This is a genomic window from Hydrogenophaga sp. SNF1, assembly GCF_034421675.1.
In the GTDB taxonomy this organism is placed as follows: Bacteria; Pseudomonadota; Gammaproteobacteria; order Burkholderiales; family Burkholderiaceae_C; genus Hydrogenophaga; species Hydrogenophaga borbori.
This window is the reverse complement of the sequence record NZ_CP139793.1, coordinates 547,923-992,123: the sequence shown is the minus strand read 5'-3', so window position 1 is coordinate 992,123 and position 444,201 is coordinate 547,923. Positions and strand designations below refer to the sequence as shown.

Annotated in this window: 437 protein-coding genes, 2 tRNA genes and 2 pseudogenes (2 of these 441 running past the window's edge); 201 read left to right on the top strand and 240 right to left on the bottom strand. The window is 69.3% G+C overall.

Annotated elements, in window-relative coordinates; all coding sequences use genetic code 11:
* The 15 genes from clsB to SOM08_RS04770 form a co-directional block, all read right to left on the bottom strand.
* Positions 1–1,224, bottom strand: the 5' portion of a protein-coding gene (gene clsB / locus SOM08_RS04840; RefSeq protein WP_116958305.1) for a cardiolipin synthase ClsB. It extends 30 nt beyond the left edge of the window; only the first 1,224 of its 1,254 coding nucleotides appear in the window; its start codon is at positions 1,222–1,224; its stop codon lies beyond the left edge, outside the window.
* Positions 1,225–1,241: 17 nt separating this feature from the next.
* Positions 1,242–1,982, bottom strand: coding sequence for an endonuclease/exonuclease/phosphatase family protein (locus SOM08_RS04835; protein WP_116958306.1), 741 nt, complete (start codon positions 1,980–1,982; stop codon positions 1,242–1,244).
* A gap of 60 nt (positions 1,983–2,042) precedes the next feature.
* A complete protein-coding gene (nudB, locus tag SOM08_RS04830) occupies positions 2,043–2,522 on the bottom strand; it encodes a dihydroneopterin triphosphate diphosphatase (RefSeq protein ID WP_116958307.1) in 480 nt (159 codons plus the stop codon).
* Complete coding sequence (locus SOM08_RS04825) at positions 2,512–2,817, bottom strand: hypothetical protein (RefSeq protein WP_116958308.1); 306 nt, start codon at positions 2,815–2,817, stop codon at positions 2,512–2,514. The genes nudB and SOM08_RS04825 overlap by 11 nt, the downstream gene beginning before the upstream one ends.
* 58 nt (positions 2,818–2,875) lie before the next feature.
* On the bottom strand, positions 2,876–3,250 hold the full coding sequence (locus SOM08_RS04820) for a phage holin family protein (RefSeq protein WP_116958309.1): 375 nt from the start codon (positions 3,248–3,250) through the stop codon (positions 2,876–2,878).
* A gap of 8 nt (positions 3,251–3,258) precedes the next feature.
* Complete coding sequence (locus tag SOM08_RS04815; RefSeq protein WP_070399087.1) at positions 3,259–3,573, bottom strand: DUF883 family protein; 315 nt, start codon at positions 3,571–3,573, stop codon at positions 3,259–3,261.
* 129 nt (positions 3,574–3,702) lie between these two features.
* The gene (gene aspS, locus SOM08_RS04810) at positions 3,703–5,505 is read right to left on the bottom strand and encodes an aspartate--tRNA ligase (protein WP_322470143.1); all 1,803 of its coding nucleotides are present in this window, start codon (positions 5,503–5,505) and stop codon (positions 3,703–3,705) included.
* Between the two features lie 13 nt (positions 5,506–5,518).
* Entirely contained in the window at positions 5,519–6,193 is a 675-nt protein-coding gene (locus SOM08_RS04805) for a DUF502 domain-containing protein (RefSeq protein ID WP_116958311.1), read from the bottom strand.
* Positions 6,194–6,203: 10 nt separating this feature from the next.
* Positions 6,204–6,554: an FmdB family zinc ribbon protein gene (locus tag SOM08_RS04800; RefSeq protein WP_116958312.1), complete on the bottom strand. Its 351-nt coding sequence runs from the start codon at positions 6,552–6,554 to the stop codon at positions 6,204–6,206.
* 230 nt (positions 6,555–6,784) lie between these two features.
* Complete coding sequence (gene ubiB, locus SOM08_RS04795; protein WP_322470142.1) at positions 6,785–8,350, bottom strand: ubiquinone biosynthesis regulatory protein kinase UbiB; 1,566 nt, start codon at positions 8,348–8,350, stop codon at positions 6,785–6,787.
* A gap of 58 nt (positions 8,351–8,408) precedes the next feature.
* Entirely contained in the window at positions 8,409–9,005 is a 597-nt protein-coding gene (locus SOM08_RS04790; RefSeq protein ID WP_322470141.1) for a hypothetical protein, read from the bottom strand.
* Between the two features lie 50 nt (positions 9,006–9,055).
* Positions 9,056–10,075, bottom strand: coding sequence for a Tim44 domain-containing protein (locus SOM08_RS04785; RefSeq protein ID WP_116958315.1), 1,020 nt, complete (start codon positions 10,073–10,075; stop codon positions 9,056–9,058).
* Positions 10,076–10,130: 55 nt separating this feature from the next.
* Entirely contained in the window at positions 10,131–10,862 is a 732-nt protein-coding gene (gene ubiE / locus SOM08_RS04780; RefSeq protein WP_116958316.1) for a bifunctional demethylmenaquinone methyltransferase/2-methoxy-6-polyprenyl-1,4-benzoquinol methylase UbiE, read from the bottom strand.
* An 11-nt stretch (positions 10,863–10,873) separates the two neighbouring features.
* Positions 10,874–11,299, bottom strand: coding sequence for a gamma-butyrobetaine hydroxylase-like domain-containing protein (locus SOM08_RS04775; RefSeq protein ID WP_116958317.1), 426 nt, complete (start codon positions 11,297–11,299; stop codon positions 10,874–10,876).
* Positions 11,300–11,429: 130 nt separating this feature from the next.
* Positions 11,430–15,299 carry an FAD/FMN-binding oxidoreductase gene (locus SOM08_RS04770; protein ID WP_322470140.1) on the bottom strand — a complete coding sequence of 1,290 codons (3,870 nt, stop codon included), beginning with the start codon at positions 15,297–15,299 and terminating at the stop codon, positions 11,430–11,432.
* A gap of 177 nt (positions 15,300–15,476) precedes the next feature.
* On the opposite strand from SOM08_RS04770, the gene ugpB reads away from it, so the two are divergent.
* The 5 genes from ugpB to ugpQ all read left to right on the top strand — a co-directional run bounded on the left by ugpB (position 15,477) and on the right by ugpQ (position 20,410).
* Positions 15,477–16,796, top strand: coding sequence for a sn-glycerol-3-phosphate ABC transporter substrate-binding protein UgpB (gene ugpB / locus SOM08_RS04765; RefSeq protein ID WP_116958318.1), 1,320 nt, complete (start codon positions 15,477–15,479; stop codon positions 16,794–16,796).
* A 105-nt stretch (positions 16,797–16,901) separates the two neighbouring features.
* Positions 16,902–17,783 carry a sn-glycerol-3-phosphate ABC transporter permease UgpA gene (gene ugpA / locus SOM08_RS04760; RefSeq protein WP_116958319.1) on the top strand — a complete coding sequence of 294 codons (882 nt, stop codon included), beginning with the start codon at positions 16,902–16,904 and terminating at the stop codon, positions 17,781–17,783.
* Between the two features lie 4 nt (positions 17,784–17,787).
* Entirely contained in the window at positions 17,788–18,642 is an 855-nt protein-coding gene (gene ugpE / locus SOM08_RS04755; protein ID WP_116958530.1) for a sn-glycerol-3-phosphate ABC transporter permease UgpE, read from the top strand.
* A gap of 11 nt (positions 18,643–18,653) precedes the next feature.
* Entirely contained in the window at positions 18,654–19,664 is a 1,011-nt protein-coding gene (locus tag SOM08_RS04750; protein ID WP_116958320.1) for a sn-glycerol-3-phosphate import ATP-binding protein UgpC, read from the top strand.
* Positions 19,665–19,666: 2 nt separating this feature from the next.
* The gene (gene ugpQ, locus SOM08_RS04745) at positions 19,667–20,410 is read left to right on the top strand and encodes a glycerophosphodiester phosphodiesterase (RefSeq protein WP_416186995.1); all 744 of its coding nucleotides are present in this window, start codon (positions 19,667–19,669) and stop codon (positions 20,408–20,410) included.
* Positions 20,411–20,513: 103 nt separating this feature from the next.
* Here the strand turns inward: ugpQ and SOM08_RS04740 are convergent, their stop codons facing one another.
* Positions 20,514–20,774, bottom strand: a complete 261-nt coding sequence (locus tag SOM08_RS04740) for a hypothetical protein (RefSeq protein ID WP_322470139.1) — start codon at positions 20,772–20,774, stop codon at positions 20,514–20,516.
* A 49-nt stretch (positions 20,775–20,823) separates the two neighbouring features.
* Between SOM08_RS04740 and hemA the strand changes: the two genes are divergently transcribed.
* The 5 genes from hemA (at position 20,824) to SOM08_RS04715 (ending at position 25,701) form a co-directional block, all read left to right on the top strand.
* On the top strand, positions 20,824–22,116 hold the full coding sequence (hemA, locus tag SOM08_RS04735; protein WP_116958323.1) for a glutamyl-tRNA reductase: 1,293 nt from the start codon (positions 20,824–20,826) through the stop codon (positions 22,114–22,116).
* A gap of 62 nt (positions 22,117–22,178) precedes the next feature.
* Positions 22,179–23,264 carry a peptide chain release factor 1 gene (gene prfA / locus SOM08_RS04730; RefSeq protein ID WP_322470138.1) on the top strand — a complete coding sequence of 362 codons (1,086 nt, stop codon included), beginning with the start codon at positions 22,179–22,181 and terminating at the stop codon, positions 23,262–23,264.
* A 61-nt stretch (positions 23,265–23,325) separates the two neighbouring features.
* On the top strand, positions 23,326–24,159 hold the full coding sequence (gene prmC, locus SOM08_RS04725; protein ID WP_322470137.1) for a peptide chain release factor N(5)-glutamine methyltransferase: 834 nt from the start codon (positions 23,326–23,328) through the stop codon (positions 24,157–24,159).
* Positions 24,160–24,202: 43 nt separating this feature from the next.
* The gene (gene grxD / locus SOM08_RS04720; protein WP_116958326.1) at positions 24,203–24,526 is read left to right on the top strand and encodes a Grx4 family monothiol glutaredoxin; all 324 of its coding nucleotides are present in this window, start codon (positions 24,203–24,205) and stop codon (positions 24,524–24,526) included.
* Positions 24,527–24,693: 167 nt separating this feature from the next.
* The gene (locus tag SOM08_RS04715) at positions 24,694–25,701 is read left to right on the top strand and encodes an AAA family ATPase (RefSeq protein ID WP_322470136.1); all 1,008 of its coding nucleotides are present in this window, start codon (positions 24,694–24,696) and stop codon (positions 25,699–25,701) included.
* 6 nt (positions 25,702–25,707) lie between these two features.
* Here the strand turns inward: SOM08_RS04715 and SOM08_RS04710 are convergent, their stop codons facing one another.
* Positions 25,708–26,337 carry a lytic transglycosylase domain-containing protein gene (locus tag SOM08_RS04710; protein ID WP_116958328.1) on the bottom strand — a complete coding sequence of 210 codons (630 nt, stop codon included), beginning with the start codon at positions 26,335–26,337 and terminating at the stop codon, positions 25,708–25,710.
* Entirely contained in the window at positions 26,334–28,079 is a 1,746-nt protein-coding gene (locus tag SOM08_RS04705; protein ID WP_322470135.1) for a proline--tRNA ligase, read from the bottom strand. Before SOM08_RS04705 ends, SOM08_RS04710 begins: the two co-directional genes overlap by 4 nt.
* Positions 28,080–28,247: 168 nt before the next feature.
* Between SOM08_RS04705 and SOM08_RS04700 the strand changes: the two genes are divergently transcribed.
* Positions 28,248–28,889 (top strand): RNA pyrophosphohydrolase, encoded by a 642-nt coding sequence (locus SOM08_RS04700; RefSeq protein WP_116958330.1) that lies wholly within the window; start codon positions 28,248–28,250, stop codon positions 28,887–28,889.
* A complete protein-coding gene (locus SOM08_RS04695) occupies positions 28,886–29,404 on the top strand; it encodes a CNP1-like family protein (protein WP_322470134.1) in 519 nt (172 codons plus the stop codon). Before SOM08_RS04700 ends, SOM08_RS04695 begins: the two co-directional genes overlap by 4 nt.
* A gap of 6 nt (positions 29,405–29,410) precedes the next feature.
* Here the strand turns inward: SOM08_RS04695 and proB are convergent, their stop codons facing one another.
* The 4 genes from proB to rplU all read right to left on the bottom strand — a co-directional run bounded on the left by proB (position 29,411) and on the right by rplU (position 32,321).
* Positions 29,411–30,568 (bottom strand): glutamate 5-kinase, encoded by a 1,158-nt coding sequence (proB, locus tag SOM08_RS04690; protein ID WP_116958332.1) that lies wholly within the window; start codon positions 30,566–30,568, stop codon positions 29,411–29,413.
* Positions 30,569–30,585: 17 nt separating this feature from the next.
* The gene (gene cgtA, locus SOM08_RS04685) at positions 30,586–31,659 is read right to left on the bottom strand and encodes an Obg family GTPase CgtA (protein WP_322470133.1); all 1,074 of its coding nucleotides are present in this window, start codon (positions 31,657–31,659) and stop codon (positions 30,586–30,588) included.
* Between the two features lie 80 nt (positions 31,660–31,739).
* Positions 31,740–31,997: a 50S ribosomal protein L27 gene (rpmA, locus tag SOM08_RS04680; protein ID WP_070399111.1), complete on the bottom strand. Its 258-nt coding sequence runs from the start codon at positions 31,995–31,997 to the stop codon at positions 31,740–31,742.
* A gap of 12 nt (positions 31,998–32,009) precedes the next feature.
* Entirely contained in the window at positions 32,010–32,321 is a 312-nt protein-coding gene (gene rplU, locus SOM08_RS04675) for a 50S ribosomal protein L21 (RefSeq protein ID WP_070399112.1), read from the bottom strand.
* A gap of 281 nt (positions 32,322–32,602) precedes the next feature.
* Between rplU and SOM08_RS04670 the strand changes: the two genes are divergently transcribed.
* The 8 genes from SOM08_RS04670 to SOM08_RS04635 all read left to right on the top strand — a co-directional run bounded on the left by SOM08_RS04670 (position 32,603) and on the right by SOM08_RS04635 (position 39,283).
* A complete protein-coding gene (locus SOM08_RS04670) occupies positions 32,603–33,532 on the top strand; it encodes a polyprenyl synthetase family protein (protein WP_245980887.1) in 930 nt (309 codons plus the stop codon).
* 49 nt (positions 33,533–33,581) lie between these two features.
* A tRNA-Pro gene (locus SOM08_RS04665) sits at positions 33,582–33,658 on the top strand.
* Positions 33,659–33,834: 176 nt separating this feature from the next.
* The gene (pilB, locus tag SOM08_RS04660; protein ID WP_322470132.1) at positions 33,835–35,565 is read left to right on the top strand and encodes a type IV-A pilus assembly ATPase PilB; all 1,731 of its coding nucleotides are present in this window, start codon (positions 33,835–33,837) and stop codon (positions 35,563–35,565) included.
* Between the two features lie 34 nt (positions 35,566–35,599).
* On the top strand, positions 35,600–36,817 hold the full coding sequence (locus SOM08_RS04655) for a type II secretion system F family protein (RefSeq protein ID WP_322470131.1): 1,218 nt from the start codon (positions 35,600–35,602) through the stop codon (positions 36,815–36,817).
* On the top strand, positions 36,817–37,674 hold the full coding sequence (locus SOM08_RS04650; protein ID WP_116958337.1) for a prepilin peptidase: 858 nt from the start codon (positions 36,817–36,819) through the stop codon (positions 37,672–37,674). Before SOM08_RS04655 ends, SOM08_RS04650 begins: the two co-directional genes overlap by 1 nt.
* Positions 37,671–38,279 (top strand): dephospho-CoA kinase, encoded by a 609-nt coding sequence (gene coaE, locus SOM08_RS04645; RefSeq protein ID WP_116958338.1) that lies wholly within the window; start codon positions 37,671–37,673, stop codon positions 38,277–38,279. The genes SOM08_RS04650 and coaE overlap by 4 nt, the downstream gene beginning before the upstream one ends.
* Positions 38,280–38,322: 43 nt before the next feature.
* On the top strand, positions 38,323–39,078 hold the full coding sequence (gene zapD, locus SOM08_RS04640) for a cell division protein ZapD (protein ID WP_322470688.1): 756 nt from the start codon (positions 38,323–38,325) through the stop codon (positions 39,076–39,078).
* A gap of 4 nt (positions 39,079–39,082) precedes the next feature.
* Positions 39,083–39,283 carry a DNA gyrase inhibitor YacG gene (locus SOM08_RS04635; RefSeq protein ID WP_116958339.1) on the top strand — a complete coding sequence of 67 codons (201 nt, stop codon included), beginning with the start codon at positions 39,083–39,085 and terminating at the stop codon, positions 39,281–39,283.
* 13 nt (positions 39,284–39,296) lie between these two features.
* Here SOM08_RS04635 and SOM08_RS04630 read toward each other — a convergent pair whose 3' ends face one another.
* From SOM08_RS04630 to SOM08_RS04610, 5 genes are all read right to left on the bottom strand, one after another.
* On the bottom strand, positions 39,297–39,746 hold the full coding sequence (locus tag SOM08_RS04630) for a (deoxy)nucleoside triphosphate pyrophosphohydrolase (protein ID WP_116958340.1): 450 nt from the start codon (positions 39,744–39,746) through the stop codon (positions 39,297–39,299).
* On the bottom strand, positions 39,743–40,627 hold the full coding sequence (locus SOM08_RS04625; protein ID WP_116958341.1) for an ATP-binding protein: 885 nt from the start codon (positions 40,625–40,627) through the stop codon (positions 39,743–39,745). Before SOM08_RS04625 ends, SOM08_RS04630 begins: the two co-directional genes overlap by 4 nt.
* Entirely contained in the window at positions 40,624–41,871 is a 1,248-nt protein-coding gene (gene argJ / locus SOM08_RS04620; protein WP_116958342.1) for a bifunctional glutamate N-acetyltransferase/amino-acid acetyltransferase ArgJ, read from the bottom strand. The genes SOM08_RS04625 and argJ overlap by 4 nt, the downstream gene beginning before the upstream one ends.
* A 49-nt stretch (positions 41,872–41,920) precedes the next feature.
* Positions 41,921–44,674 (bottom strand): preprotein translocase subunit SecA, encoded by a 2,754-nt coding sequence (gene secA, locus SOM08_RS04615; protein WP_322470130.1) that lies wholly within the window; start codon positions 44,672–44,674, stop codon positions 41,921–41,923.
* A 175-nt stretch (positions 44,675–44,849) separates the two neighbouring features.
* On the bottom strand, positions 44,850–45,803 hold the full coding sequence (locus tag SOM08_RS04610; RefSeq protein ID WP_116958344.1) for a M23 family metallopeptidase: 954 nt from the start codon (positions 45,801–45,803) through the stop codon (positions 44,850–44,852).
* A gap of 64 nt (positions 45,804–45,867) precedes the next feature.
* Between SOM08_RS04610 and SOM08_RS04605 the strand changes: the two genes are divergently transcribed.
* Positions 45,868–46,182 (top strand): DciA family protein, encoded by a 315-nt coding sequence (locus tag SOM08_RS04605; protein WP_116958345.1) that lies wholly within the window; start codon positions 45,868–45,870, stop codon positions 46,180–46,182.
* 22 nt (positions 46,183–46,204) lie between these two features.
* On the opposite strand, the gene SOM08_RS04600 is transcribed toward SOM08_RS04605, so the two are convergent.
* From SOM08_RS04600 to petA, 6 genes are all read right to left on the bottom strand, one after another.
* A tRNA-Thr gene (locus SOM08_RS04600) sits at positions 46,205–46,280 on the bottom strand.
* 20 nt (positions 46,281–46,300) lie between these two features.
* Positions 46,301–46,771: a ClpXP protease specificity-enhancing factor gene (locus tag SOM08_RS04595; RefSeq protein ID WP_116958346.1), complete on the bottom strand. Its 471-nt coding sequence runs from the start codon at positions 46,769–46,771 to the stop codon at positions 46,301–46,303.
* 25 nt (positions 46,772–46,796) lie between these two features.
* Positions 46,797–47,408 (bottom strand): glutathione S-transferase N-terminal domain-containing protein, encoded by a 612-nt coding sequence (locus SOM08_RS04590; protein WP_116958347.1) that lies wholly within the window; start codon positions 47,406–47,408, stop codon positions 46,797–46,799.
* A gap of 105 nt (positions 47,409–47,513) precedes the next feature.
* Positions 47,514–48,269, bottom strand: a complete 756-nt coding sequence (locus SOM08_RS04585) for a cytochrome c1 (RefSeq protein WP_116958348.1) — start codon at positions 48,267–48,269, stop codon at positions 47,514–47,516.
* A gap of 32 nt (positions 48,270–48,301) precedes the next feature.
* Positions 48,302–49,702 (bottom strand): cytochrome bc complex cytochrome b subunit, encoded by a 1,401-nt coding sequence (locus tag SOM08_RS04580; protein WP_322470129.1) that lies wholly within the window; start codon positions 49,700–49,702, stop codon positions 48,302–48,304.
* A 50-nt stretch (positions 49,703–49,752) separates the two neighbouring features.
* Positions 49,753–50,370, bottom strand: a complete 618-nt coding sequence (petA, locus tag SOM08_RS04575) for a ubiquinol-cytochrome c reductase iron-sulfur subunit (RefSeq protein WP_070399129.1) — start codon at positions 50,368–50,370, stop codon at positions 49,753–49,755.
* A 163-nt stretch (positions 50,371–50,533) separates the two neighbouring features.
* Here petA and mscL point away from each other — a divergent pair, with 163 nt between their 5' ends.
* Positions 50,534–50,965, top strand: coding sequence for a large conductance mechanosensitive channel protein MscL (mscL, locus tag SOM08_RS04570; protein WP_116958350.1), 432 nt, complete (start codon positions 50,534–50,536; stop codon positions 50,963–50,965).
* Here mscL and pdxA read toward each other — a convergent pair.
* Positions 50,955–52,001 carry a 4-hydroxythreonine-4-phosphate dehydrogenase PdxA gene (pdxA, locus tag SOM08_RS04565; RefSeq protein ID WP_322470128.1) on the bottom strand — a complete coding sequence of 349 codons (1,047 nt, stop codon included), beginning with the start codon at positions 51,999–52,001 and terminating at the stop codon, positions 50,955–50,957. The two genes, mscL and pdxA, sit on opposite strands and share 11 nt — an antisense overlap.
* Entirely contained in the window at positions 52,001–52,756 is a 756-nt protein-coding gene (locus SOM08_RS04560; RefSeq protein ID WP_322470127.1) for a Nif3-like dinuclear metal center hexameric protein, read from the bottom strand. Before SOM08_RS04560 ends, pdxA begins: the two co-directional genes overlap by 1 nt.
* Before the next feature lie 104 nt (positions 52,757–52,860).
* On the opposite strand from SOM08_RS04560, the gene SOM08_RS04555 reads away from it, so the two are divergent.
* Positions 52,861–54,015 carry a Do family serine endopeptidase gene (locus tag SOM08_RS04555; RefSeq protein ID WP_116958353.1) on the top strand — a complete coding sequence of 385 codons (1,155 nt, stop codon included), beginning with the start codon at positions 52,861–52,863 and terminating at the stop codon, positions 54,013–54,015.
* Positions 54,016–54,042: 27 nt separating this feature from the next.
* Here SOM08_RS04555 and tatC read toward each other — a convergent pair whose 3' ends face one another.
* From tatC to SOM08_RS04375, 36 genes are all read right to left on the bottom strand, one after another.
* Positions 54,043–54,840, bottom strand: coding sequence for a twin-arginine translocase subunit TatC (tatC, locus tag SOM08_RS04550; protein WP_116958354.1), 798 nt, complete (start codon positions 54,838–54,840; stop codon positions 54,043–54,045).
* Complete coding sequence (gene tatB, locus SOM08_RS04545) at positions 54,840–55,340, bottom strand: Sec-independent protein translocase protein TatB (protein ID WP_070399133.1); 501 nt, start codon at positions 55,338–55,340, stop codon at positions 54,840–54,842. Before tatB ends, tatC begins: the two co-directional genes overlap by 1 nt.
* 79 nt (positions 55,341–55,419) lie before the next feature.
* Positions 55,420–55,659 (bottom strand): Sec-independent protein translocase subunit TatA, encoded by a 240-nt coding sequence (gene tatA / locus SOM08_RS04540; RefSeq protein ID WP_116958355.1) that lies wholly within the window; start codon positions 55,657–55,659, stop codon positions 55,420–55,422.
* Positions 55,660–55,765: 106 nt separating this feature from the next.
* Entirely contained in the window at positions 55,766–56,128 is a 363-nt protein-coding gene (locus SOM08_RS04535; protein ID WP_116958356.1) for a histidine triad nucleotide-binding protein, read from the bottom strand.
* Positions 56,129–56,140: 12 nt separating this feature from the next.
* Entirely contained in the window at positions 56,141–56,530 is a 390-nt protein-coding gene (locus tag SOM08_RS04530; protein ID WP_116958357.1) for a DUF4870 family protein, read from the bottom strand.
* 4 nt (positions 56,531–56,534) lie between these two features.
* Positions 56,535–56,903 carry a phosphoribosyl-ATP diphosphatase gene (locus SOM08_RS04525; protein WP_116958358.1) on the bottom strand — a complete coding sequence of 123 codons (369 nt, stop codon included), beginning with the start codon at positions 56,901–56,903 and terminating at the stop codon, positions 56,535–56,537.
* Positions 56,904–56,967: 64 nt separating this feature from the next.
* The gene (gene hisI / locus SOM08_RS04520; RefSeq protein WP_116958359.1) at positions 56,968–57,357 is read right to left on the bottom strand and encodes a phosphoribosyl-AMP cyclohydrolase; all 390 of its coding nucleotides are present in this window, start codon (positions 57,355–57,357) and stop codon (positions 56,968–56,970) included.
* Positions 57,357–58,118, bottom strand: a complete 762-nt coding sequence (gene hisF / locus SOM08_RS04515; RefSeq protein ID WP_116958360.1) for an imidazole glycerol phosphate synthase subunit HisF — start codon at positions 58,116–58,118, stop codon at positions 57,357–57,359. Before hisF ends, hisI begins: the two co-directional genes overlap by 1 nt.
* Positions 58,119–58,205: 87 nt before the next feature.
* Positions 58,206–58,946, bottom strand: a complete 741-nt coding sequence (hisA, locus tag SOM08_RS04510; protein ID WP_116958361.1) for a 1-(5-phosphoribosyl)-5-[(5-phosphoribosylamino)methylideneamino]imidazole-4-carboxamide isomerase — start codon at positions 58,944–58,946, stop codon at positions 58,206–58,208.
* A gap of 27 nt (positions 58,947–58,973) precedes the next feature.
* Positions 58,974–59,633: an imidazole glycerol phosphate synthase subunit HisH gene (gene hisH / locus SOM08_RS04505; protein WP_116958362.1), complete on the bottom strand. Its 660-nt coding sequence runs from the start codon at positions 59,631–59,633 to the stop codon at positions 58,974–58,976.
* Positions 59,634–59,652: 19 nt separating this feature from the next.
* Positions 59,653–60,282: an imidazoleglycerol-phosphate dehydratase HisB gene (gene hisB, locus SOM08_RS04500; RefSeq protein WP_116958363.1), complete on the bottom strand. Its 630-nt coding sequence runs from the start codon at positions 60,280–60,282 to the stop codon at positions 59,653–59,655.
* Entirely contained in the window at positions 60,279–61,379 is a 1,101-nt protein-coding gene (gene hisC, locus SOM08_RS04495) for a histidinol-phosphate transaminase (RefSeq protein ID WP_116958364.1), read from the bottom strand. Before hisC ends, hisB begins: the two co-directional genes overlap by 4 nt.
* Complete coding sequence (gene hisD, locus SOM08_RS04490; RefSeq protein ID WP_116958365.1) at positions 61,376–62,782, bottom strand: histidinol dehydrogenase; 1,407 nt, start codon at positions 62,780–62,782, stop codon at positions 61,376–61,378. Before hisD ends, hisC begins: the two co-directional genes overlap by 4 nt.
* The gene (hisG, locus tag SOM08_RS04485) at positions 62,779–63,435 is read right to left on the bottom strand and encodes an ATP phosphoribosyltransferase (RefSeq protein WP_116958366.1); all 657 of its coding nucleotides are present in this window, start codon (positions 63,433–63,435) and stop codon (positions 62,779–62,781) included. Before hisG ends, hisD begins: the two co-directional genes overlap by 4 nt.
* Entirely contained in the window at positions 63,432–64,712 is a 1,281-nt protein-coding gene (murA, locus tag SOM08_RS04480; RefSeq protein ID WP_116958367.1) for a UDP-N-acetylglucosamine 1-carboxyvinyltransferase, read from the bottom strand. Before murA ends, hisG begins: the two co-directional genes overlap by 4 nt.
* A gap of 4 nt (positions 64,713–64,716) precedes the next feature.
* Positions 64,717–64,956 (bottom strand): BolA family protein, encoded by a 240-nt coding sequence (locus SOM08_RS04475; RefSeq protein ID WP_070399146.1) that lies wholly within the window; start codon positions 64,954–64,956, stop codon positions 64,717–64,719.
* Positions 64,957–64,960: 4 nt separating this feature from the next.
* Positions 64,961–65,716 (bottom strand): ABC transporter permease, encoded by a 756-nt coding sequence (locus SOM08_RS04470; protein WP_070399147.1) that lies wholly within the window; start codon positions 65,714–65,716, stop codon positions 64,961–64,963.
* A complete protein-coding gene (locus SOM08_RS04465) occupies positions 65,713–66,660 on the bottom strand; it encodes an ABC transporter ATP-binding protein (RefSeq protein ID WP_116958368.1) in 948 nt (315 codons plus the stop codon). The genes SOM08_RS04470 and SOM08_RS04465 overlap by 4 nt, the downstream gene beginning before the upstream one ends.
* A 114-nt stretch (positions 66,661–66,774) precedes the next feature.
* Positions 66,775–67,047 (bottom strand): STAS domain-containing protein, encoded by a 273-nt coding sequence (locus tag SOM08_RS04460; protein ID WP_116958369.1) that lies wholly within the window; start codon positions 67,045–67,047, stop codon positions 66,775–66,777.
* Positions 67,047–67,679, bottom strand: coding sequence for an ABC transporter substrate-binding protein (locus tag SOM08_RS04455; protein WP_322470126.1), 633 nt, complete (start codon positions 67,677–67,679; stop codon positions 67,047–67,049). Before SOM08_RS04455 ends, SOM08_RS04460 begins: the two co-directional genes overlap by 1 nt.
* A gap of 122 nt (positions 67,680–67,801) precedes the next feature.
* Complete coding sequence (locus tag SOM08_RS04450) at positions 67,802–68,527, bottom strand: VacJ family lipoprotein (RefSeq protein ID WP_322470125.1); 726 nt, start codon at positions 68,525–68,527, stop codon at positions 67,802–67,804.
* Between the two features lie 30 nt (positions 68,528–68,557).
* Positions 68,558–69,046: an outer membrane lipid asymmetry maintenance protein MlaD gene (gene mlaD, locus SOM08_RS04445; protein WP_116958372.1), complete on the bottom strand. Its 489-nt coding sequence runs from the start codon at positions 69,044–69,046 to the stop codon at positions 68,558–68,560.
* A gap of 20 nt (positions 69,047–69,066) precedes the next feature.
* Positions 69,067–69,852 (bottom strand): lipid asymmetry maintenance ABC transporter permease subunit MlaE, encoded by a 786-nt coding sequence (gene mlaE / locus SOM08_RS04440; protein WP_116958373.1) that lies wholly within the window; start codon positions 69,850–69,852, stop codon positions 69,067–69,069.
* Complete coding sequence (locus SOM08_RS04435; protein WP_116958374.1) at positions 69,852–70,667, bottom strand: ABC transporter ATP-binding protein; 816 nt, start codon at positions 70,665–70,667, stop codon at positions 69,852–69,854. The genes mlaE and SOM08_RS04435 overlap by 1 nt, the downstream gene beginning before the upstream one ends.
* A 154-nt stretch (positions 70,668–70,821) precedes the next feature.
* Entirely contained in the window at positions 70,822–72,288 is a 1,467-nt protein-coding gene (locus SOM08_RS04430) for a glutamate synthase subunit beta (protein ID WP_116958375.1), read from the bottom strand.
* A 39-nt stretch (positions 72,289–72,327) separates the two neighbouring features.
* Positions 72,328–77,106 carry a glutamate synthase-related protein gene (locus SOM08_RS04425; protein ID WP_116958376.1) on the bottom strand — a complete coding sequence of 1,593 codons (4,779 nt, stop codon included), beginning with the start codon at positions 77,104–77,106 and terminating at the stop codon, positions 72,328–72,330.
* Positions 77,107–77,287: 181 nt separating this feature from the next.
* A complete protein-coding gene (locus SOM08_RS04420) occupies positions 77,288–77,995 on the bottom strand; it encodes an REP-associated tyrosine transposase (RefSeq protein WP_322470124.1) in 708 nt (235 codons plus the stop codon).
* A 78-nt stretch (positions 77,996–78,073) separates the two neighbouring features.
* On the bottom strand, positions 78,074–79,267 hold the full coding sequence (locus SOM08_RS04415) for a CynX/NimT family MFS transporter (protein WP_322470123.1): 1,194 nt from the start codon (positions 79,265–79,267) through the stop codon (positions 78,074–78,076).
* Positions 79,264–80,421 carry a deoxyguanosinetriphosphate triphosphohydrolase gene (locus tag SOM08_RS04410; RefSeq protein WP_116958379.1) on the bottom strand — a complete coding sequence of 386 codons (1,158 nt, stop codon included), beginning with the start codon at positions 80,419–80,421 and terminating at the stop codon, positions 79,264–79,266. Before SOM08_RS04410 ends, SOM08_RS04415 begins: the two co-directional genes overlap by 4 nt.
* Positions 80,418–81,542: a 3-dehydroquinate synthase gene (gene aroB, locus SOM08_RS04405; RefSeq protein ID WP_116958380.1), complete on the bottom strand. Its 1,125-nt coding sequence runs from the start codon at positions 81,540–81,542 to the stop codon at positions 80,418–80,420. The genes SOM08_RS04410 and aroB overlap by 4 nt, the downstream gene beginning before the upstream one ends.
* 41 nt (positions 81,543–81,583) lie before the next feature.
* Positions 81,584–82,150 (bottom strand): shikimate kinase, encoded by a 567-nt coding sequence (locus tag SOM08_RS04400; protein ID WP_322470122.1) that lies wholly within the window; start codon positions 82,148–82,150, stop codon positions 81,584–81,586.
* Positions 82,151–84,277, bottom strand: a complete 2,127-nt coding sequence (gene pilQ, locus SOM08_RS04395; RefSeq protein ID WP_416186994.1) for a type IV pilus secretin PilQ — start codon at positions 84,275–84,277, stop codon at positions 82,151–82,153.
* Positions 84,274–84,816, bottom strand: coding sequence for a pilus assembly protein PilP (locus SOM08_RS04390; protein WP_116958383.1), 543 nt, complete (start codon positions 84,814–84,816; stop codon positions 84,274–84,276). Before SOM08_RS04390 ends, pilQ begins: the two co-directional genes overlap by 4 nt.
* Positions 84,813–85,484 carry a type 4a pilus biogenesis protein PilO gene (locus SOM08_RS04385; protein ID WP_116958384.1) on the bottom strand — a complete coding sequence of 224 codons (672 nt, stop codon included), beginning with the start codon at positions 85,482–85,484 and terminating at the stop codon, positions 84,813–84,815. Before SOM08_RS04385 ends, SOM08_RS04390 begins: the two co-directional genes overlap by 4 nt.
* 14 nt (positions 85,485–85,498) lie before the next feature.
* Entirely contained in the window at positions 85,499–86,113 is a 615-nt protein-coding gene (locus SOM08_RS04380; RefSeq protein ID WP_116958385.1) for a PilN domain-containing protein, read from the bottom strand.
* Positions 86,110–87,189 carry a pilus assembly protein PilM gene (locus SOM08_RS04375; RefSeq protein WP_116958386.1) on the bottom strand — a complete coding sequence of 360 codons (1,080 nt, stop codon included), beginning with the start codon at positions 87,187–87,189 and terminating at the stop codon, positions 86,110–86,112. The genes SOM08_RS04380 and SOM08_RS04375 overlap by 4 nt, the downstream gene beginning before the upstream one ends.
* Before the next feature lie 267 nt (positions 87,190–87,456).
* Here SOM08_RS04375 and SOM08_RS04370 point away from each other — a divergent pair, with 267 nt between their 5' ends.
* Complete coding sequence (locus SOM08_RS04370; protein ID WP_116958387.1) at positions 87,457–89,883, top strand: penicillin-binding protein 1A; 2,427 nt, start codon at positions 87,457–87,459, stop codon at positions 89,881–89,883.
* Here the strand turns inward: SOM08_RS04370 and cyaY are convergent.
* Entirely contained in the window at positions 89,873–90,202 is a 330-nt protein-coding gene (gene cyaY, locus SOM08_RS04365) for an iron donor protein CyaY (RefSeq protein ID WP_116958388.1), read from the bottom strand. The two genes, SOM08_RS04370 and cyaY, sit on opposite strands and share 11 nt — an antisense overlap.
* An 11-nt stretch (positions 90,203–90,213) precedes the next feature.
* On the opposite strand from cyaY, the gene lptM reads away from it, so the two are divergent.
* On the top strand, positions 90,214–90,417 hold the full coding sequence (gene lptM / locus SOM08_RS04360; protein ID WP_083293166.1) for an LPS translocon maturation chaperone LptM: 204 nt from the start codon (positions 90,214–90,216) through the stop codon (positions 90,415–90,417).
* A complete protein-coding gene (lysA, locus tag SOM08_RS04355) occupies positions 90,371–91,651 on the top strand; it encodes a diaminopimelate decarboxylase (RefSeq protein ID WP_116958389.1) in 1,281 nt (426 codons plus the stop codon). The genes lptM and lysA overlap by 47 nt, the downstream gene beginning before the upstream one ends.
* Here lysA and SOM08_RS04350 read toward each other — a convergent pair.
* From SOM08_RS04350 to SOM08_RS04330, 5 genes are all read right to left on the bottom strand, one after another.
* A complete protein-coding gene (locus tag SOM08_RS04350) occupies positions 91,621–92,319 on the bottom strand; it encodes a protein-methionine-sulfoxide reductase heme-binding subunit MsrQ (RefSeq protein WP_322470121.1) in 699 nt (232 codons plus the stop codon). The two genes, lysA and SOM08_RS04350, sit on opposite strands and share 31 nt — an antisense overlap.
* A gap of 4 nt (positions 92,320–92,323) precedes the next feature.
* On the bottom strand, positions 92,324–93,313 hold the full coding sequence (gene msrP, locus SOM08_RS04345; RefSeq protein WP_322470120.1) for a protein-methionine-sulfoxide reductase catalytic subunit MsrP: 990 nt from the start codon (positions 93,311–93,313) through the stop codon (positions 92,324–92,326).
* A gap of 92 nt (positions 93,314–93,405) precedes the next feature.
* A complete protein-coding gene (gene ccsB / locus SOM08_RS04340; RefSeq protein WP_322470119.1) occupies positions 93,406–94,773 on the bottom strand; it encodes a c-type cytochrome biogenesis protein CcsB in 1,368 nt (455 codons plus the stop codon).
* A 4-nt stretch (positions 94,774–94,777) separates the two neighbouring features.
* Positions 94,778–96,952 carry a cytochrome c biogenesis protein ResB gene (locus tag SOM08_RS04335; protein WP_116958391.1) on the bottom strand — a complete coding sequence of 725 codons (2,175 nt, stop codon included), beginning with the start codon at positions 96,950–96,952 and terminating at the stop codon, positions 94,778–94,780.
* Positions 96,953–97,134: 182 nt separating this feature from the next.
* Positions 97,135–97,749 carry a c-type cytochrome gene (locus SOM08_RS04330; protein ID WP_070399172.1) on the bottom strand — a complete coding sequence of 205 codons (615 nt, stop codon included), beginning with the start codon at positions 97,747–97,749 and terminating at the stop codon, positions 97,135–97,137.
* A gap of 110 nt (positions 97,750–97,859) precedes the next feature.
* On the opposite strand from SOM08_RS04330, the gene yihA reads away from it, so the two are divergent.
* A complete protein-coding gene (yihA, locus tag SOM08_RS04325) occupies positions 97,860–98,537 on the top strand; it encodes a ribosome biogenesis GTP-binding protein YihA/YsxC (protein ID WP_116958392.1) in 678 nt (225 codons plus the stop codon).
* Positions 98,538–98,630: 93 nt separating this feature from the next.
* On the opposite strand, the gene SOM08_RS04320 is transcribed toward yihA, so the two are convergent.
* On the bottom strand, positions 98,631–99,560 hold the full coding sequence (locus SOM08_RS04320; RefSeq protein ID WP_116958393.1) for a lipid A biosynthesis acyltransferase: 930 nt from the start codon (positions 99,558–99,560) through the stop codon (positions 98,631–98,633).
* Positions 99,560–100,390 carry a lysophospholipid acyltransferase family protein gene (locus SOM08_RS04315; protein ID WP_116958394.1) on the bottom strand — a complete coding sequence of 277 codons (831 nt, stop codon included), beginning with the start codon at positions 100,388–100,390 and terminating at the stop codon, positions 99,560–99,562. Before SOM08_RS04315 ends, SOM08_RS04320 begins: the two co-directional genes overlap by 1 nt.
* Before the next feature lie 150 nt (positions 100,391–100,540).
* On the opposite strand from SOM08_RS04315, the gene metK reads away from it, so the two are divergent.
* From metK to SOM08_RS04295, 4 genes are all read left to right on the top strand, one after another.
* Positions 100,541–101,725, top strand: coding sequence for a methionine adenosyltransferase (gene metK, locus SOM08_RS04310; protein ID WP_116958395.1), 1,185 nt, complete (start codon positions 100,541–100,543; stop codon positions 101,723–101,725).
* A 221-nt stretch (positions 101,726–101,946) separates the two neighbouring features.
* A complete protein-coding gene (locus SOM08_RS04305) occupies positions 101,947–103,968 on the top strand; it encodes a PAS domain S-box protein (RefSeq protein WP_116958396.1) in 2,022 nt (673 codons plus the stop codon).
* A 41-nt stretch (positions 103,969–104,009) separates the two neighbouring features.
* Positions 104,010–104,774, top strand: coding sequence for an SDR family oxidoreductase (locus SOM08_RS04300; protein WP_116958397.1), 765 nt, complete (start codon positions 104,010–104,012; stop codon positions 104,772–104,774).
* Positions 104,775–104,924: 150 nt separating this feature from the next.
* Entirely contained in the window at positions 104,925–106,469 is a 1,545-nt protein-coding gene (locus SOM08_RS04295; RefSeq protein WP_322470118.1) for a methyl-accepting chemotaxis protein, read from the top strand.
* Here SOM08_RS04295 and SOM08_RS04290 read toward each other — a convergent pair.
* The gene (locus SOM08_RS04290) at positions 106,466–107,185 is read right to left on the bottom strand and encodes a Crp/Fnr family transcriptional regulator (protein ID WP_116958399.1); all 720 of its coding nucleotides are present in this window, start codon (positions 107,183–107,185) and stop codon (positions 106,466–106,468) included. The genes SOM08_RS04295 and SOM08_RS04290 overlap by 4 nt on opposite strands.
* Before the next feature lie 230 nt (positions 107,186–107,415).
* Here SOM08_RS04290 and SOM08_RS04285 point away from each other — a divergent pair, with 230 nt between their 5' ends.
* The 3 genes from SOM08_RS04285 to groL all read left to right on the top strand — a co-directional run bounded on the left by SOM08_RS04285 (position 107,416) and on the right by groL (position 111,107).
* On the top strand, positions 107,416–108,963 hold the full coding sequence (locus tag SOM08_RS04285) for a sensor histidine kinase (protein ID WP_181936444.1): 1,548 nt from the start codon (positions 107,416–107,418) through the stop codon (positions 108,961–108,963).
* Positions 108,964–109,133: 170 nt separating this feature from the next.
* Entirely contained in the window at positions 109,134–109,424 is a 291-nt protein-coding gene (gene groES / locus SOM08_RS04280) for a co-chaperone GroES (protein WP_070399180.1), read from the top strand.
* Positions 109,425–109,460: 36 nt separating this feature from the next.
* The gene (groL, locus tag SOM08_RS04275) at positions 109,461–111,107 is read left to right on the top strand and encodes a chaperonin GroEL (protein WP_070399181.1); all 1,647 of its coding nucleotides are present in this window, start codon (positions 109,461–109,463) and stop codon (positions 111,105–111,107) included.
* A 194-nt stretch (positions 111,108–111,301) separates the two neighbouring features.
* Here the strand turns inward: groL and tal are convergent, their stop codons facing one another.
* The gene (gene tal, locus SOM08_RS04270; RefSeq protein WP_322470117.1) at positions 111,302–112,243 is read right to left on the bottom strand and encodes a transaldolase; all 942 of its coding nucleotides are present in this window, start codon (positions 112,241–112,243) and stop codon (positions 111,302–111,304) included.
* 63 nt (positions 112,244–112,306) lie between these two features.
* Between tal and SOM08_RS04265 the strand changes: the two genes are divergently transcribed.
* Positions 112,307–113,155, top strand: a complete 849-nt coding sequence (locus tag SOM08_RS04265) for a MurR/RpiR family transcriptional regulator (RefSeq protein WP_070399183.1) — start codon at positions 112,307–112,309, stop codon at positions 113,153–113,155.
* Between the two features lie 3 nt (positions 113,156–113,158).
* Here the strand turns inward: SOM08_RS04265 and SOM08_RS04260 are convergent, their stop codons facing one another.
* The 7 genes from SOM08_RS04260 to SOM08_RS04230 form a co-directional block, all read right to left on the bottom strand.
* A complete protein-coding gene (locus SOM08_RS04260) occupies positions 113,159–114,178 on the bottom strand; it encodes a dipeptide ABC transporter ATP-binding protein (RefSeq protein ID WP_322470116.1) in 1,020 nt (339 codons plus the stop codon).
* Positions 114,175–115,146, bottom strand: coding sequence for an ABC transporter ATP-binding protein (locus tag SOM08_RS04255; protein ID WP_116958403.1), 972 nt, complete (start codon positions 115,144–115,146; stop codon positions 114,175–114,177). Before SOM08_RS04255 ends, SOM08_RS04260 begins: the two co-directional genes overlap by 4 nt.
* Positions 115,147–115,148: 2 nt before the next feature.
* A complete protein-coding gene (locus SOM08_RS04250) occupies positions 115,149–116,060 on the bottom strand; it encodes an ABC transporter permease (protein ID WP_322470115.1) in 912 nt (303 codons plus the stop codon).
* A 119-nt stretch (positions 116,061–116,179) separates the two neighbouring features.
* Positions 116,180–117,754, bottom strand: coding sequence for an ABC transporter substrate-binding protein (locus SOM08_RS04245; protein WP_116958405.1), 1,575 nt, complete (start codon positions 117,752–117,754; stop codon positions 116,180–116,182).
* Positions 117,751–119,040, bottom strand: a complete 1,290-nt coding sequence (locus SOM08_RS04240) for a M20 aminoacylase family protein (protein WP_116958406.1) — start codon at positions 119,038–119,040, stop codon at positions 117,751–117,753. The genes SOM08_RS04245 and SOM08_RS04240 overlap by 4 nt, the downstream gene beginning before the upstream one ends.
* A 90-nt stretch (positions 119,041–119,130) precedes the next feature.
* Positions 119,131–120,111 carry an ABC transporter permease gene (locus SOM08_RS04235; protein WP_116958407.1) on the bottom strand — a complete coding sequence of 327 codons (981 nt, stop codon included), beginning with the start codon at positions 120,109–120,111 and terminating at the stop codon, positions 119,131–119,133.
* Positions 120,112–120,175: 64 nt separating this feature from the next.
* On the bottom strand, positions 120,176–121,765 hold the full coding sequence (locus tag SOM08_RS04230) for an ABC transporter substrate-binding protein (RefSeq protein WP_416186993.1): 1,590 nt from the start codon (positions 121,763–121,765) through the stop codon (positions 120,176–120,178).
* 264 nt (positions 121,766–122,029) lie between these two features.
* Between SOM08_RS04230 and SOM08_RS04225 the strand changes: the two genes are divergently transcribed.
* Positions 122,030–122,332, top strand: coding sequence for a ComEA family DNA-binding protein (locus SOM08_RS04225; protein ID WP_322470114.1), 303 nt, complete (start codon positions 122,030–122,032; stop codon positions 122,330–122,332).
* 79 nt (positions 122,333–122,411) lie between these two features.
* Here the strand turns inward: SOM08_RS04225 and SOM08_RS04220 are convergent, their stop codons facing one another.
* Both SOM08_RS04220 and SOM08_RS04215 read right to left on the bottom strand, forming a co-directional pair.
* Positions 122,412–123,458, bottom strand: a complete 1,047-nt coding sequence (locus SOM08_RS04220) for a porin (protein WP_116958410.1) — start codon at positions 123,456–123,458, stop codon at positions 122,412–122,414.
* Between the two features lie 270 nt (positions 123,459–123,728).
* On the bottom strand, positions 123,729–124,727 hold the full coding sequence (locus SOM08_RS04215) for a porin (protein ID WP_181936445.1): 999 nt from the start codon (positions 124,725–124,727) through the stop codon (positions 123,729–123,731).
* A gap of 245 nt (positions 124,728–124,972) precedes the next feature.
* Here SOM08_RS04215 and coq7 point away from each other — a divergent pair, with 245 nt between their 5' ends.
* Entirely contained in the window at positions 124,973–125,635 is a 663-nt protein-coding gene (gene coq7 / locus SOM08_RS04210; RefSeq protein WP_322470113.1) for a 2-polyprenyl-3-methyl-6-methoxy-1,4-benzoquinone monooxygenase, read from the top strand.
* 24 nt (positions 125,636–125,659) lie between these two features.
* Here the strand turns inward: coq7 and SOM08_RS04205 are convergent, their stop codons facing one another.
* A complete protein-coding gene (locus SOM08_RS04205; protein ID WP_116958413.1) occupies positions 125,660–126,109 on the bottom strand; it encodes an OsmC family protein in 450 nt (149 codons plus the stop codon).
* 211 nt (positions 126,110–126,320) lie between these two features.
* Between SOM08_RS04205 and ilvA the strand changes: the two genes are divergently transcribed.
* Together ilvA and SOM08_RS04195 are read left to right on the top strand one after the other, a co-directional pair.
* Positions 126,321–127,886 (top strand): threonine ammonia-lyase, biosynthetic, encoded by a 1,566-nt coding sequence (ilvA, locus tag SOM08_RS04200; protein ID WP_116958414.1) that lies wholly within the window; start codon positions 126,321–126,323, stop codon positions 127,884–127,886.
* Between the two features lie 7 nt (positions 127,887–127,893).
* Entirely contained in the window at positions 127,894–129,000 is a 1,107-nt protein-coding gene (locus tag SOM08_RS04195) for a nicotinate-nucleotide--dimethylbenzimidazole phosphoribosyltransferase (protein WP_181936446.1), read from the top strand.
* A 9-nt stretch (positions 129,001–129,009) separates the two neighbouring features.
* On the opposite strand, the gene SOM08_RS04190 is transcribed toward SOM08_RS04195, so the two are convergent.
* From SOM08_RS04190 to SOM08_RS04180, 3 genes are read right to left on the bottom strand one after another with little or no spacing between them, the layout of a single operon-like run.
* The gene (locus tag SOM08_RS04190; protein ID WP_116958416.1) at positions 129,010–129,660 is read right to left on the bottom strand and encodes a 3'-5' exonuclease; all 651 of its coding nucleotides are present in this window, start codon (positions 129,658–129,660) and stop codon (positions 129,010–129,012) included.
* Complete coding sequence (locus tag SOM08_RS04185) at positions 129,657–131,546, bottom strand: DUF294 nucleotidyltransferase-like domain-containing protein (protein ID WP_322470112.1); 1,890 nt, start codon at positions 131,544–131,546, stop codon at positions 129,657–129,659. The genes SOM08_RS04190 and SOM08_RS04185 overlap by 4 nt, the downstream gene beginning before the upstream one ends.
* A gap of 51 nt (positions 131,547–131,597) precedes the next feature.
* Positions 131,598–132,113 (bottom strand): type II secretion system protein N, encoded by a 516-nt coding sequence (locus SOM08_RS04180; protein WP_116958418.1) that lies wholly within the window; start codon positions 132,111–132,113, stop codon positions 131,598–131,600.
* Between the two features lie 138 nt (positions 132,114–132,251).
* Here SOM08_RS04180 and gspG point away from each other — a divergent pair, with 138 nt between their 5' ends.
* The 14 genes from gspG (at position 132,252) to SOM08_RS04110 (ending at position 146,780) form a co-directional block, all read left to right on the top strand.
* Entirely contained in the window at positions 132,252–132,629 is a 378-nt protein-coding gene (gene gspG / locus SOM08_RS04175; RefSeq protein WP_245980894.1) for a type II secretion system major pseudopilin GspG, read from the top strand.
* Positions 132,630–132,661: 32 nt separating this feature from the next.
* Positions 132,662–133,126, top strand: a complete 465-nt coding sequence (locus SOM08_RS04170) for a prepilin-type N-terminal cleavage/methylation domain-containing protein (RefSeq protein ID WP_116958420.1) — start codon at positions 132,662–132,664, stop codon at positions 133,124–133,126.
* A gap of 8 nt (positions 133,127–133,134) precedes the next feature.
* Positions 133,135–133,503, top strand: coding sequence for a type II secretion system minor pseudopilin GspI (gene gspI, locus SOM08_RS04165; RefSeq protein ID WP_116958421.1), 369 nt, complete (start codon positions 133,135–133,137; stop codon positions 133,501–133,503).
* Entirely contained in the window at positions 133,503–134,222 is a 720-nt protein-coding gene (locus tag SOM08_RS04160; protein WP_181936447.1) for a PulJ/GspJ family protein, read from the top strand. Before gspI ends, SOM08_RS04160 begins: the two co-directional genes overlap by 1 nt.
* 61 nt (positions 134,223–134,283) lie before the next feature.
* Positions 134,284–135,267 (top strand): type II secretion system minor pseudopilin GspK, encoded by a 984-nt coding sequence (gene gspK / locus SOM08_RS04155; RefSeq protein WP_245980873.1) that lies wholly within the window; start codon positions 134,284–134,286, stop codon positions 135,265–135,267.
* Positions 135,268–135,401: 134 nt separating this feature from the next.
* Complete coding sequence (gspL, locus tag SOM08_RS04150; RefSeq protein ID WP_322470111.1) at positions 135,402–136,685, top strand: type II secretion system protein GspL; 1,284 nt, start codon at positions 135,402–135,404, stop codon at positions 136,683–136,685.
* Between the two features lies 1 nt (position 136,686).
* Entirely contained in the window at positions 136,687–137,217 is a 531-nt protein-coding gene (gene gspM / locus SOM08_RS04145; protein WP_116958424.1) for a type II secretion system protein GspM, read from the top strand.
* A gap of 126 nt (positions 137,218–137,343) precedes the next feature.
* On the top strand, positions 137,344–138,138 hold the full coding sequence (gene gspN, locus SOM08_RS04140; RefSeq protein WP_322470110.1) for a type II secretion system protein N: 795 nt from the start codon (positions 137,344–137,346) through the stop codon (positions 138,136–138,138).
* A gap of 23 nt (positions 138,139–138,161) precedes the next feature.
* On the top strand, positions 138,162–140,405 hold the full coding sequence (gene gspD, locus SOM08_RS04135; protein WP_322470109.1) for a type II secretion system secretin GspD: 2,244 nt from the start codon (positions 138,162–138,164) through the stop codon (positions 140,403–140,405).
* Positions 140,406–140,415: 10 nt separating this feature from the next.
* Entirely contained in the window at positions 140,416–141,858 is a 1,443-nt protein-coding gene (gspE, locus tag SOM08_RS04130; protein WP_116958427.1) for a type II secretion system ATPase GspE, read from the top strand.
* 10 nt (positions 141,859–141,868) lie between these two features.
* A complete protein-coding gene (gene gspF / locus SOM08_RS04125) occupies positions 141,869–143,098 on the top strand; it encodes a type II secretion system inner membrane protein GspF (protein ID WP_116958428.1) in 1,230 nt (409 codons plus the stop codon).
* Positions 143,099–143,188: 90 nt separating this feature from the next.
* The gene (locus tag SOM08_RS04120; protein ID WP_070401022.1) at positions 143,189–144,085 is read left to right on the top strand and encodes a 5'-nucleotidase; all 897 of its coding nucleotides are present in this window, start codon (positions 143,189–143,191) and stop codon (positions 144,083–144,085) included.
* An 11-nt stretch (positions 144,086–144,096) separates the two neighbouring features.
* On the top strand, positions 144,097–145,005 hold the full coding sequence (locus tag SOM08_RS04115; RefSeq protein ID WP_322470108.1) for a D-hexose-6-phosphate mutarotase: 909 nt from the start codon (positions 144,097–144,099) through the stop codon (positions 145,003–145,005).
* Entirely contained in the window at positions 145,002–146,780 is a 1,779-nt protein-coding gene (locus SOM08_RS04110) for an ABC transporter ATP-binding protein/permease (protein WP_322470107.1), read from the top strand. The genes SOM08_RS04115 and SOM08_RS04110 overlap by 4 nt, the downstream gene beginning before the upstream one ends.
* 9 nt (positions 146,781–146,789) lie before the next feature.
* Here the strand turns inward: SOM08_RS04110 and bla are convergent, their stop codons facing one another.
* Positions 146,790–147,668: a class A beta-lactamase gene (gene bla / locus SOM08_RS04105; RefSeq protein WP_116958431.1), complete on the bottom strand. Its 879-nt coding sequence runs from the start codon at positions 147,666–147,668 to the stop codon at positions 146,790–146,792.
* Positions 147,669–147,764: 96 nt separating this feature from the next.
* Here bla and SOM08_RS04100 point away from each other — a divergent pair, with 96 nt between their 5' ends.
* Positions 147,765–148,631, top strand: a complete 867-nt coding sequence (locus SOM08_RS04100; RefSeq protein ID WP_116958432.1) for a transcriptional regulator GcvA — start codon at positions 147,765–147,767, stop codon at positions 148,629–148,631.
* An 82-nt stretch (positions 148,632–148,713) separates the two neighbouring features.
* On the opposite strand, the gene queC is transcribed toward SOM08_RS04100, so the two are convergent.
* From queC to flgB, 18 genes are all read right to left on the bottom strand, one after another.
* Entirely contained in the window at positions 148,714–149,457 is a 744-nt protein-coding gene (gene queC / locus SOM08_RS04095) for a 7-cyano-7-deazaguanine synthase QueC (RefSeq protein WP_116958433.1), read from the bottom strand.
* 16 nt (positions 149,458–149,473) lie between these two features.
* Positions 149,474–149,713 (bottom strand): GNAT family protein, encoded by a 240-nt coding sequence (locus tag SOM08_RS04090; RefSeq protein WP_322470106.1) that lies wholly within the window; start codon positions 149,711–149,713, stop codon positions 149,474–149,476.
* Positions 149,674–149,979 carry a hypothetical protein gene (locus tag SOM08_RS04085; RefSeq protein WP_322470105.1) on the bottom strand — a complete coding sequence of 102 codons (306 nt, stop codon included), beginning with the start codon at positions 149,977–149,979 and terminating at the stop codon, positions 149,674–149,676. The genes SOM08_RS04090 and SOM08_RS04085 overlap by 40 nt, the downstream gene beginning before the upstream one ends.
* On the bottom strand, positions 149,976–150,557 hold the full coding sequence (locus SOM08_RS04080; RefSeq protein ID WP_322470104.1) for a toxin: 582 nt from the start codon (positions 150,555–150,557) through the stop codon (positions 149,976–149,978). Before SOM08_RS04080 ends, SOM08_RS04085 begins: the two co-directional genes overlap by 4 nt.
* Positions 150,554–151,048: a GNAT family N-acetyltransferase gene (locus SOM08_RS04075; RefSeq protein ID WP_116958436.1), complete on the bottom strand. Its 495-nt coding sequence runs from the start codon at positions 151,046–151,048 to the stop codon at positions 150,554–150,556. Before SOM08_RS04075 ends, SOM08_RS04080 begins: the two co-directional genes overlap by 4 nt.
* Before the next feature lie 81 nt (positions 151,049–151,129).
* On the bottom strand, positions 151,130–152,335 hold the full coding sequence (locus SOM08_RS04070; RefSeq protein WP_116958437.1) for an HDOD domain-containing protein: 1,206 nt from the start codon (positions 152,333–152,335) through the stop codon (positions 151,130–151,132).
* An 18-nt stretch (positions 152,336–152,353) separates the two neighbouring features.
* Entirely contained in the window at positions 152,354–153,577 is a 1,224-nt protein-coding gene (gene flgL / locus SOM08_RS04065; protein ID WP_322470103.1) for a flagellar hook-associated protein FlgL, read from the bottom strand.
* Between the two features lie 5 nt (positions 153,578–153,582).
* The gene (flgK, locus tag SOM08_RS04060; RefSeq protein WP_116958439.1) at positions 153,583–155,496 is read right to left on the bottom strand and encodes a flagellar hook-associated protein FlgK; all 1,914 of its coding nucleotides are present in this window, start codon (positions 155,494–155,496) and stop codon (positions 153,583–153,585) included.
* A gap of 15 nt (positions 155,497–155,511) precedes the next feature.
* Positions 155,512–156,354 (bottom strand): flagellar assembly peptidoglycan hydrolase FlgJ, encoded by an 843-nt coding sequence (gene flgJ, locus SOM08_RS04055; RefSeq protein WP_116958440.1) that lies wholly within the window; start codon positions 156,352–156,354, stop codon positions 155,512–155,514.
* A 5-nt stretch (positions 156,355–156,359) separates the two neighbouring features.
* The gene (locus SOM08_RS04050) at positions 156,360–157,475 is read right to left on the bottom strand and encodes a flagellar basal body P-ring protein FlgI (protein ID WP_116958441.1); all 1,116 of its coding nucleotides are present in this window, start codon (positions 157,473–157,475) and stop codon (positions 156,360–156,362) included.
* 114 nt (positions 157,476–157,589) lie between these two features.
* Positions 157,590–158,279 (bottom strand): flagellar basal body L-ring protein FlgH, encoded by a 690-nt coding sequence (locus tag SOM08_RS04045; protein ID WP_322470102.1) that lies wholly within the window; start codon positions 158,277–158,279, stop codon positions 157,590–157,592.
* Positions 158,280–158,287: 8 nt separating this feature from the next.
* Entirely contained in the window at positions 158,288–159,070 is a 783-nt protein-coding gene (gene flgG, locus SOM08_RS04040) for a flagellar basal-body rod protein FlgG (RefSeq protein WP_070401007.1), read from the bottom strand.
* 14 nt (positions 159,071–159,084) lie between these two features.
* Positions 159,085–159,822, bottom strand: coding sequence for a flagellar basal-body rod protein FlgF (gene flgF / locus SOM08_RS04035; RefSeq protein WP_116958444.1), 738 nt, complete (start codon positions 159,820–159,822; stop codon positions 159,085–159,087).
* Positions 159,823–159,980: 158 nt separating this feature from the next.
* On the bottom strand, positions 159,981–160,757 hold the full coding sequence (locus SOM08_RS04030) for a hypothetical protein (RefSeq protein WP_322470101.1): 777 nt from the start codon (positions 160,755–160,757) through the stop codon (positions 159,981–159,983).
* Positions 160,758–160,899: 142 nt separating this feature from the next.
* On the bottom strand, positions 160,900–162,114 hold the full coding sequence (gene flgE / locus SOM08_RS04025; RefSeq protein WP_116958446.1) for a flagellar hook protein FlgE: 1,215 nt from the start codon (positions 162,112–162,114) through the stop codon (positions 160,900–160,902).
* 29 nt (positions 162,115–162,143) lie between these two features.
* Positions 162,144–162,809, bottom strand: coding sequence for a flagellar hook assembly protein FlgD (locus SOM08_RS04020; protein WP_116958447.1), 666 nt, complete (start codon positions 162,807–162,809; stop codon positions 162,144–162,146).
* Between the two features lie 22 nt (positions 162,810–162,831).
* The gene (gene flgC / locus SOM08_RS04015) at positions 162,832–163,236 is read right to left on the bottom strand and encodes a flagellar basal body rod protein FlgC (RefSeq protein WP_070401003.1); all 405 of its coding nucleotides are present in this window, start codon (positions 163,234–163,236) and stop codon (positions 162,832–162,834) included.
* A gap of 16 nt (positions 163,237–163,252) precedes the next feature.
* Positions 163,253–163,651, bottom strand: coding sequence for a flagellar basal body rod protein FlgB (gene flgB / locus SOM08_RS04010; RefSeq protein WP_070401002.1), 399 nt, complete (start codon positions 163,649–163,651; stop codon positions 163,253–163,255).
* 190 nt (positions 163,652–163,841) lie between these two features.
* On the opposite strand from flgB, the gene flgA reads away from it, so the two are divergent.
* The 3 genes from flgA to SOM08_RS03995 all read left to right on the top strand — a co-directional run bounded on the left by flgA (position 163,842) and on the right by SOM08_RS03995 (position 165,341).
* Positions 163,842–164,570 carry a flagellar basal body P-ring formation chaperone FlgA gene (gene flgA / locus SOM08_RS04005; RefSeq protein WP_239478255.1) on the top strand — a complete coding sequence of 243 codons (729 nt, stop codon included), beginning with the start codon at positions 163,842–163,844 and terminating at the stop codon, positions 164,568–164,570.
* Between the two features lie 112 nt (positions 164,571–164,682).
* On the top strand, positions 164,683–164,991 hold the full coding sequence (gene flgM, locus SOM08_RS04000; protein ID WP_116958448.1) for a flagellar biosynthesis anti-sigma factor FlgM: 309 nt from the start codon (positions 164,683–164,685) through the stop codon (positions 164,989–164,991).
* A gap of 8 nt (positions 164,992–164,999) precedes the next feature.
* Positions 165,000–165,341 carry a hypothetical protein gene (locus SOM08_RS03995; RefSeq protein WP_070400999.1) on the top strand — a complete coding sequence of 114 codons (342 nt, stop codon included), beginning with the start codon at positions 165,000–165,002 and terminating at the stop codon, positions 165,339–165,341.
* 27 nt (positions 165,342–165,368) lie between these two features.
* Here the strand turns inward: SOM08_RS03995 and SOM08_RS03990 are convergent, their stop codons facing one another.
* Positions 165,369–166,487, bottom strand: a complete 1,119-nt coding sequence (locus SOM08_RS03990) for an acyltransferase family protein (RefSeq protein ID WP_116958449.1) — start codon at positions 166,485–166,487, stop codon at positions 165,369–165,371.
* Between the two features lie 263 nt (positions 166,488–166,750).
* On the opposite strand from SOM08_RS03990, the gene SOM08_RS03985 reads away from it, so the two are divergent.
* Positions 166,751–167,515, top strand: coding sequence for a hypothetical protein (locus SOM08_RS03985; protein WP_116958450.1), 765 nt, complete (start codon positions 166,751–166,753; stop codon positions 167,513–167,515).
* 28 nt (positions 167,516–167,543) lie between these two features.
* Here SOM08_RS03985 and SOM08_RS03980 read toward each other — a convergent pair whose 3' ends face one another.
* The 12 genes from SOM08_RS03980 to flhD form a co-directional block, all read right to left on the bottom strand.
* On the bottom strand, positions 167,544–168,263 hold the full coding sequence (locus SOM08_RS03980; RefSeq protein WP_070400996.1) for an RNA polymerase sigma factor FliA: 720 nt from the start codon (positions 168,261–168,263) through the stop codon (positions 167,544–167,546).
* A 2-nt stretch (positions 168,264–168,265) separates the two neighbouring features.
* Positions 168,266–169,027 carry a hypothetical protein gene (locus SOM08_RS03975; RefSeq protein ID WP_322470100.1) on the bottom strand — a complete coding sequence of 254 codons (762 nt, stop codon included), beginning with the start codon at positions 169,025–169,027 and terminating at the stop codon, positions 168,266–168,268.
* Positions 169,020–170,510: a flagellar biosynthesis protein FlhF gene (gene flhF, locus SOM08_RS03970; protein ID WP_116958452.1), complete on the bottom strand. Its 1,491-nt coding sequence runs from the start codon at positions 170,508–170,510 to the stop codon at positions 169,020–169,022. The genes SOM08_RS03975 and flhF overlap by 8 nt, the downstream gene beginning before the upstream one ends.
* A gap of 32 nt (positions 170,511–170,542) precedes the next feature.
* Positions 170,543–172,621, bottom strand: a complete 2,079-nt coding sequence (flhA, locus tag SOM08_RS03965; RefSeq protein ID WP_116958453.1) for a flagellar biosynthesis protein FlhA — start codon at positions 172,619–172,621, stop codon at positions 170,543–170,545.
* Positions 172,618–173,772 carry an EscU/YscU/HrcU family type III secretion system export apparatus switch protein gene (locus tag SOM08_RS03960; RefSeq protein ID WP_322470099.1) on the bottom strand — a complete coding sequence of 385 codons (1,155 nt, stop codon included), beginning with the start codon at positions 173,770–173,772 and terminating at the stop codon, positions 172,618–172,620. Before SOM08_RS03960 ends, flhA begins: the two co-directional genes overlap by 4 nt.
* An 80-nt stretch (positions 173,773–173,852) precedes the next feature.
* A complete protein-coding gene (locus tag SOM08_RS03955; protein ID WP_322470098.1) occupies positions 173,853–175,256 on the bottom strand; it encodes an ATP-binding protein in 1,404 nt (467 codons plus the stop codon).
* A gap of 92 nt (positions 175,257–175,348) precedes the next feature.
* A complete protein-coding gene (locus tag SOM08_RS03950) occupies positions 175,349–175,969 on the bottom strand; it encodes a protein phosphatase CheZ (RefSeq protein ID WP_116958456.1) in 621 nt (206 codons plus the stop codon).
* Between the two features lie 22 nt (positions 175,970–175,991).
* Positions 175,992–176,378 carry a chemotaxis response regulator CheY gene (cheY, locus tag SOM08_RS03945; protein WP_070400989.1) on the bottom strand — a complete coding sequence of 129 codons (387 nt, stop codon included), beginning with the start codon at positions 176,376–176,378 and terminating at the stop codon, positions 175,992–175,994.
* Between the two features lie 41 nt (positions 176,379–176,419).
* Positions 176,420–177,412: a flagellar motor protein MotB gene (gene motB, locus SOM08_RS03940; RefSeq protein WP_116958457.1), complete on the bottom strand. Its 993-nt coding sequence runs from the start codon at positions 177,410–177,412 to the stop codon at positions 176,420–176,422.
* A 9-nt stretch (positions 177,413–177,421) separates the two neighbouring features.
* Entirely contained in the window at positions 177,422–178,285 is an 864-nt protein-coding gene (gene motA / locus SOM08_RS03935; RefSeq protein WP_116958458.1) for a flagellar motor stator protein MotA, read from the bottom strand.
* Positions 178,286–178,412: 127 nt separating this feature from the next.
* Entirely contained in the window at positions 178,413–178,952 is a 540-nt protein-coding gene (gene flhC, locus SOM08_RS03930) for a flagellar transcriptional regulator FlhC (protein ID WP_116958459.1), read from the bottom strand.
* Between the two features lie 34 nt (positions 178,953–178,986).
* Positions 178,987–179,328 carry a flagellar transcriptional regulator FlhD gene (gene flhD, locus SOM08_RS03925; RefSeq protein WP_070400985.1) on the bottom strand — a complete coding sequence of 114 codons (342 nt, stop codon included), beginning with the start codon at positions 179,326–179,328 and terminating at the stop codon, positions 178,987–178,989.
* A gap of 376 nt (positions 179,329–179,704) precedes the next feature.
* On the opposite strand from flhD, the gene SOM08_RS03920 reads away from it, so the two are divergent.
* From SOM08_RS03920 to SOM08_RS03885, 8 genes are all read left to right on the top strand, one after another.
* The gene (locus SOM08_RS03920; RefSeq protein WP_116958460.1) at positions 179,705–180,904 is read left to right on the top strand and encodes a flagellin; all 1,200 of its coding nucleotides are present in this window, start codon (positions 179,705–179,707) and stop codon (positions 180,902–180,904) included.
* A gap of 26 nt (positions 180,905–180,930) precedes the next feature.
* Positions 180,931–182,346, top strand: a complete 1,416-nt coding sequence (gene fliD / locus SOM08_RS03915) for a flagellar filament capping protein FliD (RefSeq protein WP_116958461.1) — start codon at positions 180,931–180,933, stop codon at positions 182,344–182,346.
* Between the two features lie 207 nt (positions 182,347–182,553).
* Complete coding sequence (locus tag SOM08_RS03910) at positions 182,554–183,717, top strand: flagellin (RefSeq protein ID WP_416187008.1); 1,164 nt, start codon at positions 182,554–182,556, stop codon at positions 183,715–183,717.
* Between the two features lie 27 nt (positions 183,718–183,744).
* Entirely contained in the window at positions 183,745–184,926 is a 1,182-nt protein-coding gene (locus SOM08_RS03905; protein WP_322470096.1) for a flagellin, read from the top strand.
* 262 nt (positions 184,927–185,188) lie between these two features.
* Entirely contained in the window at positions 185,189–186,361 is a 1,173-nt protein-coding gene (locus tag SOM08_RS03900; protein WP_116958464.1) for a flagellin, read from the top strand.
* 32 nt (positions 186,362–186,393) lie between these two features.
* A complete protein-coding gene (locus SOM08_RS03895; RefSeq protein ID WP_116958465.1) occupies positions 186,394–187,575 on the top strand; it encodes a flagellin in 1,182 nt (393 codons plus the stop codon).
* A gap of 202 nt (positions 187,576–187,777) precedes the next feature.
* A complete protein-coding gene (gene fliS / locus SOM08_RS03890) occupies positions 187,778–188,185 on the top strand; it encodes a flagellar export chaperone FliS (RefSeq protein ID WP_322470095.1) in 408 nt (135 codons plus the stop codon).
* Position 188,186: 1 nt separating this feature from the next.
* Positions 188,187–188,492 (top strand): flagellar protein FliT, encoded by a 306-nt coding sequence (locus tag SOM08_RS03885; protein ID WP_116958466.1) that lies wholly within the window; start codon positions 188,187–188,189, stop codon positions 188,490–188,492.
* Positions 188,493–188,569: 77 nt separating this feature from the next.
* On the opposite strand, the gene SOM08_RS03880 is transcribed toward SOM08_RS03885, so the two are convergent.
* The 3 genes from SOM08_RS03880 to SOM08_RS03870 all read right to left on the bottom strand — a co-directional run bounded on the left by SOM08_RS03880 (position 188,570) and on the right by SOM08_RS03870 (position 192,481).
* The gene (locus tag SOM08_RS03880; RefSeq protein ID WP_322470094.1) at positions 188,570–189,745 is read right to left on the bottom strand and encodes a hypothetical protein; all 1,176 of its coding nucleotides are present in this window, start codon (positions 189,743–189,745) and stop codon (positions 188,570–188,572) included.
* A gap of 142 nt (positions 189,746–189,887) precedes the next feature.
* Positions 189,888–191,441 (bottom strand): hypothetical protein, encoded by a 1,554-nt coding sequence (locus tag SOM08_RS03875; RefSeq protein WP_322470093.1) that lies wholly within the window; start codon positions 191,439–191,441, stop codon positions 189,888–189,890.
* Positions 191,442–191,482: 41 nt separating this feature from the next.
* Complete coding sequence (locus SOM08_RS03870; protein WP_322470092.1) at positions 191,483–192,481, bottom strand: hypothetical protein; 999 nt, start codon at positions 192,479–192,481, stop codon at positions 191,483–191,485.
* A gap of 300 nt (positions 192,482–192,781) precedes the next feature.
* Here SOM08_RS03870 and SOM08_RS03865 point away from each other — a divergent pair, with 300 nt between their 5' ends.
* Entirely contained in the window at positions 192,782–193,720 is a 939-nt protein-coding gene (locus tag SOM08_RS03865) for a hypothetical protein (protein WP_322470091.1), read from the top strand.
* A gap of 10 nt (positions 193,721–193,730) precedes the next feature.
* The gene (locus SOM08_RS03860; protein WP_322470090.1) at positions 193,731–194,261 is read left to right on the top strand and encodes a hypothetical protein; all 531 of its coding nucleotides are present in this window, start codon (positions 193,731–193,733) and stop codon (positions 194,259–194,261) included.
* Positions 194,262–194,291: 30 nt separating this feature from the next.
* Here SOM08_RS03860 and fliE read toward each other — a convergent pair whose 3' ends face one another.
* Positions 194,292–194,606: a flagellar hook-basal body complex protein FliE gene (gene fliE, locus SOM08_RS03855; protein WP_070401151.1), complete on the bottom strand. Its 315-nt coding sequence runs from the start codon at positions 194,604–194,606 to the stop codon at positions 194,292–194,294.
* A gap of 118 nt (positions 194,607–194,724) precedes the next feature.
* The gene (locus SOM08_RS03850) at positions 194,725–195,435 is read right to left on the bottom strand and encodes a hypothetical protein (protein WP_322470089.1); all 711 of its coding nucleotides are present in this window, start codon (positions 195,433–195,435) and stop codon (positions 194,725–194,727) included.
* Between the two features lie 195 nt (positions 195,436–195,630).
* Between SOM08_RS03850 and fliF the strand changes: the two genes are divergently transcribed.
* The 13 genes from fliF to fliR all read left to right on the top strand — a co-directional run bounded on the left by fliF (position 195,631) and on the right by fliR (position 206,664).
* A complete protein-coding gene (fliF, locus tag SOM08_RS03845; protein WP_116958475.1) occupies positions 195,631–197,319 on the top strand; it encodes a flagellar basal-body MS-ring/collar protein FliF in 1,689 nt (562 codons plus the stop codon).
* 15 nt (positions 197,320–197,334) lie between these two features.
* On the top strand, positions 197,335–198,333 hold the full coding sequence (gene fliG, locus SOM08_RS03840) for a flagellar motor switch protein FliG (RefSeq protein ID WP_116958476.1): 999 nt from the start codon (positions 197,335–197,337) through the stop codon (positions 198,331–198,333).
* A 7-nt stretch (positions 198,334–198,340) separates the two neighbouring features.
* Positions 198,341–199,045 carry a flagellar assembly protein FliH gene (locus SOM08_RS03835; protein WP_116958477.1) on the top strand — a complete coding sequence of 235 codons (705 nt, stop codon included), beginning with the start codon at positions 198,341–198,343 and terminating at the stop codon, positions 199,043–199,045.
* Between the two features lie 5 nt (positions 199,046–199,050).
* Positions 199,051–200,544 (top strand): flagellar protein export ATPase FliI, encoded by a 1,494-nt coding sequence (fliI, locus tag SOM08_RS03830; protein ID WP_116958478.1) that lies wholly within the window; start codon positions 199,051–199,053, stop codon positions 200,542–200,544.
* Positions 200,541–201,020, top strand: a complete 480-nt coding sequence (gene fliJ, locus SOM08_RS03825) for a flagellar export protein FliJ (RefSeq protein WP_116958479.1) — start codon at positions 200,541–200,543, stop codon at positions 201,018–201,020. Before fliI ends, fliJ begins: the two co-directional genes overlap by 4 nt.
* Positions 201,017–202,294, top strand: a complete 1,278-nt coding sequence (locus SOM08_RS03820) for a flagellar hook-length control protein FliK (RefSeq protein WP_322470088.1) — start codon at positions 201,017–201,019, stop codon at positions 202,292–202,294. The genes fliJ and SOM08_RS03820 overlap by 4 nt, the downstream gene beginning before the upstream one ends.
* Before the next feature lie 126 nt (positions 202,295–202,420).
* Positions 202,421–202,978, top strand: a complete 558-nt coding sequence (locus SOM08_RS03815; RefSeq protein ID WP_116958480.1) for a flagellar basal body-associated FliL family protein — start codon at positions 202,421–202,423, stop codon at positions 202,976–202,978.
* A gap of 18 nt (positions 202,979–202,996) precedes the next feature.
* Positions 202,997–204,001: a flagellar motor switch protein FliM gene (gene fliM / locus SOM08_RS03810; RefSeq protein WP_322470087.1), complete on the top strand. Its 1,005-nt coding sequence runs from the start codon at positions 202,997–202,999 to the stop codon at positions 203,999–204,001.
* Between the two features lie 19 nt (positions 204,002–204,020).
* A complete protein-coding gene (fliN, locus tag SOM08_RS03805) occupies positions 204,021–204,440 on the top strand; it encodes a flagellar motor switch protein FliN (RefSeq protein ID WP_070401141.1) in 420 nt (139 codons plus the stop codon).
* Positions 204,441–204,452: 12 nt separating this feature from the next.
* Positions 204,453–204,824 (top strand): FliO/MopB family protein, encoded by a 372-nt coding sequence (locus SOM08_RS03800; protein WP_116958482.1) that lies wholly within the window; start codon positions 204,453–204,455, stop codon positions 204,822–204,824.
* A 1-nt stretch (position 204,825) separates the two neighbouring features.
* Positions 204,826–205,602: a flagellar type III secretion system pore protein FliP gene (fliP, locus tag SOM08_RS03795; protein WP_322470086.1), complete on the top strand. Its 777-nt coding sequence runs from the start codon at positions 204,826–204,828 to the stop codon at positions 205,600–205,602.
* 8 nt (positions 205,603–205,610) lie between these two features.
* Positions 205,611–205,880, top strand: a complete 270-nt coding sequence (gene fliQ / locus SOM08_RS03790; protein ID WP_070401138.1) for a flagellar biosynthesis protein FliQ — start codon at positions 205,611–205,613, stop codon at positions 205,878–205,880.
* Positions 205,881–205,899: 19 nt separating this feature from the next.
* Positions 205,900–206,664 (top strand): flagellar biosynthetic protein FliR, encoded by a 765-nt coding sequence (gene fliR / locus SOM08_RS03785; protein ID WP_322470085.1) that lies wholly within the window; start codon positions 205,900–205,902, stop codon positions 206,662–206,664.
* 38 nt (positions 206,665–206,702) lie between these two features.
* Here fliR and SOM08_RS03780 read toward each other — a convergent pair whose 3' ends face one another.
* The 4 genes from SOM08_RS03780 to SOM08_RS03765 are packed head-to-tail and all read right to left on the bottom strand — an operon-like array spanning position 206,703 to position 209,349.
* Entirely contained in the window at positions 206,703–207,146 is a 444-nt protein-coding gene (locus SOM08_RS03780; protein WP_116958484.1) for an HIT family protein, read from the bottom strand.
* A 7-nt stretch (positions 207,147–207,153) separates the two neighbouring features.
* A complete protein-coding gene (locus tag SOM08_RS03775; RefSeq protein ID WP_116958485.1) occupies positions 207,154–207,591 on the bottom strand; it encodes a hypothetical protein in 438 nt (145 codons plus the stop codon).
* Complete coding sequence (locus SOM08_RS03770; RefSeq protein ID WP_070401132.1) at positions 207,588–208,217, bottom strand: response regulator transcription factor; 630 nt, start codon at positions 208,215–208,217, stop codon at positions 207,588–207,590. Before SOM08_RS03770 ends, SOM08_RS03775 begins: the two co-directional genes overlap by 4 nt.
* A complete protein-coding gene (locus tag SOM08_RS03765) occupies positions 208,195–209,349 on the bottom strand; it encodes a response regulator (RefSeq protein ID WP_116958486.1) in 1,155 nt (384 codons plus the stop codon). The genes SOM08_RS03770 and SOM08_RS03765 overlap by 23 nt, the downstream gene beginning before the upstream one ends.
* Positions 209,350–209,514: 165 nt before the next feature.
* On the opposite strand from SOM08_RS03765, the gene SOM08_RS03760 reads away from it, so the two are divergent.
* The 8 genes from SOM08_RS03760 (at position 209,515) to SOM08_RS03725 (ending at position 218,216) form a co-directional block, all read left to right on the top strand.
* Complete coding sequence (locus tag SOM08_RS03760) at positions 209,515–209,958, top strand: hypothetical protein (protein WP_070401130.1); 444 nt, start codon at positions 209,515–209,517, stop codon at positions 209,956–209,958.
* 47 nt (positions 209,959–210,005) lie between these two features.
* Positions 210,006–210,368: a response regulator gene (locus tag SOM08_RS03755; protein ID WP_070401129.1), complete on the top strand. Its 363-nt coding sequence runs from the start codon at positions 210,006–210,008 to the stop codon at positions 210,366–210,368.
* A 36-nt stretch (positions 210,369–210,404) separates the two neighbouring features.
* Positions 210,405–212,510, top strand: coding sequence for a chemotaxis protein CheA (locus SOM08_RS03750; protein ID WP_116958487.1), 2,106 nt, complete (start codon positions 210,405–210,407; stop codon positions 212,508–212,510).
* Between the two features lie 2 nt (positions 212,511–212,512).
* The gene (locus tag SOM08_RS03745) at positions 212,513–213,445 is read left to right on the top strand and encodes a CheR family methyltransferase (RefSeq protein WP_322470084.1); all 933 of its coding nucleotides are present in this window, start codon (positions 212,513–212,515) and stop codon (positions 213,443–213,445) included.
* A 73-nt stretch (positions 213,446–213,518) separates the two neighbouring features.
* Positions 213,519–214,169, top strand: coding sequence for a chemoreceptor glutamine deamidase CheD (gene cheD, locus SOM08_RS03740; RefSeq protein ID WP_116958538.1), 651 nt, complete (start codon positions 213,519–213,521; stop codon positions 214,167–214,169).
* Positions 214,170–214,286: 117 nt separating this feature from the next.
* Complete coding sequence (locus SOM08_RS03735; protein ID WP_116958488.1) at positions 214,287–215,384, top strand: protein-glutamate methylesterase/protein-glutamine glutaminase; 1,098 nt, start codon at positions 214,287–214,289, stop codon at positions 215,382–215,384.
* A gap of 25 nt (positions 215,385–215,409) precedes the next feature.
* Positions 215,410–215,940 (top strand): hypothetical protein, encoded by a 531-nt coding sequence (locus SOM08_RS03730; RefSeq protein WP_245980875.1) that lies wholly within the window; start codon positions 215,410–215,412, stop codon positions 215,938–215,940.
* Positions 215,937–218,216 (top strand): ATP-binding protein, encoded by a 2,280-nt coding sequence (locus tag SOM08_RS03725; RefSeq protein WP_116958489.1) that lies wholly within the window; start codon positions 215,937–215,939, stop codon positions 218,214–218,216. The genes SOM08_RS03730 and SOM08_RS03725 overlap by 4 nt, the downstream gene beginning before the upstream one ends.
* A gap of 75 nt (positions 218,217–218,291) precedes the next feature.
* Here the strand turns inward: SOM08_RS03725 and SOM08_RS03720 are convergent, their stop codons facing one another.
* From SOM08_RS03720 to SOM08_RS03670, 12 genes and pseudogenes are all read right to left on the bottom strand, one after another.
* Positions 218,292–218,798, bottom strand: a complete 507-nt coding sequence (locus tag SOM08_RS03720; RefSeq protein WP_147326197.1) for a hypothetical protein — start codon at positions 218,796–218,798, stop codon at positions 218,292–218,294.
* 135 nt (positions 218,799–218,933) lie between these two features.
* The gene (locus tag SOM08_RS03715) at positions 218,934–219,368 is read right to left on the bottom strand and encodes a universal stress protein (protein ID WP_116958491.1); all 435 of its coding nucleotides are present in this window, start codon (positions 219,366–219,368) and stop codon (positions 218,934–218,936) included.
* A 29-nt stretch (positions 219,369–219,397) separates the two neighbouring features.
* Complete coding sequence (locus SOM08_RS03710) at positions 219,398–219,844, bottom strand: response regulator (protein ID WP_116958492.1); 447 nt, start codon at positions 219,842–219,844, stop codon at positions 219,398–219,400.
* Complete coding sequence (locus SOM08_RS03705) at positions 219,841–222,489, bottom strand: PAS domain-containing protein (RefSeq protein WP_322470083.1); 2,649 nt, start codon at positions 222,487–222,489, stop codon at positions 219,841–219,843. Before SOM08_RS03705 ends, SOM08_RS03710 begins: the two co-directional genes overlap by 4 nt.
* Entirely contained in the window at positions 222,486–223,487 is a 1,002-nt protein-coding gene (locus tag SOM08_RS03700; protein ID WP_116958494.1) for an ABC transporter substrate-binding protein, read from the bottom strand. Before SOM08_RS03700 ends, SOM08_RS03705 begins: the two co-directional genes overlap by 4 nt.
* Positions 223,488–223,617: 130 nt before the next feature.
* Positions 223,618–224,799, bottom strand: a complete 1,182-nt coding sequence (locus SOM08_RS03695; RefSeq protein WP_116958495.1) for a sensor histidine kinase — start codon at positions 224,797–224,799, stop codon at positions 223,618–223,620.
* On the bottom strand, positions 224,796–225,212 hold the full coding sequence (locus SOM08_RS22470; RefSeq protein WP_416186992.1) for a hypothetical protein: 417 nt from the start codon (positions 225,210–225,212) through the stop codon (positions 224,796–224,798). Before SOM08_RS22470 ends, SOM08_RS03695 begins: the two co-directional genes overlap by 4 nt.
* Positions 225,213–225,520: 308 nt before the next feature.
* Positions 225,521–230,830 (bottom strand): annotated as a pseudogene (locus SOM08_RS03690) (PAS-domain containing protein); the annotation flags it as partial.
* A gap of 483 nt (positions 230,831–231,313) precedes the next feature.
* Positions 231,314–231,703 carry a response regulator gene (locus SOM08_RS03685; protein WP_070401118.1) on the bottom strand — a complete coding sequence of 130 codons (390 nt, stop codon included), beginning with the start codon at positions 231,701–231,703 and terminating at the stop codon, positions 231,314–231,316.
* A 200-nt stretch (positions 231,704–231,903) separates the two neighbouring features.
* A complete protein-coding gene (locus SOM08_RS03680; protein ID WP_322470081.1) occupies positions 231,904–233,085 on the bottom strand; it encodes a glycosyltransferase in 1,182 nt (393 codons plus the stop codon).
* 101 nt (positions 233,086–233,186) lie between these two features.
* Entirely contained in the window at positions 233,187–234,503 is a 1,317-nt protein-coding gene (locus tag SOM08_RS03675) for a type II toxin-antitoxin system HipA family toxin (protein WP_116958498.1), read from the bottom strand.
* 61 nt (positions 234,504–234,564) lie between these two features.
* The gene (locus SOM08_RS03670; protein WP_116958499.1) at positions 234,565–234,897 is read right to left on the bottom strand and encodes a helix-turn-helix transcriptional regulator; all 333 of its coding nucleotides are present in this window, start codon (positions 234,895–234,897) and stop codon (positions 234,565–234,567) included.
* A gap of 98 nt (positions 234,898–234,995) precedes the next feature.
* Here SOM08_RS03670 and arsC point away from each other — a divergent pair, with 98 nt between their 5' ends.
* Positions 234,996–235,421, top strand: coding sequence for an arsenate reductase (glutaredoxin) (gene arsC, locus SOM08_RS03665; RefSeq protein ID WP_116958500.1), 426 nt, complete (start codon positions 234,996–234,998; stop codon positions 235,419–235,421).
* A gap of 21 nt (positions 235,422–235,442) precedes the next feature.
* Here arsC and SOM08_RS03660 read toward each other — a convergent pair whose 3' ends face one another.
* A complete protein-coding gene (locus tag SOM08_RS03660; RefSeq protein WP_116958501.1) occupies positions 235,443–236,192 on the bottom strand; it encodes a response regulator transcription factor in 750 nt (249 codons plus the stop codon).
* A gap of 82 nt (positions 236,193–236,274) precedes the next feature.
* Here SOM08_RS03660 and SOM08_RS03655 point away from each other — a divergent pair, with 82 nt between their 5' ends.
* From SOM08_RS03655 to SOM08_RS03635, 5 genes are all read left to right on the top strand, one after another.
* Positions 236,275–238,854 (top strand): ATP-binding protein, encoded by a 2,580-nt coding sequence (locus SOM08_RS03655; RefSeq protein WP_322470080.1) that lies wholly within the window; start codon positions 236,275–236,277, stop codon positions 238,852–238,854.
* A gap of 171 nt (positions 238,855–239,025) precedes the next feature.
* Complete coding sequence (locus SOM08_RS03650) at positions 239,026–239,331, top strand: hypothetical protein (protein WP_322470079.1); 306 nt, start codon at positions 239,026–239,028, stop codon at positions 239,329–239,331.
* 156 nt (positions 239,332–239,487) lie between these two features.
* On the top strand, positions 239,488–242,085 hold the full coding sequence (gene mprF, locus SOM08_RS03645) for a bifunctional lysylphosphatidylglycerol flippase/synthetase MprF (RefSeq protein WP_322470078.1): 2,598 nt from the start codon (positions 239,488–239,490) through the stop codon (positions 242,083–242,085).
* Positions 242,086–242,235: 150 nt separating this feature from the next.
* A complete protein-coding gene (locus SOM08_RS03640; protein WP_070401110.1) occupies positions 242,236–242,592 on the top strand; it encodes a hypothetical protein in 357 nt (118 codons plus the stop codon).
* On the top strand, positions 242,589–244,103 hold the full coding sequence (locus SOM08_RS03635) for a Do family serine endopeptidase (protein WP_245980878.1): 1,515 nt from the start codon (positions 242,589–242,591) through the stop codon (positions 244,101–244,103). The genes SOM08_RS03640 and SOM08_RS03635 overlap by 4 nt, the downstream gene beginning before the upstream one ends.
* 41 nt (positions 244,104–244,144) lie before the next feature.
* On the opposite strand, the gene SOM08_RS03630 is transcribed toward SOM08_RS03635, so the two are convergent.
* The 11 genes from SOM08_RS03630 to SOM08_RS03580 form a co-directional block, all read right to left on the bottom strand.
* Entirely contained in the window at positions 244,145–244,969 is an 825-nt protein-coding gene (locus SOM08_RS03630) for an ABC transporter ATP-binding protein (protein ID WP_322470077.1), read from the bottom strand.
* On the bottom strand, positions 244,966–246,291 hold the full coding sequence (locus tag SOM08_RS03625) for an ABC transporter substrate-binding protein (protein WP_116961072.1): 1,326 nt from the start codon (positions 246,289–246,291) through the stop codon (positions 244,966–244,968). Before SOM08_RS03625 ends, SOM08_RS03630 begins: the two co-directional genes overlap by 4 nt.
* A 69-nt stretch (positions 246,292–246,360) precedes the next feature.
* Entirely contained in the window at positions 246,361–247,437 is a 1,077-nt protein-coding gene (locus SOM08_RS03620; protein ID WP_322470076.1) for a branched-chain amino acid ABC transporter permease, read from the bottom strand.
* A gap of 10 nt (positions 247,438–247,447) precedes the next feature.
* A complete protein-coding gene (locus SOM08_RS03615) occupies positions 247,448–248,377 on the bottom strand; it encodes a branched-chain amino acid ABC transporter permease (RefSeq protein ID WP_116961066.1) in 930 nt (309 codons plus the stop codon).
* A gap of 16 nt (positions 248,378–248,393) precedes the next feature.
* The gene (locus SOM08_RS03610; protein WP_116961067.1) at positions 248,394–249,251 is read right to left on the bottom strand and encodes an ABC transporter ATP-binding protein; all 858 of its coding nucleotides are present in this window, start codon (positions 249,249–249,251) and stop codon (positions 248,394–248,396) included.
* 11 nt (positions 249,252–249,262) lie between these two features.
* Positions 249,263–251,209 (bottom strand): AMP-dependent synthetase/ligase, encoded by a 1,947-nt coding sequence (locus tag SOM08_RS03605; RefSeq protein ID WP_322470075.1) that lies wholly within the window; start codon positions 251,207–251,209, stop codon positions 249,263–249,265.
* 12 nt (positions 251,210–251,221) lie between these two features.
* A complete protein-coding gene (locus tag SOM08_RS03600) occupies positions 251,222–251,548 on the bottom strand; it encodes a hypothetical protein (RefSeq protein ID WP_147326208.1) in 327 nt (108 codons plus the stop codon).
* On the bottom strand, positions 251,545–252,738 hold the full coding sequence (gene meaB / locus SOM08_RS03595; RefSeq protein ID WP_220377556.1) for a methylmalonyl Co-A mutase-associated GTPase MeaB: 1,194 nt from the start codon (positions 252,736–252,738) through the stop codon (positions 251,545–251,547). The genes SOM08_RS03600 and meaB overlap by 4 nt, the downstream gene beginning before the upstream one ends.
* Positions 252,739–252,743: 5 nt before the next feature.
* Complete coding sequence (locus SOM08_RS03590; protein WP_116958814.1) at positions 252,744–254,426, bottom strand: acyl-CoA mutase large subunit family protein; 1,683 nt, start codon at positions 254,424–254,426, stop codon at positions 252,744–252,746.
* A complete protein-coding gene (locus SOM08_RS03585; RefSeq protein WP_322470074.1) occupies positions 254,423–254,824 on the bottom strand; it encodes a cobalamin B12-binding domain-containing protein in 402 nt (133 codons plus the stop codon). Before SOM08_RS03585 ends, SOM08_RS03590 begins: the two co-directional genes overlap by 4 nt.
* A gap of 1 nt (position 254,825) precedes the next feature.
* A complete protein-coding gene (locus SOM08_RS03580) occupies positions 254,826–255,431 on the bottom strand; it encodes a TetR/AcrR family transcriptional regulator (RefSeq protein ID WP_116958813.1) in 606 nt (201 codons plus the stop codon).
* 202 nt (positions 255,432–255,633) lie between these two features.
* On the opposite strand from SOM08_RS03580, the gene SOM08_RS03575 reads away from it, so the two are divergent.
* From SOM08_RS03575 to SOM08_RS03560, 4 genes are all read left to right on the top strand, one after another.
* Positions 255,634–256,065, top strand: coding sequence for a YciI family protein (locus tag SOM08_RS03575; protein WP_116958812.1), 432 nt, complete (start codon positions 255,634–255,636; stop codon positions 256,063–256,065).
* Between the two features lie 107 nt (positions 256,066–256,172).
* Positions 256,173–256,964, top strand: coding sequence for a translesion DNA synthesis-associated protein ImuA (gene imuA, locus SOM08_RS03570; protein ID WP_322470073.1), 792 nt, complete (start codon positions 256,173–256,175; stop codon positions 256,962–256,964).
* A complete protein-coding gene (locus SOM08_RS03565; protein WP_116958810.1) occupies positions 256,906–258,240 on the top strand; it encodes a Y-family DNA polymerase in 1,335 nt (444 codons plus the stop codon). Before imuA ends, SOM08_RS03565 begins: the two co-directional genes overlap by 59 nt.
* Positions 258,237–261,389, top strand: a complete 3,153-nt coding sequence (locus SOM08_RS03560) for an error-prone DNA polymerase (protein WP_322470072.1) — start codon at positions 258,237–258,239, stop codon at positions 261,387–261,389. Before SOM08_RS03565 ends, SOM08_RS03560 begins: the two co-directional genes overlap by 4 nt.
* 144 nt (positions 261,390–261,533) lie before the next feature.
* On the opposite strand, the gene SOM08_RS03555 is transcribed toward SOM08_RS03560, so the two are convergent.
* The 4 genes from SOM08_RS03555 to SOM08_RS03540 form a co-directional block, all read right to left on the bottom strand.
* Positions 261,534–263,072, bottom strand: a complete 1,539-nt coding sequence (locus SOM08_RS03555; protein ID WP_116958808.1) for an MFS transporter — start codon at positions 263,070–263,072, stop codon at positions 261,534–261,536.
* Positions 263,065–263,232 (bottom strand): DUF1428 family protein, encoded by a 168-nt coding sequence (locus SOM08_RS03550; RefSeq protein ID WP_322470071.1) that lies wholly within the window; start codon positions 263,230–263,232, stop codon positions 263,065–263,067. Before SOM08_RS03550 ends, SOM08_RS03555 begins: the two co-directional genes overlap by 8 nt.
* A complete protein-coding gene (locus SOM08_RS03545) occupies positions 263,229–263,852 on the bottom strand; it encodes a TetR/AcrR family transcriptional regulator (protein WP_116958807.1) in 624 nt (207 codons plus the stop codon). The genes SOM08_RS03550 and SOM08_RS03545 overlap by 4 nt, the downstream gene beginning before the upstream one ends.
* A 126-nt stretch (positions 263,853–263,978) precedes the next feature.
* A complete protein-coding gene (locus SOM08_RS03540) occupies positions 263,979–264,560 on the bottom strand; it encodes a TetR/AcrR family transcriptional regulator (protein ID WP_116958806.1) in 582 nt (193 codons plus the stop codon).
* Between the two features lie 96 nt (positions 264,561–264,656).
* On the opposite strand from SOM08_RS03540, the gene SOM08_RS03535 reads away from it, so the two are divergent.
* Positions 264,657–265,079: a VOC family protein gene (locus SOM08_RS03535; protein WP_116958805.1), complete on the top strand. Its 423-nt coding sequence runs from the start codon at positions 264,657–264,659 to the stop codon at positions 265,077–265,079.
* A gap of 3 nt (positions 265,080–265,082) precedes the next feature.
* On the opposite strand, the gene SOM08_RS03530 is transcribed toward SOM08_RS03535, so the two are convergent.
* Complete coding sequence (locus SOM08_RS03530; RefSeq protein WP_116958804.1) at positions 265,083–265,802, bottom strand: MgtC/SapB family protein; 720 nt, start codon at positions 265,800–265,802, stop codon at positions 265,083–265,085.
* 74 nt (positions 265,803–265,876) lie between these two features.
* Positions 265,877–266,671: an IclR family transcriptional regulator gene (locus SOM08_RS03525; RefSeq protein WP_070401054.1), complete on the bottom strand. Its 795-nt coding sequence runs from the start codon at positions 266,669–266,671 to the stop codon at positions 265,877–265,879.
* Between the two features lie 154 nt (positions 266,672–266,825).
* Here SOM08_RS03525 and SOM08_RS03520 point away from each other — a divergent pair, with 154 nt between their 5' ends.
* Genes SOM08_RS03520 through SOM08_RS03500 form a run of 5 tightly spaced genes read left to right on the top strand, consistent with a single transcriptional unit; the run spans position 266,826 to position 270,973 of the window.
* Positions 266,826–267,275: a type II 3-dehydroquinate dehydratase gene (locus tag SOM08_RS03520; protein ID WP_322470070.1), complete on the top strand. Its 450-nt coding sequence runs from the start codon at positions 266,826–266,828 to the stop codon at positions 267,273–267,275.
* A 45-nt stretch (positions 267,276–267,320) separates the two neighbouring features.
* Positions 267,321–268,310 carry a TRAP transporter substrate-binding protein DctP gene (gene dctP, locus SOM08_RS03515; RefSeq protein ID WP_322470069.1) on the top strand — a complete coding sequence of 330 codons (990 nt, stop codon included), beginning with the start codon at positions 267,321–267,323 and terminating at the stop codon, positions 268,308–268,310.
* On the top strand, positions 268,310–268,795 hold the full coding sequence (locus SOM08_RS03510; RefSeq protein ID WP_322470068.1) for a TRAP transporter small permease: 486 nt from the start codon (positions 268,310–268,312) through the stop codon (positions 268,793–268,795). The genes dctP (SOM08_RS03515) and SOM08_RS03510 overlap by 1 nt, the downstream gene beginning before the upstream one ends.
* Positions 268,792–270,093, top strand: coding sequence for a TRAP transporter large permease (locus SOM08_RS03505; RefSeq protein WP_322470067.1), 1,302 nt, complete (start codon positions 268,792–268,794; stop codon positions 270,091–270,093). The genes SOM08_RS03510 and SOM08_RS03505 overlap by 4 nt, the downstream gene beginning before the upstream one ends.
* Before the next feature lie 19 nt (positions 270,094–270,112).
* Positions 270,113–270,973, top strand: a complete 861-nt coding sequence (locus tag SOM08_RS03500) for a shikimate dehydrogenase (protein WP_322470066.1) — start codon at positions 270,113–270,115, stop codon at positions 270,971–270,973.
* Here SOM08_RS03500 and SOM08_RS03495 read toward each other — a convergent pair.
* Complete coding sequence (locus tag SOM08_RS03495) at positions 270,886–271,911, bottom strand: LysR family transcriptional regulator (RefSeq protein ID WP_322470065.1); 1,026 nt, start codon at positions 271,909–271,911, stop codon at positions 270,886–270,888. The genes SOM08_RS03500 and SOM08_RS03495 overlap by 88 nt on opposite strands.
* Before the next feature lie 109 nt (positions 271,912–272,020).
* Here SOM08_RS03495 and SOM08_RS03490 point away from each other — a divergent pair, with 109 nt between their 5' ends.
* A complete protein-coding gene (locus SOM08_RS03490; protein ID WP_322470064.1) occupies positions 272,021–272,791 on the top strand; it encodes an SDR family NAD(P)-dependent oxidoreductase in 771 nt (256 codons plus the stop codon).
* Positions 272,792–272,813: 22 nt separating this feature from the next.
* Here the strand turns inward: SOM08_RS03490 and SOM08_RS03485 are convergent, their stop codons facing one another.
* Complete coding sequence (locus SOM08_RS03485; protein WP_116958790.1) at positions 272,814–273,263, bottom strand: SRPBCC family protein; 450 nt, start codon at positions 273,261–273,263, stop codon at positions 272,814–272,816.
* A 231-nt stretch (positions 273,264–273,494) separates the two neighbouring features.
* Here SOM08_RS03485 and SOM08_RS03480 point away from each other — a divergent pair, with 231 nt between their 5' ends.
* The 7 genes from SOM08_RS03480 to SOM08_RS03450 all read left to right on the top strand — a co-directional run bounded on the left by SOM08_RS03480 (position 273,495) and on the right by SOM08_RS03450 (position 278,244).
* Positions 273,495–274,433, top strand: a complete 939-nt coding sequence (locus tag SOM08_RS03480; protein WP_116958789.1) for an ABC transporter substrate-binding protein — start codon at positions 273,495–273,497, stop codon at positions 274,431–274,433.
* Positions 274,430–275,221, top strand: coding sequence for an ABC transporter ATP-binding protein (locus tag SOM08_RS03475; protein ID WP_116958788.1), 792 nt, complete (start codon positions 274,430–274,432; stop codon positions 275,219–275,221). The genes SOM08_RS03480 and SOM08_RS03475 overlap by 4 nt, the downstream gene beginning before the upstream one ends.
* Before the next feature lie 43 nt (positions 275,222–275,264).
* Positions 275,265–276,002 (top strand): ABC transporter permease, encoded by a 738-nt coding sequence (locus SOM08_RS03470; protein WP_322470063.1) that lies wholly within the window; start codon positions 275,265–275,267, stop codon positions 276,000–276,002.
* Complete coding sequence (locus SOM08_RS03465; protein ID WP_322470062.1) at positions 275,999–276,757, top strand: ABC transporter permease; 759 nt, start codon at positions 275,999–276,001, stop codon at positions 276,755–276,757. The genes SOM08_RS03470 and SOM08_RS03465 overlap by 4 nt, the downstream gene beginning before the upstream one ends.
* Before the next feature lie 83 nt (positions 276,758–276,840).
* Positions 276,841–277,179 carry an NIPSNAP family protein gene (locus SOM08_RS03460; protein WP_322470061.1) on the top strand — a complete coding sequence of 113 codons (339 nt, stop codon included), beginning with the start codon at positions 276,841–276,843 and terminating at the stop codon, positions 277,177–277,179.
* Positions 277,176–277,520, top strand: a complete 345-nt coding sequence (locus SOM08_RS03455) for an antibiotic biosynthesis monooxygenase family protein (protein ID WP_116958784.1) — start codon at positions 277,176–277,178, stop codon at positions 277,518–277,520. Before SOM08_RS03460 ends, SOM08_RS03455 begins: the two co-directional genes overlap by 4 nt.
* Before the next feature lie 10 nt (positions 277,521–277,530).
* Complete coding sequence (locus SOM08_RS03450) at positions 277,531–278,244, top strand: helix-turn-helix transcriptional regulator (RefSeq protein WP_322470060.1); 714 nt, start codon at positions 277,531–277,533, stop codon at positions 278,242–278,244.
* Here SOM08_RS03450 and SOM08_RS03445 read toward each other — a convergent pair.
* From SOM08_RS03445 to SOM08_RS03430, 4 genes are all read right to left on the bottom strand, one after another.
* On the bottom strand, positions 278,234–278,596 hold the full coding sequence (locus SOM08_RS03445) for a 6-carboxytetrahydropterin synthase (RefSeq protein ID WP_322470059.1): 363 nt from the start codon (positions 278,594–278,596) through the stop codon (positions 278,234–278,236). The genes SOM08_RS03450 and SOM08_RS03445 overlap by 11 nt on opposite strands.
* Positions 278,593–279,225: a 7-carboxy-7-deazaguanine synthase gene (gene queE, locus SOM08_RS03440; RefSeq protein WP_322470058.1), complete on the bottom strand. Its 633-nt coding sequence runs from the start codon at positions 279,223–279,225 to the stop codon at positions 278,593–278,595. Before queE ends, SOM08_RS03445 begins: the two co-directional genes overlap by 4 nt.
* A gap of 149 nt (positions 279,226–279,374) precedes the next feature.
* On the bottom strand, positions 279,375–280,103 hold the full coding sequence (locus tag SOM08_RS03435; protein WP_116958781.1) for a B3/4 domain-containing protein: 729 nt from the start codon (positions 280,101–280,103) through the stop codon (positions 279,375–279,377).
* A gap of 30 nt (positions 280,104–280,133) precedes the next feature.
* Positions 280,134–280,322: a hypothetical protein gene (locus SOM08_RS03430; protein ID WP_116958780.1), complete on the bottom strand. Its 189-nt coding sequence runs from the start codon at positions 280,320–280,322 to the stop codon at positions 280,134–280,136.
* A 171-nt stretch (positions 280,323–280,493) separates the two neighbouring features.
* On the opposite strand from SOM08_RS03430, the gene SOM08_RS03425 reads away from it, so the two are divergent.
* Positions 280,494–280,805, top strand: a complete 312-nt coding sequence (locus tag SOM08_RS03425) for a DUF4148 domain-containing protein (protein WP_116958779.1) — start codon at positions 280,494–280,496, stop codon at positions 280,803–280,805.
* 61 nt (positions 280,806–280,866) lie between these two features.
* Here the strand turns inward: SOM08_RS03425 and SOM08_RS03420 are convergent, their stop codons facing one another.
* From SOM08_RS03420 to SOM08_RS03375, 10 genes are all read right to left on the bottom strand, one after another.
* The gene (locus SOM08_RS03420; RefSeq protein ID WP_322470057.1) at positions 280,867–281,790 is read right to left on the bottom strand and encodes an NAD(P)-dependent oxidoreductase; all 924 of its coding nucleotides are present in this window, start codon (positions 281,788–281,790) and stop codon (positions 280,867–280,869) included.
* Positions 281,783–283,534, bottom strand: a complete 1,752-nt coding sequence (locus tag SOM08_RS03415; protein ID WP_116958777.1) for a thiamine pyrophosphate-binding protein — start codon at positions 283,532–283,534, stop codon at positions 281,783–281,785. The genes SOM08_RS03420 and SOM08_RS03415 overlap by 8 nt, the downstream gene beginning before the upstream one ends.
* A 9-nt stretch (positions 283,535–283,543) precedes the next feature.
* Positions 283,544–283,843: an amidase family protein gene (locus tag SOM08_RS03410; protein WP_322470056.1), complete on the bottom strand. Its 300-nt coding sequence runs from the start codon at positions 283,841–283,843 to the stop codon at positions 283,544–283,546.
* A 59-nt stretch (positions 283,844–283,902) separates the two neighbouring features.
* Positions 283,903–284,943, bottom strand: coding sequence for an amidase (locus SOM08_RS03405; RefSeq protein ID WP_322470055.1), 1,041 nt, complete (start codon positions 284,941–284,943; stop codon positions 283,903–283,905).
* Complete coding sequence (locus tag SOM08_RS03400) at positions 284,943–286,235, bottom strand: TRAP transporter large permease (RefSeq protein ID WP_116958775.1); 1,293 nt, start codon at positions 286,233–286,235, stop codon at positions 284,943–284,945. The genes SOM08_RS03405 and SOM08_RS03400 overlap by 1 nt, the downstream gene beginning before the upstream one ends.
* On the bottom strand, positions 286,232–286,774 hold the full coding sequence (locus SOM08_RS03395) for a TRAP transporter small permease subunit (RefSeq protein WP_116958774.1): 543 nt from the start codon (positions 286,772–286,774) through the stop codon (positions 286,232–286,234). Before SOM08_RS03395 ends, SOM08_RS03400 begins: the two co-directional genes overlap by 4 nt.
* Before the next feature lie 58 nt (positions 286,775–286,832).
* Positions 286,833–287,912, bottom strand: coding sequence for a TRAP transporter substrate-binding protein DctP (gene dctP / locus SOM08_RS03390; protein WP_116958773.1), 1,080 nt, complete (start codon positions 287,910–287,912; stop codon positions 286,833–286,835).
* A 66-nt stretch (positions 287,913–287,978) separates the two neighbouring features.
* A complete protein-coding gene (locus SOM08_RS03385) occupies positions 287,979–288,803 on the bottom strand; it encodes a class II aldolase/adducin family protein (RefSeq protein WP_116958772.1) in 825 nt (274 codons plus the stop codon).
* Positions 288,804–288,832: 29 nt separating this feature from the next.
* Complete coding sequence (locus SOM08_RS03380; RefSeq protein ID WP_116958771.1) at positions 288,833–289,525, bottom strand: HpcH/HpaI aldolase family protein; 693 nt, start codon at positions 289,523–289,525, stop codon at positions 288,833–288,835.
* Positions 289,522–290,346: an IclR family transcriptional regulator gene (locus SOM08_RS03375; RefSeq protein ID WP_181936467.1), complete on the bottom strand. Its 825-nt coding sequence runs from the start codon at positions 290,344–290,346 to the stop codon at positions 289,522–289,524. The genes SOM08_RS03380 and SOM08_RS03375 overlap by 4 nt, the downstream gene beginning before the upstream one ends.
* Positions 290,347–290,497: 151 nt before the next feature.
* Between SOM08_RS03375 and SOM08_RS03370 the strand changes: the two genes are divergently transcribed.
* The 4 genes from SOM08_RS03370 to SOM08_RS03355 all read left to right on the top strand — a co-directional run bounded on the left by SOM08_RS03370 (position 290,498) and on the right by SOM08_RS03355 (position 294,630).
* A complete protein-coding gene (locus SOM08_RS03370; RefSeq protein WP_322470054.1) occupies positions 290,498–291,877 on the top strand; it encodes an amidase in 1,380 nt (459 codons plus the stop codon).
* A complete protein-coding gene (locus SOM08_RS03365) occupies positions 291,870–293,105 on the top strand; it encodes a CoA transferase (RefSeq protein ID WP_322470053.1) in 1,236 nt (411 codons plus the stop codon). The genes SOM08_RS03370 and SOM08_RS03365 overlap by 8 nt, the downstream gene beginning before the upstream one ends.
* Complete coding sequence (locus SOM08_RS03360) at positions 293,102–293,950, top strand: CoA ester lyase (protein WP_322470052.1); 849 nt, start codon at positions 293,102–293,104, stop codon at positions 293,948–293,950. Before SOM08_RS03365 ends, SOM08_RS03360 begins: the two co-directional genes overlap by 4 nt.
* A gap of 212 nt (positions 293,951–294,162) precedes the next feature.
* Positions 294,163–294,630: a helix-turn-helix domain-containing protein gene (locus SOM08_RS03355; RefSeq protein WP_322470051.1), complete on the top strand. Its 468-nt coding sequence runs from the start codon at positions 294,163–294,165 to the stop codon at positions 294,628–294,630.
* Positions 294,631–294,657: 27 nt separating this feature from the next.
* On the opposite strand, the gene SOM08_RS03350 is transcribed toward SOM08_RS03355, so the two are convergent.
* The 10 genes from SOM08_RS03350 to SOM08_RS03305 all read right to left on the bottom strand — a co-directional run bounded on the left by SOM08_RS03350 (position 294,658) and on the right by SOM08_RS03305 (position 302,739).
* A complete protein-coding gene (locus tag SOM08_RS03350) occupies positions 294,658–295,131 on the bottom strand; it encodes a phasin family protein (protein WP_322470050.1) in 474 nt (157 codons plus the stop codon).
* Positions 295,132–295,194: 63 nt separating this feature from the next.
* On the bottom strand, positions 295,195–295,848 hold the full coding sequence (locus tag SOM08_RS03345) for a BON domain-containing protein (protein ID WP_116958764.1): 654 nt from the start codon (positions 295,846–295,848) through the stop codon (positions 295,195–295,197).
* Positions 295,845–296,540, bottom strand: a complete 696-nt coding sequence (locus SOM08_RS03340; RefSeq protein ID WP_116958763.1) for a hypothetical protein — start codon at positions 296,538–296,540, stop codon at positions 295,845–295,847. Before SOM08_RS03340 ends, SOM08_RS03345 begins: the two co-directional genes overlap by 4 nt.
* A 3-nt stretch (positions 296,541–296,543) precedes the next feature.
* Positions 296,544–296,813 carry a lipoyl domain-containing protein gene (locus SOM08_RS03335; protein ID WP_116958762.1) on the bottom strand — a complete coding sequence of 90 codons (270 nt, stop codon included), beginning with the start codon at positions 296,811–296,813 and terminating at the stop codon, positions 296,544–296,546.
* Complete coding sequence (locus SOM08_RS03330; protein ID WP_116958761.1) at positions 296,810–297,868, bottom strand: alpha-ketoacid dehydrogenase subunit beta; 1,059 nt, start codon at positions 297,866–297,868, stop codon at positions 296,810–296,812. Before SOM08_RS03330 ends, SOM08_RS03335 begins: the two co-directional genes overlap by 4 nt.
* Positions 297,869–297,889: 21 nt before the next feature.
* Positions 297,890–298,900, bottom strand: coding sequence for a thiamine pyrophosphate-dependent dehydrogenase E1 component subunit alpha (locus SOM08_RS03325; RefSeq protein ID WP_245980925.1), 1,011 nt, complete (start codon positions 298,898–298,900; stop codon positions 297,890–297,892).
* 362 nt (positions 298,901–299,262) lie between these two features.
* Positions 299,263–299,616, bottom strand: coding sequence for a hypothetical protein (locus SOM08_RS03320; RefSeq protein WP_322470049.1), 354 nt, complete (start codon positions 299,614–299,616; stop codon positions 299,263–299,265).
* Between the two features lie 84 nt (positions 299,617–299,700).
* Positions 299,701–301,203: an AAA family ATPase gene (locus tag SOM08_RS03315; protein ID WP_322470048.1), complete on the bottom strand. Its 1,503-nt coding sequence runs from the start codon at positions 301,201–301,203 to the stop codon at positions 299,701–299,703.
* On the bottom strand, positions 301,200–301,631 hold the full coding sequence (locus SOM08_RS03310; RefSeq protein WP_116958758.1) for an Hsp20/alpha crystallin family protein: 432 nt from the start codon (positions 301,629–301,631) through the stop codon (positions 301,200–301,202). The genes SOM08_RS03315 and SOM08_RS03310 overlap by 4 nt, the downstream gene beginning before the upstream one ends.
* 118 nt (positions 301,632–301,749) lie before the next feature.
* Positions 301,750–302,739 (bottom strand): zinc-dependent alcohol dehydrogenase family protein, encoded by a 990-nt coding sequence (locus SOM08_RS03305; protein ID WP_116958757.1) that lies wholly within the window; start codon positions 302,737–302,739, stop codon positions 301,750–301,752.
* Positions 302,740–302,907: 168 nt separating this feature from the next.
* On the opposite strand from SOM08_RS03305, the gene SOM08_RS03300 reads away from it, so the two are divergent.
* From SOM08_RS03300 to SOM08_RS03290, 3 genes are all read left to right on the top strand, one after another.
* Entirely contained in the window at positions 302,908–304,677 is a 1,770-nt protein-coding gene (locus tag SOM08_RS03300; protein WP_116958756.1) for a PHA/PHB synthase family protein, read from the top strand.
* 61 nt (positions 304,678–304,738) lie between these two features.
* Entirely contained in the window at positions 304,739–307,429 is a 2,691-nt protein-coding gene (locus tag SOM08_RS03295; protein WP_322470047.1) for an acetate--CoA ligase family protein, read from the top strand.
* Complete coding sequence (locus SOM08_RS03290) at positions 307,426–308,412, top strand: acetyltransferase (RefSeq protein ID WP_322470046.1); 987 nt, start codon at positions 307,426–307,428, stop codon at positions 308,410–308,412. The genes SOM08_RS03295 and SOM08_RS03290 overlap by 4 nt, the downstream gene beginning before the upstream one ends.
* Before the next feature lie 67 nt (positions 308,413–308,479).
* Here SOM08_RS03290 and SOM08_RS03285 read toward each other — a convergent pair whose 3' ends face one another.
* A complete protein-coding gene (locus tag SOM08_RS03285; protein WP_116958753.1) occupies positions 308,480–308,935 on the bottom strand; it encodes a hypothetical protein in 456 nt (151 codons plus the stop codon).
* Between the two features lie 182 nt (positions 308,936–309,117).
* Here SOM08_RS03285 and SOM08_RS03280 point away from each other — a divergent pair, with 182 nt between their 5' ends.
* The 20 genes from SOM08_RS03280 to SOM08_RS03185 all read left to right on the top strand — a co-directional run bounded on the left by SOM08_RS03280 (position 309,118) and on the right by SOM08_RS03185 (position 328,183).
* Complete coding sequence (locus SOM08_RS03280; protein ID WP_116958752.1) at positions 309,118–310,158, top strand: hypothetical protein; 1,041 nt, start codon at positions 309,118–309,120, stop codon at positions 310,156–310,158.
* A 94-nt stretch (positions 310,159–310,252) separates the two neighbouring features.
* Positions 310,253–310,915, top strand: a complete 663-nt coding sequence (locus SOM08_RS03275; RefSeq protein WP_322470045.1) for a phosphoribosyltransferase — start codon at positions 310,253–310,255, stop codon at positions 310,913–310,915.
* The gene (locus SOM08_RS03270; RefSeq protein ID WP_322470044.1) at positions 310,912–312,981 is read left to right on the top strand and encodes a PAS domain S-box protein; all 2,070 of its coding nucleotides are present in this window, start codon (positions 310,912–310,914) and stop codon (positions 312,979–312,981) included. The genes SOM08_RS03275 and SOM08_RS03270 overlap by 4 nt, the downstream gene beginning before the upstream one ends.
* A 70-nt stretch (positions 312,982–313,051) precedes the next feature.
* Positions 313,052–313,696, top strand: coding sequence for a response regulator transcription factor (locus SOM08_RS03265; RefSeq protein ID WP_322470043.1), 645 nt, complete (start codon positions 313,052–313,054; stop codon positions 313,694–313,696).
* A 158-nt stretch (positions 313,697–313,854) separates the two neighbouring features.
* Positions 313,855–314,640, top strand: coding sequence for a helix-turn-helix domain-containing protein (locus SOM08_RS03260; RefSeq protein WP_181936465.1), 786 nt, complete (start codon positions 313,855–313,857; stop codon positions 314,638–314,640).
* A gap of 143 nt (positions 314,641–314,783) precedes the next feature.
* Positions 314,784–315,296 (top strand): CBS domain-containing protein, encoded by a 513-nt coding sequence (locus tag SOM08_RS03255; protein WP_116958747.1) that lies wholly within the window; start codon positions 314,784–314,786, stop codon positions 315,294–315,296.
* A gap of 12 nt (positions 315,297–315,308) precedes the next feature.
* Positions 315,309–315,812 (top strand): flavodoxin family protein, encoded by a 504-nt coding sequence (locus tag SOM08_RS03250; protein ID WP_116958746.1) that lies wholly within the window; start codon positions 315,309–315,311, stop codon positions 315,810–315,812.
* Positions 315,813–315,819: 7 nt separating this feature from the next.
* Entirely contained in the window at positions 315,820–316,569 is a 750-nt protein-coding gene (locus SOM08_RS03245) for an SDR family NAD(P)-dependent oxidoreductase (RefSeq protein ID WP_116958745.1), read from the top strand.
* 246 nt (positions 316,570–316,815) lie between these two features.
* Complete coding sequence (locus SOM08_RS03240; RefSeq protein WP_116958744.1) at positions 316,816–317,214, top strand: DUF4148 domain-containing protein; 399 nt, start codon at positions 316,816–316,818, stop codon at positions 317,212–317,214.
* A 118-nt stretch (positions 317,215–317,332) separates the two neighbouring features.
* Positions 317,333–317,983, top strand: coding sequence for a TetR/AcrR family transcriptional regulator (locus SOM08_RS03235; protein ID WP_116958743.1), 651 nt, complete (start codon positions 317,333–317,335; stop codon positions 317,981–317,983).
* An 82-nt stretch (positions 317,984–318,065) separates the two neighbouring features.
* Positions 318,066–319,073, top strand: a complete 1,008-nt coding sequence (locus SOM08_RS03230; RefSeq protein WP_116958742.1) for a Bug family tripartite tricarboxylate transporter substrate binding protein — start codon at positions 318,066–318,068, stop codon at positions 319,071–319,073.
* An 18-nt stretch (positions 319,074–319,091) separates the two neighbouring features.
* Entirely contained in the window at positions 319,092–319,601 is a 510-nt protein-coding gene (locus SOM08_RS03225; protein ID WP_116958741.1) for a tripartite tricarboxylate transporter TctB family protein, read from the top strand.
* A gap of 12 nt (positions 319,602–319,613) precedes the next feature.
* Complete coding sequence (locus SOM08_RS03220; RefSeq protein ID WP_322470042.1) at positions 319,614–321,113, top strand: tripartite tricarboxylate transporter permease; 1,500 nt, start codon at positions 319,614–319,616, stop codon at positions 321,111–321,113.
* A complete protein-coding gene (locus tag SOM08_RS03215; RefSeq protein WP_322470041.1) occupies positions 321,110–321,940 on the top strand; it encodes a sugar phosphate isomerase/epimerase family protein in 831 nt (276 codons plus the stop codon). Before SOM08_RS03220 ends, SOM08_RS03215 begins: the two co-directional genes overlap by 4 nt.
* Positions 321,937–323,292 (top strand): enolase C-terminal domain-like protein, encoded by a 1,356-nt coding sequence (locus tag SOM08_RS03210; RefSeq protein WP_322470040.1) that lies wholly within the window; start codon positions 321,937–321,939, stop codon positions 323,290–323,292. The genes SOM08_RS03215 and SOM08_RS03210 overlap by 4 nt, the downstream gene beginning before the upstream one ends.
* 25 nt (positions 323,293–323,317) lie before the next feature.
* On the top strand, positions 323,318–324,289 hold the full coding sequence (locus SOM08_RS03205) for a tripartite tricarboxylate transporter substrate binding protein (protein ID WP_116958738.1): 972 nt from the start codon (positions 323,318–323,320) through the stop codon (positions 324,287–324,289).
* Between the two features lie 38 nt (positions 324,290–324,327).
* Positions 324,328–325,503, top strand: coding sequence for a Gfo/Idh/MocA family protein (locus SOM08_RS03200; protein ID WP_116958737.1), 1,176 nt, complete (start codon positions 324,328–324,330; stop codon positions 325,501–325,503).
* Between the two features lies 1 nt (position 325,504).
* A complete protein-coding gene (locus SOM08_RS03195; RefSeq protein ID WP_322470039.1) occupies positions 325,505–326,689 on the top strand; it encodes a dihydrodipicolinate synthase family protein in 1,185 nt (394 codons plus the stop codon).
* Positions 326,689–327,567, top strand: a complete 879-nt coding sequence (locus SOM08_RS03190; RefSeq protein WP_322470038.1) for a sugar phosphate isomerase/epimerase family protein — start codon at positions 326,689–326,691, stop codon at positions 327,565–327,567. The genes SOM08_RS03195 and SOM08_RS03190 overlap by 1 nt, the downstream gene beginning before the upstream one ends.
* Before the next feature lie 103 nt (positions 327,568–327,670).
* Complete coding sequence (locus SOM08_RS03185) at positions 327,671–328,183, top strand: hypothetical protein (RefSeq protein WP_116958734.1); 513 nt, start codon at positions 327,671–327,673, stop codon at positions 328,181–328,183.
* Positions 328,184–328,190: 7 nt separating this feature from the next.
* Here SOM08_RS03185 and SOM08_RS03180 read toward each other — a convergent pair whose 3' ends face one another.
* From SOM08_RS03180 to SOM08_RS03165, 4 genes are all read right to left on the bottom strand, one after another.
* On the bottom strand, positions 328,191–328,499 hold the full coding sequence (locus tag SOM08_RS03180; RefSeq protein WP_322470037.1) for a hypothetical protein: 309 nt from the start codon (positions 328,497–328,499) through the stop codon (positions 328,191–328,193).
* 79 nt (positions 328,500–328,578) lie between these two features.
* On the bottom strand, positions 328,579–330,366 hold the full coding sequence (locus SOM08_RS03175; RefSeq protein WP_322470036.1) for a hybrid sensor histidine kinase/response regulator: 1,788 nt from the start codon (positions 330,364–330,366) through the stop codon (positions 328,579–328,581).
* A gap of 8 nt (positions 330,367–330,374) precedes the next feature.
* The gene (locus SOM08_RS03170; protein WP_322470035.1) at positions 330,375–330,995 is read right to left on the bottom strand and encodes a response regulator transcription factor; all 621 of its coding nucleotides are present in this window, start codon (positions 330,993–330,995) and stop codon (positions 330,375–330,377) included.
* 49 nt (positions 330,996–331,044) lie between these two features.
* The gene (locus tag SOM08_RS03165) at positions 331,045–331,956 is read right to left on the bottom strand and encodes a LysR family transcriptional regulator (protein WP_322470034.1); all 912 of its coding nucleotides are present in this window, start codon (positions 331,954–331,956) and stop codon (positions 331,045–331,047) included.
* A gap of 120 nt (positions 331,957–332,076) precedes the next feature.
* Here SOM08_RS03165 and SOM08_RS03160 point away from each other — a divergent pair, with 120 nt between their 5' ends.
* From SOM08_RS03160 to SOM08_RS03145, 4 genes are all read left to right on the top strand, one after another.
* A complete protein-coding gene (locus SOM08_RS03160; RefSeq protein WP_116958729.1) occupies positions 332,077–332,910 on the top strand; it encodes an alpha/beta hydrolase in 834 nt (277 codons plus the stop codon).
* 93 nt (positions 332,911–333,003) lie between these two features.
* Positions 333,004–334,242, top strand: coding sequence for an efflux RND transporter periplasmic adaptor subunit (locus SOM08_RS03155; RefSeq protein ID WP_322470033.1), 1,239 nt, complete (start codon positions 333,004–333,006; stop codon positions 334,240–334,242).
* Between the two features lie 24 nt (positions 334,243–334,266).
* Positions 334,267–337,488 carry an efflux RND transporter permease subunit gene (locus SOM08_RS03150; RefSeq protein WP_322470032.1) on the top strand — a complete coding sequence of 1,074 codons (3,222 nt, stop codon included), beginning with the start codon at positions 334,267–334,269 and terminating at the stop codon, positions 337,486–337,488.
* Positions 337,489–337,501: 13 nt separating this feature from the next.
* Complete coding sequence (locus SOM08_RS03145; RefSeq protein WP_322470031.1) at positions 337,502–338,935, top strand: efflux transporter outer membrane subunit; 1,434 nt, start codon at positions 337,502–337,504, stop codon at positions 338,933–338,935.
* Between the two features lie 52 nt (positions 338,936–338,987).
* On the opposite strand, the gene SOM08_RS03140 is transcribed toward SOM08_RS03145, so the two are convergent.
* The 3 genes from SOM08_RS03140 to SOM08_RS03130 are packed head-to-tail and all read right to left on the bottom strand — an operon-like array spanning position 338,988 to position 341,212.
* Entirely contained in the window at positions 338,988–339,677 is a 690-nt protein-coding gene (locus tag SOM08_RS03140; protein WP_322470030.1) for a nitroreductase, read from the bottom strand.
* Positions 339,674–340,231 carry a DUF4863 family protein gene (locus SOM08_RS03135; RefSeq protein ID WP_322470029.1) on the bottom strand — a complete coding sequence of 186 codons (558 nt, stop codon included), beginning with the start codon at positions 340,229–340,231 and terminating at the stop codon, positions 339,674–339,676. The genes SOM08_RS03140 and SOM08_RS03135 overlap by 4 nt, the downstream gene beginning before the upstream one ends.
* Positions 340,232–340,234: 3 nt before the next feature.
* Positions 340,235–341,212 carry a tripartite tricarboxylate transporter substrate-binding protein gene (locus SOM08_RS03130; protein WP_322470028.1) on the bottom strand — a complete coding sequence of 326 codons (978 nt, stop codon included), beginning with the start codon at positions 341,210–341,212 and terminating at the stop codon, positions 340,235–340,237.
* A 125-nt stretch (positions 341,213–341,337) separates the two neighbouring features.
* On the opposite strand from SOM08_RS03130, the gene SOM08_RS03125 reads away from it, so the two are divergent.
* Complete coding sequence (locus tag SOM08_RS03125) at positions 341,338–342,330, top strand: LysR substrate-binding domain-containing protein (protein WP_322470027.1); 993 nt, start codon at positions 341,338–341,340, stop codon at positions 342,328–342,330.
* 16 nt (positions 342,331–342,346) lie between these two features.
* On the opposite strand, the gene SOM08_RS03120 is transcribed toward SOM08_RS03125, so the two are convergent.
* Positions 342,347–342,550: a putative motility protein gene (locus tag SOM08_RS03120; RefSeq protein WP_147326207.1), complete on the bottom strand. Its 204-nt coding sequence runs from the start codon at positions 342,548–342,550 to the stop codon at positions 342,347–342,349.
* Positions 342,551–342,623: 73 nt separating this feature from the next.
* Entirely contained in the window at positions 342,624–343,538 is a 915-nt protein-coding gene (locus tag SOM08_RS03115) for a LysR family transcriptional regulator (RefSeq protein WP_116958721.1), read from the bottom strand.
* Positions 343,539–343,659: 121 nt separating this feature from the next.
* Between SOM08_RS03115 and SOM08_RS03110 the strand changes: the two genes are divergently transcribed.
* The gene (locus tag SOM08_RS03110) at positions 343,660–344,100 is read left to right on the top strand and encodes a PACE efflux transporter (protein ID WP_070400803.1); all 441 of its coding nucleotides are present in this window, start codon (positions 343,660–343,662) and stop codon (positions 344,098–344,100) included.
* 6 nt (positions 344,101–344,106) lie between these two features.
* Here the strand turns inward: SOM08_RS03110 and SOM08_RS03105 are convergent, their stop codons facing one another.
* The gene (locus tag SOM08_RS03105) at positions 344,107–344,433 is read right to left on the bottom strand and encodes a hypothetical protein (RefSeq protein WP_070400802.1); all 327 of its coding nucleotides are present in this window, start codon (positions 344,431–344,433) and stop codon (positions 344,107–344,109) included.
* Positions 344,434–344,696: 263 nt separating this feature from the next.
* On the opposite strand from SOM08_RS03105, the gene atpE reads away from it, so the two are divergent.
* The 3 genes from atpE (at position 344,697) to SOM08_RS03090 (ending at position 346,080) form a co-directional block, all read left to right on the top strand.
* Positions 344,697–344,939, top strand: a complete 243-nt coding sequence (atpE, locus tag SOM08_RS03100; protein WP_070400801.1) for a F0F1 ATP synthase subunit C — start codon at positions 344,697–344,699, stop codon at positions 344,937–344,939.
* Between the two features lie 9 nt (positions 344,940–344,948).
* Positions 344,949–345,497, top strand: a complete 549-nt coding sequence (locus SOM08_RS03095; protein WP_322470026.1) for a hypothetical protein — start codon at positions 344,949–344,951, stop codon at positions 345,495–345,497.
* A 100-nt stretch (positions 345,498–345,597) separates the two neighbouring features.
* Entirely contained in the window at positions 345,598–346,080 is a 483-nt protein-coding gene (locus SOM08_RS03090) for a hemerythrin domain-containing protein (protein WP_116958719.1), read from the top strand.
* 19 nt (positions 346,081–346,099) lie between these two features.
* On the opposite strand, the gene SOM08_RS03085 is transcribed toward SOM08_RS03090, so the two are convergent.
* The 5 genes from SOM08_RS03085 to SOM08_RS03065 all read right to left on the bottom strand — a co-directional run bounded on the left by SOM08_RS03085 (position 346,100) and on the right by SOM08_RS03065 (position 352,473).
* Positions 346,100–347,059 (bottom strand): PDR/VanB family oxidoreductase, encoded by a 960-nt coding sequence (locus tag SOM08_RS03085; protein ID WP_116958718.1) that lies wholly within the window; start codon positions 347,057–347,059, stop codon positions 346,100–346,102.
* Positions 347,060–347,067: 8 nt separating this feature from the next.
* On the bottom strand, positions 347,068–348,261 hold the full coding sequence (locus SOM08_RS03080) for an aromatic ring-hydroxylating dioxygenase subunit alpha (protein WP_116958717.1): 1,194 nt from the start codon (positions 348,259–348,261) through the stop codon (positions 347,068–347,070).
* 13 nt (positions 348,262–348,274) lie between these two features.
* Entirely contained in the window at positions 348,275–349,267 is a 993-nt protein-coding gene (locus SOM08_RS03075; RefSeq protein WP_322470025.1) for a tripartite tricarboxylate transporter substrate binding protein, read from the bottom strand.
* A gap of 135 nt (positions 349,268–349,402) precedes the next feature.
* On the bottom strand, positions 349,403–350,326 hold the full coding sequence (locus tag SOM08_RS03070; RefSeq protein ID WP_322470024.1) for a LysR family transcriptional regulator: 924 nt from the start codon (positions 350,324–350,326) through the stop codon (positions 349,403–349,405).
* 101 nt (positions 350,327–350,427) lie between these two features.
* Entirely contained in the window at positions 350,428–352,473 is a 2,046-nt protein-coding gene (locus SOM08_RS03065) for an AsmA family protein (RefSeq protein WP_322470023.1), read from the bottom strand.
* Positions 352,474–352,674: 201 nt separating this feature from the next.
* Here SOM08_RS03065 and SOM08_RS03060 point away from each other — a divergent pair, with 201 nt between their 5' ends.
* From SOM08_RS03060 to SOM08_RS03040, 5 genes are read left to right on the top strand one after another with little or no spacing between them, the layout of a single operon-like run.
* Entirely contained in the window at positions 352,675–354,015 is a 1,341-nt protein-coding gene (locus SOM08_RS03060) for an MFS transporter (RefSeq protein ID WP_181936464.1), read from the top strand.
* 59 nt (positions 354,016–354,074) lie between these two features.
* A complete protein-coding gene (locus SOM08_RS03055) occupies positions 354,075–354,839 on the top strand; it encodes an MlaE family ABC transporter permease (protein WP_116958713.1) in 765 nt (254 codons plus the stop codon).
* Positions 354,840–355,625, top strand: coding sequence for an ABC transporter ATP-binding protein (locus SOM08_RS03050; RefSeq protein ID WP_116958712.1), 786 nt, complete (start codon positions 354,840–354,842; stop codon positions 355,623–355,625).
* Positions 355,622–356,590 (top strand): MlaD family protein, encoded by a 969-nt coding sequence (locus SOM08_RS03045; protein ID WP_322470022.1) that lies wholly within the window; start codon positions 355,622–355,624, stop codon positions 356,588–356,590. Before SOM08_RS03050 ends, SOM08_RS03045 begins: the two co-directional genes overlap by 4 nt.
* Positions 356,587–357,267: a PqiC family protein gene (locus tag SOM08_RS03040; protein WP_322470021.1), complete on the top strand. Its 681-nt coding sequence runs from the start codon at positions 356,587–356,589 to the stop codon at positions 357,265–357,267. Before SOM08_RS03045 ends, SOM08_RS03040 begins: the two co-directional genes overlap by 4 nt.
* A 78-nt stretch (positions 357,268–357,345) precedes the next feature.
* On the opposite strand, the gene SOM08_RS03035 is transcribed toward SOM08_RS03040, so the two are convergent.
* Positions 357,346–357,657 carry a DUF4148 domain-containing protein gene (locus SOM08_RS03035; RefSeq protein WP_116958709.1) on the bottom strand — a complete coding sequence of 104 codons (312 nt, stop codon included), beginning with the start codon at positions 357,655–357,657 and terminating at the stop codon, positions 357,346–357,348.
* 167 nt (positions 357,658–357,824) lie between these two features.
* Positions 357,825–359,369, bottom strand: coding sequence for a methyl-accepting chemotaxis protein (locus tag SOM08_RS03030; protein ID WP_322470020.1), 1,545 nt, complete (start codon positions 359,367–359,369; stop codon positions 357,825–357,827).
* Positions 359,370–359,635: 266 nt separating this feature from the next.
* Here SOM08_RS03030 and SOM08_RS03025 point away from each other — a divergent pair, with 266 nt between their 5' ends.
* Entirely contained in the window at positions 359,636–360,688 is a 1,053-nt protein-coding gene (locus tag SOM08_RS03025) for a DMT family transporter (RefSeq protein ID WP_322470019.1), read from the top strand.
* A gap of 244 nt (positions 360,689–360,932) precedes the next feature.
* Positions 360,933–361,985, top strand: a complete 1,053-nt coding sequence (locus SOM08_RS03020) for a hypothetical protein (RefSeq protein WP_322470018.1) — start codon at positions 360,933–360,935, stop codon at positions 361,983–361,985.
* Positions 361,986–362,391: 406 nt separating this feature from the next.
* Here SOM08_RS03020 and SOM08_RS03015 read toward each other — a convergent pair whose 3' ends face one another.
* On the bottom strand, positions 362,392–362,637 hold the full coding sequence (locus SOM08_RS03015; protein WP_070400785.1) for a hypothetical protein: 246 nt from the start codon (positions 362,635–362,637) through the stop codon (positions 362,392–362,394).
* Between the two features lie 422 nt (positions 362,638–363,059).
* Here SOM08_RS03015 and SOM08_RS03010 point away from each other — a divergent pair, with 422 nt between their 5' ends.
* From SOM08_RS03010 to SOM08_RS03000, 3 genes and pseudogenes are all read left to right on the top strand, one after another.
* Complete coding sequence (locus tag SOM08_RS03010) at positions 363,060–363,569, top strand: hypothetical protein (RefSeq protein ID WP_139147118.1); 510 nt, start codon at positions 363,060–363,062, stop codon at positions 363,567–363,569.
* Between the two features lie 46 nt (positions 363,570–363,615).
* Positions 363,616–364,200: pseudogene (locus tag SOM08_RS03005) on the top strand (SDR family NAD(P)-dependent oxidoreductase).
* Positions 364,201–364,463: 263 nt separating this feature from the next.
* Positions 364,464–365,396, top strand: a complete 933-nt coding sequence (locus tag SOM08_RS03000) for a YozE family protein (protein WP_070400783.1) — start codon at positions 364,464–364,466, stop codon at positions 365,394–365,396.
* A 178-nt stretch (positions 365,397–365,574) separates the two neighbouring features.
* Here SOM08_RS03000 and SOM08_RS02995 read toward each other — a convergent pair whose 3' ends face one another.
* From SOM08_RS02995 to SOM08_RS02945, 11 genes are all read right to left on the bottom strand, one after another.
* The gene (locus tag SOM08_RS02995) at positions 365,575–366,285 is read right to left on the bottom strand and encodes a TetR/AcrR family transcriptional regulator (protein WP_083293313.1); all 711 of its coding nucleotides are present in this window, start codon (positions 366,283–366,285) and stop codon (positions 365,575–365,577) included.
* Positions 366,286–366,377: 92 nt separating this feature from the next.
* Positions 366,378–367,529 (bottom strand): acyl-CoA dehydrogenase family protein, encoded by a 1,152-nt coding sequence (locus SOM08_RS02990; RefSeq protein WP_070400781.1) that lies wholly within the window; start codon positions 367,527–367,529, stop codon positions 366,378–366,380.
* Positions 367,530–367,574: 45 nt separating this feature from the next.
* Positions 367,575–368,363: an ABC transporter ATP-binding protein gene (locus tag SOM08_RS02985; protein WP_070400780.1), complete on the bottom strand. Its 789-nt coding sequence runs from the start codon at positions 368,361–368,363 to the stop codon at positions 367,575–367,577.
* 60 nt (positions 368,364–368,423) lie between these two features.
* The gene (locus SOM08_RS02980) at positions 368,424–369,617 is read right to left on the bottom strand and encodes an ABC transporter substrate-binding protein (protein ID WP_322470017.1); all 1,194 of its coding nucleotides are present in this window, start codon (positions 369,615–369,617) and stop codon (positions 368,424–368,426) included.
* Between the two features lie 138 nt (positions 369,618–369,755).
* Positions 369,756–370,808: a branched-chain amino acid ABC transporter permease gene (locus SOM08_RS02975; protein ID WP_083293316.1), complete on the bottom strand. Its 1,053-nt coding sequence runs from the start codon at positions 370,806–370,808 to the stop codon at positions 369,756–369,758.
* Between the two features lie 2 nt (positions 370,809–370,810).
* A complete protein-coding gene (locus SOM08_RS02970; RefSeq protein ID WP_070400778.1) occupies positions 370,811–371,695 on the bottom strand; it encodes a branched-chain amino acid ABC transporter permease in 885 nt (294 codons plus the stop codon).
* On the bottom strand, positions 371,692–373,659 hold the full coding sequence (locus SOM08_RS02965; protein WP_070400777.1) for an AMP-dependent synthetase/ligase: 1,968 nt from the start codon (positions 373,657–373,659) through the stop codon (positions 371,692–371,694). Before SOM08_RS02965 ends, SOM08_RS02970 begins: the two co-directional genes overlap by 4 nt.
* The gene (locus SOM08_RS02960; protein WP_070400776.1) at positions 373,656–374,453 is read right to left on the bottom strand and encodes an ABC transporter ATP-binding protein; all 798 of its coding nucleotides are present in this window, start codon (positions 374,451–374,453) and stop codon (positions 373,656–373,658) included. The genes SOM08_RS02965 and SOM08_RS02960 overlap by 4 nt, the downstream gene beginning before the upstream one ends.
* Before the next feature lie 78 nt (positions 374,454–374,531).
* Positions 374,532–375,293: an SDR family NAD(P)-dependent oxidoreductase gene (locus tag SOM08_RS02955; protein WP_070400775.1), complete on the bottom strand. Its 762-nt coding sequence runs from the start codon at positions 375,291–375,293 to the stop codon at positions 374,532–374,534.
* Between the two features lie 26 nt (positions 375,294–375,319).
* Positions 375,320–376,558: a thiolase family protein gene (locus SOM08_RS02950; RefSeq protein WP_070400774.1), complete on the bottom strand. Its 1,239-nt coding sequence runs from the start codon at positions 376,556–376,558 to the stop codon at positions 375,320–375,322.
* Positions 376,559–376,678: 120 nt separating this feature from the next.
* Positions 376,679–377,767 carry a CaiB/BaiF CoA-transferase family protein gene (locus SOM08_RS02945; RefSeq protein ID WP_322470016.1) on the bottom strand — a complete coding sequence of 363 codons (1,089 nt, stop codon included), beginning with the start codon at positions 377,765–377,767 and terminating at the stop codon, positions 376,679–376,681.
* 105 nt (positions 377,768–377,872) lie between these two features.
* Here SOM08_RS02945 and SOM08_RS02940 point away from each other — a divergent pair, with 105 nt between their 5' ends.
* The 3 genes from SOM08_RS02940 to SOM08_RS02930 are packed head-to-tail and all read left to right on the top strand — an operon-like array spanning position 377,873 to position 381,719.
* The gene (locus SOM08_RS02940) at positions 377,873–378,670 is read left to right on the top strand and encodes an enoyl-CoA hydratase/isomerase family protein (protein ID WP_070400832.1); all 798 of its coding nucleotides are present in this window, start codon (positions 377,873–377,875) and stop codon (positions 378,668–378,670) included.
* 14 nt (positions 378,671–378,684) lie between these two features.
* Complete coding sequence (locus SOM08_RS02935) at positions 378,685–379,911, top strand: phenylacetate--CoA ligase family protein (protein WP_070400772.1); 1,227 nt, start codon at positions 378,685–378,687, stop codon at positions 379,909–379,911.
* Positions 379,912–379,934: 23 nt separating this feature from the next.
* The gene (locus SOM08_RS02930) at positions 379,935–381,719 is read left to right on the top strand and encodes an acyl-CoA dehydrogenase (protein WP_070400771.1); all 1,785 of its coding nucleotides are present in this window, start codon (positions 379,935–379,937) and stop codon (positions 381,717–381,719) included.
* Between the two features lie 117 nt (positions 381,720–381,836).
* On the opposite strand, the gene SOM08_RS02925 is transcribed toward SOM08_RS02930, so the two are convergent.
* On the bottom strand, positions 381,837–382,532 hold the full coding sequence (locus tag SOM08_RS02925) for a TetR/AcrR family transcriptional regulator (RefSeq protein ID WP_070400770.1): 696 nt from the start codon (positions 382,530–382,532) through the stop codon (positions 381,837–381,839).
* 201 nt (positions 382,533–382,733) lie between these two features.
* Between SOM08_RS02925 and SOM08_RS02920 the strand changes: the two genes are divergently transcribed.
* The 11 genes from SOM08_RS02920 to SOM08_RS02870 all read left to right on the top strand — a co-directional run bounded on the left by SOM08_RS02920 (position 382,734) and on the right by SOM08_RS02870 (position 392,934).
* Complete coding sequence (locus tag SOM08_RS02920; protein WP_322470015.1) at positions 382,734–383,921, top strand: lipid-transfer protein; 1,188 nt, start codon at positions 382,734–382,736, stop codon at positions 383,919–383,921.
* A 25-nt stretch (positions 383,922–383,946) separates the two neighbouring features.
* Positions 383,947–384,186 (top strand): SDR family oxidoreductase, encoded by a 240-nt coding sequence (locus SOM08_RS02915; protein ID WP_070400768.1) that lies wholly within the window; start codon positions 383,947–383,949, stop codon positions 384,184–384,186.
* 37 nt (positions 384,187–384,223) lie between these two features.
* A complete protein-coding gene (locus SOM08_RS02910) occupies positions 384,224–385,420 on the top strand; it encodes an ABC transporter substrate-binding protein (RefSeq protein ID WP_070400767.1) in 1,197 nt (398 codons plus the stop codon).
* Positions 385,421–385,501: 81 nt separating this feature from the next.
* Positions 385,502–386,326 (top strand): branched-chain amino acid ABC transporter permease, encoded by an 825-nt coding sequence (locus tag SOM08_RS02905; RefSeq protein ID WP_245980920.1) that lies wholly within the window; start codon positions 385,502–385,504, stop codon positions 386,324–386,326.
* Positions 386,323–387,291, top strand: a complete 969-nt coding sequence (locus SOM08_RS02900; RefSeq protein WP_070400765.1) for a branched-chain amino acid ABC transporter permease — start codon at positions 386,323–386,325, stop codon at positions 387,289–387,291. The genes SOM08_RS02905 and SOM08_RS02900 overlap by 4 nt, the downstream gene beginning before the upstream one ends.
* On the top strand, positions 387,288–388,040 hold the full coding sequence (locus SOM08_RS02895) for an ABC transporter ATP-binding protein (protein WP_070400764.1): 753 nt from the start codon (positions 387,288–387,290) through the stop codon (positions 388,038–388,040). The genes SOM08_RS02900 and SOM08_RS02895 overlap by 4 nt, the downstream gene beginning before the upstream one ends.
* Positions 388,037–388,744 carry an ABC transporter ATP-binding protein gene (locus SOM08_RS02890; protein WP_070400763.1) on the top strand — a complete coding sequence of 236 codons (708 nt, stop codon included), beginning with the start codon at positions 388,037–388,039 and terminating at the stop codon, positions 388,742–388,744. The genes SOM08_RS02895 and SOM08_RS02890 overlap by 4 nt, the downstream gene beginning before the upstream one ends.
* A 40-nt stretch (positions 388,745–388,784) precedes the next feature.
* Positions 388,785–389,378, top strand: a complete 594-nt coding sequence (locus SOM08_RS02885) for a carboxymuconolactone decarboxylase family protein (protein ID WP_070400762.1) — start codon at positions 388,785–388,787, stop codon at positions 389,376–389,378.
* A 43-nt stretch (positions 389,379–389,421) separates the two neighbouring features.
* Positions 389,422–391,023: an AMP-binding protein gene (locus SOM08_RS02880; protein ID WP_070400761.1), complete on the top strand. Its 1,602-nt coding sequence runs from the start codon at positions 389,422–389,424 to the stop codon at positions 391,021–391,023.
* 15 nt (positions 391,024–391,038) lie between these two features.
* Positions 391,039–391,872 (top strand): SDR family NAD(P)-dependent oxidoreductase, encoded by an 834-nt coding sequence (locus SOM08_RS02875; RefSeq protein WP_070400760.1) that lies wholly within the window; start codon positions 391,039–391,041, stop codon positions 391,870–391,872.
* Between the two features lie 9 nt (positions 391,873–391,881).
* Positions 391,882–392,934 carry an MBL fold metallo-hydrolase gene (locus SOM08_RS02870; protein WP_070400759.1) on the top strand — a complete coding sequence of 351 codons (1,053 nt, stop codon included), beginning with the start codon at positions 391,882–391,884 and terminating at the stop codon, positions 392,932–392,934.
* A 442-nt stretch (positions 392,935–393,376) separates the two neighbouring features.
* Here the strand turns inward: SOM08_RS02870 and SOM08_RS02865 are convergent, their stop codons facing one another.
* From SOM08_RS02865 to SOM08_RS02850, 4 genes are all read right to left on the bottom strand, one after another.
* On the bottom strand, positions 393,377–395,383 hold the full coding sequence (locus tag SOM08_RS02865; protein ID WP_070400758.1) for an autotransporter-associated beta strand repeat-containing protein: 2,007 nt from the start codon (positions 395,381–395,383) through the stop codon (positions 393,377–393,379).
* Positions 395,384–395,592: 209 nt separating this feature from the next.
* Positions 395,593–395,727 carry a hypothetical protein gene (locus SOM08_RS02860; protein WP_416186991.1) on the bottom strand — a complete coding sequence of 45 codons (135 nt, stop codon included), beginning with the start codon at positions 395,725–395,727 and terminating at the stop codon, positions 395,593–395,595.
* A gap of 374 nt (positions 395,728–396,101) precedes the next feature.
* Entirely contained in the window at positions 396,102–397,040 is a 939-nt protein-coding gene (locus SOM08_RS02855) for a sugar kinase (RefSeq protein WP_070400757.1), read from the bottom strand.
* Complete coding sequence (locus SOM08_RS02850; RefSeq protein WP_322470014.1) at positions 397,037–398,089, bottom strand: SPFH domain-containing protein; 1,053 nt, start codon at positions 398,087–398,089, stop codon at positions 397,037–397,039. The genes SOM08_RS02855 and SOM08_RS02850 overlap by 4 nt, the downstream gene beginning before the upstream one ends.
* Positions 398,090–398,164: 75 nt before the next feature.
* Between SOM08_RS02850 and SOM08_RS02845 the strand changes: the two genes are divergently transcribed.
* The 3 genes from SOM08_RS02845 to SOM08_RS02835 all read left to right on the top strand — a co-directional run bounded on the left by SOM08_RS02845 (position 398,165) and on the right by SOM08_RS02835 (position 401,746).
* A complete protein-coding gene (locus SOM08_RS02845) occupies positions 398,165–398,908 on the top strand; it encodes an NUDIX hydrolase (RefSeq protein ID WP_322470013.1) in 744 nt (247 codons plus the stop codon).
* 5 nt (positions 398,909–398,913) lie between these two features.
* Positions 398,914–399,732 (top strand): isochorismatase family protein, encoded by an 819-nt coding sequence (locus SOM08_RS02840; RefSeq protein WP_070400754.1) that lies wholly within the window; start codon positions 398,914–398,916, stop codon positions 399,730–399,732.
* Between the two features lie 199 nt (positions 399,733–399,931).
* Complete coding sequence (locus SOM08_RS02835) at positions 399,932–401,746, top strand: AAA family ATPase (RefSeq protein ID WP_147326205.1); 1,815 nt, start codon at positions 399,932–399,934, stop codon at positions 401,744–401,746.
* A gap of 93 nt (positions 401,747–401,839) precedes the next feature.
* On the opposite strand, the gene SOM08_RS02830 is transcribed toward SOM08_RS02835, so the two are convergent.
* Positions 401,840–402,073 carry a hypothetical protein gene (locus SOM08_RS02830; protein WP_147326204.1) on the bottom strand — a complete coding sequence of 78 codons (234 nt, stop codon included), beginning with the start codon at positions 402,071–402,073 and terminating at the stop codon, positions 401,840–401,842.
* A gap of 140 nt (positions 402,074–402,213) precedes the next feature.
* Between SOM08_RS02830 and SOM08_RS22465 the strand changes: the two genes are divergently transcribed.
* From SOM08_RS22465 to SOM08_RS02815, 4 genes are all read left to right on the top strand, one after another.
* Positions 402,214–402,660, top strand: coding sequence for a helix-turn-helix domain-containing protein (locus SOM08_RS22465; RefSeq protein WP_116958703.1), 447 nt, complete (start codon positions 402,214–402,216; stop codon positions 402,658–402,660).
* Positions 402,661–403,107: 447 nt separating this feature from the next.
* A complete protein-coding gene (locus SOM08_RS02825) occupies positions 403,108–404,001 on the top strand; it encodes a TnsA endonuclease N-terminal domain-containing protein (RefSeq protein WP_147326202.1) in 894 nt (297 codons plus the stop codon).
* A complete protein-coding gene (locus tag SOM08_RS02820; protein WP_147326201.1) occupies positions 403,992–406,286 on the top strand; it encodes a transposase in 2,295 nt (764 codons plus the stop codon). The genes SOM08_RS02825 and SOM08_RS02820 overlap by 10 nt, the downstream gene beginning before the upstream one ends.
* Positions 406,287–407,552, top strand: coding sequence for an AAA family ATPase (locus tag SOM08_RS02815; RefSeq protein ID WP_116958701.1), 1,266 nt, complete (start codon positions 406,287–406,289; stop codon positions 407,550–407,552). It begins immediately after the preceding gene.
* 99 nt (positions 407,553–407,651) lie between these two features.
* Here SOM08_RS02815 and SOM08_RS02810 read toward each other — a convergent pair whose 3' ends face one another.
* The 3 genes from SOM08_RS02810 to SOM08_RS02800 form a co-directional block, all read right to left on the bottom strand.
* Entirely contained in the window at positions 407,652–408,572 is a 921-nt protein-coding gene (locus SOM08_RS02810) for a TniQ family protein (protein WP_083293390.1), read from the bottom strand.
* A gap of 18 nt (positions 408,573–408,590) precedes the next feature.
* Complete coding sequence (locus SOM08_RS02805; protein WP_083293391.1) at positions 408,591–408,935, bottom strand: helix-turn-helix domain-containing protein; 345 nt, start codon at positions 408,933–408,935, stop codon at positions 408,591–408,593.
* 76 nt (positions 408,936–409,011) lie between these two features.
* Positions 409,012–410,748, bottom strand: coding sequence for a TnsD family Tn7-like transposition protein (locus SOM08_RS02800; RefSeq protein WP_175442909.1), 1,737 nt, complete (start codon positions 410,746–410,748; stop codon positions 409,012–409,014).
* A 409-nt stretch (positions 410,749–411,157) separates the two neighbouring features.
* Here SOM08_RS02800 and SOM08_RS02795 point away from each other — a divergent pair, with 409 nt between their 5' ends.
* The 4 genes from SOM08_RS02795 to herA are packed head-to-tail and all read left to right on the top strand — an operon-like array spanning position 411,158 to position 417,992.
* Positions 411,158–412,282, top strand: a complete 1,125-nt coding sequence (locus SOM08_RS02795) for a metallophosphoesterase family protein (RefSeq protein WP_070401325.1) — start codon at positions 411,158–411,160, stop codon at positions 412,280–412,282.
* Positions 412,279–414,954, top strand: a complete 2,676-nt coding sequence (locus SOM08_RS02790; protein ID WP_070401326.1) for an AAA family ATPase — start codon at positions 412,279–412,281, stop codon at positions 414,952–414,954. The genes SOM08_RS02795 and SOM08_RS02790 overlap by 4 nt, the downstream gene beginning before the upstream one ends.
* A gap of 36 nt (positions 414,955–414,990) precedes the next feature.
* Positions 414,991–416,226, top strand: a complete 1,236-nt coding sequence (locus SOM08_RS02785; protein WP_070401327.1) for a DUF4297 family anti-phage-associated protein — start codon at positions 414,991–414,993, stop codon at positions 416,224–416,226.
* Positions 416,223–417,992, top strand: coding sequence for an anti-phage-associated helicase HerA (gene herA / locus SOM08_RS02780; RefSeq protein ID WP_070401328.1), 1,770 nt, complete (start codon positions 416,223–416,225; stop codon positions 417,990–417,992). The genes SOM08_RS02785 and herA overlap by 4 nt, the downstream gene beginning before the upstream one ends.
* Before the next feature lie 357 nt (positions 417,993–418,349).
* Here herA and SOM08_RS02775 read toward each other — a convergent pair whose 3' ends face one another.
* Positions 418,350–419,174 carry a hypothetical protein gene (locus SOM08_RS02775; protein WP_286852446.1) on the bottom strand — a complete coding sequence of 275 codons (825 nt, stop codon included), beginning with the start codon at positions 419,172–419,174 and terminating at the stop codon, positions 418,350–418,352.
* 347 nt (positions 419,175–419,521) lie between these two features.
* Entirely contained in the window at positions 419,522–421,390 is a 1,869-nt protein-coding gene (glmS, locus tag SOM08_RS02770; protein WP_322470012.1) for a glutamine--fructose-6-phosphate transaminase (isomerizing), read from the bottom strand.
* 136 nt (positions 421,391–421,526) lie between these two features.
* On the opposite strand from glmS, the gene SOM08_RS02765 reads away from it, so the two are divergent.
* On the top strand, positions 421,527–422,018 hold the full coding sequence (locus SOM08_RS02765; protein ID WP_116958699.1) for an Lrp/AsnC family transcriptional regulator: 492 nt from the start codon (positions 421,527–421,529) through the stop codon (positions 422,016–422,018).
* A 150-nt stretch (positions 422,019–422,168) separates the two neighbouring features.
* Positions 422,169–422,915, top strand: a complete 747-nt coding sequence (locus SOM08_RS02760; RefSeq protein WP_070400336.1) for a DUF2726 domain-containing protein — start codon at positions 422,169–422,171, stop codon at positions 422,913–422,915.
* A 1-nt stretch (position 422,916) separates the two neighbouring features.
* Here SOM08_RS02760 and glmU read toward each other — a convergent pair whose 3' ends face one another.
* The gene (gene glmU / locus SOM08_RS02755) at positions 422,917–424,326 is read right to left on the bottom strand and encodes a bifunctional UDP-N-acetylglucosamine diphosphorylase/glucosamine-1-phosphate N-acetyltransferase GlmU (protein ID WP_116958698.1); all 1,410 of its coding nucleotides are present in this window, start codon (positions 424,324–424,326) and stop codon (positions 422,917–422,919) included.
* On the opposite strand from glmU, the gene SOM08_RS02750 reads away from it, so the two are divergent.
* Positions 424,325–425,233, top strand: a complete 909-nt coding sequence (locus tag SOM08_RS02750; protein WP_322470011.1) for a DUF6279 family lipoprotein — start codon at positions 424,325–424,327, stop codon at positions 425,231–425,233. The two genes, glmU and SOM08_RS02750, sit on opposite strands and share 2 nt — an antisense overlap.
* Positions 425,234–425,251: 18 nt before the next feature.
* Here SOM08_RS02750 and SOM08_RS02745 read toward each other — a convergent pair whose 3' ends face one another.
* The 3 genes from SOM08_RS02745 to SOM08_RS02735 all read right to left on the bottom strand — a co-directional run bounded on the left by SOM08_RS02745 (position 425,252) and on the right by SOM08_RS02735 (position 428,432).
* Entirely contained in the window at positions 425,252–426,502 is a 1,251-nt protein-coding gene (locus SOM08_RS02745; protein ID WP_322470010.1) for an SLC13 family permease, read from the bottom strand.
* Positions 426,503–426,755: 253 nt separating this feature from the next.
* Positions 426,756–427,736 (bottom strand): MBL fold metallo-hydrolase, encoded by a 981-nt coding sequence (locus SOM08_RS02740; RefSeq protein WP_116958695.1) that lies wholly within the window; start codon positions 427,734–427,736, stop codon positions 426,756–426,758.
* 84 nt (positions 427,737–427,820) lie between these two features.
* Complete coding sequence (locus SOM08_RS02735; protein WP_070400340.1) at positions 427,821–428,432, bottom strand: TetR/AcrR family transcriptional regulator; 612 nt, start codon at positions 428,430–428,432, stop codon at positions 427,821–427,823.
* Between the two features lie 34 nt (positions 428,433–428,466).
* Here SOM08_RS02735 and SOM08_RS02730 point away from each other — a divergent pair, with 34 nt between their 5' ends.
* Entirely contained in the window at positions 428,467–428,838 is a 372-nt protein-coding gene (locus tag SOM08_RS02730; protein ID WP_116958694.1) for a TfoX/Sxy family protein, read from the top strand.
* Here the strand turns inward: SOM08_RS02730 and SOM08_RS02725 are convergent.
* Positions 428,824–429,285 carry a DUF2917 domain-containing protein gene (locus SOM08_RS02725; RefSeq protein ID WP_116958693.1) on the bottom strand — a complete coding sequence of 154 codons (462 nt, stop codon included), beginning with the start codon at positions 429,283–429,285 and terminating at the stop codon, positions 428,824–428,826. The two genes, SOM08_RS02730 and SOM08_RS02725, sit on opposite strands and share 15 nt — an antisense overlap.
* A 115-nt stretch (positions 429,286–429,400) precedes the next feature.
* Between SOM08_RS02725 and SOM08_RS02720 the strand changes: the two genes are divergently transcribed.
* Both SOM08_RS02720 and SOM08_RS02715 read left to right on the top strand, forming a co-directional pair.
* Positions 429,401–430,426, top strand: coding sequence for a LysR substrate-binding domain-containing protein (locus tag SOM08_RS02720; RefSeq protein WP_116958692.1), 1,026 nt, complete (start codon positions 429,401–429,403; stop codon positions 430,424–430,426).
* 2 nt (positions 430,427–430,428) lie between these two features.
* Positions 430,429–431,340, top strand: a complete 912-nt coding sequence (locus tag SOM08_RS02715; protein ID WP_116958691.1) for a DMT family transporter — start codon at positions 430,429–430,431, stop codon at positions 431,338–431,340.
* 6 nt (positions 431,341–431,346) lie between these two features.
* Here SOM08_RS02715 and SOM08_RS02710 read toward each other — a convergent pair whose 3' ends face one another.
* Positions 431,347–431,997 carry a 5-formyltetrahydrofolate cyclo-ligase gene (locus SOM08_RS02710; RefSeq protein WP_245980917.1) on the bottom strand — a complete coding sequence of 217 codons (651 nt, stop codon included), beginning with the start codon at positions 431,995–431,997 and terminating at the stop codon, positions 431,347–431,349.
* A 96-nt stretch (positions 431,998–432,093) separates the two neighbouring features.
* Between SOM08_RS02710 and SOM08_RS02705 the strand changes: the two genes are divergently transcribed.
* From SOM08_RS02705 to SOM08_RS02660, 10 genes are all read left to right on the top strand, one after another.
* On the top strand, positions 432,094–434,049 hold the full coding sequence (locus tag SOM08_RS02705) for a lytic transglycosylase domain-containing protein (protein WP_116958826.1): 1,956 nt from the start codon (positions 432,094–432,096) through the stop codon (positions 434,047–434,049).
* A gap of 26 nt (positions 434,050–434,075) precedes the next feature.
* Positions 434,076–435,029, top strand: a complete 954-nt coding sequence (locus SOM08_RS02700) for a complex I NDUFA9 subunit family protein (protein WP_322470009.1) — start codon at positions 434,076–434,078, stop codon at positions 435,027–435,029.
* A gap of 102 nt (positions 435,030–435,131) precedes the next feature.
* A complete protein-coding gene (locus SOM08_RS02695; RefSeq protein WP_116958689.1) occupies positions 435,132–435,443 on the top strand; it encodes a metal-sensitive transcriptional regulator in 312 nt (103 codons plus the stop codon).
* Positions 435,444–435,553: 110 nt separating this feature from the next.
* Positions 435,554–436,252: a glutathione S-transferase family protein gene (locus tag SOM08_RS02690; RefSeq protein WP_322470008.1), complete on the top strand. Its 699-nt coding sequence runs from the start codon at positions 435,554–435,556 to the stop codon at positions 436,250–436,252.
* 58 nt (positions 436,253–436,310) lie between these two features.
* Complete coding sequence (locus SOM08_RS02685) at positions 436,311–437,501, top strand: multifunctional CCA tRNA nucleotidyl transferase/2'3'-cyclic phosphodiesterase/2'nucleotidase/phosphatase (RefSeq protein WP_322470007.1); 1,191 nt, start codon at positions 436,311–436,313, stop codon at positions 437,499–437,501.
* 101 nt (positions 437,502–437,602) lie between these two features.
* Positions 437,603–438,337, top strand: coding sequence for a trehalose-phosphatase (gene otsB, locus SOM08_RS02680; protein WP_116958686.1), 735 nt, complete (start codon positions 437,603–437,605; stop codon positions 438,335–438,337).
* Positions 438,334–440,160, top strand: coding sequence for a glycoside hydrolase family 15 protein (locus SOM08_RS02675; protein ID WP_116958685.1), 1,827 nt, complete (start codon positions 438,334–438,336; stop codon positions 440,158–440,160). Before otsB ends, SOM08_RS02675 begins: the two co-directional genes overlap by 4 nt.
* Positions 440,157–441,551, top strand: a complete 1,395-nt coding sequence (locus SOM08_RS02670; protein WP_116958684.1) for an alpha,alpha-trehalose-phosphate synthase (UDP-forming) — start codon at positions 440,157–440,159, stop codon at positions 441,549–441,551. The genes SOM08_RS02675 and SOM08_RS02670 overlap by 4 nt, the downstream gene beginning before the upstream one ends.
* Entirely contained in the window at positions 441,548–442,459 is a 912-nt protein-coding gene (locus SOM08_RS02665; RefSeq protein ID WP_116958683.1) for a mechanosensitive ion channel family protein, read from the top strand. The genes SOM08_RS02670 and SOM08_RS02665 overlap by 4 nt, the downstream gene beginning before the upstream one ends.
* A gap of 123 nt (positions 442,460–442,582) precedes the next feature.
* Positions 442,583–443,005: a hypothetical protein gene (locus SOM08_RS02660; protein ID WP_116958682.1), complete on the top strand. Its 423-nt coding sequence runs from the start codon at positions 442,583–442,585 to the stop codon at positions 443,003–443,005.
* Between the two features lie 31 nt (positions 443,006–443,036).
* Here SOM08_RS02660 and SOM08_RS02655 read toward each other — a convergent pair whose 3' ends face one another.
* Positions 443,037–443,291 (bottom strand): hypothetical protein, encoded by a 255-nt coding sequence (locus SOM08_RS02655; protein ID WP_116958681.1) that lies wholly within the window; start codon positions 443,289–443,291, stop codon positions 443,037–443,039.
* A 53-nt stretch (positions 443,292–443,344) separates the two neighbouring features.
* Positions 443,345–444,201: the 3' portion of a glucokinase gene (gene glk / locus SOM08_RS02650; RefSeq protein WP_116958680.1), read on the bottom strand. It continues 127 nt past the right edge of the window; 857 of the gene's 984 nt are visible here — the last part of the coding sequence; its start codon lies off the right edge, out of view — the gene reads right to left on this strand; its stop codon occupies positions 443,345–443,347.

The window sequence follows — 444,201 nt, the reverse complement described above, 5'->3', positions numbered from 1 at the left end:
CGTGCGCATGATGCCGAAGGCGATGCGGTCGAGGATGCGCTGGCCCCAGGGCCGGCTGTTGAGCGCCTCCGCGTGGATGGGGGTGCTGCGGTGGCAGACGATGTCGTCGAGGTGGGCGCGCAGCAGCGCCGCGAAGCGTCGGTCGGTGCTCATGACGTTGGCCTCGCGCGCCAGCAGCAGCGACAGCGGGTCCAGATTGGTGGAGCCCACCGTGGCCCAGCGCTCGTCCACCACGGCCACCTTGGCGTGCAGCGCGCTGGGCGCGTACTCGCAGACCTCCAGGCCCGCGTTCACCAGGCGCTTGAGCGCGGGCCGCGCGGCGCGGTACTGCAGGAAGTGCTCGTAGCGCCCCTGCAGCAACAGGCGCACGCGCACGCCGCGCCCGACGGCCATCAGCAGGGCCTTGCGCAGCCGGCGCCCGGGAATGAAGTAGGCGTTGACGATGAGCACCTCCTGGCGCGCCTCGCCGATGGCCTTGAGGTAGGCGCGCTCGATGTCGTGGCGGTGCGCCACGTTGTCGCGCAGCAGCAGCGCGGCGCGCGCGTCGTCCACGCCCATCAGCGCGCTGCCGGTGTCGTCCTCGCCGCCGGACGCCAGGCCGCGCGCCCGCGTCTCCAGCTTGCGCAGCAGCTTGGAAAAATCGCCCGAGGCGCTCGAGCCGCGCAGCGCCTGCCAGGCGGCCGAGAACTCGCGCTGACGCGCCGCCCGCACGGCCTGCAGGCGCCACCAGAGCTGCTCCATGGTCTCCGTCATGTCCTGCACCAGCGGCCCGGCCACGCGCAGCGAGTAGTCCAGCCGGGGTTCGTCGAGCCGACCCAGCGACACGTCGTCGCGGTCGTCGATGATGTTGACGCCACCGCAAAAGCCCACCGTGCCGTCCACCACGCAGAGCTTGCGGTGCAGGCGGCGCCACAGGCGGGGGAACAGCAGGCCCAGGCGGCCCAGGGGAGAGTAGATGCGCCACTGCACGCCGGCGGCGCCAAAGCGCTGGCGCCATTCTTCGGGAATCGACGGCGTGCCCACGCCGTCGACCACCAGGCGCACCGCCACGCCGCGCCGCGCGGCGCGCTCCAGCGCCTCGGCCACCTGCAAGGCCGAGCCCGCGAACTCGAAGATGTAGGTCTCCAGGTGCACCACCTGGCGCGCCGCGTCCATGGCCTCGGCCAGTGCGGGGAAGAGCTCGTCGCCGCCCACCAGCAGCACGAGCTGGTGCCCATCCTTCATCGTCGCGTGCAGGCGTTTCACGGGAATTCGAGGTCCGCGATGATCGGCAGGTGGTCGGACATGCGGCGCCAGGCGCGCCCATGCGGCACGTGGGCCGAGACCGGGCGCAGACCACGGAAGAAGATGCGGTCCAGGTGCAGCAGCGGCAGCCGCGCCGGGAAGGTGGGCAGGCGGATGCCTTCGAAGGTGTGCAGGTCCAGCGCCGCCATGGGCTTGAGCAGCTGCGCGCTCCAGTCGTTGAAGTCGCCCGCCACCACCAGCGGCGCGCCGGCGGGGACCTCGCGGGCGATGAACTGGCCCAGTCGCTGCACCTGCCGTTCGCGGCTGGCGTGCACCAGGCCCAGGTGCACCACCACCACATGCAGCTCCAGGCCATCGACCAGCAGGTGCACGTGCAGCAGGCCGCGCTGCTCGAAGCGGTGGTCGGAGACGTCGGAATGCCCCACGCCCACCACCGGCCAGCGCGACAGCAGGGCGTTGCCGTGTTCACCGTGGCGCGTGATGGCGTTGCTGCGGTAGACGGCCTCGTAGCCTTCCGGCGAGAGGTAGCCGGCCTGGTCCATTTCGGGCCAGCGGGTGAAGTAGCGTTCCAGCTTGCGGTGGTGGCTGCGCACCTCCTGCAGGCAGACGATGTCGGCGTCGAACTGCTCGACCGCGTGCACCAGGTTGTGGATTTCGAGCCGGCGCGCCGGGCCCAGGCCCTGAACGCCCTTGTGGATGTTGTAGGTCGCTACGCGCACCATGCTCATGGCGCGCATGATCGCACGGGCCACAGGCCCCGCGCGGGCGCCCCCGCCCCACGGCCGGACGGCATGGCGCTACGGCCTCGGTACCCCACCCAGGCGCGGCAGCCAGCCGATGGCCTCGGCATTGGAGGGCGAGAAGCAGCGCTGCGCCGCCTCGCGCCAGGGCAGCCAGACCTGGTCGCGGTGCTCGCGCGGGCTCAGCCGCACCGGCGCGGCGCGCGGCACGCACAGGCCGAACACGCGCTCCGTGTTGTGCGTGACGCCCGGCGCGTAGCGGTGCCGCCACTGGGGGTAGATCTCGTAGACGTTCTCCAGGCCCCAGTCGCGCAGGGCGTGCCCCGGCGCGGCGGCGTCCAGGCCGGTCTCCTCCCTCACCTCGCGCGCGGCGGTGAGCTCGAAGGGTTCCTCGGGCCGGTCCTTGGACCCGGTCACGGACTGCCAAAAGCCCGGGGCATCGGCGCGCTCGATCAGCAGCACCTCGAAAGCCGGGGTGTGGATGACCACCAGCACCGACTGCGGGACCTTGAAGGCCCGCGCCGGATCAGCGCCCACGGCGGGCCGCGCCGAAGCGCTGCCACAGACGCCACAGGGACAGCGCGCGCAGCGGCAGCGAGACCAGCCGGCTGGGGCGGCGCGCCAGCCACAGCCCGGCCACGGCGGCCAGGGGCAGGGTCAGCTGGGGCGGCCAGCCGCGCAGCCACCGCCAGGCGTCCTGCACCCGGTCGGCCCAACCGAACAGGGGATGCAGGGACTCGGCCTGCATCCCGGCGCGCACGCGCAGCGTGCGCGAACGCCGGCGCAGCGCCAGATGGCGCTGCCTGAGCTGTTCGGCGCGCGGAAGGCTCATGGGATCGCCTGCGCGCCAGAGGCCGCGGTGCAAGCCCCTGCGGGCGGTCGAGCGGCTCTCATGGGTCCAATGCCTCGCGGTCCTGGCGCAGCTCGTCGATGCTGGCCGAGAACAGCCGCGAGCCACGCAACAAGCGCGCACGCGCCTGCCAGATGGCCAGCAGGCCGACGAACAGGAACAGGCCGGTGAAGGTGGCCAGCGCCGCCAGCCGGTGTTCATCCCACAGGGCCACGGTGATCAGGATGGCCAGGAAGCCCACGCCGAGCGCCAGGCACACCAGGGCGATGGCCCCGTAGGCCACCAGCCCGGCGAGGCGCAGCACCTCCTCCTGGGCTTCGACGCTGAACAGTTCGAGGCGGACCTGGGCCAGCTCGACCAGCGTGGCCGCCAGCCCGCGCACGGAGGCCGAGAGGCGTTGAGCGGACGGCTCCATGGCGGCGCTCAGCGCCGGGCGATGAGCATGCCGATCAGCAGGCCCACGCCGGCGGCGGTGCCGATGGCCTGCCAGGGGTGCTCGTGCACATACTCGTCGGTGGCGCGGGCGGCTTCCTTGGTGCGGGCGGCGACGGTTTCCTCGATGTCGCCCAGCTTGTGCCGGGCGGCGATCAGGTTCTCGCGGATGCGCTCGCGCATCTCGATCACCTTGCCCTCGGTTTCGTTGGCGGTGGCTTGCAGCAGCTCTTCGGCGTCGGTGATGACGCGCTGCAGATCGCGCACGAGTTTTTTCTTGCTGGTTTCGGTGGTGGCGTCGGCCATGGCGGGCTCCTTTCCAGGCAGTTGGGACAATCGATCGGAAAAACCGATAGTGCGATCGCCCAAGGATACGCAGGTTCCCACGAAAAAGGCGCCCGAAGGCGCCTTTTGCGGCCTGGTCCTACAAGGATCTCAGCTGTTCTTGACCGAATCGGGGTTACGCAGGCGGATGTGCAGCTCGCGCAGCTGCTTCTCGTCCACCGGGCTGGGCGCCTGCGTGAGCAGACACTGGGCGCGCTGGGTCTTGGGGAAGGCGATCACGTCGCGGATCGACTCGGCGCCCGTCATGAGCGTGACGATGCGGTCCAGGCCGAAGGCCAGGCCGCCGTGCGGCGGCGCGCCGTACTGCAGCGCGTCGAGCAGGAAGCCGAACTTCAGGCGCTGCTCCTCGGGGCCGATCTTGAGCGCGTCGAAGACCTTGGCCTGCACATCGGCACGGTGGATACGGACCGAACCGCCGCCGATTTCCCAGCCGTTGAGCACCATGTCGTAGCCCTTGGCGATGCAGCGGCCCGGGTCGCTGACCATGAAGTCCTCGTGGCCGTCCTTGGGTGCGGTGAAGGGGTGGTGCACCGCGGTCCAGCGGTCTTCCTCGTCGTCGTGCTCGAACATGGGGAAGTCCACCACCCACATCGGTGCCCAGCGGTCCTCGAACAGCCCGTTCTTCTTGCCCAGCTCGCTGTGGCCGATCTTGATGCGCAGGTTGCCGATGGCGTCGTTGACCACCTTGGCCTTGTCGGCACCGAAGAACAGGATGTCGCCGTTCTGCGCGCCGCTGCGCTGCAGGATGGCTTCGAGCGCCGCGTCGTGCAGGTTCTTCACGATCGGGCTCTGCAGGCCGTCGCGGCCCTTTGCCACGTCGTTGACCTTGATCCAGGCCAGGCCCTTGGCGCCGTAGATCTTGACGAACTCGGTGTAGGCGTCGATCTCGCTGCGGCTCATCTCGCCGCCGCCGGGCACGCGCAGGGCCACCACGCGGCCGTTCTTCATCTGCGCGGGCGCGCTGAACACCTTGAAGTCGACGTCGGCCATGACGTCGGTGAGTTCGGTGAACTCCATGGTCACGCGCAGGTCGGGCTTGTCCGAGCCGTAGCGGTGCATGGCCTCGGCGTAGGGCATGACCGGGAACTCGCCAAGGTCGATGCCGAGCACGTTCTGGAACACCGTCTTGATCATGCCCTGGAACATGTCGCGGATGTCCTGCTCGGTCAGGAAGGAGGTCTCGATATCGATCTGCGTGAACTCGGGCTGGCGGTCGGCGCGCAGGTCCTCGTCGCGGAAGCACTTGGTGATCTGGTAGTAGCGGTCGAAGCCGGCCACCATGAGCAGCTGCTTGAACAGCTGGGGCGACTGCGGCAGCGCGAAGAACATGCCGTCGTGCACGCGGCTGGGCACCAGGTAGTCGCGCGCGCCCTCGGGCGTGCTCTTGGTGAGCATTGGCGTCTCGATGTCGATGAAGCCGTTGGCGTCGAGGAACTTGCGCACTTCCATGGCGACGCGGTAGCGCAGCATCAGGTTGCGCTGCATGTAGGGGCGGCGCAGGTCGAGCACGCGGTGCGTCAGGCGCGTGGTCTCGGACAGGTTGTCGTCGTCGAGCTGGAAGGGCGGCGTGACCGAGGGGTTGAGCACCTTGAGCTCGTGGCACAGCACCTCGATCTTGCCGCTCTTGATGGTGTCGTTGGTGGTGCCCTCGGGGCGCGCGCGCACCAGGCCGATCACCTGCACGCAGAACTCGTTGCGCACCTCCTCGGCCGTCTTGAACATCTCGGGGCGGTCGGGGTCGCAGACCACCTGCACCGTGCCTTCGCGGTCGCGCAGGTCGATGAAGATGACGCCACCGTGGTCGCGCCGGCGGTTCACCCAGCCCGACAGCGTGACGGTTTGGCCCATCAGGGCTTCGGTCACCAGACCGCAGTAGTGGCTTCGCATGGACATGGGGTCTTCTTTCTCAGGGTTGCGTCTCGGCCTCGGCCGCGAGCGGGATCTTGGGGTTGCGGGGGCCGCCGGGCACGATGACGCCCATGGACACGATGTAGGTGAGGGCCTCGTCCACGCTCATGGCGAGCTCGACGCAGTCGCGCGCGCGCAGCAGCACGAAGTAGCCGCCCGTGGGGTTGGGCGTGGTGGGCACGTAGACGCTGAGGAACTCGTCTTGCGGCGAGTCGCTGCCGGGCCGGGCCTGCAGCCGCTCCAGCAGGTCGCCCTGGGGCGAGCCGGTGAGGAAGGCGATGGTCCACATGCCCTCATGCGGCCACTGCACCAGCAGCGCCTTGCGAAAGGCGTTGCCTTTCTCGGAGAACAGCGTGTCCGACACCTGCTTCACGCCCGAATAGATGGAGCGCACCACCGGAATGCGGTGCAGCAGCGCGTGCCACCAGTGCACCAGCTTGTTGCCGATGATGTTGGAGGCCAGCGCGCCGATGGACAGCACGATCACCAGCGCGAACAGCACGCCCAGCCCGGGCACGTGCACGCCCAGCCAGGCGTCGGGGCGCCAGGACGTGGGCAGGATGTTCAGGGTCTGGTCCAGGGTGCCGACCACCCAATCGAGCACCCACAGGGTGACGATGAGCGGCACCAGGACCAGCAGGCCCGAGAACAGCCACTTGCGCAGGGCGGTCATGCGGACCCGATCAGGTGCTGGGGGTGGACGGCGTGGCCGGCGCGGGGGCAGGAGCCGGAGCCGGCGCGGCCGACGACTCGGTCTTGGCGCCCGCGGCCGGTGCGGCGCTGGCCGCGCCATCGGCGGGCTTGCCCTCGCTCGGGGCGGCCGCCACGCCGGAATTGGCGCCGCTGCCGTTGCCGCCGCGGAAATCGGTCACGTACCAGCCCGAGCCCTTGAGCTGGAAGCCAGCGGCGGTGAGCTGCTTGCGGAAGGCGTCGGCCCCGCAGGCGGGGCACACGCTCAGCGGAGCGTCGGAGATTTTCTGGAGCACGTCCTTGGCGTGGCCACAGGACTCGCACTTGTAGGCGTAGATGGGCATAAGTACTCGAATCACCCCCGCCACGCTGCGCGCGACCCCCTCGAGGGGGCTACACCCGCGGCCTGGCACAGCCAGTTCCGCGGTGTTTCTCGGTTCGACCGCTTCATGCGTCGCGGGTCGCGCCAAGCGCGGCGGGGAATGGATAGGAAAAGGACGCGCCCGCCCGGAAACGGCGGACAAAGCCGGCGATTATAAATTCCGGGGGTATTCCCTGGCCCGGCCCGGCCGGCTCACCACAGGCGCACGCGCAGCAGCAGCTGGGTCAGCACCAGCCCCAGTGCAAAACCGATGCCACCGTAGACGATGCCCTGCAGCAGCCGGTTGGTGCGCCGCTGCTCGGCCAGCAGCACGTCGAGCTCCTTGCGCAGCTCGTTCGGCCGGTGCTTGAGGTAGTCGTGCATCAGTCGGGGCAGCGCGGGCAGCAGCTTGGCGTACTGGGGCGCCTCGGCCTTGAGCTGGGCCAGCAGCTTCTGCGGCCCCAACTGCTCCAGCATCCACTTTTCCAGGAAAGGCTTGGCGGTGGCCCACAGGTCCAGCTCGGGGTCGAGCTCGCGGCCCAGGCCTTCGATGTTGAGCAGGGTCTTCTGCAGCAGCACGAGCTGGGGCTGGATCTCGACCTGGAAGCGCCGCGAGGTCTGGAAGAGTCGCATCAGCACCATGCCCAGCGAGATTTCCTTCAGCGGGCGGTCGAAATAGGGCTCGCAGACCGCGCGGATCGCGGATTCCAGTTCGTCGACCCGGGTCTCCGGCGGCACCCAGCCCGATTCGATGTGCAGTTCGGCCACGCGCCGGTAGTCGCGCCGGAAGAAGGCCGTGAAGTTCTGCGCCAGGTATTCCTTGTCGTGCTCGGTCAGGGTGCCGACGATGCCGAAATCGAGCGAGATGTAGCGGCCGAAGCTGGCCGGCGCCACGCTCACCTGGATGTTGCCCGGGTGCATGTCGGCGTGGAAGAAACCGTCGCGGAACACCTGGGTGAAGAAGATGGTCACGCCGTCGCGCGCCAGGCGCGGGATATCCACGCCCAGGCGGCGCAACTCGTCGACGCGGTTGATGGGCACGCCACTCATGCGCTCCATCACCATCACGTCGTTGCGGCACCAGTCCCAGACCATCTCGGGGATGAGCACCAGGTCCAGCCCGGCCATGTTGCGGCGCAGCTGGGCGGCGTTGGAGGCCTCGCGCAGCAGGTCCAGCTCGTCGTGCAGGTACTTGTCGAACTCGGCGACCACCTCGCGTGGCTTGAGGCGCCGGCCATCGGCCGACAGGCGCTCCAGCCAGCCGGCCATCAGGCGCATGAGGGCCAGGTCCTTCTCGATCACCGGCAGCATGTTGGGTCGCAGCACCTTGACGGCGACCTCGCGCCCGGCCTGGCGGCCGCCGCGCAGGGTGGCGAAATGCACCTGGGCGATGGAGGCGCTGGCCACGGGCTCGCGCTCGAAGTGGTTGAACACCTCGTCGAGCGGGCGGCCGAAGGCGCGTTCGATGGTGGCGATGGCGATCTCGCTGGGGAACGGCGGCACGCGGTCCTGCAGGCGGGCAAGTTCGTCGGCGATGTCGGGCGGCAGCAGGTCGCGCCGGGTGGACAGCACCTGGCCGAACTTCACGAAGATCGGGCCCAGGCGCTCGAGCGCCTCGCGCAGGCGCTGACCGCGCGGGCTGTCCAGGCGCCGGCCGGTGGAGACGACGCGGGTGAGCCGGCGGATCCACGGGTGATCGAAGCTGGAGAGCACGAGCTCGTCGAGCCCGTACCGCAGCACCACCCAGACGATGAAGCCGCCGCGCAGGAACCGGGTCACTCGAACGCCTCCGCGCGGTGCCAGGCGGTGCGGTCGCCCCCGGCCGGTCGGGCCGCGATCATGCGGCGCCCCCGCCGGCGCTCGGCGGGCGGGGCATGCGGGCGACGAAGCCCTTGAGCGCCTGCGCGGCCTGGCGCGCGAAGCCCACCAGGGTGTGCGCCGCCGCGTCGCCCATCAGGCGCGAGAGGTCTTCCTCCACGTCCCAGCGCACGTTGTCCACCAGCCAGGCCACTTCGGCAGCGAACTGCACGTCGCCCTGAATGTCCACGGCCGGCTTCTCGCCGGCCAGCATGCGCCGCACCAGCTCGGCGGGCGAGGTCTGGGTGAGGCTCACGGTGAGTTCGGGCGGGTGCTGCACGGGGTCGACACGCTCCAGCAGGCCGGCGCGCGTGGGCGCCACGCAGAAATGGAAATCGCCCCACTGCACGCGCAGCGGCTTGCCGGCCTGGCGGCGCAGCCGCTCGGTGGCCGCCGGCTCCTGCTGCAGCACGTGGTTGAGGAAGAGCACCAGCTTGTTCTGCAGCTCGTCGATCACCCAGCCGGGTGGGCGCAGGGCCTGCAGGATGGAGCGCAACGGATCGGTCGGCGCGCCGGCCGGGCCTTGCGGGCCGGCCGGGCCGGCACCAGAAACGGAATCGGGTGGTACATGGGCCATGACCACCCGATTCTGACGGATAACGGGCGCCGCGCCGGCGCCGCGTCGGCTTACTGCAGGGCCTGCACGCCGGCCACCAGCCAGCCGCCCGGACCGCTCTTGGGCCGGGTGATGTTCCAGACCTCGCGGAAGGGGTTGGGGCCGGCCGAAGGCTCCTCGCGGATCAGGCCGGAAAACTCCACGCTGGCCATGTACTCGCCGTCGAGCTCTTCGATGCCCAGCAGCTGTGCCTCGAGCATCACCACCTCGGTGTGGTGGGCCGCGCCGGGACCGCTGCGCTCGCGCTCGGCCAGCTGGCCCTTGATCTGCTCGAGCATCTCATCGGTCATCATGGCGCGCAGGCTGGGGATGTCGGACTTGTCCCAGGCGGCCTGCAGGTTCACGAAGTTGGCCTTGGAGGCCTTGAGGAAGCCCTCCGTATCGAACCCGGCAGGGATGCCCCAGGTCTGGCGGCCCTGCAGGGCCGAGCCGATCATGGAGCCGTGGCCGCTGTCGAGCGAGGCGGGCGCGCTGCGCTCCCAGGGGCGGGCCGAGGCGTCGTTGCCAACGTTCTTGGGGCTGTAACTGGCCGGCGTGGCCGGCTCGAGGTCGAGCGGCGCGCGCGCCGTGGCACCGGCCGCGCCTTGGTACGCCAGGCCATCGCTGCGGCCGGCGGCCTGGGCCGGCGCCTTGCGGCGCATCACCATGCCGACGACGGCCAGCACCACCACGGCCAGCAGGGCGAACAACAGGAACTGCGCGAAGGCCTCGCCAAAACCCAGGGCCGAGGCCAGCCAGGCCAGACCCAGGCCGGCCGCGAGGCCACCCAGCATGGCCCCCCAGGGGCGCTTGGGCGCGGCGGCCGGGGCGGCGTTGGCCGGGCGCTGGGCAGCGGCGTTCTGCGTGGGCGCCGGCGTGGCCTGCTGGGCGGGCGCCTGATTGGGCGGGGTTGGCGCGGTGCTGCGCTGCGTCACGTTGCCGGACTGTTTGCCGAAGGACCCGCCGCCGCCCAGGCGCTTGGCCATCACGTCGGCGGAACCGACGGCCAGGGCGCAGGCCAGCAGAAAGGACCAGAGTTTGTGTTTCTTCATGCCATGTGTCTCCGATTGCAACGATTCCGACGCCGGGGGCCGAGAGAGCGCCCGATCAACACTTGATGCCCAGGTGCAAGGCGACGACACCCCCGGTGAGGTTGTGCACGTCGACGTGTCCGAAGCCGACCCCCTTCATCATCTGCCGCAGGCTCTCCTGGTCCGGGTGCATGCGGATGGACTCGGCCAGGTAGCGGTAGCTCTCGGCGTCCCCCGCGACCAGCTGACCCAGCTTCGGCAGCACATTGAACGAATACCAGTCGTAGGCCTTCTCCAGCGGTTGGGCCACCCGGGAAAACTCCAGAACGAGCAACCGGCCGCCGGGCTTGAGCGTCCGATGCATTTCGGCCAGCGCAAGTTCCTTGTGCGTCATGTTGCGCAGGCCGAAGGCCACCGAGACGATGTCGAAGCTGGCGTCGGCGAAGGGCAGCTTCTCGGCGTCGCAGACCATGGTGGGCAGCACCACGCCGGCGTCCAGCAGCCGGGTGCGGCCCTCGCGCAGCATGGCCTCGTTGATGTCGGTGTGCACCACGCGGCCCGTGGGGCCGACCTGGCGCGCGAAGGCCAGGGAGAGGTCGCCGGTGCCACCCGCGATGTCGAGCACCTGCTGGCCGGGCCGGGCGTTGGCCACGGTGACGGCGTAGCGCTTCCAGAGCCGGTGCAGCCCGCCCGACATCAGGTCGTTCATGACGTCGTAGCGCGAGGCGACGGAGTCGAACACGCCGCGCACGCGCCGCGCCTTGTCGCCCTCGTCGACGGACTGGAAGCCGAAATGGGTCTGTGCCATGGCGCCGGCCCTCAGTGGTGGCCGCAGCCGTGGCCGCCGCCAGAGCCGCCCTTGAGCGGCATGGGGTCGTCGCGGCCCACGCCCGCGGCCTGCAGCCGGGCCTCGTAGTCGGCCCAGAGCTGGGCCTGCTGCGAGCCCAGGAAGTACAGGTAATCCCAGGTGAAGATGCCGGAATCGTGGCCGTCGTCGAAGCTGGGCTGCACGGCGTAGTTGCCGATTGGCGCCAGCGAGACGAGGCGCACCGCGCGCTTGCCGGTCTGCAGCACCTCCTGGCCCTTGCCGTGCCCTTGCACCTCGGCCGAGGGCGAGTAAACGCGCATCAGCTCGAAGGGGATGCGGAAGGTCTGCCCGTCGGAGAAGGCGACCTCGAGCACGCGCGAGGCGCCGTGCACGGTGATGTCCTGCGGGGTGGGGGTGTTGCGGTCCAGGCCGGCCATATCGTCTCCAGAAATCAATAGCCAGCGCGCGCCCGGGTCGAACCCCGGCGCGCCACGGAACCGGCTTCGCCGGGCCGTGGGCGCGGTCCCCCCTTCAGGGGGGAAGACGCGAAGCGGCGCAGGGGGGTGCTCATACCAACACGCGCTCGATGCCGCCCTGGTTGGCGCGGGCCACGTACTCGGGCAGCCAGTTCTCGCCCAGGATGTGGCGGGCCATCTCGACGACGATGTAGTCGGCCTCCAGCAGGCCATTCTGCAGGTCGTCGCCGTAGCGGGTGAGGCCCTGCAGGCAGCTCGGGCAGCTGGTGAGGATCTTGACGTTGTCCTCGGCGCCGACGGCACCACTGGCGCGCAGCGCCGCCTCGCCCTTGCGAATCTCTTCTTCCTTGCGGAAACGCACCTGGGTGGACACGTCGGGGCGCGTGACGCCCAGGGTGCCCGACTCGCCGCAGCAGCGCTCGCTCTTGAGCACCTGCTCGCCCACCAGCGCCTTCACGGTCTTCATGGGCTCCTGCAGCTTCATGGGGCTGTGGCAGGGGTCGTGGTACAGGTAGGCGCCCTTGGATTCGAGGCGGATGCCTTTCTCCAGCAGGTACTCGTGGATGTCGACGATGCGGCAGCCCGGGAAGATCTTCTCGAATTCGTAGCCCTGCAGCTGGTCGTAGCAGGTGCCGCAGCTCACCACCACGGTCTTGATGTCGAGGTAGTTGAGCGTGTTGGCCACGCGGTGGAACAGCACGCGGTTGTCGGTGATGATCTTCTCGGCCTTGTCGAACTGGCCCGAGCCGCGCTGCGGGTAGCCGCAGCACAGGTAGCCGGGCGGCAGCACGGTCTGCACGCCGGCGTGCCAGAGCATGGCCTGGGTGGCCAGGCCAACCTGGCTGAACAGGCGCTCCGAGCCGCAGCCGGGGAAGTAGAAGACCGCCTCGGTCTCGGCCGTGGTGCCCTGCGGGTTGCGGATGATGGGGACGTAGTCCTTGTCCTCGATGTCCAGCAGCGCGCGCGCGGTCTTCTTGGGCAGGCCGCCCGGCATCTTCTTGTTGATGAAGTGGATGACCTGCTCTTTGATGGGCGCCGGGCCCAGGGTGGCCGGCGGTGCGCTGGTCTGCTTGCGCGCCACGCGCTTGAGCAGCCGGTTGGCCAGGCGCTGCGCCTTGAAGCCCACGCCGACCATGGCCGTGCGCATGAGCTTGATGGTCTCGGGCTGGGTGGCGTTGAGGAAGAACATGGCCGCCGCGTTGCCGGGACGGAAGCTCTTCTGGCCCATCTTGCGCAAGAGGTTGCGCATGTTCATGGTCACGTCGCCGAAGTCGATCTTCACCGGGCAGGGCGTGAGGCACTTGTGGCAGACCGTGCAGTGGTCGGCCACGTCCTCGAACTCCTGCCAGTGCTGGATGCTCACGCCGCGGCGCGTCTGCTCTTCGTACAGGAAGGCTTCGATCAGCAGCGAGGTGGCCAGGATCTTGTTGCGCGGGCTGTAGAGCAGGTTGGCGCGTGGCACATGGGTGGCGCAGACCGGCTTGCACTTGCCGCAGCGCAGGCAGTCCTTCACCGAATCGGCGATGGCGCCGATGTCGCTCTGCTGCATGATCAGCGACTCGTGCCCCATGAGACCGAAGCTGGGCGTGTAGGCGCGCGAGAGGTCGGCGGTGTGGGCGCCGTCCATGGCGCCGCGCAGCAGCTTGCCCTTGTTGAAGCGGCCCTCGGGGTCCACCCTGGCCTTGTAGTCGGCGAACGGCTTGAGCTCCTCGTCGGTGAGGTACTCCAGCTTGGTGATGCCGATGCCGTGCTCACCCGAGATCACGCCATCCAGGCCGCGCGCGAGCACCATGATGCGGTCCACCGCCTCGTGCGCGGTCTGCAGCATCTCGTAGTCGTCGCTGTTCACCGGGATATTGGTGTGCACGTTGCCGTCGCCCGCGTGCATGTGCAGGGCCACCCAGACGCGGCCCTTGAGCACGCGCTTGTGGATGGCGTTGCACTCGGCCAGCAGGGGGCCGAAGGCGGCACCGGCGAACAGCTGCTGCAGCGGCGCGCGGATCTGGGTTTTCCAGCTCGCGCGCAGGCTGTGGTCCTGCAGCTGCGGGAACAGGCGGTCCACGTCCTGCAGCCAGCCGGCCCAGAGGGCGCGCACCTCGCGCACCAGGGCCAGGGCCTGCTGCACGCGGTCTTCCATCAGTTCGGCGGTGGGAATCTCGCTGGCGTCGTCGCCCTTGCCCAGGGGCAGGCTGCCGCGCTGGAAGAAGGCCTCCAGCTCGTCGGCCAGGCGGATCTTGTTGCGCAGCGAGAGTTCGATGTTGATGCGCTCGATGCCCTCGGTGTACTCGCCCATGCGCGGCAGCGGGATCACCACGTCTTCGTTGATCTTGAAGGCGTTGGTGTGCTTGCTGATGGCGGCCGTGCGCTTGCGGTCGAGCCAGAATTTCTTGCGCGCCTCGGGGCTGATGGCGGTGAAACCCTCGCCGTGGCGCGTATTGGCGATGCGAATGACCTCACTGGTGGCACGCGCCACCGCGTCCGGGTCGTCGCCCACGATGTCGCCGATCAGCACCATCTTGGGCAGGCTGCCATTGCCTTTCTTGCTCTTGGTGGCGTAGCCGACCGCCTTCAGGTAGCGGTCGTCCAGGTGCTCCAGGCCGGCCAGGACCACGCCCGAGCGCTTTTGCTCGGCGAACATGAAGTCCTTGATCTCGACGATGCTGGGCACGGCGTCCTTGGGGTTGCCGAAGAACTCCAGGCACACGGTGCGGGTGTGCTCGGGCATGCGGTGCACGATCCAGCGCGCGCTGGTGATCAGGCCGTCGCAGCCCTCTTTCTGGATGCCGGGCAGGCCCGAAAGGAACTTGTCGGTGACGTCCTTGCCCAGGCCTTCCTTGCGGAAGGTCTTGCCCGGGATGGCCAGGGTTTCGGTGCGGCGCGGGGTCTTGCCGTCGGGCGCGAAGTAGCGCAACTCGAAAGTGGCGACCTCGGCGTCGTGGATCTTGCCGCGGTTGTGGTCCAGGCGGATCACCTCCAGCCACTCGGCCTGGGGCGTGACCATGCGCCAGCTGACCAGGTTGTCCAGCGCCGTGCCCCACAGCACGGCCTTCTTGCCGCCCGCGTTCATGGCCACGTTGCCGCCGATGCACGACGCCTCGGCGCTGGTGGGGTCGACCGCGAACACGTGGCCGGCGCGCTCGGCCGCGTCGGCCACGCGCTGCGTGACCACGCCGGCCTCGGTCCAGATGGTGGGCAGCGGCTCGTCGTGCCCGGGCACCTTGACCCATTCCACCTCGGTCATGGCCTCGAGCTTCTCGGTGTTGATGACCGCGCTCTTCCAGGTCAGCGGGATGGCGCCGCCGGTGTAGCCGGTGCCGCCCCCGCGCGGGATGATGGTCAGGCCCAGCTCGATGCAGCCCTGCACCAGGCCGGCCATTTCGGTCTCGGTGTCGGGGGTGAGCACCACGAAGGGGTATTCCACGCGCCAGTCGGTGGCGTCGGTGACGTGCGAGACGCGCGACAGGCCGTCGAACTTGATGTTGTCCCTGGCCGTGAGCCGGCCCAGGGCCTTCTGGGCGCGCTGGCGCAGGGCCGCGACCTCGTCGAAAGAGCGGGCGAAGGCCTCGACGGCGGCGCGGGCGGCCACCAGCAGCTCGCCCACCAGGGCGTCGCGGGCCGGGTCGTCCTGGGGCGTGCGGCGCTTCTGCACCTCGGCCAGGCGGTGGTTCAGGGCGTCGACCAACTGGCCGCGGCGCTTGGCGCTGGACAGCAGGTCGTCCTGCAGGTAAGGGTTGCGCTGCACGACCCAGATGTCGCCCAGCACCTCGTACAGCATGCGGGCCGAACGGCCGGTGTGGCGCTCGCCGCGCAGCTGGTCCAGCAGGGACCAGGAGCGCTCGCCCAGCAGCCGGATCACGATCTCGCGATCCGAGAAGGACGTGTAGTTGTAAGGGATCTCCCGCAAGCGGGGGGTATCGTCCGTGGCGGTGGCGAGCAACGTGAGCGGAGTGGGAGCGTTCATGGGGCACCCGGCACCGTCATAGGGCACCGAGGCGGGGATGGTATCGCAGCGCAACATCCCATCCCTTCCTTATGGAAACCCCCCGTTGTCATACGCGGGCAACACCTGTGCAATCGATCCGTCACACCAGACCGATAGCCTGCGGCTTCCGCAGCATCCCCTACCCGAGGAGCCTTCATGAAAAACCGATTCCTGCCCCTGGCCGGTGCCGTCGCCCTGGCCGCCACCCTTGCCGGCCCCGCCCACGCCCAGACCGAGATCCAGTGGTGGCATTCCATGGGCGGCGCCCTGGGCGAATGGGTCAACGACCTGGCCAAGGACTTCAACGCCAGCCAGACCCAGTACAAGATCGTGCCCACCTTCAAGGGCAGCTACGACGAGTCCATGACCGCCGCCATCGCGGCCTTCCGGGCCGGCAATGCCCCGCACATCCTGCAGGTCTTCGAGGTCGGCACCGCCACCATGATGGCCAGCCGCCAGGCCATCGTGCCCGTGGGCGAGGTGATGAAGAAGGCCGGCGTGACCTTCGACCCGAACGCCTACGTGCCCGCCGTGGCCGGCTACTACACCGCGCCCAATGGCCAGATGCTGAGTTTCCCCTTCAACAGCTCGACCACCGTCTTCCACTACAACAAGGACGCCTTCAAGGCCGCCGGCCTGGACCCGGACAAGCCGCCCAAGACCTGGCCCGAGGTGGCCCTGGCGGCCGGCAAGCTCAAGGCCTCGGGCCACAAATGCCCCTTCACCACCAGTTGGGTGAGCTGGACCCAGCTGGAGAGCTTCTCGGCCTGGCACAACACCGAGTTCGCCACCCTGGGCAACGGCATGCGCGGCCTCAACACCCGCCTAAGCTTCAACAGCCCGCTGCACGTGCGCCACATCGAAAACCTGGCCAACATGGCCAAGACCGGCCTGTTCGTCTACAAGGGCCGCGGCAACGCCGCCGACGCCACCTTCGTCTCGGGCGAGTGCGCCATGGTGACCGGCTCCTCGGCGCTGTACGGCAACGTCAAGCGCAACGCCAAGTTCACCGGCGGCATCAGCACCCTGCCCTACTACCCCGACGTGGCCGGCGCGCCCCAGAACACCGTCATCGGCGGCGCCAGCCTGTGGGTGATGTCGGGCAAGAAGGAGGCCGAGTACAAGGGCGTGGCCCAGTTCTTCGCCTTCCTGTCCAAGCCCGAGGAAGCCGCCAAGAGCCACCAGCGCACCGGCTACCTGCCGGTGACCAAGGCGGCCTATGAGCTCACCGAGAAGTCGGGCTTCTACAAGCAGAACCCGGGCACCGACGTGTCGGTGGAGCAGATGATCCGCAAGACCACCGACAAGTCGCGCGGCATCCGCCTGGGCAACTTCGTGCAGATCCGCACCATCAATGACGAGGAACTCGAGCAGGTCTGGGCCGGCCGCAAGGCACCCAAGCAGGCCCTGGACGACGCCGTCAAGCGCGGCAACGAGCTGCTGATCCGCTTCGAGGCCGCCAACAAGGGCAAGTGATGGCCCGCCGGGCGCCCCAGGCGCCCTGCCCGCCCCGCACCGGCGCGACCCGGGCGGGGCGGTTTTTGTTGTAGCGTCGCCCCTCCCCTAGCCCGCGAAACCCCCATGGAAAAACGCGTCCGGTTCCGATCCGCCTGGTTGCCCTGGCTGCTGGTGGCCCCGCAAATGGCGGTGGTGCTGGTGTTCTTCTTCTGGCCCGCCGCCCAGGCGCTCTACCAGAGCGTGCTGCAGCAGGACGCCTTCGGCATCTCCACCGAGTACGTGGGCCTGGCCAACTTCCAGCGCCTGTTCGACGACCCGGGCTACCTGGCCTCCTTCAAGGTCACCGCCCTGTTCTCGGCGATGGTGGCCGGCTTCGGCCTGGTGATCGCCCTGCTGCTGGCCGTGATGGCCAACCGCGTGCTGCGCGGCGCCTCGGTCTACAAGACCCTGCTGATCTGGCCCTACGCCGTGGCGCCGGTGGTGGCCGGCGTGCTGTGGCTGTTCATGTTCGCCTCGCCCTACGGGGTGGTGGCCCACGCCCTGCGCTGGCTGGGGCTGGACTGGAACCACCTGCTGAACGCCGACCACGCCCTGGCCCTGATCGTGATGGCCGCCGTGTGGAAGCAGATCTCCTACAACTTCCTGTTCTTCCTGGCGGGCCTGCAGTCCATCCCGCAGTCGCTGATCGAGGCCGCCACCATCGACGGTGCCTCGCCCTGGCGGCGCTTCTGGACCATCGTCTTCCCGCTGCTGTCGCCCACCACCTTCTTCCTGTTGGTGATCAACGTCGTCTACGCCTTCTTCGACACATTCGCCATCGTGGACGCCACCACGCACGGCGGCCCGGGCAAGGACACGGCGATCCTGGTCTACAAGGTTTACTACGACGGCTTCAAGGCCCTGGACATGGGGGGCTCGGCGGCGCAGTCGGTCATCCTCATGGGCATCGTCATCGCGCTGACGGTGCTGCAGTTCCGCTTCGTCGAGAAGAAAGTCCAGTACTGACATGATGATCGAACGACGCCCCGTCCTCACCTTCGTTTCGCACCTGATCCTGCTGATCGGCGTGCTGGTGGTGGCCTTTCCGGTCTACATCACCTTCGTCGGCTCCACCCAGACGGCCGAGCAGATCGCCAGCAGCAACCCGCTGTCGCTGGTGCCCGGCACGCACTTCCTGGAAACCTACCGGCTCGCGCTGTTCGGCGGCAAGACCTACAGCGGCTCCACCATCGCGCCGGTGGCGCCCATGCTGTGGGTCAGCTTCGTCTGCGCCATGGTGATCGCCATCGGCAAGATCGCGATCTCGCTGCTCTCGGCTTTCGCCATCGTCTACTTCCGCTTTCCGGCGCGCGGCCTGGTGTTCTGGATGATCTTCGTCACCCTGATGCTGCCGGTGGAGGTGCGCATCGGCCCCACCTACGAGGTGGTGTCGGACCTGGGCATGCTCAACAGCTACGCCGGCCTCACGGTGCCGCTGATCGCCTCGGCCACCGCCACCTTCCTGTTCCGCCAGTTCTTCCTCACCGTGCCCGACGAGCTGGTGGAGGCCGCGCGCATGGACGGCGCCGGGCCCATGCGCTTCTTCTGGGACGTGCTGCTGCCCCTGTCGCGCACCAGCATCGCGGCGCTGTTCGTCATCCAGTTCATCTACGGCTGGAACCAGTACCTCTGGCCGCTGCTGGTGACCACCAGCGAGGACATGTACCCCGTGGTGCTGGGCATCAAGCGCGCCATCTTCGGCGAGGTCTACGTGGAGTGGAACGTGGTCATGGCCACGGCGATCCTGGCCATGCTGCCACCGGCCATCGTGGTCATGCTCATGCAGAAATGGTTCGTCAAGGGCCTGGTCGACACCGAGAAATGAAGAGACGCTCCATGGCAACGCTGCAATTCAAGAACGTCATCAAGCAATACCGACAGGGCAAGCAATCCCTGCAGGTGATCCACGGCGTGAGCGCCGACATCGCCGATGGCGAGTTCATCGTCATCGTCGGCCCCTCGGGCTGCGGCAAGAGCACGCTGCTGCGCATGGTCGCCGGCCTGGAGGAGGTCACGGGCGGCGAGATCTGTATCGGCCCGCGCGTGGTCAATCAACTGGAGCCGGCCGAGCGCGACATCGCCATGGTGTTCCAGAACTACGCGCTCTACCCGCACATGAGCGTGTTCGACAACATGGCCTACGGCCTGAAGATCGCCAAGGTGCCCAAGGACGAGATCAAGGCGCGCGTGGACAAGGCCGCCCAGATCCTGGAACTGGGCCACCTGCTGGAGCGCAAGCCGCGCCAGCTCTCGGGCGGGCAGCGCCAGCGCGTGGCCATGGGCCGCGCCATCGTGCGCCAGCCGCAGGTCTTCCTGTTCGACGAGCCGCTGTCCAACCTGGACGCCAAGCTGCGCGCGCAGACGCGCATCGAAATCCAGAAGCTGCACCGCGAACTGGGCATCACCAGCCTGTTCGTCACCCACGACCAGGTGGAGGCCATGACGCTGGCGCAGCGCATGATCGTGATGAACGCCGGCCACATGGAGCAGTTCGGTACGCCGGAAGAGGTCTACAACCGCCCGGCCACCACCTTCGTGGCCAGCTTCATCGGCTCGCCGCCCATGAACCTGCTCAAGCAGGCCCCGGGCGGGCGCGAGGGCCGCCTCCTGGGCATCCGCCCCGAGCACCTGGACATCGGCCCCGAGGGCTGGGCGCTGCAGGTGGAGACGGTGGAGCTGCTGGGCGCCGAGCGCCTGGTGCACTGCCGCCTGGGCGATGAGGCCGTGATCATCCGCACGCACGAAGACGAGGGCGCGCCGGCCGTGGGCAGCACCATCCACGCCCGCCCGCGCGAGGACCGGCTGCACTGGTTCGACGCGGCGTCCGGCCAGCGGGTCGAGGCCTGAGCGTGGCCGCCCCCTGGCCCTACCCGCGCTGGATCGCGCACCGCGGCGCCGGCAAGCTGGCGCCGGAAAACACCCTGGCGGCCTTCCGCCTGGGCGCGGCGCACGGCTACCGCATGTACGAGTGCGACGCCAAGCTCAGCGCCGACGGCGTGGTCTTCCTGCTGCACGACGCCACGCTGGAGCGCACCACCAACGGCCACGGCCTGGCCGGCGATCGGCCCTGGGCCGAGCTGAGCCGGCTCGACGCCGGCGGCTGGCATTCGCGCGCCTTCGCGGGCGAGCCGCCGTGCACGCTGGAGGCGCTGGCGCGCCACTGCCAGGCGCAGCGGCACTGGCTCAACATCGAGATCAAGCCCACGCCGGGGCAGGAACTGGCCACCGGCCGCGCCGTGGCCGCCGAGGCGCGGCGCCTGTGGGCCGGCCAGCCAGGCGACCCGCCGCTGCTGACCTCTTTCCGCCCCGAATCGCTGCAAGGCGCGCGGGAGACGGCCCCCGAACTGCCGCGTGGCCTGCTGCTGGACACCCCCTGGGATGGCTGGCAGCGCGTGGCCCGCGACCTGGGCTGCGTGGCCCTGGTGTGCAACCACGCCCTGTGGGACCGGGCCTTGGTGGACCTGGCGCGCGCCGAGGGCTGGCGCGCGCTGGCCTACACCGTGAACGACGAATGGGCGGCCCAGCGGCTGATCGACCTGGGGCTGGACGGGATCATCACGGACCGCGTCGACCTGCTGGCGCCCAGCACCTGAGAAGCGGGGCGCGAGAAGCGGTCGAACCCAGGGGCACCGTGGAACCGGCTTCGCCGAGCCACTGGTGTTGCCGTCAGGGGTCGCACGAAGCGCGGGGGGACCCTTATCGGCCCCGCAACCACCAGGCCAGGCTGCCCTGCGCCAGCACCAGGGCGGCGTAGGTCGCCACCTTGCCGTCGCGGCCGAAGGCGATCAGCCCGGCCAGCAGCACCAGCACGCCAGCAGTGACCAGCACGGCCAGTTGTGTGCCGCGCCCGAAGCGCCCGGCGCGGCGCAGCCGCAGGCCCAACCACAGCACCAGCGCCACCCCGACGGCCGGCGCGATCAGGCCCAGCACATGCCCCAGAAGCAGTGCCGGCGTCATTGAGAAGGATCAAGGCCGTCCATAAGCAACAAATTTTATAATCCGGGCTATGTCTGTCTGGACGCTCGGCATCAACCACCAGACGGCCCCGCTCGATCTGCGGGGCCGTTTCGCGTTCGCGCTCGACCAGATCCAGCCCACCCTGCACACCCTGCGCAGCGCCCTGCCGCGCCAGCCCGAGGCCACCCTGCTGTCCACCTGCAACCGCACCGAGCTCTACGGCGCGGGCGACCCGGCCGTGCTGGACCCCACCCTGGACTGGCTGGCCCAGGCCGGTGGCGTGAGCACCCAGGTGCTGCGCGACCACGCCTACGTGCTGCGCGACGACCAGTCCGCGCGCCACGCCTTTCGCGTCGCCAGCGGCCTGGACAGCATGGTGCTGGGCGAGGCCCAGATCCTGGGTCAGATGAAGGACGCGGTGCGCGCCGCCGACGAGGCCGGCGCCCTGGGCACCACGCTGCACCAGCTGTTCCAGCGCTCCTTCGCCGTGGCCAAGCAGGTGCGCAGCTCCACCGAGATCGGCGCGCACTCCATCAGCATGACGGCCGCCGCCGTGCGCCTGGCCTCGCAACTGTTCGAGGACCTGCGCGAGGTGCGCGTGCTGTTCGTCGGCGCGGGCGAGATGATCGAACTCGCCGCCACCCACTTCGCGGCCAAGACGCCCCGGGCCATGGCCATCGCCAACCGCAGCATGGAGCGTGGCGAGAAGCTGGCCAGCCGCTTCGGCGCCCAGGTGATGCGCCTGGCCGATCTGCCCGAACACCTGCATGAGTTCGACGTGGTGGTGAGCTGCACCGCCAGCACCCTGCCGCTGATCGGCCTGGGCGCGGTGGAGCGCGCGCTGAAGAAGCGCAAGCACCGCCCCATGTTCATGGTCGACCTGGCCGTGCCGCGCGATATCGAGGCCGAGGTGAAGGCGCTCGACGACGTCTACCTCTACACCGTGGACGACCTCGCCACCGTGGTGCAGACCGGCAAGGACAACCGCCTAGCCGCCGTGGCGCAGGCCGAGGCCATCATCGACGCCGGCGTGCTGAGCTTCATGCACTGGATGGAGCGGCGCGACCCGGCCAACGGCGTGGTGCCGCTGATCCAGCAGATCAACGCCCAGGCCGACGCCTGGCGCGCCCACGAACTCGGCCGCGCCAGGCGCCTGCTGGCGCGCGGCGAGCCCGTGGAGGCCGTGCTGGAAGCACTCTCCAAAGGCCTCACCCAGAAGATGCTGCACGGCACCCTGGCCGAGCTGCACAGCGGCGACGCCGCCGCGCGCGCGGCCACGGCCGAAACCGTCTCGCGCCTGTTCCTGCGCGACGGCCGGCCGCCCCAAGACCCCCGCTCCTAGCCCGCCCGGCGCGCGGTGGCCGTGGCGCGTCCAGCCACGGGCGCTTCGGCCGGGCACCGCCCATGAAACCCTTCGTCCGCCACGCCCTGCTGAAACAGCGCGCCCGCCTCCACGAACTCGACGCCCTGCTCTCGGCGCCCGACGTGGTGGAAGACATCGCGCGCTTTCGTTCCCTGAGCCGCGAGCACGCCGAGGCCAGCGAGGTGGTGGCCGTGTTCGACCGCTTCCTCGCCCGCGAAGCCGACGAGCAGGCCGCGCGGGACCTGCTGCGCGACCCCGAGATGGCCGCCATGGCGCAAGAGGAGATCGCCGCTTGCGCCGCCGACCTGTCCGCGCTGGACGGCCAGCTGCAGACCCTGCTGCTGCCGCGCGACCCCGACGACGCCCGGCCGGCCTTCCTGGAGATCCGGGCCGGCGCTGGCGGCGACGAATCGGCCCTGTTCGCCGGCGACCTGGCCCGCATGTACAGCCGCTACGCCGAGCGCCAGGGCTGGCGCGTCGAGCTCATGAGCGAATCGCCCAGCGAACTGGGCGGCTACAAGGAGGTGGTGCTGCGCATCGACGGCGACGGCGCCTACGGGCGGCTGCGCTTCGAATCGGGCGGCCATCGCGTGCAGCGCGTGCCCGCCACCGAAAGCCAGGGCCGCATCCACACCAGCGCCGCCACCGTGGCCGTCATGCCCGAGCCCGACGAGGCCGCCACCATCGAGCTCAACCCGGCCGAGCTGCGCATCGACACCTTCCGCGCCAGTGGCGCGGGCGGCCAGCACATCAACAAGACCGACTCGGCCGTGCGCGTGACACACCTGCCCACGGGCATCACCGCCGAATGCCAGGACGGCCGCAGCCAGCACGCCAACAAGGCCAAGGCCCTGCAGGTGCTGGCCGCGCGGCTGCGCGAAAAGGACCGCGCCGAGCGCGCCGCCAAGGAAGCTGCCACGCGCAAGGGCCTGATCGGCAGCGGCGACCGCAGCGACCGCATCCGCACCTACAACTTCCCGCAGGGCCGGCTCACCGACCACCGCATCAACCTCACGCTCTACCAGCTCTCCAGCGTGCTGGAAGGCGAACTCGACGAGGTGGTGCACGCCTTGCAGGTGGCGCGCGGCGCCGAGCTGCTGGCCGAACTGGAACAGGCGGCGGCGTGAGCGCCACCGCGCCGGTCCCAAGCCGCTCAGCCCCGCGGTGCGCAGCGCGGAGGGTCATCCCGTGACCATCGCCGACACCTTGCGCGCCCTGGTGACCAGCGGCGTGCCGCGCCTGGAGGCCCAGCAGTTGCTGCTGCTGGCCCTGGGCCGCGACCCGCAGGCGCGCGCCTGGCTCGCAGCGCACGACGAACTCACGCTGGACGACAGCGCCCGTACCCGTCTGGCTGCGCTCGCCCGACGCCACCGCGACGGCGAACCCATGGCCTACCTGCGCGGCGAGCAGGGCTTCCACGGCCTGGTGCTGCGGTCCGACCCGCGCGCCCTCGCCCCGCGCCCCGACACGGAAACCCTGGTCGACTGGGCGCTGGAATTGCTGGCCGGCCTGCCGCCCGATGCCCGGGCCATCGACCTGGGCACCGGCAGCGGCGCCATCGCCCTGGCCCTGCTGCACGCCGCGCCTGGCCTGCGCCTGACCGCCACCGACGCCAGCGAGGCCGCCCTGTCCCTGGCGCGCGAAAACGCCCAGCGCCTGGGTTTGAGTTTGCGCTTCGCGGCCGGCGCCTGGCTGGCCGCCGTGCCCGGCGAGCGCTTCGAGCTGATCCTGAGCAACCCGCCCTACATCGCCGCCGGCGACCCGCACCTGGCGGCCCTGCGCCACGAGCCGCTGTCGGCCCTGGTCTCGGGCGCCGACGGGCTGGACGACATCCGGGCCATCGTGGCCCAGGCCCCGGGCGCCCTGACGCCGGGCGGCTGGCTGCTGCTCGAACACGGCCACGACCAGGCCGAAGCGGTGCAGGCCCTGCTGCGCGCCGCCGGCTTCGAGGCCGTGGGTGGCCGCACCGACCTGGCGGGCATCGTGCGCTGCAGCGGCGGGCGCTGGCCGGCGGCGCGATAATTCCCCCTCTTACCGGGGTGCGCCCCGCCAGCAGGACCACGACATGAGCGACACCCAGACCCGCATCGACCAACTAGTCAAATCCCACGACATCGTGCTCTTCATGAAGGGCAGCGCCAGCTTCCCCATGTGCGGCTTCTCGGGCCGAGCGATCCAGATCCTCAAGGCCTGCGGCGTGGACCCCCGCACGCTGACCACCGTCAACGTGCTCGAAGACGACGCCATCCGCCAGGGCATCAAGGACTACAGCAACTGGCCCACCATCCCGCAGCTCTATGTCAAGGGTGAGTTCATCGGCGGCTCGGACATCATGATGGAGATGTACCAGTCGGGCGAGCTGCAGCAGGTACTCAGCGCGCAGAACTGAACCCCCATCCGTATCTCCACCGAAGCCGCCCACCGGGCGGCTTCGTGCTTTTTGCACGCTCTGCACGAAAGTGAACGCCAGCGGGCTGTTTCCGGTCCTTATCAGCGAGCCGGAGTGGCACGCACCGTGCTTGAATGTCCTCACCGCCGCGTTCGAAGGAGAGTTCCATGAGCAGCTCACGCAGCCTGGTCGCGCCATCCCCCCTGGGCCTGCCCATCGCCCAGATGCGCAGCGTGTTCAACACGGACGAAGTCGAGCGCAAGCTGGCCAAACTGCAGGCCAGCGGCAACGAACGCGAGCACGAGGGCCTTCGCAACACCTGGCAGCGCATGCTCGAGCGCGGCTCGCAGCGCTTCGCCGTCAAGCCCTCCGGCCTGCCCGACATGGCGCCGCTCTATGAACTCATGCCCAACTTCGGCGAAGCCCTGGACGACGTCAAACGCCATGTGGCCCTGAGCCAGGACAGCCGCGACAGCCTGGAGGTGACGCCGATGCTGCTGCTGGGCCCGCCTGGCGTGGGCAAGACCCACTTCGCACGCCAGCTCGCCGACCTGCTGGGCACCAGCATGAACCTGGTGCCCATGAGCAGCATGACCGCCGGCTGGCTGCTGTCGGGGTCCTCGTCCCAATGGAAGGGCGCCCGCCCCGGCAAGGTGTTCGAGTCGCTGGTGGATGGCCAGTACGCCAACCCGGTGATCGTGGTGGACGAGATCGACAAGGCCAGCGCCGACGCGCAGTACGACCCACTGGGCGCGCTCTACAGCCTGCTCGAACACGACACGGCGCAGCACTTCGTCGACGAGTTCGCCGAGGTGGCGATCGACGCCAGCCAGGTGATCTGGGTCACCACGGCCAACGACGAGCGCGCCATCCCCGAGCCCATCCTCAACCGCATGAACGTGTTCGAGATCCAGCCGCCCTCGCCCGAGGCGGCGCGCAAGATCGCGGCCAACCTCTACCGGGGCATCCGCGGCGAGCACGACTGGGGCCAGCGCTTTGACCCCGAGGTGCCCGCCGACGTGCTGGACGTGCTGGGCGGCCTGCCGCCGCGCGACATGCGCCGCGCGCTCGTCACCGCCTTCGGCAACGCGCGCCTGGACCAGCGCTACCGCCTCGAACCCGAGGACCTGCCACGCGGCGGGCTGGCGAAGGGCCGCATCGGCTTCCTTCAGTAGGGGGTTTCAGGCGTCGGGGTGCGCCCACTGGCGCGCCGCCGCCTGCACGGCGTTCGGGTACTCGCTCTTGCCGCGGCTGCCGTTGTAGCGACCCAGGGCCATGAAGGCATTGCCGCGCTCGCGGTCCAGGTAGTGCCGCAGGATCACGCAGCCGAAGCGCAGGTTGGTCTGCATGTGGAACAGGCTGCCCACATCGCCGTCGCCGATGAGGCGCGACCAGAACGGCATGATCTGCATGTAGCCGCGCGCGCCCACGCTGGAGATGGCGAACTTGCGGAAACCGCTCTCCACCTGGATCAGGCCCAGCACCATGGTGGTGTCCAGCCCCGCGCGGCGGGTCTCGTACCACACGGTTTGCAGAAACTCGATGCGGGTCTGGAAGTCGGGCTTGCGGCGGCGCAGGCGCTCGCTGTTGGCGCCCAGCCAGCGCAGATAGGCCAACCGGCGCTCGGTGTCGAAGAACTCGGGTACCGGAGGCGTGTCGTTGGCGACGGCCGCGCTCAGCGCCGTGCGCACGGAATCGGCCAGGGGCTCCTCCAGCTGGCCGGCCCGCGCAACCGGCGGCAGCCAAGCCCCGCCCACCAGAGCGGCCATGGCGGCCAGCCCGTCGCGCCGGGTCCAGCCGCCTGCGTTCATGCCGTTAGGCGGGCCTTCACGTGGGCCGCCACTTCCGCCAGCGGCACGGCCGTGGCCGCGCTGTCCCGCCGGTGCTGGTACTCGGCCTGACCGGCCTTCACGCCCCGGTCGCCCAGGGTGATGCGGTGGGGCACGCCGATGAGCTCCCAGTCGGCGAACATCGCCCCGGGGCGTTCTCCACGGTCGTCCAGGATCACATCCACACCTTGCTCCAGCAGTTGGGAGTAGAGATTGTCCGCCGCGGCCTTGACTTCCGGGCTGCGGTCCATGCCGATCGGGCACACCACCACAGTGAACGGCGCGATCGCGTCCGGCCAGATGATCCCGCGCTCGTCGTGGTTCTGTTCGATGGCCGCCGCCGGCAGGCGCGTAATGCCGATGCCGTAGCAGCCCATCTCGAAATGCTTGGGCTTGCCGTCCTCGTCGAGGAAGGTGGCGGCCATCGAACGGCTGTACTTGGTGCCCAGGTAGAACACGTGGCCGATCTCGATGCCGCGCTCGATCGCCAGCACGCCCTGGCCGTCGGGCGAGGCGTCGCCCTCGACGATGTTGCGGAGGTCGGCCACGCGCGTGGGCTCGGGCAGGTCGCGGCCCCAGTTCACGCCGGTGAGGTGCACGTCGGCCTCGTTGCCGCCACAAACCCAGTCGGCCATGACGGCGACCTCCCGGTCCACCACCAGCTCCACCGGCCGCTTGAGCCCGATGGGGCCCAGGTAGCCCGGGCGGCAGCCGAAGTGCGACTCGATCTCGGGCGGGGTGGCGAAGCGCCAGCCCTGGTCGAGGCCGGGCACCTTGCCCACCTTGACTTCGTTCATGTCGTGGTCACCGCGCAGCAGCAGCAGCCACACCTTGGAGGCTTTCACCGCGCCGGCGTCGTCGAGCGTGTCGGTGGCCAGGACGATGGACTTGACCGTGGTGGCCAGCGGAACGCCCAGGAACTGCGCCACGTCGGCGCAGGTGCTCTTGCCGGGGGTGGGCGTGCGCGTCAGTGGGTTGGCCGGCGCGGGGCGCGGCCCCTGGGGCGCCAGCGCCTCGGCCTTTTCCAGGTTGGCGGCGTAATCGCTGCCGGGGCAGTAGACGATGGCGTCCTCGCCGGTGGCAGCGATCACCTGGAACTCCTCGCTCAGGTCACCGCCGATGGCGCCGCTGTCGGCCGCGACCGCGCGGTACTTCAGGCCAAAGCGGTCGAAGATGCGGCGGTAGGCCTGGGCCATCACCTCGTAGCTGCGCTTGGCGCTGGCTTCGTCGCGGTCGAAGCTGTAGGCGTCCTTCATGATGAACTCGCGCCCACGCATGAGTCCGAAGCGCGGCCGGCGTTCGTCGCGGAACTTGGTCTGGATCTGGTACAGGTTCTTGGGCAGCTGCTTGTAGCTGCGCAGCTCCTGGCGCGCGATGTCGGTCACCACCTCCTCGCTCGTGGGCTGCACCACGAAGTCGCGGTCGTGGCGGTCCTTCACGCGCATCAGCTCGGGGCCCATCTTCTCGAAGCGGCCACTCTCCTGCCAGAACTCGGCCGGCTGCACCACCGGCATGGTGAGCTCCACGGCACCGGCGCGGTTCATCTCCTCGCGCACGATCCGCTCGACCTTGCGGATCACGCGCAGCCCCATGGGCATGTAGTTGTAGATGCCCGCTCCCAGTTTGCGAATCATGCCGGCGCGGGTCATGAGGCGGTGGCTCACCACCTCGGCGTCGGCAGGCGCTTCCTTGAGCGTCGTGATCAGGAACTGGCTGGCTTTCATGAAGGGGCCTGCACCGGGCGGTGCGCGAAAGGGGGTTCAGGAGGGGTGGCGCCGGCACCGCTTGCGGGTATATCCCTAGGCGGGACGCGGGGCCGTGCGGTGTGCGATCACTTCGCTGGGCGCGGGGTGCGATGCATAATGGTCGCAGTTCAAAAATCGAGGTTGATTATGCTTGACAGAGAGGGCTTCAGGCCCAATGTCGGCATCATTCTGCTCAACCAGAAAAACCAGGTGTTCTGGGGCAAGCGCATCCGCTCCCATTCCTGGCAGTTCCCGCAAGGGGGCATCGACCGCGGTGAAACGCCCGAACAGGCGATGTTCCGCGAACTGCACGAGGAAGTCGGACTGCGCCCCGAGCACGTGGCCATCGTGGCCCGCACGAAGGACTGGTTGCGCTACGAAGTGCCTGACCGCTTCATCCGGCGGGACGCCCGCGGCCACTACAAGGGGCAGAAGCAGATCTGGTACCTGCTGCGCCTCGTCGCGCAGGACTGGCACCTGAACCTGCGCGCCACCAGCCACCCCGAGTTCGACGCCTGGCGCTGGAACGACTACTGGGTGCCGCTGGACGTGGTCGTCGAATTCAAGCGCGGCGTCTACGAGATGGCCTTGACCGAGCTGGCGCGTTACGTCCCGCGCCAGGAGGGCGGTCGTGGCCGCTACCCACGCCACCACCCGGGGCGCGGCTATCGCCCGGTCGACGGCTTTCCCGCCACCGAGGCGCCGCCCGGCCTGGAACTGCCCCCCGGCGCCAGCTTCGACCCCGGGCCCCAACCCAGCATTCGCCCCGAGGGCGCCGTCCCCAAATGAACAACCGGTTCTTCCGCGCGGCGGCCTGTGCCGTCGCGCTGGCCTCCATGGGCGGCCCGCTCTGGGCGCAGTACCCGTACCGCGAACCCGAAACCTGGAAGGAGGGCGAGGTGGCCCTGCCGGCGCGCTTCAGCACCGACCGGCTCGTCACCGTCGACATCGAAGACCGCTCGTCCTTCGAATACGGCATCGACCCGGACACGCTGAGCGTGGGCGCCGATGGTGTGGTGCGCTACGTCTTCGTGGCGCGCAGCCGCAGCGGGGCCCTCAATGCGCTCTACGAGGGGGTGCGGTGCAATGCGGCCGAGGTCAAGGTCTATGGCCGCTGGGACCCGGACAGCGCGAGCTGGCGCACCAGCGCCTCGGACGACTGGCAGCCTCTGGACACGCGGGGCAGCACCCGGCGCGCTCTGAAACTCGCGCAGTCCGGCCTGTGCGACGGGAGAGCCCCGAACGGGTCGCCGCGCCAGATCCTCCAGACGCTGCGGGGCGAGCACCCCTACCGGTTGCGCTGAGCCGGCTCAGCCCCGGCTGAGCACCAGGTTGTCGCGGTGGATCATCTCGGGCTCGGCGGCGTAGCCCAGCAGGCGCTCGAAATCGGCCGAGGACTTGCGGCACAGCAGGCGCGCTTCCGAGCTGGCGTAGTTCGCCAACCCGCGCGCCACCTCCTGGCCACGCGCATCGCGCACCGCGATCACGTCGCCGCGCGAGAAGTCGCCTTCCACCGCGGTCATGCCGATCGGCAACAGGCTCTTGCCTTCGCGCGCGATCTTGGCCGCCGCGCCGTCGTCCACCACCACCGCGCCGCGCAACTGCAAATGGTCCGAGATCCAGCGCTTGCGCGCCTGGTGTTTGGCCGTCTGCGCGACCAGGGCCGTGCCGATGGCCTCGCCGGCGCACAGGCGCAGCAGCACGTCAGGTTCGCGCCCCCAGGCGATGACCGTGGAAGCGCCCGACGCCGCCGCGCGCTTGGCGGCCAGGATCTTGGTGATCATGCCGCCCTTGCCGATGCCACTGCCTGCGCCACCGGCCATGGCCTCCAGCGCCGGATCGCCCGCGCGCGCCACGTGCACGAAGCGCGCCTCGGGATCGCGCCGCGGGTCGGCGGTGTAGAGGCCCTTCTGGTCGGTGAGGATGACCAGCACGTCGGCCTCGACCAGATTGGCCACGAGCGCGCCCAGCGTGTCGTTGTCGCCGAACTTGATCTCGTCGTTGACCACCGTGTCGTTCTCGTTGATCACGGGCACGACGCCGAGCTGCAGCAGCGTCAGCAGGGTTGAGCGGGCGTTGAGGTAGCGTTCGCGGTCGGCCAGGTCGGCGTGGGTCAGCAGCACCTGCGCACTGCCAACGCCGCAGGCGCGCAGCTGCGTCTCATACATCTGCACCAGGCCCATCTGGCCCACGGCGGCGGCGGCCTGCAGTTCGTTGATCTCGTGCGGCCGCCTGCTCCAGCCCAGGCGCTTCATGCCCTCGGCGATGGCACCGCTGCTCACCATGATGAGCTCGCGCCCCTGCTGGACGAGGGCCGCGAGCTGCTGGCTCCAGTGGCCGATGGCCCCTTCGTCCAGGCCCCGGCCTTCGTTGGTGACCAGGCTGGAGCCCACCTTGACGACGATGCGCCGCGCGTGGCGCACGAGGTCGGCCGCTTCGCTGGCCGTGCTATCGATGACCTGGCTCATGGTGTGATGGATTCGGATCAGTCGTCGCCGCCGCCCGGCGCGAAACGGGGATCGATCTCGACGGGCCCGATGGCCTGCTGCCGCTGTGCCTCGATATGCTCGTAGGCCTTCTGCACCAGCCGCTCACAACCCTCGCGCGTCAGCGCCGAGATCTCGAACACCGGACCCTTGTAGCGCAGGCGTTTGACGATGTCCTTGACGCGGGCCTCGCGCTCTTCGGGCGGCAGCATGTCCACCTTGTTGAGCACCAGCCAGCGGGGCTTGGCGTGCAGCTCGGGGTCGAACTTCTTGAGCTCGGCCACGATCGCCCTGGCCTGCGCCACCGGGTCGACGGCCTCGTCGAACGGCGCCGCATCCACCAGGTGCAGCAGCAGCCGCGTGCGCTGCAGGTGGCGCAGGAACTGGTGGCCCAGGCCCGCGCCCTCGGACGCGCCCTCGATCAGGCCGGGCACGTCGGCCACCACGAAGCTCTTTTCGGGACCCACCCGCACCACGCCCAGGTTGGGGTGCAAGGTGGTGAAGGGGTAGTCGGCGATCTTGGGTCGGGCGTTGGAGATGGCGGCGATCAGGGTGGATTTGCCCGCGTTGGGCATGCCCAACAGCCCCACGTCGGCCAGCACTTTGAGCTCCAGCTTGAGCGCCTTGCGTTCGCCGGGCCAGCCGGGCGTCTTTTGCCGCGGCGCGCGGTTGGTGGAGCTCTTGTAGTGCATGTTGCCAAAGCCGCCATCACCGCCCTTGGCAATCATCACCTGCTCACCGGCCTGCAGCAGCTCGCACAGCACCTGGCCCGACTCGGCGTCGGACACGATGGTGCCGACCGGCACCTTGAGCACCACATCATCGCCCTTGACACCGAACATGTCGGAGCCTTTGCCGTGCTCGCCGCGCTGCGCTTCGAAGCGCCGGGTGTAGCGGAAGTCCACCAGGGTATTCAGGCTCGCATCGGCCAGCATGAACACGTGGCCACCACGCCCGCCGTCCCCGCCATCGGGGCCGCCGAACTCCTTGTACTTCTCGTGCCGGAACGACGCGCACCCATTCCCCCCATCGCCTGCGGCGACGTCGATGGAGGCTTCATCAACGAACTTCATGGGGGTTGAATGCGAATGCTAGCCCGAAGACAACAAAAAGGCCCGCATGCGCGGGCCCCTTGCGCGAGGATCGTGCGGGATCAGGCCGGGGTGACGCTGACCACGTGACGACCCAGCGCACCCTTGACCGCGAACTGCACATGGCCGTCCACGGTGGCGAACAGGGTGTGGTCCTTGCCGACGCCGACATTGGTGCCGGGGTGGAACTTGGTGCCTCGCTGACGCACGATGATCGAGCCAGCCGTGATCAGCTCGCCGCCGAACGCTTTGACGCCCAGCATCTTGGGCTTGGAATCGCGCCCGTTGCGTGTAGAGCCGCCGCCTTTTTTCTGTGCCATCTTGCCTGCTCCTTAGGCCGAAATCGAGGCGATTTCGATCTCGGTGAAATTCTGCCGGTGACCCTGGCGCTTCTGGTAGTGCTTGCGACGGCGCAGCTTGAAGATGCGCACTTTGTCGTGACGACCGTGCGCCACCACCTTGACCGTGACCGATGCGCCGGAGACCAAGGGAGTGCCCACTTTCAGCTCGGTGCCGTTGCCGACAGCCAGAACCTCATCGAACACAATCTCTTGGCCCACGTCCGCAGCAATCTGTTCTACTTTAATTTTTTCGCCGGCAGCCACGCGATACTGCTTGCCACCGGTTTTTATGACCGCGTACATAGGAACCTCTTGAAGTTGGCCTTCCTGCAGAGCCCGGCCGAGACAGCCGGCTGACCACGAAGGCATCGGCAGACGGATTTCCACCGAACTGCGGATTATAGCCTTCCGCGAACCACCCGGCAAACTGGCCCGTCCGTGCCGCCCGGGCAGACCCAGGGGCCCAAGGGCAGGCGGACGGCCTTCCTATAATCCAGCGCCGCCCAACGCCACCCGACCACGGGCCCCCTCACTTGTCCCTTGCCTTGTCGACGAACAACCCGCTCGAGCTGATCCGCGCCGACATGGCCGCGGTTGACCGGGTGATCCACGAACGCCTGACCACCGACGTACCCCTTGTGCGGGAGGTGGCCCAGTACATCATCTCGGCCGGCGGCAAGCGCCTGCGCCCCGCCCTGCTGCTGCTGGTCAGCGGCGCCCTGTCCTGCGAGCACCCGCACCGCCACACGCTGGCGGCCGTGGTGGAGTTCATCCACACCGCCACCCTGCTGCACGACGACGTGGTCGACGAATCGACGCTGCGCCGGGGCCGTGCCACGGCCAACCAGACGTTCGGCAATGCCGCCAGCGTGCTGGTGGGCGATTTCCTCTACTCGCGCGCCTTCCAGATGATGGTCGACGTGAACCAGATGCGCGTGATGGAGGTCCTGTCGGACGCCACCAACGTGATCGCCGAGGGTGAGGTGCTGCAGCTCATGAACATGCGCGACGCCTCGATCGACGAGGCGTCCTATCTGCGCGTGATCCGCTCCAAGACGGCCAAGCTGTTCGAGGCCAGCGCGCGGCTCGCCCCGATCCTGGCGCAAGCGGGGCCGGCCGTCGAACATGCCTGCGCCACCTATGGCCAGGCCCTGGGCACGGCCTTCCAGGTCATCGACGACGTGCTCGACTACGAGGGCAGCGCCGACGAACTCGGCAAGAACCTGGGCGACGACCTGCGCGAGGGCAAGGTCACGCTGCCCATCATCTGCGCCTTGCGAGCGGGGAACGACGCCCAGCGCGCGCTGATCCGCGACGCCATCGAACATGGCCGCATCGAGAACCTGCCGGACATCCAGCGCATCATCCTGGGCACCGGCGCCCTGGACACCGCGCGGGCGGCGGCGCACGCCGAGGCGCAGCGCGCGCTCGACGCCGCGGCCACGCTGCCGTCGAATCCGCACCAAGAGGCTTTGCTACAATTGGCGGCTGCACTGCTGGAGCGTCGCTCCTGAAGTTCACGGCTCTGGCGCCGTCATCAGCCAAAGGATCCGCTGATCCACACGGGGTGTAGCTTAGCCTGGTAGAGCGCTACGTTCGGGACGTAGAGGCCGGAGGTTCGAATCCTCTCACCCCGACCATCATCTGGTCACATCAGCGAGCGCCGCGCGGCGCCAGTGGGCGCTCCAAGTTCCCCAGTTGGTGGCGCGCCCGACGCAACGCGGATACAACGTCAATCGACGTGAGTCCCTGTTTTCCGGATAACTGGCGTCAATTGTGACGTCCAAGTTGTTGATTTCCGTTAGATTACGGACATATGGCGTCAGTTGATTCGGTGAACCAGGACAGTCCGTCCATGGCCCTTCCGGGGCTTGGGCGCGCGCTCGTGTCCGCGGGCAAGCTCAACCAGCGCGCGGCCGAGGACCTCTACCGCAAGGCCCAAAGCAGCCGAACCAGCTTTATTGCCGAGCTGACCGGCTCCGGCGCGGTGTCGCCAACGGACCTGGCACACACCATGTCGGTGGCTTTCGCCGCCCCCCTGCTCGACCTCGATGCCATCGATGTGCAGCGGCTGCCCGCTGGCTTGCTGGACGCCAAGATCTGCGCCGACTTCCGCATCGTCGTCCTCAGCAAGCGCAACAACCGCCTGATCGTCGCGACAGCGGATCCGTCCGACCAGCAGGCGGCCGAAAAGATCAAGTTCGCCACGCAGATGGGCGTGGACTGGGTCATCGCAGAGTTCGACAAGCTCAGCCGCCTGGTCGAGACGCAGACCAAATCGGTCACCGAGGCGATGGAGAACATCGTCGGCGACGTCGAGTTCGATGAACTGGCGGCCGAAACCACCACCGCCGATGCCGCTGAAAAGGCCAGCGAAGTCGACGACGCCCCGGTCGTCAAGTTCCTGCACAAGATGCTGATCGACGCGTTCAACATGCGCGCGTCCGACCTGCACTTCGAACCATACGAACACCAGTACCGTGTGCGCTTCCGCATCGACGGCGAACTGCGCGAGATCGCCTCGCCGCCGATCGCCATCAAGGAAAAGCTGGCCTCGCGCATCAAGGTCATCTCGCGGATGGACATCTCCGAGAAGCGCGTCCCGCAAGACGGTCGGATGAAGCTCAAGGTCGGGCCCGACCGCGTCATCGACTTCCGCGTCAGCACCCTGCCCACGCTGTTTGGCGAGAAGATCGTGATCCGTATCCTCGACCCGAGTCAGGCCAAGATGGGCATCGACGCCCTGGGCTATGAACCGGAAGAGAAAGAGCGTCTGCTGGAAGCCATCCAGCGCCCCTACGGCATGGTGCTGGTCACCGGTCCCACGGGCTCCGGCAAAACGGTCTCGCTCTACACCTGCCTGAATATCCTGAACAAGCCCGGCGTGAACATTTCGACGGCCGAAGACCCGTCCGAAATCAACCTGCCCGGCGTGAACCAGGTGAACATGAACGAGAAGGCGGGCCTGACCTTCGCGGTGGCGCTCAAGGCCTTCTTGCGCCAGGACCCGGACGTGATCATGGTCGGCGAGATCCGCGACCTGGAAACCGCCGACATCGCGATCAAGGCCGCGCAGACCGGCCACATGGTCATGTCGACGCTGCACACCAACGACGCACCGACGACGCTCACCCGGATGATGAACATGGGCATCCCCACGTTCAATATCGCCTCCAGCGTGATCCTCATCACCGCCCAGCGCCTGGCCCGCCGCCTGTGCCCCAACTGCAAGGCGCCGCTGGACGTTCCCCGCAAGGCCTTGCTCGAGGCCGGCTACAAGCCCGAAGAGCTTGACGGCACCTGGACGCCCTACAAGCCGGTGGGCTGCTCGGCCTGCAACAACGGCTACAAGGGGCGCGTCGGCATCTACCAGGTGATGCCGATTTCCGAAGAGATCCAGCGCATCATCCTGCGCGGCGGCACCTCGCTGGACATCGCGCAGCAGGCCAGCAAGGAAGGCGTTCGCTCGCTGCGGGAGTCCGGCCTGCTCAAGGTCAAGCTGGGACAGACCTCGCTCGAGGAAGTCCTCAGCGTGACGAACGAATGACCCACCGCTCACCCACAGCCCCCTGAGGAATTCCATGGCCACCGTCGCAAGAAAGAGCGTCAAGGACTTCGTGTTCGAATGGGAGGGCAAAGACCGCAACGGCAAGGCGGTGCGCGGGGAAACGCGCGCCCAGGGTGAAAACCAGGTGACGGCCACGCTGCGCCGGCAAGGCATCATCCCGATCAAGATCAAGAAGCGCCGCACGTCTTCGGGCAAGCGCATCAAGCCGAAGGACATCGCGATCTTCACGCGCCAGTTGGCCACCATGATGAAGGCCGGCGTGCCACTGCTGCAGTCCTTCGACATCGTGGGTCGCGGCAACCCCAACCCCAACGTCACGCGGCTGCTCAACGACATTCGCGCCGACGTGGAAACCGGTACCTCGCTGAGCGCGGCCTTCCGCAAGCACCCGATGTACTTCGACAGCCTCTACTGCAACCTGATCGAGGCGGGCGAAGCGGCCGGTATCCTGGAAGACCTGCTCGACCGCCTCGCCACCTACATGGAGAAGACCGAGGCGCTGAAGTCGAAGATCAAGTCGGCCCTCATGTACCCCACGGCCGTGATCATCGTGGCCTTCGTGGTGGTGGCCGTCATCATGATTTTTGTGATCCCCTCCTTCAAGGAGGTGTTCACCTCGTTTGGCGCCGACCTGCCCGCGCCCACGCTGTTCGTCATCGCCATGAGCGAGTTCTTCGTCCAGTACTGGTGGCTCATCTTCGGTGGCCTCGGCGGCGGCCTCTACTTCTTCCTGCAGGCCTGGAAGCGCAACGAAAAGGTCCAGCGATTCATGGACCGCGTGCTGCTCAAGCTGCCCATCTTCGGCGAGCTGATCGAGAAATCGGTGGTGGCGCGCTGGACACGCACGCTGGCCACCATGTTCGGCGCGGGCGTGCCGCTGGTGGAAGCGCTCGATTCCGTGGGTGGCGCCTCGGGCAACTCGGTCTATGCCATCGCCACCGAAAAGATCCAGCAGGAGGTGTCGACCGGCACCAGCCTCACGGCCGCGATGACCAACGCGAACATCTTTCCCTCGATGGTGCTGCAGATGTGCGCGATCGGCGAAGAATCAGGCTCCATCGACCACATGCTGGGCAAGGCCGCCGACTTCTACGAGGCCGAGGTCGACGACATGGTGGCCGGCATCTCCAGCCTGATGGAGCCGATCATCATCGTCGTACTCGGCACAGTGATCGGCGGCATCGTCGTCTCGATGTACCTGCCCATCTTCAAGCTCGGCCAGGTGGTCTGATGGCGGAATTGGCCACCGGTGCGCCCGCCGCGGCGCTGTTGGGCGTGCTCGGCCTGCTCGTGGGCAGTTTCCTGAACGTCGTCATCCACCGCCTGCCCAAGATGATGGAGCGGCAATGGGCCGCCGAATGCGCGGAGTTGCAGGGCACGGCGCGAGACGCCCAGGCACCGGCAGACCGCTACAACCTCCTGGTGCCGCGCTCGGCCTGCCCGCATTGCGGCCACGCCATCCGTTGGTACGAGAACATCCCCGTGCTGAGCTACCTCGCGCTGCGTGGCCGGTGCAGCCAGTGCGGCGCGGGCATCGGGCCGCGCTATCCCCTGGTGGAAGCCGCCACCGGTGCGTTGTTCGCCTGGGCAGGCTGGCACTGGGGCCTCAACGCCGCCGGCCTGGCCTGGTGTGGGTTCGCCGCGGCCGTGGTCGCGCTGGCCTGCATCGACTGGGACACCACCCTGCTGCCCGACGACATCACGCTGCCCCTGCTGTGGACGGGCCTGGTCGCCGCGGCACTCGGCGTCACGCCCACCCACCTGGCCGATGCCGTCTGGGGGGCGGTCGGCGGCTACCTGTCCTTGTGGCTCGTCTACTGGGCCTTCAAGCTGCTCACCGGCAAGGAGGGGATGGGCTACGGCGACTTCAAGCTGTTCGCGGCCTTCGGCGCCTGGTTCGGCTGGCAAGCGCTGGTGCCCATCATCCTCATGGCCTCGGTGATCGGCGCGGTCGTCGGCATTGGCATCAAGCTGGTGGGCCGCCTGCGCGAAGGCGGCTATGTGCCCTTCGGCCCCTTCCTCGCGTTGGGCGGGCTCACCGCCATGGTGTTCGGTCCCTCGGCCATCCTGGCCGCCGTCGGCCTGTGAGCGCCGCGCGACCGTCCTGGCGCATCGGCCTCACGGGCGGCATTGGCAGCGGCAAGAGCACGGTCGGCGCCCGGTTGCAGGCGCTCGGCGCGGAGCTCATCGACGCGGACGCCATCTCCCGCGCCAGCACGGCGGCCGGGGGCGCGGCCATTCCCGCGGTGCGCGACGGCTTCGGCCCGGATTTCATCGACAGCGATGGCGCGCTGCACCGCGCCCGCATGCGCGAACTGGTGTTCGCCGACCCCGACGCCCGCCAACGGCTCGAGGCCATCGTTCATCCCATCGTCGCGCGTGAGATCGCCCTGCGCGTGACGCTCAGCAACAAGGCTTGCGTGGTGTTCGACGTGCCCTTGCTCGCCGAGTCGCCGCGCTGGCGGCCCCAGCTCGACCGAGTACTCGTGGTCGACTGCAGCGAGGCCACGCAGCGCCGCCGCGTGCGCGCCCGCAGCGGCTGGGACGACGCGGTGCTCGATGGCGTGCTGCGCAGCCAGAGCCCCCGGGCGCTGCGCCTGGCGGTGGCCGACGCGGTGATCTTCAACGACGAGGACGATCTCGACCGTTTGCATGGGTTGGTTGACCGGCTATCGGCAAGCTTCGGGCTATGATCCGTCCATGCGCGGCCAACACGGCCCCACGCGCCGCGAGCCCGTGATCCTCTACGAATACCCTTTCAACGAACGCATCCGCACCTACCTGCGGCTCGAGCAGCTGTTCAAGCGCCTCGCCGCGCTCGTGCCACGCGACCACCCACTGGATCACCACTACGCGATCCAGACGCTGTTCGAGATCATGGACGTGGCTTCGCGCGCCGACATGAAATCGGACGTGCTCAAAGACCTCGACCGGCAGAAACAGGCGCTGGCGGGCTTTCGGGGCAACCCCGCCATTTCCGAGTCGGCGCTCGATTCCGCCATCACCCAACTCGACACCTGCTTTTCGCAGATCGCCGACGTGCCCGGCAAGCCGGGCCAGGCGCTCACCGAGAACGACTGGCTGATGGCCATCCGTAGCCGCATCGGTATCCCCGGTGGCACCTGCGAATTCGACCTGCCGGCCTACTTCCACTGGCAGCACCTGGCCACCGACCAGCGCCAGGCCGACCTGAGCGCCTGGTCGCGCACGCTGGCGCCGCTGGCCGAGGCCGTGGTGCTGTTGCTGAAGATGATGCGCGAGACCGGCGCGCCGCAGAAGGTGGTGTCCAGCGGCGGGCAGTTCCAGCAGAACCTGCCCCAGGGACGCACCTTTCAGCTGCTGCGCTTGCGCATCGACCCATCGTCCGGTCTGGTTCCCGAAATCAGCGGCAACCGGCTGATGTTCTCGGTGCGCCTCATGCGCCTGGGCGAGGACCACCGCCTGCACCCGGCGGGCGAGGACGCGAGCTTCGAGCTCGCCTTGTGCGCCTGAGGCCATGGCCGAGCCGGTCGAGCCCCGCATCGTGCGCTGCCCGGCCTGCGGCGGCGACAGCGTCTACGCCCCCAGCAACCGCTGGCGCCCGTTCTGCAGCGAGCGCTGCAAGCAAGGCGACCTGGGCGCCTGGGCCAGCGAGCAGTACGCCCTGCCCGACAAAGGCACGCCAGTGAACGACTGGGACGCCGAGTCGCCGCGCTGAACCGCGCCGCGCTTCAGGCGGCGTCGGCCTCTTCCTGCAGCCAGCGCAGCACGGGCACCGTGCCGGGCAACACGGGTTCGCACCGCACCGGCAGGCGCTCCCAGCGGCTGTCCTGGCCCTCGTGCATCTGCAGCTCCCCGGACCACTGGAACACCTTGCAAAAGTGCAGGCGCACGAGCCCGTGGGGGTAGTCGACCAGTTGGACGCGCCAGACCTGCGCCGGCCCGATGGTCAGGCCGATCTCTTCCTGCAGCTCGCGCCGCAGCGCCTGTTCCACGGTCTCACCGGCCTCGAGCTTGCCGCCCGGGAATTCCCAGTAGCCCGCGTACACCTTGCCCGCGGGGCGCGAGGTGAGCAGGAAGCGCCCCTGATCGTCAATGAGCACGCCGACGGCCACGTCCGTCGCGCCCTGGGCGGCGACGGCCTCGCGCCCACCGTCGACGACCAGCACCTCGGCGCTCACGCCCCGGCCTCGGCGCCGTGCGCGCCGGCGTAATCGCGCGCGAACTGATAGGCCACGCGGCCGCTGCGCGAGCCCCGCTCCAGCGCCCACACCAGGGCCTGCGGCCGCGCCGCCTCGATCGCCCCGGCCGCCACCCCGAAGGACGACAGCCACTGCGCGACGATGGCCAGGTACTCGTCCTGACTGAAGGGGTAGAAGCTGATCCACAGGCCGAAGCGCTCGGACAGCGAGATCTTTTCCTCGACCACCTCGCCAGGGTGCACCTCGCCGTCCGCCGTGTGCGTGTACGTGAGGTTCTCCTTCATGTACTCAGGCAGCAGGTGGCGGCGGTTGCTGGTGGCGTAGATCAGCACGTTGGCGCTGGAGGCCGAGACCGAGCCGTCGAGGATGGACTTGAGCGCCTTGTAGCCGGGCTCGCCGTCCTCGAAGCTGAGGTCGTCGCAATAGACGATGAATTTCTCGGGCCGGCCGGCCACCACCTCGACGATGTCGGGCAGGTCGACCAGGTCGCTCTTGTCGACCTCGATCAGCCGCAGGCCCTGCGCCGCATAAGCGTTGAGGCAGGCCTTGACCAGCGAGGATTTGCCCGTGCCGCGCGCGCCCGTCAGCAGCACGTTGTTGGCCGGCAGGCCCTTCACGAAGTGCTCGGTGTTGCGCTGGATGCGCTCCTTCTGCGGCTCCACTTCCTTCAGGTCGTCCAGTGCAATGCTGGCGACGTGGCGCACGGGCTCCAGCAGGCCATGGCCGCTGCTGCGCTTGCGGTAGCGGAACGCGTGGGACGCCGACCAGTCCGGCGCCGACAGCGGCCGCGGCAGCACGGATTCGATGCGGTCGATCAGGGCTTCGGCGCGCTGCATCAGGCGCTCGAACGAGGGGTTCATGAGCGGTAGTCGGCGTTGATGGTGACGTACTCGTGGCTGAAGTCGCAGGTCCAGACGGTGTCGCTGGCCGTGCCGCGGCCCAGGCCGATGCGCACCTCGATCTCCGCCGGCTTCATCACGCGCTGGCCGTCTTCTTCGCGGTATTTGGGGTGGCGTCCGCCACGCGTCACCACATGCACGTCGCCCAGCCACAGGTCGATGCCGCCCACGTCCAGGTCGTCGATGCCCGCATAGCCCACCGCTGCGAGGATGCGGCCCAGGTTGGGGTCGCTGGCGAAAAAGGCCGTCTTGACCAGCGGCGAATGCGCCACCGAATAGGCCGCGCGCAGGCACTCCGCCGTGTCGCGGCCGCCCTCCACGCGGATGGTGATGAACTTGGTGGCGCCCTCGCCGTCGCGCACGATGGCGTGCGCCAGGCGCTGGGCCAGGGGCGTGAGCGCGTCCAGCAGGGCGCGGCCCGACGGGCTGGACAGGTCGGTCACCGGCGGATGGCCCGCCTGGCCGGTGGCGATGACCACGAAAGAATCGTTGGTGCTGGTGTCGCCGTCGACCGTGACCCGGTTGAACGAGGCGTCGGCCAGGCGGCGGGCCAGCTCGTTCATGAGTTCGGGCGCCACCGCCGCGTCGGTGGCCAGGAAGCCCAGCATGGTGGCCATGTTGGGCCGGATCATGCCGGCGCCCTTGGCGATGCCGGTGGCGCGCAGCGCGCGGCCCTCCAGCTCGAAGGACACGCTGGCGGCCTTGGGCAGGGTGTCCGTGGTCATGATGCCCTGGGCCGCGGCCAGCCACTGGGCGCCGGAGTCGTGCTGCGCCGAACAGGCGCTGGTCAGCGCCGCCGGCAGGCCGCCGAGCAGGCGGTCCATGGGCAGGGGCTCCATGATCACGCCGGTGGAGAACGGCAGCACCTGCTCGTGGTGCAGGCCCAGCGAGCGCGCCAGCGCGTTGCAGGTCTGGCGCGCGTCGGCCAGGCCGCTCTCACCCGTGCCTGCGTTCGCGTTGCCTGTGTTGATCACCAGCGCGCGCACGCCCTGGCCGCTGGCCAGGTGCTCGCGGCACACCTGCACCGGAGCCGCCGCGTAGCGGTTGCGCGTGAACACCGCGCCCACCGCGCTGCCCTCATCGAGCAGGAACACGGTGAGGTCTTTGCGGTTGGCCTTGCGGATGCCGGCTTCGGCGACACCGATGCGCACGCCCGCGATGGGCAGCAGATCGGCCACGGCGGGACTGGAGAGCTGGACAGGCATGAAAGGTTCTCGGATCGGGAAGGGGACGGCTGGCCAGGGCGCCAGCCGCTCAGTCGAGCCTGCCGTGGCAGTGCTTGTACTTCTTGCCGCTGCCGCAGGGGCAAGGATCGTTGCGCCCCACGCGCGGCACCTCGCCCGCCATCGCCTGGGCGACGGCGGCCTCGGGGCGGGTCTCGGCCTCACCGGTCTCGGTGGGCGCCGTGTAGGTGACGTTGCTGATGGCCTCGGCGCGCTCTTCCAGCTGCTCGGCCGCCTGCGAGATCTGCTCGGCCGATTGAACGCGCACGTTCATGAGGATGCGGGTGACGTCGTTCTTCACGGAGTCGAGCAGCTGGCCGAACAACAGGAAGGCCTCGCGCTTGTACTCCTGCTTGGGCTGCTTCTGCGCATAGCCGCGCAGGTGGATGCCCTGGCGGAGGTAGTCCAGCGCGGCGATGTGCTCGCGCCACTGGGAATCGATGGTCTGCAGCAGCACCACGCGCTCGAACGAGGTGAAGTTCTGCTCGCCAACCTGGTCGACCTTGGACACGAACACCGCCTTCGCGGCCTCGCACACCCGCTCGGCGATGTTCTCGGCTTCGACCGCCTCCGACGCGGCCACCCAGCTCGCGAGCGGCACGTCCACCGCCCACTCCTCGCGCAGCGCCTTCTCCAGGCCGGGCAGGTCCCACTGCTCTTCCACGCTTTCCTCGGGCACGTACTGGTGCACCAGGTCGGTCATGGCGCCGTCGCGCAGCGCGTCGATCTGCGCGCGCAGGTCCTGCGCGTCGAGGATGTCGTTGCGCTGCTGGTAGATGACCTTGCGCTGGTCGTTGGCGACGTCGTCGTACTCCAGCAGCTGCTTGCGGATGTCGAAGTTGCGCGCTTCCACCTTGCGCTGCGCGCTTTCGATGCTGCGCGTGACGATGCCGGCCTCGATGGCCTCACCTTCGGGCATCTTCAGGCGGTCCATGATGGCGCGCACGCGGTCGCCCGCGAAGATGCGCATCAGCGGATCGTCCAGGCTCAGGTAGAAGCGGCTGGACCCCGGGTCGCCCTGGCGGCCCGAGCGGCCGCGCAGCTGGTTGTCGATGCGGCGCGACTCGTGGCGTTCGGTGGCGATGATGCGCAGGCCACCGAGCGCCACCACCTTCTCGTGGTCGGCCTGCCATTGCGCGCGCAGCGCCTCGGCGCGCGCGGCGCGGGTGGCCTCATCCAGCGAGGGGTCGGCCATCACGGCCTCGACCATCTTCTCAAGGTTGCCACCGAGCACGATGTCGGTGCCGCGGCCCGCCATGTTGGTGGCGATGGTGATGGCGCCTGGCCGACCGGCCTGCGCGATGATGTCCGCCTCGCGCGCGTGCTGCTTGGCGTTGAGCACCTGGTGCGGCAGCTTCGCCGCGTCGAGCAGCTGGGCAATGATCTCGGAGTTTTCGATCGACGAGGTGCCCACCAGCACCGGCTGGCCGCGCTCGTGGCATTCGCGGATGTCGGCGATCGCGGCGTCGTACTTTTCCTTGGTGGTCTTGTAGACGCGGTCGAGCTGGTCCTGGCGCTTGCTGACGCGGTTGGGCGGAATCACCACCGTCTCCAGGCCGTAGATCTCCTGGAATTCGTAGGCCTCGGTGTCGGCCGTGCCGGTCATGCCGGACAGCTTGCCGTACAGGCGGAAGTAGTTCTGGAACGTGATGGAGGCCAGGGTCTGGTTCTCGGGCTGGATGCCCACGCCCTCCTTCGCCTCAACCGCCTGGTGCAGGCCGTCGCTCCAGCGGCGGCCTGCCATCAGGCGGCCCGTGAACTCGTCGACGATGACGATCTCGCCGTTCTGGTTCACGTAGTGCTGGTCGCGGTGGAACAGGTGGTGCGCCTTGAGCGAGGTCACCAGGTGGTGCAGCAGCGCGATGTTCGCGGGGTCGTACAGCGAGGCGCCTTCGGGCAGCAGGCCGGCCTTGGACAGCAGGGCCTCGGCGTTCTCGTGGCCCTGTTCGGTGAGGTGCACCGAGCGCGCCTTCTCATCGAGCGTGAAGTCCCCCGGCTTGATCACGCCTTCGCCGGTGCGCGGGTCGGCCTCGCCTTCCTGGCGGCTGAGGTGCGGCACCAGGCGGTTGATGGCCACATAGACGGCCGTCTGGTCCTCGGCCTGGCCGCTGATGATCAGTGGCGTGCGGGCCTCGTCGATCAGGATGGAGTCCACCTCGTCGACGATCGCGTAGTGCAGGGGGCGCTGCACGCGGTCCGCGGCCTCGTAGACCATGTTGTCGCGCAGGTAGTCGAAGCCGTACTCGTTGTTGGTGCCGTAGGTGATGTCGGCGCGGTAGGCGGCCTGCTTCTCCTCGCGCTGCATCTGCGGCAGGTTCACGCCCACCGTCAGGCCGAGGAAGTTGTAGAGCTTGCCCATCCACTGGGCGTCGCGGTTGGCCAGGTAGTCGTTGACCGTCACCACGTGCACGCCCTGGCCGGCCAGGGCGTTCAGGTAAACCGGCAGCGTGGCCGTGAGCGTCTTGCCCTCGCCGGTGCGCATCTCGGCGATCTTGCCGCTGTGCAGAGCGATACCGCCCATGAGCTGCACGTCGAAATGGCGCATCTTCATGACGCGCTTGCTGGCCTCGCGCACGACCGCGAAGGCCTCGGGCAGGAGGGCGTCCAGCGTCTCACCCTGCGCCAGGCGCTGGCGGAAGGCCTCGGTCTTGGCCTTGAGTTCGTCGTCGCCGAGCTTCTCGAACTGCGGCTCCAGGGCATTGATGCGCTCGACCGTTTTGCGGAACTGCTTGAGCAGGCGGTCGTTACGGCTTCCGAAGAGCTTGGTGAGGAAATTGGTGGCCATATGAGGGCGTCCGGGAAGCCAGGCCGCGAGGCGCTGGCGTGGACAGCAAGGATCGATCGGAAGGACGCTTGCGCGCCCACGGCCTGCGACAACGGGGCACAAGGCCTCTACATGCCGGCGAACACGCGGCTTTCAAGCGCGAAACCGGCATTTTAGCGGCCGGCCCCGGCGCGTTTCAGCGCGCGCGTGGGGCGTTCGGCCCGGGGGGCGAGCGGGCCAGGGTTTCGCCGGCCTGCAGGAATTTCTGCGGGTTCTGCGGCACGCCCGCCACCCACACCTCGAAGTGCAGGTGCGGGCCGGTGGAGCGCCCGGTCGAGCCGACCTCGGCGATCTTCTGACCGCGCTTGACGATGTCGCCCTTCTTCACGAAGACCTTGGAGGTGTGGGCGTAGCGCGTCACCAGGTCGTTGCCGTGGTCGATCTCCACCAGGTTGCCATAGGCGGCGTGGTACTCCTGCGCGATGACCACGCCACCGGCGGCGGCCACGATGGACGTGCCCGTCTCCGCGGGAAAGTCCAGGCCCGTGTGCAGGGCGGACTGGCCGTTGATCGGGTCGATGCGAAAGCCGAAGCCCGAGCCCACCCGCCCGTCCACCACGGGTTTTTCCGTCGGTATCAGGGTGCTCTGGATTTTCTGGTCGAACAGACGCGATTCGATCGCGGTGAGCCAGTCCACGCGAGCGCCGCTGCCCGCGTCCGCCGCCTCCATCTCCCGCGCGAGCTCCTCCAGCGTGAGCGAGCGGTTGGAGACCAGCACACCGCCCGAACCGGGCAGCGGTGGCCGCGCCTGAGCGGGCTCCAGGCCGGCCAGGCCGGCGACGCGCTCACCGAGCGAGTCGATCTGCATCATGCGCGCTTGCATCTCGCCGAGCTTGCGCGCCATCGCATCGAGGTTGGCGCGCAGGTAGGCGTCGCGCTGGCCGGGGTCGTCGCGGTGCACCAGTCGCGCCACCGAAGCGAAGCCGGGCCAGCCCTGGCGAATGCCTTCCAGGAACACCCAGTGGTAGGTGGCCACCGCGCCGAACATGAGGCCCAGCACGGCCAGCACGGCCACGGCGATCAGCTTCCAGCCGTTCAGGTGCAGGGCCTGGCGGCGGGCGAGCCAGGCGTCGGTGATGATGATGTGCACGGCTGTGTTCCTTTGCTGAGCGACCCGCTCGACGCGGCACGACCGACTCGGTCAGAATGACCGCATGCCGACCCGACAATCCCCCTCCGTCTTCAGCCTGCAGGAGGCCGTTGGCGCCGCGCCTGGCCTGGCCGAACTGCAGGCCAGGATCCGCCAGTCGCAGCGCTGTCTCGATCTTGTTCGGGAGCGCATTCCCCATGCCCTGCGCACCCAGGTCACCGCCGGGCCCCTGCAGGACACCGAGTGGTGCCTGCTGGTTCGAAGCAGCGCGGCGGCGGCCAAGTTGCGGCAGCTGTTGCCTGCGCTGCGTGACGCATTGCACGAAAGCGGGGCGCAGGTTAGCGCAATCCGCATCAAAGTCCAAACGCCAGGCCGATGAGCGCGCCCGCCGGAAGACCGGGTGGTGCCGCTTGTCCGACTCGAACGGACGACCTATCGCTTACAAGGCGATTGCTCTACCAACTGAGCTAAAGCGGCCTGGGGCAGCGATTCTAGGTTCACTTCACCCGCTTGAGCTGCGGCCGGCCACCCGGACGGCCAGGACCGTCGCCGCCCGGCTCGGGCGGGGTCGGGTCGTCGGGCGTGACGGCCCGCAGCGACGACGGCGGGGCAGGCTCCGCAGCCGCCGGCGGCTGCGAGGGCGTCGGCGCCGGAAAGGCCATGCCTTGCCCGTTCTCGCGCGCGTAGATCGCGATGACGTGGGTGATCGGCACCACGATCTCCCGCGACACGCCGCCGAACCGCGCCTTGAAGGTGATGTACTCGTTGTCCAGGCGCAGGTCCTTGGTGGCCTCCATGCTCACGTTGAGCACGATCTCGCCGTTGCGCACGAACTCCATCGGTACCTGCACCGAGGCATCCACGTGCACGGCGATGTAGGGCGAGTACCCGTTGTCGCTGCACCATTCGTACAGCGCCCGGATGAGGTAGGGGCGGGTCGACGGGACCGGTGGCTCTGCCTGGGTCATGGCGCTGCGGCGGAACGGGCGCGCCTTACTTGCGCATGACCTTCTCGGACGGCGTCAGTGCCTCGATGTAGGCCGGGCGCGAGAAGATGCGCTCCGCGTACTTCAGCAGCGGCGCGGCGTTCTTGCTGAGCTCGATGCCGTAGAAGTCCAGGCGCCACAGCAGCGGCGCAATCGCCACGTCGAGCATGGAGAAGTTGTCGCCCAGCATGAACTTGTTCTTCATGAACACGGGCGCGAGCTGCGTGAGGCGGTCGCGGATGTGCGAGCGGGCTTTCTCCAGCGCCTTCTCATTGCCTTTGCTGGTGCGCGATTCGAGCACCGACACGTGCGTGAACAGCTCCTTCTCGAAGTTGAGCAGGAACAGGCGCACGCGCGCGCGATCGACCGGGTCACCCGGCATGAGCTGGGGGTGCGGGAAGCGCTCGTCGATGTACTCGTTGATGATGTTCGACTCGTACAGGATCAGGTCGCGCTCGACCAGGATCGGCACTTGGCCGTACGGGTTCATCACGGCGATGTCTTCGGGCTTGTTGTACAAGTCGACGTCGCGGATCTCGAAGTCCATGCCCTTTTCGAACAGCACGAAGCGGCAGCGGTGCGAATAGGGGCAGGTGGTGCCCGAGTACAAAACCATCATGGTTGGCGTCTCCTGAAACAGAAAACAGTGGCTTGCGATTGTGCCGCGTCGGCATCGCAAGCCACTGTGGGCGAAAAGGGGTGGATCGCACCCCGAGACGAAGGCTTACTTGACGTCTTTCCAGTACGCGGCGTTGAGGCGCCAGGCGACGACGGTGAAGAAGCCAAGGAAGATGAGCACCCACACGCCGATGCGCACGCGGTTTTTCGCGGCGGGCTCGGCCATCCACTGGAGGTAGGCCACCAGGTCGCCGACGTTCTGGTCGTACTGGGCCGGGGTCATGGTGCCAGGCTTGACCTGTTCCCAACCGCGCAGCACCTCGACTTCGTGGCCGTGGCTCTCCACCTTGTCGTAGACGGGCTTGCGCTCGCCCTGCAGCTCCCACAGGGGGTGCGGCATGCCGATATTGGGGAAGGCCTTGTTGTTCCAGCCCGTGGGCTTGGTGTCGTCGCGGTAGTAGGTGCGCAACAGGGTGTAGAGGTAGTCGGGACCGCTGCCGGCCGAGCTGGCGCGCGAACGGGCCACCAGGGTCAGGTCGGGCGGCACCTTGCCGAACCAGTCCTTGGCCATCTTGGGATCGATGGCCGCCTTCATGGTGTCGCCGATCTTGTCGGTGGCGAAGGTGAGGTTTTCGGCGATCTGCTTGTCGTTCAGGCCGATGTCGCGCAGGCGGTTGTAGCGCATGAAGGCCGCCGAGTGGCAGTTCAGGCAGTAGTTGACGAACAGCTTGGCGCCGTTCTGCAGCGCGGCCATGTCGTTGGTGCGTTGCGGGGCGCGGTCCAGCGGGATACCGGCGCCGGCGGCCAGGGCGGCGCCGCTCAGGCCCAGGGACAACGCGATGCCCAGAAGAATCTTTTTCATAACGTTCACTCTCCGGATGTCGTCGCGTTGGCTCAGTGCGGCTGGAAGGTCACCCGGTCGGGAACCGGCTTGAACTCGCCCAGGCGGCTCCACCACGGCATCAGCAGGAAGAAGCCGAAGTAGAACAGGGTGCCCACCTGCGACACGCGCTCGCCGATCGGCGAAGGCGCCTGGATGCCCAGGTAGCCCAGCACGAAGAAGTTGATGACGAACACGGTGTAGAGCCACTTGTTCCAGCTCGGGCGGTAGCGGATCGACTTGACCGGGCTGTTGTCGAGCCAGGGCAGGAAGAACAGGATGATCACGGCGGCGCCCATGACGATCACGCCCCAGAACTTGGCGTCGTAGGTCAGCATGGCGGCCGACACCAGGAGGGCGGCGACCACGATCACGCCCTTGAGCGCCGTGCTGACGCGGGCCTTGATCAGGCCGAACACGGCGGCCAGCACCACGCAGGCGACCAGCACGTACATGAACTCGGCGGTGATGGCGCGCAGCATCGAATAGAACGGCGTGAAGTACCAGACCGGTGCGATGTGCAGCGGCGTGGTCAGCGGGTCGGCCGGGATGAAGTTGTTGAACTCCAGGAAGTAGCCACCGAACTCGGGCGCAAAGAACACCACGGCCGAGAACACCATCAGGAAGACCGCCACGCCCAGGATGTCGTGCACGGTGTAGTAGGGGTGGAAGGGGATGCCGTCAACCGGCTTGCCCGAGGCGTCCTTGTTGGCCTTGATTTCCACGCCGTCGGGGTTGTTGGAGCCCACTTCGTGCAGGGCGATGATGTGCGCCACCACCAGGCCCAGCAGCACCAGCGGCACCGCGATGACGTGGAAGCTGAAGAAGCGGTTCAGCGTGGCGTCGCCCACCACGTAGTCGCCGCGGATCAGCAGGGCCAGGTCAGGACCGATGTAAGGAATGGCGGAGAACAGGTTCACGATCACCTGGGCGCCCCAGTAGGACATCTGGCCCCAGGGCAGCAGGTAGCCCATGAAGGCCTCGGCCATCAGGCACAGGAAAATCGCGCAACCGAACACCCAGACCAGCTCGCGCGGCTTGCGGTAGCTGCCGTACAGCAGGCCGCGGAACATGTGCAGGTAGACCACCACGAAGAACGCCGAGGCGCCGGTGGAGTGCATGTAGCGGATCAGCCAGCCCCAGGGCACGTCGCGCATGATGTACTCGACCGAGGCGAAGGCCACGTTCGCGTCGGGCTTGTAGTGCATCACCAGGAAGATGCCGGTGACGATCTGGATGACCAGCACCAGCAGCGCCAGCGAACCGAAGAAGTACCAGAAGTTGAAGTTCTTCGGCGCGTAGTACTCGGCGAGGTGCTCGTTGTAGAGCTTGGAGAGCGGGAACCGGTTGTCGACCCAGTTCAGCGCCTTCTGGCTCAGCGGTGCGTCGGGGGAGATTTCTTTGAATTCGGCCATGGCTTGCGTGCCTCGATGTTCCGTGGGTGTTCAGGCTCGATGGCGCGGCCTCAGGCCGGCTTTTCCTCGCCGATCAGCAGCATGTTGTCGGACACGTAGTAATGCGGCGGGATCTCGAGGTTGTCGGGCGCGGGCTTGTTCTGGAACACGCGGCCGGCCAGATCGAACGTCGAACCGTGGCAGGCGCAGAGGAAGCCACCCAGCCAGTTGTCCGGCAGCGAGGGCTGCGGGCCGGGCGTGAACTTGTCGCCGGGCGAGCAGCCGAGGTGGGTGCAGATGCCGATGGCCACGAGGATTTCGGGCTTGATCGAGCGGGTGCGGTTCTTGGCGTACTCGGGCGTGGGGAACGCGGTGCGCTCGGACTTCGGATCGGCCAGCTGGGCCTCGTCCTTCTCCAGCGTCGCCAGCTGCTCGGGCGTGCGGCGCATCACCCACACCGGCTTGCCCCGCCATTCCACGATGCGCTTCTCGCCCGGGGCAATGGTGGAGACGTCCACCTGAACCGCCGCGCCCGCGGCCTTGGCGCGCTCGGATGGCTGGAAGGAACTCACGAAGGGCACGGCGACAGCCGCGGCACCCACGCCACCCATGGCGCAGGAGGTGATCAGCCAGGTCCGGCGACTGTTGTCCACAGCGGCCTTGCCTTGGTTGGCGGGAGCTTCACTCATGGGGGACTTTCTCGTCTTGCGGGAGGGGAATCAGGGACAACCCGGCATTGTACTGGACCATGTCAAGGGTCCAGCCGGGTTTTGCCCGGGGCCCACCACCGGGGCGCGCCGGAATTCGCGTGTGACAATGCGCGCCCGACCACTACCCCCCCGGAGAAGGCACATGGGCATGATGCAGGAGTTCAAGGAGTTCGCCGTCAAGGGCAATGTCATCGATCTGGCCGTGGGCGTGATCATCGGCGGCGCCTTCGGCAAGATCGTCGGCTCACTGGTGGACGACGTGATCATGCCGGTGGTGGGCCTGGTGTTCGGCAAGCTCGACTTCAGCAACCTGTTCCTGGTGCTGGGCACGGCACCGGAGGGCACGGCCCGCACCCTGGCGGCCATGAAACAGGCTGGCGTGCCGGTGCTGGCGTATGGCAGCTTCATCACCGTGGCCATCAACTTCCTCATCCTGGCGTTCATCATTTTCCTGATGATCAAGCAGGTCAACCGCCTCAAGCGCGAAACCCCGCCGGCGCCCCCCGCAGCGCCCGCCGCGCCGCCCGAGGACATCGTCCTGCTGCGCGAAATCCGCGACAGCCTCAAGAAGTAAGGCCCCCGCCCTCCGGGGCGGCGGCCAGCGCGGCGTCGATGGCTGCCAGCAGGCTGTCCGCGCTGGCGCGCCCGCTGCCGGCGATGTCGAACGCCGTGCCATGGTCCGGGCTGGTGCGCACGAACGGCAGGCCCAGGGTGGTGTTCACGCCGTGTTCCAGGCCCAGCAGCTTCACGGGAATGAGCCCCTGGTCGTGGTACATCGCCACGACCACGTCGAAGGCGCCCTGGCGCGCCCGCATGAACACCGTGTCCGGCGGGTGCGGCCCGCTGGCCGCGATGCCCTGGGCGCGCGCCGCCCGCACAGCAGGCGCGATCGCTTCGATCTCTTCGCGCCCGAACAACCCACCCTCCCCCGCGTGCGGGTTCAGCCCAGCCACCGCAACGCGGGGCTGGGCCAGGCCGGCGCGGCGGAAATGCGCGTCGGTGATGCGGATGGTCTCCAGCACACCGTCGGTCGTCACCGCGGCCAGGGCCTCGCGCAGCGAGACGTGGATGCTCACCAGCACCGTGGCCAGGCCGGGCGCGCTGAGCATCATGCGCACCGGCAATGCCGCCGCGGACACGCCCTGGTGCCGCGCCGCGAGGGCCTGCAGCAGCTCGGTGTGGCCGGGGTAAGGTTCACCGGCCGCCGCCAGCGCCTCCTTGTGGATGGGTGCCGTGACCAGGGCGCGCGCCCGGCCGTCCAGCGCCGCCTGGGCCCCCTGGCGAATGGCCGCCGCCGCCGCCCGGCCCGCCGCCGCGCTCACCTGGCCCCAGGCCGGTGGCACCAGCGCGTCTCCCGCCTGCCACACGCCCACGGCGCCGGGCGGCAGCCCGGCCCATTCGGCGGGTTCTTCCAGCTCGGCCAGCACCAGCCCCCTCTCGGCCGAGTCGGGCACCACGCCCAACCGCGCCGCGCGCCGCAGGCAGGCCATGTCGCCCACCACCACCACCTCGCGCCGCAGCGCGGGCCGCTCGCGCAAGGCGCGCCAGACGATTTCGGGGCCGATGCCCGCGGGATCGCCCATGCTGATCAGGACCGGGCGCTTCGCCATCACGCGGGGTTGGGAATGTCGATGAAGCGGTGCTCGAGGCCCAGCGCCGAGGCCACGTGGGCGGCGACGGCGGGGGCGCCATAGCGCTCGCTGGCGTGGTGCCCGCAGGCCAGGTAGGCCACGCCGCATTCGCGGGCGTAGTGGGCCTGGGGCTCGGAGATCTCGCCGGTGATGAAGGCGTCGGCACCGGCCGCGATGGCGGCCTCGAAGTAGCCCTGGGCCCCGCCCGTGCACAGTCCGATGCGGCGCACCGTGTGGCCCGGCGGCGCCACCAGCGTCACCGGCCGCCCCAGGGCCTGTTCCACATGGGCCGCCAGCGCCTCGGCCGGTGCTGCGGGGCGCTGCCCCACGAAGCCAAGCGATTGGTCGCCGAAGCGCACGCCGTCCTCCAGCGCGATGTCCAGCACCCGGGCGAGTTGCGCGTTGTTGCCCAGCGTGGGGTGAGCGTCCAGCGGCAGGTGGTAGGCGATCAGGTTGATGTCGTGCGCCAGCAGGCGCGACAGGCGCTGCTTCATCCAGCCGGTGACCCGCCCGTCCTGGCCGCGCCAGAACAGCCCGTGGTGCACGAAGATGGCGTCGGCCTGCACCTCGATCGCGGCCTCGATCAGCGCCAGGCTGGCGGTGACGCCGCTGATCAGGCGGCGAACCTGCGCCCGCCCCTCCACCTGCAGGCCATTGGGCCCGTAGTCCTTGAACGGCGCGGGCTGCAGCAAGGCGTCAAAGGCGTGAACCAGGGTGTCTCGGGTGGTGCTCATGGGGGGAAGCCTGCGCGCGGCGGCTTGAAAAGCGGCATTCTGACAGCCACATACCCCTCAGCCGAATGCGGGACAATTCCACTCTTTCCTCCGCCGACTTTTCCATGAAACGACTCTGGCTCGTGTTTGCCCAAACCGTCACCGTGCTGGTGGCGGTGTTCTTCGTGGTGGCCACGCTGCAGCCGCAGTGGTTGGGCCGGCGCTCGCTGCCCTCGGTGGTGCCGGTGTTCGAAGCGCCGTCCAGCGCGCCCGCCGCGGCCGACCCAGGCACCGTGAGCCTGCGCGCCGCCGCCAAGACCGCCTCGCCGCCAGTGGTGAGCATCAACACCAGCAAGGCGCCGGCCAACAACCCGCACAGCGTCGACCCCTGGTTCCGCTTCTTCTTCGGCGACCAGGCCAACAGCCAGCCGCAGACTGGCCTGGGCTCGGGCGTGATCGTCAGCCCCGCCGGCTACGTGCTCACCAACAACCACGTGGTCGAGGAAGCCGACGAGATCCAGGTCAGCCTGAACGACGGCCGCCAGGCCGCCGCCAAGGTGATCGGCACCGACCCCGAGACCGATCTCGCGGTGCTCAAGATCGAGCTGCCCGACCTCCCCGTCATCACCCTGGGCAACTCCGACGGCCTGCAGGTCGGCGATCCCGTGCTGGCGATCGGCAACCCCTTCGGCGTGGGCCAGACCGTCACCAGCGGCATCGTCAGCGCCCTGGGCCGCACCCAGCTCGGCATCAACACCTTCGAGAATTTCATCCAGACCGACGCGGCCATCAACCCCGGCAACTCGGGCGGCGCCCTGGTCGACGTGCAGGGGCACCTGATGGGCATCAACACCGCCATCTACTCGCGCTCGGGCGGCTCCATGGGCATCGGCTTCGCCATCCCCACGTCCACCGCGCGCAGCGTGATGGAGGCCATCGTCAAGGAGGGCAAGGTCACGCGCGGCTGGATCGGCGTGGAGCCGCAGGACCTCACGCCCGAACTCGCCGAGAGCTTCGGCGTGGGCCGGCGCAGCGGCGTCATCATCACCGGCGTGCTGCAGAACGGCCCGGCGGCCCAGGCCGGCATTCGCCCGGGCGACGTGATCACGGCCGTCAAAGGCCAGGAAGTGAAGAACGTGCCGCAGCTGCTGGCGGCCGTGGCGGCGCTGCCGCCGGGCGAGAAGGCCCGGCTCGACGTGCTGCGCCGCGAAGCGTCGATGCAGATCGACGTGACGCCCGGCCGGCGCAACATCGCGCAGCAGACCATCAACCGCCGCTGAGGCCCCTGGCCTGCGCCGCGTCCGCCGTCAGGACGCGGTCTTCTCGTCGCTGGCCTCTTCGCCCTCGGCCTGCGTGCGCTTGACGAACAGCTGCGCACCCCAGATACCGGCTTCGTACAGCACGATCATGGGCACCGCCAGCGCCAGCTGCGAGATCACGTCGGGCGGCGTGACGATGGCGGCGACGATGAAGGCGCCGACGATGAAGTAGCCGCGGAAATCCCGCAGCTTCTGCACCGACACCATGCCCATCTTCACCAGCAGCACCACCACGATGGGCACCTGGAACGCCAGGCCGAACGCCAGGTACAGGCCCAGGATCGCCTCGACGTAGGAAGCGATGTCGGGCGTGGCGGCCACGCTGGCCGGCGTGAACTTCTGGATGAAGCCGAACATCTTGTCGAGCACGAAGAACTGCACGAACGCAATGCCCGCGTAGGCCAGCAGGCTGCCCAGGGTGATCAGCGGCACGGCGAAACGCTTCTCGTGGCTGTACAGGCCCGGCGCGATGAAGGACCAGAGCTGGTACATCCACCAGGGCAGCGACAGCAGCACCGCCGCCATGGCCAGCACCTTCAGCGGCACGAAGAACGGCGAGAACACGCCCACGGCGATCAGCCGCGCCTCGGGCGGCATGTGGGCGCGGATGGGAATGGCGATCAGGTCGATGAGGCCGCTGGGGCCGGGCCACAGGGCCAGCGCGGCCATGCACACGGCCAGGCCGATGATGCTGTAGATCAGGCGGTCGCGCAGCTCCATCAGGTGCTGCACGAAAGGCTGTTCGGTACCGGCCAGCTCGTCGTCGGAATCGGGCTTGTTGGACATCAGGGCTTGCTGGACGGGCGGGGCCGGAAACGCGCCACGCGCGCGGCGCCCGACTGGGTGCGGGTGCGCACGCCCGTGCGCGCCTTGAACCACTGCGGCACGGCCTTCTGCTTCAGGCGGAAGTTCTTCTTCGGGTGTCGGTAGACCGGGTACACCCCTTGCCCGATGGCGTTCATGGCGTCCGCCTCGGTGGGCTCGCGCAGGGGTTCGTTGTCGAGGCCGGCGGTGGCATCCGACCAGGATTTCTCGAAATCGCTGGCACCGGACTCCACGGAAGACTGCACGTCGCGCGCCGCGGTCTCCACGGAGTCCTTCATCTTCTTGAGCTCTTCGAGCTCCATGGACCGGTTGACCTCGGCCTTGACGTCGGCCACGTAGCGCTGGGCCTTGCCCAGCAGCGCACCCACGGTGCGTGCCACACGCGGCAGCTTCTCGGGGCCGATGACGACGAGCGCCACTGCCCCGATGAGCGCGAGCTTGGATATGCCGAGGTCGATCATGGATCAGCCGCTGCGCCAGCGGCCCCGCCCGGTGCGCCCGTGGGGATCACGGGCCAGGAAGGGGCGCGGGCGAGGCGCCTCAGCTCTTTTGCTTGGCTTCGACGTCGATGGTGCCCTTGTCCGCAGAGCTGTTCTGCGTGACCTGGGCCGTGGGAGCGGCCGTGTCGGCGGGGTTCTGGCCGCCTTCCTTCATGCCGTCCTTGAAGCCCTTGACGGCGCCGCCGAGGTCGGAGCCGATGTTCTTGAGTTTCTTGGTCCCGAACACCATGACCACGATGAGCAGCACGATGAGCCAGTGCCAGATGGAAAACGTACCCATGTCAATCTCCAGAGAGGTGGGGTGAGCGCGCGCGCAATCCTGGGATTCTAAGCCGCCACCCGGGGTTCAACCGGCCATCCCGGCATGACACCGCGGGCCACAGGGATCAGCCCCGCACCCAGGGGCGGGGGCCGCCGATGACGTGCAGGTGCAAGTGGTGGACTTCCTGTCCACCCTCCTGGCCCGTGTTGCACACGATGCGGAATCCGCCTTCGGGATAAGGGTTGCAGCCCTGCTCCATCGCCAGCCTGGGGGCCAGGGTGAGCAGGCGGCCCATCAGGCGCTCGTGCTCGGGCCCGACCTGGGCCATGGAGGGGATATGCGCCTTGGGCACCATGAGGAAATGCACCGGCGCCCAGGGATTGATGTCGTGGAAGGCGAACACCTCATCGTCCTCGTAGACCTTGCGGGACGGGATCTGGCCGGCGACGATCTTGCAGAAGATGCAGTTCGGGTCGTGTGCGCTCATGGGTCGGTGGGCTTATTGCGGCATGGGGCGGTTGGCGTTCATGTTCACCATGCCCTTGACGATGCGGTAGAGAAACCAGATCGAGATCAGGCACCAGGCGATCCAGCCGGGCACGAAGAGCAGCAGCCAGAGGGGGATCGTCACCACGTACAGGATGGCGGCCCAGATGACCGAGCGGATGCGCCAGGAGAAGTGGCTGGCCTGCCAGGTGCCGGCGGCCTCGCCTTGCTTCACCAGGTCGATGATCAGCGCCACGATGAGCAGCGCGATGCCCGGCTGCGCCGAGGGCAGCACCGCGCCGACCGCCACGATGAGGTGCAGGATGTAGCTGAGCCAGCCCACGCTCTTGAGCGACTGGGCTTTCTCGTTGTCGGTGGTTTCCACGTCGATCACGTCGCTCATGGCATCACTCCTTCGCTTCGCGTTCGCGCACCTTGCGCAGGGCTTTTTCTTCCAGGCCACTCAGACCTTCGCGGCGCACCAGCTCGGCCACCACGTCGGACGGCCCGAGCCCGAAATGGGCCAGGGCGATCATGCTGTGGAACCAGAGGTCGGCCGTTTCGTTCACCAGCTTCTGGCGGTCGCTGCCGCCGTGCTCCAGGTCCTTGGCGGCCATCACGGCCTCGGTCGCTTCCTCGCCGATTTTCTTGAGGAAGGCCTCGGGGCCCTTGTGCAGCAGGCGCGCGACGTAGCTTTTCTCGGGATCACCGCCGTTCGCGGGCTTGCGGCTCTCGATCACGGCGGCCAGACGGGCCAGATCGTCGGTGCTGGTCAATTGGATACCTCCGCGCAGCGCGCTGCGGTGCGAGCGACGTCGGACGGCCGTGCGTCGCTCATGCCTATTTGTAGATGGATTCCGGGTCTTTCAAGACCGGCTCCACGGTGACCCATTGGCCGTTCTCGTGGCGCTGGAAGAAGCAGCTGTGTCGGCCGGTGTGGCAGGCGATGCCCGGCTCGTGCCCCAGCTGCGTGACCTTGAGCAGCACCACGTCGTTGTCGCAGTCCAGGCGGATGTCGTGCACGGTCTGCACGTGGCCGGACTCCTCGCCCTTGAACCAGAGCTTGCGGCGCGAGCGGCTGTAGTACACCGCCCGGCCCAGTTCGGCCGTCTTGTGCAGGGCTTCGCGGTTCATCCAGGCAAACATCAGCACGTCGCCGGTGGCGGCTTCCTGCGCGATCACGGGCACCAGGCCCTGCTCGTCCCATTTCACGGCGTCGAGCCAGTCCATCACAACCTCACCGGAATGCCGCGCTCGGCCATGCGGGCCTTGGCCTGCGCGACCGTGTATTCGCCATAGTGGAAGATGCTGGCGGCCAGCACCGCGTCGGCGCCGCCCTGCTGCACGCCGTCGGCCAGATGGTCCAGGTTGCCCACGCCGCCGGAGGCGATGACGGGCACGCTCACCGCGTCGGCCACGGCGCGCGTGAGCGCCAGATCGAAACCCGACTTGGTGCCATCGCGGTCCATGCTGGTGAGCAGGATCTCGCCGGCGCCGAAATCGGCCATCTGCCTGGCCCAGGCCACGGCGTCGAGCCCGGTGTTCTTGCGGCCGCCGTGGCTGTAGACGTCCCAGCCCTGGCCGTCGGCGCGGCACTTGGCGTCGATGGCGACCACGATGCACTGCGCGCCGTACTTGTCGGAGGCGTCGCGGATGACCTGCGGGTTGGCGATGGCCGCCGAGTTGAAGCTGGTCTTGTCGGCGCCCGCGTTGAGCAGGCGGCGCACGTCTTCCACCGTGCGCACGCCGCCGCCCACGGTGAGCGGGATGAAGACCTGAGAGGCCACCGCTTCGATGATGGGCAGGATCAGGTCGCGGCCGTCGCTGGTGGCGGTGATGTCGAGGAAGGTGAGCTCGTCGGCGCCCTGCTCGTTGTAGCGCGCCGCGATTTCCACCGGGTCGCCCGCGTCCCTCAGTTCGACGAAGTTCACGCCTTTGACGACACGGCCGCCGGTGACGTCCAGGCAGGGGATGATGCGTTTGGCGAGCATCAGGCCACGGCGCCGGGCCGCCCCCCGCAAGGCCGCCCCCCCTCGGGGGGCAGCGAACACACGAAGGGATGAGCGTGGGGGCGCAAATTAGCCATTCAGTTCGTCCGCGAGCTGCTGCGCGGCCTCGAAATCGAGGTCGCCGCTGTAGATGGAGCGGCCGCAGATCACGCCCTCCACGCCTTCGTCTTCCACCGCGCAGAGCTGGCGGATGTCGTCGAGCTTGGACAGCCCCCCCGAGGCGATGACCGGGATGGACAGGGACTGCGCCAGCTTGACCGTGGCCTCGATGTTGATGCCGCTGAGCATGCCATCGCGCCCGATGTCGGTGTAGATGACGGATTCGACGCCGTAGTCTTCGAACTTCTTCGCCAGGTCGACCACCTCGTGGCCGGTGAGCTTGCTCCAGCCGTCGGTGGCGACCTTGCCGTCCTTGGCGTCCAGGCCCACGATGATGTGGCCGCCGAAGGCCGTGCAGGCGTCCTGCAGGAAGCCGGGATTCTTCACCGCCGCGGTGCCGATGATCACGTAGCGCAGGCCGGCGTCCAGGTAGCGCTCGATGGTGTCGAGGTCGCGGATGCCGCCGCCGAGCTGCACATCCACCTCGCTGCCGATCTCCTTGAGGATGGCGCGGATGGCCTGCTCGTTCTTCGGCTTGCCCGCGAAGGCGCCGTTCAGGTCGACCAGGTGCACGCGGCGTGCGCCTTTGTCGACCCAGTTGCGCGCCATGGCGGCCGGGTCGTCACTGAACACCGTGGATTGGTCCATGTCGCCCTGTTTGAGGCGAACGCAGTGGCCGTCCTTGAGGTCGATGGCGGGAATCAGCAGCATGGTCTTGGGCAGGCGCGGGTGCGCGGCTCAGGGGTTCCAGTGGAGGAAGTTGCGGTAGAGCGCGAGACCTTGGTCCGCGCTCTTTTCGGGGTGAAACTGGGTCGCAAAAATGTTAGCGCGCGACACCGCAGCTGCAAAGCGGCCGCCGTAGTCCGCTTCGCCGACCACGTGCTCGGGCCGCTCGGGCCGCGCGTAGTAGCTGTGCACGAAGTAGAAGTAGGCCCCGTCGGCAATGCCCGCCCACAAGGGGTGCACGCCGCGCCCCAGGTCGTGGAACACCCGGTTCCAGCCCATCTGCGGCACTTTGTAGCGGCTGCCGTCGGGCTGGCGCTGGCCTTCCAGCTCGAAACGCACCACCCGTCCGGGGATCAGGCCCAGGCCCTCGGTGGGCCCTTCGTCGCTGCGGTCCAGCAGCATCTGCATGCCCACGCAAACGCCGAACAGCGGCTTGTGCGCGCAGGCGTGCAGCACCGCGTCCTTCAGGCCCGAGGCCGCGAGCGCGCGCATGCAGTCGCCCATGTGGCCCTGGCCAGGCAGCACCACGCGCTCGGCGGCCATCACATCCTCGGCGCGCTGGGTCACGACCACTTCCACACCGCTGCCGCGCGCGGCGTGCAGCACGGCCTGCGACACCGAACGCAGATTGCCGCTCTCGTAGTCGACGACGGCGACCGTCCTGGCTTTCATCACGGGGAAGGGAACGGGTTCAGAGCGAACCTTTGGTGGAGGGGATCACGTCGCCCAGGCGGGGATCGCGCTCGAGGGCGAAACGCACGGCGCGCGCGAAGGCCTTGAACACCGTCTCGGCCTGGTGGTGCGCGTTCTCACCGTGCAGGTTGTCCACGTGCAGCGTGACGCCAGCGTGGTTCACGAAGCCCTGGAAAAACTCGTAGGTGAGCTGGGTGTCGAAGGCGCCGATCATGCCGGCCTTGAAGGGCACGCGCATGTGCAGGCCAGGGCGACCGGAGAAGTCGATCACCACCCGCGAGAGCGCCTCGTCGAGTGGCACGTAGGCGTGGCCGTAGCGGCGAATGCCCTTCTTGTCGCCCACGGCCTTGGCGAAGGCCTGGCCCAGGCTGATGCCCACGTCTTCCACGGTGTGGTGGCCATCGATGTGCAGGTCGCCCTTGGCGATGATCTCCAGATCGATCAGGCCGTGGCGCGCGATCTGGTCGAGCATGTGGTCGAAGAAACCAATGCCGGTGGACAGCACGGCGACGCCGCTGCCGTCCAGGTTGATGCGCACGCCGATCTGCGTTTCGTTGGTATTGCGCTGCACCTGGGCGGCGCGGTCACCGGGACCCGGCGTGGGGAAAGTGGGCGTGGTGGAGGTCATATGGCGGTCTGCAGGGCCTGGATGAGCCGGGCATTCTCGTCGGGGGTACCCACGGTGAGCCGCAGGCACTGGGCCAGCAGCGGGTGCATTTTAGAAACATTCTTCACCAGCAAGCCGCGTGCCTTGAGGCCATCGAAGGCGCGCTGCGCGTCGGGTACCCGCACCAGCACCATGTTGGCCTCGCTGGCAAAGGCCTGAACCTTGGGCAGGCGGGCCAGCGCGGCCATCAGCGCGTCGCGCTGCTCGCGGATCACACCCGCTTGCTGGGCGAACACCTCGGCGTGCTCCAGCGCAAACAGCGCGCACTCGGCGTTGAGCACGCTCACGTTGTAGGGCGGGCGCAGCTTGTCGAACTCGTGCACGAGGGCCGCCGGGCCCAGCAGGTAGCCGATGCGCACGCCGGCCAGGCCGAACTTGGAGAGCGTGCGCATGAGCAGCACGTGCGCGTTGGCCTCGGGCCGGGCGCGCATCTCGTCCAGCCAGGTGTGGCTGGAGAACGGCTGGTAGGCCTCGTCCACCACCACCAGCCCGCCGAAGCGGGCGGCCTCGGCGATGAGGCGGCGCATGACGTCCGGGTCGAAGCGGTTGGCCGTTGGGTTGTTCGGGTACGCCAGGTAGGTGATGGCGGGCTGGTGCGCGCGCATCGCGGCCCGCATGGCGGCCTCGTCGAGCGCGAAGTCGGCGGTGAGCGGCACGCCGTGGAAGGCCAGGCCCTGCAATTGCGCGCTCATGGCGTACATCACGAAGCCGGGCAGCGGGGCCAGCAGGCTGGCGCCGGGCAGGTCGCAGCCCATGGCCAGCAGGGAGATCAGCTCGTCGGAGCCATTGCCCAGCATCAGCGCGTGGCCGGCGGGCAGGTCCACGTAGCGCTCCAGCGCGCGCTTGAGTTCGTCGATGCGCGCACCAGGGTAGCGGTTGATGGCCACGGCGCCCAGGCGCCGACCCAGCTCGGCCTGCAGCTCGGGCGGCAGGGGGAAGGGGTTCTCCATCGCGTCCAGCTTGACCAGGCCGGCCGATTCCTGGATGGCGTAGGCCTGCATGGACTGGATGTCCTGGCGGATGCGCGCGAGCGGGTTGGGGTTCACGGGGCTGTTCATCGGGGATCGCCTCGCATCGGGGGCACGGTGGGCAGGCGGAGTTCGGCGGCGCGCGCGTGCGCCTGCAGACCTTCGCCGTAGGCCAGTTCGGCGGCCACGGTGCCCAGGGTCTGCGCGCCCCGCTCGCTCACCTCGATCAGGCTGCTGCGCTTCTGGAAGTCGTACACACCCAGCGGCGAGGAAAAGCGCGCGGTGCCGCTGGTGGGCAGCACGTGGTTGGGGCCGGCGCAGTAGTCGCCCAGGCTTTCGCTGGTGTAGGCGCCCAGGAAGATGGCGCCCGCGTGCTTGAGCAGCGGTTCCCAGCGGTGCGGCTCGGCGCTGGACACCTCCAGGTGCTCGGGCGCGATGCGGTTGCTGATGGCGCAGGCCTCGTCCATGTCGCGCGTGAGGATCAGCGCGCCGCGGTCGTTGAGGCTCTTGGCGATGATGGCCGCGCGCGGCATGGTGGGCAGCAGGCGGTGGATCGCGGCCATCACGGCCTCGATGTAGGCCGCGTCCGGGCACAGCAGGATGCTCTGCGCGAGCTCGTCGTGTTCGGCCTGGCTGAACAGGTCCATGGCCACCCAGTCGGCCGGCGTGCTGCCGTCGGCCAATACCAGGATCTCGCTCGGGCCGGCGATCATGTCGATGCCCACGGTGCCGAAGACGCGCTTCTTGGCGCTGGCCACGTAGGCGTTGCCCGGGCCGGTGATCTTGTCGACCTTGGGCACGGTGGCGGTGCCGTAGGCCAGCGCGGCCACGGCCTGGGCGCCGCCGATGGTGAAAGCGCGCGTGACGCCGGCCACGTGGGCCGCCGCCAGCACGAGTTCGTTGCGCTCGCCGCGCGTGGCGGTGGCGGCGCCGCTGCCACCTTCCACGCCACCGGTCGCCACGCTGCCGCGCACGGGCGTGGGCACCACCATGACGATCTCGGGCACGCCGGCCACGTGCGCGGGCACGGCGTTCATGATCAGGCTGGACGGGTAGGCCGCCTTGCCGCCGGGCACGTAGATGCCCACGCGGTCCAGCGGCGTGACCTTCTGGCCGAGCAGGGTGCCGTCCTCGTCTCGGTAGCTCCAGCTCTCGCCGTTGGCCTTCTTCTGCGCCTCGTGGTAGCGCCGCACGCGCGCGGCCGCGGACTGCAGGGCTTCGCGCTGGGCGGCGGGCAAGGCGTCGAAGGCGGCCTTGAAATCGGCCTGGCTGAGTTCGAGCTTGTCCACGCCGCTGGCCTGCAGGCCGTCGAAGCGCGCGGTGTACTCCAGCACGGCCGCGTCGCCGCGCTGGCGCACGTCGGCCAGGATGTCGGCCACCCGCTGCTCGATCGCGTGGTCCGTCTCGCTCGACCAATGCAGGCGCTCGGCAAAGCGCGCCTCGAAATCGGGCTGAGTGGTGGACAGGCGAAGAGGCTGGGCGGTCAGGGTCATGCGGTGGCGGGCTCCACGGCCCGGGCGAAGGCGTCGATGAGCGGGCGCAGCCGCGCCTGCTTGAGCTTGAGCGCGGCCTGGTTGACCACCAGGCGCGAGCTGATGTCCATGATGCGTTCGACCTCGATCAGGTTGTTGGCCTTGAGCGTATTGCCGGTGGACACCAGGTCCACGATGGCGTCGGCCAGGCCGGTGAGCGGGGCCAGTTCCATGCTGCCGTAGAGCTTGATCAGGTCCACGTGCACGCCCTTGCTGGCGAAGAACTCGCGCGCGATGGCGGTGTACTTGGTGGCCACACGCAGGCGCGAGCCCTGGCGCACGGCCGAGGCGTAGTCGAAGTCGGCCCGCACGGCCACGCTGACGCGGCAGCGCGCGATGTTCAGGTCCAGCGGCTGGTACAGGCCCTGGCCGCCGTGTTCGATCAGCGTGTCCTTGCCGGTCACGCCGAGGTCGGCGCCGCCGTGCTCCACGTAGGTGGGCACGTCGGTGGCGCGCACCAGCACCACGCGCACGTCGGCCTGGCTGGTGGGCAGGATGAGCTTGCGCGACTTCTCGGGGTCTTCGAGCACCTCGATGCCGGCCGCGCGCAGCAGCGGCAGGGTCTCGTCGAAGATGCGGCCTTTGGACAGGGCAAGCGTGATGGACGGGCTCATTTGACGCGCTCGATGTCGGCGCCGATGGCGCGCAGCTTCACTTCCATCTGGTCGTAGCCGCGGTCCAGGTGGTAGATGCGGTCGACGGTGGTCTCGCCCTCGGCCACCAGGCCGGCGATCACCAGGCTGGCCGAGGCGCGCAGGTCGGTGGCCATCACGGTGGCGCCGGACAGGCGCGGCACCCCCTCCACCATCGCCACCTTGCCCTCGGTCTGGATGCGCGCGCCCAGGCGCACCAGCTCGTTCACGTGCATGAAGCGGTTCTCGAAGATGGTTTCGGTCACCTTGCTGGTGCCCTCGGCAATGCAGTTGACGGTCATGAACTGCGCCTGCATGTCGGTGGGAAAGCCCGGGTACTCGGTGGTGCGGAAGCTCTGCGCCTTCATGCGGCCCGAGGCGCGGATGCGGATGAAAGGCCCGGCCGCGTTGGCGCCCGCCTCGATCTCCGCGCCCGCCTCGGTGAGCTTGTCGATCACCGCGTCGAGGTGGTCGGCGCGGCCGCAACGCAGCAGCACGTCGCCGCCGGTGGCGGCCACCGCGCACAGGAAGGTGCCGGCCTCGATGCGGTCGGCCACCACCTGGTGGTCGCAGCCGCGCAGGCGGTCCACGCCCTGCACGTGGATGCGGCTGGTGCCGTGGCCTTCGATCTTCGCGCCCATGCGGATCAGCATCTCGGCGAGGTCGGTCACCTCGGGCTCCTGGGCGGCGTTCTCCAGCAGGGTTTCGCCCTCGGCCAGGGCCGCGGCCATCAGGAAGTTCTCGGTGCCGGTGACAGTGACCATGTCGGTGGCGATGCGCGCGCCGTGCAGGCGCGAGCGGCCCTGGGGCAGGCGCGCCACCATGTAGCCGTGCTCGACCACGATCTCCGCGCCCATGGCCTGCATGCCCTTGATGTGCTGGTCGACCGGGCGCGAGCCGATGGCGCAGCCGCCGGGCAGCGAGACGCGCGCGCGCCCGAAGCGCGCCAGCAGCGGCCCCAGCACCAGCACCGAGGCGCGCATGGTCTTCACCAGGTCGTACGGCGCCTCGGGGTTCAGACCGTCCGGCGCCTGCAAGCGGATGCCCCCGCGCTCGCCCAGCGTGTCGGTGCGCACGCCCATGTTGTTGAGCAGCTGGCGCATGGTGGCCACGTCGCGCAGGCGCGGCACGTTGGTCAGCGTCACGGCCTCCTCGGTGAGCAGGGCCGCACACAGTTCGGGCAGCGCGGCGTTCTTGGCGCCAGAAATCGGCACCTCGCCGCTGAGCTTTCGGCCGCCGCGGATCAGCAGTTTGTCCATGGTGTCAGTGTTGGGCCGCCCATTCGGCGGGGGTGAGGGTCTGCATCGACAGCGCGTGCACTTCGTCGGTGTGCATGCGCTGGCCCAGCGTGGCGTAGACGGCCTGGTGGCGCTGGATCAGGCGCTTGCCTTCGAAAGCCGGCGACACGATGACCGCGGACCAGTGGCGGCCGTCGCCCGTCACCTCGATGTGATGGCAGGCCAGGCCCCCGGCGATGAGGGATTGCAGTTGTTCGGCGGTCATGGGATCAGTGGCGGACCTTGTAGCCGGTCTTGAGCAGGTGCAGGGCCAGGGCGCTGACCGCCAGCAGGGCTCCGCCCACCAGCGCCAGGCTCAGCCAGGGCGAGACGTCGCTGCGGCCGAAAAAGCCGTAGCGGAAGCCGTCGATCATGTAGAAGAAGGGGTTGAGGTGGCTCACGCTCTGCCAGAACGCCGGCAGGGAATGGATCGAGTAGAACACGCCCGACAGGAAGGTCATGGGCATGATGATGAAGTTCTGGAACGCGGCCATCTGGTCGAACTTCTCGGCCCACAGGCCGGCGATCAGCCCCAGCGTGCCCATCAGCGCGGCACCCAGCACGCCAAACACCAGGATCCACAGCGGCGCCACGAAACCGGGCTGCGCGAACAACCAGGCCACGATCAGCACGCCCAGGCCCACGGCGAGGCCGCGCACCATGGACGAGCCCACGTAGGCCACGAACCAGGCGCGGTGCGACAGCGGCGTGAGCAGCAGGAACACCAGGCTGCCCATGATCTTGCTCTGGATGAGCGACGAACTGCTGTTGGCGAAGGCGTTCTGCAGCACGCTCATCATCACCAGGCCCGGCACCAGGAAGGCGGTGTAGCTCACCTCGCCATAAACCACGGCCCGACCCTCGAGCACGTGCGCGAACACCGCCAGGTACAGCAAGGCGGTGATGACGGGTGCGGCCACGGTCTGGAAAGCGACCTTCCAGAAGCGCAGCACCTCTTTGTAGAAAAGCGTTTGCCAGCCAGTCATACCGATGCCTTCAGCGCCTGTTGGGCGGGGATCGCCGATGCGCCGCTGCCCGTGAGATCGAGGAACACGTCCTCCAGGTCGGCCTTGCGCACCTCGATGTCCTCGGGCATGACGCCGGCCTCGCGCAGGCGCGACAGCACGTGCTCCACGGCGCGCGCATCCAGCGCGGGCAGTTGCACCACGCGGCCCGTGATGCGCGCCTGCGCCGCGATGTCGGCCGGCAGGGCTGTGTCGGTCTTGAAGCGCAGCACGTTGGCCGCGGCGCGCGCCAGCAGGGCCGAGGTGGACTCCAGCGCCACCACCTGCCCCAGCTTGAGCATGGCGATGCGGCTGCACAGGGCCTCGGCCTCTTCCAGGTAGTGGGTAGTCAGCAGCACGGTGCTGCCCAGGCGCTTGTTCAGGCCCGAGACAAACTGCCACAGCGTCTGGCGCAGTTCCACGTCCACGCCGGCGGTGGGCTCGTCGAGCACGATGACGGACGGCTTGTGCACCAGCGCCTGGGCGATCAGCACGCGCCGCTTCATGCCACCCGAAAGCTGGCGCATGTTGGCCGTGGCCTTGTCGGCCAGGCCCAGACCACTGAGCAGCTCGTCGATCCAGTCGTCGTTGTGGCGGATGCCGAAGTAGCCCGACTGGATGCGCAGCGCCTCGCGCACATTGAAGAAGGGGTCGAACACCAGTTCCTGCGGCACGACGCCGAGCTGGCGGCGCGCGGCCTGGTAGTCGGTCTGCACGTCGTGGCCGTGCACGGTGATGCGGCCCTCGGTGGCACGCGCCAGGCCGGCCAGGATGCTGATGAGCGTGGTCTTGCCCGCGCCGTTGGGGCCCAGCAGACCGAAGAATTCACCCGGCTCGATGTCGAAACTGACCGAACGCAGGGCGTGCAGGTCGCCACGCGAGGTGGCGTAGGTTTTGGATACGTTCTGGAATGAGACGGCTGGCATGCGCAGCTACCGCGAATCCGGCCCGAGGCACGGGACATCCGTGGCGGGCGGGGAACGGGGGATTCTACGGCTGGGCCCTCGCCCGCGCTGGCGAAGGGGTGCCCCGGCAACGGTTCAGGCGGGCAGCAGTTCCTGCACGCCGTAGGCGGCGACCAGGTCGCGCAGGCGCGGCGGCCAGTGGGTCACGCTCAGCGAGCGCCCGGCGCGCTGGGCCTCGCGCCGCAACTCCAGCAGCAGGGCCACCGCGGACGAGTCGAAGCTGCGCAGCCCGCCGGCGTCGACCGTGAAGGCGCCCCCCGGCTGCGCGGCCAGCGCGCGGCGCAGGCCGTCCAGCGTGGCCGCGGCCTCCGCTGTCGTCAGCCGCTCGGGCAGGCGGGCCTCGCCCATCAGTTGGTTTTGGCGGTGGTACCGCCGGCCTTGTTGCGCTGCGCCAGGGTCTGGATCAGGCCGTCGATGCCCTTGGCATTGATCTCCTGGGCGAACTGGGTGCGGTAGGTCTCCACCAGCCACAGGCCCAGTACGTTCAGGTCGTAGATCTTCCAGCCATCGCCGGCCTTTTCCATGCGGTAGTCGAGCTGGATGGGCTCGCCGCGGCCACGCACCTCGGAGCGCACCACCACCTCGGTGTCACCGGGCTGCATGCGCAGGGGCTTGAAGCTGAGGGTCTGGTCGCGCACCTCGCTCAGGGCGCCAGAATAGGTGCGCACCAGCAGGGCCTTGAATTCCGCCTGCAGGCGCTGCTGCTGCTCGGGCGTGGCCTGGCGCCAATGGCGGCCCACGGCGGAAGCGGTCATGCGCGTGAAATTCACGTTCGGCATGATCTTTTCGTCCACCACGGCCATGATGCGGTCGAAGTTGCCGGCCTTGATGGCGGGATCGGCCTTGATCAGGTCGAGCACCTCGGTGGACAGGCGCTTGACCATGGCGTCGGGGGCCTCGGCGGCGCGGGCGGGCAAGGTGAAGGCGGTCAGGGCCAGCGCGATGCCGGCCAGCCAGGAACGTCGGTGCAGAAGAATCATGAAAGTCCTTTCCGGGCTTGTGGCCCGTGAGCCCGCATTGTGGCGAGGCGGCGCCCGTCGAATGTGACGGGTTCGCGAGGGATCGTGACGAGGCGTTTCAGCAGCAAGCGCCCACTATCGCCCTATTCCCCATCGCCCGTGCCAATGCCTTTGTCGATCATGTCGTCGATCTGACGCTGACGGCGGCCCAGGTAGAAGTCGCGCATGAGGCTGTACTTGTCGAGCGCGGCGCCTTCAAACAACTCGCCAGCGCGCAGCAGGCCGGCGCGCGTATCCACCACGCGCAAGGCATAGAGGGAATTGCGCGTGGGAATGTGGTTGACATGGTCCACCAGATCGCCCTCCCAGTCCACCACCAGGCCACCGGTGTCGCGCACGGTGGACGGGCCGAAGAACGGCAACACCACGTAGGCGCCCGGCGGCACGCCCCAGCGGCCCAGGGTCTGGCCGAAGTCGATGCGCGTGCGCGGAATGCCGGCCTCACCGGCGATGTCGAGCAAACCGCCCAAGCCCAGCACGGTGTTGACGCCGAAACGCAGCAGGTTGTCGGCGGTTTCGCGCGGGCGCAGCTGCAGGCCGGCGTTGACGGCGGACCACAGGTCGCCCAGGTTGCCGAAGAAGTTGTTGACCCCCGTGCGCACCGGGCTGGGCGTGATGTCGACGTAGGCCGTGGCCACGGGCTTGAGCACCGCCGTGTCGATCGCATCGTTGAAGCGGTAGACGCCGCGGTTCAGGGGCTCCAGCGGGTCCTTCGGGTTGGCATCGGGGCCGGTGGCGCAGCCGGCCAGCAGCACCAGGGCGGCGGCCACCGCCAGCGCGGGGCGGGGGGTGGAACGTGCGGGGGTCATGGGGTCTCCCAGTCGTGGACTGCTCTTTATTTATTGGGCGCCGGGTTCGGACTTCTTCTCACCACCTTCGGCCGCACGACTGAACAGGAACTGGCCGATCAGGTTTTCCAGCACCAGGGCCGACTGCGTCTGGGTGACCAGGGCGCCATCGGCCAGGTTTTCCGGGTCGCCGCCGGGCTCGATGCCCACGTACTGCTCGCCGAGCAGGCCGCTGGTGAGGATCTTCATGGAGCTGTCGCGCGGGAAAGCGTAGCGCTTCTGCAGCGTCAAGCCGACGCTGGCCTGGAAGGTCTTGTCGTCGAAACCGATGGTCTCGACCCGCCCCACCACCACCCCGGCCGAGCGCACGGCCGCGCCGGTCTTCAGGCCGCCCGCGTTGTCAAAACGCGCCGTGACCCGGTAGGTGGGCTCGAAGCTGATCTGCAGCAGGTTGGCCGACTGCAGCGCGAGAAACAGGATGGCCGCGCCGCCAATGAGCACGAACAGGCCAACCCAGAAATCGTTCTTGGAAGAGGTCATGGTCTTTCTCCGACGCATCCTCAGATGCTGAACATCATGGCGGTAAGCACGAAATCGAGGCCCAGCACCGTGAGAGAGGCCATGACCACCGTGCGGGTGGTGGCGCGCGATACGCCCTCGGGCGTGGGCTGGGCCAGGTAGCCCTGCAGCAGCGCGATGAAGGTCACGGCGAAGCCAAACACGGCGCTCTTGATGACGCCATTGCCGACGTCGTCCCAGACGTCCACCCCGCCCTGCATCTGGCTCCAGAAAGCGCCGCCGTCCAGACCGATGAGGCCCACGCCGACGACCCAGCCGCCGATCACGCCGACCGCACTGAACACGGCCGCCAGCAAGGGCATGGTGATGACACCGGCCCAGAAACGCGGCGCGAGCACGCGGCGCACCGGGTCCACGGCCATCATTTCCATGGCGCTGAGCTGCTCGCCGGCCTTCATGAGACCGATCTCGGCCGTGAGCGAGGTGCCCGCGCGGCCGGCGAACAGCAGCGCGCTCACCACCGGGCCCAGCTCGCGCACCAGCGACAGCGCCACCAACAGGCCCAGGGCCTCGGTGGCACCGTAGATGCGCAGCGTGTAGTAGCCCTGCAGGCCCAGCACGAAGCCCACGAACAGGCCTGAGACGCCAATGATGGACAGCGAGTGGTTGCCCAGGAAGTGGATCTGGTCTCGCACCAGACCGAAGCGGCGCAGCGCCGCCCCGCCCAGGAGCAGCAGGCGCAGGAACAGCCGCGCGCCATGGCCCAGCGCGGTGATGTGCTGGCGCACGGCGCGGCCGACGTGGGCGGGGTGCAGTGCCTTGAGCATCAGGCGGCTCCGTTGCCGAAGTCCTCGGCCAGCGCGGGCGCGGGGTGGTGGAAGCGCACGGGGCCGTCGGCCCGGGCGTTGACGAACTGCGCCACCAGCGGGTCGGTGCTGTGGCGCACCTCGTCGGGTGTGCCCTGGGCGGCGATCTTGCCGTTGGCCAGCACGATGACCTGGTCGGCGATGCCGAAGGTCTCGTCCAGGTCGTGCGAGACCACGATGCTGGTCAGGCCCAGCGCGCCGTTGAGTTCGCGGATCAGGCGCGCAGCGGTGCCCAGAGAAATCGGGTCCAGGCCGGCGAAGGGCTCGTCGTACATCACGAGCTCGGGGTCGAGCGCGATCGCGCGCGCCAGGGCCACGCGCCGCGCCATGCCGCCCGACAGCTCGCTGGGCATCAGGTCGCGCGCACCGCGCAGGCCCACGGCATTGAGCTTGAGCAGCACGATGTCGCGCACCAGCACCTCGGGCAGCTTGGTGTGCTCGCGCAGCGGGAAGGCCACGTTGTCGAACACGCTCATGTCGGTGAACAACGCGCCAAACTGGAACAGCATGCCCATGCGCCGGCGCGCCGCGTACAGCGAGCCCTGGTCCATGGTGGTGACGTCGGCGCCATCGAACAGCGTCTGGCCGCGCTGGGCACGGATCTGGCCGCCGATCAGGCGCAGCACCGTGGTTTTTCCGCCACCCGAGGCGCCCATGAGCGCGGTGACCTTGCCGCGCGGCACGGTCATCGAGATGTTGTCGAGGATCACCCGCGGGCCATAGCCGAAGGTGAGGTCGCGCAGTTCGACGAGGGGGGCGGAGGGTGTGGTGCTCATCAAGCAAAAGCCGGGTGAAAACCCGGCCGCTGCATGATACGGGATTCGCATGGGACGGGCTTCCGCCTCTTGCACCCGGTAACACCGCGCAACCGGCGTCGCCGGGCCGCGGGTGTTGGCGTCCCGAAGGACTGGCGCGACGCGCCGCTGGGGGTCAGCGGGGCAGGTCGGAATACCCCATCAGGAACTCATCCACCGACCGGGCCGCCTGGCGGCCCTCGCGGATGGCCCAGACCACCAGCGATTGGCCCCGGCGCATGTCACCGGCGGCGAACACCTTCGGCACGTTGGTCGCATAGCCGCCCGTGAAGTCGGTCGTGGCCTTGGCGTTGCCACGCGCATCCTTGTCGACGCCAAAGGCCTCGAGCACGGTGGCCACGGGGTTGGTGAAGCCCATGGCGAGCAGCACCAGGTCGGCCTTGTATTCCTTCTCGGTGCCCGGCACCTCGACGAACTTGCCGTCCTTGAACTCCACGTGCACGGTCTTCAGGCCCGTGAGCTTGCCGTTCTTGCCGACGAACTCCTTGGTGGAGATGGCGAACTCGCGTGCGCAGCCCTCTTCGTGGCTGGAGCTGGTGCGCAGCTTGAGCGGCCAGTAGGGCCAGACCAGGGGCTTGTTCTCCTGCTCGGGCGGCTGGGGCATGACCTCGAACTGGGTCACGCTGGTGGCGCCGTGGCGGTTGCTGGTGCCCACGCAGTCGGAGCCGGTGTCGCCGCCGCCGATGACGATGACCTTCTTGCCGTCGGCACGCAGCTGACCCTTGAGTTTGTCGCCCGCGTTGACCTTGTTCTGCTGGGGCAGAAACTCCATGGCGAAATGGATGCCGTCCAGCTCGCGGCCTGGCACGGGCAGGTCGCGGCTCTGCTCGGCGCCGCCGGTGAGCAGCACGGCGTCGAACTCGGCCTTGAGCTGCTCGGCACTGACGGTTTCCTTGGCCCAGTTGGTGACCTTGCTGCCTTCAGGCAGGGCACCCACCAGCACGCCGGTGCGAAAGACCACGCCCTCGGCCTGCATCTGCTCGACGCGGCGGTCGATGTGCGACTTCTCCATCTTGAAGTCGGGGATGCCGTAGCGCAGCAGGCCGCCGACGCGGTCGTTCTTCTCGAACACGGTCACGTCGTGGCCGGCGCGCGCCAGTTGCTGCGCGGCCGCCATGCCGGCGGGGCCGGAGCCCACCACGGCCACCTTCTTGCCGGTCTTGTGCTTGGCCGGCTGCGGCGCCACCCAGCCTTCGGCCCAGGCGCGGTCGATGATGGCGTGCTCGATCGACTTGATGCCCACCGGGTCGTCGTTCACGTTGAGCACGCAAGCGGCCTCGCAGGGCGCGGGGCAGATGCGGCCGGTGAACTCGGGAAAGTTGTTGGTGCTGTGCAGCACCGTGATCGCGTTCTTCCAGTCGCCCTGGTAAACGAGGTCGTTGAAGTCGGGAATGATGTTGTTGACCGGGCAGCCGTTGTTGCAGAACGGCGTGCCGCAGTCCATGCAGCGCGCGCCCTGGACCTTGGCCTGCGCGTCATCGAGCCCGACAACGAACTCCTTGTAGTGTTTCAGGCGATCGGGCACGGGCGCGTAGCCCTCCTCGATGCGCTCGTATTCCATGAAGCCGGTGACTTTTCCCATGGTGCTGTCCTGTATCTCGTGGGGCTGTTTCTCGTGGGCTTACTTCGCGGGTGCGGTGGCCTTCTTGGCCGAGCCTTGCGCCTTGGTGGTCGCGGCGGCGGCCGTCTGCTTCGCGGCCATCTCGCCGAGGGCGCGCTTGTACTCGTTCGGGAAGACCTTGAGGAACTTGCCGCGCGCCGTGGCCCAGTTGTCGAGCAGCTCGCGCGCGCGCTTGCTGCCGGTCCAGCGGTTGTGGTCCTCCAGAAGCTTCTTGAGCAAGGCCTCGTCGGTCTGGCCGCGGTGCCAGGCACCTGCGCTGGACGTGGCCTCCTGTTCCTTGGCCGTGGGCACGGGCTCCAGGCTCACCATGGCGGTGTTGCAGCGCTCGGCGAAACGGCCGTCCTCATCGTAGACGTAGGCCACGCCACCGCTCATACCGGCCGCGAAGTTGCGGCCGGTCTTGCCCAGCACCACCACGGTGCCGCCGGTCATGTACTCGCAGCCGTGGTCGCCGGTGCCCTCCACCACCGCGGTGGCGCCCGACAGGCGCACCGCGAAGCGCTCGCCGGCCACGCCGGCGAAGAAGGCCTCGCCCGTGGTGGCGCCGTAGAGCACGGTATTGCCCACGATGATGTTGCGCGTGGCCTCGCCGCGGAAGTCGATGCTGGGGCGCACCACCACGCGGCCGCCCGACAGGCCCTTGCCGGTGTAGTCGTTGGCGTCGCCGATCAGGTACATCGTGATGCCCTTGGCCAGGAAGGCACCGAAGGACTGGCCGCCCGTGCCTTCCAGCTGGATGCGGATGGAGTCGTCCGGCAGTCCTTCGGGGTGGTGCTTGGTGAGCTCGCCCGACAGCATGGCGCCCACCGAGCGGTTCACGTTGCGCGCGACCTCGATGAACTGCACGCGCTCGCCCTTCTCGATGGCAGGGCGGCACTTTTCGATCAGCACCTTGTCCAGCGCCTTGTGCAGGCCGTGGTCCTGCTGCTCGGTGTGCAGGCGCGGCACGTCGGCCGGCACGGCGGGCAAGGCCAGCAGGCGGCTGAAGTCCAGGCCGCGCGCCTTCCAGTGGGCGATGCCGGCGCGCGTGTCCAGCAGGTCGGCGCGGCCGATCAACTCGTCAAAGGTGCGGATGCCCAGCTGCGCCATGATCTGGCGCGCTTCCTCGGCGACGAAGAAGAAGTAGTTGACGACGTGCTCGGGCTTGCCCGAGAACTTCTTGCGCAGCACCGGGTCCTGCGTGGCCACGCCCACCGGGCAGGTGTTGAGGTGGCACTTGCGCATCATGATGCAGCCCTCGACCACCAGCGGCGCGGTGGCGAAGCCGAACTCGTCCGCGCCCAGCATGGCGCCGATGACCACGTCGCGGCCGGTCTTCATCTGGCCGTCGGCCTGCACGCGGATGCGGCTGCGCAGGCGGTTGAGCACCAGGGTCTGCTGGGTCTCGGCCAGGCCGATCTCCCAGGGGCTGCCCGCGTGCTTGATGGACGACCAGGGCGAGGCGCCGGTGCCACCGTCGTGGCCGGCGATCACCACGTGATCGGCCTTGCACTTGGCCACGCCCGCGGCGATGGTGCCCACGCCCACTTCCGACACCAGCTTGACGCTGATGCTGGCGTGCGGCGCCACGTTCTTCAGGTCGTGGATGAGCTGGGCCAGGTCTTCGATCGAGTAGATGTCGTGGTGCGGCGGCGGACTGATCAGGCCCACGCCCGGCACCGAGTAGCGCAGCTTGCCGATGTACTCGGACACCTTGCCGCCGGGCAGCTGGCCGCCCTCGCCGGGCTTGGCGCCCTGGGCCATCTTGATCTGCACCTGGTCGGCGCTCTGCAGGTACTCGGCGGTGACGCCGAAACGGCCCGATGCCACCTGCTTGATCTTGGAGCGCAGGCTGTCGCCGTCTTCCAGCGGCAGGTCGACCTCGACCACGTCCTCGCCGATGATGGACTTGAGCGTCTCGCCCTTGGTGATCTTGATGCCCTTGAGCTCGTTGCGGTAGCGGCGCTCGTCTTCGCCGCCTTCGCCGGTATTGCTCTTGCCACCGATGCGGTTCATGGCCACGGCCAGGGTGGCGTGTGCCTCCGTGCTGATGGAGCCCAGTGACATCGCGCCGGTGGCGAATCGCTTGACGATCTCCTTGGCGGGCTCCACCTCGTCCAGCGGGATGGCCTTGCTCGGGTCCAGCTTGAATTCGAACAGGCCACGCAGCGTCATCTGGCGGCGGCTCTGGTCGTTGATGAGCTGGGCGTATTCCTTGTAGGTGTTCCAGCTGTTGGCGCGCGTGCTGTGCTGCAGCTTGGCAATGGCGTCGGGCGACCACATGTGCTCTTCGCCGCGCGTGCGCCAGGCGTACTCGCCGCCGGCGTCCAGCATGGTGGCCAGCACCGGGTCGTCGCCGAAGGCGGCCTTGTGCATGCGGATGGCCTCCTCGGCGATCTCGAACACGCCGATGCCTTCCACGCGGCTGGCGGTGCCGGTGAAGTACTTGGCCACGGTGTCGCTGTTGAGGCCGATGGCTTCGAACAGCTGGGCGCCGCAATAGCTCATGTAGGTGCTCACGCCCATCTTGGACATGATCTTGGACAGGCCCTTGCCGATCGCCTTGGTGTAGTTGTAGATCGCCTTGTCGGCGCTCAGATCGCCCGGCAGGTCCTTGTGGATGGCCACCAGGGTCTCCATCGCCAGGTAGGGGTGCACGGCCTCGGCGCCGTAACCGGCGAGCACGGCGAAGTGGTGCACCTCGCGCGCGGTGCCGGTTTCAACCACCAGGCCGGCGCTGGTGCGCAGGCCTTCACGCACCAGGTGCTGGTGGATCGCCGAGAGCGCCAGCAGCGCGGGAATGGCCACCTGCGCCGGGCCGATGCCGCGGTCGCTGATGATGAGGATGTTCTTGCCGCCCTTGATCGCGTCCACCGCGGCCGCGCAAAGCGAGGCCAGCTTGGCCTCCACGCCTTCACGGCCCCAGCTCGCGGGGTAGGTGATGTCCAGCGTGACGCTGCGGAACTTGCCCTGCGTCACGGCTTCGATGTTGCGCAGCTTGGCCATGTCGGCGAAGTCCAGCACGGGCTGGCTCACCTCCAGGCGCATGGGCGGGTTGACCTGGTTGATGTCGAGCAGGTTGGGCTTGGGGCCGATGAAGGACACCAGCGACATCACGATCGCTTCGCGGATCGGGTCGATCGGCGGGTTGGTGACCTGCGCGAACAGCTGCTTGAAGTAGTTGTAGAGCGGCTTGTTTTTGCTCGACAACACGGCCAACGGGCTGTCGTTGCCCATGGAGCCGATGCCCTCCTCGCCGTTGGCGGCCATCGGGCTCATGAGGAACTTGATGTCCTCCTGCGTGTAGCCAAAGGCCTGCTGGCGGTCCAGCAGCTCGGGCGACACGCGCTCCACACCGGCGGCCTGGGGTTCCGTCTGCGCCACGGGCAACTCCTGCGCGGCCTCGCCGGCCACCGGGTGCTCGACGTCGTCCAGGCGGATGCGCAGGTTGTCGATCCACTGCTTGTAGGGTTTGCTGTTGGCGAGGTTGGCCTTGAGCTCCTCGTCGTCGATCATGCGACCCTGCTCGAGGTCGATAAGGAACATCTTGCCGGGCTGCAGGCGCCACTTGCGCACGATCTTGTTCTCGGGCACGGGCAGCACGCCGGATTCCGAGGCCATGATGACCAGGTCGTCGTCGGTGACGCAGTAGCGCGAGGGACGCAGGCCGTTGCGGTCCAGGGTGGCGCCGATCTGGCGGCCGTCGGTGAACACGATGGAGGCGGGGCCGTCCCAGGGCTCGAGCATGGCCGCGTGGTACTCGTAGAAGGCGCGGCGGCGCGGGTCCATGGTGGTGTGCTGCTCCCAGGGCTCCGGGATCATCATCATCACGGCCTGCGACAGCGGATAGCCCGCCATGGTCAGCAGCTCGAGGCAGTTGTCGAACGTGGCGGTGTCGGACTGGTGCGCGAAGCTGATGGGATAGAGCTTCTGAAGGTCGGCGCCCAGCACGGGCGAGCTCATCACGCCCTCGCGCGCCTTCATCCAGTTGTAGTTGCCCTTGACCGTGTTGATCTCGCCGTTGTGCGCGACGTAGCGGTAAGGGTGGGCCAGCGGCCACTCGGGGAAGGTGTTGGTGGAGAAGCGCTGATGCACCAGGCCCAGGGCCGACACGCAGCGCGGGTCCTGCAGGTCCTTGAAGTAGGTGCCCACCTGATCGGCCAGCAGCAGGCCCTTGTAGACCACGGTGCGGCTGCTCATGCTCACCACGTAGTACTCCTTGGAGTGCGTGAGCTTGAGGCGCTGGATGGCGGCACTGGCGGTCTTGCGGATCACGTACAGCTTGCGCTCCAGCGCGTCTTGCACGATGACGTCGTTGCCACGGCCGATGAAGACCTGGCGAATGATCGGCTCCTTGGCGCGCACCGTGGGCGACATGGGCATGTCGGCGTTCACGGGCACCTCGCGCCAGCCCAGCAGCACCTGGCCTTCGGCGGCGATGGCGCGCTCCATTTCCTGTTCACAGGCCAGGCGGCTGGCGTGTTCCTTGGGCATGAAGATCATGCCCACGCCATACTCGCCCGCGGGCGGCAGCGTCACGCCCTGCGCGGCCATCTCGGCCCGGTACAGCGCATCGGGCATCTGGATCAGCAGCCCCGCGCCATCGCCCATCAGCTTGTCGGCGCCCACCGCACCGCGGTGGTCCAGGTTCTCAAGGATCTTGAGTGCCTGCTCGACGATGGCGTGGCTCTTTTCGCCCTTGATGTGGGCCACGAAACCGACGCCGCAGGCGTCGTGCTCGTTCGCCGGGTCATAGAGGCCGTGCTGTTGCAAATGCGCTTTCTCGGCAGCCGTGTTCATGGCGCGCTTCCTTCTCGTCTGTGGGGCGAATCCGTTGGACCGCGGAGCTTATTGCATTGCACCATGCGTGCCAAGCATTTTTAATGGGGTCAGATTCCAATTAATTCGCCGACTGATACCTCTCCATAATAATTAGGGACATATCAAAAGAACCGAAGGTGACACGACGGCGCTTGCGCGATCAGCCCTCGGTCTTGGGTGCAGGCGCCCCCGGCGGGCGACCCCGCGCCGCACGCGACACCCGGCGACTGGTCTGCTTCTGCAACGCCTCGACGAAGCGGTCGTCGCCCAAGGCCCAACCATGCAAAGAGGCGTCGGTGATGGCTTTTTGCTGTGGCGCGCCGAGGCCTGTCCGCACGCACTCGGCGTAAGCGGCCTCACGCGCGAAGGGCGTGTTGCCCAGGGCCCAATAGACGGGATGGGGCGTGAGGTGGCGGTCCACGCGCTGCCCAATGTGGTGCAGATGGCTGGACCAGGGGTACTGCCGGGGCTCCATGACCATCCCAGCGCGCACCGGATTGAGCTCGATGTAGGCCATGCAAGCCAGGAAATAGCGCTCGGTCTGCACCAGCGTGGACTTGTAGCGCCCTTCCCACAAGGTGCCCGTGCGCTGGTGGCGATCGTTGAAGCGGCGCACGTAACTGCGGCCAACGTCCTGCATCCAGCGGGGCACACCCTCCACGGTTTCCGGTGTGGCCAACAAGTGGAAGTGGTTGTCCATCAACACCCAGGCGTGCAGCGCCACGCCGTGTTGGCGAGCGCGGGTGGTGATCAGTTCGAGCAGGGCGTCCCGGTCTTCGTCGTCGCGCACGATGGGCTGGCGGTTGTTGCCGCGCTGGATGATGTGGTGCGGGTAGCCGGCGACGGTCAAACGGGGCAATCGGGCCATGGCGCTCAATTCAATTGGAATCTGACCCCAATTAAAGCATGGAAGGTGGGGGAGGCCCCAGAGCCGGCCAGCCCCCCGTCAAGCCGGGAGCGTGCGCTGGATGCGGTGCGCGACCCAGAGGCCCAGCAGGGAGGCCGCGCCGGTGACGACCCAGGTGAGTTGCCACCCGCCCACTTGCGTGGCCACCCAGGCCACGAACGGCGGTCCGACAAACTGCCCCAGTGCCGATAGCTGCTGCATCCAGCCCACCGTCGTGGAAATGGTGTCTTCACCCGGTGCCAGGCGCACCGCCAAGCCGAACAGGGTGCCCGGGATAAGCCCGCCCAGGCCCGAGAAGGCCAGCACAGCAAGGTACTGCACCACGGGCGCGCCCCTCAGGCCAAAGGCCAACAGGGCCCCCAGGCCCATGGCGATGTAGGCGAAGCCCATCACAACGCGGGGGCGGCCGCCGCGCGCGATCCAGCGACCAGCCCCGATGTTGCCGCCCATGTTCACCGCCGCCGCGGCCGCGCTGAGCAGGCCCGCCAGCAAGCCACTCACGCCGGCCTGGGCCAGGATGGTGGGCAAGAAGCCCACGACCGCCAGCCACTGCCCCGAGTACAGGAAGAAAGCCACGGCCACCAGCCAGGGCCCAGGCGCACCCAGCGTGCGGCGCAGGCGCGGGCCCAGCGGCGCGCCCTGCCCCGCCAGCGCCGCGTCGGACGGCAAGCCGCGCCACAGGGCCACCAGCGCCAGCAGCGAGCAGGCCGTCAGCCCCAGCCAGACGGCGCGCCACCCGAGCCACTCGATGACCGGTGCGCCGAACAGCAAGGCCAGGGCCGTGCCCAGTGGCATGTAGGCGCCCCACCAGCCCAAGGCCTTGGCCAGCAGGCGCGGCTCGGCCACGTGGCGGCGGATCAGGCCCGGCGCCGGCAGCACGGCAAGCAGGAACCCCAGGCCTTCCAGCGCGCGCGAGGCGAGCAGGTCGGCCGGCGAGCCGGCCGTCGCGCCCCAGGCACTGCCCAGTGCCAGGGCCACCAGGCCGACCAGCATGATCCGGCGCGGTCCGATGCGGTCGGCCGCCAAGCCCACGAACAGGCCCAGCGCCATGCCGGCCAATTGCACGAGCGAAAGCAGGAAGCCCGCCTGCACCAGGCTCACGCCCAGCCCGGTCTGCAACGCGGGAATGGCGACGGGCAGCTTGCCGATGTGCAGGGCACAGGTGACGCCCACCGCCACGACCAGGGCGGCAGCGCGAACGGGATGGGACTCGGGCGGTGGTATGGCGGTCATGGAAACAGTACCGAGCCGAACAGGCGCTCGTGCTCGCGGATGGCAAAACGATCGGTCATGCCGGCGATGTAGTCGGCCACCGCACGCTCGATGTGCCGGCGTTGCCCATGGGCTTCGGGCATCTCGCCAGGCTCGGCCAGGTAGCGCGTGAAAAGATCGCCGATCACCTGGCGCGCGCGGCCAGTGGTCTCGACCACCTGCGGGTGACGGTAGAGGTTACGAAACAGGAAGGCCTTGAGCGCGCGGCTGCGCTCGCGCATGGCGTCGGAGAAAGCCACCAGGGCCGCCTGGGTGCGCGCCTCGTCGGCTGAGGCGACGCCCGAGTCGCGAAGGCGCCCGCGCGTTGCGGCGATCACGTCGTAGACCTGGTCGCTCAGCATGCGGCGGATGCTCTCGAACAACAGCCGGCGCCCCTGCAGTTGCGAGTGCTCCCGCAGGGCCTGGCGGCGGTAGTGGTCGAACAGCTCCACGGATTCGAGCTGCTCCAGGGAGAGCAGGCCCGAGCGCACGCCGTCGTCGATGTCGTGCGCGTTGTAGGCGATCTCGTCGGCCAGGTTGCACAACTGCGCCTCGAGCGAAGGAGCGCCGCCGCGCAGGAAGCGCGCCGCCACGCCGCCGGGCTCCAGCCGCTCCAGGCGTTCGGCGTTGTGCCGTGAACAGTGCTTCAGAATGCCTTCGCGCGTTTCGAAGGACAGGTTCAGGCCGTCGAACGCGGGGTAGCGCTCCTCGAGTTCGTCCACCACGCGCAGGCTCTGCAGGTTGTGCTCGAAGCCCCAGCCGTCGGGCGCGCGGCCATCGGGCCCAAGCGCCTGCAAGGCGGCGTGCAGCGCGTCCTGGCCGGCGTGGCCGAAGGGCGTGTGGCCCAGGTCGTGTGCGAGCGCGATGGCTTCGACCAGGTCTTCGTTGAGCCCCAGCGACCGCGCGATGCTGCGGCCGAGCTGGGCCACTTCCAGCGAGTGCGTCAGGCGGGTGCGGAACAGGTCTCCCTCGTGGTTGAGGAACACCTGCGTCTTGTAGACCAGTCGACGGAACGCCGTCGAATGGATCACCCGGTCGCGGTCGCGCTGGTAATCGGTGCGCGTGGGCGCGGGGGGTTCCGGGTGGCGCCGGCCACGGCTGCGCGCCGGATCGCTGGCGTACGGTGCAAGGCTCATGCCGGCTGGCAGCTTCGCGCGATCACCCCCGCCACGACGGCATCGCTGGCCGGGCGCATCGAGGCCCGGCCCGGTGGGTCGATGAGCACGAAGCGGATCTCCCCCGCCTCGGCCTTCTTGTCGACACGCATCAGCTCAAGGTAGCGCTCGGCATTGCGCGCGGGATCGAGCACCGGCGCCACCACCGGCAGGCCGGCGCGGACCACCAGGCGCTTCAGGCGCTCGACGAACGCCTCGTCCACCAAACCCAGCGCCTGCGACAGGCGGGCCGCCATCACCATGCCGCAGCCCACGGCCTCGCCGTGTAGCCAGGCGCCATAGCCCATGCCGGCCTCGATCGCATGGCCGAAGGTGTGGCCGAAATTCAGGATGGCGCGCAGCCCCGATTCGCGTTCGTCAGCGCCCACCACCTGGGCCTTGATCTCGCAGCTGCGCCGCACCGCGTGCGCCAGATGCGCCGGATCGCGCGCCATGAGGGCTTCGATGTGGTCCTCGATCCAACCGAGGAAGGCCATGTCGGCGATGGGTCCGTACTTGATGATCTCGGCCATGCCGGCACTGAACTCGCGGTCGGGCAGGGAGCGCAGCGCGTCGAGGTCGCACACCACGCTGAGCGGCTGGTGGAAGGCGCCGATCATGTTCTTGCCCAGGGGGTGGTTGATGCCCGTCTTGCCACCCACCGACGAGTCCACCTGCGCCAGCAAGGTGGTGGGCACCTGCACGAAGGGCACCCCACGCATGTAGCAGGCGGCCGCGAAACCGGTCATGTCGCCCACCACCCCCCCGCCCAGCGCGTACAGCACCGTCTTGCGGTCACAGCCGGCCTCCAGCAGGCGATCGAAGATGGTCTGCAGCGTCTGCCAATGCTTGTGCGATTCGCCGTCGGGCAGCACCACGTCCAGCACACGCGCATGGCGCCCGCTCAGCGCCGCGCGCAGGGACGCCAGGTACAGCGGCGCCACCACCTCGTTGGTGACAATCACGCCGGTGTTCGCCGTCGGCAGGCCGGCGAAGGTGCCGGCATGGCCGATCAGGTCGGCGCCGATGTGGATGTCGTAACTGCGCTCACCCAGGTCGATGGCGACGCGCTGGGTCTCGGTGGTTGAAATGGCGGGGGACATGGCCCGAGTGTATGCCGCCCCTCACGGGCGGCCGGCGCCCCTCACGGCGGCGTGTCGGCCCCGTCCGGAGGCGGGGCGCTGGACACCAGCCCGGCCAACTCCAGCTGCATCAGGATCATGTTGACCAGCGTGGCCACCGAGGGGCGTCCCGTGTCGATGGCGAAATGCGCCGTCTCGGCGTACAGCGGGTGCCGCTGCGCGTGCAGGTCCTTGAGCCGGGCCAAGGGATCGGCCACCTGCAACAGCGGACGGTGGCGGTCGTGGCGCAGACGGCGAAAAAGGTCCTCCGGCGTCGATCGCAGATAGACCACGCGGCCGCGCTCATGCAGGTGCCCCCGGTTCTCCGGGCGCAGCACGGCGCCGCCACCGGTGGCGATCACCGCCAACGGACCGGCGGTGACTTCATCAATGACCTGTGCCTCAAGATCCCGGAACGCCGCCTCCCCCTCGCGATCAAAAAACGCCCGGATGCTCGACCCTATGCGTTGCTCGATCACGTGATCGGAATCGACAAAAGGCAAACCCAGCCGCCGGGCCAGCTGGCGCCCGACGGTGGATTTGCCCGATCCAGGCAGCCCGACCAGGAAGACCGACTGCGTGGGGTTCAATTAGTTGATGGCGGTGCGCCCCAGGACGCGCGGCGTGATGAAGATCAGCAGCTCGGAACGCTGATCGATCTGGTTGCGCGACTTGAACAGGTTGCCCACGGCGGGCAGATCGCCCAGCAGCGGCACCTTCTGGATTTGGTTGCGCTCGGTGCGCTCGAAGATGCCGCCGATCACCACCGTGCCGCCGTTCTCCACCAGCACCTGGGTTTGCACGTGCTTGGTGTCGATGGCGATACCCTCGGAAGTGGTTTCGCCGCGGGTGTCCTTGTTCACGTCGAGATCGAGAATGATGTTGCCCTCGGGCGTGATCTGCGGAGTGACCTCCAGTTTGAGGTTGGCCTTGCGGAACGCGATGGCCGTGGCGCCGCTGGACGTGGCCGTCTGGTAGGGGAACTCGGTGCCCTGCTCGATCAGCGCCTTCACCTGGTCGGCCGTGACCACGCGGGGACTGGACACCACGCGGCCCTTGCCATCGGATTCCAGCGCCGAGATTTCCAGCGCCAGGAAGCGCGAGGCGTTCGGGCTGAACAGCGACAGGGCGTAGGACGCGGCCTGACCGGACGGGGGCAAGGCGGGCAGGTTCACGAAGGGGGCGGAGGTCAGAGACGGTCCGGTGGTCACGGCCCCGTAGTTGCTGCCGAAGTTGCCACGCACCGGGTTGCCATTGGCCGAGCCCACACCGAATTCCCGCACGCCACCGCCCAGGCGCACGCCGATGGATTTGCTGAAGTCGTCGTCGGCTTCCACGATGCGCGCCTCAATCAGCACCTGGCGGATCGGGATATCGAGCTTGGTGATCAGCTCCTGCACTTGGGCCAGGCGCGAAGGGATGTCCGTAACGAAAAGCTGGTTGGTTCGCGGCTCGGCGATCACGCTGCCACGGGGGGACAGGATGCGTGCGTTGCTGGAATTGCCTCCGCTGCTGACCGACGATGACACAGCCGTCAGTTGCGTGGCGATGTCGGCCGCCTTGGCGTAATTCATCTGGAACGATTGCGTGCGCACCTGCTCGAGGCTCTCCACCGTGGCGCGCGCTTCCAGCTCCTGCTTCTCGCGGGCCGCGATTTCATCGCGCGGGGCGATCCACAGCACGTTGCCCGACTTGCGCAGGCCCAGGCCCTTGGCCTGCATGATGATGTCCAGCGCCTGATCCCAGGGCACATCCTTCAGGCGCAGGGTGACCGAACCCGCCACGGAATCGGACGTCACGATGTTGAAGTTCGTGAAATCGGCGATGACCTGCAGCAGCGCACGGACTTCGATGTTCTGGAAGTTCAGCGACAGCTTCTCGCCGGTGTAGCCCGGGCCTTGGCTGAGCTTGTTGGGATCCACGCGCTGCTCGCGCACTTCCAGCACGAACTGGTTGTCGCTCTGGTACGCGGAATGCTCCCAGTTGCCCGCCGCCGCCACCACCATGCGCACGCGGTCGCCCGTCTGCGTGGTGGTCACCGACTGCACCGGCGTGCCGAAGTCGGTCACGTCCAGGCGGCGGCGCAGGCCCTCGGGCAGGGAACTCTTCAGGAACTCCACCACGAGGCCCGTGCCTTGCTGGCGGATGTCGACACCGACCTGGTTGTTCGGCAACTCGACGACGACACGCCCCGTATTGCCCGTGCCGCGGCGGAAGTCGATGTCGCGCAGCGAGCTCACGTCCAGGTTGCGGCTCTCGGCAAAATGCGTCGGCGGATTGGTTTGGGCCGTCACCGCTTCGGGACGCTCCATGACCACCAGCAGGCTGTTGCCTTCGACGCGCGTCTGGAACGGCGCCGGCTGCTTGAGGTTGATCACCACCCGTGTGCGTTCGCCCGCCTGGACCACGGTGGCCGAACGGAGATTGCCTTCGTTGATGTCAACAGTGCTGCGCCCCATGGCATTGGCCACGCCCGGAAAGTCCAGGGCGATGCGCGCGGGCGACTGCACGGTGAAGCTCGACGGCGTGGCCTTCAGGGGTTCCGACAGGTTGATCCGGACCACCTCGGCACCGCTTTGAATACCTCCGGTGACCGACTGGATGGCAGACTGCGCCTGCGCCCAGCAGGCCGACAGGACGAGACCGAGAACCAGCCCCCCCTTGACCATCCTCCGCCCCCACGCCGTTCCAGCGGTCGCCTGTTCTGGCTTGTTCATTTAGCGTCCTCTACTAGCTGCAGCGCCGTGGGGCGCTCGATCCATTCACCCGACGGGTCCTGCACGATTTCGCGCAAGGCGACTTCGGTTTCGGTGATGCGGGTTACGCGTCCGAAGTTCTGTCCCAGGTACTGTCCTTGACGCACCTGGTACAGCAAGCGGTCCACTTTGATCAGCGCCACCAGTTCCCCCGAACGGTCCAGGCTGCCGACCATGGTCATGGAGTCCAAGGGGAAGGCTTCGAGCGGCTGGCGCCGACGCGCCAGTTCGGGCTCGATCAGCGCGGCATTGGCGGCGCTTGCCGTTTGCGTGCCGCGCAGCAGGCTGGCCAGTTTTTCCGTGCTGAACGGCGGCGTTTCGCGCTCGACACTGTAGGGCTGTGGCTCGAACCGCGTGGGTTCGGGAATCGGCTGCACCGACGGTTTGATCGAATTGCGCTCGGCCTGCATCCAGGACCGCAGCTCGTCCTGCCCGGACGACGTGCAACCCGCCAACACAAGGCCCAGGACCAACAAGGAATAGGGGGCGAGGCGGCTCACTTCTTTGCCCCCTTCGCTTTTTGCTGGGCCGCGACTTCCTCGGGGTCCAGGTACCGGAAGGTCTTGGCCACGCCATCCATCGTCAAGTAACCGTCGCGGGTGGCGATGGGCGTCAGGCTGAGGTTGTTCAAGGTAACGATGCGCGACAGGTTGGCGATATCGGCGGCGAACAGGCCGACGTCGTGGTATTTGCCCGTGACCCGAATGGCGATCGGCAGCTCGGCGTAGTACTCACGGACCACCACCTGTCCGGGACGGAACAGTTCGAACTGCAGGCTGCGCCCCAGACCGGCTTGGTTGATGTCGGACAACAAGGCGTCCATTTCGGCCTTGCTGGGCAGTTGCTTTTCCAGCTGCGTCACGTACTGCTGCACCTGCTCCAGCTGCTTGCGCAAGGCGTCGAGGTTGACGGCCTGCACCAGCTTGCTGCGGTAGGTGGTGCGCAGTTGCTCCTCGCGGGCCTTCTCGGCCACCAGCTCCTCGTCGACGCCCTTGAGCCAGACGAACCACAGCGCGGCCACGACGCCCAAACACACGGCCACGAACAGCAGGTTTCGGGGCAGCGCCGGCCACAAGGACGGGTCGTTGGGATCGAGGCCGGTGAACTGGGCACGCAGCTTGTCCTGCACGCCCTTCAGATCGATATTGATGCTCGACTTCTTCGCCATCACGCCACCCCGGGTCAGACTTTGCCCGCCGCGGGTGCGGTGGCTGGCGTGGCCGGCGCCGGCGTGACCGCCGGCTTGCGCAAGGTCACGCGCATGGTGAAGTTGGCCACGCGTCGCGCATCGGCGCCACTGATGGCCGCGTTGGCGGACACGATTTCCACCAGCTCAGGACGCGTCAAGGCGGGGCTGTTGTTCGACAGATTGCGCAACAGCTCGGACACGCGCTCCTGCGACTGCGCGGTGCCCGTCAACAGCACGCTCATGTTTTCCTGCTTCATCGACCGCAGGAAAACGCCCTTGGGCAGTTGATTGACGAGTTCCTCCAGCAGATAGACCGGCAGGTTGCGCCCCGCCTGAAGGTCCTCGACGGCGGTCTGACGCGCCCGCAGCGACGCGATTTGCTGCTGCAGCGTGGCGATGTCCTTGATTTCCGCGTCCAGCTTCGCGATTTCCTGGGTCAGGAACTGGTTGCGGTCTTGCTGGATGGAGATCTGGCCCTGATACCACGTGAAGACAGCGCCACCGATGATGCCGCCCAGCAGCGCCGACAAGCCCAGCTGCGTATAGAACTGTTCCTTCTGGCGCTTGCGCGCTGCCTCGCGATGGGGCAGCAGGTTGATGAGGATCATTGGTAGAACCTCCGCAGCGCCAGCCCGGTGGACGTCAGGTAGGCCGGTGCCTCACGCGAGATCTTTCGCGCCTGCACACCCGTCCCCAGCTCCATCGCATCGAACGGGTTGATCAGCATGCACGCGAACGAGGTCTGGTGGGTGACCGCCTCGGTGAGCCCCAGCAAGGCGGCGCTGCCACCGGCCAGAAGGATGTGGTCGATCTTGTTGTACGGCGTGCTGGTGAAGAAAAACTGCAGCGCGCGACCGATTTCCTGGGCAAGGCTCTCGATGAACGGTTCCAGCACCGCGCTCTGGTAGTCCTCCGGCAGGTCACCCGAGCGCTTCTTCGCTTCCGCCTCGTCGGGCGAAAAGCCGTACTGGCGGATGATGAGCTGGGTGAGCTGACCGCCCCCAAACGCTTGGTCGCGCTCGTAGAGCACTTCGTCGTTGCGAATGACCTGCAGGCTCGTGGTCATGGAGCCGATCTCGAACAGCGCCACCAGCGCGTCCACTCCCTGGTTCGGCAAGGTTTCGATCACGCGGCCAGCGGCCAGCCGCGACGCATAGGATTCGACGTCCATGACCACGGGTTTGAGCCCCGCGGCTTCGGCCAGACCCTGCCGGTCGGATACCTTTTCCTTGCGGGAGGCGGCGATCAGCACCTCAACGTCGCCCACGGACGTCGCGCTGGGGCCGACAACGCAGAAATCGAGGCTCACCTCGTCGAGCGAGAACGGAATGTACTGGTTGGCCTCGGACTCGACCTGCGCCTCGAGCTCCTTGTCGCTCATGCCGCCCGGCAGCACGATCTTCTTGGTGATCACCGCCGAGGCCGGCAACGCCAGGGCCACGTTTTTCGTCTTGCTGCCGCTCTTGCGGACCACCCGGCGCACCGCGTCGGCCACCTCATCGAATTTTTCGATGTTGCCGTCGGTGATCCAGCCGCGTTCCAGCGGTTCCATGGCACACCGCTCCAGCACGAACTCGCCGGCGCGGTTGCGGCTGAGTTCGACAAGCTTGACGCTCGACGAACTCACGTCAATGCCCAGCAGCGGCGCTGGCTCTCGGCTGAATAGCGATCCCAGTGAGATCAAGATGGCCCCCAAATCGCATGGCGATGTACTACGCCAGACTTAAGAATTCACTTCAATGCTAGCAGTAAGCCCATTGAGCGGCAAAGATTTTTTGCCAAACGCACAAATCGAAACGTTGTCAAAAGCCGACGGGATGAAGGGCCGACGCGATGGTCTGAACCCCCACCGACAATCCGGTCTACAAGCCCAAACCCCTACGTTCCGTTCATTCCATGTCGGCACCTTGCCCGACTTCTAAAATGCGGCACGTTTCCAGTCCGAGTTCGCATGCCCCAAGAATCCCAGCCCTCTCGCGCGGCTCCTGCCAAGGCAGTATCTGCGGCGCCCCGCACGCTCATCTGGATCGGTCGCTTGGTGGTGGTTGTCGCCGGACTGGCGGCGGCAGGTGTTGCGGCCATGCTGATGGCCCTTGGCATCGCCCTGGCGGTGGCCTACCCCAATCTGCCGGACGTCACGGGCCTGGCCGACTACCGACCCAAGCTGCCTTTGCGCGTGCTCGCCGTGGATGGCCAGCTCATCGGCGAGTTCGGTGAAGAGCGGCGCAACCTGCTGACCATCGACCAGATCCCCGACGTGATGAAACACGCGGTGCTGGCCATCGAAGACGCACGCTTCTTCGAGCACAGCGGCGTGGATTACCGCGGCATGGTGCGCGCCGCGCTGGCCAACCTGCGCGAGGCCAAGAGCCAGGGCGCCTCCACCATCACCATGCAGGTGGCGCGCAACGTCTACCTGTCGGCGGAGAAGAGCTACACGCGCAAGATCTACGAGGTGCTGCTCACCTTCAAACTGGAGCACATGCTCACCAAGGAGCAGATCCTCGAGATCTACATGAACCAGATCTTCCTGGGCCGGCGGGCGTATGGCTTCGCGTCGGCCTCGCAGATCTACTTTGGCAAACCGCTGAAGGACGTGACCATCGCCGAGGCCGCGATGCTCGCGGGCCTGCCGCAGGCGCCTTCGGCCTACAACCCGGTCCGCAACCCCAAGCGCGCCCGCACGCGCCAGCTGTACATCATCGACCGCATGGTCGAAAACGGCTTCATCACCGCCCAACAGGCCGAAGAAGCCAAGGCCCAGGAGGTCAAGGTCCACCGCGGTGCCATGGAGGACAGCCTGCGCGCGGAGTTTGCGGCAGAGATGGTTCGCCAGGCCATCGTGGCCCAGTATGGCGAGGCCGCGTACACGCGCGGCCTGGTGGTGTCCACCACCATCGACCCGCGCGCCCAGGAAGCCGCCTACCGCGCCGTGCGCCAGGGCGTGCTGGACTACGAGCGCCGGCAGTTCTACCGCGGCCCGGAGCTGTTCATCAACCTGCCCGAGGACGCGCAGGAACGCGACACGGCCATCGACGAAGCCCTCGCGGAACGCCCCGACAACGGGGACCTGCTGTCGGCCGTGGTGCTCCAGGCCGACCCCCGCAAGGTGGTGGTGGTGCGCCAGGACGGCGACCCGATCGAGATCACCGGCGAAGGCCTCAAGCCGGTGCAGAGCGGCCTGTCGGACAAGGCCGGGCCAAACATCAAGCTGCGCCCCGGCGCCGTCGTGCGCATCGTCAAGGTGGGCGACAAATCCTGGCGCGTGACGCAGTTGCCCGAGGTCGAGTCCGCCTTCGTGGCGCTGGACCCGCGCAACGGCCGCATCGCTGCCGTCATCGGCGGCTTCGACTTCAACAAGAACAAGTTCAACCACGCCACCCAGGCCTGGCGCCAGCCGGGGTCCAGCTTCAAGCCCTTCATCTATTCCGCCGCGCTGGAAAAGGGCCTGACACCGATGACGGTGGTGAACGACGCGCCGCTGTTCTATTCCGCCGCCGAAACGGGCGGCAAGCCCTGGGAGCCGAAGAACTACGACGGCCAGTTCGAAGGCCCGATGTCGGTGCGCCGCGCGCTGGCCAAGTCCAAGAACATGGTGTCCATTCGCGTGCTGCAGCTGGTGGGCACGCAGAACGCGCAGAACTGGGTCACGCGCTTCGGCTTCGAGGCCGACAAGCACCCGCCCTACCTCACCATGGCGCTGGGCGCCGGTTCGGTCACGCCGCTGCAGATGGTCACGGCCTATTCGGTGTTCGCCAACGGCGGCCACCGGGTGACGCCCCTGCTGATCACCCGCGTGACGGACGCGCGCGGGCGCGTGCTGTTCGAAGCACCACAGACCACACTGGACAACGCGCCACAGGCGATCGAGCCGCGCAACGCCTTCATCATGAACAGCCTGTTGCAGGAGATCACCCGCTCAGGCACCGCCGCGCGCGCGCAGGCCACCCTCAAGCGGCCCGACCTGTATGGCAAGACCGGCACCACCAACGACGCGGTGGACGCCTGGTTCGTCGGCTACCAGCCCACGCTGGCCGCCGCGGCCTGGGTGGGCTACGACACGCCGCGCAACCTGGGCAGCCGAGAAACCGGCGGCGGCCTGGCGCTGCCGATCTGGATCTCCTTCATGCAGGAGATGCTGAAGAACGTGCCCGTGACCACCTACAGCGCGCCGCCCGGCGTGGTCAACATCGGCGGCGAGTGGTACTACGAAGAATACGGCCCGGGCAATGGCGTGCATGGGCTGGGCCTGGCGGATCCCTGGCCTGGCGCGCCCGCCGGTGCGGCGGTCGATGCCAATGGCGTGCCGATGGCCCCGCCGCCGCCGCAGCCACCGGTGGAAAACCGGCGCAGCATCCTGGACCTGTTCAGGAACTGAAGCGCAGCGCCTGGCCCGACTGCTCGCTCGCGTAACGCGACAGGTTCTCGAAGAACTCGCCGTTGCCCTTGGTGTCTTGCCAGGCGCGGCCATCGTGCTTGTAGTGAAAACCGCCGGCGCGTGCGGCCATCCACACCTCTTGCAGCGGCTTCTGCAGGTTGATCACGATCTGGCTGCGGTTGGCGAAGGTGAGTGTGATCATGCCGCCCACGCGCTGGTTGTCGATGTCCGCATCGGTGTCTTCGTTGATGCGGTCGCAGTTCAGTTCGATGGCGCGCAACAGGGCCTCGGCGCGATCCTGGTATTCGAGGTCGGTCATACAATGCGCGGATGTTTGGGTGGCTGCGCATTCTAGGTCGCTGTTCAGGCCCCGCTCGGGTCATGGCCTTGTCGCTGCTGCTGTCGGGCTTGGCGGCTTGCGGCCAGAAAGGTCCGCTCTATCTGCCGCCCCCCAAGAGCCCCGAGACCACGCCCAAGCCCGCCAACAATGCCCCTGTCGCCCCTGCCCGCCTTCCTGACGCAACGTCACGGTGAACTGCACGTCGAGGACCTGAGCCTCGACAGCCTGGCCCGGGCCCACGGCACCCCACTCTTTGTCTACAGCCAGGCCGCCATGCTGCAGGCCCTGGGCGCGTACCAGCGTGGTCTCGCCGGGCGCTCGCACCTCATCTGCTATGCGATGAAGGCCAACTCCTCGCTGGCCATCCTGCAGACGCTGGTGCGCGCGGGCTGTGGGCTGGACATCGTCTCGGGCGGCGAGCTGGAGCGTGCACTGGCCGCGGGCTGCGCGCCGGAACGCATCATCTTCTCGGGCGTGGGCAAGACCCGCGCCGAGATGCGCCGCGCACTCGATGTCGGCATCGGCTGCTTCAACGTCGAGAGCCGCGCCGAGCTGGCCGTGCTCGACGAGGTCGCGCGCGCGGTCGGGCGGCGCGCGCGCGTGAGCGTGCGCGTCAACCCCGACGTGGACGCGCAAACGCATCCCTACATTTCCACCGGCCTGAAGGACAACAAGTTCGGCATCGCGCACGACGAGGTGCTGGACACCTACCGCCAGGCCGCGTCGTGCAGCGGCCTCGAGGTGGTCGGCATCGACTGCCACATCGGCTCGCAGATCACGCAGGCGGCGCCCTACCTCGACGCGCTGGAGCGCGTGCTCGACCTGGTCGCCGCCATCGAAGGCCTCGGCTTGGGCCTGCGCCTGCACCACATCGACTTCGGCGGAGGCCTGGGCATCGACTACCGCGGCGACACGCCACCCGCCGCCGACGCGCTGTGGGCGCAGTTGCTGCAGCGCCTGGACGCGCGCGGCTTCGGCGACCGCCAGATCCTGATCGAGCCGGGCCGCTCCATCGTGGGCAACGCCGGTGTCTGCTTGACCGAAGTGCTCTACCTCAAGCCCGGGGAACACAAGAACTTCCTCATCGTGGACGCGGCCATGAACGATTTGCCGCGCCCCGCGATGTACCAGGCCTACCACCGCATCGAACCGCTGCGCGCGCGCGCCGACACCGCTCCGCTCACCTGGGATGTGGTCGGCCCCGTCTGCGAGAGCGGCGACTGGCTGGGCCGTGACCGCGAGCTGGCGGTGCAGGCCGGCGACCGGCTGGCGGTGCTGTCGGCTGGCGCCTACTGCATGAGCATGGCCAGCAACTACAACACGCGCGGCCGCGCCGCCGAGGTGCTGGTCGATGGCGCCCGGGCCACCGTGATCCGCCAGCGCGAAACCGCCGCCGATCAGATGCGGCTGGAAACGCCCCTGCCCTGAGGCGCGCCCCAGCGCCGCCAGGCGCGCCAGCCCAGCAGCGCGGCGAAGAGGACCGCGTACACCGCGACCTCGTTGAAGTCGTGCTTGCCCGCGCGCATCCAGAAGAAGTGCAGCACCGCCAGCACCGCCACCGCATAGACCAAGCGGTGCAGGGCCTGCCAGCGCGGCGCCCCCAGCGCGCGGATGGCGCGGTTGAAGGATGTGGCCGCCAGCGCGAGCAGCAGCAGCCAGGCCAGCGTGCCCACGAGAATGAAGGGGCGTTTGGGGATGTCGGCGACGACCTCGGCCCAGTCGAAGCCCATATCGAACCAGACGTACGCCAACCAGTGCAGCGTGGCGTAGAAGAACACGAACAGCCCCATCATGCGCCGAAAGCGCGCCAGTGCCGGCCAGCCCAGGCTGACGCGCAGCGGCGTCACCAGCAGCACCAGCACCAGGGCGCGCAATGTCCAGTCGCCCAGGGACCGGATCAGCGCCTCGGCGGGGTTGGCGCCCAGGCGGTCGGCCGCCGCGGCCCAGAACAGCCAGGCGAAAGGCAGGAGCCACACGGCAAACACCAGGGGTTTGGCCAGCGGGTGCAGCAACGCCCGCTGGACCGCGGCGCGGCTCAGCGAACGCCCTCCGTGCGGCGCGGGGTGGGCCCCTTCGGGCGGCCGGGCGGAGCCCATGGCCTCAGTAGAACTTGCGCAGGTCCATGCCGGCGTAGAGCTGGCCCACCTGCGCTTCGTAGCCGTTGAACATCAGCGTCGGGCGCCGCTTGGCGAACAGGCCACCGCCCTCGCCAATGCGCCGCTCGGTCGCCTGGCTCCAGCGCGGGTGCGCCACCTGCGGATTCACGTTGGAGAAGAAGCCGTACTCTTGCGGCGCCGCCAGATTCCAGGAGGTGCGCGGCTCTTTCTCGACGAAGCGGATCTTCACCAGGGACTTGCCGCTTTTGAAGCCGTACTTCCAGGGCACCACCAAGCGCACCGGCGCGCCGTTCTGGTTGGGCAGCACCTCGCCGTACAGGCCGAAAGCCAGCAGCGTGAGCGGGTGCTGCGCCTCGTCCAGGCGCAAGCCTTCCACATACGGCCATTCCAGCACGTTGGCGCGCAGGCCGGGCATCTGCTGCCTGTCGGCCAGCGTCACGAACTCCACGTACTTCGCGCTGCCCTGCGGCTCCACGCGCTTGATCAGCTCGGCCAGTGAATAGCCTTGCCAGGGCAGCACCATCGACCAGCCCTCGACGCAGCGCAGGCGGTAGAGGCGCTCTTCCATGGGCGCCAGCTTGAGCAAGGCGTCGAGGTCGAAGCGCCCGGGCTTGTTCACCAGGCCTTCGACCTCCACCGTCCAGGGACGGGTCTTGAGCGTGCCCGCGTACCGCAGCGGATCGCTCTTGTCGGTGCCGAACTCGTAGAAGTTGTTGTAGCTGGTGGCGTCCTCGTAGCTGGTGGGTTTTTCCACCGTGGTGGCCCCGGGCACCGTGGACATCTTGCCCGGCAAGGCGGCCAGCTTGCCAGGGCGCGTCGGCGACGCCTGGGCCCAGGCATCGCGCGAAGCCCAGGCCACGCCCGCGGCGGCCAGGCCGGCCAGCCATTGGCGGCGCCCCAGGTAGGCGTGGCGCGGGGTGATTTCGCTGCTGCGCGGATGAACGAAACCGTCGCGGTCGGTTCGGATGATCATGGCCGTGTCCTCAGTGGCGCGCGGACGCGAGGAATGCCGCGCCCGCCACCCGTCTGTCGTGTGATCCGCCGGAACCTTACGCGGTTCCGGACTCAGAGGGTGCCGTAGCTGTGCAAACCCGAGAGGAACATGTTGACGCCGATGAAAGCGAAGGTGGTGATGGCCAGGCCCACCAGCGCCCACCAGGCGGCCACGGTGCCGCGCAGGCCTTTCATCAGCCGCATGTGCAGCCAGGCCGCGTAGTTGAGCCAGACGATCAGCGCCCAGGTCTCCTTCGGATCCCAGCTCCAGTAGCCACCCCAGGCCTCGGCGGCCCACAGGGCGCCCAGCACGGTGGCGATGGTGAAGAAGGCGAAGCCGACCGCGATGGCCTTGTACATCACGTCGTCCAGCACCTCGAACGAAGGCAGGCGTTCGGCGATGCGGCCGCGCACCGACAGAATGCCGCCCACGATGAAGGCCGACACGCCGAAGTAGATGAACCAATAGACGCCGCCCTTGTCGGTGGCGCCCTGGCGGAACACCAGCGGCTCGAAGCACAGCACCACGCCCAGCACCCACAGCGGCGCCAGCTTGTACCAGCGGGTCTCGCCGGCGCTTTGCTTGATGAGGTAGGCGAAAGCCAGCATGGCCGCGATCGCGAAGGTGCCGTAGCCGATGAAGTTGGCCGGCACGTGCAGTTTCATCCACCAGCTCTGCAGCGCGGGCACCAGGGGCTGGATCTCGTGCGCCTCGCGCACCACCGTGTACCAGAGCAGAAAGCCCACGGCCGCGCTCACGATCAGCATGGCGAAGGCGCCCATGCGGCGCGTGCTGTACTGCTGCTCGTAGTAGAGGTAGAAAGCCGCCGTCATCCAGCAGAACAGCACGAAGACCTCGTAAAGGTTGCTCACCGGGATGTGGCCGATGCCCGGGCCGATCTGGTGGCTTTCGTACCAGCGCACCAGCGAGCCGATGAGCGCCAGGCCCACCGCCACCCAGGCCAGGCGCGAGCCCAGCGCTTCAAGGGCATCGCCCGCGCGCGTGAACATGCCCAGCCAGTAGAAGGCGGTGCTCATGAAGAACAGCACGCTCATCCACAGGATGGCCGACTGGCTGGAGATGAAGTACTTGAGCAGGAAGACCTGATCGCCGCGCGCCAGGTCGGCGCCGCCGCCCGGGGCCTGGTACAGCCAGATGGCCAGCAGGGCAAAGGCCGCGACCACCGCCGCCAGCTTCTGCAGCGGGCGCCAGAACCAGCCCAGGGCGACCATGCTGGGCACGGTGCCGGCGAGGATCCACTTCTCGTAGATGTCCATGGCGCCGCCGTAGCGCAGGAAGGCCAGCACGGCGCCGGCCAGCACGAACGCGGCGAACAGCCAGTCCCAGCGGTTGCGGCGGGCGAAATAGCCAGGGGCCAGTTCGGCGCCGCCCGAGGACTTCTTGAGCGTGATGGTTTGCGTGGCGGTGGTGGTGTTCATGCGGTCACCTGGAAAGCAATTGGGTCTTGAGCTGGTCGAACTCGCGGTCGGCGTCCAGCGTCTTGCGGTTGGTGGACAGGGCCATGCTGGCCTGCGCCCCCTGCCCGCTCGGCGTCAGCCAGACCCACAGGCGACGCTCGCGGACGTAGAGCATGGCAAAGACGCCGATGATGAGCAACAGGCAGCCCAGGTAGACGACCGTCTTGCCCGGGGCGCGGGCCACCTGGAAGACGCTGGCCTGCACATGGGTGAAGTCGGTCAGCTCGAAGGCCATGGGCGCCGGGTAGAAGAAGGTATCGGACAGGCTGATCACCGCCTGGGTCATGAAGCGCTGGGCGGGTTCGTCGCGCGCCAGCGGCGCCAGCCCGGCCTTCTCGCGGCTGAGCTGCAGCAACTCGAACAGGGTGCCGTTGAGAATGCGCACCAGCACGTCGCTGGCACGCTCGCGCTCGGCCTCGGGCACGTTGGCCTGCAGGAACGCGGCCACGGCCTGCAGGCCGCCGCTCGCCTCGCGGGGCGCGCTGCCGTCGGCGCCCTTCATGGCGCTCGCGCGGTTCAGGCCATTCGTCGCCCCCGCGTCCGCCACCGGCGTGACGCGTTCCGCGCCCGAAAACAGCGCCAGCGCGCGCGAGGCCGAGGCCACCAGGGCCTGCTCCAGGTCCGCGCGGCCCGGCTCCACCGACTGCGCGGCGTAGCGGCGCACGGCCTCGGCGCGCAGCGCCGGGTCGCTCAGCGCGGCGCGCAGCCGCACGAAGCCATCCAGGCTGTCGTTCTCGTCGGCGGGTACACGCAGGTAGCGGAAGCTGTCCTGCGGTGTTTCGCGCAGGCCCAACAGGTACACGCGCTGGCCGTCGAGCTCCATCGGCAGCATGTAGTTGTGGTACTCGACCGCCTGGCCTGCTGCGTCGCGCAGCTTGTAGGTCACGCTGGGGCCCACGTTGCGCAGGGTCTTCTCGGTCACGGTCTTGTGCGCGGCGCCCAGGCGGCTTTCGATGGACTCGCGCAGGTCGACCTTGCGCACGTCGGCCCCGCTGCCGGTGGCGGCGAAGTTCTCCACGTTGATGACGCGCAGGCTGGTGAACTCCAGCGAGAGCTTCTGGTCGCCGTTGCTCAGTTCGGTGGAGCCACCGATGGTGCCTTCGACCTCGAAGGGTTTGCCCGGACCATTGATGGGCACGGCCTTGAGCTTCACACGAGAACCACCGTCGTCGAAGCTGGATTGGTAAATCGCCACGCCGCGGTGGAAGGCCGGGTGGTTCACCTCCACGCGGGCGTTCTTCTGTTCACCGGTGTCGCGGTCGTGGATCACGATCTCGCTGGCGAACAGCCGTGGCATGCCGGTGTCGTAGTACTCGACGATGAACTTCTTGAGCTCCACCGAGAACGGCAGCTCCTGCAACAGCACGCCACCGGGCTGCGTGAGGATGGCCGTGCTGGACGCGGTGCCCTCGGTCACCAGCAGGTTGCCGCGAAAGGTCGGGTTGGCGGTGGACAGCCGGTACTGCTCGGGCACGTCGGCGATCAGGCCGCCGCCCTGGTAGACCTGCTTGCCGTTGAACCAGGTCTGGGCGCGCACCATCAGGTCGCCGTCGAGCAGGCCGCCGATGCACACCATCACGATGGCGCTGTGCGCCGCGATGTAGCCCCACTTGTTCGCGGCGCCGGCCTTGGCAGCCAGCATCCAGCCAGTGCCCTGGGGCGTCTCGCGCGACTGCAACCTGACCTTCCAGCCCGAGCCCAGCAGGGCCTGACCCATGCGGTTGGCGGCGGCCTCGGGCGCTTCGGCCAGCTCGCCCTGCGCCTTGTGCGGGAAGGCCTTGAGGCTTTGCTCGCGGATGTTTTCCTTGTAGGCCTTGAGGTCGGCGAGGATCTTGGGCGTGTTGCGCGCGATGCACAGGCTGGTGCTGACCACCAGAAAGGCCAGGATCAGCAGGAACCACCAGGCGCTGTAGACGGTGTAGAGGTTGGCCGCCGCGAACACGTCGGCCCAGAAGGGGCCGAACTGGTTGACGTAGTTGTTGTAGGGCTCGTTCTGCTTGACCACCGTGCCGATGACCGAGGCGATGCAGATCACCGTCAGCAGCGACACGGCAAAGCGCATCGACGACAGCAGCTCGACCCAGTCGCTCAGGCGCCGCGGGGCGGAGCGCAATTCCAGGCCTTGGGTGGAGACGGTCATGGGAGAGATACGTGGGGGCAGAAAAAAAGGCGCGTCCCGTGCGGACAGCGCCCTATCAGATGGCTTTCATGGCCGGCGGTTCAATTCATCGAGCGACGGGGCCGCATTGTGGGCCCAAACATCACTTAGTGCTTATATCCCGGGTGGGCCGAAGGGGCGCGGCCGCGGCCGCGCCACGCGCTTCAGCGCAGACCGGCGATGTAGTCGGAGACCGCCTTGATCTCTCGGTCGGTCATCTTGGCGGCCACGCCAGCCATTTGCGGGTTGTTGGCGCGCGAACCGTCGCGGAAATGGCGCAGCTGCGTTTCGGTGTATTCGGCGTGCTGGCCGGCGATGTGCGGGAACTGCGAGGGAATGCCCGCGCCGTTCGGGCTGTGGCAGCCCGCGCAGGCGGCGATGCCGCGGTCGGCCAGGCCGCCGCGGTAGATGCGCTCGCCCAGCTTCACCAGTTCGGCATCGGAGGCAAAGCCTTCCTTGGCTTTCTGCGAGGCCAGCCAATAGGCGATGTTGCGCATGTCGTCGTCGGACAGCGAGGCCGCCATGCCCTGCATGATGGCGTTCTTGCGCTTGCCGGACTTGTATTCCTGCAGCTGCTTGATGAGGTACTCGGGGTGCTGCTGCGCGAGCTTGGGGTTGGCTGGCGTGGTGGAATTGCCGTCCGCCGCGTGGCAGGCCACGCACACGGCGCCATAAGAGGCGGAGCCCTTGGCCAGGTCGGGCTTGGCCGACTGCGCGTGCGCGCTCAGGGACAGGGCGGCGGCCGCGGCAGCGACCAGGAGGGAGGCATGCAATTTCATGTCGGGCTGTCGGTGCGGTCGACGAATACGTGGGGCGCCTGGACCCCGTTTGGGGCGCTCGGCTGGACAAAACCCGCGGATTTTACAATGCGCTCCCAAACTGGCTCCCAATGACCCACGACCTCACTGCGGACCCCGGCCGCGACCCACGACTGGCGAACGGCTGGCTGCACACCGCCCGCTTCCTGACCACCGCCCCCCAACTGGAGCATCTGCCGGCCCTCGAGGTGCCGGAGATCGCCTTCGTCGGCCGCTCGAACGCGGGCAAGTCCACCGCCATCAACACGCTCACCCAACAAAAGCGCCTGGCCTTCGCCTCCAAGACGCCCGGGCGCACGCAGAGCATCAACCTGTTCTCCCTGGGCAAGCAGGGTGCCACCGACGCCGTGCTGGCCGACCTGCCCGGCTACGGCTACGCCGCCGTGCCGCGCGAGGCCAAGATCCGCTGGCAGCGCGTGATGGCCAACTACCTGCTTACCCGCCCCAACCTGGTGGCGGTGGTGCTGCTGGTGGACCCTCGCCTGGGCCTGACCGAACTCGATGAGGCCCTGCTGGAGGCCATCCGCCCGCGCGTGGAACAGGGCCTGAAGTTCCTGCTGCTGCTCACCAAGGCCGACAAGCTCACGCGCACCGAGGCCAACAAGGCCTTGTCGATCGCCAAGCTGCAGTCGGCCGGCGGCGAGGCGCGGCTGTTCTCCGCGCTGAAGAAACAGGGCCTGGACGAAGTGGCCATGCTGCTGTGGCGCTGGACGCATGAGGCGGCCGGCCCAGCCGTCAGCGACGAGTGAAGCGGCCGGCCCCACAGACACCGCGGAACCGGCCTTGCCGGGCCGCAGGCGCCGCCCCCGGGAGGGGGCCGCGCGCAGCGCGGCGCGGGTGATTCACATCAGATAGAAGGCGGGCGCGCCCGGCGGGCGCGTCTTGAACCGCTTGTGCACCCAGTAGTACTGCTCGGGCGCCTCGGCGATGAAGCCCTCGAGCCGGCGGTTCATCTCGGCGGTGTCGGCGGTCACGTCGCCCGTGGGGTAGTCGGCCCAGGGTGAATGCACCGTGACTTCGTAGCCGTCGGGCACCAGCCGCGCCGTCACCGGCACCACCTGCGCGCCGCCCAGACGCGCCAGACGCGGCAGCGAGGTGAGCGTGGCCGCCGGCACGCCGAAGAAGGGCACGAAGACCGCGTCGCGCTCGCCATGGTCCATGTCGGGCAGCAGGTACAGCGGCAGGCCCTCGCGCAGGGCCGTGGCCAGGGCGCGCAGGCCCTGGCGCTTGCCCACCACGTGCGGGTTGCCGAAACGCTGGCGGCCCTCGGCCATCCAGCGGTCCACGTCGGCGTTGAGCTGCTCGGCGTACAGGCCGCAGAAGCGGCGCGACAGGTGCGCGGTCAGCGCCGTCCAGCCGGCGTCCATGCCGACGAAATGGGGCGCGAAGATCACCGTGGGCGCCTGGCCCTCCAGGGCCTCGAGGTCGCCGCGCAGCAGCAGGCGGCGCTTGACCACGTGGGCCGGGGCTTCCCACAGCCAGCCGCGGTCCAGCCAGGCCTGGGCGAAGAACACGAAATGGCGCCGGATGGCGGCGTCGCGCTCGGCCTCGGAATGGTCGGGGAAGCAGGCGGCCCAGTTGGTGCGTGCGATGCGCCGCCGCCGCGTGGCCACCACGTGCAGCACGCTGCCCAGCGCCCAGCCCAGCGCACGCACCCAGGGCAGCGGCAGGCGCGCCATCAGGCGCATGAGGCCCAGGCCCAGCCGGTTGCTCAGCCGCGCCGGCGGTCCGGCGTCGGGGGCGGGCGCAGGGGACGGGGAGGAAGTCGGCATCAGCGCGGTGGCTTGTAGCGGTCGTAGGACCACAGGTACTGGGCGGGCGATTCTCGCACCAGGGATTCCATGGCCGCGTTGACGGCGGCGGCCGCGGCCTGCGGGTCGGCCGGCAGCGGCTCGGCCAAGGGCCGCACATGCACCACGTAGCCCTGGCCCCAGGGCAGGCGCTCGCCCCAGCTCAGCAGCACCTGGGTGTCGCCCGAGCGCGCCAGCCGGGCCGACAGGGTCATGGTGTAGGCCTCGCGCCCGAAAAACGGCGCCCAGGTGCCCAGGCCCTTGGGTGGCACCTGGTCCGGCAGCAGGCCCACGGCCTCGCCCGACTTCAGCGCCTGCACCAGCTGGCGCACCCCCGACAGGGTGGTGGGCGCCGTGCGCAGGCCGGGGCGCTCGCGCGAGTGGTCCACCAGCGCGCGCAGCCAGGGTTGCCGCGCGGGACGGAACAGCACGGTCATGGGCCGGCTGGCGCCGAAGCGCGCGGCGTAGGCCTGGGCGGTGATCTCGAAGCAGCCCAGGTGGGGGGTCAGGAACAGCAGGCCGCGCCCCGCGGCCGACGCGGCTTCGATGTGCTCGGCGCCATCCCAGCGCACCGGCGCTGGCGCGCCCAGCCACAGCCGGGGCAGTTCGGCGACCAGCTTGCCGGCCTCGGCCACCGAGCGCCAGGCCACGCCCGGCGGCATGCCCGCCTGGCGGGCATTGGCCAGCAGCCGGCGCCGGTAGCGCGGCGACAACAGGAAGCTCAGCCAGCCCAGGATCACCCCCGCGCCGTGCAACAGGGGCAGGGGCAGGCGGCTGCCCAAAACAAACAAAAGACGGATCAGCGTGACCAAGTGGGGGGACGCCAGCGGGGCCGGCTGAATTAGAATGGCCGGATCGCCGAGTTGATGAACTGATTGCGGGGCGATTCACAAATACCGCTAAAGCGTTCGCCGACTTCTGACAGACCGGCAAACGCCGATCCGACAACCTCAGGAGTTTAAATGGCGAGCGACTTCCTCTTCACGTCCGAATCCGTGTCCGAAGGCCACCCCGACAAGGTGGCGGACCAGATCTCCGACGCCATCCTCGACGCGATCTTCGAACAGGACCCGCGCAGCCGCGTGGCCGCGGAGACCCTGACCAACACCGGTCTCGTGGTGCTGGCCGGCGAGATCACCACCAACGCGCACGTCGACTACATCCAGGTCGCGCGCGACACCATCAAGCGCATCGGCTACGACAACACCGAATACGGCATCGACTACAAGGGCTGCGCGGTGCTCGTGGCCTACGACAAGCAGTCCAACGACATCGCCCAGGGCGTGGACCACGCCTCCGACGACCACCTCAACATCGGTGCCGGCGACCAAGGCCTGATGTTCGGCTACGCCTGCGACGAGACGCCGGAGCTCATGCCCGCGCCCATCTACTACGCGCACCGCCTGGTCGAGCGCCAGGCGCAGCTGCGCAAGGACGGCCGCCTGCCCTTCCTGCGCCCGGACGCCAAGAGCCAGGTGACCATGCGCTACGTGGACGGCAAGCCGCACAGCATCGACACCGTGGTGCTGTCCACCCAGCATTCGCCCGACCAGAGCGAGACGCCCACCAAGATGAAGGCCAGCTTCAACGAAGCCATCATCGAGGAGATCATCAAGCCGGTGCTGCCCAAGGAGTGGCTCAAGGACACCAAGTACCTGATCAACCCCACGGGCCGCTTCGTCATCGGCGGCCCGCAGGGCGATTGCGGCCTGACCGGCCGCAAGATCATCGTCGACACCTACGGCGGCGCCTGCCCGCACGGCGGTGGCGCGTTCTCGGGCAAGGACCCGTCCAAGGTGGACCGCTCGGCCGCCTACGCCGCGCGCTACGTGGCCAAGAACATCGTCGCAGCGGGCCTGGCCAAGCAGTGCCAGATCCAGGTCGCCTACGCCATCGGCGTGGCGCGCCCCATGAACGTGACCGTCTACACCGAAGGCACCGGCGTCATCCCCGACGAGCAGATCGCCCAGCTGGTGCAGGAGCACTTCGACCTGCGTCCCAAGGGCATCATCCAGATGCTGGATCTGCTGCGCCCCATCTACGGCAAGACCGCCGCGTACGGCCACTTCGGCCGCGAGGAGCCGGAGTTCAGCTGGGAGAAGACCGACAAGGCCGCCACGCTGCGCGCAGCGGCCGGCCTCAAGTGAGCGCGGCGATCGCGCAGCGAGAACCCCACAGCGTCGGCCCGAAGTAAGCCGAAACGCCTCACATGAAGCCCCGCCGGCGAGAGCCCGCGGGGCTTTTTCGTGCGGAAATGCGCTGGAAACACCCCGCTATTGCTCGGCGGGCTGGCTGAATTTTTCCGTTCGGCGTCCGATATCCACCGGCAAGGACCCCTTTTTTCCGAGCCAACCGTACCGGAGCCTCCATGGAGATCGACCTGCCCCTCACCGGCCCCGCCGGCGACAGCGCCAGCGCCCAGTGCCTGTTCGACCAGGCGCCGTGCGGCCTCGTCGCGCTGGACGCCGAGCTGCAGTGCCTGCGCGCCAATGGCACCCTGCTGCGCTGGCTCGGCCATGCCGACGCGCCCGCGCAGGCCCTGTCGGGGCTGTTCGAACCGGCCGACCACGGCAGCCAGCAGCAGGCGCGCCTGCACCTGGACCTGCTGCGCCAGACGGGCGAGCCACAGACGCTGGACGTGAGCCTGCGCCGCGCCGACGGCAGCGTGTTCCGCGCCCGCCTCAGCTCCTCGGCCGTGCGCGACGCCGATGGCCATTTCCTGCACAGCAGCAGCCTGGTGATGCCCGTGCCCGAACCCGTGGCGCCCGCGGCCGCCGCCTCGCCCGCCGAGGCGCTGTTGCGCGGCGTCATCGATCGCGTCCCCGCGCGCCTGGCCTACTACGACAAGGACCTGATCTGCCGCTTCGCCAACCTGGCGCACGCGGCGCGCTATGGCAAGCGGCCCGAGCAGATGGTGGGCTCGCACCTGAGCGAGGTGGTGCGCCCCGATCTGCTGCCCGAAATCCTGCCGCGCGTGGCCGCCGCCCTCAGCGGCGAGCGCCAGAGCTTCGAGGCCGAGCGCCTGGATGCCGCCGGCCAGCGCTGCTACTTCGAGATCCACTACATCCCTGACCAGCAGGGCGAAGAGGTCAAGGGCCTGCTGATCGAGCTGCACGACATCAGCGAGCGCCGCCGCACCGAGGAGCTGGTGCTCCACGCCAACCGCGACCTCGAGGACCGCGTGCGCGAGCGCACCACCGAGCTCTACGAAAGCGAGCAGCGCTACCGCCTGATGGTCGACGCGCTGCAGGACTACTGCATCTACTTCATCGACGACGCCGGCCGCATCACCGAATGGACCGAAAGCGCGCAGCGCCTGCACGGCCACCCGCGCCCGCAGATCCTGGGCCAGCGCTTCGACACGCTGATGAGCAGCGACAACGCGGGCGAGGACGAGGTCGACGCGGGCCAGGTGCTGCGCCTGGCCAAGTCGCACGGCCAATGGGAGTCGCGCGGCTGGCGACTGCGCTCGGACGGCTCGCGCTTCTGGGCCCACACCGTGGTCACCGCGCTGCGCAACCAGCAGGGCGAGCTGCGCGGCCTCTCGTGCATCACGCGCGACATGACCGCGGCCAAGAACCTCGAGGACGTGATGAACGACCTCAACCGCGAGCTGGAAAAGCGCGTGGCCGAGCGCACGCGCCAGCTGGTGGCCGCCAACAAGGACCTCGACGTCTTCTCGCACATGGTCTCGCACGACCTGCGCGCGCCGCTGCGCCACATCAGCAGCTTCACCAGCCTGCTCAACGAGCAGCTCGGCGAATCCGAGGAGCCCATGGTGCAGCAGTGCCTGCAGTCCATCGGCAAGTCGACCAAGCGCATGAGCCAGATGATCGAGGGCCTGCTGGAGTACGCCCGCCTGGGCCGCGTCGCCATCGAATCGCAGCCTGTGCCGCTGAGCCCGCTGCTGCACGGCGTGGTGGCGCACCTGCGCCAGGAGAACGCGCAGCGCCAGATCGAGTGGGTCATCGACCCCGATCTGCCCATGGTGCGCGGCGACGCCATGCTGCTGGCCCAGGCCTGGGGCAACCTGCTGGACAACGCGGTGAAGTACACGCGCAAGCACCCCAAGGCGCGCATCGAGGTGGGCTGCAAGGTCAACCCGGTGGGCGGGCACATGTTCTACGTCAGCGACAACGGCGCCGGCTTCGACCTGGAGAAGGCGCACAACCTGTTCGTGATGTTCCAGCGCCAGCACCACTCGATGGATTTCGAGGGCAACGGCACCGGACTGGCATTGACGCAGCGCATCATCGAGCGCCACGACGGCCGCATCTGGTGCGAGACCGCGCCGGGCCGCGGCTGCACCTTCTACTTCACCCTGCCCTTCGACGGCGCCGAGCCCGCCCCGGCGTTCACCGTCTCGGCCATGGCCGCGCTGGCGGCCTGAGCGCCAGCCCCCGCGGGCAGCGGCCGGGATAATCCCCGGCCATGCCCGCTTCCCCCTCCCTGTTCGACCTGGGCGCGCGCACGGCCCTCGTCACCGGCGCCGCGCGTGGCCTGGGCCGCGCCATTGCCGACGCCCTGGCCGCGCACGGCGCACGCGTGTGGCTCGGCGGGCGCGATGCCGCCGCCTTGCGCGCGGCGGCCACGGCCATCGGCCCGAACGCCCGCGCCCTGCCCTTCGACGTGTCCGATCACGCGGCCGCCAGCGCCGCCGTGGCGCGCGTGCTGGCCGAATCCGGCCGCCTGGACATCGTGGTCAACGCCGTCGGCCAGCGCCGCCGCGAACCGCTGCAGGCCCTGCCCGCCCAGGCCCTGCGCGACATGCTCGAGTCCAACCTGGTGGCCGCCTGGCACCTGTGCCGCGAGGCCGCCGAGCCCATGCGGCGACAAGGCCATGGGCGGCTGATCAACATCACCTCCATCGCCGGCCCCCTGGCGCGCGCCGGCGACGCGGCCTACACCACCAGCAAAGGCGGCCTGGAGGCCATGACGCGCGCGCTGGCCGCCGAGCTGGGGCCGCACGGCGTCACGGCCAATGCCATCGCCCCGGGTTACTTCGCCACCGAGACCAATGCGGCCATGGTGGACGACGCGCAGGTGGCCGACTGGCTGCGTCGGCGAACCTCCGTGGGCCGCTGGGGCCGGCCCGAGGAGATCGCCGCCGCCGCGGTGTTCCTGGCTTCCGACGCCGCCAGCTACGTCACCGGCCAGGTGGTGGCGGTGGACGGCGGCTACCTCGCGCACTTCTGAGCGCCGCCGCGTGGCGGCCCCGCCACGCGCGCCGCGCGTTCGATCACCAAGGCGTCGCGCGGCGCCATCCACCCCCCGTTTCCGGCCTTCACCCCTTTCGACGGCGGCCGATTCTCCGCAGCACAGTTCCCTTCTTTTCAAGGAGCCGCCATGCGTGTGAATCTCCCCGTGTCGCAGCGCGAGTACCCGCTCGCCGAACGGATGACGCTGCTGTCCACCACCGACACCGACAGCCGCATCACCTACGTCAACGAGGCCTTCGTCACCGTCAGCGGCTTCTCGCGCGACGAGCTGCTGGGCCAGCCGCACAACCTGGTGCGCCATCCCGACATGCCGGTGCAGGCCTTCGAGGACATGTGGCGCACGCTGCGGCGCGGCCAGGCCTGGTCGGCGCTGGTGAAGAACCGCCGCAAGGACGGCGACCACTACTGGGTGCGCGCCAACGTCACGCCGCTGCACCGCGACGGCCGGCTCAGCGGCTACCTCTCGGTGCGCACCACGCCCTCGCGCGCCGAGATCGACGAGGCCGAGCACTGGTACGCGCGCTTTCGCGAAGGCCGGGCCGCGGGCCGCGGCTTTCGCCAGGGCCTGCTGGTGCGCACCGGCCCGCTGGCCTGGCTGGACTGGGAACGCACGCTGAGCACCGGCGCGCGCGCCGCGCTGCCGCTGGCGCTGTGCGCCGCCGCGGGCTGGGCGCCGCTGCTGGCCGGTGTCCCGGCCGGCGCGGGCGCGCTGGTCCTGCTGGCCGCACAGGCCAGCGCGCTGGCGCTGGGCCTGGCCTGGTACCGAGCGCAGTTCGGGCGCCCGCTGCGCGAGCTGGGCGAGTACGCCCAGGCCCTGTCCTGCGGCCAGATGCCACCGCCCCACACGGCGCGGCGCCTGGACGCCATCGGCCGGCTGCAGCGCTCGCTGAACCAGGCGGCGCAGAACATGAAGGCCCTGGTCGACGACGTCGGCATCCGCGCCGCGCGCGTGGCCGCGGCCAGCCAGCAGATCGCCACCGGCAACGACGACCTCAACCACCGCACCGACCAGGCCGCGGCCTCGCTGCGGCAGACGGCGGCCTCCATGGACGAGCTGTCGGGCAGCATCCAGCGCAACACGCGGGCCGCGCAGCTCGCCGCCGCGCGCGTGCGCGAAGCCTCCGAGGTCGCCCTGGCGGGCGGCCATGCGGTCAAGGACGTGGTCGGCACCATGGACGGCATCGCCCGCTCGAGCCAGCGCATGGGCGAGATCATCGGCGTGATCGACGCCATCGCCTTCCAGACCAACATCCTGGCGCTCAACGCCGCCGTGGAAGCCGCGCGCGCCGGCGAGCAGGGCCGCGGCTTCGCCGTGGTGGCGGCCGAGGTGCGCGGCCTGGCCCAGCGCAGCGCCGATGCAGCACACGAGATCCGCGCCCTGATCGCGCAGGCCATCGACACGGTGGAGGCGGGCGTGCGCAAGGTCGACGCCGCGGGCGAAACCATCTCGCGCACCAGCGGGCGCGTGAGCGACGCCCATGCGCTGATCGACGAGATGGGCGCCGCTGCCACACACCAGGCCAACCGCGTGGCCGAGGTCGGCCAGGCCATGGCCGAACTCGATCAGGTGACCGCGCGCAACGCCGCCCTGGTGGAAGAGCTGCTGGCCGCCGCGCACAGTCTGCGCGGCGAGGCCAGCCGCCTGGACGCGGCCGTGGGCGTGTTCGCCTAGGCCGTGCCGGCCTGGGTACCGGCCTGGGTGTCGGCCCCCTCGGGGCCACCCATCCCGAGCAGGCGGCCATGCCAGCGGTCGATCTTCACGAACTGCCCGCCCTCGATCAGCAAGCCGATGTGCCGCGCGATGGTCTCGCGCCGCGTGCCCAGCATGCGCGCCAGCTCGGTGTGGCTGGGGATGCGGAACGCCGCGCGGCCTTCCTCGTGCGCGATGAGGCGCAGCGCCTCGCCGAGTTGGGCCGTGACGCTGCCGCCACGCGGCACGCGCGACCAGTCGGCCAGGTTGTCGACGTAGCGCGCCAGGGCCTGGAACAGGCAGCGGCGAAAGCCCCGGTCGCCCATGGCGATCTCATCGACCAGCCGCACCGGGATCTCGCAGACCCGCGCCGGCGTGATGGCCACCAACGTGAGCGCGGCGGGCTGGCGGTACAGGTTGTTGAGCCCGGCCACCTGGCCCTTGCCCAGCAGGCAGACCGGCCGCTTCTCGCCGCGCGCCGCGCGCCGCAGGCCCTGGAACAGGCCCAGCTTGACCACTTTCACGCTGAGCGAGCGCAAGCCCTGCTCCTCGATCTGTCCGCCCAGGGGCACGGCGCGCTCGACGATCTGACCTTGCAAGGCGGCGATGCGCTCGGCCGGCAGGCTGGAGACGATGCAGCGCTGGCGCGTCGAGCACAGGTCGCAGCGGCCACCGGCGGACGCGGCAGCCTTGGTCATGGCGTGGGCAGGCATGGCCGCGATTGTTGACTCGGCCCGGCGCGCGCGCTACGACTTTTGTGGCACCCCGGTGTGCGTTCGATCACTAAGGCAGCGGGATCGCCCCCATGAAAACCGCCGCTGGCGCCATGATGGTCCGGGGAAGGTCGTGCCGACCCGGCCTGGCGCCAGCGGCGCGGCCGGTTTTCCGCCCGCGAGGGCCCACCTGGCGTCCCGGCGGGGACGGTGCCATGCTTGCAACAGACATCGGCTTTGAGAATCTCGGTTCGTGGCTGCAGGTGCTGCAGCGCATCGTCGAACACAGCGCCAACATGGTCGTCATCACCGACCGCGATCAGCGCATCCGCTGGGTCAACCGCGCCTACTCGGCCGTCACCGGCTGGCCACTCGACGAGGTGCAGGGCAAGCGCGCCAGCGAGTTCCTGCACGGCCCGCTGACCAGCCAGCGCGCCACCGCGCAGCTCAAGACGGCGCTGTCGGGCGGGCGCGCGGTGTCGGGCGTCGAACTGGTGAACTACCGCAGGGACGGCCAGGCCTACACCGTGCTGCTCAACATCGAGCCCATCCACGACGGGCATGGCAACGTGGCGGCCTTCTTCTCGATCCAGACCGACATCAGCGAGCGCAAGCGCCTGGAGCTGGCCAACGCCAGCCTGCAGCGCCACCTGGATGCGGCGCAGAAGCTCGCGCGCCTGGGCCGCGTGGAGTACGACCACGAGAGCGCGCGCACGCGTTGGTCTCACGAGGTCTTCGAGCTGCTGGACCGCGCGCCCGACGAGGCCCCGCACGACTTCGCCGAACTGATGGAGGCCGTACCGCCCGAGCGGCGCGAGGGCCTGCGCCACAAGCTCGCGCAATCGCTGCGCACCGGCGAGGCCTTCGACGAGGAGTTCCCGCTGCTCAGCGCCCAGGGCCAGCGGCGCTGGGTGCGCTGCCGCGGCATCCCGGACTTCACCGGCGAGGGCTACCGCCTGCCGGCCACCTGGACGGTGCAGGACGTGACCGTCTACTACGAGCTGCTGGAGGAGCGCCAGCGCACCAACGAAACCCTCAACCGCGTGGTCGGCGAGCGCACGCGCCAGCTCGAGGAGGCCAACCGCACGCTCACCGACTTCTCGCACGCCATCTCGCACGACTTGAAGAAGCCGATCCGCCACATGGTGAGCTTCGCCGAGATCCTGCAGAGCATGCTGGACGCCGGCGACCTGGAGCAGGCCCGGCTGTACGGCGAGAAGGTGCGCGCCGCCGGCCGCCACCTGCAGACCCTGGTGGAGGCGCTGCTGCGCTTCTCGCGCCTGGGCCGCCACGCGGTGGACAAGCAGCCCCTGGCCCTGCGCCAGACCATCGAGCCGCTGGTGGCGGAGGCCCTGGCCACGCACCCCGGGCGGCGCATCGAGTTCAGCGGCCTGGACAGCCTGCCCGTGGTGATGGCCGACCCGGTGCTGATCCACGAGGTCTGGGTCAACCTGATCGACAACGCCGTGAAGTACTCCGCCCAGCGCGATCCCGCGCGCATCGCCTTCGGCTGCCGCGAGGAGGCCGCGGGCTGGGACGTCTGGATCCAGGACAACGGGCGCGGCTTCGACCCCAGCCAGCACGAGCGCATCCTGCAGATGTTCGGCCGCGCCTGCGAAGACCCCGAGATCGCGGGCGACGGCATCGGCCTGGCGCTCACCCAGCAGATCGTCGACAGCCACGGCGGGCGGCTGTGGGGCGCGTCGGCGCCGGGCGAGGGCGCGACCTTCCACGTCTGGCTGCCCAAGCCCGCCGCGCCCTGAACCGGGCCCCGGGGCCACCGCCCGGGCGGCGCGGACGGTTCTTGAAACCGTCACGCCCGCCCTTATCATTAGCACTCGCTGGCGCCGAGTGCTAACATCCGCGCCCGTGCCCCGGTTCCAAGCCGGGGCCCCCTTTTTCCCCTAGCCCTCTTTTCCATTCAGGAGATGCAATGAAACTTCAGCCTCTCGGCGACCGCGTGGTCGTCAAGCGCGTCGACAGCGAAACCAAGACCGCCTCGGGCATCGTCATCCCCGACGCCGCTGCCGAGAAGCCCGATCAGGGCGAAGTCCTGGCCGTGGGCCCGGGCAAGACCGGTGACGACGGCAAAGTGCGCGCCCTGACCGTCAAGGTGGGCGACCGCGTGCTGTTCGGCAAGTACAGCGGCCAGACCGTCAAGGTCGACGGCGACGAGCTGCTCGTCATGAAGGAAGACGACCTGTTCGCGGTCGTCGTGAAGTAATTCCCCTCCCCCTGATTCGTACTGAAGGAGCCAAACATGGCAGCAAAAGACGTGGTTTTCGGCGGCGACGCCCGTGCGCGCATGGTCGAGGGTGTGAACATCCTGGCCAACGCCGTCAAAGTGACCCTGGGCCCCAAGGGCCGCAACGTGGTGCTCGAGCGCTCGTTCGGCGCCCCCACCGTCACCAAGGACGGTGTCTCGGTCGCCAAAGAGATCGAACTGAAGGACAAGCTCCAGAACATGGGCGCGCAGATGGTCAAGGAAGTGGCTTCCAAGACCAGCGACAACGCCGGTGACGGCACCACCACCGCCACCGTGCTGGCCCAGGCCATCGTGCGCGAAGGCATGAAGTACGTGGCCGCCGGCATGAACCCCATGGACCTCAAGCGCGGCATCGACAAGGCCGTCGTGGCCCTGACCGAGCAGCTGAAGAAGGCCTCCAAGGCCACCACCACCAGCAAGGAAATCGCCCAGGTCGGCGCCATCTCCGCCAACTCCGACGAGTCCATCGGCAAGATCATTGCCGACGCCATGGACAAGGTCGGCAAGGAAGGCGTGATCACCGTGGAAGACGGCAAGTCGCTGGACAACGAGCTCGACGTCGTCGAGGGCATGCAGTTTGACCGCGGCTACCTGTCGCCCTACTTCATCAACAACCCCGAGAAGCAGGCCGCCCTGCTGGACAACCCCTTCGTTCTGCTCTTCGACAAGAAGATCAGCAACATCCGCGACCTGCTGCCCGTGCTGGAGCAAGTCGCCAAGGCCGGCCGTCCGCTGCTGATCATCGCCGAGGAAGTCGAAGGCGAAGCCCTGGCGACCCTGGTGGTCAACACCATTCGCGGCATCCTGAAGGTCGTGGCCGTCAAGGCGCCGGGCTTCGGCGACCGCCGCAAGGCCATGCTGGAAGACATCGCCATCCTCACCGGCGGCAAGGTCATCGCTGAAGAAGTGGGCCTGACGCTCGAGAAGGTGACCCTGGCCGACCTGGGCCAGGCCAAGCGCATCGAAGTGGGCAAGGAAAACACCACCATCATCGACGGCGCCGGCGCCGCGGCCGACATCGAGGCCCGCGTCAAGCAGATCCGCATCCAGATCGAAGAAGCCACCAGCGACTACGACCGCGAGAAGCTGCAAGAGCGCGTGGCCAAGCTGGCCGGCGGCGTGGCCGTGATCAAGGTCGGCGCTGCCACCGAGGTCGAGATGAAGGAGAAGAAGGCCCGCGTGGAAGACGCGCTGCACGCCACCCGTGCCGCCGTGGAAGAAGGCATCGTGGCCGGTGGCGGCGTGGCGCTGCTGCGCGCCCGCCAGGCCGCTGGCGCCATCAAGGGCGACAACGCCGACCAGGACGCCGGCATCAAGCTGATCCTCAAGGCCATCGAAGCCCCGCTGCGCGAGATCGTGGCCAACGCCGGTGGCGAGCCGAGCGTGGTGATCAACGCCGTGCTGGGTGGCAAGGGCAACTACGGCTTCAACGCCGCCAACGACACCTACGGCGACATGATCGAGATGGGCATCCTGGACCCGACCAAGGTGACCCGCACCGCGCTGCAGAACGCCGCGTCCGTCGCTTCGCTGATGCTCACGACCGAGTGCATGGTCGCCGAGGCGCCGAAGGAAGACGCGCCGGCCATGCCCGGTGGCGGCATGGGTGGTATGGGCGACATGGGCGGCATGGGCATGTAAGTGCTCCTTGCCAGAGGGCGCATGGCGGCGTTGCAGCCGCTTGCCGTGGCGATGCCGCTGTCAGCGCGTCTGCGCCTTGCCCTGCACCCTCTGGCGGCGTCGTAAGAGCGCCCTGGCGCTCTGCCCGTCTCCAAAGAAAAACCCCGCGATCGCTCGCGGGGTTTTTCTTTGGGGGGACGCCGGTTGGCGCCTGCTCAGACCATCAGCGCTTCGAGCTTGACCGTGTCGGCAGCGAAGGCGCGGATGCCCTCCGCCAGTTTTTCCGTGGCCATCGCGTCTTCGTTGAGCGCGTAGCGAAAGCCCGCCTCGTCGTAGCGCACGGGCGCGATGTCCAGGCGCTTCGCCGCGTCGGCGTCGAGCGCGCGCGACAGCGGCGCTTCGCTGGCCGCGAGCTGGGCCAGCAGCTCGGGGCTGATGGTGAGCAGGTCGCAACCCGCCAGCGCAGTGATCTGGCCCACGTTGCGAAAGCTCGCGCCCATCACTTCGGTGGCCACGCCGTGGCGCTTGTAGAACTCGAAGATGCGGCGCACCGAGCGCACGCCGGGGTCGTTGGCGCCGGCGTTGGCGGCCTCGTCCCATTGGGCGCCGGCCTGCTTCTTGTACCAGTCGTAGATGCGGCCCACGAAGGGCGAGATGAGACGCACGCCGGCCTGGCCGCAGGCCACGGCCTGGGGGAAGGAGAACAGCAGCGTGAGGTTGGTGTGGATGCCTTCGCGCTCCAGTTGCTCGGCCGCGCGGATGCCCTCCCAGGTGGCGGCGATCTTGATCAGCACGCGTTCGCTGTCCACCCCTTCGGCGCGGTACAGGGCGATCAGGCGGCGCGCGCGCTCGAGCGTGGCGGCGGTGTCGAAACTCAGGCGCGCGTCGACCTCGGTGGACACACGGCCCGGAATGAGCCGGAGGATTTCGACGCCGAAGCGCACCAGCAGCCGGTTCATCAGCTCCACCTTGTCGGCCGCGCCATGGCGCGCGATGGCCTCGGCCAGCAGCGGCGCGTACTCGGGCTTCTGCACCGCCTTCAGCACGAGCGAGGGGTTGGTGGTGGCGTCGCGCGGGGCGTAGGCCGCCAGTTGCCGAAAGTCGCCGGTGTCGGCGACCACGGTGGTGAACTGTTTGAGGGCGTCGAGCTGGTTCATGGGCGGATTATGGCGCCGCCAGGTAATAAAATTTCAGCCATTCGGACCACCTGGTAACACGCCATGCTCGACCGCATCAAGGCCTCGATGCCCTCGCTCGCCCCGGCCGAACAGCGCGTGGCCAAGCTCGTGCTGCAAGACCCGCGCAGTTTCGCCAGCCTGCCGGTGAGTGAGCTGGCCGAGCGCGCCCACGTGAGCAAACCCACGGTGGTGCGCTTCTGCCGCAGCATGGGCTACGACGGCCTGTCGGATTTCAAGCTCAAGCTGGCGGGCACCGTGAGCGAAGGCGTGCCCTTCATCCACCGCAGCGTGGACGCCGACGACAAGACCAGCGACGTGATGGTCAAGCTTATCGACAACACCGTGGCGGCCTTTCTCAAGTACCGCAACGACGCCTCGCACCACGCGATCGAGCGCGCCGTGGATGCGCTCGTGGCCACGGGCAAGGCGCGCGGGCGCATCGAGTTCTACGGCGCGGGCAACTCGGGCATCGTCGCGCAGGACGCTCAGCACAAGTTCTTCCGCCTGGGCATCAACGCGGTGGCCTACAGCGACGGCCACATGCAGGTGATGGGCGCCTCGCTGCTGGGGCCGGGCGACTGCCTGGTGATCGTGTCGAACTCGGGCCGCACACGCGACCTGATGGACGCGGCCGACATCGCGCGCCGCCACGGCGCCACGGTGATCACCATCACCACCAGCGGCTCGCCGCTGGCACAAGCCGGGCATATCCACCTGGCGGCCGACCACCCCGAGGGATACGACCGCTACAGCCCCATGACCTCGCGCCTGATGCACCTGATGGTGATCGACATCATGGCCACCTGCCTGGCGCTGCGCATCGGCGGCGCCAAGCTGCAGCCGCTGCTGCGCGAGATGAAGAACAACCTGCGCAACAAGCGCTACGCCTGAGCGTCAAAGCCGGCCTTCCTCCACCGCGTGGCAGGCGATGCGGATGCCGCCGATGTCCTTCAGCACCGGGCGCTCGTGGCGGCAGCGGTCGTTGGCGTGCGGGCAGCGCGGGTTGAAGGCGCAGCCGCTCGGGGGGTTCAGCGGGTTGGGCACCTCGCCCTGCACCGGCGTGCGCGCCTTGCCGGTGTCGTGCATCTTGGGGATGGCGTCGAGCAGCATGCGCGTGTAGGGGTGGCGCGGGCTCTCGAACAGCGTGTGCTTGGGCGCCAGCTCCACCAGGCGGCCCAGGTACATCACGCCCACCTGGTCGCTCACGTGGCGCACCACGGCCAGGTTGTGGCTGATGAACAGGTAGGTGAGCCCGCGCTCGCGCTGCAGGTCCTTCATGATATTGAGCACCTGCGCCTGCACCGACACGTCCAGCGCGCTGGTGGGCTCGTCGCAGACCAGGAAGTCCGGCTGCGTGGCGAGGGCGCGCGCGATGGAAATGCGCTGGCGCTGGCCGCCGCTGAACTGGTGCGGGTACTTCAGGCTGTCGTGCGGGCTCAGGCCCACCGAGCGCAGCAGCTCGTCGACGCGGTCGCGCAGTTTCGCCGGATCGGTTTCGATCTGGTGCTCGCGCAAGGGCTCGGCGATGATGTCCTGCACGCGCCAGCGCGGGTTCAGGCTGGCGTACGGGTCCTGGAAGATCATCTGGATGCGCCGGCGCAGCACGCGCCCGGCGGGCGTCTTGAAAGCGGCGTGCGCGTCCTGGTTGTCGAACTGGAAGCCCCCGCGCGTGGGCTCGTACAGGCCCACCAGCAGGCGCGCCACGGTGCTCTTGCCGCAGCCGGATTCGCCCACCAGCGCCAGCGTCTGGCCGCGCGGGATGTCGAAGCTCACGCCGTCGACGGCGCGCAGCAGCTGACGCGGCTTGCGCTCCAGCACGCGGTTGAGCCAGGGGGGCGAGACGTCGAAGGTCTTGGCCAGGTCGGTGGCGCGCACCAGCGCGGCGGCGTCGGTGGTCACGGTGGTGCTGCTCATGCCACGGCTCCCGAGGCCTGCAGCCAGCAGGCCGCGCGCGTGGCGCCCGCGTCCATGAGGTCGGGGCGCTCGACATGGCAACGATCGAACACGCGCTCGCAGCGCGGGTTGTAGGCGCAACCCTTGGGAATGGCGTTGAGGCGCGGCATGGCGCCGTCGATCTGGTGCAGCCGCTCGCGTTCCTGGCTCATGTCGGGGATGCAGGCCATCAGGCCACGGGTATAGGGGTGGGCCGGCTGGTTGATCACCTCGTGCACGGGGCCGATCTCGGCGACGCGCCCGGCGTACATCACGGCCACGCGGTCGCAGGTTTCGGCGATCACGCCCATGTCGTGCGTGATCAGCATGACGGCTGCGCCGCGCTGTTTGCAGATGCTCTTGAGCAGCGTGATGATCTGCGCCTGGATGGACACGTCCAGCGCGGTCGTGGGCTCGTCGGCGACGATGAGTTGGGGCTCGGCCGCCAGCGCCAGCGCGATGACCACCCGCTGACGCATGCCGCCGCTGAACTGGTGCGGGTAGTGGTCGATGCGCTGTTCGGCCGCCGGAATACCGGTGTCCCGGAGCAGCTGGATCGCGCGCTCGCGCGCCTCGGCCGCGCTCACCGGCAGGTGCGTGGTGATGGTTTCGATCAGCTGGCGGCCCACCGAGTACAGCGGGTTCAGCGAGGTCAGCGGGTCCTGGAAGATGGCGCCGATCTTGCGCCCGCGGATGCGCCGCATTTTTTCGTTCGGCAGGTTGTCGATGCGCTGGCCTTCGAGCAGGACCTGTCCCGAGGCGATGCGCCCGGGCGGCTCCAGCAGGCCAATGATGGACGCGCCGGTGAGCGACTTGCCCGCACCGGACTCGCCCACCACGCCCAGGATCTCGCCGGGCGCGATGTCGAAGGAGATGTCGTCCAGCGCGCGCAGGGTGCCGCGGCGCGTGGGGAACTCGACGACGAGGTTCTTGACTTGCAGCAGGCTCATGGTCAGCGCAGCCTTGGGTTGAGAGCGTCGCGCAGCCAGTCGCCCAGCAGGTTCACGCTGAGCGCGATGAGGATGAGCATGAGGCCGGGGAAGATGGTGATCCACCACTCGCCCGAGAACAGGTAGTCGTTGCCCACGCGAATGAGCGTGCCCAGCGAGGGCGAGGTGGGCGGCGCGCCCACGCCCAGGAAGGACAGCGTGGCCTCGGTGATGATGGCCGTGGCGACCTGGATGGTGGCCAGCACCAGCACCGGGCCCATGACGTTGGGCAGCACGTGGCGGCCCATGATGCGCAGCGGCGCCACGCCGGTCACGCGCGCGGCCTGCACGTACTCCTTGCTGCGCTCCACCAGCGTGGAGCCGCGCACCGTGCGGGCGTACTGAACCCAGCCGGCCAGGGTGATGGAGATGATGAGCACGCCGAAGGCCAGCGTCTCGTGCGCGTTGGGGAACAGCGCGCGGCCCACGCCCGCGATCAGCAGCGCGATGAGGATGGGCGGGAAGGACAGCATCACGTCGCACAGGCGCATCAGGAAGCCGTCAAGCCAGCCGCCCACGAAGCCGGCCAACAGGCCCAGGGTCACGCCGATGAGCACCGACAGCACCACCGAAGCCAGGCCCACCGCAAGCGAGATGCGCGCGCCGTACATGAGCGCGGAGAGGATGTCGCGGCCCTGGTCGTCGGTGCCCAGCACGAACTGTGGGTTGCCGCCTTCCTGCCACACGGGCGGCAGGCGCGCGTTCATCAGGTCCAGCGAGGCCAGGTCGAAGGGGTTGTGGGGGGCGATCCAGGTGGCGAAGAGCGCGCAGACGATGCAAACGGCAGCGATCAGCGCGGCCACGATGGCCGTGGGCGAGGTGCGAAAGCTGTACCCGACGTCGCTGTCGAGCGCGCGGCGAATGGTGGCGATCAAGTCAATGTCCCGAAAGAAGAGGCGGATCGGAAGGCCAGGGCCAGCGCGGAACCGGCTCCGCCGGGCCGCTGCTGGCGCCCCCCTTGGGGGGTGACGCCGCAGGCGGCGCGGGGGTGGCCTTATTTCACCGACATGTAGCGGAACGGCATGAAGTTGTCGGCGAGCTGGGCCAGCGTGACGTTGTTGGCCACGCCCCAGGCCAGGGCCTGCTGGTGCAGCGGCAGGTGGCCGACGTCGTCGGCATGGATCTTGAAGGCTTCGCGGATCATGGCGTCGCGCTTGGCCTTGTCGGTCTCCGATTGGATCTGCTTGGTCAGCTCATCCACCTTGGGGTTGCAATAGGAACCCAGGTTGAACTGGCCCGAACCGGAATCGTCCACGCAGCGCATGAGCGCGTTGAGCGCGTTGTGCGAGTCGTAGGTGCCCGGCGTCCAGCCCAGCATGTAGAAGCTGGTGTCGCGGCGCAGGATTTTCGGGAAGTAGGTGCCCTTGGTCTCGGCCTGCAGGTTGATCTTGACGCCCACGCGCGCCAGGTTGGCGGCCACCGCCTGGCAGATGTTGCCGTCGTTGACGTAGCGGTCGTTCGGGCAGTTCAGGGTCACCTCGAAGCCGTTCGGGTAACCGGCCTCGGCCAGCAGCTTCTTCGAGGCCTCGGCGTCGAAGGGCAGGCGGGTGTTCATGGCGGGGTCGAAGCCATTGATGCCAGGGCCGACCATCAACGCCGTGGGCGCGGAGGCACCACGCATCACCGTGCGCTGGATGCCCTGGATGTCGATGGCCTGGTAGAAGGCCTGGCGAACGCGCTTGTCCTTGAAGGGGTTCTTGCCCTTCACGTTGGAGTACAGCAGCTCGTCGCGCTTCTGGTCCATGCCCAGGAAGATGGTGCGCAGCTCGGGGCCCTGCATCACCTTGGACTTGCCGCTGGCGTTGATGCGCGCCACGTCCTGCAGCGGCACGGGCTCGATCACGTCCACCTGACCCGACAGCAGCGCGGCCACACGCGTGGCGTCGTTGCCGATGGGCGTGTACTCGACGTTGACGACGTTGCCTTCGATCTTGCCCCAGTAGTTGCCGTTGCGCTGGAAGGTGGTCTTCACGTTGGGTTGGCGCTCGCGCAGGCGGAACGGGCCGGTGCCATTGGCGCGGAACGAGGCCGCGTTTTCGATGCCCTTGCGGCGGTCCACCGGGCGCGTGGCCTGGTTGTCCTCGCACCACTTCTTGCTCATGATGTACAGCAGCGACAGCACATCGGGCAGGATGGGGAACGGGCCCTTGGTTTCGACCTCGACCGTGTGCGAGTTGACCTTGCGCACGTCTTTCACGTCGTTCACGTAGCTCTTCATGTCCGAGCCTTCGCCCGCGGCGCGCGCGAAGGTGAACAGCACGTCGTCGGCGGTGAAGGGCGTGCCATCGTGGAATTCAACGCCCTTGCGCAGCTCGAAGCGCCAGACGGTGGGCGAGGTCTGCTTCCAGCTCGTGGCCAGGCCGGGCACCAGCTTGAGGTTGCGGTCGCGCGCCACCAGCGGCTCGTAGACGTTGCCCGTCACGGTGAGCTGCAGCGACTCGTTGAGCGAGTGCGGGTCCATCGACAGGGCATCACCCTGGTTACCGATGCGCACCGTCTGGGCGCTGGCGGCGCCAGCCGCCAGGGCTGCGGCCACGAGCAGGGCAGCCGAGGATTTTTTGAGATTCATGCGTCGCTCCTTGCGGGGGTGGGTGAGGGGGTGGACTGGGAAAGGGCCTGGCGCGGCGCGCTGGCCTCGCTGGCCAGTGGCATGCCTTGTTCGATGAGGCTGGCGTGCAAGGCGGCGCCCAAGGGCAACACCTCGTCGTTGAAGTCGTAGCGGCTGTTGTGCAGGAAGCAGGCGCCCTGCCCGTTGTCGGCGCCCTGCCCCAGGCGCAGGTAGGCGCCGGGCTTGACCTGCAGCATGAAGGAGAAGTCCTCCGCGCCCATGCTCGGGTCCATGTTGCGGTCCACGTGCTCGTGGCCCACCAGCCTTTGCGCCACCTCCATCGCGAAGCGGGCCTCGTCGCGCGTATTGATGGTGGCGGGGTAGATGCGCTCGTAGTTCAGGTGGGCCGAGGCACCCAGGCCCAAGGCCACGCCGGAGCACACCTCGTGCAGGCGCTTCTCGACCATGGCCTGCACCTCGGGGTTGAAGGTGCGCACGGTACCGATCAGGCGCGCCGTGCCCGGGATCACGCTGAAGGCGCCCGGGTCTCCGGCCTGCATGGAGCACAGGCTGATCACGGCGCTGTCGATCGCGCGCACGTTGCGCGAGACAATGCTCTGCACCGCCGTGATGATGTGGGCCGCCACCAGCACCGGGTCGACCGCGGCATAGGGGTGCGCGCCATGGCCGCCCTTGCCGGTGACTTCGATGGTGATGCGGTCGGCCGAGGCCATCATGGGCCCGGGGTTCACGCCCACCGTGCCTGGGCGCATCTGCGGCCAGTTGTGCATCGCGAACACCGAGTTCACGGGAAAGCGCTCGAACAGGCCGTCCTCGATCATGGCCTTGGCGCCGGCGAAGCCTTCCTCGCCGGGCTGGAAGATGAGCACGGCCGTGCCGTCGAACTGCCGCGTCTCGGCCAGGTAGCGCGCCGCGCCCACCAGCATGGCCGTGTGGCCGTCGTGGCCGCAGCCGTGCATCATGCCGGGCCTGCCCGACTTCCAGGCAAAGTCGTTGTGCTCGGTCATGGGCAGCGCGTCCATGTCGGCGCGCAGGCCGATCATGCGGCCGCTGCCGGTCTGGCGACCGCGGATGACCGCCACCACGCCAGTCTTGCCGATGCCGGTGTGGACCTCGTCCACCCCGCAGACTTTGAGCGACTCCACCACGCGCTTGGCCGTGTAGACCTCCTCGAAACCGAGTTCGGGGTGGGCATGCAGGTCGCGGCGCAGCGCCGTGAGCTCGGGGTGGAAAGCCGCGATGTGCGCGAACGCCGGTCCATGTACCTTGTAGCGGGACTTGCTCATGTCAGGTCTCCCGCCGGGCCGCCGCAAGGGAGACCTGCGCCCCCTTGGGGGGCAGCGAATACACGAAGTGATGCGCGTGGGCGTTCATGATCAATGCCCTCCGGCCTTCTCCACGCGCAGGCGCGGATCGACCACAAAGTACAACAGATCGACGATGAGGTTGATCACCACGAAGATCAGCGCGATCAGGCACAGGTAGGCGGCCATCACGGGGATATCGGCGAAGGTCACGGCCTGGATGAACAGCAGGCCCATGCCCGGCCACTGGAACACCGTCTCGGTGATGATGGCGAAGGCGATGAGGCCGCCGAGCTGCAGACCGGTGATGGTCATCACCGGCACCAGCGTGTTCTTCAGCGCGTGGCCGAAATGCACGGCGCGATTGGTGAGCCCGCGGGCGCGCGCGAACTTGATGTAATCGGTGCGCAGCACCTCCAGCATCTCGGCGCGCACCAGCCGCATGATCAGGGTGAGCTGGAAGATGGCCAGCGTGATCGCGGGCAGCGTGATGTGGATCCATCCCTTGGTCGTCAGCAGGCCGGTGCTCCACCAGCCCAGCGCGACCACGTCGCCGCGGCCGAAGCTGGGAAACCAGCCCAGGTGCACCGCGAACACGAGGATCAGCAGGATGCCGATCAGGAAGGTGGGCAGCGACACCCCGAGCAGCGAGATCGTCATGAAGACCTGGCTGAGGAAAGTGCCGCGCTTGAGCGCCGCATACACGCCCATGGGAATGCCCACCAGCAGCGCGAGCACCGCCGCCACCATGGACAGCTCCAGCGTGGCCGGGAAACGCTCGGCGATGAGGCGCGACACCTTGGCGCCCTGGCGCAGGCTCAGGCCGAACTCGCCCTGCGCGGCGTTGACCAGGAAGTGCCAGAACTGAACGAAGAAGGGCTGGTCCAGGCCCAGATCGGCGCGCAGGGTGCGCACCTGCTCCGGCGTGGCGTCCTGACCGAGCAGGAAGACCACCGGGTCTCCGACGTACTGGAACAGCATGAATGCGATCAGCGCCACGCTGACCATGACGATCACCGCCTGGGCGAGCCGTCGGAGGATGAATGCGAACATCGATGAAAAAAGCAAGAGAGGGTCGCGCCCGGAAGGAGGCGACCCTCTTTGGTCAATACCCGATTCAGTTTACCGTGATGAGCCGCCAATCCAGGCGGTTGTCGGCGCGGTGAACCACGTTGATGCTCTTCTTCATCGCCCAGGGAATGACCTGGTTGTGCAGCGGCAGGTGCGACACGTCGGCGTTCGACAGCTCCAGCGCCTCGGTCAGCAGGCGGTTGCGGATCAGCAGGTCGGTCTCCGTCTTGGCGCGATCGATGATCTGGTCCATCTTGGGGTTGCTGTAGCGGCCGACGTTGTAGTTGCCGTCACCGCCCTGGCCCACGCTGCGCACCAGCGACTGCAGGCTGTACATCGCGTCGAAGGTGGGCACGCCCCAGCCCAGCATGTAGATGCTGGCCTCGTAACGCTGAATCATCGGGAAGTAGGTGGCCAGCGGCAGCGTGCGCAGCTTGGCCTTGACGCCGATGCGCGCCCACATGGCCGTCACGGCCTGGCAGATCGCCTCGTCGTTGATGTAGCGGTTGTTCGGGCAGGCGAAGTCGACCTCGAAACCGTCCTTGTAGCCGGCGTCGGCGAGCAGCTTCTGCGCGGCGGCCACGTCGAACGGGTAGCGCTGGTGCACACCCTCCGTCCAGCCCGTCACCTGCGGCGCGATGAGCGCCCCCGTGGGCTGGCCCAGGCCACGCAGCGTGACGCGCGCGATCGCGTTCATGTCGATGGCCTGGTACAGCGCCTTGCGCACACGCACGTCCTTCAGCGGGTTCTTGCCCTTGACGTTGCTGCCCACGAGCTCGTCGCGGTGCTGGTCCATGCCGAAGAAGATGGTGCGGTTCTCAACCCCGTCCATGACCTTGAGGTTGCCGTCCTGGCGCAGGCGCGGCAGGTCCTGCGGGCTCGGATCCAGCACGAAATCCACCTCGCCCGAGAGCAGCGCGGCCATGCGCGTGGCCGTGGCCTTCACCGGCGTGTAGACGATCTCGGTGACGTTGGTCTCGGCGCTCTTGCCCCACCAGTTGGGGTTGCGCGTGAGCACCATCTTCTGATCGGGCGCCCACTCCTTGAGAATGAAGGGCCCCGTGCCCATGGCGTTGCGGTGGGCGAAGTTCTCGTCCTGGGTCTTGATGTCCTTGGGCGCGGTGGAGTTGTTCTTCTCCGCCCAGGCCTTGCTCATCATGCGCAGCTCGGTGAGCTGGTTCACCAGCACCGGGTTGGGGCCCTTGGTGAAGATGTCGATGGTGTTGTTGTTGACCTTGACGATGCGGTCGATGCCCTGGATATAGGGCGTGAAGTTCGAGGTCGGCGCCATTGCGCGCTGCAGCGAGAACACCGCGTCGTCGGCGGTGAAGTCGGACCCGTCGTGGAATTTCACGCCGGTGCGCAGCGTCAGCCGCAGCTGAGTGGGCGAGACCTGGTTCCAGCCAGTGGCCAGCAGCGGCTCGGGCTTGAAGGTGCGGCTGTTGTAGTACACCAACGACTCATAGACCGAGGCATGGATGCCGTTGGCCAGTGCGTTGTTCTGGGAATGGATGTCCCAGGTCGGGATGTCGCTGGCACTCGTCCACTTGAAGGTCTTCGCTTGAAGACCACCGGTCGTGACAGCCAAGGCTGCCCCCAGCACGACCGCCTGCATGGGCACGGAGAACGATTTCATCGTTGACACCTGAATTAAATGAAGGTGCCGGGACTATGCAACAAGCGTTCCCGCACCAGCGACGGGACTTACCCGTACCGGGTACGGGCACCCGAATCGGCATCGCGCGGCCCCCAGCGCCTCGACCGGAACAGGCCATTTCCGGACACCACTCGAAGCTTGATGCCTCCATCATTTCAAATAATTCTTTATAGCTATATTTGCCCTGCCTATTGGCCATGTCTTTAGGCATTTCAACCCTCAAAACCATCAGGAAGGTCCCCCATGAAGAAACTCCTCGTCGCCGCCTTGCTCGCCCTGAGCGCCGCCACCAGCTTCGCCGCCGTCGACGTCAACAAGGCCTCGCAAGCCGACCTCGACAGCATCAAAGGCATTGGCCCCAGCACCACGGGCAAGATCCTTGAACAACGCAAGGCCGCCCCCTTCAAGAACTGGAACGACTTCATTGCGCGCGTCCCCGGCATCGGAGACAAACGCGCCGCGAAGCTGTCGCACCAAGGCCTGACGGTCAATGGCGAGGCCTTCAAAGCGACCAGTGCGCCAGCGGGCGCCAAGCCCAAGCAGTGAGCGCCGTCCGCTCACCCGGCCATAAAAAAACCGCCCGGCATGCCGGGCGGTTTTTGCTTGAGCGAAGCGCTTCTGAAGATCAGAAGTTGTGCTGGATGCCCACGCCGAACAGGGTGTTCTTGACTTCCGCGCCGGTACCGATGATTTCGGCTTTGGTGCGGTTGAAGGCAGCGTACGTGAAGGTGCGCTTGGACAGCGCGTACTTGGCGCCGATGCTGAAGCCGGTGGTCTTGCTCAGATCCGTACCGCCAGACTCCAGCTTGGAACGGGCCACGCCAACACCGATGTCGAAGCCGGCGCCCAGGGGCACGTCCACGCCGATGTTGAACTCGTTGGCCTTCACGTCAGCAAAGCCGTCCGGCTGCACTTTGGCCTGGTTCACGCCACCGACCAGCTTCACGACGCCGAAGTCGTAGGAGCCGTTCAGCAGGTTGTAGGTGGTCTTGCCGGTGGCGGCCAGGCCGGTCAGGATACCGGTGCTGTCGATGCCGTTCAGGCCTTCGACTTTCTGGCTCTGGTGAGCGAAGCCAGCCACGATCGGGCCGTTGGCGTAGTTCAGGCTGAACGACACCAGGTTGCTGGCCTTGTTGTTCGGCGAGCTGGCGCGGTCTTCACCCAGCGAGTAGGCGAAAGCACCCGAGAAACCGCCGAAGTTGGGCGAGTTGTAGCGGATGGTGTTGTTCGGGTTGTCTTCGTAGCCGAGCCAGGTGGTCCACGACGACGCGAAGTTCGCGTTGAAGGTGTCGTTGGCCATCGAGCGGGTGTCGTCGTACGGCGTCCAGGGCTTGCCCAGCTGGATTTCACCGAAGCCACCCGACAGACCGACCCAGGATTGGCGGTTGAAGCTCAGGCCACCGGCGGTGCCGTTGTCCATGGCCAGCGCGCCTTCCAGGTTGAAGTTGGCCTTCAGACCACCACCCAGATCCTCGGAGCCCTTGAAGCCCAGGCGGCTGGTGTTGAAGCCACCGCTTTCCAGCACGGTCTCGCTGGCGGAGCCGACACCGGTGATGTCCGTCTTGACACGGCCCACCCACACATCGGCCATACCGTAAAGCGACACGCTCGACTGAGCCATCGCGGCGCCGCAGGTGCCCAGAACGGCAAGAGCGATCAGACTTTTCTTCATGGGGAGATTCCTTTTCCTTTGGAACGGTTTGGGAAACGTTTCACACGACTGAAACTGCAGTGATGGTACCCATCGACATGCACGTTACGGGTTTGCCCCTAGGGGTTTTACACAAGACAGGGGGAAAACGTGGCAATGAAGCAACAACGTCATCCCACCTTCTTAAACCTCTTAAGCAAATAGCAGGCCAATCCCCCTAAGCAAAAAAAAAACCACCGCCGAGGCGGTGGCTTTTGGCTTCAGACGCCAGCGGGCCAAGCCCGCAGGACATCAGAAGGAGTGGCGGATGCCCAGCTCGAAGCCGGTGCGCTTGTACTCAGGACCAGCCAGCAGACCGGCGTCGGCGCTGATGCGGGCGAAGTTGCCGTACAGGGCGGTGCGCTTGCTCAGGCCGTACTCGTAACCGACAGCGACTTGGTTGCCATCAACCGAGATGCCGGGAACTTCCACTTCGGTACGGGTGTACGAAGCCTTGATCAGGCCAGGGCCCACGGGGGCGGTCAGGCCCACCATCAGGTTGTTCACCTTCAGGTCGACGGTCTTTTCCTTCGACGTGGTGTAGTTGAACATCGGCTTGATGAAGCCGAAGTCATACGAAGCACCCACGTTGGTGCGGCGCGAATCGGCGGCGCCCACGTTGCCTTCCGAAGCGGTGGCGAAGCCAACCGACAGCGGGCCGTTGGCGTACGTCAGGCGCAGGCCTTGGTAGTCGCTGGCGCTGGTGCCGGTGGTCACTTCCTTGAAGCCATAGCTGAGCTGGGCCTGGAAGCCGCCCATGTTCGGCGTGAAGTACGAAACCATGTTGTTCGAACGCACGGTCGTCGCCTGGAAGACACCAGCGTTGGGCGAATACATGTTCACCGAGCTGCCCAGACCGTTGGTGCCGAACGGGTCGTACACGGTGTGGTTCCAGAAGGTCGGCACATAGTCACGGCCCAGGCGGACTTCACCGAAGCCACCCGACAGGCTCACGGTGCTGCGGCGCTGGAATTGCAGGCCAGCGGGCGTGCCGGTGTCGGGGTTCAGGGCGCCTTCCAGCCAGAAGCTGGCGCTCATGCCACCGCCGAGGTCCTCGACACCGCGGAAGCCCAGGCGGCTCGAAGCGGTACCGTCTTGACCCATTTCGCTCAGCGAGGTTTTGACGCCGCCGATTTTGGTCGAGGTGTGGCGGACGTTCACGTCCATGATGCCGAACAGGGTCACCGACGACTGGGCCAGTGCTGCGCTGGAGGCTGCGACGGCAGCCAGAGCGATCAGGGTCTTTTTCATCGAGGAATTCTCCAAGGTTTGGGTTAAGAGGCCGGAAGTCTTTGCCCCCGAGCCGACCTCCATTGAGGAAGCTGCGGGCATTGCATCAGAAACAGCTGGTCACCGCCATGTTTGCCGACCTCGATCCGCCCCAGGGTGGTGCCGATGTTGCAGCCTTGCCACGATTCCGAGGGGTAACCCTTAGACGGATGGCGGGGCGCCATACTCCCCACACCAGTCCACTGCCGATTCAACGTGAGAGTTTCATGAGTACTTTCAGCGATGCCCTGGTGGTTGCCGCCGATTCGGCCCTGCGCACCCTGTTCGCCGTCCCGCGGGCCAGCCAGCCCTGCCCCACCGTGCCCGAGCGGCACGACGATGGTGCGCTGAGCACCGAAGACCGGCGCCTCGCCGGTGCCCTGATGCGGGTCAACCATGTGGGGGAGGTGTGCGCCCAGGCGCTGTACACCGCGCAAGCCTTCGCCGCGCGCTGGCCCGGACCGGGTGGCAGGGCGTCGAACGAGGCCCTGGCCCAGCAGCTGGAAGAGGCCGGCCGCGAGGAAACCGACCACCTGGCCTGGACCAAGGCCCGCCTCGACGAGCTGGGCAGCCGGCCATCGCGGCTCAACCCGTTCTGGTACGCCGGCGCCTTCGGGCTCGGCCTGCTCGCGGGCCGCCTGGGGCAAGGCCCCAGCCTGGGTTTCGTGGTGGAAACCGAGCGCCAGGTGGAAGCCCACCTGGCCAGCCACCTGGACCGCCTGCCGGCCGAGGACCACGCCTCCCGGGCGATCGTGGCGCAGATGAAAATGGACGAGGCCCGGCACGCTCGCCAGGCCCAGCAAGCCGGAGCCGCCGAGTTGCCGGCGCCCGTGAAGGGGATGATGCGGATGGCGGCCAAGGTCATGACGACCGTGGCGCACCGGATCTGAGGCCCCCCCGAAAGGGGCGCAGGCTCAGGCGTCGACCAGATCGAAGCTGGTGGTGATTTCCGCCGTCTTGGCCAGCATGATGCTGGCCGAGCAGTACTTCTCGTGGCTCATGGCGATGGCGCGCTCCACCGCGCTGGCGGGCACGCCCTTGCCCGTGACAGTGAAGTGCATGTGGATCTTGGTGAACACCTTGGGGTCGACCGGCGCACGCTCGCTGGTGAGCTTGACCGAGCAGCCGCGCACATCGTGGCGGCCGCGCTTGAGGATCAGCACGACGTCGTAGGCCGTGCAGCCGCCGGTCCCCGCCAGCACCGTCTCCATGGGACGGGGCGCGAGATTGGCGCCGCCGTTCTCGGGCTTGTTGGCGTCGGGGGCACCGTCCATGGCGAGCACGTGGCCGCTGCCGGTTTCGGCAACGAAGCCCATGGCCGATCGGGTGCCGCTGGCGCCAGTCCAGGTGACGGTGCATTCCATGAGAAGGTTCTCCGTGACAAAGCCCGCATTTTCTAAGGGCCTTGCTCTAAAAATGAGGGCAACTTGAGTCGGGTTGTTGCAACGCAGCAATCCGGCGATATACTTGCGTCATTGTATTTTCGGTTGTCTCCTCTACCCTCCACGGGTGGATTCAAACCCGGACCAGCAACGTTGGTCCGGGTTTTTTTTCGCCCGCTGATAATGCTCGGTGATGAAAACGCCCGCCGCCCACCTGACACCCGCCGACTACCTCAAGAAAATCCTCACAGCCCGGGTGTACGACGTCGCGGTGGAGTCGAACCTGGACCCGGCACGCGCGCTGTCCAGGCGGCTGCACAACACCGTGCTGCTCAAGCGCGAGGACCAGCAGCCCGTCTTCAGCTTCAAGCTGCGCGGGGCCTACAACAAGATCGCGCACCTGAGCCCCGAGCAGTTGTCCAAGGGCGTGATTTGCGCGTCGGCGGGCAACCACGCGCAGGGTGTGGCGCTGGGCGCGCGCAAGCTGGGCGTGCGGGCCGTGGTGGTGATGCCGGTGACCACGCCGCAGCTCAAGATCGATGCGGTGCGCGGCCTCGGCGGCGAGGTGGTGCTGCACGGCGACAGCTACACCGACGCCTACAACCACGCCGTCATCCTGCAAAAGAAGCAGGGACTCACTTTCGTTCATCCCTTCGACGATCCTGACGTGATTGCCGGCCAGGGCACGATCGCCATGGAGATCCTGCGCCAGCTCCAGAGCCTGGGCTCGAACCAGCTCGACGCGGTGTTCGTCGCCATCGGCGGCGGCGGCCTGGTGAGCGGGGTGGCCAACTACATCAAGGCCGTGCGGCCCGAGATCAAGGTCATCGGCGTGCAGATGACCGACTCCGACGCCATGATGCGCTCGGTCGCCGAGAAGGAGCGCGTGACGCTGCCCGACGTCGGCCTGTTCGCCGACGGCACCGCCGTCAAGCTGGTGGGCGAAGAAACCTTCCGCGTCGCGCGCGAACTGGTCGACGAGTTCATTGCGGTGGACACCGACGCCGTCTGCGCCGCCATCAAGGACATCTTCGTCGACACCCGCAGCATCGTCGAACCCTCGGGCGCGATGGCGGTGGCCGCCATCAAGCAGTACGTGGCCACCCACAAGACCAAGGGTCAGACCTACGCGGCCATCCTGTGCGGCGCCAACATGAACTTCGACCGCCTGCGTTTCGTCGCCGAGCGCGCCGAGGTGGGCGAGGAGCGCGAGGCCCTGTTCGCCGTGACCATGCCCGAGGAGCGCGGCAGCTTCCGCCGCTTCTGCGAGGTCATCGGCTCGCTGCCCGGTGCGGCGCGCAATGTCACCGAATTCAACTACCGCATGCACGACAGCGCCCAGGCGCATGTGTTCGTGGGACTCACCACGGCGGGCAAGGGCGAGTCCGCCAAGATCGCCCAGCAGCTGGTGCGCCATGGCTTCGAGACGCTGGACCTCACGCACGACGAACTCGCCAAGGAACACCTGCGCCACCTGGTGGGCGGCCATTCCGCGCTGGCGCAGGACGAACGACTGATGCGCTTCATCTTCCCGGAGCGCCCGGGCGCCCTGCTCAAGTTCCTCAGCCTCATGCGACCGGGGTGGAACATCAGCCTGTTCCACTACCGCAACCAGGGCGCCGACTACGGCCGCATCCTGGTCGGCCTGCAGGTGCCGGCCAAGGACGACAAGGCCTTCGCCAAGTTCCTCGACACCTTGGGCTATCCCTATGTCGAGGAAACCCGCAACCCCGCTTACCGGCTGTTCCTGCGCAGCTAAGCACCCCATGGCGCGCGATCCCGCCCTCACGCCGATCAATGCACCGCGCCCGTTCGCGCCCGTCGAGGGCTTGAAGCTGCCCGCCATCGCCAGCACGGCCGACACCACGCTGGAGCACGCCCTGCACCGGCGCCTGCAGCCCGACGGCCAGCCCGCCAACGCCCTGGGCCAGTTGCAATGGCTGGCCGGGCAGCTCGCGCGCATCCAGCACAGCAGCGCGTTGCCGTTCGACCTGCTGGTGTTCGACGCCCCGCAACTGGTGGTGTTCGCGGCCGACCACGGCCTGGCCGTGGAGGGCATGAGCGACCTGCCGCAGTCCGCCACAGCCGAGTTGGTCAACCAACTGCTCGTGGGACGCGCGCCGGTCAACACCCTGGCGCGCCAGCACGGCTTCGAGCTGACCGTGGTCGACGCCGGCATGGCCACGCCCATCACCCAGCCGCCGGCGGCGCGCGGCCGCCCGCCGGCCACGCTGCAGGCGCGCAAGATCGCCTACGGCACACGCAACTGCCTGCTCGGCCCGGCCATGTCGCTGAGCCAGACCGTGGCCGCGCTGCACGCGGGCATGGACGTGGTGCGCCACCTGCCAGGCACGGTGCTGGCGCTGGGCGAGGTGGGCGTGGCCAACCCGGCCAGCGCGGCGCTGCTGCTGTCGCGCCTGTGCGGCGTGCCCATGGCGGACGCCCTGCCGCGCGACGACGGCCCGGGCTCGGCCTTCGACGACACCGTGCATTTCCAGCGCCTGGACAAGCTCACCGCCGCAGCCCAGCGGCACGCGCAGGCCATCTCCCCCATCCACGCATTGGCGGCCTTCGGCGGTTTCGAGATCGCCATGATGGCCGGCGCCATGCTGCAGGCGGCCAGCGAGCGGCGCGTGGTGCTGGTCGACGGCTTCGTGGCCGGCGCCGCCGCCCTGGTGGCGCGCGGCCTGAGCCCGGCGGTGGCCGACTACCTGGTCTACGCCCAGCGCTCGCCGGCCACCGCGCACCGGCTCATGCTGATCCACCTGCAGGCCATGCCGCTGCTCGACCTCGATCTGCACATCAACCAGGGCACCGGCGCGCTGCTGGCCTGGCCGCTGCTGCTGGCCACGCAGGCGCTGCTGGAGACCTGAGAGCCCCCGCTAGCCCGACGCCAGCCAGCGCCGCTGGCCGGCCAGGCGCTTCACGCCGCGCCAATTCCGGCACTCGACCGCCACCGCCGGCCATATGCGCTGCAACAGCTCGCACTCGGCCAGGGTGTCGGCCGCCGCCTGGTGGCGCCGGGGACAGGTGATGCCGAAATGGGCCATCCACTCGTCCAGCGAGCGGGCCCGCACCTGGGGGTGCGTCACGGCGCAGAGGTGCTCGATGTCCACCCAGGGATTGGCCGGGCGCCGCCCCAGGTGCTGGCGCGCGTGCCGGCCGATCAGCGCCTCGTCGAAAGCGCTGTGGAAGGCCAGCAGCGGCGCCGCACCGGCGAAGGCTTCGAAGGCCCGCAGCGCCTCGACCGGATCCCACCCGTCGCGCTGGCTCTGCACACCGATGCCATGCAGCAGGATGTTGTCGCGGCTGGAGGCCCGCTCCTGGCGCAGCACCACCTCGAAGCTGTCGCCCAGGCACACGTCGAGGCGGCGGCGCGACCAGTCCACGCGCAGGCCCACGGCGGCGATGGCCAGCAGGCGGTCGCGCGCCACGTCGAGGCCGCTGGTTTCCACGTCCAGCACCACCCAGCGCTCGGGCGCCGCGGGCGCAGCGTCGCCACCACCGAGCCAGGCCGACCACCAGGCGCTCACCGGTCGTAGTCCAGCGTGAGCCGCTGCTGCAGGGCGCGCAGCACGCGCAGCGTTTCCTTCAGGATGCGGCGATCGATGTCGTTGAGCGTGTCCACCGCGATGCGGTTCGGGTTGTCGCCCACCGTGGTGCCATCCAGCTGCGCGTGCAGGCGCAGCAGCTGCAGGTAGTCAAAGCCGCCGACCCAGGCCTGGGCCTCGTGCGCCGGCACGCCCAGCAGCGGGCCCACCGCCTCCAGGCGCTCGCGGGTATTGGTGGCCGGCACGCCGTGCGCCAAGGCATACAGGCGCGCCACGTCGACGAAGATGGCCGTGCCCTGCAGCTTGAGGTCCAGCGTGTCGTGGCCTTCCACCGCCGCGGTGTCGATGTTGCCCAGCCAGTTCAGCGGCACCGTTCGCCCCAGGCCGTTGAGCGCGAGCTGCTTCAGGAAGCGCGGCGTGGTGCGCGCGTGCGCCAGCACCTCGTCGCGCAGCGCGCGGGCCAGGGCCTCGTGGCCGGCGAGCGGGCGAAAGTCGAAAAAGATGCTGGCGTTCAGCAGGTCCCGGGGCGAGCCATGCTCGATCCAGTTCGCGAAACGCTCGCGCCACTGAGTCAGCGTCAGGCACAGCTCGGGGTTGCTGGCCATCACGCCACCCTTGCACAGCGGGTAGCCGCAATCGTCCAGCGCCTGGTTCACCTCGCGCGCGAAGGCCAGGTAGGGCGCGGCCTCGCTGCCATCGGGACGGATCAGCGCGTTGTCCTGGTCGGTGGCGATGGTTTGCTCGCCGCGGCCCTCGGAGCCCAGCGCCAGCCAGCAGCAGTCGGCCAGGGCGATGCCATGGCGCTGCGCCAGCAGCTCGATCAGGCGCGCGCCCAGCACATCGTTCAAATGGCTGATCAGCGCCGTGAGCTGGCGCGCCTGCACGCCCTGGCCCAGCAGGGTGCGCGCGAAACGGCGGATGTCGTGCGCCACCACGCGCAGCGTGTCCACGCCCGTGGCGTTGCGGATGCTGGAGCTGACCTGCTTGAGGCTGAGGCGCTGCAACGCGAACAGGTCGCGCTCGGAGACGATGCCCGCCAGCCGCCCCGCGCGCGTGATGGGCACGTGGCGGATGCCGTGCGTGGACATGGCCAGCGCGGCGTCCTGCGCGCTGGCGTCGTGCGGCAGGCTGTGCACGGGCCGCACCATCACCGACGACACCGGCGCGTCCAGCGGCACCCCGGGCAGCACCACGCGGCCCAGCACGTCGGAACGCGTGAGGATGCCCAGCGGCGCGCCCGCGCCGTCCACCACCAGCATGGAGCCGATGCGCCGCTCGTGCATCTGGCCCAGCACCTCGCGCAGCGGCGTGTGCGGCGCGCAACTCACCGGCGCCTTGTGGCCCAGCTCGCTCAGGGGCGTCTCCAGCGACTGCTCGGCCAGCGCCTGCGAGGAGTAGGCCACCTGCAGCGCCGCGCGCGACAGCTCCAGGAACTTGAGGATGCGCCGGTTGAGGAAGTCGCCGAACGGCGGGCTTTGCGCCGCCAGGGCGCGCATGTCCTCGGCGCCGATGACCAGCACGAAGGTGTCTTCGGTGGCGTGGTACAGCGTGGTGGGCGCGCGCTGCGCCAGCACGGCGCTGATGGGGAACAGGTCGCCCGCCTCGTACTGAAAGGCGCCGCCGGAGACCTCGGACAGCCCGCGCTTGCCGGTGACTGCGCCGCGGCGGATGAAGAACAGCTCGCGCACCGGTCCGTCCTGCGGGTCCACCACCGGCTCACCGGGTGCGTAGTAGGCCTGGCGCGAGGCCGCCACGAAGGCGGCCACGTGCGCCGCCTCCATCTCATCGAAAGGCGGGTAGCGCCGCAGTTCGTCGCTCAGGTTGGCCAGCAGGCTGCCCGAGGGCCGCAGCGCGTCCGGCAGGGACACGGGGTCGGTGGGTGTTCCGCCGCGCGGGGCCATGGCGGGCGGCCCGGGGCCTCAGGGCGTGTCGCCCGGCGGGGCGGGCAAGCTCAATTCGAAGCCCTGCTGGCCCCCGCCGGCCGGTGCGAGCCGCGCCGAGCGGCGCTGCACCGACTGGAGCACCACGCCGCCGTCGAGCTCGGCGCCCACGCGGTAGGGCTTGGGTGGCTGCCCATCGATGGCGATCAGCGCGGCGCCATCGGCGCCACCGGCATTGATGACGCCCAGCAACTGGAAGCGCGAGGACAGCGGGGCGGGCGCGCTGGCCGGGGCGTCCACCGCAACGGCCTGCACCGCGCCCAGCACGCGCGCCACGGAGGCCGCGTCGGGCGCGGGCGCCGCCACCGCGGGCGCTGCCACGGGCGTGAGCGGCGAGCGGCCCACGGCCTGCAGCACCCAGTAGCCCACGCTGAGCCCCGTGGCCAGCCAGAGCAGCACGGCCAGCGCACCCGGCGCGCGGCGCGGCGCGCCGCCTGGCGCCGCAGCGCCCTCGCCCAGGAAGACCGAGTGCCCGAAGGTGGATGCCCGACTCATGCGCGCATTATGATCGACCGACCCCCGCGCGGGGCGCCCGACGACCCGGTGCCGGAGACTCCCTTGACACGCCCCCTCTTCCCCTCTTACGCACCCACCCGACGCGCGCTGCGGCGCGGCTTCACGCTCATCGAGCTGATGGTGGTGCTGGTCATCATCGGCGTGCTGGCCGCGCTCATCGTGCCCAACGTGCTAGACCGAACGGACGACGCGCGCGTGACCGCCGCCCGCACCGACACCCACAACCTCATGCAGGCGCTCAAGCTCTACCGCCTGGACAACCAGCGCTACCCCAGCGCCGAGCAAGGCCTGGGGGCGCTGGTCAACAAACCCACCGTCGGGGCGATTCCGCCCAACTGGCGCCGCTACCTCGACAAGCTGCCCAACGACCCCTGGGGACGGCCGTACCAGTACCTCAACCCCGGCGTGCACGGCGAAGTCGACGTGCTCTCGCTGGGCGCCGACGGCCAGGCCGGCGGTGAAGGCGCCAACGCCGACATCGGCAGCTGGCAGTAAACCGGCCGGCCCGCCGACGGCCCGCCCCCACCATGCCGCACGGCCGCCCACGGGGCTTCACCCTGCTCGAGTTGATGGTGGTCGTGGCCATCATCGCCATGGCCACGGCGGCCGTCAGCTTTGCGCTGCGCGAGGACAGCGGCACGCGGCTCGAGCGCGAGGCCCTGCGCCTGTCGGCCATGCTCGAATCGGCGCGCGCGCAATCGCTCACCAGCGGCCTGCCGGTGGTGTGGCGCGTGCGGCCCCATGGCTTTGAATTCATCGGACTGCCACGTGCGCGTGCCGGCGACGGCCCCACGCCCTCCGAAGGCGCGCACCAATGGCTGAACGCCGACACCGGCGCCCAGGTGCTGCAGCCGCCCGGCGCCACCTCGCTGGTGCTCGGCCCCGAGCCGCTGATCCCGGCGCAGCGCATCGCCCTCGGCCTGGGCGAGCGCCGCCTGGTGCTGGCCACCGACGGCCTGGGCCCTTTCCGCGTCACCCCGGACGCGCCCTGACCCCCGAGATGAAAAGCGCGCGCGGCTTCACCCTGATCGAGGTGCTGGTGGCCCTGGGCGTGGTGGCGCTCGCCCTCACCACCGGCTTGCAGGCCAGCAACGCGCTCACGCGCACGGCCGAGCGCCAGACCGAACAATGGCTGGCCACCCTGTGCGCCGAGAACACCCTCACCACCCTGCGCCTGCAGCGCCAGCTGCCCGGCACAGGCAACAGCGAATCCGCCTGCCAGCAGGCCGGCCACGACTTGCGCGTGCGGGTGTCCGTGCTGCCCACGCCCAACCCCAACTTCCGCCGCATCGACGCCACCGTGCTGCGCGGCGCCGACGGCCCCGGGGTGCGCCTGCTGACGCTGTCCACCGTGCAAGGACGCTTCTGATGGGCCGGCGGCGCGCGCGTGGCTTCACCCTGATCGAGCTGCTGGTGGCCCTGGCCATCCTCTCGATCATTGCCGTGCTGGCCTGGCGCGCCATCGACGGCATGGGGCGCACGCAGAACATCACCCAGTCGCGGGGCGACGAGCTGCGCCGCCTGCAGTCCGCCCTGGGCCAGTGGACGGCCGACCTGGACGCCCTGGTCGACACGCGCGAAGTCGCGCCCATCGCCTTCAACGGCCAGGTGCTTCGGCTCACCCGGCGCGACCCCATGGAGTCCGGCCTGGACAGCCGAGGCGTCCGCGTGGTGGCCTGGGCCCTGCTCAACGGCCCCGAGGGCCCGCGCTGGTCGCGCTGGCAGTCGGGTCCGCTGCGCCAGCGCAACGAGCTCGCCCACGCCTGGCAGCGCGCGGCCGACTGGGCCACCGGCCGTGTGAACGCGCCCGGCAACACCGCCGGCGACGCGCTCACCGCCCCCACGGCCGACAGCGCCATCGCGCTGGTGCCGGCCTTGCGCTGGCAGCTGTACTACCACCGCGGCGAGGCCTGGACCAACCCCCAGTCGGCCGACGACGCCCAGCCCCCGCGCACCATGGCCTTCAGCCCCAATCTCAACATGCCCAATGGCGTGCGCCTGCTGCTGGAACTGCCCCCGGCCGGCACCGCCCTGCACGGCGTGCTGCAGCGCGACTGGGTGCGCCCCACGCTGGAGCCCTCGCCATGAGCGCGGCCGGGCCGCTCCCAGGGAACTCCGCCCCGCCGGGTGCGGCATGGAGGGCCGTGCCGTGACACGCACCCACCAGCGAGGCGCGGCGCTGCTGCTGGCCATGCTCACCGTCACCCTGGTGGCCGCGCTGGCCGCCAGCGCGCTGTGGCAGCAATGGCGCGCGCTGGAGGTCGAGCGCGCCGAGCGCCAGCGCGCCCAGGCCGCCTGGATCCTGACCGGTGCGCTCGACTGGGCGCGCCTGATCCTGCGCGAGGACGGGCGCGGCAACCAGACCAATGGCAACCCCGACCACCTGGGCGAGCCCTGGGCGCTGCCCCTGGAGGAGGCCCGGCTGTCCAGCTTCCTCGCCGCCGACCGCGACAACACCGCCGACAGCACGCTCGAAGCCTTCCTCTCGGGCGAAATCACCGACCTGCAGTCGCGCCTGAACTTCAACAACGTGGCGCGCCTGACCACCGTCCAGAACGGTGCCGTGCCGCTCAAGTACGAACTCTCCGAGCCCGACCTGGACAGCCTGCGCCGCCTGTACGAACTGCTCGGCCTGCCCCGCGGCGAGCTCGAAGCCGCCGCCAAGGAGCTGCTGGCCAGCGCCCAGATGTCCCTCAGCGACCCCCTGCCCGCGGACGCGGCCTCGCTGCTGCCGACCAAGCTTTCACAGCTCGCCTGGCTGGGCATCTCGCCCAGCAGCCTGGCGCGGCTGGAGCCCCACCTCACCGTGCTGCCGCTGCGCACCACGCTCAACCTGAACACCGCCAGCGCCGAGGCCATCGCCGCCTCCCTGCCGGGGCTGGATCTGGCCATGGCGCGCCGCCTCGTCTCGGCGCGCGAACGCACGCCGTTTCGCAGCATCGCCGAGGCACAGCGCCTGCTGCCCCAGGGCCCGGCCGTCCTCAGCGACCAGTACCACGGCGTGCGCAGCAGCTTCTTCGAGGTGCGCGGCCGCTTGCGGCTGGACGACACCATCATCGAAGAGCGCTCCCTGGTGATGCGCCAGGCCCTGGACGCGCGCATCGTCTGGCGCGAGCGCTTCACGCGCCGCTGAGGCGCCCCAGGGTGCCGGTCGCCCCCCCGGGGGATGGCGACTGAAGCCGCCACGCAACGCCCTAGGGCACCTGGATGAGGGTTTGACATGGTCCCTCTCTAGAATGGCCGGTCCCATCTTCTGAAATCCCGCCTGTGCTCATCGTCACGCCCGTCGACTACCTGGCACCGCCCTCGGCCGCCGCCGCGCTGATGCGCTGGGTGCGCAGCACCGACGGCCAGAACCCGGTCGAGGACGGCGAATCGGCCCTGTCGCTGCTGCCGCGCAACGAGGAACTGGTGCTGGCGCTGCCGCCGCGCGCGCTGTCCTGGCACCGCCTGAGCCTGCCGCGCGTGAGCGGCCCGCGCCTGCGCGCCGCGCTCGACGGCCTGCTCGAAGACCAGGTGCTCAGCGACGTGGGCGCCCTGCACCACGCCCTGGAGCCCGGCGGGCGCGCCGGCCAGACCGTGTGGGTGGCCTGCACCGACCGCGCCCGCCTGCGCGACTGGCTGCGCGCGCTCGAATCCGCCGGCCGCCCGGTGGCGCGCATCGCGCCGCTGATGTGGCCCCTGGTGCCCGCCCGCGCGCCCGGTGCCACCGGCGCCACGCGCAGCTTCGCCATGGACTCGCCCGGCCAGCTGCACTGGGCGCACATCGACGGCGACCAGGCCTGGCTGGCCAGCGCCAGCCTGCTGGGCGTGAGCTGCGTGCCCCTGCGCGGCGACCAGCCCCTGCCCCTGGACGCCCTGCTGCCCGGCGCCAACGCCAACGACCTGCGCGCCACCGACGCGCTGGACGTCTGGCTGGCCGACCCGCTGGTGGCCGAACTCGCCGAACGCGCCTTGCAGCGCCCCTTCGACCCGGTGCCGCCGGCCCGGTGGCTGCTGCGCGCCGGCCAGAGCGACTGGAACCTGGCCCAGTTCGACCTCAGCCTGTCCTCGGGCGCCCGGCGCGGCCAGCGCTGGCGGCGCGCCTGGCGCCAGTTCCGCAGCGGCCCGCAGTGGCGCGCGGCGCGCTGGGGCCTCGCGGCGCTGGTCGCGGCACAGCTCTTCGGGCTGAACCTGACGGCCTGGCAAGAGCGCCAGAGCCTGCGGGACAAGCAGGACGCGGTGCGCACCACCCTCACCACGGCCTTCCCCCAGGTCAACCTGGTGCTCGACGCCCCCGCGCAAATGCAGCGCGAGGTGGCGCGGCTGCAGCAGGCCAGCGGCCAACTCTCGGCCGGCGACCTGGAAAGCCTGCTGGCCGCGGTGGACCGCGCCGCCGGCAGCGAACCGCTGTCGCCCACCCGCATCGGCTACGACAACGGCGCGCTGCGCCTGTCGGGCTGGCGCTCCGGCGAGGAGCGGGTGCGCGCACTGCAGCAGGCCCTGCAGAACGGCGGCTGGCGCGCGCAATTCGACGGCAACGAACTGGTGCTGCAGGCACCGCAACCCTGACATGGCCGCCGACCCCGACACCCCTTCCCCGGCGAACGCCCGCGCCGCCCTGGCCGGCTGGTACGGTGGCCTCGCCGCGCGCGAACGCCGGCTGGTGCTGGCCGCCGCGCTCATCGTGGGCCTGGCCCTGCTGTGGTGGCTCGCCATCCACCCCGCCTGGCGCACCCTGCGCGAGGCGCCAGCGCGCCACGCCGCACTGGACGCGCAGCTCGCGCGCATGCAGCAGCTTGCGCAGACCGCCGAGGGCCTGCGCGCCGCCTCCACCGGCCAGCCGCCGGGCCGCGACGAGGCCCTGCGCGCCCTCGAGGCCGCCACCGGCGCCCTGGGCGGCACCGGCCAGATCAACGTGCTGGGCGACCGCGCCACCCTCACCCTGCGCCAGGCCGAGGCCCTGGCCCTGGCCGGCTGGCTGCAGCAGGTACGCGTGAACGCGCGGCTGCTGCCGCTCGAATCCCAACTCAACCGCGACGGCCCGGGCACCACCTGGAGCGGCTCGCTGGTGGTGAGCGGCCCGCCGCTGGCAGGGAATTGAGATGAACGCCGCCCGGCCGCCCGAAGGCGTTCGCACCGCAGCGCGTTGCGCGAAGGTGTTGCGAATTCGCGCCGCCCGGCCGCCCGAAGGCGTTCGCACCGCAGCGCGCTGCGCGGAGGTGTTTCCATGAGCGCCTCTGCCACCGTGCGCCGCCTGGCCTTCGCCGCCGCCGTGCTGGGCCTGCTGCTGGCGCTGCTGCTGTTCGCCCCGGCGCGCTGGCTGGCCAGCGCACTGGACCGGGCCAGCGGCGGACAGCTGCAACTCGTCAACGCGCGCGGCAGCGTCTGGAGCGGCCAGGCCGATCTGCTGCTCACCGGCGGCGAAGGCAGCCGCACCCGCAGCGCCCTGCCCCGGGGTTTGCGCTGGCGCCTGCGCCCCGCCTGGCAAGGCGGCCCGGCGTTCGCGCTGGCGCTGCAGGCGCCCTGCTGCACCCCACAGCCGCTGCAGCTGCGCCTGCACCCCGGCCTGAGCGAAACCTCGCTCAGCGTCGCCGGCTTCGACAGCCGCTGGCCGGCCGAACTGCTGGCCGGCCTGGGCACCCCCTGGAACACCCTGCGCCTGCAGGGCGTGCTGGCGCTGCGCAGCGAGGGCCTCACGCTGACCCTGGCCAGCGGCCGCGCGCGGCTGCACGGCGGGCTGGACATCGACGCGCTCGACATGGCCTCGCGCCTGTCCAGCATCCGTCCCCTGGGCAGCTACCGCGCCACGCTGCGCGCGGGGGCCGAGGGCGACACCGCCCGCCTGGACCTGAGCACCCTCAACGGCGCCCTGCTGCTGCAAGGCCAGGGCCAATGGGTGGGCGGGCGCCTGCGCTTCGCGGGCGACGCCCAGGCCGCGCCCGGCAGCGAAGAGGCCCTGACCAACCTGCTCAACATCGTGGGCCGCCGCCAAGGCGCCCGTTCGGTCATCACCATCGGGTGAACCTTAGACGTAGGATCGCCATCATGTTTGCCCTCCCCCCCCTGGCCGGACGCCGCAGCGCACTCGCGCTGGCCTGCGCACTGGCGCTGAGCCTGCCCGGCGCGCCGACGGCCACCGCGCAAACCCGGCCGACCGAGCCCGTCACGCTGAACTTCGTGGGTGCCGAAATCGAGGCCGTGGCCCGCACCATGGCCACCATCACCGGCCGCAGCGTCGTCGTCGACCCGCGCGTGCGCGGCACCATCAACCTCTCCACCGACCGCCCCGTGCCCCCGGCCGCCGCGCTGAACCAATTCGCCGCCGCGCTGCGCCTGCAGGGCTTCGCGCTGGTGGACACCGGCGGGCTCTACAAGATCGTGCCCGAGGCCGACGCCAAGCTGCAGGGCAACGTGGTGAACGCGGGGGCCGCGTCGGCGCTGCCGGCGTCCAACACCGTGGTCACGCAGATCTTCCGGCTCAACCACGAGAACGCGAACAACCTGGTGCCGGTGCTGCGCCCGCTGATCCCGCCCAACAACACCATCAACGTCAACCCGGGCAACAACTCCCTGATCATCACCGACTACGCCGAGAACCTGCAGCGCATCGGCCGCATCGTCGCCGCGCTGGACGTGCCCGGCGCGAGCGACGTCGAGATCATTCCGCTGCAGCACGCGGTGGCGGCCGACATCGTGCCGCTGATCCAGCGCCTGATCGACCCCGCCGCCAGCGGCACCACGGCCGGCGCCGCCGCCGCCGGCGATGCCTCCTTCCGCACCACCATCGTGGCCGAGCCGCGCAGCAACGCGCTGGTGCTGCGCGCGGCCAACCCGGCGCGCCTGGCCCTGGTCAAGTCGCTCGTGGTGCGGCTCGACCAGCCCTCGGCCAGCGTGGCCAGCGGCAACATCCACGTGGTCTACCTCAAGAACGCCGACGCGGTGGCCCTGGCCACCACGCTGCGCGCGGCCATCGCGGCGGGTGACGGCGGCGGCAGCGGCGGCGCCCTCGGCGGCGGCAGCAGCGGCGGCGCGTCCAGCGGCGGCCTGTCGCGCGCCAGCACCGGCGGCCTCAACCTGGGCGGCGGCGCCAGCAGCGGCATGGGGGCCAACAGCGCCGCCAGCACGCCGGTGGCGGCCAGTGCCCAGCCCTCTACCGGCGGCATGATCCAGGCCGACCCGGCGACCAACTCGCTCATCATCACCGCGCCCGAGCCGCTGTACCGCCAGCTGCGCGCGGTCATCGACCAGCTCGACTCGCGCCGCGCCCAGGTGTATGTGGAAAGCCTGATCGCCGAGGTGAACGACGACAAGGCCGCCGAGTTCGGCATCCAGTGGCAGGGCGCCTCCGGCCAGTCGGGTGACCGCGTGATCGGCCTGCTCGGCACCAATTTCGGCGAAGGCGGGCGCAACATCTTCAACCTCGCGCAAGGCGAGACGGCGCCCGCCGCCGGCCTGAACATCGGCCTGGCGCGCCGCACCGGCGGCGTCTACGTGCTGGGCTTCCTGGCGCGCTTCCTGCAGGAAAACGGCGCCGGCAACATCCTGTCCACACCCAACCTGCTCACGCTGGACAACGAAGAGGCCAAGATCGTCATCGGCCAGAACGTGCCCTTCGTCACCGGGCAGTTCACCAACACCGGCGGCGGCAACAACGGCTCGGTCAACCCCTTCCAGACCATCGAACGCAAGGACGTGGGCATCACCCTGCGCGTGAAGCCCCAGATCAGCGAGAACGGCACCATCAAGCTGACCATCTACCAGGAGGTGTCCAGCGTGGCGCCGTCCTCGGTGAATTCCAGCACCGGCCTCATCACCAACCTGCGCAGCATCGAAAGCACCGTGCTCGTCAACGACGGCGCCATCGTGGTGCTGGGCGGCCTGCTGCAGGACGAGTACGCGCAGAACCAGGACAAGGTGCCCGGCCTGGGCGACGTGCCCGTGCTCGGCGGCCTGTTCCGCAGCGAAACCCGCAGCCGCAAGAAAACCAACCTGATGGTGTTCCTGCGCCCCGTGGTGATGCGCGACGAGCGCGACACCGCCAACCTCGCGCTCGACCGCTACGAGCAGATGCGCAGCATCCAGCGCGGGCTGCAGCCCGAGCGCAGCAGCGTGCTCAAGATCAACGAGTCGCCCGTGCTGGGTCCGCAGGCCCTGCCCTACGAGCGCCTGGCGCCGCGGCCCACGCCGCTGGGCGCGCCCGAAGGTTCGCCCAACGCCGTCCCCGCGCCCACGCCGCCGGCGGGCGCCCCGGCGCCCGCCCCCGCCCCTGCCCCTGCCCCCCAGCAGTGAGGCCGCGCCCATGAAGTACCCGCTGCCCTACGCCTTCGCGCGTGAGCACCAGTGGCTGCTCGAGGAAGACGCGGGCCGGCTCACCCTGGTGGGCAGCCGCACGCCCGCGGCCGATCCGCAGGCCCAGTCCAGGCGCCTGTCGGCCCTGTCCGAGATCCTGCGCCTGCACCCGCTGCTGGACCTGCAGTGGGAAGACGCCGAGGGCCTGCGCCAGCGCATCAGCTCGGCCTATTCGCAGGGCGAATCCAGCGCCGCCGCCGTGGTGAGCGAGGTGCAGAGCGATGCCGACCTCAGCCGCATGATGCAGGAGCTGCCGGCCATCGAGGACCTGCTGGAAACCGCCGACGACGCGCCCATCATCCGCATGCTCAATGCCCTGCTCACGCAGGCCGCGCGCGATGGCGCCAGCGACATCCACATCGAGCCCTTCGAGCGCCACTCCAGCGTGCGCTTTCGCGTCGACGGCACGCTGCGCGAGGTGGTGCAACCCAACCGCGCCCTGCACGCGGCCCTGATCTCGCGCCTGAAGATCATGGCCGAGCTCGACATCTCCGAAAAACGCCTGCCCCAGGACGGCCGCATCAGCCTGCGCATCGGCACCCGCGCGGTGGACGTGCGCGTCTCCACCCTGCCCAGCGCGCACGGCGAGCGCGCCGTGCTGCGCCTGCTCGACAAGAGCGAGAGCAAGCTCGACCTCGAATCCGTGGGCATGCAGGGCGACGTGCTGGCGCGCTTCCTGCGCCTCATCCAGCAGCCGCACGGCATCATCCTGGTCACCGGACCCACGGGCTCGGGCAAGACCACCACGCTCTACGCCGGCCTGCAGCGGCTGGATGCCGGGCGCCAAAACATCATGACGGTCGAGGACCCGATCGAGTACGAGCTGCCCGGCATCGGCCAGACCCAGGTCAACCCCAAGATCGAACTCAGTTTCGCCAAGGCCCTGCGCGCCATCCTGCGCCAGGACCCGGACGTCATCATGATCGGCGAAATCCGCGACCACGAGACCGCGCAGATCGCCATCCAGGCCTCCCTCACCGGCCACCTGGTGCTGGCCACGCTGCACACCAACGACGCGCCGAGCGCCGTCACCCGCCTCACCGACATGGGTGTCGAGCCCTTCCTGCTCAGCAGCTCGCTGCTGGGCGTGCTGGCGCAGCGCCTGGTGCGTAAGCTCTGCGTGCACTGCCGCCGCCAGGACGCGCAGGGCCGCTGGCACCCGGTGGGCTGCGAGCACTGCAGCCAAAGTGGCTACAAGGGCCGCACCGGCATCTACGAACTCATGGTGGCCGACGACCAGATCCGCGCGCTGGTGCACCAACGCGCGGCCGAAAGCCGGCTGTTCGCCGCCGCCGAGAAGGCCGGCATGCGCACCATGCGCGAGGACGGCCAGCGCCTGATCGAGACGGGCGTGACCTCGGTGGAAGAGGTGATGTCGGTCACCCGCGAATAGGGGCGTCTGCATGCCCGCCTACACCTTCGAGGCCGTTGACGCCAACGGCGAAACGCACAAGGGCGTGATCGACGCCGACACCGCGCGCGCCGCGCGCGGCCTGCTGCGCGCGCGCTCGCTGGTGCCGCTGGCCGTGGAGCCGGCCGCGCAGTCGGCGCAAGCCGGTGGCGGCCAGGGACTCAACGTCACGCTGTGGGGTGGGCGCGTGTTCAGCAACACCGCGCTGGGCGTGTGGACGCGCCAGCTCGCGGGCCTGGTGGCCGCCGGCATGCCGCTGGAGCGCGCGCTCAGCGCGCTGGCCGACGAAGCCGAGAACGACAAGCTGCGCAACCTGGTGGCCACGCTGCGCAGCGAAGTCAACGCCGGCTCGTCCTTCGCGCGCGCCCTGTCGCAGTACCCGCGCGAATACGCGGCCAGCTACAGCGCCGTGGTGGCCGCCGGCGAACAGAGCGGCCAGCTCGGCACCGTGCTGGAGCGCCTGGCCGACGACCTGGAAGCGCGCGAGGCGCTGCGCAACAAGCTCATCGCCGCGGCCCTGTACCCGGCCATCGTGACCCTGGTGGCCATCGTCATCGTCGTTTTCCTGGTCAGCTACGTGGTGCCGCAGGTGGCGGGCGTGTTCGAGGGCAGCAAGCGCGCCTTGCCCACGCTCACGGTCATCATGATGGGCATCAGCGCCTTCGTGCGCACATGGGGCTGGGCCGTGCTGCTGTTGCTCGTGCTCGGTCTCATCGGGCTGGTGTTCGCGCACCGGCAGGAGGGCCTGCGCCTGCGCATGGACGCCGCCGTGCTGCGCCTGCCCGTGCTGGGCCGGCTGGCGCGCGGCTTCAACGCCACGCGCTTCGCCGGCACGCTGGCCATGCTGGCGGGCGCGGGCGTGCCCATCCTGCGCGCCCTGCAGACCGCCGCCGAAACCCTGAACAACCGCGCCCTGCGCGAAGACGCGCTCGACGCCCTGGTGCGCGTGCGCGAGGGCGCGCCCCTGGCCTCGGCCCTGGCCAGCAAAAAGCGCTTTCCGCCACTGCTGAGCATGTTCGCGCGCCTGGGCGAACAGACCGGCCAGCTGCCGCAGATGCTGCAGCGCGCGGCCGACCAGCTCGGCGCCGAGGTGCAGCGCCGCGCCATGTCCCTGGCCACGGTGCTGGAGCCCCTGCTCATCGTGGGCATGGGCCTGGTTGTCATGCTCATCGTGCTGGCGGTGCTGCTGCCGATCATCCAACTGAACCAACTCGTCACCTGAAACCATGAGCCCCCACGCGCCTCACTTCGTGTATCCGCTGCCCCCCAAGGGGGCGCAGACCGCCCTGGGGGCGGCCCGGCGGGTGGTCTGATGGCAGTCACCCTCGACGGCAAGCTCGTCGTCGCCATTTCCTCGCGCGCCCTGTTCGACTTCGAAGAAGAGAACCGCCTGTTCGAGCAGGGCGACGACAAGGCCTACATGCGGCTGCAACTGGAGCGGCTCGACACCCCCGCCGCGCCCGGCGTGGCCTTCTCCCTGGTGCACAAGCTGCTCGCCTTCAACGACGCCCACGCCCAGCGCGTGGAGGTGGTGATCCTCTCGCGCAACGACCCCGTCTCGGGCATGCGCGTGTTCCGCTCGGCCCAGCACTACGGCCTGCCCATCCAGCGCGGCAGCTTCACGCGCGGCCAGTCGCCCTGGCGCTACCTGCGCCCGCTGCGCGCCAACCTCTTCTTATCGGCCCACCTGGCCGACGTGCGCGCCGCACTGGACGCCGGCGTGCCCGCCGCGCAGGTCTACCCCACCTCGGTGCGCGCCAGCGACGCCCACCCGACCGAGGTGCGCATCGCCTTCGACGGCGACGCCGTGCTGTTCTCCGACGAGGCCGAGCGCATCTACCAGTCGCAGGGCCTCTCGGCCTTCCAGTCGCACGAATCGAGCAAGGCCGGCACGCCGCTGGAGGGGGGCCCCTTCAAGCCCCTGCTGGAGGCCCTGCACCGCCTGCAGAGCGAAGGCACGCCGCTCATGCGCATCCGCACCGCGCTGGTCACCGCGCGCAGCGCGCCCGCGCACGAGCGCGCCATCCGCACGCTGATGAACTGGAACATCGAGGTCGACGAGGCCATGTTCCTGGGCGGCCTGCCCAAGGGCGAGTTCCTGCGCGAGTTCGAACCCGACTTCTTCTTCGACGACCAGACCGGCCACATAGAGTCCGCCGCCCAGCACGTGCCGGCGGGCCACGTGGCCTCGGGCATCTCGAACCCCTGAGCCCAGCCGCCATGCCCCACGCGCAGCCCCTGCCGTCCCTTTCGACTCAGGTGGTGGCGGGCCGCGGGGGCCTGAGCGAGCTGCACGTCCGCAACCGGCTGGCGCGCGCCACGGTCTCGCTGCAGGGCGCGCAACTCCTGTCCTTCCAGCCGCACGGCCAGCCCGACTGGCTGTTCCTGAGCCCACGCGCGCGCTTCGAGGCGGGTCAGGCCATCCGCGGCGGCGTGCCAGTGTGCTGGCCCTGGTTCGGGCCCGATCCCGACGGCCTGGGCCGCCCCGCCCACGGCTTCGCGCGGCAGAGCCCCTGGACGCTGCGCCACGCCATGGACGAAGCCGATGGCAGCACCCGCCTGCTGTTCGAGCTGGTGGACAGCGGGCGCACGCGCGCGCTCTGGCCGCACCGCTTCCTGCTGCGCCTGGAGATGCACCTCGGTTCCACACTGCGCCTGAGCCTCGACACGCGCAACACCGGCGACACCGCCTTCACCCTCACCCAGGCCCTGCACAGCTATTTCGCGGTGGACCGCGTCGACGCGGCGCGGGTGCTGGGCCTGGAAGGCTGCGCTTTCATCGACCAGGTGCCCGGCGCGCGCCCGGACGGCAGCCCCACCGAGGACGCCTTGCGCTTCAGCGGCCGGCTTGACCGCCTCTACCAGCGGGTGCCCGATCGCCTGCAGCTGCTCGGCGCGGCCGGTGGCCAGCGCCTGACGCTGCGCAGCGAAGGCAGCCGCACCGCCGTGGTGTGGAACCCGGGCGCCGAGCTGGCCGCCAGCATGGCCGACCTGGGCCCAAGCGCGCACCAGCACTTCGTCTGCGTCGAAACCGCCAACGCGGGCGACGAGCGCATCGCGCTGCCGCCCGGTGGCCGGCACCGCCTCACCGTCGAGATCGCGGCCCAGGCCGCCGGAGCTTTTCCATGACCGAGAAGATCAGCAAGTGGCGCGCCCTGCGCGAGTTCGCCGGCAAGGCCTGGCGGCTGTCCATGCCCTACTACCTCCATTCGGAGGACAAATGGAAGGCGCGCGGCCTGCTGCTGGCCATCGTGCTGCTCAACCTGGGCGCGGTCTACATGCTGGTGCTGCTCAACGAGTGGAACCGCGTGTTCTACGACGCGCTGCAGAACAAGGACGCCGCGGTGTTCTGGCGCGAACTGGGCCGCTTCACCTACCTGGCCTTCAGCTTCATCGTCATCGCGGTCTACCGCTTCTACCTCACGCAGTTGCTGCAGATGCGCTGGCGCGAGTGGATGACCAAGCACTACATGGACCGCTGGCTCGCCAACCACCGCTTCTACCAAATGGAGCTGGCGCGCTACTCGCGCGAGGGCAACGCGCCGCCCGACAACCCCGACCAGCGCATCGCGGAAGACATGAACCTCTTCACCAGCTACACCGTGGGCCTGTCCATGGGCCTGCTCAACGCGGTGGTCACGCTGCTGAGCTTCATCGGCATCCTGTGGACGCTGTCGGGCAGCTTCGGCTTCACGTTCCAGGGCCGGCACGTCGACATCCCGGGTTTCATGGTCTGGATGGCGGTGCTCTACTGCGTCGTCGGCAGCGTGCTCGCCCACTACATCGGCCGCCCGCAGATCGCGCTCAACTTCAAACAGCAGCGCTTCGAGGCCGACTTCCGCCACCACCTGGTGCGCGTGCGCGAATACAGCGAGTCGATCGCGCTGGACAAGGGCGAGGGCGTGGAGCGCCGCCAGCTCGGCCTGCGCTTCGCCGACGTGCTGGGCAACTACCTGCGGCTCATCCGAACGCAAAAGCGCCTGGTCTGGTTCACCAACGGCTTCGGCCAGGCCGCCACGGTGTTCCCCTTCATCGTGGCGGCGCCGCGTTTCTTCAGCGGTGCCATCCAGCTCGGCGAACTGATGCAGATCGCCTCGGCCTTCGACCGCGTGCAGGGCGCGCTGTCCTGGTTCGTCGACAACTACGACCAGATCGCCGCCTGGCGCGCCACCACCGACCGCATCACCAGCTTCGATGAGAGCTTCGCCGCGCTGCAGGCCGGCGACCCCGCCACCGCCAGCGAGACCAACGCCGAGGACGCGATCGCACTCGACGCCATGGACCTCGCCCTGCCCGGCGGCGCGGCGCTGCTGGCGGTGCAAGGCGCACGCATCGCGCCCGGCGATTCGGTGCTGGTCCAGGGGCCCTCGGGCAGCGGCAAGTCCACGCTGTTCCGGGGCCTGGCGGGCATCTGGCCCTGGGCGAAACGCCGCCTGCGCCTGCCGGCCGACTTCGACGCGCGCGCCATGTTCCTGCCGCAGCGGCCCTACTTCCCCAACGGCCGCCTGCGCGACGCCCTGGCCTACCCCGAGCCCGCCGCGCGCTACGGCGACGAGGAGCTGCAGGCCGCGCTGCGCGAGGCCCTGCTGCCCGACCTGGTGGCGCGGCTCGACGACCCCGACGCCTGGGGCCAGAAGCTCTCGGGCGGCGAGCAGCAGCGCCTGGCCATCGCGCGCGCCCTGCTCAAGAAGCCGCGCTGGCTGTTCGTCGACGAAGCCACCAGCGCGCTCGACGAGGCCGCCGAGGCCACGGTCTACGAGCGCCTGCAGGCCCTGGTGCGCGCGCAGAACGGTGCCCTGGTGTCGATCGCGCACCGGCCCGGCGTGGCGGGCTGGCACGCGCGGCGCTGGGTGCTCGAGCCCGGCGCCGCGGACGGTCCGCGCTACCGCGTCGCCACCGGCTGAAGCGCGAGCTCACCACGCCGCCAGCAGCCGGCCCACGCCGGCCAGGGCCTGCTCGCGCGCCGCCGCGCCCGCCGGGCTGTCGGCCAGGTAGGCGCTCACCAGCAAGGGCGCCCGCCCCGGCGGCCAGACGATGCCGGCGTCGTTGGCGCTCTCGCCCGCGGTGCCGGTCTTCTCGCCGATGCCCCAGCTCGGTGGCACACCCGCGCGCAGCCGGCGGTCGCCCGTGGTGTTGGCTTTGAGCCAGGCCGCCAGCTGCTCACGCGAGGCCGGCGACAGCGCCTCGCCCAGCAGCAGCGTGCGCAGGGTGCGCGCCATGGCGCGCGGCGTGGTGGTGTCCAGGTCCTCCCCGGGCGAGGGCTCGTTGAGTTCGGGTTCCATGCGGTCCAGCCGCGTCACCGGGTCGCCGACGCCGCGCAGGAACGCCGTCAGGGCGGCCGGGCCGCCCACCTCGCGCAGGATCAGGTTGGCCGCGGTGTTGTCGCTGGTGGTGATGGTGGCCTCGCACAGCTGGGCCAGGCTCAGGCCCCGGCCGCCCACGTGCTTCTCCGTCACCGGCGACCACTGCACCAGATCGCGCTGGCGGTAGCGCACGCGCTTGGACAGCGGCGCCTTGCCCTGGTCGGCGCGCCGCAGCACCAGCGCCGCCGCCAGGGTCTTGAACGTGCTGAGCATGAGGAAGCGCTCGTCGCTGCGGTGGCCCCATTCGCGTCCGTCGGCGGTGTCGAGGATGTGCACGCCCAGGCGTCCCCGGGACTTCGCCTCCAGTGCGCGCGCCGCGGCGTCGAGGGCGTCCGTGCTCTCCTGACCCCAGGCAAACTGGGGCATCAGAAAGGCCGCCAGGGCGGGAGCGGTGGCAGCGAGGCCAAGCAGTTGTCGTCGATGGATCATCGTTTCTCCTGTAGAAAGCGCGAATGCTAGGGACGCGGCCGGCGCGGTTCAAACGGAAATAATCTGCCCCAGACCCAAGAAAAACTTTTATCGACCATGGACCTTCCCCTCAACGCCCTGCGCGCCTTCGAGGTCTCGGCGCGCCACCTCAGCTTCACGCGCGCCGCCGAGGAACTGCACCTGACCCAGACCGCCGTGAGCCAGCACGTGCGCAAGCTCGAAGACCGCCTGGGCCGCCGCCTGTTCCGCCGCCTGCCGCGCGGCCTGGCGCTCACCGACGAAGGCCAGGCCCTGCTGCCGGTGCTCAGCGAGACCTTCGAGCGCCTGTCGGCCACGCTCGCCAGCTTGCAGACGCGCCAGCGGCGCGAGGTGCTGTCCATCGGCGTGGTGGGCACCTTCGCGGTGGGCTGGCTGCTGCCGCGCCTGCGCGACTTCCAGGCCCGCCACCCGCTGATCGAGTTGCGCCTGTTCACCCACAACAACCGCGTCGATCTGGCGGCCGAAGGCCTGGACGCGGCCATCCGCTTCGGCGACGGCCAATGGCCCGGGTGCGAGGCCGTGCCCCTGCTCGACGCCCCGCTGGCGCCGGTCTGCTCGCCCGCGCTGGCGCACCGCATCCGCACCCCGGCCGACCTGGGCCGCGAAACCCTGCTGCGCTCCTACCGAGGCGATGAGTGGCCCGCCTGGTGCGAGGCGGCGGGTGTGCGCGCGCCCCTGCTCACCGGGCCGCAGTTCGATTCCTCCCTGCTGCTGGCCGACGCGGCGGCGCAAGGCGCGGGGGTGGCCCTGCTGCCGCTGCGCCTGTTCAGCCGCGACCTGCAGGCTGGCCGGCTGGTGCGGCTGTTCGACGTGGAGGTGGCCGTGGGCCGTTACTGGTTCACGCGCCTGGCCCGGCGCCGCGCCTCACCAGCCGTGCAGGCGCTGCGGCGCTGGCTGGAAGAGCGGCTGGGCGAGGCCGGCTGACACCGGCCCTCCCCCCCGGCGCACCCGGACAGCGCGCCGCAGACCACGACCTGCCAGCGGTGGTCGCGCATGGCGGGTGCGCCTACGGATGGCGTGGCAGCGCGGTGCCGCGGGGCGTCCCTTCGCGGTAGGCCTGCCAGCCCCGCTCGCGCAACTGGCAGGCGGGGCACTGCCCGCAGCCCCAGCCCCAGGCGTGGCGGTGTTCGCGGTCGCCCTGGTAGCAGGTGTGGGTGTGCTCCACGATCAGCGCCACCAGGGCCTCGCCGCCCAGCTCGCGCGCCAGGCGCCAGGTGTCGGCCTTGTCGATCCACATCAGCGGCGTGTCGACCAGGAAGCGCTGGTCCATGCCCAGCGAGAGCGCGAGCTGCATGGCCTTCATGGTGTCGTCGCGGCAGTCGGGGTAACCGGAGAAATCGGTTTCGCACACGCCCGCCACCAGCACCGTGAGCCCGCGCCGGTAGGCCAGCGCCGCGGCCAGGGTAAGGAACAGCAGGTTGCGCCCCGGCACGAAGGTGTTGGGCAGGCCGTTGGCCTCCATGCGAAAGGCCATGTCGCGCGTGAGCGAGGTCTCGGACACCGCGCCCAGCACCGCGAGGTCGAGCACGTGGTCCTCGCCCAGCCGGGCGGCCCAGGCGGGAAAGGCTGCGCGCAGCTCGCGCAGCACGGCCTGGCGCGCATCGAGTTCCACGCGGTGGCGCTGGCCGTAGTCGAAGCCCACGGTCTCGACGCGCTCGAAGCGGCTCAGCGCGTGCGCCAGGCAGGTGGTGGAGTCCTGGCCGCCGGAGAACAGGACCAGGGCATGGGTGTGGCGCATGGGGTTGGGCATGGGGCGATGGTAGGGCTCAGCGGGTGGCGTCGCGCAGGAGCGCCATGGCGTGGCTGTCGACGCTCTGGCCGTCGACCCGGAACGCGCCGCGCTGCAGGCCTTCGTGCGCGAAGCCCATGCGCTCGTACAGCGCGCGGGCATTGGGGTTGTCGGCCCGCACCGTCAGCTCGATGCGGGTGAGGCCCTTGGCCCAGGCGGCGGCGATGGCGGCCCGCATCAGGGCCGCGCCCAGGCCCTGGTGGCGCGCGCGACGCACCAGGCCGATGCCCAGGGTGCCGACGTGGCGCCGGGCGCTTCGCCGAACACGGGCAGCACATCGCACCAGCCGACCACTTCATCGTCGAGCAGGGCCACGACGTGCGGGTTGCCCTGGCGCAGGCTGTCGCGAAAGAAGGCGACGGTCTGCTCGCGCGGCGGCGCCTGCAGCATGGCCAGGTAGCGCTTCTCGCGCGCCACCTCGTCGAGCACCTGGTGCAGGCGCTCGACGTGGGCTTCGGTGAGGGGCAGGATGCGGGTGTTCATGGGCTCGGGGGTCGGGAATCGGCGGCGACCGGGGTACCCGCCTGCAGTTGGCGCAGCAGGGCGTCGGCCTCGTGGGGGGTGCGCGCTTCGCACCAGCGCAGGTGGGCGAAGGTGCCGGCGTCCCGCAACGCCTCGAACTCGCGCCGGCGGCGGTGAAAGGTGCTCAGGATCCACCACAGGATGGACTCGCGCGACAGGAAGGACTGGCGGAAGGACTCCCGGTTGCCATGGAACAGCTCCTCGCCGGAGGCCGCGCGCGCCACCGTTCGCCGCAGGCCGCGCCAGAACACCCGGGGCAGGCCGAAGTTGAGCCAGACGATGGTGGTGGCGCGGCCCCACAGCCGCTCGCGCGCGAGCCCGTAGTTGCCCGCCGCCACCCAGCGTTCGCCAGCGCTGGCCTGTTCGACCAGGCGCAGGAACTCGGTCGGCGGCTTGGGCGTCCAGGCGGGCGCCCAGTACAGCTCGTCCAGTTCGATGAGCGCGCAGCCGCGCGAGGCGGCCAGCGCGCGGGCGAAGGTGGATTTGCCGGCGCAGCTGGAGCCGATGACCACCACGCGGTCGGCGCCGGCCTCGTTCATGGCCGCTCGCCTGTCGGGTGTTCGCCCACACCGAGCCGCTTGCGCATCAGCGCATTCGGCAAGGCCAGCCCACGGCGCACCGGCAGGCGCCGCTCGACCACCTCGAAGCCGAAGCGGCGAAAGAAGGCCTCGGCGCTCAGGCTGACGTGGGCGTGCAGCGCCTGCAGCCCCAGCGCGGCCGCCTCCTCATGGAGGCGCCGCATCAGCAGCGCGCCGATGCCGCGCCTTGGGTGATGCCCGGATACGAAGAAATGGTCGATAAGGCCGTCGGCCTGCAGGTCGGCATATCCCACCACCTCCTCGCCGTCGAGCGCCACGAACGGCGCCAGGGCTCGCACGCGCTGGGCCCAGGCGTCCCGTTCTTCAAACGTGGGCATCCAGGCCCGAATTTGCTCAGGCGAGTAGTCCCGGCTGGCGATCGACTCGATGGCCGATCGGTGCACGCGGAACAGCGCGGACTCGTCGCCAGCTTGAAAGCGGCGGGTGCGCAAGGTGGTTGAAAGCGGCGTATCTGACGGGAGGGGCATGGGAGGAGTGTGCACACTTTGGCGCACCCCATCGCCGATCCCGCCTCAGTGCGCCAGCCGCTCCGAGCGCCGGCCCGCGTGGTCCCGGCTGGTGGCCAGCATGCGCAGCAGCGCGCGGTTCACCTGCTCCAGCGTCAGTTCGTGGCGGCGGCACAGGGTCTCCATGCGGTCCAGCCGCTCCGGGTCACCCATGGCGCGCGCGATGTCCAGCAGCGGGAAGTAGGGGCCGTCGTGGCGCAGCACCGCGTCGGTCACGCGGCCCGCCAGGGGCAGGCGGTGCAGCAGGTCGGCCAGGGGCTGGTGCAGCAACAGGTCAAGCTGCGAGAGCGCCGCGGTCGTATAGACCTCGGCGCGCAAGAGGTCGTCCGAGCCGGTGGCCAGCAGGTGCTGGGCCAGGCGCGAGCGCATCACCATGGCGTAGCGCACGGGCTGCAGGTCGATGTCGGGCTCGGCCTCCGGCACCTGCTCGGTGAGCCAGCGGCCCAGTTCGCGGAAGCCCAGCATCATGATGGCGTGGCGCAGCGAGCCGATCTCGCGCCGCAGGCCGTAGGCCGCGGAATTCACCAGCATGAGGATGCGGTAGATCAGCACCGGGTCCTGGCGCACCACGCGCTCCAGGTACTCGACCGAACATTCCTCGTCGTCGATCGCCTGCAGCACCTGGCGCACCACGCGCGCGTCGTAGTGCAGCGGCTGGCGCTTGTGGGCGCGCAGCACATCGACGGCGGGCCAGCCGAGCACGGCGGCGGCCTGGGCCTGGTCCAGCACCTGGCGCAGGCGCTCCTGCGTGTCCACGCCTTCCACCATCTGGCCGGGCATGGGCTCGATGCGATCAAGGGGCTCCAGCCTGAACAGGTTGCGGTGATCCACGCCCGGCGTCGGCCGCCCGTGCAGCGCGCTCCAGTCGCCGTGGCGCACCAGCAGGTGGCCGTTGCGCCGCGCGAGCGACAGGCGCGCCAGCGTTTCCTGCGCGCCGAACAGCGAGGCCGGCACCTCCAGCAGGGTGTTGCGCACCGGCGGGCAGGCCAGGGCCTGCTGCAGCAGGCGCGGCGTCTGCAGCGACAGCAGCAGCGGCGGCGCGCCCTCGGGCCAGTCGTCGCCGATGGCCTGCAGCAGGTGGTGGGCGTCCACGCCCTCGGGATGGATGGCGCGCACGCACAGGCGCACGCCCGCGAGCTCGCGCGCGCGGCTCCACAGCGGCACATAGGCCATGGCGACGCTGTCGAGGACGGTGTGCGCTTGCATCAGCATGGTGATTCGTCAGCGCGCTTATTTGATGTAGTCGAACAGGGACATGCGCTGCACGGTGGCGTAGGCCTGAAGGCCCGCGTTGAGCGCGAGCTCCTTGTTCTTGAAGTCGGAGATGCCCTTGACCATGTCCAGGTCGACCAGGCGCGATTCCTCCAGCTCCAGGTCGGTGCTGCGGTTGTTCATCAGCAGGTCCATGGAGTCGGCGCGGTTGAGCCATTCGCCGGCGCGCCCGCGCGCCAGCAGCACACGGTCGTGCCCGGCGTCCACCTCGGTGAGGGCGCGCCCCAGCGCCTGGGTGCGCAGGGCCGATTCGCCCGCGCCCTGGTAGCGCAGGGCGTCGATGGCGCCCTGCACGACGGAGAAGATGTCGGTGGTGCCGGTGGCGGGGGCGAGGTCGATGCGGTCGCCCGCGGTCGGCTGGCCGTTCATCTCGAAGGACAGGCCATCGAAGGCCACGGTCTTGCCGGCCTCGTAGGGCACGCCGGCATGGCCCGCCACGGGGGTACCCGTGGTGGTGTTGGTGATGGTGTATTGGATGACGCCGCCCACGTCGGCGAAGTCCACGCGGTAGTCGTCGCCGGTGAGCGCGGAGGCGTCGGTCACCTGCCCCACGCTGGTGTTCACGCCGCCGGTGTTGCTGGTGGGCAGGCTCAGGGTGAACGAGCCATTGCCCTGCGGAATGCGCATCCAGATGGCGTCGCCGTCAAGCGACTGGGGCAGGGTGCCGTCGCCCGCGGCGGGTTGGCCGCGCTGGCCCTCGAACTGCACGCCAGCGCCGCTGGGCCCGTACAGGTCGACGAAGGGCGTGGGCGCGCCACCCAGGCCGCCGTACAGGGTGCGTCCGTTGCTGTCGGTGCGGTTGGCCACGGCCAGCAGCTGCTCGCGCAGGCCTTCGAGCTGGCGCGCCACGTCCTCGCGCTCGGCGTCGGCGAAGCTGGGGTTGCCGGCGGACACGAGCAGGTCGCGCACGCGCTGGATCAGCTCGCCCGATTCGGCCAGGCCGGACTCGGCCTGCTGCAGGCTGGTGCGCGAAGCGTCCAGCGCGCGCAGGTCGGCCTGCACCCGCGTCATGCGGTTGCGGGCCGACTCGGCCAGCGTGGCGGCCACGGGGTCGTCGCTGGCCTTCATCACGCGCTTGCCGCTGGAGATGCGCTCCTGCTGCTTGGCCAGGTCGTACTGGCGCGTGGCGAGCTGGTCGATGGTGCGGTCGAACTGGTTGGCGGTGGCGATGCGGAAGCTCATGGCGATCAACGTCCCACGGTTTGCAACAGGCTGTCAAAGGTGCTCTGCGCGATCTGCAGAAACTTGGCCGAGGCCTGGTAGGCCTGCTGGAATTGCAGCAGCCGCGCGGCTTCTTCGTCGAGGTTGACGCCGGACACGTTGCTGCGCGCCTGCTCGGCCGCGGTGGCCACGCCGGCCGAGAAGTCGGCCGCGAACTGCGCGCCCTGCACGCGCGTGCCCAGGTCGGAGAACAGGCTGACGTAGCCGTCGGACAGCGGCACGCCGTCGAAGGTGGCGAGGTCGCGCAGGGCCAGCATGCCGCTGGCGTTGCCGGCGCTCTGCGCGATGGCGTTGGACGGCGAAGCGCCGATGGAGAAGCTGTCGCCGGCGGTGGGGTTGCCGCGCAGCGTAAGGCTCCAGCCATTGAGCACGATGGCCTGGCCGGGCTTGAAGTTGTAGCTCGGCGGCGGGCCGGCGTTGTCGGGCGGGGGGTTGCCCGGGCCCAGGCCGGTGGCGCTGAAGCTGCCGTCGGCGTTGAAGGTGATGGTGACCGGGTCGGTGAGGTTGGCCGAGTTGTCGACCGCGTAGAGTTTCTCCACGCTCAGGCTGCCCGAGTTGCCGGTGCCGGGGGTGACCATGACCGGGCTGGCCACGGCCAGCTGCTCGGGGGCGTCGATGGCCACCTGCAGGTTGCGCGCCGCCGCCTCGAATGGCCGGATGCGGAAGCGGTCGCCCGGCACGGCGCCGGCCGCGTCCACCTGGAAGCTCAGGCCATCGACCTCGGCGGGCAAGGCGCCCACGCTGGTGGTGTTGCCGTCGCTCAGGCGAACGATGCTGAAGCCGCCGGCCTCCACGCGCAACTCGTAATCGGAGGCGATGAGCGCCTGCGGGTCGCTCACCGCGGCGCTCACCTGGCCGGTGCCACCGTTGGCCGGCGAGGCCAGGCCCTTGGCGGCGGCGGGCGGCACGAAGAAGTTCTGTCCCGGGTTGCCCTTGAGGTCCAGGCCCAGCGCGTGCTGCTGGTTCACCAGGCTGGACGTGGCCAGCGCGATGCGCCCGAGCTGGTTGGCCGCGGCCGCCAGGTCGTCGTTGAGGAAGCGCACCACCCCCGCCAGTTCGCCGCCGCCCAGCGAGCCATCGGCCAGCGCCGTGGACACCCCGCCCTGCACGAAGTTGATGGTGATGCGCGACGAGTCCATGGGATCCGTCTGGGCCGCCAGCTTCGCCGCCTGCGCGCCCAACACCAGCGGCTGGCTGCCGGCCACGAACACGTTGACCGAGCCGGCGTCGCCGGGCACGGTGCTGATCTGGACCTTGTCGCTCAGCTGGCGCAGCAGCTGGTCGCGCTGGTCGTACAGGTCGTTGGGCGTGTGCGCGGTGCCGGCCGTCTCGATGATGCGCTGGTTGACCTTGGCCAGGTCCTGCGCGATGCGGTTGATGTCCTCGGTGACCGACTTCACCTGCTGCTGCGTGGTGTTGCGCATCAGGTCGAGCTGGCCCGCGCTGTCGCGCAGCCGGCTGGCGAATTCGTCGGCCCGAGCGATCACCACCGTGCGCGCCGTGAGGTTGCCCGGCGCCGAGCTGAGGTCGGTCCAGGCATTGAGCATGTCGTTGAGCGCCACGCCCAGGCCCTTCTCGCCGGTGGGGAACACGGTCTCCAGCTGCTCCAGGCGGGCCAGACGCGCCGCGTCCGCCGCGGCCACCGAGCCGGTCTGGCGCGCCTCGCGCGTGAGGTACTCGTTGTGGGCGCGCTCCACCGTGGTCATCTCCACGCCCTTGCCGAAGTAGCCGCCACCGGTGAACTGGTAGCCCGCGCTGGACAGCACCACCGTCTGGCGCGAGTAGCCGGGCGTGTTGACGTTGGCGATGTTGTGGCCGATGACCTGCAGCGCCGCCAGGTTGGTGTTGAGCGCTCGGGTGGCGATGTTGAGTGAGGACATGGCTCAGGCTCCCCTTCAGCCTTGCGCACGCTGAAGGCTCAGCGTGGTGTTGATGGCCCGGCCAAGCTTCTCGGCGTAGGACGGGTCGGTGGCGTAGCCGGCGCGCTGCAGGCCCTTGGCGAAGCCCTGAACGGAATGCAGCTGATCCATCACGCCCTCGTAGCGCGGGCTGTTGCCGATCAGGCGCGCGTAGTCGCGGAAAGACTCCTCGTAGGAGTCGTAGGCGCGGAACTTGGCCGTCACCTTGCGCGGCTCTCCATTGATGTACTCGGTGGTGGTGACCTCGGCGACCTTGCCGGTCCAGCCGCCCGTGGCCTTGATGCCGAACAGGTTGTGCGCGGGTGAGCCATCGGCGTGGCGGATCTCGCCACGGCCCCAGCCGCTCTCGTGCCCGGCCTGGCCCAGCATGAAGGCGGCGGGAATGCCCGATTCGCGCGCCACCGCCTGCGCGGCGGCGCCGTGGCGCTCGACGAACGCGCTCTGGCGTTCGCCGGCGCTGGCGCGGCCCACGGTGCTGGGCGTGGCCGGGGCGTCGGGCAGGGCCTGCGCGCCGGACATGCGCCCGGCGAGCTGGCGCTCGATGGCCTCCGACAGGCCGCCCGGCAGGCCGGTGAGCTTCTGCGCGAACTGCTGGTCCAGCAGGTCGGTGCCCAGGTTCTCGCCCTCGCTGTCGAACAGGCCGCTCTTGCTGGTGGCTTCGCGCATGCTCTTGATGAGCTCGCGCATGAACAGGGCCTCGAACTGCTTCGCGGCTTCCTTGAGCGCGGCCTTGCTGTCGCCCGCGCCCTTGAGCGCGTTGAGCGCGTTCGGGTCGGCGGCGAGGCCGCTCGGCGAGGTGAAGGCGCTGCTGCCGATCATGGCCGTCAGATGATCTCGAGCTCGGCGTTGAGCGCGCCGGAGGCCTTGATGGCCTGCAGGATGGCGATCAGGTCCTGCGGCGTGGCGCCCAGGGTGTTGAGCGCCTTGACCACCTCGCTGAGCTGCGCGGCCGGTCCCATGTGGATGAGCGAACCCTTGTCCTGGCTGATCTGGATACTGGCCTGCTCGCGCACCACCGTTTCGCCGCCCGAGAACGGTGCGGGCTGGCTGATGACGGGCGTGCTACTCACGCTCACCGACAGGTTGCCGTGCGCCACGGCCACCGGGCCGAGCGTGACCGCCTGGTTCATGACGATGGAGCCGGTGCGCGCATTGATCACGACCTTGGCGCTGGGCACGCTGGATTCGATGCGCACCTCTTCCACGCGCGCCAGGAAGGCCACACGCTGGGAGGGGTCGGTGGGTGCGTTCAGGCGCACCACGCGGCCGTCGACGGCGCTCGCGGTGCCGGCGCCCAGGGCCTTGTTGATGGCGTCGGTGACGCGGCTTGCCGTCTGGAAGTCGTTGCTGTTGAGGCCCAGGTCCAGCGTATTGCCAGCGTGCAGCGAGGTCGGCACGGCGCGCTCGACCTGGCCGCCGCCCGGGATGCGGCCGGCGCTCAGGTGGTTGATCTGTACCTTGCTGCCACCGGCGGCGGCGCCCGCGCCGCCGACCATGAGGTTGCCCTGCGCGAGCGCGTAGATTTCGCCGTCGGCACCGCGCAGCGGCGTGACGATGAGCGTGCCGCCGCGCAGCGACTTGGCGTTGCCCATGGAGGAGACGGTGACGTCGATGGGCTGGCCCGGCTGCGCGAAGGGCGGCAGCTCGGCCGTCACCATCACGGCGGCCACGTTCTTGAGCTGGGGGTTGGCGCCGGGCGGCAGCGTCAGGCCGTATTGCTGCAGAAAGTTGGCCAGGCTCTGCCCGGTGTAGGGCATCTGCGTGGTCTGGTCGCCGCTGCCGTCCAGGCCCACCACCAGGCCGTAGCCCGTGAGCATGTTGCTGCGCACGCCCTGCACCGCGGCGATCTCTTTCACGCGCACGCTTTGCGCGGCGGCGGAAAAAGTCGCCAGCGCAACACAAATCAGCATCAAGTGGCGCAGGCGGTGGACGATATTCATGGCATCAGCAAGTGGTCAAACCCAGGGAGGCCGCGGAGCCGGCTGTGCCGGGTCGCTGGTGCCGCCCCTTGGGGGTCGCGCGAAGCGCGGCGGGGTATCGCATGATCGCGTGCCCTAGAACGGCAGAACGCTCAAAAAGAAGCGCGCCAACCAGCCAATTGACATGGCTTCACCCTGCGCGCCGCGGCTGCGCGACTCGATGCGCGCGTCGGCCACCTGGGTAGAGGGCACCACGTTGCCGGGGCGGATGCTGCGCGGATCGACCGTGCCGGAGAACCGCATGACGTCCACGTTGGCGTTCACGCCGATCTGCTTCTCGCCGACGATGCGCAGGTGACCGTTGGGCAGCACCTCCTGCACGGTGGCGGTGATGGAGCCGCTGAAGTTGTTGTTGCTCGAGGTCGTGCCGTCGCCCTTGAAGTTGTTGCTGCTCTGGGCGCCGAGGTTGGCCTTGCTCCAGGGCGTGGTGCCGCCGAACAGGGGGATGGCGCTGATGCTCGCCGAGGCGTCGGCGCTGCGGTCGATGGAGGCCGAGGAGTTCTGGCTCGCGGTCACGCGCTCGGTGATCTGCACCGTGATGATGTCGCCCGGCAGGCGCGCGCGCGGGTCTTCGAAGGCCGGACGGTAGGTGGCGGCGCGGAACAGGCCGCCGGTGGGCGCGGCAGAGGCCACCTGCAATGCCTGCTCCTGCTGCACGTACTGCACCGGCTTGGCGGGCACCAGGTCCACCGCGGGTTCGTTGCGCAGGGTCTGGCAGCCGCTGGCCAGCACGGCCAGGGTGAGCGCAAAGGCAAGGCGGATCATGGCGGTCCTCACAGCTGCGCGAGCTTCTGCAGCATCTGGTCCGAGGTCTGGATCGACTTCGAGTTCATCTCGTAGGCCCGCTGCGTCTGGATCATGTCCACCAGCTCCTGCACCACGTTCACGTTGGATTGCTCGGTGTAGCCCTGCATGAGCACGCCCATGCCGGTGGTGCCCGGCGCGCCGTTGACCGGTGCGCCCGAGGCCACGCTCTCGCGGAACAGGTTCTGGCCCATGGGCTCCAGACCGGCCGGGTTCACGAAGTTGGCGAGCTCGATCTGGCCGACCTGCTGCGGCTGGGTCTGGCCCGGCAGCTTGACCGTGACGATGCCGTCGCTGGAGACCGTGACGCTTTCGGTTTCGGCCGGCAGCGTGATGCCCGCGGTGAGCGGGAAGCCGCTGCTGGTGACCATGCGGCCCTGCGCGTCGCGCTGGAAGCTGCCATCGCGCGTGTAGGCCGTGGTGCCGTCGGGCATCTCGACCTGGAAGAAGCCGGCGCCGTTGACGGCCACGTCCAGCGCGTTGCCCGACTGCTGCAGGCTGCCCTGCGTGAAGTTGCGGCTGGTGGCCACGGTGCGCACACCCAGGCCGATCTGCAGGCCCGTGGGCAGCTCGGCCTGCTCGGCCGCGTTGGCGCCCACCTGGCGCAGGTTCTGGTACATCAGGTCTTCGAACACCGCGCGCGAGCGCTTGAAGCCATTGGTGCTGACGTTGGCCAGGTTGTTCGAGATGACGTCGAGCTGGGTCTGCTGCGCCGTCATGCCGGTCTTGGCGATCATGAGGGAGTTGATCATGGGAAGCTCCGTGCTTAGCCGTTGACGTTGAGCAGCTGCGAGGCGCTGCGGTCGTTGCCTTCGCCGTTCTGCAGCATGCGCATCTGGTATTCGAACTGCCGCGAGGCCGCGATCATGCCGACCATGGCCTCGACGGGATTGACGTTGGAGCCTTCGAGCGCGCCGTCTTGCAGGCGCGCCACCTCGCTCGTGGGCAAGGGGTTGCCCTCGGGGCCGCGGAACAGGCCGTCGTCACCGCGCTTGATCGGGTTGTCGGCGTCGGGCACCACCATCTTCAGGCGGCCCGCCACCTGGCCGGGTTCGTTGCCCACGCGCGTGCTGACGCTGCCGTCGGCGCCGATGTCCACGCGCGCGTTCTCGGGAATCACGATGGGGCCACCGTCGCCCAGCATGGGCAGGCCGCTGGCGTTCACCAGCGTGCCGTCGGCGTTCACCTGCAGCGCACCCGCGCGGGTGTAGGCCTCGGTGCCGTCCAGGCCCTGCACCGCGAACCAGGCGTCGCCTTGCGCGGCAACGTCCAGGTTGCGGCCGGTCTGCTGCACCGAGCCCGCCAGGTTGGAGTGGCCGGCCGTGGCCTCGAGGGCGAACACGCGGGTGCTGGCACCGTCACCGCGGATGGGCACGGCGCGGAAGGTGGACAGCTCCGCGCGAAAGCCCGTGGTGGACACGTTGGCCAGGTTGTTCGACAGCACCTGCTGGCGGTGCGCCGCCGCGCTGGCGCCCGTCATGGCGGTGTAGATGAAGCGGTCCAAGCACAAGTCCTTTCACTCGCCTGCCGCGCCAGCAGCGCTGGCCACGGCGGCTTGAAAGGATTGTGGAAATTCTTGAGGGGAGCCGATGCCCCGAACAACAGGGAGGTGGCCCACCAATTCGGCGCTTCAGGGACCGCCGGCCCGACGCAGGCGGCGGCCTACTTCTGAATGTCCAGCGAGCGGATCGTGTAGCGTCCCGTCGACCGGAAGCTGGTGTACTCGGTCTGGAAGGCCACGCCCAGGTCGGCAACCCAGACGTACTTCATCTTGTTCACCACGACGCCGCTCGCCCCCGTCTTGGTGCATTCCAGGGGAATCCCCTGGCCACTCAGGCCGGCGAACAGAGTCGCGGCCGGCACGGCCGGACCCGCGACGCAGACCCGTTTTTCGTCGGTGAATCCAGCGATCTGCGGAGCCAGGCCGGTCTTGGCCTCCATGGTGTAGCTGCGTCCCGCGACCGGCTTGCCCAGCGAGCGGTCGAACACCGTCAAGTCCTTGGTCTCGAAGGGCTGCTGCGCCGTGGGCCGGTCGAGGAAGCTCGTCTGCGAGCGCAGGATGTGGATGTTGCCAAACATCAGCGCCATGTTGATGCGGTACGGCACGCCATTGCGGGCGTACTCCGATCGCTGCTGGATGTAGCCATCGCCCAGGTTGGTGATGGCGTAGTCCGCCGCCAGCTCCAGCTTGCGGCCTTCCTCGTCGAAGTCGGCAGACACGCGGTAGCGGATGCGCTTGAACGGGGCGGCGGGCAAGCGTTCGCCCGCCTCCAGCACCGTCTTGACCTTGGGCGGCAGCTGGGCGGGCGTGAACTGCTGAGCCATGTAGGCTTCGCTGTCGGTCACCACGGTCTTGGTGTCCACGGCGGCACAGCCGCCCAGCGCCGCCGCGACGGCCAACACCAGCAAACGAGCACGCAGATCGGAAGCCAGAGGCATCAGGGGTCCTTTTTCTTGACGATCGGAGGGGCTTGCGGGCCCGCCAATCCCTCGCGGGGACCCGGGGCCGCGGGGATTCTAGGACGGCCTTTTGGGCCCGCGCCTCCGTGTCAACCCGGTGCGCGGCCAGGCCAGTGCACGATCAGCGCATGTTCAGCAGCGTGCTGAGCACCTGGTCCTGCGTCTTGATGGTCTGCGCGTTGGCCTGGTAGGCGCGCTGCGCGGTCATCATGTTGACCAGCTCGGCGGTGATGTCGACGTTGGAGTCCTCGGTGGCGCCGGCGCGCAGCGCGCCGAAGTTGCCGGTGCCCGGCTCGCCGCGCAGCGGTTCGCCCGACGAGTAGGTGGCCGTCCAGTTGCCGCCACCGGTGGGCTGCAGGCCCTGCGCGTTGCGGAAGTTCACGAGCGCGATCTGGCCGGCCGCGCGCGTCTCGCCGTTGGAGTACTGGCCGGTGATGATGCCGTTCTCGCTGATCTTCAGGCCCAGGAACTGGCCGGGCCGGTAGCCGTCCGGGTCCAGCTCGGTGACGCCGAAGGCGGTGCCGGTCTGCGTGACGTTGACGAAGTCCAGCGTGGCGGGAAAGGTCAGGGCCGGGTCGTTGGGCGAGGCCAGCGTGAGCGGCGGGATCACCGAGGCCGGGTCCAGCGAGCCGTCGTTGTTGAAGGTGAGGGTGAAGGGGGTGGACAGCGCGGGATCGGCACCGTTGACGCCGGTGTAGACCTCCCAGGTGTTGTTGCCCACCTTGCGGAAGGCCATGGACACGGGGATCTCCAGGCCCTGGTCGTCGAAGGCGACGAAGGAGGTGCCGTAGGTGGACAGCGGCGTGGGCGGCGTCACCGTGTTCCACACCGGCGCGCGCGCGTCCAGGTTGAACTCGGCCGTGACGTTGCTGGTGCGCTGGGCCGGGATCGGCGCGCTGGTGGGCAGGGTGAGCGGCTGGGTGTCGAAGCTCAGGCGGTTGCCCTGGGGGTCCGTGGGATAGCCCATGAGCTGCGCGCCCTGGTGGTTGACGATCTCGCCCTGGTCGTTGAGCTTGAACATGCCAGCGCGGCTGTAGGCCGTGCTGCCGTTGGGCATGGTCAGCTCGAAGAAGCCGGCGCCGTTGATGGCCACGTCCAGGTCGTTGCCGGTGATGGTGATGTTGCCCTGGGTAAAGCTCTGCGTGACGGCCGCGACCGACACGCCAATGCCCATGTTCACGCCGCCCGCCGCGTTGACCGAGCTCGCGTAGACCTCGGCGAACTCGGCGCGCGAGGATTTCATGCCCACCGTGTTGCCGTTGGCGATGTTGTGGCCGATCACGTCGAGGTTCTTGCTCGCGCTGTTCAGGCCGGAGAGTCCTTGCTGGAATGCCATGGTGTGTCCTTGCGTTGCGGAGTCGCGGGTTACATGAACGTGGTGATCTTGTCGTAGCCGACCGTGCTGCCGTTCTGCAGCTGAAGCTGCATCTGGCCGTCCTTCATGCCGACCGAGGTCACCGTCAGGCGGCTGTACATGAACGAGCCGACGGGCGCGCCGCCGTTGGAGGCGCGCACGCGGTAGCTGGCCACCTCGTTGGGATTGAACTCGCTGCCGTCCCAGTTGAAGGAGTGCTGGCCCGCGGTGAGCGCGCCGAAGTCCAGGGTGTCGATCACCTGGCCGGACTTGTCGAGCACATCGACCTGCACGCTGTCGGCCGGGGCGTCGAGGCGGAACGCCGCCTTGCCGACCGTGCCGTCGAAACCGAAGGTCTTGCCCTCCACCAGGGCCTCGCGGCCGATCAGCGACAGGCCCTGCAGGTTCTGCATGGCCGAGAACTGCGTGGCCATGCCCTTGAGCGTGGTGTTGAGCGACTCGATGCCCGCGACCGTGTTGATCTGCGTCATCTGCGTCGTCATCTGCGCGTTGTCCATCGGGTTCATCGGGTCCTGGTTGTTCAGCTGCGCGACGAGCAGCTTGAGGAACCGGTCCTGCGTGGCCTCGGCGCCGGTGGCGGCCGTGGCGGACTTGGCGGTGGAACTGCCCGGCGTGTTGCCGAGGCCGGACAGGTCCAGGGGATTGGAGAACATCATGGTGGGGCGTCCTTGAACGGAATCACTGGCCCATCTGCAGCGTCTTGAGCAGCAGGCTCTTGGCGGTGTTCATCACCTCGATGTTGTTCTGGTACGAACGCGAGGCGGAAATCATGTTGACCATCTCCTCCACCGGGTTGACGTTGGAGTGCGTCACGTAGCCCTGCGCGTCGGCATTCGGGCTCAGGGGGTCGTGCACCCGGCGTCCCGGCGTGTCGCTCTCGGTGATGGTCTGCACCTTCACGCCCGCGCTGCCGGCATCGCCCATGGCGACGGTCTGGAAATGGATCTGGCGGGCCTTGTAGGCCTGACCGTCCGGGCCGGCCACGGCGTCGGCGTTGGCCAGGTTGCTGGCCACCACGTTCAGGCGCTGCTGCTGCGCGCTGATGGCGCTGCCCGAGACGTTGAAGATGTTGAACATGGACATGGCGAAGCCCCCTCGGTCACTGGCCGGTGATGGCACTGAGCATGGTCTTCACATGCCCGTTGATGAAACGCAGCGTGGACTCGTAGCGGATGGTGTTGTCCACGAAGTTGGCGCGCTCGCGGTCCAGGTCGACCGAGTTGCCGTCCTGCGCGGGCTGTGTCTGCACGGCGTAAGCGAGCTGGGGGTCGCCCGGGTGCGCGCCCACGCTGCGGAAGTGGCGCGCATCGGTGGTGGCGGCGCCGGCGGTGCCGCTGCCCGTGGCGTCCTTGAGCGCGGCGGCGAAATCGAAATCGCGCGCGACGTAGCCGGGCGTGTCCGCGTTGGCGATGTTGCTGGCCAGCACCTGCTGGCGTTGCGAGCGCAGCGACAGCGCCTGGGCGTGGAAGTCCAGCCGGCTGGTCATCTGTTCGAACATGCTCACCCCCTGGGGCGGGTTGTCGGGGCCGGCCTCGGGACGAGCCCATGGCCGGGGCGTGCAGCGATTGTCAAAAGACTTGAGGGCCGCAGAAGCGCGGAACAAACGGGTGCGAATCGGGCAATTCGCGGCTTTGCCCGGGCGCGGGCCGGCCTACAGTGCCCCCTGACACCCTGTCCGTGGAGCCGCCATGAACCCACCCGCCCTGCGCCTGTTGATCGCCGTCGTCTTCGGCCTGAGCTTGCTGGCCGCGTTCTCCTCGTCCGCCCACGCGAACGACAACAGCGGCCTGGAAAAGCTCGCGCGCGATTTCCTGCAGCCCGCCGTGGACCAGGCCCTGGCCGAGCAGGCCGGCACGCCGCTGCGCGCCGAGGTGCAGATGGGCTCGCTGGACAACCGCCTGCGCCTGGCGCCGTGCAACGCCATCGAACCCTTCCTGCCGCCCAACGGCCGCCTCTGGGGCCGCAGCCGCGTGGGCCTGCGCTGCGTGGACGGCCCCACGCGCTGGGCCGTCTACCTGCCCGTCACCGTGCAGGCCTTCGGGCCGGCCTGGGTGCTCAAGGCGCCGGTGCAGTCCGGCGAGACCCTGACGCAAGAACACGCCGAGCGCGCCGAAGTGGACTGGGCGGCCCACCCCTCGATGGTGCTGGCCCTGCCCGAGCGCTGGGTCGGCCAGCAGGCCGCGTATGCCCTGACGCCGGGCCAGGTCATCCGCGAGAATATGGTCCGCGCCCCGCAGGCCTTCGAGGCCGGCACCCCGGTGAAAGTGAGCGCGGGCGGCAAGGGTTTTGCCATCACCGTGGTGGGCCAGGCGCTGAACGCCGGCCTGGTGGGCCAGAACGCCCGGGTGCGCCTGCCCAGCGGCAAGGTGGTCAGCGGCGTGGTGCGGGCCGATCAGGTGGTGGAAGTGCCCCTGTGAGGCGGGCCCACGCCGATGAGCGGTAGAAAAAGCGCCTTAAAACACTAAAGTTCCAGGGATCGAGGTCGATACAACGTGCACATGACCCTGCCATCAGGGTTTGGAGCGTGACATGAAAGTCGATTCGTCAACGGATTCCTATATTGGCTCCGTGGCCGGTGGCCCCGCCAAGGCGCCCGTGGGCCCGAGCGAGGCCGCGGCCAAGCCGGCCGGCGCCAGCGCGCCGCAGCCCGGCGTGACCGTGACCCTGTCCTCGGCCGCCGCCGTGGGCGGTGCCACGGGCAGCGAGGTGTTCAACGCCGACAAAGTGGCGGCCGTGAAGCAGGCCATCGCCGACGGCACCTTCCAGGTGAACCCCGAAGCCATCGCCGACAAGCTGCTGGCCAACGCGGCCGAGATGCTCAACGCCGCCCGCGGCTGAAACCCACCATGAACGAGGCCCGCGCCCCGCACCCCTGGATCGTGCTGCTGCACGAGCGGCTCGACGCCCTGGAGCGCGCGCTGCTGCAGGGCGACGCCCTGGGCGCGGAACACGCCAGCGGCGCGGTGCAGGCCGCGTTGCAGGAAGCGCCGCGCACCCTCGAACTCAAAGACGGCCACGCGCGCGAGCTGCACCAGGCCGCCCAGCGCTTCGCCCAGCTGCGCGCCGCCACGGTGCGCGCCGCCGCGCTCAACGAGCGCGCCCTGGGCAGCCTGCTGCCCGACCACCTGCAAAAGCCCACCTACCAAGGTCTGGGCAAGCCGGGCGCGCGCCGCTACGCGGGCGCCTGAGCCCTCCCCCCTTTTCCCTTCCGGCCTTCAGCGCGTCGGCGCCACCGCATCGCGCGGTCTGGGCGCGCCGGGCGCCAGCGACAACGGCCGCTCGACCGCGAGGAACAGCGCCGCCGATGGCAGCAGCGTGAGCGCGAACATCACCGGCATCAGGGCCCAGAAGAACCACGAACCGAACGCCGCGCCCGGCATGAGCACCGACATCGCGAGGAAGGCGGCTTTCAGCGCGAGACCGTGGATCAGGTAGTACGAGTAGCTCATGTTGCCGAGCCAGCGCAGGGGCGACCATGAGAACAGGCGCGCCAGCGGGGCCTGCGGCGCGCGGAAGCAGGCCAGGCACAGCAGGAAAAAGCCCAGGCACAGCGACAGGGCGTCGAGCGCGGCGCCGACGGTCCCGTCCCAGGGGAACAGCGTGCTCATCAGGCCCAGCGCCAGGGCCAAACCGCCCACCAGGGCGGACGGCGTGGGCACGCGCGGGGCGGTCACGGCCTCGAACAGCAGCATGCCGGCGATGAACAGGGCCAGCCGCACAGGGCCCCCGGCCAGGGCGCAGTACACCAGCAGCGCCGCGCCGGTGCCCACGAACAGCGCCGAGCGCCACCGCCCGCTGCGCTCGCGCAGGCCCAGGCCGGCGATCACCAGCGGGAGCACCAGGTAATAGAAGAGCTCGTAGCTCAGCGACCAGGCCACCGTGATCATGGGTTCGATGGGGAACAGGCCGGGCAGCAGCAGGAAGTTCTGCAGCAGGTAGACCAGGGCCTCGCCGGACTCGGACGGGATCTTGCTTTCGGCGGGGAACAGGTAGGACAGCGCCACGTACAGCACGAACACCACGGTGAAGGCGGGGTACAGGCGCTCGATGCGGCGCGCCATGAAGCGCATGAAGGGCTGGCGCCGCGAGATCAGCGAACCGTAGATGAGGTAGCCACTGAGCACGAAGAACAGGTCCACCCCGGCGTTGCCGACGGTGTGCAGGGCCTCGGCCAGCGGCAGCGCGGCGGCCCCGTCGATCAGCCAGTCCCCCACCAGCGTGGCGTAGTGCACCAGGAACACCAGGAACACGGCGAAACCGCGCAGGCCCTCCATGGGCCGCACGTTGTGGGCGCTGCCGCGCGACAGCTCGAAATAGGGGCTGAGCCAGGGCATGGGGTGTTTCAGTGGGGGACCGTCCGGCACGGGGCGCGATTGCACCAGCATTCGCCCGCCCGCGGCAGGGGCATCACCCCCAGCACGGGGGATTCGGCGACACCCGGGCGTGAATTGCGTCACGCCGAAGCGGTTCGATTGGACGGATCGGGATCAGAAAACCCAAACCACACGACCGCAACGCTCACCGAACGGGTCGCCACTCAGCGCCCGGCAGTCCAGCTGCGCTGGACGCCAACCCCAGCCGCCCACCCTTCGCGCCCATGATTTCGACAAGCCCGTCCCTGTCCTGCCCCAAAACCCAACAGCTCGACCACTTCCTGGCCACGCCCACGCCCCAGAGCCTGCTCGAGCCAACGCCCAAGCGCAGCCGCGACCAACAACCCGTCTACGCGACCCGCCGGGCAGACGGCCGCTTCCAACTCTATGCGCTGACCTCCATTGCGCCGATCGGCCATCCGCGCCCGCGCGGGGGCGACCTGGGCGAGTTCCTGGACGAGCTGGCCTCCGAGATTCGAGCCCAGAACGGCAAGCAGGCCGACAACGCCGTGCGAGAAATGCGCCTCACGCTGCGGCCATGCGATTGGCGGACCCACCCACCAACGGTGCGGGACTTGCGCCGGCTGAATGCCAGGATGAAACAAGCCCTGGACGACAAGCCCGACGCCTCACCGGAGGAAACGAGTTTCCGACAACGGGCGCGCTCGACGGTCGCGATCAACACGCTTCAGGACGCCCTGAACCAGAGGCTGAGGACCTTGTCCAAGGGCGATCCTCGGCGCGAGGCCCTGAGGCAGGCGGGCCAGTTGCTGCTGGACGGGCTGATTCAGCCGGACGCCACCCTCTCGCTCAAGGGCCTCGCCGTCGACAGCATCCACTGGCTGCACGGCAGCGGGCTCCTGACCCGCTTTGCCCACCTGCGGGACGGCATGGACCCGCCGCTTGAACGCCTGATCGCGCCCGAGGCCGCGCAGCACCTGCTCGATCCCTTGCGGCTGCCCACCATCCGAACGCTGATGCTGGTCTGACCGGGGCGCCAAACCCCGGCCCGGCCCTTCAATGCTCCCGCAGCTTCGAGCGCAGCCGCGCGATCGACTGGCTGTGCAGCTGGCACACGCGCGATTCGGTCACGCCGAGCACGGCGGCGATTTCCTTCAGGTTCATGTCGTGCTCGTAGTACATGCTCATGATGTGCTGCTCGCGCTCGGGCAGGGTCTTGATCGCCCCCACCAGGGCCATGCGCATGCGCTGGTCCTGCAGCACGGACGAGGGGTCGGCCTCGTGGTCGCCCATGTGGCGGTCGAGGAAGCCGTCCTCGTCGTCGCCACCACCGCCGCTGATGTCCTCCAGGTACACCAGCTGCGTGCCGCGCACCTTGGCCAACAGGGTCTGGTAGTCCGCCAGGGTCAGGCCCATCTCGGCCGCGATCTCGCTCTCGCGCGGCGGGCGGTGCAGCTTTTGCTGCAGGCGGTGCACGGCCTGCTCGATGTCCTTCTGGCTCTTGCGCGAGCCGCGGCTCATCCAGTCGCCGTCGCGCAGCTCGTCGATCATGGCGCCGCGGATGCGCTGGCTCGCGAAGGTCTCGAACTGCACGCCCTGCGAGGGCTCGTAGCGGGCAATCGCCTCGGTCAGGCCGATCATGCCGACCTGGATCAGGTCGTCGAGCTCCACGCTCGGGGGCAGCTTGGCGATCATGTGGTGCGCCAGGCGACGGACCAGGGGGCTGTACTTGCGCAGCTGGTCCTCGCGGTTGAGCGTGCCTTTGGCGGTGTACATCGTCAGCTCCAGAAGGGAATGGCGGCCCCGGCGTGCGCGCCGCGGGCGGGTGAGCGGTAGGGAACGAAGGCCGGCGCATCGGCGCAGACGAGCGCGGCGTCGGGCACGCGCTGGCCCCAGGCGGGGCGCGTCCACACCGGCGCCTTCAGCTCCAGGTGGCGGCGCGCGCAGTCGACCACGTTGGCCAGCACCTGCGGCTGCGCCTCCAGCGGTGCGAGCACCGGGTGCAGGCCGGCGCCGTGCAGCCACTTGAGCGCGCCGTAGGCGTCGATGCTGGCCTGCGGCTGCGGCACCACCGGCACCATCACGCGCGCTTTCACGCCGCCCAGCAGGCTGGCCAGCATCTGGGCGGGCGCGTACAGCAGCAGCAGCGCGCCGGCCGCGAAGGGGGCGAACAGGCGGGTGAGCGCGGTGTCCGCGCCGGCGGCCGCGGCCGTGGCCAGCAGGCTCTGCAGGCCTTGCGCGGCGGGCATCACCAGCCAGTCGGTCGGATCGCCCGGGCGGGCGTCGGCGCCCAGGTTCACCACGCCGGCGTCGGCCAGCGCGTGGCTCAGGCCACCGCTGTCGCCGCGCTCGGTGGCGCAGGCGTCGATCACCACCACGCGCTGGCCGGCCTCCGTGAGGTCCATGGCCAGGCGGCAGAGCCACTCGAAGCCGCGCGAGGGCATCGCCGGGCTGGCCAGGGGCATCAGCGCGGGTCCGCCATGGCGGGCCTGGGCCTCGAGCCGCAGGCCGGCGGCCTGGTCGACGCCGAAATCAAACATGCAGGCCCCCGAGCGGCATGCCGCGGCCACCGGACTGGGCGAAGTAGAAGCCCATGTCGGTGCTCGCGGGGTCGAAGGCGGACTTGCCGGCCGTGCCCATGCTGAGCTTGACCAGCGTGGCGGGGTCGGCGCCCTGCCAGTCTTCGGGCACGCGCTGGCCGTTGGCCACGCCGCGCACCGTCACCTGGTGGCGGATGGCCGCGTCCAGCGCGGGGCCCAGCTTCACGGCCTCGTCCACCTTGGAGAGCACCACGCCGTGCAGCTTGTCGGCCTTGAAGGCGGCCAGGGTTTCGTCGATGGCGTCGCCCTGCGCGCCGGCGTTGAGCACCAGCACCTTCTTGAGCGCGGGCACTTCCAGCACGTCGAGCATGTCCTGCACGCGCTGGTCGCGCTGGCCCAGGCCGGCGGTGTCGATGATGACCAGGCGCTTGCCCGAGAGCAGGCCCAGCAGGTCCTTGAGCGCGGCGCGGTCGTGCGCCAGGTGGGCCACCACACCCAGCATGCGGCCGTAGGCGCGCAGCTGCTCGTAGCCCGAGACGCGGTAGCTGTCCAGCGTGATGAGGCCCACGCTGCCGGCGCCGAACTGCTTGACGCACTGCGCGGCCAGCTTGGCGGCGGTGGTGGTCTTGCCCACACCGGTGGCGCCCACCAGGGCGACCACGCCGCCCTCTTCCGTGAGGCCGGCGCCTGCCGCGCTGACGCGCAGGTTGCGCTGGATCGCATCCATCACCCAGCGCAGCGACTCGCCGGCGCCAGCGTCGGCGGGCAAGCGCTCCAGCAGGGCGCGCGCGAGCTGCGGCGAGTAGCCGGCGCGGATGAGCTTGTGCATCAGGCTCGACTGGATCGGGTTCTGCTTGCTCGACCCCAGCCAGGCCAGGGTGTTGAAACGCTCCTCGATCATGTCCTTGAGGGCGGAGATCTCCACCGCCATGCGGTTGTCTTCCTGCGTGGCGAAGCGCGCGGGCGGCGCGGTGTCCTCGAAGGCGTTCTCGCGCGTGCGGATGGGCGGCTGCGCGCGGCGCGCCGGCTGGGCCATCTCGGGTGGCTCGTTGTAGCGCTGCACCGGCACCATGATGGGATCGGCCGGCTCGGCGATGAGGGGCTTGGCCGGCGCCACGGGGGCCGCGCTCGCGGCCTGCGCGGCCACCATGGGCGCGGCGGACTCGCCCATCTGCTCGCGGCGCTTGCGCAGCATGCGCTCGCGCACGTATTCCTGGAACGACAGCGTGCTCATCGCCATGGCCTCGGTGTCGCTGCCCACCGAGCTCTGCGCCACGGCCGCCTTCGCGGCACTGGCGGCCGGCGCGGCGGCGGGCTGGGCCGCGGACGCGATGCCCGCCAGGCTTTCCTCGGCCGCGGCCATCACCTCGAAGCCGTCCGCCGTCTGGCGGGTCGAGAGGATCACGGCGCTGTCGCCAAACTGGCGCCGCGCCTTGGACATGGCCTCGCGCGAGGTGGGGGCGATGAAGCGTTGGATGTTCATGAGGTCAGTTCCAGAAGAAGGCATTCAGGAAATCAGGCGGCCAGCTGGCCCAGGATGGGACCGATGCGGATCAGGTGGGTCTCGGGGATTTCGCTGTGCGCCAGCACCTGCAGGCGCGGCGCGGCGCGGCGCAGCAGGCGGGCCATGGCGCTGCGGATGGCGTCGGGCACCAGCAGGCAGGCGGGCACGCCCTTCTCTTCCTGCTTGTTGGCGATGTCGGTGGCGGACTGGCTCAGCATCTCGGCCACGCCCGGGTCCAGCGCGCCGGCGTTCTGGCCGGACAGGGCCTGCATCAGCAGCCGCTCCAGACCGGGCTCGATGGCGATCACCTCGAGCTCTTTCACCGGGCCGTAGATCTGCTGCACGATGGCCGGCGACAGCGCCATGCGCACGCGGCGCGCCAGCTCGTGCGGGTCGGTCACGTGCACCGCGTGCTCGGCGATGGATTCGATGATGCTGCGGATGTCCCGCACGTGCACGCCTTCCTCCAGCAGCAGCTGGAGCACTTTCTGGAAGGTGGCAACCGAGACCATCTTGGGCACGACTTCTTCGATCAGCTTGGGGGCCAGGCGGGTCACGTGTTCGACCAGTTCCTGGGTCTCCGTCCGGCTCAGCAGCTTGGCCGCCTGGACTTGCATCAAGTGTGAAAGATGGGTCGCCAGCACGGTCTCGGAATCAACCACGGTGAAACCGGCCATTTGCGCCGTTTCCTTCTGGCGCTCGTCGATCCAGTGCGCAGGCAGGCCGAACGCCGGGTCGGTGGTGGGCGTGCCGATCAGGGGTGTGTTGATGCCACCCGGGTCGATGGCCAGCCACATGCCAGGGAAAACCTCGCCCTCGCCCACCACCACGCCGCGCAGGGTGATGCGGTAGGCGCTGGGGTGCAGCTCCAGGTTGTCGCGCACGTGCACGGGCGGGGGCAGGAAGCCCACGTCCTGCGCGAACTTCTTGCGCACGCCCTTGATGCGCGTGAGCAGGTCGCCCTGGCGGTTCTTGTCCACCAGCGCGATCAGGCGGTAGCCCAGCTCCAGGCCCAGCAGGTCCACGGGCTGCAGATCGTCCCAGCTGGCCTCGCCGTCGTTGGCGGGGCCGGCCGCGGCGGCGGCGGACGGGTCGGCCTTGGGCGCGCGCTCCTGCTGGCGGCGCCAGTAGGCCAGGCCGCCCAGCAGGGCCGCGAACATCAGGAAGAACAGGTGCGGCATGCCAGGAATGACGCCCAGCAGGAACAGCACCGAGGCCGTGATGCCCAGCACGCGCGAGGACAGGAACATCTGCTGCGCCACCAGGCCGCCCAGGTCCTCGTCCTTGCCCACGCGCGAGACCACCATGGCCGCGGCCACCGAGATCAGCAGGCCCGGGATCTGCGCCACCAGCGCGTCGCCCACCGCCAGCAGGATGTAGTTGTCCGCCGCCTGGCCCACCGACAGGCCGTGCTGGGCCATGCCAATGGCGAAGCCGCCGATGATGTTGATGATCAGGATCAGGATGCCGGCGATGGCGTCGCCGCGCACGAACTTGGAGGCGCCGTCCATGGAGCCGAAGAACTCGGCCTCCTCGCCCACCTCGGCGCGGCGGCGCTTGGCCTCCTTCTCGTCGATCAGGCCGGCGCCCAGGTCGGCGTCGATGGCCATCTGCTTGCCGGGCATGGCGTCCAGGGTGAAGCGCGCCGACACCTCGGCGATGCGCTCCGAACCCTTGGTGATGACGATGAAGTTGATCACCACCAGGATCACGAACACGATCAGGCCGACCGCGAAGTTGCCGCCGATGAGGAAGTGGCCGAAGGCCTCGATCACCTCGCCGGCCGCGCCGGGGCCGGTGTGGCCCTGCAGCAGCACCACGCGCGTGGAGGCCACGTTGAGCGACAGGCGCAGCAGCGTGGTGAGCAGCAGCACCGTGGGAAAGACCGAGAAGTCCAGCGGCCGGCGCATGTAGGCCGCCACCATCATCACCACCAGCGCCAGCGCGATGTTGAGCGTGAAGAAGGTGTCGAGCAGCCAGGGCGGCAGCGGCAGCACCATCATCGAGAGGATGGTCATCACCAGCATGGGCGCGGCCAGGCCGCCGGCCAGGGCGCCGTGGCGCTTCAACCATTGCTGCAAGGCGTTCATTGGTCAGCCTCCTGGGGCTTCTTCTTGAAATGCGGGTCGAGTTCGGGCGGCACCTGCGGCTGCGGGTCGGCCGGCATGCGGCCCTGGCCGTTCATGGCGGCCTTGAACTGGTAGACCCAGGCCAGCACCTGGGCCACGGCGGTGTAGAGCGCGCCCGGGATTTCCTGGTCGATTTCGGCGTGCGCGTACAGCGCGCGCGCCAGCATGGGCGACTGCAACACCGGCACGGCGTTGGCCTTGGCCACGTCGCGGATCTTGAGCGCCAGCAGGTCCGCTCCCTTGGCGATCACGCGCGGCGCGGTCATGGTGGCGTCGTCGTAGCGCAGGGCCACGGCGTAGTGGGTCGGGTTCATCACCACCAGGTCGGCCTTGGGCACGGCGCGGATGCTCTGGCGCTGGGCCAGCTGGCGCTGGCGTGCCCGGCGCTGGCTCTTGACGTGCGGGTCGCCCTCGGCTTCCTTGTGCTCGCGCTTGATCTCGTCGTGCGACATGCGCAGGCGGTGCTTGTGCAGAAAGCGCTGGGTGGGCACGTCGATGGCGGCCACCACGCCGATGACCAGCAGCAGCAGGCCCACGCCCATGGCCAGCCACTGCGCGAGCTGGCCGATGCCGGTTTCCAGCGGGCGCATGAGCAGCGTCGCGAAGGCCTCGGCGTGACCGGCAATGAACTGGCCGGCCACGATCAGCACCACGGTGGTGATGCCGACCAGCTTGAAGGTCTCGACGAGCTGCTGGCGCGAGAACAGGCGCTTGAAACCCGACAGCGGGCTGATGTTGCTGAGCTTGGGCTCGATCGGCTTGGTGCTGAGGGCGACGCTGCCGGCGGCGATGAGGGCCACCACCGCCAGGGCGATGACCAGCAGGCCCAGGGGCAGGTAAACGATCAGGGCCTGGGCGGCGTTGTCCGACAGGCGCTGGAGCATGAGCTCGGGCGTGCGCACGCTGGCGTTGTCGAAGCGCAGCTGGCCGGCCAGCGTGTCGCGCAGGCGGGCAAAACCGGTGGGCGCAAGGCCAAACAGCACCAGCATGCCGCCGCCGAGCACGGCGAGGTTGGACAGGTCCTTGGAGCGCGCGACCTGGCCGTCATCGCGCGCCTTCTTCAGGCGCTGCGGCGTCGCTGGCAGGTTTTTGTCTTGGCTCGAGGAGTCCACGGTTCAGGCTCTGGGAAGTGAGCCCGATTGTGGAAAGCCGAAGGAAAAACTAAAGGGCGATAAGGCGGAAGGAAAGGGGGCTATTCACTGCCCTGACCGCTCCGCGGCGCGCCCGACAAGGCCGCAGGCGGGAAATGCAATCGAAAGGTGGTACCTCGCCCCTCCGCCGACTCACAAACGAGCGAGCCCCCAAATGACTCGATCACCCCGCGGCAGAACGACAATCCCAGCCCGGCACCATGCAGGGGCCTGCTGGTAAAGAAGGTATCGAAAACGTGCGGCAAATCCGCTGGTCTGATACCGACGCCGGTGTGCCGCACGGTCAACAGGTTCTGCTCCTGCCATACAGACATACCGATGTCGATCTCCCCCTTGCCGGCAAGGCGGATCGCATACAGCGCGTTCTTGAGCAGATTGAGCAGCACACAAACCATGAACGACTCGGAGCCGATGAACTCAAAACCGCCGGTCCGGTCCACCACCACCTTGTCCCGCTCGCCCGCCTGGAAGGGATAGCGCCTCATGGCCTCCTGCAGACAGGCATCCATCGAGCAGCGCACAAAAGTCGATGGTTCAGCCTGCCTTTGATCGGCGGAAGCCAACATCAGAGCAACGACCACGCTGGAGCGATCCACCTGTTTCCTGATCGCGCCCGCCAAGGCGGGAAGACGGGAGAAATCCGGCGCGTTCGGCGAACGCACCACCAACCCTTTGTCCACCGCCAGGCTGTAACCCCGGCACAGCTCGGGAAGCCACTGCATCAGGGTGTCGGCCTGCATCCGGATGGTGTCCAAGGGGACACGGATCTCATGGGCCACTGATGCAGCCACCACCAGGGGATTGGTGGTACTGCGGTGCACCACAGCAATCAGCCCCAGGCTGATGGCCAGGAAGAACACCCCGGGCGGATAGAACTCGAAGCCGTAGTTGCATAGGTAGTCCACCGCCGCAAAAAAGTAGACAAGCAGGCTCGCCACGCAGATGTTCAGCCGAACGCGCTGTTCGAATGAGGCCCCGCGCGTGGCCTGCCAGGTAACGAACAGGCCACGGCCCACCACCACCACCGTCTGCAGCACATGCACCACATGCAGCGGCCCGGCCTTGGGGTAGTGGCCGAAGAAGTACCCGTAGTAGCCGGCAACGAACAGGTCCGTGGCCACGTCGAACCCGCCCAGAACCAGCGACAGCCCGTAAGACAGCATCACCCAGCGCCTGTCCCGCCGCTGGTTGGCGATCTCCACCAGGAAGTGGTACAGAGTTGTCGGGAGAAAGATGATCAGCAGGTAGCCCAGGCGGATCAACACCGTGGTCCAGAACGGGTCTCGCACCTGGAACAGCACGGCCCAGGTGGCCTGCCAGACGAAGGTGGTCAGGCACAGCGCGAAGAAGCACAGGCTGATGCGATTGAATCCCTTGGCCGCCAGTACGTAGACGCCATAGCCAAGGAACAGCCCCGAGACCAGGGCCGGGAGCAAGGAATACATGAGGGTTCTCCCGCGGCCAGCTGTCGTACCGGCTCTGTGCGGGCCAGTTTAGTGACCGCCCGCGCGGAAACCCCCGGGGGGAATTGCTGGGATCAGAACCCCAGGCTGGCCAGCAGGTCGTCCACCTGCTTCTGGTCCGTGACCACGTCGGTTCGGCCTTCGGCGTTGACCACCGGACCGGCCAGTTCGTGGGCCTTGTCCTGGCCTGGCTGGCCGGTCGGCACCGATTCAAGCAGCAGCCCCAGCAGCTGCTCTTCTATCGTGCCCGCCAGACCCACCACGCGCGCGATCACCTGACCGGTGAGATCGTGGAAGTCCTGCGCCATCATGATCTCGGTCAGGCGGGCGTCGGTCTTCTCGGCCAGCGCGACCACGTCGGTGGACCACTCCAGCAACTCGGGCATGGCCTTGGCCAGCGCCGGCACGCGCCGGATGGTGTCGGCCAGTTCGCGGCCGCGCTGCGCCAGTTGCTCCTGTTCCTTCTTGCCTTCTTCCACCTGGCTCAGCACCTTCTCGGCGGCTTCGCCGGTCAGGCGGGCGATGTAGGACAGGCGGCTCTGCGCGTCCGGCAACTGCTCCACCGTGCCCTGGAGCTTGTCGGCGTAGCCCAGCTCCTTGAGCGCGTCGTGCAGCTGGCGCGTGATCGCGCCCAGCTTGCGGAACATGTCCGGGTTGGCGGCCTGGCCGTCCTGCGTGTCGGGGGTGTGGTTCATGACCTGGTTCTCCCGACGCTGGTCACAGACCCAGCTTCTTGAAGATGTTCGCGAGCTTCTCTTCCAGCGTGGCCTTGGTGAAAGGCTTGACGATGTAGCCGGCCGCGCCGTTTTGCGCCGCCAGCACGATGTCTTCCTTGCGCGCCTCGGCCGTCACCATCAGCACCGGCAGGTGCTTGAGCTTTTCGTCGGCCTTGATCGCCGCCAGCAGCTCGAAGCCGTTCATGTTCGGCATGTTGATGTCGGTGACGACGAAGTTGAAGGCGCCGGCCTTGAGCTTGCCCAGCGCGATCGCGCCGTCCTCGGCCTCGTCGGCGTCGGCGTGGCCGATCTCCTTGAGCAGGTTGCGCACGATGCGGCGCATGGTGGAGAAGTCGTCAACGATCAGGAATTTCATCGGCGTGGACATGGCAGCCTCCGCAGAGGTGGGGTCGGGAAAGGTCGGGCCGCTCAGCGCGTGCTCGTCTCGCTTGTTTTCGTCAGGTCGGGGGAAATCTGTAGGGCCGTGGTGGCCACCGGCGCGGCCGGGGCCGCGGCGGCGGGCGGCAGGCCCAGCACGGGCGCGGCGGGCAGGGCCGGCGGGAACATGCGGCCCTCGTAGTCGCGCGTCATGATCATGATGCTGATGCGCCGGTTGCTCGGGTCCTGGGGCCGGTCGGGCAGCAGCGGCACGCTGGCGGCCAGGCCTTCCACGCGGCGCAGCTTGTCGTCGGGCAGGCCGCCGGCCACCAGCTCGCGGCGCGAGGCGTTGGCCCGGTCGGCCGAGAGCTCCCAGTTGCTGTAGCCGCGGTCGCCGCTGCCATAGGGCGTGGCATCGGTGTGGCCGGCGAGCGAAATGTGGTTCTCCACATTCCCCAGGGAGCCGCCGATGGCGCGCAGGATGTCACGCATGTAGGGTTTCACCAGCGCGCTGCCGGTGTCGAACATGGGCCGGTTCTGGTCGTCCACGATCAGGATGTGCAAGCCATCGGGGGTCTTGACCATGCGGATCTGCGACCGGTATTCGCCCAGCTTCTGGTCGGTCTCGATCAGCGCGTTGATCTTGCGCTCCAGCGCGTCGATGCGCTCCTGGTCCTTGCGCGCCAGCTCGGCGCGCGCCATCTGAGCCCCGAGTTCCTTGACGGTGCGTTCGGTGTCGCCCGAGTCGCGCTGGCCGTTGGCCGCCGACAGGTCGCGCCCGCCGCCGGGGATGATGCTGGTGCTGTTGCCGGTGCCGTCGCCCCCCATGAGCGAGACCTTCACCGGGTTGGTGAAGTAGCTGGCGATGCCCTGCAGGTCGCCCTTGGCGGTGGAGCCCAGCAGCCACATGAGCAGGAAGAAGGCCATCATGGCCGTCACGAAGTCGGCGTAGGCGATCTTCCACGCGCCGCCGTGCGCCGCGTGACCCGCCTTCTTCACCCGCTTGATGACAATCGGTTGGAGTTTCTTGCCGTCACCCGCCATGGCGCGTCCTCAGGCCTTTTTGCCTTTGACGTGGCCTTCGAGCTCGCTGAAGGTGGGCCGCACGTCGCTGAACAGCACCTTGCGGCCGAACTCCACGGCGGTGGCGGGCGCATAGCCCTGCATGCTGGCCAGCAGCGTGGTCTTCACGCACAGCAGTTCCTTGCCACTCTCCTCCACCTTCTGCTCCATCAGGCCGCCCAGGGGCTCGAACACGCCATAGGCCAGCAGGATGCCGAGGAAAGTGCCGACCAGGGCCGAGCCGATCATGGCCCCCAGCACGGCGGGCGGCTGGCCCACCGAGCCCATGGTGTTGACCACGCCCAGCACGGCGGCCACGATGCCGAAGGCCGGCAGGCCACCGGCCAGGCGGGCGATGGCGGCCACGGGCGCGTGCGCTTCCTGGTGATGGGTTTCGATCTCGCTGTCCATCAGCGACTCGATCTCGTGCGCATTGAGGTTGCCCGAGACCATCATGCGCAGGTAGTCGGTGATGAACTCCACCACGTGGTGGTCGGCGGTGATGGTGGGGTACTTCTGGAACACCGCCGACTCGTGCGGGTTGTCCACGTCCTGCTCGATGGCCATCAGGCCTTCCTTGCGGGCCTTCTGCAGCAGGTCGTACAGCAGGGCCATGAGCTGCAGGTAGCGCTCCTTGGTGTAGCGGCTGCCCTTGAAGCAGCCGGCCATGCCTTTGAAGGCGGCCTTGACCACCTTCATCTGGTTGTTGATCAGGAAGGCGCCCAGGGCGGCGCCCAGGATGGTGGTCATCTCGAACGGCAGGGCCTTGAGCACCACGCCGATGTTGCCCCCGTGCGCGATGAACACGCCGAAGATGCAGAGCATCGAGACCACGAAGCCGATGATGACGAACATGTTCTTGGTCGAATGAATGGATACAGGACTTATCGACCGACTCTAGGGGCGATGAAGGCCCGCCAGAAACGCGAAAAGGGCCCTTGGGGGGGCCCTTTTCCGGCTTTGACCGCCTGAACCGGCGTTTTCAGTGCAAGCGAAGCGAACCCGCCGCGCTGCCCTTGCCCGCGCGGGCGGGCGGCTGGCACAGGCCGCAGACGAAGTGGCGGGCGTTCTCGTACGGCTCGGTGACGAAGCGGCCACCGCAGCAGGAGCACTTGGTCAGCGTGAGCATGCCGCTGTCGACGAACTTGATGAGGCGCCAGGCGCGCGTGATGGACAGCAGCGGCTCGATCGCGCTGGCGGTCATCTGTTCGCTGTAGAGGCGGAAGGCCTTGATGACGGTGTCGATGTCCTCCAGGGCACTGGCCTTGGAGAGGTACTCGTGGATGTTGAGGAACAGCGACGCGTGGATGTTCGGCTGCCAGGTCAGGAACCAGTCCGTGGAGAACGGCAGCTGGCCCTTGGACGGGCTCTTGCCCGCCACTTCCTTGTACAGGCGCAGCAGGCGCTCGTAGGACAGGCTGGTCTCGTATTCCAGCACCTGCAGGCGCGCGCCCAGCTGGATCAGGGCCACCGCGCGCTCGATGTCGCGCGACTCGTTGAGGATGCTTTTGCCTGCGGCCATGTCGAACTCCAGATGCGAGAAAGAGAGGGGGGGATCAGTGCGCGGTCGTGGCCATGGACTCGGCGTACTTGCCGGCCATGAGGATGCTGGCGTGCAGCTGCGTGGTGGTGCTGTTGTCCACCTTCTTCACGTTGTGGCTGGTCAGCAGGTTCCACACCAGGTCGTCGTCGACGCGGAAGCGGCACAGCAGCATGTTGCTGGAGGCGATCTTGAGCAGCTGGGCGGTGGAGAGCATGGCCAGCAGGTCGGCCGCCTCTTCCGTCATGCCCAGGCGGAACAGGGCCTCGGCGCGGTCCTTGCGGATCAGGTTCTGCGCCAGCATCAGGTAGGTCAGGTTGGCTTCGCGGATCTCGGCCAGAAGTTGTTCGCTGTCCATCACTCACTCCTTCACGTGTCGGTCGTCGGTTGGGGGTCTTCGCCAGGGCTTGGCTGGACCCGATGTGAGGAATTGTGTCGATCGGTGAACAAACTTGAATCGGGAAACGTCTGTGCGTGCTGTCGGGATTTCCGGCACCCGGTGTCGGCGATATGCCTACAACCTTGGTTCTAAAAGCCAGGAATTGGCGATGTTCGGCGGCGCTTATCCGACCGTTCGCCATCGGACAAATCTAAAGAATTCCCGGTCATCACCGAAATTGACGGAGCGAGCTTCCCGATGGAGTTCGTCGCCGGGCCAGCCAGGGCGGCGATCAGTGACGGTGAGACCCGGAATCTGCCGGGCCAACTTTCACAGTCCATCACAGGAGTGAGTTATGACCACCATCAACACCAACATGATGTCGATGACCGCCCAGCGCAACCTGGCGACGTCGGCGGGGTCGCTCGCGACCTCCATGCAACGCCTGTCCTCGGGCCTGCGCGTGAACTCCGCCAAGGACGACGCCGCCGGCCTGGCGATTTCCGAGCGCATGAACACCCAGGTGCGCGGCCTCAACGTCGCCGCCCGCAACGCCAACGACGGCATCTCCCTCGCGCAGGTGGCCGAAGGCGCCCTGGGCAAGGTGGGCGACATGCTGCAGCGCATGCGCGAACTGGCCGTGCAGTCGGCCAACGCCTCCAACAACGCCGATGACCGCAAGGCCCTGCAGGCCGAGGTGACGCAGCTGCGCCAGGAAATCGAGCGCGTGGCCAAGACCACCGCCTTCAACGGCACCAAGCTGCTCGACGGCACCTTCGCCAACGTGACCTTCCAGGTCGGCGCCAATGCCGGCGAAGGCATCTCCATCGAATCCATCGTGAGCGCGCGCACCGACGACATCGGCGCGACCGACTCCAACATCACCGCCGCGATCAACAACGTGGCCGATCCCGTGGCGCCGGCCGTGCTGGCCGCCGTGCCCGCCGGCACGCTGGAGATCCTGGACGCCGACGGCAACGCCGTGGCGCTGGGTCCCATCGGCGAAGCCACCACCGGCGCGCAGCGCACGGGCCAGGTGATCGACGCCATCAACGCCAAGTCGTCCGACACCGGCGTGTTCGCCCGCCCCGTGCACGACGCCACCGGCGCCACGACCGGCTACGAGATCTTCTCTGACCGCGCGCTGACCACCGCCGCGGGCGGTGACCTGGAAAGCCTGGCCGGGGCGGCCGCCGACGTGGGCACCGTGACCGCCACCGCGCCCACCGCCACGCCTTTCACGCTCGACGACATCAACATCGAGAACTTCGGCGACAGCCAGCTCGCGATGAAGGTGATCGACAACGCCATCGACGCCATCAACAGCTCGCGCGCCGACCTCGGCGCCCTGCAGAGCCGCTTCGAAAGCGCCGTGGCCAACATCAACATCACCGGCGAAAACCTCTCCGCCGCGCGCGGGCGCATCGTCGATGCCGACTTCGCCAAAGAGACCTCCAACCTGTCGCGCGCCCAGATCCTGCAGCAGGCCGGCACCGCCATGGTGGCGCAGGCCAACCAGATCCCGCAGAACGTGCTGTCGCTGCTGGGCCGCTGACCAACCACTGACCCCGAAGGAACCCCATGGCGACCATCACTTCTCCCGGCATGGCCTCCGGCCTGCCCATCAAAGAAATGGTCGCGCAGCTCGTGGCGCTGGAACGCGCGCCGCTCACGGGGTTGCAGACGCAGGTCAACAAGGCACAGAGCAAGCTCTCGATCTACGGCACCATCAACTCGCTCGTCACCACACTGGGCGACGCGGGCGCCAAGCTGGCCGAAGCGAACGCCTTCAAGGCGGTCAAGGCCACCTCCTCGCTGCCCGATGTGGTGGGCGTGACGGTGGCCGCGGGCACGCCACCCACCGGCTTCTCCCTGGAAGTGCAGCGCCTGGCGACGGCGCAGAACACGTCCAGCGCCGTGGTACCAGCCGGCAGCGGCATGGGCGCGGGCACCCTCACCATCACCCTGGGCAACTGGGGCAGCGGCAGCTTCGTGGCCAACGGCGAGCAAGAGCCGGTCACGATCACGGTCGAGGAAGGCAAGGACACGCTCAAAGACATCGCCCAGCAGATCAACGACTCCGACGCCGGCATCACCGCCACTGTGCTCAAGGACGCCAATGGCGAGCGACTGCTGCTGCGCTCCAAGTCCACGGGCGCCGAGATGGGCTTCCAGGTGGAGGCCACGGACGCGGACGCCGGTGACGGCAAGGACCTGGGGCGCCTGGCCTACATGGGCGCCGGCTCGCCCAGCACCCTCACGCAGGCCGGTCTGAACGCGCAGGCCACCATCAACGGCGTGGCCATCGAATCGGCCAGCAACACCGTCAAGGACACCATCGACGGCCTCACGTTCGAGCTCAAGCAGGTCACCACCACGCCGGTGAACGTGAGCGTGACCAACGACAAGGACGCGATGAAGAAGACCGTGCAGGGCTTCGTAGACGCGTACAACGCCGTCATGGACCTGCTGGCCACGGCCACCAAATACGACCCGGAAACCAAGGTCGCCGGTTCGCTGCAGGGCGACAGCACCGCCACGGGCCTGCGCAACGCCATCCGAAGCATGATGCGCTCCAGCACGCCGGGCGGCGAGTTCACGCAGTTGCTCGACATCGGCATCGAGATCAAGTCCGACGGCAAGATGAGCATCAACAGCACCAAACTCGACACCGCGCTGGACAAGCCGGCCGAGCTGGGCAAGCTCTTTGGCGCCACCAGCGACGACCCCACGCAGCGCGGCTTCGGCCTCAAGCTCGATGCCTTCGCCGATGGCCTCGTGGCCTCGGGCGGCACCATCAGCAACCGCACCGATTCGCTCAACGCGAGCATCAAGCGAACCAACAAGGAAATGGACAAGGTGGTGGACCGCGCCGCGCGCGCCGAGACCCGCTACCTCGCCTACTACAACGCGATGGACGCCAACGTGGCGCGCCTGAACTCGCTCAACGCCTACATCACGCAACAGATCTCGATGTGGAACAAGAACAGCGGCTGAGCCGAGGTGCGGCCAACAAGGCATGACGGGCGGTGGGTATCCACCGCCCGTTTTGCTTTAGGCGGCGCGTGGCTCAAGTAATCGACCGCTTGGCCGAAACACCCAGCAACGGACCACGGATCGCGGTTCGTGATCCGGCTCAGGCGCCGGTTGCCTTCCACAACCATTTCACAGGAGTCCGCCGTGACCACCATCAACACCAACGTCATGTCGATGACCGCTCAGCGCAACCTGAGCAGCTCGGCCAACTCCCTGGCCACCTCCATGCAGCGCCTGTCCTCGGGCCTGCGCGTGAACTCCGCCAAGGACGACGCCGCCGGCCTGGCCATCTCCGAGCGCATGAACTCCCAGGTGCGCGGCCTCAACGTCGCCGCCCGCAACGCCAACGACGGCATCTCCCTGGCCCAGACCGCCGAAGGCGCCCTGGGCAAGGTCGGCGACATGCTGCAGCGCATGCGCGAGCTGGCCGTGCAGTCGGCCAACGCCTCCAACAACAGCGACGACCGCAAGGCCCTGCAGTCCGAGGTGACCCAGCTGCGCCAGGAGATCGACCGCGTGGCCAAGACCACCGCCTTCAACGGCACCAAGCTGCTCGACGGCTCCTTCGCCAACGCCACCTTCCAGGTCGGCGCCAACGCCGGCGAGGGCATCGCCATCGACTCCATCGTCTCGGCCAAGTCCAACACCCTGGGCACGACCACGGTGAGCTCGTCCGACGTGATCGCGGTGGACGTGCAAACCGACAACGCCACCGACGGCGTGGCCCTGGCCGCCGGCGACCTGACCATCACGGACGCCTCGGGCACCGCCGTCGACCTCGGTCCCATCGGCGCGGCCACCACCAACGAGCAGCGCACCTCGCAGATCGTCGACGCGATCAACGCCAAGTCGTCGGACACGGACATCTTCGCCAAGATCGAATACGACGCCACGGGCGCCGTGACCGGCTACTCGGTGTTCTCGTCCTCGCGCACGCTCGACGGCAGCGAGTTCGGCGGCTCCTTCGCGGCCGACCCCACCGGCGACGTCGGTGGCGCCACCTACGCCGACGCCGACTTCGCGCTCGAGGACATCGACATCAACAGCTTCGGCGCCGCCCAGCTGGCGATGAAGGTGATCGACACCTCGATCGACTCGATCAACAGCTCGCGCGCCGACCTCGGCGCCCTGCAAAGCCGCTTCGAGAACGCCGTGGCCAACATCAACATCACGAGCGAGAACATCTCCGCCGCGCGCGGGCGCATCGTCGACGCCGACTTCGCCAAGGAAACCTCCAACCTCTCGCGCGCCCAGATCCTGCAGCAGGCCGGCACCGCCATGGTCGCCCAGGCCAACCAGGCGCCGCAGAGCGTGCTCTCGCTGCTGCGCTGATCGGCCCCACCTTCCAAGGACAACACCATGACCACCATCAACACCAACGTCATGTCGATGACCGCTCAGCGCAACCTGAGCAGCTCGGCCAACTCCCTGGCCACCTCCATGCAGCGCCTGTCCTCGGGCCTGCGCGTGAACTCCGCCAAGGACGACGCCGCCGGCCTGGCCATCTCCGAGCGCATGAACTCCCAGGTGCGCGGCCTCAACGTCGCCGCCCGCAACGCCAACGACGGCATCTCCCTGGCCCAGACCGCCGAAGGCGCCCTGGGCAAGGTCGGCGACATGCTGCAGCGCATGCGCGAGCTGGCCGTTCAGTCGGCCAACGCCTCCAACAACAGCGACGACCGCAAAGCCCTGCAGTCCGAAGTGACCCAGCTGCGCCAGGAGATCGACCGCGTGGCCAAGACCACCGCCTTCAACGGCACCAAGCTGCTTGACGGCTCCTTCGCCAACGCCACCTTCCAGGTCGGCGCCAACGCCGGCGAGGGCATCGCCATCGAGTCCATCGTCTCGGCCAAGTCCGACACCCTGGGTGAAACGCCGGTGCACATGACCGCGCAGATCAACAACGCGGCCGACCCCGTGGCGCCCGCCGTGCTGGCCTCCATGGCCGCCGGTGCCCTGAAGGTGGACGACGCCTCGGGCACCGCCGTCGACCTCGGCCCCATCGGCGAGGCCACCACCGGCGCCCAGCGCTCGCAGCAGATCGTGGACGCGATCAACGCCAAGTCCTCCGACACCGGCGTGTTCGCCTTCACCACGCTCGACGCCAACGGCGCCGTCACGGGCTACCGCGTCTGGGCCGAGCGCGCCCTGACCGCGGCCGGCGATTTCACTGGCTTCGGCGCCGCCACCACCGGCACCGTGACCGACACCGCCGCCGTGGCCAACGCGGCCATGGACGACGTGAGCATCACGAGCTTCGGCGAATCGCAGCGCGCGCTCAAGGTGATCGACTCGGCCATCGACGCCATCAACAGCTCGCGCGCCGACCTCGGCGCCCTGCAAAGCCGCTTCGAGAACGCCGTGGCCAACATCAACATCACCGGCGAGAACATCTCCGCCGCGCGCGGGCGCATCGTCGACGCCGATTTCGCCAAGGAGACCTCCAACCTCTCGCGCGCCCAGATCCTGCAGCAGGCCGGCACCGCCATGGTCGCCCAGGCCAACCAGAACGGCCAGAGCGTGCTCTCGCTGCTGCGCTGAGCGCCCGGTTTCTCGCACGACACACCCGTCGTTTCGCGGCGGTGGCCTCCGGGCCACCGCCGCTTTTTCTTTTGGGGGGCAAACACCGCCCATTTCCGGCTTGACCACCGGGCACCCGACCGATGGAAGCCCCTAAAGAAGCCGTGAAGCGCACCGAAATAGACGCCAACGGATCCCGAAAAGGTTCGTGACCGGCACTGGGCCCTCGACATGGACACGCGCCGGATCGTTCAGACGGTTCCACCTTTCAAAGGAAACAGCGATGACCACCATCAACACCAACGTCATGTCGATGACCGCTCAGCGCAACCTGAGCAGCTCGGCCAACTCCCTGGCCACCTCCATGCAGCGCCTGTCCTCGGGCCTGCGCGTGAACTCCGCCAAGGACGACGCCGCCGGCCTGGCCATCTCCGAGCGCATGAACTCCCAGGTGCGCGGCCTCAACGTCGCCGCCCGCAACGCCAACGACGGCATCTCCCTGGCCCAGACCGCCGAAGGCGCCCTGGGCAAGGTCGGCGACATGCTGCAGCGCATGCGCGAGCTGGCCGTGCAGTCGGCCAACGCCTCCAACAACAGCGACGACCGCAAGGCCCTGCAGTCCGAGGTGACCCAGCTGCGCCAGGAGATCGACCGCGTGGCCAAGACCACCGCCTTCAACGGCACCAAGCTGCTTGACGGCTCCTTCGCCAACGCCACCTTCCAGGTCGGCGCCAACGCCGGCGAAGCCATCTCCATTGACTCCATCGTCTCGGCCAAGTCCGACTCGCTGGGCGAACTGGACAACACCGAGTTCTTCGTCGCCACCGTGGCCGCGCCGAGCACCGCCGCCAACGCCGCCATCCCGGCCGGCACCACGGGCTGGACCATCAAGGACGCCGCCGGCAACGACGTCGATCTGGGCGGCATCGCCGCCTCGACCACGGCCGCCGAACGCACCACGCAGGTCGTGGCCGCGATCAACGCCAAGTCCTCCGACACCGGCGTGTTCGCCCGCGAACTGGCCGCTGGTGGCTACGAGATCTTCTCGGACCGCGACCTGACCGCCGCCACCACCTTCGGGGCCGCCTTCACGGCCGCTGCCACCGGTGCGCCTGGCGACACCGCGCCCCCCGCCACGCTGCGCAACCTGAGCGACGTGAGCATCGAGAGCTTCGGCGATGCCCAGATCGCCCTGAAGGTGATCGACAAGGCCATCGACGCCATCAACAGCTCGCGCGCCGACCTCGGCGCCCTGCAGAGCCGCTTCGAAAACGCCGTGGCCAACATCAACATCACCGGCGAGAACATCTCCGCCGCGCGCGGGCGCATCGTCGACGCCGACTTCGCCAAGGAAACCTCCAACCTCTCGCGCGCCCAGATCCTTCAGCAGGCCGGCACCGCCATGGTCGCCCAGGCCAACCAGAACGGCCAGAGCGTGCTCTCGCTGCTGCGCTGAGCCCCGCCTGAACCGCCCACCAGGAGCCCACCATGACCACCATCAACACCAACGTCATGTCGATGACCGCTCAGCGCAACCTGAGCAGCTCGGCCAACTCCCTGGCCACCTCCATGCAGCGCCTGTCCTCGGGCCTGCGCGTGAACTCCGCCAAGGACGACGCCGCCGGCCTGGCCATCTCCGAGCGCATGAACTCCCAGGTGCGCGGCCTCAACGTCGCCGCCCGCAACGCCAACGACGGCATCTCCCTGGCCCAGACCGCCGAAGGCGCCCTGGGCAAGGTCGGCGACATGCTGCAGCGCATGCGCGAGCTGGCCGTTCAGTCGGCCAACGCCTCCAACAACAGCGACGACCGCAAAGCCCTGCAGTCCGAAGTGACCCAGCTGCGCCAGGAGATCGACCGCGTGGCCAAGACCACCGCCTTCAACGGCACCAAGCTGCTTGACGGCTCCTTCGCCAACGCCACCTTCCAGGTCGGCGCCAACGCCGGCGAGGGCATCGCCATCGAGTCCATCGTCTCGGCCAAGTCCGACACCCTGGGTGAAACGCCGGTGCACATGACCGCGCAGATCAACAACGCGGCCGACCCCGTGGCGCCCGCCGTGCTGGCCTCCATGGCCGCCGGTGCCCTGAAGGTGGACGACGCCTCGGGCACCGCCGTCGACCTCGGCCCCATCGGCGAGGCCACCACCGGCGCCCAGCGCTCGCAGCAGATCGTGGACGCGATCAACGCCAAGTCCTCCGACACCGGCGTGTTCGCCTTCACCACGCTCGACGCCAACGGCGCCGTCACGGGCTACCGCGTCTGGGCCGAGCGCGCCCTGACCGCGGCCGGCGATTTCACTGGCTTCGGCGCCGCCACCACCGGCACCGTGACCGACACCGCCGCCGTGGCCAACGCGGCCATGGACGACGTGAGCATCACGAGCTTCGGCGAGTCCCAGCTGGCCATCAAGGTGATCGACTCGGCCATCGACGCCATCAACAGCTCGCGCGCCGACCTCGGCGCCCTGCAAAGCCGCTTCGAGAACGCCGTGGCCAACATCAACATCACCGGCGAGAACATCTCCGCCGCGCGCGGGCGCATCGTCGACGCCGATTTCGCCAAGGAGACCTCCAACCTCTCGCGCGCCCAGATCCTGCAGCAGGCCGGCACCGCCATGGTCGCCCAGGCCAACCAGAACGGCCAGAGCGTGCTCTCGCTGCTGCGCTGAGCGGCCAGGCCCCCGGGCCGCCCCACGCCCGCCACGGCGGCGGCCCGAAAAGGCCGCCGCCGTTGTCGTTTGAAGCGGACACCACCTCTCTCAGGCATCGCGGGAAACGGCCATGAAACCCACCTCTGATCGCCCACCAAATACCTACAGTCCGGCGCGCGACGGCCGATACAAAGAACATAGCCAGCCAGGAGCCCCCACCATGTTCACCTCCGTCAACACCCGTTCCGCCTCCGTCTACAAACGCGTCGCCGTGGAAACCGGCGTCCAGGCGGCCGACTCGCATCGGCTGGTGGGCATGCTGTTCGACGGCCTGCTGCAGGCCGTGGCGGCCGCGCGCGGCGCCATGGAACGCAGCGATCTGGTCGCCAAGGGCGAGCAGATCGGCAAGGCGGTGCGCATCGTCGAGGAAGGCCTGAAGGCCGGCCTGGACCCGGCCGGTGGCGAGATGGCGCGCAACCTGGGTGCGCTGTACGCCTACAGCGTGCGCCGCCTCACGGAGGCGAATCTGCGCAACGACGCCAAGGCCCTGGCCGAGGTGGCGGGCCTCATCGAGCCCGTGGCCCAGGCCTGGCAGGACATCCGCGCCCAGGCGCTGCAGGGAGCCTGACATGGAGCAGCACGGTTTGATCGACTTCTACAAAGCCATCGAGCGCACCAGCGACCAGATGCTGGCCGCCGCCCAGGCCGAGGACTGGGACCGCGTGGTCCGGCTCGAAGGCGCCTGCGCGGTGCTCATCGCCCAGCTGCGCTTCAAGTCGCGCGAGGCCGAGCTCGCGCCCGAGGAGCGCAAGGAGAAGGCGCGCATCATGCAGCGCATCCTTCGCACCGACGCCGAGATCCGCTGCCTGGCCGAGCCCTGGCTGAACGACCTGGCGCAGATCATCGACCGCAACAGCGCGGCGCCCACGCATTGAGCGCGGCGCCCACGCACTGAGCGCGGCGCTGTCCGCCCATGGAAGCGGCCCTCAGGGGCCGTTGCTCTTTGAGGGACTCAGCCCGGGAGCAGCAGGCCCTCGTAGGCCCGTTTCGCTTCGCGGTAGTCCGCCAGCCGACGCTGGAGCCGGTCGGCCAGCGCCTGAACCACCTCCAGGTTTTCCCGGTGCATGTCGTCCATTTCTTCCCGCAGCGTCTGGGCGTGCAGGCGCAACAGCTCGTCGAACACCAAGGGGTGCAGGCGCGCGATGAACACCGGCCGCTCGAGCAGCAGGCGCTCGACGACATCCTCGGGTGACTCCCCGGCCTCCTGGGCCAAGGCCTGGAGCGTGAGCGACAGAGCTTCCCCGTTCAGCGCCACCTGCGCCGCTGGCACGGCTTTCTTCTTGGGGGCGCGCAGGGCATCGGGCAACGGCACCCCCTGGGCTTCGGTCCTTGCTGTCTTCGACGGACGGGGCTTCCACTCACCGAGAAAGGCTTTCAGCTGGACCAGGGGACTTGCCTGGCGACCCGAGGTCTTGCCCGGGGTATTGTCCGGCGCAGGCTGGCCTGGCGCGGCGCGGCGCGGCTTGAACGGGGATGCCATGGGGACCGGCACGAGCGCGCGCTGGTTGAACGCGATCGCGTCCTTCTCCTGTGGGGCATTCGCTTTGCCGAGGCCCGCCGCCCGGCGCTGCCGTATGTCGCGCAAGCGTTCATCGAACGCCCGCTGCGCGCCCGCGCGATGGAACTCGACATCCGCCTCGGCGAGCGCCAGGTCGTCTTCGGCAGCGTTCCGCGCGGCGGTGGCCCGATTCAGAACCTCCTGCGCCGCCAGCATCCGCTGGGCGCGCACCAGGCTTGCGAGGTGTCGGCGCGACTCCGTGCTGTCCACCACCCGCTTTTTCGAGAAGTGGTCGCAGGCCTGGACCACCTCGTGCCGGCGACCGTCGACTGGCGCCGATCGCAAGTACGCGATCGTTGGTGCCACCAGATCGCGAAAGCTGCAGGACTCGATGCGCCCGCACCACCGGCCCACCGGCTTGCGGGTGGGCATCACCTGATCGGGAGCGTCCTGGTCGGCATGCGCGTGCCACTCTTTCCCGGTCGGCCGGGGTGACTTCTCATACAAGGTCCTTGCAAACCCCTCGACATCGAAGCGCTCGCCCCGCCGGATCGGCGAGAACGCCGGGACTGGCCTGGCCGGCGGGACGGACTTTCTGATCGGCGGTGCTTCTTGACTGACGCGGCGCATGCGGACTCCTCGGGCTGTGGCGGTGGTACGGAAGCGGCATCGTGCAAAACCGATGCGGCCTGTGGGTAACAGCCACCGAGCAAAGCGTTCATGAGATGGCGCGGGGCCATCCCAGCCCCGGCCTCGCGCCCCCGAGAAAGGCTCAGAGCGGCGCTTGCGCAGCCGCCTGCAGCTGCGCGCGCATGCAGTACCGCGCCAGGGCCCGGAACACCGGGTCGCTCAGGTAACGGGGCACCGGGGTCTCGGTCAACCACCGGTGCAGGATCTGGTGTGGGGCCAGCGAGGGGGCGCCGGCGATGGTGTGGACAGCGACAAACCCCTCGACCTCCTCGGCCTCCACGTCGAAAGGGCCTTTGGGGACACCTTTCGGTGTGAAGGCCTTGTCCAGCCGGGCCGCGATGGCCGCGTACGCCCGCCGCTGATCGCCACTCCCCTCTTCCTGCCACAGGCCGAGCCCGTCCAGAGCCAGCATGCGCTCCCGGTGGCCCAGGTACGCCGCTTCCAGTTGGCGGGCCAACTGCATCAAGGGCTGCTCCTTCGCCTGGACCGCGCCCAGTTCGTTCTTCACCCGCACCAGCCGGGCCAGGGCACCGCGGAATTCGTGCGTGTCGGGAAACACGCCGTCGACCAGACAGCACAAGACGCCTTCGATGCACCGACGCCATTGCACCTCCTGCGGCAGCACGTCCTCGACGGGCTCTCTGCACGCCTCGACCAGCTGCCCATGCAGGGTGGCGCTCAGCGCCGAGGCGAACGCGCGGGCGCTCATGGGCGCCAGTTCGCCCTCGGCGTCCTGGGTCATGGCCGGCGCCAGAGGCTGGCCCTCGGGCACCACCGGGGCGAGCCACTCCAGCAGCCGGTCCAGGCTGTCCCCCCGCTGGGGGTCGACAGGAAGCGCCATGTCGCCCTGAACCCCCAGTTCGACGAAATACGCCAGCAAGGCCTCGAACACCCGGGGCCGCAGGTTGAAGGAGGCCGTGCCCAGCAGGAGAACATGCCGAAGAAACTGCAGCGGCGTCTGCCCCTGCGCCTGGCTGCGTTGATCGATGAAGCGGCGCAGTGCGGCGGTGCGCGCCCGCAACGCGCCAGCGGGCACACCGTCCGCAACCGCCTGGCTCCAGACGCGGTTGCATTCGCGCGCTTCATCGCGATCGGCGGTGCGCGCTTTCGAATGGCCATCCTGTTGCCGAATGCAGGCGCGCAGCGCCGAGGGCGTCATGGCCTTCATGCCGTCCCTGTGGGCCCGCATCTTCCCGACGCTGCGGGTGATGTGGAAGAACCGCCCCTGGGCGGCCTTCAGCACCTGCAACGCCGCCCGCAGTTTCATCGTGTGGCGGCACCCATCCGGGCTCGCGGCGCGCTCGGCTCGCAGCAGTCCCAGCGCCGCGGCCACCTCCGGCCAATGCCCGAGGTGTTTCTCGCACCAGGCGATCTCCTCGTCCAGCCGCTTCCGCAGGCGCGCCTGCTCCCGCCCATGGACCAGGCGCCCGATCCAACCGGTGCGCGAAGCGAACCTGACCGACAGGTCGACGCCGTTCTGCCCGTTCTTTCTTTTTTTGCACACCAGCACCGGCGGCTTGGTCGTGGAGGCCGTCGGCGTCTGGGCCAGCACCTGGCCGATCACCGGCAGGCCTTTGAGGTCTTTGGACCGGGGGGACCGGACACAGGAAGGGAAGAACCGTTCAAGGATAGACATGGCGCGACGCAAAACGCAGAGGCAGGCGGGGCAGCGGCCCCCTACAGAAGCGGCTGAAACACCGAGTCGAGCGCGCAGGCGCCGGTGTTGGGATCGACGGCCGCTGCGAACCGCAAGGCGTCCGCCAGCGCCCCGTGTTCCGGTCCCAAGGCCGCCAGGCTCCACTCCACCAGCGCCTGGCGGACAGCCGCACGCTTCGCCGACGGTGGCAGCGCCTGCGCATCGCAGAGGCCCTGGATCGCCTTCAGCGCACCGAGGCGCGCCGGGCCGTAGCGCTCATGCAATGGCGGGCTCAGGCCTTTCAAGTGGTGAACCAGGAGCTGGGCATTGGCGCTCGCGGCCAGCGCGGCGGGGAGTTTTCTGGCATGGGCCTGCAGCCGCGCCAGCACCTCGGGATCGCCCAGCAGCGCCTCGGCCACCGGTTCCGGCCCGCGCCCATCCCTCTGCGCGAGGTACGACAGGGTCTTGAGGATCGCCGATCGCGAGGAGCCCTCTGGATCGCTCAGCCGCACCTGTGCGGCCAGCTGAGACAGCAGCGCCTTGCCCGCGTCGACACCCCCGGCGATGGCCACGAAGGTCGGCCAATCGATCCGGGCCTCGGCCAGTTGCCTGAGAACCTCGCCCATGCCCACGATGGCCGCCAGATCGGACGGGCGCACGCGGGGATGGCGATCGACCAGCACGCAGGTATCGAAGCTCGGTGTCAACGGGAACTGCCGACCGAACAGACCGCTCACCACCCCGTTCGCCATGGCTTCCTTGCGCCGCACGCTCGCCTGCCACCAACCCACGCGCGCCAACAGGCGCTGCGGCGAGAAGGGCTTGCGCTGCGGCACGTACAGCACGACCAGCCGCTCTTGGCTGCCCGGCACGCGCACGGTTTTGGCCCGCAGCGCCTCGCCGGATTGAACGGCCCTGTTGAGAAGCGCGCGGGCGGCCGCGCTCAGGCCGGTGTCGCGCGTGACCACCACCGCATGCCTGGACGGCAGCGGGACGCGCACCCGCGTCGCTCCGATGAGGCGATCAGATTCACGGTTCATGGTGACGGTCCATTGGATGCATGGGTGCCACGCCCTGGACGGCCCAGGGGGGTCGATGCGCGGCGTGTGGGCTTTGGTGACGCTTCTGTGATGGTGGTTCGAACCATCGGCCCTCCCCGGTGGCCTAGGCCGCCCGCGCCACCCACCCGGCGGAGCGCTTCATGTGCCGCGCCCCCACTCCCCTGGGCGCGGGCCATCCCCGCGGTCGGGAACAAAGCAGGGGGCACCGTTCCCTAGGCCATTCCGCGGCGCCGGACAGGCCTGGCGCGGCGCACGCCCCCTGAGACACGCCACGCCACCATGCAATCCGCCTCTTCTTCCTCTTCTTCCTCACGTTCCAGCAGCCCGGTGGACCGGTCGCGAGGCGCTTCGCGCCAAGCACCGCCGTCGCCCGTCAACCGCTCCCAGTCCCCTGGCAGCGCCTCGGCCCGCTGGAACTTCTGCCTGTCGAATGAGAACGATGAGCACAGCCTCGAACCAGAGGACGTCACCGCCGGCCCCTCACCCCTGTCGGCCGCCGCGCCCAGCTCGGACATCAAGAAGCTGTTCCGGCCGTCCCGGCACCTCACGCTGGACTCCGAGGGCTTGCGCCCCAACTACAGTGCCATCAACAACTGCGAGCTCTCGGGGGAAGAGACCGCCCAGTTGCTCAACCACGCCCGAAAGGTCGCCCAGGGGGTGCCGCTGGCTCCCCCATGGTGTTTCGACCCGGCCAGGCATGCGCTGCCGAACGGCGGCCCCGACATTCCCGGCATCCTGGGCGACACCTCGCTGAGCCAGTCCCAGCGGATCGAGGTCTACCGCTGGGCCAGGATCTACGCGCCGGACACGATGACCGATCCGACATGCCTGGCGACGTGCTGCGTCATGGGGACGGCTCTCCCGGCGGCCATGCTCTTTGTCACTGGCGCGGTGGTGTTGGCCATTTACCTGACCGGCACCCACGACGCCTCGCCGCCCTGCAGCTACCTGCGCATGAACGCCACCGAGGCCAATGCCCTGCTGCAGGCGGTTCACGAGCAATTTCCTTCTCTGGTCAACGCCACCTTGAACAACATGGACGAGTGGGTTCCGTTGATCAAGGACCGCATCTCGCAGGGCATCTACCGCGACGGGGGCGATGGCCATCTCCTGCAGCAGGTCTGCGCCTCCCTGGCCCAGGCCCTGGATCCGGTGGCGGCCATGAAACTGCTGTTTCTTTTCCTGGTTTGCCTGGCGCTGGCGCCGCTGCAGGGTTGAACCGCCCGCCATGCACCACCACCCCCATCCCGACCCCGAGGTGGCCGCGCTGCTCGAACAATGCGCCGCCCGCCTGGCCCAGGCCGGCGAGCGAATCGGCGACTGGGTGCGCGCGGCCACGGCCGGGCAGGCACTCCCTGCGCTGGCGGCGCACGGGCCCGCTGAGGCCGCGCGGCTGCTGACCACCGCCACCCGCCTGTGCGACGAGGGCGCGTTCGATCAGGCGCTGCGGCCCGCCCTGGTCCTGGTCATGCAACACCCCGGGCGGGCGGCATTCACTTTCCTCGCCGGCACCTGCCTGCAGCGCACGGCCCGGCCGGCCGCTGCGCTGCCGATGTTCGGCCTGGCCGGACTGCAGGACGGAAACCGCTATGCGGCGCTGGCCGCCTTCCGCTCGGGGGAATGCCTGGCCGCCATGGGCCGGGCGGCCGACGCCATCTCCGTGTTCGAAGCGGCGGTCGAGGCCTGCCGCCAGGACCCGGCCTTGGCGGACCTGCAGCGGCTCGCACAGCACAAGGCCGAGGCGCTGCGCGCGGGGTAGGCCCAGGCGCCGACAGGCGCCGCGGCCGCCTCAGACCGACATGTTCATCACGTCGGTGTAGGCCTGCACCATGCGGTTGCGCACGTGCAGCGCGCTCTGGAAGCCGATCTGCGCCTTCTGCATGGCGATCATGGTTTCCTCCAGGCTGACCTTGGGGTTGCCCAGTTGAACCTCGGTCTGCAGGCGGCTGGCCTCGTTCTGCGCCTTGCTCACCTGGTGCAGGGCCGCCTTGAGGTTGTCGGCGAAGGCCGCGCCCGCGCCACCCGCGGCGCCCGCGGCCGGGCGCTTGAACGCGGCCACGTTGCCCAGCGTCTGGCTGGTCAGGGGAGACAGGCGCATGTCCATGAGGGACTCCTTCGGGAAGCGATCGACAGGCCTGGATGCTAGGCCCCCCTCGGCAACCGGGTCCGGAAATAAAGCCCCAATAAGCCGGCCTTTTCGGGCCCTGACCGGGCGACCCCGCTCAGGGCGCGGCCTTGAGCGGAGACTGCGCCTGGAACTGCGTGGCCACGCGTTCGGCCAGCTGGTCGAGCGCCTGGCGGTAGACGGCGTCCACGGCGCCCGGGCCGGAGATCAAGGCCTCGAAAGACGGAAAGCTGGCCTCGGCGGGTGCCACGATGGCCCAATCCTCATTCGGCCGGGCGTCCACACCGAAGAACAGCGTGGTGCTGTAGGGGTACCACTGGGCCCCCCGCGGGAAGGAGTGGGCGTCGACATTGAGCTTGGGCACGTAGGCCTGGGTGCCCATGCCCGAATGGAAGCCGATGGCGTCGAACCCCAGCTGCAGACCCACGTCTTCGTCGAAGGCGAGGTTCTCGATGTCGACGTTGTCGGGGTCGTCCGGCCGGCGGGCGATCGACTCCAACACCCGGACCTCATAGCCGGCGGCCCGCAGCCGGTGCGCCACCCGCTCGGCGAAGAACAGGCCGTGGCCCGGCGCATGGGTCCGCATCAGGGCCGTGAGGTCTTTTGTCTTCTGGCGCCCGTCCGACAGCGCGCCCAGCGAGGCAAGGGGAAACAGCATGGTGGCCGCCGTGCGGACCGTGACCGTGTACTCCACGGGATCACCAGCCGGGATGAGCAGAACACTGCGGGCCGGCAATGGGTCGCCGTCGGCGGCGCGGGCGCCGACGGCGACCAGCAAGAAGGTGAGCGCCAGGACGATGCGTTGCATGGGCTTCGGGTCGGTGGTTGCGGTGCGTGGCTTATACCCGCACGGGCGCCCGCTCGGTCCGAAATCCCCCCCTCGGCAAGGCGCGCGGGAAATAAAGGCCCAATACGGCGCCTTTTTTCGGGAATGCCCGCCGCCCCCCCCCGGGATACTCATCCGCATCCGGGGCCCCGTGCCCCCTTGCGAGCCATCCCGCCCATGAGCACCACCGCCGTCGCCGAAGTGAATGCCCAGCCCGTGCGCGCCAACGCCCTGGCCGAAGGCCTGGCGCGCATGGACAACGCGCAGAAGATCAAGCTCGGCCTGGGCGCCCTGGCGCTGCTGGCCATCGCCCTGGCCTTCTTCTTCATGGGCCGCCAGCCCGAGTGGCGCGTGCTCTACGCCAACCTGGGCGACAAGGACGGCGGCGCCATCGTGGCCCAGCTGTCCCAGATGAACGTGCCCTACAAGTACTCGGACGGCGGCGGCGCCATCATGGTGCCGGCCGACAAGGTGCACGACACCCGGCTGCGCCTGGCCTCCCAGGGCCTGCCCAAGGGCTCGGTCACCGGCTTCGAGCTGATGGAGAACAACCGCTTCGGCATGACGCAGTTCCAGGAGCGGCTGAGCTTCCAGCGCGGACTGGAAGGCGAGCTGACCCGCTCCATCCAGTCGCTGGCCTCGGTGCAGGCCGCGCGCGTGCACCTGGCCCTGCCCAACCAGAACGGCTTCTTTCGCGAACAGCAAAAGCCCAGCGCCTCGGTGCTGCTGACCCTGCACCCCGGCCGCACGCTGGACCGCGCGCAGGTCGCCGGCATCGTGCACCTGGTGGCCAGCAGCGTGCCCGAGATGAACCCCAAGGCCGTGAGCGTGGTCGACGACCAGGGCAACCTGCTGTCCAACCCGCCCGACGGCCAGAACGCCGCCGGCGCCGATGTGCAGAAACTGCAGTACGCGCAGCAGCTCGAGCAGCTCTACACCCGCCGCATCCTGGACATGCTCGAACCCCTGGTGGGCGTGGGCAACGTGAAGGCGCAGGTGAGCGCCGACATCGACTTCTCCCAGGCCGAGATGACCTCGGAGCAGCACCGGCCGAACCAGGGCAACGAGCCCAGCGCGGTGCGCAGCCAGCAGACCATCGAAGACGGCCGTCCCGGCAGCGCCCAGCCCGCCGGCGTGCCCGGCGCGGTGAGCAACCAGCCGCCAGCGCCCAGCAGCGCGCCCATCAACGGCCAGGCCGCGCCCGTGGGCGTGACGCCGCAGGGCCAGGCCAACGCCGGCCAGGGCGGCTCCACGCGCCGCGAATCCGTCATCAACTACGAGGTCGACCGCACCGTGCGCACCGTGCGCGAGTCCAGCGGCAGCATCAAGCGCCTGAGCGCGGCCGTGGTGGTGAACCACAAGACCACGCTGGACAAGAACGGCAAGCCCGTCAGCGCCCCCATCCCGGCGCAGCAGATCGAGCAGATGACCGCCCTGGTGCGCGAGACCATCGGCTTCAACCAGGCCCGGGGCGACTCGGTGAACCTGATGAACGCCGCGTTCAACGAGGTGGTGGCCACCGAGCCCGAGGCCCTGCCCTTCTGGCAGCAGGCCGACAAGATCGAGCTGGCGCGCAGCCTGGCGTTCCCGCTGGGCATGGTCGGCCTGGGCCTGATCGTGCTGATGGGCATGGTGCGCCCGGCGCTCAAGCTCATGAAGGCGCCGCCGCCCCGCATCGCCGAGGTGCAGCCGCTCAACGCCGTGCTCAACGAAATGCCCGAGCGCCCCGGCCTGCCGATGCCGACCCCGGACGAGGAAACGCCCGAGAAGCGCCGCATCGCCGACGCCAAGCGGCTGGCGCTGGAGAACCCGGCGGCGGTGGCCAACATCGTCAAGGGCTGGGTCAACGGCGAAGCGCCGAACTGAGGCTGGGAGCAGAGCATGGACGACACCGGACTGCAGGACGCCGCCATCTTCCTCATGTCGCTCGGCGAAGAGGAAGCGGCCGAGGTGTTCAAGCACCTCAGCCCGAAAGAGGTGCAGAAACTGGGCGAGACCATCGCGCGCACGCGCGCCGTCTCGCACGAGCGCGTGGACCAGGTGATGCAGCGCTTCACCAACACCGCCTCGTCGCAGAGCCTGCTGGTGAGCGACACCGACAACTACGTGCGCGCGGTGCTCAAGCGCGCCCTGGGTGACGACAAGGCCGCGCTGCTGATCGACCGCATCCTGCAGGGCGGCGACGTCTCCGGCATCGAGAGCCTGAAGTGGATGGACCCGCTGTCCATCGCCGAGCTGCTGCGCAACGAGCACCCGCAGATCGTGGCCGCCATCCTGGTGCACCTGGAGGCCGACCAGACCGCCGCCGTGCTGAAGAACTTCACCGAGCGCACGCGCAACGAGGTGATGCTGCGCATCGCCACGCTCGAGGGCATCCAGCCGACCGCGCTGAAGGACCTCAATGAGGTGCTCTACAAGGTGCTGGCCGGCGGCGACAAGATCCGCAAGACCTCCATGGGCGGCGTGAAGACCGCGGCCGAGATCATCAACATGATGGGCACGCAGATCGAAAGCTCGGTGATCGAGTCGATCCGCGACTTCGACCCCGAGCTGGCCCAGAAGATCATGGACAAGATGTTCACCTTCGAGGACCTGCTCAAGCTCGACGGCAAGGCCGTGCAGCTCATCCTCAAGGAAGTGGCCACCGACCAGCTCATCGTGGCGCTCAAGGGCGCGACCGCCGAGCTGCGCGAGCTGGTGCTGTCCAACATGTCCAGCCGCGCGGCCGAGGCGCTGCGCGAGGACCTCGAAGCCCGCGGCCCGATCCGCCTGTCCGAGGTGGAGGCGCAGCAGAAGGAGATCCTCAAGATCGTGCGCCGCCTCTCCGACGAAGGCCAGATCGTGATCGGCGGCGGCGGCGAGGAAGAGGCTTTCGTCTGAGCGCCCCATGAACCAACGCCCCAAGAACGACCCGTACTCGCGCTTCATCCCGCGCGAGGAGATCGACGGCGTCGCCGCCTGGCAATTCGCCGCCGTGGACGGCAGCGACCAGCGCCCCGCCCTGCCCACCGACGGCGCGGCCGAGGCCACGCCGCCCGACGAGCGCCTCGCCGAGGCGCGCGAGCAGGCCTACGCCGAGGGCTTTCGCCACGGCCACGACGCTGGCGCGCAATCGGTGCGCGACGCCATGGAAGCCAGCATGCGCCGCACCGCCGAGGAAACCGCGGTGCGCATGGCCCAGCTGCTGCGCACCACGCGCGAGCACCTCAAACACAGCGAGCACGAGATCTCGCGCCACATCCTGGAGATCGCCTGCGACCTGGCGCGCCAGGTGGTGCGCCGCGAGCTGGTGCAGAACCCGGCTCAGCTGCAGGGTGTGGTGAGCGAAGCCATGTCCCAGCTCATCGACGACGGCCTGCCCGCCACCATCCGCATGAATCCGGCCGACCTGGCGCTCATGAAAGGCGCGCTGCTCGAAACCCTGGGCGAGCCCCGGCCCGAGCTGGTGCCCGATCCCGGCATCACCCCCGGCGGCTGCGTGCTCGAGTCGCGCACCAACTCGGTGGACGCCACGGTCGAGAAGCGCTGGCTGCGCGCCATCGGCAACCTGGGCCTAAGCGCACCCTTCGACCCCGCCGACGCCGACGTCTGACCCGCATGACCGACAGCACTTTCGACGAATCGCCGAGCCGCTGGGGCCACTTCATGGACGACCTGCGCGCCAGCGCGCAGGCGCCCACGCCGCTGGAGGTGCGCGGCACGCTGACCAAGCTCGCCGGCCTGGTGCTCGAGGCCGTGGGCCTGCGCGTCCCCGTGGGCGCGCAGTGCCTGATCGACAACGGCCACAAGCAGCCCGTGCTGGCCGAGGTGGTGGGCTTCTCCAAGGACCGCGCCTTCCTCATGCCCGCCGGCGACGTGCACGGCCTGGCCAGCGGCGCCAGCGTGACGCCGCTGCCGCCCTACCGCACCGTGCCGCGCCTGGGCCAGGACAACCCGCCGCCCTCGCCCAACGACCGCAGCGTGCTCAGCCTGCCCATGGGTGCCGGCCTGCTGGGCCGCGTGGTGGACGCGCACGGCGAGCCGCTGGACCACCAGGGCCCGCTGCGCGGGGTGAGCGTCTCGCCGCTGGAGCGCGCGCCGCTCAACGCCATGGACCGCGACCCGGTGCGCGAACCGCTGGACACCGGCGTGCGCGCCATCAACGCCCTGCTCACCGTGGGCCGCGGCCAGCGCCTGGGCCTGTTCGCCGGCTCCGGCGTGGGCAAGAGCGTGCTGCTGGGCATGATGGCCCGCTACACCAAGGCCGACGTGATCGTGGTCGGCCTGATCGGCGAACGCGGCCGCGAGGTGAAGGAATTCATCGAGGACATCCTGGGCCCGGAGGGCCGCCGCCGCTCGGTGGTGGTGGCCGCCCCGGCCGACGCGCCGCCGCTGGTGCGCATGCAAGGCGCCAGCTACGCCACCGCCATCGCCGAACGCTTCCGCGACGACGGCCTGCACGTGCTGCTGCTGATGGATTCGCTCACCCGCTACGCCATGGCGCAGCGCGAGATCGCCCTGGCCATCGGCGAGCCACCGGCCACCAAGGGCTACCCGCCCTCGTGCTTCGCCAAGCTGCCGCAGCTGGTGGAGCGCAGCGGCAACGGCCTGAACGGCCGCGGCTCCATCACCGCCTTCTACACCGTGCTGTCCGAGGGCGACGACCAGCAGGACCCGATCGCCGACGCGGCGCGCGCCATCCTGGACGGCCACATCGTGCTGTCGCGCGCGCTGGCCGAGTCGGGCCACTACCCCGCCATCGACGTCGAGGCCTCGGCCTCGCGCGTGATGCACAACGTGGCGCCCCCCAGCCACCTGGAGCTGGCGCGCAAATTCCGCGCGAACTACTCGCGCTACCAGAAGAGCCGCGACCTGATCCAGCTCGGCGCCTACGTGGCCGGCAGCGACCCCGAGACGGACCGCGCCATCGTGCTCTACCCCGGGCTGCAGCGCTTCCTGATGCAGGACATGCGCGAGGCCGCCCCCATGGGCGAGAGCGTGCGCGGCCTGCAGACCGCGCTGCAGGAAGACAAACCGGCGCGCGACGCCGCGGCGGGCAATGCCACGCGCGGCGCGCGGCCCCACCACAACCCGTATGAGGGCAACCAATGACCCAACAAGGGTTGGAAACGCTGGCCACGGTCATCGAACTCGCCGAGAAGAAGCGCGACGAGGGGCTGGCCGCGCTGTCGGCGGCGCGCCGCGAGCACCAGGCCGCGCAGGAACAGATGGACCAGCTCACCGCCTACGCCGCCGAGGCGCAGCAGCGCTGGCAGGCCCGCTGCGCCAGCGGCGTGGACGCCGCCTGGCTCATGCACCACCGCCAGTTCATGGCCAAGGTCGAGCACGCGATGGACTTCCAGACCGGCGTGCTCGGGCAGAAGCAGCGCCAGATCGAACAGGTCCAGCAGCAGGTGCACGAGGCCGAGCGCGAGCTCGCCACGCTGCGCCAGTACGTCGCGCGCCAGCAGGAGGCGCGCCAGCAGCGCCTGATGCGCCGCGAGCAAAAACAGACCGACGAAATGGCGCTCAACGCCCACCGCCGCCGCGCCGAATCCGACAGCACGTTCCAGAGCTTCTCCGCATGACCACGACCGCGCCCAGCAACCCCCACCCGCCCGCTTCGCAGGCGGCGCACGGCCAGCCGCCCAGCCACGCCGCGCGCGCGGCGCACGGGCCGCAGCAGCCGAGCGACCTGTTCTCCAGCCTGCTGGCCCTGCTGTCGCCGGACGCCGAGCCGCTGGATCCCCTGGGCACAGCCGCCACCGCCACCGGCGCGCCGGGCGACGACCCGCTGGCCGAGGACCCCGCCGACAGCGACAACCCCTTGGCCGCGCTCATGGCCTGGACCGCGCCGCACGAGCTGGCGCCCGCGCCGCTGGCGGGCGACGGTTCGCTGGCCGGCGAGACGCGCGGCCTGGACACGCGCGCCGACCGCCTCGGCGGCGCGCCCGCCGAGGGCCTGCCCCTGGCCAACGGCGGCGCGCCGGGCCGCCAGGTCGCCGCGCCCTGGCAGCCCGCCGCCGCACGGGCCTCGGCACCCGGTGCCGCCACCGCCCTGGCCACCGCCGCGGGCCAGACGGCCGGCGGCACCGACAGCCCCGCCCTGCGCTGGAGCCGCGCGGCCGCGCCCAGCGAGGCCGGCACCGGTGCCGCCTGGCCGGTGCGCAGCACGGTCGCGCTGGACGCGCGCTTCCAGGCCGGTGCGCCCACCGCCACGCCCACGGGCGCGCTCGCGGCCCTCGCCGGGCGCGCGGCCGACGGCGACGAGCGGCCCCTGCCCGGCGCCTCGCCCACGGGTGGCGCGCGCGCCACCGGCGAAGCGGCCGCGGGTCCGGTGATCGCCAGCGGGGCCACGGCGGCCGACAGCGGCCTGGGTGGCGACGCCCCGGCCGACGGCGGCCAGGCGCGGCACGAGGCCGGCACCGACCCGAACACCGCCCAAGACCCCTACGCCGCGCCGGCCGACGCCGAGGCGGTGGAGGTGCAGCACTGGGGCGCCGGCGCCATGCGCCACGCCAGCCTGCGCGTGGGCGAGGACGCCCAGAACGCCATCGACATCCAGCTCGCCGTGCGCGGCGACGAGGTGCGGCTGGACTTCCGCACCGACGACGCCGCCGCGCGCGGCCTGCTGCGCGAGCACGCCCAGACCGCGCTGGGCGACCTGCTGCAGCAAGGCGGCCTCACGCTGGGCCAGGTCTCCGTGGGCGACCAGGGCCAGGGCGATGCCCGCCGCGACGGCCCCCCACCGCAGGCCGCCGCGCCGCGCTCCGGGCGGGCCGACGCCGGCCCGGCCGAGGCGGCCCCGCCGCGCCCAGCCGCGCCGGGTGCCAACGGCCGGGGCCTGGACCTCTTCATCTGAGCCCCCAGGGCGCGGGAAAGAACCGGTTTTTCCGCGCTTATCGAGCGAACGGCGTGGGGGGGCCCCTCCCACAATCCTTCTCAAGCCGCGCGCCTTTGAGCCCGCGGCAACCGACGAAGGAGTGCCATGTCCGCCGCTGCCACCGCCGCCGCCCAACCGGCCGAAGCCGCCCCCAAGAAGAAGGGCAAGAAGCTGCTGTTCGCGCTGATCGGCGTGGTCGTGCTGGGCGTGGCGGGCGCGGCCGCCGCGCTGTTCATTCTCAAGAAGAACACCGCCGAGGACGAGGGCCTGGACGAGGAAGCCCCTGCGCACAAGCCGGTGGACCCGAAATCGGCCCCCACCTTCCTGCCGCTGGACAACATGGTGGTCAACCTGGCCGATCCCGGCGGCAACCGCTACATCCAGATCGGCCTCACGCTGCAGCTGCAGGACGCCCACACGGGCGATGCCGTCAAGGCCTTCATGCCCAGCATCCGCAGCCGCATCCTGGTGATCCTGTCCAAGCGAACCGCCGAGGACGTGCTCAGCGCCGAAGGCAAGAGCCGGCTCGGCAACGACATCATCGCCGCCGTCTCCGAGGTGATGGGCTATCCCGCGCCCAAGACCGAGGACGAGGGCAAGAAGAAACGCGGCCCGGCCAGCCCCGTGCAGGCCGTGCTGTTCTCCAGCTTCATCGTGCAGTAAGCGCGGAGCGATCAGACCATGTCCGAATCGTTTCTGTCACAGGAAGAGGTCGATGCCCTGCTGGAGGGCGTGACCGGCGAGAGCCAGAAGCTCGCCAAGGAAGAGGTGCCGGAAGGCGGCGTTCGCAACTACAACCTCTCCAGCCAGGAACGCATCGTGCGTGGGCGCATGCCCACCATGGAGATCGTCAACGAACGCTTCTCGCGCAACCTGCGCGTGGGCATGTTCAACTTCATCCGCCGCAGCCCCGAGATCTCGGTCGGCGGCGTGCAGGTGCAGAAGTACAGCGCCTTCCTGCGCGAGCTGGTGGTGCCCACCAACTTCAACATCATGGCCGTGCGGCCGCTGCGCGGCAACGGCCTGGTGGTGTGCGAGCCCACGCTGCTGTTCGGCGTGATCGACAGCCTGTTCGGCGGCTCCGGCAAGTTCCACACCCGCATCGAGGGGCGCGACTTCTCGCCCACCGAGCAGCGCGTCATCAACCGGCTGGTGGACGTGGTGGCCGAGGAATACAAGAAGGCCTGGCGCGGCGTCTACCCGATCGAGCTGGCCTACCAGCGCTCGGAGATGCAGCCGCAGTTCGCCACCATCGCCACGCCGAGCGAGATCGTGGTCTCCACCAGCTTCACGCTGGAGATCGGCGACATCACCGGCTCGCTGCACGTCTGCATTCCCTACGCCACGCTGGAGCCGATCCGCGACGTGCTCTATTCCAGCGTGCAGGGCGACGCCATCGAGGTCGACCGCCGCTGGGTCAAGCTGCTGAGCCACGAGATCCAGGCCGCCGAGGTGACCATGGTGGCCGAGCTGGCGAAGACCGAGGCCACCGTGGAGCAACTGCTGGCCATGCAGATCGGCGACTTCATCGAACTCGACCGCAACCCCACCATCACCACCCACGTCGACGGCGTGCCCGTGTTCGAGTGCCAGTACGGCACGCACAAGGGCAAGTACGCGCTGCGCGTGGAACGCAACCTGCGCGGCAGGGACATGAACTGGCTGGGGTCGTCCCCCGAGATGTGACCGGCGTTCAGGAGAAACCATGTCAACCGATACCAACGCACCCAACCAGGACGCCATCGCCGACGAATGGGCTCAGGCGCTCGAAGAGCAGGCCGCCACCGTTGCCGACGAGGGCGCACCGGCCTTCGACGCCGAGGCCACGCCGGTCAAGACCGCCATGGGCGCGGGCGGCGCGCAAGACATCCAGATGGTGCTGGACATCCCCGTCCAGCTCTCGGTGGAACTGGGGCGCACGCGCGTGCCCATCAAGTACATCCTGCAGCTCGCGCAGGGCTCCATCGTGGAGCTCGACGCGCTCGCCGGCGAACCCATGGACGTGCTGGTCAACGGCTACCTGATCGCCCAGGGCGAGGTGGTGGTGGTGAACGACAAGTTCGGCATCCGGCTCACCGACATCGTGACGCCCTCGGAGCGCATGAAGCGCCTGAGCCGCACCTGAAGGAACACCGACATGTGGCAGAACGCCTGGCCGGCGCTGGTCCTGCTCGCCCTGATGGTGGGCCTCGCCTGGGCTCTGAAGTGGGCGCGCGGGCGCTTGCCCGGCCTGCCGGGCGTGCCCGGGCAGAGCGGCCCCTCCCTCAAGGTGCTGGGCAGCGTCTCGCTGGGTCCGCAGCAGCGCGTGGTCACGCTGCAGGTGGGCCACGGCGAGGCCGCCACCTGCCTGGTGCTCGGCGTCGCGCCGGGCAGCGTCAACACCCTGCACGAAATGGCCCTGCCGGCCGACACGGCCGCCCCATCGGCGCCGACGGCACCGCTGGCCGGCGGTTTCGCCGCGCGACTGGCGCAGCAACTCGTGAAAGGCCCGGGCGATGCGCCGCGCTGAGATGCCCCGCTTGGTCTGGCTGCGCGCGCTCGCGCTGCTGCTGGCCCTGATGCTGCTGTCCGTCGGTGCCTGGGCGCAGAACGCGCCCGTGGCCACGCCGCAAGGCCCGTCGCTGCCCCTGGTCGTGGGCCAGGGCGCGGGCGGCGCCAGCTACTCGGTGCCGATCCAGACCCTGCTGTTCTTCACCGCGCTGTCCTTCCTGCCGGCGGTGCTGCTGCTGATGACGGGTTTCACCCGCATCGTCATCGTGCTGTCGCTGCTGCGCCAGGCCCTGGGCACGCAGTCGGCCCCGCCCAACCAGGTGATCGTGGGCCTGTCGCTCTTTCTCACGCTGTTCGTCATGGGCCCCACGCTGGACCAGGTCTACAGCAACGCCTACGGCCCCTATTCGCGCAACCAGATCAGCTTCGAGGAGGCGCTGCAGCGCGGCGAACAGCCCATGCGCGCCTTCATGCTCAAGCAGACGCGCCAGTCCGACTTCGAGCTTTTCGCCAACCTGGCCCGCCTGCCCGAAGGCGTGACGGCCGAGAACGCGCCCTTTCGCGTGCTGGTGCCGGCCTTCGTCACGAGCGAGTTGAAGACCGCCTTCCAGATCGGCTTCATGATCTTCATCCCCTTCCTGGTCATCGACATGGTGGTGGCCAGCGTGCTCATGTCCCTGGGGATGATGATGCTGTCGCCCGTGCTGGTGGCGCTGCCCTTCAAGCTCATGCTGTTCGTGCTCGCGGACGGCTGGAACATCCTCATCGGCTCCTTGGCCGCCTCATTCGCCCAGTAGGGAACACCATGGAACCGCAAGCCGCCCTCACGCTTGGCCAGAACGCCCTCTTCCTGCTGCTCGCGGTGGCCGCGCCCGTGCTGGCCACGGTGCTGGGCGTGGGCCTGGTGATCAGCCTGTTCCAGGCCATCACCCAGATCCACGAACAGACCCTGTCCTTCGTGCCCAAGCTGATCGCCGCGATCGCGGTGTTCGCCATCGCGGGGCCCTGGATGCTGACCACCATGGTCGAGTTCATCCGCACCACGATCCTGTCCATTCCTCAGTACGCCGTCTGAGGGCGCAAGGGGCCTGCGCATGATCACCTTCACCGAGGCCCAGATCATGGCCTGGGTCTCGCCGGTGTTCTGGCCGTTCCTGCGCATCCTGGCCGTGTTCAGCAGCGCGCCCATCTTCTCCTCGCGATCGGTGCCGGTGCGCACGCGCGTGGCCCTGGCCTTCCTGATCGCCTTCTGCGCCCAGGCCGCGCTGCCCGAGCAGCCGGTGGTGGCGCTGACCGACCCGCGCGCCTTCGAAACCGTGGTGCAGCAGGTGCTGATCGGCCTGGCCATCGGCCTGGCGGTGCGCATCGTGTTCGCGGCGGTGGAGCTGGCGGGCGAACTCATCGGCCTGCAGATGGGCCTGAACTTCGCCGGCTTCTTCGACCCCAGCACCGGCAGCCAGAGCAGCACGGTGGGCCGCTTTTTCGGCAACACCACCATGCTGCTGTTCGTGGTGATGGGCGGCCACCTCATGCTCTTGCAGGCGGTGGTGTCCAGCTTCGGCACCTTTCCCGTGGGCGGCGGCGCGCTCGACGCGGTGAACACCATGCGCCTGCACGAACTGGGCGCGGTGGTGTTCCGCTATGGCCTGTGGATCGCGCTGCCCCTGATCGGCATGCTGCTGTTCATCAACACCGTTCTGGGCTTCGTCTCGCGCATCGCGCCGCAGATGAACGCCTTCGCCATCGGCTTCCCCATCACACTGTCGGCCGGCCTGATCGGCATCGCCTTCACCCTGCCCATGCTGGACACGCCGGTGGCCGCGCTGCTGCGGCTGGCGACGGCGCTGTTCACGGGCTGATCCACCGCCCCCCGCCAGCCGCGCTGGCGCGCGGGAGATCAGTCCGCCATCGCCGCGGCCAGGCGCTCGGCGTAGCCCTTCAGCACCTCGGGCGGCGGGTCCTTGCGCGGCCAGGACAGCGCGACGCCGTCGTCCGCGTGGCGTGGCACCACATGCAGGTGAAAGTGGAACACCGTCTGGTCCCCCTCGCGGCCGTTGGCCTGCAGCAGCGTGAGGCCGGGCGGGTCGAAGGCCGCGCGCACCGCGCGCGCGACCCGCTGCGCGGTCTGCGCCACGGCCGCCGCTTCCTGCGGCGTGATGTCGAACAGCGTGGCCGCGTGGCGCCGCGTGGCCACCAGGACATGACCGGGGTTGACCTGGCCGATGTCCATGAAGGCGATGCTCAGCTCGTCTTCCCAGACACGGAAGGCGGGAATGTCGCCGGCCACCAGGCGGCAGAAGATGCACTGGCCCGGGGGCGAGGTGTCAACGAACATGGGCATGGCGACCTCACTCCCAGCGCAGGTCGGACAGCTTCCAGTCCCCGCCCACCAGGCGCCACTCCAGCCGCACCTTGTAGGGCTCGGCGCGCTCGGGCACCAGGCCCTGCGCGCCGGTGACCAGCACCTGCGCCTCGCTCACGCCCAGCGTGGGTGTCTGCGGGTCCACGCGGTGGCTGCTCGACATCGCCATCACCCGGATGTTCTGGTAGCGCAGGAAGGTGGCGGTCAGCAGCCGGCGCGTGCCGTCGCGATCCAGGTTGCCGCTGCCCTGGAAATGCTCGTCGAGCAGGTCCATCGCGTCGCCGGTGTGGCGCGCTTCGATGGCGGCCTGCAGGGCCTTGGCGGCGGCCTCCAGCCGGGCCTGCGGGTCGCCCTTGCCGCAGGCGGCGAGCAGCGCGGCGCCCAGGGCCAGCAGCGCCCCCCGGCGCGTCGTCCCGGCGCTCATACCAGCCCGTTGCGGATCGCGTACACCGTGAGCTCCGCGTTGTTCGACAGGTGCAGCTTCTCCAGCACCCGCGCGCGGTACACGCTCACCGTCTTGGGGCTGAGCATCAGCTCCTCGGCGATGTCGCTGAGCTTCTTGCCCGAGGCGATCTTCTGCAGGGTCTGCAGTTCGCGCTCGGACAGGCTGGCGTGCAGCTCCTCGGTCTCGGGCGCGCTGAGCGTGTCCACCAGCATCTGCGCCACCTCGGGCGTGACGTATTTGCGCCCCTGCTGCACCACGCGGATGGCGCCGACCAGCTCGGCCGGGTCGCCGGCCTTGTTGACGTAGCCGCGCGCGCCCGCGCGCAGGCAGCGGATGGCGTACTGGTCCTCGGGGTACATGGAGACCACCAGCACCTTCACCGGCGAGCCCTCTTCCTTGAGCGCGCCCAGCACTTCCAGGCCGCCGCGGCCGGGCATGTTGAGGTCCAGCACCAGCACGTCGCAGGGCGTCCTGCGCATGAGGTCGCGCAGTTCGGGATAGCTGCCGGCTTCGCCGACGACCTGGATGTCGACCGCTTCGCTGATGGTGTCGCGGATGCCGCGGCGCACCACGGCGTGGTCGTCACACAAAATCACCTTGATCATGGGCTTCCTTGTGCTCCATCGGCGGCGGCAATGTGTCGCCCGACGGAAGCGGTACCGAGAGAATGACCGAGGTGCCACGCGGCGAGGCGCTGACGTCCAGCCAGCCGCCGACCTTGGCCGCGCGCTCGCGCAGGCCCAGCAGGCCAAAGGACTTGGCCTTGCGCAGCGCGCCGCTGTCCATGCCGGGGCCGTTGTCGCTCACCTCCAGCGTGAGCACGCCCTCTCCGTCGTTGAGATCGATGTCCACGTGGGTCGCGCCAGCGGCGTGCTTGGCCACGTTGGTCATGGCCTCCTGCGCGGTGCGGTAGGCCACGAGCTGCACGTCGCGCGGCACCTCGATGCGCTCGGCCGTGCGGCGCACGTGCACGCGCAGGCCGGTGCGCCGCTCGAAGCCGGCGGCCAGCCAGACCACCGCGGCCACCAGGCCCTGGTCCAGGATGGGCGGGCGCAGGTTCATCATGATGCGCTGGCTCGCCCCCAGGGCGTGCTGCACCATGTCCAGCGCGGTGTTCACGTGGCGCTGCATGTCGGCGTCGCTGGCGCGCCGGCCCACCCAGGCCAGGTCGAGCTTGATCGCGGCCAGCGCGCCACCGATGTCGTCGTGGATTTCGCGCGCGATGTCCGCGCGCTCCTGCTCGATGCTGGTCTGCAGGTGCTCGGCCAGTTCGGCCAGGCGCTGGCGCGATTCGGCCAGTTCGGCGTCGGCGCGCGCCTTGGCCTTGCGCGCGTCGCTGATCTCCAGCGCGCGCTTCACCACGTGCGCCAGGCGGTGCATGCTGTCCTTGAGCAGGTAGTCGCTCACGCCACGGTGCATGGCGTCCACGGCGGCGGTCTCGCCGATCGCGCCGGACAGGATGACGAAAGGCACCGGAATGCCCAGCTTGCAGACCACGTCCCAGGCGTCCAGGCCGGTGAAGCCGGGCAGGTGGTAATCGGCGAGCACGATGTCGTGCTGACCCGATTGCACCTCGCGGCGGAAATCCTCCAGCGTGTCCACCAGCGTGATTTCGTTGGCGAGCTGACTGCGCTGCAGCGCGAACTTCACCAGCGCGTGGTCCACGCGGGAGTCCTCCAGATGGAGGATGCGCACCGGTCGCGGGTGGCTCGCTGTCGCTTCACCGGTACCGGTCATGGGAGGTGCTCTGTGTCGCCTGGCGAAGAAGGGATTAGAAGCGCCTGGAGGTCGACGGAGACGGCCAAAAGGGCTGAATTCCAGGCCGTATTCGGTCGATACCCCAGGAGGCGGCTGCCGAAAATTGTAATACCCCGTATCCGTACCACCTTCCCCCTGCCCCCCATGGAGACCCCCGCTTCGCCGCCGACCCCGCCTTCGGTCACGCTGCCCGTGGCGCTGGTGGCCGATCTGCAGGACTCGCTGCTCATCGCCATGACCGATCTGCAGCGCCTGGAAGGCCTGCTGGACCACGCCACCGGCAATCTGCTGGAGCGCTTCGGCAACGCCAACCGCGACCTGGAAGCCCTGGAGGGCGTCCTGGGCGAGGAGCTCACCCGCATCCGCCACAGCCTGCACCAGGCGGTGACCGAGCTGCAGTTCCACGACATGGCCACCCAGCTGCTGGCGCACACCGGCCGCATGCTCAAGGGCTGCGCCTGGCGCCTGGCCGAGCAGGCGATGGCGCCCGAGGAGGACGAGGTGCCCCTGGACCTCGACCCCATGCCCGAACGCCCCAGCCCCGTGACACAGGGCGAGATGGACGCGGGTTCGGTGGAGCTCTTTTAAGAATGCCCGCGCGCCGCCGATAACACCCGAATAACGGAGAAACTCCCATGCGATCGATCCTTGCCGTCGACGACTCGGCATCCATGCGAAAAATGGTGTCCTTCACCCTGACGGGTGCCGGCTTTCACGTGGTGGAAGCGGTGGACGGCCAGGACGCCTGGGAAAAGGCGCAGAACCACAGCGTCGATCTGGTGCTGACCGACCAGAACATGCCCAAGCTGGACGGCCTGGGCCTGACGCGCAAGCTGCGCGAGCACCCCAAATTCAAGAACACGCCGATCCTGGTGCTGACCACGGAGTCCAGCGACGCCATGAAACAGGCCGGCCGCGCCGCGGGCGCCACCGGCTGGCTGGTCAAGCCCTTCGATCCGGGCCGCCTCATCGAAGTCATCAACAAGGTGATTCGCTGATCCCGGCCTAAAACGCATCCCACCAGGAGTCAAGACATGGGCGACATGATGAACGAGGGCCAACACCTCGGCAACGACATCGACCTCAGCCAGTTCTATCAAATCTTCTTCGAGGAAGCGGGCGAGAACCTCGATCAGATGGAGCAGATGCTGCTCGCGCTGGACGTGAACGCCGCGCAGGACGAGGAACTCAACGCCATCTTCCGCTGCGCCCACTCCATCAAGGGCGGCGCGGCCACCTTCGGCTTCGCCGACGTGGCCGAACTCACGCACCAGGCCGAGTCGCTGCTGGACAAGCTGCGCCGCCACGAACTGCAACCCACGACCGCCATGGTGGACGTGCTGCTCGAATCCAGCGACGCGCTGCGCGGCCAGCTGGGCGCCCACCAGGGCGTGGGCAGCCCGCCCGACACCGGCAACCTGGTGGCGCGCATCTACGCCCTGGCCCAGGGCCAGGACGCGCCCGCCGCCACCGCGCCCGTGGCCGCACCGGCGCCCGTGCTCGCGGCGCCCGCCCCGGCCCCCGCGCCGGCGGCTGCCGCTCCCGCGTCCAAAGCCGAACGCGAGATCGACATCCACATCGGCCCGATCGACAACCCTGCGCAGGCCGATGGCATCGCCGAGCTGTTCCGCGACATCCCCGGCCTGGGCACGGTCTCGGCCATGCCCTGCGACCAGCCCGGCAAGCGCGTCTTCCGCGCCCGCACCGCGGCCAGCGACAACGAACTGCTGGACCTGTTCACCTTCCACGTGAGCAAGGAGCAGATCCAGATCCACCCGGCCGGCGACGTGGTGCATGGCAAGGTGCCCATGCCCCCGGCCACCGAGGGCAAGGACTACGGCTTCTTCGAAGGCTCTCCCGGCCTGCCCGGCGCGCCCAGCGCGCACGCCAGCGCCGCCGCGGCCCGCGACACGCGTGCCGCCGAGGCCCGGGCCAGCGCGGCCGCCCCGGCCGCCGCGGGCGGCGCCGGCCTCGAGTCGAGCACCCTGCGCGTCTCGGTGAGCAAGGTCGACCAGCTCATCAACCTGGTGGGCGAGCTCGTCATCACCCAGGCCATGCTGGCGCAGAAGAGCCGCGAACTGGACAACAACAACGCCAACAACCCCCTGCTGGCGGGCCTGGCCGACCTGGACCGCAACACGCGCGACCTGCAGGAAGCCGTGATGTCGATCCGCATGATCCCCATGTCGGTGGTCTTCAACCGCTTCCCGCGCATGCTGCGCGACCTCGCCTCCAAGCTGGGCAAGAAGGTCGAGCTGGTGACGCAGGGCGAGTCCACGGAACTCGACAAGGGCCTGGTGGAGAAGATCACCGACCCGCTGACGCACCTGATCCGCAACAGCTGCGACCACGGCATCGAAATGCCCGAGGAGCGCCGCGCCAAGGGCAAAAGCGAGACCGGCACCATCACCCTGTCGGCCACGCACCAGGGCGGCAGCATCCTCATCGAGGTGCGCGACGACGGCAAGGGCCTGTCGCGCGAGAAGCTGCTGACCAAGGCCCGCGAGAAGGGCATCGACGCGCCCGATTCGCTGAGCGATCCCGAGGTCTGGAGCCTGATCTTCGCGCCGGGCTTCTCCACCGCCGACCAGGTCACCGACGTGTCGGGCCGCGGCGTCGGCATGGACGTGGTCAAGAAGAACATCACCGCCCTCGGCGGCACGGTCGAGATCGACTCGGCCGAGGGCTATGGCATGCGCGTCTCGGTGCGCCTGCCGCTCACCCTGGCCATCATGGACGGCATGTCGGTGCGCGTGAGCGACGAGGTCTACATCCTGCCGCTGGCCAGCGTGATCGAGTCCTTCCAGATCAAGCCGACCGACATCAACACCATGGGACAGAACGCCCGCGTGGTGAAGGTGCGCGAGGAGTACATGCCGGTGGTCGAGCTCGAGCAGATCTTCTCGGTGCCGCGCTTCGAGCACAACGCCGCGAGCCCCATCATGGTGGTGGTCGAGGCCGAGGGCCAGCGCGTCTCGCTGATGGTCGACGAACTGCTCGGCCAGCAGCAGGTGGTGATCAAGAACCTGGAGAGCAACTACCGCAAGGTGCCCAACGTCTCGGGCGCCACCATCCTGGGCGATGGCAAGGTGGCGCTGATCCTGGACACCTCGTCCCTGGTCCGCCGCTCCAGGCATTGAACATGCATCCCCCCGCGTCGCTGCGCGCCTCTTCCCCAGGGGGGCAACACCTGCGGCCCGGCAAAGCCGGTTCCGCGGTGTTTTCCGGTTCGGCCTCGGCGCTCGTCGCGACCGAGGAAGGCCCCGTCGCCGAAGGCCGGGAGTTCGTCTGGTCCGACGCCGACTTCGCGCGCATCAAGGCGCTGATCTACAAGAAGGCCGGCATCAGCCTGCACGACGGCAAGCACGCCATGGTCTACAGCCGCGTCTCGCGCCGCCTGCGCGAGACCGGGCACGCCAGCTTCAAGGACTACATCGACTGGCTCGAGCGCCACGACGGCGCCGAGTGGCAGGAGTTCATCAACGCCCTGACCACCAACCTCACGGCCTTCTTCCGCGAGTCGCACCACTTCGATGCCCTGGCGCAGCTGCTGCGCGCCAGGCCCACGCACGCCTGGCGCATCTGGTGCGCGGCCGCCTCCACCGGCGAGGAGCCCTACTCCATCGCCATGACCTGCGCCGAGTCGCTGGGCGCCAACGGCCAGTACGACATCGTCAACAGCGACATCGACACCAAGGTGCTCGCCACCGCGCAGCGCGGCGTCTACAAGACCGATGGCAACAAGGGCCTGTCGGCCGAGCGGCTGCAGCGCTTCTTCCTGCGCGGCAAAGGCGCCAACGCCGGCTACATGCGCGTCAAGCCCGAGCTGCAGAAGCACCTGAGCTTTCAGCCGGTCAACCTGATCCACGAGCTGCCGCTGCGCGAGACCTTCGACGTGGTGTTCTGCCGCAACGTGATGATTTACTTCGACGCGCCCACGCAGCGCGCCGTGCTCGAGCGCATCCACCGCGTGATGCGCCCGGGCGGCACCCTGTTCGTGGGCCACGCCGAGAACTTCAGCGACGCGCGGCACCTGTTCGCCCTGCGCGGCAAGACCGTCTATGAGCGCCTATAGCCCTGCCCGCTCCAGCGCGGCGGGCGCCGCCGGCCTGGTCACGCCCCTGACGCCCCTGACCCCGCTGTCGAAGATGGCGCTGCCGCGCGTGACGCCGGCCGCCGGCGTGGTCTCGCGCGTGGACCAGCTCAAGGCCCGCACGCCCAAGCCCGGCGAGGCCTCTTTTTTCTTTCACGAGCCGCACTTCCGCAGCGACGCGGTGAAGGTGCTGCCCGGCGAGTACTACGTGAGCACCGAGGACCTGGTCATCATGACCGTGCTCGGTTCGTGCATCGCCGCCTGCATCTGGGACCCGTCCGTGCGCGTGGGCGGCATGAACCACTTCATGCTGCCCGAAGGCGGCAGCGACTCGGGCGGTCGCTACGGCTCGTATGCGATGGAATTGCTCATCAACGAGATGATGAAGCTCGGCGCTCGGCGCGAGACCATGCAGGCCAAGGTGTTCGGCGGCGGCCAGGTGATGAGCAGCTTCACCACCATGAACGTGGGCGAGCGCAACACCAAGTTCGTGCTCGACTACCTGCAGACCGAACGCATCGCCGTGGTGTCCAAGGACGTGCTGGACATCCACCCGCGCAAGGTCTGCTTCTTCCCGGTGACGGGCAAGGCCATGGTCAAGCGACTGGCCCACGCCCAGCCCGAGACGCTGGAAACCCAGGAACGCAAAGGCAGCGCGGCGGCCGTGGTCAAGAGCACCGCCGGCGGCTCCATCGATCTTTTTTGACACGCACCCCCGCCGCGCTTCGCGCGCCCCCCCTCAAGGGGGTGGCACCCGAGGCCCGGCAAAGCCGGTTCCCTGCTGCCCCAGGGCCAGGTGCCGGTCTTCGAGAGGAAGTTTGAGATGGCGAAGACGAGAGTGGTGGTGGTGGACGATTCGGCGCTGGTGCGAAGCCTGCTGGCCGAGATCATCAACCGCCAGCACGACATGCAATGCGTGGGCGCCGCGAGCGACCCGCTGGTGGCGCGCGAGATGATCCGCGAGCTCAACCCCGACGTCATCACGCTGGACGTGGAGATGCCGCGCATGGACGGGCTGGAGTTCCTCTCCCGCCTGATGCGCCTGCGCCCCATGCCGGTGGTGATGGTGTCCACGCTGACGGAACAGGGCGCGGAGATCACGCTGCGCGCCCTGGAGATGGGCGCGGTGGATTTCGTGGCCAAGCCGCGCATCGGCGTGAGCCAGGGCCTGAACGAGCTCGCGGGCGACATCGTGGACAAGATCCGCGTGGCCGCCGCCGCGCAGGTGCGCCGCCTGGCCGCGCCGGCGCCCGCCGCGCCGGCCGCCACCGGTGCTGGCGCCGCCGCCCCCGCGCGCCCGAGCGTGCCCCTGCCGCGCCTGTCGACCGAGAAGATCATCTGCATCGGCGCCTCCACCGGCGGCACCGAGGCCATCCGCGAGGTGCTGGTGCCGATGCCGGCCGACGCGCCCGCCATCGTCATCACCCAGCACATGCCGCCGGGCTTCACCACCAGTTTCGCCACCCGCCTGGACGGCCTGTGCAAGATCAGCGTGGCCGAGGCACGCGACGGCCAGCGCATCCTGCCCGGCCACGCCTACATCGCGCCGGGCGGACGCCACCTGCGCATCGACCGCAGCGGCTCGAACTACGTGGCCGTGGTGGAAGACACCGAACCGGTGAACCGCCACCGGCCCTCGGTGGAGGTGCTGTTCAAGTCCGCCGCGCGCGTGATCGGGCCGAACGCCATCGGCATCATGCTCACCGGCATGGGCGCCGACGGCGCCAGCGCCATGCGCGAGATGAAGGACGCGGGCAGCTACAACTACGTGCAGGACGAAGCCAGCTGCGTGGTCTTCGGCATGCCGCGAATGGCCATTCAACACGGCGCGGCGCACGAGGTGCTGCCGCTCAACCAGATCGCGCCGGCGGTGTTGGCCCGCCTCGCGAACGCACCAGCCGGTGTGCGTCATCGCATCTGATGCCAATGCACACCCTGGAGCCCCCATGTTTCGTTTCACCTCCTGCTCGCGCCGCGTGGCGCTCGGGCTCGGCCTGGCGGCCGCGCTGACCACCCTCTCGCCGCTGGCCAACGCCGGCGACCTGCCCGAGCCCAAGGGCCGGGTGATCCTCACCATCAGCGGCCACATCGGCCAGCCCAACAAGGGCAAGGACGCGGTGTTCGACATGGCCATGCTCGAAGCGCTGCCCCAGCACAGCTTCACCACCCGCACGCCCTGGTACGACCGGCCCGTGAAGTTCACCGGTCCGCTGCTGTCCGACCTGCTGGACGCGGTGAAGGCCCAGGGCGGCACGGTCAGCGCGACCGCGATCAACGACTACACCATCCGCATTCCGGTCGCGGATGCGAAGGAACAGGGCGCCATCGTGGCCCGCCTGCTCGACGACCAGCCCATGGCGGTGCGGGACAAGGGGCCGCTGTTCGTGGTCTACCCGTTCGACAACAAGGCCGAGCTGCGCACCTCCACCTACTACGAGCGCTCGATCTGGCAACTCAAGCGCATGAGCATCGAATGAACGGCCCGCCCAAGGGCTTTGCCGCCTGGGGCATGCGGCAATGGACCCTGATGGTCATTGCCCTGCTCGCGCTCACGCTCATCCCCCTGGGCGTCATTCAGTGGCGCCAGTGGCAGATGCTGCAGGACACGGACACGCGCCAGGTCGACTCCATCATGTGGCAGGCGTACCAGCTCGAACGCGAGCTGTCCCGGCTCGATGGCGTGCTGCGGGAGGCCATGGACGGCTCACCCGAGGTGCTGCCCGACGACCTGATCGAGCGCTATGAGGTGTTCCTCAGCCGCATCCGGCTGCTCAGCGACATTCCCCGCCGCGACCTGCTCGACGCCTGGCCCGGCTTCAGCGCGGTGCTGCAGGAGATCGAGGGCTTCCAGCGCGAGGCGGAGCCCGCGTTCAAGGACCCGAGCGCACTGCTCAAGGACAGCGCCGCGCTCGACCGCCTGCACACCCGGGCGAGCGCCCTCAGCCCCTTGCTGGCCGACCTGACGCAGGAGGCCAACCGCGCCGTGGCCCGCTTAGTGGATGAGCGCAACCAGCAGCTGCGCCACCAGAGCCTGTTGCTCATCGCCCTGGCCGGGCTGCAGGTGGGCGTGATGCTGCTGTTCGTGGCCCTGCTGGTGCGCCACATCCGCGAACAGTCCCGCCAGTTCGCGCGCCTGCAGCAGCTGAGCCACGAGCTCGCCACGGCGCGCGACCAGGCCGAGGCGGCCAACCACGCCAAGAGCGTGTTCCTGGCCAACATGAGCCACGAGATCCGCACCCCCTTCCAGGGCGTGCTGGGCATGCTCAAGCTGCTGGAAGACACCCGCCTGAGCGGCCAGCAGCGCGACTTCGTGCAGACGGCCTCGGACTCGGCCCTGCACCTGCTGAGCGTGGTCAACGACATCCTGGACGTCTCCACCATCGAATCCGGCACGCTCAAGCTGTCGCCCACGGCGGTGAACCTGCCGGCCATGGCCGACGAGGTCGTGAGCCTGCTGGAGCCCCTGGCGCGCGACAAGGGCGTGGCCCTGAGCTGCCTGTGCGACGAGCGCCTGCCCCCCTGGGTCGCGGCCGACGCCACGCGCGTGCGCCAGATCCTGCTCAACCTCGTCAACAACTCGGTGAAGTTCACGGCCCACGGCAGCATCGAGGCCATCCTGGAGCCCGACGCTTCGCTGCCCGATGGCATCCGCATGACGGTGCAGGACACCGGCATCGGCATGGACGAGGCCACGGTGGCCCAGCTCTTCACCCGCTTCTACCAGGCCGACAATTCGCTGCGCCGCCGCGTGGGCGGCTCCGGCCTGGGCCTGGAGATCTCCCGCACGCTCGCGCGCATGATGGGTGGCGACATCGCGGTCCGCAGCGCGCCTGGCCGGGGATCGGTCTTCGTGGTCACGCTCAGCCTGCCGCGCACCGAGGCACCGGCCGAGGCCGCCCGCGGCGTGCCGTTCGAGGACGACGAGGCGTGGGAGAACCGCCGCCGCGCCCCCCTGCGCCGCCTGCGGCTGCTGGTGGCGGAAGACCACCCGGTCAACCTGAAGTACCTCAACCTGCTGGTCGAGCGCATGGGCCATGAAGCGGTGTTCTGCGAGAACGGCTTCGAGGCCCTGCAGCTGCTGCACCACGAGCGCTTCGATGCCGTGGTGCTCGACTACCACATGCCGGTGCTCGACGGCATCGCCACCACGCGCGAAATCCGCCTGTTGCCCGGCGAGGCCGGGCAGGTGCCCGTGATCATGGTGACGGCCGATGTGGTCAACGACACGCGCAAGCTCGCGGCCGAGGCCGGCGTCACGCAGTTCGCGCCCAAGCCCCTGCAAGAGGCCGACCTGCGGCGTGCCCTGCGCCGCTGCGGCCTGCTCGCCGAGGCCGCCGACACCCAGCCCGCCCCCCTGATGCCCCTGCCGCGCGCGGGACGTGAACCGCATCAGCTGATCGACGCCGACATCTACGGCCAACTGGCCGCCATGATGCCCCGCGAAACCCTTCTGGAGCTGCTGGACATGCTGTTCGACGGGGAGGAGGCCACGGTGCCCGAGCTGCAGGCCGCGCTGCAGGTGGAAGACGTGGCCCAGGTCGTCTACCACGCGCACCGCCTGAAAGGCTCGGCCATGCTGCTGGGCCTCAAGGCCCTGGCGAACGTGGCCGCGCGCCTGGAGAAGGCCGGGACGGCGGGCGACGTGCGGGCCCTGGGGGCATTGCGCGAGACACTGGACGAGGACGTGCGCGACACCCAGGCGGCCTTGCAGACCTTCCCCCCAAGCGAGACCGAGGAGCTCGCCACCCGCTGAGGGCGGGCGCGGGCGCGGTGGTGGTACGACAACCGCGCCGCGGCCGGCAACGGTCCGCGCGCGCTGTGGGCGGTACTAGACCCGCCGGCTCACGTGGCTGCCGGCCGGGTCGCGCGCCACGGCGGGGCCTTCGTAGGCATCGAGCGATTTCGAACGCGCCGCGCTCGCGGCCTCCTGCGCGCGCGCCGCGTCGGCCTCGCGCTGCAGCGCCTGCTCCACCACGGTGGCGCTGGCATCCCAGACCTGGCGCAGGGTCTGGCGCAGTTGTTCGACGGTGTCGCGCTGCGCCTCCTGGCGCTGGCGCGCACGCTCCAGCTCCTGGGCACGCAGCTGCGTCTCGACCTCGCGCTTGAGGGCCAGTTCGGCGGCCTGTCGCACCGGCTCGCCGGGCGCGGTGTCCACGGCCGGCGCGCGCGCCGAGGCCTGGGGCGGCTGGCGACCAGGCCCCCGCTCCAGGCTGGCCTGGGTGTCGCGCGCGGCCGGCGCCGACGGCGCCACCGCCACCACGGCGGGCACCGAGGCGGCCACCGGCGCGGCCGTGCTGGACCAGGAAACGGAAGAAGTCGGTTGGGACGGGATCATGGGCACCCCCAATGATTCGGTCGCCGGGCGCAGACAAGCCCGGCGTTCTGAACACCCTATCGGCGGAATTGGGGGTGACTTGAGGGGCTTTTCGAGCGATCGGCCGCGCCGCGACAGGCGGTGCGCGGCCCGGCCTCAGCCCTCGACCCGCACCACGGTGACCGGCACGCGCGCGTTCTGCACCAGGTCCAGCGTGACCGAGCCCAGCACGCGGTCGGCCAGGCCCGGCGCGCCGGCACCCACCACGATGGCGTCCACGCCGTGGCGCTCGGCCAGGTCCAACAGGGCCGGCCCCACGTCGCCCTGGTGCACCACTTCCACGTCCACGGCCACGCCGGCCGCCCCCAGCAGTTGCTGCGCGGGCTTGATCAGGTCGCGCCCGGCCTCCTCGGCCACGCGGTCCAGCACACCGGGGTCACGCGCCACCACCATTTCGTACAGGTTGGCGCCGGCCTGCACATTGGCCAGCACGCAGCGCGCGCGCAGGCCCCGGCCCACCAGCAACAGCACATGGCGCACGGCCGCCATGGCAGCGGGCGAACCGTCGATGGGGATGAGGATGCGCAGCATGACCGTCTCCTTGCTGGCGCCGGCCGGCCTCAGGGCCGGTAGGGGCGCTCGTTGAATACGCACCAGTACAGCTCGATGTGCCCGGCGACCTCGATGAACTTGTTGAAGCTGACCGGCTTCTCGATGTAAGAGTTCACGCCCAGATCGTAGGCCTTCCCGAGGTCGCGGTCATCCCGCGAGGACGTGAGCACCACCACCGGGATGCGGCGCGCCAGTTCGTGCCGCTTGAAGGCCTGCAGCACCTCCAGGCCGGTCATGCGCGGCAGGTTGATGTCGAGCAGCATGACCGCGGGCATGGACTCGCCGGCCTCCCAGCGCGGCAGCCAGGCCAGCGCTTCCTCGCCGTCGCGCGCCACCTGGATCTGGTTGGCGAACTGGCGCTTGCTGAAGGCGCGCAGCGTGAGGTCCAGGTCCATGGGGTTGTCCTCGACCAGCAGGATGGGCGGCAGGGGACCCGGGCGTTGAGCGGTGTTCATGCGGGGAACTCCAGGAAAAAGGTGGTGCCCTGGCCAGGCACGCTCTCGGCCCAGACGCGGCCGCCCATGCGCTGCACGGCCTTGGCCACCAGGGCCAGGCCGACGCCGGTGCCCGGGTAGTCCTCGGCGCGCTGCAGGCGCTGGAAGATGCCGAAGATGCGGTCGTGGTACTTCATATCGAAGCCCACCCCGTGGTCGCGCACCCAGAGCCGGTGGCCGCCCTCCACGGGGCTGGCGCCGAGCTCGATGCGCGGCGGCTGGCCGGCGCGCGCGAACTTCAGCGCGTTGCCCACCAGGTTGCGCAGCACCACGGCCATGCCCTCGCGGTCCAGGCGAAGGCTCAAGGGTGGCAGCGCCAGCCGCACCTCGGCGCGGCTGCGTTCGATGTCGGCACCGAACTCGTCGAGCACGCGCCGCACCGTGGCCTCCAGGTCCAGCGGCTGCGGGTCCATGGCGCGGCGTTCCATGCGCGAGTAATCCAGCAGGTCGTTGATGAGCTCGCTCATCTGCTGCACGCCGCGGCGAATGCGCCGCACAAAGCCACGCTCTTCCTCGTTCAGCCGCTGGCCGGCCTCTTCCTCCAGCAGCTGGCTGTAGCCGTCGATGCCGCGCAGCGGCGCCTTGAGGTCGTGCGAGACGGTGTAGGTGAAGGCCTCGAGTTCGCGGTTGGCCGCGCTGAGCTGCTCGGTGCGCTCGCGCACGCGGTGCTCCAGCTCGGCGTTGGTGCGCTGCAGGTCGAGCTGGGCCCGCTTGAGGGCGGTGATGTCCAGCAGCGTGCCCGAGTAGCGCCAGCCGCCCTCGGGCGCGCGGTGGCGCGCCACGCTGGCGCGGAACCAGCGCTCCTCGCCCAGCCCGGGGTGGCGGCGGAACTCGGCGTGGGCCACGCCGTCGCCCTCCGCCGGCGATTGCATGAAGCCGCGCACCCGGTCGCGGTCCTCGGGGTGCATGCAGTCCAGGTAGGCGTCCAGCGTGGGCACCGGGCCCAGTGCCGGATCGCGCCCGATGTTGCGGAACATCTGCTCCGACCACCACACGCGGCCATCGGACATGTCGAAACGCCAGCTGCCCAGGCCGGCCAGGCCCTCGGCCTGTTCCAGCAGGCCCTTCTGCTCGCTCAGCGCCTCGCTGGCGCGCAGCCGGCCGGTCACGTCCTGGACGGTGGCGAACAGGCGGTGCAGCGTGCCGTCGGCCAGGCGCAGGGGGCGCACGTCGAGCTCCACGTGCACGATGCCGCCGTCGCCCCGCACGAAGCGCTTCTGCAGCTGGTAGCTGTCGATGTGGCCAGCGCGCAGGGCCTCGAACCGTTCGATGTTGCGTTCCCGGTCAGGCTGCGGCGTCATCTCGGCCCAGCTCATGCGCAGCACTTCCTCGCGCGGGCGACCCAGGATTTCGCACAGGCGGTCGTTCACCTGCAGCCAGCGCTTGCTGTCGGGGTCGGAGATCGCCATGCCGATGAAGGGCAGCTCGTAGAACAGGCGCTGCACCTCGCTTTGCTCGCGCAGCGCGAGCTGGGCCTCCTTCTGCGCGGTGATGTCGAGCAGGATGCCGCTGATGCTGTCGATCGCCCCGTCGGGGCGGCGCGTGATCGAGGTGCGGTCGTCGATCCAGGCGTAGACGCCGTCGGCGCGGCGCAGCCGGTATTCCTGGCGGTACTCGTGCCGGCCGGCCGCCCAGTGCGCCGCGATCTCGGTGTTCATGCGCTCGACGTCGTCCGGGTGCACGAGGTCGTCCCAGTCGATGGCGCCGCTGAGCAGATCCTGGGCCTCGTAGCCCCATTGCGCCACGGCGCGGCTGAGGTAGGTCATCGGCCAGCCGGGCTGATTGGCCCATTCGATGACGACCACCGGGGAGCGATCAACAAGGGCATGCAGGTGCTGCAGCCGCGCCTGGTCGCTCTCCAGGCGCTCGGCCATGCGGTCGGCGGCGGCGCCGATCAGGGCCAGCTCGTCGAAGCCCTGCAGGCCAGCGCGCGCCTGCAAGCGCCCCTCGCCCATGTCGGTGAGCGATCGGGCCAGGTGCTCGGCGCGGCGGAACCACGCAAAGTGCAGCACCAGGCCCAACGCGCCGGCCAGCGCCAGCAGCAGCAGGGTCTCGCGCAGCATCGCCTCGCGCAAGGCCGCGTGGCGCTGCGCCATCGGCACGGTGATGTCGACCAGCACCACCAGCCGGCGCCCGTTGCTCAGCGGCACCGCGCCCACCAGTTCCTGGCCGCCGACCCAGTAGCGCGGCACGATGGCCAGCGGGTCGAGCGCGCCGCGCGGCAGGGTGTCCAGGTAGAGCAGTTCGGGCCGGGCGGCGGCCACCTCGGCGAAATCGCGGCCGACGTCGGCGCGCGTGAGCGAGGCCAGCACCTGGCCGTCGGGCCGCAGCAGCCAGGCCGCGCGCATGCCCTTGTACAGGCCCAGGCCACCGACCACGCCGCGCGCGAACGACAGATTGGACGGATCGGCCTGCAGGTTCAGGCGGCTTTGTTCCACGGTGAGCCGCTCGCGCAGGCGCCGCGTCTCGGCCTCGGTCACCTCGGCCTCGACCTGGCGCATGCCGACCACGTACTTGGTGCCGGCCGTCAGCAGCGCGAACAGCGCCAGCAGCAGCGGCACCAGCCACCGGCCCTGCGGCATCCAGCGACCGGCCTGGCCGATCATGGCTGCCTCACCACGCGCCGCAGGGCCGAGGTGTCGACCAGGTCCACCAGCAGCGGCATGCGGCGCAGCAGGCCCACGTCCATGAGCGCGCCGCCCACCGAGCGCGCCCGGGCCTCCAGCGCCACCGAGGGGCCGGTGAGCTGCTCCAGCGACACGTCCAGCGGCATGAAGGCCACGTCCCGCAGTGCGCCCACGTACTCGAGGGTGCTCAGGCCGGTGCCGGGCGACAGCGCGGCGGCGGCGCGCGTGGCATCGGCGTGCACCTCGGCCAGACCGGCGGCCCAGGCCCGCAGGAGCCCATCCACCGCCTCGGGCCGCGCGCGCAGCACGCTGGCGCGCACCACCATCACGTCGACCACCTCGCCCGGGATGGCGCGGCTGCTGAAGATGGGCCGGTACCCCGCGGCGATCAGCGCGCCCGACAGCGGGGCATGGCTCACCGCCGCCGCCACGCGGCCGTCGCGCAGGGCGTCCAGGTGGGCGTTGGCCTCCAGATTGACCACCCGGACCTCGGCGCGCGTGAGCCCGGTCTTGCCCAGCATGCGCTGCAGCATGAAGGCCCCCACCGAGGTGTCCTCCACGGCCACCATCTCGCCGCGCAGGTCGCGCGGCGACTCGATGTCGCGCCGCGCCACCACCACGTCAGCGCCCTGCGAGGCATTGAGCAGGGCCACGATGCGCAGGTCCACGCCGGCGTCCACCAGGCGCAGGGTTTCGTCCAGCGTGAGCGCGGCCGCGTCGAGCAGGCCGTTGTTGAGCGCGCGCTGGACCTCCGAACCCGAGGCCAGCTCCACCACCTTGACGCGACCCGGGTCCACCAGGCCCCGCTCGCTCGCGAGCACCAGCGGATCGGCGCCCACGCGCATGTTCGTGCCCACGGCCAGGGGGGGCTGGGGAACCTCCATGCACCCCGCCAGCAGCAGGAGAACGGCGCAGCCAGCGGCGCGCCCCATGCGCGCCAGCCAGGTTTTCGTGTGTCGGCCACCCTGATCGTTCATGCCCCGCTTCCGTATCAGCCCGCATTGTCGGCCGAGCCTGTCACTTTCTGAAACAAATCTCGCTGGGGAAGCCGCGCAGGCGTCGCGGGCGCCCGACGCGAGTACTTTCCACCGACGCCCCCGACCCTGGTCAGTCCGGCGGCAGCGGCAACAGCACCTCGAACACCGCGCCCTGGCCCGCGTTCGGTCGCACGGCGATCGAGCCGCCGTGGGCCTCGGCGACCTGGCGGGCCACCGCCAGCCCGAGGCCGGTGCCCTCGTACTCGCTCTTGAGGTTCAGGCGCTGGAAGGGCTGGAACAGGCGGCCCGCGTGCTCGGGCGCGATGCCGATGCCGTTGTCGCCGACCGAGACCTTCACGCGGCCGTCCGACAGGCAGGCGCTCACGCTCACCCGGGGCGCGCGGTTGCGCGGCACGAACTTCAGCGCGTTGGTCAGCAGGTTCTGGAACAGCAGCGACAGCAGGCTGGCGTGGCCCGGCACCACGGGCAGCGGGTCGATGTGGAGCTCGGCGCCGGTCTCGGCGATGCGCGCGGCCAGGGCGTCGCGCAGCTCGGCCATCACGCGGTCCAGCGGCACCAGGGTGGGCTCGTCGGTCTCGCCGGCCTGCAGGCGCGCGTAGCGCACCACATCGTCGAGCAGGGTGCGCATGCGTGCGCTGGCGCGCAGCACCAGGCGCATGTAGCGCTGCGCCTCCGGCGGCAGCTGGGCGCTGTGGTCCTCGTCGATCAGGCCCACGAACTGGGCGATGGTGTTGAGCGGCTCGCGCAGGTCGTGCGAGGCGATGCGCACGAACTGCACCAGGCTGTCGTTGGCCTGGCGCAGCTCGTCGGCGGTGCGCTGCAGGCTGGCGTGGCTTTCGCGCAGCTCCACCATCGCCACCGCGAGGTTCTGGCGATCGGCGGCCGACATCTGCCTGAGCTGGTCGTTGGCCTGCTTCAGGCGCAGCTGGGTGCGCACGCGCGCCTGCACCACCGGTGGGTGGATGGGCTTGGCGATGAAGTCGGCCGCACCGCGCTCCAGGCCTGCCTGCTCGAAATCGGCCTCGGCGTGGCTGGTGACCATGATCACCGGCAGGTCGACCAGCGCCGGGTTGGCCTTGATCGCGTCGAGCACGTCGAAGCCCGAGAGGCCGGGCATCTGGGCGTCCAGCAGCACGATGTCGGGCACGGCGCTGGCGATGCGCTCGAGCGCGTCCTGCCCATGCATGGCGAAGCGCAGCCGGCCCAGGGGCCGCAGCGCCTTGGCCAGCACCTGCACCATGCCGGGGTCGTCGTCGACGATCAGGATGTCGGGCAGCGCGGCGTCGTTCATGTGGCCAGCTCCCTCTGCAGCAGCTCGGCGGCGGCCGCGAAGTCGAGCGCGCCGATGTGGTTTTCCAGTTCCGAGGCCCGTGCGTCGCCCAGGCGGCGACGCAGCGCGGCGCCCTGGGTGTCGAACAGGCTCAGGGCGTCGAGGTCGTGGCGCGCGAGCAGCTCGTGCAGGCGGCGCAGCGCCTCGTCGCTGGCGGGCGGCTCGGCGCTGTCGCCGGGCGCGGCAGCGCCGGCCTGCGACAGCCAGGCCCCCGCCGCCAGGCGCAGGCGGCGCAGGCTGGCCTGCAGCTCGCGCCAGGGCGCCTGCAGGGACTGCGCCGGCTGGCCGTCGCGCAGCGCGTTTTCCACCACGCCCGCATGGCGGTGCAGGGCCAGGGCGTCGACCAGGCCGGCGGCCCCGCGCAGCTTGTGCACGCGCGCGGCCAGCCCCTGGCGCGCGTCGGCGCGAGGGCGGCGGGCAGGGGCTCCTCGGCCAGCGGTGCGAACTCGTCGAACAGGCGGCGCAGGCTGCGGCGCAGCAGCGCCACGTCGCCGCCCAGGCGGCGGTGCGCCTGCGCGCCGTCGATGCCATCGATCTCGGGCCAGTCGTCGGCCACGGCGGCCAGCGGGGCCGGCGCGCTCGGGGGCGCCACGGCCCCGTCGGGGCCCGCCAGCGCCTGCGCCACCACCTCCAGCAACTGGTCGGGGTCAATGGGCTTGGTGAGGAAATGGTCCATGCCGGCGTCCAGCGCGCGGCGGCGCTCCTCGGCCAGCGCGCCGGCCGTCAGCGCTACCACGGGCAGCTGGCGCAGGTTCGGATCGCTGCGCATCTCGCGCGTGGCCTGCAGGCCGTCCATCTCGGGCATCTGCACGTCCATGAGCACCACGTCGAAGTGCGGCCCGTCGCGCAGCAGGGCCAGGGCCTCGCGGCCATTGCTGGCCAGGAACACGCTGGCGCCCTCGCGCTCCAGCATGTGCTGCGCGATCTCCTGGTTGATCTCGCTGTCGTCCACCACCAGCACGCGCGTGCCGGCCAGGCGCTGCACGGCCTCGGGCGCGGTGTGGCGCTGCGCGTCCAGCACGCGCCGGCTGTGGCCGTGGCGCGCCACCACGCCCTGGTTGACGGCGTTGAACAGCACGGAGGCGTTGACCGGCTTGGTGAGGATGTCGTCGGCCAGGCGCAGGTGGTCCTCGCGCGCGACGCGCTCGCGATCGCTGGCCGACACCATGAGCGCGGCCGGCAGGCGCAGCAGGCCGTGCCGTTCGGCCAGCGCGGCCAGCGACTGCAGGCCGTTCATGCCGGGCAGCTGCCAGTCCACCAGCAGGGCGTCGGGCAGCGGCTGGCCGGCGGCCAGGCGGCCCTCGATCCAGTGCAGCATGGCTTCGCCCGATTCGCAGGACTCGGTGCGCCAGCCGAAGGCGCGCGCCATGTCCACCAGGGCCTGGCGCTCGGCCGGCACGTCGTCGACCACCAGCACCTCCAGCGCGCCGCTGGGGGCGGTGAGCGGCGCCAGCGCCGAGGGCGTGGCCTCCGCCTCGCGCAGGTTCACCTCGAACCAGAACAGGCTGCCCTGGCCAGGCGCGCTCCGCACGCCGATGCGCCCGCCCATCATCTCGACCAGGTGGCGCACGATGGACAGGCCCAGGCCGGTGCCGCCGTAGCGGCGCGAGGTGGAGGCGTCGGCCTGCGAGAACGGCGTGAACAGGCGCTCCTGCACCTCGGGCGCGATGCCCTCGCCGCTGTCGCGCACCTCGCCGCGCAGGCGCACGGTGCCGCCGTCGGACGAGACCAGCCCCAGGCCCACCTCGACCCCGCCCTCGGCGGTGAACTTCAGCGCGTTGCCCAGCAGGTTGGTGAAGATCTGGCGCAGGCGCAGCGCGTCGCCGCTCACCCGCGCCGGCAGCTCGGGCGCAGCGCGCACGGTGAGCGCGAGCCGCTTGGCCTCGGCCTGCTGGCGGAACACCGCGTCCAGCTCGGCCAGCAGCACGGAGGGGCTGAAGGGCGCTTCTTCGAGCGTGAAGGCGCCGGCCTCGATCTTGGCCATGTCCAGCACGTCGTTGACGATGCCCAGCAGCGACTGGCTGGCCATCTGCGACTTGGCCAGCAGCTGCTGCTGGCGCACGGTGAGCGGCGTGTCGGCCAGCAGGTGCGACAGGCCGATCACCGCGTGCAGCGGCGTGCGGATCTCGTGGCTCATGTTGGCCAGGAACTCGCCCTTGGCGCGCGACGCGGCCTCGGCCGCCTCGGTGGCGTGCACGAGGTCGGTGATGTCGATGCAGAAGCCGGCGATGTGGCCGTCGGGCATGCGGTTCTCGATCATGCGCACCACGCGCCCGCTGCGCAGGCGCTGCAGGAACACGCTGTTGCCCGCGCGGTGATGGGCCATGCGCTGCGCCACCCACTTCTCCCGGTCATCGCCGGTGTCGAGCACCTGGCCGCGCTCGAAGCTGGCGCGGATGATGGTCTCGAACGGCGTGCCGGGCTGCAGCAGGTCGCCCACGTGCGCGAACAGGCGATGGTACTTCTCGTTGCACAGCAGCAGGCGGTCCTCCAGGTCGTAGAGCACGAAGGCCTCGTCCACGGAGTCGATGGCGCCGCGCAGCAGGGCCTCGGTGCGCGCGATGCTCTGCTCGGCGCGCTTGCGCTCGCTCATGTCCATATACGTGGTGACGAAGCCGCCGCCCGGCATGGGGGTGCCGCGGATCTCCAGCGGCGTGCCGTCGGGCCGCACGCGCTCGAAGCGGTGCGGCACGGGACTGCGCGCGTTGGCCAGCAGGCGCTCGATGGTGGGCTCGACGTCGATCTCGCCGTACTCGCCGCGGCGCGCGTTGAAGCGCACGATGTCCTCGAAGCCCGGCACGCCGCGCGCGAACAGGGCGTCGAGTTCGAGCAGGCGCACGAACTCGCTGTTCCAGGCCACCAGCCGCAGCTCGGCGTCGAAGGCGCTGATCGCGCAGGGCATGTTCTCCAGGATGCTGTGCTGCAGTGCGTTCACGCGCATCAGCTCGGCCTGCATCAGGTGGCGATCAGTCACGTCCTGCATGGCGCCGACGATCTGCACCACCTTGCCGTCGAAGTCCTGCACTGGCTCGCCCACCAGCCGCACGCGCAGCTCGCGGCCCTTGGCCGAGCGGAACGGCAGCTCGATGTCGAAGGGTTCGGCGCGCCGGCGCGCGGCGCGCAGCGCGTCGAGCAGCTCGCGCTTGGCCTCGCCCTCGTAGAAGCTCAGCGGCGTCGCCGGGTCCAGCGCGAACTCGATGCCGACCTCGTGGATGGCGTACATCTGCGGTGTCCAGACCACCGTGCCGTCGACCACGTCGTACTGCCAGCCGCCCACGCCGGCCACGCGGCCCGTGCGGTTGAGCAGGGCCTCGCTGGCGGCCAGGCGCTGCTGCGATTCCTTGGCGGCCGTGATGTCGCGGTGCGTGCCGTACATCCACAGCGGCTCGCCCTCCTGCGTCCAGCTGTTCACGCGCCCGCGGTCAAGGATCCACACCCAGTAGCCGTTGCGGTGGCGCAGCCGCACCTCGCACTCGTACTGCGCGATCTCGCCCATGAAGTGCCGGCGCAGCATGTCGCGCGCGCGATCGATGTCGTCGGGGTGGATCAGCTGCTGCCAGGCGCCCGGGCCCATGGTGTTGAGCTCGTCCAGCGTGAGGCCGACCATCTCGGCCCAGCGCGCGTTGTACAGGCGCTCGCCGGTCTGCACGTTCCACTCCCAGGTACCGGCGTTGGTGCCGCGCAGGATGTTCTGCAGCCGCTCGCGCTCGCGCGACAGGCTGGCCGTGCGCTCGCGCACCAGCTGCTCCAGACTGGTGTTGAGCTCCACCACCTCGCGCTGCGCCGCGCGCTCGTCGGTGATGTCGCGCACGATGGCGGCGGTGCCCACCGGCTCGCCGCCGGCATCGAGGATCGGCGACAGCGTAATGGAGACTTCCACGCGCTGGCCGCTGCGCGTGCGCAGCCAGCGCTCCATGCGCGGCGTGTCGCCGGCGCCGTCCTCGCCCTGGGCCTGCACCTGCGCGCCGTCGTCGTCCGTGGGCACCAGCAGCGATTCGATGGTGGCGCCGGCGGCCTCTTCGGCGCTGTAGCCGAACAGCGCCTGCGCACCGCGGTTCCACGACGTCACGCGGCCTTCCGGGTCGAGGCCGATGATGGCGTCGCGCGTCTGCTCGACGATGGCCGCCAGGCGCAGGCGCTGGCGCCGCACCTCGTCGCTGCGGCTGCCGTTGACCCAGTAGAGGTAGATCAGCGCCAGGCCGACGAGCAGGGCCAGCAGCACCAGCGGCAGCTGCCGCACCGCGGCCAGGCGCGCTTCCTCGGCCACATGCTCCTGCGGCATCACCACCAGGAAGCGCAGCAGGCCGACGTCGCTGTTGGGGTTGCCGCGCAATTCGCTCTGGCCCACCAGCATGAGGCCCTGGGTTCCCTGCCAGCGCGGCGGCCCGCCGGCGCGGTAGGGGTTGACGGCCACGTACTCGTCCTGCCAACGCTGGCGCTGGCCGGTGTCGAAGCCGTACTCGCGCTCGCGCTGCGGGTGGCGCAGGTAGTCGCCGGCGGCGTTGGTGAGCACGAAGAAGGCGCCCTCGGGCGAGCGCGAGGGGAACTGCATCACGGCACGATCCAGATCGACGTGGATGACGACCAGGCCGAAGAGCTGCCCGCGCCCATCGAACACCGGCGTGGCGTAGCGCGCCACCGCGCGGCGTGGCGACACCACCGCGCCGTTCTCGCGGTGCAGGGCCATGTCGTACACGAACACCATGCCGGGCGCGACCCAGCGCGTATCGCCCAGTTCGCGCTCGTCGAGCGCATCCGCCAGGCGCTCGGGCGGCGCCGCCTCCACGCTCAGGCCGTTGCGCTCCACGCGCACCAGCTCGCGCGGGTTCGGCCCGGCCAGCAACAGGCTGACGCGGAACACATCGGCCGAGGTGTCGATGTAGCGCTCGAAGGTCTCCTGCAGGCGCACCCTCCACTGGTCTTCGGTCGAGGCGTCCTCGGGGTCGATGCCCCCGTTCTCCCGCGCGCGCACCAGCCCCTGCAGCGGCGGCGAGCTGCCCAGGAACTGCACCGACTTGCGGCGGAACGCGCGCTGGGACTGCGTGTTGTCGGCGAAGCCCCGCGCCGCTGCCTCCAGCTGGCGCTGCGACTGGTCCATGGCCTGGTTGAAATCGGCGTGGTAGCTCACCGCCAGGCTGATCAGGGCCAGCACGGCGCCGATCAGGGCGCCGCGGCGCAGCAAGGGGCTGCGCACGAAATCCATCGGCCCCAGCGGCGCGCGCGCCCCGGGGCGCCCGGGTGCGGCGATCCAGTCCATGGCCCGGCGCGAGCGCCTCAGCGCCAGCGCCACGCCGCCGAGCCCGGCGCCGATCAAGGCGACGATGGCCGCCGCCCCCAAGGGCGTGGGCCCGGGCAGGTGGGCCTGCAGCGCTTGCGTGGCCTGCAGCCGCAGCGTCCAGCGGCGGCCGTGGGCGTCGAAGCCGCTGTCCAGGCTGGCGACGGTGGCGCCGCCGGTGGGGTCGCGCGCGTCGAAGAGCGGCGAGGGGTCGCCGCCGTCCGCGAGCGTGACGGCGATGTCGCGCGACGCCGGCATCAGCTCGGTCACCAGTTCCTCGATCACCAGGGGGGCGACCACCCAGCCGACGGTGTCGCGCCAGCGGCGCTCGCGGTCGCCGGCCCCGGGGTCGAGGCCGCGGTAGACCGGCAGCAGGAACAGCAGGCCGTGGTCGGGCTGGCCGCCGGGCTGCTTCAGGGCGAGCGGCGCGCTCAGCAGCGCCCGGCCTTCGCGCGCGGCGGCTTGGGCGGCGGCGCGGCGCAGCGGCTCCGAGGCCAGGTCCAGGCCCATGGCGTGCGCGTTCGCGGGCATCGGGTAGACGTACTGCGTCACGTAGGCCTCGCCCGGGTTGGGCCCGAGCTCGCGCACCTGGAAGTCCGCCGGCCCCTCGGCCCGCGCCTGGGCGAGGAAGTCGTCCCTCTGGTCCACGCCGACGCGGCGCACGAAGCCGAAACCGAACGCGCCCGGGAATTCGTGCGGCAGGTCGCGCGTGGCCATGTAGGCCTCGAAACCGCGGCGGGTGATCGCATCGCCCCCGGCGGCCATGACGGCACCGCGCGCGCCACGCAGGCCGTACTCGATCCGGCTCAGGCGGTCCTGCAGACGCTGCGTGAGCTGGCCCGCCTCGTCGCGCAGGCGCTCCTGCACGCTCTCGGCGCGCTCGGCCTGCGTCCAGGCGGCGGCCGCCGCCGCGCACAGCAGCACACCGGCGATCCACAGCCCCCAAGCCCAGCGGTGCGGCGCGTCGTGAGCGACCTTGTCCAAATCCGGTGTCCTTCGGGCCATGGGCCCTGTTGCGCGAGCCGCCCGCGTGAGGACCCGGCGGGCCCTGGCGCTGGCGGCAGCGGTGTTGTCAGCCTGCGGCGCCCACGCGGGCGGCGCACGCGAAGCATGCTAACGAGGGATGTCGGCGCCCGGCGTGCGAAATGAAGGGATTCCCCGGGGCAATTCGCCCGGCGGCACCCCCGGCCGGCCGCGGGCTCAGGCGGCGACGTCCTGCAGCACGGCCGCCGCTTCGGCCTTGCCCAGCGGCTTGGTGAGGTAGCCCTTGACGCTGTGGAAACCGCCGGCGCGCGCGCGGTCGGCCGGATCGGAGGAGGACGAGAGCATGGCCACCACGGCACTGCCCCGGTGCGCGGGCGGCAAGGCCTCGAAGGCCTCCAGGAAGGCGAAACCGTCCATCACGGGCATGTTGATGTCCAGCAGGATCAGGTCGACGCCATGGTCGGGCGAGGCGGCCAGGTGGTCCAGCGCGTCCTGCGCGCGCTCGAAACCCAGCACCTCGCACGGCACGCCGCAGCGCTGCAGCGCCAGCCGGGTGAACAGCAGATCGCTGTCGCTGTCGTCGACCATCATCACGCGGCGGGGCATCGAATCTCCAAGGGGCACGAACGGGAAACAAACGCAACTGTAAGCGCCGCGTCAGGGCGCACACAATGCATCGCCCGAACACCCCAGTGGATCGGGAGGTCGGGATGGCGCGCCACGCGCCGCCCGGCCCGCCGCGGGGGCTCAGGGCGCCGTGGCGTCGGCGCACCGCCATGTGAGCGCCCGCTTTCCGCTCGGCCACATCAGCGGGCGGCGACCGCGGGCGCAGGGTCCGCCGCGTCGCGCCCGGCGGGCCGGGGCCTCGCGGGGGCGCGCCGCAGAATGCCGGCCAGGATCTGCGGCACCTCGTACAAGGCGCGGTTGTGGTGGCCGCGCGCGCGCTCGCGCCAGGCGGGCAGGTCGGCCAGCAGCTCGTCCACGGCCGGCGCCAGGCCGGCGGCGCGGCGGTAGACCAGGCCCACGCCCTGCTCGCGGATCCAGGTGGCGTTGTAGCGCTCCTGCGGCATGGTCCAGGCGTTGTCGGAAACGACCACCGGCAGGCCGCGCTGCAGGGCCTCGCTCACGCTGCCGGGGCCGGGCTTGCCGATGAAGAAGTCGGCCAGGTCCATGTAGTGCGTCACCTCGGGGGTGAAGCCCACGATGTGGCGCGGCGCGCGCGCCGGCAGCCCGGCCAGGGCCCGCGCCAGGGCCTGGTTGTGGCCGCACATCAGGATCAGCGGCACGTCCGGCAGGCGCCGCGCGATGCCCAGCATGGCGCGCGAGCCGTGGCCGCCGAAGAGCACCACGCCGGTCGGCTGGTGCGGGTCCAGGCCCAGGCGCGCGCGTTCGGCCGCGCGGTCGGCCACCGGCGGGCCGTAGAAGCCGGGGCGCAGGATCATGCCGCTGGTGGCGTGCACGCGCGACGGCGCATGGCCGGCCGCCAGGGCCTGGGCCCGCGCGCGCGGCGTGCCGCAGATGAAGTGCTGCGGCTGGCCGCGCTCGATCCAGAAGCGCGGCGGGTGGTCGGCCAGGTCGGTGAGCACGGTGGCGTAGGGCACGCCGGGGCGCGCCTGCGCCAGGCTGTGGTAGAGCGCGCGGTTGAAGTTGGGGATGAGCGAGACCACCAGATCGGGCTGGGTGGCGGCCCAATGCGCGCGCAGCCTGCGCACCAGTGTCGGGTGGGCCAGGCGGATCACGGCCTGCAGCAACTTCAGTTCCTGCGCCATGCCCAGGGTCCAGCCGCGCGCAAGGCGGCGGTTGTACCAGTCCTCGGGCGCGCTGCCGGTGAGGCGGCGAAAGCTCTGCGAGGGGTCCAGCACCTCGAACAGGTTGACCAGGCGCACGGTCCAGGGCAGCTGCAGTTCGTTCAGCACGCCCTGCAGGGCGAGGGCGGAGGCGCGGTGGCCGCCGCCGGCGTTGAAATAGATGAGATCGACCTGGGTCATGGGCCTGCCGCGCGTGGTGGCGAAGCGAACAGGCTATGAAGGTCAGGCGACAGCGGCGTGACGTCCTGGCGGCGCCACGGTGACGGCCGTGGCCGGGGCGTTCAGGCCGGGCCGGGCGATTCGCGCGTGAGCGCCACGCCACCCTGCAGGCGCTCGCTCACGCTGCGCCGCACGCTGTCGGGCGCCTCGGCCAGCAGGGCGGGCCAGTCGGCCTGGGCGCGGCGCACGGTGTCGCGGCACACGCGCAGCAGCGCGCCGGGACGCGGCAGGCCGGCGGCGGCGATCAGCTCGCGCAGCGCGTCCCAGCCGAAGGCGCGCAGCCTGGCGTCGATGCCGCGGTTGACGCCGTAGTCGGGCTCGGGCACGGCTTCGAACAGCGCGCTCACGCAGACCGGGTCGTACAGCGGCGCCAGGCGGGGCTCGTGGCCGTCGGGGTAGACCAGGGCCCAGTTCTTCAGGTGGGCGTCGGTATTGCCCATGAGGATGAAGGCCACGAAGCGCTGCAGGAACTCGCGCACGTCGGGCACCGGCGCGCTGGAGTAACGGTCGAGCACCGCGAGCATGCGGCCGTAGTCCTCGCGGATACCGCGGCCGTACTTGGCGCGCGGCGCGTAGCCCAGGGCCTGCGCGAACTCCTCCATGTGCACCCGCCGGCCGTCCTGGCGGTCGAAGCGCCGCACGGCCAGGATCTCCTCGAACGGGACCCGCTCGGGCAGATCGGCTTCGGCGCGGGCGATCACCCGGGCCTCGGCCGTGCGCAGGCCCAGGGCGGCGCACAGGCGGTAGCCGGTGGCCTCGTTGCGCACCAGGTCGGGGTGGCGGCTGGTCGGCAGCTTCAGGATGAACTCGCCGGCCGCCCCGTGGCGGCGTACCACGTAGCGGCGACCGTCCTGCACGGCGGAGAACTTGGCGATCACGCCGGGCAAGGCGGTGGCGTCTTCCACCGGGTCTTCGACGAAGCCGGGCTCCAGCACATCCAGCCCCAGTGCGGTGTGCCAGTGGCGCACGGCCTGGGGTATCTCCTGGTGCGCGGGCGGCGGCTCCACCTCCAGCGCGCCCATGAGGTCGTGGCCGGCGGCGGCGAGCAGCTCGAACTCGTCGTCCACGTCGCAGCCGCGCTGGCGCGCCAGGCGCTCGCGGTTGTGGCCCTCGGGCAGCAGGTTCTGGAAGAACACCGGCCAGCGGCCGTCGACGCGCACCAGGCGCTCATCGCGCGGCGCGGACAGGATCTGGCGCGTCTGCGCGTCGTTCACCCCGCGAAGGCTCATGGAGACCGTGGGCCGCTGCGGGTCGGCGATGTAGTCCTCGTCGAAAGACACCCGCAGGATGTCGCCGTAGCGCGAGAGGTGGCCGATGCCGCGCCGCCCACCCTGCGGCAGGTGCAGGTACAGGCGCAGGTAGCGGATGGCGGTGCTCACGCAACGGCCCTCCGTGCGGCGCGCGGCGGCGCGGATGCCTTCGGCGGGCCGGGCGGTGCCATCAGCGCGGCTTGCCTGGCGCGGGCGCGGGCACCACGAGCAGGTCCACCACCGACTGGGGCGCGCCCACGCCGGCCGGCTGGGCCACCAGGCGGCCGCCCGCGCGCACGAAGTCGTCGATGGCGGGGCGCAGCTCGCGCGGCACGAGCATGAGCTCCAGCCCGAGCGCGCGCGCGAGCTCCTGCAGGGTGGACAGGCGGGGGTCCAACCCGGCCTCCAGCCGACCCACCGTCATGCGGTTCACGCCGGCGCGCTCGGCAAGCTCGGCTTGCGTCAGACTGCTGGCCTTGCGAGCGGCCTCCAGGTCGTCGAGAATGCCCATATTGACGATCATTTTCTATTAAAAGCTATTTAAATATAGCTTTTTAAGGCTTTTGGGGCAAAATGCTAATTTAACTTATCTTTTATCACAAAAAGCTAAGTTTTTTCATCATGAACACGCACCAGATCTACCACAACCCCGCCTGCGGCACCTCGCGCAACACCCTGGCGCTCATGCGCCACTGCGGCGTCGAGCCCCAGGTCATCGACTACCTCAAAACACCGCCCTCGCGCCAGGAACTGCGCCAGCTGCTCGCCGCCATGGGCCTGGGCGTGCGCGACATCCTGCGCGAGCGCGGCACGCCCTACGCCGAGCTGGGCCTGGACCAGCCGCACTGGAGCGACGAGCAGCTGCTCGACTTCATCGAGGCCCACCCCATCCTGATGAACCGCCCCATCGTGGTCACGCCCCTGGGCACGCGGCTGTGCCGACCGTCGGAGCGGGTGCTGGACCTGCTGCCCGAGCCGCCGAAGAAGGCCTTCGTCAAGTCGGACGGCGAGGCGGTGCTGGACGATCAGGGCCGGCGCCTGCGCTGAACGCCGCGCGGAGCACTCGGTTCAATAGAGCGTTTCCACCGCGGCATTGAACCGGTAGCCCGCTCCGCGCTCGGTCACGATCAGCATGGGCTTGCTGTGGTCGGCCTCGATCTTGCGGCGCAGGCGCAGCACCTGCACGTCGATCGCGCGGTCGTAGACCTCGGCGCTGTGCAGGCGCGACAGCTCCAGCAGCTGGTCACGGCTGAGCACGCGCTGCGGCGCGGCGCAGAAGGCCATCAGCAGGCTGAACTCGTTGTTGCCCAGCTCCACCTTGCGCCCGTCGGGCCCGGTGAGGCGGCGCGTGCGCAGGTTCAGCTCCCAGCCGGCGAAGCGGAAAGCGCGGCGCTGGTCTTCGCGCGCGCCTTCCTCGGGCGCACGCGGCTGGTAGCGGCGCAGCACGGCGCGGATGCGCGCCAGCAGCTCGCGCGGGCTGAAGGGCTTGGTGACGTAGTCGTCGGCGCCGAGCTCCAGGCCCATCACGCGGTCGGCCTCCTCGGCGCGGCCCGTCAGCAAGATCACCGGCACCGGCGCGCGCTCGCGCAGCTGGCGCGCCAGCGCCAGCCCATCCTCGCCCGGCAGGCGCAGGTCCAGCACCACCAGGTCGATGGCCTCCTGGTCGAACACCTCGAACAGGCGCCGTCCGCTGTCCACCGCGCTCACACGCATGTCGGCCTCGCCCAGGTAGCCCTGCAGCAGCTCGCGCAGCGCGGGGTCGTCGTCCACCACCAGGATGTGCGGCGGATGGGTATTGGCCGGGGCGTCGTCGGTCATCGGCGGCAAAGGAATGTCGTGGCGAACGGTGCGGCGCGTGCCCGCATCCGCTATGGTCGATGGTAGCGCCCACCCCCACCCCATGGCCTCCGAACAAGCCCCCACCCCGATCAGCGAGCTCTCGCTCGACGATGGCGGGGCGTCCGCGGCGCGCGCGCCGCGCTGGCGCGAACTGCTGTTCGACCGGGTCGTCATCGTGCCGGTGCTGATCGCCGCCTGCCTCGCGGGCGGCCTCGGCGTCGGCCTGGCCACGCTGCGCCAGCAGGTGCTCAACAGCGAGGAGCGCATGCTCGCGGCCCTGTCCGCCGCCCTGGCCGACCAGGCCGACAACGCGCTGGCCGCCGCGCAGACCGCGATGCAGGCCACGGCCGAGGAAATCGTGGGCGGCGCCTGGGTGCCCGACACCGTGGTGGCCGGCGCGGTGCTGCGCGCGCGCGCCGCCGCCCTGCCGGCCGCGCGCCAGATGCTGCTGCTCGATGCCCAGGCCAATGTGCTGCAGGCCGCGGACGAGGAACTGGAAGAGCCCCCGCACGCGCGCGCCGATTACTTCCTCAGCGCGCTCGGCGCCGCGCCGGGCTCGGCCCACATCGGCGCGCCCACCGTGTGGCCCGGGCAGGAAACGCCCTGGATCCCGCTGTCCATGCCCTGGTCCACGCCCCATGGGCGGCACAGCGGGGTGATCGTGGTGGCGGCCGACACGGCCCTGCTGCTCGGCGGCTTCGAGCGGCGCTCACCCGCGCCCGACGCGCGCCTGCGCGTGCTGCGCACCGACGGCACGCCGCTGCTGGAATCCGATCCGTCCAGCGGCTGGCCCGAGCGCGCCGGCACGCTGCATCCGCCGGCCGGCGTGAGCGCCTGGACGCAAATCGTGTCCCGGCCTGGCGACGACGGCCGGCGCCACGACCTGCTGCTGGCCGGCCATGCGATGCAACGCGCCCCGCTGGCCGTGGTGCTCTCGCGCGACACGCAGGTGGTGCTGGCCGACTGGCACCTGCAGGCCTGGCTGGTGGGCGGCTTCGCGCTCGCCGCGCTGCTGGTCACCACCGTGCTGAGCCTGCGCCACGCGCGCGAACAGCGCTGGCGCGAACACAGCCAGCGTGACCTGCAGCGCCAGCGCGAACGCGCCGCGCGCGCCTTCGCCGCCGCTCGAGAAGGCCTGTGGGAATGGGACCCGGCGAGCGAGCGCCACTACCTGTCGCCGCGCATGCGCGAGCTGCTGGGCTTCGACGCCAGCGCCAGCGCCCCGCCGGCCACGCACGCGCTGTCATGGCCGGATCGCGTGAGCCAGGACGATCGCCGCCGCCTGCGCGAAGCGATTGACGCACACGTGCGCGAGCGCACACGCGACTTCTCCGTCACCCTGCGCGTGATGCCGCCCGGCCAGCCGCCGCGCCACGTGCGCCTGCGCGGCCAGGGCCTGCGCGACGCGCGCGAACAGCTGCTGCTGCTGGCCGGCACGGCCTACGACGTATCGGACGAGGTGGCGGTGTCGGAAGCCGCGCGCCGGCTCGACGAACAACTGCAGCGCGCGCGCCAGTTCGAGGCCCTGGGCGCGTTGGCCGGCGGCGTGGCGCACGACTTCAACAACGTGCTCGCGGCCATCCTGGGTTTCGGCGAACGCGCGCGCGCGCTGGCGCCCGAGGGCAGCGCGCTGGCCGGCCACGTGCAGCACATGCTCAGCGCCGGCGAGCGCGGCAAAACCCTGGTCGCGCGCATGATGGCCTTCGGCCGCACCGGTCAGGGCTTGCGCCAGCCCTACCGCCCGCGCGCGCTGGTCCAGGAAGCCTGGACCCTGGCCGTGCAGGGCGTGCCGGAAGGTGTGCAGGCACGCCTCGACCTCGACGCCGAGGACCCTGAGCTGGTGGGTGACGGCGTGGCCTTCTTCGAGGCCGCGCTCAACCTCCTGCGCAACGCGGTGCAGGCGGTGGGCGATCGCGGCTCGCTGCGCGCGCGCCTGTCCAGTGAAACCGTGGACCAGCCGCGCGTGCTCTGGCAAGGCAGCCTGCGCCCGGGCCGCTGGCTGGGCCTGCGGGTGGAAGACGACGGCCCCGGCATCGACGCCGAGCACCTGCCGCGCCTGCTCGAGCCCTTCTACAGCACGCGCAGCGCGCAGGGCGGCACCGGCCTGGGCCTGGCCGTGGTGCACGCCGCGGTCCGCGACGCGCACGGGGCGATCGACCTGCGCACCGCGCCCGGCGAGGGCACCACCATCACCCTGTACCTGCCGCTGCCCGAACCCGCCGCCGCGCCCATGGCGCCCGGCGTCGAAGAGGCCGCGTGGTCGGGCCAGGGCGAGGTGGTGCTGGTGGTCGACGACGAACCCGCGCTCGTGGCCCTGCTGGAAGAGCACCTGGCCGAACGCGGGTTCGAGCCGCGTGGCTTCAGCGACGCCGAGTTGGCCTGGCAGGCGTTCGAGGCCGAACCGGGCCTGTTCGCCGCCGTGCTGAGCGACCAGGCCATGCCGCGCCTGGGCGGGCTGGAACTGATCGAACGCTGCCGGCGCCTGTCGCCCGGCGTGGTGACCATCATCGCCACGGCCTACGGCGGCACCGACTTCGGCGCGCGCGCCAGCGCCGCCGGTGTGCAGGCGGTGCTGGCCAAACCGTTGAGCTGGAGCGAGCTCGACGCCGTCCTGCAGCGGCTGCTGCGCGCCCCGGGCTGATCCCCGCCCCTCGAGCCCCCGGGGACACCCGGCCCGCGCTCTGTTGCAAGTGAAATGCCGCCACCAGGGCGACGACACGCCGCGATGCACGAGCACCGCCACGATCCGCCCCGTGGTCGATGACACGCAGCATCGACCGCGACACACAAGCACTGCGACCACGGAGTTTTCATGCTGAACACGCGCAACACCCTCATCGCCGCCGCCATCCTCGCCCTGGGCGCCAGTGCCTGGGCGCAAGGCAGCACCAACGGCGCGCTCAAGCAACCGGCCCCACCGGTCCCGGCCAGCGCACCCGGCGCCATGCCTTCCACCCCTGCGCCCGCTGCCATGCCGGCCGCCACCCCGCCGGCCGCCGACAAGATGGCGACCAAGCCGGCCGTGAAGAAGGCCGAGAAGAAGCACGCCAAGGCCACGAAGAAAGACCACAAGATGAAGAAGACCACCCACAAGCCGGCCGCCAAACCCGCGCAGTAAACCCCTCCGTTTTCAGACGGCCGGCTGGACGGGCCCGTGCCGTTTGCCCCCTTGGCGGACCTCCGGGTCCGCCTTTTTTATGCGCCGTCGCGCTCGGGTAATCGCGACGGGCCCCGCCTTTACCGCAACATGGCGGCACACCCCTGCCCGCACCCCATGCCCTCGCCCCACTGGCCCCGCCCCTCCCTCGCCACCCTGGACCGCTGGCGGTCCTGGCCTTGGCGCTGGCTGTTCAGCCTCGCGAGCCTGGCCCTGCTCGCGCTGGCGCTGTGGTGGCTGCACCGCGAACTGGCCCACCTGCGCCCCGCCGATGTGCGCCACGCCATCGCGGCCCTGCCCGCCTCGGCCCTGCTCGCGGCGCTGGCGGCCACCGCCATCAGCTACATCGCCCTGGCGGGACAGGACGCCCTGGCCCTGCGCCTGATCGGGCGGTCGCTGCCGGCGCCTCGCGTGGCCGCCACCGCCTTCATGGCCACCGCCGTCGGGCACAACCTGGGCTTCGCCCTGGTCAGCGGGGGCGCGGTGCGCCTGCGCCTGTATGGCGCCTGGGGCCTGTCGGCCGCCGAAGTCGCCACCGTCATGGGGCTCGGCGCCGCGGGGCTGGCGATGGGCCTGCTGTTCTGCGGCGGGTTCGCGCTGGCCCTGGAGCCCCCCAGCCTGCTGGCCGCCCTGGGCCTGCCGGCGGCCCTGGGCCATGGGACGGGCCTGCTGCTGGCCGCCCTGCCCCTGGCCGGTCTGGCCTGGCTCGCCCGCGCCCGGCCCGGCCAGGCCCTGCCCTGGTGGCCCTACCCCCGGCCGCGGCCCGCGGCCGGCCTGGCCTCGCTCACCCTGGCCGTGATCGACCTGTCGGCCGCCTCCCTGGTGCTGTGGAGCCTGCTGCCCGCGGGCACGGTGGGCTGGCCGACCTTCCTGGGCCTGTTCGTGCTGGCCGCCCTAGTGGGCATCGTCAGCCACGTGCCCGGCGGGCTGGGCGTGTTCGAAGCGGTGCTGATCGCCGGCCTGCCGCAGGCGAACGCGCAGGACCTGCTGGCCGCGGCCCTCGCCTACCGCGCCATCTACTACCTGCTGCCTCTGGCGCTGACGGCGCTGATCGCCAGCGCCATGCTGCTGCGCGCCCACGGGCGGCGCTGGTGGCGCCTGGCGCGGCGCGCGCAGCCCGCGGTCACCTGGGTCGCGCCCTGGGTGGGCAGCGCCATGGTCTTCGCCGCTGGCGCGGTGCTGCTGGTCTCCGGCAGCCTGCCGGCGCGCGGCGAGCGCTTGCACTGGCTCGGTGGCGTGCTGCCACTGCCGTTGCTGGAGGTTTCGCACCTCGCGGGCAGCCTCATCGGCCTGGCGCTGCTGGTGCTGTCGCAGGCGCTGCTGCGCCGCATCGCGGCCGCGCACCGCCTGGCGGTGCTGCTGCTGCTCGCGGGCGCGGCGGCGTCGCTGGTGAAGGGCCTGGACGTGGAGGAATCCGCCATCGCGCTGCTGACAGCGGGTGTGCTGTACGCGGGACGCGCGGCCTTCAACCGCCCCGCGCGGCTGGAACCCACCGACCTGGGCCCCGCGGCGTGGCTGGGCATCGGCGCGGTGGTGCTGGCCAGCGCCTGGGTCGGCCTGTTCAGCTACCGGCACGTGGAGTACCGCAACGAACTCTGGTGGCATGTCGCGCTGCACGGCAACGCGCCCCGCTACCTGCGCGCCACCCTGCTGGTGTCGGTGGCCTGCGCCACGCTGGCGCTGTGGCAGGCGGTGCGGCCCCGGCCGCCGGGCAGCGCCGAGCCCACGGCCGGCGGCCTGAAAACGGCCCAGCGCCTGGTGGCCGAGGCCCCTCGCACCGATGCCGCCCTGGTGCTGCTGGGCGACAAGCGCCTGCTGATCGACCCGGAGGGCCTGGCCTTTGTGATGTACCAGGTGCAAGGCGGCAGCTGGATCGCCATGGGCGACCCCGTGGGTGCCGCGCCCGAGGGCGACCGTCTGGCCTGGCAGCTTTTGGAAATGGCCGACCGCCACGGCGCGCGCGCGGCGTTCTACCAGGTCGAGACGCACCGACTGCCGCTCTACCTGGACATGGGCCTGGCCGCCACCAAGCTGGGTGAGGAAGCGATCGTGCCGCTGGCCGGCTTCAGCCTGGAGGGCGCGGCGCGCGCCAACCTGCGGCGCGCCCACCGCAAGGCCGAGCGCGAGGGCCTGCGCTATGAGGTGATCGACGCGTCGGCGGTGGACGCCGCGTTGCCGCGCCTGCGGGCCGTGTCGCAGGCCTGGCTGCAGGGCAAGACCACCCGCGAGAAGGGCTTCTCGCTGGGGCGTTTCGACGAGGCCTACCTGCGGCACTTCCCCCACGCCCTGGTGTGGCGCAGCGATGAGCTGGTGGCCTTCGCCAACCTGTGGACCGGCGACGGCCGCACGGAACTGTCCATCGATCTCATGCGCCACCTGCCCACGGCGCCCGGTGGCGTGATGGACTACCTCTTCGTGGAGACCATGCGCTGGGGTGCAGCGCGCGGCTTTCAACGCTTCAACCTGGGCATGGCGCCACTGGCCGGGCTGGAAACGCACCCGCTGGCGCCGCTGTGGCACCGCGTGGGCACCACCCTGTTCCACAACGGCGAGCACTTCTACAACTTTCAGGGCCTGCGCGCCTACAAGGCCAAATTCGACCCGGTCTGGCAGCCCCGCTACCTGGCCGCGCCCGGGGGCCTGGCCCTGCCGGGTGTGCTGTTCGACCTGGCCTCGCTCATCGGCGGCGGCTGGCGCGGCATCGTCGCTCGCTGACGCCCGCCCGCTCGGCGGCCCCTTCGTTGCATACGAAATCTGCGGGCCGCGGCCGGTAGCCGGCCCGCAACCTCCCGCGTCCATGATTTTTTCCACGCCGGCACCGTGGCAATCCCGCCGCCGCGCCGGCCCCAACGACTGGAGAAGTTCATGCAACAGAACCCCTTGCCATCGTCGGTGACCGGTATCGATTCGCTGATCCACGCGGCCGGCCACCACCGCCCGCTCGCGCCCGGCGCGACCACCACCAACCTCGTGCCGCTGCTCGACGACGTGCGCGACGCCATGGTGGCCATTTACTGCGACCACGACGCGCAGGCCGCGCACCGCATCGAGCACGCCCGCTCGCTGCTGCGCGATCAGGCGGGCGCCTCGATGGCGGCCTGGTCCCTGCTGGAAGAAGCGGCCTTTCACCTGCGGCTGCACCACCCCTGGTCCGCGCTGTCGGCCCTGCGCCAGGCCGGTGACGCGCTGCTGATGGCGCGACTGGACGGAGGCCGAGCATGAACAAGCCCCTGATGAGCGCGCGCTACCTTCGCCACCGCCTGTTGCCGCTGGTGACGGCCATGCTGGTGTCGGGCGCCGTGGGCGGCCTGGCCGTGGGCTGGGGCCTCTCGCGCCACGGCACCCAGGCCCCCCTACCCATCACTGCCACCACCACGCCGACCGCTTTCCTGCGCACCGCCGCCTCGGTGGCGGCGCCCGCCAGCGGCCCGGTCGACTTCGCCACCATCGCGCAGGCCAATGGCGCGGCGGTGGTCAACATCTCGGTCAGCGGCACGCGCCGCGTCGGCCTGACGGGCGACGGCGCACCGCGCCAGGGCGCCAATCCCTTCGGCTTTCCCTTCCCCTTCCCCGACGGAAGCGGCGAAGCCCCGCGCAAGGACATCGTGCGCGGCCAGGGCTCAGGCTTCATCGTCGACAAGGACGGCCTGGTGCTGACCAATGCGCACGTGGTGGACGGCGCCTCGCACGTCACGGTGAAGCTGCCCGACCGGCGCGAGTTCCAGGCCCGCGTGCTCGGCACCGACCCCATGACCGACGTGGCCGTGCTCAAGATCGAGGCCAAGAACCTGCCCACCGTGCCACTCGGCACCGAAAAGGACCTGCGTGTGGGCGACTGGGTGCTGGCCATTGGCTCGCCCTACGGCTTCGAGAACACCGCCACCGTGGGCGTGGTCAGCGCCAAGGGCCGCTCGCTGCCTGACGAAAGCTACGTGCCCTTCATCCAGACCGACGCGGCGATCAACCCCGGCAACTCCGGCGGCCCGCTGTTCAACGCGCGCGGCCAGGTGGTCGGCATCAACTCCCAGATCTTCAGCCACACCGGCGGCTACCAGGGCCTGTCCTTCTCCATCCCGATCGACGTCGCCTTGAAGGTGAAGGACCAGATCGTGAAGAGCGGCCAGGCGCAGCACGCGCGCCTGGGCGTGGCGGCGCAGGAAGTGAACCAGACACTGGCCGAATCCTTCGGACTGGACGCGCCGCGCGGCGCGCTGGTGGCGCAGGTGGAGCCCGGCAGCCCCGCCGACAAGGCCGGCCTGCGCTCGGGCGACGTGATCCTGCGCGTGGGCAAGGAGCCAGTGGACCGCATCGCGGACCTGCCGCTGCTGGTGGGCCAGGCGCAGCCCGGCGAGCGCGTGGACATCGGCTACTGGCGCGACGGGCGCGAGGCCCAGACCTCGGTCGAGTTGGCGAGCGCCAGCGACGACCGCGCGGGCGCGGCCAAGACCGCTTCGGCCGCGGGCAGCGAGCACAAGCTGGGCCTCATGCTGCGGCCCCTGAGCGAGCCCGAGCGGCGCGCCAGCGGCACCCGCCAGGGCCTGCTGATCGAGGACGTGACGGGCGCCGCGGAACTCGCGGGCGTGCAGGCCGGCGACCTGCTCATCGGCATCAACGGCAAGCCCGTGAGCACGGTGGCCCAGGTCAAGGCCGAGGCGCGCGAGGCCAAACAGGCCATCGCGCTGCAGCTCCTGCGCGACGGCAACACGCTGTTCGTTCCCCTGCGCGTGGGTTGAACGCCGCAGGCCTCAGGCCCGAAGCACCCGGCGGTGGCCCGTTAAGCGAGCCACCGCTTTCTTCTTTTATAGGACTTGATGTCCTTGAAGCTCTTGCGTTCGCCGCCGCCCATGCCGAGGTAGAACTCCTTGACGTCCTCGTTGTTGCGCAGCTCGGGCGCGGGCCCGTCCATGACGATGCGCCCGCTCTCCATGATGTAGCCGTAGTCGGCGTAGCGCAGCGCCATGTTGGTGTTCTGCTCGGCCAGCAGGAAGGTCACGCGCTCCTTGTGGTTGAGGTCCTTCACGATCTCGAAGACCTCCTCGACGATCTGCGGCGCCAGGCCCATGCTGGGCTCGTCGAGCAGCACCACGCTGGGGTTGGCCATGAGCGCGCGCCCGATGGCGCACATCTGCTGCTCGCCGCCGCTGGTGTAGGCGGCCTGGCTGGTGCGCCGCGTCTTCAGGCGCGGGAAGTAGGCGTAGACCTTCTCCAGGTTGCGCGCGACCTCGGCGCGGTCCTTGCGGGTGTAGGAGCCGGTCATGAGGTTTTCCTCGATGGTGAGGTGCGCGAAGCAGTGGCGCCCCTCCATGACCTGCACCACGCCGCGCTGCACGAGGTCGGCCGGCGAGAGGTTCTCGATGCGCTCGCCGCGCAGCTCGATGCTGCCCTTGGTGACCTCGCCGCGCTCGCCTTTGAGCAGGTTGGAGACGGCGCGCAGCGTGGTGGTCTTGCCCGCGCCGTTGCCGCCCAGGATGGCCGCGATCTGGCCCTCGCGCACGCTCAGCGAGACGCCTTTGAGCACCAGGATCACGTGGTTGTAGATGACCTCGATGCCGTTGACGTTGAGGACGACCGGCGCGACCTGGGCGGCGGGCGCGCTCATGACGCGCAGTCGGCCGCGGCGCGGCGCGTCAGCTTCTTGTCGGCCACGTACTTGTCGGCGGCGGCCTTGAGCAGCGGGTTCATGATGGCGGGATCGGCCTGCAGCCAGTCCGAACTCACGTCCCAGGTTTTGCCGTTCCAGGTATAGGCGCGAGCGGAAGACGGGCCCATGTGGTCCTTGCAGCTCGTCGCCACCGGCCGCATCACATCGTCCAGGCCGAGCTCGCGCAGGCGCTTCTGGTCGATGTCGAGGTTCTCGTAGCCCCAGCGCGCCTGCGCCGCCGTCATCACCTGGCCCTTGCCGAACTTCTCCTGCGCGCGGCGCACGCCCTCAACGGCAAACATCGCGTTCATCAGGCCGCGCATGTACAGCGCCGAACCCACCTCGTCCTTCGGACCCGCGCCTTCGTTCTTGGCGTGCAGCGTGGCCAGCACTTCCTTGGCGATCTTCGAGTCGAAGCCCGGACCCGGCAGGATCAGCACCGCGCTGTAGCCTTCGGCACCGGCCACGCCCTTCACGTCGGAGTCCGAACCCGAAGGCCAGACGCCCACGATGCGGTTGCGCGGGAAACCGGTGGCGTGCGCTTCCTTCAGCGCGGTGGAGTTCATCACGCCCCAGCCCCACAGCAGCACATAGTCGGGGCGACCCTGGCGGATCTGAAGCCAGGGCGCCTTCTGGTCCACGCCGGGGTGCGGCACCGGAATGTTGGTGAGCTCGAATCCGTGCTGCTTGGCGCGCGCCGTCAGCACCGGGATCGCTTCCTTGCCATACGGGCTGTCGTGGTACAGCAGCGTGATCTTCTTGCCCTTGAGCTTGTCCATGCCGCCGAGCTTGTGGCCCACGAACTGGATCTGCGTGTCCGCCGACGCCCAGTGCGAACCCGCGATCGGGAAGCTCCACTTGAACACCTCGCCGTCGGCGCTCTCGCTCAGGCCATAGGCCGGCGTGAGGATCGGGATGCCATCGGCCGCGCCACGCTCGGTGAGCGCGAAGGTGATGCCCGTGGACATGGTCTGGAACACCGTGGCGCCGCCGTTCTTGCCTTTCAGCCGCTCGTAGCACTCCACGCCGCGGTCGGTGGCGTAGCCGGTCTCGCATTCTTCCCAGGCCACGCGCACGCCGTTGATGCCGCCCTTGGCATTGACCAGCTTGAAGTAGTCCACGAAGCCGTTGGCCCAGGGCGCACCGCTGGGCGCGTAGGGCCCTGTGCGAAAGGTCAGCAGCGGGAAGAACTGCTCCTTCGCCTGCGCGAAGCCGGCCGTGGTGGTGGTGGCGAGCACGAGGGCCGCGGAAGCGACGATCAGGGCGCGCGTTGTTTTCATCATCTCTGTCTCCTGTGGGTTATCGGTTCGGGGCGAATCGGCCGTTGTCGTGCACTCTCCCGCTGCCTGTCAGTGAGGGAACGGCCAGGTCCTCATCTTTTGTTTGCCCAGTGCCCACAGGCGGCCCAGTCCGTGCGGTTCCACAATGAGGAACCAGACGATCAGGGCGCCGAAGACCATGGCTTCGGCGTGGGCGACGCCCGTGGTGCTGATGGACACGCCCACAAGCGCGCCCAGCACCGGAAGGAACTGGTTGAGAAAAATCGGCAGCAGCACGATGAAGGCCGCGCCGAAGAAGGCGCCGACGATGGAGCCCAGGCCGCCGATGATGATCATGAACAGCAGCTGGAACGAACGCTCTACGCCGAAGGCGGCGGGCTCCCAGGCGCCCAGGTGCACGAAGGCCCACAGGCCACCGGCCACGCCGATGATGAAGCTGGAGACCGCAAAGGCGGTGAGCTTGGCGTACATCGGGCGGATGCCGATGACCGCCGCGGCCACGTCCATGTCGCGGATGGCCATCCACTCGCGGCCGATGGCGCTGCGCACCAGGTTCTTCGCGAGCCAGGCAAACACCACCACGAAGCCCAGGCAGAACAGGTACTTCTCCACCGGCGTATCGATCGACCAACCCATCAGCTGCAGGTTCGACACGGACACCGAACCGGAAGGCGAGTCGTTGGTGAACCACTTCACGCGCAGGAACATCCAGTCGGCGAAGAACTGCGCGGCCAGCGTGGCGACGGCGAGGTACAAGCCCTTGACACGCAGGCTGGGCAGGCCGAACAGCACACCGAACACCGTGGCACACAGACCGCCAATGAGCAGGGCCACGACCAGGGGCATGCCATCGAAACGCACGAGGCTGTTGTAGGCCATGTAGGCGCCCATCGCCATGAAGGCACCCGAGCCCATGCTGATCTGGCCGCAGTAGCCCACCAGGATGTTCACCCCGATGGCCGCGAGCGCAAGGATCAGGAAGGGCACGAGAATCGCCCGCAACAGGTAATCGCTCGCGAGCGCCGGCACCACCAGGCAAACGATCGCCAGCAGGGCCAGAACGAGCCACCGGTCCTGGTCGATGGGGAAGATCTGCTGGTCGGCGCGGTAGGAGGTCTTGAACTGACCGTTTTCGCGATAGAACATGGTCAGCTCCTCAGACGCGATCGATGATCTTCTCGCCGAACAACCCTTGGGGTCGGAAGAGAAGGAAGACGAGGGCGAGCACGTAGGCGAACCAGATCTCGATGCCGCCGCCGACGAAGGGGCCGAGGTAGACCTCGGAGAGCTTCTCGCCCACGCCGATGATGAGTCCGCCGATGATGGCGCCGGGCACGGAGGTCAGCCCGCCGAGGATGACCACGGGCAGCGCGCGCAGCGCCAGGGTGGTGAGCGAGAACTGCACGCCCAGCTTGGAGCCCCAGATGATGCCGGCGACCAGCGCGGTGACACCGGCGACGAACCACACGATGACCCAGATGCGGTTGAGCGCGATGCCGATGGACTGGGCGGCCTGGTGGTCGTCGGCCACCGCGCGCAGCGCGCGCCCGGTGCTGGTCTTCTGGAAGAACAGGCTGAGCGCGCCCACCAGCAGCGCGGCGATGCAGGCGGCGTAGACGTCCTCCAGGTTGATGAGCACGCCGCCGGGGAAGGTGCTCTCCATGAGGAAGACCGGGTCCTTGGGCATGCCCACGTTGATGGCGTAGATGTTCGAGCCGAACAGGGTCTGGCCCAGGCCGTCGAGGAAGTAGGTGATGCCCAGGGTGGCCATGAGCAGCGTCACGCCTTCCTGGTTGACCAGGTGGCGCAGCACGAGGCGCTCGATCAGCCAGGCCACCACCCACATCAGCGCGGCGGCCAGCACGAAGGCGATGGCGTTGGCCAGCACGAGGCTTTCGATGCCGATCCACTGCGGCACCCAGGTCGAGAAGCGCGCCATTGCCAGCGCGGCGAACAGCACCATCGCGCCCTGCGCGAAGTTGAACACCCCCGAGGCCTTGAAGATCAGCACGAAGCCCAGCGCCACCAGGGAGTACAGCATGCCGGCCATGAGGCCGCCGAAGAGCGATTCGAGGAAGAAGGCCATGGCTACATCTGCTCCATCAGTGGCTCGTGCCGAGGTAGGCGCGGATGACCTCCTCGTTGGTGCGCACCTCTTCGGGGGTGCCGTCGCCGATCTTCTTGCCGTAGTCGAGCACCACCACGCGATCGGAGATGTCCATCACCACCCCCATGTCGTGCTCGATCAGCACGATGGTGGTGCCGAACTCGTCGTTGACGTCCAGGATGAAGCGGCTCATGTCCTGCTTCTCCTCCAGGTTCATGCCCGCCATGGGCTCGTCGAGCAGCAGCACCTGCGGCTCCATGGCCAGCGCGCGGCCCAGGTCCACGCGCTTTTGCAGCCCGTAGGGCAGCGTGCCCACCGGCGTCTTGCGATAGGCCTGGATCTCCAGGAAGTCGATGATGTTCTCGACGAAGGCGCGGTGCTGCTCCTCCTCCTGCTGCGCCGAGCCCAGCCACTTCAGGCCCGCGAACGGGTGGCGAAACGCCTGCGCGAGCAAGCCGCTTCTCACGCGCAGGTTGCGCCCGCTCATGAGGTTGTCGATCACGCTCATGCCCTTGAACAGCGCCAGGTTCTGGAAGGTGCGCGCGATCCCCATCTCGGCCACCTGGCGGCTGTTCATGTGCCGGAAGGTCTGGCCCCGAAAGCTGATCGAGCCCTCCTGCGGCTGGTACACCCCGTTGATGCAGTTGAGCATGGAGCTCTTGCCCGCGCCGTTGGGCCCGATGATGGCGCGCACCTCGTGCTCTCGCACGTCGAAGCTGATGTCGGTCAGTGCCTTGACCCCGCCAAAGCGCAGGCTGATGTTCTTCACATCCAGGATCACCTCGCCGATCTTCTTGGCGCCCGCGCTGGCGGCCGCGCCCCCGGCGCTGCCCGACTCACCCGTTTGGTCCATGTCGATCTGCCTCATGCCGCATCCTTCACCGGTGCGAAGGTCTTGGCGTCTCGGATCTGCAGCGTGGCGCTGACCGAGCCCGTGCGACCGTCCTCGAACTTGACCTGCGTCTGGATGAACTGCTCGCGCTTGCCCGCGTACAGCGCCTCCACCAGCGCCTGGTACTTCTCGCCAATGAAGCCGCGGCGCACCTTGTTCGTGCGCGTGAGCTCGCCGTCGTCGGCGTCGAGCTCCTTGTGCAGCACCAGAAAGCGGCTGATCTGGCTGCCCGCCAGCCGCTCGTCTTGGCTCAAGTCGGCGTTGACCTGCTCCACGCACTGCGCGATGAGCTCGTAGACCTCGGGCTTGGCCGCCAGGTCGGTGTAGCCCGCGTACGGCAGGTTGCGCCGCTCGGCCCAGTTGCCCACGGCCTCGAAGTCGATGTTGACCATCACGCACACGCGATCTCGCCCGTCGCCAAAGGCCACCGCCTCCTTGATGTGCGAGAAGAACTTGAGCTTGTTCTCCACGTACTTGGGCGCGAACATGGCGCCGTCGTGCGCGCCCCCGCTCAGGCGACCCACGTCCTTGACCCGGTCGATGATCTTCAGGTGCCCCGCCGCGTCGATGAAGCCCGCGTCGCTGGTGTGGTACCAGCCCTCGGCGTCCAGCACCTCGGCCGTGGCCTGCGGGTTCTTGTGGTACTCCTTGAGCAGCCCGGGCGAGCGCACCAGGATCTCGCCCGTCTCGCTGAGCTTGATCTGCACGCCCTCGCAGGGCACCCCCACCGTGTCGGCCCGGGCCTCGTGGTCGGGCTGCAGGCACACGAAGACGGCCGTCTCCGTGGAGCCATAGAGCTGCTTCAGGTTCACCCCGATGCTGCGGTAGAAGCTGAAGAGGTCCGGCCCGATGGCTTCGCCCGCGGTGTAGGCCACGCGCACGCGGCTCAAGCCCAGGTTGTTGCGCAGCGGGCCGTAGACCAGCCAGTCGCCCAGGCGGTACTTCAGCCGCTCCCACGCGCCCACGGGCTTGCCGTCCATGAGGTCGGGGCCCACGCGGCGCGCCAGCCCCATGGCGCTGTGAAAGAGCCAGCGCTTGAGCGCGCCCGCGTCTTCCATGCGAATCATCACGCTGGTCAGCAGCCCCTCGAACACCCGCGGCGGCGCGAAGTAGTAGGTCGGCCCCACCTCCTTCATGTCGATGCTCACCGTGCCGCTGCTCTCCGGGCAGTTGACCACGTAGCCGCTGACCAGCCACTGCGCGTAGGAGAAGATGTTCTGCCCGATCCACGCCGGCGGCAGGTAGGCCAGCACCTCGTCGCCGGGCCCCAGCTTGTCAAAGCGCGCGCCAGCCCCCGCGCGGTCGAGCAGGCTGCGGTGCAGGTGCACCACCCCCTTGGGGTTGCCCGTCGTGCCGCTGGTGAAAAACATCGCCGCCACGTCATCGGGGCGGCCCTCATCGACCTGCTCGTCGAAGAAGCCAGGGTGCGCCCGATCGAACGCCTCGCCCGCGCGCACCAGCGCGTCCAGACTCTGCAGCCCCGCCTGCTCGTAGTTCCTCAGTCCGCGCGGGTCGTCGTACCAGATGCGCGTGAGCTGCGGGCACTGCCCCCGGATCTCCAGCATCTTGTCCACCTGCTCCTGGTCTTCCACCACGCACAGCCGAACCTCGGCGTTGTTGATCGGAAAGACACACTCGCCCGCCACCGCGTCCTGGTACAGCGGCACCGCGATCGCCCCCAGCGACTGCGCCGCCAGCATCGTCGCGTACAGCCTCGGGCGGTTCGCCCCTATCACCACCAGGTGCTCGCCACGGCGCAAACCCGCCTCGTGCAGTCCGCACGCCAGACCCCTCACCAGCCGCAGCATCTCGCCCCAGCTCGTCGTCTGCCAGATCCCGTACGCCTTCTCTCGCATCGCGGGTCGGTTGGGGTGTCGGGCGGCCTGCTGTTTCAGCTGGCGGGGGAAAGTGGTGTCCACGGAAAGGCTTTCTCAGAGAGGCACGTGTTGTTGGCGCGCGGCCAGGAAGCGGTCCTTGAGCTGGCGGTCGCTGGAGCCCGCCACCACGCCTTCGCCGTAGGACCAGTGCTCGAGGCCCAGCGGCACCCCCAGGCTCACGGCCTCGCACAGGCGCTGCACGGCCAGGCGGCCGTGACCGAAGCGCATGCTGCGTTCCAGCAAGGCGAGCGCGATGCGCTGGCTCTGCTCGCGTTGCACGGGCGAGGCACCGGGCGCGGCGCCGCGGCGGACCTGGCGCTTGAGCGAGCGCAACTGCTGGCGCCCGCCACGCGCGGGCGGCGAAGGCGGCGACGGTCTCATGCCGGTCCGTCCCCGGCCACCTCGACCGGCTTGTCGATCACGTACACCACGCCATTGAGCAGCGCGACGTGCGCGTCGTCGCGCGCGCGCGAAACCCGCACCTGGTAAGTGCCGATCTTTCGCGAGCGCGCCACCTCGGTGGCGTGCGCGATCAGCCACTCGCCCTCTTCCACCGCGGTGGAGATGCTCATCTGGGAGTCGACCAGCGTGGCAATGCTGCCGTACGTGTTGCAAGCCAGGCCGAGCGCCATGTCGCCGAGCGAGAAGATCGCGCCACCATGGCACCGCTTGTTGAAGTTGATGTGCATGCGCTGCACGCGCATGCGCAGCTTCACTTCACCGGGCGCGGCGTACAGCAGCTGCATGCCCATGGCCTGGCCGAAGCCATCGGCGCCCAGGCAGCGCGTGACCAGGGCCCGGGCCTGTTGCGCGCCACCGGGGGCGTGGCGCAGGCCGCGCTGCGGTCGCTGCTCCAGCCATTCCACCAGCGCGTCCATGCCCTCGCCGGACGGCGCGGACACCTTCTTCACCACCGGCGTCCATTCGGCGTGGCGGCGCAGGCCGATCATGGCGTTCAGGTCGGACTCGGTGCGGCGCGCGTCGGGCAGGTCGGCCTTGGTGACGACAAAGATGTCGGCGATTTCAAGAACGCCGGCCTTGATGGCCTGCACGTCGTCGCCCAGGCCCGGCGGGCAGGCCACGACCCGCGTGTCGGCGTAGCGCGTGATCTCCACCTCGGACTGGCCCGCGCCCACCGTCTCGACGATCACCACGTCGAAGCCAGCGGCGTCGAAGACGTCGATCACGTCGCCGGCCGCGGCGGCCAGGCCACCCAGGTGGCCGCGCGAGGCGAGCGAACGGATGAAGACGCCCTCGTCGGACTGGCGCTCGCCCATGCGGATGCGGTCGCCGAGCACGGCGCCGCCGGTGAAGGGGCTGGACGGATCGACCGCCACCACGGCCACGGTGCGACCGCGCTGGCGCAGGCCCACGATGAGCGCGGACACCAGCGTGGACTTGCCCGCGCCCGGTGGCCCGGTGACGCCGATGACATGCGCGCGGCCGGTGCGCCCAGCCACCGCCTGGCGCACGTCGTGCGCGCGCTCGTCGTTGCTTTCCAGGCTGCTGATGGCCCGCGCGAGGGTCAGGCGATCGCCGCAGGCGATGCGTTCGCTGAGGGTATTGATCAAGGCGATCACACCATCGTCAAGGGTTGACCGAAGCCGAGTTCCTTGCGCAGCGTGCCGCAGATCTCGCCGTGGGTGGCGCCGGCCTCGGCCGCCCGGACCACGTGCTCGAACACGTTCTGCTCGCGGTCGTTGGCCGAGCGCGCGAGCGCGGCGATGGCCTTGTCGACCTCGGCATTCGAGCGGTTCTTCTTGTAGGCGCCGAGGCGTTCCACGTAGGCACGCATGCGCTCGGGCGCCGGGTACTCGAGCGAGGGGTAGGTGGCCGGGTCTTCCTCCACCTGGTAGGCGTTGACGCCCACGATGGTCTGCTCGCCCGTGTCGACCCGCTTCTGGAAAGCCAGCGCGGACTCGCCGATCATCTGCTGCACGATGCCCTTCTCGACCGCCTGATACATGCCACCGGCGCCGTCGATCATGTCGATGATGGCGTTGATGCGCTCCTCCATCTGGTCGGTGAGCGACTCGATGTAGTACGAGCCACCCAGCGGGTCGATCACGTCGGTGAGGTGGGCCTCCTCGCGCAGGATGTTCTGCGTGGCCACGGCGATGCGCGCGGCCTCGGTCTTGGGCGTGGACAACACCTCGTCGTAGGCGTCGGTGTGCAGCGACTGAAGGCCACCGAAGATGCCCGCCATGGCCTGCGTGGTGACGCGCGCGATGTTGTTGAGCGGCTGCTGGCGCGTGAGGTCCACGCCCGAGGTCTGGCCGTGGAACTTGAAGCGCCAGGAGCGCGGGTCCTTGGCGCCGAAGCGCTCGCGGCACAGGCGCGCCCAGACGCGGCGGCCGGCGCGGAATTTGGCCACTTCCTCGAAGAAGCTGATCGAGATGTCGAAGAAGAAGGTGAAGCGCGGCAGGAACTGGTCCGGGTCCATGCCGGCGGCGATGCAGTCCTCGGCGTACTGGATGCCCGAGCACAGCGTGAAGGCCATGGCTTCGGCGGGCGTGGCGCCCGCCTGCTGCATGTGCTGGCCGACGATGGACAGCGGGTTCCAGTGGGGCACCTGCGCGTTGCAGAAGCGGATGTGGTCCACGATGACCCGGCGCGCGCCCTGCAGCGCGAGGCGGAAGAACATGTGGTTGGCCACGAAGTGCGAGATGCAGTCGCTCTGATTGGAGGTGCCGGTGATGCGCGTCCACGGAATGCCGCGGCGTCGCGCCACCGCGAGCTCGAAGGCCAGCAGGGTGAACGGCGAGGGGTCGTTCATCGCGGTGGAGATGCTGTCGATGGGCACACCATCGAGCGCGACCTGCATGTCGTCGGCGTTGTTGACCACGGTGCCACAGGTGCCGAGCAACTCGGCCGGCACCTCGTCGGCGTCGTAGCCGCGAAACACCGAGTTGCAGGGAATCAGCGACAGCGCCGAGGCGCCCAGGCCCAGGATCTCCTTGACGCGGACGTTGTAGTCCTCGGGCACGCCCAGGCCGATGAGCTGGCGCTGCGACCAGCTGCGGCCCCGGTACATGGTGGAATAGATGCCGCGCGTGAATGGGTACTGGCCCGGATAGCCCAGACTCTCCGCGTAGGACTCGGCGCGCCGGTCGCTGGGCGTGTACAGCGGCTTGACCGGGATGCCCGAGCGGTTGTGCACGGTGGCATCGCCCGGCACCGCCTTGGCGAACTCATCGGCCCAGCGCTGTTCGCCTTCGGGCACGGACGCGGCGTGCAGGTGCTTGTCGACGGCGTTCATGCTTGCGCTCCTTGCAGTTCGCGGCGCTTGGTCGTGAGCGCCTTCACGTGCTCGACCACTTCGTCCAGCGAGGTGCCCGGGTGGAACACCCGCGCCACGCCGCTCTCGAGCAACACACCTTCGTCCTTGTGCGGCACGATGCCACCGACGATCACCTGCACGTCGCCCAGGCCGGCCTCGCGCAGCGCGGCCATGAGCTGGGGCACGATGAGGTGATCGGTGGCCAGCGAGGAGATGCCGATCACGTCGGCGTCCTCTTCCAACGCCAGCTTCACCACGGTGGGAATTTCCTGCCACGGCGGCGTGTAGATCACTTCCATGCCCGCGTCGCGCAGGCAGGCCGCGATCACGCGGCTGCCACGGTCGTGGCCATCAAATCCGATCTTGGTGACGATCACCCTAGGCGGACGCTTCAACATCCTGCTTCTCCTTGACCAGCCCCACGAATTTCCGCGCCAGGGCGCGTGGGGTATCGCGTCCTTGGGGGTCGAACCAGAAAGGCGCCCAGTTCAGGGCGCCCATGAGCATCAGTCGCATCGAGCGGCGGTCGATGCCGGGCGCCAGCGGCAGGCCAGCAATGGCTTCGCGGAAGTAGCGCTCGTGGTTGCCGCGCAGATCGCGCAGGCGATCGGCGATGCGGGGAATGTCGTCGGGCAGCACGCGGATCAGCACCTGCGCGTAGTCGCTGTCGCGCAGCACGGTCTCCAGGTGGGCGCGGCACAGGGCCTCGAGCCGCTGCCAGGGATCGGCCTCGCGCGCCACGGCGGCGGCGGAAGCGGTTTCCAGCGCCTGCACGCCGGCGGCGTACACGGCCAGCAGCAGCTCGTCCTTCGAAGGGAAGTGGTAGTAGACCGAGCCCGCGAGCATCTTGGCCTCCACCGCGATGTCGCGCATGGACGTGCCCGCGTAGCCATGCAGCGCGAACAACCGCGCGGCTGCGTCGAGCAGATCGGGCAGGCGGTTGTCGGAGCGTGGACCCCGGGAGGTCTTGGTGGCGGCCGGCATATAAAAAGCAATCGTTCGTTAGGTTTAAGTGTGATTCCAGATTTGGCCGGTGTCAACCGGCACCCACCCAGGGTTTTCTTGGATCCGCCGTTCATCGGCTTGTGGGCCGCGCCACCGGCCGGGGTGTCGATGCCGCGTGGGCTGGGCCGTCGTGGTGATGCAATGCCCTATTGCGATCACTCAACACACACAGGAGAACCCCATGCGATTCATCGTGATGGTCAAGGCCACGGCCGACAGCGAAGCGGGCGTGATGCCCACCGAACAGGAGCTGGCCGAGATGGGCCGCTTCAACGAAGAACTGGTGAAGGCCGGCGTGATGGTCTCGGGCGAAGGCCTGCACCCGAGTTCGCAGGGCGCGCGCGTGCGCTTCTCGGGCCAGCAGCGCAGCGTGATCGACGGCCCCTTCGCCGAGACCAAGGAGCTCGTCGCCGGCTTCTGGATCTGGCAGTGCGCCTCGCTGCAGGAAGCCATCGACTGGGTCAAGCGCTGCCCCAACCCCATGCGCAGCGACTCGGAGATCGAAATCCGCCGCGTCTTCGAGGCCGAGGACTTCGGCGAGGCCTTCACGCCCGAGCTGCGTGAACAGGAGGAGCGGCTGCGCGAACAGCTGAGCGCGCAGCACAAGCGCTGAGACAGCGGGTTTCCTTATTGAGGGGGCACCAGCCTTCGGTTCATCGCTTGAATTCTTCAGGCAAGCATCACATGTGATACTGTACATAAATACAGTATCTGGATGCCATGCCCTCCCCCTCGGCCGAGCCTTCGGCCCTCCCCCCGTCCGCGGCGCCCTGGCCGCGCCGCGTGGCCGACGCCCTCTGGCGCGGCCATGAGATCGGCGCGCCGCTGGCGCGCGTGCACCCCTCGGGCTGGGACGCGCTGGACCGCGAGCTGCCCGGCGGCGGCTGGCCCTGCCGCGCGCTCACCGAGGTCTTGCAGGCCCGCGCCGGCGCCCATGAGTGGCGCCTGCTCGCGCCCTGCCTGCCGCGCCTGGCCAGCGCGGGGCGCCGCCTGGCCCTGGTGGGGCCGCCCTGGGTGCCGCATGGGCCGGGGCTGCAGCAGCTGGGACTGCCGGCGCGCCAGCTGATCTGGGTACAAGCCGACAGCGAGGCCGAGCGCCTGTGGGCGAGCGAGCAACTCATCCGCGCCAACGCCTGCGGTGCGCTGCTGGCCTGGCTGCCGCAGGCCAGCCCCGAGGCCTTGCGCCGTCTGCAAGTGAGCGCGCAAGGCAACGACGGCCTGGTGCTGCTGTTCCGCCCGCGGGCCGCGCGGCACCAGGCCTCGCCCGCGCCGCTGCGCCTGCTGGTGCAGCACAGCCCCGACTGGGCCCTGCGCGTGCGCCTGTTCAAGCGCCGCGGCCCGCCGCACGACAGCGAATTGCGCCTGCCCTCGGTGCCGGGCACGCTGGACGCCGTGATCACGCCGCGCCTGCGCGCGCTGGGCCGATGGACCCCTGAAAGCGAGGAGGCCGCCGATGTGGTGGGCCGCACTGATCCTTCCCGAAGCGAGCGGCGACAGCGGCAGCGCGCCTGAAGCGCCAGGACGGCGCCTCGCCGAACTGGGCACCTGGGCCTTGCAATTCACGCCGCGGGTGGCACAGGTCGAGGGCGCCACGCTCATGGAGCTGGAGGCCAGCCAACGCCTGTTCGGCGGCCAGGCGGCGCTGCGCGAGCGCGTGCGCGAGGCGGCCGCGGCCGAGTTCGGCATCCACCGCATCGGCTGGGCCCCCACCGGCCTGGCCGCGCTGGCCTTCGCGCGCGCGGGTGTCGAGGGCATCGACCCCGGTGTGCCGCTGGCGCACGCCCTGGATCGCTTGCCGATGGACACGCTCGGTGCCGTGGCCCCGCACCGCGGCACGCTCGCGCGCCTGGGCTGCCGCACGCTGGGCGACCTGCGCCGCCTGCCGCGCGCGGGCCTGGGCCGGCGCTTCGACGCCGCGCTGCTGGAGGCGCTGGACCAGGCCCATGGCCAACGCCCCGAGACACACGGCTGGCTCGCGCCCCCCGAGACCTTTCGCGCGCGGCTGGAACTGATGTCGCGCGTGGAAGACGCGCCTTCGCTCATGTATGGCGCGCACCGTCTGCTGCTGCGTCTGGGTGGCTGGCTGAGCGCGCGGCACCGCGGCGTCACGGCCTTCGCGCTGCGCTGGGCGCACGACGCCCTGCGCGCGCGCGCCGCGGGCGAAGGCGGCGAACTGGTGTTGCGCACGCGCACGCCCACGCGCCGCGTCGAGCACCTGACGCGCCTGCTCGCCGAGCACCTGGCGCGCACCGAACTGCTGGCCCCGGTGGGTGAGCTGGAACTGGAGGCCCTGGACACGCAGCCGCTGGCGCCGCCCAGCGCCTCGCTCCTGCCCGACGACGGCGCGAGCGACGCCGCGCTGGACGACGCCCTGGAGCGCCTCGCGGCGCGGCTGGGCGCGGCGCGCGTGCTGCGGCCCGTGCCGCTGGACGACCACCGGCTCGAGCACATGCAGCGCTGGCAGCCTGTGGGCGAACCCCTGCCGCGTGCCCGTCCCGCGCCCTGCGCCGCCGACCGAACGCCGCAGCCGAGCTGGGTGCTGCCCCAGCCCTTGCGACTGCCGGTGCGCGATCACCGGCCCGTGTACCGCGAGACGCTGCAACTCATCGCCGGGCCGCACCGCGTGGAAGGCGGCTGGTGGGACCGCGCGCCCGGCGGCGTCCAGCACCGCCACGCGCAGCGCGACTACTTCGTCGCGTTCGACGCTCGGGCGGGCGTGCTCTGGGTGTTCCAGGAACGCCTGGCCGACGAAGGCGGCGCCTGGTACCTGCATGGGGTGTTTGCATGAACACGCCCGCCCTGCCCGCCTACGCCGAGCTGCACTGCCTCAGCAACTTCACCTTTCTGCGCGGCGCCAGCCACCCCAAGGAACTGGTGCGGCGCGCGGCGCAACTGGGCTATGCCGCGCTGGCCATCGCCGACGAATGCTCCATGGCCGGCGTGGTGCGCGCGCATGTGGAGGCCAAGGCGCGCGGCCTGCCACTGATCATCGGCGCGCAGTTCCGCGTGGACGACGCGCCCTTCACACTGGTCGCGCTGGCGCAGAACCGCAACGGCTATGGGAACCTGTGCGAGCTGATCTCGCGGCTGCGCCGCGCCAGCCCGACCAAAGGCGAATACCGCCTTCGCCTGGCCGACATCGACCCCACGGCGCTGGCCGATTGCCTGGTGCTCGCCGCGCCCGAGCGCGGCACGCCGCTGCCGCGCCTGATCGAACTCGCGCGCTGGCTGCTCACCGGCTTCAGCGGGCGCTGCTGGTTCGCGGTCACGCTGCTGCGCCAGCTCGACGACGAGGCCTGGCTCGCGCGCCTGCGCGAAACCGGCGAACTCAGCGCCATCCCGCTCGTGGCCACGGGCGACGTGCTGATGCACCGGCGCTCGCGCCAGGCCCTGCAGGACGTGCTCAGCGCCACGCGTCTGGGCCGCCCGCTCAACGACTGCGGCCGGCAACTGCAGCCCAACGCCGAGCGCCACCTGCGCTCGCGGCTGCGCCTGTCCACCACCTACCCGGCCGATCTGCTGGCCGAGACCTTGCGCGTGGCCGAGCGTTGCGCCTTCTCGCTCGACGAGTTGCGCTACCAGTACCCGGCCGAGGTGGTGCCCCGAGGGCGAACGCCCGCGTCCTACCTGCGCGAACTCACGGAACGGGGCGCGGCGCGGCGCTGGCCCGCGGGCACACCCGACAAGGTGTGCGCGCAGATCGAACACGAACTCGCGCTCATCGCCGAGCTGCGCTACGAGCATTACTTCCTCACCGTGGCCGACATCGTGCGCTTCGCGCGCGGGGAAAAGATCCTGTGCCAGGGCCGCGGCAGCGCGGCCAACTCGGTGGTCTGCTACTGCCTGGGCGTGACCGAGGTCGATCCGCAGCGCCAGACCGTGCTGTTCGAACGCTTCCTCAGCAAGGAGCGCAACGAGCCGCCCGACATCGACATCGACTTCGAGCACGAACGGCGCGAGGAGGTGATCCAGTACCTCTACCGAAAGTACGGCCGCGAGCGCGCCGCGCTCACCGCCACCGTCATCACCTATCACCGGCGCAGCGCCATCCGCGACGTGGGCAAGGCCCTGGGTTTCGACGCCGAGGTCATCGACCGCCTGGCCAAGGAGCAGCAGTGGTTCGACGGCCGAACGCCGTCGGCCGAACGCCTGCTGGCCGTGGGACTGCGGCCCGACGACCTGGCCGTGCGCCAGCTCATCGACCTGGTCGGCGTGCTCACGGGCGAGGCCATCGGCCAACAGGAGGACAAGGCCAGCGACGTGTTCACGGGCTTTCCGCGCCACCTCTCGCAGCACGTGGGCGGCTTCGTGCTCACGCAGGACCCGCTCACGCGCCTGGTGCCGGTGGAGAACGCGGCCATGGAAGGCCGCACCGTGATCGAGTGGGACAAGGACGACCTCGACGCCCTGGGTCTGCTCAAGGTGGACGTGCTCGCGCTGGGCATGCTCACTGCGCTGCGCAAGGCCCTGGTCTCCATCGGCCAGCAACGCGGCCGCCCCTTCGAGCTGCAGGACATCCCCGACGGCGACGATCCCACCTACGACATGATCTGCGAGGCCGACACCATCGGCGTGTTCCAGATCGAATCGCGCGCGCAGCAGAGCATGCTGCCGCGCCTGCGGCCCCGCACCTTCTACGACCTGGTGATTGAGGTCGCGATCGTGCGGCCCGGCCCCATCCAGGGCGGCATGGTGCACCCCTACCTGAACCGGCGGCAGGGGAAAGAGCCGGTGAACTTCGAGAAAGACGAACTCAAACCCGCGCTCGAGCGCACCCTGGGCGTGCCCGTGTTCCAGGAGCAGGTCATGCAGCTGGCCATCATCGCCGCCGGCTTCACACCCGGCGAAGCCGACGAGCTGCGCCGCGCCATGGCCGCGTGGAAGCGCAAGGGTGGCCTGCACAAGTACCACGAGAAGATCGTCAAAGGCATGACCGGCAACGGCTACTCGGCCGAATTCGCCGAGTGCATCTACCAGCAGATCCACGGCTTCTCGGACTACGGCTTTCCCGAGAGCCACGCCGCGAGCTTCGCGCTGCTGGTCTACGCCTCCTGCTGGATCAAATGCCACCACCCGGCCGCCTTCCTGGTCGCGATGCTCAACAGCCAACCGCTGGGCTTCTACACGCCCAGCCAGCTGGTGCAGGACGCGCAGCGCCATGGCGTGGTGGTGCGCCCGGTGGACGTGTGCCACAGCGACCGGGACTGCACGCTGGAAGACCTGCCGCGCGAACCCGCGGTGCGCCTGGGCCTGAACCGCGTGGGCGGCCTGTCGCGCGCGGCGGCGGACCGCATCGCCGCCGCGCGCCGCGACGCGCCTTTCCAGGACGCCGAAGACCTCGCGCGGCGCGCGGGCCTGGACCAGCGCGAGCTGCAGGCCCTGGCCGCGGCCGACGCGCTGATCGGCCTGTCCGGCCACCGGCGCCTGCAGATGTGGGACGCGGCGGCCCTGCGCGCGCCGCCCGCGCTGCTGCGCCAGGCCCCCGTGCACGAGGCGCCCATCGAACTGCCGCCCGCGCCCGAGGGCGAGGCCATCGTCTGGGACTACGCGGCCACGCGCCTGACGCTGCGCCGCCACCCGTTGGCCTTGCTGCGGCCGCAGCTGAGCGCGCGGCGCCTGATGACGGCCGAGGAACTCAAGGCCTTGCCCGACAAACGCTTCGCGCGCGCCTGCGGCATCGTCACCGTGCGCCAGCAGCCGCAGACGGCCAACGGCACCATCTTCGTTTCCCTGGAGGACGAGACCGGCGCGGTGCAGGTGATCGTCTGGCGCCATGTGCGCGAGCGCCAGCGCGCCGAACTGCTGCACGCGCGGCTGCTCGCAGTGCACGGCGTGTGGCAGCGCGAGGGCCCGCTGTGCAACCTGATCGCGGGACGGTTGGAAGACCTCACCCCGTTGCTCGGTCGGCTGGCGACCGAAAGCCGGGATTTCCACTGATTCGCTTTCGGGACCTCGTGTTTGTTGACGCCGTCCCCCTTCTTCTCATGAACGCCCCGTCCACCCAAGGCCCTGACGGCGCGTATGCCCTCGGCGACACGCCGCACGATTGCTTGTTCCCGCGCCCCGCCTGAGCGCCGCGCCTCAGCCCGGCGCCGCCACCGCCGAGCGCCGCATCAGCAGCAGCGCCGTCGTCAGGCAAGCCAAGGCGATCACCGCCGCGCCGGCCAGCGTGACCAGGTGCAGCGACTCCACGAAGGCGCCGCGCGCCAGCGCGGCGAACAGCGGACCGTCCGATCCGCCCAGCGCCTTGGCCGCGTGCAGCGCGCCCGCCAGCGTGTCGCGCGCCGCGTCGGCGGCCGGGGCGGGCAAGGCCGCCGGCATCGCCGCGCCCACGCGCGCCTGGTACCAGGCCACGCCCAGGCTGCCCAGCAAGGCCACGCCCAGCGCGCCACTCAGCTCGGATGCGGTCTCCGACAGCGCCGAGGCCGCGCCCGCGCGCTCGGGCGGGGCCGAGGTGATGATGATCTCGTTGCCCAGCGTGAACACCGGCGCCATGCCCAGGCTCATGATCACCGTGCCCGCCACCAGCCAGGGCAGGCCCGTGCCGGTGTCCACCATCAGCAGCATCAGGAAGCCGATCACCGCCGCCACCTGGCCGCCGACGAGGATGCGCACCGGTGCGAACCAACCCGCCAGGCGCGGCGCGCCCAGCGAACCGACCACGAAGGCCAGCGCCCAGGGCAAGGTCACCAGGCCCGCGCTCAGCGGGTCGAGCGCGCGCACCACCTGCAGGTACTGCGTGATGAAGATGTAGATGCCAAACATGGCCAGGCAGGACAGCGCGTAGGCCGACAGCGCGGCGGCGAAGCGCGGCTGGCGGAACAGCGCGATGTCGAGCAGCGGGTGCGCCAGTCGCGACTGGCGGCGCACGAACACCCAGCCCAGGGCCACGCCCGCCAGCAGTGGCAGCAGCCCGGCCGCCACCAGGCCGTCGGTGGCGATGGTCTTGATGCCGTAGACCGCCGCCAGCACCGCGGCCAAGGACAGCAAGGCGCTCGCCAGATCGAGCGGGCCGGCCTCGGGGTCGCGGAACTCGGGCAGCAGCAGCGGACCCAGCACCAGCAGCAGCACCATCACCGGCACCGCCACCAGAAAGACCGAGCCCCAGTGGAACCACTGCAGCAGCGCGCCGCCCACCAGCGGGCCGATGGCCGCGCCCATGGAGAAGCTCGCGATCCACACCCCGATGGCGAAACGGCGCTGCGCCTCGTCGTGGAACATGTTCCGGATCAGCGACATGGTGGACGGCGCGAGCGTGGCGCCGGCCACGCCCAGCAGGGCGCGCATGGCGATCAGCATCTCGGCGCTGGTCGAATAGGCGGCGATCAGCGAGGCCAGGCCAAAGGCGGCGGCACCGATCAGCAGCAGCTTGCGCCGACCGATGCGGTCGCCCAGGTTGCCCATGGTGATGAGGAAGCCCGCCACCAGGAAACTGTAGATGTCGACCATCCACAGCAGTTGCGCGGCGCTGGGCCGCAGTTCGGCGCTGAGCACGGGCAGCGCGAGATTGAGCACGGTCATGTCCATGGCATAGACCATGCAGGGCAGCGCGATCACCGCCAACCCCAGCCATTCGCGGCTGGTGGCCTCGGCCGGCGCGGATGAAGTGTGTTCAGACATCGAGAATCACCTTGAAGCCCCCATAGATCAAACCCCAGGTCTCGACGACGCGCGTGGCGCCGTACTCCTTGCAGACCGCCGCGGCGTCTTTGCAGTGTTTCAGGTAGGCCTCGCGGTTGGCGGTGGGAACAGGGGCCATGAATCCATCGACGTAGCTCATTTCACTGTCTCCTGGGTGGGTCTGGGAAGGAATTGCAGTTCGAGGTGGCGGCGCAGCACGCGCAGGCACTCAACCGCGGGCTCGATCGACTGCCGGGACTTGACCAGCAGCAGCGAGCCCTGGACCACGGCCTGGATGTACAGCCCCAGGGCCTCGGCGCTCCAGCGCGCGCGCGGCACGTGCTGGCGCTTGGCGGCCGCGATCAGCTCGGTGAGCATGTCCACGTGCACCCCGATGTGGCGGTCGCAGACCTCGCGCAGGACGGGGTGCGTGATGTGCACCTCCTGCACCAGGGTGCCGAGCACGCAGGTGATCTCGGCGATCTCGCCCTGCAGCAGCTCGATACGGAAATCGACGTAGCCCAGCAGGCGCTGCAGGGGGTCGGCCCTGTCCATGTAGCCGGCGTGGCGAAACAGCTCGTCGGCCTCTTCGCCGAAGCGCTGCGCGGCGGCGGCGAACACGTCTTCCTTGGTCTTGAAGTGGTGGAAGAACGCGCCCTTGGTGAGGGCCGTGGCAGCGCACAGCTCGTCCACCGTGGTGGCGGCGTAGCCCTTGGTGCGAACCAGGGTCATGGCCGCTTCGAGCAGTCGGTCGCGGGAGCTGGGCGCGGGAGTGGCCATGGCAATTTCCGGGGGGCTGACGGGAAGGGATCGCAGACTACCGACCAGTTGGTATGTTCGTCAAGCGGCGGGCCGGGGCATCCGGCAAACGGCGAACCTGCCGCGCACAGCGCGCATGGCGGTCCGTCACACCGCGTGCGCGGCCCACAGGGCGCGCACCGCTCGCCGCCATTCGCGCGGCGGCACCGGCGCCTGCGGCGCGTTCACGCGCAGCGCCAGCGCATTGAGCGCGCCATTCATCATGGCCACCGCGAGCTCCAGGCGGCAGTCGAGGCGGATCGCCCCAGCCGCGATCGCGGCCTGCATGCCCTCGGCGAGCGAGGCCTGGCTCAGGCGGTCGTCCAGCGCCTGCCAGCGGGCCCAGCCCAGCACCGTGGGCGCGTCGATCATGAGGATGCGGCGCGCCTCGGGCTCCGAGGTCTTCTCGATCCAGCGGATGGAGCCCTGCACCAGGGCGTCCAGCGGGTCGCGCCGCGCGTCGGCCGCCCGCTCCACGGCAGGCACGATGTCCTCGCACACCGCCAGGCACACCGCCTCGAACAGCGCGGCCTTGTCGGCGAAGTGGTGGTACATCGCGCCGCGCGCCACGCCGGCCTCCTGCAGCACCGCTTCGGTGGCGGTGCCGGCATACCCCTGTTCGCCAAACATGCGGCGCGCCACGGCGATGAGGCGCGCGCGGGTGGCGCTGGCGCGTTCGGCGTTCTTCATGCGTGCTCCTTTTTGATCTTCCCGATCATTGACAGACAGTCTGTCGGTATTTTACATTGAACAAACCGACTGACTGTCTATTTTTAGGAGATTGCCGTGACCCAAACTTCCCGCTACCAGGATCGCTACCCCATCGTCGTGACGCCGGACATTCGCGCCTGCCAAGCCTTCTGGGAGCAGCGCCTGGGCTGGCAATGCGGCTTCGCCAGCAGCTGGTTCGTGTGGCTGTGCGCCGACGACGGCAGCGCCTCGCTGGCCTTCATGGCGCCCGACCACCCCTCGGCCCCGCCCGGGCCCGAACCCTTCGGCGGCCAGGGGCTGTGCTTCGAATTGCAGGTGGCCGACGCGGCCGCCGCGCACGCGGATTTCCTGGCGCGCGGCGGTGTGGCAGGCCTGTCCTTGCGCGACGAGGCCTTCGGCCAGCGCCGCTTCGGCTTTCGCGACCCCTCGGGCCTGTGGGTGGACGTGGTCGAGCAGATCGAGCCGCAGACCGGCTTCTGGGACCGCTACAGGGTCTGAGGCTCAGTCGCCGGTGGGCGAAAGGCGGAACTGCTCCACCACCTTCTGCGTGCCCAGGGTGCGCGCCAGCGCCCCCAGGTTCTTCGCCCGCCTGGTGCGCAGCATCATGCGGTACTCGAAGGCATCGCCCTCTTCCAGCCGATAACTCAGGTTGGCGATGGTGAAGCCGTGCGCCTTGAGCAGCTGGCGCAGGTCGGCTTCGGGCATGGCCTTGAGGCGGTCAAAGCGCACCATGAGCTGGGCGTAGATATGCGTCGGCACCACGCGTTCGACGCGGTGCAGCAGCACCAATGTCGCCAGCGTCAACACCGTGGCGAGCACCGCCGGGAAGTAAAAGCCGATGCCCATGAGCACGCCGATGGAGGCGGTGATCCAGATGGACGCCGCGGTGGTGAGGCCGCGCACCGTGAGGCCCTCCTTGAAGATCACGCCCGCGCCCAGGAAACCGATGCCGGTCATGATGCCCTGCGCCATGCGCGTGGGGTCCATGGTCACGTTGCCCTTGCTGTTCTGCTCGAACCAGACTCCCTGGTACAGCGTCACCAGCATCAGCAGGCTGGAGGCCAGGCACACCAGGGTGTGGGTGCGAAAGCCCGCGGGCCGGCCATGGAAACTGCGCTCCAGGCCGATCAGGCCGCCGGCCACCATGGCAAAGAGCAGGTGCCGCGCGATTTCCTTGTAGAGCGCCAGGGTCTCGGGATCGGGCAGGTTCAACGGGTCCATCGCGGTTCCTCCTGCCCCATGCTACGCCGAGGCCCGCCTTGCTCCGCGGCGTGAAATCCCTTAGCGCAGCGGGCTCACCCTTTGCCCAGGGGGGGTCGCCCGAAGAGGCTGGACGCGTTGCTGATCGGCCCCAACTCGGCGGCCGCGGCCAGCAGCGAGGGCGCCAGTTCCTGCATGCGCGCCACGCCCAGGCGCGTGCGCGGCCCCGCGATGCTGATGACGCCAATGGCCTCGTGGCGACGCATCACTGGCGCTGCCATCGCGCTCATGCCAGGCGCGAACACCTCGTCGATCATGGCGTAGCCCCGCACGCGGGCCGCGTGCAGGAAGCCCAGCATCGCCTTGACCGTGGTCGGCGCCTTGGGGCCGTAGTCCTTGGGTTGCCCGAAGCCCTGTCGCGTCACCAGCTCCAGCGCTCGCTCGTCGCTGAGCGTGTGCAGCCAGGCATGGCCCGAGGCCGAGCAAGACAGCCACACGTCCGCGCCCATGTCGGGGTCGTACCGCACGCCTTGCTGGCGCACGCCCTGGGCCTTGGCCACGAAGGTCAGGCGGTCGTCGTCCACCAGGGACAGGCGCACCAGCTCGCCCGACTGCTGCGCCAGCCGCTCCAGCAAGGGCCCGGCGATATCGACGATGCCGCCGTGGCTGAGGTAGCCCAGGCCAATGGAGACCACCTTGGTGGTGAGCTGGTAGTCGCCCTGCTTGCGCTTCTGGCGCACATAGCCGCGCTGCTGCAGATCGGCCAGCAGGCGGTGGCAGGCGCTCAGCGGAATGTCCAGCTCCTCGGCCATGAGGGCCAGGGGCAGGCCGTCGGGGTGGCGCGACAGGTGCTCGAGCAGCGAGAGGCCGCGGTCCAGGGCAAGGTTCATGTCTCGAGAGTTTTGTGATGCGGAAGCTGTTTCCAGCCTGGAAAGTGTTTCCTGTGGCGGCACAAAAATCGCCTCACCGCCAAGCGACAACAGGAGACGACTGTAGGCCAGGCGCCCTTTCCGGCCAAGCCCGCCGCCGCATTCCCGCCCCACCATGACCGCCACCGTCCACATCCTCAACGGCCCCAACCTGAACCTGCTGGGCGTGCGCGAGCCGCACCTCTACGGCCACACCACCCTGGCCCAGGTGCAGGACCGATGCCTGGCCTTGTCCGCCGAACTCGGCCTGCGCTGCGCGTTCCGCCAGTCCAACCACGAGGGCGTGCTCGTGGACTGGGTTCAGGAAGCGCGCGCCGAGGGGGCGGCCGTGATCATCAACCCGGCCGGCTTGTCCTTCCGCTCCATTCCGCTGCTGGACGCGCTCAAGATGCTCGAGCAGCCCGTGATCGAGGTCCACCTCACCAACATCCACCGCCGCGAGGCGCCGTACAGAGACTCGCTCACCTCGCTGGCCAGCACCGGCGTGATCTGCGGGCTGGGGCCCATGGGCTACGAGCTCGCGCTGCACGCGGTCGCGCAGCGGCTGCGCGAGACCACCACCTGACGCGCTTTCCTTCACAACAACCGCCATTCCCTGGAGACAAGCACCATGAACCGCACCATCGATCGTCGCTCCCTCCTCTGCGCCGGCGCCGGCCTGGCCGCCGGGGCGCTGCTGCCCGGGCGGGCCCGCGCCCAGACCAAGCTGCGTTTCGCCGCGGTGTTCTCGGACACCGACATCCGCGCCGAGATGATCAAGCGCCTGGGCGCCGACATCGCGCCCGATCACAGCATCGAAGCCCACCTCAACTCCACGCTGTTTCGCCAGGGCACCGAGCTGGTGGCCCTGCAGCGCGACAACCTGGAGATGGGCAACATCGCGCCGCAGGACATCTCCAAGCAGGTGCCGGCCTGGTCGGTTCTGACCTCGGCCTACCTGTTCCGCGACGCCAACCACCTCAACGCCTTCTTCGCCAGTGAACTGGGCGCGCAGATGAAGAAGCAGGTGGAGGACCAGCTCAAGGTGAAGATCCTGGGCCCCACCTTCTTCGGCACGCGCCATGTGGGCCTGCGAGGCAAGAAGAAGGTCAATGTGCCGGCCGACCTGGCCGGCGTGAAGCTGCGCATGCCCGCGGGCGACGCTTGGCAGCTGCTGGGCCGATCGCTCGGCGCCAACCCCACGCCGCTGGCCTACGCCGAGACCTACACCGGCCTGCAGACCGGCACCGTGGACGGCCAGGACAACCCGCTGCCCAATGTGCAGAACATGAAGTTCTACGAGGTCATGGGCCAGATCGTGCTGACCTCGCACCTGGTGGCCTTCGACCTGCTCACCATGAATCTCAAGGCCTGGCAGGCCATGGCGGCGGACAAGCAGAAAGCCTTCCAGGCGGCGGTCGACAAGGCCATCACCTGGAGCGCCAACGAGCACGTCAAGCGCGAGGCGGAGCTGGCCGAGGGCTTCAAGCGCCAGGGGCTGGACGTGTACGTGCCCAACATCAACGCGTTCCGCGAGCACGCGCAGAAGATCTACCTGGCCTCCGACGAAGCGAAGGCCTGGGCCCCGGGGATCATCGACAAGATCGCCGCGATCAAGTGATGCGCCTGCTCGCGCGGGCGGCCGAGGCCGTGGCCGCCCTCCTTCTCGGCGTGATCTTCCTCGCCTTCATCCTGCAGATCGCGCTGCGCTACCTGTTCGATCTGCCGGTGGGCTGGACGGCCGAGATTTCGCTCGTCGCCTGGCTCTGGCTGATCCTGTGGGGCGCCGCCTTCGTGCTGCGCGACGAGGAGGAGATTCGCATCGACCTCCTCAAGGCGCTGTTCGGCCCGCGCGGGCAACGCGTGCTGGCCTCCATCGGCTCCATCGCCACCGTCGCGCTGTTCGCACTGGCCATGCCCGCCACCTGGGACTACGTGAGCTTCATGAAGGTGGAGAGCAGCTCGTACATGAAGATCCGCTTCGACTGGCTGTACTCGATCTACCTCGTGTTCGCCGCCGCCGTCATCGCGCGCCACCTGTGGCTGATCGTGAACGCCCTGCGCGGACGCTCGTCGGCCGACTCCACGCACATAGGTTCCCTGTGAATCCGACGAGTCCGTTCTCATTGGCCGTGGCGGCCATCGTCCTGCTGAGTCTGATGGGCGTGCCGATCGGCCAGGCCATGATCGGCGCGTCCATCCTGTACCTATGGCTCAAGGGCATGGACATGGGCAGCGCGGCCGAGCAGCTGCTCAACAGCACCTACTCCAGCTACCTGCTGCTGGCCATTCCGCTGTTCATCCTGGCCGCCAGCTTCATGAGCTCGGGCAGCGTGCTCGATCGGCTGCTGCGCTGGTGCAACGCGCTGGTGGGCCGCTTTCCCGGCGGCCTGGCCCAGGTCAACGTGCTGCAGAGCGTGGTGTTCGCCAGCATGTCGGGCTCGGCCCTGGCCGACGCCGCCGGCTCGGGCAAGCTGATGCAGGCCATGATGACGCGCGATGGCCGCTACCCGCCCGCCTTCGCGGCCGCGCTCACCGCCGTCTCGGCGGTCATCGGGCCCATCCTGCCGCCGTCGATTCCGCTGGTGTTGTACGCGCTGGTCTCGGGCACCTCCATCGGCTACCTCTTCCTGGCCGGCGTGCTGCCCGGGCTCTTGTTGGGTGCGGTGCAGATGGCGCTGATCCACTACCTGGCCAAGCGCCACCGCTTCCCGGTGGAAGACCCGGTGCCGATGCGCGAGCTGCCGGGCATCACACGCGAAGCCCTGCCCGCGCTGATGATGCCCGTGCTGCTGCTGGGTTGCCTCTACAGCGGCATCACCACGCCCACCGAAGCCGCCGGCGTGGCCGCCGCCTACGCCCTGCTCATCTCGGCCTTCTACTACCGCAGCCTGGGCCTGCGCGACGTCTACCAGTCGCTGCAGCAGAGCGCGCGCACCAGCGTCTCCATCGGCATCCTCATCGCGGGCGCCACGGTGTTCAACTTCGTCATCACCTCGGAGAACATCCCCGCCTCGCTGAGCGCGATGATGCGCGGTCTGGAGCTTTCGCCCTTCACCTTCCTGCTGCTCGCCAACCTGTTGCTGCTGGTGCTGGGCGCCTTCCTCGAAGGCTCGACCATCATCCTGGTGATCCTGCCGGTGTTGCTGCCCACGGCGGTGGCGCTGGGCGTGGACCCGGTGCACTTCGGCGTGGTGGCCGTGCTCAACATCATGATCGGCCTGGTCACGCCGCCGTATGGCCTGCTGTTGTTCATGATGACGAAGATCGCCGACGTTTCGCTGGGGGCGCTGGTGCGCGCCACCCTGCCCTTCCTGGGCGTGATGATGATCGCGCTGGCCATCACCACCTTCTGGCCCGACTTCGTGCTCTTCCTGCCGCGCCTGGCGGGCTACACGGGTTGATGTCCGGGGACGCCGCGGCATGGACACGCCCCGCATCGACGGCCACACCCGGGTGATCGCCCACCTGGGCCATCCCACGCACAGCTTCAGGGCGCCGCTGATCTACAACCCCTGGTTCGCGGCCAGCGGCACCAACGCCGTGGTCGTGCCCCTCGATTGCCCCGCCGGTGCGCTGGAGACCTTGCTGCCGCCGCTGATGGCGGCACCCAATGTGCTGGGTGCGCTGATCACCATGCCGCACAAGCGGGGCGTGGTGGCGCTGCTCGACGAGGTGTCGCGCACCGCGCGGGTGGCCGGCGCCTGCAACGCCGTCAAGCGAACGGCCGACGGCCGCCTGATCGGCGACATGTTCGACGGGGAGGGCTTCGTGCGCGGCGTGCAGGGCAAGGGCCTGGTGCTGAGCGGCGCGAGCGCGCTGGTGGTGGGCAGTGGAGGTGTGGGCTCGGCCATTGCCGCGTCACTCGCGGCGGCGGGCGCAACCCGCCTGGCGCTGTTCGACACCAACGGCGCGGCCAGCGCGGCCCTGCGCGAACGCCTGTTGGCGGCCTACCCCGCGCTGGAGGTGCGCACCGGCGCACGCGATCCGGCGGGGTTCGACCTCGTGGTCAACGCCACGCCGCTGGGCATGGAGCCGGGCGACCCGCTGCCCCTGGACGTGGACCGCCTGGAGCCGCGCAGTCTGGTCGGTGAGGTGGTGATGCGCGAACGCGTCACGGCCTTCCTGTCGGCCGCCCAGGCGCGCGGCTGCCGCGTGCAGGTGGGCACCGACATGCTGTTCGAGCAAATCCCCGCCTACCTCGAATTCTTCGGTCTTCCCGTGGCCACGCCCGGGCGCCTGCGTGAGCTTGCGGCGCTCGACAGGCCACCCGCCGCCCCCTGAGCGACGCCGCCACCGCGCGCGAGCGGAACGCGCTGAGGCACCGCCAGCGGCCCCACCACTCCGGCGATCCACTGCATGAACACCTGAACGCGCCGCGGCAGGTGCCGCCGGTGCGCGTACAGCAGGTTCACCGGCAGTGGCGCGGGCCGGTGGCGCGGCAGCAGTTCCACCAGCTCGCCGGCGCGCAGGCGCTCGGCCACGCCCCAGCGCGGCACCTGCACGATGCCCAGGCCCGCGAGGCAGGCACCCATGTAGGCCTCGGAGTTGTCCACGGTGAGCGCGCCCGCCATGGCGACGCGGCGCGCCTGACCGCCGGCGTCGAGGTACTCGAAACCCGGCGAGCGCGCGCCCAGCGAGCCCACGTAGTGCACCAGCCGGTGCGCCGCGAGTTGTTCCAGCCGCGTGGGCTTGCCGTGCGCGCGCACATAGGCCGCGCTCGCCACATTGACCAGCTCGCAGCCGCCGAGGGGGCGCGCCACCAGACTGGAATCCCCGGGCGGCCCGACGCGCAGCACGCAGTCGAAGCCTTCGCGCACCAAGTCCACGCGGCGATCGGTGCTGCTCAGCTCCAGCTCGAGCCCCGGGTGCGCGGCCAGGAACTCGGGCAAGCGCGGCAACACCATCTGGCGCGCCACGCCCAGCGGCATGTCCACGCGCAGGCGGCCCCGCAGCACGGCGCCTTCGGGCTGGAACAGGGTGCGCAGGTCCTCCACGTCGTCCAGCAGGTCGCGGCAACGCTCGAGAAACAGCTGGCCGTCCTGCGTGACCGTCACGCGCCGCGTGGTCCGTTGCAGCAACCGCGTGCCCAGCATCGCCTCGAGCCGCTGTACAGCGGAGGACACGCTGGCCTTGGGCAAGCCCAGGCCTGCGGCCGCCTGAGTGAAGCTGCCCAGCTCGGCCACGCGGGCGTAGATCTTCATGGCGTCCAGGGTGTTCACGGGCTTATTTGTTCTGGAATTCCGAACAGATTGAACGGATTCACTCAGTTTATCCAAATCAATCTGATCAATAGACTGGCCGCGTCCCCCTTGTCCTCAGGAGCCCACCATGAACACACCGATCCCGAACCCCATTGCCGTGATCACCGGCGGCAGCCGCGGCCTGGGCCGCAACACCGCGCTCAAGCTCGCCGCGCGCGGGGTTGACGTGGTCCTAACCTACCGCAGCCGCGCCGATGAGGCGAAGGCCGTTCTCGCCGAGATCAAGCGCCTGGGCGCGCGCGCTGTGGCGCTGCCGCTGGACGTGGGCGACAGCCGCGGCTTTCCCGCCTTCGCGCGGGCGGTGCGCGAGCAGCTGACCAGCGTCTGGGGGCGCGAGCGCTTCGACTACCTGGTGAACAACGCCGGCATCGGCATCCACGCGCCCTTCGCCGAGACCACCGAGGCGCAGTTCGACGAGCTGATGAACATCCACCTCAAGGGCAGCTTCTTCCTGACGCAGGCGCTGCTGCCCCTGATCGCCGACGGCGGGCGCATCGTCAACCTCTCCAGCGGGCTGGCGCGCTTTGCGTTGCCGGGCCACGCGGCCTACGCCGCCATGAAGGGCGGCGTCGAGGTGCTGACGCGCTACCTGGCGAAAGAACTCGGGCCACGCGGCATCGCGGTGAACGTGGTGGCGCCGGGCGCCATCGAGACCGACTTCGGCGGCGGCGCGGTGCGCGACAACGCGGACCTCAACCAGTTCATCGCCGCGCAGACCGCGCTGGGCCGCGTGGGCCAGGCCGACGACATCGGCGACGCGATTTCCACGCTGCTGCTGCCGCAGAACCGGTGGATCAACGCCCAGCGCATCGAAGTCTCGGGCGGCATGCTTCTTTGAACCGGCACCCGGGCGCGGGGCCTCACTCACTGGGGATCTCGGGCTCCACCAGTTTGGCCAGCTGTTCCAGCGACTCCTGCCAGCCCAGGTAGCACATCTCGGCGGGAATCGCCTCGGGAATGCCCTCCTGCACCACCTGGAGCTCGGTGCCGCAGACCACGGCCTTGAGGGTGACGCTCACCGTCATGGTGCCGGGCAGGTTCGGGTCGTCGAAGCTGTCGGTGTAGCGCAGGCGCTCGCCCGGCACGAACTCCAGGTACTCGCCACCGAAGCTGTGCGATTGGCCGGTGCCGAAATTGGTGAAGGACATGCGGTGCTTGCCGCCCAGTCGAGCGTCCATTTGCTGCACCGCAGCGGTGAAACCGTAGGGCGGCAGCCAGCGGCACATGGCGGCGGGTTCGGTGAAGGCACGGAAGACCCGTTGCGGCGGGGCCTTGAGGACGCGGTGGAGGCGGACGGTTCCGGTGGGCATGTAAGACTCCTTTAAGACAAGCAACCAAATCATGACGGCCACTCGGCCGACACACCACCCAAGACCCATGGTCCTGGCATTGTCTCGACGAAGGAGAGGCCCGGACATCGACAACCGCTGATCGGATCAACAGCGATCAGCACCGCGATCCCAGGCCCGACAAGACAGGGAGCGCCCCCCGGCACCCACCCATGGGTGGCGGATGCCGTCAACGTCTGCAGGAGCCATCGCATGCCACTCTCAAGACGCCCCCTGCTGCTGGCCGCTGCGGCCAGCCTGGGCCTTCCCCGTCTGGCCCAGGCGGCCTCGCCCATTCAGTTCGGCTACAGCGCCGTCACGGATTTCGCCTCGGTCTTCGTCGCCGCCACCGAGGGCTTCTTCCGCCAGCGCAAGCTCGACATCGAGCTCCGCTTCATTCCCGTCAACTCCACGATTCCGGCGGCGCTGCAGGCGGACGCGCTGCAGATCGGCGGCCCCACCCCCTCCGGCTTCCTGCAGGCCGTGGAAGGCGGCCTGGACCTGGTGGCGGTCGCGGGCGGCGGCGTCACCGCCAAGGACATCGTCAACACCGGCCTGGTCGCCCGCCCGGGCGCGGGCATCGTCACCGCCGCGGACTGCGTGGGCCGCAGGATCGGCGTCCCGGGCCTCAACGCCTTCCTGCACATCACCTTTCGCGCCTGGCTCAAGCAGCAGGGGGTGGACCACCGGCGGGTTCAGTTCATCGAGGTGCCCTTCATCCTGCAGGCCGATCTGCTGCGCGGCGGCTCCCTCGACGCGACGGTGACGGCCGAACCCTTCCTGACCCGCCTCGTCGACAGCGGGCTCGCCAAGGTCGTCTCCTACTACACCACCTTCCTGCCCGAGAACCGGCCCACCGTGCTGCACGTGGCGCGGCGCGACTGGGTGCAAGGCCACCCCGAGGCCGTGCGCGCTTTCCGCGAAGCGGTGCAGGAGGGCGCCCGGTTCGTGCGGCAGCCGGCCAACGAACCGCGCGTGCGGGCGGCCCTGAAGCAGTTTCTCAAGCTGCCCGCCGAGGTGCTGGCCAAGGTGCCGATCACCCGGCCCAAGGCCACGCTGACCCCGGACCAGCTCGCCTACTGGGTCGAGCTGATGAAGGACCAGGACATGCTGAAGACCAACCCGGACGTTCAGCGCCTGATCGCCAAGTGAACCCCGCTGCCCCGTCCGACACTTTCCTCCGCTTCGACCGGGTGGCCATCCGCCTTGGCGGACAGGACATCGTCTCCATTCAACGGCTGGACATCGCGCGCGGCGAGTTCGTCTGCATCGTGGGCCCCAGTGGCTGCGGCAAGACCACGCTGCTGCGCGCGGCCAGCGGCCTGCTGCGCCCGGCCGAAGGCGAGGTGCGCTGCGAGGGCCGTCCGATCACCGCCCCCTGGCGCGAAATGGCCCTGGTGTTCCAGGACTACGGCCGCGCCCTGCTGCCCTGGCGCACGGTGGAAGGCAATGTGGGCCTGGCGCTGGAGGCCGCCGGTGTGCCGCGCGGCGAATGGCCCGCCCGCATCGCCGACGCCCTGCGCAAGGTGGGCCTGCAAGACCACGGCCAGCGCTTCCCGGTGCAGCTGTCGGGCGGCATGCAGCAGCGCGCGCAGATCGCGCGCTGCCTGGCGCAGCGGCCCCGGCTCATGCTGCTGGACGAGCCCTTCGGCGCACTGGATGCGCTCACGCGCCAGGGCCTGCAGGACGAACTGGCCCGCCTGGCGCGCGAGCACGGCCTCACCGTCCTGTTCGTCACGCACGACCTCGAAGAGGCCATCTACCTCGGCGACCGCGTGATCGCCATGCGCGCCCACCCCGGGCCCGGGCGGCCCAGCCTGGCGCACGCGATCGAGGTGCCCATCGCGCGCCCGCGCCACCAGCTCAGCACCCGCGAAGGCCCCGACTTTCTGCGCCTGCGCCGCGAGTTGTTCGACCACGTCGAACGGGGCCATGACTGAAGCGCGTGGCCGCGCACCCGGGCCATGGCGCGCTGTGCGCGCCATGGCCCTTCCCCTGCTGCTGCTGGGCCTGTTCGAAGCACTCGCCCGGCGCGCGGCCGCCCTGGGCAGCGAACAGCTGGCGCCGCCCAGCGCCGCGCTGCGCGCGCTGCTGCGCGCGGCCCTGGACGGATCGCTGTGGCCCGCCACCGGTTTCACGCTCGGCGCCGCCGCGCTGGGCCTGCTGATCGGCGCCGGCCTGGGCACGCTGGTCGGCATCGGGCTGGGCCTGTCGCCGCGCGCCTCGCGCGCCGGCTTTCTGAGCATCGAACTGCTGCGGCCGCTGCCGTCGGTGGCGCTGCTGCCACTGATGCTGCTGCTGTTCGGCTTCGGCACCAACCTGGAAGTGAGCCTGGTGGCCTTCAGCACGTTCTGGCCCCAGGTCTTGCTGGTGCAGAGCGCGGTGCGGCAGGTCGATCCCCAGCTGCTTGAGCTGGGCCCGCTGCTGGGCCTGTCCACGGCGCGGCGCCTGCGCCTCATCGTGCTGCCGGCCATCGCGCCGCGCCTGCTCACGGCCGTGCGCATGGGCACGGGCTTCGCCCTGGTCATTGCCCTCACCATCGAGATCGCCGGCAATCCCCAGGGCATGGGCTTCGCCATGCTGCTGGCCCAGCAAAGCCTGGAGCCGGCCATGATGATCGGCTGGCTGATGTGGATCGGCGCCATCGGCGTGCTGATCAACACCGGCATGCTGCGCCTGCAGCGCGCGCTGAACCGCCGCCTCGGCGCGACCGTGCCATGAAACAACCCCAGCCCAGCCACTGGCCGGCGTCGCTCGGTCTGCTCACTGCACTGCTCGCGCTGTGGTGGGCCATCGGCCGTGCCGGCTGGGTCAGCCCGGCCTTCCTGCCCACCCCCGAGGCCACCGCGCTCAGCCTGGTTGAGGGCCTGCGCGGCGACCTGCTGAGCGCCAGCCTGAACACCATCGGGCGCTTGCTGCTCGGCTGGCTGCTGGCCGCCGCCGCGGGTGTCGTGCTGGGGGCCGCCATCGCCAGTTCGTCCGCCCTGCGCCCCTGGGTCCAGCCCACGCTGGAGTTCTTGCGGCCGCTGCCCGCCTCGGCGGTGATGCCGCTGGCGATCGCGCTGTACGGCCTGTCCCCGGCCATGGTGCTGGCCGTCATCGCTTTCGGCGCCATCTGGCCGACCCTGCTGGCCACGGTGCATGGCGTGTCCAGCGTCGAGCCGCGCCTGATCGACGTGGCGCGCTGCCTGCGGCTGTCGCGCCCGGCCTTTCTCTGGAAGATGGGCCTGCCGCACGCGGCGCCGGACATCCTGGCCGGCCTGCGGCTGTCGCTCACGGTGTCGCTGCTCGTCTGCACGCTGGGCGAGATGCTGGCCACCCAGGACGGCCTGGGCCTGACCATTCTGCTGGCCGCGCGCGCCTACCGCGCAAGCGAGCTGTTCGCCTGCCTGGTGCTGCTGAGCCTGATCGGCCTGGCGGGCCATGCCCTGCTGGTGCTGGCGGAACGCGGGCTGCTGCGCGGGCGCCGGGCCTGAGCGCACGCTTCGCCACGCGCCGAAGCGTGGCGCGCGCGATCCGCGCCACAGTGGGGCCCTGGCCCAACTCAGGAGAACGCCCCGTGAACACCGTCTGCTTCATCCGCTACCAGCTCGACCCCTTCCAGATCCCCGCCTTCGCCGAGTACGCCAAGCACTGGGGCGAGATCATCCCGCGCTGCGGCGGCCACCTCATCGGCTACTTCGTGCCCAGCGAAGGCACGAACGACATCGCCTGGGGCCTGATCGGCTTCGACGACCTGGCCGCCTACGAGCGCTACCGCGCCCGGCTGCGCGCCGACGAGGCCGGGCGCGCCAACTTCGAGCGCGCGCGCACGCAGCGCTTCATCCTGCGCGAGCAGCGCAGCTGGCTCAGCGGCGTGCCGGGCACCCTCGCGCAGCCACGCCAGGTGCAGCCGTGATCGCGGTGATCTTCGAGGTCGAACCGGTCGAGGGCGGCGCGCAGCGCTATTTCCAGATCGCGCAGGACCTGCGCCCGCACCTCGCGCACATCGACGGCTTTCTCTCGGTGGAGCGCTTCGAAAGCCTCAGCCAGCCAGGCAAGTTCCTCTCGCTGAGCTTCTGGCGCGACGAGGCCGCGGTGCACGCCTGGCGTGGCCAGGGCGCCCACCGCGAGGGCCAGCGGGAAGGGCGCGGCGGCGTGTTCCAGAATTACCGCATCCGCGTGGCCCAGGTGGTCCGGGACTATGGCCTGCGCGAACGCGACCAGGCCCCGCCCGATTCACGCGCCGCGCTGAACTGAAGCCCCCCGCATGCACGCCCCGTTCGAACCCGCCCTCACCGCCGTGGCCAGCCTGCTGGCCGACCCCTCGCGCTCGCGCATGCTGCTGCACCTGCTGGGCGGGCGCAAGGCCAGCGCCTCCGACCTGGCCGCCGTGGCCGGCGTGTCGGCGGCCACGGCCAGCGGCCACCTACACAAGCTGCTCGACGGCCGGCTCATCCGCGTGGAGCCGCGCGGGCGGCACCGCTATTACGCGCTGGCCGACGAGTCGGTGGCGCGCCTGCTCGAATCGCTGGCCTCGGTGTCCGAGCGCGAAGCCACCAGCCCCGCCTGGCGCCACCCGGCACGCGCGCGGCTGAAGTACGCCCGCTGTTGCTACCGGCACCTGGCCGGTGAACTGGGCGTGGCGCTGTTCTCGGGCCTGATGCGGCGCGGCGCCTTCGAGGCCGTGCCCGAGGGCCTGGCGCTCACGCCCGCTGGGCACGAGGCCTTGCGCGGCTTCGGCTTCACGCCCACGCCCTCAAGCCGGCGACGCCGCTACGCCTACGCCTGCCACGACTGGTCCGAGGGCGTCGACCACCTGGCCGGCGAGCTGGCCGAGCAACTGCTGGGACACGTCATCGAACAGGGCTGGCTGCGCCAGGGCGAGGGCCGCGCGCTGACGCTCACGCCGCGCGGCACCACGCATTGGCTGCCGCGCCTGCGCGAACTGGCGGACGGCGGCGACCCGCGCCTCAGCGGCTGAGCCGGCAGGCGTCGCCGCTGGCGGGCCGCTCCACGTCCACGCGCTCCACCACCCACAGGCCGCTGGCCATGCCTTCGAAGATGAAGCGGCACAGGTTCTCCAGGGTGGGTCGCCCCAGGCCCGGCACCTCGTCGAGCAGGTGGTGGTCCAGGCGCTCGCGCACCGCGGCGATGCCTTGGCGCAGCAGCGCCAGGTCCACCACCATGCCGCTGTCGGTGGCGACCGGCGCGCTCACCGTCACCGCCGCGTGGTAGGTGTGGCCGTGCACCCGCCGGCTTGGCGTGCTGTCGTGCGCGCGCTCCAGCGTGTGAGCGGCGTCGAAGAAGAAGCGCTGCGTCAGCTCCAGCTTCATCGGATGCCCAGCGCCTTGTGGGTCTGCACGCTGAGCCGCCAGCGCGGGTCGCGCAGGCACAAGGCCACGGCCAGGCGCGCGTTGGCCGCGCGCGAGGGCCCGTCCATGGGCTGCAGCAGGCGGTGCTCGAAGCCCAGGGCCGCAAGCGCGTCGAGGTCCAGGCCCGGCTGCGGCACCACCACCTTGATCTCCTGGCCCTCGCGCTGAACCAGCGGCGCGCCCTGCTTGGGGCTCACGCACAGCCAGTCGATGCCCGCGGGCGCGGCCACGGTGCCATTGGTTTCCACCGCGATGAAGAACCCCTGCGCGTGCAGGGCCTCGATCAGGGCCGGGTCCACCTGCAGCAGGGGCTCGCCGCCCGTGAGCACCACCAGGCGCCGCGCCGCGCCGGCGGTCCAGGCCCGGGCCACCGCGCCGGCCAGCGACGCGGCATCGGCGAAGCGCCCCCCGCCACCGCCATCGGTGCCGACGAAGTCGGTGTCGCAGAAACGGCAGACCGCCCCGGCCCGGTCCGGCTCGCGACCCGACCAGAGGTTGCAGCCGGCGAAACGGCAGAACACGGCGGGGCGTCCCGCGTTCATGCCCTCCCCTTGCAGGGTGTAGAAGATTTCCTTGACGCTGTAGGCCATGGCGGCGGGCCCGGGCGGGCCGAAAAAAACCACCAGTGTGGCGCGCGGGCCCCGCGCATACCCTCGGCCCTGTGGCCGAGGCGGCCCCATTCACGGCACCGGCCGCCTGGCCGGGCCGCTCTTCACATGGGCCGCCAGACGGCCGGCCTTCAGCCGCCCAGGTCCAGCGCCATGGCGGGCTGTTCGGCCGACAGCAGCTGCGCGGCCACCACCTCGCCGCCGGTGTGCTCGCGCACCAGCGCCCGCACGTCGTCCATGGCGGCGAGCACGGCCTCGCGCGGCGTGGGCGGCAGGCCGTCGATGTTGAAGAACACCCGCGTGGTCTCGGGCAGGGTCTGGGTGCTGGCCGCCTGGCGCCAGGTCCAGCGGCGCGTGAGCACGCGCGCGCCGTCGGCGAACACGATCTCACCCTCGGGCGGCGCTTCCGCCGGCCCGCCATCGGGTGGCGCGAATCCATCGCCCGCCCGCGCGTGGCGCAGCGCCAGCCGGTTCTCGCCCTCGCCCAGGGGGTGCACGCCGGCCGGCAGCAGGTGGCGCAGCGAGACGATGTTGCCGATGTCGACCAGCGGGTTGATCGAGGGCAGCTGGTCGGGCTTGAGCACACGCCGCGCCAGGGCCTCGATGGCGGCGCGGTGCTCGGAGGGCTTGGCGCCGAAGCGGCGGTAGGCCTCGCGCCAGGCGGCGATGCGCTCGTGCTCGGCCACGTTGCCGCGCACCGCCTCGCGCAGGCCCGCCTCGGCCTCGCGCAGCAGCGCGACCAGGGCCGGTGCGGCGCGGGTGTTGTCGGCGCCGCGCACCACCACCACGCCACGGCAGTAGCCCGGGTGGTCGGCGAGCACCTCGGCCGCGAGCTGGTAGTTCAGGGTGGTGGGGTTCATGGGGGGCCCGATAAGGGGCGGGCGACGGCGTCAGCCCGCGAGGTTCTTGAACAGGTAGCGCACGAACGCGGGCCAGAAGTCGCTGCCCGGGTGCTGCTGCCACAGCAGGGCAAGGTCGGCGAAGGCCTTGTGGAAGACCATGGCCAGCAGGCCCATGAGGCCCAGGATGGCCAGCACCTGCAGCACGGTCTTGAACAGGGCGTCGGGGTCGCGTGGCATGGGTGCACAGCTTAGCGGAGCCGGGGATTATTCCCATTTCGGCAACTGTTCATTCTCCGTCCAGTTATTTATTCCTCGGACGGCAATCTCTACAGTTCATCCCATGCCGGAACACAAAGCGGCATGAAAAGCAAAACCCCGTTAACCACCCGTTATCTTTAAGGAACTGCCATGAACGCCGCCAAAAGCATCGCCCTCTCCCTGACCCTTGCCCTGGGCACCGGTGCCGCCTTCGCCCAAGGCCCCATCGAAGGCAACGAAGTCTTCAACTTCCAATCCACCCTGAGCCGCGCCGAAGTGCAAGCCGAGGCCGTGCAAGCCAACCGCGCCGGCCTGGTGGCCCGCGGTGAAGTCTTCCCGGTGGAAGACAAGGTGGCCGACAGCGGCCTGAGCCGTGCGCAGGTGCGCGCCGAGGCCGCGCAAGCCGAGCGCCTGGGCCTGATCGCCCGGGGCGAAATCGGCACGGTGTCGACCGGCGCCTAAGCCGCGGCGAGCCCTTTGCTCCACGACAACGGCCCTTCGGGGCCGTTTTTCTTTGGGCGGCTCAGCGCGGTCCTGGGGGGGCCAGGTAGCGCTCGATGAGCCGGGTGTCGCTGTCGGCGCCCTGCCCCGCGCCGTGGGCCTCGTCCAGCAGCGCCTGCACGCCCAGCGCGAGGCGCGGCTCCAGCCCGAGCTGGCGCGCGGTGTCGATGGCGATGCCCAGGTCCTTGCGCAAGGTGTCGATGGACACGTGCACCGCGTGATCGCCCACCGCGATGCGGGGCGCGCGCTTGTCGAAGATGCGCGACTGGCCGGCGCTGTTCGACACCACCTCGATGAGCTGCAGCGGCTCCACGCCCGCGCGGTGCGCCAGCGCCATGGCCTCGGCCGTGAGGGCGGCGTGCGCCGCCACCAGCAGCTGGTTGATCATCTTCACGGTGGCGCCCGCGCCGGGCGGACCCACGTGGTAAACGTGCCGGGCGCAGGCGCGCAGCGCGAAGCCGGCGCGCGCCAGGGCCTCGTCGCTGGCGCCACAGATCGCCACCAGCTCGCCGCCTTCGGCGCCGGTGGCGCCGCCGCTCACCGGGCCGTCGATCAGCCCGATGCCGCGCTCGGCCAGCCGCTCGGCCCAGGCGCGGGCGCAGGCCGGCGGCACCGTGCTGCCCAGCCAGACCACGCTGCCCGCCAGCAGGCGCTTGAGGGCGCCGCTGGGTCCGTCGAGCACGCGCTCCACCTGCTGCTGGTCGTGCACCATGAGCAGCAGCACCTCGGCGCCCTGCGCGGCGCTGGCCGGCGAGTCGCAGGCCGTGCCGCCGCGCTCGCTGAAGCGCGCGAGCGCGGCGGCGTCGATGTCGAAGCCGCTCACCGCGTGGCCGGCCTCCAGCAGGCGCGCCGCCATGGCGCCGCCCATGATGCCCAGGCCGATGACGCCCACGCGGCGGCGCGCGCCGGCGCTGGGCGGGGCGCTCGGCCGGCCGTCGTCAGGCAATGCGGTCCCCTTTCTTGATCACCGCGGCGCGGCTGTCCACGCCGGGCAGCATCTTCGCCGGGTCGCGCGTGACGATCACGTCGATCACCACCGGCCCCTTGGTGGCCATGGCCTGGCGCAGCGCGCCTTCCAGTTCGCCGGGCTCTTCCACGCGGATGCCGGTGCAGTTGAAGGCCTGCGCGACCTTGGCGAAGTTCACCTCGTTCAGGTCCGCGCTGATGTGCTTGCCCGCGCCGTAGACCAGGTGCTGCAAGGCCTTCACGTAGCCGGACGCGGCGTTGTTGACCACGATGACGGTGAAGTCCAGGTTCAGGCGGGCGGCGGTTTCGAGGTCGCCCAGCACCATGCAGAAGCCGCTGTCGCCGGTGAGGCTGAACACCGGGCGCCCCGGCGCGGCCAGCGCGGCGCCGATGGCGCCCGGCAGGCCATAGCCGATGGAGGCGAAGCCGCGGTCGGGCACGAAGCCGCGGCCGGCGCGCTTGGTGTCGAACAGCAGGCCGGCCCAGTGCGCGGCGAAACCGCCGTCGGCGACCAGGATGCCGTCCTCGGGCAGCACCTTGTTGATCTCGGTGATGAGGCGCGCGACCGAGATCGGCTTCTCTTCGGAATACAGGCGCCCCGATACCTCTTCGCGCCACTTCGCCATGCGCGCGGGCACGCTCTCGGCCAGCGGCCGCAGGCGGGCCTTGAGCGCGGCGGCGCGCTCGCCGAGCGCGGCCATCAGGTCCTGCAGGCCCAGCTTCACGTCGCCCCAGAGCATCACCTCGGGCTGCAGGGTGCGGCCGAACTCCTCGGCCACGATGTCGAGGTGGATGACGGTCTTGCCCGGCGCGGGCACGGTGTAGCGCTTGGTGGCGATCTCGCCCAGCTTGCAGCCCACCACCAGCACCACATCGCTCTGCTCGATCAGGCCGTTGGCGATGCGGTCGTAGCGGCCGAACAGGCCGGCGCTCAAGGGATCGACGCAGGGGATGGCGCCCTTGCCGGTGAGCGTGTGCGCCACCGGGATGTTCGTGGCGCGCGCGAAGTCGGTGAGCGCCTGCGCCGCGCCCGACAGGTGCACGCCGCCGCCGGCCAGCACGATGGGCTGCTTCGCGTTCGCCAGCAGATCGGCCGCGCGCGCCACTGCCTCGCCGTCGGGCCGCGAGCGCAGCGCGGGCGCGGCCTCGTAGGCCGGGTTCACCACGAAGTCGGCCTCGCTGAAGTCGAAGGTGTCGTGCATCAGATCCTCGGGCACGTCCACCACCACCGGGCCGGGGCGGCCGGTGGTGGCCACGGCGAAGGCGCGGCGCATCAGCTCAGGGATGCGCTTGATGGACTCGACGCGGATCAGCTCCTTGCACATGGGCCGCAGCGCGTCCACCTGGCGGCTCTCCTGCGTCATGTTCTTCCAGGAGTGGTCGCGGTGCGTATCGCCCACCACGCAGACCAGGGGCGAGCCGGCGTTCAGCGCCTCGGCCAGCGCGGTGAGCATGTTGGTGGCGCCGGGGCCCACGGTGGCGTCGGCCAGGCCCACGCGGCCGCTGACCTTGGCGTAGGCGTCGGCCACGAAGACGGCGTTGCGCTCGTCGTGGATGAGGTGGTGCGGCAGGCCCAGTTCGCGCGCGGCCTCGTAGAGCGGCAGCACCTGGAAGCCGCCCATGCCGAACATGGGGCCGCCGCCGAAGGCGCGGATCATGCGGGCGATGGCGGCGCCGCCGGACATCGTCAGGGTGGCGGGAGAAGCGGAAGAAGCGGTGGACATTCGGACAACTCAGAAGGTGGACGGCCGCGCGCGGTGGAAATCCGTGGCGGACTGGAAGGCCACGCCGGCGCGCAGCAGGCGCGCCTCGTGGAAGGCGGGCGCCACGAGCTGCAGCGACACCGGCAGACCCTCGGGCGAGAGGCCGCAGGGCAGCGCGATGGCGCTCAGGCCGTGGTAGCCGACGAAGCGGGTGAGCCGGCTGGGCGCGAGATCGGCCTCGTCGATCGTGGCCAGCGGCCGCGCGGTGACGGGCAGCGTGGGCAGCACCAGCAGGTCGGTGTGTTCGAACACGCGGGCGAAGTCGCGCACGCGGCGCTGGCGCTCGCGCAGCGCGGCGGCGTAGCGCGGCGCGGCGATGGCGCCGCCGCTCAGCAGCCGCGCGCGCGCGCGGCGTCGCCCGGCGGCGGCGAGCCGGCCAGCAGGTGGCCGTGCTCGGCGTAGGCCTCGCTGGAGATGATCACGCCGGTTTCGGCCTGGTCGGCGACGAAGTCGATGCGGGCGAAGGCCTCGTCGCGGCGCAGGCAGCCCAGCGAGAGCAGCACGCGAACCGCCTCGTCCACCGCCTGGGCGATGGCGGGCTCGACGGCACCCAGGACGCCGGCCGGCGCGACGCTGATGCGCAGGCCGGCGATGGGCTCGCGCAGGCGCGAGAGAAAGTCCTCGGGCGCGTGCGCGAGCGTGGCGGGGTCGCGCGGGTCGGGGCCGTGCATGGCCTGCAGCAGCAGGGCCGCGTCCTCGGCCGTCCAGGCCATGGGGCCCACGGTGTCCAGCGTGTGGCTCACCAGGTCGACGCCGAAGTTGCTCACGCGGCCCTGCGTGGTCTTCAGGCCCGTGAGGCCGCAGAAGGCCGAGGGAATGCGAACCGATCCCCCCGTGTCGGTGCCGATCGCGCCGGCCGCGAGTCCGGCCGACACCGCCACGCCCGAGCCGCTGCTGGAGCCGCCGACGCAGCGCTCGACCGCGCCGTCCCAGGGGTTCACCGGCGAGCGCAGGCCCTGGTTGGTGCCCCAGCCGCCGTAGGCGAACTCCACGAGGTTGGCCTTGCCCAGCACCACCGCGCCCGCGCCCATGAGGCGCGCGGCCACGGTGGACGTGAACCCGCTCGGCGCCCGGTCCGCGAACACGGTGGAGCCGGCCGTGGTGCGCCGGCCCTCGATGTGCAGCAGGTCCTTGAGCGCCAGCGGCACGCCTTCCAGCAGCCCCACGGGCAGGCCGCTGGCCAGGCGCTGCTCGCTGGCCCGCGCCTGCGCCAGCGCGCCCTCGGCGTAGACCTCCAGGTAGGCGTGCAGGTGGCCGTTGCGCGCGGCGATGCGCTCCAGGTAGGCGCGCGTCACCTCCACCGGCGACAGCGCGCGGCGCTGGTAGGCCTCGCGCAGCGCGGTCGCGCCCAGGCGCAGGGGATCGTCCATCACAGCACCCCGGTCACGATCTGCGGGAAGGCGATCATCAGGCCGATCAGCCCCAGCTCCATGAGGATGAAGGGGATCACGCCACGGAAGATCTCGCCCAGCTTGAGGCCCGGCACCGAGCCCTGCACCACGAACACGTTGATGCCCACCGGCGGCGTCACCGCGCCCACCTCCACCAGCTTGGTCACGAAGATGCCGAACAGCACCGGGTGGATGCCGGCCGCCTCGATGATGGGAAACACCACGGGCATGGTGATGAAGATCATCGAGATGCCGTCGATCAGGCAACCCAGGATCAGGTAGGGAACGATCAGCAGCAGGAGCAGCACCGCCGGCGACAGGTTCAGACCCGTCACCGCCTCGGCCAGCACCGTGGGCAGCTGCGTGGTGCCCAGGGCCACGCTGAACACGGCCGAGGCGATCATCAGCAGGAAGATGGACGCGGTGCTGGAGCCGGTCTCCACCAGGCCCTTCCAGATCGTCCCCTTCTGCCCCTTGCGCAACAGCGCGAAGACCAGCGCCAGCGCGGCGCCGATGCCGGCCGCCTCGGTGGCCGTGGCCACGCCGGTGTAGATGCAGCCGATCACCACCAGGAACAGCACCACCACCTCCCACGCGGCCGCCGTGGCCTTGGCGCGCTCGCCCCAGCTGGCCTTGGGGATGCGCGTGCGCTTCACCAGCTCCGGGTCGCGCCGCACCATGAAGTAGATGCCGAAGGCGTAGACGATGGCGGTGAGGATGCCGGGGATCAGCGCGCCGATGAACAGGTCGCTCACCGAGACGTTGGTCGCGATCGAGTAGATCACCAGGATGCCGCTGGGCGGGATCAGGATGCCCAGCGCGCCCGCGATGGCCACGGGGCCCGCGGCCAGGCGCTGGTTGTAGCCGGCGCGCAGCATCTCGGGCACGGTCACCTTGGAAATGGTCGCGGCCGTGGCCACGCTGGAGCCGCACACGGTGGCGAAGCCCGCGCAGGCGAACACGGTGGCGATGGGCAGGCCGCCCGCGATGTGGCCGACCCAGGCCTTGGCGGCCTTGTACGCCTTCTCCGAGAGCCCGGCGGAGAACGCGAAGTGCCCCATCAGGATGAACAGCGGAATGACGATCAGCGCCAGGTTGGCCACGCTGGTGTAGGGCAGGCTTTCCAGCAGGAACTCGGTGCCGCGCACGCCGCGGATGGCGAACAGGCCGGAGGCACCCACGGCCAGCAGGCTCAAGGCCACGGGGATGCCCAGGGCCAGCAGAACGATCACGCCGGCCACCATCAGGTAGCCGATTTCCAATGGGGTCATGGTGCTTCGCCTGCGTGGTCGGGCGCGCCTTCGTGGCCGCCGTCGGGGAGGTATTGCGGGGTGGTCAGGGCATCGACCAGGTCCATGAGGAACTGCACGGTGAGCAGCAGCAGGCCCAGCGCCACCACGATCTTGGCGGGCCAGATCGGGTACTCGATCACCGCGTAGGACTGCTCCAGGCTCAGGGTGGAGTCGATCGCGCCCTTGCTGGCGTACCAGGTGAACACGCCGCACACCAGGGCCGAGATGCCGAAGCGCAGCACCCAGACCCAGCGCTGCGCGTCGCGGCCGATCAGGGTGTCGAGCACGCCGACGTGGAAGTGCTCCTTGCGCACCTGGGCCGAGCCCAGCGCGAGGTAGACGATGAGCACCAGCAGGAAGATGCCCGTCTCGGCCATGCCGTAGACGGCCTCGCCCAGGAAGCTGCGCGAGAACAGGTCGGGCACCACGGTGAGCATCAGCAGCGCGGTGCCCGCGCCGGCGATGACGCCCAGCGCCAGACTGAGGCGCCGGATCGCGCCTGAAAGGGTTGAGAACACGGCTGGGTCTCCCGGCCCCCGCGCCGCTGGGCGCGCGAGGGCCACCAAGGGATGGGACTTACTTCTTGCTCAGGCGGTCGAAGCCGGTCACGTAGGGGTGCTGCGCTTCGTACTTGCGGGTCAGCGCGGTGAACTTGTCGACCAGCTGCTGCGGCTCCTTGTAGTAGCGGCGCGCCATGTCGGCCCACTTCTTCTGCACCTCGGGGCGCGCCACGTCCTGCCAGCGCTTGACCTCGGCCTCGTCCATGGGCACGTAGGTCATCTTGGTGGCGGCGCGCGCCTGCTCCACGGCCTTGTTCATCTCGCCTTCGTAGGCGGCGAAGTACTTGCCCGGCACCTCGGCCGCCACCTCTTCCATCACCTTCTGCGTGGCCGCGTCCAGCGATTTCCAGGTATCCAGGTTGATGGACCAGGTGACCGGCGTGTATACGCCCATGCGGCCGGCGTTGGACGCGTAGGGCGCCATGTCGTAGACCTTGGTGATGACGGCCTGGTTGAAGGGCGTGCCGCTCACGCCTTCGGCGCCGCCGCGCTGCACCAGCTCCAGCGCTTCCACCCAGGGGATGCTGATGGGCGTGCCGCCCAGGGCCTTGATGCCGTCGGCCACGCCGATGATGGCGCGGATGCGCGAGCCCTTGAGGTCGGCCGCGGTGCGGATGGGCTTGTTGGTCCACAGCGAGTTCTCGCCGGACGCCAGGGCCCACAGCAGCTTCTGGTTGTTGCGCTGGTACTCCTGCTGCAGCTCGGGCGTGGTGTCCATCAGCTCCTTGAAGGCGTAGGTCACCGCGATCGGGTTCTCCGAGATGAAGGGCATGACCACGCCGGTGAGCGGGAACTCGCGCGGGTTGAAGGCGGCGGGCACGGCGGCGCCGACGTCGGCCGCGCCCTTGGCCAGGCCGGTGCTCATCTCGGCCGTCTTGAGCAGGGTGCCGCCGTAGTAGGGCTGGAAAGTGACCTTGCCCTGGGTGCGCTTGGTGACCTCGTCCATGAAGTACTTCGCCGACATCTCATAGAACTCGCTGGAGCCGTAGAAGGTGGCGTAGGTGAGCTTGCGCGGCTGCTGGGCGGCGGCGCCGAGGGCGGTGAGGGCGCAGGCGGCGATCAGCGCGCCCTTGAAGAATCGTCCGAAGGTGTTCATGCAGGTCTTCTTCCAGGTCAGGGTTGCGGGAGGGGTGGGGAAAACGGGAGCGATCGGTCGAACCGGTCAATCGAACAGGTCGGGCTCGGCGCGCGCGACGGCGTCGTAGATCGGCTGGAAATGCAGCCAGGCCGCCAGCGGCGTGGCCAGGTGCTTGGCCGAGTGCGCGGCGGCTTCGGGCGAGATGAGCTTGAGCGGGTGGCCCGTGGCCTCGGCCTTGAGCTGGATCTCGCAGGCGCGCTCCATGGCGATGAACCACCAGGCGGCCTCGTCCACGCTCTCGCGGCCCACGGTGAACAGGCCGTGGTTCTGGTGGATGACGGCCTTGTTGTCGCCGAAGGCGGCGGCCACGGCCTGCCCGGCCTCGCGCTCCACCACCACGGCGCCGGCCTGTTCGGTGATGACCGCGTGGTCGTTGTAGAAGCCGGCGGCCGTCTGCGTAATGGGGTCCAGCGGGCGGCCCAGCGCGGCCCAGGCCATGCCGTTGGCGGTGTGCATGTGGCACGAGGCCAGCACGTGCGGGTGCTGCCGGTGGATGGCCGAGTGCAGCACGAAGCCGGCCTGGTTCACCGCCCAGCTGCCTTCGAGCACCGTGCCGTCGTGGTCGACCAGCAGCAGATCGGACACGCGCACGCGGCCGAAGTCCATGGCGAAGGGGTTGGTCCAGAAGCGGTCGGGAAACTCCGGGTCGCGCACCGTCACGTGGCCGGCGAAGCCGTATTCGTAGCGGTAGCGCGCGAACACGCGGCACACGGCGGCCAGGCGCTGCTTGCGGTGCAGGCGCTCCTCTTCCAGGGTCTGGAAGACCGGCGGGCGCGGAAAGTACAGGCCCTGCTGGGACGGTTGGTAGACGGACGCCTTGTCGGCGGCGGGCGGGGAAGTCGTGTCCATGCGAGGGGCCTTGCGAAGAGGGGGCGGCGTCAGCCGCGCGCGATCGGGAACGAGCGCGCGCCGATGCGCAGCCAGTCGTTGACGTGGAAGTAGAGGAAGCGCGCGCCGCGCGCCATCCATTGCTCGGCGTCGCCCGGCTTGACCATGGTCCCGACGGCGCGGCCGGCCGCGCGGCTGCGCCGCAGGATGTCGTCGACGGCGGCCTGCACGGGCGCCGCGGCGTAATCGCCCCGGTGACCCATGCTGCGGGAGAGGTCCACCGGGCCGATGAAGTGCGCGTCGATGCCGTCGACGGCGAGGAAGTCGTCCAGGTTGGCGTGCGCGGCGGCGCTTTCGATCTGCACCACGAACAGCTTGTCGTCGGCGTCGTGCGGGTGGCAGTAGCGCAGCACCTCGAGCGCGGCGCGCGCCTGCTCGGCGGTGTCCAGGCGCGGCACGATGAGGCCGTCGATGCCGCGCAGCAGCATGCGCTCGATGACCCAGGGCTCGGGCGAGAACAGGCGCACCAGCACGCACAGGCCGCTCAGGCGCGCGGCGCGCGCCATGTCCTCGATGCGCTCGAAGTCGGGGCTGCCCTGCTCGGCGTCCAGCATCACGGCGTCCACGCCCAGCTCGGGCCGGGCCAGAAACTCCACCAGGCCGGCGTTGGCGTAGTCGGCGTTGATCACGGCCACCGGCCGGTCCTCGCGCAGGGCCTGCTTGAACCGCTGCGCCGCCGTCATGGGCGCGCCTCCGGCGCGGGCGCCACGCCCAGGGCCTGCTCGAGCGCGCGCGCCTCGCGCATCAGCAGCGCCACCACAGAGGCGCGCCGCTCGGGCCGCATGCGGCTGGTGATGGTGGCGATGGACAGCGCCGCCGCCGGACGGCCGGCCACGTCGCGCACGGTGACGCCGATGGCGGCCATCTCGGGCAGCATCTTGCCGTCGTTGAGCGAGTGGCCCTGCTCGCGCGTCTGGCGCACCATGGCGCGCAGGTTGGCCGGGTCGAAGTTGGCGTGCGGCGCGAGCTTTTCGCGGTTGCGCGCGATCACCTGCTCGACCTCATCGTCGGGCAGCGCGGCCAGCAGCGCCAGGCTGCCGGCGCCCAGGCCCAGCGGGCGGTAGTCGCCCACCTCCAGCGTGAGCGTGCGGATCGGGAAAGAGCCGGTCTGGCGCGCCACGCACAGCGCGCTGTCGCCGGCGCGCAGCGAGAGGTAGACCGTGTCGCCGGTCTCCTCGGCCAGCAGGGCCATGCCGGGCTGGGCCAGCTGCACCAGGTCGAAGCGCGCGGCCGAGGCCAGGCCCATCCGGTAGAGCTTGAGGCCGGGGAAGAACAGGCGCGTCTTCTCGTCGTAGTCCACCAGGCCCAGCTTGCGCAGGCCGTTGAGCAGGCGGTGCGCCGTGGGCTTGGACAGGCGCGCCTGTTCGGCCAGCGCGCCCAGCGCGGCGCCAGACGCGGCGTGGTTCACCACCTCTTCCAGCAGGCCAATGGCCCGGTCCAGGCTTTGCGTGAGCGAGGCCTGGGGGCTGGCGGTGTCGTGGTCGGATTCGGCGACTGCGGGCATTGGGACGTCCTTTCGTCTCATTAAATGAAACGAAAGCTTATTCGATTTCAGGCGGCGGACTATGCATACCATTTAACGGTATGTCAACACCATTAAATGAGATAGAGTGAACAGCGGTCCCCCACCCGACGTCCACCCAAGAGGAGCGCCCGTGTCCGATCCCGAGACCCCCCTTTTCCCGTCCAGCCTGGGCAGCGCCGTGCAGGAAACGCGCCACGCGCTGGACCGCATCGAGCGGCTGAACCCCTCGATCAACGCCATGATCTGCACCACCGCCGAGCCCGCGCTGCGCGCGGCCGAGGCGCTGGACCGCGCGGCCGCCGCGGGCGAATGGCGTGGCCTGCTGCACGGCATGACCGTCAGCGTGAAAGACAACGTGGACGTGGCCGGCGTGCCCACCACCGCGGCCTCGGTCATCCTGAAAGACAACGTCGCGCGCACCCACGCTTTCGTGGTGGACCGCCTGGTGCGCAACGGCGCGGTGATCGTGGGCAAGGCCAACCTGCACGAATGGGTGTTCGGCCCGACCAGCCAGAGCCTGCATTTCGGCCCGGTGCGCAACCCCTGGAACACCGGCCACATCGCCGGCGGCTCCAGCGGCGGCTCCGGCGCTTCGGTGGCGGCCGGCATGTGCGTGGCCTCCATCGGCAGCGACACGGCCGGCTCCATCCGCCTGCCCGCCTCGTTCAATGGCGTGGCCGGCCTGCGGCCCACGGTGGGGCGCATCTCCACCACCGGCTCGCTGCCCGTGAGCCCGACCTTCGACACCCTGGGCCCGCTGGCGCGCCGCGTGAGCGACGTGGCGCGGGTGTTCGCCGCCATCGCCGGCCACGACCCGCGCGACCCGATGTCGGCCGACGTGCCGGTGCCGAACTTCCTGGCCCAGCTCAACGAGCCGGTGCGCGGCCTGCGCCTGGGCATCCAGCGGCGCTGGTTCTACGAGGACCTGGACCCCGACATCGCCGCCGCCATGGAGCGCGCCCTGGACGTGTTCCGCTCGCTCGGGGTGGAGCTGGTGGACATCGACCTCGGCGACGTGCAGAACGCGCAGCAGATGCTCAGCTTCACCATGATTCCCGCCGACGCCATGCGCCTGCACCGCGAGCGCATCGCCGAGCGCGCGGCCGACTATGGCGCCGACGTGCTCATGCGCATGCGCCTGGGCGAGAACGTCAGCGGCGAGCAGTACGCGCAGGCCATGCGCTGGATGGAAGGCTGGCGCCACCGCCTGCGCGGTGTGTTCCAGCGCGTGGACGCGATCCTCTCGCCCACCACGCCGGCCACCGCGCCCGCCGCGCAGGGCCTGGATTTCGCGCAGGCGATCCGGCGCATCCCGCGCTTCAGCTGCGCCTGGCCCATCGCCGGCATCCCCAGCCTGGCCGTGCCCTGCGGACTGAGCGGCGACGGCTTGCCCATGTCGCTGGAGCTGGCCGCCGGCTGGTACAACGAGCCCACCGCGCTCCGCCTGGGGCACGCCTACCAGTCCCTCACCGACCACCACCTGCGCGCCGCGCCCGTCCTGCATGCTTGACGTCCGCTTCGACCCCACCCACAGCGGCCCGCTGCGCGGCCTGCGCGTGCTCGACCTCTCGCGCCTGGTCGCGGGCAACATGCTGTCGCTGCAGCTGGCCGACTTCGGCGCCGAGGTCATCAAGGTGGAAGACCCGGACGGCGGCGACACCCTGCGCCAGTGGCGCGAGCGCGGGCCGAACCACCCCGAGGGCGTGCCGGTCTGGTGGAAGGTCTACGCGCGCAACAAGAAGAGCCTGGCCATCGACCTGCGCAGCGAGCCCGGGCGCGCGGCGCTGCGCACGCTGGCCGCCGGCGCCCAGGTGCTGATCGAGAGCTTCCGGCCCGGCACGCTGGAGAAGATGGGCTTCGCGCCCGAGGCGCTGCTGGCGCTCAACCCGAAGCTGGTCATCGTGCGCCTCACCGGCTGGGGCCAGACCGGCCCTTACCACCAGCAGCCCGGCTTCGGCAGCCTGGTGGAGGCCATGTCCGGCTTCGCGGCCAAGAACGGCGCGCCCGAGGCGCCGCCCATGCTGCCCAACATGGCCCTGGCCGACATGGTGGCCGGCCTGTACGGCGCCTTCGCCGTGGCCGCCGCCGTGCGCGAAGTCGAAACGAACGGTGGCGCCGGCCAGGTCATCGACCTGTCGCTGCTGGAGCCGCTGCTGTCCATCATGGGCCCCGACGCCGCCGCCCACCACGTCAGCGGCCAGGTGCCCGCGCGCACCGGCAACCGCACCTCCATCACCGCGCCGCGCAACATCTACCGCACCAAGGGCGGTGACTGGGTGGCCCTGTCCGCCTCCACCCAGGGCATGACCGAGCGCCTGCTGCGCGCCATCGGCCGCGCCGAGCTGATCGACGATCCGCGCTTTCGGACCAACGCCGACCGGCTGGCCCACGTGGACGCGCTGGACGCCGTGGTTGGCGGCTTCATCGGCGAGCGCACGCTGGAGGAGAACCTCGCCTTCTTCCGCGAGCGCGAGGTCACCGTGGGCCCGGTCTATCACATCGGCCAGATCGTGGCCGACCCGCACGTGGTGGCGCGCGGCATCGTGGTGCGCGCGCCCGACGCCGACACCGGCGCGCTGCCCATGCACGCCGTCGTGCCGCGCCTGTCGCGCACGCCCGGCGGGCTGGCACGGCCCGCGCCACGCCTGGGCGAACACACGCTGGAGCTGCTGCGCGGCGCCGGCCTGAGCGAAGCGGCCATCCAGGCACTCATCGACCAGAAACTCATCGCCCCATGAACCTCGAACAAGCCCACGCGCTGCGCTCGCAGCTCTTCATGCCCGCCCTGTCGGAGCGCTTCGTCGACAAGGCGCACCAGCGCGGCGCCGACGCCATCATCGTGGACCTGGAGGACGCCATCGCGCCCGAGGCCAAGGCCGAGGCGCGCCGTGCGCTGCCCGGCGTGGTGCGGCGCATCGCCGCGCACGGCGTGCCGGTGTTCGTGCGGGTCAACAACGACCCCGCCCTGTTGAACGACGACCTCGAGGCCGCGCTGGCCACGCCACTGGCCGGCGTCTTCCTGCCCAAGGCCGAGGACCCGGCGCAGGTGCGCGCCGTGGCCGCGCGCCTGCGCCCGGCCGGTGCGGGCCTGGTGCTGCTGCTGGAGACACCGCCGGCGGTGCTGCGCGCGGCCGAGCTCGCGGCCTGTTGCCCGGACGAGGTGATCGGCGTGGTCTTCGGCAGCGAGGACTACGCCAACGCCCTGGGCGTGGTGCCGACCATGGAGTCCATGCAATACGCCGCGCACGCCGTGGCACTGGCCGCGCGCGCCCACGGCCGCGCGGCCTGGGGCGTGGTCGGCAGCCTGGCCGAGTTCGGCGACCTGGCGCTGCTGGGCCGCATGGCGCGCGCGGCGCGGCACGCGGGCTTCACCGGCGCGCTGGCCATCCACCCGACGCAGGTGCCCGTGTTCAACGAGGCTTTCGGTGCCAACGAACAGGAGCTCCAGGACGCGGCGGCCATCGTGGCCGCCTTCGAGCGCGCCCTGGCCGAGGGCCGCGGCGCCGTGCAGCACCAGGGCCGCATGCTGGACAAGCCCATCGTGGAACGGGCGCGGCGGCTGATGGCGCGGGCGGGCCGCTGAATCCACTTCGTGCGCGGCGACGCTCGTCGGCCAGTTCCACCACCACGGGCTGCTCGACGAGCTCATCGTGGCCTTCGGCTCCGGCTTCGCGCCGCTGCGCTACGAAGCGGTCCAGGTTGGACATCCACCGCGCCCCGGGCGTCCGTCACATCCGGTCACATCTCGGGCCTGCGCTATTCTGCTGTTCGGCACCAATGCCGTCGGATGGGACGATGACCACATTTGCTTCCTCGCTGAAGAAGGAAATCGCGCGGGTGGCGCGCAAGGAGTTGCGCGAGGAGCTGGACGCCCTGCGCAAGGCCAGCGCCAGCCACCGCAGCGAGATCGCCGCGCTCAAGCGCCAGGTGCGCGAACTGCAGGTGGCGCTGCGCCAGACCAGCCGCCGCGCCGACAAGGCCCTGCACACCTTGGCGCCCGACGCGCCGGCCGAGGCGCCCCAGCGCGGGCGCCGGGCGGTGTTCAGCGCCGAGCGCCTGAAGGCCCAGCGCGAGCGCCTGGGCCTCACGCAAAAGGAAATGGCCGCCTACCTCGGCACCTCCACGCTGTCGGTGTGGAAGTGGGAAACCGGCCAGGTGACGCCGCGCGCGCGCTTCCTGCCGGCCATCCTGGCGCTGCGCAGCCAGGGCAAGCGTGAGGTGCTCAGGCAGCTGGCCTCATCGGGCGGCGGCGCGGCCGGCTGAGCCCGCGCCGCTGGCGCGGGCCGCCACTCAGGAAGCCTCGGTGCGCAACGACACCGGGAAGAACGGGTTGAAACCGTTCGCCAGCCCCGAGAACCCGTCCACGGCCGAACCCACGCGCGCCAGGGCACCGTTGTCGGCCAGGTGGGTGTAGCAGGCCATCCATTCGCGCTGCATGTCCGCGGCCACGGCGCCCAGCTGCTGCCAGTACTGCGTGGCGCTCTCGAGATCGAAGCGCATCAGGTCGGCCTGGATCTGCATGAGTTGCGCGGGCTCGCTGGCCTCCTTGAGCTTTTCCGCCGCGCGCGAGTAGTGCTGCAGCGCCTGGTGCGCCGCTTTCTCCTGAATCTTTCGCATCGCCTCGAAGCCGCGGAACATCGCGCAGGCGCTTTCGGTCGCCAGGCTCAATTGCTGGCGCGGCAGGTCGCTCGCGGCGTTCCAGGCCGCTTCGGGCGTGGCCGCGACCGGCGCGGCGCTGGGGGAGGTGTGGCGTTTGGTGGCCATGGTCGGCTCCTGGTCGTTAAAGGGGGGCGCACACGGCTGGCCGCCGGGCGCGCGGGGCGTGCCTCAGGCGGCGACCTCGAGGTGATCGACCACGCGCGACACGCCGCGGGCGGCGTAGGCGGTGCCGACCGCGGCCTGCCGGTCGGCCAGCGACTCCACCGTGCCGCTGAGGGTGACCACGCCGCCCTCCACGTCCACCGCGATGCGCTGGGCTTCGCGCCGGGCGTGCCGCTCCAGGGCGGAGGCAATGCCGCGCGAAATCTCGCCGGCGTTGGCGCGCGCCTTGATCGATATCTCGTTCGTCACGCCGCGCACGCCCACGAGCGGGCGCACCGATTGTTCGGCGCTCGCGCGCTGGTAGGCCCAGTCGACTTCACCCGAGAGGCGGAGCCAGCCTTCCTCGACCTCGACCTTGACCTTGTCGTCGGGCACCAGCGAATGCCAGCGCAAGGCATGCGCCGCGGCCTGCGCGATGTCGCTGTCGGTGCGCGCGTGCCCCGGGGACAGGCGCACCTCCAGGTCGAGCGCGATGCCACGCGCGCCGGCCACGCGGCGCACCGCGCGCTCCACCGCGTGCTTTTGCGCGTAGCTGTCCAACGTGCCGTTGAGCGTGACGATGCCCGCGCGCACGGCCACGCCGATCTGGGTGGTGTTGATGGCGGGGTCCCAGGCGAGTTCCGCCGCCACGTCCTGCTTCAGTTGCTCGTCCGTCTTCATGAAAACAACTCCTCGTGTCGAAGGGGGCCGTCGGCCCCGGGGGCTTCGACGGGAGGCCCCAGTCTGGGCCGCGCGCGCGGCCCCTGCATTGACGCGGCGCAAGTTGCGTCTCGCGCCGCGGCCTCGCGCAGATAGACGGCCAGCTCGGCCGCCCAGCGCGCCGCGTTGGGTGCGTGGCCCAGGCAGGCCTGCACGGTGGTGGTGGTGGCGGCCAGCACCTGCGCGTGCTCGGCCCGCCGGTTCAGCTCCTGGCACAGCATCGACCAGGGCACCGGGCTCAGCAGCGTGCCCGACCACAGCTGCACGCGCTCGCGCCGCCAGGTCTGCGACACGCCGGTGAGCTTGTGTCCGTCCACCAGCACCTCGCCGGGCGAGCGCCCCGCGAAGCAGGCCCAGTGCGGCACCACCGGCCCCTCGTGGCAGATGGCGTCGATGCCGTGGCCGCGCAGCCAGTCGCGGTGCAGCGCGCCAAACCACAGCGCGGCGGCCCCGGGGCCTTGCTGCAGCCGCGGGTGCGCCGCCGGCAACAGCAGCACGGCGCGCAGCAGCCAGGGCCCCAGCAGCACCGCGCCGCCACCGCTGGCGCGCAGACGGCAGGGCGACAAGGCCTCGGCGGTGTCGCCGCGCTGCGAGCGCCCCAGCGAGAGGCCCGCGTGCGAGGACACCCCGGCCAGCGCCATCGGCATCTGCATGGCTCACCCCCGCGCGAGCCAGCCGATCGCCTGGTCGCGCGCGAAGCTCGCGCCGGCCGGCACCAGGATGCGCTCGAGCACGCCGTCCGCCGGCGCGACGATGTCCAGCGTGCTCTTGACGAGCACCGCGCGCGCCACGGCCTGGCCGGCGCTCACCCGCGCGCCCTCGGCCACCAGCCAGCGGTCCAGCAGGGCCTGGACCCCTTCGTCCACGCCGCTCCAGTGGTCGGCCGGCAGGCCCAGCTCCACACGGCCCCGGGCGATCGTGGTCATGCCGCCGCCTTCAGCTTGGCATCGACCAGCTCGCAGCAGGCCTCGACGATGCGCGTCACCGAGGGGATCACCGCCTGCTCCAGCGGCCGGCTGTAGGGAATGGGCACATCGGGCACCGCCAGCCGGCGCACCGGCGCGGCGAGCGCGATGCGGTCCATGTTCTCGGCCACCACCGCCGCGATCTCGCCCGACAGACCGAAGCTGAGGTAGTCCTCGTCCACGATCAGCAGCCGCCCGGTCTTGCCGACGGATTGCAGCACGGTCTCGGTGTCCAGCGGCACCAGCGTGCGCAGGTCGATCACCTCGGCCTCGATGCCCTGCGTGTGCAGCGTGCGCGCGGCCAGCAGGGCCTTGTGCACCATCTGGCTCAGCGTCACGATCGTCACGTGCCGGCCCTCGCGCACCACCGCCGCCTGGCCGAAAGGCAGGGTGTAGGCCTCCTCGGGCACGGCGTTGCTGGCGCCTTCGTAGAACTGCATCCACGGCAGACCCATGATGCCCTTGTGGAAGAAGACCATCACCGGGTTGTCGTCGCGGATCGCCTGGGTCATCAGGCCCTTGGCGTCGTAGGCGTTGGACGGGACCACCACCTTGAGGCCGGGCATGTGCGCGAAGGTGGCGTAGAGGCACTGCGAGTGCTGGGCCGCGTCGCCGTAGCCGCCGCCGATGGCCGTCATCAGCACCACCGGCAGCTTCACCTGCCCGCCCGACATGTAGCGGTTCTTGGCCAGGTGGTTGTAGATCTGGTCCATGCAGACGCCGAAGAAGTCCACGAACATCAGCTCGGCGATCGGCCGCAGGCCCGCGGCGGCGGCGCCGGTGGCCGCGCCGATGAAGGCGCTCTCCGAGATCGGCGTGTCGCGGACGCGCTCGGGACCGAAGCGGTCCAGCAGGCCGCCGGTGGCACTGAAGATGCCGCCGTAGCGGCCGATGTCTTCGCCCATCGCGAAGACGCGCGGGTCGCGCGCCATCTCCTGGCCGATCGCCTCGGCGATGGCCTGGGCCATGGTGAGGGTGCGCGCTGCGCCGGCGGCAGCGCTCTCAGGGGTGCTCATGGTGGGGTCCTTCCTCGCCGCTCAGGCGAATACATGGTCCATGGCCTCCGACGCGGCCGGGTACAGGCTGCCCCGCGCGAATTCGAAGGCCGCCGCGACGCGCGCCTCGGCGCGCTGGTGGATGTTGTGGTCCAGGGTGTCGTCCAGCAGCTTGCGCCGCCGCAGCGAAGCGGCCAGGGCGGGAATCGGGTCGTGCTGGCGCAGCTCGCTCACCTCGGTCTTGGGCCGGTAGACCTCGGCATCGCCCTGGAAGTGGCCGAAGTAGCGGTCGGTCTTCACCTCGATGAGGGTGGCGCCGCCGCCGCTGCGCGCGCGCTCCACCGCCTGGGCGGCGGCCTCGTACACCGCGATGGCGTCGTTCTGCCCCACCGCGATGCCCGCGATGCCATACGCACTGGCGCGCTCGGCGTTGGACGCGATGGCCGTGGCCTTGTCCTTGGCCACCGAGATCGCCCAGCGGTTGTCCTCGCACACGAAGACCACCGGCAGGCGCCACAGCCCCGCGAGGTTCAGCGCCTCGTGGAAGGTGCCCTGGTTGGCCGCGCCTTCGCCGAAGAAGGCCACGGCGATCGCCTGGCTGGCGGTGAGCTTGGCCGCGAGCGCCGCCCCACAGGCCGGCGGCAGGCTGGCGCCCACGATGCCGCTGCAGCTGAAGCGGTGCGCCGGATCGAACAGGTGCATGTGGCCGCCCTTGCCGCGCCCCAGGCCGGTGACCTTGCCGAAGATCTCGGCCGTCATGCGGTCCAGCGGCACGCCCTTGGCGATGGCGAAGTGGTGCGGGCGGTGCGTGCCGACCACGGTGTCGGCCTCGCTCAGGTGGGCGCACACGCCCACGGCCACGGGCTCCTGCCCGGCGGCCAGGTGCATCTCGCCGGGCACGGGGCCCGACGCGATGTCGAAGGCCAGGCCTTGCTGGATGTGCGGCGGCAGCTTGCCCTCCAGGTACACCTGCGCCAGGGTTTCTTCGTAGCGCCGGATCACGAGCATGGTCTCGTACATCCAGAGCAGCTTGTCGGGGGACAGTTTGGTCACGGTGGTCTCCGGCTCGTTGAATGGGTTCGGCCAATCTAGGCCTGGCGACGAAAGGGAAGTTGACGTGGCGCAAGAAGGCCGCCGCCCTGCCCCGACCGCTGCGCGCGGGCCAACTTGATCCGCCGCAAACACGGCCACCCGGGCCACGCGCACAGTGGCCTCGCCAACCGCGCCACTGGTGGCTGTCCTGGCTGTCGGGGGTGGTGAAGGGTGGCCGGCGCCCCCCGCCGGCCGCTGCGGCACGACCCGCGCTCGCCGCCCATGGACGCAGGCAGCGTTGGGCGCCCACCCCACCGGTGACCGCGGTTGGCCTCGCCGCCTTCTCGGCGAGAGCGCCCAAGGGCGCCCAGCCGATGCGGGGTCTACCCGAGTTCGGGTAGGAACTCGGCGTCCCAGGTCGAGGCCGGGCCCTCGCGGTCGCCGCGCGGGGCGCTGTCGGGCACCAGGGAGCAGGCGGTGCACAGGTCGCCATCGGGCGACAGGGTGCGGCGCGTGATCGAAATCGGCTCGCCACAGCGGGCGCAACCCTCAGGCCCGGGGTCTTCCAGGCGGGCAATGGCGCTGTCGAGGCGGTCCACTTCCTCGACGATGTCGTCGGCCTGCCCGAGCGGCAGGCTCTCGCGGCAGAGGCGGGCGACGAGGCGTTGGCGACGCTGGTGCATGAGGGCGCGCAGGTCGGCGTTGGTGTGGCGGCGCGCTGGATCGATGGCGGACATGGGATCTCCTTGAATCGAATCGTTCCCTGGCGCCCACCAGGCAAGCGAGTCTGGCAGGCCCGGCGCGGGCGAGCTTGACCGCCGTCAAGAACCGGCGGGCGGGGCGGTCGGTGGGGCCAGGGCCTGGGAGGCCACCTCGGTGCGCAGCCACTCGTCCTCACCCAGCGGTTCCTGCGCGCCGCGCAGCGCGGCCAGGGTGCCCTCGTCGGCCTCCGAGGCATCGCCGCGCCGCGCGCGCAGGCGCTCGCGCAGCACCCCGTCGGGCGCCTCGCAGTGCACGATGCGCCAGGGCACGCGCGCGCGCCGCGCCAGCGCGGCGGCGGCCTCGCGCTCGTGGCGGCGCAGGAAGGCCGCGTCCAGGATCACGGGGAAGCCGGCCTCCAGCGCGGTGTGCGCCAGCGCGAACAGCGTGTCGTAGGTGCGCCGCGTGGCCTCCTCGCCATAGATGTCCCGCCCGCTGGCGCGCGAATCGGCGCTGGCCGGCAGACCGAACAGGCGCTTGCGCTCCACGTCCGAACGCAGCCGGATGGCGCCCTGCGCCTGCAGCAGGCCTTGCGAGACGAAGCTCTTGCCCGAGCCGGGCAGGCCGTGCATCAGGGCCAGCCAGGGCGGTGCACGGCGCACCCAGCGCAAAGCGGCCTCGACATAGCGGCGGGCCGACGCCTCGTGGCCCCTGAGGCACTCCACCTGCGCCCGCACCAGCGCGCGGTACACCAGGGCGTGCCGCAAACCCGGCAGGCCGGCGTGCTCGCCGGTGGCGTCCAGCCAGGCATTGAGCAGGCGAAACGCCAGGTCGGCCCGCCCGCGCGCGCGCAGGTCCATCACGGGAAAGGCGATGTCGTCGATGACGTCGATCCAGCGCAGCGCCGGGTCGAACTCGATGCCGTCGAAGGCACTGACGTCGCCGTCGACCACGATGAGGTTGGCCAGGTGCAGGTCGCCGTGGCACTCGCGCACGTGGCCGGTGCGCAGGCGCTCGGCCCAGTGCGGCGCGAGCCGCTGCGCCTGCGCGCGCAGCCAGCCGGACAGCAGCGCCGCTTCCTCGGTCGACACCACCGGCGCCGCCCCCGCCAGCGCGGCGGCGGCCAGCGCCGCGCGGTGCGGCGCGCCGGCGAAACCGCTGTTCGCGCGCGCCACGGGGGCCTCCAGGTGAAAGCGCGACAGCAGGGCCGCACACGCGTCCACCTCGGTCTCGCCCAGGCGCCCATCGCGCAGCCGCTCGTCGAACAGCGCGCCCTCGGGAAAGCGGCGCATGCGCACGGCCCAGTCGATCGCGGGACCGGCGCCGCCCATGGCGGGTGCGTCCACGCCGCCGGTGACCGCCACCACGTCCAGGTAGAGCGAGGGCGCGAGCCGGCGGTTGATCCGCAGCTCTTCCTCGCAGCAGCGCTGGCGGGCCGCCAGCGTCGAGTAGTCGAGGAAGGGCAGGCGCAGCGGCTTCTTCAGCTTGTAGGCGCGGTCCCCCGTGAGCAGCACCCAGGAGATGTGCGTCTCGATGAGCGAGGCACCCAGGCGCGTGGCCAGGGCATGGGCCAGCGCCGCGCTGCGCGCCGACGCGTCGGGCGGGCGGGCACCGGCCTCGCTCACTGGATGGCGATCTTGCGCGCGCCTGCGGTGGCCTTCTTGGGCAGCGTCAGCGTCAGCACGCCGTCGGCGTAGCGCGCGTCCACCTTGGCCTCGTCGACGTCGTTGGCCAGGCTGAAGGTGCGCGAGATGGTGCCCTGGTAGCGTTCGCTGCGCAGCACCTTGTCGCCGTTGCCCTTGGTCTCCTTCTCGCTGCGCGCCTCGGCATCGATCTGCACCACGTTGCCATCGATGCGCACGTTGATGTCGTCCTTTTTCACGCCGGGGATGTCGGCCTTGACCTCGTAGGCCTTGTCGTTCTCCGTCACGTCCACGCGCATCTTGAGCAGGGGCGCGGGCTCCATGTCGAAGGTCGCCGGGGAGAAGAAGCGGCGCATGGCGTTGTCGAACGAGTCGCTGAACATCGGGTCCAGCAGGCGAAGATTGCTCATGGTGGTGTCCTCATCAGATAGTGGAATCGGGTGCGCACTGTGTGACGCGGTTTCACTCTAGGCCGCGCCCGCGCGGCGCTTGTTGATGTGGCGCAAGCTGCGCGCGCCCGCCCACCGCTCAGGGCACCAGCACCGCCGCGCCCTGCAGCCGCCCGTCGCGCAGCGCCTGCACCGCGGCCTGCGCCTCCTCCAGCGCAAAGGCCTGCACGTGGGTCTGCACGGGCACCTCGCGCAGCAGGTGGAAAAAGGCTTCGCCGTCGTCGCGCGTGAGGTTGGCCACCGACCGCAGTTCGCGCTCGCCCCACAGCAGGCGGTAGTCGAAGGCCGGGATGGTGCTCATGTGGATGCCCGCGCACACCACCACGCCGCCCTTGCGCACGGCCGCGAGCGCCGCCGGCACCAGGGCGCCGTCGGGCGCGAAGATCAGCGCCGCGTCCAGCCCGTCCGGCGGCGCCTCGGTGCTGGCGCCCGCCCAGTGCGCGCCCAGGCGGCGCGCGAAGGCCTGCGCCGCCGCATCGCCGGGCCGCGTGAAGGCGTGCACCTGCTGTCCCTGCGCGACCGCGATCTGGCACACGATGTGCGCCGCGGCGCCGAAGCCCCACAGGCCCAGGCGCGCCGGCCGGCGCCCGCCCGCCAGCCGCCAGGCGCGCATGCCGATCAGCCCCGCGCACAGCAGCGGCGCGGCGTGCAGGTCGTCGACGCCCTCGGGCAGGGCAAAGCAGAAACGCTCGTCGGCCACGCAGTACTCGGCGTAGCCGCCGTCGCGGTCGTAGCCGGTGAACAGCGGCGCATCGCACAGGTTCTCGCGCGCCATGGCGCAAAAGGGGCAGGCCCCGCAGCTTCGGCCCAGCCAGCCGACGCCCACGCGCTGTCCCGGCACGAAGCGCCGCGCCTGCGGCCCCAGGCCCACCACCTCGCCCACCACCTCGTGGCCCGGCACGGCCGACGGTTCGCGCCGCGGCAGTTCGCCGTCGATGATGTGCAGGTCGGTGCGGCACACCCCGCAGGCGCGCACGCGCAGGAGCACCTCGCGCGGGCCGGGCACGGGCACGGGCCGGCGCACCGGCACCAGTTGCCGGGTGGCGGCGTCGATGGCCATGGCCCGCATGCTCGAAACGCTCAATGGACTCCCTCCGCGCGGGGTGTGGCGCGCGCCCCGGCGGCGGCGCTTCCCGTCCGGCCCATGCTAGACGCCCCCGGGCGCGGCGCAAGCCCGATCCGCGCCGCCCTTGACATAGCGCAAGCGCGCGCGGCGGCCGGGGCCGATCATGGCGGCATGCGAACCGACGACCCGCCGCCGACGACGACCGGCCCGCCGCCCATGGACCTGCCGCTCAAGCTGTGGCTCGCCCGGCTGTCCAACGGCCTGTCGCCGGTCGCGCTGGCGCAGGCCCAGGCCGACTGGTGGCTGCACCTCCTGGTGTCGCCCACCCGGCAGGCGCAGCTGTCGGCCAGCGCGCTGCACAAGGCGCAAGCCTGGGCGCACTACCTCTGGCGCGCCGCCCAGGGCCCGTGCGAGAACTGCGTGACGCCCGCGCCCCAGGACAAGCGCTTCAGCCGGCCCGAGTGGCGGCACTTTCCCTTCAACGCGCTGGCCCAGGGCTTCCTGCTGCAGGAGCGCTGGTGGGACGAGGCCACGCACGGCGTGCGCGGCGTCTCGCGCCACCACGAGGAGGTGACGGCCTTCGTGGCGCGCCAGTGGCTGGACATGCTGTCGCCGTCCAACTCGCCGCTGACCAATCCGCAGGTGCTGCAGGAAACACTGCGCACCGGCGGCGCCAACCTCGCCAGCGGCGCGGCGAACTGGGCGCGCGACGCCATGGCCGTGGCCTCGGGCGGGGAGGCGCGCGGGCTGCAGGCCTTCGAACCTGGTCGGGCGCTCGCGCTCACGCCGGGCCAGGTGGTGATGCGCAACCACCTGATCGAGCTGATCCAGTACACCCCCGCCACGCCCACGGTGTGGCGCGAACCGGTGCTGGTGGTGCCCTCGTGGATCATGAAGTTCTACATCCTCGACCTGACGCCGGACGACTCGCTGGTGCGCTACCTGGTCTCTCAGGGCCACACCGTGTTCATGGTGTCCTGGCGCAACCCGGGCAGCGCCGACGCCGGCCTCGGCATGGACGACTACCTGGACCTCGGCGTGCTGCAGGCATTGGCGGCGGTGCAGGAGCGCTGCCCCGGCGCAGGCGTGCACGCCATGGGCTACTGCCTGGGCGGCACCCTGCTGTCCATGGCGGCGGCCCTGCTCGGCGCGCGCGGCGACCCGGGCCTGCGCAGCCTGACGCTGCTGGCCGCGCAGGTGGACTTCCAGGAACCCGGCGAGCTGGGGCTGTTCATCGACGAAAGCCAGATCGCCTTCCTGGAGGACATCATGGCCGAGCGCGGCTACCTCGACGGCCAGCGCATGGCCGGGGCCTTCCAGCTCATCAACTCCAAGGACCTGGTGTGGTCCAAGCTGGTCCACGAGTACCTGATGGGCGCGCACACGCCCGTGACGCCGCTGCGCGCCTGGAACGCGGACGCCACGCGCCTGCCCGCGCGCATGCACAGCGAGTACCTGCGCCGCCTGTACCTGCACAACGACCTGGCCGAAGGCCGCTACCGCGTGCGCGGCGAGCCGGTCGACCTGGACCGCATCCGCGTTCCGCTCTACCTGCTGGCCACCGAGCGCGACCACGTCTCGCCCTGGACATCGGTCTACAAGCTGATGCGCCTGACGCACTCGAACGCCCACTTCGTGCTGAGTTCGGGCGGCCACAACGTGGGCATCGTGAGCCCGCCCGAGGGGCCGCTGGCCAGCCCCGAGGCCTCCTACCGCGTGGGCGAGTGGGCGCCGCGCGCGGCGCCGGCCGACCCGCAGGACTGGCTCGCGCAGGCGAAAGCCTCGCCGGGTTCGTGGTGGCCGCACTGGCAGCGATGGCTGGCCGCGCACTCCTCGCGCCGGGTGAAGGCCCGGACCGTGTCGGGCTTGCGCGTGCGCGGCCATGCCGTGCCCGCGCCGGGCACCTACGTGTTCGACCCCGCGGCGGAGGTGAGCGAATGAGCGCCGCTGGGCCGTTCCCCAGGCGCTCAGCCCCCCAGTGCGCCGCACGGAGGGTCGTCCCATGAGCGTTCGCCACCTCGAGCACCTGTTCCAGCCGCGCAGCGTGGCGGTGATCGGCGTCTCGCGCCGGGCCGACGGCGTGGGCGCGCTGGTCTGGCGCAACCTGCGCGAAGGCGGCTTCGCCGGGCCGCTGTGGGCGGTGAACCGCCAGCCCTTCGAACTGGACGGCGCACCGGTGTTCACCGGCGTGGACGCGCTGCCGCAGGCGCCCGAGCTCGCGGTGATCTGCACGCCGGCGGCCAGCGTGCCCGAACTGGTGGACCAGTTGGGCCGCCGCGGCACGCGCGCGGCCATCGTGCTCACCGCCGGCCTGCGCGAAGGCCGCACCAGCGACGGCCGCAGCCTGGAACAGGCCATGCTCGACGCCGCCCGGCCCCATCTGCTGCGCGTGCTCGGGCCCAACTGCATCGGCGCCCTGGTGCCGGGGCAGGCGCTCAACGCCAGCTTCGCGCCGGGCCAGGCGCGCCAGGGCGAACTGGCCTTCGTCACGCAGTCGGGCGCGCTGGCCACGGCCATGCTCGACTGGGCCAACGCGCGCGGCGTTGGCTTCTCGCATTTCGTCTCGCTCGGCGACAGCGCCGACGTGGACTTCGGCGACCTGCTCGACTACCTCGGCAGCGACCCCCGCACGCGCGCCATCCTGCTCTACATCGAGTCGGTCAAGCAGGCGCGCAAGTTCATGTCGGCCGCGCGCGCGGCCGCGCGCAACAAGCCCGTGGTGCTGGTGAAGTCGGGCCGGCGCCCCGACGGCGCGCGCGCCGCCGCCTCCCACACCGGTGCGCTCGCGGGCTCCGACCCGGTGTTCGACGCCGCCGTGCGGCGCGCCGGCATGCTGCGCGTGGACACGCTGGAGGCCCTATTCGACGCCGCACAGACACTGGCGCGCGTGCACCGCTGGCGCGGCCCGCGCCTGGCCGTGCTCACCAACGGCGGTGGCGCCGGCGTGCTCGCCGCCGACACCCTGGGCAGCGGCGAACTCGCCACGCTCGCGCCCGACACGCTGGCGGCGCTGAATGCCTGCCTGCCGGCCAACTGGTCGCGCGGCAACCCGGTGGACATCATTGGCGACGCCCCGCCGCAGCGCTACCTGGACGCGCTGCGGGTGCTGCTCGCCGCGCCCGAGGTGGACGGCCTGCTGTTCATGCACGCGCCCACCGCCATCGCCTCGCCGACCGACATCGCCCAGGCCTGCCTGCCCTTGCTGCGCGGTGCCGACCGGCCGGTGCTGGCCTGCTGGCTCGGCGGCCAGCGCGTGGCCGGCGCGCGCGAGCTGTTCGACGCGCAGGGCGTGGCCTGCTACGACACGCCCGAGAACGCCACCGCGGCCTGGCTGCAGCTGCGCGACCACCAGGCCGCGCAGGCCGCGCTGCTGCAGTTACCCGAGTCGCGACCCGAGCTGCACTACCCCGACCGCGACGGCGCGCGCGCCCTGGTGCAAGCCGCCCTGGCGGGCGGGCGCGACTGGCTCGACGAACTCGACGCCAAGCGCCTGCTGGGCGCCTACGGCATTCCCTGCGTGGCCACCGAGCGCGTGCCCGACCTGGACGCCGCGCTCGCCGCGGCCGCGCGCATCGGCTACCCGGTCGCGCTCAAGATCGTCTCGCCCGAGGTGCTGCACAAATCCGACGTGGGCGGCGTGGTGCTGGACGTGGCCGACGCCTCGCAGCTGCGCGCCCAGGCGCAGGCCATGCGCGAGCGCGTGGCGCTGGCGCGCCCGGACGCCCACCTCACCGGCTTCACCGTGCAGGCCATGGCGCACCGCCCGCTGGCGGTCGAGACCATCGTCGGCATCGCCAGCGACCCGGTGTTCGGGCCGGTGCTGCTGTTCGGCGAAGGCGGCACGGCGGTGGAGGTGCGGGCGGACCGCGCGATCGCGCTGCCGCCGCTCAACGCCGTGCTGGCGCGCGATCTCATTGGCCGCGCGCGCGTCGCCCGCCTGCTGCGCGGCTACCGCTCGCGACCCCCGGCGAACATCGACGCGGTCGTCGACGTGCTGCTGCGCCTGAGCCAGCTGGCCAGCGACCTCGCGCCGGTGGCCGAGCTCGACATCAACCCCCTGCTGGTCGACGCCGAGGGCGCGCTGGCGCTGGACGCGCGCGTGCGCGTGCGCCCCGCCGCGACCACGCGCGACGGCGCGCACCTGGCGCTGCGCCCCTACCCCTCGGGCCTGGAGCGCATCACCGTCATCGACGGCGAAGCGCTCCAGCTGCGGCCGATCCGGCCGGAGGACGGCGAACGGCTCGCGCGCTTCTACGCCGCCTGCTCGCCCGAGGAGCTGCGCCTGCGCTTCTTCTTCACGCGCCGCGAGGTACCGCCCAGCGAGCTGGCGCGCTACTGCCAGATCGACTACGAGCGCGAGATGTGCTTCATCGCCCTGTCCGGCGACACCCTGTGCGGCGAGGCGCGCGCCGCCTGCGACCCCGACAACGACACCGCCGAGTTCGCGGTGCAGGTGGCGCGGCCCTGGCAGCGCCGCGGCCTGGGCCTCGCGCTGCTGGGGATGCTGATCGACCACCTGCGCGCGCGCGGCACGCGCCAGTTGGTGGGCTGGTGCCTCGAAGGCAACCACGGCATGGTGAACCTGGCGCGCGCGATCGGCTTCGGCATGCGCGGCAGCGCCGACGGCACGCTGGAGCTGCGGCTGGCGCTCGGCCCGCCGCCCACCGGCCCCGCCGACCAGGCCACGCCTTGAACCACTGGGACGTGTTCAATGGCGACGCCGACGGCCTGTGCGCGCTGCAGCAGCTGCGCCTGGCGCGGCCGCGCGAATCGCAGTTGGTGACCGGCCTCAAGCGCGAGATCGCGCTGCTCGAGCGCGTGGACGCCGGCCCGGGCGACACGGTCACGGTGCTCGACATCTCCCTCGCGCGCAACCGCGCGCCCCTGCTGGACTTGCTGGCGCGCGGCGTGCGCATCGAGTACTTCGACCACCACCACGCCGGCGACGACCCCCTGCCGCGCCACCCCGCCCTGACCCTCGTGATCGAGACCGCACCCACGCGCTGCACCAGCCTCATCGTGCACCGCCACCTGGGGGGGCCGCACGCGGCCTGGGCCGTCACCGGCGCCTTCGGCGACGGCATGGGCGCGAGCGCGCGCGCGCTCGGTCACGCGGCGGGGCTGGACGACCCGCACCTGGCCACGCTGCGCACGCTCGGCGAAGCCATCAACCACAACGCCTATGGCGAGTCCGAGGCCGACGTGCTGATCGCGCCGGCCGCGCTGCACAGCCTCATGCGGGCGCACGCCACCCCGCTGGACTTTCTGCGGTGCGAGCCCGTGGCCGCCGCGCTGATCGAACGCCGCCGCCAGGACCTTGAGCGCGCCGACGCGCTGGCGCCGCGCTGGCGCTTGGCCGCCGGTTCGGTGTATGAGCTGCCCGACGAGGCCTGGGCGCGGCGCGTGCAGGGCAGCCTGGCCTACCGCTGCATCGAGCGCGAACCCGGGCGGGCTTGCGCGGTGCTGCGCGCGGCCGGGGACGACGCCTTCATGGTGAACGTGCGGGCGCCCCGGCAGCGGCCGCACGCGGACCGCCTGTGTCGCGGCTTCGGTGGCGGGGGCCGCGCGGGGGCGGCCGGCATCGACCGCTTGCCGCGCGCGCGCCTGGCGGCTTTTCTCGCCGCGTTCGAACAGGCCTTCGGCACCGGCGGGCCCGTTGCGGCCTCACCCCTTTAGGGCGCGCAAACCCCACCCGGCGTGGCGCGGACCCTGTGACCGTGCGCGGCGGCGCGGTCCGCCTCGTCTACTTCGCTTCGGCCGCGCGCTTGGCGATCTTGAAGTCGCTGATGGCGATGCCGAGGTCGAAGCCTTCGCCTTTGCCCGCCAGCGCCAGCGACACCTTGCCCTTGGTCAGCACCTGCGCGGTGCCCGCCTTGGCCACGCCGGCGTCGCCGCTGACCGCCAGGTAGCTGCCCAGCACGTCCTCGATCGCGGACACGTGGGTGAACTTGCCCGTGCCATCGGTGATCTTCCATTTCCCCGCGGTCAGGCCGATGCCCTTCGCGCTGATGGTCACCGGCAGGGATGCGCCGTTGTCGCAGCTCACCGTGCCCTCGCCCTCGGCGCTCGAGTACACGGCCGACCACTGCCTGGACGTGAATGTGAGCTTGCAGCTCAGTTCCTTGTCGGCGGCTGCGCTCGGGCCCGAAGCCGCCATCAGGGCGGCGGCCGCGAGCAGTGGGGGAATGAATCGGTTCATGACGCCCTCCTGTGTGAGGCAAAAACGCCCACATCGGGCGTCTGCACACTGTCGGCGCGGGCGGCGGGGCGTTCATTGATGCCGGTCAAGCTCGCCCACTGCGCGCACCGCTGCGTTGCGGCGCGCGCATCCTTGACCGCCGTCAAGCACGCGCCCTGGCGACCGGCCGGATAGTGCTTGCCATGAAGCACACACTGCAGGACAAGGTGGCCGCGCTGCGGGACCCGGCGAACCATCGCCTGCCGGTTTCGTCCGTCGAGGCCATCGAAACCCATTTCTCCTGGGTATTCCTGGCCGGCGAGCGCGCGTACAAGATGAAGAAGCCGCTGCACCAGGGCCTGCAAGACTTCTCCACGCTCGAGCGGCGGCGCCACTACTGCCGCGAGGAACTGCGCGTGAACCGGCGCCTGGCGCCCCAGGTCTACCTGGGCCTGGTGCCGCTGGCGGCGGACGAGAACGGCCGCCTGCGCCTGGACGGGCCGGGCGAGCCGGTGGAGTGGCTGGTGGCCATGCGCCGCCTGCCGCCGGGGCCCATGCTGGACCAGCGCCTGTTGCGCGGCGAGGCCAACGAGGACGACATGCGCCGCATCGCCGGGCAGCTGGCCGGCTTCCACCGCTGGCAGCCTCGCCCGCGCCTGGACCCCAATGGCTACCGCCTGCGGCTGTGGCAGCGCCTGGCCGACTGCGAGCAACTGCTGGGCCGCCCCGAATGGCGGCTGCCGCGCACGCGCGTGGACGTGCTGCTGGGCACGCTGCGCGCCTGGCTGGCGTCCAGCACGCCGCTGATCGAGGCGCGGGCCATGGCCGGGTGCGTGCTCGAGGCCCACGGCGACCTGCGGCCGGAGCACATCTGGCTCGGCGACCCACTGGCGATCATCGACGCCCTGGAGTTCTCCAAGGCGCTGCGCACACAGGACGGCGCCGACGAGGTCGGCTTCCTGGCGCTGGAATGCGAGCGCGCCGGTGCCCCGGCCCTGGGCGAGACCTTGCTGCGCCACTACGCGCAGGCCAGCGGCGACGAACCGCCGCGCGCCCTCGTGCACTTCTACCAGGCCCTGCGGGCCTGCGAACGCGCGGGCCTGGCGATCGCGCACCTGGCCGAGGCGCGCTACCAGGGCGAGGCGCGCTGGCGCCGTCGCGCGCGGCAGTACCTGCGTCTGGCGGCGCGCCACCTGCAGGCGGCGCGCCGGCCCGCGCCAGGGCGCGGCATGCGCCCCCCTTGATCTGGCGCAAACGGCGGCGCCGCCAGGCCACTACAGTGGCCTGGCCACCGCGCGCCGGGCCCGGCCGCGCGCCGGCCCACGACAGCGAGCCAACATGTTCCATGACCGCCTAGACGCCGCCCGCCAGCTCGCTGCCGCGCTGGCCCACCACCGCGGCAGCCACCCGCTGGTGCTCGCCATCCCACGCGGCGCGGTGCCCATGGCGGCGCACCTGGCCCAGACGCTCGGTGGCGAGCTCGACATCGTGCTCGTTCGCAAGCTGCCGGCGCCCTACTCCAACGAATTCGCGGTGGGCTCGGTGGACGAATCGGGCTGGGTCTACGTGGCCCCGCACGCCAACCTGGCGGGCGCGGACGCGGACTACCTCGCGCGCGTGCGGCGCGAACAGCTCGCCGAGATCGCGCGGCGCCGCGCCGCCTACACGCCGGGGCGCGCCGCCGCATCGGCGCGCGGGCGCACGGTGATCGTGGTCGACGACGGCCTGGCCACGGGCGCGACCATGCTCGCCGCGCTGCACGCGGTGCGCCAGCGCGCGCCCGCGCACCTGGTGTGCGCCGTGCCCGTGGGCTCGCGCGAGAGCGTGGCGCTGGTGCGCCCGGCGGCCGACGAACTGGTGTGCCTGCTCACGCCCGCCGATTTCCAGGCCGTGGGCCAGTTCTACGCCCACTTTCCGCAGGTGGAGGACGCCGAGGTGGTGCGCGCGCTGCGCGCCGCGGCGGGCCCCGCGGCGCCCGGGGGAGCGGGCACGCCGCCATGATGCAGGCGCTGAGCGACCCCTCCGCAGAGGCGGCGGCCGGGCCGCCTCCCGGCCCTCCCCGGCTGCGCTGGCTGCTGCTGTGGATGCTGCTGGCCCTGCAGCTGCCCGCGCTGCTGCTGTTCGGGGTGGCGGCCTGGCTGGCGATCGATCGCGAGCAGGTGGAGACCGGGCAGCGCCTGATGACGCGGACCGTGGCCCTGTCGCACCGCGTGAACGCGCATGTCGTGCATGTGCAGGGCGCACTGCAGCGCCTGGCTCAGCAATTGCCGGCCGAGGGCCAGGACCTGCGCGACTTCCAGCGCGCCGCCACCGCCCTGGCGAGCGACCTGGAGGTCGACGCCATCGTGCTGGTGCGCGCCAATGGACAGGCGCTGCTCAGCAGTCCGCCGCCGGCGGGGGCCGAGCCGCCACGCACCGCGCCGCCCGCCTTCGCCGAGGTGGCCCGCATGGCCCGCACCGGCGTGGTCGACGTGACGAGCTGGCCCGGGCGCGACACACCGGTGGTGGGCATCGGTGTGCCGGTGATCCGCGCCAATGGCGAGGTCCTGGCCCTGCAGGCCGTGATCGAACTGTCGCGGCTGTACCCGCTGATCGAGGCCCCGCTGCTGCCAGCGCGCTGGCAGGCGGCCATCGTCGACAACAGCGGCCGCTACCTGGTGCGCGGACCAGCGGAGCCGGCACCGGCAGGCGAGCGCATCGGCCTGGCGCTGCAGGACCGCCTGGCCCGCGAGGGCTATGGCAGCTTCCGCATCGACGACGCGGACGGCGCGCCCTGGGCGGTGTCGTACTGGACCTCACCGGCCACGCACTGGACGGCGGTGGTCAGCATGCCCGCCGAGACCTTCAACGCGCCGACCCGGCAAAGCCTGCTGCTCCTGGGCGTGCCCATGGGGCTGGTGATCGCCGCCGGGCTGGCGGGCGCCTGGCTGGTGCGCCGGCGCCTGACGGCCGCACTGAACGGCATGCGCACGGCCACCGAGGCCGCCGAAACAGGCCGCCTGCGGGGCGAGCAGCGCCTGGAGGGCATGCTGCAGGCCGCGCCCATCGCCACCCTGCTGATCGACGAAACGAACCGCGTGCGCGCCTTCAACCCGGCCGCGCGCGCGCTCTTCGGCCACACGCCGGAACAGATCCTGGGCCGCGGCCTGGAACCCTTGTTCACGCCGCTGAGCTGGCGGGACTGCCAGGGGGAGATCGCGAAGGTGCTGAGCGGCACGGTGCGCGGACCCGACGGCGTCGTCTCAGGGCACTGCGTGCGGCTGGGGGGCGACGTCTTTGCGGCCGAGTTTTCGGTGGCCCTGATTCCCCGCGCCGACGGCGAGCGACTGCTCTCGGTGACGGTGCGCGACGTCACCGAGCGCGAGCAGTTCCAGGCCTCGCTGCTGGCCGCCCACCAGGAGGTGCAGGAGGTGAGCCAGCGCTTCGAGCGCATGCTGCTGCGGGAGATGGACGCCCGCCAGGATCAGATCGGGCGCGAACTGCACGACGCCGTGGGCTCCGCGGTGGCGGGCGTCTCGCTGCTGCTGGAAGCGGCGGCGGCGCGGCGCAACGACCCCGCGCTGGTGGGCGCGCTGCTGGAGAAGTCGCGCGAACAGGTGCAGCTGGTGGCCGAGCGGCTGCGCCAGCTCTCGCGCGGCATCGTGCCCGCGGGCAGCGAGGCTGGCGCGCTGCAACAGGCGCTGGAGCAGTACCTGCTCGACGCCGCCGCGCTCATGGGCATCGAATGCACGCTGCGCGCGCGCGGCGACTTCAGCGACGTCCGCGCCGAGAGCGCGGGCCACGTCTACCGCGTGGTGCAGGAAGCCGTCACCAACGCGGTTCGCCACGGCCAGGCGCGCCGCATCACCGTGCACCTGGCGCGCGCCGGCGCGCTGTGCGGCCTGACGGTGCGCGACGACGGCAAGGGCTGCGACCTGAGCCTGGTACACCCCTCGCACCCCGGCATGGGCCTGAAGTCCATGCAGGCACGCGCGCGGGCGCTGCAGGGACGGCTGGCGCTGCGCAACCGGCGCAGCGGCGGCTGCGAGGTGGTGCTCCGCTGGTCGGAACCCCCCGACGAACTTTGATCTTCATCAGGGGCGCGCGCGGCGGCTGGGCATAAGGTGCCGCCTTCCGCTCCATCGGAACGGGTTCTCCATGGACAACACCGTCATCGTCATCGACGACCACGACATCGTTCGCCTCGGCCTGGAGACGCTGATCGCCGGCAGCCCCCACCTGCGCCTGCTGGGCAGCGCGGCCAGCCTGCGCGACGGCCTGGCCCTGATCGAACGCCACCAGCCCGCGCTGGTGATCACCGACATGGGCACGAGCGACTCCAGCGGACTGGCCACCGTGCGAGCGGTGCTGGCGGCCCAGGGGCCGCGCGCCACGCTGGTGCTCAGCATGCACGACGAAATGCTCTACGGCGAGCCGGTGATGGCCCTGGGCGCCAGCGGCTACCTGATGAAGGAGCGCGCCTCCGCCGAGATCGTGCCGGCCGCGCTGGCGGCGCTCAAAGGCGAGCTGTGGATGAGCCCGCGGCTGAACGCGCGGCTGCTCAGCCGCACGCTCAAACGCCACCGCCCGGACACGACGGAAGCCACAGACGGTGAGCATTCACTGACGTTGCGAGAACGCGAGGTGCTGGACCTGGTGCACCAGGGCAAAGCCACCAAGGAGATCGCCTGCGCCCTGGGCCTGAGCGCGCGCACGGTCGACATCCACCGCGCCAACATCAAACGCAAGCTGGGCCTGCGCAGCGCCGCGGCGGTGATCGCCTCCGGCATGCGGCGCACCTGAAGGCCCCGGCGCACCAGCGGTTGGCCGCCTAGGTACAGGTACCTATCCAGGCCGGCGGCCGGCCACTGAACATGGCATGGCGCGCGCCGGCCGACGCGCATGTCCCACCGTCGGACCACTCGCCCGGCCCACCCCGACGCCCCCGCCAGGAGCCCCGCATGGAACTTCAAGCCGCTGTCCAGCCCATCCACTTCGTCGATTCGTCGCTGCCCCTGCCCGCGGCCCCGTCGCTGGCCGCCACGCCCGGCCACAGCACCTGCGACACCTGCCTGGTGCGGCACGTCTGCCTGCCCTCGTGGCTGGAGCCGGGCACGCACACCTCGCTGGAACGCGCGCCGATCGCCAGGCGCCGCCTGCGCAAGGGCCAGAGCGTGTTCCGCGACGGCGAGCGCTGCGAGTTCATCTACGCGGTGCGCTACGGCTCCTTCAAGTCGGTGGCGAGCCTGCGCGATGGGCGCGAGCAGGTCATGTCCTTCCACCTGCCCGGCGAGCTGTTCGGCTTCGACGGCCTGGCCACCGGCAAGCACCCCACCACGGTGCGCGCCATCGAGGACGCCGAGGTCTGCGTGTTGCCTTATGCGGAACTGAGCGAGGCCGCGGGCGAGAGCCGCTCGGTGCTGCACCACCTCACCAGCACGCTGAGCGCCGAGCTGGTGCGCGAGCGCCACGTGGCCGCGCTGATTGCCAGCACGCGCTCCGAGGAGCGCGTGGCGACCTTCCTGCTCAACCTGTCGGAGCGCTTGCACGCGCGCGGCTATTCCGCGAGCGCCTTCCAGCTGCGCATGACGCGCGAAGAGATCGGCAGTTACCTCGGCGCCACGCTGGAGACCGTGAGCCGCTGCCTGTCCTCGCTGGCGCGCCAGGGCTTCGTCACGGTGCGCCGCCGCCAGATCGAAATCATCGACCCCGAGGGCCTGCGCGCGAGCTACGCCGACTCGGTCTAGCCCGCGTCCACGGCCCCCGGTCGGACCGGCGGCGGCGCCGCACGCGCGCGACTTGACGCGCATCATCCTGGCGCTGGCCCGGCGTTCCAAGATGGGTCCCGTTGCCGCGCCCTGCGGCCCCCAGGACCTCACCGGAGAAGCCCATGAACATCGCCAGCCTGTGCCAACGCGCCGCCGTGGCCATCGACGCCAACGCCCCCCTCAACGAAGCCGCCCACCGCATGTTCGACGAACACGTCGGCGCCTTGCTGGTGGTCACCGGCGAGAACCCGCCCCAGGTGGTGGGCGTGGTGACCGACCGCGACATCGTGATCGACGCCCTGGCGCGCTCCAGCGCGGCGGGCGCCGACCTGCGCATCGGCCACCTCGCCAAGTCACCGCCGGTCGCGGTGCGCGGCACGGCCGACGTGCACGAAGCGGCCAGCGCCATGGAGCAGGCCGGCGTGCGCCGGCTGCTGGTGGTCGACGAGGACGGCGGCGTGGTCGGCGTGCTCTCCATCGACGACCTGTTCGCCGCCGTGGCCGAGGAACTGCGGCTGCTCGCCGGCGCGCTGCGCAAGGGCCTCGCCCACGAACACCAGGACCGCCAGACCCCGTTGCCACCCCAGGGACAGCGGCCGGTGTACCCCTACTTCGGCACGGCGGCCACGCACTGAGGCCAGGGCAACATGGACAGCATTCTCGTCGTCCACTACTCGTACACCGGCGTATCGCGCCGCGCGGCGCAGCTGCTCGCCTCGCACCACGGCTGGCCATTGGGCCAGGTGGATGACCTGCACCGGCGCGCCGGCGCCAGCGGCAGCTGGCGCTGCGTACTGGACTCCCTGCTGAGCCGGCGGCCGCGCATCCGCTACGCGGGGCCCCGACCCGAGGACTTCCGCACCGTGGTGCTGGTGGCACCCATCTGGATGTACCGCCTGGCGGGGCCGATGCGCAGCTTTCTGCACGAACACCGCCTGCGCCGCGTGGCCGTGGTCGTGACCATGGGCTCGGCCGGCGCCTCCAACGCCTTCGCCGAGGTCCAGCGGCTCACCGGCAAGCCACCGGTGGCGACGCTGGCGCTGACCACGCGCGAGGTGGAAACGGGCAGCGGCACCACGCGCCTGCTCGACATGGGCGAGCGGCTGCGCCCCGGACACACGACCGCTCGCCTGAGCGCGGCGATGGGCTGAAGCGGCCATGCTGAACGACAAGACCGCCCTGGTGACCGGCGCCGCCTCGGGCATCGGCCGCGCCATCGCCCTGGCCTACGCGCGCGAAGGCGCGCGCGTGGTGGTGTCCGACACCGACGCCGACGGCGGGCAGGCCACGGTGGCGCAGGTGCGCGAGCGCGGCGGCCAGGCCCTCTTCGTCGCCGCCGACGTCGCCAAGCCCCGCGACCACGAGCGACTGGTGCAGCGCTGCCTCAAGCAATTCGGCCGCCTCGACATCGCCTGCAACAACGCGGGCATCGGCGGGGAACTGGCGCCCACCGCCGACTACCCGCTGGAGGCCTGGGACCGCGTGATCGCCATCAACCTCTCGGGCGTATTCCATGGCCTGCGCGCCCAGATCCCGGCCATGCTCAAGGGCGGCGGTGGCGCCATCGTCAACATCGCCTCCATCCTGGGCGCGGTGGGCTTCGCCAACGCGCCCGCCTACACCGCGGCCAAGCACGGCGTGGTGGGGCTCACGCAGGCGGCCGCGCTGGAGTACGGCGCGCAGGGCATACGGCTCAACGCGGTCGGCCCGGGCTTCATCCACACGCCCATGATCGCGCGCCTGGAAGACGACCCCGCCTCGGTCGCGCAGCTCGTGGCGCTGCACCCCATGGGGCGCCTGGGCCGGCCCGAGGAGGTGGCCGAGCTGGTGCTCTGGCTCAGCGGCCCCGCGGCGTCCTTCGTCACGGGCGCCTACTACCCCGTGGACGGCGGCTACCTCGCGCGCTGAGCGCGCGCGAGCGGGCGGCAGGACCATGCGCGCACCGTAGGCCGGGCGCGGCGGCGGGGGCTTGACGGGTGTCAAGGGACATCACGGGGCGGGCGCGGCCCGCACCGTTGCGGAAACAGAAACGCTGCGTTGCCCCGGGGGTGGTTTTTCCAATTAAGGGAAAACCCTAGAGTACACCCATGCCAAACAGAAAACGGCATTGACAGACAAACACCACCAACAACCAACCCTCTTCAAGGAATTGCCATGAAAACCGCTCAAAACCTCGCCCTCTCCATCGCCCTCGCCCTGGGCGCCGGTGCCGCCTTCGCCGAAGGCCCCATCGAAGGCAACGAAGTCTTCAACTTCCAATCCACCCTGAGCCGCGCCGAAGTGCAGGCCCAGGCCGTGCAAGCCAACCAGGCCGGCCTGGTCGCCCGCGGCGAGATCGTCCCCGTGCAGGAAACCCTGGCCGACAGCGGACTGAGCCGTGCGCAGGTTCGCGCCGAAGCCATCGAAGCCCGCCGCCTGGGCCTGATCGCCAGCGGCGAGATCCTGCCGGTGGCCACGCCCGCCCAGGTCGAGCAGATCCGCACCGCCGGCCTGCGCGCCGCGACCGGCGACAAGCTGGTGCAATCGGGCCAGCCCGCCGTGACCGCGAACTGAGCGGCCAGCGCCTCCACGACAACGGCCCTGCGGGGCCGTTTTCTTTTGCGCCCGCGTGGTCCCGCAGAATCCGATCTGCGATACTGGACTTAATTAACTCATTAGAGAATTAAAGCGCGTGAACAAGCCCTCCCCAGCGGCCCCCGAAGAGCGCCTGCGCGACGCCGACCGATCGCAGGCCACCATCCTCAAGGCCGCGCGCGACGAGTTCTCCGAACACGGGCTGGGCGGCGCGCGCATGGACCGCATCGCCGAGCGCGCGGGCCTGAACAAGCGGCTCATCTACTACTACTTCGAGGACAAGGAACGCCTGTTCCAGGCGGTGCTGGAACAGACCTACCACCACATCCGCGAGGAAGAGCACAAGCTCAACCTGCTGCACCTCAAGCCCGAAACCGCGCTGCGCCGCCTGGTGGAGTTCACCTGGCACTACTACCTTGAGCACCCCGAGTTCCTCACCCTGCTCAACAGCGCCAACCTGCACAAGGCGCGGCACCTGGCGCAGTCCGAGCGGGCCCGCGAACTGAACTCGCCGCTGGTGCTCATGCTGCAGGACATCATCGAGCGCGGCCAGGCCGACGGCAGCTTTCGCGGCGGCATCGACCCGGTGCAGCTCTACGTGTCGATCGCCGGGCTGGCGTACTTCTACCTGTCGAACAACCACACGCTGTCGGCCATCTTCGGGCGCGACCTGATGGCCCCCAAGGCCCTCAACGAACGGCTCTCGCACATGTGCGACGTGATCCTAGGGTATGTCCTGAGAGGCTGAGCCGGCGGGCGCCTTGACGGCGAGGGGAGCGGTTCCTAGCATTAACCGTTCGGTGAATTAACCCCCCTCCAGGAGACATCGCATGACCACCGCCCGGCCGCTGCGCCAGTTGCTCGTCGCCTCTCTGCTCGCCGCCGCCGCCGGCGGCGCCTTCGCCCAATGGAAGCCCGACCGCCCGATCACGCTGATCGTGCCCTGGGCACCCGGTGGCTCCACCGACCAGGTCACGCGCGTGACCGCGGCCGAACTGGAAAAGCACCTGGGCCAGAAGATCGTCATCCTCAACCAGCCGGGCGCCTCGGGCTCGGTGGGCACCAAGAACGCGCTGGCCGCGCCGGCCGACGGCTACACCTGGACGGCCGGTGGCGCCAAGGACCTGGGCACCTACAAGGTGCTGGGCATGCTGGACACCTCCATCAGCGACTGGAACCTGTACCTCAACGTGGCGCACATCGCGGTGGTCGGCGTCAACGCGGACACGCCATACAAGACCATGGACGACCTGCTCAAGGCCATGAAGGCCAACCCCGGCACGGTCTCGGTGGCCACGGCGGGCGTGAACTCCAGCGGCCACTCGGCGATCGAGGCGCTGTCGCGCGCGGCCGGCGTCACCTACAAGCACGTCACCTACGACGGCGGCGCGCCGGCGGCAGTGGCCGCCGCCTCGGGTGAGACGCAGGTGACCACGCAGCTCGCCGCCGAGCAGACCGACATGATCCGCGCCAAAAAAATCCGCCCGCTCGCGGTGGTGGGCGACAAGTCGATCGAGATCGAGGGCTTCGGCACCATCCCGCCGCTGTCGCAGTTCGTCCCGGGTTTCAAGGACCCGATCAACTACTTCGGCGTCTTCGTGCCCAAGGCCGCGCCGCCCGAGGTGGCGCAGACGCTCAACCGCCTCTGGGCCACCGAGATGAGCAAAAGCGAGGCGCTGAGGAAGTACGCGCAGTCGCGCGGCGCCATGTTCGCGCCGATGGCGGGCGAGGAAGCGCAGAAGGCCGTGTTCCCCGCGGTCCAGGCCTACGCCTGGACGCAGCAGGCCGCCGGCAAGGCCAAGGTGTCGCCCGACACCGTGGGCATTCCCAAGCCCTGACGCACCGCGGGGTCCCACATGACCGAGGGTGGAACCGCCGCCCGCTCCGATCTGCGGGGCGGGGCGGGCTGGGTGGGCTTTGGCCTGCTGATCCTGATCGGCTCCTGGCGCATGGAGCGCTTCGAGTCCATGGGCGCGCAGCTCTACGCCATGCCGGGCTTCGTCCCGGCCCTGCTGGGCGGCGCGCTGGTGCTGCTGGGCGCGGTGCTGATGCTGCGCGGCTGGATGCGCCGGCGCCACGCCGCCCGCGCGGGCGCTGCCCCTGAGGCCGACCCCGGCCCGGCGCCGCTGATCAACCGCCGCATCGCCGCCACGCTGGCGCTGACGCTGGCCTACGCGGCGGTGCTGATCGGGCGCCTGCCGTTCTGGCTGGCCACGGCGGCCTTCGTCGCGGCCTTCGTGGCGCTGTACGCGCCGCCCGAACAGCGCCCCGCGCGCCGCCTGGCGGTGGCGCTGCTGGCCGGCGCGCTCACCTCGGCCGTGGTCACCTGGGTGTTCCAGTCCATCTTCCTGGTTCGCCTTCCCTGAGCCCCCCGCACCATGTTCGACGGTCTGCTCCTGTTCGGCCAATCCATCGCCAACTTCTCCTCGCCCTCGACGGTCGGCCTGGCCCTGCTGGCCTCGCTGGTGGGCGTGGTGATGGGCGCCCTGCCCGGCCTCACGGCCACCATGGCGCTGGCGCTCATGACCACGCTCACGCTCAAGCTGCCGCCCTCGCAGGCGCTGCTGATCCTGATCTGCACCTACGTGGGCTCCATCTACGGCGGCTCGCGTTCGGCCATCCTGCTCAACATCCCGGGCACGCCGGCCTCGGCCGCGTCCTGCCTGGACGGCTACACCCTGGCCCGCCAGGGCCTGGCCGGCCGCGCCATGGGCATCGCCACCACCGGCTCGGTGATGGGCACGCTGATCGGCATGTTCTTCCTCGCCACGCTCACGCCGGTGCTGGGCGGACTGGCGCTGAAGTTCGGCGCCTACGAATTCTTCTGGCTCGCGCTGTTCGGCGTCATCATCGCCGGCACGCTCACCGGCGACGACCCGCTCAAGGGCTGGATCGCCGGCATCGCCGGCCTGTTCGTGGCCACCATCGGGCAAGAGCCGCAGTACGGCTACGAGCGCTTCGCCTGGGGCCTGCGCGACCTGGCCGGCGGCATCCAGCTGGTGCCCGCCCTGGTCGGCGCCTTCGGCTTCGCCGAGCTGCTCACCAGCATGCGCGCGCGCCAGGCGCCGGTGACCATCAGCGCCTTCGACACCGTCATCCCCAAGCTGCGCGACGTCTTCCAGTACTGGCGCACCATCCTGCGCTCGGGCCTCATCGGCACCGGCGTGGGCATCGTGCCGGGCGTGGGCGAGGACGTGGCGGCCTGGTCGTCCTACGCCGCCGCCAAGCGCGCCAGCCGGGAAAAAGAGAAGTTCGGCAAGGGCTCGGTGGAAGGCCTCATGGCCGCGGAGACCGGCGACAACGCCTGCGTGCCGGGCGCGATGATCCCGGTGCTCACGCTGGCCATTCCGGGCTCGGCGCCGGCGGCCGTGCTGATGGCCGCGATGATCATCCACGGCGTCAAGCCGGGACCGATGATCATGGTGGAGAGCCCGCAGTTCGTGTACGACGTGGTGGCCATGATGCTGTTCGCCACCATCGGCATCCTGATCTACGGCCTGGTGCTCACCAAGGCCCTGGTGCAGGTGCTGCGCGTGCCCCAGCACCTGATCGTGCCCATCATCTTCGTGCTCTGCGCGGTCGGCAGCTTCGCCATCGCGGGCCGGCTGTTCGACATCTACGTGATGCTGGCCTTCGGCCTGATCGGCTTCGCCCTGCGCCACCATGGCTACCCCATGGCGCCGCTGGTGCTGGGCATCGTGCTGGGCGACCTGCTGGAGAAGAACCTGCGCCGCGCGCTGATCCTCTCCGACGGCGACCTCACGCCCTTTTTCACCCGGCCCATCGCCGCCGCCGTGGCGGCGCTGATCTTCGCCACCATCGCCTGGCGGGTGTGGTCCTTGGTCCGCCCCTCCCGCGCGGGGCGCGCGCCGGCATGAAGCTCTCGCTGTGCAACGAGGTGCTGCTCCCGCTGCCGCTGGCCGCGCAATGCGAGGCCGCCGCGCGCTGGGGCTACGCGGCGCTGGAACTCGCGCCCTTCACCCTGGCCGACGACCCCTCCACGCTGCGCGCCGCCGATGCGCGCCGCTGGCGCGACACGGCGCAACAACAGGGCCTGGCCATCAGCAGCCTGCACTGGCTGCTGGTGCGGCCCGAGGGTCTGTCGCTGGTGAGCGATGACGCCGCGCAGCGCCGGCGCACGCTGGACCTGCTGCGCCAGCTGATCGACCTGGCCGCCGCCTGCGGCGCGCGCGTGCTGGTGCACGGCTCGCCGCGCCAGCGCTCGCCCGGCCCCGGGCAGAGCGTGGCCGACGCGCTCGCGCGCTTCGAGGCCGCGCTGGCCGAGCTCGCGCCGCACGCCGCCGCGGCCGGTGTCACCTACTGCGTGGAGCCCCTGGGCCGCTTCGAGACACCGGTGATCAATACCGTGGCGGAGGCCGCCGACCTGGTCGACCGCGTCGGCTCGCCCGCGCTGCGCACCATGCTCGACGTGAGCGCGGCCTCGCACAGCGAGAGCGAGCCTGTGCACGAGGTGCTGCGCCGCTTCCTGGCCAGCGGGCACATCGCGCACGTGCAGCTCAATGACCACAACCGGCGCGGCCCCGGCCAGGGCGACACCGACCAGCGCCCCGTGCTGCAGGCGCTCAAGGACAGCGGCTACGCCGGCTGGGTGGCGGTGGAACCCTTCGACTACATGCCCGACGGCCCAGGCTGCGCCGAGGCCAGCGCGCGCCACGTGCACGAACTTTGGAGCCAACTGACATGAACGGCGTGAACCTGCGCCTGCACACCATCGAGCTGTACGAGCGCCACGTCACGCTGCGCCTGCCCTTTCGCTTCGGCGCGGCCACCGTCACGCAATGCCCGCAGGCCTTCGTGCGCGTGCACGCCGAGGCCCAGGGCCGCCGCGTGGAGGGCGCCGGCGCCGAGCTGATGGTGCCCAAGTGGTTCGACAAGTCGCCCGCGCTCACGCACGAACAGAACTTCGAGCAGCTGCGCGAGTCGCTGCGCAACGCGCGCGAGGCGCTGCTGGCCCAGCGCGATCCACTCACGCCCTTCGCGCACTCGCAGTCGGGTGGCGAATCGGCCATCGCCGTGTCGGTGGCGCGCGGCCTGCCGCGCCTGGCCGCGCAGTTCGGCGCCGCGCTGCTGGACAAGGCCGTGGCCGACGCGGCCCTGCGCGCGGCCGGCCTCTCGTGGGTGGACGGCCTGCGCGCCGGCGCGCTGGGCGATCCCTGGAGCGCGGGCCTCACGATCGCCCACCCCGACGCGGTGGTGCTGCGCCACACCGTGGGCCTGGCCGACCGCCTCAACGACGACGACCCCGGCAGCGACCCCGGCGATGGGCTGCCCGCCACATTGGAAGCCGCCATCCGCCGCCAGGGCCTGCACCACTTCAAGCTCAAGCTCAGCGGACGCGTCGAGGCCGACGTGGACCGCCTCTCGCGCATCGCCGCCGTGCTGCGCGCGCACGCGCCCGAGCACCGCGTCACGCTGGACGGCAACGAAACCTTCGCCGACGCCGCCAGCCTGGGCGCCTACTGGCAGGCGCTGCGCGCCACGCCCGCGCTGGCCGAACTGCTGCGGCGCACCCTGCTGCTGGAGCAGCCGCTGGCGCGCGCCGTGGCGCTGCGAGAACCCATCGCGCCGCTAGGCATCGACGTCCCCGTGATCCTCGACGAGTCCGACGACCACGCCCACGCGCTCGACGAGGGCCTGGCCCTGGGCTACCGCGGCATTTCGAGCAAGGCCTGCAAAGGCATCTACCGCTCGCTGCGCAACGCGCGGCGCATCGCGCAGGACCCGCGCCTGCTGCTGTCGGGCGAGGACCTCACCTGCCAGGCCGGCCTGGCGGTGCAGCAGGACACGCTGCTCGCCGCCAGCCTGGGTGTGCGCCACATCGAACGCAACGGCCACCACTACGTGGACGGCTTCGGCAGCGCGCCCGCCGAGGAGGCCCAGGCTTTCGCCAGCGCCCACGCGGGCTTCTACGACAACGGCGGCGGCCGGCCGCGCCTGGCCGTGCGCGAGGGCCGGCTGGACCTGCGCTCGCTGCACACACCGGGCTTCGCCAGCGCGGCGGCGCCGCTGTGGCACAGCCTGAAGGCCATCGACTGACTTTCCCCATCCCCCAAGGAGACCCATGAAATCCCTCTTCGCCGCGGCCCTGGCCGTGTCCTCCCTGGCCCTGGGCCTGCCCGCCGCCGCGCAGGGCGGCTACCCGAACAAGGCGATCCGCGTGATCGTGCCGTTCGCGGCCGGCAGCACCACGGACATCATCGCCCGCGCCATCACCGACAAGATGAGCCAGAGCATGGGCCAGCCGGTGATCGTGGACAACCGCGGCGGCGCCAGCGGCACCATCGGCCAGGCCGCGGTGGCCACGGCCGCGCCCGATGGCTACACCATCATGATCCACTCGTCCTCGCACACGGTGAGCCCCTCCACCTTCGCGAAACTCTCCTTCGACACCGCGAACGACTTCGCCGGGGTCACACCGATCTCCTCCACACCCAACGTGCTGGTGATCGCGCCCAGCAAGAACCTCAAGACCCTGCCCCAGCTCGTGGCCCACGCCAAGGCCCACCCCGGCAAGATGAACTTCGCCTCGGCCGGCCAGGGCAGCGCCACGCACCTGAACGCTGAGAAGTTCAAGATGGCCGCGCAGATCGACGCGGTGAACATCCCGTTCAAAGGCTCGGCCGAGGCCGTGACCGAGGTCATCGCGGGCCGCGTGGACTACTACTTCTCGCCCATCGCGCCCGTCATCGGCCAGATCAAGGACGGCCAGTTGCTCGCCCTGGCCGTGGGCTCGCCGCGCCGCGCCAGCGCCCTGCCCGAGGTGCCCACCACCGCCGAGGCCGGCGTGCCCGGCTCCGAGTTCAACTTCTGGATCGGGATGATGGCGCCGGCCAAGACGCCGCGCGACATCGTCAACCGCCTGCACGACGAGGTGGTGAAGGCCCTGGCCACGCCCGAGGTGAAGGAGCGCTTCCTCAAGCTCGGCGCCGACGCCTGGACGCTCAAGCCCGAGCAGTTCGACGCTTACATCAAGGACGAGATCAAGGCCAACGCGGCCCTGGTCAAGGCCGCCGGCCTGCAGGTCGGCAACTGAATCCCCCGCACGACGACAGCACCAGCAAGGACCTTCACATGGCAGTCAAGACACTCGGCCTCATCATGCACGGCGTGACCGGGCGCATGGGCATGAACCAACACCTCATCCGCTCGATCTGCGCCATCCGCGCCCAGGGCGGCGTCGTCCTGAGCAACGGCGAGCGCGTGATGCCCGACCCCATCCTCATCGGCCGCAACGCCGAGAAGATCGAGGCCCTGGCCAAGGCGCACGGCATCGCGCGCTGGGGCACCGACCTCGACGCCGCACTGGCCAACCCGGCCGACACGGTGTTCTTCGACGCCGGCACCACCCAGATGCGCCCCACGCTGCTGGCCAAGGCCATCCGTGCGGGCAAGCACGTCTACTGCGAGAAACCCATCGCCACCAACCTGAACGAGGCGGTGGAGATCGCGCGCCTGGCGCAGGAGGCCAGCCAGAAGCGGGGCCTCAAGCACGGCGCCGTGCAGGACAAGCTCTTCCTGCCCGGCCTGCGCAAGCTCGACATGCTGCGCCGCGCCGGCTTCTTCGGCCGCATGCTCAGCGTGCGCCTGGAGTTCGGCTACTGGGTGTTCGAGGGCGACCTGCAGCCCATCCAGCGCCCGAGCTGGAACTACCGCAAGGAAGACGGCGGCGGCATGATCCTCGACATGATGTGCCACTGGCGCTACGTGCTGGACAACCTGTTCGGCGAGGTGAAGGCGGTGTCCTGCATCGGCACCACGCACATCCCCCAGCGCTGGGACGAGGCCGGCCAGCCCTACGAGTGCACCGCCGACGACGCGGCCTACGCCACCGCCGAACTCACCGGCCACAACGGCGAGCCCGTGATCGCGCAGCTCAACATGAGCTGGGCCACGCGCGTCAACCGCGACGACCTGGTGACCTTCCACGTCGATGGCACCCACGGGTCCGCCGTCGCCACGCTGACCGGCTGCAAGGCGCAGAGCCGCGTGAACACGCCGCGCCCGGTGTGGAACCCGGACGTCAAGCAGACCATGAACTTCGCCGAGCAGTGGCAGGACGTGCCCGACACCCAGGTCTACGACAACGGCTTCAAGATCCAGTGGGAGCACTTCATCCGCCACGTGGTGGAGGACGCGCCCTACCAATGGACCCTGCCCGAAGGCGCCAAGGGCGTGCAACTGGTGGAGGCCGCGCTGGCGAGCTGGAGCGAGCGCCGCTGGATCGACGTGCCGGCACTGAAGGTCTGACATGGCGATCTCCCTGCCACTGCCCACCGCCTCGGGTGCGATCGAGGCCTACACCCTGCGCGGCAGCGCGCCGGTGAAGCCCGCGCCGGGCCTGACATTCAACCGCATCGCCTACTCGGCCGCGCACGTGGTGGCCGACCCACGCGCGGCCATCGACCCCTGGCTGCAATGCGCCATCGACTGGGACGCCACCATCGCCTACCGCCAGCGCCTGTGGTCGCTGGGCCTGGGCGTGGCCGAGGCCATGGACACCGCGCAGCGCGGTATGGGCCTGGACTGGCCAACCTCGCTGGAGCTCATCCGCCGCTCGCTCGACGCCGCCAAGGACCACCCCGGCGCGCTGGTGGCCTCGGGCTGCGGCACCGACCACCTGGTGCTGGAGAACGTGAAGACGGTCGACGAGGTCATCGCCGGCTACGAGGAGCAGATGGCCGCGATCGAGAAACTCGGCGGCCGCCTCATCGTGATGGCCAGCCGCGCGCTGGCGCGCGTGGCCAAGGGACCGGCCGACTACGAGCGCGTCTACGGCCGCGTGCTGAGCCAGGCGCGCCAGCCCGTGGTGCTGCACTGGCTGGGCGACATGTTCGACCCCGCGCTCAGCGGCTACTGGGGCACCAGGGACCTGGACGCCGCGATGGACACGGCGCTCGGCATCATCGCCGCGCACGCCGGCAAGGTGGATGGCATCAAGATCTCGCTGCTCGACAAGGACAAGGAGATCGCCATGCGCCGCCGCCTGCCGGCCGGCGTGCGCATGTACACGGGCGACGACTTCAACTACGCCGAACTCATTGCGGGCGACGGCTGGGGCAGCGAGGCCACCCACGGCAAGAGCGACGCGCTGCTGGGCATCTTCGACGCCATCGCGCCCGCCGCCAGCGCCGCGCTGGGCGAGCTGGCGCGGGGCAACACCCGCCAGTTCCACGACATCCTCGGCCCCACGGTGCCGCTGTCGCGCCACATCTTCGCGGCGCCCACGCGCTTCTACAAAACGGGCGTGGTCTTCATGGCCTGGCTCAACGGCCACCAGAGCCACTTCAGCATGGTGGGCGGCCAGCAGAGCACGCGCTCGCTGCCGCACCTGGCCGAGCTGTTCCGCCTGGCCGACGCGGCCAACCTGCTCGAACAGCCCGAGCTGGCGGCGCGGCGCATGAAGACGCTGCTGGCCTTGCACGGGATCGAGTGATGCGCGACTTCTCCACCGACCACCGCTGGCTGTCCATCAACACCGCGACGGTGCGCAAGAGCCAGGGCCAGGACCTGCCGCTGCCGCAGATCCTGGACGCCGTGGCGCGCCACGGCATCCCCGCCATCTCGCCGTGGCGCGACCAGGTCGCGGCCGCCGGCCTGAAGGCCGTCTCCGCGCAGGTGAAGGCCCTGGGCCTGAAGCTCTCGGGCTATTGCCGGGGCGGCATGTTCCCCGCCGTGGACCCGGCCGGCCTGGCCGCCGCACGCGACGACAACCGGCGCGCCGTGGACGAGGCCTGCGAGCTCGGCGCGCCCTGCCTGGTGCTGGTGGTGGGCGCACTGCCCGGCGCCCTGGCGGGCAAAGCCGCGCACAAGGACATCGCGCGCTCGCGCCAGCAGGTGAGCGAGGGCATCGCCGAGCTGCTTCACTACGCCAAGGGCCAGGGCATGCCGCTGGCCATCGAGCCCCTGCACCCCATGTACGCGGCCGACCGCGCCTGCATCAACACCCTGGAGCAGGCCCTGGACGTGTGCGACACGCTCGACCCCGGGCGCAGCGGTGCGCTCGGCGTGGCGGTGGACGTGTACCACGTGTGGTGGGACCCCAAGCTGCAGGCGCAGATCGAACGCGCGGGCCGCGAGCGCCTGCTGGCTTTCCATGTGTGCGACTGGCTCACGCCCACCACCGACCTGTTGAACGACCGCGGGATGATGGGCGACGGCGTGATCGACATCTCGCGCATCCGCGGCTGGGTGGAGGACCAGGGCTTCGGTGGCTTCAGCGAGGTGGAAATTTTCTCCACCGGCCACTGGTGGCAGCGCGGGCACGACGAGGTGCTGCAAACCTGCATCGCCCGGCACCGCAGCGTGGTCTGAGTCACAGGCGCGGTGTGACCTGGGTCACTTCCCGCCGGCTGGCGCCTGCCCGACACTGGCCGGATCGCCGCCCGCGCGGCCCCGCCCCGCACGAAGGACCCCCATGCCGCCCGCCCCGTTCACGCGTTTGTCCCTGTATGGCCTGCTGGCCCTCGCCCCCGTGGTCGCCGGCGCGCAAAGCGTGCGCAAGCTGAGCGACGGTGAACTGAGTTGCGCGCAGATCTACGCGGAGAGCCAGGCACTGGAGCAAGCCGGCGAGGCGCAGCGGGCCGATGCCCAGCAGGCGCAGCAGGCGATGGCGGACATCCAGCAGCAGATGATGCAGCAGGCCAGCGGCGCGCGCGGCGGCATGGGCTCGGCCATCGGCGGCGGGCTGCTCGGTCTGATCCCGGGCGGCGCGCAGGTGCAGGGCTATGCCATGCAAGCCGCGGCCGAGGCGCGCCGGGCGGACATGCAGGACAGCGTCGACAAGATGATGCAGGCCACCACGCGGCAGATGAACGCGGAGCAGGCCCTGGAGCGCACGCAGGCGCGCAGCGAACACCTGGCCGACCTGTTCCTGAAGAAGGACTGCAAGCTGTCCCAGGTGAAGGCCGGCACCGACCGGCCTCAGTGACGGCGGATCAGCGGCACTGTCCGTCCCAGGTGCTCTTCATGTTGGCGATCACGTCGGGACGCACGCCCAGCCAGGTCTCGGCCTTCATGCCCGTGGCCTTGGCCTCGCACTGAAGCCGCGCCGGCGCGGGGGGCGTGGCCGGCATCAGGCGGATCAGGCCGGAGAGGGCGCCGCAGTACTGTTGGAGGTTCTTCGCCTGCAAGGCCTTGTCGCGCTGGGCGCGCAAGGTGTCGTACTCGGCGCACTGCGGGTCGGGCGCGGCCAGGGCGGTGGTGGCAAAAAGGGACAGGACGAGACCGAGCAGCGAAGGGGACATGGGAGCGGGCCCGAGCGGGGGCGTTGTGTGGACGGCCGCGAGTATCCCGGGCGCCGGTTCCCGGCGTAAGTGACCCCGGTCACATCGCCGGCGGGGCCACCGCAGCGCCCGCCAGCGCGTCCATCAGCTGCTGCGCCCGCACGGGCTTGTGCAGGTAGGGCACGCCGCTGGCCTTGATGTCGGCGATGCGCTGGGGCGCGGTCTCGCCGGTGACCAGCAGGGTGCGCAGGTGCGGCGACGCGCGGCGCAGTGCGAGCAGGTGCTCGAGGCCATTGCCATCGCCCGGCAGGCGGAAGTCGGACACCACGGCCTCGATCGGGTGCCGATCCAGCAGCTGCCGCGCCTGCCCCAGGTCGCCGGCGGGGTACACGGTGCAACCGCAGGACGAGAGCAGCAAGGCCAGGGCCTCGCGGCCGACCGGCTCGTCGTCGATGACCAGCACATGGCGCGGCAGCGGCTGTTCGGCCGGCGCCCGCCCGGTGTCCGCCGCCCGGGGAGCGTCGAGCGCGGCGGCCCGCCGCACCCAGACCCGACAGCGCGTGCCCCGCTGCGGCGCGGACACCAGCGCGATGGGGTGCTCCAGCAGGCCGGACAGCCGCTTGACGATGGACAGGCCGATGCCCAGGCCATGGGCGCGGTCGCGCTGCGGGTTGGCGAGTTGGTAGAACTCGTCGAACACCCGCTGCTGGTGTTCGGCGGCGATGCCGATCCCGGTGTCGATCACCTCGAAGCAGACCCAGCCCTCGCGGGCCGCCGGCGCCCCCGAGCGCGCCGCGACCAGCACGCCGCCGCGTCGCGTGTACTTGATGGCGTTGTCGATCAGGTTGCCGAGCAGGCGGGTGAGCAGCTGCGCGTCGCTCACGACGGCCAGGTCCCCCGGCGCGCGGAAGCGGATCTGCAGGTCGCGCGCCTGGGCGCTGCCCGAGAACGTGTGGCTCAGCGCGAGGAACAGATCGTGCACCCGCAGGGGCTCCAGCCGGGGCTGCACCGCCCCCGCGTCCAGCCGCGAGATGTCCAGCATGGTGTCGAGTGACTGGTTCAACACGCGCACCGAGTGGCCCAGCCGCGCGACCGTTCGCGCGCTGTCGGCGTCGAGCCGGGCGCGCTCGAGCACCGAGGTGAACAGCGAGATGGCGTGCAGGGGCTGGCGCAGGTCGTGGCTGGCGGAGGCAAGGAAGCGGCTCTTTTCCCGGTTGGCGTGTTCGACCAGCTCCACCTGTTGCGCCAGGCGGCGCGCGAGGTCTTCCTTCTCGAAGCGAACCGTGAGCGACTGCGCCAGCAGATCGGCCTGCTGGAATGTCCACTTGAGCGTCATCGCCAGAAAGAGCGCCATGCAAAAGGCCAGCACCCAGCCGACCAGGCCACCGTGCCAGAGGCAGGCGGTGACCATGCCAGCGGCGGCCGGGACGCTGAACGCGGCGATGGTCTGGCGGTGCGTGGAGACGATGGCCGAGCCCAGCGAGATCGCGCCGATGATGAACAGGGAGATCAGCAGCAGGCCGTCGACGCTTCGGTGCGCGCTCAGCAGCCAGGGCGCGCACCCCCACATGGCGCCCAGCAGAAAGATGTCGCGCACGCGGCCCCGCAGCACCGCCGACAGCTCGTGGTCCTGCAGCGGGCCCCGGGCCTGCAGCCGCCGCCGCCGCAGGTAGGTGAGCAGCACGGCGGCATAGAACAGACCGAGCCAGACCAGCGGAAGGCTGGAGGCCCACTTCAGGTGGAAAACGATCGCCAGCGGCGTCGCGAAGGGAATGGGCGAGAGGATGCGCACCGGCCCGGTTTTTTCCAGCAGAAGCTCGAGCTGGATGCGCTGCACCGCCAGCGGCGCGGCGAGCGCGGGGGGGAGCTGCCATGGCCAGGCGGTCATGGCGGGCCTCAGGAAAAACGGCCGATCAGCTCGGCCCGGGAACGCACGTTGAACGAGAGAAAGATCGCCGACACGCAGTTCTTCACCGAGCCCAGCGCCAGCCCGGTCTCGGCCGCGATCGCCCGGTTGTCCAGGCCGCTCAGCAGCAGCTCCAGCACCTGGATCTGGCGGTTGTTCAAGGGCACCGACGGCAGCCCCGCGCCACGCGCTGCGCCCGGCCCAGCCGCGCCCGGCGCCGCGGCGCGTTCGATCGTGTCGAGCAAGCCGCTCAGGTCGCCGGTGTCGCCCGTCTTGCAGAAGTACCCCAGGGCGCCGTGGGCCAGCGCCTCCTCGCGCACGCGGGCGTCGTGCGTGCCCGACACGATGGCCACCCCCAGCCGCGGGTAGAGCCGGCCCAGCAGCTTGAGCCCGGACAGGCCGCGCGCATCGCCCAGGTTCAAGTCGAGCAGGAGCAGGAACACCTCGTCGGAGCGGCGCTCCAGGAACGACAGGGCCTGCGCCAGGCTGTGCGCCTCCTCGACAGGGAAGCGATCGGCGAAGCGCTGGACGATGACCTGGCGCAGGCCCACGCGCACCAGCTCATGGTCGTCCACCACCAGTAGGGTTCTCGGTTGCTGCTGCTCGGACATCGCGGGATCGGCCTTTCCTCTGTCGCTCGCCTGCCATGGGCCAAGCCTATCAGCGCCCCAGGTGCGGGTGCTTGGCGAACAGTTCCGCCGCCCATTCCACGAAGGCCCGCACCTTGGCGCTGAGGTGCCGGTTGGGCGGGTACACCACGTACACCGGGATCGTTTCGCAGGCCCATTCCTCCAGCACCTGCACCAGCTCACCGCGCTCGATCAGCGGCATGGCGACGAAGCCCCCGGTCTGCCCGATGCCCAGGCCGGCCAGCAGCGCGGCCGTCATGGCGTTGCTCTCGTTGACCGAGAGCCGGTAGCGGCCCGAAATCTCCAGCTTCTGGCCGTCCTTGTGGAATTCGTTCGGGTACATCCGCCCCGTGCGCGTGGAGAAGTAGTTGATCACCGTGTGATCGGTCTGCAGCTGCTCGGGGTGCGTGGGCGTGCCGTGCGCCTTCAGGTAGGCCGGCGAGGCCACCGTCACCAGCGGCAGGTTGGCGATGCGCCGCGCCACCAGCGACTGCTCCAGCAGTTCGCCGCCGCGGATCACGCAGTCCACGTTGTCGGTGATCAGGTCCACCGGGCGGTCGGTCACGCCCATGTCGAGCTGGATGTCGGGGTAGCGGCGATAGAAGTCGGCCAGCGCGGGAATGAGGATGAGCTGCGCCACCGAGGTCCCCACGTCCACGCGCAAGCGCCCGCTGGGCTTGGCCTGGGCATTGGTCATGCTGGCCTCGACGTCGTCGAGGTCGTTGAGCAGGCGCGAGGTCCGCTCGTAATAGGCCGCGCCGTCGGGCGTCACCGTCACGCGCCGCGTGGTGCGGTTGAGCAGCTTGACCTTCAGGCGCGACTCCAGGTGCTGCACCAGCTTGGTCACCGTGCCCTTGGGCAGGTCCAGCGATTCCGCGGCCTTGGTGAAGGTGCCCGCCTCCACCACGCGCGCGAACACGCGTATCGATTGCAACTGGTCCATTCCCCGGCTCCTGTTTGTGCTGTGCGGCGATTGTGGGGGCCGGATTGTTCATGCACCGGAAACAGAGCGGTGGCGCCATCCCGCTTTTTCCGCACGGCCGCTGTGCCTATAGTCGCGGCCATGGATTCCACTGCCTCCACCTTCGCCGCCGCGGCGGCGCAGACGCTGTCGGTGCCGGGCCAGCCGCCGCTCACGCTGCGCGTGCTGGGCCGCAAGCCGCGCGGCGGCGCGCGGCCGCTGGTGCTGCACTTCCACGGCGGCGCGTTCGTCTCGGGCGACCTGGACAGCGGCGCCTGCCTGGCGGAACTGTTGGCCGGCGCGGGCGCGGTGGTGGCCTCGCTGGCCTACCCGCTGGCGCCCGCGCACCGCTTTCCCGAAGCGCTGGAGGCCGGCTACGCCGCGCTGGAGTGGCTGCACAAGCAGCGCCCGCGCCTGGCCGGCAAGGACGCTCCCCTGTTCGTGGCCGGCGAAGAGGCCGGCGGCAACCTCGCGGCCGCCACCGCGCTGATGGCGCGCGACCGCGCCCACCCGCCGCTGGCCGGGCAGATCCTGGTGGCGCCCATGCTGGACCCGTGCAACGCCACCGCCTCGCTGCGCGAGACGCTGGGCGATTGCGTGGAATGCAAATGGGCCGAAGGCTGGCAACAGTACCTGCGAGGTCCCATGGACGCCGAGCACCCCTACGCCGTGCCCGGTCTGGCACAGCGCCTGGCGGGTCTGCCTCCCGCGCTGGTGCTCACGGGCGCCGACGACCCCATGCGCGACGAGGCCCTGGCCTACGCCGAGCGCCTGCGCGGCGCCGGCATCGCCGTGCGGGCCCATGTGCTCGGCATCGACACGGGCTGGCCCGACTCGCTGGCCGAGCCACTGACGGCGGAATGTCCCTGCACCCACGAGGCGCGGGAACACCTGCGCGCCTTCTTCCAGGCCGCCACGCCGCCACCACCGTCCTGACGGGCGCCCGCGCCCCTCTCCCCCCGTTCTCCCGACGCCATCCCCGGCCACACGCCGGGGATGGCCTTGCTCACCCTCAAAAAGGATCAGACCATGCCCCGCCCGTCCACCCAACCTTCGTCCCTGGGTCGCATCTGGCTGCCCATCGCCGCGCTGGCCGCCATCTCAGCGGCCGCGTTCGCGATCGCGCAACAGGCCATGACCGCGCAGGCCAGCGCGCCCGCCGATGCGGCACCGCCGCCCCTGCCGGTGTCGGTCGCCACCGTCGCCGAAAGCGACGCCACCCTCTGGGACGAGTTCTCCGGCCGCCTGGAAGCGGTGGAGCGCGTGGAGATCCGCTCGCGCGTGGCGGGCGCCGTGCTGGCCACGCACTTCCGAGAGGGCGCGCTGGTGGCCAAGGGCGCGCTGCTGGTCTCCATCGACCCCGCCCCCTACGAGGCCGAGGTGGCGCGGGCCGAGGCGCAGGCCAGCGCCGCGCAGGCCCGCCTGAGCCACGCCAGCGGCGAGTTCGCGCGCTCGCAGCGGCTCTGGCAGGACAAGGCCATCGCCCAGCGCGAGCTCGACGACCGCCAGAACGCGCTGCGCGAAGCCGAGGCCAACCTGCAGGCCGCGCGCGCCCAGGTACAGGCCGCCCGCCTCAACCTGGGCTACACCCAGGTGCGCGCGCCGGTGGCCGGGCGCATCGGCAAGGTCGACGTGACCGCGGGCAACCTCGTCGCGGCCGGACCGGGCGCGCCGGTGCTCACCACGCTGGTGTCGGTCAGCCCGATCTACGCCAGCTTCGACGCCGACGAACAGACCGTGGCGCGCGCGCTGCAGGGCCTGAACCGGGGTGGCGCCAGTGCCCACCGGTCGCTCGAACGCATCCCCGTTCGGATGGGCACGGCCGGCGACGCCGACACGCCCTTCACCGGCCGGCTGCAACTCATCGACAACCAGGTCGATCCGCGCAGCGGAACGGTGCGCGTGCGCGCCGTCTTCGACAACGCCGACGGCACGCTCATGCCGGGCCAGTTCGCGCGCATCCGCATGGCGCAGCCGCGCAGCGCGCACCAGCTGCTGGTGAGCGAACGCGCCATCGGCACCGACCAGGACAAGAAGTTCGTGTTGGTGGTGGGCGATGACAACAAGGCCGAGTACCGCGAGGTGGCGTTGGGCGCGCCGGTGGATGGCCTGCGCAGCGTGCTCGGCGGCCTGAAGGCGGGCGAGCGCATCGTCGTCAACGGCCTGCAGCGCGTGCGGCCCGGCGCGCTGGTGCAGCCTCAGCCCGTTCCCATGAACCAGGCGCGCGCCACCCGCGACGCGCAGCAACTCGCGGCCAAGCAGCCCTGAGGCGCCCCGCAGAAACGGCTCCCCATGAACCTCTCCAAATTTTTCATCGACCGGCCGATCTTCGCGGGCGTGCTCTCGCTGCTGATCGTCATCGCCGGCCTGGTCGCCCTGCGCGGGCTGCCGATCTCGGAGTACCCCGAGGTGGTGCCGCCCTCCGTGGTGGTGCGCGCCCAGTACCCGGGTGCCAACCCCAAGGTGATCGCCGAGACCGTGGCCACGCCGCTGGAGGAATCCATCAATGGCGTCGAGGGCATGCTCTACATGGGCAGCCAGGCCACCACCGATGGCGTGATGACGCTGACCGTGACCTTCCAGCTCGGCACCGACCCCGACAAGGCCCAGCAACTGGTGCAGAACCGCGTCTCGCAGGCCGAGCCGCGCCTGCCCGAGGAGGTGCGCCGCCTGGGCGTGACCACCGTCAAGAGCTCGCCCGACATCACCATGGTCGTGCACCTGGTCTCGCCCAACGACCGCTACGACATCAACTACCTGCGCAACTACGCGGTGCTCAACGTGAAGGACCGGCTGGCCCGCATCGAAGGCGTCGGCCAGGTGCAGATCTTCGGCGGCGGCGACTACGCGATGCGCGTCTGGCTCGACCCGCAGAAGGTGGCGCAGCGCGGCCTGTCGGCCGGCGACGTGGTGGCCGCCATCCGCGGCCAGAACGTGCAGGCCGCCGCCGGTGTGGTGGGTGCCTCGCCCGGCTTGCCGGGCGTGGATCTGCAGCTCTCCGTCAACGCGCAGGGCCGCCTGCAGACCGAGCAGGAGTTCGGCGACATCATCGTCAAGACCGGCACCGACGGCGCGGTGACGCGGCTGCGCGACGTGGCCCGCCTGGAGATGGGCGCGGCCGACTACTCGCTGCGCTCCCTGCTGAACAACCAGCCCGCCGTGGGCATGGGCGTGTTCCAGGCCCCGGGCTCCAACGCCCTGGAGATCTCGGCCCAGGTGCGCGCCACCATGGCCGAGTTGCAGCAGCACATGCCCGAGGGCGTGGAATACCGCATCGCCTACGACCCCACGCAGTTCGTGCGCGCCTCCATCGACTCGGTCATCACCACCCTGCTGGAAGCCATCGCACTGGTGGTGCTGGTGGTGATCCTGTTCCTTCAGACCTGGCGCGCCTCCATCATTCCCCTGCTGGCGGTGCCGGTCTCCGTGGTGGGCACCTTCGCGGTGCTGCACCTGTTGGGCCTGTCCATCAACGCGCTGTCCCTGTTCGGCCTGGTGCTGGCCATCGGCATCGTGGTGGACGACGCCATCGTGGTGGTGGAGAACGTGGAGCGCAACATCGAGGCGGGCCTGAGCCCGCGCGAGGCCACCTACCGCGCCATGCGCGAGGTCTCGGGGCCCATCATCGCCATCGCCCTGGTGCTGGTGGCCGTGTTCGTTCCGCTGGCCTTCATCAGCGGTCTCACCGGCCAGTTCTACAAGCAGTTCGCGGTGACCATCGCCATCAGCACGGTGATCTCGGCGATCAACTCGCTCACCCTCTCGCCGGCGCTCGCGGCCCTGCTGCTCAAGGGCCACCACGAACCGAAGGACGCGCTCACGCGCGGCATGGACCGCGTGTTCGGCGGCTTCTTCCGCGCCTTCAACCGCGTGTTCCTCCGCGGCGCCGCGTCCTACAGCGGCGGCGTGCACCGCGCCATCGGGCGCAAGGCGCTGATGATGGCGATCTACCTCGCGCTCGCGGGCCTGACCGTCGGCCTGTTCAAGGCCGTGCCCAGCGGCTTCGTGCCCGCGCAGGACAAGCAGTACCTGATCGGCTTCGCGCAGTTGCCCGACGGCGCCACGCTGGACCGCACCGACGCGGTCATCCAGCGCATGGGCGAGATCACCCGGCAAAACCCCAACGTGGAAGACGCCATCGCCTTCCCGGGCCTGTCCATCAACGGCTTCACCAACAGCTCCAACGCGGGCATCGTGTTCGCCACGCTCAAGCCCTTCGCCGAGCGCAGGAACGCCGACCAGAGCGGCGCCGCCGTGGCGGGCCAGTTGAACCAGGCCTATGGCGAGATCCAGGACGCCTTCGTGGTGATGTTCCCGCCGCCACCGGTGGCGGGCCTGGGCACCACCGGCGGTTTCAAGCTGCAACTCGAAGACAAGGCCTCGCTCGGCTACGAGGCCATGGACGCGGCGGTGAAGGCCTTCATGGCCAAGGCCTACCAGACGCCCGAGCTGGCCGGCATGTTCACGAGCTGGCAGGTCAACGTGCCGCAGCTCTACGCGGACATCGACCGCACCAGGGCGCGCCAGCTCGGCGTGCCCGTGACGGAAATCTTCGACACCCTGCAGATCTACCTCGGCAGCCTGTACGTGAACGACTTCAACCGCTTCGGCCGCACCTACAGCGTGCGCGCCCAGGCCGACGCGCCCTACCGCGCGCGCGCCGAAGACATCGGCCTGCTCAAGGTGCGCGCCACCAGCGGCGAGATGATCCCGCTGTCGGCTCTGATGAAGGTCGATGCCAGCTTCGGCCCCGAGCGCGCCATGCGCTACAACGGCTACCTCACGGCCGACATCAACGGTGGCCCGGCGCCTGGCTTCTCGTCTGGCCAGGCACAGGCCGCCATCGAACGCATCGCCGCCGAAACCCTGCCCGCCGGCATCGGCTTCGAATGGACCGAACTCACCTACCAGGAGATCCTGGCGGGCCATTCCGCGCTCTGGGTGTTCCCGCTGGCCATCCTGCTGGTGTTCCTGGTGCTGGCCGCGCAGTACGAGAGCCTGACGCTGCCGCTGTCCATCCTCCTCATCGTGCCCATGGGCCTGCTCGCGGCCATGACAGGGGTGTGGCTGGACGGCGGGGACAACAACGTCTTCACGCAGATCGGTCTGATCGTTCTGGTGGGCCTGTCGGCGAAGAACGCCATCCTGATCGTCGAGTTCGCGCGCGAACTGGAGTTCGCGGGCCGCACGCCGGTGCAGGCCGCCATCGAAGCCAGCCGCCTGCGCCTGCGCCCCATCCTCATGACCTCGCTGGCCTTCGTCATGGGCGTGCTGCCCCTGGTGCTGGCCAGCGGCGCCGGCGCCGAGATGCGCTCGGCCATGGGCGTGGCGGTGTTCGCCGGAATGATCGGCGTGACCGCCTTCGGCCTCTTCCTCACGCCGGTGTTCTACGTGCTGCTGCGCCAGCTGACGGGCAACCGCCCCCTGCGGCAACACGGCCAGACGCCCCACTTCGAGGGCTTTGCCAGCGGCGCCGACGCCCGGCCCCTGCCCGCGGCCCCGGTCACGCATTGAAGGATTTCCCACCATGAACGCCATCAACCGCCTCCTGCCACTGGCCGCTGCCCTGGTGCTGGCCGGCTGCGCCACCGCGCTGCCGCCGCTGCCCGCGTCGGTGGACACGCCGGCGCAATTCAAGGAACAGGGCCAGGCCGCGCAGGCCACGGACGCTGCGCAGTGGACCACCGCCCCGCCCGCCGAGGCCCAGAGCCGCGGCACCTGGTGGAAGGCCTTCGGCGACCCGGTGCTCGATGAACTGATCGAACGCTCGGCCGCGGGCAACACCGACATCCAGCAGGCCGCCGCGCGGCTGGCCCAGGCGCGCGCGCTGCTGCGCGGCGCACAGGCGCAGCGGGCGCCACAGATCGGCGCCAGCGCCTCGGCCCAACGCGGCGCGGGCGCCGACACCGCGAACGGACCGGCGCCCGCCACGCTGCTGCAGGCGGGCCTGAACCTCTCGTACGAAGTGGACCTGTTCGGCCGCCTCGCGCGCGCGCAGGACGCCGCATCGCTCGACGCGCAGTCGCGCGAGGCCTTGCTGCAGAGCACGCGCCTGCTGGTGCAGGCCGAGGTGGCGCAGACCTACCTGGCCTTGCGCGCCACCGACACCGAACGCGCGCTGATGCGCGACACCGCCACGGCCTATGCCGACACCCTGCGCCTGACGCAGCGCCGCTTCGAAGCGGGCGACGTGGCCGAGCTCGAGGTCATCCGCATCCAGACCGAACTGGCGGCGACCGAGGCCGAGGTGATCGCGCTGGACCGCGCGCGCGCCGAACTCGAACACGCGCTGGCCGTGCTGCTTGGCGAACCCGCCTCGGGTTTCTCGCTGGCCGCCGCCACCACGGCGCGCGCACTGCCCGCGATTCCGGCCGGCGTGCCGGCCACCGTGCTCGCGCGCCGGCCCGACGTGGCCGCCGCGCAGGCCGCCTTGCTGGCCGCGCAGGCCCGCGTGGGCGTGGCCCAGGCCGCCTGGTTCCCGCGGGTCTCGCTCACCGGTGCGGCAGGCCATGCCTCGCCGGAACTCGGCGAGCTGTTCCAGTGGTCCGCGCGCTCCTGGGGCGTGGGCGCGCTGTTGTCGCTGCCGCTGTTCGACGGCGGCCGACGCGAGGCCGGCGTGCAGGACGCGCGGGCCGGCTTCGACGCCGCCGCGGCTCAGTACCGCAGCCAGGTGCTCAACGCCCTGCGCGAGGTGGAGGACCAGCTCTCGGCCCTGCGCCTGTTGCGCGAGCAATCCTTGGCGCAAGGCCGCGCGGTCAGCGCCGCGCAGCGCGCCAGCGCGATCTCGGAAACGCGCTGGCGCAACGGGCTGGTGAGCCAGCTCGAGCTGCTGGACGCGCGCCGCAACGAACTGCTGAACCGCCGCCAGGCGCAGCGCGTGGAGGCGGCGCGGCAGCAGGCCACGGTGCGGCTGATCCGGGCCTTGGGTGGCGGTTGGGACGCCGAGCGGGGGCGCGGCTGAGCGCTGGCGACCAGCCCATTGCGTGGCGTGAACGCCAAGACAGGGGCGATCGTCAGAACCCCAGCGTTCGCACGAAGGCGTCCACGCCACGCCGCGGCGTCTCGACACTGTTCACCGGCGCGCGCTCGTCGCGGTAGCCCAGGGACAGGCCACACACCGTCACCTGCCCGTCAGGCATGCCCAGCAACGGCGCGATGACCGCGTGGTAGGGCGCGAAGCTCACCTGCGGACAGGTGTCGAGCCCGCGCGCGCGCGCCGCGAGCATCACGCTCTGCAGGAAGAGGCCCAGGTCCAGCCAGCTGTGCGGCTTCAGGCAGGCGTCGATGGCGAAGATCAGGCCCACCGGCGCGCCGAAGAAGCCGAAGTTGCGCCGCGTCTGGCGGGCGCGGGCAGCGGCGTCGCTGCGGTCGATGCCCAGGGCCTGGTAGTAGCGCGCGGCAAAGTCGGCCTGGCGCACGCCGTATTCGTCTGGCAAAGGCACCGGGAAGTGGTGCGGCGGCGGCAGTTGGCCGCTGTCGAACACGGCGGCAATGGCGGCCTCCAGCTCGCGGATCGCCGGGCCCGCGAGCGCATAGACCTGCCAGGGCTGCGTGTTCGAATTGCTCGGCGCGCGCGACGCCACGCGCAGGATCTCGAGCACCGTCTCGCGAGGCACGGCTTCGTCGCGAAACGCTCGCACCGAGCAGCGCGAGCGCAGCAAGCCATCGAGGCAGGCGGCGGTGTCGAACGTCGACGTGCTCATCGCGCGCCCTCGCCCGGCGCGGGGTGGTAAGCGATGCGCCCGGCCGGCAGGAAGAACAGCGCAATCACCGCGCCACCTTTGGCTTCGGGGTAGTGGTGGCTGCCAGGCGGCGGCGCGGTCCAGCCGGCCTCGCACCAGCCGTTGGGCCCGGCCAGCGCGGCCCCCGGCGTCACGGGGATCACCATGTTGAATTCGCCATAGGGATGCGCGTGGTATTGGCCGCGGTAGGTGCCGCCAGGATTGCCTTGCGTGTTGCCCCGGCTGTCCATGTAGACGGCGGTGATGCTGAAGTGGTGCGTGCGTTGCGACGGCTCCAGCAAGCGGCTGCGGCGGTAGATGGGTCCGTCGATCTCGACGTTGGCGGCCCACCCGTCCTGCACGCCCCGCCTGATCAGGCGCGCCAGGTTGTCGTAGAGCGCACTGCCCGGGCCACGCTGCTCATTGAGCCAGCGCTCGACCTCGGTGCCCGCCGTCATGTCCTTCACTTCGGCGAGAAAAGGCACGCAGCGTTCGATGAGTTCATCTCGTTCGCGAATGACGGTGTCTGCGGACATGGCTCACTCCTCCATGCGAAAGCCCGAGGCGCGCACCACCGGCGCCCAGGTCTCGCGTTCCTGGCGGATCATGGCCGCGAACTCCTCCGGCGTGCGCGTGCGCACCTCCAGGCCCACCTTCTCGTAGCCGGCGCGCAGCGCGGCATCGCGACTGGCCTTCTCGATGGCGGCGTGCAGGGCGTTGACGGTGTCGGCCGGCGTGCCGGGTGGCACAAAGACGCCGTAGGTTTCCGCGCCACGGATCTGGCCGAAGCCTTGCTCGCCGAAGGTGGCCACGCTCGGCAGAAAGCGCGAGCGCTGCTCGCTCGTCACGCCCAGGATGCGGACCTTGCCCTGCTGCAGGTAGGGCAGGAAGTCGGCCACGAAACCGAAGTACGCAGGGATCTGCCCGCCCAGCAGGTCTTGCATGGCGGGGGCCGATCCGCGGTAGGCGATGTGCTCCAGCTTCAGACCACCCGCTTCCGACAGCTGGTAGCCCAGGAAGTGCGCCACCGAACCTGCGGCGGGCGAGGCGTAAAGGGCCGCGCGGGGCGTCTGGCGCACCCAGGCCACGTACTCGGGCAAGGTCTTCACGCTGGCGGGCACGTTGCCGCTGACCGCGAAGGCGCAGCCCGCCGTGACCACGGAAGACACGGGCACGAAGTCGGCATCGGCGTCGTACTGGAGCTTCGTGTAGACGTGCGGGTAGATGGTGAGCGCCGAGGTGTGCGTGCACAGCAGGGTGTTGCCGTCGGCGGTTTCGCGCTTGAGCTGGCTGTTGGCGATGCGCCCGGCTGCACCGGCGCGGTTGTCCACGATGTACGTGCGGCCATCGCGCCGCCACGCGTCGGCGAGGTGGCGCGCCGTGGTGTCCAGCGTGCCACCGGCGGGGTAGCCCACGAGCATCTTGCCCGGGGTGTTGGCCCGCAAGGGCCACGAGGCGCCGGCCACCGGCAGCGCCGCCAGCAGTTGCGCGAAGGCGCGACGGGAGAGTGCATTCATGGGGTCCTCTGCTTTCAACGGCGACCGATCGCCGATGGACCGAATGCTGCGACGATCGCGGGTTGCAGGGAACTGGTCTCTGTGCAATGGTTCATTGCACGGCATTCATATCGGAGTGGGCACTCATGAGCATCGGCAAGGTGGACCTCAATCTGCTGAAGGTCTTCGACGCGGTCTTCGAAGAACGCAACCTGGTGCTCGCGGGGCGCCGGCTGCACCTGAGCCAGTCGGCCGTGAGCCACGCGCTGTCGCGCCTGCGCGAGGTGGTGGGCGACGAGTTGTTCGTTCGCACCGGGCGCGGCATGGTGCCCACCGGCGGCGCGCTGCGCATGGCGCCCGCGCTGCGCGACGCGCTGCGCCGCATCGAATCGACGCTGGACGTGGCGCCGTTCTCGCCGCGCGGCTCGCAGCGCCAGTTCGTCATCGCGGCCAACGACCACGTCACCGCCGTTCTGGTAGCGCCGCTGGCGCGCAAGCTGCAGCGCGCCGCGCCGGGCGTGGACCTGGTCATCCGCCCGTCCACGCGGCTGGATCTGGCCGAGCAGATCGACCTCGGCCGCATTGATCTCGCGATCGGCATCTTCTCGCAGGTGCCACCGCGCATGAGCGCGCGCACGCTGCTGTCGCAGGGCGAGGCGATCCTGATGCGCAAGAACCACCCGGCGTCGCGCGGCCGGCTCACGCTGACGGTCCTCGCGCGCCACCCGCTGGTCACCATCTCGGTGGGTGGGCAGGAGGAAGGCGCGGTGGATGGCTTCATTCTGGAGCGCGGGCTGGCGCGCCAGTCGGAGATGTTCGATCGCGGCGCGCTGCACGAGGCGCTGGGCGGGCAAGGCGTGCAGCCGCGCGTGCGCGTGACCGTGCCGCATTCGCTCGCGATCCCTGCGCTGCTGCGCGACAGCGACATGCTGTCCATCGTGCCGGCCTCGCTGGCGCGCGCTCTCACGCGCGGCGACAGCGGCCTCGTGATGCGCCAGCCGCCCTACCCGTCCGCCGTGGCCACCACGCGCGCGGTCTGGCACAGCCGACACGACCACGACGCCGCGCACACCTGGCTGCGCGAGACCGTGGCGGAGGTGGCGCTCGCGGCCGGGAGGCCCGGCGCGGCGAAGACCTGAAGACCGCGGCGCGAGCTCAGGCCAGCACGTTCACCTGCGTGCCGACGCTGCCCGACGTGGCCAGGGGCAGCGCGCCGGTGACGCCTTGCAGCAGCGCCAGCGCGGCGCTGCCCTGCATGTCCATGGACTTGCGCAGCATCGCAAGCTGCACCTTCTGGGCCACGTCGGCCTGCTGGTTGGCCACGACGGCCTGGACCATGGCGGCGGGTGAAACGTCCACGGGAACTCCTGTTGCGGTATGCCTTGCTCCTGGTATCGGTCGGTCGATCCCGTTCTTGAACCGCGCGCCCGCTTCAGCCCAGGCCAGGGCCCTCCCCCGCCTCCCGCGTCGCCTGCCGCATCAGCTCGATGAACCGCTGCGCCCCCAAGCCCAGCGGCCGCTCCGCGTTCCACACCACGTCCACCCACAGGCGCAGCTGGTTGCTGATGTTGCCGAAGCGGATTTCGGTGAGCCCGCCCGCCGCCACCAGCGGCTCGATGAGGCGACGCGGCAGGTAGGCCCAGCCCAGGCCGGCCTGCACCAGGCTCAGGGTGGCCAGGTGGCTGTCGGTGCGCCAGAGGTGGCGCGACAGCAGCATGCGCGGGTCGCGCCCGCGCGGGTCGCGGCTGGCCACGGCGATCTGGCGGATCTCGATCAGGTCGTTGAGCTGCAGCGCGCCCTGTCGCGCCTGGGCCTCGGGGTGGTCGGCGGCGATGACGGCCACGAACAGCTCGGTGCCCAACTCCTGGAAGCCCTCGCGCTCGTCGCTGCCCGGGCGCTCGAACACCAGGGCCAGCTGCGCCTCGCCGGCGTGCAACATGCGCAAGGCGTCGGCCTGCGGCGCCGACAGCACCTCCACCAGCAGCGCCGGAAATTCTTCGGCCAGCACCGCCAGTGACCGGCTCCAGGGCGCCGACAGCAGCTCGGGCGCAATGGCGATGGTGAGCTGGCGCTCCAGCCCCTGGTGCAGGGCCTGGGCCTGCGCGCCCAGGCGGCGCAGCTGGCTGGCGATCTGGCGCGCCTGCGGCTCCAGCGCGCGCGCCACGTCGGTGGGCCGGGGCTCGCGCGCGCTGCGGTCGAACAGCACCAGGTCCAGCTCGGCCTCCAACTGCGCGATGGCCATGCTCACCGCCGAGGGCACGCGGCCCAGCTGGCGCGCGGCGGCCGAGAAGGAGCCGGTGTCCAACACCGCCAGGAAGGTGCGCAGGTTGTCGCTGGTGAAGGCCATGGCCGCCTCGATCTATCATATTTTCTGAAATTATCTGACTTTTCCCTTCAGAAATGCGCGCATACAGTGCCCCCATCGCCCCCGCCCATCCGCCGGGGGCCTCCCCCAAGGATTTCGTACCATGCAAGGCATTCGACGCAAGATCGTCTACGTTTCCCTCTACGAGCTGTTCGCCATCGCCGCCTCCAGCGCCGGCCTGGCCCTGCTGTCCGACAGCGGCCTGGGCCACGCCAGCGTGGCGGCGGTCGCGGCCTCGGCCATCGCCGTGGTCTGGAACCTGGCCTACAACACCCTGTTCGAGCGCTGGGAAGCGCGCCAGGCCACCAAGGGGCGCGGCGTGGCGCGCCGCATCGCGCACGCCCTGGGATTCGAGGCCGGCCTGGTGCTCATGCTGGTGCCGCTGTTCGCCTGGTGGCTGGGCGTGTCGCTGTGGCAGGCCTTCGTGCTGGACCTGGGCCTGATCGTGTTTTTCCTGGTCTACACCTACGTGTTCAACCTGGGCTTCGACCGCGTGTTCGGCCTGCCGGCCTCGGCCGCGCCGCAGCCGGCCCCGGGCGGCTGAGCCGGCTCAGGAATCCTGGAACAGGCTCTCCCGCACGCCCGAGACTTCGGGCAGCGGGAATTCCTGGCGCACCGCGCGCCCGAAGTAGCCCTGGCGCACGGCCTGGCTGGTCTGCCAGGCCGCGATGGTGGTCTGCGCCCGCTGCGCCTCGAGCAGGCGCATGGCCGGGGTGCGGAAGTAGATGATGAGCGCGGCCTCGCGTGGGTTGAAGCCTTCGCTCAGGCCCAGGTCGATGACCGCCTGGCGCAGGTGCGAGGGCACCGTGTTCGACGGAATGCCCAGTTCGCCGAGGGCGCGGCTCAGGCCGAAACGAAACCACGCTTTCTTCAACATGAAGAAATTAGAGCATTGGGTCGCCGCGGCGCACCCCCGGGAAGCCCCTCACTGTCGCCCATCTGTAGGACCTAAGCCACTGATCTGTGGCGGCGCCGCCGCGCCCTGGCCCGCCGCGTGCAGGACAAGCGCCAGCTGCCGCCGCTGGCCAGCTTCCGCGACGGGCTGCTGCAAGAGGCGTCCAGTCCGCCTTGACCTGCAAGGTCATGGATTCGATGCACGCCGACCGGCACAGTGGGGCCCTACACCACAAGGAGCCCCCCATGTCGGACCTCTCCCAACTTCCCCTCGCCGTCGGCCACATGATTGGCCTGGGCGCGCTCGGTTCGTGCGTCGGCATCGGCCTCATGGCCAGCCGCTACCTCGAAGCCTCGGCACGGCAACCGGAGATGATGGAAGCCCTGCAACCCAAGGTCTTCCTGCTCGCGGGCCTGCTCGACGGCGCCTTCATCATCTCGGTGGCGCTGGGCGTGTGGTTCGCGCTGGCGGCGCCCTTCCCCACCTGAACGCCGGCGATGCGTCCCTCCCCCACCCAGCACCGCGTGCTCGTGATCGGCGCCGTCGGCCGCGCCGGCGCCGCGGTGCTGCGCGAGCGGCTGGGCCGGGTGGACGCGGTGCCGGTGACCGTGCTCTGCACACGCGCCTTCGCGCACCTGCCGCGCGGCCTGGGCCATGCGGTGGTGGACGGCGATGGCTGGCGCGCCGGCCTGCCGCATGTGTCGCCGAGCGACGAGGTGGTGATCGTGCTTGACGCCCGCCGCCACGCGCGCGAGGCCGTGTTCTGGCGGCCCGAGCGGGCGGCGCTGGTAGCGCTGATGCAGGCCCTGCACGCGCGGGGCGTGCGCCGGCTGGAACTGGTGCACGGCCCGGGCCACACCCCGAACGCGGCCGAGCGCGCGGCGGTGCAGGCCCTGGGCTATGGCGCGCGCGAGGCCCGCGTGCGCCCGCCGTCGCCGCGACCGGGCGAGGCCGTCACGGGCGGCTGGCTGGAGCGCCTCGCCGCCTGGATGCTGCGCACGCTGATCGACACCCTGTACGCATTGGGCATGCGGCCGCCCCGCTAGCTCGCGCGGCGCGGGCGCGGGCGCGGCCTGGGAACGCCATTTGCCTGCCAGCCGGCCGGGTACCACGCGGCCGGCCCACCCTCGATACAAGGAGTCCTTCATGCCCACCACCCGCCACGCATCCGATGCCTGCACCCTGCTCGACGCCGACCACAAGGCGGTCAAGAAGCTGTTCAAGGCGTACGAGGAGATCGCCCACTCCAGCGCACGCGGCATCGCCCAGCGCAAGCTCGATCTCGCGCGCGAGATCTGCCACGAGCTCACGGTGCACGCGACCCTTGAGGAAGAGGTCTTCTACCCCGCGCTGCGCGCCGCCCTCAGGGACACCACCCCCCTGGCCGAGGCCGAGGTGGAGCACGCCAGCGCCAAGGAACTGATCGCCCAGCTCGAGTCCATGGACGAGGTCGACGAAATGTTCGACGCCAAGGTCAAGGTGCTGGGCGAGCACATCGATCACCACGTCAAGGAAGAGCGTGGCCAGATATTTCCCAAGGCGCGCGCGGCGCGCCAACTGGACCTGGTGGCCATGAAGGACGAGCTGCAATCGCGCAAGGAGGCGCTGATGGGCGCCGAAATGGCGTGAGCCGGCGCCGCTGGCGCGCCTACAGGTCCAGCACCAGCCGCGCCGACGCCGCACGCGAACAGCAGGGCAGCATCTGCGTGTGCGAGGCCTGCTCCTCGGGTGTGAGGTAGAGGTCGCGGTGGTCCACCTCGCCTTCGAGCACACGGATCAGGCAGGTGCCGCAGACGCCTTGCTCGCAGGAGGTGTCGATGGCCACGCCCTCGGCCGCGAGCGCCTGCGTGATGGACACGTCGGGCGCGATGCGCACCGTGCGCCCGCTGCGCGACAGCACGACGTCGAAGGAGCCGTCGCCGCTGGTGTCGGCGGCCAGGCCCGAGAAGTGTTCGAAGTGCACGCGCGCCGCGGGCCAGCCGGCCCGGGCCGCGCCGTCCCGCACGGCGGCGATGAAGGGCTGGGGGCCGCAGACGTAGACCTGCGCGCCGTCCGGCGCCGCGGCCAGCGCGGCGGCGATGTCCAATTGCCGGCTGGCCTCGCCGCCATCGAAATGGAAGCGCACGCGACCGGCGTAGGGCCGCTCGCGCAAGCGGTGCAGGAAGGCGGTGCGCGCCTCGCTGCGCGCGCAGTAGTGCAGCGTGAACTCGCGGCCCTGGGCGTGCAAGGCTTCGGCCATGGCCACCAGGGGGGTGATGCCGATGCCCGCCGCGAACAGCAGGCTGGCGCCCGGCGCCTCGCTCAAGGCGAAGTGGTTGCGCGGCGCGGACACCGCCAGCCGGTCGCCTTCGGCCAGCGCGTCGTGCATTGACGCCGAGCCGCCGCGTCCCGACGCCTCGCGCAGCACGGCGATCTGGTAGGGCCCGGGCTGGCCGGGCGGACCGCACAGCGAGTACTGCCGCACCGCGCCCGAGGGCGTCTTCACGTCGATGTGCGCGCCGGCGGTGAAGGCCGGCAGCGCGGCGCCGTCGCCCTCCAGGTCGAGCAGCACGATGCCTTCGGCCTCCACGCGCTTGCGCACGACCTTCACCACCAAATCCAGGCCCATCGCCGCGATCAGCCTTCCAGGAAGTTGCCGGCGTCGAAGAACACCGGCGGCGCCTCGGGGTCGAAGCTCACGCCCACCGGGTCTTCGCCGCGCTGCACGGCCTCCACCTGGCCCTGCAGGAAGCGGCGCAGCATCACGATGCCGCGGTCGGAGGTGGCCAGGTGCTCCTCGGAGTGCCTGGCGATCTTGCCCTGGCTGACCATGGCCTCGTAGTCGCCGGGCGAGGCGCGGTGCTCTTCTTCGGTGAGCTCCTCCCACAGCTTGCCGTTCTGGCGCGAGCGCATCTTGGCCAGCTCGCCGGCCTCGCTCACGCGGCCCACCACGTAGATGCGGAAATGGTGGTCGTCGATGGGCAGGATCCAGCCGAGCGATTCGACGCGGCCGAACTTGCCCAGGCGCGGGCTGGGAATCACGCGCAGCGTCGGAATGGCGGCCTGGCTCACGCGGCGGAAGGTCTTGCCGTCGTCGAGCTGGCGCACCGAGGTGGTTCGCACGCCCAGCTCGACCTTGTCCCAGCTGACCTGGGGCATGAGCGCCATCTGCTCGACGAACTGCGTGCCGCTGAAGGTCGAGTGCAGCACCACCACGTGGAAGGGGTCGACCAGGTTTTCGTAGTGCTGCAGCCAGTTGCAGTCGATGATCTGCGGCCCACCGCCGCCGATGCTGCGGTCGTTGGCCTCCAGGAATTCGCCCGGATCGAGGTTCTCCAGCGCCTCGTAGCGCGGCAGCGTGGGCTTCTTCTCGGGCGGGCCCATGTAGGCCCAGACCAGGCCGTACTGTTCCTGCACCGGGTACCAGGGCTGGCGCACCTTCTCGCGGAACTTGCCGCCCTCGGGCTCGCAGGGCTGCTCCAGGCAGCGGCCGTCGGCCGAGAACAGCCAGCCGTGGTAGCAGCAGCGGATGCCGTTCTCTTCCACCTTGCCGTACAGCAGCGAGGTGCCGCGGTGCGCGCAGTGCGGGTAGACCAGGCCGGCGCGGCCCTGCTTGTCGCGAAAGAGGATCAGGTCTTCGCCGAGCACGCGCACCTGGCGCGGCGTGTCGGTGGCGTCGGCGGCCAGGCCGATGGGGTGCCAGTACCGGCGCAGCAGCTCGCCCATGGGCGTGCCCGGACCCACCTCGGTGAGTTCCTTCTTGTGGCTGGGCGCCGGGCGGCCGTAGGCGGTGCCCTGGTCGGGGACGATGGGAATGGTCCGTGCGTTCATGGGTAGGGGGCGATCAGCTGGCGCGCATGCCGGCGGCGCGGATCAGCGCCTCCCATTGCGGCATTTCCTTCTGCTGCGACTGGGCGAACTCGTCGGGGCTTTGCGTGAGTGGCGTCAGGCCGAGGTCGACCAGGCGCTGGCGCACCTCGTCGGTCCTGGCGGCCTCGTGCAGGCCCCTGGCGATCTGCTCGACGATCGGGCGCGGCGTCTTCGCCGGCGCGAGGAAGCCGAACCAGCTCTCGGTCTCGAAGCCGCCCTTGAAGCCCTGCTCGACGAAGGTGGGCACGTCGGGCAGGGTGCCGCTGCGCTGGCTGCCGGCGATGGCAATGACCCGCACCTTGGGCTTGCCTCCCGAGTTCTTGTCGCCCTGCAGGTGCACCTTGGCGGTGGCGGGGTTGGCCCATGCCGAGTCGATGACGCCGCCGAACAGGTCGATGTGCGCGCCGGCCTGCCCCTTGTAGGGCACGTGGTCGATGGGCGCGCCGGTCTGCTTGCGCAGCAGCTCGGTGTAGAGGTGCGCGGCCGTGCCCTGGCCCCAGGTGGCGCAGGTGGCGCGGCCCTTGGCCTTGGCCCAGGCCACGTACTCCTGCACATTGGTCACCGGCGAGTCGGCGCGCACCATCAGCACCGGGCCGCCCACGCCCACCGGCGTAAGGGGCTGGAAGTCCTTGATCGGGTCGTACGGCGTTTTCTGCAGGAAGGGCAGCACCAGCTGCGTGTGCGTGATGGTGAACAGGAAGGTGTGCCCATCGGCCGGCGCCTTGGCGACGAAGTCGGCGGCGATCATGCCGCCCGCGCCGGGCCGGGTCTCCACCACCACCGGCTGGCCCCAGGCCTTGGACAGGCGCTCGGCGAACACGCGGCCCAGGATGTCCAGCGGGCCGCCGGGCTCGCCGAAGGCGATGAGGCGCACGTGGCGGTTGGGAAAGCTGGGGGCTGTCTGGGCCAGGGCCGTGCCCAGGAAAGGCGAGGCCAGGCCGAGGGCCACCAGGTCGCGTCGGTTCATGCGTGTCTCCGTCGTGGGTTGTGCAATGCGGGGCCGCACGATAGGCCGGTGCGGGCGCCGGATCAAAGCAAACGTTTGGATATGAGATATGCGTGGGGCTGATAGCTGCCCCCGGCCGCGCCGCCGGCGCGCCCGTCAGAGCGTGCGCTCGATGGCCTCGATCACCTGCCCGCGCAGCCAGACCACGGCCTCGTCCGCCTCGCTGCGCTTGTGCCAGCAGGCGTGCAGGCGGTAGTCGGGCAGCTCCAGCGGCAGCGGCCGCGAACCCAGCGCATGCAGGTAGCGGCGCGCCACGCGCTGCGGGAAGACGGCGATCAGGTCGGTCTCGGCCAGCAGGTCCACCATCTGGCTGAAGGAGTTGACGCCGGCCTGCACCACGCGGCGGCGGTCCAGGCGCGCGAGCTGGCTGTCGATGGTGTCGTCCAACACCGAGCGCGATTGGCCCAGCACCACGTGCCGCCAGGCGCAGAAGGCGTCGAGGTCGAGGCCGCTGGCCAGCACCGGGTGGCCCAGGCGCGCCACGCCCACGTAGGAGTCCTCGCACAGGATGGAGGTCTGCACGCCGGTCACCTGCGTGATGCGCGGGATCAGCGCCAGGTCGATGTCGCCGCGCGCCAGTTCCTCGGCGGTCTTGCTGTAGTCGGCCAGCGACCAGGACACGCGCATGCGCGAGCCCAGCGCGCCCAGCGTCTGGCACAGGCCGGGCATGAGGGTGCGGCAGAGGTGGTCGCTGCCGGCCACGCGCAGGATGCGGTCGGACGCGGCGGGGTCGAAGGGCTGGTGGCGGCTCATGAGCCGCTGCAGATCCGAGAGCACCGATTCCACGCCAGGCGCCAGCGCGAGCGCGCGCGGCGTGGGATCGACGCCGTACTGGGTGCGCACGAACAGCTCGTCGCCGAAGGCCACGCGCAGGCGCTTGAGGCAAGCGCTGACGGCGGGCTGGCTCAGGAAGAGCCGCGCCGCGGCGCGCGACACGCTGCGCTCGCGGATCAGCGCGTCGAAGGCGCGCAGCATCGTCACGTCGATGCCGCGCACCTCGGCGTACGAGGGGTCGTCCATGGGGTCTCCTGCTGCGGCGGCCACGGGCCCCTGGGGCACGCGCCGCGCAGGCCGATTCTGACGGACGGCCGCGGACCCACCGCGCACCGGTGCCCACCGGCTCAGCGCTTGTTCGCGGGCGCGGCGGGCGCCGGCGGCTCGCAGGGGTCGCCTTGCTCTTGGCGGCCGCGCTCGATGAAAGGGATCACCGCCGCCACCGGGCCGGCGGCGGCCCCCAGCGCGATCGCGCCGGCCACGCGCCCCGCCAGGCGCCCGCCCTCGATGCCGACCTGGGGCTGGCCCAGCGTGCCGCCCACCGTGACCGGCGTGCGCAGCGACAGCGGCGACCAGTCCTTGGGCTGCGTGACCAGGCGCAGCGCCAGGCTTTCGTCGCGCAGGTTCACGCGGCCCGCGACATGCACCGTGCTGTCGCGGTTGTCGAGCACCGCGAGCCGCGGCTCGACCACGCCCTCGCGCGCGCGCAGGTCGAAACGCGCGCAGCGCAGCGGCAGCGGGCGGTCGCCGCCCACCACCACGCCCAGGGCCTGGGCGAGGTCCAGGCCCATGGCTTCGGTGGCCACGTGGGAGATGGTGCCGTCGCGCAGGCGCAGGTCGATGGGCCCGTCGAGCGAGCCCAGGATCTCGGCCGTGGACTGGCCCGCCCCCGTCACGTCCAGGCGCGCCGACAGCACGCCGGTGAGGTAGGACTTCAGCCCCTGTTCGCCGCCCTGGCGCGCCCGCTCGCGCTCCCGTTTGAGGGCGCGGGCAGCGCTCGGCGCGGCCGCGCCCTCGCGGCGCAGGCCGCGCAGCCAGCCCGCGACGTCGACGCCGCTCATCTCGATGCGCGCCCGCCACGACGCGGGCCTGACCGTGGCGTCGAGCTGGGTCATGCCCTCGACGCGGCCGCCGGCCACCTCGGCGCGCAGATCGTCGAGCCTCAGCACCCCCTGCGCCAGCCGCACGCGGGTGCGCAGCCCGCGCAGCGGCGCCATGGCCCGCGTGCCGAAGTCCAGCGATTCGATGGCCACGCGCACGTCGGCGTCCATGGCCTGCAGCGACGGCAGGTCGAAGCGGCGCTGCGGCAGCACGCGGCGCGGGCCCTGGGGGGCGGGCGCGGCGGCACCGCCCCCGGCACCGATCGCCGGCCCGAGGTCGGCGAGCGCGAGCCGCTGTCCCTGCAGCTCGCCCGTCAGGCGGCGCGGCTGGGCGCGCTGGTGGAACCGCAGATCACCCGCGAGCCGGCTGCTGCCGATGTGGGCGCGTTCGGCCTGCAGCCGCCACACGCCGTCGCCTTGCGACAGCGTGCCGCGCAGCTCGAAGGGTGGCGTGCGCGGCAGTGTGATGCCCAGCGGCCGGCCCACCGCCGCCAGCGAGGGGCCGCTCAAGGCCAGCGCGCCCCGCAGGCGCGGCAGACCCAGCAGCGCCGCGGCCTCGCCATCGAACCGCAGGCGCGCCGCGCCCGCCATGCCCTCCACGCGCACCGGCACCCAGGGTGCGTCGGGCTTGGCCTCGGGGTCGTTGAGCAGCGGCAGCGTGCCGCCCGCGTGGGCCTGCAGGCGCAGCGGCAGCGCGCGGTAGCGACCGCTGAACGAGGCCTGGTAGCCGGCGTTCGCGGCCTCGGCCTCGCCCTCGCGGCCGCGCAGGCGGATGCCGATGTCGACGTCGGCGATGGGGTCCTTCCAATCGACCTCGCCCTGGCCGATCACCAGCGAGCCGAAGCGCGGCAGGCCGCCCAGGGGCTCGGTCTCGGGCCGGGGTTCGCGCGCGCCCAGTTGCCAGTTGGCGCTGCCATCGCCCAGGCGCCGCAGCCGGGCGTCGAGCGCGTCCGCGCTCAGGGCCTGCAGGCGCAGGCGATCGCCGCGCCACCAGCGCCAGATATCACCCCAGCGCCAGGACAGGCGCACGCCGCGCGCGTCCACCAGGTGCGGCGCGCCGAAGCGCTCGGCCGAGGCGAGGTTCAACTGGCCCACCTCGATGCGTGGGCGCCCGAACAGGTGCAGGCGAAACGGCCCCTCCAGCCGCACCGGCACCGCCGCGGCGCGCGTGGCCGCGCGCTGCACCGGTTCGCGCAGAAAGGGCCAGCCCTGGTGCTCGGCCACCACCAGCGCGGCCACCAGCGCCGCGCCGGCCAGGCCCAGGCCCATGAAGGTGCGCCGCCGCGGGGCCATTCAGTCCCCCCCGCGCAGGGCGCGCACCGGGCGGCCCCGCGACAAGCCAGGGCCCCGGCGATGGACGTGGAACGGCGTTGCCATGGGTGTGGGAAGCCCGCGCGGCAAGCGGCGTTCCCGGGCCGCTGTATCGGTCTGTGAACCGGGTGGGCATGTTCCCGGCCGCCGAGGCGGCGTGGCCCACCCGCCTAGACTCGCCGCATGAGCCCTACCGACACGCGGCCCGGCACGGTCCCAGCGCGGCTGCGCGACCAGCGCGACTACCTGCGCCTGCTGGCCGCGCGCGTGACCGGCGGCGCCGCCAACCAGATGCTGATGGTGGCGCTGGGCTGGCAGATGTACGACCTCACCGCCAGCGCCTGGTACCTGGGCCTGGTCGGGCTCGCGCAGTTCCTGCCCGCGCTGCTGCTGACCCTGCCCGCGGGCCACCTGGTGGACCGGCACGACCGGCGCCTGCTGCTGGCCGGCGCCCTGGGCCTGCAATGCCTGGCCGCCTTCTGCCTGGCCCTGGCCAGCGCCGGGGGCTGGGTGGGGCCGCACGTGATCCTGCTGCTGTCCGTTCTGCTGGGCGCGGCGCGAGCCTTGCAGATGCCCGCGCATCAGGCGCTGCTGCCCTCGCTGGTGCCGCTGGGCCTGCTGCCACGCGCGGTGGCCGCCGCCAGCTCGACCATGCAGGCCGCCGTGATCGGCGGGCCCGCCCTGGGCGGCGCGTTGTACGCCCTGGGACCGACGGTGGCGCGGCGGATGGACCCGCGGGCACTGGCCGCCGCCGATGCGGCCGGCCAGGCCGGCGCCCTGGGCGCGCACTGGGGCGCGGCGGTCGTGTACGCGCTGTCGTGGCTGCTGCTGATGGGGGCCATCGCGGGCGTGCTGCGCATGCACCACCGGCCCGCGCCGGGACCGCGCGCGGCGCCTGGCCTGTCGCAGCTCACGGCCGGCCTGCACTTCATCTGGCGGCGACCGGTGCTGCTGGGTGCCGTGTCGCTGGACCTGTTCGCCGTGCTGCTGGGCGGCGCCACGGCGCTGCTGCCCATCTTCGCGCGCGACGTGCTGCACACGGGTCCCGAAGGCCTGGGGCTGCTGCGCTCGGCACCGGCGTTGGGCGCGGTGCTGGTGGGCCTGTGCCTGGCGCGCTGTCCCATTGCACGCCGCGCAGGGCGCCGGCTGCTGGGCGCGGTGGCGGTGTTCGGCGCCGCGATGATCGCCTTCGCGCTGGCCACCAGCTTCTGGGCGGCCTTCGCGGCGCTGGCCGTCGGCGGCGCGGCCGACATGTTCAGCGTGGTGATCCGACAGTCGCTGGTGCAGCTCGAGACCCCGGACGAGATGCGCGGCCGCGTGGGCGCGGTGAACGCGGTGTTCATCGGCGCGAGCAACCAGCTCGGCGAGTTCGAGTCGGGCGTGACGGCGGCGCTGCTGGGGCCGGTGGGCTCGGTGCTGCTGGGCGGCATCGGCACCCTGGTGGTGGTGGCCGTGTGGTGGCGGGTATTCCCGGCGCTGGCGCACCGAGACCGGTTACAGCCGGAAACGCCCTCGGCTGCATAAGATAGGCCGATGACAGCCCCTCCCGCTGCCACCCCCGTGCGCCGAAAGGTCCGCGCCTGATGCCGGTCTCCCTCGCCCTCGCGCGCCGGCCCGTGGCCTTTCTCGGCGAGGTCCTGCTCTCGGCCGTGGCGGCACTGGGCGGACGGCGCCGCTACCGAGTGCAGGACGCCCTGCGCGTGCTGGCCGACACCAGCGCCCGCGCGGTGGGCATCGTCTGCCTGGTCAACTTCCTGGTGGGCGCCATCCTCGCCTTCGTGGGCGCCGTGCAGCTGCTCAAGTTCGGGGCCGGCATCTTCGTCGCCGACCTGGTGGCCATTTCGGTGGCGCGCGAAATGGCGGCCATCATCACCGCCGTGGTCATCGCCGGGCGCACCGGCGCGGCCTTCGCGGCCGAGCTGGCCACCATGCAGACCAACGAGGAAGTGGACGCGCTGGAGGTGCTGGGCCTGCCGGCAATGGACTTCCTGGTGCTGCCGCGCGTGGCGGCGCTGCTGGTGATGATGCCGCTGCTGTTCGTCTTCGCCTGTCTCGCGGGCCTGGTGGGCGGCATGGTGGTGGCCTCGGTGATGCTCGATCTCTCGCCCGCCGCCTACATGCACCGCACGGCCGAGGCACTCACCTGGACACACCTCGGCCTGGGCGCCGCGAAGTCGCTGGTGTTCGGCGCGCTGATCGGCATGGTGGGCTGCTACCACGGCCTCTACGCGCAGCGCAACGCCGCGGGCGTGGGCCTGGCCACCACGGGCGCGGTGGTGACCAGCATCGTGGCCATCATCGTCATCGACGCCGTGTTCGCGCTGGTCGCGAACACGCTGGGGATCTGAATGGCGGCGCTGCTGAGCGTGCAAGACCTGGAGATGCGCTTCGGCGATCGCCTGATCCAGCGCGGCATCTCGTTCGACGTGGAAGCCGGCCGCATCTTCGCCATCATGGGCGGCAGCGGCTGCGGCAAGAGCACTCTGCTCAAGCACCTGGTGGGCCTGCTGCCGCCGGCCAGCGGCACGGTGCGCCACGGCGGCGTCGACTACTGGGCCAGCGGCGAGGCCGAGCGCGAGGCCATGCGGCTGAAGTTCGGCATGCTGTTCCAGAGCGCGGCGCTGTGGTCGTCCATGACCGTGCTGGACAACGTCTGCCTGGCGCTGGCGCGGCAGACGGCCCTGGATGCCCGGGCGCAGGAAGCGCGCGCGCGCGAGGTGCTGGCCTGGGTGGGCCTGGACCACGCCGCCGACCAGATGCCGGCCCAACTCAGCGGCGGCATGAAGAAGCGCGCGGGGCTGGCGCGCGCCATCGCCGCCGAGCCGCCGCTGCTGTTCCTCGACGAGCCCTCGGCGGGATTGGACCCGATCAGCTCGCGCCGGCTCGACGACCTGATCCTCGACATCCGCCAGCGCACCGGCGCGGCCGTGGTCCTGGTCAGCCACGAACTGCCCAGTCTGTTCGCCATCGCGGACGACGGCCTGTTCCTGGACGCCGACAGCAAAACGCCGATCGCGCGCGGCTGCCCGCGCGAACTCGCGCGGGCCCACGTCCATCCCACGGTCGATGCCTTCCTGCGAAGGGAAGCGCCGCCCGACCCACCAGCGCCCAGCGCGCGGGGAGATTCCGCATGAAACGCTACGCCCTGCTCATCGGCAGCTTCGTCGTCGCCGCCCTGTTCATCGTGCTGGCCGCCATCTTCTGGCTCGGCGGCAAGGACTGGTTCAGCGACCAGCAAAAGGCCACGGTGTTCTATGAAGACAACGTCAGCGGCCTGTCGATCGGCGCGCCGGTGACCTTTCGCGGCGTGGCCATCGGCCAGGTCACCGAGATCGGCATCCGCGTCGATGGCGCGACGCTGCGCACCACGGTGCCCGTGGTCCTGCGGCTGCAGGCCTCGGCGCTCGCGGGCGCGGGCGTCGACGTGCCCGCGCTGGTGGCGCGCGGCCTGCGCGCGCGGCTGGTGTCCGAAAGCATCGTGACCGGCCAGAAGGCGGTCGAACTCGACTTCGCGCCGCAGACGCCCGCGACGCTGCACGGCGGTTCGCGCCACCCGGAGATCCCGGCGCTGCAGGACCGCTTCGGCCCGCTGATCCAACAGGTGGCCGAGCTGCCGCTGCGCGACACCGTGAGCGAGATGCGCGCCACGGCCGAGGAAATGCGCAACACCCTCGTGGTGGTGCAGAAGACGCTGAGCGGCGTGCAGGTGGCGCTGTCCGAGGCTTCGGCGGAGCTCAAGCTGACGGCGGCGGCCTCGCGCCAGACCTTGACCGCGGCCACGGAGACCATCCGCCAGGTGCAGGCCAGCTCGACGGCGGCGCTGGCGTCCGTCGAGCGGCTGTCGCGCAGCACCGAACAGTCGCTGCAGGAAGCGCGCCCGGAGCTGCAGCGCGCGCTGGTCGGCGCGCGCGAGGCCACGCAATCGGCCAAGCTGGCCATGGACCGCCTGGCCGACCTGTCCGCGCCGGACGCGCCGCTGCGCGCCGACCTGGAAACCGCGGTGCGCGACCTCTCGCAGGCCGCGCGCGGTCTGCGCTCGTTCGCCGAGCTGCTCGAAGAGAAACCCAACGCCATCATTTTCGGGAACCGACGCGAATGAGCACGCCCTCCTTCCCCCGCCGCGCCGCGGCCCTCACGCTCGCGGCCACCGCCGCGGCCGTCCTCACCGGCTGCGCCTCGGCGCCCGAGCGGGCGCCCACGCTGCTGACCCTGCCGGGCGCCCCGGCCATCGCCACCGCGCCAGCGGCCGCGCCGCCGGTGGAGGGCGCCACGCTCGCGGTCGCGCGCCTGCAGATTCCGGAGTACCTCGTCTCGCGGCGCGTGCGCTACCGCACCGACGGCAGCACCCTGGCCGAATGGCCCGACACCTTCTGGGCCGAGCGCATCGAGGTGGGCCTGGCGCGCGAGTTCACCTCCGGACTGCGCGCCCGGTTGCCGGACTGGCGCATCTGCGAGGCCCAGTGTTCGGAGTGGTCGCCGGTGGCGGGCCTGCGCGTGGTGATCGACCGCATGGACTATTCGCGCGCGCAGCGCCAGCTGAAGGCGAGCGCGCGCCTCGTGGTGGCGTCCATGGGCGCCGCGCCACGCACGGCGACCAGCCAGCGGCTCGACTACGAACTGGCGGCCGGCGCGGACACGCCGCAGGCCCAGGCCCAGGCCTACGCCGCGCTGCTGGACCGCCTGGCCACCGACGCGGCGGCGGCGGTGGCGCGTGCGGCGGCGCTCACACCGCCACCGGCCGCGCCCCCATCGCCGGCCAGGGCGCCCGGAGGGTAAACCGCCCAAGCAAAAGCGGCGGCCCCGAGGGGCCGCCGCTGTGAATGTCGGGCGAGGGCGCGGCGCGCGCCCTGGGGCTCAGGCGCCCGCTTCCACCGACACGATCTCGCCGCGCGCGGTGCGGCCCGTGCGCTGGGCCTGGATCGCTTCGGCGCGGACCTCGTCGCGGCTCAGGCCGCTGCTGGCCACGGCCTGGTCGACCGGGAAGATCTCGCCGCGGGCGACCAGGCCGGCCTGGTTGGCTTGCACGGCCTGGGCCTGCACCTCGGCGCGGCTCAGGGTGGATTGGAAGTTGAAGACTTCGTTGCCTTCGATGGGGCCTTCGGCGAAGGCGGCACCGGCGCCCAGAGCCAGAGCAAGGGAAAGGGCGATGTTTTTGGCGGTTTTCATGACAATTCCTTTAAAAAGACAGCGGATAGACAGTGGTTTGAATCTCGATGCCGCTTTCTGTTCGGCATGGGATGAACTGTAAAGACTGCCTTCAAAGGAATAAACAAGCCAAACGGAAATGAATAGTTGCTGATTGGGCAACTGTCTCGGGCGCCAGCGCCCGCGGCTCAGCCCTGGTTCAGCCGGAACACCGCCACCGACTCCACCATCTGGGCGGCTTGGGTTTTGAGGCTGGCGGCCGCGGCCGCGCTTTCCTCCACCAGCGCCGCGTTCTGCTGCGTGGCCTGGTCCATCTGCGTCACGGCCTCGCCCACCTGGGCCACACCCGAACTCTGCTCGCTGCTGGCGGCGCTGATCTCGCCCACGATGTCGGTCACGCGGCGGATGCTGGCCACCACCTCGGTCATGGTCGCGCCGGCGCGGTCCACCAGGGCCGAGCCCTGTTCGACACGCTCCACGCTGGCGGTGATCAGGCCCTTGATCTCCTTGGCCGCCTCGGCGCTGCGCTGGGCCAGGTTGCGCACCTCGCCCGCCACCACCGCGAAGCCGCGGCCCTGCTCGCCGGCGCGCGCGGCTTCCACCGCCGCGTTGAGCGCCAGGATGTTGGTCTGGAAGGCGATGCCGTCGATCACGCTGATGATGTCGGCGATGCGGCGCGAGCTGTCGTTGATGCCCTTCATGGTGTCGACCACCTGGGCCACCACCTCGCCCCCCTGCTCGGCCACCGTGGAGGCGCTGCGCGCCAGTTGGTTGGCCTGCTGCGCGTTGTCGGCGTTCAGGCGCACGGTGGCGCTGAGCTGCTCCATCGACGCGGCCGTCTCCTCCAGCGCCGAGGCCTGCTGCTCGGTGCGGGCCGAGAGGTCGCTGTTGCCCTGCGCGATCTGCGTGCTGGCCGAGGCCACGCCTTCGGCGTTGCCGCGCACGTTGGCGACCACGCGCGCCAGGTTGTCCTGCATGCCCTTGAGGGCCTGCAGCAGCTGCGCCGCTTCGTCGCGGCCTTCGCTGTGGATGCGGCTGGTGAGGTCGCCCTCGGCGATGCGGCGCGCGCCGTCGGCGGCCTGGCGCAGTGGCACGGTGATGGAGCGGCTCAACACGAAGGCGGCGGCCGCGCCCAGCAGCACGGCGAACACACCGCCGACGATCAGGATCCAGCGGCCCTGGGCCGCGTTGGCATGGGCCTGGGCCAGGGCCTGGTCATAGAGGGACTGCTGGTACTCCTCGAGCTTGGCGATGGAGCCCAGATAGGCCTCGGCCAGCGGGCGCAGATCGCGCTCCAGCGCCGCGCTCACGTCCTCGCCGACCAGGCGCTGCTTGAGCAGGTTCGCGCGCGGCGTGCGGTAGGCCTCGCGCGCGGCATCAATGGCCGCGATCAGGCGCTTGCCTTCGTCCTCCTGCACCAGTTCCACCAGCCGCTTGCGCGAGGCCAGGGTGATCTCGGAGGTCTTGTCCATGCGGGCCTGCCAATCGCTGATGCGGCTGGTGTCCGAGTCCAGTACCGCGGCGCGCGTGCGGACCCAGTTCAGATCGATGGTCTGGCGCCAGCGCACGGCCAGCTGGAGCTTCTCGTTGTCGGTGGTGGCGAGCCGTTGCGTCGTGTCGGCCAGTTCCTGCAGGCGCCATACCCCGATGCCGGACATGAGGGCCGTGATGAGCAGAACCAGTCCAAAGGCAAAGGCCAGGCGGCTGCCGACCTTGAGGTCATTGAGTGTCATCCGATAGAACCGATGTAGTACGGAAAGGTGGGTTTCGCCCCTGCGCCAGACACGGCGGGGGCGTGCTTCCCGTATCGACGGCGTGTGGGTGTTCTTGAGCCGCCCGCCGACCGCTGGACCGCGGGCCGGTGCGCCGCGCACCCAAGCCCCCGTGGGCGACGCGTTCACGCGCGCCGGTCGCGGCCGACAGAAGGAAGCAGAATCCGCATGCCGTTCTCTCTCACCCGGGCCACTTCGTTGCCACGCCCTTCACCCGTCGCCATGACATGACACACGGATCGCTTTCACCCGTGCTCAAAGGTGGCCTGCTGGCGCTGCTGGCGGCCACCCTCTTCGGCCTGAGCACACCCTTCGTCCAGCGGTGGGGCCAGGGCCTCGGCCCATTCACCACGGCCGCCCTCCTCTACGGCGGTGCCAGCCTGGTGTCGCTGTTTGTGCGCCGCCCCCGGGAGCGCGAAGCGCCACTGCGGCTCGGCGACACCGGCCGTTTGCTGGGGATGGCGCTGTCGGGTGCCGTCATCGGGCCGGTTGCCCTGGCCTGGGGCCTGCAGCGCACCAGCGGCACTTCGGCCTCGCTGATGTTGACCCTCGAAGCCTTTTTCACCGCCGTTCTGGCATGGCGCCTGTATGGGGAGACCGTGGACAAGCGCGTCGTCCTGGCCATGGCCTCGCTGCTGGCTGGCGGCGTGGTTCTCGCATTCGAGCAAGGCTTGCAGGGCCACGCGCAGCTGTTCGGCCTGGTCGCGGTGATGGTGGCCACCGCCGCCTGGGGCGTGGACAACAGCTTGTCGCGAGGGCTCGCCGACCGCGACCCCGGGCAAGTCGTGCTGAGCAAATCCTGTCTGGGCGCGGTGGCCACGTTCACCCTGGCCTGGGCATTCGGCGAACCCCTGCCCGGCGGTTGGGTGGCCTGCGGGTTGGTGGGCATCGGCGCCAGCGGCTATGGCCTGAGCCTTCGCTTCTACCTGCTGGCCCAGCGCAGCTTTGGCGCCGCGCGCACGGGATCCGTGTTCGCCTTTGCGCCCTTCATTGGCGCGCTGGGTGCATGGGGCCTCGGGGAACGCGGTGGATCGTTGCTGCTGGTGCTGGGCGGCGCACTCATGCTCGCGGGCATCGCGCTGCATCTGCTGGAGTCGCATGAGCACGAACACGCGCACGAGCCCACCGAACACGAGCACGCCCACACGCACGACGACGGCCACCACGACCACCACCACGAGCCCATGCCCCAGGCGGCTCACAGCCATCGCCATGTCCATGCGGCACAGGTGCATGCGCACCCCCATGTGCCCGACCTGCACCACGGCCATACGCATTGAGAGCCCCCTCGCGCGTCGAACACCCGGTGGGGGGGGCGCGAGCGAGCGCTCAACGCGGAGGAATGGGCAGGGGCTGGGCCTTCCGCGTTGAACCGAGCGCGGCCGGCAAGGCCTCAAGCTTTCGGCGCCGTCGCCGATAGCTAGCGCAAATGCAAGCATCCACGGCCCGCAACCTGGCGGGCTTTCGCCACCGCGGGGCCACCGGCTGTCGGCACAGCCATGGGACAGCGCCGAACCATCTGAAATGACACTGCGCACATTCCTTCTGGCGATGTCGCTTTTCGCCCTGGCGGGCTGCGCCTCGCAGCGCATCGCCAAAGACATGCCTGTCTCCCCCGGCGCCCTGGAGCAGGCGCGGGTTCAGCTCCACAACGAGATCGGCCTGCTGCGCGCCGTCTACGAACAGGCCCAGCGCATGGCAACACAGCGCTACTGCAGCACGGCTCACCCGCACGAGCCCTTCATTCTGATGACGACGGGCCACGTCGACCCCCAGCAGCTGAGCGATGAGCTGCGCGCGGCCTATGCCAAGCTTGGCGTGGACCACAAGGCCCGTGTCGTGTGGGTGGACCCGACGGCCGAGCCCAAGCTCAAGGTCGGCGACGTCGTGGTGGCCATCAACGGCCGGGCCATTGAACCCGACGAGCCCTACTCGGCGATGGTGGCGCTTCGAAAGGCCCGCCATGGCCTGCAGCCAGGCCAGCCCTTCCAGGTGACGCTCGACGATGGCCAGGCGGTGGAGCTGCTCGGAAAGCCGGCATACGAAGCGGGTGTGTACAGCACCTATTTCGATCCCAACCCGCACCAGCTGGGGTTCGACCTGTCGCCGGGCATCAAACTCCCGACGAACCTGCTCAAGCAGGCCCAAACGGCGGACGATCTGCGCTGGCTGGCGGCCTATGGCCTGTACATCACCTCGTCGCCCGAAGCCGAGTCGCGCAGAACCAAGGCGCGACTCGCGGCGGTGCCTGGCCTGGCGGGGCATGTGGCTCTGGCCATCATCCCGGGAGGCAGTTGGCTGTCCGGACGGTACGTCTCGAAGTCGATCCTCTACTTCGGCCTGGACGGCGTCTACCCGACGGCCGCCGAATTCGCGACGCGGGAGTTGCACGCACTGGGCGAAGACCCCTCCCAAGGCATCGAGATGTTCGCTCGGGCCCAGGCGCAGAAGATGCCGGTGGGCGACATCGTGATGTCGGACGCCGAGTTGAGCTCGATTCGTGGGCTGGCGGCGGCCTTGAAGCAGGGAAACGCGCCGCCACCCAGTTACGAGCAGCCCGCCGTGGCATCGAGATAGCCCCCCATCCGCTCGGCGGATTCGCCGAGGGCTGGCGCCGGATCGCGCAATCGATATTCTGATCAAATAATGTCGCAAACTGCCCGCTAGGGCGCATGCGGTCTTCGCCAAGGTCGAAGGACATCGTACTCCGCCCAATGTCGAAAACTGCCGCCGCAGTCCGCGTGGCCTACCGCTGCGTTGCAGCAAATAGAGTCGAGAACTGCGCATCCTGGTGCGTTTCTTCGTCTAAGCAACATAGATCAGTAGACCGATCTTCTGCCGCCTTCGGGGGACCACACCCTCAGTTTTCGAGCGGAATGTTGGCCTTGCGGATGACGCCTCTGCCTCATCTGAGAATCCTCCCTCAAGAACTTGGTCCATTCTTCAGGACACTTGACTTGCACTCAATTCCCAACGCCACCAACTACGCGCGCAATTCGTCGGAGTAGATGGCGCGCACAACGAGGGCCAACGGCTTGGCGTGGACGTCCTCGGGCAACCCCTTCGGCCTCAAAAGACCGTCCCAGACAGGCACGACGAGTTTCGAGGAGTCTGCTTCTACAAACATCGAAACGCCGATGCATCGCGCCCGCGTTTCTAGAGTGACGCTGCTCAGCTTGGTCCGTCCCGCATAGACCAGTGCGTTTGCAATCTCCACCAAAGTCGCCATGATCTTGGCCTCTCCGCTGACAACGCTCCCAAGGCTGAAGCACCAGTGCCGACCACTCTACGGCTGGTTTGACGTGGAAGCACCCCCAGCCCCACCGCAGATTGAGAGCGACAAGACGGTGAGTGCGAATGCGGCATGGGCCACGGCGACCAGTTACTGGACCGTCGACTCGCTACTGACGCGGTGAGGTTTTTCGGGTTGGCCCGTCCTGATTCCGTAGGACATCGAATCGGCCATTGGTCTAGAGAATCTCTACGTGCGCTACAGAGCGTATCAACGACCAGGGAGAGACAAGAAATCCAACGGAGAAAAGTGCTTTCAACCTAAACGATATCGAGCGCAGCACTTGCGCCGAAAGCGCCCGCACCGCTGATTGAGTTCACCCATGCGGTGCTGAACACTCCCTTATGTAAGCCGCATCGATGACCGCGGTCGACTACCTGCGCATGGGATTCGACCTGCAGGATTCCAACATGCTGTGGCTTGGCAGACAGAAGCCAACGAGCGCATTGCAGTTGTGGTGCAGCCACCAGTTGGCCGAACACGTCTCCAACGAGGAGTACCGCGCCGTCTGCTACGCAGAGACGGGAATTCGAGAACGACTCTCCCTGCTGGCGGTGTTCCGCGATGGCTGCCGCGTAGCCGTGAACCTCTGCCGCAGCCTTTCCCACCCTGATTTCGACGGAAAAGACATCTCTGCGTTGACTCAGAAGGCACGACTTACCTGCAGCGCGGTAAGACGCCACATGCAAGTGGCGAGGCAGGAGAGAGCGACAGCCAAGCTCTCCAGGCACACCATGGCGGCTCTCTCGGGACGAGAGCGGCAAGTCATCACCCACGTGCTGGAAGGAATGACAATGCCTGAAGTGGCACGGCAACTGCCCACCGCGAAAAGCAGGCTCAGTCCGAGACGTTGCTCCAAGGCAAAGTGATTCTTGGGCAGTGAAGTCACTCAACGACGACAGGGTTCACGTGCACATGACCGATGTAAGACGCGCCGAGGACGTTCGTTCGTTCATCGAAGCCGCGCGCCAAGCCTGGGGCCGCATCGACGTATTGTTCAGCAACGCTGGCAATGCTGGCGTCGTGGCGCCGCTCGCGGAGTACCCGGAAGACGTGTTTGACAGCGTGATGGCTGTACACGTTCGCGGCGCGTTTCTGGTCTGCAAGTACGCTCTTCCGCACATGGCCGACTTCGGCAGCATCATCATCACGAGCAGTGTGGCAGGCGTCATTGGAGCTGAGGGCGTGTACGCCTACATCACTGCCAAGCATGCGCAGATTGGTCTGATGCGCTCCATCTCGAAGGAGGCAGGCCACCGGGGCATCCGAGTGAACACCCTTCACCCTGGACCGGTTTCCAATGACTTCCAGCTCGGCATAGAGCGGCAGATTTCGCAGGCCATCCAACGAGATGCCGCAACCATGTTTGACGAGTAGATTTCGCTGGGACGCCATGCCACTCCTCCGGAAATCGCACGTTCGGCGTTGTATCTGGCGTCGGACATGAGCTCCTTCACTACCGGAAGTCTCCTGATGGTCGATGGCGGCCTGAGCACCTAGATGTACGTGAGACAGGCACGCGACTTTACGAACGTTCAACAGGTAGGCGTCTGGTGCGCTGCTGACGCCTCCAGGGGTACTAGACAATTCGGCCCAAGTGTCGCTATGCTTCGGCTCAAGCCGTTCCGCCGGCTTGCCCGCCCACGAGGCGAAGTCGTACTGACAGCGCGAGTTTCAAGACGAGTCCTGCCTTGACCTTCCAATGGTCGCCGCTGGCTCGGTGTGTGGGCGCATCGGACTTGCCGCGACCGCGGAGTCAAGTCATGGCTACATCTTTCTCTCCCTTGCAGCTCGAGCGCTTCCGCCGCGAAGCGAAGAAGCTCGGCCGCGCACTCTCCATCTGCCACAGCGAAGCCCTGGACCGCATTGCGGTGCAGAACGGCTTCACCAACTGGTCGCTGCTGTCGAAGCACAGCGATAGCTCGTCGCAGGCTGTCGCGGACGCGCCGAAGCCGTTGCGCCCATCCGGTCCGTACCGCTACTACCTGCACGGAGACGTTGTGGAAGACGACCCTACGAAGTGCTATTGCGCCCGTTGTGACGTCTTTTGGCCACTGGACCACCTGGTGCCCACCAGCTATCACACCGACGGCAAGGACGGCGAGCGCTTCCTCTCCAGCCTTGCTCAATGGAACACCTTGCCGGCCGAGGAGCGCGGCCGGAAGTACCGCCCTGACGGTGCCCCGAACGTGCTGGAGACGCCTTTGCGTGCAACACAGGTCGCAAAAGAGGCTGCGCGCGCTCCATTCCATCGCTGGCTCGAAGGCCAGCGAGGTCGCAGTGACCCAATTGGTGATGTCGCTGGCGACATCCAGCGTGACAAATCCTTCCCTATCGGGGCTTCTACCTGGCGCGAGGTGGAAGACTACTTTGCGGGCTACGGCTCACACGTCGTTCGCGCCGCGCGTCAGGCCTGGCGCGAGTTTGAGGGCGGGGAGTTGCGCCATCGCACACTGGCTGAGGCATTGGCCGCAGAGCTCAAGCTGACTGTGGCCGAAGCGCACGAGCTGACCGATGCAGAGGCGATGGAACTGACGAACCACAGTGGGGACGTGCGCACGGGATTCGAGTTCGACTTCACCAACTACGCGTCTCCGAAGCTTGCGGCCAAACTGATGAAGAAGCGCGGTACGCTCAAGCTGACCGTTGACGAGTGGTTCTTCGACGACATCCGCGGTGCGGACTTTCCCAACTGAGAACCTGCGGCCGCCGAAGACCTAAGTCTTTGCGGCCGCAAGGCGCACTTGGCCCGCTCGACCTCGGGCTCGGTACGCCCCGCTTTTGCGGCAGGGTCTGGGTCAATCGACTGTGGCATTCGACTTCTTTACGCGCTTCAGGGCTGGCTGATCACGGTCAATGGTTCCGAACATCGGATCAAGACTTCCCCCTCGCGCCGCCCTTTTCCGGCGCAGCCGGTCGAATGCCATGGGCCAGCAGGCCGATGAATATGTCGGCGACCTGATCCCCACGCAGACGACCTTCTGCGTGGAACCACTGGGAAATCCCGCCGACGGCTCCCATGAACCAGAAGACCGCCAGCTTGGCATCGCACGGTGCGATGGATCCATCCCGTATGCCTTCTTCGAACACCTGGCGCAACTCCAAATCGAACTTGCGGCGCCTCAAGGTGATCTTGCGCTGATCCGCCGCCGTCATCGCAGAGAAGTCGTGGAGGATGGCAGGGGCCCCCATCTCGTCGGTCAGCAGAGAGATGTAGTTCTTGATGAAGGTAGTGACGCGCCCATACCCGGTTCCCTCTGATGCAATGGCGTCTTTCAGCACCTGGTCACCAAGCCTCATCGACAGTTCGTGGCACTCGTAGATCAGCTCCTGCTTGTTCTTGAAGTAGTAATAGAGAGCGGGCTTGGTGACATTGAGCGCGGCGGCAATCTCGTCCAGGGACACGTTCTTGTACCCATGGCGGCCAAAGGTGCGAGAAGCCTCGGCAATGACCGCCTGCTTCTTGAGCTGGTACTGCTCATCCGCGCCACCCACCGCGTTGTTCCACTTAACGCCCTTGCCTGGACGTCTGGCGGCGTTGCCGCGGGGTCTCGACTTAGGCTTGGCGTCAATCTGCGTGCTCATTCTTGCAGTGTCCTCTGCGCGTTAACCCGGATGCAGGCTGGGCTTCGATGATATCGGACAGGCTAATCGCAGCTTCAAGTCGCAAGCCCGAGTCATCCTGCCAAGATCTGGCGCGCAATAATCAGCCTCTGGATGTGGCTGGTGCCTTCGTAGATCTTCGTCACCCGCACGTCGCGGTAATAGCGCTCGACGGGGAAGTCATTCACGTAGCCGTAGCCGCCATGGACCTGCAGCGCAGCCGAACAGACCTTCTCTGCCATTTCGCTGGCAAATAGCTTGGCCATCGCAGCCTCTTTGATGGACGGCAGTTTCGCATCCGTCAGGCGCGCGGCGTACAGCATGAACTGGCGGGCCACGTCCACCTGCGTGGCCATCTCCGCCAGGTCAAAGCTCACGGCCTGCAGTTCGGCGATCGGTTTGCCATAGGCCTCCCGCTCCTTCGCGTAGTGGATCGCGGCCTCCAAAGCAGCACGGGCAATGCCGATGGACAGCGCTGCGATCGCGATGCGGCCATCCGACAGCAAGGAGAGCGCCTTGCCATAGCCACGCCCTTCCTCGCCAACCATGTTCTTCGCTGGCACACGCAGGTTGTCCAACTGGATCTGGGCGGTGTGAGCCGTGTGCTGACCCAGCTTGTTCTCGATTCGAAGGCACTGGTACCCCGGTTCCTTCGGATCCGCGATGAAGAGGCTGAAGCGGTCGCGGGAGCCCGGATCGCCCGTGGCGGCGACCACCAGTGCGAAGCCGGCCTCGCTGCCGTTTGAGATCCATTGCTTGCTCCCATTGAGCACATAGCTGTTGCCCTCGCGCCGGGCCGTGGTGCGGATGGCGGCGGTGTCCGATCCAGCTTGGGGTTCGGACAGCAGGAAGGCCCCGATACGTTGCGCACTGGCCAGCTCGGGCAGAAAGGAGTTCATCTGCTCCTCGGTGCCAAACGACCGCAGCACGTGCGCGGCCGAGTTGTGCACATGCATCATGGTGGCAAAGCCGCCATCGGCTGCGGCGAATTCCTCAATAGCCAGGCAGTACTCCACGAACGACAGCCCAGATCCGCCGTAGGCCTGGGGCGCCAGCATTCCCATGAAGCCGAGTTCAGCCACCGCCCGGATTTCATCGTGAGGCCAGGCGCTGCTGCGGTCGCGCTCGGCAGCGGTGCTGGCCACCACCTCGTTGGCCACGCGGCGGGCCGACTCCCGGATCATCACTTCCTGTTCGCTCAAAAACGCATTCGACACGCTGCTCATTGCTCATCCTTGAATTTTGTCTGTCGGTTCCGACGGGCCATGCCCTCAGCCCAACCACCGCTTGCGGCGGCGATAGTGCTTCATGTCCCTGAAGCTCTTGCGTTCACCTTCCACCGTCAGGCCCAGGTAGAACTCGCGCACGTCCTCGTTGCTCCGCAGGCTGGTCGACGGGCCTTCGAGCACGACGCGGCCACCCTCCATCACATAGCCGTAGTCGGCCAGCTCCAGCGCGACGCGCGTGTTCTGCTCGACGATCAGCAGCGTCAGGCCGCTGGCCTTGAGCTCGGACAGCAGGCCGTAGACCTCCTCCACCATGAGCGGGGCCAGGCCCAGCGAGGGTTCATCGATCATGACCAGCTTGGGCTTGGCCATGAGGGCACGCCCGATCACCAGCAACTGCTGCTCGCCCCCGGACAGGTAGCCCGCCGTGCGGTGACGCAGGGCGGCAAGCCGCTTGATGCGACCATATACCTCGTCCAGCAGGGCCCTGGCATCGCGCCCGGAGCCCATGTGTCCGCCGACCACCAGGTTCTGCTCCACCGTCATATGCCGCAGCACCTTGCGGCCCTCCATCACGTGCACCATGCCTCGACGGACTTGGTCGGCCGGATTGCCCCCCGCGATGTCGATACCATCGAAACTGATGGTGCCGGCCGTCACACGGCCGTCTTCCGTTTTGATCAGGTTCGATATGGCCTTCAACGTGGTGCTCTTGCCGGCACCGTTCGCCCCCAGGAGGGTCACGCATTGCCCGGCAGGCACTTTGGCCGAAATGCCTTTGACCGCGAGAATGACATCGCTGTACAGGACCTCGACGTTGTTCAGTTCAAGCACAGGGGACTCCATTGGAGTGGGCCTGGATCGGAATCGATCCGGATCCAGGCCAGGGTTCATTTACCACTTGTTCAGCACGGGCATGGGAACGTTCTGCTCCAGCAGCTTGTACTTGCCCTTTTCGACCGTGCCGATGTTCACGGCCAGGCCTTCGGTGGGGAAGGGCGCGTCCTTGCCATACTGGAGGTCGGGCAGCACGCCGAAGCTGCGTTCACTCGGCATCGGCGTGGTCAGCAGCGCCGCGCGCACGTCTTCGCCCTTGACGCCCTTGGCACCTTTGGTCTTGATCGCCTGCTCGACGGCACGGGCCACGATCAGTCCCTGGCTCATGCCCATGATGCAGGCCGAGGTGTAGCTGACCTGCGCCTTGTACTTGGTGCGCAACTGCTCGAAGTAGGCGCGTGCCGGAGTGGGATCGTCCGTGGACATGGCCATGCCGTAGACCTCGAAGTTGCCCTCCATCTGCTCCAGCCCGCCCAGGGCCTTGCCCGAGGAAACCAGGCCGTTGTGGGCCGACATGACGATGGGGATGTTGGTCTTGCCCAGGCTCTGAAGTGCACGGCGGGTCGCCACCACGGAGGCCGTGTTGTTGAAGACCTGGAGCACGGTCGCGCCCTTGCGGACCAAGCGGTTCACCTGCTGGGTGAGGTCAGTCGGCTGGGCTTCGGTGTAGACCGTCTCCACGACCTCCAGGATCTTGGGGTTGTCCTTCGCGAACTTCTCGGTGCCCTTGTGGATGTCCACGTAGGCCGGGGAAACCTCGGACGAGATCACGCCGACCTTGATCGGCGCCGTGGAACCCGATTTTTTCTGCAGCCAGGTGTAGAAGGCCGCCACTTCGTGCGGGTAGGTGGCGCGTGCGTTGAACACCCAGCTGTCGCTCTTCCAGGCGAAGCCATAGCCGGCGGTGGCCAGGATCTGAGGCACCTTGTCGTTGGGCAGGCGCTGCTGCAGTGCCGCCGCGTCCGAGCCGCCGATGCCCAGGATCGCCACGGGGTCGAGTTCCGATTTGATGCCGGGCCACAGGCTGGCCACCTGCGCGACATCGTAGCGCGTGTCGTACTCCTTGATGCGAAGCGCCACGCCCTGGGCCTTGCCCACCTCTTCGCTCCACCAGTCCAGAACGCCCTTGCGGCAGCCCGTCATGTCCTTCATGACATCGGCATAGGGCCCCGTGAAGTCGGCCAGGCCGGCGATGTTGTACGTGGTCTGCGCCTGGGCCGTGCCCGCCAGACCGAACACACCCGCGGCCAAGGCGCCGTATTGCGCCAGACGCGCGAGGGCCGACAGACATCCATTGTTTGTATTCACACAAGTCTCCTGATTTTGATCACGCTGTCCAACACGAATCGACCGTCCTCCAGCGCAGCGGACGGCCGCGAAGATCCGGCATCAGTAGGGGTAGGGCCACATCCGGTAGGAACGCTTGAGGATGTTCCAGCGGTGCATCAATCCACGCGGCTCGAAAATCAGGAAGCCGGCGATGATGCCGCCCAGGAAAATGTTCATCGCGGCGAAGACCACGTCGCCGCTCAGGAAGGAGAAGCTCTCGACCAGCGAAGGGCCCACGCTGGTGAAGGATTCCTGCGCAAGCCGGATGACGAACACGCCAATCAATGCGCCCGTCACCGAGCCCATGCCGCCCACGATGATCATGGCGATGAACCAGATGGAGTGGATCAGGGTGAACTGGTCGATCGAGACGAAGCGCACGTAGTACGCCCACAGCCCTCCCCCGATGCCCGCGTAGAACGCACCCAGCAGGAAGGCCAGTGCCTTGGTGCGCACCACGTTGATGCCCATCATGCCGGAGGCGACATCGTCATCGCGAACGGCGGCGAAGATCCGACCGTGCCGGCTGCGGGCCACGCCGTAGGCGCCGGCGATCATGATGCAGGCGACCACCAGGCACAGGTAGTAGACGCCGGTGTCGGTGTCGAGCACCAGGCCGAACAGCCGGGCCGCTTCGACCGTGATGCCGTTGGAGCCTCCCAGCCAGGCCGCGGGCATGTTCAGCACCATGAAATGGAACAGGATCTGTGCCGCGATCGTCGTCAGGGCCAGGTAGAAGCCCTTGATGCGCACGGCGGCCAAGCCGAACACCAGGCCGAACAGAGCCGCGCACACACCGCCCGCCGGCAGCGCGAGCCAGAACGGCAGGCCGCCCTTGGTTGCCAGCAGCGCGGTGGCGTACGCGCCCACTCCCATGAAGGCCGCCTGGCCCATGTTGATCTGGCCGGCCAGGCCGGTGTTGATCTGCAGGCCGATCACCACCACGGCGGTGATCAGCATCGACGTCATCACCGCCACCGCGCGGGCGTCGGCGACGAAGGGCAGCGAGAACATGGCCAGCACGAACAGGACCAGTGTCACGGCCTGGCGGCGCGTGCGCACCAGCGCTTGGTCCTGGGTAAACGAGGTCGCGAAGACGCCTGCGGGATCCATGCTCATACCCTCTCAATGGTTTTCCAGCCGAACAGGCCGGTGGGACGGATCAACAACATCAGCAGCATGATGATGAAAGGGAAGACCGAGCCCAGCGCCCCGCCCACCAGGGGATCGAGGTAGGCCGATGCCAGCCCCTGGATGACGCCGACCAGAATGCCGGCCAGCAGCAGCCCGGCCAGCGACTCCAGGCCCGCCAGCAAGGCCACCGGCAGCGCCGCCAGCCCGATGTCGGAGCTCATCATGTTGATGGAGCGGCCGCTCAGGTGGACCATGGCGCCCAGCGTCGAGAGCGCGGCGCCCAGCATCCAGGCGAAGGCGATCGAGCGCTGCACCGAGATACCCATGGACATGGCCACCTGGTGGTCTTCGGCCACGGCCGTCATCGTCAAGCCCATGCGGGTCCGGTTGAAGAACCAGGACAGGCCAAAGCCGAAGGCGATAGTCAGCAGGCCGCCGTACAGCAGCGAGCGGGAGATGACCACGTCACCCAGGATGATGGGTTCGATCGGAAAGATGATCGGGAACGCGCGCACCTGGGGGCCAAAGAACACCAGCACGATGCCGCGGATCAGGATCAGCAGCCCGATGGTCACCATCACCATCGAGAAGACGGATTCGCCCACGAGGCGAGCGAAGAAGATCCGCTCGATCATCAGCCCGAAGATCGCCGCGCTCGCGAAGGCCACGGGCAGACCAAGCCACATCGGCATGCCCATCTGGATGATGGTCCACCACACCATGTAACCACCGAAGACGACCAGCTCTCCCTGCGCGAAGTTGAACACCTTGGACGCGCGGTAGATCACCACGAAGCCCATGGCCATCAGGGCGTAGAGAAGACCGGTCAATGCCCCGTTGATGAGGTAGTTCAGAAAATCGCTCATGCAGGCCTCCTGCGCTGGGGTTCGGTCGAGGTGTTTGCACCGGATCCGTCGGCATCGTGAATGAACACGTTCGCGTTGAAGTTGCTCCGGCGTCCGTCCTGGTAGGTCACGGGGATGTCGATCCGCACCTCACGGGAGCCGTCGTACAGGCCCTGGATCAGGGCGCCGTAGCGCTCCTCCAGGAACTCGCGCCGCAGCTTGCGCGAACGCGTCAGCTCGCCTTCGTCGGGATCAAGTTCCTTGGGGAAGTTGGCGAATCGCTTCACCCGCGCATGCGCAGGCAGGAACTGGTTGACACGCGCGATTTCCTGGCTGATCAGGGCCGCGATCTCGGGCCGCTGCGACAGATCGGTGAAGGTCGAGAAACCGATGCGCTTGTCTTCGGCCCAGCGCGACAGCACGGCCATGTCGATGTTGATGAGCGCGGCCACGAAATCGCGCTGCTCATCGCCCACGGTCATGATGTCCTTGATGAAGGGGCTGAAGCGAAGGCGCGTCTCGACGAATTGGGGCGGAAAGGTGTCACCGCTGCGCAGCCGCTTCAGGTCGGACAGCCGCTCCAGAAAGACCAGCTCTCCTCGCTCGGTCCTGGTCACGGCATCGCCGGTGTGGAACCAGCCGGCCTTGACCTTGGACTCGACCGAGCCCTCCCGTCGGTAGTAGCCCAGAAAGGGACTCCCACCCCGGATCTGGAGCTCGCCGTCGGAGCTCACCCGCCATTCGAGCGGTGCGCCCGCCTGCGGGTGCGCCTGCATCCAGTGCCCTACGGTTTCCAGATCGAAGCGCTCGCCCTGGTGGCAGGTGAGCAGGCCAGTTTCGGTGGAGCCGTAGATGTTCCGCAGCGGCACGCCCATGGCGTGGAACATGCGAAACACGTCGGGCGCCATGGTGGCCCCCCCGCAACTGGCGATTCGCAACCGGGTCAGGCCCAGTTGGTCGCGCAACGGCCGCAGGACCAGGGCTTCGGCCAGGGGGAACTGCAGGCGATCCAGCCAGCCGACCGGCTTGCCATCCAGGCGGCCGACGTGGAAGGCATGCCCCACCTTCAAGCCCCATTCGTACACGGCACGCCGCACCGGCCCGGCGTCCAGCATGTGAGCCTGCACCGACGAGGCCATGCTTTCCCATTGGCGCGGGGCGAAGGTCATGGCCTCGACCGCCAGTTCCCGGATGTTGGCCAGCACCTGCTCGGGGCTTTCCGGGAAGTTGACCACCATGGGCAAGCCCAGGCCCATGGAAATCCCGTTGATCTGCTCAGTGGCCCAGGCCGGCGCGATGTAGCTCAGGTACTCCATGCCCGGCTGGGCATCGGTGGCCTGGATCAGGCGCTGCGCGTTGTCGATCAGGAAGCGGTGCGTGAGCACCACCCCCTTGGGTTTGCCGGTGGTGCCCGAGGTGTAGGACAACACCGCCACATCGTCGGGCGTGCCCTGCGCCACCAGCGAGCGGTACAATTCAGGGGCCTGCGCATCCAGCTCGCGCCCTTGCTGCTGCACCGCCCCGAAGGTGCTAAGGACGGGGTCCTTGTAGGACCACATGCCCGTGTCGTCCCAGTACACGATGTGGCGCAGCAGCCCCAGTCCGTCCTTGACCTCCAGGCCCTTGTCCACCTGTTCCTGGTCCTGAGCGAACAGGCAGACCGTCTCACTGTCTTCCAGCAGGTACCGGACTTCCTCCGCCGTCAGGTCTGGATACAGCGAGACCACCTTGCAGCCCAGCGCGTGCGCCGCGAATTCGGCCCAGTAGTGCTGCGGCTCGTTCTCGCCCATGATGGCCACGGTGGCGCCGCGCTGCACGCCCATGCGGTGCAGCCCCAGGGTCAGCTCCAGCACATGGCGCTGCACCGCCGAGAAGCTGTACTCGCGCCAGATGCCGCGCTGCTTGTGGCGTTGGGACAGCCGATCGGGCGTGGCCTGCGCACGGCGCTGCAACAGCTGCGGCAGGGTTTCGATCTGGAGCTTCATGGCCCGTCCTCCCCGAGATAGGCCTTCATGACGGCAGGATCGGCCTGGATCTCCTTGGGGGTTCCTTCGGCGATCTTGCGGCCGAAGTCGAGCACCGCAATGCGGTCGGCCAGGTCCATCACCACGCCCATGTCGTGCTCCACCAGTACGACCGGAATGCGTTTGGCCTCGCGCACGTCTAGGATGAAGCGCGCCAGGTCCTCTTTTTCCTCCGCGTTCATGCCCGCCATGGGCTCGTCCATCAAGAGGATGCGAGGATCCTGAGCCAGCGCCCGGCCCAGGTCGACGCGCTTGCGAAGGCCATAGCCGAGGCTGCCCACCGGGGCATGGCGGATGGCCTCGATTTCCAGGAACTCGATGATTTCCTCCACCACTTCCCGATGGGCCACCTCTTCGCGCCGGGCCGCGCCAAAGTAGAAGAACGACTGCGCCAGGTTCGTGCGCATGTGCAGGTGGCGGCCCACCATCAGGTTCTCGACCACCGTCATGCCCGAGAAGATGTGCGTGCCCTGGAAGGTCCTGGCCAGGCCCTGGCCCGCAACCTCGTGCACCGCCATCTGGCGCACGCTGCGCCCGCCGAGCGTGATGTCACCTTTCTTGGGGCGGTAGAAGCCGCTCAGGCAGTTCATGAGCGAGGACTTGCCCGCGCCGTTCGGGCCGATGATGGCCAGCAACTCGTCCTTGCGCACGTCGATGGACACGTCGTTGAGCGCGACGATGCCACCGAACTGCAGCAGCAGGTTGCGGGCCGAGAGCACGACGTCGTCGTGGTGGGCAGGGTGGGCGGCCGTCATGCCGAATGACCTTTGCCAGGTTGGATCATGTCCATCGGGTCTCCTTGTTCAGGTCGTGGCGCGCTTGCACGATGGGCATCAGAGCCGGGCCCCGCCGTCGATGCTTAGCGTGGTGGCATTCAGGTAGGCGTTCTCCACCACGTGGCAAACCAGGGCCGAGAACTCCGGCGCCTGCCCCATGCGGTTCGGGAACAGGATCACGTTGTCGATGATGTTTTGCGCCACCTTGGCCGGCATGCCGGCCGACATGCCGGTCTCGAACAGGCCGGGCGCTAGCGCGACGACGCGCACCCCGTGCGACGCCAGGTCGCGTGCCACCGGTAGCGTCAGACCCATGACAGCGGCCTTGCTCGCGCTATAGGCGGCCTGCCCCATCTGCCCCTGCCAGGCCGCGCCGGACGATGTGTTGACGATCACGCCACGCTCTCCATCCTCGTTGGGCTCGTTGGCCGCCATCGCACGTGCGGCGTGCCGGATGACGTTGAAGGTGCCGGTGAGGTTGACGCCGATCACTCGGTTCCAGAGATCCAGCGGAAAGAGCTCACCCTTGGACAAGGTCTTGCACGGCCCCAGGATGCCCGCGCAGTTCACGGCCACGTGCAAGCCACCGAAGGTGTCGACCGCAAACGCCACGGCGGCCGCCACACTGGCGTCGTCGGCCACATCCACTTTCAGGGTGTGCACGCGCTCGCCCAGCGGGGCCATCTCGCGTACCAGGCGTTCTTCGTCCAGATCGACGGCCACCACTTGGGCGCCTGCTTCGACCAGGGCTTTGCAAGTCGCCAGGCCGAGGCCTGATCCCGCGCCGGTCACCAGCGCTACCGTGTTCTTGATGTCCATGTTGCTTGTCGCTTTGGGTAGGGCGCTCAACGCGCCAGGATGGTGATGCAGGCCACGGCTTCCTCGATGCCCTCGAGGCCCCCGCCGTTTTCTGCCAGGGCGATGCGCGCGCCTTCTACCTGCCGGGTACCGGCTTCCGCGCGCAGTTGAGTCACCAGCTCGTGCACCTGTGCCAGCCCCGTCGCGCCGACCGGATGCCCCTTGGACTCCAGGCCGCCAGAGGGGTTGATGGGAATGCGCCCACCGATGCGGGTGTCGCCCCGCTCGGCGATCACACCGCCCTGGCCGAACTCGCAGAAGCCCAGGTTTTCGGACTGGATGATTTCGCCCATGGCCGTGGCATCGTGGACTTCGGCCACGGAGATGTCGTCCGGCCCCACACCGGCCAGTTCGTACGCCCGGCGGGCCGCCAGCGCGGTGCAATGGCTGGCATGGTCGTCCTCGCTGCGGTCCGAGCCGCTTTGAACGAGGGCTGCCAGCACCCGGATCGCCCGGCGCGTGTCGATGCCCAGCCGCTGGAGCGCGGACCGGCTACACACGATGACCGCAGCGGCGCCATCCGACACCGGCGAGCACATCGGCAGCGTCAAAGGGTAGGTGATGGGCGGGGCGCCCAGCACGTCTTCGATGCTGTAGGCCACTTGGTACTGCGACAGCGGGTTGTGCACCGAATGCGCGTGGTTCTTGGCCGAGACGGCCGCCAGCTGGCGCTGCGTAGTGCCGAAGCTGCGCATGTGGGAACGGGCGAAGGCCGCGTACACATCCATGAACACGCTGTAGGGCTTGGGCGAAGTGGAGCCCTCCGGCACCACCACGTCGCGCCCGAGCAGCATCAGGTTTTCGCGAATCTCGCCTGCCCTCGACAGATCCCAGGCGCTGTCGAAGACCGAGAACATCTTCTGCTTGTCCGCGGTGAACATCTTCTCCGAACCGATGGCCAGAGCCACCTCGCCGGCACCGGAGCGGACGTGGTTGCACGCCAGCACGAACGCGGACGAGCCGCTGGCGCAGGCGTTTTCTACGTTGACCACCGGAATGCGGCCGATCCCCATGGCACGCAGGGCGATCTGCCCGCGGATCATGTGCTGACCATCCATGTGGCCCTGCGAGGTGTTGCCGAAGAAGGCTGCCTGCAAGTCCTCCCGCCGGATCCCGGCGTCCAGCAACGCCGCCTCAGTGGCCTCGCGCGTCAGCTGCTTGATGTCCTTGTTCAGATGCCGGCCAAACGGGGTCATCCCCACACCAACGACGTAGATGTCTTCCAACGCGCTTCTCCTGTACTGGATCGATGGTTGGCGCCGCATCAGCGCCAATCTACTATAAATAAAAGTGATTTACTATATAGTCAAATTCACGCAAGCCGCCTAGGGAAATCCCGAGGCTGATCAGGCCCTGGTGGCGCGGTCCGCCAGCGCGGCGAAGCGCAGCCCTCTGACGGTCTCGACATCGCCCGCCGGTGTCACGTGGTAGAGGCCACGCGCCACGTTGTGAGGGTGCCTGGCCGCCTCGGCCATGTTCAAGACCGGCGCGTAGCAGGCGTCTGTGCCTTCCAGCAACTGCGTCCAGTGCGCACTGGGCCGCGATGCAAAGAGCGCCGCCATGCGCGCCTTCAATGCAGGCCAAGCGGACCGGTCCATCTGCTCGGACAGCACCACGTCGCTCAGCCCGAGCCGCTCCAGCAGCAGTGCGTAGAACGGTGGCTCGATCGCTCCCACGGTGACGTAGCGACCATCGGCGCAGAGGTAGCGGTCGTAGAAGGGCGAGTCATGGAACACACTCGGCACGCCTGCATCGAAGCCGCCCGCGGCGCTGACGAGCTGTACCAGCGGCGACAGCATGGCCAGCACATCCACGATGGCGCCATCCACCACGCAGCCCTGCCCGCTCGTCCTGGCGGCCAGCAGGCCCGACACCATGCCCAGCGAGAAGCCCAGTGCGCCCGCCGCATCGCCGAGCACCGTGGGAGGCAATATGGGCGGGTGGCCGGGGCGCTCCGTCAGCGCCATCAGGCCCGTGAGCGCCACGTAGTTCATGTCGTGGCCGGCGGCCTGGGCCAGCGGTCCGTCCTGTCCCCAGCCGGTCATGCGCCCATATACCAGGCGCGGGTTCAAGCGCCCGCAGACGCCGGGCCCCAGGCCTAGGCGTTCCATGACACCCGGCCGGTTGCCCTCGATCAAGCCATCGCTGGCCGCGACGATCTCCAACGCGCGGTCCCTGTCGTTTTCCTGCTTCAGGTTCAGAACCACCCGACGCTTGCCACGCGACAGCAAGCCGTCCTCGCGCGGCGTCATGTCCTTCGGCAAAGCGCCAGGACCCGGACGAGCCACGACCGTGACATCCGCGCCCAGCTGCGCCAGAAACAGGCCGGCCAGCGGCCCCGGGCCGATGCCCTCGAACTCAACGATCCTGATCCCCTTCAGCGGAGATCCCTGCGATGCAATCGGTGGATTCATGTCGACCTTTCTGTTGATCATTTTTACTGTAAAGTAAATTGAACGACCATGCAGTAATGGAATCCCCTGAGAGCCAAACCGACCCTTGAATCGCAGAATCCGCCCATGAAGAACCAAGCCCAGGAAATGGAAACGATGCCGCCCGCCGCTGTTGCCGCGGAAGTCCGCCAAGGTGCGATGTGGATCCGCCTGAACCGGCCGGACGCGATGAACGCCCTTACGCCCGAAGTGCTCGGCGGCCTCGATCAGGCCTTGAACGACGCCGAGAAGAACCCAGACGTGCGCGCGGTGGTTCTCACCGGCACGGGCCGGGCTTTTTGCGCCGGGGCCGACCTCAAGTACGTTCGGTCGCAATCGGATCTGGATCTGGACGGCCCGCGCCGCTTCCTCGACACCGTGCTGGCCACGATGAACCGGCTGGACAGTTTCCCCAAGCCGGTGATCGCCGCACTCAACGGGCTGGCCCTGGCGGGCGGCCTCGAGCTGGTGCTCTGCTGCGACCTGGTGCTCGCCGTTCGCGGCGCCAAGATCGGCGATGCCCACGCCAACTACGGTTTGCTGCCTGGTGGAGGGGGGTCGGTGCGCCTGCCCCGCATCATCGGGGCCACACGCGCCAAGTACCTGCTGTTCACCGGCGACTTCCTCACTGCGGAAGAACTGATGGAGGCCGGCCTGGTTAACCAGGTGGTGGCCCCTGGTGAACTGGAAACGGCCACCCAGGCGCTCGTGGACAAGATTGCCGCCAAGAGCCCGCTGGGCCTGAGGCGCATGAAAGCGCTGGTCGACGACGGCCTGCAACAACCCATCGAGACCGCGCTGCGCCTAGAGCTGCTCGCCTCGGAGGTGCATGCGCACAGCGCCGATCTGCGCGAGGGCTTGCTGGCCTTCGAAGAGAAGCGCTCACCGCGGTTCACCGGCCAGTAAGGGAGCGCCGGGCCATGACGCATTCCCTCCCATCCGATCGTCTCGGCGCGCTGCGCGCGGCGCAGCAGCACGCCTTCGAGCGGGCGCCCGCCATCCGCGAGATCTACGAGCGCGCGCGCATGACGCCACAGGACATCCGCAGCGCGGCGGACCTGGCGCGCCTGCCCGTCACGAGCAAGGACGCGCTACTGGAGCGCCAACGCCGGGCGCCGCCCTTTGGCGGCTTCCTGACAGTCGATGAAGCGGCGATCCAGCGCATCTTCGTGTCACCCGGCCCCATCTACGAACCCCAGTTGGTGGACGACCAGGACGGCCACGGTTTCGCCCACTGCTTCCAGCGCGCAGGCCTCGGCCCGCAGGACCGAGTGCTGAACACCTGGTCGTACCACCTGGTGCCCGCCGGCGTGCTGCTCGATCAGGGCATCGCCGCCACAGGCGCCACCGTCGTCCCCTGCGGCCCAGGTGGCGCCGAGCAGCAGGCCCAGCTGATCCTGGAACTGGGCATCACCTGCATCTGTGCCTCCACCGCCTTCTTTCTCACACTGATCCGGACCCTGGAGAACATGGGACACGCGCTGCCGTGCGCCTGGAAGCTCAAGTCGGCGTTCCTCGGCGGGGAGATGGGCGACTGGATGGGCAAGCGACGCGCGCTCGAGAGCCGGTACGGCATCAAGATCTTCTCCGCATACGCCACCGGTGACTTCGGCCTCATCGGCTACGAAGAAGCGGACGAGGAAGGCTACACCGTGCAACCGGAAAGGTTGGTCCAGATCTGCGACCCGCAAACCGGCGTTCCCCTGCCCTTGGGTGAAACCGGTGAAATCGTGGTCACCACCATGAACCGTGGCTGGCCACTCGTGCGGTTTGGCACCGGCGACGTGGCCAGCGGACGCGCCGCCTCAGCGGATGGTTTCGTCAGCCACATCAACCTTCTGGAAGGCCGGGTCGGACAGGGTGTAAAGGCCCGGGAAATCTTCATCTATCCGCGCAACGTCGAGGAGGTGTTGGCGCAGGTTCCGCCTATCCAGCGAGCTCAAGTGGTGGTCACGAGCCAGCAGCATCGCGAAACGATCACCTTGCGTGGCGTCTTGAACCCAGGCGGAGAGGCGGCAATGGCCGAGAAGGCTCTTCACGAGATCTTCAAGCAACGCACCCGTTTGAAGCTGGACGCTATCGAATGGATATCAGCCGACGATCTGGCCGTTGATGCCCCCTTGCTGGTCGATCGGAAGCACTCCTAGTGCGGGGATACAAGGAGTAAGCGATGTCCGTTTACACCGCGCCTTTGCGCGACATGCTGTTCACGATGAAAGAAGTGGGAGGCCTGGAGGCGATCTGCGCCCAGCCCGGCCATGAGGAGACCACGCCTGAATTGGTCGAGGCAATTTTGCGGGAGGCTGCCAACTATGCCGCTGGCGTGCTGGATCCGCTGAATCGTCCGGGCGACGTGCAGGGCGCGCGCTGGAACGATGGCGAGGTCACGTCTGCCGATGGATTTCGCGAAGCCTGGTCCAGCTTCTGCGAGAACGGCTGGATCGGCATGCCGGCCTCCACCGAATGGGGCGGCCAAGGCCTGCCGACGCTGGTGTCCACCGCCGTGCTGGAGATGTGGAAGTCGTCCAACCTGGCCTTCAGCCTCTGCCAGATGCTCACGCTCGGTGCCGTGGAGGCGATCGCCCACCACGGCAGCGGCGCCCTCAAGCAGCGCTTTCTCGAGCCGATGATCGCAGGTCGCTGGACCGGTACCATGAATCTCACCGAACCGCAGGCCGGATCCGATCTGGCCGCGCTGCGCAGCCGCGCCGTACCCGAGGGGGATCACTACCGCATCAGCGGCAACAAGATCTTCATCACCTGGGGAGAGCACGACATGGCCGAGAACATCGTGCACCTGGTGCTCGCTCGCCTGCCCGATGCGCCGCCGGGCGTCAAAGGCATCTCGCTGTTCCTGTGCCCGAAATTCCTGGTCAACGGCGACGGCTCCCTGGGTGAACGCAATGACCTTTCCTGCACTTCGATCGAGCACAAGCTGGGCATCCATGGCAGCCCCACGGCGTCCATGAGCTTCGGCGAGCGCGGGGGCGCCATCGGCTATCTCGTCGGTGAGCCGCACCAGGGGCTGGCCTGCATGTTCACGATGATGAACCACGCGCGGTTGAATGTGGGGCTGGAGGGCGTGGGCGTTTCCGAGCGCGCCTACCAGCATGCTCGGGCCTATGCGCTCGAGCGCGTGCAGGGCAAGCCGGCGCTGGCCGTCAGCGGCACCATCGCCGGCCACCCCGACGTGCGGCGCATGCTGATGGACATGAAGGCGCGAACCGAGGCGATGCGCGCGCTGGCCTATTTCTGCGCCGGCCAGATGGACCGTGCCGCCGGTCACCCCGACACCCAGGAGCGCGCGCAGGCACAGGCCCTTGTCGGCCTGCTGACGCCAGTGGTCAAAGGCTGGTGCACTGACAGCGCGCAGGGCATCACCTCCGACGGCGTGCAGATCCATGGCGGCATGGGCTACGTCGAGGAAACCGGTGCTGCGCAGTACTTCCGCGACGCCCGCATCACGACGATCTATGAAGGCACCACGGGCATCCAGGCCAACGACCTGATTGGCCGCAAGCTGGCGCGCGAGGGTGGGCGCACGCTGAAGGCGTTACTGGCTCGTATCGACAGCGATGCGCGCCGGCTGATGGATGCGCGCGACCCGGAACTCGAGCCAATCGGGGATGCGCTGATGAAAACAGCTCATGCCCTGGAGGAAAGCGCTGATTGGCTGCTCGTCCACAGTGATGCGCAGTCGCAGGATTGTGCCGCAGGCGCAGTACCCTTCCTTCGACTGGCGGGCACCGTGATCGGGGGCTGGCTGTCGGCGCGCATGGCTGAGGCCGCGACGGCGCAACTGGCGGCGGGCGCTGGCGATGCGGGCTTCCTGAGTGCCAAGCGCATCACGGCCAGTCACTACGCGACGCACGTCCTAGTGGAGGCTTCCGCGCTGCGCGACATCGTGATCAATGGAGCGGCCAGCACGTTGGCATTGTCGGACGACCAGCTCTGAAAGATGAGCAGACGATGAACGATCAGAACGGCTACGACGTCCGAAGATCTGCAGACGGGTATGAACGCCTGCTTCTCGAAGACCATCACCGCAGCGGATATCGCTACGGCTGTAGTACTAATCGCGGTTCCAGGCGGCCATCAACATCGCGCCGACCTCGTCAGCACCAACATCTTTCTTTGCGAATGTGCGCCGCGCGGTAGTCCGGCCTGTCCGCGTGCCATCCTGAGTCACTTTCGGAGTGGCTGAGTCGATCAGAAGTCCACCCAGCAATACCCGGTAGAACTCCTGAAAGGCCTCCTCGATGGTCAGGTTGGCCTGGGCGAGGAAGGCCGGGCGGCGCAGCCTCAGCGCGGCGCCCAGGATGAGTTCGGACACCACCAACCCGTGGCAGGGCGCGAACACGCCCTGCTGCACTCCCTCGTCGATCAGTTGGGACAGCCTCATGGTGCGCGCCTGTTGGTAGCGGTCGAAGATGCTCCTGGCGGTCGCGGAGTATTCCAGATCCTTCAGGAACTGGACGCCGATCCGGCCGGCCGCCTGAACACCTACGTTGAGGTAGGCGGCGAGCGCCGCTGTCAGATCCTGCTCACGGCCGACCAGCGCTTCGCTCTGGCCCAGGATGCGGTTGAAGAAGTGCTCAGCCGCCGCGCAGAAGATCTCTTCCTTCGTCTGCGCAACGTCGTAGAGGCGCCGCCGCGAACAGTGCAGCCGTGCGGCGATCTCGCCCACCGTCAGGCCGTTGATGCCCTCCGCGAGCAGCAGATCGGTCAACGCATCCATGAAGTCGTCGTCGGTGAGATTCTTTCTCATAAGGGTTTTCACCAGTCAAATTCGGTACCAAATCATTTGACATGGTACCGATGAAGGGCATCTAATGGTACCAATTTATGCGAAATAGTACCCACTGAAAAGCATGCACAACGTCCTTCCCGCTGTTGCGGACAGCATGCGGATTGTGCGGTGCGCTTCGATTCAACGTACGTTTTGATGAATCAACCCGGAGGTATCGCAATGTCAGAACCCGTTCTCGTCGCCGGTGTCGGCATGACCCCTTTCAAGAAACCCGGAGACAACCTGCCGTATCCGGAAATGGCCGCGCAGGCGATCCGCCAGGCGCTGCAGGACGCCGGCCTCGCCTACTCCGACGTGCAGGACGTCTATGCGGGTTATGTCTATGGCGACTCGGCCAGCGGCCAGCGCGCTGTCTATGAAGTCGGCATGACCGGCGTGCCGGTGATCAACGTCAACAACAATTGCGCCTCCGGCTCCACTGCGCTGTACCTGGCGCGCAAGGCAGTGGCCAACGGCTCGGTCGACTGCGCCCTCGCGGTGGGCTTCGAGCAGATGCCTTCCGGTGCCCTGAAGAACTATTGGGATGACCGGCCCGACCCGCTTGATCGCTTCAACGGGGTCATGGACGAAGTGTTCGGCCATCCGGAGCTGCCCATGGCGATCCGCTACTTCGCCGCGGCGGGCCGCGAGCACATGGACCGGTACGGCACCTCGCTGGAAACCTTCGCCAAGATCCGCGCCAAGGCGAGCCGCCATGCCGCGCGCAATACGCTGGCGCTGTTCCGCAAGGAGGTGACGGAGGAAGAAGTGATGGCTAGCTCGTCCCTGGTGCCCGGCACCATGACCCGCCTGATGGCCTGCCCGCCAACCTGCGGCGCCGCGGCGGCGGTATTTGTCAGCAAGAAGTTCGCGCAGAAGATGGGGCTGGGCACCAACGTCCAGGTGCTGGCGCAGTCGCTGGTGTCCGACCGTCCCGGCACGTTCGACGAGAAGTCGGGGATTTCCGTCGTGGGCTTCGACATGACGCGCGAGGCCGCCCACCAGGTCTACAAGGCGGCGGGCGTGGGGCCGCAGGACATCGACGTGTGCGAACTGCACGACTGCTTCGCGCAGAACGAGCTGCTCAGCTACGAGGGCTTGGGGTTCTGCCCCGTCGGAGAGGCCCAGGCCTTCGTCGAGGCCAACGGCAACACCTATGGCGGCGCGGTCGTCGTCAACCCCTCGGGCGGGTTGCTGTCCAAAGGCCATCCGCTGGGCGCGACCGGCCTGGCGCAGTGTTACGAGCTGACCCACCAGATCCGCGGTAGCGCCGAAGAACGCCAGGTTGAGGGTGCGCGATTCGCCCTGCAGCACAACGCGGGCCTGGGTGGCGTCACCGTGGTAACCCTGTACGGGCGCGCAGGCTGAGCGAGGCATCCGCTCGAACGTGCTGATGCCCGACCTGATGAATACGCCCATGGTTCGGCAACCTTCACTGGCCTTGGCGGACGGATATCAGGAGGCCTCGCTGGAAGAAACGCTGGCCAAGCGGGACCGGCAGCGTCCCATGGGCCGCATGGGAGAGGCATGGGACGTGGCCTACACGGCCCTGTGGCTGGCGAGTGACGAATCCAAGTACGTCACTTCCGCTGAAATCATGGTTGATGGCGGCATTTTCGCCGGCATCGGCTGACCTGGAATTCATGGTGACCAACGACAGGAGACAGATCATGGGTAGCGTTGCGAAATGGTTCAAGAAGAGCATGGTGGTCGCCGCGGCGGCGGCCATGGGGTTGGTGTCCAACGGGTACGCCCAGACCAAGCCGGAAAAGTTCAAGATCGGTGGCGTGCTGTCGCTGTCCGGCCCCTACGGGCTGCTGGGCGAGGACATGCGTCGAGGCGCGCAGGTCGCTGTCGAGGAGCGCGGTGGCAAGGTGCTGGGCGTCCCCATCGAAATCACCTGGGAGGACGATGAGACCAAGCCCCAGCCGGCCGTGCAGAAGGCCACCAAGCTGATCTCCGAGGGCTCGCACATGATCTTCGGCGCGCTCAGCTCCGCCTCCACGCTCGCCGTCATGAACCTGACCAAGCAGCGCAAGGTTCCCCACCTCGTCACCATTTCGGCGGACGACAAAATCACCGTGCCTGGCGGCTCCCGCTACACCTTCCGCACGTCGAACAACCTGGGCATGGAAAACCGCATGGCGCTGGTGTACATGCAGGACAAGAAGCTCAAGAAGATCTACGCCGTCACCGCCGATTACCAAGCCACCCGCGACGGCTATGAGTGGATCAAGAGCCAGGTCGGGTCCACCGGTGTACAGATCGTGGGCGAGGACTTTCCGCCCCTGGGCAACCGCGACTACTCGTCGATCGTGGACAAGATCGCCAAGTCCGACGCCGACGGCGTGCTGCTGATGCTGACGGGTTCGGACGTGGTCACCCTACTCAAACAGGCGGGCCAGGTGAACCTGGGCAAGAGCAAGGTGCTTTTCGGACCTGTGGTTGCCGATGAAACCATGGCAGCGGCCGCTGGGCCGGCCTCGCTGGGCGTCAATTCCGGCTTGCGCTATGACCACACCATCGACACCGCCGCCAACCGCAAGTTCGTCGAAGCCTACCGCAAGAAGTTCGGCGTCTCTCCCAGCATGACGGCCGGGGAAGCCTACGACGGCATGGCCTGGTGGCTGGACACGGTGGAAAAGACTGGCTCCTGGGACAAGGAAAAGTGGGTGGACGCCTTCGCCACCAGCGTCCGCGAGAACTCCGTGGAGGGCAAGAAGACCATGCGCGCCTGCGACCACCAGGCCTTGCAGCCGGGCTTCTGGGGCGAGGTGGTGCAGGGCACCCCGCCGGCCCCCCTCCTGACGATGAAAATCACCAAGGTCTTCCCCGAAGAGAAGCTGTTCGAGGCCTGCAAGAGCTGAGGGCTGTTGCGGGGCGCCGCCCCGGCCCCCCGCACTTGGTGAATCACTATGTCAACTATCGTGATTGGCTTGAGCCTGGGCATGCTGCTCTTCCTGTTGGCGGCGGGTCTGACGCTCATCTTCGGCATGCTGGGCGTGATCAACTTCGCCCACGGTGCCATCTACATGTTGGGCGCCTACGTCTCGTATGAAACGGGGCGGCGAACGGGCTCGTTTCTCATGGGGGTGCTGGCTGCCACGTTCTTCACCGCGCTGGCGGGCGCGGTGATCGAGAAGCTGACGCTGCGCCCGCTCTACGAGCGCCCGCACTTCTACCAGTTGATCCTGACCTTCGGTCTGATCCTGATCCTGAGCGACCTGGTGCGATTCGTCTGGGGTCCTGGCTACCAGGAAGTAGCGATTCCGCAGCTGTGGAACGGCACCGTGGACATGCTGGGCAGCACGATCCCGATGTACCGGCTGTTCGTGATCGGGTTCGGCGCACTTGTCTCGGCGGGCCTGTACCTGGTGCTGGAGAAAAGCACCTTCGGCATGCTCGTGCGGGCCGCCAGCAGCGACGCGGAAATGGTGCGCATCCTGGGCCTGCCGGTGGGCACGATCCGCATGGCGGTCTTCGCCACAGGTTGTGGCCTGTCGGGCTTGGCGGGCGCAATTGCTGCGCCGCTGTTCCCCATCGAATTGGGCATGGCGACCAACACCATCATCGACTGCTTCATCGTCGTGATCCTGGGCGGCCTCGGGAACATCCGGGGGGCGATTGCCGCGTCCATGCTGATCGGCATGGTGCGTGCGCTGGGCTATGTGTACCTGCCCGGCTGGGTGGACATCATGACCTTCGTGCTGCTGATTGGCACCCTTTTGACGCGGCCGCAGGGCCTGTTCTACCGGACGGCGAGGACGGCATGAAACTCACCAGATTCGACATCTGCTTTGGCCTGCTGCTGGCCGCGGCGGGCATCTTGCTGCCCTTCCTTCACCCAGGGGAGGCGCTGATCCAACTGGTCACCCTGGCGGCCATCTGGGCGATCTTCGCCGTCGGCTTTGACTTCGTCTTCGGCGCGCTGGGCATGGTGTCGTTCGGGCACGCCACCTTCCTCGGGGTGGGCGGCTATGCCGTGGCCCTGGCGACGCAGAAGTACGGGTTGCCCTTCTCCGCTGGCGTCGGCCTGGCCATCATCGTGGGGGCCGCGTTCGCCTTGCTGTTCAGCTTCTTTGCGCTGCGGGTGTCCGGCATTTTCTTCGCGCTGGTGACCCTGGCGTTGTCCCAGTTGATCTTCATCCTGGCGGACAGCAAGCTGCGCGGCTTCACCGGCGGGTCGGACGGCATCTCGGGCGTGGAGCGGCCGGGTTTCCTGGGCATCGACTTCTACGACCCCGTCCACTACTACTGGTTCGTGCTGGGCGTGTATGCCCTAGTCATGTTGGCGGTGATCTCGCTGCGCAGCTCGCCGTTCGGCCGCGTGATCGCGGCGATCCGCGGCAACGAGACCCGCGCCGACCAACTGGGCTTCAACGTCAATCGATACAAGCAGATCACCTTCGTGATCTCGGGTGGCCTGAGCGGCCTGGCGGGGGCTCTGCTGGCCTCGCTGCTGATGTACATGAACCCGCAGATGCTGCACTGGACGACCTCTGGGGACGTGATCATCATGACCCTGCTGGGCGGCTCCGGCTCGCTATGGGGCGCCACTGTCGGCGTGATCGCCTTCGAGGTGCTCAAGGAGTGGCTGAGCAGTTGGACCGAGTACTGGTACGGCGTGCTGGGCCTGGTGTTCATCCTCACGACCATATTCTTCCCGCGGGGCATCGTCGGCGAACTGGAGAAGGGCTTTGCGGTGTACCAGAAGAACCGGCGGAGAAGTCCCCGATGAGCCAGGCGGCACTGCGATGCGAGGGCGTGACCGTCAGCTACGGCGCCCTGAAGGCGGTCAACGACGTCAGCCATGAGTTCCAGGAGGGCCGCATCTACGGCCTGATCGGGCCCAACGGCGCGGGCAAGACGACGCTGCTGAATGTGCTCGCCGGGCGGCAGATGCGCCATTCCGGCAAGGTTTACTGCGGCGGCCGGGACATCAGCCAGCGCCCAGCCCACGAGCGGGCCCGCATGGGCATCGGGCGCAGCTTCCAGATCATCAAGATCTTCGGCGAGATGACGGTGGCGGAGAACCTGATGGTCGCGGCTCAGTCGCGCAGGCCGGGGTTCCAGCCCTTTTGGATGAGCCGCCACTTTGACCGGCAATTCCGCGAGCAACTGGATGCCATTTTGGAGCTGACGGGGCTGACGGCCCACCGCGACGACATCGCGGGTACGCTGCCCTACGGCCTGCAGCGCTCGCTGGAGCTGGGCGTGACCCTGCTGCCCGACCCCAAAATCCTGCTGCTGGACGAGCCACTGGCCGGCATCGGCCACCATGAGATCCAGGCCGCACTGGCCCTGATCCGTAAGGCCGCGCAGGGGAGGACGGTGCTGCTGATCGAGCACAACATGGACGTGGTGATGTCGCTTTCCCACGAAATTGTGGTCATGAGCAACGGCTCGGTCATTGCGTGCGGCTCTCCCGAGGCTATCCGCCGGAACGAATCGGTGCGCTCGATTTACCTCGGGGAGGACGCGCAGTGATCGAACTCGAAAAAGCCAGTATCAAGTACGGCCAGGCCCTGGCGCTGGAAGAAATCTCAGTGCGGATCGATTTTCATGAGATCGTCGCCATCGTCGGGCGCAACGGCGCGGGCAAGACCACCTTGCTGAAAGCCCTGATCGGCCTGATGCCGCTGGTGGCCGGCCGGCGCCTGCTGGGTGAGCAGGACATTTCGGGCCTGGGCGTGGAAGCCATCGCCAAGCTCGGCGTGGCGCTGGTGCCGGACACGCGCCGCATCTTCCCCAACCTTTCGGTGCTGGAGAACCTGAAGATGGGCGCGCTGGCCCACCAGCCGGGGCACTGGACCCTCGATCGGGTGCTGGACGTGTTCCCGCGGTTGCGGGAGCGGCTGAACTTTGGCGGTGACCAGCTTTCCGGCGGCGAGCAGCAGATGCTGTCGATCGGGCGCGCCCTGCTGGGCAACCCGCGCATGCTGCTGCTCGACGAACCCACCGAGGGGCTGGCGCCGGTCATCGTAGCCCAGCTGGTCCGGGTGTTCAGCGAGGTCCATCGCCAGGGCACCGGCATCGTGCTGGTGGAACAGAACCTCAAGGTGCCGATGAAGCTGGCCCACCGTCAGTACGTGCTGGACCACGGCCAGGTCGCCTGGTCCGGCACGGCCCAGGAGTTGGATGCGCAGCGCGCCCACGTCGAGGGTCTCATCACGACGGGCGCGGCGGCGTGACCGCTCCGTGTTCACAAAAATCTCAAGTCAAGGCATGCCCATGAACGTCCACACCGCCGCGCGCATCGTGCCCCTGCATGAAAACGACCCCCGCTCCCAAGACCCCGTGCTGGAAGAGTTGGTGGATTTCGTCGGCTATCGCCCGAATGCGCTGCTGACCATGGCGCGCAAGCCCGGCGTGGTGCCCGCGCTGCTCAAGCTGCTAGGCGTGACGCTGCGCGGCGACGGCCTGCTCACGGAGCCACTGCGCTTCCTGGTCGCCGCGGAAGCCGCGCGCGGCGCGCGTTGCCGCTATACGACGACACACCTCGTCCATGCCGCCCACCACCTGGGCATCGGTTGGGACAAGCTGGCCGCGCTGCCGTCCTACTTGGACGATCCCCGGTACACCGGGCAGGAGCGCAAGGCGCTGGCCATCGCCACCGCGGGCGGCACCCTGCCGGTGCGCGAACCAGCCCAGGCCATCGGGCAGGCCCGGCAGGTCTTCACCGAGGAGGAAGTCGTCGAGATCGTGTCCTGCGTGGCCATGGTCGGATGGTTCAACCGCTGGAACGGCCTGATGGGATCGGTGCTGGAGCCAGTTCCCTCGGAGGCGCTGGCCCACGTTCCCTGGCTCAAGAACCTGGAAGTCTGAGCCTGCCCCACATCGATATTCCAAGGAATGGAGAAAGAGACCCATGTACAGCCGTATCCACGAACCCCACGCATGCACGCTGACCGATGCCCTGCGCGAATGGGCCACCAGCCACCCTGGCGCGCCCTGGCTGGAGGACAGCCGGGGCAGCACCCTCACTGCGGAGCAGGCCTTCGCGAGCAGCCAGCGGTTTGCCGGCTTCCTACACCAACTGGGCGTGCAGCCTGAGGAGCGCGTCGGCGTCTTCATGTTCAACAGCTGCGCCATGGTGGCGACCACGTTCGGCATCGGCTACCTGCGGGCCACAGCGGTGATGCTCAACACCGAGCTGCGCTCCTCATTCCTTCGTCACCAGTTGAACGACTGCCAACTGGCCACCATAGTGGTGGACGCATCGCTGGTCGAACACATCGCCATCCTGGCGGAGGAACTGCCCCACCTGCGCACCCTGATCGTGGTGGGCGATGCGCCCGCCGCCGTGCCCGAGCACTTGCGCCAGGTGGCCTGGACGGACAGCAACGCCTGCGCGCCTTGGGAGGGCCCCGCGCCGAGGCCCGAGGACATCTTCTGCATCATGTACACCTCCGGCACCACCGGGCCGAGCAAGGGCGTGCTGATGCCGCACTGCCACTGCGCACTGCTTGGGCTGGGGTCGATACGCAGCCTGGAAATCACCGAAACCGACAAGTACTACATCTGCCTGCCCCTGTTCCATGCCAACGGCCTGTTCCTGCAACTGGGGGCCACGGTGCTGGCGGGCATCCCGGCCTTCCTGAAGCAGCGCTTCAGCGCCAGCACTTGGCTGGCCGACATCCGGGAATCCGGTGCCACGCTGACCAACCACCTCGGCACCACAGCCATGTTCGTCATCAATCAGCCGCCCACGGAGCAGGACCGCAACCACCGCTTGCGCGCCAGCCTGAGCGCACCCAACCCCGCCCAGCACGAAGCCGTGTTCCGCGAGCGCTTCGGCGTGAAGGACGTCCTGTCCGGGTTCGGCATGACCGAGGTCGGCATTCCCATCTGGGGACGCATCGGGCAGCCGGCGCCGAACGCGGCCGGCTGGGCGCACGAGGACCGATTCGAGATCTGCATCGCCGACCCAGAGACCGACGTACCCGTGCCGGTCGGGCAGGTGGGCGAAATCCTGGTGCGGCCCAAGGTGCCCTTCGGCTTCATGGCGGGCTACTTGAACGTCCCGGCGAAAACGGTCGAGGCATGGCGCAACCTCTGGTTTCACACGGGCGACGCCGGCACGCGGGACGCGCAGGGGCTCATTACCTTCGTGGACCGCATCAAGGACTGCATTCGCCGACGTGGCGAGAACATCTCGGCCACAGAAGTCGAGGCCGTGGTGGGCCAGTTGCCGGGTATCCACGAAGTGGCGGCCTACGCCGTTCCGGCGCAGGGCGCGGGCGGGGAGGATGAGGTGATGCTGGCCCTGGTGCCCCGCGAAGGCGCGGTGCTGGACATGGCGGACATCGTCCGCCAGGCCAGCGCTCAGCTGCCGCGCTTTGCCAAGCCGCGTTACTTGCGCCAGATGGACAGCTTGCCGAAGACGGCGACCGGAAAGATCCAGCGCGCCGTCCTGCGCCAGCAAGGCAGCGTTGACGCCTACGACGCCGAGGCGGCAACCGCCCGGTAAACACAGAAGCACACCATGTCGGAAAAATTGCGGGGCAAGGTGGCCGTGGTCACCGGATCGGGCCGGGGCATCGGCCGGGCGATGGCCCTCAAGCTCGCGAGCGAAGGCGCCCGGCTCGTCCTCAACGACCTCGACAACGAGCCCGCCATGGCCGTGCGCGAGGAAATCATCGCGCTGGGCGGCGAGGCGGTGGCCTGCTGCGGCAGCGTGGCGGACGCAGATTTCGCGGACCGGCTGATCGGCACGGCCACCAGCGCGTTCGGCGGGCTGGACATTCTTGTGAACAACGCAGGCTACACCTGGGACAACGTCATCCAGAAGATGACCGACGAGCAATGGCACGCGATGATCGACGTGCACCTGACCGCGCCGTTCCGCATTCTGCGGGCGGCGCAGCCGGTGATCCGGGCGCTGAGCCGGACCGACGCCGAGGCCGGCCGCCGCGTGGTGCGCAAGGTGGTCAACATCTCCTCGGTCGCGGGTGTCTTCGGCAACGTGGGGCAGGTCAACTACTCTGCCGCCAAGGCCGGCATCGTGGGCCTGACCATGACGCTGGCCAAGGAGTGGGGTCGCCTGAACACCACGGTCAACTGCGTGGCCTACGGCCTCATCGGGACCCGCATGACCGAGGCCACCACCGATGCCGGCGCCGCCATCCAGGTCGATGGACGCGCGATCAAGGTGGGCGTGAACCCGGACCTGATGGCCATGCTTGAGCGCAGCATCCCGCTGGGCCGGGCCGGCACGCCCGAGGAGGCCGCCGGCGCGGCCTACCTGTTCTGCATTCCTGAGTCTGACTACGTGAGCGGCCAGACCCTGCTGTGCACGGGCGGGCTCACCGGCATCTGACCTTGCACCATGACGAAGCCCGACACTGCTGCGCTGACCTACCCGTTCGAGCCGCCCGCGCCGCGCCACACGGTCGAACTCGCCCCCGGCGTGCGCTGGATCCGCCTGTCGATGCCATTCCGGCTCGACCACATCAACGTCTGGACCATCGACACGCGCGATGGCTGGGTGCTGGTGGACACCGGCCTGAACGATCCCGCCACCGTGGCCGACTGGTTGGCCCTCATGGCGCAGGGTCCGCTGGCGCGCCCCCTGCAGGGGGTGTACGCCACGCACATGCACCCCGACCACATCGGATTGGCCGGCTGGTTCACGCGCCGTGCAGGCATACCATTGCACATGAGCCGGCTGGAATACCTGAGTTGCCGCGTGATGCATGCCGACACGAATCGCGAGGCGCCGCCCGACGGCGTGCTGTTCCACCGCCGCGCCGGCTGGTCGGAAGCGGCCATCGAAGGCTACCGCAGCCGCTTTGGCAGCTTCGGCAAGCACATCCACGCGCTACCCGAGAGCTTCCGGCGCCTGCAGGATTGCGATCTGGTGCCATTGGGCCCGCACGACTGGCGGGTCATCACCACCGGCGGCCATTCGCCGGAGCATGCCTGCCTGTACTGCCACAACCTGAATTTGCTGATCGCGGGCGACCAAGTGCTGCCGCGAATCTCGTCGAACGTATCGGTGTTCGCCACCGAACCTCAGGCCAATCCGCTCAAGGAGTGGTACGAGTCGCTGGACAAGCTGGCGCGGGAGGTGCCCGCCGATGTGCTGGTGTTGCCCTCCCACAACGAGCCCTTCTACGGGCTGCACCAACGCCTGGACTCGCTCAGGGCCAGCCAGGACCAGGCGCTGGAGCGGCTGCGCCAATCGCTATGCAACGGGCCGCAACGGATCGTGGACGTGTTCCCCGCCCTCTTTCACCGCGCCATAGGGGCGCAGGATGGACAGCAACTGAGTCTCGCCACGGGCGAGGCCGTGGCTTGCATGAACTACCTCATCGCGGAAAGCGCCGTGGAATGCGCCGTGAGTGGAGACGGCGTCGCATGGTATGCACTGAAGTCGTGAAGGTCGCGCTACTCTCCAATCTCAGGCTAGCAATCATGATGTCAACGAGTGCGCGACTTCGATACTCCATGCGCCACATCGCTCCGGGCAGCATGGCGAGGATTTCGCACGGACGATAGGTCTGTTCGATTGGCTGAATCTGGGCAGCCACCGCGCGAGGCCGGTCGGCAGATGCGAAGGTTCCGATCAAGGGGTCCTTTTGATTTCAGTGCAAAAAGTGACGTATAACTCTCCAGTACTGACGCGGGGGGGTGGTCGGTAAGTCATTGATTGTTCGAACATTGCTGTTCACTTCGCCGCAGCGAATCGTTTTCGGCCCCCAAATCGTCGAGGAGCGCGGCCATGCAAGGCTTGCAAACGTCTTACCTGTGCCTGCGCGACATCGCGTGCGAACTCAGCGAGTTCGAGTTGCAGGCGTTTTTCAGCTGCAGTGCACCGAGCACTAGTTGCTGGCGCGATGGCGCAGCGGCAGCCTCAAGCTGGGCTTGGCACTGCAGATCGGCTTCGCGCTCATGAGCGGCCGGTCCTTGAACAGTGTGCGGGTCGTGCCCCCAAAATTGCTGCGCCACCTTGACCACGAACTGGGGCTGATGGTGCGCTCCGCGCTGATGATGCGCGCCCAGGTCTGACGCTCGGCGCCGCGGGCGATGCCATCGCCGATGCGCTGGTGCCAGTTGCCCAGCATCACGGCGTTCCCCAGGCGCAGTTGCTCGGGCAGCGCGGCGAACAGCGGCACCTCCACGCGGTAGGCGGGCGTGGCGGCATCGGCCGCCAGCGCGCTGGAGCGCAGGAACCAGTTCTCCCCCGCGCCGTTGGCGTCCGCCGCGTACAGGCGGTACTCGTAGGCGCCTGCGTCGACGTGATCACCCGCGAGCCGGAAGGCGTCTCGGGTGGTCTGGGCCGTGGTGGTGGCGCCGTTGATGGCGCTGATGACCTCGATGCCGTCGCCCGTGGTCAACGCGCCCAGGCCGCCGAGGTTGGTGACCTGCACGGTGGTGGTGCCGCTGGCGCTGGCACCGGCGCCATCGAGCACCAGGCGGTCGCTGACGCTGCTGCTGTCGCCCAAGGCGGTGCCGATCCTCAGCAGCGCGTTGTGGCCCACGTAGGCGCCGCTCACCGTCAGCCGGCTGCCCGGCGCGGCGCCCAGCAGCGCGACGGTGCCCGCGTTGTCCAGGCTGGCCACGGTCTGGTCCAGGCCCGCCGTGTCGAGCGTGGCGCCGGCCGCCACCGTGTGCGCGGAGGCCGCGCTGAAGGCGTTGGCCACGCCGGCGCGCAAGGTGCCGGCGGTGATGGTGGTGGCGCCCGCGTAGGTGCTGAGACCGGACATCGTCAGCGCCCCCAGGCCGAGCTTGTTGAAGCTGGCCGCGCCGGTGAAGGCGGTGCCGATGCCCACCGCATGGTTGTTCGTGTCGAGCCACACGCCCTCAGCGCCCCCGGCCAGTGTGGTGAAGCCGCGCAGAAAGTCCGACTCGTCCCAGGTCACCCGCAGGATGCCGCCGTTGAGGTCGAGCGTGGCGGCGCCGTCGCCCCGGATCACCACGTCGGTTTCAAGTACGCCGCGCGCGAGCGCATTGCCGTTGAGGTGCAGCGTGCCGGTGGAGCCGGCCTGAACGGCGATGCGGGCCAGTGACGTTCGCACCGTGCCGCTGTCTTCGATGGTCAGTTCGCCGGTGCCCTCGTAGCCGACGTTCAGTTGCGCGGAGAAATCGAAGCTCGACGCGCGCCCACTGACGGCGTCTTGCCCCGACACCGTGGCCGTGCCGTTGCCGCCCACCTGGTAACCGATGTAGGCGGTGTGGCCCGTGATCGCACCGCCGTCTTCAACGAACAAGTCACCAGGGTCCAGAAAACCCACATACAGGTTGTTGCCGAGTTCCCAGGTCGAGACGCGGCCATTGCCGTCGCTGCCCCTGACCGTGACCGTACCGCTGGAAACGCCCGGGCCCACGCCGGTGGTGCCGCCGATGGCGCCCTGGACACTGCGCACCAGGCCTCCGTTCTCGATGAGCAGCGAGCCCGCGCCGGCATTGCCCACGGTGAGGGTAACGGCATTGATCCAGGTCGAGCGGTTGCCATGGACGTCAACGCCCGAGACGGTGGCCGATGCCGTGCCGCCGCCCGAGGCGATGTTGCCGAACGCGTTGCTCACCAGGCCGCCATTCAGGATGGAGAGGGACGCCGTGCCGCCCGCGCCGACGGCCAGATCGCCCGGCATGGTCCAACTCGACACGCTGCCGCTGGCATCGCTGCCCGTGACGGTGACAGTGCCGTCGCCCCCGGTGTAGCCGAGCGCGCCGGTCGCGCTGCTCGCCGTGGCGCCGCCCTGGATGGTCAAGGTGCCCACGCCGCCGGTGTCGCCGACATAGATCTCGCCACCCGGCACGTCCCAGGTCGGCGTCGAGACAGGGGCCGGATTCACGTCACCGATGGCCGTGATCGATTGCGCCATGGGGCGCCCAGGGTCGCGCAGACCAGGGCCAGCACCGCCGTCGACAGGCGCGAGCGCCGGTGGCGCAAGGATCCATCGCGACGCTGCCCCCGCACCGGGTGGCACACGGCATCGTTTGTCTTCCTTGTCATGACAGCTCTTGCCTCCCTAAGGTCAGTCAGCGCGGACAGGTGCCAGCGCTACTGTAATGGAAGCAGCGCGTGTCAGCCTCAGTGGCGCCGCGCGCCGTCGCGATAGGCCTGCGGCGTGACGGCGTGCTGGCGCGCGAACGCGCGCTGCAGCGCGTCCACCGAACGGAAACCGCTGCGGCTGGCGATGCGGTCCTGCGTCCAGTGCGTCTGCACCAGCAACTGCGCCGGCGTGTGGCACAGCTCAGCCGCGAAGGCGCGAGCAAGGCGCCGGAGACGACATTGATGCCATTGGAGTCCAGAAACAGGTTACCGGCCTCGAGGGTGAAGGCACGAGGCGCAATGAAGTAGATCAGCGGCGCGCCGGGCGTTGGCGCGCGCGCCCACTGACAAGCGCCAACAAATCTCGCCGAGTCCGAATACCTGGGTGCTGCAAAGCTCGGTATCTGCAGCGTCACTTCTAGGCCACGATGATGCGGCTTGGCTTGAGGCAGCCGCACGGCAATGCGCCTCGATTCCCCCGATGAGGGCCCATCTCTGCCCCACTAGACAAGACCCTCATTTGCTCAACACCGATACCCAAACACTGCTCAAAGCACCAGTTTGCCGGTCGTCCTCGAGGGCTCAATCCTCGCCTCCATCCCCGCAGTGAATTGCAAGTGGTCGGCCTCCATGCCGTCCGAGAAGATGACCCCGTTGTCCGGCATGCGCGAGCGCACCCGCAGCGGCGCGCCCGCCAGCACCCGCCCGTGCACCAGCGTGGCCTGAGAGGTGCGCGTGGGGAACGGCTCGCGCACCGCGAACACCAGGGCCCGCTCCTCCCAGGGCATGGGCTGGTAGTCCTCGTCGTCGGTGCTGGCGCCCAGGCTGCGCGCGATCGCGAGCGACCCGGTGACGATGCTTTTGAGCCAGGCGGTGGAGCCCAGGCCGGTGGAGACGATCAACCCCGAGGAGGACTGGAACTCGGTGGTCGACCCGTGCGACAGCTCGTACAGCGCCGAGGTGTGGCTGCGCGGACCGACGAACAGGTCGTTCACCGCGCGCAGCACCTGGCCGTCGCTCAGTCGTGCCTCGGCCATGGTCACCGTGCGGGTGTCGCGCCGGTCCGCCGCCACGCCCGGCAGGATGGCGGCGAGATCGGCCGGCTGGAACGGCAGCAGCACGCCGTCCCAGCGCGAGGGCTCGGGGTTGAGCCCCACCAGCGGCTGGCCCTCGAGGTACTTCATGGTGTTGGCCACCAGGCCGTCCTGGCCCAGGGCCACCACGATGTCGCTCGGCGCGAAGACGAAGTTGGCCAGCAGCGAACGGTCGACGATCTGGTAGCGCCCCCAGGCCTGCAGGGCCTGCACCGTCACCCGCAGGCTGGCCGCGTAGGCCTCGTTCTCCTTGAGGTAGTCCGAGAAGTCGGCCCCCAGGTGCTCCACATAGAACCTCGCCTGCCCGAGCGTGTTGTGGCGCGCGATGAGGGTATCGAGCCGCGTGCGCCGCGTCACCAGCACCACCCGCCGATCGCTGGCGGCGGTGGTCACGCCGACCTCCGCGTGACCGCCGACGCCGCGGCCCCACCGCCCGCGCCCAACAGGGAGTTGAGCAACTCGGGCGACAGGTTGAGCTGCCCGATTCGCTCGGCCCGCTCGGCGATGCCGCCGAAGGCCTGGGCGATGAGCTGGCCCGGCTGCATGCCCACGGCCGCCAGCGCCTGCACCACCCGGGGGTCGGCCTTCTCCAGCGCGTCCATCACGGCGCGCACCTTGTGCGCCTGGGCCTCGGCCGCCTGGCGCGTGTTCTCGGCTTCGCTGGCCACGAAGGCCTTGCGCTGGTTCTCCAGCTCGATGTCCGCGCCCATCTGCTCGGCGCGCAACTCGTTCTGGCGCCGCATGGCCGCGGCCCGGGCCTCCATTTGCGTCTCCTGGATCTCGCGCTTCTTCACCTCCACCGCGATCTCGGTGTCCAGCTCGGTCTGGCGGATGGCCCGCTCGTTCTGCACGCCGGCCATGCGCCGCTGCGAGATGGCGTCGTCGGCCGCCTTGAGGTTGGCTTCCCGCGCCTCGGCCTCCAGCGCGCGGGCGATGTCGGGCGTGGGCTTGATCGCCACCACCGCCACGCCCAGGATCTCCAGCCCCAGCGCCTGCACCTCGGGTTGGCGACCCAGTTGCTCCTGAACGGCGCGCGCGACCTCGGCCGTGGCCTTGAGCGCGTTGCGCAGCGACAGGCCCTGGATCACCTGCTGCACGATGGCGCGCACCTGCATCACCACCCGGTCCTGCAGGCGCTCCGGGTCCTCCGAGGCGTAGGTGACGCCGTCGGGCTCGAGCGAGAAGTCCATCAACTTGTAGATGCGGCCCGGGTCGCCCACCCGGTAGGTGAGCTCGCCCTGCACCGTCACGCCCTGGAAGTCGCTGGTCACCAGGTCCAGCATGAAGCCGGCGTCGCGGCTGGCGATCGGCACCGCGACCAGGGAGGTGGTGGGTGCGTAGTAGAAGAAGGACAGGCCGGCCCCTTCGCGCACGAGCTTGCCGCCGCGGAACTGCATGAGGTGGGTGGTGGGTTGCGACTTGATGAAGCGGATGCCAAGCATGGGGGGCTCCTTGTTAAGTTGCACTGTGCAACTCTTATGGGTTGTATAGTACAACTCAAAACGGAGATGTCAAGCATGGCCAGCCAACGATCCCCTTCTCGCGCTGCGGCACCCGACTTCGAGCGACCGCTGGTCACCGTCGACGTCGTGATCTTCACGGTGCTCGACGAGCAGTTGAAGGTGCTGCTGGTGCGCCGCCCGGAGGCGGCCACCGATCCGTTCCCGGGCCGCCTGGCCCTGCCGGGCGGATTCGTCAACGTGGGCCTGGACGCCAGCCTGGCCGATTGCGCGCTGCGCAAGTTGGGCGAGAAGACCGGGTTCAGCGCGCCCTACCTGGAACAACTGGGCAGTTGGGGCAGCGCGACGCGCGACCCCCGCGGGTGGTGCGCCACCCATGTCTACTTCGCCCTGGTCCCACCGCCCACCGACAGCGAGGAGATGGCGTCGGCGGCGTCGGAGTGGATCGAGGTCAACGCGGCCCTGCGCAAGCGCCTGGCCTTCGACCACGCGGAGATCCTGGCCGCGGCGGTGGAGCGCCTGCGCGGCAAGGTGGAGTACACCTCGCTGCCGGCCTTCCTTCTGGAGGAGCCCTTCACGCTGCCGCAGTTGCAGCGCACCTACGAGATCGTGCTCGGCCGCCCCATGGACAAGAGCGCGTTTCGCAAGCGCATGCTCGATGCGCAGTTCCTGCTCGAGGCGGGTTCGATCGCGGGCGACGCGGGGCGTGCGGCCATGGGCTATCGCATCCTCGACCGCGAGCGCGCCGCGGTCTTTCCGCGCACCTTCCGATCGGTCGAATCGCCTGCCAGCAAGGAGTGACTGCCATGCGCACCCAACTGCTCATCATCGATCCCCAGAACGACTTCTGCGACATCGAGGGCGCCGCCCTGCCGGTGGCCGGCGCCAACGAAGACCTCAAGCGCCTGGCCGGCCTCATTGACTCGAACGCAAGCCGCATCGGCGGCATCACGGTCACGCTGGACTCGCACGCCAGCGTGGCGGTCGAGCGCACCACCTTCTGGCTCGGCCCGGACGGACAGCCCGTGGCGCCGTTCAGCTTCATCACCGCGGACGATGTGCGAGCCGGCTCCTACCGGCCGCGCGACGCCCGCCTGACCGAACAGGTGATCGGCATGCTCGAGCAACTGGCCGCGGCCGGCAAGGCGGGCATGGTGGTCTGGCCGGTGCACTGCGTCACCGGCACCTGGGGCCACAACATCCAGGGCGATCTGGCGCGCAGCCTCGCGGCCTGGGAAATGGCGCACCAGCGCGCCGTCACCAAGGTGCTCAAGGGTGAATACCCACTGAGCGAGCACTTCGGTGTGTTCGAGGCCGACGCGCCCGTGGCCTCGGTGCCGGCCACGCAGTTCAACACCACGCTGGCCACCGCACTGGCCGACGGTGCCGAGGTGATCGCGATCGCGGGCCAGGCCTCGAGCCACTGCGTGGCGGCCAGCTACGACCAGTTCATGCGGTTCCTGGGCAGGAGGACGCCCGCGGCCACGCCCCGGGTGGTCCTGCTTCGCGACTGCATGAGCCCGGTGCCCGGATTCGAATCACTCGCCGACGACCTGTTCGACCGGGCGCGCGCGGCAGGCACCGAGGTGATGACGGTCGATGAATTCGCCCGCAGCCTCGTCTGAGGTGGGCAAAAGAACGGAGCGACAACAAGTGTCTCGCGCTCTAAGAATTTGCGGCATATCCGAAGTCGTGTACGGAGTATCCGATAGCGCAAATTCGTCGTCCGCTCGCGTTCGTCGGCCACTTCGAACTCGAAGCTTGCTTCGCGATGCAACGTGACGTAGCCTGACTTCGTGGGCGCTTTGTCCCACGACTCGGGGGTTGCTCTCCGAACGTCCTGCAACACCGCAGGACCTGCACCGCAACCGTTCCACCTTTTTGGAGGCGAACATGGTTGCAGATGCCAAGGAGCGCACCGACGCTCGACCCACTTCTTCACTCATTGGCGGACGAGGCTTCCGCCACCCGTTGCTGCTCATCGCAACGGACACGAACAACGCACCTCGGCGATTCGGCGCGTTTCGACGCCTGATCAGACGAGCGCTCTCATCCCCTGTGGAGAGCCCCAGGCGTTCAGAACTTGCCATCAGGGTCCTCGAAGAGCTCGAGGCCCTTGAGCTCGATGATGACAGCGTTCGGAATTTTCGCAACGAGTGGCTGCACGAGATGGGCCGAAACACGCGAAACGCCTATCTGCTTGAGGCGTTCGCCATGGTCCAGTTGGCCATGAGTGATCTGGCGCTCGCTCATGGTGCATGGCAAGTGGCGCCGACGTCGCTGGGCAACTATGGGCTGCCCAGGCTTGTGCTCGCAGAGACGGCTTCGGCGAGTGCGCCGCCCAAACTTCTGGTTCCCGCATCGGTAGCTGAAACACTCCTCAAGTGCATCGACTTGGCGATGGAGGCTGAGCGGGACGCAAAGCTTTCGACTTGGTCCACGCGAGACTGTTTGGCGGTCATCCGTGCCATTGCGGTCCTATCGGTCAACGACACGCAGCACTTTCCGTTGCGCGCAGAAGCGGCTCGCAAGCAGTTCTTCGAGAGTGTGGGCATGGGGCTTTGGATTGCGTTGACCAAGCACCTGCGCCAACGACGGGATGCCATGGAATGTGCGACTTTATGGAATGGTCGACTGCAGCAGATCGTCGCGCTGAACGTCTTTGGAGGTGACCAAATCGCTGCAATGGCCTCCACAGCGCAAGGCGCGTTTTCGACCATCGATGGAAGCGCCGACGCCACGCAAACAGCGCATGTGCTTCGGGTGGTTCACGGACCGATCAATCCCGGCAACTGCAAGGAAGACAGGGAGGTCATCAAGCAGTACGAGCCATTGCTGGGTTACCTGCCAGTGGCGCACATGCCGCCACTACATCACGTCGAAGAGATCCTGATCGCCATGAGGGCCGAGTTCCCCTGGGCGGACGCGGCTATCGACGAACTGGGGGTCTTGCTGCAATCCCGTTGCTTGTTCGGCGTGCAACAACTGCAGCTACCTCCTGTGCTCGTGGTTGGGTTCCCGGGGTCCGGCAAGACACGATTTGTACGTCGCATCGCGGAACTACTCAAGCTGCCGTTCTTGCCGCTGGGAATTGGTGGCATGCATGACAGCAAACCGATTACCGGAACGCCGAGGGGTTGGGCCTCTGGCGAACCGTCGCCACTCTTGAATCTGATGTTGCGGCACCAGAGCGCGAGCGGCCTTGTGTTGCTCGATGAACTGGACAAAGTGACAAGTCGTACGAGCAATAGCGCGCCCATCACGTCTGTGCTTTTGGGTCTCCTCGAATCGGAGTCAGCCAAGCGCTGGCACGACACGTTCCTTCAGACGACCTGCGACATGACTCGGCTGAGTTTCTGGGCCACGGCGAACGGGCTTGGCAACATTCCGCGACCACTGCTTTCGAGGTTCATCATCGTGTACATGCCTGAGCCTCGGCGGGAGCACATGCCCGTTCTGGCGCGAGGTGTGGTGGAAGACATCAGAATTGAATGGGGTCTCCCAGCAGGCGTACTTCCTATACCACCAAGCTCGGTCTATTCGAATGCGAGGCTCAATGCCAGGGAGGTTCGGCGCATGGTTACGCGGTTTCTGTATGAGTGGGGACAGGAGCATCGGCGGCCAGAGAGGCTGCATTGAAGCGCCGACTTCGCCATCCTAGACCTAGTGCCCAACCGTGAACGGCATATTCAGAGGCGTCGAATGGCGGCTGAACGCACTGAGATGCTGTCTTCAGAGTAGAACGTACGCGGCAAAATGGAATTCACTTCGACGTACGCCTGCATGCTGCATGGCCTCCATACGCAACGGAAGCTGCCGCAACCACTCTTGCGGCCAGTGCTTGGCATCTCCTTCAATCCCAACCATGGTGGTACGACGTCCTCGATCAATCTGACAGTTCAGTATGGTGAGAAGAACTCGTTCGTTGTTCTCACCTTTGGTGAACGGTGAGAAGAACTCGTTCATTGTTCTCACCGCTGGTGAAAGGTGAGAAGAAGGAGTTCACCTATTGCCATGTCAACTTCTTGATCTCAACCAGCGACCTGGTCACATACTTTCCGAGCCGTCAAACACAGAAGTTCCGATCAAGGCGCGAGGTCCCACACATGAGAATGGCTCTTGAGCCGAACCATCTCGGATGTCCGTCGCCGGACCATCCGCCAGTTCGCGGCGGAGCCAGTAACCGGACCGGAAAGGTGTCTCAGCCACCTAGCAGCTTTGGCGAAATGCTGTACCGGCTGCGTACCACTAGACGTTTTAGCCAAGCGAGTATGGCTTCTCTGCTTGGTCTCTCCACGAGCTACTACAGTGAGCTCGAAAACTCAAAGCGATTGGCCACCCCAAGTCGCGTCACAAGCATTGCCTCGTACCTGGAATTAAGCGACGACGATCGGCAGATGCTGGTTAGCCTAGCCATTCAGGACATGTACTCCGGAAATCCCCTTCCTCCGAGAGTGAGCGCCTGCATTCTCACCCTTAGATCAAGATCCAACCAGCTACCGGATGATGTCCTGGATCGTGTGATGTCCCTTTTGCAGGAGGAAACCATGTGAAATCAAGCAGACAGATCCCGCTCTGGGGACCTGTCTACCTGAAGCCTCGGAGAAGTCCCCTCAGCACTGGCACGCCAAGGGTACTCAATCCAAGCACCGGGTCAAGGCAAGTTCGCCCCGTAGCGAAACTCTCTGGCAAGCCGCAACAACGACCGTGTCAGGCCCACGGGGTTCCGCCGGCTATCACCTCACTCTCGCTCACGAGTTCTTCGTTCGCGCAACTCATCACGCAGGAAAGGACGGTCCCAGTTCGCACTGGGTGCGTGATCGCACACGACCATCGTAGGAGGCTGAACATGTAGACAAAGAAAAACGGCGACCCGCTGTAACGGGTCGCCGCCGGTTCTCCGGGGATTCCGAAGAAGTCTTTGCAGGACTGCTTCAGTGTACGAGTCGTCAAGCGGTCTCGTCAATCCCCTTTCGTTTCTCCTTTTTCTCGGGGATTGCATGAGAACGACGAAACGCTTTACGCCCAAGGTGCTGGAACGCTTCGAACGCCAAGGCAGGGGATCAGGCACCTACGACCTCTATGTCCCTTGGCACCAAGTCGGGCGCGGTGATCCGGCTTCCGTTGGAAGAAGCCACCTCCATATCTGGAACGGCCGACAACGGCACTTGTTGAGCGATCAAGAACTCGTTGGCCTGTACTTCATCCGGATGCTGACCGATGTGACGGACTGCCTTGAGCAGTATCGGCTATCCATCGAACCATCCAATCATCCGCTGCTCGACTACGACCAAGGCAACCCACTTAGGCTATTTCCAGGGACGGTCGGACTTTGTCTGCAGCTGGGTGTCAAACACCCGAGAACCAGCGGCGATGGCGCCACAGCTCTGTGGCGCATGTCCACCGACTTCTTCGTGGTTAGGCGTGGAGGAGATGGGCGCTTCAACGCAACAGCGGTGGCCTGCAAGCAAGATGCCCGATTACCAAAACGCAAGATGAATCTACTTGAGGTCGAGAGGGCGTACTGGGAATGCAGAGGCATCGACTGGCTCCTCATCACTCCCGAGGTCTTTCACCCCGCCGTCGCGGACAACTTAAAAACTGTCGCATGTTGGACGCGCCACCGTGATACCACCGAGCAGGAGAGGACGTTCGCATCAAAGCTCGTCGAGCTCAATCAGTTCAGATCCATTACTGAGTTGATTCATCTCCTCACCAAGCATCTCGGCTCGGAGCCGCAAGCGCAGAAGGCTCTGTGGCAATCCGTCGTACACGGCCCTCTGTCCGTCGATCTCCGTCGACCTATCAAGTTTCATGTTCCCTTCCGCTTGATAGAACGCGAGGCCTTTCTGGCCTACAACCCTATCGAGATGCGGAGGACCTCGTGGAAATGATCGCCGACTCGACGTTCCGTGTGGTCAATCGCTCGCGAAGTCGAAGCAACATACTTCCAGGCATCTACCGGGTGATACTCGACGCCCCTGAGTTGGATGTGACATGCGCGGTCCTCCTCTACTCTGAGGCAAGTTCTCCGACGAAGTCCAAGGGAGGGAGAGCACGTGTAACGATAGAGCGCCTCCGGCGACCTCGAAAGAAGCCACCCGCGCGGCTGGTCGGCAATCTCCTGTGGCTCGACCGCACGCAACTCCAGGAGCTTCACTCGGCGAAGCTCCTTTTGCCAGTTTCTGTTGAGCGTCGTTTTGTACCGAATGGATCCGATCCATCGTCAAAGGGTCGCGGAGGAAATAGAGAGCTGGCAAGAATCGATCACGAGGACCGGATCGCCAAGATGGCGCTCTTTCTGGACTTGGTAAAACTCCAAGAGTGCATCATCGTTCACAAGAGCATTGCTCCACTTGTGAGTGAAACGATGCAAACCAAGCGGGTCAGTCGCGCCTACATCTACAAGCATTGGTCGTCTTTGTGCAGATGGGGCATGCACGAGTCGAGCCTGTACCCCTTGCGTCATCGCTGTGGCGCCCCAGGGGAAGCGAGGCCGTGCGACCCGCCCAAGAACGAGGCGCCCACTCGAGGCAAGGCGGGGCGGAAATCTACCGCACAAAGAATCGCACGCGCCACTGGAGTTCCCATTGCTTCGATTCAGCCTGGCATGAGCACGGACTGGCGCTTGCGGATTCTTGCTGCAGACAAACAGATCCCCAGGCCTAAGCCGCCGATGCCAGCGCGGATAAAGCTGATCTTGGGCTCATCCTTTGTTGCAACGGCCAAGGATGTTGATGGTGAAGTGAAGTACGAACTAGGCCCGCAGGGATCGTATCCGAACGCCCAGCAGATTCGACGCGTGCTCATGTGGGATTCGAGTCAGCTCGAGCGTCTAGCGGAGCAAACTACAAAACATCATTTCAACAGCCAGTTGAGAGGTCTGACTGCACGAAGCTGGAAGGGTGTACCCGGTCCGGCGCACACCTGGGCGATCGATTCAACGATAGGAGACATCTATCTTCGATCATCGGTGAAACGAGCCTGGATTATCGGTCGTCCCATTGTGTACATCATTGTCGACATCTGGTCGACGGCCATCATGGGCTTCTACATTTGCCTCACGGGTCCCAGCTGGTCGACCGCAAAGGTCGCCATCTTCAACGCGTGCATGTCGCATTCACTTTCCACACGAATTCCTCAGTTCGCGCTGGCAACGCAGTTGGTTCCAGCCCCAACTCTCTGCTACCGCCTCCTGTGTGACCGCGGCGAGTATCTCTCGGCCGGACACAAGCACACAGCACTCAAGCTCGACTACGACGTCGCCTACACACCTCCCTACCGCGGGGATCTGAAGGGTACGGTCGAGGTGCAGTTTCGCATCATCAAGGACGAGCAATTCTGGTTCATTCCAGGCGCAATGGACGCTCGTCGACATGAACTCGAGCTGCGCAAGGTCGATCCGCGAAAGTGCACCTTTACGTTGAAAGACTACGCGGACTACTTATCGATTGCGTTTGCGGATTACAACTTCACTGCAAACCGTAGCGATCGAATGACGGGCGAGATGAGAGCTGCCGGCGTGTTCCCATCTCCGGCAGGCCTTTGGCGCTGGGGTCACTCTGTCGGGGCTGCGTATCAGCGTCAAGTGTTTGAGCATGACCTCGTCGCTGAGCTGCTCCCCGCGGCTACGGCGCGTGTCAAATCAGATGGGGTTTGGCATGCTGGTTGCATGTACACCTCCAATCATATTCATGAGCTTGAATGGACCACCCGCGCGCGGAACTTCGGCGGCTGGAACGTACCCGTTCATCATCACCCTGGTGGCATGGAAACGATTTGGACGCCGTCGCCCAAGGACCACCAGATGTTTGAGATGACCTTGACCGGCGAGTCGAGGGCATCGCCTCACTACAGTATGGATGAGTGGGCAGACGTACTCGCAAAAGAGGTCATGGACAGGCCCGCTGAAGAACATGCACGGCTTGCGGCCTCCATTCAGTCACGAAGGCGCCTTCAAGAGATCCGGGACAATGCAAATCGCTTGACTCAAGAAGCGATCGACAAGTTCGACGGGCCGATGCCCACAATGACAGAGGCTCGCCACTTGGAGGAAGCTGCATCACTTGCGCATCCTATGGCGGAGTCTTGCCCTTTGGAAGTACCTCGGTATGAAGCGGAGATCGCCCACGACGCGATGATGTCCACACTGCTCGAACGCGCAAACCGAGACAGGTAGATGAAGGCAGAGGACCCTTCAAACCCATACGCGGGCAACCTCCTCACGGAGTGTTTGCCAGGCATTCAATCGTCGGACGCCACTCTCAGTTCCCTGCTCTATCTGCCACCGGAACCCACAGATCTGGGCTCGACTCCGAAGCATGTTCGTCTGCATGACTTGATGTCTGTTCGTGATTTGCATGTCCCGACGTTGGTCGAGCGACGCCTGTTTCATTCAATCGATCTGATGGTACGCCAGGGATACAGCTACAGAGACCCCAGACAAGCGTCTACCTGGGCCTCAGTTAGTGGAGATGCGACTCGCGCCGGCATTCGAATTCCACAAGCAACCGCGGCAGCAGTAGAGGGGCTGTCTGGTGTCGGCAAAACACAGGCCTGCCTTCGATGCCTACATGCCTTTGGCCCTCAGGTCATTCGTCATGAACGATTCCCAAAGGTCATCGGGGGGTTGACCCAAGTCCTGTGGCTGTCCGTAGAGGCTCCACCCTCTGGGCGCTCATCGGACCTTGCGCGTGCGCTGATGCTTGCGTGGGACGAGGCCACTGGCGGTCGGCGATTCGACAACTGGCTGGCGAAGGAACGAATTCCAGATGGAATGCGAGCTTTGGACGAATGGCGGCAAGTCGCCGTGTCTGGCTTCCTTGGGATTCTTCATCTCGATGAAATTCAGAATCTCTTCAAGATCTCGTCCCTGAAGCAACGAGTCAACCGCGCTGGCACCGCAGAACGGCCGGAAATCAGCATCGTAGAAGATCGCGTCGTGCGCTGGTTCCTCAATCTCGTCAACACAGGCCAGATACCAGTGCTTGTGTCCGGTACGCCGGATGGAATCGGTGCTCTGACCTCGCGCTTGAGTACCTTGCAGCGACTGAATACTGCCGGTTACCATCGGTTCGAACAGTTCTCCGATCACACTGCGCCAAGATTTAGGTCCCAGTTTCTGGACGTGCTTGCGCGGTATCAGTATGTTCAGAAGAAGCTCCCGATCGACGACAACCTTGCCAAGCTGATCATTGATCTGACCGCAGGCATTCAACGAGTCATCATCGCACTGTGGATCGCTGCTCACCGCGTTGCCTTCGAACGCGCGGATGACAGCTTGCGGCTCGAAGACTTCATCACGGCAGCTCAAACCTGGCTCGAGCCGCTCGCACCAGCCGTCGCGGCGATTCGGGAAGGAAGCCCATCCAAGATGGCCATGTATGAAGACCTCGTGCTGCGCGACACGCCATTCTGGTCGGAGTTTTGGAGTCGGTTCTCGTGAGTCTCACTTGTCTTGGGAAGGCGCTACCACTGTTGCAGTCCCCCCAGTGCCCCGTCCATTGCTTTCCGGTTTACCTATCAGCAACTATGCGAATCTGAGTCAATGACTTTTCGTGCACTCTCTTGTTGAGAGAACCATCCCTGAAATCGCTTCTTCACTCGTCTCGTACAAGGCCGCGAATACAAGGGCGGCCGACAGCGTAGAGAACATCGCACTCCCTGAGACGTCATCGCTGAACACATGTCTCGTGAGTCCTTCTTGACTCAAGGCATCGAGCCATCGCCGGTCATAGCAGGCCTGGACTTCTTCTAGTTTTAGCAGGTGACGGACAAGGGTGCAGGCTTCAGTATTGATCCCAAGATCTTCGGCTCGATACTTGGCTGCAGAAAAGACGGCATCGAGGGGGAGGACAACAACGCCGCCTAGCAGGTGCGAACAGATATCGAAGAACCGGTACGTCGCGCAATCCGTCGCATCCTTCTCGAACATCAAGTCACTCTCAACCTTGGCCTGCGGCAGCATCTGGGCCGGCGAGGCGTAGAACGCCTCCGCCTGGCTTATGCCAACGCGAGACAGTGTGGCGCCATGTTTGTCACATCTCCATTGCCCAGGCAGTTGGTGTTCTCGACGCCAGTAGGCATAGCCGTGAAAGCCAAGATCCTCGCGCACGCATTCTTGGCAAAGATAAGCTTGCGGTCTTGGCACTCGCAACGTGCCCCCGCTGATCATGGAAGCACGGTACTTTCCTTGCCCCAGCATCCCTCCGGAGACGTCTTTTGTCACTGCACGACGAAGAGGAAACATTGTGTGATGCCGAACATATGACTCAAGGTCCATTGCTGCGATCTTCGCCAAGAGTTCGACGCGAGGTACGTCACAGAAGTTGACCGATTGCCCTGTGAATAGGCGTAACGCTTGACGTCCATCCGCGACGTTCCGACTCAATCCGTTCCACCGGAGGACGGCCCCCCAATAGCCGATGGCAAGCTCGCCAGGCTTGGGGGCAGGTACGACGAGCAATCTGGGGGCCCTTCTAGCCTACAACCGACTGATCGGCGTAGGTCGCAATGCAGAGAGGGACCGAATGACGGTTGACAATGCCTTTGCGTGCCCGGCCGATCCGTCCCACGCAGAACGCAACGCGTCGACAAGCTCTTCGTTGCCCCTCACCGCATCGGCCGTCACGCCGACTTCGAAGCGCTCGACGTAGAGGCACACATCTTCAAGCAAGCGAGATCTACGCAGCCCTCGCCCGTTCAAGATCCGGCTTACCTGCGACTGACTGGCACCAACGGCAGACGCAATTTGCGCCTGGGAAATGCCGCGCTGTCTGCACGCCTCCCTAGCGTTGAGCAACCTGGCGAGCGACGCTGTTTCGAGCATGCATAAAGCATAATCTAGCGCATATTTGCATGTCAACCATCATGCACAAAGACAGGAAAGCGGCCGGGCTGCGCAATCAGAGTAGCTCGCTCGGGGAAGTGGAAGTTGCGCGTCTTGTAAGGACGGTCTCGAGCGCTCGCTGCGTCAAGGGCAGCCGTTGTAGTTGACCTAGTTTCGCCTTCAGCTCTGGAAGGACCTGGTACAACTGCCAGAGTCGCAACGTTGTTGCCCCGTTCTTCGACAGCGACAGCGCAGTCTGAAAGACACGTGCACTGAGCTCCAAATCACGGACATCCCAACGAACCGCTGGGCTCGCCCTGCGGGCACTTTCTTTCGGAGCAGGCGGAAGGTTGGCCCGAAGCCAGGCGGTGTCGTTGCGATACAGCCACGCATAAGCGGCTGGCTCCAGTTTTCTCATCCACTTCAAGCCCTGATGTTCGCCACTTGCCAGAAGGGATAGCCACGTCGAACGTGCGCGCTCTCGGGATCTCGCTTTCCTAGCAGCGACCCATTGGGCGTGCAGCCCCACCTCGGTCATGAGGATGCGAGTGATGGTCCCACTCGAAATGCTATACCGCTGAGCGAGTTCATTTCTGTCGTCGCCAAATTGAAGCGCCTGCAAGATTGAAAGCAGGCTTTCCGCCGTCAGCTTCTTCGACCTACGCTTCGTGGAAATCCCAGAAGATGCTGCCCATGCCATGGCGGTCTTGACGTCCACTCCGTACTCACGCGCTGCTGATGTGGCAGACGCCCCTTCGCTCATGAACGCCACCAGTCGAACGCGCACGTCCTCCTTATCAGTTGCCCCCTGACTGAGTTCCTTGTTCACCTCCGGCCAACAGTCCCTTTCGCTGGGATGCGCGAGTTCCGCTCGAAGATCATCCACGTCGTCAAACAGCCAGCTCGCGACGACCATCCATCGAAGCGGATGCGTTCCACTTCTCATCGGCCGCAGAAGTCGACCCAATTGTGATTTCGCCTCTTCAACGGAGCTCGGCAGAGCTGCTAGTTCCGGAATACGTCGAAGTGGTCGTACATGCTGAAGGAAGGAGCTTGCGGCATCTTCGAGCCGCAGCCTGCCCGATGTAAGAAGCCAGCCATTGGCCAGCATGCGGGATCTCACCGCGGCCTGGAAGCGATGCCGGCTCAACCAGCCATCCTCCGTTATGGACTCCACCAGATCGACGGTCATGGTTGCGAGCTTGAGTGCACTTGCTTGCATCCAGTCCGTTCTCAAAGCCTCAAGACTGTGTTGATCTTCCTCAGCAGGAAGATGCCACTGGAAACGAGCCACCCCGGTCGCTTTCAGCGCCGACTCCTGCACAGGAATCTTGTGCTCCGGGCACATCCAGACCCCGGGGTATTGAAGATGGCCTCGCCAATAGACCCAACCACACTCCACGAGATCACGATGCCTGCACTGAGGGCAAGACTTGAGCGGGTGATGCGCACGAAACCGACTCGTCAGAAGCCCCAATCGATACTTCAGATGTGCCACGGAGGCGCTTCGCATCATGACAACTGCATCCTGCACTTCACCCGCGCCTCGAAACGGAGCGTAGAACTTCAGCACAGTACGCTGTCTGGCAATCTCGTTCGCCGAACCAAGAAGCCCTTGCGTTCGATCCGCGAACACATCCAACGCGCAGGGAAAGTCATGTTGCGTCCCTCGCCTCGGTGAACCGAAAAGAATCTCCGTAGACTGGGATGAGTTCGAAAATCCCCAGAGGCGATGATGCCGACTGCAGAGGCTGAACAGGGTCTCGCCCGTCAACCAAGGAAGAACCGCAGAATTGAATGGCAGAAGCTCCATGGCCATAGCAGCTCAGGTCGACGATCCGTCGCCAGGGAGGGGCATGGGAGCAAGAGCCATGCGCGCGCCCTATGTTCCTATGGATCTCATCCCATATCAAGGAGGTCGCAGCGCGAGTTGTTGAGCATCGGCCGCTCGAGACTGGGTGCAGCCACCTGCGCTTCGAGGCCGAAAGGCCGTAGTTGACCAAAACGGGTCGTCAGTAACACCAAACAGACCGCTGAAAAATTGGTCACAACGCCGCGAAACAACCCCTGATTTCGTGCTCGAACGAACGGAGAAACCTCTCGCGATTCGTCCGAGCAGTGCACTGCCGTGCAGTGTTTCAAAACGTTAGACTGGTGGTGAACGGCGCATCAAGTCGCCGCTGCAAGGGAATTCCATCAAATCAAGCGATCAGGGGGATGACTTGATCTCATTTTTGCATACGGCCGACTGGCAGATCGGTCGAGTGTTCGCGCAGTTTGAGACCGACGACGCGGCCGCTCTATTTGAGGCACGATTCGCTGCCGTGGAGCGCCTGGCCAGTATCGCGGCCGATAGAGGCGTGGACGCAGTGCTGGTCGCTGGCGACGTGTTTGACGCCCAGACGGTGGCCGAGAAGACTATTCGGCGGCTGTTCAACGCCATGCAAGGCTTTACCGGGACCTGGGTCCTGATCCCGGGTAATCACGATGCTGCGCTGGCGGAGTCGGTGTGGAACCGGGCACATCGCTTGGGGGCAATCCCCGACAACGTCATCGTGTGCCTAGAGCCAAGGCCCTTTGTGGTGGCAGGCAAGTTCACATTGCTGCCGGCACCGCTGACCCAGCGCCATACCTATGCCGACCTCACCGAATGGTTCGCGACGCACGTTCCATCGGACGACCTGCCGCGAGTCGGTCTGGCGCACGGCAGTGTGCAGGGCATCCTACCCGCAGACGTGGACTCGACCAATCCGATCGCGGCGGGCCGGGCGCAGAGCGCGGGACTGGCTTACCTGGGGCTAGGAGACTGGCACGGCACCAAGCAGGTGGATAGCAAGACCTGGTACGCCGGCACGCCGGAATCGGACCGCTTTAAAGCCAACGAGTCGGGTCAGGCACTGCTCGTGGCCATAGAGTCGACGTCACTCGAGCCTATTGTCACAGCGGTACCCACCGGAAAATTCAACTGGCGTCAGCTCGAGCAGCATATGGCCGTCGATTCAGACGTCGACGAAGTGGTGCAAGCGTTAGACGGAGTGAGTGGCAATGATGTCCTTCACTTGCGCCTGTCCGGCACCTGCAATCTGGCGGGACACCGCAAGCTGACGGCCGCGCTCGGGGCGGCGCGCGCCAAGGCGCGGGCCATCCTGTGGAACGCTGAGGCGCTCAGGCTCGAGCCAACCGAGGAAGATATTCAAACGCTGCGTGCCGACGGCTTTGTGGGCGAGGCCCTGCAGGAGCTGCGCGAGCAGCAAGCCAGCGCAGAGCCCGAACTGGCGCGTGACGCGCTGCTAGCGCTGGCGCGGATCCTGGACGACCAAGCACCAGCGAAAGGAGCCTGCGCATGAAGCTCAAGCGGGTGCGAATCGAGAATTTCAAGCGCTTTCGGGCCCCGCTGGAGTTGTGCGACTTCGCTGACGGACTGAACCTGTTCGTCGCCCCGAACGAGTCGGGGAAGTCCACCGTAGCCGAAGCCATCCGGGCCGCGTTTTTCGAGCGGCACAAGTCGAGCGCGATCAGTGGCTTGCGTCCGTGGAGCGACAGCTCCGCCACGCCGTCTGTGGAGATCGCTTTCGCACTCGGCGGGAAACCCGCTCGGCTGAGCAAGGCGTTTCTGGGCAAGAAGCGATGCCAGCTCATCATCGATGGCAAGACGCTGGAAGGAGCAGAGGCCGAGGATCACCTGGGAGAGCTGCTGGGCTTCAGCTTCGCCGGAAAGGGCGCCAGCTCGCCCGAGCACATGGGTATCCCCGGGTTGCTCTGGATTAAGCAGGGCACGTCGCATGAAATTGCCAAGGTCGTCGGGTTCGCAAGCGATCATCTGCGCAACGCGATGGGGGACTCCCTTGGCGAACTCGCGGCCACAAGCGGCGATGAGGTCATCAAGGCGGTTGAGACCGAGCGCAATCAGCTGCTGACGCCGTCCACCGAGGCACCGCGCGGTGCATACGGGGAAGCGATCAAGCGCCGCACAGCGCTGCTCGAAGAGCTGCAGTTATTGCGCGTGGAGATTAACGCGTACCGAATCGCCGTGGACCGGCTGGCGGCATTGCGTCTTGATCATGGGCAAGACGGCGAGGCTCGGCCCTGGCTGACCCTGCGCGCGCAACTTGAGCAAGCGCAGGTCAAGCTGGCCGACGCGTTGGGGCTTGCCCAGCGGAGGACCGCGCAAGAGTTGCTGCTCAAGCAGGCTTCGGCGCAGGTTGACGCCCAGCGCCAACAACTGCAGCTCATGGCACGCGACGACGACGCGGTGAAGCTGCGCGAGGAGAAGCTGGAGGCGGCGCAGGACAAGCTGGCGCAGGCCAACGGTCAGCTCCAGGCCTGGGAGCCGCGCCATGCGCAGGCTGAACACGCGAGCATGAGGGCGCGCGACCGACTGGCAGCGGCGCGCCAAGTGGCGACCTGGCAGGCCCAGGAGAAGGCGGTGACCGAGCTCGCGGCCCAAGTACAAGCCCTGAGCCGGAGTCACCGCCAAGCGCAGCTCAAGCAGGAAGAGCTAACAAGCTTGCAGGCCGAGACGCTGTCGCTCGCCATGCCCGGCGCGGAGCTCAAGCGCCTGCGCGAAGTCACGGAGAGCCTGCGCACCGCGCAGGCTCGGTTGGATGCGGTATCAACCGCGCTGGAGTTCCGCCTCCAGCCCAGCGCGAAGGTGCAGGTCGCCGGTGTCCAGGTGAATGCCACCGACCGCCTCACCGTGGTGGAGCGCACGGGCATCGACATTGAGGGGGTGGGGCGCATCACGGTGCTGCCGGGCGGTGAGGGCCTTCAAAGCCTGATTGCGGATCGTGATCAACAGCGCAAAGTCCTGGCGGAGCTGCTCCAGCGCCTGGGTGTGGCGAACTTGGCGGCTGCGGAAGAGCGTGAGCGCCAGCACGTGCAGCGCGCGGCGGAGGCCAAGGCGGCGAAATCCGTCTTGGAGGCCCACGCTCCGAAGGGGGTGGCCGCCTTGGCGGTGGACATAGCGGCGCTGTCGACCAAGCTGACGGAGGCGAAGCAAGCACTGCAGAACTTGACGGAACCTGTCGGGGCTGAAACTGCCGGCGTATCCGTGTCGCAAGCGGAATCGGATGAATCCACGGCGAAGGTCATACTGGAAGATGCGACGTCCCAGCTGAACGACTCCAAGCTCGCGGTGAGCGAAGCGATGGCCCTGCTCAGCGTCGCGAGCGAAGAGCTGGCAGCGGCCCAGGCGACACTGGCCGACCCACTTCGCGCCAAAAGGAAAGCGGACGCCAGCCATGCCCTGACCGATGCCCTTGCGAACGAGACCACGGCGCGGGCAGGTGTGGAAGCACTCGCCGAGCAACTGCGCACGCTCAACGTTGCACTTCTGCAGCAGGACGTCGAGCGGTTTGAGCGGAGCGCCAAGCAGCTTGAGAGCGCGTACGCCCAACGCGGGAGCGACATCATCCGGTTGGAGGCGGACCTGGAGGCCAAGGGCGCCTTGGGGCTGGAAGAGGCCGCCGCGGACAAACAGCGCGAGCTCGACCACATGGAGAGACGGTGCACCGAGCTCGAACGCCGGGCCAAGGCGCTGAGCCATCTTCTCAAGCTGCTCACAGAGAAGCGCGCCGCGCTGGCACGACGCCTGCGCGCGCCACTTCAGCGACACCTGAACCACTACCTACAGATCCTGTTCCCGGGCGCGGGCATCGAGGTGAGTGATGACCTATCACCGGGACGCATCACCCGAGTCGGCACCAACGGCGCGGAGACCGGTGATTTCGAGGAACTCAGCGTCGGGGCACGGGAGCAGATGGGTGTCGTCGCGCGGCTGGCCTACGCGGACCTTCTGCAAGAGGCTGGCAAGCCCACGTTGCTCATCCTAGACGACGCCCTGGTTCACACCGACAAAGATCGACTGGGCCAGATGAAGCGGGTGCTCTACGACGCCGCTCAAAGACATCAGATCCTGGTGTTTAGCTGCCACCCGCACGCCTGGCAGGACCTTGGCGTTGCCGCACGCGAGCTATCTCATGCGCCTGGCTACGGCGGCGGCGAACCCTCTACGCCGTGAGGCCGACCGCCGTTGAGCATCACCCGAGGATAGACAGTGAAAGACCGCAGCGCGATCGCGACGATCAAAGGCTACTTCTACCAGTTCGACCAGACGATCGTGAGTCTGCTCGAGGCGTCCCCTCATGGCAGCGTGACGGTCGAAGGCGTGGAGGACATAGACCTGGATGATCCGGGTGAGAGCGCCTTCGTGCAGTGCAAGTACTACGAAGGCACGGAGTACAACCACTCGGTGATTAAGGACGCGGTCGTGCACATGCTGCGGCATTTCCATGCCGCGGGCTGCTCCAGAGACCAAATGTTCCGGTACCGGCTTCACGGCTATTACCAAAGCGGGCAGCACAAGCTCACGCTTCCCCTGACGGGCGACTTCGTGAAGGAACACTTTCTTACCTTCACGAAGGAAAAGAAGGTCCACAAAGTGCACGAAGAACTGGTGCTCACCGACGAACAGCTGGCCGACTTTCTCGCGCTGCTGGACATCAACGTGAGCGCGCCGTCCTATGACGCTCAGAAGGAGACGTTGATCAAACTGATGGTGCGCGAGATCTCCGGGTGCAACAGCGATGATGCGCGGATCTTCTTCTATCCGATGGCGATCAACGTCGTTCAGGGACTCGCAATCGAAGCGGACGTGGCGCAGCGAAAGGTAACCAAGGCGCAGTTCTTGAAGGCAATCAACCGCAAGGAGGTGGTCTTCAACGCCTGGCTGAGGGATTACATGGGGCGCGAGTACTTCGCGAGGATGGTCCGTCGAAAGTACTTCTCTCATCGCACGACTAAGCTGCCCCAGGCTTCGAGATTCTTCGTGATCGAGATGGGCGAAGAGTTCGAAGTGGCCAAGGCCAGTCGCATGCTCGCCGGGCTTGGGCGGAAGTTCTCGCACACGGAGCATATGCGGACGCCTGCTACCGATCGGTTTTGCCCCTACGTGCTGCTGCGAGGCCTGACGCCCGAACAGTTGGTTGAGCTCAAGGAGAGCCTTTGGAGGCAGGGCGTGGCCTTCATTGACGGCTATCCCTTCCACGGTTCGGCTTTCTCACCCGAGATGCTGGCGGAGCGCCCCACCAAAGAAAGACTCTGGACGCTCAAATTCGTCCCCGATGAGCACGAGCTAGCGCCGACCATGGCTGCCTGCAAAGGCTCGCTCGTCGAGGTCTACGACTTTCACCAAGGCTCGCCGTTGGACTCAGCCCTCCTGCCCAAGGGCACAGGGCTCCATTCGATCAAGAGTGACAGTGCCTATCTGCTTCAGGAGGTCATGCAGGCATGAACGATTCCAATGACATCAAGGCCGAAGTGATTGCTGTCTTCCCGGACAAGGTGAAGATCTCGGTTGGCAACATCTCGGCATTCGCAAACGATAAGAGCCTCAAGGTGGGCTCATATCTGCGCATCACCGATATCGAAGAATGCGCGCTCATCGCGATCATCGAGAACTTCTGCATCGAAGTAACTGCCAGCGGCGAGCGTCGTCACCTCATCGAGGCCTTGCCGCTGGGAATCATCGCTGACGGCAAGTTCATTCGTGGCGGCGATACGCTGACCATCCCTCCCACTGGCGTGGCGCCGGCGACGGACGAAGACATCAAGAAAATCTTCGAGGATTCGATTGAGCCGGCAAAGAAGTTCGCATTCAGCGCGCTGGTGTCCAACGAGAAGATCTCCGTCCCCGTCGACGGGGACCGGTTCTTCAACAAGCATCTTGCCGTCGTGGGTTCCACTGGCGCGGGCAAGTCGCACACCATCGCCAAGATCATCCAGACCGCAGTGCGCGCGAAAGACGGCGATTACTCGCTGAACAACTCCCACGTCGTCATCTTCGACATCCACTCCGAGTACCGGACGGCATTCCCCGACGCGAACTTCCTGGATGCCAGCACACTGACCTTGCCTTACTGGCTGCTCAACAGCGAAGAACTGGAGGAGGTGCTTCTGGATACGGGCGAGCGCGACAACTACAACCAATCGGCAGTGTTTCGCCATTTGGTCACGGAGAACAAGAAGCGCCACAACAAGTGCGCGAAGAACGTCTTCTACGACAGTCCTCTCAAGTTCGACATCCATGAAGTGCTGAACGCGCTGTACAACATCAAGAACGAAACCGTGAACTCGAAGAACGAGGCGCGGTACATGGTGAACGACGGCAGCTACGCGTTGCTGACTGAGGGCAAGACTGATAGTGGCCATGGGCTGCTGCTCACGGCGGATCAGCGCTTGGATCTTTACTTTTCTAAGCGACTCGATTTTCATCCGACCAAGTCGCAAAGCATCACGGGCGGGAGCTACGCTGACAAGACACTGGACAAGTTCTTCACGCGGTTCGAGGGCAAGGTCGAGCAGGACCGCCTGCAGTTCCTCTTCGGTCCGGCTGCGGATACAGCCACGCTGGAAGGTACTCTGATGAGCCTGATCGGCTACGGCGATACGAAGTCCAACGTCACGATCGTCGACTTGAGCGGCGTTCCGTTTGAGGTCCTGAGCATCACCGTGTCACTGATCTCGCGGATCCTTTTCGAATATGGATATCACTACAAAGTGATGCGCACGGCGGCGAAAGAGCAGTTCAATACCGACGCGCCGCTCCTGCTCGTTTATGAGGAGGCTCACAAGTACGTGCCCAACAGCGACCTGGTACGTTTTCGCGCTTCCAAGCTCTCGATCGAGCGCATTGCAAAGGAAGGGCGCAAGTACGGCGTCACGCTGCTTCTGTCGAGTCAGCGGCCGTCAGAAATCTCCGAGACGATCTTCTCCCAGTGCAGCAATTTCCTGGCGATGCGCTTGACCAACCCGAGCGACCAGAGTTACGTCGCCCGCCTGTTGCCTGACACCCTCGGTAACCTGTGCGACAAGTTGCCGACCCTGGGTGCAGGCGAGGCGCTTCTGATCGGTGAGTCGGTGGTGATGCCATCGTTGGTCCAGGTGCAGCGCTGCGATCCTCCACCCTCGTCGACAGATATTCCGTACTACCAGCTCTGGAAGGAAGAGTGGAAGCAACTCAACTTCGAGGGGATCAAAAAGTCGTGGCTCAAGGAATAGGGGAGGCGAGGCTAACCGCCTTAACACGGCCAGACGGGTCAGCACCGGTTGCCGCGTCCAATGGTGGCTTCGCGCCAACAGCGTGAGTACGCGGGCCGAATGTGACCGGCGACACCCGCTGCGAAGCCGAAGACTAATCCGCGCGGTCCAGCCCCAGGTTGTCGACCTGCCGCCCGAGGATCTGTTCATACTGGCGAGTCCCCAAGTGCGGCGATTCGTTCATGCAGCAGGGCAAGAGAGCGCCTTCTGTTTCAACCCGGCCAATTTGATCCAGGATTGCACGGCCTCTCGGGTGGCTGGAGTGACTTCGAACTGAATAGGCCGCAAGGCGCGGGCAGGTTGAAATTGCAGGCCGCTTTAGGCTTTCGCCCATTCAAGGTCTCGGATTGCGAAGCCAACAGCATGAATGGCGAGCTCGGCGTCCTCTTCCATGATGGGTCGATAACCATTTTGGCGCTGCGCATTGCTCTTGTTCCGGCTGTGCAGCTTCGCGCACACCTTGCCCAGGTGACCCACGCAGATTCGCTCATAGGGTGCACCCTCTATAGTCGCAGAGACTTGCGCAAGCTCCCTGCCAATGATCGTGTCGGGCGAGCCACTCTGAGCAAGCCATGAGGAGAGAATCGCCTGCATGGCATCGCGGCAGTTGTCAACGACAGAGCCAGGTGACTCCTTGAAGGCGGAGTCGAGGACGCGCGCGATTGCCTGAGCGACCGCAGGTCGGAGCTGCTCGTCGATCTTGTTGAGGTCGAGCTCAGGCAGGATGCTGAATGCTGACAACGCTTTAAGCGTCACCATCACGGCGCCGCTGTATAGCGCCTCCGTTTGCACGACGCGCCACGCTGACGCTGCGCGCGACGACCCTAGCGCCAAAACCGAACCTTGGCCCTGGTTCGGCCGCTGTAGGATTTCGAAGCAAGACGTATAGACGAACAGCGACTTGTAGGTTGCTTTGTCGTAGCCTGGAATCAAGCCGCGGTCATGGGGGTGGGCGGAAACGATAAGCCTCGAAGGCTGAGCACCGCTGGTTTGCTGATAGAGGCGGCCTCTGCGCGTTCGGCTTACCGGGTCATACGAATCCTCTCGGAACACGAGACCAAAAGCCTCCGAAGGACTCGGGAGCGCCTTCCAATCGTCTGCAGTATCGATGAACTTCGCATGCGTCACCGTTGGCATCGGCATGGCGGGAATGTCGGGGTTCCCCGTGCCTTCAAAGACCAGTCCTGTGTGTTGCTCAATTCCTAAATGCATGCCCGACCCCTATAGCGCAAGCTCTCAGCAGTATGCTGCCATTGGCTAGCATTTGGACGACAGCTCTTACGCCAAGACCGTGAGTTCAACGTGTAGACGCGCCTAGCGGCAGTCGCTGCACAGCTCCCCAACTGAAGAACTGTCAATGACTGAACTCAGGTTGATGGCCATGTCAGCGTCGCTGCCGTAGTTTTCGACTTTATTGTTTTGTTTTCGACTCTATTTCGCTGTTTTCGACTTTATTTGTCAGAAACAATCGATCAGCGATCCGCGGCGCCTCACTCCACCGTCACGCTCTTCGCCAGGTTCCTCGGCTTGTCGACGTCCGTGCCCTTGGCCAGCGCCGTGTGGTACGCCAGCAGCTGCAGCGGCACCACGTGCAGGATGGGCGACAGCGCGCCATAGTGCTCGGGCATGCGGATGACGTGGATGCCTTCGCTGCTGGCGATGCGCGTGTCGGCGTCGGCCAGCACGTAGAGCACGCCACCGCGCGCGCGCACCTCCTGCATGTTGCTCTTGAGTTTTTCCAGCAGGGTGTCGTTGGGCGCCACCGTCACCACGGGCATGGCGGCCGTCACCAGGGCCAGCGGGCCGTGCTTGAGCTCGCCGGCCGGGTAGGCCTCGGCGTGGATGTAGCTGATTTCCTTCAGCTTGAGCGCCCCTTCCAGCGCGATGGGGTAGTGCAGGCCGCGGCCCAGGAACAGCGCGTTGTCCATGCGCGCGAAGTCTTCGGCCCAGCTGATGACCTGCGGCTCCAGCGCCAGCACCGCCTGCAGGGCCACCGGCAGGTGGCGCATGCGCTTGAGGTGCTCGGCTTCTTCTTCTTCGCTCAGGTGACCGCGCACCTGCGCCAGCGCCAGCGTCAGCAGGAACAGGCCGGCGAGCTGGGTGGTGAAGGCCTTGGTGGAGGCCACGCCGATCTCCACGCCGGCGCGCGTGATGTAGGCCAGCTTGCATTCGCGCACCATGGCGCTGGTGGACACGTTGCAGATGGTCAGCGTTTCCTGCATGCCCAGGCTTTGCGCGTGGCGCAGCGCGGCCAGCGTGTCGGCGGTCTCGCCGCTCTGGCTAATGGTGACGACCAGGGTGCGCGCATCGGGCACGCTGGTGCGGTAGCGGTACTCGCTGGCCACCTCCACCTGCGTGGGGATCTTCGCGATGGACTCCAGCCAGTACTTGGCGGTGCAACCGCTGTAGTAGCTGGTGCCGCAGGCCAGGATGAGCACGCGGTCCACGTTCTTGAAGACGCGGTGCGCGCCGTCGCCGAACAGCTCGGGCGTGACGCCGGCCACGCCTTCCAGCGTGTCGGCGATGGCGCGCGGCTGCTCGAAGATCTCTTTCTGCATGTAGTGGCGGTACGGGCCCAGCTCGGCCGCGCCGCTGTGCGCCTGCACGGTGCGCACGGGGCGCTGCGTGGCGTCGAGCGAGCGGCCGCCGGCGTCGGTGATCCAGTAGCGGCCCATCTGCAGGTCCACCAGGTCGCCCTCTTCCAGGTAGACGATCTGGTCCGTCACGCCGGCGAGCGCCATGGCGTCGCTGGCCAGGAAGTGCTCGCCGCCGCTCGCGCCCACGCCCAGCACCAGCGGAGAGCCCGCGCGCGCGCCCACCACGCGGTGCGGCTCGTCCTTGTGGAACACGGCCAGCGCGTAGGCGCCGTGCAGCTGCGCCACGGCCGAGGCCAGCGCGGCGAACACGTCGCCGTCGTAGAGCGAGTCGATCAGGTGGGCGATGACCTCGGTGTCGGTCTGGCTCTCGAACACGTAGCCCTTGGCCTGCAGCGCGGCGCGCAGCTCGTCGTGGTTTTCGATGATGCCGTTGTGCACCAGGGCCACGCGCCCGGCCGCGCCGCCGTTCGCGCCGCTGGGGGCCCCCGGGCCATGGCTGAAGTGCGGGTGCGCGTTGTGCACCGCCGGCGCGCCGTGCGTGGCCCAGCGCGTGTGGGCGATGCCGGTGCCGCTGGCGATGCGCTCGCTCTGCACCTGCTGCGCAAGTTCGGCCACGCGGGCGGTGCTGCGCGCGCGCCTGAGGCCGTCGTTGTGCACGGCCACGCCGCAGGAGTCATAACCCCGGTACTCCAGCCGCTGCAGGCCCTGCACCAGCACCGGCACGATGTCGCGCCCCGAAACCCCCGCCACGATGCCGCACATGTGATCGCTCCTGAACAAGAAAGTGGGCGAATGCTAGTGAGCCTTTGCTGAAATGAATGGTCAAAATTCACAGAATAATGACCATTTTTCTCACCAAATGGATGGAAAGTCTATTTATTCCATGAATAATGCAATCATGGAATTTTTGGACATAGATGCCATCGACCTGCGGCTGCTGGAGCTGCTGCAGGAAGACGCGTCCCTGAGCAACCAGGCCCTGGCCGAGCGCGCCCACCTCAGCCCACCCACCTGCCTGCGCCGCGTCAAACGCCTGCGCGAGCGCGGGCTGATCGCGCGCGAGGTGGCCCTGCTCGACGCCGACCGCCTCGCCCCGCTGCTGGGCCATGGCCTCACCGTGGTGGTGGAGCTGAGCCTGGAGCGCCAGAGCGCCGAGGCGCTGGACGCCTTCGAGGCCCGTGCCGTGGCCGAGCCGCGCGTGCAGCAGTGCTACCGCGTGAGCCCCGGGCCCGACTTCGTGCTGATCGTGCGCTGCGCGGACATGCCCGACTACCTGTCCCTCACGCAACGCCTGTTCACGGGCGACGCGAACGTGCGAAATGTCAAAGGCTTCTTCAGCACGCGTTGCGCCAAGTTCCAACCCAGCCTGCCGCTCAGCCGCCCCCTCTGACCGAATGGCTTAAACAGCGCCTTGGGGGCATTGCAAAACGCACACTTCCTCAGTCGTGGGGAGAGACGGGATTGACGGCCCCGATCGGCTGTTACAACCTCATACAATCTCAAGCTTGCTCAAAAAAGCGGCATCTCTCCAGGAGGTTTCATGGACATGATGGTGACGGGTTCGGTGATCGCGGCGGTGGTGCTGGCGCTGTGCGTCTGGCTCTACCTGCGCTTCATGCGGGCCCAGGACGACGGCCGCGACGACCGCTATGGGCCGGAGCGCATCCTGTCGGCCGAGCAGGTGGCCATGCTCGACTACCTGCAGGACACCTTCCCCGGCCAGGTGGTGCTGCCCAACATCAACCTCGGACAGATGCTGTCGGTGCGCCGCGCCGCGAGCAAGAAGGCCGCGAAGGAGCGCCTGCGCGAGCACCGCGTGGACTTCGTGGTGTGCGCCACCGACGGCCGCCCCACCTTCGCCTTCGACATCGAGCAGTACCACCTGAGCAACGCCGAGGCCAAGAGCCAGCGCACGAAGGTGAAGAACCGCATCCTCAAGACCGCTGGCGTGCGCTTCGTCTTTCTCAAGAATGGCATCCACCGCATGCCCTCGCCGGCCGAGTTCCGCGAGCAGCTCAACCTGGTGGAACTGCCCAAGCCCAAGGCGCCTGCGCCCAAGCCGGCCGATGAGCGCGACAGCGTGATGCAGCAGCTGGAAACGCAGATGTCCGGCTTCGACGACCGCTATGGCCGCTCGGGCTACCGCGACTCCGAGGTGCTGGGCCTGAGCGGCCTGATGGACCTGGAAGACGAACTCAAGCCGCGCGAGCAGCGCCGCCGCGGCGGCGCTGGCGGCGGCGACAGCCGCTACGACGGCAGTTCGTTCGACGTGCGCGGCGGGCGCTGAGTCAAGAGGCCTTCGGGGCCTTCTTCGGCCGAGCCCAGCCCGCGATGCTGGCCTGGCGGCCACGCGCCACGGCCAGCGCCCCGGGCTCGGTGCTCTTGGTGATGGTCGAGCCCGCGCCCACCGTGCCGCCCGCGCCGATGGTGACCGGCGCCACCAGCACGCAGTTGCTGCCCACGTGCACGTCGGCCTCGATCACGGTGCGGTGCTTGTTGGCGCCGTCGTAGTTGGCGGTGATGCTGCCCGCACCGTAGTTGACGCGCTCGCCCACGGTGGCATCGCCCAGGTAGGCCAGGTGGTTGGCCTTGGCACCCGCGGCCAGGGTGCTGTTCTTCACCTCGACGAAGTTGCCGATGTGCACCTCGGCGCCCAGGTCCGCCCCGGGGCGCAGGCGCGCGAAGGGGCCGACCAGCGCGCCCGGGCCCACGCGCACGCCGGCCGCTTCGCCGTCGATGTGGGTGAAGGGATGGATCACCGCGCCGGCACCGATGCGCGCGTTGGCGATCACGCAGTTCGCGCCGATGCGCACGCCGTCCCCGAGTTCGACGCGGCCCTCGAACACGGTGTTGACGTCGATTTCCACGTCCTGCCCGCAGACCAGCTCGCCGCGCACGTCGAAGCGCGCCGGGTCGGCCAGGCGAACGCCATCGGCCATGAAGCGGTTCGCCAGGCGCCGCTGGTAGGCGCGCTCCAGCTCGGCCAGCTGCTGCGGGCTGTTCACACCGGCCACCTGAACGGCGTCGCCGGTGACGATGGCGCGCACCTCGCGGCCCTCGGCCACGGCGTGCTTCACCACGTCGGTGAGGTAGTACTCGCCCTGGCTGTTGTCGTTCGTCAGCCGGGCCAGCAAGGGCTTGAGCAGGGCCGCGGGGGCGGCCATCACGCCGCTGTACCACTCGGTCAGGCGGCGCTGCTCGGCGTTCGCGTCCTTGTGCTCCACGATGGCCCGCACCGAGCGCCCGGCGTCCGCGGCGCGCACGATGCGGCCGTAGCCGCTGGCGTCTTCGCCGGTGTCCACGCTGAGCAGCGCCAGGTGCTGCCCGGCGCAGGCCGCGATCAGCTCGCGCAGCGTGTCCGGCTCGATCAGGGGCACGTCGCCATTGAGCACCAGCACGACGCCGTCGTCGGCCAGCACCGGCACCGCCTGCTGCACCGCATGCCCGGTGCCCAGTTGCGGCTCCTGGCGCACGAAGCGCAGGGCCGTGGCGGCGGGCGCCGTCAGGCCGGCCTCCACCCGCTCGGCGCCATGGCCCGTGATCACCACCACCGAGCGCGCCGACAACCCCGCGGCGCAGTCGATCACATGCTGGGCCAGCGCGCGGCCGCCCAGTCGGTGCAACACTTTGGGCCGTTGGCTTTTCATGCGGGTGCCCTTGCCCGCGGCCATCACCACCACATCCACCGGTAACGACATGAAGACCTCTTTCGCGTACGCCGGACGCGGCCAGGGGGGCGGCGCCGGAACGCGGCGGATTATCGCCCGCGCCCTGCTGGTCCTGGCCGTGGCCGCCCTGCTGGCCGCCTGCACCACCGCGCGCTTCGCCTACAACCAGGCGCCCCACTTCAGCTACTGGTGGCTGGACAGCCATTTCGATTTCGACGACGCGCAGGCCGAGCAGGTGCGCGGCGACATCGACGCCTTCTTCGCCTGGCACCGGCGCGAGGAGTTGCCCGCCGTGGCGGGACTGCTGCGCCAGTGGCAGGCCATGGCCGCACGCGAACTCACGGCGCAAGAGGTGTGCACGCAGTTCGAGACCGTGCGCGCCCGCCTCGTCGGCGCGGGCGAGCGGCTGATTCCCCCTTTCGCCCGCCTGGTCCCCCAGTTGAGCGCCGCGCAGCTGCAGCAGCTGCAGCGCCGCCAGGCGCGCAGCGACGAGGAGTTCGCGCGCGACTTCCTGCGCGGTTCGCCCGAGCAGCGCCTGCAGCGCCGGCTGGACCAGGCGGTCTCGCGCAGCGAGACGTTCTACGGCCCGCTCAGCGCGGCGCAGCGTGAGCTGCTGCGCCGCTGGCTCGCCGAGTCGCCCTGGGACCCTGAGCGCGCCCAGGCCGAGCGCCAGCGCCGCCAGGCCGATCTGCTGCAGACGCTTCGCCGCATCCAGGCCGAGCCCGCCCAGGCACAGCAGGCGCTGCAGGCGCACCTGCAGCGCCTGCAACACTCGCCCACGCCGGGCTACCAGGCCTACAGCGACGCCGGCGTGCGCCACGGCTGCGCGCAATTCGCCGCACTGCACAACAGCACCACCCCCGAGCAGCGGCGCAAAGCCGTGCGCGAACTGCAGTCGTACGAACGCGACATGGAAGTGCTCAGCGCCCAGCGCTGAGCCGCGTGGCCGCCGGGTTCAGGCCCCCCAGCGCAGCCAGATCCAGATCACCCCCAGCGACAGCAGCGTCACCGGCGTGCCCACCACGGCGTGGCGCCGCCAGTCGATGACGATGCCCTGGGCGCGAGCCAGGTCGACCACGATGAGGTTGGCGATGGAGCCCACCAGCAGCAGGTTGCCCGCGAAGGTGGTCGCCAGCGCCAGCAGCACCCCCGCGCCAGGCTCGCCCGACAGGTGCGGCAGCAGCAGCATCACCGCCGGCACGTTGGACACCAGGTTGGACAGAACCACGCCCACCACCATCAGCGGGCCGGGATCGGTGAGGCGCACGCCCTGCCCCGCCAGCCAGGCCACGGCCTGGGCCGACAGGCCCGTGCGTTCGAAGGCGTGGTTCACCACGAACAGGCCCATGAACAGGATCAGCAGCGGCCAGTCCACCAGCCTCAGGAACTCGGCCGAGGCCAGCCGGCGGCTGAGCAGCAGCAGGGCCGCGCCCACCAGGGCCATCACTTCGTGCGGGCCGTCGCGAAAGAGGAACAGGCCCATCAGCGCCCCCGCCACCACCAGGCCCTTGGTGGTTTGCCACATGTCCAGCGGCGGGTCGCTGGAGCGCCGGTCGGTGGCCGGCAAGGGCTCGACGCGCACGTGCGGCACGCACACCAGCCAGCCCCACAGCAGCACCAGGCTGATGAGCACCGGCACCCCGGCCGCGCGCGCGTAACCCGCGAAGTCGAGCCGCAGCACCGAGCCGATCAGCATGTTCTGCGGGTTGCCGATGAGCGTGGCGGCCGATCCGATGTTGGCCGCGCAGGCCAGGCCCATGAGAAAGGGCAGCGGGTTGGCGCCGCGCCGCAGGCACAGGCGCGCCACGATGGGCGTCATGGCCAGGCAGACCACGTCGTTGGAAAACACGGCCGACAGCGCGGCCGCCACGGCGATCAGGGCGGCCAGCAGGGCGTTGTCCGACAGCGGCAGCGCGCCCACGCGCTGCGTGAGGGCGGCGTAGAAGCCGCCCAGGCGCATTTGCGCCGAGATGACCATGAAGGCGAACAGCAGCAGGATGGTGGGCAGGTCGATGGCCTGGGCCGCCTCGACCACGCCCATGCCCGAGACCGCGATCACGGCGATGGCGCCGAGCAAGGCCACGCCCGAACGGTCGAGCCGCAGGCGCGGCAGGCCGCCGAGGAACATGCCGAGGTAGACCACGCCAAAAATGGCGATGACGGCCCAGTCGGTGGCGGCGTTCAGCAGGGGGTCGTTGGAGGGCATGGAGCGCGCATCGTAGCGGCGGACAGCAAAAAGCCGCCCGAAGGCGGCTTCTCGAAGGGTGCGACCCGAGGACGGGCGGCTCTGTTGGCTTGCAGGCCCGCCCGCTGCGCGTTCAGGCCTGCAAGGCCGTGGGGACTTGTAGGCCCGCCCGCTGCGCGTTCAGGCCTGCAAGGCCGTGGGGACTTGTAGGCCCGCCCGCTGCGCGCTCAGGCCTGCAAGGCCGTGGGGACTTGTAGGCCCGCCCGCTGCGCGCTCAGGCCTGCAAGGCCGACCACATCTCCTTGTCGCGCTCGGCCGTCCAGATGCGGGGGTTCTTGATGCCCTTGGCTTCGTCGAAGGCGCGGCTGACGTCGAAGGGCAGGCAGTGTTCGTAGATGAAGACGTGGCCGAACACCGGGTCCATGCTCTTGCGGGTGTGGGCCATGGCGGCCTTGAGGTCCATGCCCGCGGCCGCGGCTTCCTTGCCGGCCTGGAACAGGGTGGTGACCCAGCGCTTGGTGTAGTCCAGCGCCTTGTTCACGTCGGCATTGCCCTTCATGGCTTCGCCACGGCCCGGCACGATGGCCTCGGCCTTGAGCGCGCGCAGGGCCTCCAGCGTGGCGGGCCATTCCTCGAGCTGGGCGTCGCCGGTGTACACGCCAGCCTCGTACTCGACCAGGTCGCCGCTGAACAGCACTTTTTCTTCTTCCACCCAGGCGATGGTGTCGCCGCGCGTGTGGCCCTGGCCCGGGTGCCAGATCTCGACCTTCACACCGCCCAGGTCCACCGTGAGCGAGCCCTGGCGGCCGGGCTGGCCATCACCGATGACCATGGTGGGCCAGGTCAGGCCGGGCACGCTGTCGGCGCCGCGGAACAGGCGCGGGAAGCGCTCCATCTCGCTTTGCATGTCCTCGGCGCCGCGCTCGACGATGAGCTCGTAGGTGCCGCGGCTGGCGATGATTTCGGTGGCGCCTTCGGCCAGGTAGGCACTGGCGCCCAGCACGCGCACCGCGTGGTAGTGGGTCAGCAGCACGTACTTGATGGGCTTGTCGCTGACCTGGCGGATGCGCTGGATCAGGTCCTGCGCCATGGCGGGCGTGGCCGTGGCGTCGCTGACCATGATGAACTTCTCGCCAATGATCACGCCCGAGTTCGGGTCGCCTTCGGCGGTGTAGGCCCAGCAGTGCGGGCTGAGCTGCTCGAAGGTGATCTTCTTGTCCTGCAGGTCGGCTTGGGAAGCGAAGGCTTTGCTCATGGGGTCTGTCTCCGGTGGGGGAAGCTTCAATTTTAACTAAACGAAATTCATTTCATATAAGTAAACGCCAAAATCCCCTCGGATTCAGTCGGGCCGGCGCCCGGCCAGCCCGTTTTCCAGCACCGCCACCACCTCCTCGGCGAAGCCCGCGTAACTCATGGGACCGCCCGGGCGCAGCCAGATGAAGGTCCAGTTGATCATGCCGAACAGCATCATGGTGAGGGCGGTCTGGTTGGTGGGGGTCACGCGCTCGGGGTAGGCGCGGCGGATGAAGCGCGTGAAGGCCGCCACCACGTCGCGCTGGCGGTTCACCACCAGTTCGCGCTGCGCCGGCCCGAGGAACTTGGTGTCGGACACCAGGGCCGCGTGGCGCGTGGCGCTGGTTTCGTACTCGGCCAGGAAGGCGCGCACCAGCTCGCTCAGCGCGTCGCGCTCGGACAGGTTCTTGCGCTGGGCGCGGCCCTCGGCCTCGCCGATGAGGGCCAGCAGGCGCTGGGTGTAGCGGTCCAGCAGGTCGAACAGGATCGCTTCCTTGCTCTCGTAATAGTGGTACAGCCGCGCCTTGCTGGTGCCACAGGCCTTGGCGATGTCGTTCATGCTGGCGGCCGGGAAGCTCTGGCGCGCGAAGCACTGGGCGGCGACGTCGAGGATTTCGTCGCGTTTGAGGTCATGGGTAGCGGACTTGGGGCGAGCCATGTCAGGATTCTGCCTCCCGCCTTTTCATTCGCCCATGCCCGCCGCCCCCGACCCCTTCGTCGAACACGTCTGTGAACTGCTGTCGCCACTGGGCCCCGTGGTGGCCCGGCGCATGTTCGGGGGCTGGGGCCTGTCGGTGGACGGCATGAACGTGGGCCTGGTGGCCTGGAACACGCTGTACCTGAAGGGCAATGCCGAGACCGAGCCGCGCTGGCTGGCGGCGGGCTGCCAGCCCTTCGTCTACGAGGCCAAAGGCAAGCCCATGCGGCTGAACTACTTCACGGCGCCCGAGGAGGCGATGGAATCGCCCGCCCTCATGCAGCCCTGGGCGCGACTGGCGCTGCAAGCCGCGGTGGCTGCGCGCGCGCCGCGCAAGAAGGCCGCAGCGCGATCAAGGCGGGTTTGACTCGAAGCGCGAGAGCACGCGGCCGCGGCCGGCGACGAGGAACTCGGTGTAGCCCAGCACGCCGCGCAGCAGCCGGCCAAAGGCCAGCGCGGCCTGGCCCAGCGCGAGCGCGAGTTCGCGCGAGGGCTTGACCACGTCGCGCGAGAAGCGCTGCGGACGGGCCTCGGCCTGCGGCAGCACGCTCCAGTCGAAGCGCAGGGCGTCGCCGCGGCTCCAGGGCTCCATCACCAGATGGGCGCCGGCCGGCACGAGCAGCGATTCGCCGGCGCAGACGCGGTGGTCGCCGAGGCCGTCGGCCTGGTGCGGCAGGTTCAGCGTGACCCAGGCGCGCCCGGCGGTGATGAGCAGGCGGCTGTCTTCGGCGGGACGCAGGCTGATGGCCCGGTGGGCGCCCACAGCGAAGCCGGGGCGCTGCGAGGTTGATGCCGATTCGGAACGGGTTTCCATGGGGTTTCTCCATGCGCCAGGGGGTATTGGCGCGGATGTGATCCTCGGGCTTGGAGCGCAACACGTCCAATGAAAGCCGGCTAAGCTATTGATTCGTCCACCGCATCAATCGCTCATGAGCCTGACGCCCCGCCACCCCCGCACCCGCCCCATTGGCATGGGGCACCTGCGCGCCTTCGAGGCGGTCGCGCGGCACCTGAACTTCCGCGCCGCGGCGGAAGAGCTGTCGCTCACGCAAAGCGCGGTGAGCCGGCAGATCCAGTCGCTGGAGGACGAGGTGGGCACCTCGCTGTTCCTGCGCCACACGCGCGCGGTGGAGCTCACCAGCGCGGGCGGCATGCTGCTGCGCGCCGCCTCCAGCGCGCTCGAGCGCGTGGACCACACCGTGCGCCACATCCGCCAGAACGCCGGGCGCAAGAGCGTGGCCATCACCACCTGGGCCTCGTTCGCCTCGATGTGGCTGATCCCGCGCCTGGAAGCCTTCCAGCGCGACCACCCCGACATCGATATCCGCATCGACGCCACCGATTCCGCGGTGGACCTGGCCACCGCGGACGTCGACATGGCGCTGCGCTACGCCGTGCCGCAGGCGGTGCCACCGGGCGCGGTGCGCCTGTTCGGCGAAAAACTCACGCCCGTGGCCAGCCCCTGGCTGCTGCAAAGCCACCCCATCCAGCGCATCGAGGACCTGGCCGGCTGTTCACTCATCGAGGCCGGCGACGCGCACCGCACGCGCCACCTGGAATGGCTCACCTGGCAGCGCTGGCTGGACCACTTCGCCGGCCCCGAGCCCGCGCCGCGCGGGCGCAAGGGGGCCAGCAGCAAGCCGCGCCTGAACCCGCAGCGCTGGCTGTACTTCAACTACGCGCAGCAGATCGTGCAGGCGGCCATCATCGGCCAGGGGGTGGCGCTGGCGCGCCTGCCGCTGGTGGCCGAGAGCCTGGCCAGCGGCGCGCTGGTGGAGCCGCTGCCGCACACGCGCATCGACTCACCGCTGGTGTACTGGCTGGTGCTGGCGCCGCGCAGCGAGCAGCGGCCCGAGGTGAAGGCCTTCGCCGACTGGCTGCTCGGCCAGGCCGCCGCCACGCGCAGCGCCATCGGCGACGTACCGGACCCCGACACCGTCGACAACATCGATTGACCATGAACGCGTCCCGTCACAGCGGCAACCTCCGCAGCATCGTCGCCATGCTCATCGCCGTGGGCTTCTTCGCGCTCATGGACGCGGTGCTCAAGACCCTGTCGGCGCGCTACCCGGCGCTGCAGATCGCCGCGCTGCGCGGCCTGACCGCGCTGCCGCTGGTGCTGGCTTACATCGCCTGGCGCGGCACCTGGCACACGGTGCTGCGCGCGCGCTGGCCGCTGCACGCGCTGCGCGGCGTGCTGGGCATCGTCATGCTCACGCTGTTCACGCTGGGCGTGCGCACGCTGCCGCTGTCGGCCGCCTACACCCTGTTCTTCATCGCCCCGCTGCTGATCACCGCGCTGTCGGTGCCGGTCCTCAAGGAGCGCGTGCCGCCCGCGCACTGGTGGGCCATCGCGGTGGGCTTCGGTGGCGTGCTCATCGCCCTGCGGCCCAGCGGCAGCGACCTGCAGGCCGGCCTGGCCACCGCGGGCGGGCTGGCCATCCTGGGCGCGGCGCTGTGCTACGCCGTGGCCGCCGTGGCGGGCCGCCTGGCCAGCCGCAGCGACAGCAGCGAATCGCTGATCCTCACCATGATGCTGTCCATGGCCGTGGGCGCGGGGCTGCTCGCGCTGCCGAACTGGCTGCCGATCGCGCGCGCCGACCTGCCGCTGCTGCTGGCGCTCGCCATCACGGGGTTTTGCGGCCAACTCGCCATCACCGAGGCCTTCCGCCACGGCCAGGCCTCCATCGTGGCGCCCTTCGAATACAGCGCGCTCGCCTGGGGGCTGGGGCTGGACTGGCTGATCTGGCAGACGCTGCCGGGCGCGCACACCTGGCTGGGCGCCGCCATCGTGGTGGGCAGCGGGATCTACCTGGTCCGCCACGAGCGCCGCATCACCGAGGCGCACGCCACGGCCGAGCACCCCTGAGACCACTCAGTTCACCGGCCAGGCCACGCCGGTGTCGCACAGCACGGCGTCCAGCGGCACGTCATGCGGCTCGGGCCGCAGCATGGGCAGGAAGGCGAAGTCGTAGCCCAGCCCCACCGTGAACGGCCGGGGTCGCAAGGTGGCCAGCGTGCGGTCGTAGAAGCCGCCGCCGTAGCCCAGGCGGTAGCCGCCCGGTCCGTACCCGACGCAGGGCACGAAGATCAGCGTGGGATGGACGATCTCGGTGTCCTTGGGCTTGGGGATGCCGTAGGCGTCCTCCTCCATGGGGCAGCCGGGGTACCAGGTGTAGAAGGTCAGCGTCTTGTCGATCTTGTTCACCACCGGCAGGGCGATGCGGCGGTGCCGCTGCTGGCCCTGCGCGTCTTCTTCGAGCCCCGCTTCCTGCCAGCGAAACAGCGCGGGCAGCGGATCGAACTCGCCCTTGATGGGCCAGTAGGCGCCGATGACGCTGTCGGGCCGGTTCACCAGCCACACGCGCATCACCCGCTGCAACTGGTCGTTTCGCCACAGGCGGTCGCCGAGGCGCCGGCGCTTGTCCACCAGCGCCTTGCGCCACTGAGCCTTCTGCTCGCCGGGCGTGCCGCCGGCCGTCTTGTTCACGGGCGGTGGGGAACTCTGGCCGTCGTTGCTGTCCATAATCGGCTGGTGGTCACGAAGGTCGATATGCAGGGATTTCGCAAGCGCTGGATGGCGCGTTTCGCGGCCCGTCCCATTCAGGGGGCGCGGCTCATTATGGCGGCGCTGCTGCTGCCTTCCATGGCGTGGGCGCAGAACGCCGCGTCCGACCAGACCCTGCTCGCCATGAGCGAAGCCTACCGCCGCGGCCAGTCCGGCGAACTCACGCGCCTGCTGCCCGGCGCGCGCGGCCATGTGCTGGAGCCGCTGGCGCGCTACTGGGAAATGCGCCTGCGGCTGGACAGCGCGCCCGCGCCCGAGATCCGCGCCGCACTCGACGCCATGGCCGGCACCTACTGGGAGGACCGGCTGCGCAACGACTGGCTGCTGCAGCTGGGCAAGGCGCGCGACTGGGCGCGCTTCGAGACCGAGCGCCCGCTGTTCCGCATGAACGACGACCGCCAGGTCACGTGCTACACGGTCATGCTGGACGCCGCCGGCAGCCGGCTGCCGCCCGAGGTGGCGGCCGAGCGCGTGCGCGAGCTCTGGCTGGCGCAGCGCGACGCCGAGGACGGCTGCGCCACCGCCGCGCAGGCCCTGCTGGCCAGCGGCCACCTGCGACCCGCCGTGGCCTGGCAGCGCGCGCGGCTCATGATGGAAGTCGGCCGCGGCCGCGCGGCCAGCCAGGCCGTGGGCCTGGTGCAGCCCGAGGCGGTGCCCACGGTGGACGCCGTCGCGGCCAACCCGGCGAAGTACCTCGACGACAAGATCACCGCGATCCGCCCGCGCACCAAGGAGCTGGTCACGCTGGCCATCATCCGCCTGGCTTCGCAGGACCCGGCGGCCGCGGCCAGCGAACTCGACAGCCTGAAGTGGCGCGCCCAGCTCACGGCCGAGGAGCGCGGCTGGCTCTGGGGCGTGATCGGCAAACGCAGCGCGCAGCGCCTGCAGGCCGAGGCGCTGGGCTACTTCGCGCGCGGCGAGCTGCGCTTCATGACCGACGACCACCTGGCCTGGATGGCGCGCGCCGGCCTGCGTCTGGGCCGCTGGGACGCGGTGCGCGACGCCATCTACGCCATGAGTCCCGCGCAGCGCGGCGAAACCGGCTGGACCTATTGGCGCGCGCGCACCATCGAGGCCCTGCAGGACCCCGACGCCAGCGTGGCGCGCGCCCAGGCGCGCGAGATCTACGAGACCATCGCCTCGCCGCGCGACTTCCACGGCATGCTGGCCATGGAGTCGCTGGGCCTGCCCATCGTGGCACCCACGCCACCCGAGCCCCTGACGGCCGAGGAGCGCCGCGCCGCCGAACAGAACCCCGGCCTGCGCCGCGCGCTCACCGCCATCCGCCTGGGCCTGCGCGGCGAAGGCGTGCGCGAGTGGAACTACCAGGTCGCGCTGCACGCACCCGGCGGCATGGGCGACCGCGAGCTGCTCGCCGCCGCCGACCTGGCCTGCCGAGAACAGCTGTGGGACCGCTGCATCAACACCAGCCAGCGCACCCGCGAGGCCATCGACATGCAGCAGCGCTTTCCCACGCCGCACCGCGAGCAGGTGGTGGCCCGCACGCGCGACATCGGCCTGGACCCGGCCTACGTGTATGGCCTGATTCGCCAGGAGAGCCGCTTCGTGGTGGAGGCGCGCTCGCAGGTGGGCGCCTCGGGACTGATGCAGGTGATGCCGGCCACCGCGCGCTGGACGGCCCGCAAGATCGGCCTGTCCAACTTCCAGCCGCAGCAGATCGGCGAGCGCGACACCAACATCCAGATCGGCACCGCCTACCTCAAGTTCGCGCTCGACGACTTCGAGGGCTCGATGCCGCTGGCCGCGGCCGCCTACAACGCCGGCCCCGGCCGCGCGCGCGCCTGGCGCAACGGCCCCGTGCTGCCCGGCGAGATCTGGGCCGAGAACATCCCCTTCGAGGAAACGCGCGACTACGTGCAGCGCGTGCTCACCAACACCGTCAACTACGCCGCGCTCATGAGCGGCGCGCCACAGTCGCTGCGCCAGCGGCTGGGCACCGTCGGGCCGCGCAGCGTGGCGGCACCGGCGGAGAACACCGAGTTGCCATAAGGAGCCATCGCCCCAGGAGGTGCGTCATGAAGAAGGTCCTCGTGCTCGGCGGCACCGGCTTTGTCGGCCGCCACGTCTGCGAGAAGCTGCAGCGGCGCGGCTGGCACATCACGGTGCCCACGCGCCAGCCGGCCAAGGCCACCGCCGTGCTTCCCCTGCCGCGCGTGACGGTGGTCGAGGCCGACGTGCACGACACGCGCCAGCTGCTGCGCCTCATGGAGGGGCAGCACGCGGTGGTCAATCTGGTGGCCATCCTGCACGGCGACGAGGCCGCCTTCGAACGCGTGCACGTGGAGCTGCCACTGGCCATCGCCGAGGCCTGTCTGGCCGACGCGGCCTGCCGCCTGGTGCACCTCAGCGCCCTCGGCGCCTCGCTCGACGGCCCCTCCATGTACCAGCGCAGCAAGGCGCGCGGCGAAGAGGTGCTGCGCGCCTCGGGCCTGGCCCTCACCCTGCTGCGCCCCAGCGTCATCTTCGGGCGCGGCGACCGCTTCCTCAACCTGTTCGCGCGGCTGCAGCGCTTCTCCCCGCTGCTGCCGCTGGCCGGCGCCGACACGCGCCTGCAGCCGGTGTGGGTGGAAGACGTGGCCGAGGCGGTCGCGGCCTGCCTGGACGACGACGCGCGGGGGCGCGCCAGCATCGGCCGCACCATCGAGTGCGCGGGGCCGGAGGTGCTGGAGCTGCGCGAGCTGGTGCGGCTCGCCGGCCGGCTGGGCAGCACCCCGCGTCCCGTGGTCCCCTTGCCGCTGGCCGTTGGCCGCTGGCAAGCCGCTCTGCTGGAACTGCTGCCCGGCGAGCCGCTCATGAGCCGCGACAACGTGGCCTCGCTGTCGGTGCCCAACGTCGCCAGCGGCGCGCTGCCGGGCCTGGACAGCCTGGGCATCGCGCCCGCCAGCGTGCACGCCATCGCGCCCACCTACCTGGGCGAGCGCAACCCGCGCAGCCAGCTACTGCATTTGCGGCAGCAGGCGCGACGTTGATCGCTTCATCATCGCTATCGCGTCCGTCGAACGGTACGGGGGTGGTGTTTCGGGGCACACTCGCGCCTCCGCAAATGAGTACCTTTCACTGATAGGTGGACCATGACCCAGTACGACGGTTTTTCGCCCCCTTCCCGCCACGCCAGCCCACCGCGCAGCGAAAACCAGCGCGATGTGGTCAACCGGCTCAAGCGCATCGAGGGGCAGATCCGCGGTCTCATCGACATGGTGCAGACCGAGCGCTCCTGCGAAGAGGTGGCCCAGCAGATGTCGGCGGCGCGCAAGGCCATGGACAAGGCCTTCTACCGCATGATGGCCTGCTCCCTGATGACCGCCGTCTCCGAGTCCGCGGGTGAAGGATCGGCCATGCGCGACGTGGAGCGCTCCACGCGCATCCTCGAAAAATACGCCTGAGCGCAGCGCACCCGGGCATTCATGACGGGCCCGCATCCATCGGGCCCGTTTTTCGCATCGATTCGGCCGCCGGGGGCGCCTAGCATGCGGGGTTCTCACGGAGCCCGTCCATGCCCCTGCAACTGTTCATCGGCAACAAGAATTACTCGTCCTGGTCCATGCGTCCCTGGGTGCTCATGCGCCAGGCCGGCATCCCGTTCGAGGAAGTCCTCATCCGCTTCGACTCCTTCGAAGCCGACTCCGTCTTCAAACAGCGCGTGAAGGCCGTCAACCCGCTCGGCAAGGTGCCGGCACTGGTCGACGACGGCTTCGCCATCTGGGACTCGCTGGCCATCGCCGAGTACCTGGCCGAACGCTTCCCCGATAAGTCGCTCTGGCCCACCGACGCCCGCCAGCGCGCCCGCGCGCGCAGCATCTGCGCGGAGATGCACAGCGGCTTCTCGGCCCTGCGCAACCACTGCCCCATGAACATCGAGGCCTCGCTGCCCGAGACCGGCGCCCTGCTCTGGCGCGACCAGGCCGGCCTGCGCGCCGACGTCGCGCGCCTGGAGGCCATGTGGGGCGAGCTGCTCGCCGCCCAGCCCGACGACGGCCTGCTGTTCGGCGCCTTCAGCATCGCCGACGCCTTCTTCGCGCCCGTGTGCACGCGCATCCGCACCTACGCCCTGCCGGTGTCGGATGGGGTGCGCGCCTACGTCGACCGCGCGCTCGCCCTGCCCGGCGTAAGGTCCTGGGTGGACGGCGCCCTGAAAGAGCGCGACTTCATCGATTTCGACGAGCCCTACCGCCTGCGCCCGACCGCCCGCTGACACCCACGGCCGAGCCCCGCGCGGGACCGGCCCGAACCGGCCACCTACACTCGCGCCCATGCAGATCTATCTGGTGGGCGGCGCGGTGCGCGACGCGCTCATGGCGCGCGAACTCGGGCTGCCGGCGCCCGCGCAGGCCGACCGCGACTGGGTCGTCGTCGGCGCCACGCCCCAGGCCATGGTGGCCGAGGGCTACGAGCCCGTGGGGCGCGACTTTCCCGTCTTCCTGCACCCCCGCACCCACGAGGAATACGCGCTCGCGCGCACCGAGCGCAAGACGGCCCCCGGCTACCACGGCTTCGCCTTCCACGCCGAGCCCGACGTCACGCTCGAACAAGACCTGGCGCGCCGCGACCTCACCATCAACGCCATGGCCGTGGCGGCGCAGGACGCCGAGCACCCCGACAGCGCCCCGCTGATCGACCCCTGGGGCGGCCTGGCCGACCTGCGCGCGCGCACGCTGCGCCACGTCACCGAGGCCTTCGCCGAGGACCCGGTACGCATCCTGCGGCTGGCGCGTTTTCGGGCGCGCTGGCCCGGCTTCGACGCCGCGCCCGAAACCGCCGCGCTGATGCGCGCCATGGTCGAGCGCGGCGAGGCCGACCACCTGGTGGCCGAGCGCGTGTGGCAGGAGGTGTCGCGCGGCCTGATGGAGGCCCGGCCCGGCCGGCTGCTCGACACCCTGCGCGACTGCGGCGCCCTGCCCCGGCTGTTGCCGCCGGCCGCGCGAGCGCAGGCGGGCCGGCTGCCCACGGCGCTGCCCGGCGAGGCCGACGGCCACCCGCTGTTCACCGGCGCGTCGCTGGCCGTTCGCTGGGCCTGGCTGGTGGCGCCGCTCGACGCGGCCGCCCAGCAGGCCCTGGGCGCGCACTGGCGCGTGCCCAATGCCCTGCAGGCGCTGGCGCAGATGGCGCAGCGCGAGCGCGCCGACTGGCCCGCGCCCGAGGCCCTGGACGCCACCGAGGCGCTGCGGCGCCTGCTGCGCTGCGACGCCCTGCGCAAACCCGAGCGTTGCCGCGAACTGCTGCGGGTGATCGAGGGCCTGGCCCTGGCGGATCCCGACGGTGGCGACACGGTGCGGCGCAGCATCCGCCGCCTGGACCGGGCGCTGCAGGCCCTGCTGGGCTTCGACAGCGCCGCCGCCGTGCGCCAGGCCCAGGCCGATGGCGCCACGGGGGAGCAGATAGGTGAGCGCCTACACACCGCTCGCCTCCAATATTTGCTGCAACGCGGCATCTGGAACGACTGAAGCCGCGCGCGTCAAGCGCCGGCGCAGTCTCTCACCCAAGGGCTCGGACAAAGCCGCCGCGGCTTGCCCCAGGGGCGGGGCCACGGTACGGTGGCGGGCTGATGACGACGCTGCCCACGCTGTCGACCCATGGGTCGGCACTGTTTCTGGACTTCGACGGCACCCTGGCCGAACTGGCCAGCCGACCCGATGCGGTGCGGATCCCTCCCGATTTGCCGAGCCTGCTCGATGCCCTGCACGAGCGGCTGGGGGGCGCGCTCGCGCTGGTCACCGGCCGCGCCCGCATCGACCTGCAGCGCTGGCTGCCGGTGCAGCGCTGGCCCGGCGCCTTCGAACACGGCGCGCTGCGCGTGGGCGCCGATGGCGTCGACCGACTGGCCGTGACGCCCGAGCTGGGCCCCGTGGTGGTGGCGGCGCAGGCCTTCGCCGCCCGCCACCCGGCACTGCTGCTGGAGGTGAAGCAGACCGCCCTGGCCCTGCACTACCGCGCCGCGCCCGAACTGGGGCCGGCCTGCGTGGAGGCGCTGTTCCAGGCCATCGCCAACCACCCCGATCTGCGCCTGCTGCAGGGCAAGGCCGTGGTGGAGGTGAAGGCCGCGCACACCAGCAAGGGCGCCGCCATCGCCGGCTTCCTGCGCGAGCCGCCCTTTGCCGGCCGCCGGCCGGTGTTCGCGGGCGACGACGTGACGGACGAGGACGGCTTCGCGGTGGTCCAGTCGCACGGCGGCGACGGCATCAAGGTGGGCCAGGGGCCGAGCGCGGCGCGCCTGCGCTGCGACAGCCCCCAGGCCCTGCGCGACTGGTTGCGACAACAAACGTACGAGGTTTCGCCATGACCCCAGCGAGTGGATTTGCCTCGCCAGAAGCCGCCTCGCTGCACCTGGGCGTGATCGGCAATTGCACCATCGGTGCGCTGGTCGACTCGCGCGCGCGCATCGTCTGGAGCTGCCTGCCACGCTTCGACGGCGACCCCGTGTTCTGCTCGCTGCTGGGCGGCTCCGACGGCGAGTCCGGCTCCTGGGCCATCGAGATCGAGGACCTGGCCGAGACGCGCCAGCGCTACGAACCCAACACCGCCGTGCTCGTGACCGAGCTGTGGGACCGGCACGGCCAGGGCCTGCAGGTGGTCGATTTCGCGCCGCGCTTTGCCGCGCGCGGGCGCTTCTTCCGGCCCATGCAGATCGTGCGGCGCGTGCGCGCGCTCAAGGGCACGCCGCGCATCCGCGTGCGTCTGGCGCCGCGCTTCCATTGGGGCTCTCAGGCGCCGCGCATCACCTCGGGCAGCAACCACGTGCGCTACGTGGGCGAGGACCTCACCCTGCGCCTCTACACCGACGCACCCATCAGCCACGTGCTCTCCAGCGAGCCCTTCCTGCTGGTGCATGAGCACAACTTCCTGCTCGGCCCCGACGAAACCGTGGCCGGCAGCGTGAGCGACGTGGCGCGCCACTTCGAACAGGAAACGCGCGCCTACTGGCGCACCTGGAGCCAGCGCCTGGCGCTGCCGCTGGAGTGGCAGGAGGCGGTGATCCGCGCGGCCATCACGCTCAAGCTCTCGCTGTTCGAAGACACCGGCGCCATCGTCGCGGCCATGACCACCAGCATCCCCGAGGCGCCGAACAGCCAGCGCAACTGGGACTACCGCTACTGCTGGCTGCGCGACGCCTTCTTCGTGGTGCGCGCGCTCAACAGCCTGTCCGAGATCGGCACCATGGAGGACTACCTGCGCTGGCTGTCCGACGTGGTGGTGGGCAGCGCGCGCCTGGACAGCGGCGGCCATGTGCAGCCGCTCTTCGGCGTGGGGCTGGAGCGCCATTTGCCGGAGCGCGTCGTCGACACCCTGCCGGGCTACCGCGGCATGGGCCCGGTGCGCGCGGGCAACCAGGCGCACGAACACTTCCAGCACGACGTGTACGGCAACATCGTTCTCGCGTCCTCGCAGGCCTTCCACGACCGCCGGCTGCTGCACCCGCCGGGGCGCGCCGAGTTCGAGCGGCTGGAGGCCGTGGGCGAGCATGCGCGGCGCGTCTTCGACCAGCCCGACGCCGGCATGTGGGAGCTGCGCACCCGCGCGCGCGTGCACACCTCCTCGGCGCTGATGAACTGGGCCGCCTGCGACCGGCTGGCCAAGATCGCGCGCACCCTGCACCTGCCCGATCGCGCCGCCTATTGGGCTGGCCACGCGCAGGCCATGCGCGAGCGCATCCTGGCCGAGTCCTGGAGCGAGCAGCGCCAGGCCTTCGCCGCGGCCTTCGGCGACCACGACCTGGACGCCAGCGTGCTGTTGATGGCCGAGGTCGGCTTCATCGACCCCAAGGACCCGCGCTTCCTTTCCACGCTGCACGCGCTGGAAGCCCACCTGTGCGACGGCCCCTACATGCGCCGCTACGAGGCCGCCGACGACTTCGGCAAGCCCGAAGTGGCCTTCAACATCTGCACCTTCTGGCGCATCGACGCGCTGGCGCGCACCGGGCGCGTGCGCGAGGCGCGCGAGGTCTTCGAGGCCATGCTCGCGGTGCGCAACCCGCTGGGCCTGCTGTCCGAGGACACGCACGCCACCACCGGCGAAATGTGGGGCAACTTCCCGCAGACCTATTCGATGGTGGGACTGATCAACGCCGCCGTTCGCCTGTCGGCGCACTGGGATTCGGTGGTATGAGCCGCCTCGTCGTCGTCTCCAACCGCATCGCCGATCCGCGCAAGACCGCGGCCGGCGGCCTGGCCGTGGCCCTGGGCCAGGCACTGGAGGCCAGCGGCGGCCTGTGGTTCGGCTGGAGCGGGCGCATCGCCGAGAACGGCGCGCCCGGCCAGGGCGAGGTCAACCGCCAGCAGGCCGGCGCGGTGCAGCTCGTCACCCTGGACCTCAGCCGCGAGGACCACGACAGCTACTACCTGAACTACAGCAGTGGCGTGCTGTGGCCGGTGCTGCACTACCGCCTCGATCTGGCCGACTTCGACAGCGGCGGCATCGCGGGCTACCGGCGCGTGAACCAGCTCTTCGCGCAGAAACTCAAGGCCCTGCTGCGGCCCGACGACATCATCTGGGTGCACGACTACCACCTGATCCCGCTGGCGGCCGAGCTGCGCGCCATGGGCTGCGAGCAGCGCATCGGCTTCTTCCTGCACGTGCCCTTGCCGCCACCGCTGATGCTGGCCGCGCTGCCCGAACACGACTGGCTGATGCGCTCGCTCTTCGCCTACGACCTCGTGGGTTTCCAGAGCCAGACCGACGTGACGCACTTCGAGCGCTACGCCAGCGACGAACTGCGCGCGCAGTGGGTGGGCCAGCACGGCTGGCACGCCTTCGGCAAGACCCTTCAGGTGCGCGCCTTCCCCATCGGCATCGACGTGGACGAGTTCCAGGCCCTGGGCGAAGGCAAGGACGCGCGCGAGATGTTCGAGCAATTGCGCAGCGACTACGCGCGCCGCCGCCTGCTGGTGGGCGTGGAGCGCATGGACTACTCCAAGGGCCTGCCGCAGCGCCTCAAGGCCTTTCGCACCCTGCTGCAGAACTACCCCGAGAACCAGGGCAGCGCCACGCTGATCCAAATCGCCTCGCCCAGCCGCGAATCGGTGGACGCCTACGCCGCGCTGCGCGCCGAACTGGAGAGCCTGTCGGGCGCCATCAACGGCGAGCACGGCGAACTCGACTGGATGCCGCTGCGCTACATCCACCGCAACGTGGCACGCAAGCGCCTGCCCGGCCTGTACCGCGCGGCCGCCGTGGCCCTGGTCACGCCGCTGCGCGACGGCATGAACCTGGTGGCCAAGGAATTCGTGGCCGCGCAGGACCCGGCCGACCCCGGCGTGCTCGTGCTCTCGCGCTTCGCGGGCGCGGCCGAACAATTGAGCGAGGCCCTGCAGGTCAACCCCTACGACACGGCGCGCACGGCCGAAACCATTCAGCGCGCGCTGCAGATGCCGCTGGCCGAGCGCCAGCAGCGCCACGCGGCGCTGCTGCAACGCATCCGCGCGCAGGACGTGCACTGGTGGCGCGAAAACTTCCTGCGCGCCTTGCGCGACACACAAGAACCGGAGAAAGAACCATGAACGAGAACCTCATCGACGTCGCCACCGGCTGGTGGCAGGGACTGGGCAGCCTGGCCACCAGCGGGCTGCGCATCGTGCTCATCCTGATCCTGGCCTGGGTCGTGGTCGGCGTCGCCCAGCGCGCCATCCGCCTGCTGCGCAACCGCGTGGCCGGCCGGCTCGACGACGACCGCGAGGCGATCAAGCGCGCGGAGACGCTCAGCCGCGTGTTCCGCTACCTGGTGGTGGTGGTGGTCAGCCTGATCGCGGGCATGCTGGTGCTGGGCGAGCTGGGCGTATCGGTGGCGCCCATCCTCGGCGCCGCGGGCGTGGTCGGCCTGGCCGTGGGTTTTGGCGCGCAGAGCCTGGTGAAAGACTACTTCACCGGCTTCTTCCTGCTGCTGGAGAACCAGATCCGCCAGGGCGACGTGGTGCAGCTGGGCAGCCACTCCGGGGTGGTCGAGGAGGTCACGCTGCGCTACGTGCAGCTGCGCGACTACGACGGCAATGTGCACTACGTGCCCAACGGCACCATCACCACGGTCATCAACATGACGCGCGGCTTCAGCCAGGCGGTCTGCGACATCGCCGTCTCGGTGCACGAGGACGTGGACGCCGTGGTCCGGGTCATCCGCGAGGTCGCCGCCGGGCTGCGGGCCGACGAGGCCTTCGGCGAACGCATCCTGGCCGACCTGGAAGTGGCGGGCGTGGAGCGCTGGGACAACGCCTCGGTGGTGATCCGCTGCCGCTTCCGCACCCTGCCCATTGAGCAGTGGGGCATCCGCCGCGAGTTCCTGCGCCGGCTCAAAGGCGCGTTCGTCGCGCGCGGCATCCGCCTGCCCTACCCCAACCTCACGGTGCACGCCGACGCCGAGGCCGCCAACGCCGCCAGCCTGCGCGAGGCCGCCGCCGCCGCGGCCGCGCGCTGAGGCCCCGGGCCGGCGCCCCGCCGTGGTGCGATTGCCCGAGCGCGGCAGGCAGGATTTCCGGACGGCCTTGGCCCCGCGGGCGACCCGGTGCCACCATGGCTCCTCCTACCGCCGGAGGCCGCCATGCCCTCAAGCAACCCGCTCAACCCGCCGCTCGCCGAAGGCATCCGGCGCCTGGGGTTTCGCAAGTGGTACGAGCGCGAGCTGCTCTCCAGCCACGCGCACATGGCCCTGGCGGTGCTGGCCGCCGTGGCCATGCTGGCGAGCTTCGAGGCCTTCGATGGCGCCAGCGCGGGCGAGAAGCTGATGAACACCGCCTTCGTGGTGCTCACCGCCGGCATCACGCTGTGGGCGCTGCAGCGCTACACCTACCTGCTGATGCACGCCGAGGAAGTGGCCAACCAGGCCAACTGCCCGCGCTGCCACGCCTACGGGCAGCTGAGCCTGTCGGAGCGGCCGGTGCGCGGCGGCGAGGACGGCGCGGCGCGCCTGGTGCCGGTGTGCTGCAAGCGCTGCGCGTTCGAGTGGGACGTGGACGATAGCTAGCGCGCGCCGTCGCGCGCCTCCGCCGCCGCCTTCACATGCCCGCGAACACCGAATCGCTCTCCGCGTGGGCCGAGCCCACGAAGACACGCAGCATCGGGCCCTGCAGGTCGTGCTCCCACAGGCGGCCCTGGATGGTGAACTGGCGGCCGCCGACGCGGAACACGTCGCCCGGTATGGGCGCGGCGCCGTGGCCGCGCCAGTAGTCGGGCACCACCAGCTGCATGCGCCGCAGCCAGGCCTGGTCCTCGGGGGTGAAGACGAGCACGGTTCTGAGCGGGGTGGTCATGGGGTCTCCTGGTGGCGCGGCGGGCGAGGGCCCAGGTTAGCGCAAGGCGCGGCTCAGTCCAAGCCGTCCAGGCCGCGCGCCGCGCCCAGCAGCGCGGGCGATTCGCGCGCGGTGATCACCCACACCGGAATGGCGCGCAGGTAGCCGTTGAAGCGGCCCTTGTCCTCGAAGCGCGCGCGAAAGGGCGAGGTGTCGAACCAGGCGCCCAGGCGCGGCACGATGCCGCCGCCCAGGTACACCCCGCCGCGCGCGCCCAGCGTGAGCGCGAGGTTGCCGGCCACCGAGCCCAGCAGCGCGCAGAACAGGTTCAGCGCCTCCAGCGCCTGCGGTTGGCCGTGCTGGAGCGCGGCCTCGGTCACGTCGGCCGCGCGCTGCACGCCCCGCACGGCCACGCCGTCGGCTTCGCAGAGCACCCGGAAGCTGTCGAGCAGGCCCGCGCCCGAGCACACGCGCTCGGCCGAGGCCCGGCCGTGGCGCGCCGCCAGCGCGTCCATCAGCAAGCGCTCGCGCGGCGTGGCGGCCGGCAGCGTGACGTGGCCGCCCTCGCCCTCCAGCGGCACCCAGCCGTCGGCGCCGCAGGGCAGCAGACCCGACACGCCCAGCCCCGTGCCAGGGCCCAGCAGAGCGCGCGCGGCGCGCGGCACGGCATCGCCGCCGCCCAGTTGGCGCAGATCGCTCGCCGGCAGCACCGGCAGCGCCAGGGCCAGGGCGGTGAAGTCGTTGAGCACGCGCAGCCGCTCCCAGCCCATCTCGGCCCGCAGCGCGCGCTGCGAGAAGGCCCAGTCGTGGTTGGTCATGCGCACCGCGTCGCCCGTGACCGGGTTGGCGATGGCGATGGCCGCGGCGCGCACGCGGCGCGGGCCCAGCCCACCCAGGTACTCGCGCAGGGCGTCCTGCACACCCGGGTAGC

What these genes read in the sequence shown, in the direction of transcription:
- SOM08_RS02970 (WP_070400778.1), bottom strand. Translation starts at nt 371,695, where the DNA reads ATGAGCGATTTTCTGAACTACCTCATCAACGGGGCATTGACCGGTCTT.
- SOM08_RS03555 (WP_116958808.1), bottom strand. Translation starts at nt 263,072, where the DNA reads ATGTCTGAACACACTTCATCCGCGCCGGCCGAGGCCACCAGCCGCGAA.
- SOM08_RS04740 (WP_322470139.1), bottom strand. Translation starts at nt 20,774, where the DNA reads ATGACGCCGGCACTGCTTCTGGGGCATGTGCTGGGCCTGATCGCGCCG.
- SOM08_RS02885 (WP_070400762.1), top strand. Translation starts at nt 388,785, where the DNA reads ATGAACGTCCACACCGCCGCGCGCATCGTGCCCCTGCATGAAAACGAC.
- fliF (WP_116958475.1), top strand. Translation starts at nt 195,631, where the DNA reads ATGAGCACCACCGCCGTCGCCGAAGTGAATGCCCAGCCCGTGCGCGCC.
- SOM08_RS02710 (WP_245980917.1), bottom strand. Translation starts at nt 431,997, where the DNA reads ATGGACAGCAACGACGGCCAGAGTTCCCCACCGCCCGTGAACAAGACG.
- SOM08_RS03240 (WP_116958744.1), top strand. Translation starts at nt 316,816, where the DNA reads ATGAAAACCGCTCAAAACCTCGCCCTCTCCATCGCCCTCGCCCTGGGC.
- ubiE (WP_116958316.1), bottom strand. Translation starts at nt 10,862, where the DNA reads ATGGCACAGACCCATTTCGGCTTCCAGTCCGTCGACGAGGGCGACAAG.
- SOM08_RS04070 (WP_116958437.1), bottom strand. Translation starts at nt 152,335, where the DNA reads ATGCTGATGCAAGCGCACACCGTCCTCGACAGCGTCGCCATGGCCTAT.
- SOM08_RS03685 (WP_070401118.1), bottom strand. Translation starts at nt 231,703, where the DNA reads ATGCCCCGCCGCGTGATGATGGTCGACGACAGCGACAGCGATCTGCTG.
- SOM08_RS04120 (WP_070401022.1), top strand. Translation starts at nt 143,189, where the DNA reads ATGGCAGTCACCCTCGACGGCAAGCTCGTCGTCGCCATTTCCTCGCGC.
- flhA (WP_116958453.1), bottom strand. Translation starts at nt 172,621, where the DNA reads ATGAACGCCTTGCAGCAATGGTTGAAGCGCCACGGCGCCCTGGCCGGC.
- SOM08_RS02805 (WP_083293391.1), bottom strand. Translation starts at nt 408,935, where the DNA reads ATGCTCGAAACAGCGTCGCTCGCCAGGTTGCTCAACGCTAGGGAGGCG.
- SOM08_RS03285 (WP_116958753.1), bottom strand. Translation starts at nt 308,935, where the DNA reads ATGAACCGATTCATTCCCCCACTGCTCGCGGCCGCCGCCCTGATGGCG.
- SOM08_RS02765 (WP_116958699.1), top strand. Translation starts at nt 421,527, where the DNA reads ATGGAATTTTTGGACATAGATGCCATCGACCTGCGGCTGCTGGAGCTG.
- hisB (WP_116958363.1), bottom strand. Translation starts at nt 60,282, where the DNA reads ATGACCTCCACCACGCCCACTTTCCCCACGCCGGGTCCCGGTGACCGC.
- SOM08_RS04245 (WP_116958405.1), bottom strand. Translation starts at nt 117,754, where the DNA reads ATGAATCTCAAAAAATCCTCGGCTGCCCTGCTCGTGGCCGCAGCCCTG.
- SOM08_RS04435 (WP_116958374.1), bottom strand. Translation starts at nt 70,667, where the DNA reads ATGAGCACCACACCCTCCGCCCCCCTCGTCGAACTGCGCGACCTCACC.
- SOM08_RS03620 (WP_322470076.1), bottom strand. Translation starts at nt 247,437, where the DNA reads ATGTTCTATCGCGAAAACGGTCAGTTCAAGACCTCCTACCGCGCCGAC.
- SOM08_RS03870 (WP_322470092.1), bottom strand. Translation starts at nt 192,481, where the DNA reads ATGAACCGTGAATCTGATCGCCTCATCGGAGCGACGCGGGTGCGCGTC.
- SOM08_RS04215 (WP_181936445.1), bottom strand. Translation starts at nt 124,727, where the DNA reads ATGAAAAAGACCCTGATCGCTCTGGCTGCCGTCGCAGCCTCCAGCGCA.
- SOM08_RS03300 (WP_116958756.1), top strand. Translation starts at nt 302,908, where the DNA reads ATGCGAACCGACGACCCGCCGCCGACGACGACCGGCCCGCCGCCCATG.
- ilvA (WP_116958414.1), top strand. Translation starts at nt 126,321, where the DNA reads ATGAAAACGCCCGCCGCCCACCTGACACCCGCCGACTACCTCAAGAAA.
- SOM08_RS04080 (WP_322470104.1), bottom strand. Translation starts at nt 150,557, where the DNA reads ATGAACGAGGCCGGCGCCGACCGCGTGGTGGTCATCGGCTCCAGCTGC.
- SOM08_RS02815 (WP_116958701.1), top strand. Translation starts at nt 406,287, where the DNA reads ATGAAGGCAGAGGACCCTTCAAACCCATACGCGGGCAACCTCCTCACG.
- SOM08_RS04825 (WP_116958308.1), bottom strand. Translation starts at nt 2,817, where the DNA reads ATGAGCCTTCCGCGCGCCGAACAGCTCAGGCAGCGCCATCTGGCGCTG.
- SOM08_RS03600 (WP_147326208.1), bottom strand. Translation starts at nt 251,548, where the DNA reads ATGAGACCGTCGCCGCCTTCGCCGCCCGCGCGTGGCGGGCGCCAGCAG.
- hisD (WP_116958365.1), bottom strand. Translation starts at nt 62,782, where the DNA reads ATGACCCTGACCGCCCAGCCTCTTCGCCTGTCCACCACTCAGCCCGAT.
- SOM08_RS03305 (WP_116958757.1), bottom strand. Translation starts at nt 302,739, where the DNA reads ATGCGGGCCATGGCCATCGACGCCGCCACCCGGCAACTGGTGCCGGTG.
- SOM08_RS02895 (WP_070400764.1), top strand. Translation starts at nt 387,288, where the DNA reads ATGAGCCAGGCGGCACTGCGATGCGAGGGCGTGACCGTCAGCTACGGC.
- fliJ (WP_116958479.1), top strand. Translation starts at nt 200,541, where the DNA reads ATGACCCAACAAGGGTTGGAAACGCTGGCCACGGTCATCGAACTCGCC.
- rpmA (WP_070399111.1), bottom strand. Translation starts at nt 31,997, where the DNA reads ATGGCACAGAAAAAAGGCGGCGGCTCTACACGCAACGGGCGCGATTCC.
- SOM08_RS04750 (WP_116958320.1), top strand. Translation starts at nt 18,654, where the DNA reads ATGGCAACGCTGCAATTCAAGAACGTCATCAAGCAATACCGACAGGGC.
- fliE (WP_070401151.1), bottom strand. Translation starts at nt 194,606, where the DNA reads ATGGACATGCGCCTGTCTCCCCTGACCAGCCAGACGCTGGGCAACGTG.
- SOM08_RS03310 (WP_116958758.1), bottom strand. Translation starts at nt 301,631, where the DNA reads ATGAGCAATCTTCGCCTGCTGGACCCGATGTTCAGCGACTCGTTCGAC.
- fliP (WP_322470086.1), top strand. Translation starts at nt 204,826, where the DNA reads ATGCCCCGCTTGGTCTGGCTGCGCGCGCTCGCGCTGCTGCTGGCCCTG.
- tatA (WP_116958355.1), bottom strand. Translation starts at nt 55,659, where the DNA reads ATGGGTACGTTTTCCATCTGGCACTGGCTCATCGTGCTGCTCATCGTG.
- SOM08_RS03860 (WP_322470090.1), top strand. Translation starts at nt 193,731, where the DNA reads ATGCACCACCACCCCCATCCCGACCCCGAGGTGGCCGCGCTGCTCGAA.
- SOM08_RS03750 (WP_116958487.1), top strand. Translation starts at nt 210,405, where the DNA reads ATGGGCGACATGATGAACGAGGGCCAACACCTCGGCAACGACATCGAC.
- SOM08_RS03140 (WP_322470030.1), bottom strand. Translation starts at nt 339,677, where the DNA reads ATGAGCACGTCGACGTTCGACACCGCCGCCTGCCTCGATGGCTTGCTG.
- SOM08_RS03415 (WP_116958777.1), bottom strand. Translation starts at nt 283,534, where the DNA reads ATGTCCACCGCTTCTTCCGCTTCTCCCGCCACCCTGACGATGTCCGGC.
- SOM08_RS04805 (WP_116958311.1), bottom strand. Translation starts at nt 6,193, where the DNA reads ATGACCGCCCTGCGCAAGTGGCTGTTCTCGGGCCTGCTGGTCCTGGTG.
- SOM08_RS02740 (WP_116958695.1), bottom strand. Translation starts at nt 427,736, where the DNA reads ATGAGCAAAGCCTTCGCTTCCCAAGCCGACCTGCAGGACAAGAAGATC.
- murA (WP_116958367.1), bottom strand. Translation starts at nt 64,712, where the DNA reads ATGGACAAACTGCTGATCCGCGGCGGCCGAAAGCTCAGCGGCGAGGTG.
- SOM08_RS04775 (WP_116958317.1), bottom strand. Translation starts at nt 11,299, where the DNA reads ATGGCCGGCCTGGACCGCAACACCCCCACCCCGCAGGACATCACCGTG.
- SOM08_RS04100 (WP_116958432.1), top strand. Translation starts at nt 147,765, where the DNA reads ATGGACCTTCCCCTCAACGCCCTGCGCGCCTTCGAGGTCTCGGCGCGC.
- SOM08_RS04255 (WP_116958403.1), bottom strand. Translation starts at nt 115,146, where the DNA reads ATGAGCCTGCTGCAAGTCAAGAACCTCGTCGTCGAGTTCCCCACGCGC.
- SOM08_RS02965 (WP_070400777.1), bottom strand. Translation starts at nt 373,659, where the DNA reads ATGAAGCTCCAGATCGAAACCCTGCCGCAGCTGTTGCAGCGCCGTGCG.
- SOM08_RS03465 (WP_322470062.1), top strand. Translation starts at nt 275,999, where the DNA reads ATGAAACAACCCCAGCCCAGCCACTGGCCGGCGTCGCTCGGTCTGCTC.
- argJ (WP_116958342.1), bottom strand. Translation starts at nt 41,871, where the DNA reads ATGCCTGTCCAGCTCTCCAGTCCCGCCGTGGCCGATCTGCTGCCCATC.
- SOM08_RS04470 (WP_070399147.1), bottom strand. Translation starts at nt 65,716, where the DNA reads ATGACTGGCTGGCAAACGCTTTTCTACAAAGAGGTGCTGCGCTTCTGG.
- SOM08_RS04045 (WP_322470102.1), bottom strand. Translation starts at nt 158,279, where the DNA reads ATGATCCGCCTTGCCTTTGCGCTCACCCTGGCCGTGCTGGCCAGCGGC.
- SOM08_RS03055 (WP_116958713.1), top strand. Translation starts at nt 354,075, where the DNA reads ATGCCGGTCTCCCTCGCCCTCGCGCGCCGGCCCGTGGCCTTTCTCGGC.
- SOM08_RS02995 (WP_083293313.1), bottom strand. Translation starts at nt 366,285, where the DNA reads ATGAGCACGCAGATTGACGCCAAGCCTAAGTCGAGACCCCGCGGCAAC.
- SOM08_RS02870 (WP_070400759.1), top strand. Translation starts at nt 391,882, where the DNA reads ATGACGAAGCCCGACACTGCTGCGCTGACCTACCCGTTCGAGCCGCCC.
- SOM08_RS04450 (WP_322470125.1), bottom strand. Translation starts at nt 68,527, where the DNA reads ATGACCCCCGCACGTTCCACCCCCCGCCCCGCGCTGGCGGTGGCCGCC.
- pilQ (WP_416186994.1), bottom strand. Translation starts at nt 84,277, where the DNA reads ATGAACAAGCCAGAACAGGCGACCGCTGGAACGGCGTGGGGGCGGAGG.
- SOM08_RS04205 (WP_116958413.1), bottom strand. Translation starts at nt 126,109, where the DNA reads ATGGAATGCACCGTCACCTGGACTGGCGCCAGCGGCACCCGATCGGCC.
- gspG (WP_245980894.1), top strand. Translation starts at nt 132,252, where the DNA reads ATGGTGGTGCTGGTCATCATCGGCGTGCTGGCCGCGCTCATCGTGCCC.
- fliQ (WP_070401138.1), top strand. Translation starts at nt 205,611, where the DNA reads ATGGAACCGCAAGCCGCCCTCACGCTTGGCCAGAACGCCCTCTTCCTG.
- SOM08_RS03985 (WP_116958450.1), top strand. Translation starts at nt 166,751, where the DNA reads ATGATTTCGACAAGCCCGTCCCTGTCCTGCCCCAAAACCCAACAGCTC.
- SOM08_RS03850 (WP_322470089.1), bottom strand. Translation starts at nt 195,435, where the DNA reads ATGCAACGCATCGTCCTGGCGCTCACCTTCTTGCTGGTCGCCGTCGGC.
- SOM08_RS03280 (WP_116958752.1), top strand. Translation starts at nt 309,118, where the DNA reads ATGAAGCACACACTGCAGGACAAGGTGGCCGCGCTGCGGGACCCGGCG.
- SOM08_RS04705 (WP_322470135.1), bottom strand. Translation starts at nt 28,079, where the DNA reads ATGAAAGCCAGCCAGTTCCTGATCACGACGCTCAAGGAAGCGCCTGCC.
- SOM08_RS03700 (WP_116958494.1), bottom strand. Translation starts at nt 223,487, where the DNA reads ATGAACGATCAGGGTGGCCGACACACGAAAACCTGGCTGGCGCGCATG.
- SOM08_RS03185 (WP_116958734.1), top strand. Translation starts at nt 327,671, where the DNA reads ATGCCGCCCGCCCCGTTCACGCGTTTGTCCCTGTATGGCCTGCTGGCC.
- SOM08_RS04585 (WP_116958348.1), bottom strand. Translation starts at nt 48,269, where the DNA reads ATGAAAAAGATTCTTCTGGGCATCGCGTTGTCCCTGGGCCTGAGCGGC.
- flgA (WP_239478255.1), top strand. Translation starts at nt 163,842, where the DNA reads ATGAACCCACCCGCCCTGCGCCTGTTGATCGCCGTCGTCTTCGGCCTG.
- herA (WP_070401328.1), top strand. Translation starts at nt 416,223, where the DNA reads ATGAACGATTCCAATGACATCAAGGCCGAAGTGATTGCTGTCTTCCCG.
- SOM08_RS03320 (WP_322470049.1), bottom strand. Translation starts at nt 299,616, where the DNA reads ATGTCCGCCATCGATCCAGCGCGCCGCCACACCAACGCCGACCTGCGC.
- SOM08_RS03875 (WP_322470093.1), bottom strand. Translation starts at nt 191,441, where the DNA reads ATGTCTATCCTTGAACGGTTCTTCCCTTCCTGTGTCCGGTCCCCCCGG.
- SOM08_RS02960 (WP_070400776.1), bottom strand. Translation starts at nt 374,453, where the DNA reads ATGACGGCCGCCCACCCTGCCCACCACGACGACGTCGTGCTCTCGGCC.
- SOM08_RS04385 (WP_116958384.1), bottom strand. Translation starts at nt 85,484, where the DNA reads ATGGCGAAGAAGTCGAGCATCAATATCGATCTGAAGGGCGTGCAGGAC.
- mlaE (WP_116958373.1), bottom strand. Translation starts at nt 69,852, where the DNA reads ATGCTCAAGGCACTGCACCCCGCCCACGTCGGCCGCGCCGTGCGCCAG.
- SOM08_RS03655 (WP_322470080.1), top strand. Translation starts at nt 236,275, where the DNA reads ATGGCCTCCGAACAAGCCCCCACCCCGATCAGCGAGCTCTCGCTCGAC.
- gspN (WP_322470110.1), top strand. Translation starts at nt 137,344, where the DNA reads ATGAGCGCCTCTGCCACCGTGCGCCGCCTGGCCTTCGCCGCCGCCGTG.
- SOM08_RS03910 (WP_416187008.1), top strand. Translation starts at nt 182,554, where the DNA reads ATGTCGATGACCGCTCAGCGCAACCTGAGCAGCTCGGCCAACTCCCTG.
- SOM08_RS02670 (WP_116958684.1), top strand. Translation starts at nt 440,157, where the DNA reads ATGAGCCGCCTCGTCGTCGTCTCCAACCGCATCGCCGATCCGCGCAAG.
- SOM08_RS03050 (WP_116958712.1), top strand. Translation starts at nt 354,840, where the DNA reads ATGGCGGCGCTGCTGAGCGTGCAAGACCTGGAGATGCGCTTCGGCGAT.
- tatB (WP_070399133.1), bottom strand. Translation starts at nt 55,340, where the DNA reads ATGATCGACCTCGGCATATCCAAGCTCGCGCTCATCGGGGCAGTGGCG.
- SOM08_RS03360 (WP_322470052.1), top strand. Translation starts at nt 293,102, where the DNA reads ATGAACCTCGAACAAGCCCACGCGCTGCGCTCGCAGCTCTTCATGCCC.
- motA (WP_116958458.1), bottom strand. Translation starts at nt 178,285, where the DNA reads ATGTTCGTCATCATCGGCTTCGTGGTCTCGATGCTCTGCATCTTCGGC.
- SOM08_RS02840 (WP_070400754.1), top strand. Translation starts at nt 398,914, where the DNA reads ATGCGCACCCAACTGCTCATCATCGATCCCCAGAACGACTTCTGCGAC.
- SOM08_RS03070 (WP_322470024.1), bottom strand. Translation starts at nt 350,326, where the DNA reads ATGGACGACCCCTCGTACGCCGAGGTGCGCGGCATCGACGTGACGATG.
- SOM08_RS03490 (WP_322470064.1), top strand. Translation starts at nt 272,021, where the DNA reads ATGAACACACCGATCCCGAACCCCATTGCCGTGATCACCGGCGGCAGC.
- SOM08_RS04695 (WP_322470134.1), top strand. Translation starts at nt 28,886, where the DNA reads ATGAACAACCGGTTCTTCCGCGCGGCGGCCTGTGCCGTCGCGCTGGCC.
- SOM08_RS02865 (WP_070400758.1), bottom strand. Translation starts at nt 395,383, where the DNA reads ATGGCGCAATCGATCACGGCCATCGGTGACGTGAATCCGGCCCCTGTC.
- SOM08_RS02925 (WP_070400770.1), bottom strand. Translation starts at nt 382,532, where the DNA reads ATGAGAAAGAATCTCACCGACGACGACTTCATGGATGCGTTGACCGAT.
- SOM08_RS04290 (WP_116958399.1), bottom strand. Translation starts at nt 107,185, where the DNA reads ATGACCAAGGCTGCCGCGTCCGCCGGTGGCCGCTGCGACCTGTGCTCG.
- SOM08_RS04580 (WP_322470129.1), bottom strand. Translation starts at nt 49,702, where the DNA reads ATGGCCGAATTCAAAGAAATCTCCCCCGACGCACCGCTGAGCCAGAAG.
- SOM08_RS03165 (WP_322470034.1), bottom strand. Translation starts at nt 331,956, where the DNA reads ATGGACCAGTTGCAATCGATACGCGTGTTCGCGCGCGTGGTGGAGGCG.
- SOM08_RS04650 (WP_116958337.1), top strand. Translation starts at nt 36,817, where the DNA reads ATGGCGGAATTGGCCACCGGTGCGCCCGCCGCGGCGCTGTTGGGCGTG.
- SOM08_RS02830 (WP_147326204.1), bottom strand. Translation starts at nt 402,073, where the DNA reads ATGAACGAGTTCTTCTCACCGTTCACCAAAGGTGAGAACAACGAACGA.
- SOM08_RS03650 (WP_322470079.1), top strand. Translation starts at nt 239,026, where the DNA reads ATGCTGAACACGCGCAACACCCTCATCGCCGCCGCCATCCTCGCCCTG.
- SOM08_RS03095 (WP_322470026.1), top strand. Translation starts at nt 344,949, where the DNA reads ATGCGTCCCTCCCCCACCCAGCACCGCGTGCTCGTGATCGGCGCCGTC.
- SOM08_RS03090 (WP_116958719.1), top strand. Translation starts at nt 345,598, where the DNA reads ATGCCCACCACCCGCCACGCATCCGATGCCTGCACCCTGCTCGACGCC.
- SOM08_RS22465 (WP_116958703.1), top strand. Translation starts at nt 402,214, where the DNA reads ATGAGAATGGCTCTTGAGCCGAACCATCTCGGATGTCCGTCGCCGGAC.
- SOM08_RS03155 (WP_322470033.1), top strand. Translation starts at nt 333,004, where the DNA reads ATGCCCCGCCCGTCCACCCAACCTTCGTCCCTGGGTCGCATCTGGCTG.
- queC (WP_116958433.1), bottom strand. Translation starts at nt 149,457, where the DNA reads ATGCCCAACCCCATGCGCCACACCCATGCCCTGGTCCTGTTCTCCGGC.
- pdxA (WP_322470128.1), bottom strand. Translation starts at nt 52,001, where the DNA reads ATGGCGAAGCGCCCGGTCCTGATCAGCATGGGCGATCCCGCGGGCATC.
- fliI (WP_116958478.1), top strand. Translation starts at nt 199,051, where the DNA reads ATGACCGACAGCACTTTCGACGAATCGCCGAGCCGCTGGGGCCACTTC.
- SOM08_RS02900 (WP_070400765.1), top strand. Translation starts at nt 386,323, where the DNA reads ATGAAACTCACCAGATTCGACATCTGCTTTGGCCTGCTGCTGGCCGCG.
- groES (WP_070399180.1), top strand. Translation starts at nt 109,134, where the DNA reads ATGAAACTTCAGCCTCTCGGCGACCGCGTGGTCGTCAAGCGCGTCGAC.
- SOM08_RS03800 (WP_116958482.1), top strand. Translation starts at nt 204,453, where the DNA reads ATGTGGCAGAACGCCTGGCCGGCGCTGGTCCTGCTCGCCCTGATGGTG.
- SOM08_RS04260 (WP_322470116.1), bottom strand. Translation starts at nt 114,178, where the DNA reads ATGAGCAGCACCACCGTGACCACCGACGCCGCCGCGCTGGTGCGCGCC.
- SOM08_RS03035 (WP_116958709.1), bottom strand. Translation starts at nt 357,657, where the DNA reads ATGAAAACCGCCAAAAACATCGCCCTTTCCCTTGCTCTGGCTCTGGGC.
- SOM08_RS03560 (WP_322470072.1), top strand. Translation starts at nt 258,237, where the DNA reads ATGAACACGCCCGCCCTGCCCGCCTACGCCGAGCTGCACTGCCTCAGC.
- SOM08_RS03735 (WP_116958488.1), top strand. Translation starts at nt 214,287, where the DNA reads ATGGCGAAGACGAGAGTGGTGGTGGTGGACGATTCGGCGCTGGTGCGA.
- SOM08_RS03385 (WP_116958772.1), bottom strand. Translation starts at nt 288,803, where the DNA reads ATGGACACGACTTCCCCGCCCGCCGCCGACAAGGCGTCCGTCTACCAA.
- mprF (WP_322470078.1), top strand. Translation starts at nt 239,488, where the DNA reads ATGCCCTCGCCCCACTGGCCCCGCCCCTCCCTCGCCACCCTGGACCGC.
- SOM08_RS03160 (WP_116958729.1), top strand. Translation starts at nt 332,077, where the DNA reads ATGGATTCCACTGCCTCCACCTTCGCCGCCGCGGCGGCGCAGACGCTG.
- SOM08_RS02760 (WP_070400336.1), top strand. Translation starts at nt 422,169, where the DNA reads ATGGACATGATGGTGACGGGTTCGGTGATCGCGGCGGTGGTGCTGGCG.
- SOM08_RS03540 (WP_116958806.1), bottom strand. Translation starts at nt 264,560, where the DNA reads ATGAAGAACGCCGAACGCGCCAGCGCCACCCGCGCGCGCCTCATCGCC.
- SOM08_RS03630 (WP_322470077.1), bottom strand. Translation starts at nt 244,969, where the DNA reads ATGAGCGCGCCCGCCGCCCAGGTCGCGCCGGTCGTCCTCAACGTCAAC.
- yihA (WP_116958392.1), top strand. Translation starts at nt 97,860, where the DNA reads ATGACCCACGACCTCACTGCGGACCCCGGCCGCGACCCACGACTGGCG.
- flgE (WP_116958446.1), bottom strand. Translation starts at nt 162,114, where the DNA reads ATGGCATTCCAGCAAGGACTCTCCGGCCTGAACAGCGCGAGCAAGAAC.
- hisF (WP_116958360.1), bottom strand. Translation starts at nt 58,118, where the DNA reads ATGCTCGCCAAACGCATCATCCCCTGCCTGGACGTCACCGGCGGCCGT.
- SOM08_RS02825 (WP_147326202.1), top strand. Translation starts at nt 403,108, where the DNA reads ATGAGAACGACGAAACGCTTTACGCCCAAGGTGCTGGAACGCTTCGAA.
- SOM08_RS04020 (WP_116958447.1), bottom strand. Translation starts at nt 162,809, where the DNA reads ATGATGTTCTCCAATCCCCTGGACCTGTCCGGCCTCGGCAACACGCCG.
- SOM08_RS03225 (WP_116958741.1), top strand. Translation starts at nt 319,092, where the DNA reads ATGACCGAGGGTGGAACCGCCGCCCGCTCCGATCTGCGGGGCGGGGCG.
- SOM08_RS04085 (WP_322470105.1), bottom strand. Translation starts at nt 149,979, where the DNA reads ATGAACACCCGCATCCTGCCCCTCACCGAAGCCCACGTCGAGCGCCTG.
- SOM08_RS03670 (WP_116958499.1), bottom strand. Translation starts at nt 234,897, where the DNA reads ATGATCGTCAATATGGGCATTCTCGACGACCTGGAGGCCGCTCGCAAG.
- fliS (WP_322470095.1), top strand. Translation starts at nt 187,778, where the DNA reads ATGTTCACCTCCGTCAACACCCGTTCCGCCTCCGTCTACAAACGCGTC.
- SOM08_RS02655 (WP_116958681.1), bottom strand. Translation starts at nt 443,291, where the DNA reads ATGACCACCCCGCTCAGAACCGTGCTCGTCTTCACCCCCGAGGACCAG.
- SOM08_RS03865 (WP_322470091.1), top strand. Translation starts at nt 192,782, where the DNA reads ATGCAATCCGCCTCTTCTTCCTCTTCTTCCTCACGTTCCAGCAGCCCG.
- hemA (WP_116958323.1), top strand. Translation starts at nt 20,824, where the DNA reads ATGTCTGTCTGGACGCTCGGCATCAACCACCAGACGGCCCCGCTCGAT.
- SOM08_RS03335 (WP_116958762.1), bottom strand. Translation starts at nt 296,813, where the DNA reads ATGACCACGATCGCCCGGGGCCGTGTGGAGCTGGGCCTGCCGGCCGAC.
- fliM (WP_322470087.1), top strand. Translation starts at nt 202,997, where the DNA reads ATGTCCGAATCGTTTCTGTCACAGGAAGAGGTCGATGCCCTGCTGGAG.
- SOM08_RS03265 (WP_322470043.1), top strand. Translation starts at nt 313,052, where the DNA reads ATGGACAACACCGTCATCGTCATCGACGACCACGACATCGTTCGCCTC.
- gspM (WP_116958424.1), top strand. Translation starts at nt 136,687, where the DNA reads ATGGCCGCCGACCCCGACACCCCTTCCCCGGCGAACGCCCGCGCCGCC.
- flhF (WP_116958452.1), bottom strand. Translation starts at nt 170,510, where the DNA reads ATGAACATCCAACGCTTCATCGCCCCCACCTCGCGCGAGGCCATGTCC.
- SOM08_RS03545 (WP_116958807.1), bottom strand. Translation starts at nt 263,852, where the DNA reads ATGGCCACTCCCGCGCCCAGCTCCCGCGACCGACTGCTCGAAGCGGCC.
- SOM08_RS04670 (WP_245980887.1), top strand. Translation starts at nt 32,603, where the DNA reads ATGGCCGCGGTTGACCGGGTGATCCACGAACGCCTGACCACCGACGTA.
- hisA (WP_116958361.1), bottom strand. Translation starts at nt 58,946, where the DNA reads ATGCTGCTGATTCCCGCCATCGACCTCAAGGACGGCCACTGCGTTCGC.
- SOM08_RS03680 (WP_322470081.1), bottom strand. Translation starts at nt 233,085, where the DNA reads ATGACCCAGGTCGATCTCATCTATTTCAACGCCGGCGGCGGCCACCGC.
- otsB (WP_116958686.1), top strand. Translation starts at nt 437,603, where the DNA reads ATGACGACGCTGCCCACGCTGTCGACCCATGGGTCGGCACTGTTTCTG.
- SOM08_RS03695 (WP_116958495.1), bottom strand. Translation starts at nt 224,799, where the DNA reads ATGAACGACGCCGCGCTGCCCGACATCCTGATCGTCGACGACGACCCC.
- SOM08_RS04475 (WP_070399146.1), bottom strand. Translation starts at nt 64,956, where the DNA reads ATGACCGCCGAACAACTGCAATCCCTCATCGCCGGGGGCCTGGCCTGC.
- SOM08_RS03575 (WP_116958812.1), top strand. Translation starts at nt 255,634, where the DNA reads ATGCGATTCATCGTGATGGTCAAGGCCACGGCCGACAGCGAAGCGGGC.
- SOM08_RS02775 (WP_286852446.1), bottom strand. Translation starts at nt 419,174, where the DNA reads ATGCCGATGCCAACGGTGACGCATGCGAAGTTCATCGATACTGCAGAC.
- SOM08_RS03920 (WP_116958460.1), top strand. Translation starts at nt 179,705, where the DNA reads ATGACCACCATCAACACCAACATGATGTCGATGACCGCCCAGCGCAAC.
- fliD (WP_116958461.1), top strand. Translation starts at nt 180,931, where the DNA reads ATGGCGACCATCACTTCTCCCGGCATGGCCTCCGGCCTGCCCATCAAA.
- SOM08_RS04535 (WP_116958356.1), bottom strand. Translation starts at nt 56,128, where the DNA reads ATGAGCGCACACGACCCGAACTGCATCTTCTGCAAGATCGTCGCCGGC.
- SOM08_RS03885 (WP_116958466.1), top strand. Translation starts at nt 188,187, where the DNA reads ATGGAGCAGCACGGTTTGATCGACTTCTACAAAGCCATCGAGCGCACC.
- aspS (WP_322470143.1), bottom strand. Translation starts at nt 5,505, where the DNA reads ATGTCCATGCGAAGCCACTACTGCGGTCTGGTGACCGAAGCCCTGATG.
- SOM08_RS03345 (WP_116958764.1), bottom strand. Translation starts at nt 295,848, where the DNA reads ATGAAGACGGACGAGCAACTGAAGCAGGACGTGGCGGCGGAACTCGCC.
- SOM08_RS02850 (WP_322470014.1), bottom strand. Translation starts at nt 398,089, where the DNA reads ATGCTTGGCATCCGCTTCATCAAGTCGCAACCCACCACCCACCTCATG.
- SOM08_RS03175 (WP_322470036.1), bottom strand. Translation starts at nt 330,366, where the DNA reads ATGACCGCCTGGCCATGGCAGCTCCCCCCCGCGCTCGCCGCGCCGCTG.
- imuA (WP_322470073.1), top strand. Translation starts at nt 256,173, where the DNA reads ATGCCCTCCCCCTCGGCCGAGCCTTCGGCCCTCCCCCCGTCCGCGGCG.
- aroB (WP_116958380.1), bottom strand. Translation starts at nt 81,542, where the DNA reads ATGTCCCCCGCCATTTCAACCACCGAGACCCAGCGCGTCGCCATCGAC.
- SOM08_RS03510 (WP_322470068.1), top strand. Translation starts at nt 268,310, where the DNA reads ATGCGCCTGCTCGCGCGGGCGGCCGAGGCCGTGGCCGCCCTCCTTCTC.
- SOM08_RS04710 (WP_116958328.1), bottom strand. Translation starts at nt 26,337, where the DNA reads ATGAACGCAGGCGGCTGGACCCGGCGCGACGGGCTGGCCGCCATGGCC.
- SOM08_RS02875 (WP_070400760.1), top strand. Translation starts at nt 391,039, where the DNA reads ATGTCGGAAAAATTGCGGGGCAAGGTGGCCGTGGTCACCGGATCGGGC.
- SOM08_RS04295 (WP_322470118.1), top strand. Translation starts at nt 104,925, where the DNA reads ATGCGTGTGAATCTCCCCGTGTCGCAGCGCGAGTACCCGCTCGCCGAA.
- ugpA (WP_116958319.1), top strand. Translation starts at nt 16,902, where the DNA reads ATGGAAAAACGCGTCCGGTTCCGATCCGCCTGGTTGCCCTGGCTGCTG.
- SOM08_RS03995 (WP_070400999.1), top strand. Translation starts at nt 165,000, where the DNA reads ATGAACGAGGCCCGCGCCCCGCACCCCTGGATCGTGCTGCTGCACGAG.
- cheD (WP_116958538.1), top strand. Translation starts at nt 213,519, where the DNA reads ATGGCGCTGCCGCGCGTGACGCCGGCCGCCGGCGTGGTCTCGCGCGTG.
- SOM08_RS03200 (WP_116958737.1), top strand. Translation starts at nt 324,328, where the DNA reads ATGGCAGTCAAGACACTCGGCCTCATCATGCACGGCGTGACCGGGCGC.
- SOM08_RS04595 (WP_116958346.1), bottom strand. Translation starts at nt 46,771, where the DNA reads ATGACCCAGGCAGAGCCACCGGTCCCGTCGACCCGCCCCTACCTCATC.
- SOM08_RS03755 (WP_070401129.1), top strand. Translation starts at nt 210,006, where the DNA reads ATGCGATCGATCCTTGCCGTCGACGACTCGGCATCCATGCGAAAAATG.
- SOM08_RS03060 (WP_181936464.1), top strand. Translation starts at nt 352,675, where the DNA reads ATGAGCCCTACCGACACGCGGCCCGGCACGGTCCCAGCGCGGCTGCGC.
- petA (WP_070399129.1), bottom strand. Translation starts at nt 50,370, where the DNA reads ATGAGTGAAGCTCCCGCCAACCAAGGCAAGGCCGCTGTGGACAACAGT.
- dctP (WP_116958773.1), bottom strand. Translation starts at nt 287,912, where the DNA reads ATGAACACCTTCGGACGATTCTTCAAGGGCGCGCTGATCGCCGCCTGC.
- SOM08_RS03180 (WP_322470037.1), bottom strand. Translation starts at nt 328,499, where the DNA reads ATGTCCCCTTCGCTGCTCGGTCTCGTCCTGTCCCTTTTTGCCACCACC.
- SOM08_RS03615 (WP_116961066.1), bottom strand. Translation starts at nt 248,377, where the DNA reads ATGGCCTTCTTCCTCGAATCGCTCTTCGGCGGCCTCATGGCCGGCATG.
- SOM08_RS03980 (WP_070400996.1), bottom strand. Translation starts at nt 168,263, where the DNA reads ATGTACACCGCCAAAGGCACGCTCAACCGCGAGGACCAGCTGCGCAAG.
- proB (WP_116958332.1), bottom strand. Translation starts at nt 30,568, where the DNA reads ATGAGCCAGGTCATCGATAGCACGGCCAGCGAAGCGGCCGACCTCGTG.
- SOM08_RS03710 (WP_116958492.1), bottom strand. Translation starts at nt 219,844, where the DNA reads ATGAACACCGCTCAACGCCCGGGTCCCCTGCCGCCCATCCTGCTGGTC.
- SOM08_RS03955 (WP_322470098.1), bottom strand. Translation starts at nt 175,256, where the DNA reads ATGTATTCCTTGCTCCCGGCCCTGGTCTCGGGGCTGTTCCTTGGCTAT.
- SOM08_RS03660 (WP_116958501.1), bottom strand. Translation starts at nt 236,192, where the DNA reads ATGACCGACGACGCCCCGGCCAATACCCATCCGCCGCACATCCTGGTG.
- hisI (WP_116958359.1), bottom strand. Translation starts at nt 57,357, where the DNA reads ATGGACTGGCTCGACGCCGTGAAATGGGACGAGCAGGGCCTGGTGCCC.
- SOM08_RS03775 (WP_116958485.1), bottom strand. Translation starts at nt 207,591, where the DNA reads ATGAGCGCCGGGACGACGCGCCGGGGGGCGCTGCTGGCCCTGGGCGCC.
- SOM08_RS03400 (WP_116958775.1), bottom strand. Translation starts at nt 286,235, where the DNA reads ATGACCCCATTGGAAATCGGCTACCTGATGGTGGCCGGCGTGATCGTT.
- SOM08_RS03525 (WP_070401054.1), bottom strand. Translation starts at nt 266,671, where the DNA reads ATGAACCTTGCCCTGGACCGCGGCCTCTCGCTGCTCGAGCACCTGTCG.
- SOM08_RS03170 (WP_322470035.1), bottom strand. Translation starts at nt 330,995, where the DNA reads ATGTCCGAGCAGCAGCAACCGAGAACCCTACTGGTGGTGGACGACCAT.
- SOM08_RS03110 (WP_070400803.1), top strand. Translation starts at nt 343,660, where the DNA reads ATGCAAGGCATTCGACGCAAGATCGTCTACGTTTCCCTCTACGAGCTG.
- SOM08_RS03220 (WP_322470042.1), top strand. Translation starts at nt 319,614, where the DNA reads ATGTTCGACGGTCTGCTCCTGTTCGGCCAATCCATCGCCAACTTCTCC.
- SOM08_RS04170 (WP_116958420.1), top strand. Translation starts at nt 132,662, where the DNA reads ATGCCGCACGGCCGCCCACGGGGCTTCACCCTGCTCGAGTTGATGGTG.
- SOM08_RS02660 (WP_116958682.1), top strand. Translation starts at nt 442,583, where the DNA reads ATGCCCTCAAGCAACCCGCTCAACCCGCCGCTCGCCGAAGGCATCCGG.
- SOM08_RS04455 (WP_322470126.1), bottom strand. Translation starts at nt 67,679, where the DNA reads ATGATTCTTCTGCACCGACGTTCCTGGCTGGCCGGCATCGCGCTGGCC.
- SOM08_RS03445 (WP_322470059.1), bottom strand. Translation starts at nt 278,596, where the DNA reads ATGAAGCTGGAGCTGACGCAGCGCTTCTTCTTCGACGCCGCTCACACG.
- SOM08_RS03725 (WP_116958489.1), top strand. Translation starts at nt 215,937, where the DNA reads ATGAACGGCCCGCCCAAGGGCTTTGCCGCCTGGGGCATGCGGCAATGG.
- SOM08_RS03260 (WP_181936465.1), top strand. Translation starts at nt 313,855, where the DNA reads ATGGAACTTCAAGCCGCTGTCCAGCCCATCCACTTCGTCGATTCGTCG.
- SOM08_RS04530 (WP_116958357.1), bottom strand. Translation starts at nt 56,530, where the DNA reads ATGAGCGACGTGATCGACGTGGAAACCACCGACAACGAGAAAGCCCAG.
- SOM08_RS02915 (WP_070400768.1), top strand. Translation starts at nt 383,947, where the DNA reads ATGCCCGACCTGATGAATACGCCCATGGTTCGGCAACCTTCACTGGCC.
- queE (WP_322470058.1), bottom strand. Translation starts at nt 279,225, where the DNA reads ATGGCCTACAGCGTCAAGGAAATCTTCTACACCCTGCAAGGGGAGGGC.
- SOM08_RS03365 (WP_322470053.1), top strand. Translation starts at nt 291,870, where the DNA reads ATGCTTGACGTCCGCTTCGACCCCACCCACAGCGGCCCGCTGCGCGGC.
- lptM (WP_083293166.1), top strand. Translation starts at nt 90,214, where the DNA reads ATGTTTGGGTGGCTGCGCATTCTAGGTCGCTGTTCAGGCCCCGCTCGG.
- SOM08_RS03330 (WP_116958761.1), bottom strand. Translation starts at nt 297,868, where the DNA reads ATGAGCACCCCTGAGAGCGCTGCCGCCGGCGCAGCGCGCACCCTCACC.
- SOM08_RS04635 (WP_116958339.1), top strand. Translation starts at nt 39,083, where the DNA reads ATGGCCGAGCCGGTCGAGCCCCGCATCGTGCGCTGCCCGGCCTGCGGC.
- SOM08_RS02685 (WP_322470007.1), top strand. Translation starts at nt 436,311, where the DNA reads ATGCAGATCTATCTGGTGGGCGGCGCGGTGCGCGACGCGCTCATGGCG.
- SOM08_RS02750 (WP_322470011.1), top strand. Translation starts at nt 424,325, where the DNA reads ATGAAGACCTCTTTCGCGTACGCCGGACGCGGCCAGGGGGGCGGCGCC.
- fliR (WP_322470085.1), top strand. Translation starts at nt 205,900, where the DNA reads ATGATCACCTTCACCGAGGCCCAGATCATGGCCTGGGTCTCGCCGGTG.
- SOM08_RS03720 (WP_147326197.1), bottom strand. Translation starts at nt 218,798, where the DNA reads ATGATCCCGTCCCAACCGACTTCTTCCGTTTCCTGGTCCAGCACGGCC.
- SOM08_RS02975 (WP_083293316.1), bottom strand. Translation starts at nt 370,808, where the DNA reads ATGGATCCCGCAGGCGTCTTCGCGACCTCGTTTACCCAGGACCAAGCG.
- SOM08_RS04715 (WP_322470136.1), top strand. Translation starts at nt 24,694, where the DNA reads ATGAGCAGCTCACGCAGCCTGGTCGCGCCATCCCCCCTGGGCCTGCCC.
- SOM08_RS03975 (WP_322470100.1), bottom strand. Translation starts at nt 169,027, where the DNA reads ATGTTTGATTTCGGCGTCGACCAGGCCGCCGGCCTGCGGCTCGAGGCC.
- grxD (WP_116958326.1), top strand. Translation starts at nt 24,203, where the DNA reads ATGAGCGACACCCAGACCCGCATCGACCAACTAGTCAAATCCCACGAC.
- motB (WP_116958457.1), bottom strand. Translation starts at nt 177,412, where the DNA reads ATGGCGGGTGACGGCAAGAAACTCCAACCGATTGTCATCAAGCGGGTG.
- SOM08_RS03430 (WP_116958780.1), bottom strand. Translation starts at nt 280,322, where the DNA reads ATGCCACGCGACCCCGACGCCCTGTTCAAGACCGTGCTGCAGGTGCTG.
- fliN (WP_070401141.1), top strand. Translation starts at nt 204,021, where the DNA reads ATGTCAACCGATACCAACGCACCCAACCAGGACGCCATCGCCGACGAA.
- SOM08_RS03550 (WP_322470071.1), bottom strand. Translation starts at nt 263,232, where the DNA reads ATGAGCTACGTCGATGGATTCATGGCCCCTGTTCCCACCGCCAACCGC.
- SOM08_RS03565 (WP_116958810.1), top strand. Translation starts at nt 256,906, where the DNA reads ATGTGGTGGGCCGCACTGATCCTTCCCGAAGCGAGCGGCGACAGCGGC.
- SOM08_RS03780 (WP_116958484.1), bottom strand. Translation starts at nt 207,146, where the DNA reads ATGCCCATGTTCGTTGACACCTCGCCCCCGGGCCAGTGCATCTTCTGC.
- flgJ (WP_116958440.1), bottom strand. Translation starts at nt 156,354, where the DNA reads ATGATCGGCAGCAGCGCCTTCACCTCGCCGAGCGGCCTCGCCGCCGAC.
- SOM08_RS02940 (WP_070400832.1), top strand. Translation starts at nt 377,873, where the DNA reads ATGGAAACGATGCCGCCCGCCGCTGTTGCCGCGGAAGTCCGCCAAGGT.
- SOM08_RS02700 (WP_322470009.1), top strand. Translation starts at nt 434,076, where the DNA reads ATGAAGAAGGTCCTCGTGCTCGGCGGCACCGGCTTTGTCGGCCGCCAC.
- SOM08_RS02675 (WP_116958685.1), top strand. Translation starts at nt 438,334, where the DNA reads ATGACCCCAGCGAGTGGATTTGCCTCGCCAGAAGCCGCCTCGCTGCAC.
- SOM08_RS03350 (WP_322470050.1), bottom strand. Translation starts at nt 295,131, where the DNA reads ATGGCCACCAAACGCCACACCTCCCCCAGCGCCGCGCCGGTCGCGGCC.
- SOM08_RS04235 (WP_116958407.1), bottom strand. Translation starts at nt 120,111, where the DNA reads ATGTTCGCATTCATCCTCCGACGGCTCGCCCAGGCGGTGATCGTCATG.
- SOM08_RS04415 (WP_322470123.1), bottom strand. Translation starts at nt 79,267, where the DNA reads ATGACCGCCATACCACCGCCCGAGTCCCATCCCGTTCGCGCTGCCGCC.
- SOM08_RS02935 (WP_070400772.1), top strand. Translation starts at nt 378,685, where the DNA reads ATGACGCATTCCCTCCCATCCGATCGTCTCGGCGCGCTGCGCGCGGCG.
- SOM08_RS03815 (WP_116958480.1), top strand. Translation starts at nt 202,421, where the DNA reads ATGTCCGCCGCTGCCACCGCCGCCGCCCAACCGGCCGAAGCCGCCCCC.
- SOM08_RS03835 (WP_116958477.1), top strand. Translation starts at nt 198,341, where the DNA reads ATGAACCAACGCCCCAAGAACGACCCGTACTCGCGCTTCATCCCGCGC.
- SOM08_RS02880 (WP_070400761.1), top strand. Translation starts at nt 389,422, where the DNA reads ATGTACAGCCGTATCCACGAACCCCACGCATGCACGCTGACCGATGCC.
- SOM08_RS03255 (WP_116958747.1), top strand. Translation starts at nt 314,784, where the DNA reads ATGAACATCGCCAGCCTGTGCCAACGCGCCGCCGTGGCCATCGACGCC.
- SOM08_RS03900 (WP_116958464.1), top strand. Translation starts at nt 185,189, where the DNA reads ATGACCACCATCAACACCAACGTCATGTCGATGACCGCTCAGCGCAAC.
- flgB (WP_070401002.1), bottom strand. Translation starts at nt 163,651, where the DNA reads ATGTTCGAACAGATGACCAGCCGGCTGGACTTCCACGCCCAGGCGCTG.
- SOM08_RS03355 (WP_322470051.1), top strand. Translation starts at nt 294,163, where the DNA reads ATGACCACATTTGCTTCCTCGCTGAAGAAGGAAATCGCGCGGGTGGCG.
- SOM08_RS03135 (WP_322470029.1), bottom strand. Translation starts at nt 340,231, where the DNA reads ATGTCCGCAGACACCGTCATTCGCGAACGAGATGAACTCATCGAACGC.
- flgM (WP_116958448.1), top strand. Translation starts at nt 164,683, where the DNA reads ATGAAAGTCGATTCGTCAACGGATTCCTATATTGGCTCCGTGGCCGGT.
- SOM08_RS04430 (WP_116958375.1), bottom strand. Translation starts at nt 72,288, where the DNA reads ATGGGAAAAGTCACCGGCTTCATGGAATACGAGCGCATCGAGGAGGGC.
- SOM08_RS03190 (WP_322470038.1), top strand. Translation starts at nt 326,689, where the DNA reads ATGCGCGACTTCTCCACCGACCACCGCTGGCTGTCCATCAACACCGCG.
- SOM08_RS03020 (WP_322470018.1), top strand. Translation starts at nt 360,933, where the DNA reads ATGACACTGCGCACATTCCTTCTGGCGATGTCGCTTTTCGCCCTGGCG.
- ccsB (WP_322470119.1), bottom strand. Translation starts at nt 94,773, where the DNA reads ATGAACACCACCACCGCCACGCAAACCATCACGCTCAAGAAGTCCTCG.
- SOM08_RS03085 (WP_116958718.1), bottom strand. Translation starts at nt 347,059, where the DNA reads ATGGGCCTGGATTTGGTGGTGAAGGTCGTGCGCAAGCGCGTGGAGGCC.
- SOM08_RS03705 (WP_322470083.1), bottom strand. Translation starts at nt 222,489, where the DNA reads ATGATCGGCCAGGCCGGTCGCTGGATGCCGCAGGGCCGGTGGCTGGTG.
- SOM08_RS02945 (WP_322470016.1), bottom strand. Translation starts at nt 377,767, where the DNA reads ATGATCAACAGAAAGGTCGACATGAATCCACCGATTGCATCGCAGGGA.
- SOM08_RS04420 (WP_322470124.1), bottom strand. Translation starts at nt 77,995, where the DNA reads ATGGCCCGATTGCCCCGTTTGACCGTCGCCGGCTACCCGCACCACATC.
- SOM08_RS04110 (WP_322470107.1), top strand. Translation starts at nt 145,002, where the DNA reads ATGACCGAGAAGATCAGCAAGTGGCGCGCCCTGCGCGAGTTCGCCGGC.
- SOM08_RS03205 (WP_116958738.1), top strand. Translation starts at nt 323,318, where the DNA reads ATGAAATCCCTCTTCGCCGCGGCCCTGGCCGTGTCCTCCCTGGCCCTG.
- SOM08_RS04790 (WP_322470141.1), bottom strand. Translation starts at nt 9,005, where the DNA reads ATGGCCCATGTACCACCCGATTCCGTTTCTGGTGCCGGCCCGGCCGGC.
- SOM08_RS03760 (WP_070401130.1), top strand. Translation starts at nt 209,515, where the DNA reads ATGGAGACCCCCGCTTCGCCGCCGACCCCGCCTTCGGTCACGCTGCCC.
- SOM08_RS03195 (WP_322470039.1), top strand. Translation starts at nt 325,505, where the DNA reads ATGGCGATCTCCCTGCCACTGCCCACCGCCTCGGGTGCGATCGAGGCC.
- lysA (WP_116958389.1), top strand. Translation starts at nt 90,371, where the DNA reads ATGCCCCTGTCGCCCCTGCCCGCCTTCCTGACGCAACGTCACGGTGAA.
- SOM08_RS02990 (WP_070400781.1), bottom strand. Translation starts at nt 367,529, where the DNA reads ATGAGCAGCGTGTCGAATGCGTTTTTGAGCGAACAGGAAGTGATGATC.
- SOM08_RS03125 (WP_322470027.1), top strand. Translation starts at nt 341,338, where the DNA reads ATGAGCATCGGCAAGGTGGACCTCAATCTGCTGAAGGTCTTCGACGCG.
- SOM08_RS03015 (WP_070400785.1), bottom strand. Translation starts at nt 362,637, where the DNA reads ATGGCGACTTTGGTGGAGATTGCAAACGCACTGGTCTATGCGGGACGG.
- SOM08_RS03715 (WP_116958491.1), bottom strand. Translation starts at nt 219,368, where the DNA reads ATGCTGCGCATCCTCATCCCCATCGACGGTTCGCCCGCTGCCATGGCG.
- SOM08_RS03030 (WP_322470020.1), bottom strand. Translation starts at nt 359,369, where the DNA reads ATGACACTCAATGACCTCAAGGTCGGCAGCCGCCTGGCCTTTGCCTTT.
- flgC (WP_070401003.1), bottom strand. Translation starts at nt 163,236, where the DNA reads ATGTCCATGTTCAACATCTTCAACGTCTCGGGCAGCGCCATCAGCGCG.
- SOM08_RS03075 (WP_322470025.1), bottom strand. Translation starts at nt 349,267, where the DNA reads ATGAACCGACGCGACCTGGTGGCCCTCGGCCTGGCCTCGCCTTTCCTG.
- hisG (WP_116958366.1), bottom strand. Translation starts at nt 63,435, where the DNA reads ATGAGCCCGTCCATCACGCTTGCCCTGTCCAAAGGCCGCATCTTCGAC.
- SOM08_RS03295 (WP_322470047.1), top strand. Translation starts at nt 304,739, where the DNA reads ATGAGCGTTCGCCACCTCGAGCACCTGTTCCAGCCGCGCAGCGTGGCG.
- SOM08_RS03025 (WP_322470019.1), top strand. Translation starts at nt 359,636, where the DNA reads ATGACACACGGATCGCTTTCACCCGTGCTCAAAGGTGGCCTGCTGGCG.
- SOM08_RS03745 (WP_322470084.1), top strand. Translation starts at nt 212,513, where the DNA reads ATGCATCCCCCCGCGTCGCTGCGCGCCTCTTCCCCAGGGGGGCAACAC.
- SOM08_RS03730 (WP_245980875.1), top strand. Translation starts at nt 215,410, where the DNA reads ATGTTTCGTTTCACCTCCTGCTCGCGCCGCGTGGCGCTCGGGCTCGGC.
- SOM08_RS03405 (WP_322470055.1), bottom strand. Translation starts at nt 284,943, where the DNA reads ATGGACGATCCCCTGCGCCTGGGCGCGACCGCGCTGCGCGAGGCCTAC.
- atpE (WP_070400801.1), top strand. Translation starts at nt 344,697, where the DNA reads ATGTCGGACCTCTCCCAACTTCCCCTCGCCGTCGGCCACATGATTGGC.
- SOM08_RS03770 (WP_070401132.1), bottom strand. Translation starts at nt 208,217, where the DNA reads ATGATCAAGGTGATTTTGTGTGACGACCACGCCGTGGTGCGCCGCGGC.
- SOM08_RS02665 (WP_116958683.1), top strand. Translation starts at nt 441,548, where the DNA reads ATGAACGAGAACCTCATCGACGTCGCCACCGGCTGGTGGCAGGGACTG.
- gspE (WP_116958427.1), top strand. Translation starts at nt 140,416, where the DNA reads ATGAAGTACCCGCTGCCCTACGCCTTCGCGCGTGAGCACCAGTGGCTG.
- flgL (WP_322470103.1), bottom strand. Translation starts at nt 153,577, where the DNA reads ATGAGCTTCCGCATCGCCACCGCCAACCAGTTCGACCGCACCATCGAC.
- SOM08_RS04285 (WP_181936444.1), top strand. Translation starts at nt 107,416, where the DNA reads ATGCTTGCAACAGACATCGGCTTTGAGAATCTCGGTTCGTGGCTGCAG.
- SOM08_RS04305 (WP_116958396.1), top strand. Translation starts at nt 101,947, where the DNA reads ATGGAGATCGACCTGCCCCTCACCGGCCCCGCCGGCGACAGCGCCAGC.
- prfA (WP_322470138.1), top strand. Translation starts at nt 22,179, where the DNA reads ATGAAACCCTTCGTCCGCCACGCCCTGCTGAAACAGCGCGCCCGCCTC.
- SOM08_RS03470 (WP_322470063.1), top strand. Translation starts at nt 275,265, where the DNA reads ATGGCCCTTCCCCTGCTGCTGCTGGGCCTGTTCGAAGCACTCGCCCGG.
- SOM08_RS03010 (WP_139147118.1), top strand. Translation starts at nt 363,060, where the DNA reads ATGACCGCGGTCGACTACCTGCGCATGGGATTCGACCTGCAGGATTCC.
- flgK (WP_116958439.1), bottom strand. Translation starts at nt 155,496, where the DNA reads ATGTCCTCACTCAACATCGCCACCCGAGCGCTCAACACCAACCTGGCG.
- SOM08_RS03450 (WP_322470060.1), top strand. Translation starts at nt 277,531, where the DNA reads ATGCACGCCCCGTTCGAACCCGCCCTCACCGCCGTGGCCAGCCTGCTG.
- SOM08_RS03480 (WP_116958789.1), top strand. Translation starts at nt 273,495, where the DNA reads ATGCCACTCTCAAGACGCCCCCTGCTGCTGGCCGCTGCGGCCAGCCTG.
- SOM08_RS02745 (WP_322470010.1), bottom strand. Translation starts at nt 426,502, where the DNA reads ATGCCCTCCAACGACCCCCTGCTGAACGCCGCCACCGACTGGGCCGTC.
- SOM08_RS04410 (WP_116958379.1), bottom strand. Translation starts at nt 80,421, where the DNA reads ATGAGCCTTGCACCGTACGCCAGCGATCCGGCGCGCAGCCGTGGCCGG.
- metK (WP_116958395.1), top strand. Translation starts at nt 100,541, where the DNA reads ATGGCGAGCGACTTCCTCTTCACGTCCGAATCCGTGTCCGAAGGCCAC.
- fliG (WP_116958476.1), top strand. Translation starts at nt 197,335, where the DNA reads ATGGACGACACCGGACTGCAGGACGCCGCCATCTTCCTCATGTCGCTC.
- SOM08_RS04560 (WP_322470127.1), bottom strand. Translation starts at nt 52,756, where the DNA reads ATGAGCACCACCCGAGACACCCTGGTTCACGCCTTTGACGCCTTGCTG.
- SOM08_RS03425 (WP_116958779.1), top strand. Translation starts at nt 280,494, where the DNA reads ATGAACGCCGCCAAAAGCATCGCCCTCTCCCTGACCCTTGCCCTGGGC.
- SOM08_RS02735 (WP_070400340.1), bottom strand. Translation starts at nt 428,432, where the DNA reads ATGGCTCGCCCCAAGTCCGCTACCCATGACCTCAAACGCGACGAAATC.
- SOM08_RS03625 (WP_116961072.1), bottom strand. Translation starts at nt 246,291, where the DNA reads ATGAAAACAACGCGCGCCCTGATCGTCGCTTCCGCGGCCCTCGTGCTC.
- SOM08_RS04115 (WP_322470108.1), top strand. Translation starts at nt 144,097, where the DNA reads ATGCCCCACGCGCAGCCCCTGCCGTCCCTTTCGACTCAGGTGGTGGCG.
- SOM08_RS02725 (WP_116958693.1), bottom strand. Translation starts at nt 429,285, where the DNA reads ATGGAAACCCGTTCCGAATCGGCATCAACCTCGCAGCGCCCCGGCTTC.
- gspI (WP_116958421.1), top strand. Translation starts at nt 133,135, where the DNA reads ATGAAAAGCGCGCGCGGCTTCACCCTGATCGAGGTGCTGGTGGCCCTG.
- SOM08_RS03065 (WP_322470023.1), bottom strand. Translation starts at nt 352,473, where the DNA reads ATGGCCCCGCGGCGGCGCACCTTCATGGGCCTGGGCCTGGCCGGCGCG.
- SOM08_RS03880 (WP_322470094.1), bottom strand. Translation starts at nt 189,745, where the DNA reads ATGCGCCGCGTCAGTCAAGAAGCACCGCCGATCAGAAAGTCCGTCCCG.
- SOM08_RS03990 (WP_116958449.1), bottom strand. Translation starts at nt 166,487, where the DNA reads ATGCCCTGGCTCAGCCCCTATTTCGAGCTGTCGCGCGGCAGCGCCCAC.
- SOM08_RS04330 (WP_070399172.1), bottom strand. Translation starts at nt 97,749, where the DNA reads ATGAAATTGCATGCCTCCCTCCTGGTCGCTGCCGCGGCCGCCGCCCTG.
- SOM08_RS02920 (WP_322470015.1), top strand. Translation starts at nt 382,734, where the DNA reads ATGTCAGAACCCGTTCTCGTCGCCGGTGTCGGCATGACCCCTTTCAAG.
- SOM08_RS04230 (WP_416186993.1), bottom strand. Translation starts at nt 121,765, where the DNA reads ATGAAATCGTTCTCCGTGCCCATGCAGGCGGTCGTGCTGGGGGCAGCC.
- msrP (WP_322470120.1), bottom strand. Translation starts at nt 93,313, where the DNA reads ATGATCATCCGAACCGACCGCGACGGTTTCGTTCATCCGCGCAGCAGC.
- coq7 (WP_322470113.1), top strand. Translation starts at nt 124,973, where the DNA reads ATGAGTACTTTCAGCGATGCCCTGGTGGTTGCCGCCGATTCGGCCCTG.
- SOM08_RS03115 (WP_116958721.1), bottom strand. Translation starts at nt 343,538, where the DNA reads ATGGCCTTCACCAGCGACAACCTGCGCACCTTCCTGGCGGTGTTGGAC.
- SOM08_RS03895 (WP_116958465.1), top strand. Translation starts at nt 186,394, where the DNA reads ATGACCACCATCAACACCAACGTCATGTCGATGACCGCTCAGCGCAAC.
- SOM08_RS02930 (WP_070400771.1), top strand. Translation starts at nt 379,935, where the DNA reads ATGTCCGTTTACACCGCGCCTTTGCGCGACATGCTGTTCACGATGAAA.
- dctP (WP_322470069.1), top strand. Translation starts at nt 267,321, where the DNA reads ATGAACCGCACCATCGATCGTCGCTCCCTCCTCTGCGCCGGCGCCGGC.
- pilB (WP_322470132.1), top strand. Translation starts at nt 33,835, where the DNA reads ATGGCGTCAGTTGATTCGGTGAACCAGGACAGTCCGTCCATGGCCCTT.
- SOM08_RS04425 (WP_116958376.1), bottom strand. Translation starts at nt 77,106, where the DNA reads ATGAACACGGCTGCCGAGAAAGCGCATTTGCAACAGCACGGCCTCTAT.
- SOM08_RS04370 (WP_116958387.1), top strand. Translation starts at nt 87,457, where the DNA reads ATGCCCCAAGAATCCCAGCCCTCTCGCGCGGCTCCTGCCAAGGCAGTA.
- SOM08_RS04785 (WP_116958315.1), bottom strand. Translation starts at nt 10,075, where the DNA reads ATGAAGAAACACAAACTCTGGTCCTTTCTGCTGGCCTGCGCCCTGGCC.
- SOM08_RS03130 (WP_322470028.1), bottom strand. Translation starts at nt 341,212, where the DNA reads ATGAATGCACTCTCCCGTCGCGCCTTCGCGCAACTGCTGGCGGCGCTG.
- SOM08_RS03905 (WP_322470096.1), top strand. Translation starts at nt 183,745, where the DNA reads ATGACCACCATCAACACCAACGTCATGTCGATGACCGCTCAGCGCAAC.
- SOM08_RS04590 (WP_116958347.1), bottom strand. Translation starts at nt 47,408, where the DNA reads ATGATGGTTTTGTACTCGGGCACCACCTGCCCCTATTCGCACCGCTGC.
- SOM08_RS04655 (WP_322470131.1), top strand. Translation starts at nt 35,600, where the DNA reads ATGGCCACCGTCGCAAGAAAGAGCGTCAAGGACTTCGTGTTCGAATGG.
- SOM08_RS03080 (WP_116958717.1), bottom strand. Translation starts at nt 348,261, where the DNA reads ATGAACGCACGGACCATTCCCATCGTCCCCGACCAGGGCACCGCCTAC.
- SOM08_RS04820 (WP_116958309.1), bottom strand. Translation starts at nt 3,250, where the DNA reads ATGGAGCCGTCCGCTCAACGCCTCTCGGCCTCCGTGCGCGGGCTGGCG.
- hisH (WP_116958362.1), bottom strand. Translation starts at nt 59,633, where the DNA reads ATGAAAGCCAGGACGGTCGCCGTCGTCGACTACGAGAGCGGCAATCTG.
- SOM08_RS02910 (WP_070400767.1), top strand. Translation starts at nt 384,224, where the DNA reads ATGGGTAGCGTTGCGAAATGGTTCAAGAAGAGCATGGTGGTCGCCGCG.
- SOM08_RS04240 (WP_116958406.1), bottom strand. Translation starts at nt 119,040, where the DNA reads ATGAGCAAGTCCCGCTACAAGGTACATGGACCGGCGTTCGCGCACATC.
- mlaD (WP_116958372.1), bottom strand. Translation starts at nt 69,046, where the DNA reads ATGACCTCTTCCAAGAACGATTTCTGGGTTGGCCTGTTCGTGCTCATT.
- SOM08_RS04465 (WP_116958368.1), bottom strand. Translation starts at nt 66,660, where the DNA reads ATGCCAGCCGTCTCATTCCAGAACGTATCCAAAACCTACGCCACCTCG.
- SOM08_RS03145 (WP_322470031.1), top strand. Translation starts at nt 337,502, where the DNA reads ATGAACGCCATCAACCGCCTCCTGCCACTGGCCGCTGCCCTGGTGCTG.
- SOM08_RS03340 (WP_116958763.1), bottom strand. Translation starts at nt 296,540, where the DNA reads ATGCAGATGCCGATGGCGCTGGCCGGGGTGTCCTCGCACGCGGGCCTC.
- SOM08_RS04225 (WP_322470114.1), top strand. Translation starts at nt 122,030, where the DNA reads ATGAAGAAACTCCTCGTCGCCGCCTTGCTCGCCCTGAGCGCCGCCACC.
- SOM08_RS03150 (WP_322470032.1), top strand. Translation starts at nt 334,267, where the DNA reads ATGAACCTCTCCAAATTTTTCATCGACCGGCCGATCTTCGCGGGCGTG.
- flhD (WP_070400985.1), bottom strand. Translation starts at nt 179,328, where the DNA reads ATGGACAGCGAACAACTTCTGGCCGAGATCCGCGAAGCCAACCTGACC.
- SOM08_RS03500 (WP_322470066.1), top strand. Translation starts at nt 270,113, where the DNA reads ATGGACACGCCCCGCATCGACGGCCACACCCGGGTGATCGCCCACCTG.
- ugpB (WP_116958318.1), top strand. Translation starts at nt 15,477, where the DNA reads ATGAAAAACCGATTCCTGCCCCTGGCCGGTGCCGTCGCCCTGGCCGCC.
- SOM08_RS04700 (WP_116958330.1), top strand. Translation starts at nt 28,248, where the DNA reads ATGCTTGACAGAGAGGGCTTCAGGCCCAATGTCGGCATCATTCTGCTC.
- SOM08_RS03950 (WP_116958456.1), bottom strand. Translation starts at nt 175,969, where the DNA reads ATGAACCACACCCCCGACACGCAGGACGGCCAGGCCGCCAACCCGGAC.
- SOM08_RS02695 (WP_116958689.1), top strand. Translation starts at nt 435,132, where the DNA reads ATGACCCAGTACGACGGTTTTTCGCCCCCTTCCCGCCACGCCAGCCCA.
- flhC (WP_116958459.1), bottom strand. Translation starts at nt 178,952, where the DNA reads ATGGCCGCAGGCAAAAGCATCCTCAACGAGTCGCGCGACATCGAGCGC.
- SOM08_RS04770 (WP_322470140.1), bottom strand. Translation starts at nt 15,299, where the DNA reads ATGAACGCTCCCACTCCGCTCACGTTGCTCGCCACCGCCACGGACGAT.
- SOM08_RS04195 (WP_181936446.1), top strand. Translation starts at nt 127,894, where the DNA reads ATGGCGCGCGATCCCGCCCTCACGCCGATCAATGCACCGCGCCCGTTC.
- SOM08_RS03530 (WP_116958804.1), bottom strand. Translation starts at nt 265,802, where the DNA reads ATGGACCCGTTGAACCTGCCCGATCCCGAGACCCTGGCGCTCTACAAG.
- SOM08_RS03230 (WP_116958742.1), top strand. Translation starts at nt 318,066, where the DNA reads ATGACCACCGCCCGGCCGCTGCGCCAGTTGCTCGTCGCCTCTCTGCTC.
- cgtA (WP_322470133.1), bottom strand. Translation starts at nt 31,659, where the DNA reads ATGAAGTTCGTTGATGAAGCCTCCATCGACGTCGCCGCAGGCGATGGG.
- hisC (WP_116958364.1), bottom strand. Translation starts at nt 61,379, where the DNA reads ATGAACAGCCCCGTGAACCCCAACCCGCTCGCGCGCATCCGCCAGGAC.
- SOM08_RS03380 (WP_116958771.1), bottom strand. Translation starts at nt 289,525, where the DNA reads ATGACGGCGGCGCAGCGGTTCAAGCAGGCCCTGCGCGAGGACCGGCCG.
- SOM08_RS04625 (WP_116958341.1), bottom strand. Translation starts at nt 40,627, where the DNA reads ATGAACCCCTCGTTCGAGCGCCTGATGCAGCGCGCCGAAGCCCTGATC.
- SOM08_RS03210 (WP_322470040.1), top strand. Translation starts at nt 321,937, where the DNA reads ATGAACGGCGTGAACCTGCGCCTGCACACCATCGAGCTGTACGAGCGC.
- SOM08_RS03590 (WP_116958814.1), bottom strand. Translation starts at nt 254,426, where the DNA reads ATGAACGCCGTCGACAAGCACCTGCACGCCGCGTCCGTGCCCGAAGGC.
- SOM08_RS04220 (WP_116958410.1), bottom strand. Translation starts at nt 123,458, where the DNA reads ATGAAGAAAAGTCTGATCGCTCTTGCCGTTCTGGGCACCTGCGGCGCC.
- SOM08_RS04050 (WP_116958441.1), bottom strand. Translation starts at nt 157,475, where the DNA reads ATGAATATCGTCCACCGCCTGCGCCACTTGATGCTGATTTGTGTTGCG.
- SOM08_RS03375 (WP_181936467.1), bottom strand. Translation starts at nt 290,346, where the DNA reads ATGCCCGCAGTCGCCGAATCCGACCACGACACCGCCAGCCCCCAGGCC.
- secA (WP_322470130.1), bottom strand. Translation starts at nt 44,674, where the DNA reads ATGGCCACCAATTTCCTCACCAAGCTCTTCGGAAGCCGTAACGACCGC.
- SOM08_RS04320 (WP_116958393.1), bottom strand. Translation starts at nt 99,560, where the DNA reads ATGCCGACTTCCTCCCCGTCCCCTGCGCCCGCCCCCGACGCCGGACCG.
- rplU (WP_070399112.1), bottom strand. Translation starts at nt 32,321, where the DNA reads ATGTACGCGGTCATAAAAACCGGTGGCAAGCAGTATCGCGTGGCTGCC.
- ugpE (WP_116958530.1), top strand. Translation starts at nt 17,788, where the DNA reads ATGATCGAACGACGCCCCGTCCTCACCTTCGTTTCGCACCTGATCCTG.
- SOM08_RS03105 (WP_070400802.1), bottom strand. Translation starts at nt 344,433, where the DNA reads ATGTTGAAGAAAGCGTGGTTTCGTTTCGGCCTGAGCCGCGCCCTCGGC.
- SOM08_RS04265 (WP_070399183.1), top strand. Translation starts at nt 112,307, where the DNA reads ATGCTCGACCGCATCAAGGCCTCGATGCCCTCGCTCGCCCCGGCCGAA.
- flgG (WP_070401007.1), bottom strand. Translation starts at nt 159,070, where the DNA reads ATGATCAACTCCCTCATGATCGCCAAGACCGGCATGACGGCGCAGCAG.
- SOM08_RS04300 (WP_116958397.1), top strand. Translation starts at nt 104,010, where the DNA reads ATGCCCGCTTCCCCCTCCCTGTTCGACCTGGGCGCGCGCACGGCCCTC.
- SOM08_RS03000 (WP_070400783.1), top strand. Translation starts at nt 364,464, where the DNA reads ATGGCTACATCTTTCTCTCCCTTGCAGCTCGAGCGCTTCCGCCGCGAA.
- SOM08_RS02715 (WP_116958691.1), top strand. Translation starts at nt 430,429, where the DNA reads ATGAACGCGTCCCGTCACAGCGGCAACCTCCGCAGCATCGTCGCCATG.
- SOM08_RS04835 (WP_116958306.1), bottom strand. Translation starts at nt 1,982, where the DNA reads ATGCGCGCCATGAGCATGGTGCGCGTAGCGACCTACAACATCCACAAG.
- SOM08_RS04800 (WP_116958312.1), bottom strand. Translation starts at nt 6,554, where the DNA reads ATGCCCATCTACGCCTACAAGTGCGAGTCCTGTGGCCACGCCAAGGAC.
- SOM08_RS02690 (WP_322470008.1), top strand. Translation starts at nt 435,554, where the DNA reads ATGCCCCTGCAACTGTTCATCGGCAACAAGAATTACTCGTCCTGGTCC.
- SOM08_RS02905 (WP_245980920.1), top strand. Translation starts at nt 385,502, where the DNA reads ATGCTGCTCTTCCTGTTGGCGGCGGGTCTGACGCTCATCTTCGGCATG.
- SOM08_RS02845 (WP_322470013.1), top strand. Translation starts at nt 398,165, where the DNA reads ATGGCCAGCCAACGATCCCCTTCTCGCGCTGCGGCACCCGACTTCGAG.
- SOM08_RS04380 (WP_116958385.1), bottom strand. Translation starts at nt 86,113, where the DNA reads ATGATCCTCATCAACCTGCTGCCCCATCGCGAGGCAGCGCGCAAGCGC.
- gspF (WP_116958428.1), top strand. Translation starts at nt 141,869, where the DNA reads ATGCCCGCCTACACCTTCGAGGCCGTTGACGCCAACGGCGAAACGCAC.
- bla (WP_116958431.1), bottom strand. Translation starts at nt 147,668, where the DNA reads ATGATCCATCGACGACAACTGCTTGGCCTCGCTGCCACCGCTCCCGCC.
- SOM08_RS04555 (WP_116958353.1), top strand. Translation starts at nt 52,861, where the DNA reads ATGAAACGACTCTGGCTCGTGTTTGCCCAAACCGTCACCGTGCTGGTG.
- SOM08_RS03245 (WP_116958745.1), top strand. Translation starts at nt 315,820, where the DNA reads ATGCTGAACGACAAGACCGCCCTGGTGACCGGCGCCGCCTCGGGCATC.
- SOM08_RS03640 (WP_070401110.1), top strand. Translation starts at nt 242,236, where the DNA reads ATGCAACAGAACCCCTTGCCATCGTCGGTGACCGGTATCGATTCGCTG.
- tatC (WP_116958354.1), bottom strand. Translation starts at nt 54,840, where the DNA reads ATGTCCAACAAGCCCGATTCCGACGACGAGCTGGCCGGTACCGAACAG.
- glmU (WP_116958698.1), bottom strand. Translation starts at nt 424,326, where the DNA reads ATGTCGTTACCGGTGGATGTGGTGGTGATGGCCGCGGGCAAGGGCACC.
- SOM08_RS03485 (WP_116958790.1), bottom strand. Translation starts at nt 273,263, where the DNA reads ATGCCCACCGGAACCGTCCGCCTCCACCGCGTCCTCAAGGCCCCGCCG.
- SOM08_RS02730 (WP_116958694.1), top strand. Translation starts at nt 428,467, where the DNA reads ATGCCCGCCGCCCCCGACCCCTTCGTCGAACACGTCTGTGAACTGCTG.
- SOM08_RS04160 (WP_181936447.1), top strand. Translation starts at nt 133,503, where the DNA reads ATGGGCCGGCGGCGCGCGCGTGGCTTCACCCTGATCGAGCTGCTGGTG.
- tal (WP_322470117.1), bottom strand. Translation starts at nt 112,243, where the DNA reads ATGAACCAGCTCGACGCCCTCAAACAGTTCACCACCGTGGTCGCCGAC.
- SOM08_RS04605 (WP_116958345.1), top strand. Translation starts at nt 45,868, where the DNA reads ATGCCGACCCGACAATCCCCCTCCGTCTTCAGCCTGCAGGAGGCCGTT.
- SOM08_RS03045 (WP_322470022.1), top strand. Translation starts at nt 355,622, where the DNA reads ATGAAACGCTACGCCCTGCTCATCGGCAGCTTCGTCGTCGCCGCCCTG.
- gspD (WP_322470109.1), top strand. Translation starts at nt 138,162, where the DNA reads ATGTTTGCCCTCCCCCCCCTGGCCGGACGCCGCAGCGCACTCGCGCTG.
- SOM08_RS02790 (WP_070401326.1), top strand. Translation starts at nt 412,279, where the DNA reads ATGAAGCTCAAGCGGGTGCGAATCGAGAATTTCAAGCGCTTTCGGGCC.
- SOM08_RS02955 (WP_070400775.1), bottom strand. Translation starts at nt 375,293, where the DNA reads ATGGACATCAAGAACACGGTAGCGCTGGTGACCGGCGCGGGATCAGGC.
- groL (WP_070399181.1), top strand. Translation starts at nt 109,461, where the DNA reads ATGGCAGCAAAAGACGTGGTTTTCGGCGGCGACGCCCGTGCGCGCATG.
- SOM08_RS02705 (WP_116958826.1), top strand. Translation starts at nt 432,094, where the DNA reads ATGGCGGCGCTGCTGCTGCCTTCCATGGCGTGGGCGCAGAACGCCGCG.
- SOM08_RS04350 (WP_322470121.1), bottom strand. Translation starts at nt 92,319, where the DNA reads ATGGGCTCCGCCCGGCCGCCCGAAGGGGCCCACCCCGCGCCGCACGGA.
- SOM08_RS03250 (WP_116958746.1), top strand. Translation starts at nt 315,309, where the DNA reads ATGGACAGCATTCTCGTCGTCCACTACTCGTACACCGGCGTATCGCGC.
- SOM08_RS03270 (WP_322470044.1), top strand. Translation starts at nt 310,912, where the DNA reads ATGATGCAGGCGCTGAGCGACCCCTCCGCAGAGGCGGCGGCCGGGCCG.
- glmS (WP_322470012.1), bottom strand. Translation starts at nt 421,390, where the DNA reads ATGTGCGGCATCGTGGCGGGGGTTTCGGGGCGCGACATCGTGCCGGTG.
- SOM08_RS03215 (WP_322470041.1), top strand. Translation starts at nt 321,110, where the DNA reads ATGAAGCTCTCGCTGTGCAACGAGGTGCTGCTCCCGCTGCCGCTGGCC.
- SOM08_RS02800 (WP_175442909.1), bottom strand. Translation starts at nt 410,748, where the DNA reads ATGGAGCTTCTGCCATTCAATTCTGCGGTTCTTCCTTGGTTGACGGGC.
- SOM08_RS04030 (WP_322470101.1), bottom strand. Translation starts at nt 160,757, where the DNA reads ATGCCTCTGGCTTCCGATCTGCGTGCTCGTTTGCTGGTGTTGGCCGTC.
- SOM08_RS04815 (WP_070399087.1), bottom strand. Translation starts at nt 3,573, where the DNA reads ATGGCCGACGCCACCACCGAAACCAGCAAGAAAAAACTCGTGCGCGAT.
- SOM08_RS03765 (WP_116958486.1), bottom strand. Translation starts at nt 209,349, where the DNA reads ATGACCGGTACCGGTGAAGCGACAGCGAGCCACCCGCGACCGGTGCGC.
- SOM08_RS03275 (WP_322470045.1), top strand. Translation starts at nt 310,253, where the DNA reads ATGTTCCATGACCGCCTAGACGCCGCCCGCCAGCTCGCTGCCGCGCTG.
- mscL (WP_116958350.1), top strand. Translation starts at nt 50,534, where the DNA reads ATGGGCATGATGCAGGAGTTCAAGGAGTTCGCCGTCAAGGGCAATGTC.
- SOM08_RS04180 (WP_116958418.1), bottom strand. Translation starts at nt 132,113, where the DNA reads ATGAGTCGGGCATCCACCTTCGGGCACTCGGTCTTCCTGGGCGAGGGC.
- cheY (WP_070400989.1), bottom strand. Translation starts at nt 176,378, where the DNA reads ATGTCCACGCCGATGAAATTCCTGATCGTTGACGACTTCTCCACCATG.
- SOM08_RS02720 (WP_116958692.1), top strand. Translation starts at nt 429,401, where the DNA reads ATGAGCCTGACGCCCCGCCACCCCCGCACCCGCCCCATTGGCATGGGG.
- SOM08_RS03610 (WP_116961067.1), bottom strand. Translation starts at nt 249,251, where the DNA reads ATGGACCAAACGGGTGAGTCGGGCAGCGCCGGGGGCGCGGCCGCCAGC.
- SOM08_RS03435 (WP_116958781.1), bottom strand. Translation starts at nt 280,103, where the DNA reads ATGAACCCCACCACCCTGAACTACCAGCTCGCGGCCGAGGTGCTCGCC.
- arsC (WP_116958500.1), top strand. Translation starts at nt 234,996, where the DNA reads ATGAACACGCACCAGATCTACCACAACCCCGCCTGCGGCACCTCGCGC.
- SOM08_RS03580 (WP_116958813.1), bottom strand. Translation starts at nt 255,431, where the DNA reads ATGCCGGCCGCCACCAAGACCTCCCGGGGTCCACGCTCCGACAACCGC.
- SOM08_RS03820 (WP_322470088.1), top strand. Translation starts at nt 201,017, where the DNA reads ATGACCACGACCGCGCCCAGCAACCCCCACCCGCCCGCTTCGCAGGCG.
- SOM08_RS03635 (WP_245980878.1), top strand. Translation starts at nt 242,589, where the DNA reads ATGAACAAGCCCCTGATGAGCGCGCGCTACCTTCGCCACCGCCTGTTG.
- SOM08_RS03520 (WP_322470070.1), top strand. Translation starts at nt 266,826, where the DNA reads ATGACCGCCACCGTCCACATCCTCAACGGCCCCAACCTGAACCTGCTG.
- SOM08_RS03040 (WP_322470021.1), top strand. Translation starts at nt 356,587, where the DNA reads ATGAGCACGCCCTCCTTCCCCCGCCGCGCCGCGGCCCTCACGCTCGCG.
- SOM08_RS04335 (WP_116958391.1), bottom strand. Translation starts at nt 96,952, where the DNA reads ATGACCGTCTCCACCCAAGGCCTGGAATTGCGCTCCGCCCCGCGGCGC.
- cyaY (WP_116958388.1), bottom strand. Translation starts at nt 90,202, where the DNA reads ATGACCGACCTCGAATACCAGGATCGCGCCGAGGCCCTGTTGCGCGCC.
- SOM08_RS04460 (WP_116958369.1), bottom strand. Translation starts at nt 67,047, where the DNA reads ATGGGCGAGGCCCGCCTGCCCGAGCGGCTGACGACAGCGGAGGCCGCG.